This is a genomic window from Chitinophaga japonensis (assembly GCF_007830125.1).
Lineage (GTDB): Bacteria > Bacteroidota > Bacteroidia > Chitinophagales > Chitinophagaceae > Chitinophaga > Chitinophaga japonensis.
Map to the genome: position 1 here is coordinate 20109 of NZ_VLLG01000003.1, position 461373 is coordinate 481481.

At 50.9% G+C, this 461373-nt stretch carries 418 protein-coding genes, 1 tRNA gene and 1 other RNA gene (1 of these 420 cut by a window edge); 246 read left to right on the forward strand and 174 right to left on the reverse strand.

The annotated features are described in order from the left end of the window. Positions 1-333: 333 nt before the first annotated feature. The gene (locus LX66_RS09055) at positions 334-3963 is read right to left on the reverse strand and encodes a hypothetical protein (RefSeq protein ID WP_145712157.1); all 3630 of its coding nucleotides are present in this window, start codon (positions 3961-3963) and stop codon (positions 334-336) included. Positions 3964-4140: 177 nt separating this feature from the next. Further along, positions 4141-4788, reverse strand: coding sequence for a hypothetical protein (locus LX66_RS09060; RefSeq protein ID WP_145712159.1), 648 nt, complete (start codon positions 4786-4788; stop codon positions 4141-4143). Positions 4789-5103: 315 nt separating this feature from the next. Here LX66_RS09060 and LX66_RS09065 point away from each other — a divergent pair, with 315 nt between their 5' ends. After that, complete coding sequence (locus LX66_RS09065; RefSeq protein WP_145712162.1) at positions 5104-5397, forward strand: hypothetical protein; 294 nt, start codon at positions 5104-5106, stop codon at positions 5395-5397. 363 nt (positions 5398-5760) lie between these two features. After that, the gene (locus LX66_RS09070; protein ID WP_145712164.1) at positions 5761-5985 is read left to right on the forward strand and encodes a DUF433 domain-containing protein; all 225 of its coding nucleotides are present in this window, start codon (positions 5761-5763) and stop codon (positions 5983-5985) included. A gap of 473 nt (positions 5986-6458) precedes the next feature. Here the strand turns inward: LX66_RS09070 and LX66_RS09075 are convergent, their stop codons facing one another. Next, positions 6459-8204, reverse strand: a complete 1746-nt coding sequence (locus LX66_RS09075; RefSeq protein ID WP_145712167.1) for a hypothetical protein — start codon at positions 8202-8204, stop codon at positions 6459-6461. 767 nt (positions 8205-8971) lie between these two features. Between LX66_RS09075 and LX66_RS09080 the strand changes: the two genes are divergently transcribed. The 3 genes from LX66_RS09080 to LX66_RS09090 all read left to right on the forward strand — a co-directional run bounded on the left by LX66_RS09080 (position 8972) and on the right by LX66_RS09090 (position 14256). Beyond that, positions 8972-9616, forward strand: a complete 645-nt coding sequence (locus LX66_RS09080) for a FecR domain-containing protein (RefSeq protein WP_145712168.1) — start codon at positions 8972-8974, stop codon at positions 9614-9616. A gap of 457 nt (positions 9617-10073) precedes the next feature. Then, positions 10074-10754, forward strand: a complete 681-nt coding sequence (locus LX66_RS09085; RefSeq protein ID WP_145712170.1) for a DUF4974 domain-containing protein — start codon at positions 10074-10076, stop codon at positions 10752-10754. A 220-nt stretch (positions 10755-10974) separates the two neighbouring features. Then, a complete protein-coding gene (locus tag LX66_RS09090; protein ID WP_145712172.1) occupies positions 10975-14256 on the forward strand; it encodes a SusC/RagA family TonB-linked outer membrane protein in 3282 nt (1093 codons plus the stop codon). Between the two features lie 659 nt (positions 14257-14915). Here LX66_RS09090 and LX66_RS09095 read toward each other — a convergent pair. Next, entirely contained in the window at positions 14916-15965 is a 1050-nt protein-coding gene (locus LX66_RS09095) for a helix-turn-helix transcriptional regulator (protein ID WP_158642585.1), read from the reverse strand. 387 nt (positions 15966-16352) lie between these two features. On the opposite strand from LX66_RS09095, the gene LX66_RS09100 reads away from it, so the two are divergent. After that, entirely contained in the window at positions 16353-17861 is a 1509-nt protein-coding gene (locus LX66_RS09100) for a hypothetical protein (protein WP_145712176.1), read from the forward strand. 34 nt (positions 17862-17895) lie between these two features. Here LX66_RS09100 and LX66_RS09105 read toward each other — a convergent pair whose 3' ends face one another. After that, the gene (locus LX66_RS09105; protein ID WP_145712178.1) at positions 17896-20565 is read right to left on the reverse strand and encodes a TonB-dependent receptor; all 2670 of its coding nucleotides are present in this window, start codon (positions 20563-20565) and stop codon (positions 17896-17898) included. Positions 20566-20781: 216 nt separating this feature from the next. On the opposite strand from LX66_RS09105, the gene LX66_RS09110 reads away from it, so the two are divergent. The 6 genes from LX66_RS09110 to LX66_RS09135 all read left to right on the forward strand — a co-directional run bounded on the left by LX66_RS09110 (position 20782) and on the right by LX66_RS09135 (position 29802). Then, the gene (locus LX66_RS09110; RefSeq protein WP_145712180.1) at positions 20782-21837 is read left to right on the forward strand and encodes a helix-turn-helix transcriptional regulator; all 1056 of its coding nucleotides are present in this window, start codon (positions 20782-20784) and stop codon (positions 21835-21837) included. 642 nt (positions 21838-22479) lie between these two features. Beyond that, complete coding sequence (locus LX66_RS09115) at positions 22480-25203, forward strand: class III lanthionine synthetase LanKC N-terminal domain-containing protein (RefSeq protein WP_145712182.1); 2724 nt, start codon at positions 22480-22482, stop codon at positions 25201-25203. A 66-nt stretch (positions 25204-25269) separates the two neighbouring features. Then, on the forward strand, positions 25270-28476 hold the full coding sequence (locus LX66_RS09120) for an NAD(P)/FAD-dependent oxidoreductase (protein ID WP_145712185.1): 3207 nt from the start codon (positions 25270-25272) through the stop codon (positions 28474-28476). Positions 28477-28515: 39 nt separating this feature from the next. Continuing rightward, a complete protein-coding gene (locus LX66_RS09125; RefSeq protein ID WP_145712187.1) occupies positions 28516-29004 on the forward strand; it encodes a TlpA family protein disulfide reductase in 489 nt (162 codons plus the stop codon). 153 nt (positions 29005-29157) lie between these two features. Further along, a complete protein-coding gene (locus LX66_RS09130) occupies positions 29158-29397 on the forward strand; it encodes a hypothetical protein (RefSeq protein ID WP_145712189.1) in 240 nt (79 codons plus the stop codon). 165 nt (positions 29398-29562) lie between these two features. Further along, positions 29563-29802, forward strand: coding sequence for a hypothetical protein (locus LX66_RS09135; RefSeq protein ID WP_145712191.1), 240 nt, complete (start codon positions 29563-29565; stop codon positions 29800-29802). Positions 29803-30392: 590 nt separating this feature from the next. Here LX66_RS09135 and LX66_RS09140 read toward each other — a convergent pair. The 5 genes from LX66_RS09140 to LX66_RS09160 all read right to left on the reverse strand — a co-directional run bounded on the left by LX66_RS09140 (position 30393) and on the right by LX66_RS09160 (position 41549). Beyond that, positions 30393-33077 carry an alpha/beta hydrolase family protein gene (locus LX66_RS09140; RefSeq protein ID WP_158642586.1) on the reverse strand — a complete coding sequence of 895 codons (2685 nt, stop codon included), beginning with the start codon at positions 33075-33077 and terminating at the stop codon, positions 30393-30395. A 216-nt stretch (positions 33078-33293) separates the two neighbouring features. After that, on the reverse strand, positions 33294-35960 hold the full coding sequence (locus LX66_RS09145) for a sugar-binding domain-containing protein (protein WP_145712195.1): 2667 nt from the start codon (positions 35958-35960) through the stop codon (positions 33294-33296). Between the two features lie 117 nt (positions 35961-36077). After that, positions 36078-36668: a thioredoxin family protein gene (locus LX66_RS09150; RefSeq protein ID WP_145712197.1), complete on the reverse strand. Its 591-nt coding sequence runs from the start codon at positions 36666-36668 to the stop codon at positions 36078-36080. Positions 36669-36688: 20 nt separating this feature from the next. Then, positions 36689-38122 carry a RagB/SusD family nutrient uptake outer membrane protein gene (locus LX66_RS09155; protein ID WP_145712200.1) on the reverse strand — a complete coding sequence of 478 codons (1434 nt, stop codon included), beginning with the start codon at positions 38120-38122 and terminating at the stop codon, positions 36689-36691. Between the two features lie 43 nt (positions 38123-38165). Beyond that, positions 38166-41549: a SusC/RagA family TonB-linked outer membrane protein gene (locus tag LX66_RS09160; protein ID WP_145712202.1), complete on the reverse strand. Its 3384-nt coding sequence runs from the start codon at positions 41547-41549 to the stop codon at positions 38166-38168. Between the two features lie 564 nt (positions 41550-42113). Between LX66_RS09160 and LX66_RS09165 the strand changes: the two genes are divergently transcribed. From LX66_RS09165 to LX66_RS09215, 11 genes are all read left to right on the forward strand, one after another. Continuing rightward, positions 42114-42665, forward strand: a complete 552-nt coding sequence (locus LX66_RS09165) for an RNA polymerase sigma factor (protein WP_158642587.1) — start codon at positions 42114-42116, stop codon at positions 42663-42665. Positions 42666-42701: 36 nt separating this feature from the next. Then, positions 42702-43868: a FecR family protein gene (locus LX66_RS09170; RefSeq protein WP_145712206.1), complete on the forward strand. Its 1167-nt coding sequence runs from the start codon at positions 42702-42704 to the stop codon at positions 43866-43868. Between the two features lie 933 nt (positions 43869-44801). Further along, positions 44802-45113, forward strand: a complete 312-nt coding sequence (locus LX66_RS09175; protein WP_145712207.1) for a DUF4974 domain-containing protein — start codon at positions 44802-44804, stop codon at positions 45111-45113. Between the two features lie 108 nt (positions 45114-45221). Further along, positions 45222-45746, forward strand: coding sequence for a sigma-70 family RNA polymerase sigma factor (locus LX66_RS09180; RefSeq protein ID WP_145712209.1), 525 nt, complete (start codon positions 45222-45224; stop codon positions 45744-45746). Then, positions 45743-46864, forward strand: a complete 1122-nt coding sequence (locus LX66_RS09185) for a FecR family protein (protein ID WP_145712212.1) — start codon at positions 45743-45745, stop codon at positions 46862-46864. Before LX66_RS09180 ends, LX66_RS09185 begins: the two co-directional genes overlap by 4 nt. A 209-nt stretch (positions 46865-47073) precedes the next feature. Next, positions 47074-47439, forward strand: coding sequence for a hypothetical protein (locus LX66_RS09190; RefSeq protein WP_145712214.1), 366 nt, complete (start codon positions 47074-47076; stop codon positions 47437-47439). Between the two features lie 16 nt (positions 47440-47455). Next, positions 47456-47875 carry a hypothetical protein gene (locus LX66_RS09195; RefSeq protein ID WP_145712216.1) on the forward strand — a complete coding sequence of 140 codons (420 nt, stop codon included), beginning with the start codon at positions 47456-47458 and terminating at the stop codon, positions 47873-47875. Between the two features lie 325 nt (positions 47876-48200). Beyond that, a complete protein-coding gene (locus LX66_RS09200) occupies positions 48201-48674 on the forward strand; it encodes a hypothetical protein (protein ID WP_145712218.1) in 474 nt (157 codons plus the stop codon). Between the two features lie 26 nt (positions 48675-48700). Then, positions 48701-49105 carry a hypothetical protein gene (locus LX66_RS09205; protein ID WP_145712220.1) on the forward strand — a complete coding sequence of 135 codons (405 nt, stop codon included), beginning with the start codon at positions 48701-48703 and terminating at the stop codon, positions 49103-49105. A gap of 491 nt (positions 49106-49596) precedes the next feature. Beyond that, positions 49597-50562, forward strand: a complete 966-nt coding sequence (locus tag LX66_RS09210) for a winged helix-turn-helix domain-containing protein (protein WP_145712222.1) — start codon at positions 49597-49599, stop codon at positions 50560-50562. A gap of 16 nt (positions 50563-50578) precedes the next feature. After that, positions 50579-51235 (forward strand): helix-turn-helix domain-containing protein, encoded by a 657-nt coding sequence (locus tag LX66_RS09215; protein ID WP_145712224.1) that lies wholly within the window; start codon positions 50579-50581, stop codon positions 51233-51235. A 71-nt stretch (positions 51236-51306) separates the two neighbouring features. On the opposite strand, the gene LX66_RS09220 is transcribed toward LX66_RS09215, so the two are convergent. Both LX66_RS09220 and LX66_RS09225 read right to left on the reverse strand, forming a co-directional pair. After that, a complete protein-coding gene (locus LX66_RS09220) occupies positions 51307-52947 on the reverse strand; it encodes an ATP-binding response regulator (protein ID WP_145712226.1) in 1641 nt (546 codons plus the stop codon). Positions 52948-53017: 70 nt separating this feature from the next. Next, on the reverse strand, positions 53018-53944 hold the full coding sequence (locus LX66_RS09225; protein WP_145712228.1) for a terpene synthase family protein: 927 nt from the start codon (positions 53942-53944) through the stop codon (positions 53018-53020). An 826-nt stretch (positions 53945-54770) separates the two neighbouring features. On the opposite strand from LX66_RS09225, the gene LX66_RS09230 reads away from it, so the two are divergent. The 3 genes from LX66_RS09230 (at position 54771) to LX66_RS09240 (ending at position 57098) form a co-directional block, all read left to right on the forward strand. Then, positions 54771-55844: a hypothetical protein gene (locus tag LX66_RS09230; protein ID WP_145712230.1), complete on the forward strand. Its 1074-nt coding sequence runs from the start codon at positions 54771-54773 to the stop codon at positions 55842-55844. Between the two features lie 317 nt (positions 55845-56161). Beyond that, positions 56162-56572, forward strand: coding sequence for a hypothetical protein (locus LX66_RS09235; protein WP_145712232.1), 411 nt, complete (start codon positions 56162-56164; stop codon positions 56570-56572). Positions 56573-56615: 43 nt separating this feature from the next. Continuing rightward, positions 56616-57098 (forward strand): hypothetical protein, encoded by a 483-nt coding sequence (locus tag LX66_RS09240; protein WP_145712234.1) that lies wholly within the window; start codon positions 56616-56618, stop codon positions 57096-57098. Positions 57099-57520: 422 nt separating this feature from the next. On the opposite strand, the gene LX66_RS09245 is transcribed toward LX66_RS09240, so the two are convergent. The 8 genes from LX66_RS09245 to LX66_RS09280 form a co-directional block, all read right to left on the reverse strand. Beyond that, positions 57521-58363 carry a hypothetical protein gene (locus LX66_RS09245; RefSeq protein ID WP_145712236.1) on the reverse strand — a complete coding sequence of 281 codons (843 nt, stop codon included), beginning with the start codon at positions 58361-58363 and terminating at the stop codon, positions 57521-57523. Positions 58364-58466: 103 nt separating this feature from the next. Further along, a complete protein-coding gene (locus LX66_RS09250) occupies positions 58467-59360 on the reverse strand; it encodes a zeta toxin family protein (protein ID WP_145712237.1) in 894 nt (297 codons plus the stop codon). A 12-nt stretch (positions 59361-59372) separates the two neighbouring features. Continuing rightward, positions 59373-59660 carry a hypothetical protein gene (locus LX66_RS09255; RefSeq protein ID WP_145712239.1) on the reverse strand — a complete coding sequence of 96 codons (288 nt, stop codon included), beginning with the start codon at positions 59658-59660 and terminating at the stop codon, positions 59373-59375. A 55-nt stretch (positions 59661-59715) separates the two neighbouring features. Further along, complete coding sequence (gene mobC, locus LX66_RS09260; RefSeq protein ID WP_244620352.1) at positions 59716-61713, reverse strand: conjugal transfer protein MobC; 1998 nt, start codon at positions 61711-61713, stop codon at positions 59716-59718. A 12-nt stretch (positions 61714-61725) separates the two neighbouring features. After that, positions 61726-63096, reverse strand: coding sequence for a relaxase/mobilization nuclease domain-containing protein (locus LX66_RS09265; protein ID WP_145712240.1), 1371 nt, complete (start codon positions 63094-63096; stop codon positions 61726-61728). Continuing rightward, the gene (locus tag LX66_RS09270; RefSeq protein WP_244620433.1) at positions 63084-63482 is read right to left on the reverse strand and encodes a plasmid mobilization protein; all 399 of its coding nucleotides are present in this window, start codon (positions 63480-63482) and stop codon (positions 63084-63086) included. The genes LX66_RS09265 and LX66_RS09270 overlap by 13 nt, the downstream gene beginning before the upstream one ends. Positions 63483-63725: 243 nt before the next feature. Then, positions 63726-64622 (reverse strand): toprim domain-containing protein, encoded by an 897-nt coding sequence (locus LX66_RS09275; protein ID WP_145712242.1) that lies wholly within the window; start codon positions 64620-64622, stop codon positions 63726-63728. A 57-nt stretch (positions 64623-64679) separates the two neighbouring features. Continuing rightward, the gene (locus LX66_RS09280; RefSeq protein WP_145712244.1) at positions 64680-65051 is read right to left on the reverse strand and encodes a hypothetical protein; all 372 of its coding nucleotides are present in this window, start codon (positions 65049-65051) and stop codon (positions 64680-64682) included. 171 nt (positions 65052-65222) lie between these two features. Here LX66_RS09280 and LX66_RS09285 point away from each other — a divergent pair, with 171 nt between their 5' ends. Beyond that, a complete protein-coding gene (locus LX66_RS09285; RefSeq protein ID WP_244620353.1) occupies positions 65223-65474 on the forward strand; it encodes a hypothetical protein in 252 nt (83 codons plus the stop codon). Between the two features lie 76 nt (positions 65475-65550). Here the strand turns inward: LX66_RS09285 and LX66_RS09290 are convergent, their stop codons facing one another. The 19 genes from LX66_RS09290 to LX66_RS09380 form a co-directional block, all read right to left on the reverse strand. After that, the gene (locus LX66_RS09290) at positions 65551-66660 is read right to left on the reverse strand and encodes a serine hydrolase domain-containing protein (protein WP_145712248.1); all 1110 of its coding nucleotides are present in this window, start codon (positions 66658-66660) and stop codon (positions 65551-65553) included. Positions 66661-66935: 275 nt separating this feature from the next. Continuing rightward, a complete protein-coding gene (locus tag LX66_RS09295; protein ID WP_145712251.1) occupies positions 66936-67223 on the reverse strand; it encodes a hypothetical protein in 288 nt (95 codons plus the stop codon). Positions 67224-67298: 75 nt separating this feature from the next. Beyond that, positions 67299-67475, reverse strand: a complete 177-nt coding sequence (locus LX66_RS09300) for a histone H1 (protein ID WP_145712253.1) — start codon at positions 67473-67475, stop codon at positions 67299-67301. A 325-nt stretch (positions 67476-67800) separates the two neighbouring features. Beyond that, complete coding sequence (locus LX66_RS09305) at positions 67801-68628, reverse strand: PRTRC system ThiF family protein (protein ID WP_145712255.1); 828 nt, start codon at positions 68626-68628, stop codon at positions 67801-67803. Then, on the reverse strand, positions 68625-69341 hold the full coding sequence (locus LX66_RS09310) for a PRTRC system protein B (RefSeq protein WP_145712256.1): 717 nt from the start codon (positions 69339-69341) through the stop codon (positions 68625-68627). Before LX66_RS09310 ends, LX66_RS09305 begins: the two co-directional genes overlap by 4 nt. Beyond that, complete coding sequence (locus LX66_RS09315) at positions 69338-70414, reverse strand: hypothetical protein (protein ID WP_145712260.1); 1077 nt, start codon at positions 70412-70414, stop codon at positions 69338-69340. Before LX66_RS09315 ends, LX66_RS09310 begins: the two co-directional genes overlap by 4 nt. Positions 70415-70475: 61 nt before the next feature. After that, positions 70476-70694: a PRTRC system protein C gene (locus LX66_RS09320; RefSeq protein ID WP_145712263.1), complete on the reverse strand. Its 219-nt coding sequence runs from the start codon at positions 70692-70694 to the stop codon at positions 70476-70478. 17 nt (positions 70695-70711) lie between these two features. Further along, positions 70712-71221, reverse strand: a complete 510-nt coding sequence (locus LX66_RS09325; protein ID WP_145712266.1) for a prtrc system protein e — start codon at positions 71219-71221, stop codon at positions 70712-70714. 29 nt (positions 71222-71250) lie between these two features. Further along, positions 71251-71505, reverse strand: coding sequence for a hypothetical protein (locus tag LX66_RS09330; protein ID WP_145712269.1), 255 nt, complete (start codon positions 71503-71505; stop codon positions 71251-71253). Between the two features lie 32 nt (positions 71506-71537). Next, positions 71538-71858: a hypothetical protein gene (locus LX66_RS09335; protein WP_145712272.1), complete on the reverse strand. Its 321-nt coding sequence runs from the start codon at positions 71856-71858 to the stop codon at positions 71538-71540. A 1-nt stretch (position 71859) separates the two neighbouring features. Further along, a complete protein-coding gene (locus tag LX66_RS09340) occupies positions 71860-72339 on the reverse strand; it encodes a hypothetical protein (protein WP_145712275.1) in 480 nt (159 codons plus the stop codon). Beyond that, positions 72336-72611: a hypothetical protein gene (locus LX66_RS09345; protein ID WP_145712278.1), complete on the reverse strand. Its 276-nt coding sequence runs from the start codon at positions 72609-72611 to the stop codon at positions 72336-72338. Before LX66_RS09345 ends, LX66_RS09340 begins: the two co-directional genes overlap by 4 nt. A gap of 78 nt (positions 72612-72689) precedes the next feature. Further along, a complete protein-coding gene (locus tag LX66_RS09350) occupies positions 72690-73088 on the reverse strand; it encodes a hypothetical protein (RefSeq protein WP_145712283.1) in 399 nt (132 codons plus the stop codon). Continuing rightward, positions 73085-73282 carry a hypothetical protein gene (locus LX66_RS09355; protein ID WP_145712285.1) on the reverse strand — a complete coding sequence of 66 codons (198 nt, stop codon included), beginning with the start codon at positions 73280-73282 and terminating at the stop codon, positions 73085-73087. The genes LX66_RS09350 and LX66_RS09355 overlap by 4 nt, the downstream gene beginning before the upstream one ends. Before the next feature lie 14 nt (positions 73283-73296). Further along, complete coding sequence (locus LX66_RS09360; RefSeq protein WP_145712288.1) at positions 73297-73683, reverse strand: hypothetical protein; 387 nt, start codon at positions 73681-73683, stop codon at positions 73297-73299. A gap of 11 nt (positions 73684-73694) precedes the next feature. Then, positions 73695-73967, reverse strand: a complete 273-nt coding sequence (locus tag LX66_RS09365; protein WP_145712291.1) for a hypothetical protein — start codon at positions 73965-73967, stop codon at positions 73695-73697. 50 nt (positions 73968-74017) lie between these two features. Next, positions 74018-74422, reverse strand: coding sequence for a single-stranded DNA-binding protein (locus tag LX66_RS09370; protein ID WP_145712294.1), 405 nt, complete (start codon positions 74420-74422; stop codon positions 74018-74020). A 67-nt stretch (positions 74423-74489) separates the two neighbouring features. Then, complete coding sequence (locus LX66_RS09375) at positions 74490-75569, reverse strand: DUF932 domain-containing protein (RefSeq protein WP_145712296.1); 1080 nt, start codon at positions 75567-75569, stop codon at positions 74490-74492. Between the two features lie 63 nt (positions 75570-75632). Continuing rightward, positions 75633-75899: a hypothetical protein gene (locus tag LX66_RS09380; protein ID WP_145712298.1), complete on the reverse strand. Its 267-nt coding sequence runs from the start codon at positions 75897-75899 to the stop codon at positions 75633-75635. A 429-nt stretch (positions 75900-76328) separates the two neighbouring features. On the opposite strand from LX66_RS09380, the gene LX66_RS09385 reads away from it, so the two are divergent. The 3 genes from LX66_RS09385 (at position 76329) to LX66_RS09395 (ending at position 78659) form a co-directional block, all read left to right on the forward strand. Further along, a complete protein-coding gene (locus LX66_RS09385) occupies positions 76329-76559 on the forward strand; it encodes a hypothetical protein (protein WP_145712300.1) in 231 nt (76 codons plus the stop codon). A 278-nt stretch (positions 76560-76837) separates the two neighbouring features. Beyond that, complete coding sequence (locus LX66_RS09390; RefSeq protein WP_145712303.1) at positions 76838-78139, forward strand: hypothetical protein; 1302 nt, start codon at positions 76838-76840, stop codon at positions 78137-78139. Between the two features lies 1 nt (position 78140). Next, entirely contained in the window at positions 78141-78659 is a 519-nt protein-coding gene (locus LX66_RS09395; RefSeq protein WP_145712304.1) for a hypothetical protein, read from the forward strand. A gap of 31 nt (positions 78660-78690) precedes the next feature. Here LX66_RS09395 and LX66_RS09400 read toward each other — a convergent pair whose 3' ends face one another. Then, on the reverse strand, positions 78691-79227 hold the full coding sequence (locus LX66_RS09400) for a hypothetical protein (protein WP_145712306.1): 537 nt from the start codon (positions 79225-79227) through the stop codon (positions 78691-78693). A 544-nt stretch (positions 79228-79771) separates the two neighbouring features. On the opposite strand from LX66_RS09400, the gene LX66_RS09405 reads away from it, so the two are divergent. The 27 genes from LX66_RS09405 to LX66_RS09540 all read left to right on the forward strand — a co-directional run bounded on the left by LX66_RS09405 (position 79772) and on the right by LX66_RS09540 (position 104519). Continuing rightward, entirely contained in the window at positions 79772-80197 is a 426-nt protein-coding gene (locus tag LX66_RS09405; protein WP_145712308.1) for a GNAT family N-acetyltransferase, read from the forward strand. A gap of 238 nt (positions 80198-80435) precedes the next feature. Further along, entirely contained in the window at positions 80436-80660 is a 225-nt protein-coding gene (locus LX66_RS09410) for a hypothetical protein (protein ID WP_145712310.1), read from the forward strand. 207 nt (positions 80661-80867) lie between these two features. Continuing rightward, positions 80868-82034, forward strand: a complete 1167-nt coding sequence (locus LX66_RS09415; protein WP_145712311.1) for a hypothetical protein — start codon at positions 80868-80870, stop codon at positions 82032-82034. A 228-nt stretch (positions 82035-82262) separates the two neighbouring features. Then, positions 82263-83468 carry a hypothetical protein gene (locus LX66_RS09420; RefSeq protein ID WP_145712313.1) on the forward strand — a complete coding sequence of 402 codons (1206 nt, stop codon included), beginning with the start codon at positions 82263-82265 and terminating at the stop codon, positions 83466-83468. Between the two features lie 167 nt (positions 83469-83635). Next, positions 83636-84154 carry a hypothetical protein gene (locus LX66_RS09425; RefSeq protein WP_145712315.1) on the forward strand — a complete coding sequence of 173 codons (519 nt, stop codon included), beginning with the start codon at positions 83636-83638 and terminating at the stop codon, positions 84152-84154. A 256-nt stretch (positions 84155-84410) separates the two neighbouring features. After that, positions 84411-84722 carry a DUF4134 domain-containing protein gene (locus tag LX66_RS09430; RefSeq protein ID WP_211366141.1) on the forward strand — a complete coding sequence of 104 codons (312 nt, stop codon included), beginning with the start codon at positions 84411-84413 and terminating at the stop codon, positions 84720-84722. A gap of 12 nt (positions 84723-84734) precedes the next feature. Then, entirely contained in the window at positions 84735-85187 is a 453-nt protein-coding gene (locus LX66_RS09435) for a hypothetical protein (protein ID WP_145712320.1), read from the forward strand. Positions 85188-85385: 198 nt separating this feature from the next. Next, complete coding sequence (locus LX66_RS09440; protein WP_145712322.1) at positions 85386-85709, forward strand: DUF4133 domain-containing protein; 324 nt, start codon at positions 85386-85388, stop codon at positions 85707-85709. Between the two features lie 93 nt (positions 85710-85802). After that, a complete protein-coding gene (locus LX66_RS09445; protein ID WP_145712324.1) occupies positions 85803-88244 on the forward strand; it encodes a TraG family conjugative transposon ATPase in 2442 nt (813 codons plus the stop codon). Between the two features lie 22 nt (positions 88245-88266). Further along, positions 88267-89043: a hypothetical protein gene (locus tag LX66_RS09450; RefSeq protein WP_145712326.1), complete on the forward strand. Its 777-nt coding sequence runs from the start codon at positions 88267-88269 to the stop codon at positions 89041-89043. Positions 89044-89060: 17 nt separating this feature from the next. Further along, positions 89061-89738: a conjugal transfer protein TraI gene (locus LX66_RS09455; protein WP_145712328.1), complete on the forward strand. Its 678-nt coding sequence runs from the start codon at positions 89061-89063 to the stop codon at positions 89736-89738. Positions 89739-89749: 11 nt separating this feature from the next. Continuing rightward, positions 89750-90190, forward strand: coding sequence for an adaptor complexes medium subunit family protein (locus tag LX66_RS09460; protein ID WP_145712330.1), 441 nt, complete (start codon positions 89750-89752; stop codon positions 90188-90190). A 6-nt stretch (positions 90191-90196) separates the two neighbouring features. After that, positions 90197-90853 carry a hypothetical protein gene (locus tag LX66_RS09465; RefSeq protein WP_145712332.1) on the forward strand — a complete coding sequence of 219 codons (657 nt, stop codon included), beginning with the start codon at positions 90197-90199 and terminating at the stop codon, positions 90851-90853. 40 nt (positions 90854-90893) lie between these two features. Continuing rightward, a complete protein-coding gene (locus LX66_RS09470) occupies positions 90894-91529 on the forward strand; it encodes a TerB family tellurite resistance protein (RefSeq protein ID WP_211366145.1) in 636 nt (211 codons plus the stop codon). Positions 91530-91557: 28 nt separating this feature from the next. Further along, positions 91558-92820: a conjugative transposon protein TraJ gene (traJ, locus tag LX66_RS09475; RefSeq protein WP_145712334.1), complete on the forward strand. Its 1263-nt coding sequence runs from the start codon at positions 91558-91560 to the stop codon at positions 92818-92820. Positions 92821-92873: 53 nt separating this feature from the next. Then, positions 92874-93479 (forward strand): conjugative transposon protein TraK, encoded by a 606-nt coding sequence (traK, locus tag LX66_RS09480; RefSeq protein ID WP_244620354.1) that lies wholly within the window; start codon positions 92874-92876, stop codon positions 93477-93479. Positions 93480-93482: 3 nt separating this feature from the next. Beyond that, the gene (locus LX66_RS09485) at positions 93483-93962 is read left to right on the forward strand and encodes a hypothetical protein (protein WP_145712339.1); all 480 of its coding nucleotides are present in this window, start codon (positions 93483-93485) and stop codon (positions 93960-93962) included. Positions 93963-93994: 32 nt separating this feature from the next. Further along, entirely contained in the window at positions 93995-95245 is a 1251-nt protein-coding gene (traM, locus tag LX66_RS09490; protein WP_145712341.1) for a conjugative transposon protein TraM, read from the forward strand. 24 nt (positions 95246-95269) lie between these two features. Beyond that, positions 95270-96109, forward strand: coding sequence for a conjugative transposon protein TraN (traN, locus tag LX66_RS09495; protein ID WP_145712343.1), 840 nt, complete (start codon positions 95270-95272; stop codon positions 96107-96109). Positions 96110-96235: 126 nt separating this feature from the next. Further along, positions 96236-96976 carry a hypothetical protein gene (locus LX66_RS09500; RefSeq protein ID WP_145712344.1) on the forward strand — a complete coding sequence of 247 codons (741 nt, stop codon included), beginning with the start codon at positions 96236-96238 and terminating at the stop codon, positions 96974-96976. A 75-nt stretch (positions 96977-97051) separates the two neighbouring features. Continuing rightward, entirely contained in the window at positions 97052-98083 is a 1032-nt protein-coding gene (locus LX66_RS09505; RefSeq protein ID WP_145712346.1) for a hypothetical protein, read from the forward strand. A gap of 1040 nt (positions 98084-99123) precedes the next feature. After that, positions 99124-99462 (forward strand): hypothetical protein, encoded by a 339-nt coding sequence (locus tag LX66_RS09515; RefSeq protein ID WP_145712351.1) that lies wholly within the window; start codon positions 99124-99126, stop codon positions 99460-99462. 2 nt (positions 99463-99464) lie between these two features. Continuing rightward, on the forward strand, positions 99465-100385 hold the full coding sequence (locus LX66_RS09520; RefSeq protein WP_145712354.1) for an ATP-grasp domain-containing protein: 921 nt from the start codon (positions 99465-99467) through the stop codon (positions 100383-100385). Continuing rightward, positions 100382-101164, forward strand: coding sequence for a hypothetical protein (locus tag LX66_RS09525; protein WP_145712355.1), 783 nt, complete (start codon positions 100382-100384; stop codon positions 101162-101164). The genes LX66_RS09520 and LX66_RS09525 overlap by 4 nt, the downstream gene beginning before the upstream one ends. 784 nt (positions 101165-101948) lie before the next feature. After that, positions 101949-102302: a type II toxin-antitoxin system HigB family toxin gene (locus tag LX66_RS09530; RefSeq protein ID WP_145712358.1), complete on the forward strand. Its 354-nt coding sequence runs from the start codon at positions 101949-101951 to the stop codon at positions 102300-102302. A gap of 8 nt (positions 102303-102310) precedes the next feature. After that, the gene (locus LX66_RS09535) at positions 102311-102823 is read left to right on the forward strand and encodes a helix-turn-helix domain-containing protein (RefSeq protein WP_145712363.1); all 513 of its coding nucleotides are present in this window, start codon (positions 102311-102313) and stop codon (positions 102821-102823) included. A gap of 7 nt (positions 102824-102830) precedes the next feature. Then, entirely contained in the window at positions 102831-104519 is a 1689-nt protein-coding gene (locus LX66_RS09540) for a KGGVGR-motif variant AAA ATPase (RefSeq protein ID WP_145712366.1), read from the forward strand. Between the two features lie 331 nt (positions 104520-104850). Here LX66_RS09540 and LX66_RS09545 read toward each other — a convergent pair whose 3' ends face one another. The 4 genes from LX66_RS09545 to LX66_RS09560 all read right to left on the reverse strand — a co-directional run bounded on the left by LX66_RS09545 (position 104851) and on the right by LX66_RS09560 (position 113148). Then, positions 104851-105201, reverse strand: a complete 351-nt coding sequence (locus LX66_RS09545) for a glycoside hydrolase family protein (RefSeq protein WP_145712369.1) — start codon at positions 105199-105201, stop codon at positions 104851-104853. A gap of 1136 nt (positions 105202-106337) precedes the next feature. Continuing rightward, complete coding sequence (locus LX66_RS09550; protein WP_145712372.1) at positions 106338-108362, reverse strand: beta-L-arabinofuranosidase domain-containing protein; 2025 nt, start codon at positions 108360-108362, stop codon at positions 106338-106340. A 48-nt stretch (positions 108363-108410) separates the two neighbouring features. Beyond that, positions 108411-110003 (reverse strand): RagB/SusD family nutrient uptake outer membrane protein, encoded by a 1593-nt coding sequence (locus LX66_RS09555; RefSeq protein WP_145712375.1) that lies wholly within the window; start codon positions 110001-110003, stop codon positions 108411-108413. Positions 110004-110103: 100 nt separating this feature from the next. After that, positions 110104-113148, reverse strand: coding sequence for a SusC/RagA family TonB-linked outer membrane protein (locus LX66_RS09560; RefSeq protein WP_145712377.1), 3045 nt, complete (start codon positions 113146-113148; stop codon positions 110104-110106). Positions 113149-113344: 196 nt separating this feature from the next. On the opposite strand from LX66_RS09560, the gene LX66_RS09565 reads away from it, so the two are divergent. After that, positions 113345-116503, forward strand: coding sequence for a ligand-binding sensor domain-containing protein (locus LX66_RS09565; RefSeq protein WP_145712378.1), 3159 nt, complete (start codon positions 113345-113347; stop codon positions 116501-116503). Positions 116504-116507: 4 nt separating this feature from the next. Then, the gene (locus tag LX66_RS09570) at positions 116508-117287 is read left to right on the forward strand and encodes a response regulator transcription factor (RefSeq protein ID WP_145712381.1); all 780 of its coding nucleotides are present in this window, start codon (positions 116508-116510) and stop codon (positions 117285-117287) included. Between the two features lie 16 nt (positions 117288-117303). Here LX66_RS09570 and LX66_RS09575 read toward each other — a convergent pair whose 3' ends face one another. After that, positions 117304-118497 carry a winged helix-turn-helix domain-containing protein gene (locus LX66_RS09575; protein ID WP_145712383.1) on the reverse strand — a complete coding sequence of 398 codons (1194 nt, stop codon included), beginning with the start codon at positions 118495-118497 and terminating at the stop codon, positions 117304-117306. A 273-nt stretch (positions 118498-118770) separates the two neighbouring features. Between LX66_RS09575 and LX66_RS09580 the strand changes: the two genes are divergently transcribed. From LX66_RS09580 to LX66_RS09595, 4 genes are all read left to right on the forward strand, one after another. After that, positions 118771-119127, forward strand: a complete 357-nt coding sequence (locus tag LX66_RS09580; RefSeq protein WP_145712386.1) for a hypothetical protein — start codon at positions 118771-118773, stop codon at positions 119125-119127. A gap of 121 nt (positions 119128-119248) precedes the next feature. Then, a complete protein-coding gene (locus LX66_RS09585; protein ID WP_145712388.1) occupies positions 119249-120331 on the forward strand; it encodes an efflux RND transporter periplasmic adaptor subunit in 1083 nt (360 codons plus the stop codon). Between the two features lie 26 nt (positions 120332-120357). After that, a complete protein-coding gene (locus LX66_RS09590) occupies positions 120358-123522 on the forward strand; it encodes an efflux RND transporter permease subunit (protein ID WP_145712391.1) in 3165 nt (1054 codons plus the stop codon). Then, positions 123515-124948 (forward strand): TolC family protein, encoded by a 1434-nt coding sequence (locus LX66_RS09595; RefSeq protein WP_145712393.1) that lies wholly within the window; start codon positions 123515-123517, stop codon positions 124946-124948. The genes LX66_RS09590 and LX66_RS09595 overlap by 8 nt, the downstream gene beginning before the upstream one ends. Before the next feature lie 41 nt (positions 124949-124989). Here LX66_RS09595 and LX66_RS28350 read toward each other — a convergent pair whose 3' ends face one another. Next, on the reverse strand, positions 124990-125205 hold the full coding sequence (locus LX66_RS28350; protein WP_211366148.1) for a hypothetical protein: 216 nt from the start codon (positions 125203-125205) through the stop codon (positions 124990-124992). Positions 125206-125296: 91 nt separating this feature from the next. Between LX66_RS28350 and LX66_RS09605 the strand changes: the two genes are divergently transcribed. Beyond that, a complete protein-coding gene (locus tag LX66_RS09605) occupies positions 125297-125539 on the forward strand; it encodes a DUF6364 family protein (RefSeq protein WP_145712395.1) in 243 nt (80 codons plus the stop codon). Beyond that, complete coding sequence (locus LX66_RS09610) at positions 125529-125957, forward strand: type II toxin-antitoxin system VapC family toxin (RefSeq protein WP_145712398.1); 429 nt, start codon at positions 125529-125531, stop codon at positions 125955-125957. The genes LX66_RS09605 and LX66_RS09610 overlap by 11 nt, the downstream gene beginning before the upstream one ends. 122 nt (positions 125958-126079) lie before the next feature. Here the strand turns inward: LX66_RS09610 and LX66_RS28615 are convergent, their stop codons facing one another. The 4 genes from LX66_RS28615 to LX66_RS09630 form a co-directional block, all read right to left on the reverse strand. Continuing rightward, positions 126080-126328, reverse strand: coding sequence for a type II toxin-antitoxin system RelE/ParE family toxin (locus tag LX66_RS28615; RefSeq protein ID WP_145715616.1), 249 nt, complete (start codon positions 126326-126328; stop codon positions 126080-126082). A gap of 55 nt (positions 126329-126383) precedes the next feature. Continuing rightward, complete coding sequence (locus LX66_RS09620) at positions 126384-126632, reverse strand: hypothetical protein (protein ID WP_145712400.1); 249 nt, start codon at positions 126630-126632, stop codon at positions 126384-126386. A gap of 10 nt (positions 126633-126642) precedes the next feature. After that, positions 126643-126870 carry a helix-turn-helix domain-containing protein gene (locus LX66_RS09625; RefSeq protein ID WP_145712402.1) on the reverse strand — a complete coding sequence of 76 codons (228 nt, stop codon included), beginning with the start codon at positions 126868-126870 and terminating at the stop codon, positions 126643-126645. Positions 126871-126932: 62 nt separating this feature from the next. After that, complete coding sequence (locus tag LX66_RS09630; protein WP_145712405.1) at positions 126933-127163, reverse strand: helix-turn-helix domain-containing protein; 231 nt, start codon at positions 127161-127163, stop codon at positions 126933-126935. A 158-nt stretch (positions 127164-127321) separates the two neighbouring features. Between LX66_RS09630 and LX66_RS09635 the strand changes: the two genes are divergently transcribed. The 14 genes from LX66_RS09635 to LX66_RS09700 all read left to right on the forward strand — a co-directional run bounded on the left by LX66_RS09635 (position 127322) and on the right by LX66_RS09700 (position 147885). Next, complete coding sequence (locus LX66_RS09635) at positions 127322-127594, forward strand: hypothetical protein (protein ID WP_145712408.1); 273 nt, start codon at positions 127322-127324, stop codon at positions 127592-127594. Continuing rightward, complete coding sequence (locus LX66_RS09640; RefSeq protein WP_145712411.1) at positions 127581-127862, forward strand: hypothetical protein; 282 nt, start codon at positions 127581-127583, stop codon at positions 127860-127862. The genes LX66_RS09635 and LX66_RS09640 overlap by 14 nt, the downstream gene beginning before the upstream one ends. 682 nt (positions 127863-128544) lie before the next feature. Then, on the forward strand, positions 128545-131619 hold the full coding sequence (locus LX66_RS09645; RefSeq protein WP_145712413.1) for a SusC/RagA family TonB-linked outer membrane protein: 3075 nt from the start codon (positions 128545-128547) through the stop codon (positions 131617-131619). Between the two features lie 10 nt (positions 131620-131629). Then, positions 131630-133093, forward strand: coding sequence for a RagB/SusD family nutrient uptake outer membrane protein (locus tag LX66_RS09650; protein ID WP_145712415.1), 1464 nt, complete (start codon positions 131630-131632; stop codon positions 133091-133093). Between the two features lie 53 nt (positions 133094-133146). After that, positions 133147-134325 (forward strand): family 43 glycosylhydrolase, encoded by a 1179-nt coding sequence (locus LX66_RS09655; protein ID WP_145712419.1) that lies wholly within the window; start codon positions 133147-133149, stop codon positions 134323-134325. A gap of 11 nt (positions 134326-134336) precedes the next feature. After that, complete coding sequence (locus LX66_RS28465) at positions 134337-136946, forward strand: sulfatase family protein (protein ID WP_244620355.1); 2610 nt, start codon at positions 134337-134339, stop codon at positions 136944-136946. 13 nt (positions 136947-136959) lie between these two features. Continuing rightward, a complete protein-coding gene (locus LX66_RS09665; protein WP_211366151.1) occupies positions 136960-138660 on the forward strand; it encodes an arylsulfatase in 1701 nt (566 codons plus the stop codon). 34 nt (positions 138661-138694) lie between these two features. Further along, a complete protein-coding gene (locus tag LX66_RS09670; RefSeq protein WP_145712422.1) occupies positions 138695-139765 on the forward strand; it encodes a cellulase family glycosylhydrolase in 1071 nt (356 codons plus the stop codon). 7 nt (positions 139766-139772) lie between these two features. Then, complete coding sequence (locus LX66_RS09675) at positions 139773-143822, forward strand: two-component regulator propeller domain-containing protein (protein ID WP_158642588.1); 4050 nt, start codon at positions 139773-139775, stop codon at positions 143820-143822. Positions 143823-143943: 121 nt separating this feature from the next. Beyond that, positions 143944-144387: a YHS domain-containing (seleno)protein gene (locus LX66_RS09680; RefSeq protein ID WP_145712428.1), complete on the forward strand. Its 444-nt coding sequence runs from the start codon at positions 143944-143946 to the stop codon at positions 144385-144387. A gap of 30 nt (positions 144388-144417) precedes the next feature. Next, on the forward strand, positions 144418-144828 hold the full coding sequence (locus LX66_RS09685) for a DoxX family protein (protein WP_145712429.1): 411 nt from the start codon (positions 144418-144420) through the stop codon (positions 144826-144828). Next, complete coding sequence (locus tag LX66_RS09690; RefSeq protein ID WP_145712432.1) at positions 144825-145346, forward strand: DinB family protein; 522 nt, start codon at positions 144825-144827, stop codon at positions 145344-145346. The genes LX66_RS09685 and LX66_RS09690 overlap by 4 nt, the downstream gene beginning before the upstream one ends. Then, positions 145334-147130, forward strand: a complete 1797-nt coding sequence (locus tag LX66_RS09695; RefSeq protein WP_145712434.1) for an NRDE family protein — start codon at positions 145334-145336, stop codon at positions 147128-147130. The genes LX66_RS09690 and LX66_RS09695 overlap by 13 nt, the downstream gene beginning before the upstream one ends. After that, the gene (locus LX66_RS09700) at positions 147127-147885 is read left to right on the forward strand and encodes a LysE family transporter (RefSeq protein ID WP_145712437.1); all 759 of its coding nucleotides are present in this window, start codon (positions 147127-147129) and stop codon (positions 147883-147885) included. The genes LX66_RS09695 and LX66_RS09700 overlap by 4 nt, the downstream gene beginning before the upstream one ends. On the opposite strand, the gene LX66_RS09705 is transcribed toward LX66_RS09700, so the two are convergent. From LX66_RS09705 to LX66_RS09725, 5 genes are all read right to left on the reverse strand, one after another. Beyond that, positions 147783-148658 (reverse strand): helix-turn-helix domain-containing protein, encoded by an 876-nt coding sequence (locus LX66_RS09705; RefSeq protein WP_145712439.1) that lies wholly within the window; start codon positions 148656-148658, stop codon positions 147783-147785. The two genes, LX66_RS09700 and LX66_RS09705, sit on opposite strands and share 103 nt — an antisense overlap. Before the next feature lie 107 nt (positions 148659-148765). After that, on the reverse strand, positions 148766-150652 hold the full coding sequence (locus LX66_RS09710) for a SusD/RagB family nutrient-binding outer membrane lipoprotein (RefSeq protein WP_145712441.1): 1887 nt from the start codon (positions 150650-150652) through the stop codon (positions 148766-148768). A 19-nt stretch (positions 150653-150671) separates the two neighbouring features. Next, a complete protein-coding gene (locus LX66_RS09715; protein ID WP_145712444.1) occupies positions 150672-153788 on the reverse strand; it encodes a SusC/RagA family TonB-linked outer membrane protein in 3117 nt (1038 codons plus the stop codon). Positions 153789-154072: 284 nt separating this feature from the next. Further along, complete coding sequence (locus LX66_RS09720) at positions 154073-155230, reverse strand: zinc-dependent alcohol dehydrogenase (RefSeq protein WP_145712446.1); 1158 nt, start codon at positions 155228-155230, stop codon at positions 154073-154075. Positions 155231-155340: 110 nt separating this feature from the next. After that, positions 155341-155739 (reverse strand): rhodanese-like domain-containing protein, encoded by a 399-nt coding sequence (locus LX66_RS09725; protein WP_211366155.1) that lies wholly within the window; start codon positions 155737-155739, stop codon positions 155341-155343. Between the two features lie 124 nt (positions 155740-155863). On the opposite strand from LX66_RS09725, the gene LX66_RS09730 reads away from it, so the two are divergent. Beyond that, positions 155864-156751 carry a LysR family transcriptional regulator gene (locus tag LX66_RS09730; RefSeq protein ID WP_145712448.1) on the forward strand — a complete coding sequence of 296 codons (888 nt, stop codon included), beginning with the start codon at positions 155864-155866 and terminating at the stop codon, positions 156749-156751. A 5-nt stretch (positions 156752-156756) separates the two neighbouring features. On the opposite strand, the gene LX66_RS28355 is transcribed toward LX66_RS09730, so the two are convergent. From LX66_RS28355 to LX66_RS09750, 4 genes are all read right to left on the reverse strand, one after another. Then, on the reverse strand, positions 156757-157866 hold the full coding sequence (locus LX66_RS28355) for a hypothetical protein (RefSeq protein ID WP_211366158.1): 1110 nt from the start codon (positions 157864-157866) through the stop codon (positions 156757-156759). An 87-nt stretch (positions 157867-157953) separates the two neighbouring features. Beyond that, positions 157954-159720, reverse strand: a complete 1767-nt coding sequence (locus LX66_RS09740) for a glycoside hydrolase family 9 protein (protein ID WP_145712451.1) — start codon at positions 159718-159720, stop codon at positions 157954-157956. Between the two features lie 75 nt (positions 159721-159795). Next, positions 159796-160254 carry a cysteine peptidase family C39 domain-containing protein gene (locus tag LX66_RS09745; protein ID WP_145712453.1) on the reverse strand — a complete coding sequence of 153 codons (459 nt, stop codon included), beginning with the start codon at positions 160252-160254 and terminating at the stop codon, positions 159796-159798. After that, positions 160235-163393 (reverse strand): lantibiotic dehydratase, encoded by a 3159-nt coding sequence (locus LX66_RS09750; RefSeq protein WP_158642589.1) that lies wholly within the window; start codon positions 163391-163393, stop codon positions 160235-160237. The genes LX66_RS09745 and LX66_RS09750 overlap by 20 nt, the downstream gene beginning before the upstream one ends. Positions 163394-163676: 283 nt before the next feature. Between LX66_RS09750 and LX66_RS28145 the strand changes: the two genes are divergently transcribed. From LX66_RS28145 to LX66_RS09770, 6 genes are all read left to right on the forward strand, one after another. Then, the gene (locus LX66_RS28145; RefSeq protein WP_158642590.1) at positions 163677-163835 is read left to right on the forward strand and encodes a hypothetical protein; all 159 of its coding nucleotides are present in this window, start codon (positions 163677-163679) and stop codon (positions 163833-163835) included. Between the two features lie 11 nt (positions 163836-163846). Further along, positions 163847-164026 (forward strand): class I lanthipeptide, encoded by a 180-nt coding sequence (locus tag LX66_RS09755; protein WP_145712458.1) that lies wholly within the window; start codon positions 163847-163849, stop codon positions 164024-164026. A gap of 36 nt (positions 164027-164062) precedes the next feature. Beyond that, positions 164063-164233: a class I lanthipeptide gene (locus LX66_RS28150; protein WP_158642591.1), complete on the forward strand. Its 171-nt coding sequence runs from the start codon at positions 164063-164065 to the stop codon at positions 164231-164233. A 69-nt stretch (positions 164234-164302) separates the two neighbouring features. Continuing rightward, positions 164303-164500 (forward strand): class I lanthipeptide, encoded by a 198-nt coding sequence (locus LX66_RS09760; protein WP_145712462.1) that lies wholly within the window; start codon positions 164303-164305, stop codon positions 164498-164500. A gap of 96 nt (positions 164501-164596) precedes the next feature. Further along, positions 164597-165814 carry a lanthionine synthetase C family protein gene (locus LX66_RS09765; RefSeq protein WP_145712465.1) on the forward strand — a complete coding sequence of 406 codons (1218 nt, stop codon included), beginning with the start codon at positions 164597-164599 and terminating at the stop codon, positions 165812-165814. A 156-nt stretch (positions 165815-165970) separates the two neighbouring features. Beyond that, positions 165971-166597 (forward strand): response regulator, encoded by a 627-nt coding sequence (locus tag LX66_RS09770; protein ID WP_145712468.1) that lies wholly within the window; start codon positions 165971-165973, stop codon positions 166595-166597. Between the two features lie 2 nt (positions 166598-166599). Here the strand turns inward: LX66_RS09770 and LX66_RS09775 are convergent, their stop codons facing one another. From LX66_RS09775 to LX66_RS09785, 3 genes are read right to left on the reverse strand one after another with little or no spacing between them, the layout of a single operon-like run. Then, positions 166600-167037, reverse strand: a complete 438-nt coding sequence (locus LX66_RS09775; protein ID WP_145712471.1) for a MauE/DoxX family redox-associated membrane protein — start codon at positions 167035-167037, stop codon at positions 166600-166602. Positions 167038-167097: 60 nt separating this feature from the next. Continuing rightward, complete coding sequence (locus LX66_RS09780) at positions 167098-168069, reverse strand: fatty acid desaturase family protein (RefSeq protein ID WP_244620356.1); 972 nt, start codon at positions 168067-168069, stop codon at positions 167098-167100. Beyond that, entirely contained in the window at positions 168066-168959 is an 894-nt protein-coding gene (locus LX66_RS09785) for a lysophospholipid acyltransferase family protein (protein ID WP_145712474.1), read from the reverse strand. The genes LX66_RS09780 and LX66_RS09785 overlap by 4 nt, the downstream gene beginning before the upstream one ends. 165 nt (positions 168960-169124) lie before the next feature. Between LX66_RS09785 and LX66_RS09790 the strand changes: the two genes are divergently transcribed. From LX66_RS09790 to LX66_RS09805, 4 genes are read left to right on the forward strand one after another with little or no spacing between them, the layout of a single operon-like run. Beyond that, positions 169125-170555: an FAD binding domain-containing protein gene (locus LX66_RS09790; protein WP_145712477.1), complete on the forward strand. Its 1431-nt coding sequence runs from the start codon at positions 169125-169127 to the stop codon at positions 170553-170555. Further along, a complete protein-coding gene (locus LX66_RS09795) occupies positions 170542-172845 on the forward strand; it encodes a xanthine dehydrogenase molybdopterin binding subunit (protein ID WP_145712479.1) in 2304 nt (767 codons plus the stop codon). The genes LX66_RS09790 and LX66_RS09795 overlap by 14 nt, the downstream gene beginning before the upstream one ends. Continuing rightward, positions 172808-173785: an XdhC family protein gene (locus LX66_RS09800; protein ID WP_145712482.1), complete on the forward strand. Its 978-nt coding sequence runs from the start codon at positions 172808-172810 to the stop codon at positions 173783-173785. Before LX66_RS09795 ends, LX66_RS09800 begins: the two co-directional genes overlap by 38 nt. Before the next feature lie 34 nt (positions 173786-173819). Then, on the forward strand, positions 173820-174227 hold the full coding sequence (locus tag LX66_RS09805) for an SRPBCC family protein (RefSeq protein ID WP_145712485.1): 408 nt from the start codon (positions 173820-173822) through the stop codon (positions 174225-174227). A gap of 328 nt (positions 174228-174555) precedes the next feature. Here LX66_RS09805 and LX66_RS09810 read toward each other — a convergent pair whose 3' ends face one another. Beyond that, positions 174556-175053, reverse strand: a complete 498-nt coding sequence (locus LX66_RS09810; protein WP_145712488.1) for a hypothetical protein — start codon at positions 175051-175053, stop codon at positions 174556-174558. Between the two features lie 174 nt (positions 175054-175227). Beyond that, positions 175228-175509, reverse strand: coding sequence for a hypothetical protein (locus tag LX66_RS09815; protein WP_145712490.1), 282 nt, complete (start codon positions 175507-175509; stop codon positions 175228-175230). Positions 175510-175820: 311 nt separating this feature from the next. Between LX66_RS09815 and LX66_RS09820 the strand changes: the two genes are divergently transcribed. The 3 genes from LX66_RS09820 to LX66_RS09830 all read left to right on the forward strand — a co-directional run bounded on the left by LX66_RS09820 (position 175821) and on the right by LX66_RS09830 (position 178235). Next, positions 175821-176120, forward strand: a complete 300-nt coding sequence (locus LX66_RS09820; RefSeq protein WP_145712493.1) for a hypothetical protein — start codon at positions 175821-175823, stop codon at positions 176118-176120. Positions 176121-176254: 134 nt separating this feature from the next. Then, positions 176255-177604, forward strand: coding sequence for an AAA family ATPase (locus tag LX66_RS09825; RefSeq protein ID WP_145712496.1), 1350 nt, complete (start codon positions 176255-176257; stop codon positions 177602-177604). Then, complete coding sequence (locus tag LX66_RS09830; RefSeq protein ID WP_145712499.1) at positions 177585-178235, forward strand: RloB family protein; 651 nt, start codon at positions 177585-177587, stop codon at positions 178233-178235. The genes LX66_RS09825 and LX66_RS09830 overlap by 20 nt, the downstream gene beginning before the upstream one ends. 12 nt (positions 178236-178247) lie before the next feature. On the opposite strand, the gene LX66_RS09835 is transcribed toward LX66_RS09830, so the two are convergent. Both LX66_RS09835 and pucL read right to left on the reverse strand, forming a co-directional pair. Continuing rightward, positions 178248-179012: an NAD(P)-binding domain-containing protein gene (locus LX66_RS09835; RefSeq protein ID WP_158642592.1), complete on the reverse strand. Its 765-nt coding sequence runs from the start codon at positions 179010-179012 to the stop codon at positions 178248-178250. Between the two features lie 69 nt (positions 179013-179081). Further along, entirely contained in the window at positions 179082-179927 is an 846-nt protein-coding gene (gene pucL / locus LX66_RS09840; RefSeq protein WP_145712505.1) for a factor-independent urate hydroxylase, read from the reverse strand. 47 nt (positions 179928-179974) lie between these two features. On the opposite strand from pucL, the gene allB reads away from it, so the two are divergent. The 8 genes from allB (at position 179975) to LX66_RS09880 (ending at position 190032) form a co-directional block, all read left to right on the forward strand. Beyond that, entirely contained in the window at positions 179975-181312 is a 1338-nt protein-coding gene (gene allB / locus LX66_RS09845; protein ID WP_145712508.1) for an allantoinase AllB, read from the forward strand. Between the two features lie 4 nt (positions 181313-181316). After that, positions 181317-182567, forward strand: a complete 1251-nt coding sequence (locus LX66_RS09850; protein WP_145712511.1) for an allantoate amidohydrolase — start codon at positions 181317-181319, stop codon at positions 182565-182567. A gap of 113 nt (positions 182568-182680) precedes the next feature. Beyond that, positions 182681-183427, forward strand: coding sequence for a (S)-ureidoglycine aminohydrolase (gene allE, locus LX66_RS09855; RefSeq protein ID WP_145712514.1), 747 nt, complete (start codon positions 182681-182683; stop codon positions 183425-183427). Then, a complete protein-coding gene (gene uraD, locus LX66_RS09860) occupies positions 183427-183933 on the forward strand; it encodes a 2-oxo-4-hydroxy-4-carboxy-5-ureidoimidazoline decarboxylase (RefSeq protein WP_145712516.1) in 507 nt (168 codons plus the stop codon). The genes allE and uraD overlap by 1 nt, the downstream gene beginning before the upstream one ends. Further along, complete coding sequence (gene uraH / locus LX66_RS09865; protein ID WP_145712519.1) at positions 183930-184271, forward strand: hydroxyisourate hydrolase; 342 nt, start codon at positions 183930-183932, stop codon at positions 184269-184271. The genes uraD and uraH overlap by 4 nt, the downstream gene beginning before the upstream one ends. 28 nt (positions 184272-184299) lie before the next feature. After that, positions 184300-185730, forward strand: a complete 1431-nt coding sequence (locus tag LX66_RS09870; protein ID WP_145712522.1) for a DUF6986 family protein — start codon at positions 184300-184302, stop codon at positions 185728-185730. Between the two features lie 46 nt (positions 185731-185776). Then, the gene (locus LX66_RS09875) at positions 185777-186958 is read left to right on the forward strand and encodes an acyltransferase family protein (protein ID WP_145712525.1); all 1182 of its coding nucleotides are present in this window, start codon (positions 185777-185779) and stop codon (positions 186956-186958) included. A 59-nt stretch (positions 186959-187017) separates the two neighbouring features. After that, a complete protein-coding gene (locus LX66_RS09880) occupies positions 187018-190032 on the forward strand; it encodes a glycosyltransferase family 117 protein (RefSeq protein ID WP_145712528.1) in 3015 nt (1004 codons plus the stop codon). A 133-nt stretch (positions 190033-190165) separates the two neighbouring features. Here LX66_RS09880 and LX66_RS09885 read toward each other — a convergent pair whose 3' ends face one another. Both LX66_RS09885 and LX66_RS09890 read right to left on the reverse strand, forming a co-directional pair. Beyond that, the gene (locus tag LX66_RS09885; RefSeq protein ID WP_145712531.1) at positions 190166-191299 is read right to left on the reverse strand and encodes a glycoside hydrolase family 88/105 protein; all 1134 of its coding nucleotides are present in this window, start codon (positions 191297-191299) and stop codon (positions 190166-190168) included. A 58-nt stretch (positions 191300-191357) separates the two neighbouring features. Next, on the reverse strand, positions 191358-192404 hold the full coding sequence (locus LX66_RS09890; protein ID WP_145712533.1) for a phosphatidylinositol-specific phospholipase C: 1047 nt from the start codon (positions 192402-192404) through the stop codon (positions 191358-191360). A gap of 376 nt (positions 192405-192780) precedes the next feature. On the opposite strand from LX66_RS09890, the gene LX66_RS09895 reads away from it, so the two are divergent. The 5 genes from LX66_RS09895 to LX66_RS09915 all read left to right on the forward strand — a co-directional run bounded on the left by LX66_RS09895 (position 192781) and on the right by LX66_RS09915 (position 201015). After that, positions 192781-193377: an RNA polymerase sigma-70 factor gene (locus tag LX66_RS09895; RefSeq protein WP_158642593.1), complete on the forward strand. Its 597-nt coding sequence runs from the start codon at positions 192781-192783 to the stop codon at positions 193375-193377. A 272-nt stretch (positions 193378-193649) separates the two neighbouring features. Continuing rightward, entirely contained in the window at positions 193650-194747 is a 1098-nt protein-coding gene (locus LX66_RS09900; RefSeq protein ID WP_158642594.1) for a FecR family protein, read from the forward strand. Positions 194748-194943: 196 nt separating this feature from the next. After that, positions 194944-198390: a SusC/RagA family TonB-linked outer membrane protein gene (locus tag LX66_RS09905; protein ID WP_145712542.1), complete on the forward strand. Its 3447-nt coding sequence runs from the start codon at positions 194944-194946 to the stop codon at positions 198388-198390. Between the two features lie 25 nt (positions 198391-198415). Next, positions 198416-200011, forward strand: coding sequence for a SusD/RagB family nutrient-binding outer membrane lipoprotein (locus LX66_RS09910; RefSeq protein ID WP_145712545.1), 1596 nt, complete (start codon positions 198416-198418; stop codon positions 200009-200011). 29 nt (positions 200012-200040) lie between these two features. Further along, positions 200041-201015: a DUF1735 domain-containing protein gene (locus LX66_RS09915; protein ID WP_145712546.1), complete on the forward strand. Its 975-nt coding sequence runs from the start codon at positions 200041-200043 to the stop codon at positions 201013-201015. A 109-nt stretch (positions 201016-201124) separates the two neighbouring features. Here the strand turns inward: LX66_RS09915 and LX66_RS09920 are convergent, their stop codons facing one another. Continuing rightward, entirely contained in the window at positions 201125-202333 is a 1209-nt protein-coding gene (locus tag LX66_RS09920; RefSeq protein WP_145712548.1) for a serine hydrolase domain-containing protein, read from the reverse strand. A 19-nt stretch (positions 202334-202352) separates the two neighbouring features. Next, positions 202353-203012: a GIY-YIG nuclease family protein gene (locus LX66_RS09925; RefSeq protein ID WP_145712551.1), complete on the reverse strand. Its 660-nt coding sequence runs from the start codon at positions 203010-203012 to the stop codon at positions 202353-202355. A 93-nt stretch (positions 203013-203105) separates the two neighbouring features. Between LX66_RS09925 and LX66_RS09930 the strand changes: the two genes are divergently transcribed. After that, positions 203106-204449, forward strand: a complete 1344-nt coding sequence (locus LX66_RS09930) for an alpha-L-fucosidase (protein ID WP_145712554.1) — start codon at positions 203106-203108, stop codon at positions 204447-204449. A gap of 2 nt (positions 204450-204451) precedes the next feature. Here the strand turns inward: LX66_RS09930 and LX66_RS09935 are convergent, their stop codons facing one another. Next, positions 204452-204913 carry a VOC family protein gene (locus LX66_RS09935; protein WP_145712557.1) on the reverse strand — a complete coding sequence of 154 codons (462 nt, stop codon included), beginning with the start codon at positions 204911-204913 and terminating at the stop codon, positions 204452-204454. Between the two features lie 177 nt (positions 204914-205090). On the opposite strand from LX66_RS09935, the gene LX66_RS09940 reads away from it, so the two are divergent. From LX66_RS09940 to LX66_RS28620, 3 genes are all read left to right on the forward strand, one after another. Next, positions 205091-206485 (forward strand): serine hydrolase, encoded by a 1395-nt coding sequence (locus LX66_RS09940; protein ID WP_145712561.1) that lies wholly within the window; start codon positions 205091-205093, stop codon positions 206483-206485. Between the two features lie 126 nt (positions 206486-206611). Beyond that, the gene (locus LX66_RS09945) at positions 206612-206815 is read left to right on the forward strand and encodes a 2-oxoisovalerate dehydrogenase (protein ID WP_145712564.1); all 204 of its coding nucleotides are present in this window, start codon (positions 206612-206614) and stop codon (positions 206813-206815) included. Further along, on the forward strand, positions 206812-207054 hold the full coding sequence (locus tag LX66_RS28620) for a type II toxin-antitoxin system HicA family toxin (protein WP_145712567.1): 243 nt from the start codon (positions 206812-206814) through the stop codon (positions 207052-207054). The genes LX66_RS09945 and LX66_RS28620 overlap by 4 nt, the downstream gene beginning before the upstream one ends. Positions 207055-207157: 103 nt before the next feature. On the opposite strand, the gene LX66_RS09955 is transcribed toward LX66_RS28620, so the two are convergent. Both LX66_RS09955 and LX66_RS09960 read right to left on the reverse strand, forming a co-directional pair. Further along, the gene (locus LX66_RS09955) at positions 207158-207571 is read right to left on the reverse strand and encodes a VOC family protein (protein ID WP_145712570.1); all 414 of its coding nucleotides are present in this window, start codon (positions 207569-207571) and stop codon (positions 207158-207160) included. Between the two features lie 31 nt (positions 207572-207602). Further along, complete coding sequence (locus LX66_RS09960) at positions 207603-207815, reverse strand: helix-turn-helix transcriptional regulator (RefSeq protein ID WP_145712573.1); 213 nt, start codon at positions 207813-207815, stop codon at positions 207603-207605. A 183-nt stretch (positions 207816-207998) separates the two neighbouring features. On the opposite strand from LX66_RS09960, the gene LX66_RS09965 reads away from it, so the two are divergent. Continuing rightward, complete coding sequence (locus LX66_RS09965; protein ID WP_145712576.1) at positions 207999-208256, forward strand: hypothetical protein; 258 nt, start codon at positions 207999-208001, stop codon at positions 208254-208256. Positions 208257-208677: 421 nt separating this feature from the next. Here LX66_RS09965 and LX66_RS09970 read toward each other — a convergent pair whose 3' ends face one another. Beyond that, complete coding sequence (locus tag LX66_RS09970) at positions 208678-208893, reverse strand: hypothetical protein (protein ID WP_145712579.1); 216 nt, start codon at positions 208891-208893, stop codon at positions 208678-208680. Between LX66_RS09970 and LX66_RS09975 the strand changes: the two genes are divergently transcribed. Further along, positions 208878-209774, forward strand: a complete 897-nt coding sequence (locus LX66_RS09975) for an aldo/keto reductase (RefSeq protein WP_145712582.1) — start codon at positions 208878-208880, stop codon at positions 209772-209774. The two genes, LX66_RS09970 and LX66_RS09975, sit on opposite strands and share 16 nt — an antisense overlap. On the opposite strand, the gene LX66_RS09980 is transcribed toward LX66_RS09975, so the two are convergent. The 10 genes from LX66_RS09980 to LX66_RS10025 all read right to left on the reverse strand — a co-directional run bounded on the left by LX66_RS09980 (position 209756) and on the right by LX66_RS10025 (position 220001). Then, a complete protein-coding gene (locus LX66_RS09980) occupies positions 209756-210274 on the reverse strand; it encodes a hypothetical protein (RefSeq protein ID WP_145712585.1) in 519 nt (172 codons plus the stop codon). The two genes, LX66_RS09975 and LX66_RS09980, sit on opposite strands and share 19 nt — an antisense overlap. Before the next feature lie 23 nt (positions 210275-210297). Continuing rightward, positions 210298-210918, reverse strand: a complete 621-nt coding sequence (locus LX66_RS09985; protein WP_145712588.1) for a hypothetical protein — start codon at positions 210916-210918, stop codon at positions 210298-210300. Between the two features lie 43 nt (positions 210919-210961). Beyond that, the gene (locus LX66_RS09990; protein WP_145712591.1) at positions 210962-211579 is read right to left on the reverse strand and encodes a hypothetical protein; all 618 of its coding nucleotides are present in this window, start codon (positions 211577-211579) and stop codon (positions 210962-210964) included. 119 nt (positions 211580-211698) lie between these two features. Further along, the gene (locus LX66_RS09995) at positions 211699-212175 is read right to left on the reverse strand and encodes a nucleoside 2-deoxyribosyltransferase domain-containing protein (RefSeq protein WP_145712594.1); all 477 of its coding nucleotides are present in this window, start codon (positions 212173-212175) and stop codon (positions 211699-211701) included. Between the two features lie 29 nt (positions 212176-212204). After that, positions 212205-212534: a hypothetical protein gene (locus LX66_RS10000; RefSeq protein ID WP_145712597.1), complete on the reverse strand. Its 330-nt coding sequence runs from the start codon at positions 212532-212534 to the stop codon at positions 212205-212207. Positions 212535-212540: 6 nt separating this feature from the next. Continuing rightward, positions 212541-212873: a hypothetical protein gene (locus LX66_RS10005; RefSeq protein WP_145712600.1), complete on the reverse strand. Its 333-nt coding sequence runs from the start codon at positions 212871-212873 to the stop codon at positions 212541-212543. 1 nt (position 212874) lies between these two features. Further along, positions 212875-217056: an RHS repeat-associated core domain-containing protein gene (locus LX66_RS10010; protein WP_145712602.1), complete on the reverse strand. Its 4182-nt coding sequence runs from the start codon at positions 217054-217056 to the stop codon at positions 212875-212877. A gap of 192 nt (positions 217057-217248) precedes the next feature. Continuing rightward, a complete protein-coding gene (locus tag LX66_RS10015; RefSeq protein WP_158642595.1) occupies positions 217249-218790 on the reverse strand; it encodes a S41 family peptidase in 1542 nt (513 codons plus the stop codon). A 248-nt stretch (positions 218791-219038) separates the two neighbouring features. Next, positions 219039-219611, reverse strand: a complete 573-nt coding sequence (locus LX66_RS10020; RefSeq protein WP_145712608.1) for a hypothetical protein — start codon at positions 219609-219611, stop codon at positions 219039-219041. A gap of 12 nt (positions 219612-219623) precedes the next feature. Beyond that, entirely contained in the window at positions 219624-220001 is a 378-nt protein-coding gene (locus tag LX66_RS10025) for a hypothetical protein (protein ID WP_145712611.1), read from the reverse strand. Positions 220002-220152: 151 nt separating this feature from the next. Between LX66_RS10025 and LX66_RS10030 the strand changes: the two genes are divergently transcribed. The 3 genes from LX66_RS10030 (at position 220153) to LX66_RS10040 (ending at position 225206) form a co-directional block, all read left to right on the forward strand. Further along, entirely contained in the window at positions 220153-222438 is a 2286-nt protein-coding gene (locus LX66_RS10030; RefSeq protein ID WP_145712615.1) for a GH92 family glycosyl hydrolase, read from the forward strand. A 116-nt stretch (positions 222439-222554) separates the two neighbouring features. Then, positions 222555-224333 carry an ABC transporter ATP-binding protein gene (locus tag LX66_RS10035; RefSeq protein WP_145712617.1) on the forward strand — a complete coding sequence of 593 codons (1779 nt, stop codon included), beginning with the start codon at positions 222555-222557 and terminating at the stop codon, positions 224331-224333. 42 nt (positions 224334-224375) lie between these two features. Then, positions 224376-225206: an N-acetylmuramoyl-L-alanine amidase gene (locus LX66_RS10040; protein WP_145712620.1), complete on the forward strand. Its 831-nt coding sequence runs from the start codon at positions 224376-224378 to the stop codon at positions 225204-225206. Between the two features lie 7 nt (positions 225207-225213). On the opposite strand, the gene LX66_RS10045 is transcribed toward LX66_RS10040, so the two are convergent. From LX66_RS10045 to LX66_RS10055, 3 genes are read right to left on the reverse strand one after another with little or no spacing between them, the layout of a single operon-like run. After that, on the reverse strand, positions 225214-225708 hold the full coding sequence (locus tag LX66_RS10045; protein WP_145712623.1) for a hypothetical protein: 495 nt from the start codon (positions 225706-225708) through the stop codon (positions 225214-225216). A 45-nt stretch (positions 225709-225753) separates the two neighbouring features. Continuing rightward, complete coding sequence (locus LX66_RS10050) at positions 225754-226539, reverse strand: SDR family oxidoreductase (protein WP_145712626.1); 786 nt, start codon at positions 226537-226539, stop codon at positions 225754-225756. Between the two features lie 28 nt (positions 226540-226567). Continuing rightward, the gene (locus LX66_RS10055) at positions 226568-227695 is read right to left on the reverse strand and encodes an acyltransferase family protein (RefSeq protein WP_170232369.1); all 1128 of its coding nucleotides are present in this window, start codon (positions 227693-227695) and stop codon (positions 226568-226570) included. A 78-nt stretch (positions 227696-227773) separates the two neighbouring features. Here LX66_RS10055 and LX66_RS10060 point away from each other — a divergent pair, with 78 nt between their 5' ends. Further along, positions 227774-228826, forward strand: coding sequence for a LacI family DNA-binding transcriptional regulator (locus LX66_RS10060; RefSeq protein WP_145712632.1), 1053 nt, complete (start codon positions 227774-227776; stop codon positions 228824-228826). A 155-nt stretch (positions 228827-228981) separates the two neighbouring features. Continuing rightward, on the forward strand, positions 228982-230172 hold the full coding sequence (galK, locus tag LX66_RS10065; RefSeq protein ID WP_145712634.1) for a galactokinase: 1191 nt from the start codon (positions 228982-228984) through the stop codon (positions 230170-230172). Positions 230173-230184: 12 nt separating this feature from the next. Here the strand turns inward: galK and LX66_RS10070 are convergent, their stop codons facing one another. Next, positions 230185-232248: a TonB-dependent receptor gene (locus LX66_RS10070; protein ID WP_145712636.1), complete on the reverse strand. Its 2064-nt coding sequence runs from the start codon at positions 232246-232248 to the stop codon at positions 230185-230187. Between the two features lie 38 nt (positions 232249-232286). Next, the gene (locus LX66_RS10075; protein ID WP_145712639.1) at positions 232287-233636 is read right to left on the reverse strand and encodes a PQQ-dependent sugar dehydrogenase; all 1350 of its coding nucleotides are present in this window, start codon (positions 233634-233636) and stop codon (positions 232287-232289) included. Between the two features lie 119 nt (positions 233637-233755). Here LX66_RS10075 and LX66_RS10080 point away from each other — a divergent pair, with 119 nt between their 5' ends. The 7 genes from LX66_RS10080 (at position 233756) to LX66_RS10110 (ending at position 243355) form a co-directional block, all read left to right on the forward strand. Next, on the forward strand, positions 233756-234601 hold the full coding sequence (locus tag LX66_RS10080) for an energy transducer TonB (RefSeq protein WP_145712641.1): 846 nt from the start codon (positions 233756-233758) through the stop codon (positions 234599-234601). 16 nt (positions 234602-234617) lie between these two features. Further along, positions 234618-237308, forward strand: coding sequence for a phosphoenolpyruvate carboxylase (locus tag LX66_RS10085; protein ID WP_244620357.1), 2691 nt, complete (start codon positions 234618-234620; stop codon positions 237306-237308). Between the two features lie 86 nt (positions 237309-237394). After that, entirely contained in the window at positions 237395-238810 is a 1416-nt protein-coding gene (gndA, locus tag LX66_RS10090) for an NADP-dependent phosphogluconate dehydrogenase (RefSeq protein ID WP_145712645.1), read from the forward strand. Between the two features lie 14 nt (positions 238811-238824). Next, positions 238825-240327: a glucose-6-phosphate dehydrogenase gene (gene zwf, locus LX66_RS10095; protein ID WP_145712648.1), complete on the forward strand. Its 1503-nt coding sequence runs from the start codon at positions 238825-238827 to the stop codon at positions 240325-240327. A 21-nt stretch (positions 240328-240348) separates the two neighbouring features. Then, complete coding sequence (pgl, locus tag LX66_RS10100; protein WP_145712650.1) at positions 240349-241071, forward strand: 6-phosphogluconolactonase; 723 nt, start codon at positions 240349-240351, stop codon at positions 241069-241071. Between the two features lie 89 nt (positions 241072-241160). Beyond that, positions 241161-242621 carry an alpha-L-fucosidase gene (locus LX66_RS10105; protein WP_145712651.1) on the forward strand — a complete coding sequence of 487 codons (1461 nt, stop codon included), beginning with the start codon at positions 241161-241163 and terminating at the stop codon, positions 242619-242621. Beyond that, positions 242618-243355 carry an amidohydrolase family protein gene (locus tag LX66_RS10110; protein ID WP_145712653.1) on the forward strand — a complete coding sequence of 246 codons (738 nt, stop codon included), beginning with the start codon at positions 242618-242620 and terminating at the stop codon, positions 243353-243355. Before LX66_RS10105 ends, LX66_RS10110 begins: the two co-directional genes overlap by 4 nt. On the opposite strand, the gene LX66_RS10115 is transcribed toward LX66_RS10110, so the two are convergent. From LX66_RS10115 to LX66_RS10130, 4 genes are all read right to left on the reverse strand, one after another. Further along, entirely contained in the window at positions 243352-244935 is a 1584-nt protein-coding gene (locus LX66_RS10115; protein ID WP_145712656.1) for an FMN-binding glutamate synthase family protein, read from the reverse strand. The genes LX66_RS10110 and LX66_RS10115 overlap by 4 nt on opposite strands. Positions 244936-244963: 28 nt before the next feature. Continuing rightward, on the reverse strand, positions 244964-246235 hold the full coding sequence (locus LX66_RS10120) for an RNA polymerase sigma factor (protein ID WP_145712659.1): 1272 nt from the start codon (positions 246233-246235) through the stop codon (positions 244964-244966). Between the two features lie 10 nt (positions 246236-246245). Then, entirely contained in the window at positions 246246-246593 is a 348-nt protein-coding gene (locus LX66_RS10125) for a YciI family protein (RefSeq protein ID WP_145712662.1), read from the reverse strand. 108 nt (positions 246594-246701) lie between these two features. Then, on the reverse strand, positions 246702-247514 hold the full coding sequence (locus LX66_RS10130) for a mechanosensitive ion channel family protein (protein ID WP_145712664.1): 813 nt from the start codon (positions 247512-247514) through the stop codon (positions 246702-246704). Positions 247515-248160: 646 nt separating this feature from the next. Here LX66_RS10130 and LX66_RS10135 point away from each other — a divergent pair. The 7 genes from LX66_RS10135 (at position 248161) to LX66_RS10165 (ending at position 258445) form a co-directional block, all read left to right on the forward strand. Continuing rightward, positions 248161-248439, forward strand: a complete 279-nt coding sequence (locus tag LX66_RS10135) for an HTH domain-containing protein (RefSeq protein ID WP_145712667.1) — start codon at positions 248161-248163, stop codon at positions 248437-248439. Positions 248440-249205: 766 nt separating this feature from the next. Beyond that, positions 249206-250582: an alpha-L-fucosidase gene (locus LX66_RS10140; protein ID WP_145712669.1), complete on the forward strand. Its 1377-nt coding sequence runs from the start codon at positions 249206-249208 to the stop codon at positions 250580-250582. 564 nt (positions 250583-251146) lie between these two features. Continuing rightward, a complete protein-coding gene (locus LX66_RS10145; RefSeq protein WP_158642596.1) occupies positions 251147-251617 on the forward strand; it encodes a helix-turn-helix transcriptional regulator in 471 nt (156 codons plus the stop codon). Between the two features lie 23 nt (positions 251618-251640). Continuing rightward, a complete protein-coding gene (locus LX66_RS10150; protein ID WP_145712674.1) occupies positions 251641-252240 on the forward strand; it encodes an RNA polymerase sigma factor in 600 nt (199 codons plus the stop codon). 158 nt (positions 252241-252398) lie between these two features. After that, positions 252399-253427, forward strand: coding sequence for a FecR family protein (locus tag LX66_RS10155; RefSeq protein ID WP_145712677.1), 1029 nt, complete (start codon positions 252399-252401; stop codon positions 253425-253427). A gap of 70 nt (positions 253428-253497) precedes the next feature. Beyond that, positions 253498-256911, forward strand: coding sequence for a SusC/RagA family TonB-linked outer membrane protein (locus tag LX66_RS10160; protein ID WP_244620358.1), 3414 nt, complete (start codon positions 253498-253500; stop codon positions 256909-256911). A gap of 10 nt (positions 256912-256921) precedes the next feature. Further along, positions 256922-258445, forward strand: a complete 1524-nt coding sequence (locus LX66_RS10165; RefSeq protein ID WP_145712680.1) for a RagB/SusD family nutrient uptake outer membrane protein — start codon at positions 256922-256924, stop codon at positions 258443-258445. A gap of 89 nt (positions 258446-258534) precedes the next feature. Here the strand turns inward: LX66_RS10165 and LX66_RS10170 are convergent, their stop codons facing one another. The 4 genes from LX66_RS10170 to LX66_RS10185 form a co-directional block, all read right to left on the reverse strand. Continuing rightward, a complete protein-coding gene (locus LX66_RS10170; RefSeq protein WP_145712682.1) occupies positions 258535-260157 on the reverse strand; it encodes a RagB/SusD family nutrient uptake outer membrane protein in 1623 nt (540 codons plus the stop codon). Between the two features lie 3 nt (positions 260158-260160). Then, positions 260161-263460, reverse strand: a complete 3300-nt coding sequence (locus tag LX66_RS10175) for a SusC/RagA family TonB-linked outer membrane protein (RefSeq protein WP_211366162.1) — start codon at positions 263458-263460, stop codon at positions 260161-260163. Between the two features lie 183 nt (positions 263461-263643). After that, positions 263644-264726 (reverse strand): FecR family protein, encoded by a 1083-nt coding sequence (locus tag LX66_RS10180; RefSeq protein WP_145712685.1) that lies wholly within the window; start codon positions 264724-264726, stop codon positions 263644-263646. Between the two features lie 99 nt (positions 264727-264825). After that, entirely contained in the window at positions 264826-265410 is a 585-nt protein-coding gene (locus LX66_RS10185) for an RNA polymerase sigma-70 factor (protein WP_145712687.1), read from the reverse strand. Positions 265411-265926: 516 nt separating this feature from the next. Between LX66_RS10185 and LX66_RS10190 the strand changes: the two genes are divergently transcribed. The 6 genes from LX66_RS10190 (at position 265927) to LX66_RS10215 (ending at position 278457) form a co-directional block, all read left to right on the forward strand. Beyond that, on the forward strand, positions 265927-268983 hold the full coding sequence (locus LX66_RS10190) for a SusC/RagA family TonB-linked outer membrane protein (protein WP_158642597.1): 3057 nt from the start codon (positions 265927-265929) through the stop codon (positions 268981-268983). A gap of 44 nt (positions 268984-269027) precedes the next feature. Further along, on the forward strand, positions 269028-270413 hold the full coding sequence (locus tag LX66_RS10195; RefSeq protein ID WP_158642598.1) for a RagB/SusD family nutrient uptake outer membrane protein: 1386 nt from the start codon (positions 269028-269030) through the stop codon (positions 270411-270413). Between the two features lie 15 nt (positions 270414-270428). Further along, positions 270429-271148 carry a fasciclin domain-containing protein gene (locus tag LX66_RS10200; protein WP_145712694.1) on the forward strand — a complete coding sequence of 240 codons (720 nt, stop codon included), beginning with the start codon at positions 270429-270431 and terminating at the stop codon, positions 271146-271148. A 4-nt stretch (positions 271149-271152) separates the two neighbouring features. Further along, positions 271153-275232 (forward strand): glycoside hydrolase family 95 protein, encoded by a 4080-nt coding sequence (locus LX66_RS10205; RefSeq protein WP_145712697.1) that lies wholly within the window; start codon positions 271153-271155, stop codon positions 275230-275232. Positions 275233-275242: 10 nt separating this feature from the next. Next, positions 275243-278137, forward strand: coding sequence for an alginate lyase family protein (locus LX66_RS10210; protein WP_145712699.1), 2895 nt, complete (start codon positions 275243-275245; stop codon positions 278135-278137). Between the two features lie 92 nt (positions 278138-278229). Beyond that, positions 278230-278457: a hypothetical protein gene (locus LX66_RS10215; RefSeq protein WP_145712701.1), complete on the forward strand. Its 228-nt coding sequence runs from the start codon at positions 278230-278232 to the stop codon at positions 278455-278457. Positions 278458-278464: 7 nt separating this feature from the next. On the opposite strand, the gene LX66_RS10220 is transcribed toward LX66_RS10215, so the two are convergent. Beyond that, positions 278465-279772: a tetratricopeptide repeat protein gene (locus tag LX66_RS10220; protein ID WP_145712703.1), complete on the reverse strand. Its 1308-nt coding sequence runs from the start codon at positions 279770-279772 to the stop codon at positions 278465-278467. 124 nt (positions 279773-279896) lie between these two features. Next, the gene (locus LX66_RS10225) at positions 279897-280370 is read right to left on the reverse strand and encodes a MarR family winged helix-turn-helix transcriptional regulator (protein WP_158642599.1); all 474 of its coding nucleotides are present in this window, start codon (positions 280368-280370) and stop codon (positions 279897-279899) included. Positions 280371-280418: 48 nt separating this feature from the next. On the opposite strand from LX66_RS10225, the gene LX66_RS10230 reads away from it, so the two are divergent. Next, complete coding sequence (locus tag LX66_RS10230) at positions 280419-281249, forward strand: AraC family transcriptional regulator (RefSeq protein ID WP_145712707.1); 831 nt, start codon at positions 280419-280421, stop codon at positions 281247-281249. Between the two features lie 97 nt (positions 281250-281346). Continuing rightward, positions 281347-282048, forward strand: a complete 702-nt coding sequence (locus tag LX66_RS10235) for an SDR family oxidoreductase (protein ID WP_145712710.1) — start codon at positions 281347-281349, stop codon at positions 282046-282048. On the opposite strand, the gene uxuA is transcribed toward LX66_RS10235, so the two are convergent. The 3 genes from uxuA to LX66_RS10250 form a co-directional block, all read right to left on the reverse strand. Then, positions 282037-283212 carry a mannonate dehydratase gene (uxuA, locus tag LX66_RS10240; protein ID WP_317130567.1) on the reverse strand — a complete coding sequence of 392 codons (1176 nt, stop codon included), beginning with the start codon at positions 283210-283212 and terminating at the stop codon, positions 282037-282039. The two genes, LX66_RS10235 and uxuA, sit on opposite strands and share 12 nt — an antisense overlap. A gap of 138 nt (positions 283213-283350) precedes the next feature. Beyond that, positions 283351-284655, reverse strand: a complete 1305-nt coding sequence (locus LX66_RS10245) for a glycerate kinase type-2 family protein (protein WP_145712712.1) — start codon at positions 284653-284655, stop codon at positions 283351-283353. Further along, positions 284652-285092 (reverse strand): hypothetical protein, encoded by a 441-nt coding sequence (locus LX66_RS10250; RefSeq protein WP_145712714.1) that lies wholly within the window; start codon positions 285090-285092, stop codon positions 284652-284654. The genes LX66_RS10245 and LX66_RS10250 overlap by 4 nt, the downstream gene beginning before the upstream one ends. A 170-nt stretch (positions 285093-285262) precedes the next feature. Here LX66_RS10250 and LX66_RS10255 point away from each other — a divergent pair, with 170 nt between their 5' ends. Further along, on the forward strand, positions 285263-288343 hold the full coding sequence (locus tag LX66_RS10255; RefSeq protein WP_244620359.1) for an amidohydrolase family protein: 3081 nt from the start codon (positions 285263-285265) through the stop codon (positions 288341-288343). A 10-nt stretch (positions 288344-288353) separates the two neighbouring features. Then, positions 288354-289658: an amidohydrolase family protein gene (locus LX66_RS10260; RefSeq protein ID WP_145712717.1), complete on the forward strand. Its 1305-nt coding sequence runs from the start codon at positions 288354-288356 to the stop codon at positions 289656-289658. A gap of 73 nt (positions 289659-289731) precedes the next feature. Here LX66_RS10260 and tyrS read toward each other — a convergent pair whose 3' ends face one another. Then, positions 289732-291015, reverse strand: coding sequence for a tyrosine--tRNA ligase (gene tyrS, locus LX66_RS10265; protein WP_145712721.1), 1284 nt, complete (start codon positions 291013-291015; stop codon positions 289732-289734). Positions 291016-291122: 107 nt separating this feature from the next. On the opposite strand from tyrS, the gene hscA reads away from it, so the two are divergent. Then, complete coding sequence (hscA, locus tag LX66_RS10270; protein WP_145712725.1) at positions 291123-292943, forward strand: Fe-S protein assembly chaperone HscA; 1821 nt, start codon at positions 291123-291125, stop codon at positions 292941-292943. A gap of 9 nt (positions 292944-292952) precedes the next feature. Here the strand turns inward: hscA and rfbD are convergent, their stop codons facing one another. From rfbD to LX66_RS10300, 6 genes are read right to left on the reverse strand one after another with little or no spacing between them, the layout of a single operon-like run. Next, positions 292953-293819, reverse strand: a complete 867-nt coding sequence (gene rfbD, locus LX66_RS10275) for a dTDP-4-dehydrorhamnose reductase (RefSeq protein WP_145712728.1) — start codon at positions 293817-293819, stop codon at positions 292953-292955. A 5-nt stretch (positions 293820-293824) separates the two neighbouring features. Then, on the reverse strand, positions 293825-294385 hold the full coding sequence (gene rfbC, locus LX66_RS10280; RefSeq protein WP_145712731.1) for a dTDP-4-dehydrorhamnose 3,5-epimerase: 561 nt from the start codon (positions 294383-294385) through the stop codon (positions 293825-293827). Between the two features lie 7 nt (positions 294386-294392). Then, complete coding sequence (gene rfbB, locus LX66_RS10285; RefSeq protein ID WP_145712734.1) at positions 294393-295448, reverse strand: dTDP-glucose 4,6-dehydratase; 1056 nt, start codon at positions 295446-295448, stop codon at positions 294393-294395. Between the two features lie 25 nt (positions 295449-295473). After that, positions 295474-296418, reverse strand: coding sequence for a UDP-glucuronic acid decarboxylase family protein (locus LX66_RS10290; RefSeq protein WP_145712738.1), 945 nt, complete (start codon positions 296416-296418; stop codon positions 295474-295476). A gap of 44 nt (positions 296419-296462) precedes the next feature. Then, complete coding sequence (locus LX66_RS10295) at positions 296463-297809, reverse strand: UDP-glucose dehydrogenase family protein (protein WP_145712740.1); 1347 nt, start codon at positions 297807-297809, stop codon at positions 296463-296465. 10 nt (positions 297810-297819) lie between these two features. Beyond that, entirely contained in the window at positions 297820-298947 is a 1128-nt protein-coding gene (locus LX66_RS10300; protein WP_145712742.1) for a DegT/DnrJ/EryC1/StrS family aminotransferase, read from the reverse strand. A gap of 78 nt (positions 298948-299025) precedes the next feature. Between LX66_RS10300 and LX66_RS10305 the strand changes: the two genes are divergently transcribed. Then, positions 299026-300324, forward strand: a complete 1299-nt coding sequence (locus tag LX66_RS10305) for a 3-deoxy-D-manno-octulosonic acid transferase (protein ID WP_244620360.1) — start codon at positions 299026-299028, stop codon at positions 300322-300324. On the opposite strand, the gene LX66_RS10310 is transcribed toward LX66_RS10305, so the two are convergent. Then, entirely contained in the window at positions 300294-301142 is an 849-nt protein-coding gene (locus LX66_RS10310) for a hypothetical protein (RefSeq protein WP_145712745.1), read from the reverse strand. The two genes, LX66_RS10305 and LX66_RS10310, sit on opposite strands and share 31 nt — an antisense overlap. Positions 301143-301255: 113 nt before the next feature. On the opposite strand from LX66_RS10310, the gene LX66_RS10315 reads away from it, so the two are divergent. Then, complete coding sequence (locus LX66_RS10315; protein ID WP_145712747.1) at positions 301256-301825, forward strand: thymidine kinase; 570 nt, start codon at positions 301256-301258, stop codon at positions 301823-301825. 6 nt (positions 301826-301831) lie between these two features. Here LX66_RS10315 and LX66_RS10320 read toward each other — a convergent pair whose 3' ends face one another. Beyond that, positions 301832-302323: a GtrA family protein gene (locus LX66_RS10320; protein WP_145712748.1), complete on the reverse strand. Its 492-nt coding sequence runs from the start codon at positions 302321-302323 to the stop codon at positions 301832-301834. An 80-nt stretch (positions 302324-302403) separates the two neighbouring features. Further along, positions 302404-303888: an acetyl-CoA carboxylase biotin carboxylase subunit gene (gene accC, locus LX66_RS10325; protein WP_145712751.1), complete on the reverse strand. Its 1485-nt coding sequence runs from the start codon at positions 303886-303888 to the stop codon at positions 302404-302406. Positions 303889-303944: 56 nt separating this feature from the next. On the opposite strand from accC (LX66_RS10325), the gene LX66_RS10330 reads away from it, so the two are divergent. From LX66_RS10330 to LX66_RS10345, 4 genes are all read left to right on the forward strand, one after another. Then, positions 303945-304604 (forward strand): heme exporter protein CcmB, encoded by a 660-nt coding sequence (locus LX66_RS10330; RefSeq protein WP_145712753.1) that lies wholly within the window; start codon positions 303945-303947, stop codon positions 304602-304604. A 78-nt stretch (positions 304605-304682) separates the two neighbouring features. After that, positions 304683-305345: a cytochrome c biogenesis protein gene (gene ccsA, locus LX66_RS10335; protein ID WP_145712755.1), complete on the forward strand. Its 663-nt coding sequence runs from the start codon at positions 304683-304685 to the stop codon at positions 305343-305345. Then, positions 305342-305581, forward strand: a complete 240-nt coding sequence (locus LX66_RS10340; protein WP_145712757.1) for a CcmD family protein — start codon at positions 305342-305344, stop codon at positions 305579-305581. Before ccsA ends, LX66_RS10340 begins: the two co-directional genes overlap by 4 nt. Positions 305582-305610: 29 nt before the next feature. Next, positions 305611-307029 (forward strand): Glu/Leu/Phe/Val family dehydrogenase, encoded by a 1419-nt coding sequence (locus LX66_RS10345; RefSeq protein WP_145712760.1) that lies wholly within the window; start codon positions 305611-305613, stop codon positions 307027-307029. A gap of 103 nt (positions 307030-307132) precedes the next feature. On the opposite strand, the gene LX66_RS10350 is transcribed toward LX66_RS10345, so the two are convergent. Then, positions 307133-307579 carry a type I restriction enzyme HsdR N-terminal domain-containing protein gene (locus LX66_RS10350; RefSeq protein WP_145712762.1) on the reverse strand — a complete coding sequence of 149 codons (447 nt, stop codon included), beginning with the start codon at positions 307577-307579 and terminating at the stop codon, positions 307133-307135. Between the two features lie 59 nt (positions 307580-307638). On the opposite strand from LX66_RS10350, the gene LX66_RS10355 reads away from it, so the two are divergent. The 4 genes from LX66_RS10355 (at position 307639) to LX66_RS10370 (ending at position 312101) form a co-directional block, all read left to right on the forward strand. Then, positions 307639-308409: an AMP nucleosidase gene (locus LX66_RS10355; protein ID WP_145712765.1), complete on the forward strand. Its 771-nt coding sequence runs from the start codon at positions 307639-307641 to the stop codon at positions 308407-308409. Between the two features lie 39 nt (positions 308410-308448). After that, positions 308449-310203, forward strand: a complete 1755-nt coding sequence (locus tag LX66_RS10360; protein WP_145712767.1) for an ABC transporter ATP-binding protein — start codon at positions 308449-308451, stop codon at positions 310201-310203. Positions 310204-310293: 90 nt separating this feature from the next. Next, on the forward strand, positions 310294-311343 hold the full coding sequence (queA, locus tag LX66_RS10365; protein ID WP_145712769.1) for a tRNA preQ1(34) S-adenosylmethionine ribosyltransferase-isomerase QueA: 1050 nt from the start codon (positions 310294-310296) through the stop codon (positions 311341-311343). Positions 311344-311426: 83 nt separating this feature from the next. Then, complete coding sequence (locus LX66_RS10370; protein ID WP_145712772.1) at positions 311427-312101, forward strand: 2-C-methyl-D-erythritol 4-phosphate cytidylyltransferase; 675 nt, start codon at positions 311427-311429, stop codon at positions 312099-312101. Here the strand turns inward: LX66_RS10370 and LX66_RS10375 are convergent. After that, entirely contained in the window at positions 312098-313081 is a 984-nt protein-coding gene (locus tag LX66_RS10375; RefSeq protein ID WP_145712775.1) for a Gfo/Idh/MocA family oxidoreductase, read from the reverse strand. The genes LX66_RS10370 and LX66_RS10375 overlap by 4 nt on opposite strands. Before the next feature lie 88 nt (positions 313082-313169). Then, the gene (radC, locus tag LX66_RS10380; protein ID WP_145712778.1) at positions 313170-313877 is read right to left on the reverse strand and encodes a RadC family protein; all 708 of its coding nucleotides are present in this window, start codon (positions 313875-313877) and stop codon (positions 313170-313172) included. A gap of 200 nt (positions 313878-314077) precedes the next feature. On the opposite strand from radC, the gene LX66_RS10385 reads away from it, so the two are divergent. From LX66_RS10385 to LX66_RS10400, 4 genes are all read left to right on the forward strand, one after another. Then, complete coding sequence (locus tag LX66_RS10385) at positions 314078-315028, forward strand: ribose-phosphate pyrophosphokinase (RefSeq protein WP_145712782.1); 951 nt, start codon at positions 314078-314080, stop codon at positions 315026-315028. A gap of 34 nt (positions 315029-315062) precedes the next feature. Continuing rightward, positions 315063-315653 carry a 50S ribosomal protein L25/general stress protein Ctc gene (locus tag LX66_RS10390; protein WP_145712785.1) on the forward strand — a complete coding sequence of 197 codons (591 nt, stop codon included), beginning with the start codon at positions 315063-315065 and terminating at the stop codon, positions 315651-315653. 119 nt (positions 315654-315772) lie between these two features. Continuing rightward, complete coding sequence (gene pth, locus LX66_RS10395) at positions 315773-316354, forward strand: aminoacyl-tRNA hydrolase (RefSeq protein WP_145712788.1); 582 nt, start codon at positions 315773-315775, stop codon at positions 316352-316354. A gap of 54 nt (positions 316355-316408) precedes the next feature. Next, entirely contained in the window at positions 316409-317020 is a 612-nt protein-coding gene (locus tag LX66_RS10400) for a fumarylacetoacetate hydrolase family protein (RefSeq protein ID WP_145712791.1), read from the forward strand. 8 nt (positions 317021-317028) lie between these two features. Here LX66_RS10400 and LX66_RS10405 read toward each other — a convergent pair whose 3' ends face one another. Then, complete coding sequence (locus tag LX66_RS10405) at positions 317029-317463, reverse strand: MarR family winged helix-turn-helix transcriptional regulator (protein ID WP_145712793.1); 435 nt, start codon at positions 317461-317463, stop codon at positions 317029-317031. A 155-nt stretch (positions 317464-317618) separates the two neighbouring features. On the opposite strand from LX66_RS10405, the gene LX66_RS10410 reads away from it, so the two are divergent. Continuing rightward, a complete protein-coding gene (locus LX66_RS10410; protein ID WP_244620361.1) occupies positions 317619-319667 on the forward strand; it encodes an alpha-ketoacid dehydrogenase subunit alpha/beta in 2049 nt (682 codons plus the stop codon). A gap of 130 nt (positions 319668-319797) precedes the next feature. Then, the gene (locus LX66_RS10415; RefSeq protein ID WP_145712796.1) at positions 319798-320193 is read left to right on the forward strand and encodes a DoxX family protein; all 396 of its coding nucleotides are present in this window, start codon (positions 319798-319800) and stop codon (positions 320191-320193) included. Here LX66_RS10415 and LX66_RS10420 read toward each other — a convergent pair whose 3' ends face one another. From LX66_RS10420 to LX66_RS10455, 8 genes are all read right to left on the reverse strand, one after another. Further along, positions 320194-321075: a DMT family transporter gene (locus LX66_RS10420; RefSeq protein WP_145712798.1), complete on the reverse strand. Its 882-nt coding sequence runs from the start codon at positions 321073-321075 to the stop codon at positions 320194-320196. Positions 321076-321133: 58 nt separating this feature from the next. Beyond that, complete coding sequence (locus LX66_RS10425; RefSeq protein WP_244620362.1) at positions 321134-322309, reverse strand: NRAMP family divalent metal transporter; 1176 nt, start codon at positions 322307-322309, stop codon at positions 321134-321136. After that, positions 322306-323046 (reverse strand): 5-oxoprolinase subunit PxpA, encoded by a 741-nt coding sequence (locus LX66_RS10430; protein WP_145712800.1) that lies wholly within the window; start codon positions 323044-323046, stop codon positions 322306-322308. Before LX66_RS10430 ends, LX66_RS10425 begins: the two co-directional genes overlap by 4 nt. Beyond that, complete coding sequence (locus LX66_RS10435; RefSeq protein ID WP_145712803.1) at positions 323033-324034, reverse strand: 5-oxoprolinase subunit C family protein; 1002 nt, start codon at positions 324032-324034, stop codon at positions 323033-323035. Before LX66_RS10435 ends, LX66_RS10430 begins: the two co-directional genes overlap by 14 nt. Beyond that, a complete protein-coding gene (pxpB, locus tag LX66_RS10440; protein WP_145712806.1) occupies positions 324031-324744 on the reverse strand; it encodes a 5-oxoprolinase subunit PxpB in 714 nt (237 codons plus the stop codon). The genes LX66_RS10435 and pxpB overlap by 4 nt, the downstream gene beginning before the upstream one ends. After that, complete coding sequence (locus LX66_RS10445; RefSeq protein WP_145712809.1) at positions 324741-325904, reverse strand: PepSY-associated TM helix domain-containing protein; 1164 nt, start codon at positions 325902-325904, stop codon at positions 324741-324743. Before LX66_RS10445 ends, pxpB begins: the two co-directional genes overlap by 4 nt. A gap of 3 nt (positions 325905-325907) precedes the next feature. Then, positions 325908-328340, reverse strand: a complete 2433-nt coding sequence (locus LX66_RS10450; RefSeq protein ID WP_211366166.1) for a TonB-dependent receptor — start codon at positions 328338-328340, stop codon at positions 325908-325910. Positions 328341-328643: 303 nt separating this feature from the next. Continuing rightward, complete coding sequence (locus LX66_RS10455) at positions 328644-329243, reverse strand: TetR/AcrR family transcriptional regulator (protein ID WP_145712815.1); 600 nt, start codon at positions 329241-329243, stop codon at positions 328644-328646. 196 nt (positions 329244-329439) lie between these two features. Between LX66_RS10455 and LX66_RS10460 the strand changes: the two genes are divergently transcribed. The 12 genes from LX66_RS10460 (at position 329440) to LX66_RS10515 (ending at position 342155) form a co-directional block, all read left to right on the forward strand. Then, a complete protein-coding gene (locus LX66_RS10460) occupies positions 329440-330039 on the forward strand; it encodes a TetR/AcrR family transcriptional regulator (RefSeq protein WP_145712818.1) in 600 nt (199 codons plus the stop codon). A gap of 37 nt (positions 330040-330076) precedes the next feature. Further along, positions 330077-330652 (forward strand): YceI family protein, encoded by a 576-nt coding sequence (locus LX66_RS10465; RefSeq protein WP_145712822.1) that lies wholly within the window; start codon positions 330077-330079, stop codon positions 330650-330652. A gap of 384 nt (positions 330653-331036) precedes the next feature. Further along, on the forward strand, positions 331037-332227 hold the full coding sequence (spt, locus tag LX66_RS10470; protein ID WP_145712825.1) for a serine palmitoyltransferase: 1191 nt from the start codon (positions 331037-331039) through the stop codon (positions 332225-332227). Next, the gene (locus tag LX66_RS10475) at positions 332224-333396 is read left to right on the forward strand and encodes a hypothetical protein (RefSeq protein ID WP_244620364.1); all 1173 of its coding nucleotides are present in this window, start codon (positions 332224-332226) and stop codon (positions 333394-333396) included. The genes spt and LX66_RS10475 overlap by 4 nt, the downstream gene beginning before the upstream one ends. Before the next feature lie 94 nt (positions 333397-333490). After that, on the forward strand, positions 333491-334480 hold the full coding sequence (locus LX66_RS10480) for an NAD-dependent epimerase/dehydratase family protein (protein WP_145712828.1): 990 nt from the start codon (positions 333491-333493) through the stop codon (positions 334478-334480). A 45-nt stretch (positions 334481-334525) separates the two neighbouring features. Then, positions 334526-335851, forward strand: a complete 1326-nt coding sequence (locus tag LX66_RS10485; RefSeq protein ID WP_145712831.1) for an inositol-3-phosphate synthase — start codon at positions 334526-334528, stop codon at positions 335849-335851. Then, on the forward strand, positions 335848-336306 hold the full coding sequence (locus LX66_RS10490; protein WP_145712834.1) for a phosphatidylglycerophosphatase A family protein: 459 nt from the start codon (positions 335848-335850) through the stop codon (positions 336304-336306). The genes LX66_RS10485 and LX66_RS10490 overlap by 4 nt, the downstream gene beginning before the upstream one ends. 2 nt (positions 336307-336308) lie before the next feature. Beyond that, positions 336309-336680: a GtrA family protein gene (locus LX66_RS10495; RefSeq protein WP_145712837.1), complete on the forward strand. Its 372-nt coding sequence runs from the start codon at positions 336309-336311 to the stop codon at positions 336678-336680. Next, a complete protein-coding gene (locus LX66_RS10500; protein ID WP_244620365.1) occupies positions 336677-339244 on the forward strand; it encodes a DUF5686 and carboxypeptidase-like regulatory domain-containing protein in 2568 nt (855 codons plus the stop codon). The genes LX66_RS10495 and LX66_RS10500 overlap by 4 nt, the downstream gene beginning before the upstream one ends. Before the next feature lie 36 nt (positions 339245-339280). Next, positions 339281-340564 (forward strand): DUF4833 domain-containing protein, encoded by a 1284-nt coding sequence (locus LX66_RS10505; protein WP_145712840.1) that lies wholly within the window; start codon positions 339281-339283, stop codon positions 340562-340564. A gap of 12 nt (positions 340565-340576) precedes the next feature. After that, positions 340577-341197 carry a sterol desaturase family protein gene (locus tag LX66_RS10510; protein WP_145712843.1) on the forward strand — a complete coding sequence of 207 codons (621 nt, stop codon included), beginning with the start codon at positions 340577-340579 and terminating at the stop codon, positions 341195-341197. A 1-nt stretch (position 341198) separates the two neighbouring features. After that, positions 341199-342155 carry a phosphatase PAP2 family protein gene (locus tag LX66_RS10515; RefSeq protein ID WP_145712847.1) on the forward strand — a complete coding sequence of 319 codons (957 nt, stop codon included), beginning with the start codon at positions 341199-341201 and terminating at the stop codon, positions 342153-342155. Between the two features lie 5 nt (positions 342156-342160). Here the strand turns inward: LX66_RS10515 and LX66_RS10520 are convergent, their stop codons facing one another. The 3 genes from LX66_RS10520 to LX66_RS10530 form a co-directional block, all read right to left on the reverse strand. Beyond that, the gene (locus tag LX66_RS10520) at positions 342161-344002 is read right to left on the reverse strand and encodes a cytochrome c oxidase subunit I (RefSeq protein ID WP_145712849.1); all 1842 of its coding nucleotides are present in this window, start codon (positions 344000-344002) and stop codon (positions 342161-342163) included. A gap of 71 nt (positions 344003-344073) precedes the next feature. Next, complete coding sequence (locus LX66_RS10525; protein ID WP_244620366.1) at positions 344074-344562, reverse strand: YbhB/YbcL family Raf kinase inhibitor-like protein; 489 nt, start codon at positions 344560-344562, stop codon at positions 344074-344076. A gap of 113 nt (positions 344563-344675) precedes the next feature. Further along, positions 344676-345722 (reverse strand): family 43 glycosylhydrolase, encoded by a 1047-nt coding sequence (locus LX66_RS10530; protein WP_145712853.1) that lies wholly within the window; start codon positions 345720-345722, stop codon positions 344676-344678. A 165-nt stretch (positions 345723-345887) separates the two neighbouring features. Between LX66_RS10530 and LX66_RS10535 the strand changes: the two genes are divergently transcribed. The 3 genes from LX66_RS10535 (at position 345888) to LX66_RS10545 (ending at position 348171) form a co-directional block, all read left to right on the forward strand. Then, positions 345888-346472, forward strand: coding sequence for a TetR/AcrR family transcriptional regulator (locus tag LX66_RS10535; protein ID WP_145712856.1), 585 nt, complete (start codon positions 345888-345890; stop codon positions 346470-346472). A 50-nt stretch (positions 346473-346522) separates the two neighbouring features. Then, positions 346523-347416, forward strand: a complete 894-nt coding sequence (locus LX66_RS10540; RefSeq protein WP_145712857.1) for an alpha/beta fold hydrolase — start codon at positions 346523-346525, stop codon at positions 347414-347416. Between the two features lie 212 nt (positions 347417-347628). Beyond that, entirely contained in the window at positions 347629-348171 is a 543-nt protein-coding gene (locus LX66_RS10545; protein WP_145712860.1) for a YciE/YciF ferroxidase family protein, read from the forward strand. 83 nt (positions 348172-348254) lie between these two features. Here LX66_RS10545 and LX66_RS10550 read toward each other — a convergent pair whose 3' ends face one another. The 9 genes from LX66_RS10550 to LX66_RS10590 all read right to left on the reverse strand — a co-directional run bounded on the left by LX66_RS10550 (position 348255) and on the right by LX66_RS10590 (position 357151). Next, positions 348255-349958, reverse strand: coding sequence for a GH39 family glycosyl hydrolase (locus LX66_RS10550; protein WP_145712865.1), 1704 nt, complete (start codon positions 349956-349958; stop codon positions 348255-348257). A gap of 114 nt (positions 349959-350072) precedes the next feature. Continuing rightward, positions 350073-351011 carry a protease modulator HflC gene (gene hflC, locus LX66_RS10555; RefSeq protein ID WP_145712868.1) on the reverse strand — a complete coding sequence of 313 codons (939 nt, stop codon included), beginning with the start codon at positions 351009-351011 and terminating at the stop codon, positions 350073-350075. Between the two features lie 6 nt (positions 351012-351017). Continuing rightward, a complete protein-coding gene (gene hflK, locus LX66_RS10560) occupies positions 351018-351995 on the reverse strand; it encodes an FtsH protease activity modulator HflK (RefSeq protein WP_145712871.1) in 978 nt (325 codons plus the stop codon). A 157-nt stretch (positions 351996-352152) separates the two neighbouring features. After that, entirely contained in the window at positions 352153-353055 is a 903-nt protein-coding gene (locus tag LX66_RS10565; protein WP_145712874.1) for a hypothetical protein, read from the reverse strand. After that, positions 353052-354287 carry a G protein-coupled receptor family protein gene (locus LX66_RS10570; protein ID WP_145712877.1) on the reverse strand — a complete coding sequence of 412 codons (1236 nt, stop codon included), beginning with the start codon at positions 354285-354287 and terminating at the stop codon, positions 353052-353054. Before LX66_RS10570 ends, LX66_RS10565 begins: the two co-directional genes overlap by 4 nt. A 3-nt stretch (positions 354288-354290) precedes the next feature. Further along, positions 354291-354695: a tellurite resistance TerB family protein gene (locus LX66_RS10575; RefSeq protein ID WP_145712880.1), complete on the reverse strand. Its 405-nt coding sequence runs from the start codon at positions 354693-354695 to the stop codon at positions 354291-354293. A 49-nt stretch (positions 354696-354744) separates the two neighbouring features. After that, positions 354745-355080: a YegP family protein gene (locus tag LX66_RS10580; protein WP_145712883.1), complete on the reverse strand. Its 336-nt coding sequence runs from the start codon at positions 355078-355080 to the stop codon at positions 354745-354747. Between the two features lie 16 nt (positions 355081-355096). Continuing rightward, positions 355097-356197, reverse strand: coding sequence for an SUMF1/EgtB/PvdO family nonheme iron enzyme (locus LX66_RS10585; RefSeq protein WP_145712886.1), 1101 nt, complete (start codon positions 356195-356197; stop codon positions 355097-355099). Positions 356198-356212: 15 nt separating this feature from the next. Then, positions 356213-357151 carry a caspase family protein gene (locus LX66_RS10590; RefSeq protein WP_145712888.1) on the reverse strand — a complete coding sequence of 313 codons (939 nt, stop codon included), beginning with the start codon at positions 357149-357151 and terminating at the stop codon, positions 356213-356215. A gap of 252 nt (positions 357152-357403) precedes the next feature. Between LX66_RS10590 and LX66_RS10595 the strand changes: the two genes are divergently transcribed. The 6 genes from LX66_RS10595 (at position 357404) to LX66_RS10620 (ending at position 361748) form a co-directional block, all read left to right on the forward strand. Then, a complete protein-coding gene (locus LX66_RS10595; RefSeq protein ID WP_145712891.1) occupies positions 357404-357874 on the forward strand; it encodes a hypothetical protein in 471 nt (156 codons plus the stop codon). Between the two features lie 672 nt (positions 357875-358546). Beyond that, positions 358547-359371, forward strand: coding sequence for a sensor histidine kinase (locus LX66_RS10600; RefSeq protein WP_145712894.1), 825 nt, complete (start codon positions 358547-358549; stop codon positions 359369-359371). Continuing rightward, positions 359368-360036 carry a response regulator transcription factor gene (locus LX66_RS10605; protein WP_145712897.1) on the forward strand — a complete coding sequence of 223 codons (669 nt, stop codon included), beginning with the start codon at positions 359368-359370 and terminating at the stop codon, positions 360034-360036. The genes LX66_RS10600 and LX66_RS10605 overlap by 4 nt, the downstream gene beginning before the upstream one ends. Before the next feature lie 339 nt (positions 360037-360375). Further along, positions 360376-360588, forward strand: coding sequence for a YwbE family protein (locus tag LX66_RS10610; RefSeq protein WP_145712900.1), 213 nt, complete (start codon positions 360376-360378; stop codon positions 360586-360588). Between the two features lie 120 nt (positions 360589-360708). Further along, positions 360709-361281: a Crp/Fnr family transcriptional regulator gene (locus LX66_RS10615; RefSeq protein WP_145712903.1), complete on the forward strand. Its 573-nt coding sequence runs from the start codon at positions 360709-360711 to the stop codon at positions 361279-361281. 86 nt (positions 361282-361367) lie between these two features. Then, positions 361368-361748: a nuclear transport factor 2 family protein gene (locus LX66_RS10620; RefSeq protein WP_145712906.1), complete on the forward strand. Its 381-nt coding sequence runs from the start codon at positions 361368-361370 to the stop codon at positions 361746-361748. Between the two features lie 204 nt (positions 361749-361952). Here LX66_RS10620 and LX66_RS10625 read toward each other — a convergent pair. Together LX66_RS10625 and LX66_RS10630 are read right to left on the reverse strand one after the other, a co-directional pair. Then, positions 361953-362026, reverse strand: a tRNA-Met gene (locus tag LX66_RS10625). 87 nt (positions 362027-362113) lie between these two features. Beyond that, positions 362114-362674, reverse strand: coding sequence for a methyltransferase family protein (locus LX66_RS10630; RefSeq protein ID WP_145712909.1), 561 nt, complete (start codon positions 362672-362674; stop codon positions 362114-362116). 139 nt (positions 362675-362813) lie between these two features. Here LX66_RS10630 and LX66_RS10635 point away from each other — a divergent pair, with 139 nt between their 5' ends. Beyond that, complete coding sequence (locus LX66_RS10635; protein WP_145712912.1) at positions 362814-363815, forward strand: terpene synthase family protein; 1002 nt, start codon at positions 362814-362816, stop codon at positions 363813-363815. Between the two features lie 41 nt (positions 363816-363856). On the opposite strand, the gene LX66_RS10640 is transcribed toward LX66_RS10635, so the two are convergent. Next, a complete protein-coding gene (locus LX66_RS10640) occupies positions 363857-364630 on the reverse strand; it encodes a MerR family transcriptional regulator (RefSeq protein ID WP_145712915.1) in 774 nt (257 codons plus the stop codon). Between the two features lie 54 nt (positions 364631-364684). Continuing rightward, positions 364685-365635, reverse strand: a complete 951-nt coding sequence (locus LX66_RS10645; protein ID WP_145712917.1) for a bifunctional helix-turn-helix transcriptional regulator/GNAT family N-acetyltransferase — start codon at positions 365633-365635, stop codon at positions 364685-364687. A gap of 280 nt (positions 365636-365915) precedes the next feature. On the opposite strand from LX66_RS10645, the gene LX66_RS10650 reads away from it, so the two are divergent. After that, positions 365916-366128, forward strand: coding sequence for a dodecin family protein (locus LX66_RS10650; RefSeq protein WP_145712920.1), 213 nt, complete (start codon positions 365916-365918; stop codon positions 366126-366128). On the opposite strand, the gene LX66_RS10655 is transcribed toward LX66_RS10650, so the two are convergent. The 5 genes from LX66_RS10655 to LX66_RS10675 all read right to left on the reverse strand — a co-directional run bounded on the left by LX66_RS10655 (position 366129) and on the right by LX66_RS10675 (position 371522). After that, positions 366129-367355, reverse strand: a complete 1227-nt coding sequence (locus tag LX66_RS10655) for a DUF3570 domain-containing protein (protein WP_158642600.1) — start codon at positions 367353-367355, stop codon at positions 366129-366131. A gap of 7 nt (positions 367356-367362) precedes the next feature. Then, positions 367363-367590 carry a DUF4266 domain-containing protein gene (locus tag LX66_RS10660; RefSeq protein WP_145712925.1) on the reverse strand — a complete coding sequence of 76 codons (228 nt, stop codon included), beginning with the start codon at positions 367588-367590 and terminating at the stop codon, positions 367363-367365. Beyond that, positions 367577-368506 carry an FAD:protein FMN transferase gene (locus LX66_RS10665; protein WP_145712928.1) on the reverse strand — a complete coding sequence of 310 codons (930 nt, stop codon included), beginning with the start codon at positions 368504-368506 and terminating at the stop codon, positions 367577-367579. The genes LX66_RS10660 and LX66_RS10665 overlap by 14 nt, the downstream gene beginning before the upstream one ends. A gap of 6 nt (positions 368507-368512) precedes the next feature. Further along, complete coding sequence (locus tag LX66_RS10670) at positions 368513-368938, reverse strand: thioredoxin family protein (protein WP_158642601.1); 426 nt, start codon at positions 368936-368938, stop codon at positions 368513-368515. Between the two features lie 61 nt (positions 368939-368999). Further along, a complete protein-coding gene (locus tag LX66_RS10675; RefSeq protein ID WP_145712934.1) occupies positions 369000-371522 on the reverse strand; it encodes a mechanosensitive ion channel family protein in 2523 nt (840 codons plus the stop codon). Positions 371523-371594: 72 nt separating this feature from the next. On the opposite strand from LX66_RS10675, the gene LX66_RS10680 reads away from it, so the two are divergent. Further along, positions 371595-372476: a glycerophosphodiester phosphodiesterase family protein gene (locus tag LX66_RS10680; RefSeq protein WP_145712937.1), complete on the forward strand. Its 882-nt coding sequence runs from the start codon at positions 371595-371597 to the stop codon at positions 372474-372476. Between the two features lie 3 nt (positions 372477-372479). Here LX66_RS10680 and LX66_RS10685 read toward each other — a convergent pair whose 3' ends face one another. The 4 genes from LX66_RS10685 to LX66_RS10700 are packed head-to-tail and all read right to left on the reverse strand — an operon-like array spanning position 372480 to position 374630. Then, complete coding sequence (locus LX66_RS10685; RefSeq protein WP_145712940.1) at positions 372480-373055, reverse strand: nitroreductase family protein; 576 nt, start codon at positions 373053-373055, stop codon at positions 372480-372482. 23 nt (positions 373056-373078) lie between these two features. Further along, on the reverse strand, positions 373079-373507 hold the full coding sequence (locus LX66_RS10690; RefSeq protein ID WP_145712943.1) for an acyl-CoA thioesterase: 429 nt from the start codon (positions 373505-373507) through the stop codon (positions 373079-373081). A 34-nt stretch (positions 373508-373541) separates the two neighbouring features. Then, positions 373542-374129 carry an RdgB/HAM1 family non-canonical purine NTP pyrophosphatase gene (gene rdgB, locus LX66_RS10695; RefSeq protein ID WP_145712946.1) on the reverse strand — a complete coding sequence of 196 codons (588 nt, stop codon included), beginning with the start codon at positions 374127-374129 and terminating at the stop codon, positions 373542-373544. A gap of 6 nt (positions 374130-374135) precedes the next feature. Then, positions 374136-374630 carry a hypothetical protein gene (locus LX66_RS10700; RefSeq protein ID WP_145712949.1) on the reverse strand — a complete coding sequence of 165 codons (495 nt, stop codon included), beginning with the start codon at positions 374628-374630 and terminating at the stop codon, positions 374136-374138. Between the two features lie 98 nt (positions 374631-374728). On the opposite strand from LX66_RS10700, the gene LX66_RS10705 reads away from it, so the two are divergent. From LX66_RS10705 to rpsG, 4 genes are all read left to right on the forward strand, one after another. Beyond that, positions 374729-375838 (forward strand): branched-chain amino acid aminotransferase, encoded by a 1110-nt coding sequence (locus tag LX66_RS10705; protein ID WP_244620367.1) that lies wholly within the window; start codon positions 374729-374731, stop codon positions 375836-375838. Positions 375839-375932: 94 nt separating this feature from the next. Further along, positions 375933-376217: a hypothetical protein gene (locus tag LX66_RS10710; RefSeq protein WP_145712952.1), complete on the forward strand. Its 285-nt coding sequence runs from the start codon at positions 375933-375935 to the stop codon at positions 376215-376217. Between the two features lie 221 nt (positions 376218-376438). After that, positions 376439-376819, forward strand: coding sequence for a 30S ribosomal protein S12 (gene rpsL / locus LX66_RS10715; protein ID WP_089918361.1), 381 nt, complete (start codon positions 376439-376441; stop codon positions 376817-376819). A 29-nt stretch (positions 376820-376848) separates the two neighbouring features. Then, positions 376849-377316: a 30S ribosomal protein S7 gene (gene rpsG, locus LX66_RS10720; RefSeq protein WP_145712955.1), complete on the forward strand. Its 468-nt coding sequence runs from the start codon at positions 376849-376851 to the stop codon at positions 377314-377316. 161 nt (positions 377317-377477) lie between these two features. On the opposite strand, the gene LX66_RS10725 is transcribed toward rpsG, so the two are convergent. Genes LX66_RS10725 through LX66_RS10740 form a run of 4 tightly spaced genes read right to left on the reverse strand, consistent with a single transcriptional unit; the run spans position 377478 to position 382532 of the window. Beyond that, the gene (locus LX66_RS10725; RefSeq protein WP_145712957.1) at positions 377478-380462 is read right to left on the reverse strand and encodes a collagen-like triple helix repeat-containing protein; all 2985 of its coding nucleotides are present in this window, start codon (positions 380460-380462) and stop codon (positions 377478-377480) included. An 11-nt stretch (positions 380463-380473) separates the two neighbouring features. Beyond that, positions 380474-380833, reverse strand: coding sequence for a hypothetical protein (locus tag LX66_RS10730; RefSeq protein WP_145712960.1), 360 nt, complete (start codon positions 380831-380833; stop codon positions 380474-380476). 33 nt (positions 380834-380866) lie between these two features. Continuing rightward, entirely contained in the window at positions 380867-382018 is a 1152-nt protein-coding gene (gene porV, locus LX66_RS10735) for a type IX secretion system outer membrane channel protein PorV (RefSeq protein ID WP_145712963.1), read from the reverse strand. Between the two features lie 10 nt (positions 382019-382028). Continuing rightward, on the reverse strand, positions 382029-382532 hold the full coding sequence (locus tag LX66_RS10740) for a T9SS type A sorting domain-containing protein (RefSeq protein ID WP_145712966.1): 504 nt from the start codon (positions 382530-382532) through the stop codon (positions 382029-382031). Positions 382533-382997: 465 nt separating this feature from the next. Between LX66_RS10740 and fusA the strand changes: the two genes are divergently transcribed. Further along, positions 382998-385145, forward strand: a complete 2148-nt coding sequence (gene fusA / locus LX66_RS10745; protein WP_211366173.1) for an elongation factor G — start codon at positions 382998-383000, stop codon at positions 385143-385145. Positions 385146-385218: 73 nt separating this feature from the next. On the opposite strand, the gene LX66_RS10750 is transcribed toward fusA, so the two are convergent. Beyond that, positions 385219-386331: a PQQ-dependent sugar dehydrogenase gene (locus tag LX66_RS10750; RefSeq protein ID WP_145712968.1), complete on the reverse strand. Its 1113-nt coding sequence runs from the start codon at positions 386329-386331 to the stop codon at positions 385219-385221. 245 nt (positions 386332-386576) lie between these two features. Between LX66_RS10750 and LX66_RS10755 the strand changes: the two genes are divergently transcribed. From LX66_RS10755 to carA, 33 genes are all read left to right on the forward strand, one after another. After that, positions 386577-387185, forward strand: a complete 609-nt coding sequence (locus tag LX66_RS10755) for an outer membrane beta-barrel protein (RefSeq protein WP_145712971.1) — start codon at positions 386577-386579, stop codon at positions 387183-387185. An 869-nt stretch (positions 387186-388054) separates the two neighbouring features. Next, a complete protein-coding gene (rpsJ, locus tag LX66_RS10760; RefSeq protein WP_012789286.1) occupies positions 388055-388360 on the forward strand; it encodes a 30S ribosomal protein S10 in 306 nt (101 codons plus the stop codon). A gap of 235 nt (positions 388361-388595) precedes the next feature. Further along, on the forward strand, positions 388596-389213 hold the full coding sequence (gene rplC, locus LX66_RS10765) for a 50S ribosomal protein L3 (RefSeq protein ID WP_145712974.1): 618 nt from the start codon (positions 388596-388598) through the stop codon (positions 389211-389213). 1 nt (position 389214) lies between these two features. Then, the gene (gene rplD / locus LX66_RS10770; RefSeq protein WP_145712977.1) at positions 389215-389859 is read left to right on the forward strand and encodes a 50S ribosomal protein L4; all 645 of its coding nucleotides are present in this window, start codon (positions 389215-389217) and stop codon (positions 389857-389859) included. 60 nt (positions 389860-389919) lie between these two features. Further along, complete coding sequence (rplW, locus tag LX66_RS10775; protein WP_145712980.1) at positions 389920-390219, forward strand: 50S ribosomal protein L23; 300 nt, start codon at positions 389920-389922, stop codon at positions 390217-390219. Positions 390220-390306: 87 nt separating this feature from the next. Then, the gene (rplB, locus tag LX66_RS10780) at positions 390307-391140 is read left to right on the forward strand and encodes a 50S ribosomal protein L2 (protein ID WP_145712983.1); all 834 of its coding nucleotides are present in this window, start codon (positions 390307-390309) and stop codon (positions 391138-391140) included. A gap of 110 nt (positions 391141-391250) precedes the next feature. Next, complete coding sequence (rpsS, locus tag LX66_RS10785; protein WP_145712986.1) at positions 391251-391517, forward strand: 30S ribosomal protein S19; 267 nt, start codon at positions 391251-391253, stop codon at positions 391515-391517. Between the two features lie 83 nt (positions 391518-391600). Continuing rightward, complete coding sequence (rplV, locus tag LX66_RS10790) at positions 391601-391984, forward strand: 50S ribosomal protein L22 (protein ID WP_145712989.1); 384 nt, start codon at positions 391601-391603, stop codon at positions 391982-391984. 36 nt (positions 391985-392020) lie between these two features. Next, positions 392021-392797 (forward strand): 30S ribosomal protein S3, encoded by a 777-nt coding sequence (rpsC, locus tag LX66_RS10795; RefSeq protein ID WP_145712992.1) that lies wholly within the window; start codon positions 392021-392023, stop codon positions 392795-392797. A gap of 41 nt (positions 392798-392838) precedes the next feature. Continuing rightward, entirely contained in the window at positions 392839-393258 is a 420-nt protein-coding gene (rplP, locus tag LX66_RS10800) for a 50S ribosomal protein L16 (RefSeq protein ID WP_145712995.1), read from the forward strand. Positions 393259-393313: 55 nt separating this feature from the next. Next, positions 393314-393514 carry a 50S ribosomal protein L29 gene (rpmC, locus tag LX66_RS10805; protein ID WP_145712998.1) on the forward strand — a complete coding sequence of 67 codons (201 nt, stop codon included), beginning with the start codon at positions 393314-393316 and terminating at the stop codon, positions 393512-393514. 78 nt (positions 393515-393592) lie between these two features. Then, positions 393593-393853, forward strand: coding sequence for a 30S ribosomal protein S17 (gene rpsQ / locus LX66_RS10810; protein ID WP_145713001.1), 261 nt, complete (start codon positions 393593-393595; stop codon positions 393851-393853). Between the two features lie 80 nt (positions 393854-393933). Beyond that, positions 393934-394302, forward strand: coding sequence for a 50S ribosomal protein L14 (gene rplN / locus LX66_RS10815; protein WP_089918397.1), 369 nt, complete (start codon positions 393934-393936; stop codon positions 394300-394302). A gap of 110 nt (positions 394303-394412) precedes the next feature. Next, positions 394413-394751: a 50S ribosomal protein L24 gene (gene rplX, locus LX66_RS10820; RefSeq protein ID WP_145713004.1), complete on the forward strand. Its 339-nt coding sequence runs from the start codon at positions 394413-394415 to the stop codon at positions 394749-394751. Further along, positions 394751-395323, forward strand: a complete 573-nt coding sequence (gene rplE, locus LX66_RS10825; RefSeq protein ID WP_244620368.1) for a 50S ribosomal protein L5 — start codon at positions 394751-394753, stop codon at positions 395321-395323. Before rplX ends, rplE begins: the two co-directional genes overlap by 1 nt. Before the next feature lie 96 nt (positions 395324-395419). Then, the gene (gene rpsN, locus LX66_RS10830) at positions 395420-395689 is read left to right on the forward strand and encodes a 30S ribosomal protein S14 (RefSeq protein WP_145713007.1); all 270 of its coding nucleotides are present in this window, start codon (positions 395420-395422) and stop codon (positions 395687-395689) included. A 76-nt stretch (positions 395690-395765) separates the two neighbouring features. Continuing rightward, on the forward strand, positions 395766-396164 hold the full coding sequence (rpsH, locus tag LX66_RS10835) for a 30S ribosomal protein S8 (RefSeq protein WP_145713010.1): 399 nt from the start codon (positions 395766-395768) through the stop codon (positions 396162-396164). 93 nt (positions 396165-396257) lie between these two features. After that, entirely contained in the window at positions 396258-396812 is a 555-nt protein-coding gene (rplF, locus tag LX66_RS10840; protein WP_145713013.1) for a 50S ribosomal protein L6, read from the forward strand. A gap of 93 nt (positions 396813-396905) precedes the next feature. Next, positions 396906-397259, forward strand: coding sequence for a 50S ribosomal protein L18 (gene rplR, locus LX66_RS10845; protein WP_145713016.1), 354 nt, complete (start codon positions 396906-396908; stop codon positions 397257-397259). Between the two features lie 42 nt (positions 397260-397301). After that, entirely contained in the window at positions 397302-397820 is a 519-nt protein-coding gene (gene rpsE, locus LX66_RS10850; protein ID WP_145713019.1) for a 30S ribosomal protein S5, read from the forward strand. A gap of 141 nt (positions 397821-397961) precedes the next feature. After that, positions 397962-398147: a 50S ribosomal protein L30 gene (gene rpmD / locus LX66_RS10855; RefSeq protein ID WP_145713022.1), complete on the forward strand. Its 186-nt coding sequence runs from the start codon at positions 397962-397964 to the stop codon at positions 398145-398147. A gap of 114 nt (positions 398148-398261) precedes the next feature. Beyond that, a complete protein-coding gene (rplO, locus tag LX66_RS10860; protein WP_145713025.1) occupies positions 398262-398708 on the forward strand; it encodes a 50S ribosomal protein L15 in 447 nt (148 codons plus the stop codon). Between the two features lie 78 nt (positions 398709-398786). After that, entirely contained in the window at positions 398787-400133 is a 1347-nt protein-coding gene (gene secY / locus LX66_RS10865; RefSeq protein WP_145713027.1) for a preprotein translocase subunit SecY, read from the forward strand. A gap of 76 nt (positions 400134-400209) precedes the next feature. Beyond that, the gene (gene map / locus LX66_RS10870; protein WP_244620369.1) at positions 400210-401031 is read left to right on the forward strand and encodes a type I methionyl aminopeptidase; all 822 of its coding nucleotides are present in this window, start codon (positions 400210-400212) and stop codon (positions 401029-401031) included. 158 nt (positions 401032-401189) lie between these two features. Further along, positions 401190-401408, forward strand: a complete 219-nt coding sequence (gene infA, locus LX66_RS10875; protein WP_012789309.1) for a translation initiation factor IF-1 — start codon at positions 401190-401192, stop codon at positions 401406-401408. 51 nt (positions 401409-401459) lie between these two features. After that, on the forward strand, positions 401460-401576 hold the full coding sequence (gene rpmJ / locus LX66_RS10880) for a 50S ribosomal protein L36 (RefSeq protein ID WP_072360626.1): 117 nt from the start codon (positions 401460-401462) through the stop codon (positions 401574-401576). A 40-nt stretch (positions 401577-401616) separates the two neighbouring features. Continuing rightward, positions 401617-401997 (forward strand): 30S ribosomal protein S13, encoded by a 381-nt coding sequence (gene rpsM / locus LX66_RS10885; RefSeq protein WP_145713030.1) that lies wholly within the window; start codon positions 401617-401619, stop codon positions 401995-401997. Between the two features lie 98 nt (positions 401998-402095). Further along, the gene (gene rpsK, locus LX66_RS10890; RefSeq protein ID WP_145713032.1) at positions 402096-402497 is read left to right on the forward strand and encodes a 30S ribosomal protein S11; all 402 of its coding nucleotides are present in this window, start codon (positions 402096-402098) and stop codon (positions 402495-402497) included. Between the two features lie 154 nt (positions 402498-402651). After that, on the forward strand, positions 402652-403257 hold the full coding sequence (rpsD, locus tag LX66_RS10895) for a 30S ribosomal protein S4 (RefSeq protein ID WP_145713035.1): 606 nt from the start codon (positions 402652-402654) through the stop codon (positions 403255-403257). Positions 403258-403280: 23 nt separating this feature from the next. Next, positions 403281-404276, forward strand: a complete 996-nt coding sequence (locus LX66_RS10900) for a DNA-directed RNA polymerase subunit alpha (protein ID WP_145713037.1) — start codon at positions 403281-403283, stop codon at positions 404274-404276. Positions 404277-404409: 133 nt separating this feature from the next. Continuing rightward, complete coding sequence (rplQ, locus tag LX66_RS10905; RefSeq protein ID WP_145713040.1) at positions 404410-404925, forward strand: 50S ribosomal protein L17; 516 nt, start codon at positions 404410-404412, stop codon at positions 404923-404925. Between the two features lie 143 nt (positions 404926-405068). After that, positions 405069-405893, forward strand: coding sequence for a hypothetical protein (locus LX66_RS10910; protein ID WP_145713043.1), 825 nt, complete (start codon positions 405069-405071; stop codon positions 405891-405893). A 133-nt stretch (positions 405894-406026) separates the two neighbouring features. Next, positions 406027-407148 carry a glutamine-hydrolyzing carbamoyl-phosphate synthase small subunit gene (carA, locus tag LX66_RS10915; RefSeq protein ID WP_145713046.1) on the forward strand — a complete coding sequence of 374 codons (1122 nt, stop codon included), beginning with the start codon at positions 406027-406029 and terminating at the stop codon, positions 407146-407148. Positions 407149-407878: 730 nt separating this feature from the next. Here carA and LX66_RS10920 read toward each other — a convergent pair. Together LX66_RS10920 and LX66_RS10925 are read right to left on the reverse strand one after the other, a co-directional pair. Then, a complete protein-coding gene (locus LX66_RS10920) occupies positions 407879-409114 on the reverse strand; it encodes a pyridoxal phosphate-dependent aminotransferase (protein ID WP_145713048.1) in 1236 nt (411 codons plus the stop codon). 193 nt (positions 409115-409307) lie between these two features. After that, positions 409308-409715, reverse strand: coding sequence for a DUF1573 domain-containing protein (locus LX66_RS10925; RefSeq protein ID WP_244620370.1), 408 nt, complete (start codon positions 409713-409715; stop codon positions 409308-409310). A 357-nt stretch (positions 409716-410072) separates the two neighbouring features. Between LX66_RS10925 and LX66_RS10930 the strand changes: the two genes are divergently transcribed. The 3 genes from LX66_RS10930 (at position 410073) to LX66_RS10940 (ending at position 414811) form a co-directional block, all read left to right on the forward strand. Next, positions 410073-412472, forward strand: coding sequence for an alpha-ketoacid dehydrogenase subunit alpha/beta (locus tag LX66_RS10930; RefSeq protein ID WP_145713051.1), 2400 nt, complete (start codon positions 410073-410075; stop codon positions 412470-412472). 263 nt (positions 412473-412735) lie between these two features. Beyond that, positions 412736-413710: a D-2-hydroxyacid dehydrogenase gene (locus tag LX66_RS10935; RefSeq protein ID WP_145713057.1), complete on the forward strand. Its 975-nt coding sequence runs from the start codon at positions 412736-412738 to the stop codon at positions 413708-413710. A gap of 387 nt (positions 413711-414097) precedes the next feature. Then, on the forward strand, positions 414098-414811 hold the full coding sequence (locus LX66_RS10940; protein WP_145713060.1) for a response regulator transcription factor: 714 nt from the start codon (positions 414098-414100) through the stop codon (positions 414809-414811). A 96-nt stretch (positions 414812-414907) separates the two neighbouring features. Here the strand turns inward: LX66_RS10940 and LX66_RS10945 are convergent, their stop codons facing one another. Both LX66_RS10945 and LX66_RS10950 read right to left on the reverse strand, forming a co-directional pair. Continuing rightward, positions 414908-415618: a YebC/PmpR family DNA-binding transcriptional regulator gene (locus tag LX66_RS10945; protein WP_145713063.1), complete on the reverse strand. Its 711-nt coding sequence runs from the start codon at positions 415616-415618 to the stop codon at positions 414908-414910. A gap of 101 nt (positions 415619-415719) precedes the next feature. Further along, positions 415720-417216: an amino acid permease gene (locus LX66_RS10950; protein ID WP_145713066.1), complete on the reverse strand. Its 1497-nt coding sequence runs from the start codon at positions 417214-417216 to the stop codon at positions 415720-415722. Between the two features lie 188 nt (positions 417217-417404). On the opposite strand from LX66_RS10950, the gene LX66_RS10955 reads away from it, so the two are divergent. The 3 genes from LX66_RS10955 to LX66_RS10965 are packed head-to-tail and all read left to right on the forward strand — an operon-like array spanning position 417405 to position 420812. Next, on the forward strand, positions 417405-418814 hold the full coding sequence (locus tag LX66_RS10955) for a dicarboxylate/amino acid:cation symporter (RefSeq protein ID WP_145713069.1): 1410 nt from the start codon (positions 417405-417407) through the stop codon (positions 418812-418814). 57 nt (positions 418815-418871) lie between these two features. Further along, positions 418872-419558, forward strand: a complete 687-nt coding sequence (locus LX66_RS10960; protein ID WP_145713072.1) for a DedA family protein — start codon at positions 418872-418874, stop codon at positions 419556-419558. 18 nt (positions 419559-419576) lie between these two features. Next, positions 419577-420812 (forward strand): MFS transporter, encoded by a 1236-nt coding sequence (locus LX66_RS10965; protein ID WP_145713074.1) that lies wholly within the window; start codon positions 419577-419579, stop codon positions 420810-420812. A 121-nt stretch (positions 420813-420933) separates the two neighbouring features. Here the strand turns inward: LX66_RS10965 and LX66_RS10970 are convergent, their stop codons facing one another. The 3 genes from LX66_RS10970 to LX66_RS10980 all read right to left on the reverse strand — a co-directional run bounded on the left by LX66_RS10970 (position 420934) and on the right by LX66_RS10980 (position 423177). Then, a complete protein-coding gene (locus LX66_RS10970) occupies positions 420934-421398 on the reverse strand; it encodes a MarR family winged helix-turn-helix transcriptional regulator (RefSeq protein ID WP_145713077.1) in 465 nt (154 codons plus the stop codon). Positions 421399-421625: 227 nt separating this feature from the next. Then, a complete protein-coding gene (gene mdh, locus LX66_RS10975; RefSeq protein ID WP_145713080.1) occupies positions 421626-422564 on the reverse strand; it encodes a malate dehydrogenase in 939 nt (312 codons plus the stop codon). Between the two features lie 115 nt (positions 422565-422679). Further along, complete coding sequence (locus LX66_RS10980) at positions 422680-423177, reverse strand: TlpA family protein disulfide reductase (RefSeq protein WP_145713083.1); 498 nt, start codon at positions 423175-423177, stop codon at positions 422680-422682. 280 nt (positions 423178-423457) lie between these two features. Here LX66_RS10980 and efp point away from each other — a divergent pair, with 280 nt between their 5' ends. The 3 genes from efp to accC (LX66_RS10995) are packed head-to-tail and all read left to right on the forward strand — an operon-like array spanning position 423458 to position 425898. Further along, positions 423458-424024 (forward strand): elongation factor P, encoded by a 567-nt coding sequence (gene efp, locus LX66_RS10985; protein ID WP_145713085.1) that lies wholly within the window; start codon positions 423458-423460, stop codon positions 424022-424024. A 42-nt stretch (positions 424025-424066) separates the two neighbouring features. Further along, positions 424067-424552, forward strand: coding sequence for an acetyl-CoA carboxylase biotin carboxyl carrier protein (gene accB, locus LX66_RS10990; RefSeq protein WP_145713088.1), 486 nt, complete (start codon positions 424067-424069; stop codon positions 424550-424552). An 8-nt stretch (positions 424553-424560) separates the two neighbouring features. Next, positions 424561-425898: an acetyl-CoA carboxylase biotin carboxylase subunit gene (gene accC, locus LX66_RS10995; RefSeq protein ID WP_145713090.1), complete on the forward strand. Its 1338-nt coding sequence runs from the start codon at positions 424561-424563 to the stop codon at positions 425896-425898. Positions 425899-426009: 111 nt separating this feature from the next. Here accC (LX66_RS10995) and LX66_RS11000 read toward each other — a convergent pair whose 3' ends face one another. Together LX66_RS11000 and LX66_RS11005 are read right to left on the reverse strand one after the other, a co-directional pair. Then, a complete protein-coding gene (locus LX66_RS11000) occupies positions 426010-427752 on the reverse strand; it encodes a family 43 glycosylhydrolase (RefSeq protein ID WP_145713092.1) in 1743 nt (580 codons plus the stop codon). A gap of 106 nt (positions 427753-427858) precedes the next feature. Beyond that, positions 427859-430054, reverse strand: a complete 2196-nt coding sequence (locus tag LX66_RS11005) for a glutamine synthetase III family protein (protein ID WP_211366176.1) — start codon at positions 430052-430054, stop codon at positions 427859-427861. Between the two features lie 376 nt (positions 430055-430430). Between LX66_RS11005 and purL the strand changes: the two genes are divergently transcribed. From purL to LX66_RS11025, 4 genes are all read left to right on the forward strand, one after another. Next, on the forward strand, positions 430431-432686 hold the full coding sequence (gene purL / locus LX66_RS11010) for a phosphoribosylformylglycinamidine synthase subunit PurL (RefSeq protein ID WP_244620371.1): 2256 nt from the start codon (positions 430431-430433) through the stop codon (positions 432684-432686). 48 nt (positions 432687-432734) lie between these two features. Then, a complete protein-coding gene (locus LX66_RS11015) occupies positions 432735-433310 on the forward strand; it encodes a Crp/Fnr family transcriptional regulator (RefSeq protein WP_145713093.1) in 576 nt (191 codons plus the stop codon). A 111-nt stretch (positions 433311-433421) separates the two neighbouring features. After that, positions 433422-435596 (forward strand): MMPL family transporter, encoded by a 2175-nt coding sequence (locus LX66_RS11020; protein WP_145713095.1) that lies wholly within the window; start codon positions 433422-433424, stop codon positions 435594-435596. Positions 435597-435606: 10 nt separating this feature from the next. After that, positions 435607-436527 (forward strand): DUF6268 family outer membrane beta-barrel protein, encoded by a 921-nt coding sequence (locus tag LX66_RS11025; protein WP_145713097.1) that lies wholly within the window; start codon positions 435607-435609, stop codon positions 436525-436527. A gap of 455 nt (positions 436528-436982) precedes the next feature. Here the strand turns inward: LX66_RS11025 and LX66_RS11030 are convergent, their stop codons facing one another. Next, on the reverse strand, positions 436983-438224 hold the full coding sequence (locus LX66_RS11030) for an aminotransferase class I/II-fold pyridoxal phosphate-dependent enzyme (protein ID WP_145713099.1): 1242 nt from the start codon (positions 438222-438224) through the stop codon (positions 436983-436985). 227 nt (positions 438225-438451) lie between these two features. Here LX66_RS11030 and pafA point away from each other — a divergent pair, with 227 nt between their 5' ends. From pafA to LX66_RS11045, 3 genes are all read left to right on the forward strand, one after another. Next, on the forward strand, positions 438452-440128 hold the full coding sequence (gene pafA, locus LX66_RS11035) for an alkaline phosphatase PafA (RefSeq protein WP_170232372.1): 1677 nt from the start codon (positions 438452-438454) through the stop codon (positions 440126-440128). Positions 440129-440195: 67 nt separating this feature from the next. Next, a complete protein-coding gene (locus LX66_RS11040) occupies positions 440196-440993 on the forward strand; it encodes an enoyl-CoA hydratase/isomerase family protein (protein ID WP_244620372.1) in 798 nt (265 codons plus the stop codon). A gap of 42 nt (positions 440994-441035) precedes the next feature. After that, a complete protein-coding gene (locus tag LX66_RS11045; protein WP_145713103.1) occupies positions 441036-441698 on the forward strand; it encodes a hypothetical protein in 663 nt (220 codons plus the stop codon). Positions 441699-441775: 77 nt separating this feature from the next. Here LX66_RS11045 and LX66_RS11050 read toward each other — a convergent pair whose 3' ends face one another. Next, positions 441776-442162, reverse strand: coding sequence for a hypothetical protein (locus LX66_RS11050; RefSeq protein ID WP_145713105.1), 387 nt, complete (start codon positions 442160-442162; stop codon positions 441776-441778). A gap of 150 nt (positions 442163-442312) precedes the next feature. On the opposite strand from LX66_RS11050, the gene LX66_RS11055 reads away from it, so the two are divergent. The 3 genes from LX66_RS11055 (at position 442313) to LX66_RS11065 (ending at position 445593) form a co-directional block, all read left to right on the forward strand. Next, entirely contained in the window at positions 442313-443734 is a 1422-nt protein-coding gene (locus LX66_RS11055; protein ID WP_145713107.1) for a tetratricopeptide repeat protein, read from the forward strand. Positions 443735-443994: 260 nt separating this feature from the next. After that, complete coding sequence (locus LX66_RS11060) at positions 443995-444759, forward strand: phosphosulfolactate synthase (RefSeq protein ID WP_145713130.1); 765 nt, start codon at positions 443995-443997, stop codon at positions 444757-444759. A gap of 99 nt (positions 444760-444858) precedes the next feature. Then, positions 444859-445593, forward strand: coding sequence for a shikimate dehydrogenase family protein (locus LX66_RS11065; protein ID WP_145713133.1), 735 nt, complete (start codon positions 444859-444861; stop codon positions 445591-445593). A 43-nt stretch (positions 445594-445636) separates the two neighbouring features. Here the strand turns inward: LX66_RS11065 and LX66_RS11070 are convergent, their stop codons facing one another. After that, a complete protein-coding gene (locus tag LX66_RS11070) occupies positions 445637-446431 on the reverse strand; it encodes a class I SAM-dependent methyltransferase (RefSeq protein ID WP_145713135.1) in 795 nt (264 codons plus the stop codon). A gap of 50 nt (positions 446432-446481) precedes the next feature. Here LX66_RS11070 and truB point away from each other — a divergent pair, with 50 nt between their 5' ends. Then, entirely contained in the window at positions 446482-447168 is a 687-nt protein-coding gene (truB, locus tag LX66_RS11075; RefSeq protein ID WP_145713139.1) for a tRNA pseudouridine(55) synthase TruB, read from the forward strand. Positions 447169-447247: 79 nt separating this feature from the next. Here the strand turns inward: truB and tamL are convergent, their stop codons facing one another. Next, positions 447248-449683 carry a translocation and assembly module lipoprotein TamL gene (gene tamL, locus LX66_RS11080; RefSeq protein WP_145713142.1) on the reverse strand — a complete coding sequence of 812 codons (2436 nt, stop codon included), beginning with the start codon at positions 449681-449683 and terminating at the stop codon, positions 447248-447250. A 44-nt stretch (positions 449684-449727) separates the two neighbouring features. On the opposite strand from tamL, the gene LX66_RS11085 reads away from it, so the two are divergent. Beyond that, positions 449728-450465: a TrmH family RNA methyltransferase gene (locus LX66_RS11085; RefSeq protein WP_145713145.1), complete on the forward strand. Its 738-nt coding sequence runs from the start codon at positions 449728-449730 to the stop codon at positions 450463-450465. A 6-nt stretch (positions 450466-450471) separates the two neighbouring features. Here LX66_RS11085 and LX66_RS11090 read toward each other — a convergent pair whose 3' ends face one another. Continuing rightward, positions 450472-451704, reverse strand: coding sequence for an ABC transporter permease (locus tag LX66_RS11090; protein WP_145713148.1), 1233 nt, complete (start codon positions 451702-451704; stop codon positions 450472-450474). Between the two features lie 56 nt (positions 451705-451760). On the opposite strand from LX66_RS11090, the gene LX66_RS11095 reads away from it, so the two are divergent. After that, positions 451761-453050: a type IX secretion system plug protein gene (locus LX66_RS11095; RefSeq protein ID WP_145713151.1), complete on the forward strand. Its 1290-nt coding sequence runs from the start codon at positions 451761-451763 to the stop codon at positions 453048-453050. Positions 453051-453058: 8 nt separating this feature from the next. Here LX66_RS11095 and LX66_RS11100 read toward each other — a convergent pair whose 3' ends face one another. From LX66_RS11100 to ffs, 5 genes are all read right to left on the reverse strand, one after another. After that, positions 453059-454390, reverse strand: coding sequence for an NAD(P)/FAD-dependent oxidoreductase (locus LX66_RS11100; protein WP_145713154.1), 1332 nt, complete (start codon positions 454388-454390; stop codon positions 453059-453061). A 145-nt stretch (positions 454391-454535) separates the two neighbouring features. Beyond that, the gene (locus tag LX66_RS11105; RefSeq protein WP_145713159.1) at positions 454536-455411 is read right to left on the reverse strand and encodes a class I SAM-dependent methyltransferase; all 876 of its coding nucleotides are present in this window, start codon (positions 455409-455411) and stop codon (positions 454536-454538) included. A 129-nt stretch (positions 455412-455540) separates the two neighbouring features. Beyond that, positions 455541-457022 (reverse strand): glycerol kinase GlpK, encoded by a 1482-nt coding sequence (gene glpK, locus LX66_RS11110; protein ID WP_145713161.1) that lies wholly within the window; start codon positions 457020-457022, stop codon positions 455541-455543. A 113-nt stretch (positions 457023-457135) separates the two neighbouring features. After that, positions 457136-457789 (reverse strand): fructose-6-phosphate aldolase, encoded by a 654-nt coding sequence (gene fsa, locus LX66_RS11115; RefSeq protein ID WP_145713164.1) that lies wholly within the window; start codon positions 457787-457789, stop codon positions 457136-457138. A 140-nt stretch (positions 457790-457929) separates the two neighbouring features. Further along, an RNA gene (gene ffs / locus LX66_RS11120) (signal recognition particle sRNA small type) lies at positions 457930-458029 on the reverse strand. 187 nt (positions 458030-458216) lie between these two features. Here ffs and LX66_RS11125 point away from each other — a divergent pair. Further along, the gene (locus LX66_RS11125) at positions 458217-458633 is read left to right on the forward strand and encodes a DUF5684 domain-containing protein (protein WP_145713166.1); all 417 of its coding nucleotides are present in this window, start codon (positions 458217-458219) and stop codon (positions 458631-458633) included. A gap of 123 nt (positions 458634-458756) precedes the next feature. Then, positions 458757-459218 carry an RDD family protein gene (locus LX66_RS11130; RefSeq protein ID WP_145713169.1) on the forward strand — a complete coding sequence of 154 codons (462 nt, stop codon included), beginning with the start codon at positions 458757-458759 and terminating at the stop codon, positions 459216-459218. Positions 459219-459222: 4 nt separating this feature from the next. On the opposite strand, the gene LX66_RS11135 is transcribed toward LX66_RS11130, so the two are convergent. Then, positions 459223-459948 (reverse strand): RDD family protein, encoded by a 726-nt coding sequence (locus LX66_RS11135; RefSeq protein ID WP_145713171.1) that lies wholly within the window; start codon positions 459946-459948, stop codon positions 459223-459225. Between the two features lie 37 nt (positions 459949-459985). On the opposite strand from LX66_RS11135, the gene LX66_RS11140 reads away from it, so the two are divergent. Both LX66_RS11140 and LX66_RS11145 read left to right on the forward strand, forming a co-directional pair. Further along, entirely contained in the window at positions 459986-460975 is a 990-nt protein-coding gene (locus tag LX66_RS11140; RefSeq protein WP_145713173.1) for a stage II sporulation protein M, read from the forward strand. A 9-nt stretch (positions 460976-460984) separates the two neighbouring features. Next, positions 460985-461373, forward strand: partial view of a DUF4129 domain-containing protein gene (locus LX66_RS11145; RefSeq protein WP_145713175.1) — the start only. Its footprint extends 451 nt past the window's final position; the window shows 389 of its 840 coding nt (coding positions 1-389); the start codon lies at positions 460985-460987; its stop codon lies beyond the right edge, outside the window.

The window sequence follows — 461373 nt, forward strand, 5'->3', positions numbered from 1 at the left end:
TACCATGCAAATAGATGGCTTTCACACCGGCGAGGGAAAACGGATTTACCATTAAAGGGGTGTACCTGCCATGCAAATAGATGGCTTTCACACCTAGACCTCATGCGGGGTAACGCCGCCGGGAGGTGTACCTGCCATGCAAATAGATGGCTTTCACACCCGACTGGTCCCGGAGGTCAAGGTTGACGTGGGTGTACCTGCCATGCAAATAGATGGCTTTCACACCATGAATCTAATAAGTGCTTCAGTAATAACGCCCAAGCTCTAGTGTATGACATCTGAAAATTGCATGGGATGATACCTCTAGTCCTGATACAGACTAATTTCTCATTTCTACTCTTCCCGATTGTTTTCATACTCAGACCGGTCTCTTTTTTCATGCAAATTCTTTTCTATACCCAGCAATTGCCGTACAGAGCTCCCTTCCCGCGTAAGCCATGAAAAACTTCCGTTACTTGGGATATCGTTATGAAAGGTAATATTTCGGTAATCACTTAGTGTTATGTTGAGATCCTTATCTATATTATTGTCAACTGTACCGGACAGCTTTAATATGCTATCGAAATTGAAGAAGTATGCCGGATATTTTCCATAGTATTCAGTTTTTTCATATTCATTTTTTAGCCATTTATGAAAAGCCTCTTTGCTTTCATAACCGTTAAGCGCCTGCTGCAGTATCTTCTTCTCAAACTCTAATAGATATCTCCCTAGCTCCAGGCCTGTTCGGCGTACTAATTCTATTTCATCGAGTAGCAATTGGAATGGAATTGGATTATTGATTGTTCCATCGGGAAATGGAGCACCTGCCAATTGATTTGTAGATAGTTTTTCTATTTCTGGAGCCCAAATCCCGTTCTCGGTACTGCACCTCTGTACAAAATGTTCAGCAGCTTTTCCTAACCGACTTTTTTGCACTATAAACATCAGGTCATCCAGTTGATGCATCAATATCGACATATAGATTTGGCGTTTGCCTGATTCTTTAGGTAGCGGTTGTAAAATAGTAAGCTTATGCAAATCTCCAATGTACTGCCTGCCTGACCTCGGTTTTTTCATTAATAATTCTCCCATTGCTTGGGTGTAAGGATTATTAACCAGGTATTCATTAGCCATCCACCATAGTAAAATATCCTCGGTACAGGTAGTATTCATTAAACCGGTTAGCACTTCCTTTTGCTTTTTAGTGTCGTCATCGGGATATAATACTGCTGAATTCTGTTCGTCATAAAAATCCTCCACCAGTTTTTCACGGAGGGCTCTATTCTTTCGCAAGGCAGAGAAAATGGTAAGCGTTGGCTGTTTTTTTACTTTTTCGCCATTTTTGTTTACAAATTCAACCGACTTGCTTGCCTTGTACTGTTCAGGGAAAAAGTATTTTACCACCAGCATAGGGTGAATGTCAAATGGCTTAACGCAAAGAGTTGTATTATGTTTTTCCTTCAGTGCTTTCTTCTCCTGTTCACGCAGAATATTTAGTGGTACAGAAATTCCGAGTAAGCGACATAATTCCGGTAGCTCCCTTTTGAGTTGTTGGTTCGGTAATGATTTTAACTGGCTGTACCTATTATCCAACAATTGATGGCACTCCTCAAATGTTTTTTTCATCAACTCATCCAGACTATCGGCCTCATCCAGAAGTGATAGGATTGATCGGGGAATAGGTGGTTTTCGGGTATTCAGTTTAAATACATCCTCAAAAAGGTGGTCATATTTGCTTTTGAACCGCTTTTTAATTTGCTTTCTACTTTCTTTATCTTGTTCGTTATCCTTCAGGTGCAGGCTATAATGGCAGACACTCATCTGATTGTATTCATGTGCTCTGAAAAACCTTGGGTTGCCATCATTTCCTTTTGGCCATTGAAGTAACCGGTAGGCATCCATTATTAATTTATTCTTTTGGGCGCGACTCAGATAAGGTTTATTCTCCAATGCTTGCTGCCATTCCTGTTTTATGTATTCTATTCTGGTTTTAACAAGTGTTAAAAGCTTTTCAATGTTTGTCGGAACATTTTTCAAAAATCCTGAAACAAAAGGAGATTCCAAAAGCTCATAACCATGCTCCATGTTCCAGTATTCATTTTTATGTAGCCGATCCAGATCTCTAACCAGTGTATCAAGAAAACCTTTAGCCTTACTGACAAAGTCTGCTCTATTATTTATGATATAGGCGCCCAGATAACGCATTGCTCTGGGACCAAGAGCAAACTGATAGAATTTCTCATGATTTTTTTTACCTGGTCCATTTTTGGGCATTGCCAGGAAAATGTGATCATTATCTAAGGTTAGCCGGTAATCGCCATTAAGAGGTATGTCAGATGCTCTGAGATATTCTTTAGTTCGAATGAGGCTTTCGGACCGTGCATTTTGATCTTTTTTTCTCATTTCAAAACGTTCCATACCCCAATACCAGTTATCCCCAGCAAAATCCATCAAATACCGGGATACATAAAACATGAAGCGATTCCCAGCTCTAAACTTTTGTGTGGTCCCCTCCAGAAAATCCTGTTGATAAACCATAATAGGCTCCGGATCGAGGGGCTGTATTTCAACTTTATGCGCCCCTTCGTATGGGAGCTCTAGCCATGCGGTATCCATGCTGCGCATATAGTTTGCCAATTGGATGCTGTCCCGAATTTTTGCGCCACTTCCTTTTTCAATAGATTCAAAATAAGAGATACCGAACTCCGTTAATTTCCTTCCACCCCGCAGTCGCTGATTCTTCCTGTCCAGCAGAAAATCAAGATCTTCACCTGTTCTTTCGTTATCTTGTTTACATAAAATGTTATAAAGGGATACTCTATTCTCCACAATGGATCTTAGGTTTAATTCTAGCACCTGGTAAGGCGACACCTCCTTTTTGGAACCGTGATGTAAAATTTGGAGCAATACTAATCGGTGCAAGGTCTCAAAATCTATATGAAAAGTATAATTGGGAATGGGTAGGTAATTAAAGGCAATCGTACCCAGACGATACCTATCATCTTGAAGTTTTGCAAAGTTTTCCTTTTCCTTTCGGGTATTAAACTTCCCGGTGGCGGGGATTTTCCTATCGAGTAAATGAAAATTTAGCTCTGGCAGCAGATGGGGATTTTTTTCAAGGTAATCTTTAAGTTGCCCGACATTCCTAATTATTTCGCCTTTTTCATCGAACAGGGGCATCGAATCCCTGCTTCCCCAATACCAGGGATAATCAATGAGGTAAGAAATGAGCTTATATGCTGTGCGAGCTTTGAAAATGTCTCGTTTTTGCTGTTCATCCATTGAATCAATAAACTGTTCTTTATGGTTGAAATCGAGCATGGAAGCGCCGTCCCGATGGCAATAAAAGGTATATAATAGACGCTTCATTTTAAAGAGGGGCATATCCGAACGTTTAAACCCTCTACGTTGTTGCAATAGTTGATTCATTTCCCCGGTAGAGAGAAAGAAGCTAAGGAAGAAAATACGGCCCTCGACAGTGATAAAATCCTTCTTTCTTTCAGGCACCCTTTTAAATAGCGAGAACTTTTTCATTCTGCCTGTTCGTGCCAGGTCTTCATATTCAAGCATGGCTCCTGGAAATTCGGCTGATAAAGCCGCCTTAGCTTCATCATATTTTTGTTCCACAAAATCCTTTAACTCCTTTTCAAATATAAGTACCTCATGGTCGTGCCAGATGTGCGAATGGAAGTTGCGAATGGCCTCCACCTTGGCAATTAGAGCCTGAATTATCCATTCATCGATAGGTTGTACCTCATATCCATTGCTGTTCTTTTGTAGATAATGGGCTTTCCATAAGTACTCAGCCAGGAAGGCATATTGCCGTGAATCAGGCCAATTGGAAATTTGCTTTTTGATTTTTACTACACTATCGAAGGCAACATTGTAGTAAATTGTCAGATCTGCGCTTTTTGACCTGCCACCAACAAAAAAGTCATAATCAACGGCCTGTTCTGACCGAGGGTTTTTAGATGGTGATTTCATATAAATTGGATTTATTTTCGTTAGGGTTAAAGAATGTTAATTGCTCCAAGATACCAAGAGGAAGCTCCCTGCCCAATTACTTACGCGAAGCATTGTAAATAAGATTTTCTAGTGGTGTTATTTACTACACAAGGTTTATATAGTTGTTTTAAATATAAAATGGCACTATTGCTGGAGCTATTTTGAAAGTTTCAATACTAGCTTTCCATGGCTGGCCCTTTCATGGTTAAAATAGTAACCTTCCATTTGTTTTGTTTGTGGGTCATAACTAAGTACACAAACACCATCATGGTTATTTAATCCATATTTTTTGTTATCTGGATGCAGTTGGTCGCCTTTGTTGCTGTAAAAGTAATGGATACGTAATGAGCCATCATTTTCTTTTTTCATTCCTTCGGAAGAACTGGTGAAATAGGAAGACTGTTGAGCCATCTTTTTGTCATTGTAGAATGCACCCTTTATTTCGAAACCGTTTAGGTTTTGGACGACAATCAGTTTGCAGTACAATTTTATATTTGGTTTTCTAGGATTGTCCTCCATGTGATATGATGATGTAACGGTTCCGATGTATGTTCCGCGTATGTCATAGAGTCCCAATATGCGCAGCCAACCTTTCCACATTACCGTTCGATTTATAAGGCTTAAACAACCTACTACGAACCCCGCTAAAAGTGGAATAGATAGTACATCAGCAATTTTTATATGGAATTCATTTTTTAAGGCTGCATTTACCAGCACATTGTACCCAAACCTCAAAGAAATAATAATACACACTATATAAACTAATACCGGAGGAGGGTAATACTTGAAGGAGAATTTGTTCATAAGTATAGTATAATTTGAAGAGTGTAAAAGATTGAAATTGAAGGAAATGATAAATGTTTTGTCCAACAGGTATACTGAGTTGCATTAACTGCTCATAATGGTTAGTGTTAAGAATTACTACAGGCAAGGGGCGTCCCAATTTTTTTGGTATATTTTGCCAAAAATACATAATTAACTAAATTGTGTCCGCAATAACAATCGTGGTATTTTTATGCAATGGAGAAAAAGAAGCTCCCTCGCACTATCCCGTGAGCCAAATGCCCCTGGAAGAAATCAACGAATCCCCATGAAATTCCGTTTGGATATAGTGTAGAGTTGCATAAGAAATTAGCGAGGACAATTGCGAAACCAGGAAGCTTAGAAAAGCTTAATGAGCCAAGCGTTTATGCGATGAACTGTCATTTGACAGCTTGTGGTGACAAGGAGTTTTGCGTTGGTTGGCTCTATAATCAATTAGGCGAAGGGAGTAATATTCCGTTACGGATTCATATGATAGAAAATTACAAGGATTGGGGTGATCTTAAGGTAGTAGGGGAACAGCATGCAACATTTAAGGATACTTTGCCCAAGGATTATAAACAGTTAAGTTGCAAGTATAAAAAGTATTAATGACAAGTAAAAGGTAAGTTTATGCTTCACGAGAGTAAATTGTTCTCATATACAAATTGGGCTATGAGAGATGATTGCGGCACTGATTATTCTGGTTGCCAATTGATGGTTAACCTTGGCGGGTACAAAAAAGGAATGAAATTTCCGTCTATATATTACTCTGCTAAGGAGGGTTTTTTAGAGTTACGCGATGAATGGGGGAATGAAATACAAACAATAAATACGACTGGCACTGCTAGGTGCCTTTCGAGTTAAAGCCCAAATCCATTCTGAATTAAGTTCGGATAATTTGTTTACCAATAACTTGGTTACTATATTATTCGTTAGGAATTTTGGCCTGCGGACATCGCATTTTTTATATTGATGAAAATTACTCTCGTGGATATTGAGCGGTACATAGAGATTAATCCTACTGTTTTGATGGGGAAGCCAGTAATTAAAGGCACCCGTATAACTGTCGAATTAATTCAAGGCAGAATAGCCGCTGGTGAAACCGTACAAGACATCCTAATAGCATACCCCCATATTAGCAGGGAGGCTGTCGAGGCTGCTTTATTATACAAAGATTCCAGGCCTGAAGAAGAATAGTTATTCTAGTACTTCTGAATACTTTTCCATCTTATAAAAGATTATTTAATGGACGTTTACTTTGGGGTTGAACTGGTTTTGAGAATTTCTTTCCGGGGTACAGGTGCATGTTTTTGTGCAAAGGCAGCTTGCAGATCATGAATTCTTGCAATGGCGGCGGTGCTCTGGGAGTTTTTAAGCACTTCCTTGATCGGACGACCTAAGTATTCAATAGGGTCTCCAGGTCCTATAGGCTTGCTCTCAGCATACTTGCGATGGAATTCTTTCCATGACTTGGCAGCTTGAACGATTGCCTTTCCTTATTCCTCAAAAAACTCTTCTGGTACCAAGTACAGTTGATTTACAATTTCACATAGAAATGGCGTATGACATATTTAGAAGGCACTATACAGGCTTCAAAGAAAGGCGGAAAGAAGAAGTGGTACGACAAATTGAGAAATATTGACGCTATTTCATTAAGCAATCTAAATGCGCTATTGCAGAGGCCTTTCTAGGTCGTCGAACGATATTCCTGCCAGCGTTATCAATTGGTCAAGCACTTCCTGAGCTTTTTCTAAGTCGCCGGGTCTGAGTGCAAATTGCCAGTTATACAGCTCATCAAATCCGGCATAGGCAAGCAAAAAATCGTCGCTGTTACCTGTGAACCGGAGCCTTTCTTGCGCCTGGCTGGTCATCGTGAGATATTGGAGGATATGCTGTTCAGTATGGTCTGGGCCTTGCCCTGTCAATACCATATCCAGCAGGCTTTCCAGGTTCATCAGCACGAGCGGAGTGATCTTCAGTTTGTCCGTAGACGATTTCGGCAGTGAACGGACAAAAGCGTCATTCAGATAGGTGTTTAAGCCATTGAGCCCGAAATAAAAATCATTGTAGGTGATAACGGGGTAGATAGTTAAGCCGCCATTATCCAGTAAGGTTTTCGCGTCGGGGTCAAAAGTAAAACCACTTTTATACAGTAGTGCGATTTGCTTACGTAGCTGGTGGATACCTTTTTCTTTGCCTTTTTCGTTCGCGATAAAACCTCTGTCGAAATAGGTCTTTAAATCATCAAAATTCGGTTTCTGAGCCAGTTTTTCGGGGAAGAAATAGGCCTTGTACTCAAATAGGAAGATTTTACGCCCCACCCGTAAGTAGCCGTCTGGCACGCTTTCGCTGCCGTCGTCAAAATGCAATACATCACATTGTTCCTGGGCCAGCAGGGTTAGGATTGGTTTCAAGCAGCGTTTTTCCAGCACATCGGCAACTTGTTGGCTATAGCGTATATACGCCTCATTCTGCAGGGCTTTATCTTGTGGCTTCAAGCTGGTTTGATGGAATAGTTCAAAATAAGGTCCTCGGAAGACCTTGCGCTGTGCTAGATAATTATCCAGTACAAGGTATTTTTGTCTTTGAGAGCTGAAGAACACCGGCCGTTTTTTAAGATCGCTAAAACGTAGTTTCTCTTTGGTTTGCGGGGAGATCCTCTGCGCGTCAAGATGTAGAACATTCGTCGCGGAATCAACGGTGATCAGCGTATACTTCCTAAGCATCGCGTTAGGGTCGTAAAGTTCAGTTGCCTTGTAGATAGCATTGTAACTGTCCATCAACTGCCCCGGGCTCGATAAACCGAAACTCAGCAGGTAATCACGGAGCGGTTCCCGGAAGTTTTTGGCTGCGAAGTCTAGGAAACAGGCAGCCTTCAGCATCTCAAAGATCATATTTCCTTTTTCGTTCAGGTCGAACTGCCGCAGGATTGGCAGCCAGCAAAGGCGCAAAGTCCATGAGGGGTCCGTTTTATCAAGGGACCTAAAGTCGATATCCCCATGGTCGCCGTCATTCACCTCGTCGATAATCTTCAGGTATGCTCTGAAAAACGCGAATTCATGATGCGGCTGGTCTCTCGTTTCAACAATGCGGTAATTATTCAGTTCTCGAAGCATCATAAAGACCAAATATCTTCGGAAAAAAATCGCTCCCTGGAACCCGCTGCCTGCTTTCTCCTTATACAAGTCAAATGCCCTAAGAATATGGCTGCGCTGTGCATCTGTAAACCGACGTATGACAATGTAGTTCAGCCGCGTTTGGGTTTCTTTCCATGGTTCTGGGCATGTCAACTCGCTGTTGAGGGCAGCGCAAAGGTTTATAATAGTATCCGAACCCAACCCCCGCACGAGGTCGGTATAATTTGCTTCCTCGCTGGGAAAGATTTCACGGAAACCGGGAATGGTGGAGGATCGCATAGTAGATGTTCCGAAAGTTAAGGATCAAATTTAAATAATAGAATTTATATAAACCTACTGATATGTGACGTGCCTTCCAGTTTAACAAATGGTTTTCTCACCAGTACACTTTAGTTAGCAAGCCTTATCGGGTGTAGGTAATTTACAATTGATGGCTTTCAGTTCTGACGGAGATCTGTGGATAATGATGGTCAAGGTATATGAGTGTAATTAATAATAAATGCGTACCGGTATTGTATTACCAAAAATGCTTCTAATATATGTTAATCATTTGTAAATATTAGCTTCCCATCCAACTCTGAGGAGTTTAAATGCTCTTGATACTGCCGAGGATTGAGAGGAATGAATAGTGAACCCTCATAATATGGCTAAAAAAATATTCACTTAAACTAGGACATTTGTTTCTGAAATTCGACCTACATATATGGGGGATGGTTACTGTGGTTGAAGATACCTGTTAATAAATTAGTGGATTGTCATGTGGACAACGGCCTACCTATTGAAGAAAAATGAGAGCTTTTATTTAATGTCCATAAATCAATCAGTATTGTAGTATAGTGCAATATAAATATGTTAATAAAACTCTATACTTGAGTAGAGGAGACCCTGCTATGGAATACCTTGTGACCAGGTGATAAGTTTCTGCTTATCCCACAGCGTCTGAGCCTATGGCAATTCAAGTATACCGGATTCCTACAACCATAGATTCGTTTCAGCAATTCTATATTGAAATATAGGACTATCAACCTGTATACAAACCAACGTTTATGAGGCATTTTATACAACGTAAACTGGCTAGAATAAAGAAATGCTTTTCCCAGCAGATGTCTAGGGTCCCCAAACCATGGGAGCCATTTGACCCCGATCATTTTATTGCAATCCTAATGTTAAGACACGATGGAGATACTACAGAAGAAGAAAATGAATATATTAAAAGGGAGATGCGGAGAAACCCTAAAGCAAATTATTATTACGAATATTACCTGGATTGGTGCGAGGAAGTAAAGACACAGCCATTGTATATTGTTGACATTAGCCAGAGTGAAGAAACGGTGAGGCCGAGCAGGAAGAAGCTTGCTTTGCCAATTGCAGCCAGCATACTTTTAGCGTATGTTGGATTCTCTCTAAGTATGAAATATAAGCTTGTCCGTAGGGAGAGTGACGAAAGTAGCTTCCATGTGCAGATGCCATTATACCAGATAGCGGACTCTATAAGACAGCATTACGGAGAGAAGGTATTGTTTGATCAGGAGGAAATTAAGTACTACCACTTTACGTATACGCTTGATAGCACTAAGCAACTTATCGATTTTCTGGACCAAATCTATAGCTGCAGTGACCTTCGGTTTTACCGGGACGGAGAAGGTAACCTTCATTTCGAAAAGAAACCGCTAAAGAATATCAGGAAGTAGCGTACTTTAGCACTGGTATGGATTTCAAAAAATTGAATAGTTAATGCCCATAATAGGACATAAAAAAAATATTCATTAGAACTAGGACATAACCCCTTTTAATTTCGACCTATCATTGTACAGGGATGAAAATTGTGAAAAAGCCAAAGGAGAAATTCATTAATTGTCATCTGGCGTAGTTGCCTACTCTTTGGTGAAAAGCGCGCCTTTATTTGCTGTCCATTAAATATTTTGTGTTGTAGTATAACGCAATTAAATATGTTAAAAATATCTATGCTTGAAATAGAGCATGCCCTGCTATGGAATACTGTTGGATCGGGGATAGACAAGTCCCTGAGTATCCCGTACCGTCCATGCCTATGGCCATTCAAGTATACAGGCTTCTTCGAGCTGTAGATTTATTTCACACCGCATCTTGACAGATATCTAATGTTTAGATATTAATTAAATATTTTCTATGAAGCAATTTTTACGTCGTAAGCTGGATGAATTACAGAAGTACTTTAAGCGGAAGAAGCGTAGGGCGCCCAGACCTTGGGAACCTTTTGATCTAGGTAGGTATCACGACCTTCTGAATGCAAGGCAGCATGGCCTAACATCTCAAGATGAGAATGATTATATTGACAGGGAAGGATTAAGGAATGCAGATGCGTTCACTCTGTACCAAGATTTCAAGGAGACCTTGGAGAAGCAAGGAGAAAAGGTCTTTTCTATTATTGACTATTTTGACCGTGAACGGCTGAAAGTGCAGCGTAGAAGAAAGAAGCTAGCTTTAGCTGGAGTATTGGTTGCTGTTTGTGTATTCGGGGCAGCTGCTTTCAACAAGTTTTACAAAATCGTCCCGAGAGAGCAGAGGCGAACCAAGTACTTCGCTTTGCAATTACCTTTACATCAGATTGCCGATTCCATAGAGCATCATTACGGAATGGAAGTCATTTTTGATGTAGAGGAGATAAAGTATTTTTATCACACTTATAAACTGGATAGTACCCAAGCGCTAGCTGTAATCCTTACGGACATCTCAGGCAGTAGCAATATACAGTTTTACGTTGATGCTGAAGGAAGATTACATTTCAGGAAGAAATCAATAATGGAGATGAAATTAGGATATCCTCGTATAAAGAAGCAGCCAGAGTAACTTTTCCGCATTATTATCCGGACATTATGACCAAGCACTAATAAACCGTCGTATTAAAGGTATTCCTGGTAGTTTTAGGGTAGAAAGAATTGGAGGGAATCTATATAGTTGCCTAGAACCTTATAGAAGTCTTTTCCATACTGGGTTGCCGAAAATCCAGGAATCAAAATGTCACGTAAATATTCAAGAGTAATACGTGAGAAAATGCACCTCTACTGTTATGCTTAGAATACTGTTCATCCTTACATTAATTGGTTTGAACAGCCAACTGCTTGCTCAGGACTATCCTGGTAAGCGGCTTATTACCTATAAAAAGCGTAATGTAAGAGTAACAGATTTTTTCCGGGCCATCTGGGAGCAAACCGATATGCAGGCATTCTACAATGATGAGCAGATCAGTAGCGAGGAGCGGATCTCCGTTTCATTTGAAAGCGAGCCGCTGGATAATGTGTTGAAACGTATTTTAACTCCTCGGGGGCTAGGATGGTATTACAGGGAGGAAACTTTTGTTATTACACCAAGGGTGCCAGGTGATTATGATCTTGAAGCGATTCCGGGTGAAAAAAGAAGAATCATTAGGGGAGTGGTGGTAAATGAAAAGGAAGAGCCTCTGTCCGGAGTGAGCATCGTTGAATTGACGAGCGGGGGCAATACCGGGACCCTTACAGATAACCTGGGGAGATTTCGTTTGGAAAACATCGGCCGGAATGCAAAACTGATTGTCAGTAGGTTAGGGTATAAGACCATGAAGCTAGAAAGCTTTGCCGATTCAGTCTATGTACAGCTTGTGCCGTTATCCGCCCCCCTTCAGGCTATCCACGTCAATGGAACCAAACAATTTCAGCTTACGGGATCATCCACAAAAGTCAGCCAATCGGAAATTGAGGAACAGCCGGTCAACAATGTTTTGAGCTCCCTGCAGGGAAGGGTTGCCGGGCTGAATATCAACCAGCTAAATGGTTTACCCGGAGGTGGATATAAAATACGGTTACGTGGCAAAAACAGCATAGAAAGTATCAGCGAACCGTTAATTCTGATTGATAATTTACCCATGCCGTCCGTTTCCCTGAATGAGGATTTCGCCAACCTCACGGGGGTAAGTTCCAATCCGGCGTATACCGCTGCGAGTCCATTGAATCTACTTACAGTGAATGATATTGAAGAAGTGGAGGTCCTAAAAGGACCTGACGCTACTTCCCTGTATGGGAGCAAAGGGGGCAACGGAGTCATTCTGATCAAAACAAAATCTCCGGTTTCCGGCAAGAAGGGGTTTTCGGTTAATGTCTACAAAGGAATAGGGAAGGCAGTCAACCTGATGCGTTATCTAGATACAAAGCAATACCTGGAAATGCGGCATGAAGCATTAGGAAATGATGGGAAGACAGGTCCAGGCGCCGGTGATTATGATATCAACGGTACATGGGACACCACCAGGTACACTGACTGGCAGAAAGAAATGATCGGCGGACTGGCCCACATTACCGAGAGCAGCATGGACCTTGTTGGCCGGAATTCCACCACAAGCTACCGGGTTAGTGGAATGTACAGAAGAGAGGGTACCGTTTATCCTTCAGATAATTTTAAATATAATAAATGGGGTGCAAGTGCAAAGCTGAACTATATATCCAAGAATAAACTGCTTAAACTAGGCTATAGCGGAAATTTTGTGAAGGATAATAACCTATTGCCCGCTGCAGATATGACCAGTTTCTCATCATTACCTCCAAATACACCGAATCCCTATGTTGACGGGAACCTGAATTTTGAGAAGGGTACTTTTTATAATAACCCTTATGTGTACTTGCTTCGGACCAACAGGAATAAATCCCAAAATCTCCGTTCTTCCATTATTGGTAGCTTTGAGCCGTTTAAAGATTTTGTTGTCAGTACAACAATTGGCTATAGTAAGTTTAGGGTGAGCCAAGTAGAAATAAAGCCCGTGAAATCCTATGATCCCCAGGATAATGTAACAATAGGCAATTCCATATTTTTCGACAACAACTTCAGGAGTAATTTAGTCAACATTCAGGGAGATTGGAAGAAGACGAAAGGGAGAAGTAGCATAAAACTGGTTGCTGGGCTACGCATACAGCATGATAAATTTCAACAACAAAGCAAAGCGGCTTATTATAGCCAGGATAAAGACAGTTTATTAGAGGACATTACAGCTGCTTACACAGCCAATACCCTTCTTGATACTGATACCAGTTATAAATACAGGTCATACTATGGAAGAGTTGCCTATAAGTATAACGACAGATTAATGTTAACGTTAACAGGTACTTGGGACTATTCCAACAGGCTCAGTAAAGGGAGGGATACCCACCTATTCGGATCAATCGGTACAGCATGGGTTTTCAGCAGGGAAAAATGGTTAGCCAAGAACCGGATTTTCAGTTATGGGAAACTACGGGGCAGTTATGGGACGGCAGGAAACGATCAGTATCGTAGGGATGCCGACAGGATTACCTATATTAAATGGGATGTGTTACATAAGTATGTAGATTATGATTCGACAATAACTTGGGAAATCACCAACATGGGAGAAATAGCACTTGATCTGGGATTCTTTAATGATAGGCTCCTAGCTACAATATGCTATTATAATAACTTGAGCAAAAATCAATTGCTCACGGCAGGGGATAAAGTAGTGGATGGAACCTATAAACCTGTAAATTATCCCGCAGAGGTGAAGAATACAGGATGGGAAGTGGATTTGGATTTTACACCGATCAGAAACGAGAAGCTGATCTGGAGAAGTGGTTTTAACATAAGCTTCCCGAAAAATACCCTGGCAAAATTTCCCGGACTGGATGAAATCAGGTATAAAAGGTTCTATCAGCAGGGATTTTCGGTAGATGCACCAGTGGGGTTTCAATTTCAGGGAGTAGACCCGGACAATGGTATCTACAGGATTTCCCACGACAGTAGCGGGTTGCCGACTCCTGACGACGATAAATATGGCGTGGAACTGGGACCGACATTTTACGGAGGGATTTACAACAGCATATTTTATAAGAATTTTGAGCTGAGCATGCTGTTCAGGTTTGCTAACCAGAATAATTATACCGTTCGTTATGGTCCGCACGTTCCAGGTTCCATAGGTAATCAACCTTTGGCAGTTATGGATAGATGGCAAAAACCGGGTGACCAGACTTCGGTACAAAAATTTACCAGTTCTCTGGCAACCCAAGCAGGCCAGATTTTTCGTTATGCCCTATCGAGTGACCAACAGGTAGGAAGTGCCAATTTCTTCCGACTTCAAAGCCTAATGGCCGGTTATAACCTCCCGGAAAAAATTTTGAAGAGAATTAAAATAAAAAGTTGTAAATTGTATTTACAAGGGTATAATCTGTTTACCATTACAAATTTCCAGGGAAGAGACCCTGATGCTGGGACATTACAAGCTCGAAGTACGGAATTAGAAACGGCACTGACGATATCACCAGAAACATACCCCTCTTTAAGAGTAATAACAATTGGGACAAGAATATCTTTTTAGGTTCTCTGCTTGATGCTCATTTTTCTCTCTGATTGATGTTCTATTTATTGATTCAATGTTTTTTAAACGGTTTGGCTATCAATTGCTGACCCTTCCCGTGCTACTCCACTGTAACTAGAATCAATTTGGATTTTGAGATTTAAATTTTGCCCTATGGATTGAGTATGCATCTGAACGATAGACCGTTCTATCGGCTGAGGTATTCAATAACCAAAAATATATCTTATGAAAAATGTCCAATTCAAAACAGGCTTGCTAGTTTCTTTTTTTTCCTTAGTTATTTCCCTTTGTAGCGCGATGACAGGCGGCAGATATCTGCAGGGGCGATACAAACAGAGCGACCAGGGGAGTGCATGTTTTCCCTACACAACCCTGCCCGGCGTGTGCACACCAGCGTTCACGGGAGTGATCTGTACCACTACGTTTGGTTCTGCTACACGGCAATGGTACCAGGATGCCTGCATGACACCTTATTATATGGAAGTGGAGTAAGTTGACGGGCTGATATAGCAGTGGCGCTAGATTAAGCCACTGCTATATGTCGCTATTTTTCTTGACGCTGCTTGTCTGTATCGGTGGACTTTTCTTTAATTGTCCACTACAGGAGGGCTAAGTGTTTATATTTGTAAAGCGAATATATAGGTATTGATCAGCATCTTTCAATGCGTTTTTTTTAAATATTCTTGCCACTTATTCTTTTCTTTGGTCCGATAATCCATGGGAGAACAATTGTAGTACTTTTCAAATGCTGCAGTCATGAAACCCGAATTTTTGAATCCTGTTTCCTCCGCAATCTTTGCCATAGTATAGTCGCAACTCTTCAGCAGCACAGCGGCATATTTTACCCGCTTTTCTTCCAGGTATTCGCCCGGATTCTTGCCTTCCAGCAAATGAAAATCCCTTCCTATCTGGTCTATGTCGACCTGGCAGGCGCTAGCTATGGAAGATAGCGTAATTGGGGTTTGGAAATACTTGTCCATGTATTCCTTTACCCGGACCATGTTTTTCTTGCGAATTTCCTGGGGCACTACTTCATGATCCTGTTTCGTGGGATTGCTGATTTCCCGGAAGGCATGTACGATCAACTGCATGATATAGGCATCAAATAGGCACTTATTCAGCGCCACGTCCTTGGTTTTTCTGCTTAACAGATGCTTTAGCTGGGTAATTAACATTTCTATGGGCTTGGTGAAGGGTATTGTTTCCAGGAACGCGCGCCCTGCCAAGGATGTACTTTGGATATCTGCTATGAAGGTATGCACCATTGCATGGGTTTTGATGAAGTTGCTATCAATGGGAATAAGCAAAATTTGATATTCACCAGCTGGGAAGACGACCTTCAGCAGTCCCGAAGGCAGCGATAATAAACCGGGTGTGGATTCACCGAGGTTAACATTATTCAAACTGGAAATGTTCAGGCGTATTTCTCCCTTCAATAGAATAACCATTGCAAGCATTGTGTCCGGAAAGTTCAAAGCCGGAACGATATTTCCCCTTGCAATCAGGTTATACAACTTTGCACCGAACCTGCCAGCCGGCTCTATGGAGTTTTGGGCATATAGGGTGTATAAGTGTCTTCTTATACTTAGAAAGCTTACCCCGGGAATTTGATACTTTATCTGTTGGTGCTGTGCATAGGAATATGGAATAATTCTGTTACCCATAGATACTCTACTGATGTGCACCCGTGGCATGGTGTTTCTTGGCATGATAGATATTGTTATTTGAGGGTTAAACAAGTATACAACAATACACGGCAATCTCATCGCAGTGGGACCAGCAAATTTGCACTTTTATCGATGAAAACGTTTTGCTTCAATTTCACCAGATCGTTTGCATGTTTGCCCTATTAGTATCCCTTTGCAGTGTTAGTCAGCTAATCAAATCGGCAGGTCCGCCCAGTTTTTGCCCAAATTAGCTATTAATTGTTCCTGCGATAAAGGTGCAGTATATAGTATTAAATTGTATCGTTCATCTCTGGATGACTTGGTGTCTTCTTGGTAACAGGGTTGGAGACCTTCCATCACCCCATACCGATATTGTGCTGAATCCGGACAAGAGTTACTTTATTATTTGTAAGCCTACGTGAGCCAACAATGGAAATTTCCTTTAAGAATCAGAAACAATCGTTCTTTAAATTTATTGTTAACGAACGGAGCAATAGAAGGTATCTAGTTATTGCTTTACTAGGTTGTTTGTTGCAATTTATTTTTTTCAAACTTCTCTATCCTTACGCAGATTTTTTTTCCGACTCATATAGCTATATTTTTGCTGCGTCAAAGAAACTGGATGTAAACATCTGGCCCATTGGGTATTCCAAACTTCTCTGGATTTTCCATAGCTTAATGGAGTCTGATACTGCCTTGGTCGCTTTCCAATATTTTTTTCTGATGTTTGCCTTGCTGGCCTTTTATTTTACATTGCTTTACTTTTATCAACCATCTATTATAGTGACAAGAATGGTTTTCATCTTTCTTTTTTTTAATCCCTTGTTCCTTTATCTCAGTAATTATATATCAAGTGATCCGCTGTTTATTGGTATAAGCGTACTTTGGATGACGCAATTACTATGGATTGTGTACCAGCCAAAAGGCTATCAGATATGGATTCATGCCTTTTTGTTACTAGTGGCCTTTACATTTCGGTATAACGCACTTTATTATCCGATAGTTGGGGCAGTTGCCTATGGAATATCCAATCGCAGGTTGAGCTTCAAATTGGCAGGGATCACATCGGGTGTTGCCGTGATTGTATTTTTTATGCTTTATACGAGTCAAAAAAATAAAGAACTGACTGGTATTTATCAGTTCTCTATTTTTGGTGGTTGGCAACTCGCAAATAATGCACTTTATATGTATCCTCACCTTCAAATAGATCGCGCTAAAATTCCAAACAATTGTCGTAAGCTGGATAATCTCACGAGGGAGTACTTTGACTCCATCCCAACGGGGATGAAAGGAATCTCTCCAATCATGGGTGCTATTTTTATTCAATATGAAGCAGCTCCACTTAAACAGTATGTTAATAAATATTCAGCATGGAGATCCGATACACTAGGCGGTATACAGTCTTGGGGAGAAGTAGCTCCTGTGTTTGGAATGTTCGGTAAATACCTTATTCGTGAGCACCCTATTGCCTATGCTAAGCACTTCCTGGTTCCCAACGCAATGAACTATTTTGTACCACCTTTGGAGAAACTGGAAATGTATAACCTCGGAGCTGACCGTGTTTATCCAATTGCTGCAAATTGGTTTGGCTATAAGACTACTTCTGTTAAATCTATATCTAAGGACCTCCAGGGTATATTGCTGTATTTATTTCCGGTATTCTTTACTGTATTGAATCTTTATTTTGCTGGCTGCAGTGTTTTCTTATTACTTTTGGGAGGTAGAAGGAGATTATCTGGCAGTTTTTTACATGGACTTACTTTAATAGGACTTTTTCTACTGGTAAATTTTGCTTTCAGTGTGCTCGCTTCTCCTATTGTTTTTCGTTACCAGGTATTCCCGATGATTGTATTTTTTACTTTCTCCTTGCTCACGACGGACCTTTTGATTAATTCTGGATATTTTAAATTAACAACAAAAATCGGAAGTCGCATTTAGATAATTGAGAGTAAGGTAGGACCTTCAGATATTGTCACCTTTTGCTTTTATTCCTTCCAGAGTTGAGAAAATAGGAAAAGCTAAGCATAAAGAAACGCTGCAACGCATTAGTCCGCACATCTTCGTAATAGTTGTCGCCTATATTCCGTGTAATGCTTATATTTTGTTTCAATAAATCAAATCCCTGAAACTTTAGAAGGCCTTTTTTATTACTGAAAAAACTTTTGCTTACGAAAGCATTGATCATCATTATATTCATGTTAAATCCTTCTGCTCTGCCAATATTCATTGTATAATCCGCGATACTGCCAACAGTGAAACCATAAGGCAGATTAATATTTCCGGTAAAGGAGAATGCATAACTTAGCGAATTGTTATTACTATTATTCTGCATTGAATATTTTACTATACTATACTGGGCATTGGTGCGAGCAGTGAGATCAAATAATTCTTTATGATTATAACTAAAGAAGAGGGTTTGGCTAATGCTTAGATCGTTAATATAGCCTTTTAGTCCATTAATAAGATTGACATTGCGATTAAAAGTAAAGGAAGTACTTGATTTAATATTGGTCTGTAGATGTTTTAAGTAAAGGCCGTTGTCTATATTTAAGGAAATATTCCAGGCGCCGTCAAGATTCCTCGGTTGACTAACCTGCCGTCCCAAGGAATCTAACCAATTGGCGGGAACAATCTTATTGGAGATAACCGAAGCATTTATATTCGCTGAGAGACTGCGCATATTGCCTGGGTTGAAATCATTAAATGTTACACTAAGATTGTCAGCACGACCAGGTTTCAGGTCCGGGTTTCCTAACTTTATATATAAAGGGTTCCGATTATCCAGCACAGGCTGTAGATCGTTAATTGAGGGAGCTTGTATATCTGCGGAATAATTGAGGCGCAGTTTCTTAGTTTTGGTAAAGCTATAGTTAAAGGAAACGGTCGGATAGAAGTTTGATGTATGTTTTATCAAGTTTGAACGGAGACTTATGTTCTTATTTCCCATATTGCTATAGAGCATATTCAGCCCTAAGCTATAGTCGTATTTTGTCTTTAAAGTATGTATGCTTGCAGAGGCAAAGTGGAAATCGGTTGAATTTTTAAAAGAATTACTCAATGAGTCATTTAGGTGGTCGTATTCACCTTTTGATGCATTGAAGTCATAGCTTAGTTTCTCAGGAACGCTGTAATCTTTGGTGAATAAATACGAAAGGCGTAGAATGGAACTTTTTATTACCGGTTCTGTATATGTAATATGGTATTGAAACACTCGATGCCTGTTATCATATTTAGTACGTTGATTTAGGCTATCAACAAAACTGTCTCCATCAGGATTCAGAAATGAATTGGTCGATATGTTAAATATTTCCTCTGCGTGCGAACCATAGCCAAAGTTCATTCCGGTACTTATTGTCTGGCCAGCTTTCCTAAGCTTTTTTCTATAGGTGATGGAGGTGAAGAAATCCGGATTTCTACTTTCACCCGAAATGTAGGTCGTGCCACTATTTATCTGATCTTGTTTACTGTTTAAGGTTTCATAATCATTTTCCTGTAGGTTACTACCTAAAATATAGTTAATATTAGTCATTATTTCGAGCATCTGCATAGTATCAATTTGGTATTCCATTCTGATATTGAATGAGTGGTTGGTTCCATTATCTACTGATCTAAGATATTGATTGTAATACCAAGATGTATCAGAGAAGAAGTTATGCTTGATGCTATTTTGCCGATTGTCTTTTCGGCTATTATTAAGGGAATAGCTGCTATGTAATTTTAGATTGGAACCAAAATCAGTATTGTAGTTGAGGGCACCGTTCCATTGCCTGGTGATGCCACTGGAGTTTCTTGTGTCCTTGCCATCCTGGATGTCATTTGTGTTGTTCCCTTTTCCGATAAAGGACACCTGGTGATTATCTCCAAAACGGTTTACGTTTGCCGATATAGCAAATCGATCATCTGTACCATATCCTACTGTTATACCTCCAATTAGACCTTTTTTTCTGTCTTTCTTGATGATAAGATTAATTACTTTTTCGTCATTGCCATCACTAATCCCGGTAAATTGAGCCTCTTTCGATTTTTCATCGATAAGCTGTATCTTGTCTATAATATCTGCTGTAAGGTTTTTGGTAGCCATTGTGGGATCATCTTCAAAAAAGGGTCTACCATCTATCAGTATCCGCTTTATGGTTTCCCCCTGCATTCGTATAGTACCGTCCCTGTCAACGAACACGCCTGGTAACTTTTTCAATAACTCTTCAATAATAGCATTTTCCCTTGTTGGAAAATAACTGGCATCAAATTCCAGGGTGTCCCTTTTTACTATTATTGGAGATTTTATTTCTACTGTAGCTAAAGTCAATCCTGTTTTTTCCATATATATGGTACCCATATCAACTGGAATTTTTGGTACATTTATTTCAATTGATTCTCTAATGGACCGGTACCCAAGGTAAGTAATATGCAATCTATAACTGCCGACCTGTAGTCTTTCGATGTTAAACACGCCATCTTTAGTAGTAAGTACTGAAGCAACTAAAGACGAGTCCCTATCATTTAGCAACACCACTGTTGCACCTGGCAGTGGCACCTTACTATGTTTGTCCCTAATTTGCCCTTTCATCAAGCTTTGCTGTTGGGTATATGCCAATGGGTGTAACATAAGAAAGGCTACAACAAACAAAAGGAATGGTTTCATGATGAGGGAAATTTAAACAGGTACTATCGTAAATTCGGAAAATTAGCTGCAATGAAATTGCAGTACGTGTCCACCTCCTCCCATATAAACTTTCCCAAAATAGCTATTGCTTATTTTTCTTGGTATTAATTGGTACTATTTAATCCCAGTGCAATTTGAATGCAGGAGTATGTATTAATTTGGAAATAGAAAAGGCCCTCGATTTAACCAAATGAGATGAATGGTGATATGACAGCTCCGTTATTACTCCCTTCCGTGCATTTTGAAGTTTCCAAAGTTATGAAGGCACGAATTAGAATTTATGATCAACTACCTGATCACTATAAGAGCTATTATGTTGATGGCGCCACAATTTATTATGTAGATGGTCCATTTGGATGTTATTTTACACAAGAAATTAGGAATGAAGATTGGTCGGTACTCTGGTTTCAGTCGTTTATAAAATCATCCAGTTTTGCTATTTACCCGTGTGCCTCATTGCCAGCAGTGGTTTTTTATTGCGGCATTCAAGGATCACTATCCGGTTACTTGAATGGGGTTGGAAGACTTTTATTGAAAGAGGCACAATATTCTATATTTTATATGCCCAAGAGTGTTGTCAGTGTAAAATTGTTTAGAGGGGCATATGATGGTGTCTTTCTTTCACTGTCAAAGCCGTTCCTGGAGGGATTTGCTTCAAAGTACGAGTCATTGAAGGATGTGTATAACTCTTACCTAGAGGAAGCAATTGAAGGGCAATTACTTAAAGCACATCAGTTGGGATCAACAGCTTGGACATTATTGTCTGAAATGAGGGCCAGAGTACATAAAGCTCCAGCGGATCGTTTTTTCTTCCTTGACAACCATATTCGAGAATTGCTTTTTGGGTATTTAACGAGTAGTCCCACCACATTAAGGAATGTGAGCGATCCAGTAATGACTGTTTCCGCAGTTTATACGGAACAGGTAAGGAAAGCAGCAAAATATATGGAAGAAAATTATGATAGGGAGCTTACGATACCGGAGATTGCCAAAATCATAAATATGGGATATTCTTCATTCATCCAGGCATTCAAAAAGGAGTATGATCTGGCACCCCATCAGTTTTTGAAAAAGTGTCGTCTGCAGAAGGCATTATTACTGCTGGAAGAGACAAATGAGAAGATAATTTCAGTTTCAATTGCAGTAGGTTACAATAATCCTTCTCATTTTATAAAGGTATTTACTAAGTACTTTGGGATTTCACCCTTTAGCTATCGTAACAAGCGGAAACGCAATCTAGAGAAGGGTTAAACGAGAAAATCCCTGAAAACTGCAGAAAAGTGCTATTTTTTTTGAAGAAAACTGCCATACATTGTCAAACAATTTTATGAAATTCACAGAAGAAACAAACCATAACCCTAAATGAAGTAAATTATACTACGAATACAAAACGAAAGGGGTAAGTAGTTTAGTTCTTTAATGTGACCCGAAAATCCTAGAGCCAATTTTAAAACAAGCAATAAATTTAATTCCCTCAAAATTGTTTATAATGAAAAGAATCCTGAATTGTTTGTTCATTAAATTCATCTCTCAGCAATAGACGGTATTTCCAGTTTGAGCAAAACAATTACTCAGAGGCTTAATATTAGTCTATATCTTTTGATCAAGTATGAAGGGCAAAAACAAGCAACTTATGAATAAAGATATGAATTTTCCGGTCATGACAGATTATTTCCGTCATGCCTTGAGGGAGGTAACCTTCCAGCTTCTCTAAGCAGGGAATTTCCAATAGTCTTATCCTCGTTACAAGTACGTATCGTTCTTGTAGCAGTCTTCATAAATAGCTGACAACTGTCAGCGTGATTTTTGCACTTTTCATACCGGCCTGCCTCCCTCAAAATTGAGGGAGCGCAGTGACGGTAGCTTTTTGAAAAATCTTTTAATCCGCAAAGTATGAGTGGTCAAGATAGTAGCTTAAAGTTCCCGATATCAGATGCAAGAACTAATGAAAATGTGGGCAATTCGCAGACGCCTCAGTGGATCGAAGATTACGCTGATATTTTAAAGGAGTATGACCTTGGTTATAGGAGATTAGAATACTATCTACAGGTAGGCGATATTAGCTTAGTTCAGGGATGGATATTGCATGTTTCATGCATTATTTCTCAGGTGCCGGTGATGTTGCGGGAGATAATCCCCATTTTGTCCAAGGAGAATGTCGCCTTTAAAATTCCTTTTAGTAAACACGCAGCAGATTGTTTGCTTGATGGTATTTATGGTTATACCAATCTTGGAAAAGTAATATGTATATATCCGGACAATGAGACGAAGGCATTGGATCTTGCCAGGGACCTTATTTCTGCCACTGCTTCTTTTAGGGGGCCAGATATTCCTACTGACCGTCATTTAGGAGGGGCAGTGTATACTCGGTACGGTAGTTTCAATCCTATTTTAAAGCAGGAGGCTAACGGTATAGTAACTAAATATATTTATAACTATCAGGGCGCTTTAGTGCCAGACGCTTGTTCGATTCCTTTTAGGCTTCCAGAAGGCGTTAACTGGGGTTTTAGCTCCATTTGCAGCCCTGAGATACCAGCCCGGAAGAAAATGTTGAATGACAGAATACGTTCCTTATCTGAGATTAAGCATGATGTGAAAGGTAGAGTGATTAAAGGGCGTTATATGAAAAATTGGATTCAATCTGCATTTTGTGTGGTGAAGGAAGGAAAGAAGTATATGTATTCGGACGACTATGGAAGGGATATTCAGGACAGGCTGCAGTGGCAATTGAAAGTGCAGAATGATCTATCGAGCGAAATTTGCGTACCCAAAATATTGGATTCATTCACAGAGGGAGGGGATGCTTATATAGCGATGGATTATATAGAAGGTGTTCCATTAGATAGCAAGATAATGACGATTTATCAAGGATGCACATGGCCGGAGCTCACTAGAAATAAACAACTGTTGTTACTGGGTTATTTGGATCAAATTATACATATGATAGGTGAAATGCACAGAATGGGCTATGTGCATAGGGATATTACTGCTGAAAATTTTCTGGTCAATAGGGAGGATAAGCTTTATATGATTGATCTGGAGCTTGTTTATTCCATTAAATTAGAGGAGCCTTCTCCACCTTTTGCATTGGGTACTATTGGATATATGTCTCCTGAGCAGCAGGCTTGTAGTACGCCGACCGTAAAAGAAGATATCTATGGCCTGGGGGCATTGATGTTTGTATTATTCACTAGTCTTGCACCCTCCTTGGTTGATACTAAAAGTACCGAGGGACTACGCGAGACTATAGAGTACTTCATTGCTGAGGAGGAATTAGTAGCTATAATTGTTGACTGTTTACAATTAGATGCGGTTTTTCGGCCAAATTTGCAGGAAGTAAAGGAAAGGATGCAGCGGTTTAGCAACAAGCTCCTAGATAGTGAGGCTTCACACGTTCCATCTTACAATATTGGAGTATCAAAGGAGGATGTACGATTAACGTTAGACAAAGCACTGAACGCCTTAGGCAGTGATATTTTACTAGATAAAAATGGTTTATGGTTTTCTAAAACCATTTCCATAAACAGCTCAATTGCTAACGTTCAAAGCTCCTATTCAAACTATGTAGGGTTATATGAAGGAATAAGTGGAGTGTTTTATACCTTATTTGCTTTAAAAGGAGGGGGATTTGACACAATGGATTTATGGAAGAAAACTTACCCTCTCAACCTAAAGTTCATTGATGAAAATGGATTTCAGAAATTAGATTTAATGCCACCAGGATTATTTGCAGGTACCGCTGGTTTTGCATATATATTAGCTGCTGGCATTAAATGTGGGCTTATAGATAATGTTGTTGAAAATCATTCTTTTATAAGCCTATGTCTGGATCAAAAGCCTGCTGGACTTGATCTAGCGAATGGTGTTGCTGGGCAGGGCTTAGCTCTTTTACAATGCCAAGAATATCTATCTGAGGATTTTATTCAATCCACATTAGACAAATTTGTTTCAAAATTATGTGAAACTCAACAAAAGGACGGTTCCTGGATCACAGCTGCGGATGCTAATCAAATGAAAGGGGTTAAACTTACAGGCTTGGCTAATGGCGTCAGCGGAATCGTTTCTTTTCTGCTAGCATTTGCTACCCGATATAGAAATGAAGAAGTAATGTTAGTTGCCGTTAGAGGATTAAGCTGGTTGCAAAAACAGGCAGTGAGAAAGGACGACAAGCTTATATGGTATACCAATTCCCTGAGTAGGGAAGTAGATCCCTGGTTATTAAGCGGCGTCACGGGTATTGCACTTACATTTATTAGAGCATATGAATCCCTAAAAGATCCAGTATATAAACAAATGGCGATGAAAGCCATGAGCAATCATCCACCAAAAGTTACGTATCGTAATCTAAGTCATGCCGGTGGAATAGTTGGACTTGGAGAAGTGTACCTTGAAGCTGCTCGCGTATTTAAAGAGGAAGAATGGCAAAAGAGAGCTGACTGGATTGCCGGTTCCCTGGTGGGCTTAAAGAAACGAGTGAATGAGGATACGGTAAATTGGATTACTGATACGGTTCATAGTACAGCCGATCTTATGACGGGTAATTGCGGTGTTATCCATTTTCTGGCAAGATGGCTATCACCTAGCACAATGCCATATCCTTTTTTGCCAATTATTTAGTTAGTAGCTATATACTATATAACTCAAGTATACTCAGATACCTGATCTCTCAAAATACCATTCGATATGAATAAACAGGCCATAATCATTGGAGCCGGTCCTGCTGGTCTTACTGCAGCATATGAATTATTGAAGAGAACGGATATTAAACCTATCATCCTTGAAAAGTCAGGAGATATAGGTGGTATTTCCAAAACAGTTAACTACAAAGGCAATCGGATAGATATTGGCGGGCACCGCTTCTTTTCTAAATCGGACCGGGTCATGAACTGGTGGTTCAATATTATGCCGGTGGAAGCGGGGAGGCAAAATACCATTAATATCAGCTATCAGAATAAGTCTCGGGAAGTAGATACCGCATCTATTGGGACGACAGATAACGCGGGGAAAGATCCTGATAAAGTGATGCTGGTGCGCCGGCGCTTATCCAGGATCTATTTCCTGCGGAAATTCTTTACTTATCCTATTCAACTATCCCTGGACACCCTCGCCAAGCTGGGCCTATGGACCACTATTGCTATTATATTCTCCTACCTGAAAGCGCAGCTGCTGCCGCGTAAGCCGGAAAAGAACCTGGAGGATTTTATGGTGAACCGCTTCGGGCAGGTGTTATACAAGCTTTTCTTTAAAGACTACACGGAGAAAGTATGGGGTTTGCCCTGTAATAAGATCAGTGCCGAATGGGGGGCCCAGCGTATTAAAGGGGTATCCATCAGCAAGGCGATCCAGCATGCGGTACAAGCGGCCATGAAACGTAAGGAAAAGCAAAATAGCAACGATATTTCCCAGAAAGATACCGAAACCAGCCTGATAGAACAGTTCCTGTATCCCAAGTTCGGTCCCGGCCAGCTCTGGGAAGAAGTGGCCCGGCAGGTGGAGGAAATGGGCGGACGGATACTGATGCATCATGACGTAAAGCGGATCTATACCAATGATGATAATAGCCAGGTGACGGCCATAGCAGCTATCAACAACATTACCGGTGAGACCAGCTATCTGGAAGGCGATTACTTCTTTTCCACCATGCCGGTACAGGAACTGGTTGGTGGACTGGACGGTGCGGTACCTGATGATGTAAGAGAAATAGCCTCCGGCCTCCAGTACCGGGACTTTATTACGGCGGGCATCCTGTTGAAAAAGCTATCCTTCCAGGATAAAAAGACCGGCGAATGGAAGCCGCTGCAGCTGAAGGATACCTGGATATATATACAGGAAAAAGATGTAAAGGTAGGCAGGTTGCAACTGTTCAATAACTGGAGCCCCTTTATGGTGAAAGACCCGGATACTGCCTGGGTGGGTATGGAGTTCTTCTGCAATACAACAGATGATTTCTGGAAGAAAACAGATGAGGATATTAAGCAATTGGCTATCAGGGAGCTGGAGAAGATAGGGCTGGCCTCTGCGGCCAATGTGCTGGATACCACCGTACTACGTGTAGAAAAGACTTACCCAGCCTACTTTGGCACTTATGAAAGGTTTGATGTAGTGCGGGAGTATATAGATAAATTTGAGAACCTGTTCCTGGTGGGGCGGAACGGGATGCATAAGTATAATAATTCCGATCACTCTATGTTGACGGCTATGGTGGCGGTGGATAATATTGCGGCAGGGGTGGTTTCCAAAGCGAATATATGGGCGATTAATACGGAGCAGGAGTACCATGAAGAAAAAGAGGCATCTGGCATTCAAAACGCTGGGAAAGCAGAGGAGAGTAGTGAGAAATTACCAAGCAAATCTTCAGTGAAAAGGAGTCTTCTATGGGATTTTATCTTTAGAAATCCCGCTCATGAACTGTATGTTTGGGTCGCCGCCCTTGGCATTATCGTACAGCTATCCATTTTCAAAATGCTGTATCCTTTTGCAAGCTTCATTAATGGAGATTCTTATGTGTATTTAGAAACTGCATACCACAATTTTGATATTAACACATATCCCATCGGTTACTCAAAATTTCTACGCTTATTTAGTGTTTTTACTAAGTCAGACACGGTGCTGATAATATTCCAGTATTTATTCTTGCAAGCAAGTGTACTAAGTTTTGTATTTACCTTATTCTATTTTTTTAAGCCTGCTAAGTGGACGAAAATTCTATTGTTTGGATTTATGTTGTTTAATCCTGTGTTTTTATACCTCGCAAATTTTATATCTAGTGATGCCTTTTTCCTATCGCTCAGTTTGATTTGGTTTACCCAATTGCTATGGATTAGCTACAAGCCCACAAGGAGTTTACTATTTCTAAATGTGTTGGTTTTGGTTATTGCATTTACTGTGAGGTACAATGCCTTATATTATCCAATAATAGCAGGGATTGCTTATCTTCTAAATAGGCGACGTATACTACTAAAAATAGGGGCCCTTGTTTTAATCACCACCTTGATCGCAGGTTTCGTAGTGCATACTAGTAACAAGTATTATGATCTGACAGGGAAACGACAGTTCTCGCCATTCTCAGGATGGCAATTAGCCAATAATGCTATGTACGCGTACAGATATGTAGATAGTTTGGAAGTTAAGCCTGTCCCAACAAAGTTCAAAACGTTGGATAATATGGTGCGTACCTATTTTGATACATCTAGGGATTTAAGGAGACATCCTCATGAAATGTTAATGGCAAGCACAGTATATATGTGGGACCCTAAATCTCCATTGCAAAGATATAAGGAAAATCAATTTACTAATGATTCAACAGCAGGATCAATTGAAAAATGGGCAACTGTTGCACCATTAATGGGTGAGTATGGTTCGTATCTAATTAGGCAATATCCTAAGGAGTTTATTCAGTATTACATAATTCCTAATGGACTAAAGTATTATGCCCCTCCCATCGAGTTTCTTGAAAGCTATAATATGGGTGTAGATTCAGTGCAACACATTGCGCAAGTATGGTTTGGATATAAGAGCAACAAAATCAGAAGTTATTTTGAGGACTTTAAAGTAAGGATACTCGATTTTTATCCAATACTGGTCGGTATAATGAATGTAGTTTTTCTATTGAGCATATTAAGTATGGTGATACTAAAGTGCTATAGACAAAATCAGCAATTTAAGCAGGCGCTATTTTTAGTTGGATGCTTGTGGATGGTGAATTTTATTTTCAGCGTCTTTGCTTCTCCAGTCGCCTTGCGTTTTCAGTTGTTTCCGATACTTGTAACCCTATCATTTACTTTCATTTTTGTGGAATACTTGGTATTGCTATCAAGTGGTGTAGAAGTTGGAGATTTAAAGGCCAGAGTTGGAGTAGTGAACCCAACTTTAGAAAGTATACCAACGTAATACGATCTTTTTGGTGAGTGAGCGCTAAAACATTATTATATGCGACAACTTTTGATTTTTGGAGTACTAATTGGTTTATTCGCATGCGTCAAGCAACAACAATCAAGAACTGGATTAGAAGGGACTCAGCTGCCTTCATTTAACTTGCTCTTGATGGACAGCACGAATAGATTCAGTACAGATAGTTTGCCAGAGGGGAAACCAGTCGTGCTGTTTTATTTTAGTCCAGATTGCCCTTATTGTAAAGCTCAAACAGAGGCGATATTAGCCAATATTTATTCGTTAAAGAATATTCAATTCTGCATTTTAACATATGCGTCTTTCTCGGAAACGAAGAATTATTACGAGCGGTATGAGTTGGAGAAATACCCAAATATCATAGTAGGGCAAGACTGTGATACTTTCTTTGGGAGGCATTTTAACGCCACTCAAGTCCCTTATTTGGCTATTTACGACGATAAGAAGCTATTGAAACAGATAGTGATTGGGAAAGTGAGTGCTGATGATATAAAGGCTGTTCTCAATTAAGTTAGTAATGAACTTAAATATATAATTTAAACTTATCTGGCCGGATACTTCAATGGAGGTCGATGTCTGCCACCTCTATTTGAAGTTGCTGTAAGAGTGGACAAATTTCTTCATCCTAAGTTTAGCTTTTTGATTAAAAAAGCACCTGTTATTATGAAAAAAGCCAAAGTAATGTTAACAGTAATTGCAGTTTTCGCGGTTGTAGGCGGTGCTCTTGCTTTTAAAGCAAGAACCCAACATACTTTCTATCGCACAAATCCTGCAAATGGTCAATGTAGTGTGCCGGTTCAACTGTTCTCTACTACCACTTCTACTGGCGGACAGTTAACCCAGCTATCAGTTGCTTCTACTACCGATCCTTGTCCGACGATAAGGATTACTGCAGCTCAATAATAACAAAACATCTTAGTAAGTATTAAGTTGTTCTGTTATGAGGAATTGTCAATCTAGACAGGGCCGGCTCTTGAGCCGCCCTGTCTATTACAATTTGAAGTTTTTTTAAGTCATATTCCTATTATTTTTTCGATTATTTTCAAGAACATTTTAAAATTTAAAGTCATGAGAAAAGCTAAAATTATTCTTACTGCAATTTTTATACTTGGAATTATTAGTGGAGCTGTAGCGTTCAAATTGAGAACAGCACATACCTTCTATAAGTTAAATCAGAATAATGGTCAATGCAATGTTCCCGTCCAACTGTTTTACACACTAACATTTACTGGTGGATTTTTGACTCAACTTGATGTTTCGCCAACAACAGACCCTTGTCCTGTGATAAGATTAACAGTATCTTTATAGCTTTAGGTTAGTGGATCTCTGGAGCATTTGGGGGCTTATAGATACTATGTAACATTCCTAATTTAAATGATAAAAATTTTGTTTTTTCATTTTAATTTTCAATATATATGAGGAACGCAAGAATTATTTTGATAACGATATGCGCCTTCGCAACTATAAGCGCGATCCTTGCTTATAAAATTAGAGGTATCAGTACCTTCTATAGTGAAGATCCTGCAAATGGTCATTGTTATGTCACCACTCATATTTTTTATACTACTACAAATAGTGGCGGTTTTTTAACACACCTTAGCACTGCCAGTACGACATCCCCATGCCCAACTATAAGAGTAACAAGCTATTTATAAATGTCAGAAACTAAGCGACTCTTTATCTTCTGTAACATTTTCTTGAAATTAGATCAGTAGTTGCTGCGATTGAACACGCAAGGATTATGGTAAAAAGCCTCTGCTGGCAAGATACTTGCGTAATTAGGGGCTTTTTCCTGTACTGGAATCACTCATTCAATAACTCGGATGCAAAAGTTAGTAATTGAGAAGTTTCCCAGTTTGTATATTTGCTTTGTCATTGAGGTATCTATCTCCTATTACTCATTCCATCCATTTGGGAGCTTCCTTGTCTTTTAGATAGTGGTCGAAAAACTCCTTAAGTCGTTCGGTGAAATCAATCCCCTTTTGTCCATAAACTGAATGGTTGGCGTCACTGTATTCTAATAGCCAAGCTTTTTTTCTTAATCTTCGGAGAGCTGTAAAAAACTCTAAGGCGTTTGTCAATGGGCATATTCCGTCGTTTGTTGTATGCATCATTAAAATTGGAGTAGATACTTTGTTGGCAGATAATACAGGGGAGTTCTCTAAATACAAATTTGGTTTATCCCATAATGTGGCACCTATTCTGTTTTGACCTAATTCGTAAAGACTCTGAAGGCTACGTCCATCTTCAGCTATTGAATTATAACCACTAATGAAATCAGATAAACCAGATGACGAACAAATGGCCGCAAAATTATCTGTGTGTGTAGCCAAGTAATTTCCTAAGAAGCCGCCAAAACTGTGACCTTGAAACCCAATCTTATTTTCCTTGATAAAAGGCCTTCTGGATAAATATTGAATTGCAGGTAGTATTGAATTGATTGCGCTTTCTCCAGGATGACCTATTGAAAAATGAATATCCGGTGTAAATACCAAGTAGCCATTACTAACAAAGAAAGGAATGTTAAGACCATTGCCTGATGTGGTAGGCTTAATATAAGCATTTAACCTATCCGATTGGCGTTCATAGCAGTAAAAAATAACAGGATATCTTTTTTCTGGATTGAAGTCTTCTGGTTTATATAAGATTCCTTGGATGGTTTCTCCATTCCGTGATTCCCATTTATGCAATTCTGCTTTGTACCAATTGTAATCTCTTTCTGGCTTAACATCACTTAATTGTTTGAAGGTTCTGAAATCAGTCGTACTATAGTAGTTTGCTGAGTTAGTGGCGCTCATACGTCTTACAATGTAGATGTTTGAATCCAGGGCTTTAATTGGGCGAAAATTCGAACCGTCTGGGAGATATGGATTGTCTGGTATATAATACAATTGAGGCCCCATTGTTAGAAGTACCGGGTCTTCCGTTGAGCTCAGCCGTTTTCTAAAAAATCCATTATCCTTATTTTTAGTATTAAAAGCAGATAAAATGAGCGATGAATCTTTTAAAATGGATTCGTCGCTATAGCCATTATATATTAGACTAAAGATGATTTTTTGCCGTTTCCCATATCCATTGGTCATGTTTATTGGGGGTTGTATTCCCTTAGGGTCTATCTTCCATATATCATATTGGTCATATATGAGTAAGGCTGTATCCTCTTCTAACCAACAGGCTACACCCCTTACATTAGTGCTTGAAGTAGGATAGTCATCAGCATATGTTGATAACCAGGAAGTGGAAATTTTATTCGTTATATTTCTTAGAATTCCGGTTGATATTTCATAGCTAAAAAAGTTCTTTTGCTGCTTTTCGTAGAAAACTAGATATTTACCTTTAGGGGAGATATTATTTCCTTCAATTTCACGATTTTCTAACTTTTCTATTTCTCTCTTAGCTCCATTTTCTAATGATATTAGATAAAGTAGTAATCTTCGAGAGGAGTTCCAATTATCCTCACTTGCATCTCCTTCGCTTATTCTATGGTGAATAATAGCAAAATCTTCGAATGTTTTAACACAGCGGTCAGTTTCTTGTTCTAAACGGATGATTCTATTTGTTTTGAAGTCAAGAATTGCCATTTCCCTTTTTTTATATCCAATTTCTTTTGTTTGTTGAGACTGCAATTTCCGATCTTTATAGCTCCATATAGTTAACCCTACCTGATTCGGTTTCTGCATCATTTTAGGTTCGTTTTTTCGTATCAGTCTTAGAAAAAGTTTTTTGGTATCCTTACCAGACCAATGACTTATTCCATCAATTTCTAGGCTATCTTGAAATTTTGTTGAAGTATTGTCAGTTTTTAGTATGGCCTTATTCATCCCCAGCGCATAATACCAGACCGACTTCTCAATTTTGCTGCCATTTTTTTCTTTCACTATAAAGACCAATTGTTCGCCCTCATCATCGAGAATCATGTTCTCTGCTATAGATCCGTGCCATATCGGCATGGATTTACCTTCGTTAAGATTAATCCAATCTAATGTTTGGTTGTGTGATCCGCCACTGGCATCCTCTCTTTGCAAGATCAGAGTATTCCCATTATTATTGAATATATAATTTTTTACATTCGAAAATGCAGTTTCTTGACCGGTTGATAAGTTCCTTAAGGTTAATATATTCCCTGGCTCGTTTGAGTGATAGGCCACCCATTTTCCGGAACCGTTCTTTGGAATCTGAAACGATTTTACCTTTGCTATATATTCGATGGAAGAGGAGCCAAGGGGAATAATAGTCAAACTATCTTTTCCTTTGATTACTATGGCATTCTTACTATCGCTAGTGATTTTTACACTAAAGGCAGTCGGTCCATATGGAACTTCTTTTTTCCAACTGTTATCTGTTGATTGTAGCATCAATGTACGGCTTCCAACAGGTCTGTTCTCAATAGTGTAAATTGCATACTTACCGTTATTACTAATAATTAATCCTCCCACTGAGGGCCAGTTCTCATAGACGCTCGTATCGATAGGGGGCTTTTCTTCTATCTTTTGTTCTGAAAGTGACAAACGTCGGATTGTATCTTGGGCTAGTAATTGTGAGTTGATAACAGTAAGAAAAGCACAAAACAGAAAATAGTTCATTTTTTCCATCATTTTATTGTAAACTGTATATCGTTTGGGTTATTCATTTTTAGAAAAGGGCCCTCGTTTATTTTGTAGTAAGAAAGGTAAGGGAATTTACTGCCGGTATATCGCAGCGACCTTCTTTTTGTAAAGTAATTGCAGCAATCTTGGTTCAAAGAAATTAGGGATGAGCAAATCGTCATCCCTTTATAATTTCCTGTAAATAAATTTGTATCAATGCCATGTTGGTTGCCCTTTTTTCATTTTGGCCAAATTTTTAGCTATTTCAGTGTCGTTGTTTGACATTTTAACAGCCTTTTCCTGCCATTCGATAGCTTCTTTCGTTTTTCCAAGCTTGTAAAGGAGATTAGCATAGGTGTCGTGTGCTTCTGCTGTCTTATCGAAATTCTCAACATTAATTTTATTTACCTTTACAGCAAACTCCAGGATCTTGGGATCGTTAATATAAAGGAAAATATACCAGGATACATTATTGATATTATAGTCGCTATGCATAACCGCTTTTTCGAAATACGATACATAATACTTTCCGAAGCTTTCCCAATCCTTTTTGTTTATGTAATAAATCATTTGTTGACCTAGCACATATTCTTCAAATAGATTTCCATATTTACTGATTATGCTTTTATGAATAGCATCCCAATCAGGTGTTATGTTGCTGTCACTAATGTATGGTGCAATTTCCTCCTGATGAATCACTTCCTTTATTTTCAGCTCGGCAGCGTTACCTCCTAGAATTGCATTAACCTTTTCGGGGTTGGACTGGAACAATTTAAAGCCACTATCATTTGAAGTTTGGGTGACCTGGCGAATGAATATTAAGTTCTTCTTTGAATAAGGTTCCTTGAGCCCCGCTATATAATCATTGGAGATTTTAGTTGCATTTATTTTATCCTTTTTTCGGTGAGCCATTAATGTGAGCCTTCTTAAGAAAGCTGAATCCCGTTTACCTTTTTCATATTCATTTAATAATTCAGGGAATCTTTGATCTGTATCATTTATATTTACATTTTCGGCTATTGAGGATTCGGGATTCAATACCCCTTTCCTCATTCGAGGAACGAATTCTTGATGTACATCTTGTAGCTGATTGATTGGAATCTTTATTATTTCTCTATCATATGTGAGGAGACCATTTACCTCTCCTTCTACATCAAATGGTTGAGTGTAAATTGATCCACTTAGCCCTTCTATTTCCAGTTTTTTCAATCGTTTTAACATAATTTCATACTTACCTACAAGTTCCATTGGTGTAACCTGAATATATCCCCATCCCTGCAGGTCATTCCACTCATGCTCTGGGACAGGGACACCAATACCCCCAAATTCACCTAGCACTCTCGCTTTACCTGGTAAATAAGGTACAGCCATAGGGTCGGGATATGAATGCACATCTACCATATCACTGCTAATATAAGGAGAATCTGCCCTGGCTCTCAATCTATCATTTACGTACAGTAGCTCTCCTGAATGACCGTTTACAAGACGCGAAGGGTCGTATAGTTTTACCCATTCTGTTAACCGTTTTTGATCATAGGCTCCCCATCGTTCATTGAACAACACCCAGGTTATAATGCTAGGATGATTATATAACTGATCTATCGTTGCTCTCACTTCGTTCTCAAAGATTTGCTTGGAGCTATCCGGCAATCCATGTGGTGGATTTACAAAGTCCTGCCATACTAGTATACCTATTTGGTCAGCGTGATAATACCAACGTGCTGGTTCAATCTTAATATGCTTCCTGATAGTGTTAAAGCCCATTGCTTTAATCGCTTTTATATCAAAAGCCAGCGCCTCATCGGTAGGAGCGGTATATATTCCGTCTGGCCAATACCCCTGGTCCAGAGTTCCAAGATTGTATGTGTATTTATTGTTGAGGAAAATTCGATCAATGCCTTTCTCATCCTTTTGGATATCAATTTTCCGCATGCCAAAATAGCTATCAACCTTATCAATTACTTTAGATCCCTGAAGTAATTTGATGTTCAGGTCATATAAGAAAGGATCGTCTGGCGTCCACAAACGAGCCTTCGTTATTGGTAATTCAATAGTAGTACCGGTTTTGCCATTTACTGATTTCACAATTCTTCCATTTGTTTTTGCAGTTACTTTTACTTTTAGATTAGAATTTTCCTTGGACACATTGACTGTTACTCTTATCACACTGTTATCAATATCTGGAGTTGTTCTGATGCTAGTAACATGGATTGCAGGTACTTTTTCAATCCAAACCGTTTGCCAAATTCCACTTGTCGATGTGTAATAAATATTCTGCGGATTTAGAACCTGTTTCCCATGAGGGTTTGGACCTCGGTCGGTTGGATCATAAACTTTTACTAACAGTTCATTTGCGCCTCTTTTGATATAATCTGTTATATCAAAAGAGAAATTTTGATATCCACCGGTGTGTATGCCTATTTGCCTCCCATTTACAAATACGGTTGTCTGCCAATCGACAGCTCCAAAGTGTAACAGTAAGCGTTCATTAGTAGGAATGGAAGGGCAATCGATAATTCGTTTATACCATAGTAATTGGTCCGGCATAAGTTGCTTTTCTATTCCTGAAAGTGCAGATTCGAGTGGAAACGGGACTAAGATATGTCCGTCAAATTGTTTAGGAATATCTGCATCTTTTCCTGAAATGGCATACTGCCATAATCCATTTAAATTTTGCCAATTTTGGCGAACCAGTTGTGGACGTGGATATTCCTTTAGTACGTTAGTAGGGCTAACATCCTTCGCCCATCTGGTAGGGACGTGAACAGGCTGCATTCTCCAATTAGAGGCTGCTGCTTTTGTTTTTTGTTGGGCATAGCTGTAGATGAATGGTATTACTAATAGTATTGATAGTGCGAATGATTTAATTTTCTTATTCATTTTAAATAGTTTTCTTAATGACCAATTACCTAGAAACCGATGCTTTAAACACTCAAGAGTGAAAAAGTGATCAATAACTTCAACAATGGATTTTAATTCTTTCAGCCTTCATTTAATTTACTCTGGTGTGTACTCTTTTTTAAGTTTATTTGCCATTACTTTATCCCCTGAATTTTCGGCGGCAACGATTAGTCTTGAAATGAAGACAGGGTTACGTCTTCCGCTATTATATTGCTCCAATAGGAAAAAGTATTGCTCATCTTGATCTAAGGCTTTGGAAGCTTTTTTTATAAATGATTCTGGACTCTCGTATGTGCCAACGATGCGATAAACGAGTTCGCCACTTGGTTCAACAAAAAGGAAGGTGGGGTAAGCGCTTATTTGATATTTCTTCTTTATCATGTCAACATTGGCCTGTTTATCCTCCCCGTCCTGGTATCCATCGATAGCTGAATCCATTTTGACTTTTATGTTTATGAAGTTTTTATTTAGAAAATCAGCAACCTCCTGGTTTGAAAAAATTGAATCATTCATAAACCTACAAGGGCGACACCAGATGGCATAACAGTCTATAAATAGTAACTTGTTTGTACTACGGGCCTTAGCTAAGGATTGATCCCAATCTAATCGGTTAATAAAGTGGATACCTTTATCCTGTGCATTTGTTAGCAGAGGAATTGTTATTAAAACAAATGCTAAAAATTTCATATATTTAATTATTTTATTCTTTAATATCCTTCATTTTGGACCATATTTGGATTTGTAGCTATGTCAGTAGGAGGTATTGGGTAGCGTTGCCAATTGGTATTCCAAACACCTCCTTTTAAAGCGGTTTCAGTACTCATAATTTCATCTATCATGCTTGTCCTTTTTAAGTCAAGCCAACGGTGTCCCCATTCTGAAAACAGTTCCACTTGCTTTTCATGCAAGATTTCTTTTAGTATCGTTTCCTTCGTATTAGCTGTTGTTCCTAAAAGTCCAGCCCTTGTACGTATTAGATTTAAATCTTCTACTGAATCAGGTATTTTATCCAATTGCGCCCGAGCTTCTGACCGAATTAAGTATTGTTCAGCTAAACGTAATACTGTAGAGTATTCTGTAACAGGATCATTTAATACTGCGCTCTTATATTTGTAAGGATAGTGAAAAATATTTCCATTGACAGTTATGCTATTTACCCAACTTGCCAATCGCTGATCATCCACTTCGAAGTTCTGAAGGAGACTAGTACTTAAATATAGAGGTCGCGAATTATTGGGCCCGGTGGATGGAAGGATAAACGCCCAACCTTCTTCTGTGTTCCTTCCTGTATTTACTGGCTGCAATTGCCATATAGCTTCCTTGCTGTTTTTTAGAAAGACATTGTCAAGTGACTCTAGACCGTATTGCGATGTATTATTAATTAGGTCAGTAGCCTGTAATTCTGCTTTGGCATATTCTCCTGTATATAAAAAAACTCTTGCTAACAAAGCTGTTGCTGCCCATTTATTGGGCCTTACCCTTTCTTCAGTCGTACTTATTCCGTCACCTGAAATATAACCATCAGCTAACAAATTTTGAGCGTCTGTCAGATCTAAAGTAATCTGTTGATACAGTTGACTCTTTGGAACACGCGAAAGCGTAGAATTTTCTGTGTAATCAGATGTCAATGCGAGAGGCGCATCTCCATATAAATTGAGTAAGTAGAAATAGAAGAACGCTCGCAAAAATTTGGCTTCCCCCAATAACTGCTGTCTTATCGCTGGGCTTAAAGAAGTTGAACTGCTCAATCCTTCTATTGCAGTATTACATTTAAATATAAGCGGATAAATATTACTCCAATATTCATAGCCACCCGTACTAGTGGATAATGAGTTTTTGAAATAAGCATTGTATGCTTGATTGGGTGAGCCTTCAAAAAGCGTGAATTCATCTGCCGACAAACCTGGAAATACCGAAAGGCTTGTTATTCGACCTATTGAAAGAATTCCCCACCTACTTATGTCGGTATATATTCCTGTTAAGACGGAAATTGCGGTTGCGTCACTACTCCAAACATTTTCGGAATTTATACTGGTTATTGGGGGATTTACCTCAACCAATTTTTTACAAGATGTCCCGTGTAATAAAAGGAGTGACGCTAATAGAGTATATCTATGTTGTATTTTATTTAAAAGGTTCATTTTCTAGTGTTTAAGGTTTTATAATTTGATTAGAAAGAATGGCTTATAAAGTTACTTGAACACCCATCGTGATCACCCTTAAAGGAGGAAGAGAAGACGTGCTTCGGGTTTCCGGATCTAATCCTTTGTAATTCGTTAATGTCAATAGATTTTGTCCTTGAACATATAGTCTAGCCCGTTGCAAGTGGATAGAATTAAGCCATTTTTCTGGTATTTGCCAGGATAATGATGCATTTTTAAGCCTAATAAAGGAGGCATCAGACCAACCGGCACTACTTTCATAGATATAATTAAAATTTTGAACCAAGCTAAAATCTGAATGATATCGTAAACTAAGGGCATTATCTCCAGGTTTTTGCCATCTATCCAATACAGTGATAGGTTGATTTCCATTGCCTCCCATGAATAATCCTGGTAATACTCCGTATTCATAGTTTTGTGCATTCTGTTTTACAAATTGGAATAACACATCAAATTGAAAACCTTTGTATGTAAAACTATTTTGGAAACCTCCATAATATTTCGGTAACGTATTCACTAAAACGGTTCTGTCATCCGGGTCTTGAGGATAAAATGTTGGCATTTTGTCATTATCCTCAAATTGGAATAGACCGGATTCTGGGTCAACACCGATAAAGCTATATAATTTTTTGGATGTAATCGGTTCGCCTACTATGTACGTGTTTCTATACGCCGCTGAATTTTCTAAGTTGGGAAATTCGACTAGTTGGTTGTCCTGAAAAGTTAGGTTGAAATTACTGGTCCAGATAAAGTCACTTGATTTAATATTCGTTGTGCTTAAGGAGAATTCCCAACCCGAATTTTGTATTGTAGCTGGTAAATTCTTCGTAATGACATTAAATCCTGTAACAATTGGTAAGGAGTAAACAAGTAACTGATTTGATGAACGGTTATGATAGTAGTTCGAATTTAGAAGAACTCTGTCTCTAAATATTCCAATATCCAATCCAATTTGCAGTTTTTTGGTTTCTTCCCATTGCAAGTAGGGGTTCGTTAGACCATTAACTGTAAGGGCAGAGATACCTTGATAGGGAATACCTGTATTAATCGGGATATAACGGTTCATGAATTGATAATCGCCTATTTGATCGCTTCCTGTAGTGCCGTAACTTCCTCGCAACTTCCCAAAACTTATTAAGCTTAACTTATTTTTGAAGAACGTTTCTTCAGAGAATATCCAAGCGGCTCCAATGGCGCCAAAGTTGTGAAACTGATTTTCTGGACCAAACCTTGAACTTCCATCTCTCCTTCCAGTTAGATTTATAATATATTTGTTCTGTAAGTTATAGTTGATCCGACTAAACAGCGCATTGTATTTGTATACGGCAAACGGTGTAGATATAACTTGGACATCTGAAGCAGCTTTTATGTCCTCTAGTACAATGTCGCTGTTAAAACCGGACGCTGATAGCTCAAGTCCACTGCTGTTATTTTGTTGAATGGTAGCTCCTATCAAAATTTCCAATTGTCCTTTCGCAAGGGGGCGCTTATAATGGATCTGTGGCTCGGCAACCCATGAACTAATTTTGTTGTCCTGATATCCTGCAGCCCTTAATTCGAAAGGGCGATTTTCTGGTTTATGTTGGGTTAGTGGGAATGTCTTTGTTTCCTTTGTTTGCAAATTAGTGTAACCAAAACTACTTTTGATTTCCAACCCAGGTACAATTTGATAGCTTAGTAATATATTACTGATTAGATTATGGGTTTTGTTTTTATATCTATTCAATGTATAACGAAGAGGATTGTAGAACGTACTCGTACCTGTTGCATCGGGCATCCAATTTAAACTGCCATCTGAATTGTATAAAGCAGGCGCAACGGGAGAAAGTGTTATTGCTTGAAACGTTAAATCTTCATTTGGAAGTTGATTATTATCTATTAGATAGCTTCCGGACAATTGTAAGCGAAATTTCTCGTTATTTGAAGTATTACTAATATTAAAATGAAGGGAACCCTTTTTGTCGTCAAAGTTTCCAGGAAATACTGTTGTTTCTTGGTGATATCCCGTTCCAACTAAAAATTGTAGATTATTATTACCTCCGGAGACACTAGCTTGAACATCGGTATATTGTGAAGTTCCGCCGATTAATTCATTTTGCCAATTTGTGTTTCTAGTAGTATCCCAAAGGCCGTTTAAATCATAATCTGTTGCTGAAGGAGCTGTGATGCCATCATTTCTGAGTGCTTCATGTCTCATTTCTAAATATTGCTGAGTATTCATTACATCTAACTTACGGTTGACACGGCCAAATCCATTCTGGATATTTACATTTACGTTGGTGCGTCCTGCTTTTCCTTTCTTTGTTGTTATTAAAATGGCTCCATTGGCAGCTCTTGAGCCATAGATGGCGGTTGCATCTGCATCCTTTAATATCTCAATGCTTTCAATATCGGCTGGGTTGATAAAACTGAGCGGATTGCCATTTGTTCCAGAAAATTGACCTGATTGAGTAGTCCCCAGCATCGTACCTAAATTGGGTAATAGTTGGGATGAATATGGCACTCCGTCGATAACATAAAACGGATCATTCCCATTACGGATACTGTTTTGGCCTTGGATCTGAATTGTTATTCCTCCTCCTGATAACCCGCTGGACTGTTGTATCATGAGTCCGGGCACCCTACCTTGTAATGCAAGTAGTGGGTTGCTGACTGGTTGTCTCTCTATTTCTTCTGCCTTTACGCTGCTTATATTCCCAGTATTTAAACGCCTGGTTGTTGTGCCGTAAGCAATCACTACTGTTTCATCAAGACTCTGCATATCCAGAGGGAGGAGAACTTTAATTGATTTTCCGGATATAGGAATTTCTCTGGTTTCGTATCCTACACTTCTAACCTGTAGTAGCTGACCATTGCGTACACCAGGTAAAGTGAAATCTCCATCACCATCTGTTGATGCACCTAACTGGGTTCCTTTAACTATTACAGTTGCTCCGGGAATTGGGTTTCCAGCTGCATCGGTTACTTTGCCGCGAAGGGCAAAGACTGTCGATGAAGTATCACTTCGAACTGGGGAAGGGGAGGAGTTTTTTTTTGCGGTTTCGTCTTTGAGAATAAGAATGTTCTCGTCCTTAAATTCGAAGTAAAGGTCGGGTCTATTTTTTAATAGCGTTTTCATTACATCCTCCAGAGGAGTTTTGTTAAACCGCACATCTACTTTTTCTAAAATGTTTATTTCAGTTGAAGTCGTGCTGAATGAGACATTCATTCCCGTTTGTTTTCGGATTACTCGGAATACGTCATTCAGTGTAATTCGTGTAGCCGACAGCGTCAGCAGTTTCCTTCCTTGTCTCTCGGCTGTTGTAGCCTGCGCTTGTCCCATAGCGCATAGGGATGCCAGAAGCATTGCAAGTAGAAGCTTTTGCCGAATGGCGCTTCGAACTCTTGTGTGTAGCTTTTGCCTCATTGTAGTTTTAGTTTTAGAGTTGATTAATTAGTAGGGTTAACATTTCATATTGCATTCTCATATTTGCATATAGCAAACTGTTTTTGATTATAGGTCGAATCTCAAAATGATATGTCCTAGTTTAACCTAATATTTTTTTCAAAATAACACAAGTGGTACACCTATCTCAGCGGTTAAAATACTATTAACACCAGATTCACAATTGCATTAACATGTGATTAGCATTCTGAACGAAATGTTATCAGTAAATTTAGGAAGGTCAAATACTTTGTATGGAAGATGTGAACGTTTTGTCGATCACAAAATACTGAGAAATGATAATGTCAATAGTATTTTTGGGGGAAATGACTGATACTCTTGTTACAAATGTATAGGCGATCAAAACTGGGCGATTTCCTTCATAAAACGTTTTACTATTAGAAAATGTTTAAATTTTACGGTTAATGTTTTAATTTTCGCAACCGTTTTTCTAAGTTTGTCATGTTTGGTTAACCTACTATTTCTTCTCCCTCAGAGCATTAAAGAGGTGATTGTTTATGTGATTTTCATTTAGAATTTATGGAGATGTCCAACGAACTGGATTATTTTGAAGACTTAAAACTGGGTAAGGAAGAGGCCTTAACAGCTTTATATACTGCCAATCGCAAATGGTTGATGTTGGCAGCGGAGTCCATTTTGGGGCCGGGAAGCACGATGGAAAGTCAAGATTTAGTTCAGGATGTTTTTATCGAATTCTTAGAAAAAAAGCAATTCAAAAACATTCACGATCCAAAAGCGATAAGAGGTTATCTCCACAAAGCGATTTACTATCGCTGTATGGATCGCCTCAGAAAAAAGAAAGTAGTTTCAGGCCACTTGGAGGACTTCAAGAAGTGTATTGACAAAATTCAGTTACCAACCCAACGTTTAGAGAATAAAGATCTGGAATTAAGGTTAAGCTCTGCGATAAAGCTTATTCCAGACCAATCGGCAAAGGTTCTTACACTTTCACACTTTCATTATCTAAAGCGCAATGAAATTGCGGCGAAATTAAATGTAAGCCCAAGTACTGTTAAAAATCACCTGACAAACGCCCACAAACTTCTCCGTACCTTGCTTAAAAAAGATCTGCTCTAAAATAGGACAGATTTAGCTGAATTTCGACTTTACACTATGCAAAATGATCAATATATCCATGAATTGATAACCAGAAAGCTGACTGGGCATATCGAACCGGAGGAAGAGCAGGAGCTGGAGCAGATGATGAGAGAGGACGAGGGGGTGAGGGCCTTGTATGAAGAGCTGCGGAGCCGGTATTCGGATGATATTGATGATAATTTCAATAGATTGGAGAAGGAGGTGGCCTGGGCGGATTTGAGTGAGCTAAAAGTAATTTCCCAAAAAAGGCGGTTCAAGCGAGTTGCACGGTGGAGCTCTATCGCCGCTGCAGCAGTTGTGGTAATGATGGTGGGGATTTTCGTTTATAATAATAGCGGTAAGCCTGGTACGGGAACGGAATCCTTTGGAGGTAAGGGAATTTCCCTGACAACCGCATCAGGCGCTACAGTGAACCTTTCCACACAAGGAGGCGATATCAAAACGGATGAGGTTTTATTACAGAACAACAACAATAGATTGAGCTATACACCAGGTTCGGTCACTTCAACCGGAGAGGAACGGCAGTTCAGCGTCAACACACTCCATGTTCCCAAAGGGATGACCTATCAGGTGAGATTGGCGGACGGCAGTGAAATTCAACTGAATTCCGCTACGACTCTTCAGTTTCCATTTGCATTTGGAGAAAACCGTGAAGTCACTATAAAAGGCGAGGCGTATTTGAAGATTGCTCAGAATGCAGAAAGACCTTTTATTGTGCACCTGAGGGGAGAATCCCAGGACCAGGCAGACGAGGTAACCATTCAGGTACTGGGCACCGAATTCAATATCAATTCCTATGATGCCGAACGGCTTCAGGTTGCTTTGGTAAACGGTGCCGTGCAATTGAAGGTGGCCGAAAAGCTAGTGGCATTGAAACCCGGAATGCGGGCCGTTTATTCGACACATGAAGGCATCAGCACGCATAAATTTGATGTAGAGGAAGTTACCGGCTGGATAAAGGGAAAGTACTATTTCCAAGATGCCACGCTTGAGCAGATCGCAAAAGTACTGCCTATAAGGGCGGGAGTAGAAACCATAATTGACAATAAAACCATCGGTACAAAACGGTTCACCGGCGTATTTAACCGCAACAAACCGCTAAACTCGTTTCTTGAAAATCTGAAACTAACCATGCAGATTGACTACTATTTTACCGCTGATAGCACCCTCCATTTTAAATAACGTCAAAATAGTACCTCTTTTTGAAATTTCCTTCTTTCCACTAGGACAATTTTCCCATTATTTCGACCTAAGTAAGAGTTCAGAATATCACTCGGTCAGTGATAGTTTTTTAGATTTTGGTCACGGACATCGATAAGATCGTTTTCACCAATAGAAAGTCTTTTACTAGACTTTAGCATTATAAACGGCGGACTTCTTTTGGTCTGCTGGTTTGATTAGCGGCCAAATTCGGCAGCAGTTGTGGGTAAATTAGCTGGTGCCGGATACGCAAGGGAGGGATTAGCTCCTCTTTTGCATGGCTAAAAATTTAAGAACAATTAAAAACGGGGAGAGCCATTCCTGGCTCAACCTCAATTTTGTTAAAGATACTGCAGCGTGAGCAGATTCTCTTTTGCGGTATAGGTTCCGGAGAGTGAGAAAGATAATGAGAAGTCAGGAATTATCGATTTATGAGGTAGATGATCTCGTTTTAGCACCCTGATGGTGTGCGGAATGAGCTAATATAAAGTTCAGAATTGATATCACCGGTCATTGCTATATGATAGCTTTGATCGAAGCACACTCGGGTTTTGATATTGGCTATTACAATAGTGTACCGGTGGGGGCCGTAGGTTGGACGGCCCCATTCTTTAAAATCTGGCGTTGAAAATGCGAAGATTGAATTGGCCTTACATCCATTTATTATTATAAAATGTGAGTTTTAAGATGCATATCCCTTTTCTAAGCCGGCTAAGAAAGACCCCTCCGGCATTTGACCATGAGAATTTTATTCGCCTGCTACATTATTACAAAGAAGGAAGGACGACCCGGGAGGAAGATCGATACATTCGGGCTGAGCTCCAGCGAAATAGCGATGCCTGTATGCTTATGGAGGATTTTCGGGACACATATGGAATAGATCCAATCTTGGGGAGAAAAAGGAACCGGCTTGCAATGGCTTCTATTGCCGTGATCGCTATCCTGTGCGCTGCCGGTTTGCTTTTTGCGGTAGGTAAAAACTATCGCATTGTACCCATTGAACAGCAGAACTACCATTTCCGGTATAAGACCCTCCAGGAACTGAGCGGAATTATTGCCAGGGAGTACCGTGTGAAAGTTATTTTCGATACACCTGAATCCGCCAGTTACCACTATACCGGTATGTTGGATATGAACCGCCCTCTGAGCGCCTTTCTTGAGGATGTACGGAACGTGAGCCAGGTGGAATATTATTATGACGTGGAAGGTAACCTGCACTTTCGGTAGGTTGGGCTTGAGATAACACAAACGTGTTATTTTGGTAATCTGAAGTTCATAAAGTAGCTATAAGCTCTAACTTTAAGAAACTGATTACCAAACCAACCAAGCACTTTCATGACATCGGAGAACTTCAATGAAGATTTAGCAAGTCGGCAGGAAATTTTCAAAATAATCTACGATAGGTACTATGGCAGTATATTTTGGCAGGCACATCGCCTTCTGGATGATCGGGAAAAAGCAAGAGACGTTGCCCATGACGTTTTTATGAACCTATGGTTCAAAGGAGGGAGCCTGGAAATCGAGAACGTTCTATGGTACCTTACAAGAGCCTGTAAGAATACCTGTCTGAATATCATTAACCGGAAGAAAACCGAGCGTACCGTCGTGGACCGGGTCCAGGCAAGTGAGCCGGTCCGCGAAGATCCTCATTTCTCAGAAGATTTTCAGATCAGAGAATATATAAATGAGGCCCTGATGGATCTACCGGAGCGCTGGCGCCTGGCCTTCCATTTAGTCTTCACCCATAATAAAAGTTATGCGGAAAGCGCGGCGGAGATGAACATCAGCAGAAACACATTTAAATCGATCATGAAAAGCACCCTGCAGCGAATAAGGGAAAAGCTTATCCACCTAAAATGAACTATAGAGAAGATTATTTTTTCGACCTTGTAAAGAAGCAACTGGCGGGCGCAAGCAATGGGCAGGAGGATGCGTACATACAGGAGATGATTCAGCAATATCCGGAGGCAAGGGAGATTTACGAAGATCTACAGGCGATGCACGGTGATCGGAACTTTCTATTATCCGATGAAGAAAAAGAACAGTCTTATCAAACGCTGTTGAAAGGTATTGGTGAGAAGGAGAAAAAGAGAAGAAGGGGGTATGCAATGGCTGCGGTCGTTTTCTCCTTAGTAGTCGTAGTTTCGGCCATGCTCTTTCTCAATAAAGATGAAAAAGTGGCACGGGTTGATCCAGCAGAAGGTGCTGTGGTTCTACAATTGGCAAATGGAGAGCGTGTTGCCTTGCCACACGGAATGTCGGATCGGATCGATATTTGGGCGGCAACGTTAGAGGAAGACAGCCTGTCGTTAAACTTTAGGGCAGCGTCTGGATCACAGGCAAACAATACTTTATTTGTTCCTGCAGGAGAGACTTATAAAGTGGTGCTAGAAGACAGCACGGTGGTACACCTTAATTCCATGACCAAGATTACCTTCCCATTTCTCTTCAGCGAGAAACGTGAAATAGCCATTGAAGGAGAAGCATTCATTGAGGTCAGGCGAAATGAAGGCCGTCCATTTATTGTCCGCACTTCGGGTGGCTCGATCCAGGTTTTAGGGACGAGTTTCAATGTCAATACCTATGATTCGGGGGCTGTCAGGGTGGCGCTTATACAGGGTGCCGTTCGACTAACCTCCGTCCAGGAGGAAAAGGTCATCAAGCCGGGTGAGCTGGCGGTGCTTCAATCCGATCAAGGGATATCCGTATGGCCTTTCGATGCCGCCGATGTCCTATCCTGGAGAAATGGTATATATTCGTTCGATGAACAGCCCTTGGAGAAGATTATTTCTGTCATGGAACGGTGGTTTGCAGTTAAAGTAGAATGTGATCCAAATCTAAGGGAAAAGCGTTACACGGGCGTGTTGGATAGGCATCATGGCCCTGAGTTCTTCCTGAACAATTTAAAGAGCGTTGAAGGAAATATTGAATATGATATAAAAGGAGATACCATTAGGATCGGTATCCATCGGAGGTAAGAAGCCTTATGCCGGAATAATATTTTTATCGTACCCCACCCCATTTTCCGATTCATTTGTCTTATACATGCATTCCCTCAAAATGAAATTGCAGGTTTTATTGCGAGAAGACGTCTGGCTATATATTCCATGGTCATCGTTTATCCCGCACTGATCTGCCAGCCACTAAAGCGATCATCTTTTTGATTTCTGTTTCAAAAAAACAGCTTATGAACCATGAGAATCTGCTTTTCTCCCAGGAGTCGGGGAATGAGCATGCAATTAACGTCAGCTTGACAGAACTATTTCCTCCGCAGCCCTTACCAGGTACTATACAACAGGACATCCATTACCGCATGAGTAATATGGGAGGCTATTTTCGTGCAAAAATATGTGAGGAAGGTGAGATCAGTTTGGCTAGGTATTTCAGGATGGTATACCCTGGCGTTCCTAAGGTGCCAGTACAACTTTCGGAAGGGGGGCAGGACATGCATTTCGTTATTGGATGCAAGCAGATACTCATCATGTTCAGCGATTACCTGAATCGCCAATATGGTGCCTATTTACCGGCGGATTTCAGGAATCATTTAAGGTAGTGCAAATTGTGGTTCGATGGTTGGAGGCATCAGTAAGCTTAGCGCCGAAAATTCGGTTGATCTTTTATGGGAATGTGCATGCGTCGTTATTTACAGCGAGGTGGCAGATGCCTGGACCGGTTGTGAGCGTTCAAACTTCATTTTTCTTTTCAAGCAGATTGCTGAGGTGCTCAATCTGTCTGCCCATCCGTCGATTAATAAAGATCCCCTTAAATTGAAGAAGCTCCTCATCGCAAAGCAGAACCTGGTAGCAAGTTATGACCGGGATGATGCCCTTGGAAAAATGAGACTTTACAGCCAGATCATAAAACAAGCAGTTGAAAGAGACGAAGCGGAGTGCGAGCTACAAAGGTGCATGAAGGCGCTTTGCAGTTATATCAGCGGCATTTTCCAGTTTGTTGAAGGTCTTGAAATTACTTGTCGCAATGAAAATTAAATGCTGAATCGATGGACACGCTTACGAGAGAGCAGATTTTGAGAGTGAGGGATTTTACGGAAAGTATACCTGCCAAGCTATCGACGATATCTTCTGGTTGTACATTCGTGCTTAAAGACTACATGAAACAAATAGAGGGCTAACAGAGGCTATTGGCCGCGAGGAAGTCGATAGGTGCTGCGGGAATATTTTTCCTTTATAGAATTCGGTAAATACGTGCCCGACTGGGGGACTTTTCATTGCGCGGAGTTCATCTTCACTACCAGGCAATTAAGGAGAATGATTCTGTCATTCTATGATCTAAAGAAAACAATGTTTGACTTATATGTACGGTAAAAATGCGGCGGAGATTTTCGGTCAGGTTTCCTCGCTGGTCAATGGACTGTCCAGGGAAGCCGTTGAGGACTTTTTTTGCTATTACGCAGAATCAATCCTACTGGCGGATTCTGACATGAATTTAGGAGTACTGAAGAGCAGCAATGTACTATATGATTTTAAAATGATTGCCCGACTGATCAATATAATTGCGGAAATCAATGGTAAAGCGTATGACGCGGTGAAGGAGCGAGTGGAAGTTGTGCGGGAGATAACAGAGCACTATGGTACATGGCAGGGACTGAATGATCATTTGAAAATATATTTTGATATACTTAAGGAGATAGGTGATGCCAACAATGGTGAATATTCAAGATTTGGGAAAATGGCCTTTTCTTTTTTTGAGTATAACTTTTACCGGCTGGTAAGATTAATTTTTGAAGAGGACATCTTTGGCCCGGCGAGTCACAAATCCCAAAACTAAGTTCGACTGATAAATGTTCCGAAGTAATGAGGAAGAATCTGGTTCTGGAGCAGGTTAAGGCCTTATTTAGCGGGAGATCGAAGGAGTCTATTGAAGATTTCTTCTGTGATCATGGCCAGGCCATTTTAATGCGGCTTGAACAACTTGATATAGAGGAACTCCAAGCGCATGATGTGCTCTATGATTTTAAAATGATCAGCAGGTTAATTTGCTGTTTAGCTGATATTGATCTGGTTGAAGGAGCTGACAGGAAGAGGGAGCTAGAGATCGTAGAGGAATTCAGGAACTCCTATGGGACGTGGAGGTACCCGGAACGACGTTTGCAGCTCTACTATAGCGCGTTGATGAAAATTACAGATTCTGAGGAGGGGTATGGCCATTCAGAGTTCAGTTTAATAGCTTTCTCTTTTTTACTTTTCACTTTTCAATGATGCTCCAGTCCATTTTTGAGGACGGGGATATCATTCCTCACTAAAACGGAGTGGTTATTCCATATATAGGTGATCATTATTTAGATTGTGTTATATATAATTAGTTGATATACAGTATTGAAGATAGCGTTTTGGAAAGACGAGTGCAGGAGATGGAAAAAATATTAGTTTTTACCCCACCCCAAATTGCATTTCATTTGTCTTGTATCTAGGGAACCTAATGATCGGGTCATTCTGCACGTAAAAGTTGTGCAGCTATCCAGATATTAATGTAAAGGATTGTCATTTTTTCCCTTGAATAAACCCCAGGGGGACATGGACAATGGTTTAAAAGTAATTCACCGAGGCAGCAATCAGGGTGTTTCTCAAATTGTGATTTAAATGGGAAGTTTGGGTCAGCTGGATGTATTGCCCGACCATTGTTCTATGCAGGGCCGTTCGGCGGCTCTGCAATTTTCTTTGATCGAAAGGTGTGGTAATGAGCATGACGTATGGATACAAGTTTACATAAGATGTTTCTGCACAGGAAATCGCATAATTTAAGAATTGCTCCCATAAAAATTGGCGCCTATGACATTCAGGCGGATGGATTACTATTTTTTCAAGGGAAGCCGCTTGGGCATTTTACCCGGATTGAACTGGCGATATTCAACGCGTTGTATTCCCGCAAAGGGAAGATCATTACGGCAAATCAAATTTTAAATCAATTGGAAAAAGTTGACAATCGAAGAAACCGTGAAGGGTTGCGAGGGTGGGTGTGCAGAATCCGCCGCACTTTGAAACACATACCGGTATTGCGGCTCGATACTATTTCCGGGTATGGCTATCAGCTTATACAGTTGGACGAAGCAAATAATTGGAGGTATGGAGGAGCAATACAATACAAAGGACTTTGTCTAGATCCTCCGTTATTGAAGAAGCGTGATGGAACAATCGTTTATTTATCACCTACCTATGCTACAATCCTGTCCATATTTTTTTCGAGGCCGGAAGAACATTTAAATTGGGATACTATCAGGCCAATGCTGAATGCAAATGGTTGCTATATGGAAAGCAATACCTTCAAGGTTACTTTGAGTAATATCAGACACCTGCTGCTAACTACAGGCATAGAAATCTATTTTGAAAGGAAATCTGGATATGTCTTAAGGACGCGGAGATCGGAAGAAGGCAGGCAAGGTAATGGCCGGCGTCGTATAAGATCTTCGGAGTTACTTGTAATGTGTAGGGATATTGAGCAAATATTTCGAAAAGCCCTGGTCGAATCAGATAGTGGAACAGTTCGATATAGTGCAATTAAGGATCAGTATTATACAAAGGTAAATGGGAAGAAATCAAGTGATTTTAATACCGCCTTTTTATATGTCAGAAGAAAGTACCGGGCCTATTATGTCAAATCCCACAGTGGGGTAGCGATTGTCGTTAATAAAGATATTCCCACGGAGACTTATTACTGAATTGAAAAAAATCAGGATGGACTCTGAAATAGAAATTGGAAAGTTCAAACTGCATGTTAGCGATAAAGTTTTAACTAGCCCGGACCAGTTGGAAATCCAATTGACTGACAGGGAGTTTGTTGTGCTTCGCCATTTAATTGCGCATAAGAATTGGATCGTACGGAAAAGGGAAGTTGTACTATTGATCTGGGGCGATGAGTGCGCGCTTTACTATCGGACGGCGGAAGTAATTATCTTTCGGTTGAAGAAAATAATTTCAACCGATAAAAGGTTGAGGTTAGAGTCGGTAAGTGATAAAGAGGAATGGTGGTTGTTGCTGGAGGATGATGGCTATAAAGTCCCGGTAATCGATATTTTCGCCGAATATCCTTTTTACACGATTGTAGATGAAAAATGTACTACCCATTTTCTCGAACGGGGGGACACTGTTTTTATGAAGAAAATATCTTCCGACGATTTACTATCGCTAGATACCGGCATTTACATGAGACTCGATGTGAAAGAGGAAAAGTTCTTCTTCCATGGGATTCGTTATGAAGGGATGTTGTATATGTCCGATAAGCCGGGAGAAACAGTTGACAAACTGGAATTTCAGTTGCACACTTTGTTTTACATTGGTGTTGTTTATAAGAAGCGTCCCCCAGCGATTCCATTACATTGCACCAAAATTTAACCCCGATTTATAGATGCTGAGTATGAAGGCGACGGTGGTGCGTCCGTTTTGACATGGTATATACAATGCCGCTATTGCACATATTGCCGTATGACCTTGAATAATTCCTGCTGCTGCACTGGTTTGATCAAAACTGCCTCAGCTCCGGCACGACGCAGCGATTTCTCATGCTCCATGCTTCCGGTACAGATGATAACTGGAATATTCTTTAACTGCTGCGATTTTTTAAGGCGCAGTAAGGTTTCCTCTCCGTCCATTTCGGGCATCTGGTGGTCTAATAGGATGATGTCAGGTGGAGTTTCATGAGCCAATATGTCCAGAACCTCCCGGCCATTGGAGGCACTGTTTACGATACAGCCGCTCATTTCCAGGTATTTGGAGAATAGCATATTGTTCATCTCATTGTCATCGGCGATCAATACACGGATATTGCCAAGATCAATCTGGAGGTCATCTATTTGGGGCGGAATATCCTGCGGATCACCTTCTTTTAATGGCAGGTTTATGGTAAAAGTGGTTTCGGCGTTCGGGTTACTCTTAACCTGTACCGTACCTCCAAGTACGCGGACCATTTTGGCAACTATGTACAGGCCCAGTCCAGTACCTTCGGTGATAGCAGGTTTATTTGTGACAAAGCTATCGAAGATAGCTTCCTGCTTGTCGGCTGGAATGCCTGCCCCGGAATTAGTAACTGAAATAGTCCAGTTCTGAGGAATGGAGCGATTTACATCCACCATTACCGTACTATGTTTATAAGCATATTTTATTGCATTGTTCAGCAGGTTGATCAAGATTTGCTGGAGTTTAAAAGAGTCAGTAACGATAACCCGTGGCAATTGTGGATCGCGGGCCAACAACATTCGAATTCCCCGTGTTTGTGCAGTTACTTGTTGGGAACGAATTAGGTTATCGAGGAAATCGGTAAGAATAAGGGTTACTTCCTGCAGCGTTTGCATTTTTCCTGCCTCAATGGCACCTATATCCAATACATTGTTTGTAATCTGACTGGCGTTCCCGACGGCAGTAAAGAGCAGCTCGTTATAAGCTTCTATTTCCTTTTTGTTAGGACCACGCGCCAAAGATCTTTTCGTAAGCTTAGCAATGTAATAAATCGAATTAAGGTGGGTACGGAGATCGTGTGTGACCTGATAGATGAAAAGATCTTTGAAATAGTTGGCTTGCTTCACCCTTTTGTTAGTCCAGCGGGTGTGGTAGAGGTCCATGATAGCGATGCTCAGCGCTGCGCCCACGCAAATAATAATCCAACGCAGATACATGGTCACATCAGCTGGAATAGCCACCGGTTGGAACCATTCCTTGTAATAGGCAAGTTCCAGGAAGAACAGCATGGCGATATCAAATCCCACAACGGACCATTTGGCAAGGGGATGTTGAAGGACGTACCAAGCAAGCCCGACCAGGAAGGCAAGCAGGATATGTATCTGTGCCACTGGTCCGATGATGATACCCCAGAAGATGAGCGCCGCACATAGCACGATGTATGATATGGTAAAAGAGGGATACAAACCGATCCACTTGGTAAGGAAAGGTACGGACAGGAAATAGAGGCTGATCGCAAGCTCGACATAGAATACCGATTTCATCTGCATCAGGTAGGCGGCTAACATTCCTCCTGATAATGAAAACAGGGCAATATGGAGGCATAACTTGAGGTAAACTTCCTTGGGAAGCCGGGTATCATTTCTTGGCATCTTCTCAATTTGAGGGTCAGCTAAAAGATAGTACTTTTAGCTGACCCGGGGAATAATCATTCGTTAAAATTTAGTACCTCAGGGATTGATGTAGGTACCATTCAAGCTGTCCCTGTAATAAGATCAGGACATTTCTCAAATAGTTGCGTACTAAGTTATTGTAACTCCCAAATTCAGGTATTGCCTCCTCATAGGAGAGCAGTTCATCAAAATCAGACCGTCGGATTTCGAATACTTCCTGTATAGCTTGATCCATGGAGATTTTTCTTTCGGAGGCCAGGATCAGCACCAGGTTCATTGCTTCCTTTTCCTGTAGTTCCTTTTTATAAGAGAAGAGGTCGTTGTCATATATCATTAGCCTGCCAGCCAATTGGCGCAATCGCTGTATGTACGGGTGAAGTAATAACTCTAGGGGTAGGATGCCATCTACAAGCTCCAGCAGGTCGCATACCATATTCCCCCCGATCAGTCTCTCCCGGATGAAAAGGTACTGCTCGGAGGATGGGTAGCTGATGTCCTGCTTGTAGCTGAATTCATCCAGCATGAGACCTTCGAAATAATGCCGGTGGCTCGCGGTGAAGCGCTCCATCCATTCCGGCGTGCTGATAGGGGTCAGCTCGTCACGGATATCTGCCAGTTCCCGGAAAAAGACATTGTCTCCCTTCAGAGGACGAGAACCCTGAAGTATAGAGAGACATTTCTTACAGACAAGATCCAGCTCATCTTTCGGGAATGGGCCATACAGATCATCGTAGACGAAAGCCCATAACATCCACCGGGCAATCGGCAGCAGGATATTGCAGGCGGTGTCCGGAAAAATCTGCGCTGTAAGGATGCCATAATTGGCATTTTTAACCTTTTGCTTTACCTGTTCGGAAAGACAATGGTACCCTTTGATCCAGGCATTGGTGCTGGTGTCCAGGATTTTAACATGCGGGTTGATACGGTTCTCTCTCGGATAGTAAGGAGAAAACTTCGTCAGCAGCGTTTGGTTCATAATGCATAAGTTTAAATGAGTAAAAAGAAGGTTGAATGCTCCGCCGGAAGCGGGATAGCTAAAATTTACAAAAAGAGGTTGGGAGCGGAGATTTTCATTTTGATTGTATTTATATAAAAAATGAAGGCTATATTACTTGTTGATTTCAAGTGTTTTAACATGAGATTAACATAAGGTGCCAGTAGGTGAGGCTAACTTGCTTCAGGAGATTGATCAGCATGTCACAGACGTCAAACACCCCGGATTCGCCAGCTCCATTACCTTCGGGATTCGGAATGGAGGCTCCATGTGAGAGGAGCGATTTCATTTGGATAAAGGAGTGGCAAGGGCTCCGCCATAACCAGGAGACCATACCTGCCTGTATCATCTGTTATGCTCAGGCAGGCATCAGTTCTATGGTGGACCTTTTGGATTATTTTGAGCAGCTGCAGTACGTACTGAATACGGACGAAGAGGTTTGGGTCAGTGTAACTATCTCTGTCCAATGTATCCATCTTCACGGAGTCAACAGGCTGGTGCTGGCCGAGTTCACGATCAAGCCAGGGGGTAAGGTAATGCTGGGCAGGGCCAATGAGCCCGGAGACGATTGGTATTATCAATTTAAGCTGCTCACGGAAAGGAAAGTTTGTCCACCTGAAGAAGCTGACTAAAATGCTTGACCAACTCCCCGCCGGGTCCCGCAGTGTCATCTATATTTTTTCGGTTAACATCCAATTAACCGACACCACTGCTGCAAACACTAATTTTGGGGATTATCCCACTTCCTCAACGGATCAAACACGCTTTATGCTTTTAACAGTACAACACGTTGTAAACTATTTGCATTATGTTCATCCTTCTATTTCGCTCGCTCCGGCAGCACAGGAGCAGGATAGGATTGACCTTGTGCGGCTTTCTCCTCAGTATTGCTACCGTATGGCTGTTGTATGTTGCATCCGATAAGATCAATCACCGGCCCAATGGCTTTATCCGCCTGGTGCCGCCGCACATGGCTACGCCAGAAAAGATCCTGAATATTAAGTATAATTCCTTCTACATAGCCGGCGCCACGCCTACCCACATTTACCTCGGTAATTCCGTGGCGCCCACCTATGTATTCAAAACGGATTATTCTCTGTCAGACACTTCGCATATCCGCCTGGACATGAAACAGGTCAAAGATATCATTGCTCCCGCCATGGTGGTGATCGACTCGCCGGATGTGTACATGACAGTAGGTATCCAGGGACAGCTACTACACGCCTCGATGCCGGACCTGTCGCTACAACGCCTGCCGGAAGCGCGGCGGCAGTTCTACAACGCCAGCCCGATATCCCCGGCCTCTTTCGTAATGCGCATGTACGATAGTGCCAGCCAGCAGAACATACTGGCCAAGCGCACCCTGCATACGGGGTGGCTCCAGCCCCGAACACCGGTGCTGGAGAAGCAGATAGACGGTGTTTTTTGCACGGACGGGGTACTGCATTATGATCCCGGCACAGCTAGGCTGGTGTATGTATACTACTACCGCAATCAGTTCCTGTGCCTGGATACCAACCTGAGTATACAATACAAGGGAAGGACCATTGATACCGTAAGCCATGCCCATATCAAGGTGGCCTCGGTGGCTTCCGAAGACAAGCAAACGCTTAGCTCCCCCGGAGGGGTGGTGAACCGCCTGAGCTGTATGGATGGCAAGTGGGTATACGTCAATTCAAAGCTCATGGCCAATAATGAAAGGAAGTCGGAGTTCGATAAAGTGTCGGCCATTGATGTGTATTCTCTGGAAGACGGCAGCTACCATTTCAGTTTTTATCTTCCTCATTTAGGAGATAAAAAGCTCACCGCTTTTCGGGTGTTCAATAAAACGCTCGTAGCCCTGTATGACCATTACATATACACGTTCAGGTTAAATTTCTAGATCCAAATTATATGAAATAGAGAGAACTGCGCAGATAGGGTAACAGCGATTAGCTCATAAAAAGCATCTAGCGTATTAATAAAATTGTTATTATATAAATATTTGGTTTATTTTCAAAAAAGGCAAGCTAGACTACGTGGCGAAGTGACCGACATATTAACTTATGACAACATTCCAATTGGTTGACAGCCAGCTTTGGAAATTTTCTTTCAACGATTTCCCGTAACCATTTTAAGTCTTGTAATTAAAGGCTTTCAAATTATTAGTGTTTTTTGAATTGCTCTATCTTACAAATACTTTACCTAAAATAACTAGCCGTGGAAACACATACAGATGAACAGTTATTGCCACTTCCTGAGGGGTTTGGCCAAATTTTACCGGTGAGCAATGAGGATATTGATTTTGCAGCGCAGCGGTTTCAAGAGTATCGAGTAATGGCCGGCCTACGTGCCTGCATTCTGCGGTTTGATGACCACAAAATTCCGATAAATTCTAAGCAGATCGATTTTCCGGATGAATTAATTGTATTGGTGAATACGCACAAAGAAACTCCCTTCCTTGTAGAATTGAGATTGATCGGTTACAAAAAGGATGGAAGCGAATCGAGTAGGTTAGAAATCCTGCAGATAGCTCCATTATCAAAGATAAGCATTGGAACAACCTGGGATTCAAAAGGTGGATGGCATTTCAGTTTTAACTTCATTTCAGAAAGGGGGATTTACGGATAGTCAACTTTGTTTTTTGTCGAATGATGTATGATAGGACATACTCATGGCATTTAACTTTACCGGAATTTCTATACCTTCACCTGAAACTTATACTTTGAAATCTAATACTACCAAAAAGCTACATGTCATTGTAGAATGCGGCTGGCCAGAAGAGGATTATGATGGAGTTCTTCCCGAACTTATCCTGGAGGATGCCTTGATAGAGGCCAAAGATGGGGTTCGCGTATACCTAGATCCTGAAAAATTTCACGAAAACCATAAGGGGATTGTACCGCTGAGTCTTCAAACGGACATTCAGATTCCCGTTGCTACCCTCCAGTTTACGCCGGAAGGAAATACGATCTGGGTCCACACACCAGATGGGGCCACTGCATTATGCATCCAATGCAGTGGGAAGATTAAAGTTGATAAGTGCTTGAACAGTCCATTCTCTCACTGTGATATTCAAGTACAGGGAAATATCGACTTTTGTGTATCCGGCGATGCCAAAAATGCTTTAAAACAAGAATTAAAAAAGAAGTGTTAGCCTTCATGAAACAGTTAACTATCAGTTGATTAACAATTCAATTGATGAGAAAGAAGGCTCCAATCAGACTTGCAGAGGACCGTTTCTCCAGCGAGTTACCATTTCTGAACCAGGTAGAATGCGATGAAGCTACCCCGGGTATTGGATTATAGTTTAAGCGACGCTGGCATACCAGAGATATTTTGTGGGGAGTAAAACCTATTTAAAGTGTACCTGGAAAGAACCTGCATCAGATCAGCGATTTATGGCTGTTGGGAATTTTCAGGAATTATATCCCTCACAGAATTTGATCAGCCGATTTAGGAATCCGGATTATGGGTAGTCCTAACCATATTGTAGACATTATCCTGCAGCCCGAATAAAAGCTCATTTTCTATTTCAGAGGCTTTACAGTTGACGAACCGGCGACAATCCATGTCTGCTCATAGTTTCAATCTTTTGCTCCTGCTTAATATTTTCCGGATTAGCGGACTATCCTCCGGAATAAAGGCCTTGATTGTTTTAAGTCCTGAATGGAATGCGCTGGCTGTCCGGGCGAAGCCATCTATGACCGAGTCAGGAATATCAGGCCCTCCATATCTTTTTGTACCAATAAGAATGGGGGTATACCCAGGATAAAGGGGCGTAATATTTTCCTTTACTGCAGGATTTTTCAGGTAATTGTCGAGATCAACATCCTGTTTGCGTAATAAGCTGATGGGCACTTCCCGTAGGACATAGTTCCTCGATGAAACAGCCGCATAGTTCAGGGTATCACCAACATGGGGGTCAGCTTCCCAGCCTTTGGAGTGGCGGTCAAGGATTTCCCTGGCGATCTTTTCGCCGGGCACAGTTTTTTGTTCCGGCTCTACCTTTAACCGTTGCTGAAATTGTATGGCCTCGGACATCAAGCTGCAATTTTCAGGGACATAGGCCTGAATGGCCTCTTTTCCGGTGATCAGCGCATAGGCTATACGATAAAACCCGTCAATTACGGCGTCTTCGTGCTGTTGACCATTGACGTTTTTAGTGCCAATAAGGATCGGGGCAAGGTGGCCTGGTTTCGGGGCAGAAATGGGCAAGACTTCATCTTCCCGGCGCCGCAGGGGATTACGGAACCAAGCATCCAGCTCCGGATCTTTTTCCCGTAAGAGCCAGATGGGTACTTCCCTGACCACATACCGCTTATCGTATATGCCGTCTATCTCTCCTCTGATTCGCTCATGGTCCAACGAGTACTTTTTTAGAATCTCGCTACCATTGACAATTTGATGTTGTTTTTTCATATTCATCTATTTCGGAGATTATTTCCCAGCTATTTTGGTAGAATGATCGCCCAAAAGAGGAAAGCCTTTTAGCCTTGCCACTACCCTAAGTTGGCTCTGCTGATCAAACATGTATACGTACCCTTCTCTTTGACGTTTCCGCAATTCCGACATTCCTTTTAAAGGCATCTATCTCCATTTGCGGGGCATTACGTTCCCCCATGAGGTGAAGCACCCTGTCGCATTTTTCATGAAAATATTGGGTCAGATTTTGAGACCATGGCCGGTTCACCTCATTCATATACACCCCAAAAGGATCGGTCGTATTACGTGCAACAAGGGTAAGACCGTTTGTCAGTTGTGGTCCGTCCAGCACGATACTTCTTGCGTAGATATTAAGATCATCATAAATACCGGCCTCATGCACTTTTTTAATAGCTGGCGGAAGTCCCATAAAGCGCAGATCATGAAAGTCCATGGGTACATTCCTGGCCACGCCATTTAGGCGTTTCATTTCCTCATAGCGCAAATGGATTCCCAGGCGACTGAGTTTAGCGTCTACTGCGAGGATTTTAATTTCAACTTCAAATCCGGATCGTTTGGTAGCCCGGATAGTACGGTTAAGTTCATCGCCAAAGTTGAACGTTGATTCATGAATGTAGTTCAGGTTATTCCTGCGGCAGTGCCGTACCAGGTCCAGGTTCCACTGGCGGGCGCAGTCATTTGTTAACTCGGTAAAATACTTCTCATGGCGCTGCAGTATTTCCCCTGCGACGGGATGGAAACTACGGAGGTGATCCGGATTGCAGATGACGGCATTCTGAAGTAGTTCCGTTGAGGCCAGGCATTGTAGAGATGTTTTGCCGGCGCCCGGCTGAGCACCGATCATTACCGCTCGGGGTTTAGCTACCGGCTCTTTCCCGAATGTGAACTTTCGGATTATGTGTTGAAAAAGCTGGTTATGTCGCTCCGTACTGAGGGCATAAGCCCTTTTTAATTTTTCAAGCTCCTCATTCATTGCACCATCTGTTTAATCTTCACGGTTTTTCAGTAACACGCTGTACTTTTCATGGATCTCCTTTAGGGTTTCAGGGGATTGGAATAGGTGCTGGTAAGCCAGGAGCGAATTCACCTCTTCGGATAGTTCTCGCAGGCTGAGGAGTTTTTGCTGGTCAGGTTCCGTTTTTTCGGTCTCAGCAATTTCCTGGTGTGTGATATAGCCAAGTACCTCGTACAGCGTTTCCGTTGCCATGCTCAGTAGGAGCGGATAGTCCAAAGGCTCTATCTGCCTGTTTTTTTCATTTTCTGTATTGCTCATATGGTTTCGTTTTTTAAGGGTTTGTACCCTTTCATTTCATTTTAATAAAAGGTCATTATTTCCGTATGACGAGATGGGCCTTGGAAGGATCATTTAGCATAGCCTCGATTTCCGACTGTACAATGTCCTGAATGTCCTGTTTGATATGTTCAAAATTGCGCTGTACCATCTGCCGGTCCACCTGTCGTATTACCGGAATTTCAGCATAGTTTTTTTCCTCCGCATTAATGGCTTCCCAGTCATTGACGATCTCACAGTGGAAAGCTTTGAGGTCGATCTTTTGCTGCGGGGTATCGGATACCATACCGACGAATTCGCCACTGGATAGCGAAGCGATCTTAGAGGCCGGTACGGCATATTCCAGTTGCTTGTTCTTACTGATGGAAGTGTCTCCGGAATTAATACTCATGCTCTGCCGGTCCTGCATAATCTTGCCGATCCGCTCCGAAAGATGTTTGGCACTTTCGCCGGCAACCTGTCCGGAAACCACATTTCCGATGGTATTCATGATGACATCCGCTTGTTCCTTTCCATAGTCCCGGCGTAGCTGTGATTCATCCTGGATACCCAGCACAACTGATATGAAATTCGACCTTCCGCAACTGATGGTGGGTATGATGTCCACTGTTAAGGTGGGGAACTCGTCAAATATGAGGGCGCAGGGAAGTTTACCCTTTTGATTTACAATTTTGAGCAGGCGGTTCACATAGAGGGACAGGACGGCGCCATAGGTCAAAATCTTCTGGGGATTATTCCCAAAGCAGATAATTTTAGGAGCTTCCGGATTGTTGATATCCAAACTGAAATCATTTCCACTCAGGATATAATATAGAGCAGGGGAGGACAATCTGGCCAGTGCGATTTTGGCACTGGCAATTTGACCTTCCAACTGTTCCATTACGTCCGCTAGATAGGCATTTATGAAGGGATTCACCAAGGTGCCCACTTCACGTCCGGCTTCAGAGCGGAGCAAGGTGAAGAGGCTGTTGTAATCCAGTTGCATAAGTTCAATCACATGCGGGAGGGTGCAGAAACGTCCGTTGCGGTATTGCCGCAGAAACCAGATGATGGCCGTCACAAAATTTATAGCTGATTCGACAAAGAAGTCACCCTGTTTATTTTTTTTCCATTCCGTATTTAAACCCAGTAAGATAGTACGGGCTGACTCTGAGGCATCCGTTAGGTCCGTCATACCCAAGGGATCGAAGACATTACCCCGGTGACTGCGGGAAAGGTCATCGAAATTTATAAATATGCATTCCGCCTTTTTCTTGTAGCGGTGCCTATTTTTAAGAAAGTGGTTATAAGCAATCCTGGAAAGGTCCGGGAACTTGAAATCATAGATCAGCATCGTAAAAGGTTGGGGTTTGGCAAGTAGTTGGCTAATGATATGGCGGATAACAAAGGCCGTTTTGCCGGAACCTTGGCTTCCCTGTACGAGGATGGCCCGGAAAATGGCCACGTAGTTAATCCAGGAGGAACGGATTTTTCCCTTCAGGTTGTAACGGGCCGGAAGGTTGATGGAATATTCATTTGCCAGGTACCGCTCTTCCTGTGGGAAGGTTTCATTATCCCTGTTGAAAATATCGCCCTCCAGTTTATCCTTAATGATGCGGGTCAATAACGTTCCTCCAGAAAGGATGAGGAGAAATCCTATCGTAACCATTGACATGTAGGCCATTGCAAGGTGAACCGGTGACCAGGAAAGATAAAGAATGGGGAAGGTAACAAAATAGATAAGTATACCGGTGATCAGGTAAGCTACAGCGGTCCGGCTGTTGATCTTTTCGTTTTTCCGTCCCTTGGCACCAAGCAGGGAAATCAGGAGGAATCCCAGTGCCCAACATTTGCTCAGGTGAAAATTCCGCAGCAGTCCCGTTGCGGCGATATTGCCCAGCAGTTGATCCGTAAACGAGGAATAGATCCCCCACGTATAAAAGGCCCCATAGCAATAGTAGTAAAAGTGTATACAAAGAATAGTTATGGCGATGAGCCTGGTCATGTCCAGAATCTTCCGCAATGCCTGATCATTCTCGCCTGTCTGCATGCCCATATCACTGAATATTTATTGATTATTGTCCGTTCTTTTTTTCCTTCTTTTTTTCCGCTTCCGCCCCAGGCGATGCTCATAAGGGATCGGGTCATACGTGTCCTCGGGTCTGAGCAGTTGGTCCATTAATAATCCTAAACCCTGGGGAATATGCGGGTCATGACCCGGAGTTTCCGGCGAGAGAGGAGTATGGAGTGGTGGCGTTTGTTTACCGCTGTCCTGACGCAATTGTTCCAAGGTCATAGGTTTAAAAGATGTCCTTTCCTGCTGGCCCTGCTCTTCCAGACGTTGCAGGATACCGGCGGTGCCATATGCTTTGCCCAACTCACTGCCGTTGAATACACATTTGTTTCGGTGATCCACATAGGTAATACCGTAGACTCTGCCTTCCTCATTTCTCCGCAACACGGTATCCACCCCCTGGCTTTTTAAGTTATCGAGCAGGTGCTGCAGGGAGTTCCCAACAGGATGCTTTAAGAAAGTCAGGTCAATCGTGTTTTTGAGTGTTGTCCGGTATTTGAGAGAGGGTACCCGGTTCCTCGTAAACTGCATTTCCAGGTACTGCAGGGTAGGCCTCTGGTTTTCAAGACCAGGGATGGGGGACATATGGTGAAAAGAGCTGGCCTTGATGGGAACACCTACCGGCTCCCCTTCATCATTTAGCACGCGATAATAAAGCCCTCCGGTCCTGAACACACGCGAGTCTTCGCTTCCCCTTTCCGCGCACACATTATACTGGCGGAGGAGGGCATTCAGCTGAGGGAGGTTGGCATAGCGGTAGGTACCCAGGACATTTTCCAGGACGTTGCCAATAGCCCGCCTTGTTTCACTTTTGCCGTAGCTGACTTTAGCGGCATTAACGGGCTTGAGCTGGTAAGTCTTCTTCCTTTTGCTATCTTCGGCAGGCACCAGGTTATATTTTTTTTCGAGGTTGAGCCGCGCGGGTTCCGATTTTAATTTCCCGATGTTCTGCATGTCAATGCGCGTACCGTCCGTCCGGATTTTTACACTGACGATGTGGATGTGCGGATGGCCGGCATCAAAGTGCTGGTATACCAAATAGGGTTGTCCGCCGAAGCCGATAGCATCCATGTAGTCTGCTGCAATTCGGGTAAGTTCATCCTGCCCGGTTTTTTTCTTCAGATCAAACCGCAGATTCTCCGATGGGTCGAAATTCAGGGAGATGTGCACGGCGCTCCTTGGCGCTCTTCTGTGGAGTTCAGCATGCCGCAGGAGAAGGTTCAATTTGTTGCTCAGGGTAAGGTCCTCCAGGTCCTTGGGATAACCTGCCGCTGCGATGCATTTCGCCTTCCCTTCAGCCACTTTATTTTCATTATAATTAAAGGGCCGGTGCAGGGATTTTCCGGTCTTGATTACTGCAACCATTCGTCCGCTATTGAGTAGATTTTTAGCTTGATTTTTTCCACCTGGTCAAGCAGGATCTGCCGGTCTTTCTGGAAGACACGGAGCCACATTTTTAACTCCGTTGGTGTGTCTGCCATATGGAGTTTGTGCACTGCCTGATTAAAGTTGACACCGATGCTGTTCAGCTCTTTGCGGAGAAGAGCCATCTCTGCCATAAAGTCATCCAGCGAGCGGTTCCGATGGGTGCTTACCAGGGGTTTATCCAATACCCGGTGCCGTATAAAATCACTGAGTTTTCGGCAGGTCGTACGCTTCCATTTACTTTCCATCCGGGCATATTCCTGTGGCGTCATCCGGAAGTTGACCACCCGGCTTTTGTTGTTATTTCCATTCATCACTATGATCATTTTCACGTTCAACAAAGGGTCGTTTTCTGCCTTCAGCTCCCCGCGCCGAGTTCCGAGGCATCAGCGGGCAAGATTCGCTTGTAAGACAAGCGGACATCTTGCCGAATGCACGAAGTAGGCGTTCTGTTGGTTCCCGGAGCATTATGACCAGGAGCTTATCGCTAATTCCCTGCTTTCGGTCACCACCTGCTGTCAAGGTATTCCGTGCCCTATTTTTAATTGGTTGCTATACATTCAGGCATTTCAGAGCTTCTGGTTTGCGCGCATTTTTACAGGCTTCCCAAACTCCTTAAGCCAGTCATTATAATCCTTATGGTTCCGGTAGAGATGCCGCATGTCCTGGTAAGCGGTATGTAGACTGAGGGCATAGAGGGTGAAATTTTGTCCGCCCGTATCGTTGTCGAGGAAGAGATTCCGGACGGGATGTTTCTCGATAAAAGGGCGTGCCTTTTCAAACATGCCCAAGGTATTGAGGATAACAAAATCCTGCTGCGCGAGCGGCTGGTTTTTGAACAGGGTCTGATGGGAGAGGAAGTCAAAGAAACCTTCAAAAATATTGACTGTTTGGTGGCTGTTGGAGAAGGTAGTAATGTCCTTTGGCAGGCTGGCCGATTTCATATAAGGATTACGGATATCCCATCCATCCGAGTCGTTTTTAAAGCCGATTCCATAGTACTCCTTTTCTCCAATGCGGAAGGTCACTTCCCGACAGTATTTATCCGCCACTTCCAGATCGATCCGCCGCTCCCGGAGGTATTTGAGGAGGGGATATTTCCGCAGGGATTTGTCGCTGATGACCTCAATTTTTTTCCCCGGCGCCTCGTTCAACTTAATCTCCTTTCTCGGTAGCGGATGAAAAGAAGAAGAAAGCATTTTAGAGAGGAATTCTCCGACGGTACATCCATCATGGAGAATGGCAAAATCAATCAGGTTGCCCCCCTTACCGAGTCCGTGATCAAACCAGGCATTAAGCTTTCTGTCCACTTTAAAGCTGGCTGTTTTTTCATCCCGGAGCGGGGAAAGGTACCAGAATTCATTGCCGCGTATTTTCGCCGGTTGGTAGCCTAGCGATTCCAGAAAGGAGACCAAGTCCATTTCCTTAATCTCCCGGATCTTTTGTTTCATTTTCTCTTTGTCCATCTCACAGATCTTTAGCACACTAATTATGAATTGACCATGCTGACAGGTAATAGCCTATTACCGGCCCAGCCGCTTTCCTTTTTTTCGGTTTCTGTTTTCTTTTCCGATAAGCTGCAGGTTGTTATACTGGGTAGGTTTCAGACCGACCTCTTTAAGGATGTTGGGAGGAATATTGTTATTAAGTATTACCTCACCATTACGCATATGGGGTAGAACGTAATTACGGATATGGCTTACCAGTGCCGTTGTCAATTTGGGGTTGGCAATGATATCCTTGATCGGAGGCGTTACCCGAAGAATGCCAAAGGCACGCTCCTTAGGTATACCATAAACGATATGGTCAGCTTGCAGATCTTTCAATACCCTGGAAAGTTCAGGATGCTCTGCAGCCTTGACGGCGCCAGTAGTTCTTTCTGTTTTAATTTTCATTCCTTTCATCACGTTTTCATTCTCACAAAAAATTGTAGTACAAAAATAAAGTGAATATGGGGCATAAACCTATCCTCCGTATATAAGGATGAGGAAGTAGCCATTAATTGTTTCTACTTTTGTAATGCAAAAGAAAGGAGTGATATGAATGTAAGTGAAGTAAGCAAATTGATGGACACGATCCTGAGTATCCCTGGAATGAATGACCCGGTAAAAATTGATTTGAAGATCAGCCGAAGGCAGGTCCTGGTTTTAAGTCATGTCATTGAGCGGGGAGTCACCGGTAAGGAAGGGAGCATGGCTGGGCTATTGGAAAGTCTTCCAAAAGAAGCGCTGACGGAATTGGGCCAGCTCTCCGGGGAATGTTTGCAGAAGGCGGGCCTGGTGGAGCTGTACGAGAAGCTAAAAAATCTGGGGAAGTAGCATGGTGGGGCTTATGAAGCCCCCTTATTTTGAAGTACACAGGAATCCAATCCTGGGCAAAACTGCCCGGGATTTTTCATAAGCGGTCCTGCGGTCGCAGGCCCGTCAGAATTGTTTCTGCCAATTCAGATAACTCATCAGGAAGGAATGTATTGGACAATACAATAACCCCTATATCTTTCGCTGGAAACAGCACTATTTTGGAGGAGTACCCCGGAACATTACCATCCTGAAAGATGCGCCTATTTCCATCCGGTTTGGTAATTAGCTGCCAGTTGAGTCCGCAGCTATACCGTGAGCCGTTTCCCATCTCGAATCCCCAGCTTTCTTTTCGCGTCAGCCGGATTGCTTCGCTGTCTTCCTTTATCTGCGCCTTCAGGTAAAGTAACATGTCTGATATATCCGATTTAAGGCCGCCTGCTGCTCCCATTTGAATATAAGAGGAGGTGTCAGGCTGTCCCTGAGCAGTGTATCCGGTTGCCATACATCCCATTTCGCTTTCAGAGAGGCGAATTCCGCTGTGTTTCATGCCTAAGGGATCGAAGATTTTTTCCTTTAGTAGACCTTCAAAGGACTTTCCGTAGACATCCTCCAGTATATAAGAAAGCAGTATAGCGGCAGGATTGGAATACTGGTACTTAACACCCGGAACGGTATCGATACGGACCGTATGCAGTTGCTCGAAGAAATCTTCCCGTGAATAGCCAGGTTTTCCGGCAAGTTCAGTAAACGCAAATGGCAAACGGGAGACGTGAGAAACGAGGTGGAATAATCGGACCGGCTGGCCCGCATATTCCAGGTTGGGATAATCTCCCTTCAGGTACTTACGGATATCATCATCCAGCTTGACTTTTTTTTCGATGGTTGCCTGTGCAAGCAGCAGGGCAGTGAAGGTCTTGGTAATCGAGGCGATGGTATAAAGTGTGCTATCAGCAGGGCGAGTGGCTTTACCCTTGGCAGTAGTTCCGAAGTGGTAAGTATACTGCCTCCCCTGATCGTAAATGCCAATGGAAAGGCCTACGGCCTTTGGATTAGCCATAAATTTTTCAGCAGCCGGTAGTACTATTGGATCGGTAATCACTTTGGTGCCGGATTGCGCATTTGCGAGCATGCTCAGCGTACACAGTCCGATAAGCAGGTGGGTAGCAAATAGTAGACTTTTTTTGGGCGGTGGACTATAATTCATGAGATATTTTTTCAATAAAACTTACAGGCACCATTTAGGGCCATTTCAACAGGACAAATACTTTGCCAGCATGACATCTGTCCTTTTTAGGCCCAGGACGATACAAGCAGGGAAGGTATGTTCGTTTCCGTACGATACCTGTGCGTAAACGAACACAAATAAAGTAAGCAGGGGTATGAGATGATGGGAGACTGCCTATTAGCAGAATCTATTATTTTATTGAGCCGGTCATTTATGCTGCTTCCGGCAAAAAACAGGATAGTGCGTGCGCCAAATCAGTTAAGCAGTTCAGTTCCCTTATCCGAACGGTCATCATTTAGAAGGCGGATGACACGGAGGGCTATGGGGTCGTTTAAAGTCGGGTTTTTTATACGTTCACTGAGTTTGGAACACCAGGTTTCAATAGCTTCTTCCGGAGAACTTCCATATCCCATAATGCCGGAACCGTCCGGTCCATATTGGCAGATATAGATTTTCCCACTAGTATAAACAGCCGGTCGCAGGATTATAAAATTATTATGCAAAGCAAACTGGTCGCAAAAGGTTTTAGTTTTAGTTTTCATTTGTTGCGTAGTCCGTTAAGGTAAAACAAGAAGAAACTAATCGGCAAAGGGTACGGAACTTCACGTACCCTGAATTTACGATTTGCTTTTGATCTCCGATACCTCATTACGGATGTCCTGTGCCAGCACTTTTGTATCCTGCATGAATTTGCGAAGCCGGGTTCCGGCAGCGGCATTGCCATTCAGATAAAATTTAGCGGCGTCCTTTTCCGCCGTCTGCAACAAGGTTTTAAGTTTCTCAAATTTTTCCATAGTTCAATATTTAGGGTTACAGGGAGCTAATATAGCAATTCATACTGCTTAGTAACAAATTTACTACAATGTGTTTCAGGGTCGGTGGGAGTCGTCCGTCCATGCCAGGGAAGAACTCAAGCCGATTAAAGAACAGATAAGTGTAACCAGTGATTTTGCAAAGACTACCGCAGGCAGGATATTAAAGTACCAGGGGGTAATTGCAGTCAGGCCAACAGCCAGGCAGGGAGATTGCGGAAGTTAAGAGGACCAGGAGCTTTACGCGCCCCCAAAAGCCCCATCGGCAAGTTTCCGTTGAGGCTTCAGACCGGTTTGCGGCTTAAGGCTAGGCCGCATTGGCCATCCGATCAGTATGGGCGGTTATTTTAATGGGCAGGGCACGGAATCGGAGTAGGTCAACAAAGAAGCCCCGGTATTCGAGAAACCCCTGCCGGATGGCCTGTTCCAGAAGGGAGCCGGTGAGGTTGGCCAGTGTGGAGTTAATGAATAAGGACTGCTGGGCCAGTGCTTCTGCCATAGAGCAGGAAGGTTCCCTATTATCCACCTGTGTCAGCAGACTATCCTTAAATTCGTCCGTCACCATCGGGAGAAAGGCGACGGGGATATATTTCTTGGAATCCGGTTGCCGCACATCACCTACGGTGGCTAGAATTACCTGTCCATTATAACGGCTATTTCCACAGTCAATCCAATAGGTAGGGGAGTCCAGCACATGCCCCATTTTGATATGCTGTTCCAAGAGGAGGTCAGCTATTTCAAAGCGGGGCTTTACTTCATCTACGCAGGAGATGGTGAGGGAAGCCATATTTTCGCGGAGGATGTTTGTACGCGTTTTTTTTTCAAAGCGCTGTGTGATGGCTTTCCAGTCCGTTCCAAAAAATCGGTTGACCTTATTTATGAGGCAGACGGATTTAGGCAGTCCGATTTCACTGTCGGCAAAAAGTTGCCTACCGACATTCGTTTCAGATACCGTATCATCGTCCCAGAGCTGAACAGTAAAACCGGGGTGACCCAAGGCGATGAGCGTATGGTTTAAACGGGCGATTGCGGCGATCATATGACTGCCCGTCCCTCCGGCTCCGATGATGTTGATGGAGATCGGGTTAGTCGGATTTATGAAGCTATTATCCATAAAATGCAGTGGCTGTTTCATGCTAATAAGTTTTTAAGTTTTATCCGGGAATCGACCAGTTCATCTTCAGGGAATCGGCTGCCCTTGTTTACGAGCATTTTCCAGAGATTTACCGGGTTGGAGCGGCAAGGTATATGACGGGTGAACAAGTGGCTGAAATAGGTGTTGTAGAACAGGTTATGCCATTGTTCGATAAAGCTTTCCAATGTGCAGTCCTTATCAAAAGAAACATCAGCGGTACCCATACACACATTGCCATTTTCATGGACGTTGAAAAAGGGGGCATGGAAAAGCTGGGTATCAGCGTTAGGCCGTTTCCTTCCTTTGAGGGCGTATAAGGAGAGCGTGTCTCCTGTTGCACGCCAGAGAAGGGCGGGTACGTAAGCTTCACCGTTGGGAATGGAAAGGGAAGGGCTAAAAAAGAGCCGTACCTTCCGTGCCAGTGTATACCAAACTGCGAAGCCGCCCATACCGTGCCTGAGGTGGAGCAAGTTATCCGGTAGTATGCCGGGGCAGTGCAGGAAATCCGTCTGTAAATCTTTAGAGGAGGCGAGACAGCGGGCGAGCTCAATCGTTTCCCTTTTCGTCAGCGGGTGGGCATTGATCGGGTAGCCACTGGCGTTGAAGTCATATGCTTCCACATACCTGTCATAAGAGTCGGTCAGCGATTGGTTCAATACCCATGCTTTGACCGGCATATGAACAGCCCGGAAGAGTTGATTTATATTTTTCATAGCAGTTTGAATAAGATATCTTCAAGGTCAAGTAAATAATCAAAAAGACGTATTTCAAAATCGAGGTTATCCTTAGGCGCAGGGAAGGGGCAGTCATAGACATGGAGGTAGAGCGGTTCCTCCTGCACAACATCTTCCTGCCGGTTGGATTCAAAGTAGTCCACGGCCTGCTCATAGAGCCACCCGTCCTCCGGCCAGATAATGGAGATATATTCATTGGCAAGCGTACGGTATTCCTCCGATGGTAAGAGAAAGCCGTCAAATACATTATCATGGTAAGTCCGCTGGGGATATTGTTTATAAAGCGCAAAAAAATTGGATGCCACCTTATGTATTTCCCGCTGCAGGGCGGTGACAGGCTTAAGACGCTTTAAACGTCCCTGCCAGCGTGGGAGGTGACTGCTATCATTGATCAGGTCAAGCATGTGATAACCCTCATTGCGAACCTGGACAAACTCGTCCACGATTCCCCTTAGTTCCCCCTCACTGTATTCCCCTTCCATGTCGCAGAGCATTTCCCCGATCATCTCATAACAGCCCCCCATATAACCATCCCGGAAGTTGGGTAAGCTGACCACTTGGCAGAGGTATGCCAGCACGGACATGAGCAGGAGATACTCCCGCCGGTGACTGCGATCTCTACCGAGCCTATAAATGGGACGTAAGGGAATCTGGTAAAGGTGCAAGCCGGTGTCAAGCTGTGCGGCAGTTACCAGGCGCACCCGGCCGTCTATCTCTGCAATTTCCAAGTACCCATCAATTTTCGGGTTGACAATTTCCACTGCGGCCTTATAAGCAAGGTGGACGTTCAGGGGGAAGACGTTCACGGAAGCCGGTAGCGGCTCAAAGCCGAAGGATGCAGCCAAATGGCCAAGGCTTTCAAAGAAGTCAGTTTCCTTTTGTCGCCAGCCCGCCAGCAGTTCCCGCTTTACAAGTGGCAGGAAGCGATGGCTCAGAAAAGCATCGGCAACCTGTCGGGCGGCACTGCCCGTCGTTTGTCCTTTCTTATTTCGGCTGCGTCTTTGCGTTCGTTCGATCTGTTTGCCAGTATGGCTAGTCCGTAACCTTTCCATTGATTTTCAATTTTAGCGGGCAGCAGCCTCGCTGTTCCCGGATTCTTCATTTTCATTCATTTTAGCCCTTTGTACCTACGACAGTCGATAACGTATACTGCACCTCATCATCCTGAATAAGGGGGCCGGTAGGTTTGGCCGACAGGAGAAAAGGGTACATGGGAGCATAGTGGTCCATTACAGCCTCCACGCTCCATGCGGGGCTGGGGTCAGATAGTCTGATCTTTGTGTCCCCGTCCTGAATTATGAATACCCGGGGCATGATTGTTGCTTCATTCATGGCGATACGATTAAAGGTTAAAACAATTCAGGTGCGAACTTTTCGGACAGTTCCGTGCGGCGTTTGCGGATGGATTCGGCGTGGTCGGGGAAGTCATTCGGGTCAGGGCATTTCATCCATGCTTCCCGATATTTGCCTTCCTTGGCCAGTTCGTCCACCGTTTTCATGGCCGCTTCGTACCTCTTTTTCTTTTCCTCTTTGGCTTTAGCTTCCGCTGCAGCCTTTTCCTTTTCCATTGCGGACTGTTTTCTAGCTTCCTCCATCTGTTTCAGGTAGTGTTCCATATCGGTCTGCAGTTCGTTATTAGCAGCGAAAGGTTTGCGGATGGTATCAAAGAAAAGCTGGTCAAGCGTTTCCGGTGTTCCGTTCAGGTTAAATGCCGGAATAATCTTTACTGCCCTGTCCCCGCAAGGTTTCCTGCGAAAGAGGACAGACATAATAATTTCATCTGTGGAGTTATCAAGCTGGATGGTCCAGCTACCCTTTGCCTCCAGAGCGGCCAGTTGTTTAAAAAAAGTACTTTCCATTTATACGTAATTTTATCGGTGTTGAACATTCAGTGAAAAAGGCCGTTGAACCATTCCAAGAGCAGGAGCAGCGTACCTGCTAAAATGGCCAGTAAGCCCAATAGGTTAAAAATCCATTCTATAAAAAGGACCAGCAGTGCCACGGGGTAGCTGCTGAAGTGCTGCAGGCCGGCAATACCACGGCGGTTAAAGCGGCGATATCCGATGATGAAGCGGATGAGCAGTCCGGCAAGAACCAGCAGGATGCCGTGAAACTGGACCGATGAAAAAGAGAATATATCCATGACATTTGTTTTATAGGTAACTACATTGCTGTTCAGTGTTCAGCCGGTATAAGCGGCCATTGTATGTGGTGGTAATCATCCCGCTCAACGAAGGGCATCCCTTTAGTTAAGTAGTAAGCGAAGGCGATGCCTGTAACATTCACCGAGCGGATTTTTCCCAGCCTGAGCCTTTTACGTTTTGCCTGCACGTCCAGTAGGGAGCGGGCGAGGGGATAGCTGTCGGCAATCACGTTAAAGTAGTAGCCTTTGAAGTACTTTCCTTTCCGGTTGGTAGCTTCCGCGCAGAAGCGCCAATGGAAGAAAGCGGAGATCGGGTGGTTATTCATTTTGCAGTTACGGCATTTATTGGTCATTTCAATACGATTTATACTTTAGAAATTCATTGATCTTGTTATCAGCTTCCGCATAGTCCTTACACCCATGCAGGGAGCAGGTAAGTTCCTTTACCGAGTTAACCGGAATCAGGGGAGAAAGCAGGTATTCCTTAAGGAGTTTGCCGATGCGCACTTGCAGACGGTAGGGTTGAGTTATCCGGTTGCGGAGTTTCTGCGCCTTCAGGGCATCTGCAACGTTTCCGGTCTGGCGGTACCTGTCCAATAGACGGCACATTTCACCGTAGCGGCCATAGCGTCTGAGTCCGGATTTTCCTTTCCTTTTTTTGGGCGGTGTCCTCCGGCGCAGGTCGTTCCAGAACTCCTCATGGGAATAACCTTGAAATTCCGCTGACATGATACTGTAAGCAAATACAGGCTGCTGCCGATAGAGGCGGCGCGCTTTCCGCATTCTCCGGATGCGCAGGAGCGTCTCAGGTGCATATTTATACCCCTTTTTCATTGCTTTGCCGCTTTAGCCAAAAGGTTCACACCGGAACGTATATCTTCTTCATTGAAGATGGTGGGATAGATATAGGTTCCCGGCATAACGACCACTTCCGTACCTTTAACCCTAAAGAAGTCCATGCCCTTATGCCTGTCAACCGCGTACAGCATATCATATTCCTTTTCCATTGCCGTAGGGCAGAACTGAAAGTCCCGGTAGCTTATCATGTTGACCAGTTGCTCAATGCTGAATACATGAGAGCAGGGAATGACGATGAGGTCATCCATTGTAAAAGTTATGCTGGGGTGGTTCCCTTTTGACTTGAGGTGATAGGTATTCATGATATTAATTATTAGGGTTCGTATTTATTCGTGTTTGTTGATCGTATCGTCCGGGAACAGCAGCAGCACCACTTTTATAAAGTCTTGGTCGGGATGCCTGCGCAGCGTGACATATTGGACCAGCATCTGCCGAACGATATCCTGTAGTTCCGGGGTGAGCAATCGCTTAGCGAATTGCTCCGGGTCATTTCGTAGATTGTAGCTGTTGCCGGTGATCAGGCGCTTGAGCATAGCATGTTTCTGCATATACACATCATAGGCAAGTTTGGACGCAGTCCACTCCCGTTTAATGATCTCCGCATTTTCTTCCAATGCGCTGCACATTTCCAGTAGATAATTAATAAGAGAAGGCATTTCGCCGGGGAACAGCATAAGCAGCAGCTTTGCCCTGTCCCTGTCGGTCATATTATCCAGTGCTTTCATGGTGTTGCATTTTTAACGTTTCCCAATTCCAGTAATTTATCGTAGACATCCTGCCAGTAAGCCGAAAGCTCCCTATCCAAAGCCGCAAAGGCGGGGTCATCATGGTGGAAGTACCTGAACAGATCGGCCTGTTTCAGGGCGGCATTCAGGTCGGTGATCTCCAATTTTTTGCCGTTGCTGTCGAAAATGAACATGGGAGCATTATAGCTTAGTGAACAATATCCTTTCCGTAGCATGCTGTGTTGATGGCTTTGACGCACTCTTTAAAAGGCAGGACAAAGCGATTCACGTAATCTTCTGCGGAAGTACCTTTCCGGCGTTCATGGTTTATGATACGCGGGTCATCATTTATCTCAAACCAGCGTAGTTTACCAACCAGTGGGTGACTGAATATTTCCTTCCTGTAGCGCTCATCCCAATCGTCTACGGTAGCAACACGCAGCCTAACCACATCCCTGTCGTGCCTTAATTCAGATAGGGCAGCATCAATATCCTCCCGTGTATGGTGAGGTTCGGGGAATAGGATAAACCCGGCACCATTTTCTGACACGATTTCCCACGTATATTGAATCCCGTTTTTAGTTTTTTCAGTCATATCCTTTCGTTTTAGTTAAATTTTTCATCCGTATTTCTGAGGTAGTCGGTAAGCGCTGCTACCATTCTTTCCGCATCCTCAGTACCCGGTGCGAAGTATTCAGCCATATGCCGTAAGATTGCGCAGTGGATTACCTTTGCTAACCTGTAAGTTCCCGGTGCTTCCTTGTTGTCCCTGCAAACAGGGGCTTTCAATGCAAGTTCAAGTAGGCTTGCCAGATAGTTAATGGGCGGTTCCGCATCCAACAGCGTTTTATAGCTATCCAATATTTCCTTTGTATTCATGATGGTGTTATTGAGGGAGCCGCCATCGGTCAGCGGCCCCCGGTGAATAATCAGAAGGGCAGGTCGTCTTCAGTGACAGCAACCATTTCCGTTTCCGCTGGTGCCGGAGCCGTAGCACCTTGCGCTTTGTTGTCCTTCCTACGTCCTCCGGAAAGAAATTCAATATCACGGATATGGAAATCGAGCGAAGGGGTAGCCTGTCCCTGTTTGTTGATATAGGCGTCAGCCTTCAGGCGTCCGGTCAGCATCAACATGGTCCCCTTTGTCAGGTAGGGGGCAATATTGGTGGTCTTCCAATAGGCGCAGCGGAAATATTCCGTTGAGGTGATTGTTTCACCATTGGCATTGCGGTAGCTTTCATTAACCGCCAGGTTAAAGGCTACAAGCTGTTTGTTGGATTTGGTAGTGTTGACGGTTGCGTCAGCGGTTAATCTTCCTTTGATGGTCGTTTTCATAATCTTGATATTTTAGAATTTTCGATGCAATGAAGGCAGCCGCCATGCGGACGGCTGCCGGATGTTATCAGTTCAGTTGCAGGGCATCCACCCCGTTTTCCATGTAAGCCACGCAGAGGTCAAAAGCCCGTTGTCCCCGTTGCTGCGCTGTTCCCCCATAGAGGATGGAGCCGATTTTTTTCTCCGCTGTTTTATAGGACTTCACGTTTTGGTAGTATCCGGTCACGGCATTATATGCGCCGAACAGCGTACCCTTGGTCGTTTCCAGTTGCTGGGTTTCGTTCCCCATCGCATAGGCAACAACCTCCTCACAGGTATTTTTAAAATGGGTGGACAGGTCACTGTATTTCCCTTCGATGACCTTGGTAAGTACCTCTTTCGATGGTGCCATCGCCATTTCGATCAGTCGGCGGACATGCCTGTCCATGATAGGAGTTACAGCCATTCGGTTGAACAGTCCGGCCGTTTCGGCGGTTGCCCTGCGGGTAAGGTGCAGCACCTGTGCCGCCTGTTGCAGCCGGTCTTTCGCTTTTGCCGTATGGCGGATGCGCTTCACGTTGGAGCAGTTATGGAGGGCTGCGTTCAGGGTGTTGGCGCAGACAATACGGACCGGTGTAAAACCGATCAGGATGCTACCTGAGCCATCATGAGAGGTCGTAATAAACAGGTAACGTTCGATCACATCATCACTTCCGCCGATGCGGATATAGTCGGGCAGTCTGACCGTGATAAAAATGCGCTCGCCCCTGCCGAGGGCGCCTGCCGTTTCATAGCGGATATCCGCGCTATTGCTTACCAGCGAATCGAGGAAAGCGAAAGCGTCCGCATTCTGTACCACCTCATAGTTCTTTCCCACCACACCGAGGGGAATGTTTTTATCCGTGCGTACGGTGGCGTAATAATCAGGCACCACCAGTTCAGGGCTTACGATACCCGTACCAGCGAGTAAGCCATCGAGGTCGCTGCGCTCGTTCCTAACAAATAGGCGCTGTTTGCTGACGTGGAAATCAAGGCCAGCGTACCGGATTGCCTGCTGGGCGGTAGGGTATTCCGAAACTACCGTTCCGAGGCCATGCCAAGCTTTTTCTTTGGTGGAGAAAAAGCTATGTTTATTCGTGTCATTGTCAAAGAAAAGATTGTGGGACATAATTTTTGTTTTTTTGCTGCCTATTGGGCAGCGGGTTCAACATAGAATTAACTCTTCCTTCCCTCAGCCACCCTGCGGATAATTGCTTTTAGGGAGGCCAAGAATTTCGGGGCGGTCTTTTTTTGCTTTTGCTGCATGGTCGCTGCCATTTCCATCAATGGAAAAGTGACTTCGGGATTTTCCTGCCCATGCCACGGATTTTCCCGCAAGGCAAAAACGAACTGTTTGGTTCGGATGCCGTTCTGCTCTTTTTTCCTGTTCATCATTTCCTGTTTTAGTGAAACCATTTTTTTCTTTTCCTTTTTCTTTTTTCATCAGCCCCTTTCTCATGCTTTTTTATTGGGACGGATTGAAAAGACAACAGGGATTGAATGCCCGTCCACCGGATAGGGGCAAGGTTCGTGGAATAGCGGAGCGTAGCGAGCATATGCCGCGAAAGGGCTTGCCCTATTCCGGTAGGGCATTACCTTCGTTGTCCCTTTTCTCCGGCCATAAAAAAGCCATTAGCAAGGGGTGGTGCAGAAAGGAGAAGCCCTCAAGCTTTTTGCGTCAGGGATTGCAGCGGCATCCCAGACGAAGGAAGGATATAGCGGAAAGCCCGACCGCCGTTGCGGTGACGCCCCGGAAATCAAGCAATGTAAAAGGAGCTCTAGTTCGGCTGCGCGGCCCGTTATGCCACTGGCGGTATAAACTGCCCTTACCGATACGTAATGCAGCAGGCCGTCGTAATTTTCGTATATTGAATGAAAGGACCCTATAATGAAACTCAATTTAACCATTGAACAGATCCTTACCCTCGTGAAGCAATTGCCACCGGATCAGAAAAAGGAACTCGCACAGGAATTGGAAAAAGAAGGAATCGATGAGCGGTTTTTTGACCTGCTGAACCATGCACGGGAGAACCCAGAATGGCATGAATTCTCAGCAGAAGCTGATTTTATCAGGAGGAAGTTATATGAGAAATTGTGCCAACTGAAGGGAGGAAAGTAAAAGTTGCGGCGGCGGTGAATCCATTTTCCTTTCGGTTGATTGAAAGAACTTATGTCAATTTGATAGCTCCGTTCCTACCTTGATTAGGGCTTATTCAGCCCCTGGATAATTACGCATTTTTTTTACCGGTAAATCCCGGTATTTGGCTGTGCTTGCTCGTTTCATCCTATAGTTCAGTAGATTAGAGTTTGTAAAAAACAGTTAACTACGATTCACAAGAACATTTATTTGAACCCCCTGACCGAACATTTGATCACCCATTACCTAAATTAAAGACTATGTTTCCATCTATTTGTTCGAGAGAAAGTTACCTACTGTCAGTTATCGCCCTTATTCTGGGAATGACCCTGTTATCCTGTTCAAAAGAAGATGAGACTCCACAGTCAGCGCAAGATGAGCTATCGCAAGCGAAATCCTGGTGGGCCAGTGTACAGCATGCCGAAATGGTACTGGATTGGGAGCATGCTTTGGAGAAGAAAAACCCGGAACTGGTAGTTGTGCCGGTTATCTGGAATTCCAATCTGTTGACCGGCGGCCTGAGCACCCGTAAGCTGGTCATTTTAAAGGACAGCCTGCAAAGGAGGGAAGGACTGATCATCCAGGTGATTCCAAACAGCGATTACTATAAAGAAAACGGTGCGCGTTTTTTTGCGGGAAGCTTTAACGGCAGCCTTATCGAATTGGACCTGAACCTGCAATACAGGGACGGCGCCTATTATGTGGATGGGCAGAGAAAATATCCTGCGAAACTTGACCATTATCCGAGCCGGGAAGCATATGAACATAGTCCGAAAACAGAAGGCTGCACGTATTCTTCCACGGCCTACTATAGCGCTGGCGTGGTTACCGTCGTTGGAACCAGTGTCTGCAGCTCCACTTATTTCGGCGGTGGAGGAGGGGGAGGTACCGGAAAGGGAGCAGATCGGCACCCCTGGGAAGATTTCATTGACGAAGGTGATTTCCCATCTGAGGGCGGCAGTGATCCCACGCCATATATTCCCAATAGCGTGACAGACATAAAAAACCATCTGACAACGCCGTGTTTCAAAACTACGGTTACAGACCTGATATATAAGGCGGGAGCGCAGTCGGCAATATCCCAGATTATCTGGGGGATGTTTTCTGCCTCGGACAAAGTGAACCTGAGCATTTATGAAGAGGAGCTGAGACCTTCCGAAGATGGTGTTACCAGTGGTGGTCAATCAGGCGGGTATGTGAATATTGACATTACCCTTAATTCCACGGGCCTTGCAAATGCCAGCAAAGAATATATCGCCGTAACCATGCTACATGAGTGCCTTCATGCTTACTTCAATGTCAAAAATAAGTGGCCGCTGGAAGATGCGAATTATGTGCAGCACCAGGCTATGGCTGGCATGTACGTAGAGGTCATGGCAGATGCCCTGCAGCAGACTTATCCGACGATCTCACGGAGTGACGCCATCGACCTCGCCTGGGGAGGTTTAGACAAGTCCCTGGCCTGGAAAAATATCGTAACTTCCAATCCGAGCGAGGCCAACCGGATACTCTTAAAGAACCAGGCCTATAAAAATGGTAGTTCTGGCACTAAATGTAATTAATATGAAAAGGTTAATCATCCTGATCATGCCGTTATTCCTAAGCAGTCATTACCTGGTGGCGCAGCGGGTGGATACCAGTGGCATGGAATATAAGAGGTTGCATAAAGAAGTCTCAACAAATGTGAGGATAACTATGCGGCTGATAGATTCTGTATGTGAGGCCATATTTACGCTGGTCACTATCCCCGTAAGGGATGGGCAAACCGGGGACAGCTTAACTTTCACGGGGAAGCACCAACCCTATTTACAGGAGAGTTTCCAAAGACTTGTTCCCCGGCTCCGATCGATCGATTGGCGCCAGATATTTCCGGACATCAAGGAAAGGGACTATGACATTTTACTTCCGTATACCTATGGATTTGAAGCGAAGGAATGTTTTGATACCCTTTCCACCAGAGCGATCAAGCATAAACTTTCCTACGAGTTGCATTTAAGACAGGGAAGTCGAGTCCCATCCTACGTGCTCCCGGCCATGGGAATAACATTTTGGGGCCGTCAGTGGTCGAAGACCGGTAAATAGGACCCACCTTTGATTCCTTCCACGCAAAGGTTTATCTTTCCTGTAGTTGCCAGGAACCATCGTCCATTTGGCTGAAGGTGACCGTTTCGTGTTGTTTCTCCTTAAAATTCCGTTGGGGCACCATTTGAGCAAAAGGTGTAATATCGGAGTATAGTACATCAAAAGTAACCTCGGCCATTTTATTTTCTGTGTCATTACGAACATGTATACTCGTACTGTCAATTGTGGCCGTTGCCAACCGGATTTTAAGTTTATACGGTTCCTGGCCTTCTGCAGGTGGCAGTAGGTATTCCTTCCCCTTTTCCGTCAGCTCGATCAGCGAATGTCCTTTGGGAATCACCGTTCCTACGGGATAAACTTTCAGCAACCCGCTATCCACCAGATCAGAGGCCCGGGCAGTAACAGCCTGGACCGGATCAGCCGTATTGAGCGTGTGCGACGCATTGCGGGGGTAGCCAAGCTCTTTGCCCAGGAGGTCTTTAGCAGAAGATGAATCCAGTCGATCAGGGGAGGAGCAGGAAAACAATAGGAGTAGGTTGAAACAAAAAAACAACGATCTTTTCAACATGGCTTTATATTTTTTGGTTCAATACTACAAAGGTACCAAAAATAAAACGGCTCAAAACCTTTACGGGAAAGGGCTTTAGCCGGATAATGCGCTACCATTCAATTTCATAGATCTTATCGTCATCACTTAGTTCCAGGTGTTCAACGTCAGTTTTCAGACGTAGCGCTTCCAGTTGTAGGAAAGCAAGGTATTGTGTGTTCCTTCGCACCGTGCACCCCCTTTTGCATCATTTCGGTAATTTCCTGAAGGCTATTTTTCTGCCGCTCATTTCAGAAGTGTTCACTTATAAAGCATGTACAGGAAAAGTGTACAAGAAAAAATAATGAACAACATGTAGTTTAACAATTGAAAGAAAATACCTGCTCAGAAACATGCAGGGAAGGAACAGTGAAATACATCAAATTATCGGCAAAAATTCCATAGAAATGCCGAAAAATTGGAGAAGAAAATAAAAAAAATCTTTATTTCGGATTTTGGGACAAGAACCATTTGAAAACTTTCCAGTTATGGGGAGTTTAGTACAAAGAAATTTTAGCAATTAAGAATGGAGAAACACACAGGAAATTACTCAGCTATTTTGCATACCATAAATGCTTATTTACAGGAAACATTCCAATACAAGAAGCCCATGGCCCATTTTGGTTTGACTGAAGATACAATAAGGGCAGACCGGGTAAAATTTGACATCTACCTTCGCCTGTATGATGTCCCAGAGCGTAGGCCGCTACCCACCATGGTCATTGCCCGCATTGGCTTTCGGGAGAAACGGAAGGGCAATGGCACGGCATTTCTACGCTTTATCACGGGTATAGCAGTAAAATATGGATATAAAGTGATCGAGTTTGAATGCTGCAATGACAACTGTAAGGCGTTTGCCGGTAACTTCGGTTTCAAGTTTGACATTCCGGACAGGCCTATGGACTGCAGACAGGAGGTTGATAAGCTTGCGACTTATTTCGGGCTCAATTAGCCGGCACAGAATAGCCTTTGCATAGGTAGACCTATAAAGGTTGCATCAGCTTTATAGCTTCAAATTACTGGCAAAAGGATTCCAAATCTACCGAAAATTTGAAAATAGAAGCCTTCTAAGTCCATGAGAAATAACATATTGTCAGAAAATCCTTAAATTTAAAGAACGAATGAAAAACCCAGCCAAAACAACCAGGGAACCCAAAAAATTTTAACCGACCGAAAAATAAGTTAACTCTATGGAAATCAGTATAGTTGAAGGTCAATATCTCAGGCGTTTGGCAGTCCGGTATCGGCTGAACTATTTGTCGGTGGAAGAGCAAAAAGTCCTTTCCGAGTGGTTAATGGCTGATCCAGCCAACCAGGGCTGTTTCGAGCGGTACCTGCAGAAGGAAGAAGAAAAGCAGTGGGCTTGTGTACCGGAAGCCTTAATAAAATGCCTGGCATCCAAAGATTCTTTTTAAAGCGGAGGAATTGTCCGTAGGGCAGTTACATCGGACTGAGCGCGGTCAATAAAGCTGGTGTTGGTAAACACAGGGAAACCTATAGGTGCCGACAAATAAATGTCCTGTTAATTCCCTTTCTATTAAAATTCATGTCACGATCCAACCCATTAGGGATAAACTAGATATGATAGTACATCATCCCGGATAACCATTAAAACGTGAAAAATGAAAAGGAGTTACGTTTACCACTGGTTTGATAGTCTGATTTATGAGCAAACAGATAGGCAGCTAATACCCGCTGAAATTGAGGGCTTAAGTGTTCAGCTCAGAGAGGAGAAACGGCGAATCCAGCAGGAAATCAGGGACCAGGTCTTTCAACTGAAAGAAGAAACCCATAGCCGGCATCTGATCAATATGCATTATAATTTATTGGTGCCTGTGCTGGATCGGGTGTCTGATATGAGACTTCAAAACAATGGTCATTCGAAGGCTAATGGGGGAGGTCTTCAATTGGTGGAATCTGCGCTCACAGACATCTTGGTGTTTCTGGAAAATGAATTTCCCAATTACCTGGTAAAAGAAATTCAGGTACCGCTCATACGCTTAATCCCGGTTCGTCAGGAGGTTTCCGGCAAGATGGGCGCATTAATAAAAAAGCTGGATAATGCGGGCATTAATAAGGAGCCGGCCAGGATCATCAAAGAATTTCTGGAAGGTTTCCTTGCGCGGATTGATGCCAGGAATTCTATTACCTTACATGAGCTGGAATATACACTAGCTATAGTTGAAGATATTGAGCGGATGAACACCAAGATGAGCAGCAACGATTGTGAGCAGCTACATGAGCTCTTAATATACTGGAACCTGAACACGCAGGCAACAGTTGATTACTTCCTTGCCGGAAAGGATCAGTTTCTGGCAGGTTGTGAAACGGTCGAGCAGAAGCTGGAGTTCTACCGCTATGAACTGATGAAGCTCAAGCAAATTCCGGAAAAACCTGGATTTGTTTACGACCGGAAATATCCAAGTTTGAAATCTTATTTTACAAAATATATCCTGCAGGAGATACAGTATCTGGAGAAGAAAGAAGTGGAGTTCGCTCCGATCAAGACAGCGAAGAAAGGGTATGAACCGTTGAAGCAAAAGGTGCATGTAGCAGTGTCCGCTGATCAGATAGCTTTACTCCTCCGTGCAGCTGATGATGTACGATTATTATTGTCCAAGTCCATGCGCGCTATATTCCATGCGGTGGTTCCCTACCTTTCTACACCAAGTAAGCATGACCTCTCACCCGATAACACCCGCTCCAAAGCCTATGCGGCAGAGGTCAATGACAAGAAAATAGTGATTGATTTTCTCCAGGCCATGATCGAGCGAATTCAAGCGTATTAGCCGTTAGAATAGATTGTAATTAAATTGTTACGTATAGGATGTTCCCTATACCAGCTATAGTAGGTAGATTTAACTTACTGTTGCACAGAGTGTTTACAGTGTATCCTGTTAAATAGCTGAATTTAGAAGGCATGTGGATGCATGGAGGGAATACACTTGTTTAACTAGCCCGGTCCCTATACGCCTTATTGGAGCACCATGAGGTTGTACATGCAAACAGTGTGCGTAATGTTGGAGGAGCAGATGAAGTATGTATTTAAAGGTTTGGATGAACTGATCACCCAAGAGCTGAAACCAGAAAGTGTTAAAGCGACGGTTGTAAATCCACAGTATGAAGAAGCAGTAAGGGATCGCGTATTAACGGAAAAGGACCGGATACTTTACGAAATTAAGGATCAGGTATTTACCCTGAGAACAGAGGAGGAAAGCCAGCTTCTGATCAGGAAGTATCACAGCGCGCTTGTCGTGCTTATCGGGAAGAACCATGAATACCGGCACCGGCATCGCTACCAGACAAAAGAAGATCGTATTGATAACCTCCGCAGTTTTCTAAGCCAACAACTCCAGGAGATCTTACATTATTTTGAGAATGAATTTTCATTATTCCTTACACGGGAGAAATGGGTTCCTATTACTATGCTTGAAACAATACGGGATGATCTTTTAGCGAATATGGATGGGCTGATGAAGAGGTTGGAGGGTGAAGCTTATGGTATTCCGGCCCCCGTATATGTAGTACGGGAGTATTTGCAGAGTTACATTGAACGTATAAATAACCGGGTCCCCATCACCGAGCATGAGGTTCATTACATCCAGGGCATTGTCAATGACATCCAACAGATTGGCTCCGATCGGGGTATTTCCGATTGCCCCATCCTGAATGAACTGCTGATCTATTGGAATTTAAACACAAAAACTGCAATAGATTATTTCATCAATACCTTGGATCAACTCATCGCTGGCTATAAAACCGAAGCAGAGCAGCTGGAATTCCTGAAGCTGGAACGTAAGATATTGCAACAGATTCCGGATAAGCCCGGCTCGGTTTATAATCCGGACTATCCCAGCATCAGAACCTATTTCAGTAACTACGTTGAGAATGAGATCACCTACAGAGAAAACAAAGCGGTCGTCTTTGCTCCATTGGCTGATAAAAAGGAGGCGCCGGGAACTGAAGGGAAGTTCAAGGTGTTGGTTTCCCTTTCTACCGACCAGATAGCCCTGCTGCTTCGGGCAGCAGATGAACTCCGTATCCTCATGGCCCGTTCCCTCCGCAGCGTATTCCGGGCGATCATTCCATATATCTCCACTCCGAAGAAGGAGGACCCTAAATGGGACAATATGCGTTCCAAAGCCTATTCTGCCGAAGAGCGGGATAAGGAGGTAGTAATCCGTCTTTTGGAAAGAATGATCGAGAAGATCCGTAGCTATTAAAATCCCAGTCTTTAAGTTTTTTAAGTTATTGAAAGATAGCCCTTTGTTGTGAGGAACAACAAAGGGACAACTTTTTTGTGCCCCAACTTGTCCTTTACCCGCCTTTGGAATTGCCCTTCCTTTGTATTGTGAAAGGCAGCGGATTAATACAAACAATACAGTAGCCAATGGAAACAACACTATTAATGATTCTGGAAAATTTCTCCTGGACTGAATACTTTATTTCGCTTGCTGTGGTAGGAGCTATCTATTATTTATTGATAGCGCTCATTTATTACCGTGCAGAAATGAAGGCCGTGCTAAATCCAAAGAGCAGGAGGATTCCTATGCAGCCAATGGCAGTTTCACCGGATGAAAGAGAAGAAACAGACCCGGTGGTCGATCTGTCCAACGTGAAGGGGCAAGATGAAGAACATGTAGATGTCGAATCGACGGACAACAGTTTCTGGAAAGTTGAAGCCTTGATAAAGGAGCTAAAGGCAGTTATTGGAACTGCCGCTGAAAAGCGTACCGGGAAGGAAAAGTTATTACCTGTTCTCAAGGGTTTGCTTGGAAGGTACCAGGAGTTAAATAACCTGGCTTTTCGGGAGCCGGTAAATGAATTTATAAGCACGACATGCAGGGAACTCGGCGCCGTACCATTGACGGAGGATGAAGTAGATGAGTTGTGGGGAAATAGCGGTTGACGGTTGCCAGTGGTCCGCTCCCCGTCCAAAGTGGGCGGGGAGATTGGGACCTCCTTAAGCAGGAATAATCCAACAATAAATAGTAGGGAAGGAAATGACCCCCATCACCATGCCGTGCTGTAGAGCAAAGTGGAACGATTGAGAGAACATGCGATGATGGTGGCTAGGCTATCTATGCCCTTCTCTTTGGGGAAGGGTAGCTGATGGCCCAATAAGCAAGGACTTTTAAAAGTGGGAAGAGGAAATGAGGAGATGGATGAAAAAGAACGGGTACAGGGTTGCTGTACCCACCTTGCTTCTACTGCTGATGGCAGTGGTAGCTTTCGGACAGGATGGAGCGGCCGGAATCCGCGAGGCAAACACCAAAGTGCGCGGATACTTTGCCGACGGTACTAACCTAATGTATGCGGTAGGTGCTATCCTCGGATTGATCGGCGCTATCAAGGTTTACCAAAAATGGAACAGCGGAGACCCGGATACAAGCAAGGTTGCAGCCGCGTGGTTTGGTTCCTGCGTGTTTTTAGTGGTAGTCGCGACTGTTATAAAAAGTTTCTTCGGTATTACCTAATCAATAATAGATATGAAAAGACAACTCATCGAAAAGTACTGGGATTATATTGTACATAACAACCCAGAAGTAATGTTCAACCTACAGGAAAGTTATTCAACCAGTAGCTATCTCAATGAAAAGGTTGAATCAGTGATGCCCATGGTGCATGAACTGGAGTTGCAGGGTATACAGACAGGTATCATTGAAGAAATGTGCCTGAAGGAGCTTACCAGGGAATTACGTCCTTCCAAGTACCTGTATCTAAAAGGCATATTGGAAGAGGATTTCGAACGTTACGCCGATGGGCTCAGGGAAAGCGGACTGATGACCTATGAACTTTTGAATATCATGGAGGCATGTGAGCCCATTTTCGAAGAGATGGGATTCTGTGAAGAAAACGAGGATGATCGAAAGATTCGGTATGCCATTATGGGTTGCGTTGATGAATACCTGGAAGAAAGTAAACTAAGTATGCTGAAATAGGAAAAAGCCGGCCGTAGGCGATAGTAAGGGGAAAGAGAGGGATGATTGCCTACGTGCCGGTTCTGTACCTGAGGGAGAAAGTGCAGAAGGAGATAGGTTACTGAACCTGTGTTGGCTAACGTGCAGGTAAAAGTTTTGCAAGCCTATTCGGGTTTCGGCCAACTGAAAGAAAGTGGGTGAGTTTATAAAGTCAGTACAATGGCCTGTATATATAAGATTAACAAAGGAGTAAACAAACCAGTTGAGTTCCGGGGGTTAAAGGCCCAGTACATCTGGTATCTCGGAGGAGGAATTTTTGTACTACTCATACTATATGGGGCTCTTTACATATTGGGCGTAAACCAGTATGTCGGACTTATGATCATTGCAATCCTGGGTATGGGGCTGGTCATGCAAGTGTATAAATTGAGTAACAAATACGGTGAGTATGGTATGATGAAAGCGCTTTCCAGAAAAGCCTTGCCCCAAGTGGTCCGATGTAAAAGCCGAAAGGTGTTTATAAAGAAGGCAGGAAAAGGATAGCGAATAGTTTGGGGGATATATGGTATTGGCCCAACTGAAGTGGAACGGAGCAAATGCCAAACAAAGTGTGGTTTAAAATAGGCGAGAATGGTTATGGAGAGGAGTTTAGAGGACATATTGCCAATATTTGGCGTTGAGCAGGATTGCATACTCAGCAAGCAGGGGGACGTTACTATTGCCTACAGGGTGGAACTGCCGGAGATTTTTACGCTCAGTACAGAAGATTACGATAACCTGCATTTTGCCTGGATCAAAGCCATTAAGGCGCTCCCCAATTATACTGTCTTGCACAAGCAAGATTGGTATCTGGAAGACTCCTATCAGGCGCCGGAGACTCAGAGTGCCAAAAGTTATTTAAGTCGTAAAAGTGACGAATATTTCCTGGGTAGAAAGTTCCTGAACCATCAGTGCTATTTATACCTGACAAAAAAGCCGGCGGGTCGGAAGCCAGGTTGCAGTATGTTTTCCAATTTGATCCGCCGGAGTATTATTCCGGATTCCATCCTCGATGAACAGTTTTTATCCGATTTCAGCGATGCCTGCGGAAAATTCAAGCAGATTCTGGAGGCCAGTGGCTTATTGCGGTTGACGCGCCTAGGGGAGGATGATCTGCTTAGCCAGCGGCGTAAAGTGGGAATCATTGAGAAATACCTTACACTGGCAGAAAAAGAAAACCAGTTCCTGATGCAGGATTTAAGTACCAGTGAGGGGCTGAAGGTCGGTAGCAGGCAGTGTGTTCTGTATACCCTTGGTGACGCGATTGATCTGCCACATTTATGCGGCAGTAGGCTGACTTATGATAAATACAGCACGGATAGCACCCGGTTTTCCATTGGCTTTACCAGCCCGGTCGGGTTACTTTTGAACTGCAACCATCTATATAACCAATTCATATTTATCGAGGATGGGCAGCAGACAATCCAGAAAATGGAAAAAAAGCGGCTTAGGCTGCAGTCCCTATCTGCCTATTCCAGGGAGAACCTCATTGCGCGTGATGCGACCAACGAATACCTTAATGAAGCCATTTCCGAGCAGCGCTTACCGGTGAAGGCTCACTTTAACATTATGCTCTGGTCTGATGATGAAAAGGAAATCAAAGAGCTGAAGAACAAAGCCAGTGCAGCTATCTCACAGATGGATGCAGCCGCCAAAGAGGAAACGGTGGGTGCCCCGCAGATATTTTGGGCAGGAATGCCGGGGAATGCTGCAGATTTTCCCCTGAATGATTCCTTTGATACGTTTTTGGAACAGGCTTGCTGCTTCCTAAGCTCGGAAACTAATTATAGGAGTACGACCCCTGATAAAGGGGTGCGGTTCTGTGACCGGTTGAGTAATAAACCTGTATTTCTCGACCTGCTGGATGAGCCACGTAGGCGAGGGATAACCACAAATATGGGCCTGCTCTGCTGCGGCAGTAGCGGAGCAGGGAAGAGCCTTACCATGAATCACATCCTGCGAAGCCTATACGATCAGGGTACACATTGCCTGATTGTTGACATAGGAGGATCATATCGGGGACTTTGTGACCTGGTAGGTGGAACTTATTATACCTATGAGGAAACCGCTCCGATCAGTTTTAATCCATTCTACCTGCCACCGGGAATCAGTCTGGATACGGAAAAGATAGAAAGTCTGAAGTCGTTGTTGATCGCATTATGGAAGCAGGAAGATGAGCGCACCAGCCGGGCGGAGTATGTAGCCATTTCCAACGCATTGAGCGGATATTATAAAAAGCTGGAAAAAGAGGGCTTATTCCCCTGTTTCAATACCTTTTATGAATATCTGGAAGGGGACTATAAAGAAGAACTGCGCACCCACCAGGTGCGGGAAAAGGATTTCGATCTGGGTAATTTTCTGTATGTGCTGAGGCCATTTTATGCGGGGAATGAATTCGGTTATCTGCTGAATGCCCGTGAAAAACTGGACCTGATCAACCAGCCTTTCATTGTGTTTGAACTCGACAAAATACGCGATCACGCTATACTATTTGCGGTTACGACCTTATTGATCATCGAATTATTTGTCTCCAAGATGCGGAAACTGCGCGGGCAGCGGAAAGCGCTGATCATTGATGAGGCCTGGAAGGCGATCAGCCGTTCCGGTATGGCGGAGTTTTTAAGATACGCATTCAAAACAATCAGGAAATATAACGGCGTTCCGGGTGTGATCACGCAGGAACTTGATGATGTGATATCCTCGGAAATCATAAAGGATGCAATCATAAACAATGCAGATATAAAGATACTGCTATCGATGTCGAAGTTTGTGAACAAGTTCGATAAACTGCAAAGCGCGTTAGGGCTTTCTGAGAAGGCGAAAACTATGCTGCTTTCGGTAAATAAAGATGATCGGGAGATCTTTATAGACCTAGGCGGACAGGATATGAAAGTATACAGGAATGAACTTTCACCGCATGAGTATTATGCCTACACCAGTGATGGAGAGGAACGGGTAAAAGTACTGGACTATGCGGAGAGGCATGGAAGTATGGAGGCCGCTATTGAGGCCCTTGTTAATGAAAGGATGCGGGCATGAGTTGCCCTAGATGTGGAAAGTGATGAATACAGAAGATGGGGAGTATACCAAGCCTGAATTACAAATCGGCGATAAAACGGTGGTAATAGATTCATTGAATGGTGTTTTCTATAACAAGGAGTATCCTTTGAATGGAATTGGTATCAATGAGTTTTCTCGCACCGATGAAGGCTATACGGTTTATATTGATAAGTTCTGGGGAACATTAAGCTATGATATGGATACCGAAGATAATATAGAACTCCGTATTCCTCATCTGGTTCATGCTGATCCCATGGGTATTTCAAAATTATATGGAATTTCCCCCACAGACCTTCCGGAGAGGGATGACCAGTTGAATCCATATAACCAAGCTTATGAAAGGCGAACTATCCAAGGGGAGTTGCCAACAACGGTCATAATTGACAGGGAGTATTATATAGATGTACGACTTTATGAACTAAGGAATGTTAAGAACTTCCATGACCGCCTGAATTTGAACGATACTATGGAAATCGACGACGGCCGGTTTATTGGTTTCCTGAATCTGAAAACCAGAAAATTTGAATGGCCTGATGTTGACCAGCAATGTCCTGCCGGATGTGCAGTTATCGTGCTCCCGAATGAAACGCGGCTCGATCCAGTTGGATGGGCGAGGCGGCGTGGCTCAAATGACGATGAATATCTCTGGATTTCACCGGTTCAATATAATCAACGAACGGAGGCTTTTCAGTTTAAGAATGGAAAGTTTGAGAAATTAAATTTCAGTCCTGAAGGTCATAGGCGGCAAAGAAGAAAGCATAAAGGGTTTGGGATGTAATAAGAAAATTCGTGTCTATGAAACGTTATTTGGTGGGATTGATGTTGTGTGCTGCCATGGTAGCGGTACCTATCCGGGAAGCTAATGCTTTAGGGATATTAGAGATTATCAAAGCGGCAGTGACCAAAGTGATAAAAGCGGTCGATCTGCAGATCCAGCGGCAGCAGAATAAGGTTATTTGGTTGCAAAATGCGCAAAAAACTCTGGAAAATGCGATGTCCAAATTGAAGCTGCAGGAGATAAGTGATTGGTCTGAAAAGCAACGGGAGCAGTATGCGCGCTATTTTGAGGAATTACGAAAGGTGAAATTGCTGATTACCTATTATTCAAGAATTAAGGATATCACAGAAACGCAAACCAGACTTGTTCAGGAGTATAGGTGGGCATGGAGCATGCTGCAGCAGGACAGCCGCTTTACGACTGAAGAAATTGAATACATGGCTCAGGTCTACACTGGGATATTGAATGAGACCGTGAATAATGTCGATCAGCTTATTGTTATTGTTAATTCCTTTCAGACACAAATGAGTGATGGCAAGCGGCTTGAGCTGATCAATACTGTAGGTGACAGGGTAGATACCAACCTGAATGATCTTCGGTTATTCAATCAGGAAAATGCTCTATTGTCCCTTCAAAGGGCCAGATCAAAGCATGAGCAGGAAGCGGTGAAACAAATGTACGGAATTGACGAATAGATAAATTGGCTATGGAGAATTCGTTAACAGGACTGCTGGAGGATATTGATTGCCTCAATAGGAGGTTTTTGGAAAAGGGGTATAAGGGATATTTCATGACCAATTCGGGGCATGCAGCCAGGACACCGAAGGATAGTGTTATGAACTGTATCTATGCGATGTGTTTTGGGAGGGAGCGCACCATGCAGGAAGGTTTCTCCATGAGTACCTATCTAAAATGGGAGGGAGAAGATAAGCCGCGAGTATTGGCAGAATTCAGTATGAACTACAGGTTCACAAAAGGTTTTCAGATAAAAGAAATGTTGATTTTGCACCAGGATGCCTATGGGCAAACACAGAAGAGCATACGGATGGAAAACACTTCCGTTGACAAGATTCCCGATTGCGCAATAGCGATCCGATCGGTTAGTCCAGAGGAGGAAAAGAAAGTTAAGAGAGGGTTGAATTATTAGCGGCGTATGAGAATAAGAAGGAGTATAGTGGTTTTAGTATTGTTTTTTATTGGACACATAGCTAAGGGTCAAACATTTTCTGAGTGGTTCAGGCAAAAGAAAACACAAAAAAAATACCTTGCCCAACAGATTACCGCCCTTAGGGTTTACAAGGGTTATGTAAAAAAGGGCTGGGATATTGCCCAGAAGGGATTATCTGTGGCGAGACAGTTTAAAGGTGGTGAATTTAACCTGCATGAACTATTCTTCCATTCATTAAAAGAAATCAATCCAATTGTTAAGCGTTATCCCAAAGTGGGGGAAATCATTGCGATGCAGGTAAATATTATGAAACTACATCAGCAGAATAAGCTGACATTGCAAAATCAGGGAATGTTAACCGAAGAAGAGCTGGAAGAAGTGGACAAAGCCTATCAAAGGCTTATGAAAGATTGTTTATACCTAGTGAATGATCTGATGGCCGTTACTTCCAGTGGTAAAATGGAGTTGACCGACGACGAACGGATCAATATGATCGACCTGCTGCATGCGGAGTGCCTGGATCAATACCATTTTGCAAAGGCGTATGGAAATGAGGCCCTGTTATTTTCCTTGAATCGTTTCCGGGAAAAGGAGGAGCAGGCTGAAGTTGAATGGATCTATGGTATTGATAAGTTGCGATAAGGCGTTTTAGAAATCATTGTGGAGAGAATAAAGGAGGTGGATGATGATAAGGAAGATGATGCTCATACTCTTTATAGTAACGGCAGGATGGATCAAAAGTTGGGGACAGGCGCACGAGATTGCTGTGCTGTTGCTTAATGTGGAGAAGCTGAGCCAGTTTAAGCAGATACTGGATGATCTGAAGACGAGTTATCGGGTGCTGAGTAATGGATATGGGGCGATCAAGGATATTTCAGAAGGGAATTTTAAACTTCACAAACTTTTTCTTGATGGGCTGATGGAGGTAAGTCCAGCAGTTAGAAAGTACAGGAAGATACCACTGACGATTGACTATCAGATACAGCTGATTAAAGAGTATAGAAATGCCTACAAGCAATTCAGAAGCAGTGGGCAGTTTAATCCAGGTGAACTCGTGTATCTGGGACAAGTATATGATAACCTTTTTAAGCTTTCCCTCCGTAATCTGGACGAGCTTATCCTGGTTACCACCAACGGAGACTTACGGATGAGCGATGATGAGCGTATCCAAGCAATCGATCGTATCTGTACCGATATGGAGGATAAACTATTGTTTTTGCGTGATTTCAATCAAAGTACATCCATTTTAAGTTTGCAAAGGGCTAGGGCACAAAGGGAGCTGGATGTGTTGTCCACGATGCATGGAATAGAAGAATAGGCTGCGTATACAAATATTGAGGTTGAGTATGTGGAAGATGGGTAGGAAAGTAAGCTTAGTGTTAATAGGGGTGTTGTTGCCATGCCTGTCCTGGGCACAAACAGTGGGTGATAAAATTCACAGTTTACACGGCGTGCTGGATACGCTGTATGAAGAGATGATCCCTATGTGTGAGGATTTGATTGACGTAGGCCGTTCCATAGGGTGCCTAGGGGCTATGTTCTATATTGCATCGCGGGTATGGCGGCACATCCTGAATGCTGAACCGATTGATTTTTACCCGCTGTTGCGGCCATTTGTCCTCGGGTTCTGCATAACATTTTTCCCCTTGGTTCTAGGTGTCATTAATGGCATTATGAAGCCGACCGTTACCGCTACGGCCGCAATGGTAGAAGATTCGGATAAGGCAATTCAAGTGCTGCTTAAGCAAAAAGAGGAAGCAATCATGAGAACCGATGCCTGGCAGATGTACGTTGGCATAAACGGTGAGGGAAACCGGGAGAAATGGTTGAAATATACCAAGGGAATAGGGGAAGATGATCCCACACCAAGCGAGGGTATGTTTGATGCGTTTGGAAATGATGTGAAATTTGCATTTGCCAAGGCAAGCTATAATTTTCGTAATACGGTGAAAGAGTGGCTTAGTGAAATATTGCAGATTCTCTTCCAGGCAGCATCTCTCTGTATTAATACACTTCGGATATTTCAGCTGATTGTGCTAGGTATCCTTGGTCCCTTGGTGTTTGCTCTGTCTATTTATGACGGGCTGCAGCAGACCTTTACCGCCTGGCTTGCCAAATATCTGAACGTGTACCTCTGGCTGCCAGTTGCCAATATCTTTGGCGCCATCTTAGGCAAGATCCAGGAGAGAATGTTAAAGCTTGATCTTGACCAGATTGGTGATTCGGGCGACACTTTTTTCAGTGCACAGGACACAGGGTACTTGGTGTTTATGTTGATTGGCATCGTGGGTTACTTCACCGTACCGAGTGTTGCAAGCTTTATCGTTAATGCGGCCGGAGGCGGCGGGATGATGCAAAAGGTTACCAGCATAATGTCGAGCACGGGAAGTATGGCCATGGGTGCTGCCACCGGTGGGGCATCCATGGTAGGTTCCAGGGCACTGCGTTCAGCGGATAATATTGCAAATATGGGAACGAATATCCAGGAAGGAATGAGTGGTAAAGAGTCAGGAAGTGGTGTTATGGGCGCTATTGGGCGCGGAATGGGACGTGCCGGGATGATGATGGAGAATAAACTGGATGGTGATAAAGCGTCAGGAAAAGGATAGGTACATTTTCTTGAGCAACAGGATTGAAAAAGGAGGATGGCATGTTTAGGAAGATGAAGAATATCGACACGGCATTCAGGCAGACACGATTAATAGCAATTATTACAGTCATTAGTTCCGTACAGTTATGCTGTTATGCCATTTATAAAAGCTTCTCAGTGGCGATGATGTCGCAGGACCGATTGTACGTGCTGGCGAATGGGAAAGCGTTGGAGGCCTTTGCTTCGGATAGAAGAGACAATATTCCGGTAGAAATCCGTGATCACGTTAAAACATTTCATACGTATTTCTTTACCCTGTCGCCTGATGAACAGGCTATTGAGGAAAATATAAATAAGTCGCTCTATTTAGCGGATGAGTCGGCAAAGAGACAGTATGATAATCTGAAGGAAAGCAATTACTATAGCAATGTAATCAGTGCCAATATCAGCCAGGGAATTGAAGCAGATAGCGTATATGTGAACATTGACACCTATCCATTTTATTTCAGGTATAAAGGCACGCAGACGATTACCAGAACGACCACAGTTGTTAGGAGAAGTCTTGTTTCTGAGGGTTATCTAAGGAATGTTTCCCGGAGCGACCATAACCCGCACGGATTCTTAATTGAGCGTTGGAAGGTTTTGGAGAACAAAGATGTCAGTGTGAAGAATAGATAAGCCATGAGAAGACAGGAAAAAGATAGACAGGATTCTGCGGCTGCGCAGCGGCAGGATAGGATAGCAGGGGTCATCGCAGGACGGATATTGCGCTTCCAACGGGGCTGGGCAAATTGGATGCAACGCAAGTCCGAGCAACTAGGGAGAAAATTAAAAATAGGCGTGCTTGTGCTGTTCATAGCGGGCGCGCTAGGCTGTTCCATCTATATACTGGTGGGTAAGCGGTTGGTACCTATATTTTCCGAAAGGCAACGGGTTTATGTAGTGCCGATGTCCATGCCTCCTCGCAATATCGCAGAAGATCATAAGATACGTCTTTTAGAAGTTTATGCACGCTTGAAAGCCGCACGCATCGATCTGGATAGTTTAAAGCTAAGTGAATCGGGACGGGAGGAATTGCGGGATATGCTCCGGAAAAGACCTGGATGGGAGGATAGCCTTAGGACTGCTGAGAGGCTGATGAAAGAGAAGTTGAAAAATTGAATTGTTGTTGTGACATAAACAGAACTGTGAATATGGAGAAGATGAAGAGTGAGAAGTTCTTAAGGGAGCGTAAATTTATGACGGTCCTGCCGCTACTGATGGTTCCTTTCCTGACCCTCATTTTTTGGAGTATGGGAGGCGGTAAAGGTAAAGGTAAAGGTGTGGCAGTTGTTGAAGTTAATGAACTCAATACCCGTTTACCGGCAGCTTCCAATAAAGTTGAACGAAGTCTTGATAAGTTGGCTTTCTATTCCCGTGCAGAAAAGGATTCACTGGAACACCAGCGAATGGCGTCCCGAGATCCCTATTTGGAGAAAGCACAGGATTCCGGAAGCATAGTGGATGCTCAGCAGGAAGAGCTTGGAACTGTAATTATGGGCGGAGGTAACGCCGATCCAAATGAGCAGAAAGTATATGAAAAATTGAAGGTCCTCAATGAATCCTTGAAATCAGCAGAGGAGCAACCGACGGTGCCGAAGTATTCTGCTTCATCTGATGGCAGTGAGCGGGAAGTTGGATCAAAAGATATTGACCGGCTGGAGGAGATGTTAGTTTCCATGGATGAGGGAGGAGGAGAGGACCCGGAATTAAGACAGTTAAGCGGCATGCTGGATAAGATACTAGATATTCAGCATCCCGATAGAGTAAGGGAAGGTCTGCGTAAGACTTCGTCGGAACGTAAAGGGGAAGTGTTTCCAGTTACAGCAGAAGCGCCTGAACGCCTAATTTCTGTGCTGGATTCAATGGGTTCAGAGCAATCAGGAGGCGAAGGGTTCTTTTCACTGGATAACGGAACGGAGCGGGAAGAAGGGATAAAGGCAATCCGCGCCGTTGTGCATGAAACGCAGACCGTAACAAGTGGGTCCATTGTGAAACTTAGACTGACCGATGACATTTACTGCAACGGAAGGATGATACCCAAAGACCATTTCGTTTTTGGCGTTGCAGAGGTTTCAGGTGAAAGACTGGCCATCAGCATTGAAAGTATCCTTTATGACAATTATTTATTTCCTGTCAACCTGGCGGTCTATGACATGGATGGGCTGAATGGGGTTTACATTCCCGGTGCAATTACCCGGGACGTAGCAAAGGAATCCGTTGATAGGTCCATGCAGAGTCTGGGATTGGCATCCCTTGATCCCTCTATCGGTGCCCAAGCCATGTCTGCCGGTATCGAGACAGCGAAGAATCTGTTAAAGCGAAAGGTAAAAGTGATCAAGGTAACGGTCAAGGCCGGCTATAAAGTAGTTCTGAAGGACATGAACAAGCGAGAAGACGCTTAATGGTAAAACATAAAGACTAGAAGTATGAGAGTGATGATGGTATTCGTGTTGGGTGTGATGCAACTATTTTTTAATCATGATGTGGCAGCGCAGGGAGCACTTAAAATGGGCGGTTCATTGGCTCCTTTGGGATTGAGCATTGCCGCAGACAAAACGACCAATCTCATTTTTCCGTACTCGATTAAGAGTGTGGATCGTGGGAGTAAAGAGATACTGGTGCAAAAAGCAGCCAATGTGGAGAACGTCTTACAGGTAAAGGGCGCCAAACGGGATTTTGACGACAGTAATCTAACAGTTATTACTGCTGATGGAAGTCTTTATTCTTTTCTGTTAACTTATGCGGATCATCCGGGCATACTTAACCTGAAGTTGAATAGGGATGATTCCGCAGATCCGGTTGTAGAATTTAGTGAATATTCTGACAACGAACACCGAATAAATGGGATCGCAGATCGGATCGCAAAAAGGAAAGGGACCATAAAGGGAAAACGTCAGCGAAAGTACGATATAGCACTTGATCTAAACGGCGTGTACATTGACCATGATCTACTATACTTCCAAGTGCAACTGGAGAATGACTCCTATATCAATTATGATATCGAGCAACTACGGTTCTTTGTCAGAGATAGGAAGCAGTCCAAACGTACGGCGTCCCAGGAGTTGGAAATGCGGCCGTTGCTCGTAGTGGGAGATATTGAGAAGGTCAGGGCAAGATCCGAACAGCAGGTCGTCTTTGCATTTCCAAAATTTACTATTCCGGACAAAAAGAAATTGGTCTTGCAGTTACTGGAAAAGCACGGCGGTCGGCACCTTGAAGTTTCTATAAAATACCGGACAATTGCCAAGGCACTTAGGCCGGATTGAGCCATGAACATGTGTGGATTGAATTAAGTGCATTTTCAGCGATGACCGGTCTGTTGCACAATTAGTGAATTCAAAGCCGCCTTTTTATAATATACTAACGTTGGAAAATTTAAAACATAGAGGGAAATGAACATGAAGAATGAACGGTTTATAACCAATCAGATGAGCGACATTGGTTATTCTGCGAAGGAAATAGATGAAGTGCGGGAAGCGATGGCGCATGGTCAACCCGGTATTTCCAAAACCTTTAGTAAGGATACCGAGGAAGGGAGATTAGTAACCCGCCCTGTTTTGACTAAGGGGAGTGAGGGTGATTTCTATTTTTTTAACAAGTACCGTGCTACTTTATTGCAGCCAGGGGTACAGGATGTAAAAGAGGTGATGGTTTATGTAAACAAAAGCCATAATTACACATTGGACGAAGTTTCAAAAATGTTGAAAGGGGGAGCGCTGGAGAAGGAACTGTTGGATAGGAACCAGAAGCCTTACGTTGGCTGGTCTGCTGTAGATTCTAAAGAGGTGGACAAAGATGGCTTTAGCCTGATTAAGAGCCGTCATCCTAACTATGGCTTTGTACTTTCCGAAGCTGCAGAACAATTTGCTATTAAAGATTTTAAAGATGACACAAGGCGTTTGGAGGTATTTGACAGATTGAAGAAGGGCGAGCTCGTCCGGGTGACCGGTGCGGACGATAAAACATACTTTATCGCTCCCAATCCGAAGTTTAAGACGTTGGATATCTATGATGATCAGGCACGTAAGTTAAGTATGGAGCAACGGATGGAATTGCGTGTTGATGGAATGAAAGAAGGTGAGAAACATTCCAATGCAGCCCGTCAGGAGGCAAAAAAGGGAATGGGTGTTTGAGCCAGTTTTTTATCTGCACATTGGAATTTGCCCTGCCATTGGATGGTGGGGTAAATTTTTCTCCCGTAGAAGCGAATGGATTTAGATATGAAAATCAATCGGGTATTGGATGATTACCGGCGCTGGCAAGATGGTGAGCGAATGATAGCTAAAGAGTTGCCACAAGCAGTTAGTAGGGAAGGATTCCTTAAAGCAAAGCTGAGCCACTTGGAGAAGATCAGAAGGAAGTACACCGGAACGGAAAATATTGAGGAGAGAATCGCGCTGATAGCGATCAAGGAAGATGTAAAAAGGCTGGAAGAGCGCCTTTACCCGAACAGGGGGAGATCCTTCCTACTGCGTTTGTTTCGCCCCCTTCTACTGAAGAAGGAATTGAAGAGGGAAGCTTTAGGAGAAAAACAAGCGCAGGAACAATTGCGGGATGAGGTTGCGCGCATCGGCTTTGGACAAGCTAAAGAAAAAATTGACAGATTGATTGCTAAAGGTGTTCCTGCTTTTAAAGTCCCAGTATCATACTATACGGCAGCAGATAGAAAGATGGACTTTCTGCTTCACTTTAAGACGGATGGCGATGGGAAGTATGAGATGACGGGATATGATGCCGCCCTGACGATGGAGGGAAGCGAAACTGTTGTTAGAGGGCAAAGTTTCACCAGAGATGCACCATTTACAGCTTTGCATGTTCAACATCTTCTTGAGGGACGCGCAGTGCAGCTAAACGACCAGGCCTGGCGCCAGCTTGATTTTAATGATCGGGATGCCAGTGGAGACTTCGTAATGAAGGTTTTTCCACCTGATTATGGTTTTGATCTTGAAAAAGAAATAAACAAGCTTGCTGCCGGTATCGATAAGGAAGAGTTGGAGCAGAAGCTTAAGGACGGAGAAGCAGCGATGATTGAGTTGGAAATTAGCGGTAAGAAGGAATGCTTTGAGGTTACTGCTGATCCACAATACGGTCGGTTGCTGATTCAAGGTACTTCCGGGAAAAGGGTTGGTTTGAATGAGCTACTTAATCCCAAAAAAGAACAGGAGGTGAATCTATCGGTAGCCAATTCCCAGAACCTGGCCCATATGAATGTAAGGAAACATGGTTTGACGATAGTTTAGAAGTAGGGTATGGATACAAATGAGAAATTGGCCACATTTTTCAGGGCCATTGAAAATGATCCCCGGATCAGCATTACACATATCGGTGTTTTCTCGGCCATCTTACAGTATTGGCAGAGCCATGAAGGTAGGAATCCGGTCGAGGCATATAGCTACGATATTATGCCGCTAGCGAAAATTTCTTCCTCTAAGACATATCATAGGTGTATTCGTGACCTAAATGCTTACGGATATGTGCGCTACGAGGCTTCCTTTAAACGGAACCAGGCGAGTAAAATATATTTAAACTGAATGGTAATCGCGACAGAAAAAGAGGAGTACATGGAGATTGACAAGATTATATATTCAGTAATTGAAGGGGATTGTTTGAATGTACTATCGGAGTTTCCGGATAATTGTATGGACATGGTGTCATGTGATTTGCCATATGGTATAACGAATAATCTTAGGACGGTAAAATTGATTTATCTAAACTGTGGATAGAATATAAGCGTCTGCTTAAACCCAAAGGTGTAGTCGCATAAAGGGGGCAGGACGATTTGCCGGGCAGCTTATTGAGAGTAATCCATCTGGTTTAAGTATAAAATAGTTTGGATAAAGAGCGTTGCCACTAATTTTTTAAATTCCAATAAGCAACCCTTAAGAGGGTATGAGGATATCTGTATTTTCTACTCTTCACAACCGGTATATAATCTCCAAAGAATAAAGGGCCGGTCCTAACTCTATAAGTTATCCCATATCCCAAAAGCAATACTGTAGGCGGCAACGGATACATCTTTCAAAGATAGAATGATTGGGAGTGAAATTTGCTCTTGCATCAAAGTTGCAAAATGTGGATGCATGCCTACAAAGCCCGATCCGAGGAGCGAGTAAAGAGGGAAATTGCCAAGTTGTCAAATGAGCACCGCGCTCTTTCTAAATGTGCGGAGTTACCATCAACATGGTTATTATTTATTCTGAAATATTTGTTATTTTTAGCTGCTTGTAGTATCCAGTATTTTAATTCAAGAACTTGTTTTGTCCATCAAAACTTATATACTATGAAACCTTTTATATTTCAATTTAAAGAACGACCGAATGGCGAACCTTTAGACTTCTCATCAATTGTTTATGACAAAGAATTAAATCTAAATATTGACAAATTGACGGGAATACCTGTTGTGCTGTCTAGAATGATGGCAACAGAGACTGGAACAAAAACACACGGTGAAAATTCCGATTCTGACAGGGATTTTACGGCAAGCATGGCGACAATGACGGGGACCTTTACAAAGACAGAAGCGTCTGATTCTGACAAAGACAAATCTCTTAGTCAGTACGTGGCGATAACGGAGACTGCAACAAGGACTTATAACGAAGAAAGCGATTCAGATCGATAAAGATGTTGTTAATAATAACCCATAAAAGCGATTTCACTGCCGATTATCTTATTAATAAGCTCAATGCGTCGGGCAAATTATACAAGAGATTTAATTGTGAAGATCTGCTTACCTTTGATTGGAAGTTTCAAATCGGTGATCATTTTAAATATTCGGTCTTAGGGAAAGACGTTTACAGGTCAATTTGGTTTCGTCGTACACAAAGGCCTCGGCTTACCATTGAAAATCATGCTGAGCTCCAATACCTGGAAGGCGAAATTGATGCGTTGATTGAGAATTTATTTGCAACGGTTGATGCCTTCTGGCTGAATGATCCTTTCAGAGTTTTTAAAGCGGAGAATAAGCTTTATCAATTAAAAACCGCTAGAGCATTAGGGTTCGAGGTGCCGTTTACATTGGTTACGAATCATAAGGATGATGTTCGGGCGTTTTATGAAAAGCACAAAGAAATAATCGTAAAGCCTATTTCCAGAACTAGAATTACGGGCGGCTCGGAACCATCGTTCATATATACAAGTAAAGTAACAGAAGATCACGTTAGCCGACTTGATGAAACCGATTTAACGCCCTGCATTTTTCAACAAAATATAAAAAAAGAATATGAACTCCGCGTTACAGTAGTCGGCGACAAAGTTTTTGCTGCAAAGATTGATTCTCAGTCCGATGCGGAAACAATTACCGATTGGCGAAGAAAGCAACTGACTTTCAGTCCATCTTCGTTACCCGAGCCCATAAAGAACCTTTGCATATTGTTGTTGAAAAGTCTGGGTTTAAGCTTTGGCGCCATAGATTTAATAAAAACGGTTGATGGACGATATTTCTTTTTAGAAGTTAATCCTAATGGACAATGGGCATGGTTGGAAGAGGAAACTGGCTTACCAATTTCGGACAGTATAATCGAGGAGTTATATAAGCAAAGATGAATTTCAAAGAAACTTTTGAAAACCTAGGGCTTTATTCAAATGGCCCAACAGATCAGGAATCAAATACCGGTGCAGAGGCCTATCAATTGTCTGAAGGCCTAGAGAAAATCATTGCCCATAGGAATTTTCTGCATCGATTAGATGACCAGGAAAACAGACGAATGGAAATTATAGAAGGCAAGACCAACCTGATCGTTTCCCAAACGGCGATTGTATTCTCTTTACTTGGATTACTGATACCCTTTCTGGTTGATAAGATTGAATCAGTTCCAATAATATTCAAGGTCGTTTTACTAATTACCGTATTGCTCGCATTTTTTTCCTATATGCTATCTTTACGAAACGCAATAAAAAACTTTAAAATAACAGAGTTCAAATACCGGTCTCCCGGAGTTAATAATGTAATCTCTTTCAAGGATAAGCCGGAGGAGCTTTTTGTGGCGGAAGAAGTACGCGACTTGTTGAACTCAGTTGATATTAATAAGGCGATAAATAACCACAAGGGTACTAATCTGCTGCATGCATATAATGCATTCAAGCTAGGGAATTTCTTCATGGGTATATCTGTAACCATTTTAATGATATCATTGCTGTTTTTGAAACAGGAGGACAAATCTATACAAATAAGGAGCCCATTAGAAATAAAAGGACTTGAGGAGCTCAATAAAACTATTAAGAGTATTAGATTGCAACCTGACACAATTATAATGAAGAAAGAAAATAACTTGAAACAGGAGAATGTTATCCGGTCAGTTCAACCTAATCAGGGTGATAGGTAAGAAATTTCTCAGTCTAATAAGGCGGTTATTTGACACCTAATATGTAACGATGTCGATTTAAACTTTATAAATCAATTCCGGTACATCGGTATAAACAAACGTCTTCTCTGTGTGCCGGTGATTTGAATTCCTTCACTACTGTATACGCTTCCATCTCTGAAGCGCTAATCTAATGAGTCGCTATATCAGTGATCCGCTCTTCAAAAAGGTTCCCATCATCCATTCCCAAGGAAGATCATTAGGTAATATTGTCGGCATACGGTTCTTGCTGTTACAGATTTTGTTTCATTATCGTGTCTGCTTCCGTCGTTACCAATGCTACCGTATGCTTTGTTTCACTAGTATCTTTATCCGTTCAATTCCTCCAAATGGTTGCAAGAAAAAATATGCTTTATCTTTCAGACAATGTGATAAGGGGTATTTATTGGCAGATCCGAAAGGTCCTCCCGTAGGCTTGTTGAGCGAATAAATGGGTCGTCACTTACCGAATTCACTTGATAAAACTGTATTAAATTTCGGAATTAAACTTGGACAAATGATATCCCTATAAAGGGCAGTCATATGGTGCGACCTGAGCAACTATTTAATTATCCCCTATTGCCTTATGCTATCGTTATCCTATGCCGCACTTCGAAAAATTATATGTATCTAATAATCAGAATGTTATATTTTATGTTTGTCAGATTTCTTAAAAAATGTGTAAAAACTCTCATTTTGAGAGGAAAATTACTTATATTTGCAACATAGGACATAATCGTAATAATTTGGCAAGCAGCAACTTCACATGGTTCACGTTATCAAAAGAAAGTCTATAAGCGATTATGTCAAACAAAATGCGAATGCTGCCAACGGACTCTGGGCTTGGTTAGCTCTGGTAGAAGCTTCCACTTGGGAAAAACCCCAGGATATTGTGGAAACCTTTGGCGCAAAGGCTGTTGACATTCTTGGCACATGGGAGAAAAAGGTAACGGAAAGAGTTGTGATTGATGTAAAAGGAAACCATTTGCGTGTTATTCTTAAGTACCAATTCCATCCGAAACTCAAGCAATCAAGGATGTATATTAAGTGGATTGGAACCCACGCTGAATACGACAAGCTCTGTGAATTGAATAAGCAATATTCAGTGGAAATGTTTTAATGAACGCTATGAATTTCAAATTGATAAAAACCGAAGAGGATTATAATGAGGCCATCCATATGATGGAGGCCCTTGGTGACCGTGAAGATTTTGAGGATAATCCGGATTTAATCTCGCAATTCGAGCTCATCGCTAAATTGGTCCAATTGTATGAAGAGGAGCATGCTCCGGTGACCCAAGGTCATCCGATCGACATCATCTTGATGAAAATGGAATACATGGACCTGAAACAAAAAGATTTAGTTCCTGTAATAGGGAGCAGTGGCGTTGTTTCTGAAGTACTCAATAAGAAACGTGCCATGTCAAAAAAAATGATCCGTGCCTTTTCTGAAATATTGAAGATCGATCAGGACATTCTCAACACACCATACGAATTGACGAAACCAACGCAGACCGTGGCAAACACTGCATTGCCCAGCAATAAGAAAGCACACAAGCTCTTTCAATTTGCTGATACTTCCCAAACCCTTGCGTTTAAGGAACGGGTCAGAAAAACCGGAATGCTCATGGCTATATGCTAAGCAAAAGATGAAAACAATAACATTTTATTCATATAAAGGGGGCGTCGGCCGATCGCTGGCGCTGGCAAACATTGCAACCAAACTTGCCGAATTCGGGAAGAAAGTTTGTATGCTCGATTTTGACCTTGAAGCACCGGGACTCCATATCAAGTTTGCTGAAGACATAGAGAGAAAAACTATCAAGAAAGGCATTGTTGACTATATCTACGAGTTTTCAAACAAAGGCCGTGTGCCGGAGAACATAATGGACTTTGTCACTGAAATCAAGATATTAAAGAAACCCCACCAAAAGTTATTCCTGATTGCTGCAGGCAATACCTCCAGCCGGGAATATTGGAAAAAGCTCGCAATGCTTAATTGGAATAGGCTCTTCTATGAAAAAGATAGCATTGGGGTCGATTTTTTCTATAACCTGAAGGCACAGATCAAAACACAACTTCAACCCGACTTCCTGTTGATCGATTCACGTACCGGTATTACCGATATTGCAGGTATTACCATGTCCATCTTAGCAGATGAGGTGGTCTTGATGGCTGCAAATAACCGTGAAAATCTCGATGGGATCGGCCAGGTACTTTCTTCCCTGGTGGTTCCAGAGAATTCCTTGGGTAATAGCGTACCGAAAATTAATATTGTGCTGGCCAGAATCCCCTTTTTTTCAGACCCCAAGGATAAGCCACGCGAAACCAATATTAAGAGTGCGGCCATACGGAGCTTGAACAGAGCTCTCGAATTAAAAAAAGTCGATCACTATAAAGTGGACAAGGTATTCGTAATCCATTCCGACCCGGAATTAGAGATGCAGGAGAGTTTTAAAATAAAGCCCAGTGCAGACAAGCTGTTCAGCCCCAATCACGTTCCGGTTACAACCGATTATCTGGACTTATTTGAGTCTTTAACGATCGGCACTATCACTGAGAACGAAGTAGACACTTTTGATCATTTCCGAAAGGCGGCGATCCTCTTTGAAAAAGCCTTGAACACTGTAGACGTTGATAAAAAAATCCAGTTGCTTTCCGAAGCTGTGCAGTTGTATCCTGAATACCACCCTGCTCATTTCTACTTGGGCACGGCCTACTACAATCAGCAACAATACGACAAAGCGCTTGAAAGTTTTGACAATACCACGAGAATAAGTGCCCAACACTACCAACAGATTGCCTATTTTAGGTCAAGTATATTCACTAAACAAGGCAGGTATAAAGATGCGCTGGCGATATTGGATGAAATGCTAAAGAAAGATGTCAATCAATTTATGACCTATTTGATGCTTGGTGCGACGCATTCCGATATGGGGCATCATGACCTAGCCGCCAAAGTCTATGAAAAAGCGGTTGAACTGGAACCCGAACATGCCGAAGCATGGAATGCCCTCGCCCATAGTCTGCGGATGATCACTAAATATCAGGAAGGATTCGATGCGGTCTATAAGTCCTTGGAGTTGGCCCCCCAACTGGCGACAGCAACGAGTACATTGGCCGAGCTTTATGCTGCCACGGGTAATACTAGGGAATTCTTTAAGAATTTTGATTTGGCGCTTTCTTTTGGACTGAAAAACGAACATCTGCAGAAAATGTTGGAAGTTGATCTCTTATACCGGCCATTTTTTAAAAATGAGAAATTCCTTTCCATTCTCGAAAAATATTCCATGATGATTGATTGGGAGAAGATTAATGAAGTGCATCAGCCTGATTAAAGGAAAATGCTCCTCTGCGATAACTAGGTTTCAGACGTTTACATACAGCATGCCAGTTGAAAGGCTACCTTCTCCGTCCGAAATTTCCCAACAGATGCAATATACGGATATTATATACGGATGCTACTTACGATATTTACTTCGCTTTCACTTGTACTTTTATAGAACACCTGCCCCACCTTAACTAATGCTTCAATAAGGCACGATTTGTAATATGCTTTATAGTTTCCGCATTTCCCCAGGGAAACGGCGTAAGTATTTTCTGCCCCCTTCCTCCCAACTGCTTCATTATAAAATGATGACTATAAAAGTTGTTAGCGTTCTCTGCAAGTTATTTTAGCTGAATAGAAACCGGTTCATCACGATCACAGACTATTTCTCCATTAACATATTTCAGTTCGGCTAATTGTATCACACTTCGTTTATTATCAAATGAATTCCATGGCGCCGGCGCATGCTTTTTTCTTCTTGGATGAGTGAAATGAAATATATACGCTTTTCCCTTATTCACCACTACGTCAAAATGCCCACCCATGACCTCGTCATCTTTTCCTTTGCCTGGCTTTTCTAATATTCTTGTTGATTGTTTTTCCCAACTCAATAATTTTGTTTGCGGAATATTTTCTTCAAAATTGACATAAATGGTGATAATATCCAGCAAATGTTCAGGTAACGTGAACATTATCGAAGGGTGTACAACTAGTACTCCCAAAGCTTTTGAGTAACTGGGGGTAACTTACAATAAAGCCTTTTAAGTTAAACTGTCTGCCATAATGGGCAACGTTGGTTCAAAGGATCGAATGGAGAAATTCAAGGAGACTGTATCCTGTTTCAAATTATATAAATATCAACGGTTGATAAATTTGTCATTTGAACGTAAATGTTTTTCTTTTATTGCAGTGAGATTTTCCCTTTTTTGGTGTATTGATTTGATTCGGAATATTTACGGATATTACTGTAATCTCTGTTACTCATTTGTTACTTTTGTTTATTAGAATTGTTGTAAAAATTTGATTTATAGTTGAATGTAACTATTATCTAATTTCTGTATCGGGAAGTAACTCTATCAACCATCTCCAACTCACAGGACTATACTTATTTCGGGAAGCAAGGTAAAAGCCATTGAAAAAGCCCCCGCATTAACGGGGGCTTTCGTATGATAAAACCTCGGGGTTTTATCCTTTACTGCATTTGCTCTTATCGCAGCCTGCCGGCGCACAAGGCCTGGGACAAGGTTTTGGACAAGGTTTGCAACAGGTATTTTCCGTACAAGCGGGTTTCCTGCCTTTGTTTTTATCCTTGGGTTCGCCGTTTGCGAATGCTACGGAACCGCCCAGCAACATGATTGCTGCAGCCAATAAGAATGCCTTTTTCATATTATTGATTTAAATGAAAGTAAAATTGATTTCAAAAGAATGGCTGATATGTGTCAGCACGCGTCCGGAGGCTTCCAGGTAGTAGCGCAAAAGATGAAAAGGTAAGAAGAGGAATATAGTGTGTATTCCTTTTTAACGTCTATTGGGCATTTGCCTGGAAGCACAGCGCCGGGCAGCGTCATAACATAACAAAGCGGGCAGTTTAAATAGCAATCGCGCTGGCTTTCTTCAGTGTTATCTTTTTTTTCCTGCCTGGGTTTTTGGCACGTACTGCCGCATGGTGTTTTCGCTGCGCATGGCGATGCTTCTTCAGAGGCAGGCATACAATATGCCGGCAAAGCTACCAGTTCTGCTATGTAGGTAAGCAGGCAGAGGAACAATATAGCGGCTTTAATCTTCACGCAGGATCTTTACCAGGTAAATATAAAATAAATAATGCAGATCACCGCCTGTCCACCACCGGGAACTGTGATATTCTCAGATTCGTACAACCATAGGGCACCAGCATGATCTCTTCTTCTTCGTCTGCGGACTCCAGCATGTACGTCATACTATAGGGCAGCGGCCCTGCCATTTCATTGTACAGTTGCCAGGAAGGGATACGCCTGGCTTTTGCCCGGATGCTGATCGGCGCGTTCTCCAGGTTCCAGGGGTATTGGCTCACCGTGTCGCGTTGCTCCACTTTATATTGCGCTTCCATCTGGTCGCGGCCGGTTTCGATAAGTCCGTAATTCCAGGGGGTAGTGGGGCGGACTTCATAAAACTCCTCACCACCATATGAGCCGGGAGGATTTGGATTTTTCACCAGCTTCATTTCCTCGCCGATCTTCAGTCCATAGGTAAGCGGGCCCCGCTCAATGGAAATGGATCGCTCGTGCCAGGTATTCGTGAAGATGTGCATCGGCAAGGTGAGCGCTACTACGTCGCCGGATTTCCAATCCCGTTCTATCTTCACAACCTGGTTGCCTTCCGCCTGTTTCCAGGCTTCGCCGTTGATGCGGATGGATGCATTTTTACACCAGGCAGGTATCCTCAGGTGAAAGGGGAAACGCGCTTTGCCGGCCATGGTGAGCGTGAACCGGATGTCCTCACGGAAAGGATAATTGGTTTCCTCTTTGAAAGTCACACTTACGCCGTTGGCTACCGTGGCCTTCACTTCGCTGGGAGCGTACACCAGTGCGGCCAGGCCGCTATCGGCTGTAGCGTACCAGAGATTTTGCGTGAATTTTGGCCAGCCCTGGTGCATGTTGGATGTGCAGCAGGGGTAACCGGTGAGCAGGCCATAACACAGATCGGTGCCGGCATGGTTGGTGTGAAAGTTCCGCATCTTGTTGGTAGCCATCACCTGGTTGGCCTGCTGGAAATACTGGCGGTGCATAAAATCATCCGTGGCCTGCGCGGGCAATGCATTGAAGGCGATCTTCTCCAGGTGGTCCGCAAAGCTTACCTGGCCGGTGATCTCCAGCATGCTTTCCAGCGAGAACATCATTTCTACCGCCGAGCAAAACTCCGAGCCCTGGGTAGGATTGTTACCGTGAAGGTCTTCATCGCCGCCATACAGCCCGTGCGCCATGCCATTGAACTTACGAAGGTCTGCGAAGCCGATCCTCACGGCATCCAGGTACTTTTGTTCCGGGTGGCGCTGGTAGTAGATAACCGGTTCCTTGATGCCTTGTGCCAGGTTCACGCAGTGGATGCTTCCCGGGGTGGCTAACATATCCCTTTCCAGGAATGCGGTGGTATAATCGAAGGTCTGCTGATGGATCAGCTCTCCCAGCTCCAGCAGAAAAGCGTCACCGGTAATATTATACAGCCAGTACACCATCATCAGGTTATCGCCACCCCGGTATCTTGCCCAGAAGCTCCAGTGATCCAGCGGTTTGGAGGGCAGCGCTTTCAGTTGATAACGGAAGTAATTCGTCATCAGTTGAATAACCCGTTGATCGCCGGTGGCGGAATAGTATTGTTTGAGGGCTTTCAGCATTACCATCTTCGGCCACCAGTCGCGGCTGTGATCACGCTGCAAGCCCGGCTCGGGGCCATAATCTTTTGACGGGCCGAAGTAGCCGTCCGGTTGCTGGCTTTTGATCGTCCATTCTATCCAGGGCTGGATTTTGGCGATAAGCTCCTTATCATCCAGGATATACGCGAGTGGCAGCAAGCCGTCGATCCAGTAGGGGCCGCGTTCCCATTGGTCGCCATCGCCGCCCCGCCATCCGTTGCGCTCACCCATTACCTCGGAATATAGCTTGTCCAGGTTGCCGGTGGCCCCGCTTTTCTGCCGCAACAGCATTTCCTGCAGCCATCCCCTGGCCCTGATAGCGCCGAGGGGTAATTCCCTGTAAGGATTCTGCCGCAAAGACGCGCGGCTTTCGATCGTTGTACCGGTTCCTTTCTTTTTCTCCTGTGCCGCTGTTTGTAACACGAATCCTGCGCAAACAACGGACAGCATCAATAGTGATCTCATATTTTCTATTTTGGTATGAACATTCCTTAATTTACTTCAAATTACCTGTTACTGAAGGTTAGGATTGGAGTTAACGGCGGCCTGGGGGATCATGAATACCGTCCGGTCGTTGCCCTGCGGTTGATGCGAGAGCCAGCTCTTTTTGGTGAACACCCCGAAGCGTATGTTATCCCTGCGGCGCTGCGCTTCCCAGGCAAATTCCCATCCCAGTTCATCCATGAACCCGCCGTAGGGCACCACATCGGTATTACCCGGGTCCACTATTGCATAATCTTCCACATAGCCATATTGGTAACGGGTATCGGCCAGCAGCGAGGCGCCGGTAACGGTAGCTTTGCCCGGGTCACTGAAGCTGCGCCTGCGAACATCGGATACGATCTGCGCCGCGCCTCCGGCATCGCCGGCACGCAGCAGGCATTCGGCTTTCATCATCAGCACCTGTGCATAGCGGAAAAAGGGAAAATCGTTGCTGAGATCAAAACGGGCGCCCACTTTAACCTCGAACTTGTTCTGCCGGTAGCCTTCGGACTCGCCGGTAAACAGTCCATCGGGCAGATCTTTGGTGAACACGAGGTTTTGCCCCGCTTTATCATAGGAGCCCTTCAGCGGGGTTACCCCGTCTATTGCAAACTGTTGGCCCATCAGCCAGGTGTTGGCCAGGCGCTTGTCATCGGGATCATAGGTATCAATGAACTGGGATACGCCCATCGCGGAGCCGGACCCCCAGGGTGTTACCTGCATCGCGCGTTTGTCGCGGAGCGCCGCATGCCAGGAGAACATGTCCACAAAAAATCCGCCCCCGCGGTTTTCATCGAAAGGAATAGCAAATACGATCTCCCGCGAAGCCTCATTCTGCGTAATGAACACATCGTGGTAATCCGCTTCCAGGGAGTACTGATTGGAGCCGATGATGTCATTGCATTCACGGAGACAGTCGCTCCATTTCGCTTCCCCCGTATACACTTCGGCATTGAGGTAAATATTGGCGAGCAGCGCTTTGGCCGCCCATTTGTTGAAGCGCCCGTGCATCGGGCTGCCTGTTTCCCCGCTCAGGTCAGGCATGGCGGCCGTCAGCTCGGCTACGGTAAAGTCGTATAGCTGCTTTCGTGTGGCCTTCTCCGGCAGATCAGTAGCCGTAGTGGTCACCAGCGGCGCATCACCAAAGTTGTCGCAGATCAGCCAGTAGAAAAAAGCCCTGGCGGCGCGCATTTCCGCTATCAGCGATGCCTGGGTTTCGCCAGCGGATATGGGCACCCTGCCGGACTCCAGTTGGGCGATCACCCGGTTGGCATTGGTCACGCCGCGGTACAGCGCGTTCCACATATTAAGCAGTTGCGGGTTTTCCGAATTCCAGGTATGCAGGTGCATCCTTTTGTAAATGCCGCCGTCATCCCACCCGGAAGGGTTGGCCGGCATTACCAGCTCATCCGAAGTGGTTTCCTGTACCATGTAGAAATTGGTATGGCCAAACAGGCTCCTCATATTGGCGTATACGATACCCATGGCAGCGGTAGCGCTTTCGTAGGTGTAGCTCTGTTCGGTTACATCGGAGTACACGATCTCGTCGAGATCATTGTTACAGGCGCCCAGCATGGCCGGGGCAATGGTGAGCGCCAGGATATATTGCTTTATGCGTTTCATCCGTTAGTATTTTAATTTTTTTATAGTCGGATGGAACCTCGCATTTACATGACCTTGTGTTAGGAGATGTATTATGCCCGGTTTCATGATCAGTTTTCAATTATAAGGTGAAGGAAGCACCCAATGTATAGGTGGTGGTGGCGGGATAGCGGTTCCTGTCGTCCAGCCCCGGTGTAAGACCGGTAACGCCTGTCTCGGGATCTATCCCGGAATATTTTGTAAAAGTGATGAGATTGGAACCGGATGCGTATACCCGCAGCGCCTTTATCGGTGTGTTCTTCAGCGGGATGTTATAACCTATTGTTACGTTGTCTATTTTCCAGTAATCGCCCTGCTCAATGTAGTAGCTCACGTAGTTGAGCGACTGATCATCTGCCAGCGGGCGTTTGCCATAAATGTTATCGTAGGCGGACCGGAGCAGGTTGCCGCGGGTGAGCATCACCGGCGCTGCGTAGAACATGCGGGGCGTGTTCAGTACCTGGAATCCGAAAGCGCCGCGCATGGTCACGTTCAGGTCCAGGTTTTTGTAGCTGATGCTGTTGTTGAAATTCAGGTAATGTTTGGGCAGGCCGTTACCGAGTACCTGCTTGTCATCTGCCTGCTGGTCGGCAATTGGTTTGGGATGGCCGTCCTTGCCCTCGATGATCCAGTAGCCCTGGTCATCAATATCAATGGATTTGAAGCCCCAGAAATTCCCGATCGGCTGCCCGATCTGGATGCGGGCAATCGGCTGCTGGATGGGCTCTTCCGTGGTGCCCGCGTCAAAATAACCGGCGGCAAGCTGGAAATTCCTGTCGGATAGCGAGAGCAGTTTGTTCCGGTTGGTGGAGTAGTTCACAGCCGTATTCCATTTCAGGTCTTCCTGATCGATTGCTGCAATGTTCACCTGGAATTCGATGCCTTTGTTTTCCATGGAAGCCGCGTTCGCGCGGATGGTATTGTACAGGTAGGGGGGCGTGGGTACGGAATAATCCATCAACAGGTCGCGGGTCACGCGCCGGTAAAGGTCCAGTGAGCCGGTCACGCGGTTGTTCCACAAACCAAAATCCACCCCGATGTTCGTTTCTTCCTTCTTCTCCCAGCGCAGGTCGGGGTTGGCATTGGTTGCCGGGTTGATCACCTGCACCCATTGCCCGTTAATGAGCGTGTAGGTATCGAAGTTGAGGCGGTTCAGCGACATGTAAGGATCGGTCGGTTCCGTGCCGGTGATGCCGAAGCCACCGCGCAGCTTCAGCGCGCTGAGCACCCTGGAGCCTTCCAGGAAGTTTTCGTTCCGGATGTTCCAGCCTGCGGAGATCGCGGGAAAGTTACCATACTTGTTGTTCCGGCCGAATTTGGAAGAGCCTTCCCGGCGGATACTGGCCATCAGCAGGTATTTATTCCGGAAGCTGTAGTTCAGGCGGAAGAAGTAGCCCACCAGCTTGTTCCGGCTCTGGTAGGAGTTTTGGGGCGCCTCGCCACGCGCCAGCGCCAGGCCGGCGCCAATGTTGTTGTAGGAAAAATCATCCGTGGGGAAGTCCCAGTTCTGCATCCAGTAGTCCTGGTAGCTGGTTTCCCGCCAGCTATAACCGGCCAGCGCGGTGAAGTCGTGATCACGGATCGTATGCTGATAATTGGCTGTCAGCTCCAGCAGGTTCTCTTCCGAGCGGGTGGTGCCGCGGGAAGCATAGCCGTTCCTGCCATCGCGCAGGGTGGAGTAGTGGCGTTTGCTTTCATAGTAGCCGCGCACGCTGTTGTACAGGTCGCGCGACCCGAGCAGCTTCAGCTCAAGGCCCTCGATGGGAGCATACGTGATGGTGCCCAGTGTCCTGAAATTGGTGTGCTGGTGCTTGCCCTCGGTTTCCATCAGCAGGGATACCGGGTTGGCATAGGCTGTTTTGTCCGTATGCTCTGTCCAGTTGCCGTTTGCGTCTTTCACCGGGTCGGTGGGATTATAGGTCAGGCCGTTGCGATACACATCGCCGCGATAGCTGCTACCGTCCGTGCCGGCAAAGAAGGTCTGCTGGTAGCCGCCCAGGTTGGCATTGAGGCGCAGCTTGCCGTTGAACATGCGGTGGGTCACTTCCAGGCGTGGATACAGCATATTGTTGTCTGACCGCAGGATCAGGCCCTGCATATTGCGGTAGTTCAGGTTGACGATATAGCTGGTTTGCTGCGATCCGCCGCGGAGGCTGATATTATGTACGTGGGAAACGGGCGTACGGGTGATCTCATCCATCCAGTCGGTACTGGCGCCGTAGTCGAAAGCGCCGGGCTTCCCCTGGGCCACCAGTTCACGGTATTCCGCGGCATTCATGAAGTCCAGCCTTCTCCTGATCCGCTGCGTGGTCACGTAGCTGTGCACATCTACGGTAGGGGGCATTGCTCCATTCACTTTCCTGGTGGTGATCAGGATAACGCCATTCGTGCCCCGGGTACCGTAAATGGCCGCTGCGGAGCCATCTTTCAGCACATCGATTGATTCGATGTCTTCCGGCGCAACTGTGGTAAGGGTGCCCGGCACCCCGTCTATCAATACCAGCGGAGCGGTGCCGGAGGTAAGCGTGGTGATGCCGCGAAAGTTGATCTGCGCCGTACCGGTAGGGTTTGCATCCGGGGTAATAACATTCAGGCCGGCCACTTTACCGCGTACCAGTTGGGCAGCGTCCTGCACGGCGCCTTTCACAAAATTTCCGGATTTAACGCTGGCAATAGCCGTGGTCACGCGTTCGCGCTTCTGGGTGCCATATCCTACTACCACCACGGCATTGAGGGAGGTTTCCGTAGCGGCCAGGCGTACATTTACAGTGGTCCTGCTGCCTGCTGCCACCTCTTGCGGCGTATAGCCGATATAGCTGAAAATGAGCGTGGACGAGCCGCCCGGCATACTGATACTGTACCTGCCCGCCGCATCGGTGGCGGTGCCTTCGCTTTCGCCTTTCACCCGCACGCTTACGCCGGGCAACGGTACGCCGGATTCATCTGTGACTGTTCCGGAAACTTTTACCTGCTGGTACCAGGGATGGGCGGCCATGCTCCCGGAAAGTACCGTGGAAGCCGGTTTGGCAGCGCTGTTCAGGTAGGGAATGGATACAATGGCCAGTTGGCAAAAGGTGGCGCCCACCATTTTGATCCAACACGGCCGGAAAGGGAAGCTTCTTTTCATAACGGTTAGCTATTAGGAGATATTTTGGTTGAATATTACATTTGGCAGATCTGCACCAGGCGGGTCAAATTAAAGCGATAAAAAAATCAGGGGATTAACACTGCGTATCAAAATTCTCTCAATTTGTATCACGGCTGCCCTGCGGTGGCGTTTTGCGGGTGTTTTCTCTATTTTTGGGAAGATCATTTACGGGGTAATGCGGTATTTTATTTTATATACGGTGCTGTTATTGTGCGCCGTTACGGCTAATGGCCAGCCCGTTTATTTCCGTCATTACCAGGTGGAGGACGGGCTGGCCAACAACACGGTGTTCTCGGCTTTCCAGGACGCCAGGGGCTTTATGTGGTTCGGCACCAAGGAAGGTCTCAACCGTTTTGACGGCGGCGCTTTCAGGACCTTCAACATGAAGCAGGATAACCAGCAGGATGCCAAGGAATTTGTATACAGTATCCGGGAGGGTATCCATCAGACCTTGTGGGTAGGCACCCGGAAAGGACTCTATGAATTTGATCCCCGCACGGAGATATTTTCATTACTCGACCCCACGCGGGACAGTGAGATACTCGATATTAAATCAGACGGTAAGGGAAAGATATGGTTCACATCAGATCTGCGGCTGTATTGTTATGATGAACGGAAGCATACCACGCGTCATTATGATCTTCGTATGGCGCAATCCCTCTGGATCACGGGCATCTGCATCAGTAAAGATCAAACGGTGTGGGCCTGCTCGGTGGATGGATATATCTTCCGGTATGATACTGCAAAAGATGTGTTCCATTGCGTGAATACGGCGGACGGGCAGCGGCTGTGGGAGGTGAACCGGATCTACTGTACACCATCCGGGCTGCTCCTCATCGGCACCATCCGTAGCCTGAGCTGCTATGATCCCATGAATGGCAGTTACCGCCCGCTGCTGGGGCTTCCTGTGCAGGAAAAGCCGGTGTATGTGCGCGACATCCTGCTGTTTGCTGCAAATGAATACTGGATCGCCACGGAATCGGGGATCTACATCGTTGACCTGGAAACCGGCCGCTTCATAAATATGCGGCAGCAGGACGCTAACCCTTACGCTATTTCAGACAATGCGGTTTACGCCCTTTGCAGGGACACAGAAGGCGGCATCTGGTGCGGCACTTATTTTGGCGGCGTAAATTATTATCACAGCCGTCACAGCTATTTCAGGAAGTACTTCCGCAATAGCAGCCCGCACAGCCTGAGCGGGAACGCCATTAGAGAGCTGTGCGCGGATGGGCGGGGCAACCTGTGGGTAGGTACGGAAGATGCCGGGCTGAATAAACTCGATCTCGCCAGCGGGGAGGTAACACGTTTCTCCGCACCCGGAACACTTTCTTCCACGAATATACATGCGCTGCTGATAGACGGAAACGAGCTGTGGGTGGGAACGTTCCAGCAGGGGCTGGATGTGCTGGACCTCCATACCGGCAGGCGTTTGCGGCACTATAATGCAGACCCGGCTGCCAATGGACTGCTATCGAACTTCATTATCTCCGCCTGCAGAACACGGGCCGGGGAAATACTGCTCGGTACGAGTTACGGTATCTATCGCTATCAACGCAGCACCGGGCGTTTTGTAATGGCCCGTGAATTCCCGGAGAACAGTTATGTGTTCTGCCTGTATGAAGACCGGGATGGCATTATCTGGGCCGGCACCATCGGTAAGGGACTGTATTACTACAATGCAAGGACGGGAGAGAAAGGCAATTTCGTTTATAATGCAGGTGACAGCAATAGCCTGGGCAGTAACAGCGTGTGCGGCATTTTCCAGGACAGCGACCAGCATCTCTGGATATCGACGGAAGGAGGCGGCGTATGTAAACTGAACAAAGACCGGCGCAGCTTCACCCGCTTTAACACCGCTTCCGGCCTGCCGAGCAATATGGTATACAAGGTGCTGGAGGATAAAAGCAAACGGCTCTGGATCAGCACATCACAGGGACTGGCGCGGTATGATCCGGCGCAGAACAGTTGGAAGGTCTACACCAGGTCGCATGGTCTGCTTACAGACCAGTTCAATTACAGCTCTGGTTACCGCGATTCCACCGGTACGCTGTATTTCGGCAGTGTAAAGGGATTGATCAGTTTTGATCCCGATCTCCTGGCGCCGGATAAAGCCAGTCCGCCCGTATACATCACCAGCTTCCAGGTCAATAACCAGGACCTCCCGATCAGCCGTTCCACGATGCCGTACTCGGTCTCCTTCATGGATACTGTTACGCTTGCATATGACCGGTCATCTTTCGCGATCGGCTTCGCCGCGCTCACCTATATTGCAGCGGATATGACGCAGTATGCTTACCGGCTGGACGGGCTGGACAAGGACTGGACCTACCTGCCGGCCAACCGCAAGGCGTATTTTACCGGGCTTGCTCCCGGCGATTATACGTTCCGGGTGAGAACGGCCGGTAATGACGGCAGTTGGCGGAACAGGGAGGAGACGCGCCTGCTGATCCGGATTGCCCCGCCCTGGTGGAGCAGTCCTTTTGCATATGCTGTATATGCCGGGTTGCTGCTTGTATTGATCTACGCGCTGGTGAGCGCCTACCACCGCCGCCAGAAAGAAAAGCACAAACGCAGGCTGGCGCTGTTTGAACAGGAAAAGGAGAAGGAGATCTACAAGGCCAAGATCGAATTCTTCACCAATGTGGCGCATGAGATCCGCACACCGCTGACATTGATCAAGGGACCGCTGGAAATGGTGATCGATGAGGTAGGGGAGCAGCCGGGGATCAAAAAAAGCCTGCAAAGCATTGAAAGAAATACAGAGCGGCTCGTGGCGCTGACGGACCAGTTGCTCGATTTCCGCAAAACGGAAAACCAGGGCTTTTCGCTCAGTTTCGTGAAGGCGCACGTGCCCTGGCTGGTACAGGAGAACTACCAGGCGTTTGCAACCGCTGCCCGGCAAAGGTCCCTGTCATACAACATTGAATTGCCGGAGAAAGGTTTCCACGCCTTCATTGATATCGAGGCCTTCCACAAGATCATGAGCAACCTGATCGGCAACGCCGTGAAATATGCCGCCCAACAAGTGGTGGTGCGGGTATTGCCTCCTTCCGGGGAGCCGGGTATGTTTCGCATAGAAGTGGGTAACGATGGAGCATTGATCCCCTGGACGCTGCGGGAAAAGATCTTCGAGCCTTTCTTCCGCATCCGCGCAACGGAACAACCCGGGTCTGGAATAGGTCTTTCACTGTCCCGCGCGCTCACGCAACTGCACAACGGCGTGCTGGAGCTACAGCAGGCAGACAGCAACATGAACATATTTGTACTTAGGTTGCCGGTACATCAAAACATTGAATTCAGGCTCAGCTCTGTAGAGAAAAAATCTTTTTAATGCCATGCGCCCGACACTCCTGATAGTAGACGACAATAAAGAGATCCTTGAATTTGTACAGGAAATCCTGGGAGCGGAATATGATGTTATACAGACAACGGATGCCCGGAAGGCCCTGGAGGTGCTGGCCACCGCTGCGGTGCAACTGGTGATCAGCGATGTGATGATGCCGGAAATGGACGGATTTGAATTTTGTAAAATGATCAAATCGAACCTTGAATATTGCCATATCCCGGTTATCCTGCTCACCGCAAAAAATACGCTGATGTCCAGGATCGAAGGGCTGGAGCTGGGTGCGGATGCGTATATCGATAAACCTTTCTCTCCCCGGCACCTGAAAGTGCAGGTGGCAAACCTGATCGCGAACCGGAATATGATCCGGGAATACTTTGCCCATTCGCCGCTGGCGCATATAAAAACGATGGCCGGCAGCAAGGCGGACGAGCTTTTCCTGGAACAGTTGAATGACATTATCCTGCAGCACCTCGACAACCTGCAACTGGATGGTGAATTTCTTGCGGAAGCGCTGAATATGAGCCGCTCTACGTTATACCGTAAAATAAAAGCGATCTCCAATCTTACTATTCATGAGCTGATCAACCTGGCCAGGCTGAAGAAGGCTGCGGAACTGCTGGCGGAGGGCACGTACAGGGTGTTTGAGGTATCCAATATTACGGGGTTCAGTTCGCCCAACCACTTCAACCGCATTTTCTTCCGGCAATTCGGTATGTCCCCCACCGGCTTTATGAAAAGGAACGGGCGGGGCGGCAATAGCGCTCACTGAAAGACAGGAGCCGTTGTCAAAGGCTGTTCTTTATCGCCTTGATATACTGTTTATTATTGGATTTTTTAATGTCGATCTCCCGGCACTGGTTGAATCCCGCAAACACTTTAAGGGCATCCACGGTCCTGGCGAGGGTGGGCTGGCTTAGCTTCACCGGCTCAAAGTGAAAATTGTGGACGATCAGTACCCTTTGTTTCCGGTCGGCCTTTGCATCCATCCTCGCAATAAAAGTATCGCCGGCCAGCACGGGCAATGAAAAGTACCCGTATTTCCGCTTAGCTGCCGGTACAAAACATTCTACCTGGTAATCGAAATCAAAAAAATCCCTTAACCGGTGCCGGAAAACATTTAACACATCGAAGGGGGACAGGATAAATACATCATCCGACAGTTGGATCTTTTTGTTCTTATAAGCAGGCAACATATAGAGCGGCGCGGTTTTCCGGTCTTCAATCGCCACCCGGCACACTTCGCCTTCGTCAGCAAGTTTTTCCAGCTCCTTCTTTACCAGGTTATCTTTTACGCGGCGGGCGCGCCAGGCCAGTTCCTTGGCATAGGCAATGCCAAGGGCCTGCAATTCCCGCCGGATCACGTGCCGGGCAAATGCTTCCGGTGTGGGCATGGTGGTATCGATATCACCCGGGATTAAATTAATGGGGAGGTCATATACCTTCTGAAAGTCCCTTGTGCGCGTGGCCATCAGCCTTCCATCCAGGTACAGGCGCTCCAGCGCCACTTTGGACGGCCGCCAGTCCCACCACCCTGAACCGGGCTCCTGGCGGTCATTATCAAAATCCTTTACCATCAGCGGCCCTTCGCGTGCAATCCTGTCCAGTACCTTGTTCATAAGATTGATCTCCGGGGGCGTCAGCGGTTTCCGGGCGGATAAAAAACCCTGCTTCACGGGCAGCGAGTAGCGGAAATTATGCATGGGAATATACCCCGAGTCGGAGGTCAGGAATTCAAATATCCTGCCGTCCGCCTGCAGCTCGTCCAGCCATTCCGGTTGATAGTCCGGCACCCGGGCCGCAATGGTATGGTGGTGCGCACGCTCTACAACATAATTCGTATCTACCTGGATAAAGCCCAGGTGGTCTATGAGCTTATAGACCGCTTCTATGCCCTTTCCGAACTGCGCGCGTTTGGATAATCCCGCGGCATGGAGGATGATCTTCCTGGCTTGTGACGGGGTGAGGATAAGTTGTTCCATTTCGTTATTTATACCTTAGGCCATTTAAATTACTAAAGAAAAGCCACCTTAAAAACACCTTAAATTCTGAAAACCGTTTGCACATTGCCGTCATTCCTGCTAATTTTACAAATCTTGCCACCAGGTGCAGCCCGGTAGTGACGCAGGTCGGCAAATGGCCAGGATGTATGATGGCTTTCCACGCAAGGGAAAGCTTTGTTTTTTCCGGTGTATTTTGGAAGGTAATTTATAACAGTACATGGTTAATAAACTTCAAATTATTTTTGAAGCCGGATGATGAGATTGTTTATCAGATATTTGCTGGCATGTTGTTTTTTGTTACTGGGCGGGTATGTGCTTACCTGCCATAACCGCATCTGCTCTGCTGTACGGAATGATAAGGCCCAGGTCCGCAAGACCGCTTCATCCACGGAGAAGTTCAGTGACAGCATGGCGGTGACGGAAAGCGAGGATGATGATGAATCGCCTTCCTCCAGGAAGTATGCAAAAACCGCCACTTACTGTGTTACCTTCTTTGAACAGGCCCCCGGGCGCATCTCCTGCGATGCTGAAAACCACCTCCCCTTTTGCGAGCATTTTTCCTATTCGGCCCCTTATAAGTTTATCATCCACCGGGTGATCCGGATTTGATATTACATCCCTTACAGGCAACGGACATTGCCTGACTTTTCCATCATTATTTATTGACCGTACCGCCAGTATAGCTTGCTGCTATAGCGGCCGGGTATGTTATGCACTTATTAAAAATACTATGCAAAGAATTCTCATGCTCATGGGCTTGTGTGCCTTGCTGTGCTATACAAGCTGCAAATCAACAGAAGAAGAAAAAGAAGCGCCCACCAAATTTCTTGTGACCAGCGCGGTGAAGATGGATACGGCCTACACCAGGGAATATGTGTGCCAGATCCGCTCCATCCGTAACATTGAACTAAGAGCCCAGGAAAAGGGCTACCTGCAGGGCATTTTCGTGGACGAAGGCCAGTTTGTAAAGGCCGGGCAATTGCTGTTCAAGATCATGCCCAGGATCTACGAGGCCGAAATGCAGAAAGCAGCGGCCGAGGCCAAAGCAGCCGAAATTGAGGCACAGAACACCAAAGCCCTGGCAGACCGCAATGTAGTGTCGCAGAACGAGCTGGCCCTGGCCAATGCCAAATATGAAAAGGCAAAGGCGGAGCTGGCCCTGGCTAAAGTGCACCTGGCATTCACGGAAATAAGAGCGCCCTTTGACGGTATCATAGACCGCCTGCACCTGAAGCTGGGCAGCCTGGTAGAAGAGGGCGACCTGCTGACCACCCTTTCAGACAACAGCCACATGTGGGTGTACTTCAATGTGTCAGAGCCCGAATACCTGAATTACAGATCCAGTGTGAAAGACCAGGGAAAGCTGCCGGTGCGCCTGCTGATGGCCAATAAACAGGTGTTCAAACAGCCCGGTGTGGTGGAAACCATTGAAGGCGAGTTTGATAACGAGACCGGGAATATCGCCTTCAGGGCCACTTTCCCTAACCCCGACAAACTGTTAAGGCATGGAGAAACCGGCAATATACTGATGGAAGTGCCGCTGAAAAACGCCATTGTGATCCCGCAGAAAGCCACGCTTGAGATCATGGACAAGAAATATGTTTTTGTAGTGGATAAAAATAACGAGGTGAAGCTGAGACCTATTACCATTGGCGCCGAAATGCCGGACCTGTATGTAGTGCAGGAAGGGCTGGCCGCAAATGAGAAGATATTGCTGGAAGGTTTGCGGAAAGTGAAAAATAATGACAAGATATCCTTTGACTACGAGGAGCCCAGGTCGGTAATCGCTCATTTAAAGTTACCAACGGAATAAAGTAAAGTCTCAAAAAAGCAGGAAACATGTTCAATATATTCATGAAACGGCCGGTCTTTGCGATAGTGATATCACTTGTCATTATTTTCATGGGCTTACTGGCCATTAATACCCTTCCCACCTCGCAGTTCCCGTCCATTGCCCCTCCCCGGGTAGAGGTAACGGTAGCTTATCCCGGCGCCAGCGCGGACGTGCTGGTGAAATCCGTGCTGATCCCCATGGAAAAGGCGGTGAACGGGGTGCCGGGTATGAAGTATATGACCTCCGACGCTACCAGCGCCGGTGAGGCCAATATACAGGTGGTTTTTGACCTGGGCACCGATCCCAACCAGGCAGTAGTAAACGTAAAGAACAGGATCGAGCAGGTAACGAACCGCCTGCCGGTGCTGGTGCAGCGCGAAGGTATCGTGGTGAACGTGCTGCAGCCCAATATGCTGATGTATGTGAATGTTTACAGCAAAGACCCCGGGGCCGACGAAAAGTTCCTTTACAACTATGCGAATGTTAACGTACTGAATGAGCTCCGGAGGGTGCCGGGCGTAGGTAAGGCGCAGATACTCGGCAGCCGGCAATACGCTATGCGCATCTGGCTGAAGCCCGACCGGATGCGGGCCTACAACGTATCCACGGATGAAGTAATGGAAGCGCTGGCCAACCAGAGCGTGATCGGCTCGCCCGGCAGGTTGGGCAGAAGTGACGGCAAGCGCTCGGAAGCGCTGGAATATGTGCTGACCTACCAGGGACGGTACAACCAGCCGGAGCAATATAAAGATGTGATCATCCGCGCCAGCGCTAATGGAGAAGTGCTGTACCTGAAAGATGTTGCAGATGTGGAGCTGGGCAGCGAATTCTATGATATTTATTCCAACCTGAATAACCATCCCTCCGCGGCCATCGTGCTGAAGCAAACCGTGGGCAGTAACGCCAGCGAGGTGATCAAAAGCATAAAGGCCAAGCTGCAGGAGCTGAAAACCTCCTTCCCCCCGGGAATGGACTATGAGATCAGCTACGACGTTTCCAGTTTCCTGGATGCCTCTATCGAGAAAGTGCTGCATACCCTGGGCGAAGCCTTTGTGCTGGTGGCCATCGTGGTATTCCTGTTCTTGGGCGACTGGCGCTCCACCCTCATCCCCACGCTGGCGGTACCGGTGTCCCTGGTGGGGGCTTTCTTCTGCATGCAGTTGTTCGGGCTCACCATCAACCTGATCACGCTGTTTGCGCTGGTGCTGGCTATCGGCATCGTGGTGGACAATGCGATCGTGGTGATTGAGGCCGTGCACGCCAAGATGGAGGAAACGCACCTCTCGCCCTACCAGGCCAGCAAGCAGGTGCTGCACGAGATCAGCGGCGCCATTGTGGCCATCACCTTTGTAATGGCGGCGGTATTTGTCCCGGTGGCGTTTATGTCCGGCCCCGTGGGCATCTTCTACCGGCAGTTCTCCATTACCATGGCTACCTCTATCGTGCTTTCCGGCCTGGTGGCGCTTACGCTCACGCCGGTGCTCTGCGCCATGATACTGAAGAATAACCATGGGAAGCCGCGGAAAAAATCACCGGTAGATAAATTCATTGCCTGGTTTAACAGGGGCTTTGAAAAGCTGACCGGGCGGTATACCCGCCTGCTGGAAAAGATCGTGAACCGGCAGGTGGTCACCTTCGGTATATTGCTGGCCTTCTGCTTCGGCATATTCGGATTGAGCAAGCAACTGCCCGCCGGCTTTATTCCCAGCGAGGACCAGGGCATGATCTACGCCATTATCCAGACGCCCCCGGGATCTACGCTGGAAAGGACCAATGACATCGCGCGGAAAGTGCAGGCCATTGCGGAGCATGTGGAAGGCATTCAATCCGTTTCCGCACTGGCCGGTTACGAGGTACTGACCGAAGGCCGCGGCTCCAATGCCGGTACTTGTTTGATCAACCTGAAAGACTGGTCCAGGCGCAAGCATAATGTGAATGAGATCATCCACGAGCTGGAAGAGGAGTGCCGGGATATACCGGGCGCCACCATCGAGTTCTTCGGGCCGCCGGCCGTGCCGGGTTATGGCGCTGCAGGCGGTTTCGCGCTGCGCCTGCTGGACAAGACCAATGGCGACGATTACAAGGAGCTGGAAAAGGTGAATGACGACTTCATGGAGGCGCTGCGCCAGCGCAAGGAGCTGAAAGGCCTGTTTACTTTCTTCAGCGCCAACTATCCCCAGTACGAGCTGCTGATAGACAACAAGGCGGCCATGCAGAAAGGGGTGTCCATCGGTAAAGCGCTGGACAACCTGTCTATCCTGATAGGCAGTACTTACGAGCAGGGTTTCATCCGCTTTGGTACCTTCTTCAAGGTATATGTGCAGGCCTCCCCGGAATACAGGCGGCTGCCCGACGACCTGATGAAGCTGTACGTAAAGAATGACCGTGATGAGATGGTGCCCTACTCCGCTTTCATGTCCATTAAAAAGAGCCATGGGCTGAATGAGATCACCCGCTACAATATGTACACCTCCTCTGCTATCCGGGGAGAGCCTGCGCCGGGATACAGCAGCGGTGAAGCGATCAGGGTGATACAGGAAGTGGCTGCAAAAACACTCCCGCACGGGTACGGCATTGACTGGGAAGGCCTGTCGAAAGATGAGGTAGGGCGTGGCAACGAAGCGCTCTATATCTTCCTCATCGTGCTGGCATTCGTATACCTGATCCTGGCCGCGCAGTACGAAAGCTTCTTCCTGCCGCTGGCCGTGATCCTGTCCCTGCCGGCCGGGGTTTTCGGGGCGTTTATGCTGATCAAGGCCATGGGCCTGGCCAATGATATTTATGCACAGGTGGGGCTGGTAATGCTGGTGGGCCTGCTGGGCAAGAACGCCGTGCTGATCGTGGAATTTGCCGCGCAGAAGCACCGCGAAGGCGCATCGGTGCTCAACGCCGCCATTGAAGGCGCAAAGACCCGTTTCCGCCCGATATTAATGACCTCCCTCGCCTTTATTGCCGGCCTGGTGCCGCTTGTGTTTGCCACCGGCCCCGGCGCCATTGGCAACCGTACCATCGGCTCCGCCTCTGCCGGCGGTATGTTGATCGGAACGGTCTTCGGGGTGATCGTTATTCCCGGCCTGTACTACATCTTCGGCAGCCTGGCGGCAAAACGCAAGCTCATCCGGGATGAAGACGAGAATCCGTTAACTGAAGAAATTGATCATCATGTTTAGAAACAAGATATATAGGTACATAGGAATAGCCGGTATCTCCCTGGCTTATGCGGCCTGCAAAATGCCTGCTTTAACAGGGAGAACGGAGAATAAAGCGGTGCCTGCGGGTTACAACGCCTCGCAGGACACCGTGAACACCGCCCAGGTAAAGTGGAAGGATTATTTCACCGATCCCTACCTGGCGGCGCTGATAGACACGGCGCTGAAGAACAACCAGGAGCTGAACATCACCCTGCAGGAAATCGAGATCGCCCGGAACGAGGTGAGGGCCCGGAAGGGGGAATATCTACCCTTTGTAGGCGTAAGAGCCGGGGCTGGCCTGGACAAGGTAGCCCGCTACACCAACATCGGCGCCCTGGAAGAGAATGTGGAGATTAAACCCGGCAAAGAAACGCCGGACCCATTGCCGGATTACCTGGCAGGCGCCTATGCTACCTGGGAGGTGGATATCTGGCATAAGCTGCACAATGCTAAAAAGGCGGCTGTCAGCAGGTACCTGTCCACCATAGAAGGAAAGAATTTCGTGGTCACCAACCTGGTGGCGGAGGTCGCCCGCTCCTATTATGAATTGCTGGCGCTGGACAACCAACTGGACATCGTAAAGCAGAACATCGGGATACAAAGCAATGCCCTGGAGATCGTAAAGCTGCAGAAAGAAGCTACCCGGGTGACCGAGCTGGCGGTGCGCAAGTTTGAAGCGGAGGTGCTCAGCACCCGGAGCCTGCAGTATGATATCCAGCAAAAGATCACGGAAACGGAGAACCGGATCAATTTCCTGCTGGGCCGGTATCCCCAGCCTATTCCGAGGAACCATGAGACCTTTGCTGACATGACGCCCGGGGTTATCCATGCCGGTATTCCCGCGCAACTGCTCGCCAACCGTCCTGACATTAAGCAGGCCGAGCTGGAGCTGGCGGCCGCCAAGCTGGATGTGAAAGTGGCCAGGGCCCGGTTCTATCCTTCCCTGGGCATTTCCGCGTCTATCGGTTACCAGGCGTTCAACCCGGCTTACCTGGTGGAAACGCCCCGGTCCTTGTTCTACTCCCTGGCCGGGGACCTGGTGGCGCCGCTGGTGAACAGGAACGCGATCAAAGCCGCTTACTACAGCGCCAATGCCGCGCAGATACAGGCGGTGTATAATTATGAGCGCACCATACTGAACGCCTACGTGGAAGTGGCCAATCAACTGGCCAGGATCAGCAACCTGGAAAACAGCTATGACCTGAAGGAAAAGCAGGTGCAGGCGCTGACGCAGTCCATCACCATTTCCAATGACCTTTTCAAATCCGCCCGGGCCGATTACATGGAAGTGCTGATGACCCAGCGGGATGCGCTGGAATCAAAGTTTGAGCTGGTGGAGACCAGGATGCAGCAGATGAACGCAGTGGTGAATATTTACCGGGCCTTGGGCGGCGGATGGAATTAGATTACAGACCTGACAGGTTTTTGAAACGATAGATTGGATATTTAGTGTGAGATTATAGCCGGCATGGGCCGGCTATAATTTTTAGTGCCGCCATTCAGGATGAGCGTATTGCCGAACGCGGAGCCAATGGCCCCATAAAGGGCCATCAGGTCGTTCGGAATGTTATGGATAGTCCGGCTACGGGTCATGGGCGCCATCACCAGATGATTCTTGAGTGCCAACCTGGCTTTCCGGTATGGCAGGAGTAACTGTTTCATACTTGGTAATATTTGTAAAATACGGAAATGGTGGTTGAGAAAACAGGGAACAGTTATGCGTATTTTATGAAAATATGCGTATATTTGCTTTATGAAGACAAGACTGAACCTTACTATAGAAGAAAACCTGCTTCAGCGCATGAAGATGTATGCAGCCAGACAGCATGTAAGTTTATCTGAGCTGGTGGAGTCTTATTTTGAGCGGCTTACCCAGCCTGTTAAACGAAAATCTATTGTTGATATCGTTGAGCGTATGGATACACCGGTACTTCCCCCGGAGACGGACCTGGTAAGCGAATACTATAAAGATATAGAGAGGGAACATGGCTTATAAGCTCTTTTTGGATGCAAATGTTATCCTGGACTATATTCTAAAAAGACCGGAAGGATATCAACCAGCCAAAGTGATTTTTGAAAGTATTGTCCGTGGCGAACACCAGGCATTTACCAGCCCCGTTATCATTCACATCGTAGCCCATATCTTAAAAAAGATACTGAGCCCCCTGCAAACCCAAAAGTTAGTATTAGCCCTGCTGAATGATGTACGGGTATTAGATACCAGTCACGATGTTATTGTCCAGGCCATGAGTGCGGGCTGGAGCGACATTGAGGATGCGCTCCAGTATTATACTGCTCTTCATTACAAAACGGAAATATTTATTTCCAGGGATGAAGGCTTGCTTAAAAAAGCCTTGCCAACACTGCCCGTTTATTCCCCGGCTGCTTTTGCAAAATTGCTCGGTAAAGGCTGAGACGTACCGGTCCAGCCAAAGACCTGTCAGGTCTTTAAAACTAACAATCAAAAAAATCGCAAGGGGTAACGCCTAATGCTTCTGCGAGGGTGTAGCTTTCCCATTGACACAACATGGAAATGTTATTCTTTTTTATACTTATAACGGGGGCTTCGTTTATGATGATATATGGAAGAGATGACAATTACTTTATCAATTTCATTGATTAGGTATACAATACTATAAGGATATTTCTTTAACGTAATCTCTCTGAAATTTTTGTACGTTTTACGATAACGGTCTGGCTCACTGTGAAGTATATCTAACCTTTCCCGTATTGCTATTATAAAATTGTTAGCTGCCTGTTCACTTCGTTCCGCGTACCATTCAATTCAATAGCCGATTCATATTCCTCTATAGCTACTTTCTGGTATGCAATTGTATAGCTCATTTACGCTTCCCGGCTTTTAGTATTTTTTTGATTCGCTTATCTGCTTCTGTTTCGCTAATAAGTTTTTCGCCGCTTTTATAACTTTCGTACCTGTGATCCAATTCCTGCTTAAATGCTTCGCTATATTCTATTATTTCCTGTTCTTCAGCAAAGGTTTTAGCAATCGTTAAAATAGCTTTCTTCTGCCTTGAGTTAAGCGGTTCAAGGTAATCATTTATTTGCTGGTTTAAGGAAGGTGCGCCCATAACTGTATATTTAATGATCAAACTTAAACAAATATTCAATCTCTACCTCTAATGCTTCAGCTAATTGAACTATACTACTAAACTTTATATTCATTTCTGCATTTTCAATCCTGCTAATATCAGCATGGTCAATATTACATAATGCAGCTAATTCTCTTTGGCTCAATTTTTTGTCTGCTCTTAATTGACGAACATTTTTCCCAAATGCTATCAATGCTTTTTTGTATGTATCGGCCATCTTTTATGCTATGTTCATAACAAGATGTGAAAAAGAACGAAGAAAATTCAATCTGTAGTCTGTCAATTTTTAGCTGTTACTGTAAATATCTCATTCAACTGAACGCCTAATACAGCCGCCAGTTTGACGAGTTTTGTAAAGGTGAGATTTACCTGGCCACTTTCAATTCTGCTAAGATCGCCGGCATCTATACCAGTCTTAGCTTCTATATCTACTTGTGTCAGCCCTTTTTGTTTTCTGATGGCTTTTATGCTTTCTCCCAACTGGAGTAATATATCTTTTGATGTTTCCACTTAGGAAAAATGGAGAAAATTATTTGCAGAAAAAATGTAGAATTCTACATTTTTATCGCAGAAAGTTATATCTTTATCAAAATTTCCGGCTTACATAAGCATCATTTAAACCTTTCCTTCTGAAATTTTTATTCCATTGCTCCAAAAATCCAATCCATATGTCCAAGCCCGTTTCCCCTCCCGTATTTAAAGAACTGCACACACGAGTCCATGAGCTCCCTGAAAACTTCAAAGACTTTGTACAAAGCGAGTGCAAATGGACCGCCAACTGGTATGCGTGCTACCTGCAATGCCCGGAACAATGCAGCCGGGAAGATATAATGACCATGCTCAAAATTGCCACTGATCTGGCGCAAGACCTGCTGGCGCTCACCACCCGTTGCAAAAAAGCATTATCCATTCCCAAAAGCCATTCCCATGAAACTGAATGACCGGATGATCCGTACCTGGGGCGATGCTCCGCTCTCCAACTCGCTGGCCTTTATACAATACCTGATCGGGGATATGGGCATAGCCCTGCGGCTGAAGATATGCAAAAGGCTGGGCTGGACAGTGAACGAATATTTTGAAAAGCTGAAAAAGGACAATCCACCCACCCCCAAAGAAATGGAAGCGATAACCGCCCTGTTCTTCAAGGAGTGGCTAAAGGTTGGCCACCGGGTTACAAGGCGTTATAAACCCCGTGCATATACAAAATAACCTCTTCATTCCAGTAAAATAGTAGCCTTTTGCGGCCTTTTACCCATTGTTTGTACCCAAGAGGGAGCATTTTCCAGTTCCAGGGGGAGTAAATGCAGCTATTTACTCCCTTTCCCGGGTTTTTTTACCGCCTTTTGAAGTTCGTTACTGCCTCGCCGGGGTTGGGGAGCAGCAATTTGCGGTTACCTGACAGCAAATTGCAGTTACCCATGAGCAAATTGGGGTTCCCTATGAGGAAATTGCTGTTCCCTAACCGCAATTTCCTCCTGTTATACCCCATTCACGGGGTTCAGAACAGCAAATTGCTGCTCCCCTATAGCAATTTGTCAGTAAGCAACCCCATTCACGGGGCCCGGAACAGCAAATTGCTGCTCCCTATCAGCAAATTGCTCTTGCTATACTCCATTGAAGAGGTTCCGGACAGCAAACAAGGGGTGAAATACCGAAAATAGTTAATAATCAATATATTACATCATTTGCCCCCCTCCCCGTCGCTACATTCTTTTCATTTTTAGCTACAAATGTGATACCCCCCAGGCCCCTCGCTACGGTATCTTACACCCCGTAATATTTTGAATTCCACCGCTCAATCCCGTTATGAAACCGAGCATGATAAACTTCTTCACACGAGTACATGTTAATGCGAGGTTCCATCTGGCCCGTAAAAATTAAATATTAACAGATGAAAAAAATTCCAATTTTTTCCCGCTTGCTGATCATGCACCTCCTTTTATGTTGCGCAGTACTGGTAAATGCGCAGAGCCGTACCGTCAGCGGTAAGGTCACTTCCGCAGAAGAAGGAGCGCCGCTGCAGCAGGTAACGGTACTGGTAAAAGGCACCAATACCACCACGCATACCAATGCCAACGGTAATTTCTCTATTACAGTACCAGGCCCTGGCGCTGTATTGATCTTTTATTATGTCAACTACACCACGAAAGAAGTCCCCGTGGGCGACAGCAGTTCCCTGCGGGTCACCATGGAGCTAAAGAACGAAAGCCTGGGCGAAGTGGTAGTGGTAGGCTACGGCACCGTTAAGAAATCGGACCTCACAGGCTCCGTGGTGTCCTTGAAATCAAAAGACCTCACGCCCGGAGCCAATATCAACGTGGAGCAGTCCCTGCAGGGCCGGGCCTCCGGCGTGCAGGTATACCAGAAAAGCGGTGAGCCAGGCAGCGCCATGAGCGTAAAGATCCGCGGGGCCAGCTCCATTACCGCCGGCAACGATCCGCTCTACGTTATAGACGGTATGCCGGTGAACAACCTGGCGCCCGTAACCGGCAGCGGCGCCGGCTTTGTAGCTACGCCCAACCCGCGCAACCCGCTGAACAGCCTGAACCCGGCGGATATCGAGTCCATCGAGATATTGAAGGACGCTTCCGCTACCGCCATCTACGGCTCCCGCGGCTCCAACGGCGTGGTGATCATCACCACCAAAAAAGGGGCGGCCGGCAAGCTGAAGATCAGCTACAATACCTACTTCGGCGTGCAGAAGGTGGCCAATTCACTGGACCTGCTCAGCGGGCCGGAATACAAGGAGGTGCTGAACGCCATCATTGACGACGGCGGCGGCGTGGCTTCCGAAAGGGTGACGAATGATCCCGTGAACGTAGACTGGCAGCAGGAGCTGTACCAGACCGCCAACGTGCAAAGCCACGACCTGTCATTTTCCGGAGGCAAGGACAACACGAAATTCTATGCCTCCCTGGGCTATTTCAACCAGGAAGGGGTCGTGAAGAATTCTTCCGTAAAACGCTACACGGCCCGGTTCAACCTGGAGAACAGCGTGGCTAAGAAATACGCCTTCGGTATTAACCTGAACACCTCTTATATAAGGGACGAGTACAATTCCATCGGGCTGGGCGTGAATGAGAACGGCAGCGCATTGTACGCCGCCATCAATTATGATCCCAGCTACCCGGTGTACAATCCTGATGGCAGCTACAACCGCTCTCCCTTCATGACCACCATCGACCATCCCCTGATCTTAATAAACGGCCAGTATGCCAACAGTGATGGTTTCAGGACCTTCGGCACCATATACGGGGAATACTTCTTTAACCCGGATATTTCCCTGAAGCTGAAAGGCGCGGGAGATGTGAACATTACCCAGCGGAACACCTGGCTGGACCCTTCCACTATACTGGGCCTGCCCACGGGCGGCATCGCCTCCATCAATACCGGCAATGTGAATTATTATATGGGAGAGGCCACGCTGAATTACAGCAAGCAGTTTGGAAAGGAACATGCGGTGAATGCCGTCATAGGCAGCACCTATGAGCATTTCGGGTCCAACTCCTTTGGTGGCAACGGCCGTGGCTACGCGTTGCCGGACCTGACCTACAACGCCATCGGTACCGGTAACAGTGAGCTGAACCAGATCGGCAGCGGCCGGGCTTCCACCAAGATCGTGTCCTTCCTGGGACGTGTGAACTATGCTTTCATGGACCGCTACCTGCTCACGGCCAGCTTCCGGGCAGACGGCTCTTCCCGCTTCGGTCCCAACAACCGCTTCGGTTATTTTCCCTCCGCCGCCCTGGCCTGGAAAATGCATGAAGAGTCTTTCCTGCGCGGCGCTTCCTTCATAGACGAGCTGAAATTAAGGGTAAGCTACGGCATCATCGGCAGCCAGTCCATTGCCAACTACCTGTACCTGACCACCTTCTCCGGCGGCGGCAACGCCATCTTTGGCGGGGACCGGTACACTTCCCTGGCCCCTTCCCGCGTGGCCAACCCGGACCTGAAATGGGAGGCGGCCAAACAGGCGGACATCGGGGTGGACTTTGCGCTGTTCAACCGGCGGATCACCGGCTCTGTTGAATATTACGACCGCCGCACCTCCGACCTGCTGCTGGACCTGCCGCAGCCTTTAAGCACCGGCTTCGGTGTAAAAACGCAGAACATCGGCAGCATGAAGAACACGGGTATCGACCTGGCCCTGAACGGCGACATCCTCCGCAGCAGCCGCGGCCTGAACTGGAACCTGGGAGTCGTATTCTCTACGGTAAAGAACAGGGTGCTCAGCCTCGGTCCTTTGTCGCAGATCATTACCGGCGGCGCAGGCTTCATTACCAATGCCAGCATCATCAAACCGGGCGAGTCCCTGGGCTCCTACTACGGGTATGAAGTGCTGGGCGTATGGCAGCAGGACGATGATTTTACCAATGCGCCGGCCGGCGTAAAGCCCGGCGACCTGAAGTTCCGGGACCTGGATAAGAACAACCAGATCAATGCGGACGACCGCGTGATCCTGGGCAAATCAATACCGGACTTTACCTACGGCATTACCAACACTTTTGCGTTCAGGCGGTTGTCGCTCTCCGTATTCATTGAAGGTTCGCAGGGCGCCAGCGTATTGAATAACGCGGCTATCGACAGCTATTTCCCGGTGAGCTTCCGCCGGAACAAGCTGGCGGAGCCTTACCTGAACCGCTGGACGCCGGAGAACCCCACCAATGAATATCCCTCCTTTGTGAATCCCACTTCACAGGGGCAGCAAACCATTAACTCAAGAACGGTGGAAGACGCTTCTTACCTGCGCCTGCAATCCGTAAGGCTCAGCTACGATTTCCGGATCAACACGAAAGTGATCAAGGGGCTGCAGGCCTATGTTACCGGGCAGAACCTGTTCACCATTACCGATTACAGCGGTATTGATCCTGCCGTGAACGCCATCGGCGATGATATCCTGAAGATAGACTACAGCTCTTATCCAATGACGCGCAGCTTCCTGCTGGGTTTAAATGTTCAATTCTAAAATCGGTCCAATGCAAAAGTATATCCTGCTATCGCTTATTATAATTTTCCAGTTGGTGCAGACGGGGTGCGAGAAAGTGCTGGATGTAACGCCCCCGGGCGAATTCTCCACCGGCAATGTGCTCACAACGGACAAGGGTATCCGTTCCGTATTGTTCTCCTCCTATGCTTCCATGCAAAACCCCACGCCTTCGCGCTGGCTGATCAATGTGTCCGAAGTGACCACGGACGTGGGCTTTAACAGCGGCGGCGCGGAGAACCTGACGCTGACGCAGCTCATCAATTTTACCTGGGACGCCTCGCTGGGCACTTTCCAGGCGGATGTATGGGGGCCTACCTACCGCGCTATCCGCGACGCGAATATTGTACTGGAAAATATCGACAACGTAAATACTTCCGACGCCAACAAAACCCTGTATGCCGCGGAGGCCCGGTTCCTGAGGGCGCAAGCCTATGAGCTGCTGTACAAATGGTTTGGCCCGGTACCGCTGCGCACCTCCAGCACATCGGAGCCGGCGCTGGCCAGGGCTACGGATGAGGAGATGAGGGCCTTCATAGCATCTGAGCTGGCCGCCGCCATCCCCAACCTGCCGGACCCCGGACAGGAAGAGGCTTTTGGCCGCGCCAACAAGGGCATGGCCTGGGCCGTGCTGGCAAAATATTATCTCAACACCCGGCAGTGGCAGCAGGCCGCCGATGCCTGCCAGCAGGTAATGAATTTCAACTACTACCAGCTATTCCCGGAATATGAAAACATGTTCCGCGTGGAGAATGAAGGCAATAAGGAAATGATCCTGGTGCAGCCCTGCAGGAATGAAGCCGGTTTCGGCAACTGGTACACCGCCGGGGCATTGCCGCCCAATTTCAAGACTTCCGTGCAGGTGCCGGAATTTGTGTGGACCACTGCCATGGCCAATTTCGCTACCCAGTACCGTATGGCCTCCACCTTTACCAACACCATTGATACCACGAACGACAGGCGGGCTATCCTGCTGCTGCGCAGCTATATCAACAGGAATAATGAAAGCGTGAGCCTGCTGTCCACGCCAAATAACGTAAGAAGCCTGAAGTACTGGGACAATGCCACCGTGGGCAACCACAGTGGCAACGATGTGCCGGTGATCCGCTATGCGGACATCCTCCTGAGCCGCGCGGAGGCATTGAATGAGCTGAACGGCCCTACCCAGGCGGCGCTGGACCTGGTAAACCAGGTAAGGCGCAGGGCCGGCATTGCGGACCTTACCCTGGCGGATGCTACCGGTAAAGAAGTGCTGCGGGACCTGGTACTCCGGGAAAGGGCCTGGGAATTTTACAGCGAGGGGCTGAGAAGGGAGGACCTGCTGCGCCAGGATCAATTCATTTCAAATGCCATTGCAAGGGGGATCACCACCGCAGCGGAAAAGCATAAGCTGTTTCCCATCCCGCAAACGGAAATTGATGCAAACCCGGCCTGCCGGCAGAATACAGGCTATTAATTATTCACTGACCATATCCATACAACAGATTGGCATTAAAATAATCGACCGTAATGAATCAATTGAGAACTATCGTAACTGTACTGGCCTGCCTGTTCATCCATGCTTCCTGTGGCCCGGGCGATGCATCCGAAAGAGAAGCGCAATACAGCGACCCTGCAGCGCCCGTAGGCGATCCTGCATTGACCGTACCTTCCGCCGTGGCTCCCATCATGGACTACTGGATGCGCGATACCTATGTAATGAACGGACCGGATGGCTATTACTATATGACCGGCACCACCGCAGTGCCGGGCCGGCAATTCCCCTCCGGCAGGGTGCATTGCTGGGATTATAATGACGGCCTGTATATGTGGCGCTCCAAAGACCTGCAGCAGTGGGAGCCCATGGGCCTGGTATGGAGCTTTGACAGGGATGCAGCGGACTGGCAACGGGAAGGGAAACCGCTGCAGCCCGGCGCCGTATCGCCCAATAAAGACCCGCTGGACTCCTTTTACCGCGCAGTATGGGCGCCGGAGCTGCACTATGTAAAAAGCAAAAAGAAATGGCTGATCATCGCCTGCATGAACGGCGGCGCCGGCTCCTTTGTGCTGGAAAGCACCTCCGGCAAGCCGGAAGGTCCTTACCGGAACATTAAGGGGAATGAGGACAAAGCCATTTTTCCCAATATTGACCTCAGCCTTTTTGAGGAAGATAACGGCGACGTATACCTGGTAGGGCACAACCATTTTATCACTAAAATGAAGGACGACCTCAGCGATATTGCAGCGCCCTTCAGGAAGCTGGAAGAAAGGCCCTACAACCCGGAGCCTTATATTGAAGGCGTATTCATCACCAAACATAATGGCAGGTATCAACTGCTGCAAACCGTCTGGTCCGTGCGGCAGGACGATGGCAGCTATTCCTACCTGCGGGATGACCGGAAAGACCTGGATGCGCTGCACAGCTATGATGTAGTGGTGGCAGAGGCGGATAATATCTATGGACCCTATGGCCCGCGCTATGCAGCCATCCTGCAGGGCGGCCATAATAATATATTCCGGGACAAGGAAGGGCAGTGGTGGTCCACTACCTTCTTTAACCCCAGGGGCGTGATGGGCACAAAGTTTCCCGTAACATGCCGCCCCAGCCTGGTGCCGGTGAAATGGGATAATGGTAAATTAAAACCGGACGGTGAGCGGGCGGCCAGGTTCTATGCGGACTTCCGGGCGCGCGCTTCCTCACCGCATTAATTGCTTAGCGTATGATCAAAAGAATATTTGCCGGCATCATAGCCTTGCTTCCGCTGGCAGCCGGTGCACAGGAAATAGGGGCCAATTTTAATCATGACCCGGAGATCATTGATTTTACCTACCTGGCAAAAACGCCGGTGGAGTGGGTGCGTACCACACCTTACATTTTTGAGTACATCCGGGGAGAAAAGGACCCGGCTACTTCCCCCGGCCTGCAAAATGTAATAGACGCCAAAAAGAAAGGCTATAAAGTGGCCTTTGGCTTCCGCTGGGATTTTAAAAAATATAAGCTGCGGATACCGGCGCCCGGCTCCGCGGAAGAAAAAAAATACTTTGCAACCGCTACCGCGATCCTGGACCGGGTAGGCCCGTACATAGATGTGTTCAAGCTGGGCAACGAGCCCAACCTGGAAACCATGGAGCCGGATCTGCAGCGCAACGCAGCAGGCGTGGTGCCGCTGGTGCGGTTTACGGAAAGATTGCTCACGGAAGTGCTGGAGCCTTACTACCGGCAACACCCGGCGCTGAGGCGCCCCGATGTATACACCGGCTCTTTGCCCCGCCTGTTCATGAAAGCGGAGCAGCAGAAACCCGGCGTAGCAGGGTTAATAAAGCTGGCGCAGGACAACAAGGCGATCAAAGGGTTGGCCGTGCACCTGCATATCAGCGATTCCCTGGAAATGGAGGAGGCTTTCCGTTATGTACGCTCCATTATGCCGGCCAAGCCTGTTATCATACCGGAGTTCTCGCTGTTCCGCCTGTATAACAAGCATGTGGCGGATGAGTTGGGAGATAGCCAGGCAGGGAGATCATTTGCGGATAAATATGGATACGCCCATCACATGAAGCTGTACCAATGGTACAGCAAGGCCAACACGGAACGGGTAAGCGCAAAGGAATGGGAAGATATGTTTGCCTCCCGCACCTGGTTCCCGCAGCATTTCATGCGTACCTATTACCGCTATTTCCAAAAATACGGGGTGGTGCTGGCTACCTATGGCTACCTTAGCCAGTCGGCGCCAAAGAAAATGGGGCCCCACTCGCCCACCTGGTTCATCAATCCCATCTTCCCCATGAAAAGCCTGCAGCCGCAGCCGGACGGGTCCTTTACGCCCAATCCTTTATGGTTTAATGACTTTGTAGACATTGTTGAACAAGGGAAGAAAAATAAACCGCTGGCGGCAAAGCCCAACATTATTATCCTGTATGCAGACGACCTGGGTTACGGGGATGTAGGCTGCTATGGCGCTACGGCCGTGAAAACGCCCCATGTGGACCGCCTGGCTGCCAACGGGGTGCGGTTTACGGATGCGCATTGTACGGCCGCTACCTGCACGCCCTCCCGGCTTTCCCTGCTCACCGGCCGCTATGCTTTCCGGAACAATGCCGCCATTCTTCCCGGCGATGCGCCCCTGCTCATGCAGCCGGGCGGCCTTACCTTGCCGGGCATATTGCAGCAGGCGGGCTATACCACCGCGGTGATAGGCAAGTGGCACCTGGGCCTGGGCAGGGGCGCCATTGACTGGAACGGGCATATTGGCCCCGGCCCCAACGAGATCGGTTTTAACTATTCCTTTATTATTCCTGCTACCACGGACCGGGTGCCCACCGTGTTCGTGGAAAATGGCAAAGTGCCGCAGCTCGACCCAAACGACCCTATCGCTGTCAGCTATACGCAGCAGGTAGGAGAAGAGCCTACCGGGCTGTCGCACCCGGAATTGCTGAAGCAAAAAGCCGACACGCAGCACAGCAATACCATCATCAACGGCATCAGCCGCATCGGTTATATGACAGGGGGCAAAGCCGCACGGTGGGTGGATGAGGAGATACCCCTTGTGCTGAATGCAAAAGCAAAGCAGTTCATTATTAAAAACAGGAACCAGCCATTTTTTCTCTATTATCCCTATCCTAACATTCATGTACCCCGGGCGCCGAACCGCCAGTTTGCCGGTTCCACCAGGCTGGGCGCCCGGGGCGACGTGATTGCTGAAATGGACTGGATGACCGGGCAGGTAATGCAACTACTGGATTCACTGGGCATTGCAGAAAATACATTGGTCATCTTCAGCAGCGACAACGGTCCTGTGCTGGATGATGGCTATGAAGACCAGGCGGAGGAGCGCAATGGCAGCCACCAGCCTTCCGGCATATACAGGGGAGGCAAGTACAGCGCTTTTGAAGCCGGCACCCGGATGCCCACTATCACATACTGGCCCGGCACGATAAAATCTGGCGTATCAGGCGCGCTGTGCTCACAGGTAGACCTGCTGGCATCACTGGCGGCCCTGGCAGGACAGCCGCTGCCAACAGGCGCTGCGCTGGATAGCCGCAACGCGCTGGATGTATGGCTGGGCCGGTCTGCAAACGGCCGCGCATACCTGCTGGAGGAGTCCTACACGCTGGCGCTGCGCAGGGGCGAATGGAAATATATTGCCCCGCAGCAAAAGCCCGCGCCGGACTGGCTGAGGAATAAAAAAATTGAGAACGGTTTGCAGCCCACCGCACAGTTGTATAATTTAAAGCGCGATCCGCGGGAGCAGCAGAATGTAGCGGATCAGTATCCTGCAGTGGCCAGGGATCTACAGGCCGCATTGGAAAAGATAAAGCAAGATAAACCTTAGATATTTTAATGGTATGCAAAGCAACATCTATCATAGCGCAGCTATGCTTTTATCATTGACGATCCTCTCGTCCTGCGCAGGCAGCAGGCAAAACAAGCAGGCAGCGGGGAACGACCAGCGCCCGAATATTGTGCTGATACTGGCGGACGACCTGGGGTATTCCGACATCGGCGCTTATGGCGGCGAGATACATACGCCTAACCTGGATTCCCTGGCGGCCAACGGCCTGCGTTTCCGGCGTTTTTACAATACCTCCCGCTGCTGTCCTACCCGGGCCTCGCTGCTCACAGGCTTGTACAACCAGCAGGCAGGCATTGGCGAAATGACCGCGGAACGGGACGAGCCGGGCTACCGCGGCTACCTTACCGAGAACACCGTTACACTGGCGGAAGTGCTGAAAGACGCCGGCTACCACACCGCCATGTCGGGGAAATGGCATGTGTCCAACACCATTGAGCAGCCCGGCAAAGCGGAACAGCTAAAATGGCTGAACCACCAGGCTTCCCATCCCTGGTTTTCACCGGTGGAGCAATACCCGGTAAAGAGGGGCTTTGAAAAATATTACGGGAACATATTCGGCGTGGTGGATTATTTTGATCCCTTCAGCCTGGTGAACGATACTACGCCGGTGGAAAATGTGCCGGCCGGCTACTATCATACCGATGCGATCAATGATACGGCGGTGAGCTATATCAAAACATTCAGTAAAGACGACAAGCCCTTCTTCCTGTATGTAGCGCAAACCGCGCCGCACTGGCCCCTGCAGGCTTTGCCGGAAGATATCAAAAAATACGAGGACACTTACAAGGCAGGCTGGGACGCCATTCGCGCCGCCAGGTATAAAAGAATGGTGGAGAAAGGGCTGATCGATTCCGCCACCACGCCTTTGTCGCCCCGTATCAATAATGACCTGCGCTGGGAAGATAATCCCGATAAAGAGTGGGATGCCCATGCCATGGCTGTGCATGCCGCTATGGTAGACCGCATGGACCAGGGTATTGGCCGCATTGTTCAGGCCCTGCGGGAAACCGGCGAACTGGAGAATACGATCATCCTGTTCCTGAGCGATAACGGCGCCAGCCCGGAAAACTGCATGCGCTACGGCCCCGGCTTTGACCGCCCGGGCGAAACCAGGGACGGGCGGCAGATACACTACCCGGTGAAGAAGGATGTACTGCCCGGCCCGCAAACCACTTTCGCATCCGTCGGCCAGCGTTGGGCCAATGTAGCGAACACGCCCTATCAATACGCCAAGGCGCAGTCCTACGAAGGCGGCGTTCGCACGCCCATGATCGCTTTCTGGCCCAAAGGCATCCGGTCAAAAGGCGGCTTCTCGGACCACCTGGGGCATGTCATGGACTTTATGCCCACTTTCATGGAAGTAGCCAACGCGCGCTACCCGCAAACCTATAACGGCCGCCAGATCACGCCCTACACCGGTGTGAGCCTGCTGCCGGCGCTGGAAGGGAAAGGAGGTAAAGAGCATGATGCGCTGTACAACGAGCATTTCAACGCCCGCTATGTGCGCGAGGGCGAATGGAAACTGGTATCCCTGGCCGGCGATACCACCTGGCGCCTGTATAAAATAAACCAGGATGAAACGGAGCTGAACGACCTGGCGGCACAGCACCCGGATGTGGTGAAAAGATTATCCGGCCAATGGCGGCAATGGGCCAACACCCACCAGGTGTTTCCCAAGCCCGGTAAAAAATAAATTATAAAAGCATAGACCTAATAATATCACAGTTATGTTCATTAGAAAATCATTGATAAGCCTGGCCTGCGGCCTGCTGCTATGCAGCCTGGCCAACGCGCAGCAAAAATGGTCCGTTCAAAAGGCCAATGCATGGTATGCCAAACAGGGTTGGTTAAGAGGCTGCAATTTTCAGCCCTCCAGCGCTATTAACCAACTGGAAATGTTCCAGGCGGCCACTTTTGACACCGCTACCATCAACCGGGAGCTGGGCTGGGCCGGGGACCTGGGATTGAATGTGATGCGGGTATACCTGCACCACCTGTTATGGACCGCCGATAAGGAAGGCTTCAAAAAACGGCTGGACACATACCTGGATATATCTTCCCGGCACGGCATTAAAACCCTGTTCGTGTTCTTTGACGATTGCTGGAATGATACGGCCTGGGTGGGCAAACAACCCGACCCGAAACCCGGCGTGCATAACTCCGGCTGGGTAAGGGACCCGGGCACCATGATCCACACGCACCCGGATACCATGCAGGTGCTGGAAGCCTATGTAAAAGATGTACTCACTACCTTTAAGAACGATGACCGCATCCTGCTATGGGACCTGTACAATGAGCCGGGCAACCGCCGGCAGTTCAATAAAAGCATGCCGCTGCTGAAAAACGTGTTCCGGTGGGCGCGGGAAGTAAACCCCTCCCAGCCGGTAAGCGCCGGCGTATGGAACAACAGTGCCGACTTTAAGGACCTGAACAAATTCCAACTGGAAAATTCGGACATCATTACTTACCACAATTATTCCTACATTGATGATCACCAGCATACCGTTGACACGCTGAAAAAGTACGGCCGGCCGCTGATCTGTACGGAGTATATGGCCCGGCGCAACGGCAGCCTGTTCCAGTTGATCATGCCGCTGCTGAAAGAGGAAAATGTAGGCGCCATCAACTGGGGATTTGTAAGCGGTAAAACCAATACCATCTTTGCCTGGGATACCCCCATACCGGATGGAAAGGAGCCCAGGCTGTGGTTCCATGATATTTACCGGAAGGACGGCACGCCGTTCAGCAAGCATGAAGTGTCGTTTATTAAGGAACTTTGTAAACCGGGAAAGGAATAAGCATGTGATGAAGCGGATCATTTACTGGTATGTTCTCTCTTTTTTGGTGTTGCGCTTTTATGAAAGCAGCGGGCAACAGCTCCTGTTCCGTAACTATACCGTGTCGGAAGGTCTGCCCTCCAGTACGGTGCGCGCCATTGCGCAGGACGACCAGGGCTATATGTGGTTCGGCACCAAGAACGGGTTAAGCCGTTTTGACGGTTACCAGTTCCGGAACTTCCAGTATAAGAAAGACGATCCGCTTGCGCTTGGCAATAATTTCATTCACTGCATTACCCGGTTTGACAGCACACACCTGTGGATCGGCACCGAAAACGGTATTTACATACTGGACCTGGAAACAGAACGGTTTTCTCCTTTTGTACCGCTGCAGGAGAAAACCGTTTTTGACATTCTAAGGGGCAGGGACGGTATGGTGTGGATCTCCTCCCGGCTGGACGGCCTGTACCGTTATGATCCGGGGAAGAAAACAACCACGCAATTTAAGGCCAATCAATCCGCTTCCTCCATTTCGGGCAACAACGTGAACCGGCTGGCGGAAGATGAGGACGGCAATATCTGGATCGGCACTTTCGGGCACGGTATTGATATATACAATCCCGCCACGAAAACCTTCACCAACCTGCGTTCCGCCAACAGCGGCCTAAGCAATGATTATATCAATACCCTGTACAAAGGCTGGGATGGCGTAATGTGGGCCGGCACCATGAACGGCGGTCTGTGCAAATGGCAAAAAGAACAGCAGTCCTTCAAAGTGTACCGGAACGATGGCGGCCCCCATTCCATCAGGGACAATATTGTGCGGGCCCTGTGCCAGGTATCGCCGGACAAGATATATGTGGGCACGGAAAAGGGGCTGAACGTGCTGGATATAGCCACCGATAAATTTGTAGCCTATACGAACCAGAGCAATGACCCCTTCAGCATCAGCGACAACGCCGTGTATTCCATATTTTCCGATAAGGGAGGCACGATGTGGGTAGGCACCTATTTTGGCGGTGTCAATTATTTTAATGAAAAAGGGGCCGCCTTTGAGCTGTACTATCCCCTGGAGGGACCGCATTCCCTGAAAGGAAGGGCCGTAAGCAGCTTCCTGGAAGATACGCCGGGCAAGTTCTGGGTGGGCACGGAGGACGGGGGCCTGCACTATTTTAACAGCATTACGAAAACGTTCCGGCGCTACCCCTTCCAGCCCGGGCAGCAGCCCTTATCCTATCATAATATCCATGCCCTGGTAAAGGACCGGGCCGGCCGTATCTGGATCGGTATATTTGCCGGCGGCGTAAACGTGTATGATCCCGAAACCGGCCGCGTGCAGTATTTTTCGCAGCAGCCCGGCAATATTCATGCACTGAACAGCAATAATGTTTTCTGCATCTATGAAGACAGGGAAGGAAAAATATGGGTAGGGACGGACAAGGGCCTGAACCTGTTTAACCCGGAGCAGCGCAGTTTCACCAGCGTGCGGCAGGAAGGTGTCAGCAACACCATCATATACGATGTTTACGAAGATGCGCATCAAACGATCTGGATCGCTACGTATAACAATGGCCTGGTCTTTTATAACAAAAAAACGGAACAATGGGGGCGCATCTCTGCCGAGGACCCCGGCACCCAGTTGGCTTCCAACAAGCTGGTATGCCTGTTTGACGATCACAAGGGCCACCTGTGGATCGGTTCAGATGGCGGGGGATTGCATCAATATAATTTTGAGACAAAGCAGGTAACGCAATACAGCGATAAAGCCGGCATGCATGCCAACGTGGTGTATGGCATTCAGCAGGACGATGCGGGACTGATGTGGATCACCACCAACAACGGCATTTACAGCATTGATCCGGCAACGGGCAATATCCGGCATTTTACACGGCAAGACAACCTGCAGAGCCAGCAGTTCAATTACAAGGCATTCTACAGGGCGTCTGACGGGAAGCTGCTGGCCGGCGGCATCAAGGGCTTCAATGCTTTCTACCCCGAAAAATTATCTGATGTTCCCGCCCGGGTACGGGTATCATTCACCAATTTCCAGTTGTTCAACAAGCAGGTGCCCTTGTCGGACGATGGTCCCTTATCAAAACAAATAAATTATACGAACCGGCTGATACTGCAGCACAACCAGTCTGTGATGAGCTTTGAATTTGCCGTGCTGAATTTCAGCGCCCCGGAAAAGCTGAGCTATGCGTACAAAATGGAGGGCTTTGACCCGGACTGGAACTACGTGGGCGACCAGCGCAAAGCCACCTACACCAACCTGGCGCCCGGCACCTATACCTTCCGGGTAAAAGCAACGGTGAATGAAAGCAACTGGGACGCGCCCGTATCTACCATGGAGCTGGTGATAAGGCCGCCCTTTTACCGCACCACGCTGGCATATGCCATTTTCACGCTGCTGGCGCTGGGCGCTGCCTGGGGCATTTACCGGTATTCCGCCAGCTACATCCGGCGGCAGAACCAGATCAAGGTGGAACGGCTGAAGAACAAGGAAGAGCAGGAATTCTACGCCCGGAAAATAGAGTTCTTCACCATGATGGCGCATGAGATCAGGACGCCGCTGTCCCTGATCATTGCGCCGCTGGAAAGACTGCTGTCCATCAACAAGTGGCAGCCGGAGGAAAGGGAGCAACTGGTCACCATGGATGAAAATGCCAGCCGGCTGATGGACCTGGTAAACCAGTTGCTGGATTTCAGGAGAATAGAAAGCGATGCCTATGAGATAAAGAAAGAGGAAGTGGAGGTGGTATCGCTGGTGCAGTCCATTTATTCGAGGTTTTCCTCCCTGCCTTACCAGAAGGATATAGAGTTCACCATGAGCACCAAAGTGGGCAAGCTGCTGTTGCAGGCCGACCCGGAAGTGCTGAATAAGGTATTGAGCAACCTGCTGATCAATGCATTCAAATTTGCCCGGAAGAAGGTGAACATCACGGTGGCGGAAGCCGCCAGGACAGCCACCGGCGACCCGCGCGTTTGCATCAGCGTGGAAGATGACGGCATCGGTATCCCGGACGCTGATATTAAAAATATTTTCAAGCAATTCTTTACTACGGCCCGGGGCAGCCATGCCTATCATAACCTGGGCGGCTCCGGTATAGGGCTGGCGCTGGCCAGCTCCCTGGCAGAGAAGCATGGCGGGAAGCTGCTGGTAGAAAGCAGGGAAGGCGTGAGAACGGTTTTCACGCTGGAGATACCGCTTACTACAGGCAGCGTGCTGCCCCCCGCATCTGCAGATGGCGGCGAAGAAACCGCGCCGGACAATGGTCAGCCGCTCATCCTGGTAGTGGAAGACGACCGGGAGATACAAACCTTCCTCACTAAAAGTTTCCAGTCCGGCGGTTATAACGTGGTAAAGGCCGACAACGGGAAGGCCGCCATGGAAATGATAGCCGCCAACGACGTGGACCTGGTGATCTCCGATGTAATGATGCCGGAAATGGATGGTTTTGAGCTGTGCCAGGTGGTAAAATCAAACATCCAGTACAGCCACATACCTTTGGTGCTGCTCACGGCCAAAGGCAACAGCGAGGCGGAGATCAGGGGGATAGAGACCGGCGCGGACGCCTACATTATGAAGCCATTCAAATGGAAGCATATTATCGCGGTGGTCAAAAACCTGCTGAGCTCCCGGGAAAAGCTGCGGCTCAAATATTCCGAGCAGCCGAACAGCGATGTAAGCGTGCTGGCTACCAACAGCCGCGACAAGCAGTTCATGGAAAAGGTGGTCAGCATCATTGAAGCAAGGATCATAGACCCCCAACTTTCCGTGGAGGAACTTAGCAAAGACATGGCCATGAGCCGTTCCAGCCTGCACAAGAAACTGAAATCCCTGTCCGGGTACGTACCGAATGAATTAATAAAGCTGGTCCGTTTAAAACACGCGGCCCGCCTGCTGCAGGCCGGCGGGCATTCCATCGCGGAAATAGCCTACATGACCGGTTTCAGCTCCCCGTCCTATTTCTCCAAGTGTTTTCAACAGCAGTTCAGGCTCACCCCCAAAGAATACGCGGATAAAAATGCCGGTCCGGGTATGCAGGACCTGGATGACTTGATTGGCAGGGAGTAAGGGCGGCCTTACACTGCCTGCCCCATTTTCGGGAAATTTGTACATCTTTTCGGGAACTGCCCGCATTCTCCTGCCTGTAGCCGTCCTGTAGTTTTGTGGCGTACTTAAAAACGATCAACTCATGAGGAATTTTGTCATTGCTGCAACTGTATTATTACTGGCCGCCTGCGGCACGCAAACAAAAAAGGGAGAAATCTTTGCTCCGGATGGCCAAGCCATCAAGGGATACGACCCGGTGGCTTTTTTCAGGGAGGGAAAACCGGTAGCAGGATCAGGCGACTGGACCTATACCTGGAAAGACGCCCAGTGGCGCTTTGCCTCCAAAGAAAACCTGGACAGCTTTAAAACTAACCCGGAGCACTATGCCCCGCAGTACGGAGGCTGGTGCGCTTACGGAACCTCGCAGGGGCATAAGGCTCCCACCACCACGGATACCTGGACCATTGTAGACGGCAAGCTGTATTTCAATTACGATCAGAAAGTGAAAGCTACCTGGATGACGGACCAGCCGGGCTATATTGAAAAAGCAGACAGCGTATGGGTGGATCTGAAGGACAAGGAATAAGCGATCTGCAAACATTAAAAATTCGGCGTTATGGCTACCAAACTCAAAAATGTATTGTACTGGATGCTGCGGCTGCTGGCAGCGCTTATTATGCTGCAGACCCTGTTCTTCAAGTTCACCGCGGCACCGGAGTCTGTTTATATATTTTCCAGTTTGGGAATGGAGCCCTGGGGGCGTATAGGCACCGGCGTGCTGGAGCTGGCAGCCTCCCTGCTGTTGCTCATTCCCCGTACCACGGCCCTGGGAGCCGTGCTGGGGCTGGGGTTGATGAGCGGCGCCCTGTTCTTCCATCTTACCAGGCTGGGTATCGAGGTGCAGCAGGACGGCGGCCTGCTTTTCCTGTATGCGCTCCTGGTGTGGATAAGCTGCCTGGTCCTGGCGCTGGTGTACCGGGTGCAGTTACTGCATTTGTTCTTTAAGGAAAAATCTACGGCATTATGATAACTCCCGGTAGTGCAACACAACTGGCAGCCCCTGTAGCGGGGCTGCTTACACAATTGCAACGCATGCTGGAGCACCTGACCGAAGAGCAGTACTGCCGGCGGATAAAGGTGCTCTCCCATGCCACGCTGGGACAGCACACCCGGCATATTATAGAGTGCTTCCTGGAGCTGGATGCCGGCTATGCCAGCGGTGAGGTAAACTATGACCAGCGAAAAAGGGACCACCGCATAGAAACCAGTAGGTCCTTTGCCATTAACCGCCTGGGAGTAGTGATCGCACAACTGGAAAAGGCGGATAAACCATTGCGCTTGGTAATAGACTACAGCCATGACGGTGAGGCGCCCGGCGCTGTAACCACCAGCTACCACCGGGAGCTGGTCCATAACCTGGAGCATGCCGTTCATCATATGGCCCTCCTCAGGATCGGTGTGAACGCGGTATCCGCTTTGGTGCTGCCGCCGGATTTTGGCGTAGCAATGTCCACCCTGAAATACAGGAATGCATGTGTACAGTAACCTTTATACCAACGGCTGCCGGCGCATACCTCACCTCCAACCGGGATGAACGCCCGGACCGGGGGCAGGCCCTGCATCCTGAGCAATATAACGTGAACGGGCACATGCTGCTCTATCCCAAAGACCCGGAGGCCGGCGGCACCTGGATAGCGCTGAAGGATAACGGCGATGCGGCTGTACTGCTGAACGGAGCTTTTATTAAGCACCTGCACCGGCCCCCGTACCGGCGAAGCCGGGGACTGGTGCTGCTGGACGTAATAGCGGAGACCAACCCGGGAAGGCAGTTCAGCGCGATGGACCTCGAAGGGATAGCGCCTTTTACGCTGGTGCTGGTGCAGCAGGGCCGGCTGTGGGAGTGCCGCTGGGATGGGTTTAAGAAATATAGCCTGGCCCTGGATGCCCGGCGGCCGTATATCTGGTCCTCCGCTACCTTGTATGATGACTGGGCGGCGCTGGAAAGGAAGCGCTGGTTTACGGACTGGCTGCAGGAGCACGAGGTGAGCGGGGAGCATATCCTGCGTTTCCACCAGTACGCAGGGAATGGCGATGCCCGGAACAGCCTGGTGATGAACCGGGATAACCAGGTACGCACGGTCAGTATCACCTCCGTTTACACGGGTCGGGAAGGGCTGCGCATGCAGTACCGCGACCTACGCTCCGGCGACGATGTGGAAAGGATGTTTACCGGCGGCAAAAAGGACGGTCCTGCAAGGAAAGGTACGGTGCTGCAACGGTGCCGCCTGTATGTGCGGCGCATCCTGACCCGGGCTACGCATTGGGAATACTGGCCTTCCCGCCTGGTATACGCGCCATTGTATTTATACTGGCTGTGGTTAAGCCTGAAGGCCCGTTCCTTCTTTTTCTTCAGTGCGGCCAATCTCGGTATTGCATATGCCGGTTTTGCACAGGAACGGAAGAGCGATATATACCGGCTGATACCGCAGCAGTATTACCCGCGCACACAACTGTGCCCTGCCGGCGTTCCTGCCGGGATCGTAGCGGATCAACTGGAAAAGAAAGGAATGAGTTTCCCCTTGATCGCCAAGCCGGATATGGGAGAGCGTGGGGTACAGGTGAAGCTGTTGCAAACCCCGGAGGAACTGGAGCGCTATTGCCGGGTCAGCAGGGTGGACTTCCTGGTGCAGGAGTACATAGATCACCCGCTGGAAGCGGGTATATTCTACTACCGTATACCGGGAGCGGAGCGGGGCCATATCTCAGGTATTGCAGGGAAGGAGTTTCTCTCCGTTACCGGGAACGGCCGCTCCAGCATCGCCAGCCTGCTGGAAAAGGAGGGCCGGGGACTCCTGCAGCTACCGGCGCTGCGGGCCACGCATGGCGCTGCGCTGGACAGGGTGCTGCCTGCGGGCCGGCGTCAAACAATAGTGCCGTATGGTAATCATAGCCGGGGCGCCCGGTTCACGGACCAGGGCCACCGCGCCGGCGAAGCGCTGACAAACATGATAGATGACCTGTGCAAACAGGTGCCGGGATTTTATTATGGCCGGCTGGACATCCGTTTCAGGAGCTGGGAAGACCTGGCGCAGGGCCGTCATTTTTCCATTATAGAACTGAATGGTGCAGGAAGCGAGCCTACGCATATCTATGACCCGGCGCATTCCCTGTTCTTTGCCTGGAAGGAAATATGCCGGCACTGGCGGCTGCTGTACCGCATCAGCAGGCTGAACGCCAGGGGCGAAGGGCTTACGTTGATGAATACGGCCGAAGGCATTAAAATGTTGCAGGAGCATGCACGGTATTTAAAACAGGTGGAACAAATATGAGCATACATATCCGGTTGATGGGGTGGGCCATGGCGATCAGTTTCCTGGGCTCGCTGCCCCTGGGCACGCTGAACCTGGGCGTAGCCAATTTTGCATTCCGGCATGATCTGCCGGGGGCGGTTGGTTTTGCGGCCGCCGCTATTGCGGTGGAGATGGTACTGGTGCGCATCGCGTTGCTGGCGGTTAAGCGGCTGGAAGGATTAAAACGCCTGTTCCGGTTCTTCAGCGTGATGGCCTGCCTGGTATTGCTGCTCCTGGCTTTTAACAGCCTGTCCGCCGCCTGGCAGCGGCTGATGTTCCGGGCGGAGTTGCCTTTTATGGACCTGCCCCCGGTGCTGTCAGGATTGTTGCTGAGCATTATCAATCCCCTGCACCTGCCTTTCTGGATGGGATGGACCGCGGTGCTCCGGTCCAAACAGGTGCTGCACGACGGCCCCGGCGCCTACAACGCTTACGCGGCTGCTATCGGGGTGGGAACAGCACTGGCGTTTGTGGTATATGGCATGGCCGGGCACTTCTTAATTGACCACCTGCAGCGGCAGCAGGTATTATTGAACTGGATCATTGGCATCGTGCTGCTGGTGAGCGCGTTGGCACAACTGTATAAAACCTTTTCGGCGCCGCGGCCGGCCGCCGTAAGCTGCAACGCGGGTCAGGAGCCCCGGGCGTTGCCGGCAGAGAAGAGAGAAGCCTTGCTGTTACGGAACTCGGAAGGCGAAACAGATACTGCTTTCTTGAAAAAGTTGCTGAAATAAGCCGCATCCTCAAAGCCCAGTTCATAGGCGATCTCCTTAGATGATTTATCGGTATAGATCAGCAGCCGTTTGGCTTCCAGGGCAACCCTGTCCTGTATGACCGCCAAAGGAGATTTGTTGTTATACAGCGCAAAAAGGTTCGCCAGCGTTTTGGGCGAACGGTGCAATTGCTCTGCATAGAACTTTACCCGGTGCTGCTTTTTATAATTTTGCTCCACCAGCAGGTTAAACTGGCGGATAATGTCCAGCTTCTGGTCCGTAAGTTCCTCACTCAGGAATTGCTGCTTGGCCAGGCGGGTAACAATGATGATGAGTCTTTTCAGGAGCATCTGCAGCATATCCTCCTGGATATTGTCCACCGTTTCAAATTCCTCGATGAACACTTTCAGCAGCAGGTCCAGCTTATACTGCTTTTCCTCATTCAGCACCGTGAACATGAGCTGCTGCGAGCCGTAAAATAAAAAGCCCACGCAGCTCACTTCCTTGTCATGGTTAACAATGCAGTAAAAATCGCGGTTAAACTGCCAGGCAATAATATCCGCCGGGTTGGAGAAATGGAAACTCTGGTTGATCATGAGGCAGAGGATGGAATGCTGCGGGAAGTCATATTGCACGCCATCCACTACTACGGACTGGGCAGCGCCCCGGTTCCAGGCCATGGTCAGCAATTTTTCCTTACGATCCCTCCCGTAGAAGATACGGTCGAAGGTATCTTCGTCCAACACCAGGCGGCATTCGCCGGTGGTCTTGCTGTTCCTGTATATTAACTTCATTTTAGTATGCGCTCCGGGTGGAAGTTATGCAAAACCTGTAAAAAGCACAAATGCAGCGACGCCGTGTACGGCATCGCTGCATTTGCTTTTATATGCGTTGATCAGCTTTAGTGCTTCGCCCACCAGAGCGGGGTCAGTACGGCATCCGCGCCGTTCAGCAGGGACACTGCCTGCTCATAGCCGGCCGGGTTGCTGTTGGACAAGCTGCTGGGATACCGCAGGCGTTGCGGGAAGAACTGGATATTGCTGGTCATATAGTTGCCGGAGTTGAGCGCCGGCAGGTTAGGCAGCGGACGTTCTATTGCCGGGTTCTCGTAGAACGGCAGTCCCAGCCTGCGCTGGTCGTTCCAGGCTTCCAGCGGCAACCAGGGCACCTGCGCAATGAACTTCTGCGTGATGATCTTGGTCAACTGGTCATTGCGGGTATTGCCGCCCTTGTACAGGGTATTGGACGGGTACAGGATGTTCACGGTGCCTGCGGCGCCGGTGTAACCGTCCTTGTACGCCATGGCATGTGAAGCCGGCGGCTCCGCGGTGTGCGCCCAGCTTACGGAAGTACCGGCATTATTGTAATCCTGTGAAGTGAGATAGCTGCCCAGGTGCTGGCTAACGCCCCAGTAGTCAAAGCTGCTGGCAATACCTGCTTCATAGGCCGCTTGGGCAGTAGTGCCCGTGTTCCAGCCTCTTACGGCCGCTTCGGCCAGCAGGAAGTAAGTTTCCCAGGGTGCAAAGAAGATGCGCTGGGATTTGCTGTTCCTGAATTGCTGCGCCAGGCGGGGATTGGTGCCGGGATAGGTATATAACTGGTTTTTGGCGCCTATCTCGCCCCAGTCGCCGGAGGTGGCGGCATTCCAGGTATAGGCGGCCTCTATATCACCAAAGTCAACGAATGTGCGCTTAGTGGTTTTTGCATCGTTGGTGTAGGTGGGATAGGGGGAGAAATCCGGGTTATTGAACTGGCCGGGAATAATGAAGGCTTTGTACGCGCGCGGGTCCATCACTTCATGCAGCCCGTCAAACCAGTAGCCGGCTACCGGGTCGTTGGTCATGGTGGTGATATGATTGGCAAAGCGCAGGCCCACATAATCTGCCGGCTTGATGTACGTGTGCAGGGAATCCGGTAACTGGTCCGCAGAGGGAATGCCGCCCAGCCCGATGTACAGGTTGTTAAGGGTAGTGGACAACAGTTGCGAATTCCACTCGCGGCTCATTACGCCGGAGAGGTCATTCCAGCCTTCTCTTTCCTGTACCTTGAAGATGTGGTCCGCTTCGGTGATCAGCAGGCCGGTGGCGGCGGCTGCTTCAAACTCCGCCTGGGCTTTGGCCGGCTCCACTTCCGACAGGCGCATGGACAGGCGCAGGCGCAGGGAGTTGGCAAAGCGTTTCCACTTTTCATAGTTATAGCCGTAAGCCGGGTCGTAGGCAGCGGGGCCGTCGGTTACGCTGGCATCAAAAGCGCCTGTTGCGTCCGTCAGCTCCTGCAGGATATAATAATACACATCCTTTACGCTGGAAAATTCCGGGTTTACGCCCTGGAAGCCGGTTACCGGTATAGGCCCGAAGTTGTCGGACATTTCGCTCATCAGGTAAGCGCGCCAGATGCGGGCCACCTGCAGCAGGTTGTGGGTATACGGCTGTCCCGTACCGGCAGCGATCTTTTTCTCCGCCAGTTCCACGGCCAGGTTGATGCTGTTCAGCCAGCCGGACACCTGGTTGTAGTATGCGGTGGTCCAGCCATCATCATAGCCGCCGCTGGACAGGCCGCCCTGGCGGTGCTGGCGCCCGGCGGTTTTCCAGTACAGCACAAAGGAACGTTCCGCCACATCCGGGTTCATCTGCGCCCCTATGATAGAGCCATTGATGGCGTATTCCACCTCTACCTGGTCTTCACTGGCGGATTTCGGATCATTGTTGATCTCTTCAAATTTCGAGCATGACTGCATCAACAGCGTTCCCGCCAGCAGTATACATGCGCTTTTTATGATGTTTTGCATACGATTCTTTTTTCAGCGATTAGAAACTAACGGATAAGTTAAACAGGAAGGTGCGGGACGTAGGCACGCTGCCATTCTCAAAGCCAACGGCATTGGTGCTGGTAGCGTACACAGATTCCGGGTCGATACCGTGCATGTGGCTGGATATCAGCCATACGTTGTTGCAGGAGAAGCCGATGCTGGCGCGCTGGATGGGCGTTTTTGACAGCAGCTTGGCCGGCAGTGCGTAGGACAGTTGCACATTCCTCAGGCGCACATTGGAGGCATCGTATATGTTTGCTTCCACAATGCCCACGTTGTTGATACCGATACCGTTCACCCAGTATTGCTGCGGGGACACCGCCTGCGTATTGGGGCTGTAGGTTTTGGTATCCGCATCGTATACCACACCATCTACCAAGATGTCTTCACGTTGCCCGTTTACTACCGTGGATGCCGCGGTACCGGTCCGCTGCATGGCAGACAGGGAGCCGGCAAACATCTTACCGCCAAAGCGCGCATCTACCTGGAAGCCCAGGGATACGCCCTTGTAGTAGAAGGTGTTGGTAACGCCCAGTAAGCCGCTGGCCTGCTGGTTGCCCAGCCTGATCTTACTGGAAGTGGCCAGGGGCAGGCCGTTCTCGTTCACGATGATCTTACCGAAGTAAGGGCTGCTTTCATCGGTTACGCGCTGGTAGCCGGTGCCCCATATTTCGCCATACCGTTCGCCGGCTACGGCGTACACCTGCACGTCATCATAGCCACCCAGGGAGTACTGGGAAATACCTTGTCCTATTTCCTTCACTGTGTTCTTGTTGTTAGAGTAGTTCACCATCACATCCCAGGAAAGGCCCTGCGGCTTGTCCAGTACGCGGGCGTTCAGCATCAGTTCCACACCCGTGTTCTGGATGTCGCCGCCATTGATCTTTTTGGAGGAGTAGCCGCTCAGCGGGTCCATGGGAAGATTGATCAACTGGCGGGTAGCGTTGGATTTATACCAGGCTACGTCCAGGCCTACGCGGTTGTTGAACAGGCGGGCTTCCGCACCTACTTCTACAGACCGGATCAATTCGCTTCTTACATTGGGATCATAGAGCACGGCCTTTCTTTTCACAACGGTATTACCGTTGGGGTCTTTGCTCACTTCGTAGGTATTATACAGCTCATAAGGGTCCAGGTCATTACCTACTTCCGCGTAGGAGGCGCGCACCTTACCGTAAGATATCCAGGAAGGCGCTTCCCCGCCCAGGCGGCTGATCATGTCCGTAATGATCAGGGAGGTGCTTACAGAAGGATAGAAATAAGAGCGGTTCTCCTTGCTGAGCGCGGAGGACCAGTCGTTACGGAAGGTAGCGTCTATAAACCAGTAAGCGTCCCAGTTCAGTCCCAGGGTACCGTATACGGAGTTGATCCTTTTTTCCCGGAAGGTTTCAGTAACGGTCGGGTTGTTTTTGCCGTTGTTGATGGCAAAGAAATCGGGGATCTGCAGCTCGCCCGCATCGGCGCTCAGCTTGCTTCTCTTCTGCCGCATCAGGTTACCGCCCAGTGATACGGCGCCGCCCAGTTTGCCGAACAGGTTGTCCTGGTGAGCATTGATCAAAGCGCTGTAGTTGGTTTCGGTAAAGGTTTCCTTGCCGTTGCTGTAGCTGCCGTTAGCAGGTGAAGGGCTGCCGGCATATCTTTTTGCTTCAAAATTGGTGGTGTAAATGTCCGCACCGCCTTTCAGTTCGGCGTTGAGCCAGGAGGTGAAGTCATATTTCACGGAACCGGCCATCAGGAAGCGATCCCTGGCATCTTCGTTCAGGTCGTACTGGGAGCTCCAGTAGGGGTTTACCCGGTTGCTGCTGCCATACCACAGCATTTTGCCGTTCTCTCTTTTAGCGGCGCTGAAATCTTCTATGTTCAGGCTCACGGGCAGCATGTACAGGGTGCTGAATACGTTGCTGCTGTTCACACCGTTCTGCGGCCTGTTCACGGCTTTGGAATTAATGTACTGCACCTTGGCGTCGGTGGTCCAGCGCTTGGCGGCGCCGAAATGGGATACCGCGCGGGTGGTCAGGTTGGTACGTGTAAGCTTGGTGCCCGGTATGATACTTTTATCATTCAGGTGAGTGATGGAAGTATACAGGGAGGTGGCCTCGCTTACCTGCTGCTGGAAGGACAGGGTGTTCTTCACGTTCACGCCTGTGTTGAGATAATTTTTCAGGTTGTTGTGCGCGCCCAGGCTCACATTTTTACCCTGCCAGTCCGTTACCTGCTGGCCGGTGATCTGCGGGCCCCAGCTCTGCTCGGAAATGGGATCGAACACGCCTTCCGTGCCCTGCCCGAATGCGCTTTGCATTTCCGGCGTGGTAAAGGTTTCGGAAAAACCGAGCTGGGAAGAGTAGGTGATGCCCAGCCCTTTCTGTTTTTTACCGGTCTTGGTGGTGATCAGGATCACGCCGTTGCCCGCGCGGGAACCGTACAACGCCGCCGCAGCCGGGCCTTTCAGCACAGACATGCTTTCAATGTCTTCCGGGTTGATATCGGCCAGGCCGTTACCCATGTCCCTGGAAGGGTTCCAGAAGTCAGTGTTCTCTGCCCCGGTAAAGTTATCCATGGGAATACCGTCCACCACTATCAGCGGCTGGTTGGAGCCCGTGAGGGAGTTGTTGCCGCGCAGGACGATCTTGGAAGAACCTGCAGGGCCGTTACTGGAGCGGATCACCTGCAGGCCGGCCACCTTGCCGGACAAGGCATTGGCCACATTGGACTCCCTGGCATTGACCAGCGCTTCGCCGTTCACTTCCTGGAGGGCGTAGCCCAGTGATTTTTTCTCGCGTTTGATGCCCAGCGCAGTCACCACCACTTCACCGAGGTTTTTGTTGTCGATCGCCATGCGTATGTCCACGGCGGTTTTGCCGGCTACGGCTATCTCCTGTGTGAAAAAGCCGATCCCGGACAGCACCAGCACCCCGTCCGGGTTTACCTGCAGGCTAAAGTTGCCGGCGCCGTCTGTTACGGCGCCATTCGTTGTGCCTTTTTCAATAACGGTAATACCAGGCAGCGGATTCCCTTCCGCATCTTTTACGCTTCCCGATATTCCCTGCTTATTTTGGGCAAATGCCGTAAGGTACAGGCATGAGAATAGCGATAAAAAGACCAGTAATCTTTTCATAATCGTTGTTTGATAGGTTGATAATTAATTAGCAGTTAAATACGTAGAATAACATTAAATGTTTGGTTGATTACATTGTCCCTTGTCCCTTCTCCTTGTTGTTTTACCTTATCATGTTGCAGTGTTTAGATCACATAATAGATACCATTGTTGACGTGTAAAAAATCGGGACCAATTTATGAATCGTAAAACGATTTAGCAAATTTATATTACAAAAGGCGAAAAAATGCAAAGCCGGTAACACATTTGTGCTACCGGCTTTGCCACTGTACCTGTGCTGCTGTTTACGGCTTTAATATCACCTTTACGCAATCCTCTTCCTTATGCTTGAAAATATGATAGGCATGGGACGCATCCTGCAAAGGCAGGCTGTGGGTAACAATATCATTCAGCGTTACTTTTCCTTCCTGCACCAGTGAGAAAAGATGATCGATGTGCTTTTGCACGTTGGCCTGCCCGAAGTGCAGGGTAAGACCTTTATCAAAGATGCGGTGAACGGGGAAGTTATCATACGGGCTGCCGTACACGCCCACTACCGTTACGGTGCCGCCCCGGCGCACGGCCCTGAAGCAAAGCTCCAATACTTTATCCGTGCCTTTTTCCACATTTACTACGGCTTTCATCCTGTCCATAAAGGAGCGCTCGGCTTCCATGCCCACGGCATCCACGCAAAGGTCGGCGCCGCGGCCGTTGGTCATGCTGCGGATCGCTTCCACTACATCTGTTTCATGCGGGTTCAGCACCTCCACGCGGTTGCGGTCCCGGGCCATCTGCAGGCGGTAGGGCAAAGGGTCAATGGCAATCACCCGGCCGGCGCCCATCAGCCAGGCTGCTTTCTGCGCCATCAGCCCTACCGGCCCCGAACCGAAAATAGCAACGGTTTCCCCGCCTTTCAATTGTCCCCAGTCAATGGCGGTCCAGCCGGTAGGAAAAATATCTGTCAGGAAAAGCACCTGGTCGTCCGTAAGATTGTCCGGTACTTTGCGCGGCCCGAAATTAGCGTAAGGCACGCGCACATATTCCGCCTGTCCGCCGGCGTAGCCGCCATACATATCCGTATAGCCGAAAAGCCCGCCGCCTTTGTTGTTCAGCAGGTTGCCGTCAGGGCCGTAGTATTCCGGGTTGGAGTTTTCGCAATGCGTTACCTGCCCGTGATTGCAAAAGAAGCAATGCCCGCAGGCTACCGGGAAAGGCACCACTACCCGGTCGCCCACGCGCAGGTTGGTAACGCCCGCGCCCACCTCTTCTACAATACCCATAAACTCGTGCCCCATTACCAGGTCTTTTACCTGCGGGAAGAAGCCGTCATAAATATGCAGGTCGGAACCGCAAATAGCAGTAGCGGTCACCTTTAGTATCACATCTTCCGTGGCTGTTATAGCCGGGTCAGGTACATGATCAACGCTGATGTCGCCGGGTTTGTGGAAAACTGCTGCTTTCATACTTGCATGGTTTTATAAGGCCGGGCGACAAATACTATACCACGGGAATGGCCGCCTGGAACGCCGGCCGGCCATGTACACTACGGGCAAATAAATACGCACTGCTTCCGCTAACAAAAGCAGGTGATCCCCATTTTACGCGCTATGCCGGCAGTCCCGGCGGTGGTATACTGGTCCCTTTTCCACCAGTCCAGCCCGCCCATCAGCTCTTTTACCCGGAAACCCAGCCGGGCCAGTTTAAGCGCGCCCTTGGTAGAGGCATTGCAACCAATGCCATCGCAATAGGTCACATACAACACATCCCTGTCCAGGTGTGCGGTAGTGGCGGCGTCCATGGTACGGTGCGGCAGGCTGACTGCACCGGGGATATGCTCCAACTCGTAGCCTTCGGTGCTGCGGGCGTCTATTACTATAATGCGCTCACCGTTGTTCAGCGCTTCAAACAGGTCGGCGGCATCCATTTCATAAGCCAGCTTGTTTTCGTAATGTTGAATTTGTGCAGACATCATCTCAAAGTTTTTATGCCGGCAAAGCTAAGCAGGAGGAGGGCGGTCCACCAACTCAAAGAATTTATGATCATCATCGGGATTTTTAATACTGACCCAGGCCGGGAACTTGTAATTTTACCGCTGTATGGAGATAAGACAACTGAAACTGATCAAGGCCATTGTGGAGGAGGGGAGCATTACCAAAGCCATTGACAAGCTGCACCTTACCCAGCCTGCTTTAAGCCACCAGTTGCGGGAGGCGGAGTACCAGTTGGGCGCTAAAATATTTCACCGGATCAACAAGAAGATGGTGCTGACAAAAGCGGGTGAAAAAGTGTACGCATTGGCGAATGATATCCTGTCCCGGATGGAAGATGCGGAAACGCAGATCCAAAAACTGATATACGGGGAGTCCGGCGAGATCCGGCTCAGTACGGAATGCTATACCAGCTATCACTGGCTGCCGGCATTGATGAAAGCCTTTCACCTGGTGTACCCGAATATAGACCTGCATATTGTGATGGAAGCCACGCACCACCCCTTGCAGAAATTGCTGGCCGGGCAACTGGATGTAGCCATTACCAGCGATCCCGTGAAGGACCAGCACATCTCCTACCGGGAGCTGTTCCGGGATGAAATGGTGGCTGTAGTGCCGGATACGCATGCCTGGGTAAAAAAGAAATTCGTGGCTGCGGAGGATTTTGCCACACAGCAGTTGATCATACATTCCCTGCCGATGGAAACGGTCACCGTGCACCAGTACCTGCTGGCGCCGGCGGGAGTATCGCCGCAGAAAGTGATCGTGCTGCCGTTAACAGAGGCCGCAGTGGAAATGGTGAAGGCCGGCATGGGCATTACGGTGATGGCCAAATGGGCCGTACATCCTTACCTGGAAAAAGGAATGCTGAAAGCGGTGAAGATCGGGCGGAGTGGCCTGAAACGAACGCACTATGCTGCTACGTTGGTCCACCCGCAGCCGCCGGAATACCTGCAACGGTTCATTGAATTTTTACAAAGCGAGATCGCGCTGTAAGGCAGCTATTGCTGCGGCATGGTATTGAAAGACACTTTCTCCACCACTACGCCCAGCTTTTTCAGCACAGACATGTCGGTTTTTATTTTTTTGTCGCCGGTTACGGGATTGTACAGCTTGGGATCGCCGGTATTGATGGCCTTGAAAATGATGGATACGCCCTTTCCTTCCAGCGCGCCGCCTTCCCAACTATCTACCGCGCCGCTGTTCACCCATTCAAAACCGTTGATCCTGAAATCGCGGCCGTTGACCTTTACCACTTTTTCCAGCGGGTCGCCCACTTTAATGCCAAAGGGGGATTTCCATTTGGAGCGCTCCTGCGTGAAGGTGATGATCTTGCCGCTGTCGCCGGCAAAAAACACTTCCATTTCATTCGGGGAGTCGGGGAAAATATAATAGCCCTGTCCCAGCTCATTGCCTTCCAGGTCTTCCATGGCGCGTATGGCTACATGCTCCTTGCCGTACATGGCTATCAACTGTTCCGGTTTGGAAAGCGGGAAGATGTTGCGCACATCCCAGTTGAAGGGGTCTTCCGCAGGTGTAGCTGCCGCAGCAGCAGTAGCCCCGGCAGCAGGTGCTGCACCGGTGTTGCCGGCGGCGGCAGGCGCTGCTCCCGTAGCCGGTGCGGCATTGGTAGCGTCGGTGGCCATCCGTACGGGAGGGCGTACTTTTGCGATCTGCCCGGTTCTTTCCAGCTCGGCTTTTTCCTCCTGCAGGGCTTTGGCCTCTCCTTTATACTTGTTCACGGTATAGGTAGCCAATGCATAGACGCTGTTGTTGGAAAAGCCCATGGTGCGCAGGTTACCGATCAGCTCCTGCCGGTTGCAGTTGCTGTACTGGTAGAGATATTTGAGGGCTGCATCCAGCGCAGCAGGATCTTTCTTAAGCTCCATCATGGTTTTATCTATTTCCAGCCCGCCGGAGCCGCTGCGCGACAACTGATCTGCTACAAATACGGTAGCCGCATCCGTCCCGGGCTGGAACCGTTCGGCCACGCGGGTGGAAAACTCGTCAGCCAGCTCTCCGGAGAGCGTGGTTTGGGCATGCAAGGCAAGGGGGAAAATAAGCACCGCCAATACCAGTATACTTTTCATCCGTGTTATGCTAAAGTTCATGTGCGATGGATTAAATAATAGATGCATGTAATAATGTATAAACGCTTCCGTTCCCGCTAAATTATGTAATAATTCGCCTGAGCCGTATTAATCTTTTACATACCCGGCCCGCTGCTGCAGGGCTTCCAGGCCGGCAGCCAGGTATACGGCCGGCGCATTCCAGTTAATGGCGATCTCGTTGCTGGCAAAGGAGCAATCCGTGTCCGAATACGCGGTTTCCGGTTCGGTATGGTCATAATGGCACTGGTCCTGCCGGCCGGGATTGGGGCCGCCGGCCAGTAAACCGGGTACCGGGTCTGCAATGCCGTCTGCTATGGATGGGCGATGATGCGGGTGCATGGTGGCATAGCTGCCGATGCCGGTCACAAAGCAATACCCGGTGGCATTCCTGCCCAGCAGGTAATCCAGGTTGGTGAGCGCGTTGTCCACGTACTTGCGGTCTTTTGTAAGCAGGTAAGCATTCAGCAGCACAATGCCCTGGTTGGCGGCTACTGCGCTGCTGCCCCAGATAAAGTCCCGCCGGCTTTTTCCCATTACCGTATGGAAGGCGCTGCCGGCCACATGCGGCAGGTAAGTGTCCGCCAGCCGGATGAAGCGTGCTTTCAGCGACTGCAGGGCTGCAGCATGCCGGCCGGGTAATTGTTTTGCAAACCGCAGCAGGGTATAGCCGCCCAGCAGGTGCACGCCGGCCCAGGAGGGCAGGGAAAGGCTGTCAGACAAATAAGGAGCGATGGCATCATAGTATTGCTGCCTGCCGGTGCTGGCCAACAGCTCTGCGCCGGCCCAGAATTTTTCATCTGTAAAGGTCCGGTCGCCATAGCCGCCGGTAGTGACCTTCGGCGAATACTGCCGGTTCATTTTATCCTGGTCATACGCCAGCGCGGGGTGCTGCTCCGCCCATTGCCAGGCGCGGATGGCGGCCTGCAGGCAGGAGTCGGACAACCCCGGCAGCTCCTTGTTGAAACGGCGGTAAACGCGGCCGGCCTGCGCCATCACAGCCGCAAAGTCCAGCGTGGCGGCCGTGCCCTTCTGTACTACATAGCGCGGCGCTTTGGTAACGCCGGGCATCACCATGCCGTCAAAGGAAGCGTTGGTGCACTTGTTGTATACCCCGCCGTCATACGGGTCCTGCATGGTCAGCATCCAGCGGAGGTTGTACAGCGTTTCGTCCAGGATGTCCGGTATGCCGTTGCGGCTTTCCGGTATGTTGGTGTGCAGCGTATCAAAATAAGCGGTAAAATCTTCGTAGGCTGCCAGCAGGGTGCCCATGGTAATACCGGAGTTCACGATGTACTTGTTGTAATCGCCGGCATCGTACCAGCCGCCGGGTGAGGATATGACCGTGCCCGCCGGGCGCTGTGTGGTGGCTGCGGAAGGATGCACCAGCACGGCGGTGTCCGGGTGCCCGGCCGGCCGTGCCCAGCGGCCCGCATAGGTGGCCTCCAGCGGCATGGATACGCGCTGGTAATAATAGCCTTTCAGCAAGGCGGCCGCCGCTGCGTAATGCGTCTGCGGGCGTACCTGGAAAGGGTAGGAGGGCGGCAGGCCGGGTACGGCTATGATGTAATGACCTGTTCTTTGAAGATCACTGAAATCGATCTTCCGGGTGCTCAGGGAGGAATTGGCGGATGTTACCGGCGCGCCAAGCTGGCCGGTGTACACGGTATCCTGCCCGTTGGCGTCCAGGATAAAAAATTGAGTGGAGGGTGTGGCGCCTGCCACTACTGCAATTTTATCTGCCAGCGGGTAGTATCCGCACTGGTTCAGCCGTATAGGGCGCACCGGCGGTTGCGCCGCTGCGGGGAAGCTGTGCATAGTTACCAGGCAGGTAAGGATAAAGTGGAATTTTCCCATTGTATGATCGGTTACTGAATGAGCCCGGAAGATAATAAAAAACGCTAAACGCTGAATGCTCAACGCAGAACGCATTCAGCGTTTAGCTTTCAGCTTTGGGCGTTTAGCGGGCTCCAGCATCAGCACTACCCCCTGCTCGCTGTCCTTTTCCAGCCAGCACTCCAGGAATGCGGCCTTGTCCAGTTGCACCAGCCCTTTTTCCGGGTCGGCCACCAGTATTTGCTGCCGGGGATCGGCGCCGGAGTAATCCTGCGGGGGGATCACCACAAAATGGTTCTGGTTCCACAGCACAATGCAGGGCAGTGGCGTTTCATTGTCCAACTGCTCAAAGGTGACGGCGGCGGCCAGCGTTCTGAAGCCTATTTTTTCCGCCGCCCTGCGCAGGCGCAGCAGGGAGGTGCCTTCCCGGTTCATGCGGGTGAGCCGGTTCAGCTTTTCAGGCGCATAGGCTCTCCCGTAATGTTCGGCGATCATGCGCAGGCAGGTGGGGCCGCAGTCCATCTCTGCCAGTTGTTTATAAATTGGAAAGGCCATGGTTGGCGGGTAATTGCTTAGACTGGTTTTTAAGAATGGCTAGCTGGGAATCATAGTGCCTGCTGAGGCAGTGATAGATCACCAACTCATGCTTGCGCTGGTTGGATAGCAGCATCCGGTTCAGGAACATGTGTATGTAGCTGGAAAGCTGCTCGTCCACCGGCAGCCCGGCCTGCTGCAAGGCGGCGCTGGTCCGCATGGAGCGCAGGGTAAAAATGGCTATTGCTTCTTCAATGCCATTCTCCGCATCCTGCTCCGGGTTCAGTATATCGGCCAGTTGCCGCATGTGCGCGCGGTGCCTGTCATTCAACTGTTGTTGCAGGGATTTATCGCCGCCAAACTCCCGGAAAAAGCCCTGCTGCATCTGCTTCAGCAATGCTGCTTTGGCGGGCAGCGCATAACCGGCGTCCTGCAGCAGCATGTCGATGCCGCGGGCCGCCAGCAACCAGCGGTAGGTTTCGCCTTCTTCTCCTTCCAGCAGGTCTATGCAGTCCAGCACGGCTACGCTGTCGTAGTAAAAGATATCCTCGCTCAGCTCCATGGTGCGGGCGCCGTAACGTTCTATTTCCCGCTCGTAGGTATCGGTTTGCAGCTTATAGGCCAGGCCGCTGTCCAGGTGGGGCTGCAGTGCGGTATGCAGTTGTTCCAGTACGGTTTTCCAGAACGCAGGATCCGTGCTGTGATGGAAGCGTATCCTGATATGGTGCTCCGGGTCGGAGTAACGGAGAAAGAACCATTTGTCGATCACGCCTTCGCTGACCAGGGTAGTGGTCAGGGGCTTGATCGCGGTTTTCAGCAGCTTTTCCGCGCTGCTGGTGCCGCAGTATATTTTTACATACAGCCATTCGCTGCCGGTAGTAAAGCGCCGGGCGGGTAGTTGTTGATGGTCGCCGGCGGGGCCGCTGGCGGCTCGTTTTACCGCGGTGCTTTTCATGGGAATGATCACTTCATTGGTATGGCGGCCCAGGGGGCTTTCCACCCAGCAGCGGTCCGCGGTGCCCAGGAATTCCTGCAGCACGAGCTGCTCTCTTTTTACGAGGGTGGACAGCAGTATATGCCGGCAGGCTTCATTGTCCATATCAATGAACAATTCATTATCCCCTTCTGCAATCACGAGGTAACGCGGCAACTGCAGTTGCGCCCGTATCTTTTCCGCCAGGCCGGGGTACTGCATGGCGGCGGCGCTCTTTTTACCGCTGGTATTCAACTCCGGGTAATCTTTCTTATGTAAGGTCCACCTGCACCTGTCCAGGATGATCTTCCCGTAGCGTACCCCGGGCAGGAAAGGCTCCCGGGACAGGTTGTGCCATTGCCAGTACAGCCCGGTATGGAGCTGCTGGTACTGCAGGTCGCACAGGAACTTATATACCGGCAGGCCGGCGGCGCGGTAATTATGCGCCGTGCTTAAACGCGGGATCACCCTTTTATTGAATTTTTTGGAACGCAGCACTACGCGCTGCTGCTGCACGCTTACCAGCAGGTCCGACAAAGGGAGCTGCCGTTCGGCGGGAACGCTGCCATTGCCCAGGTATACGATCTCGTAATCCCGGAGCTGCGGGCGTAGCAGGATATTGCCTGTCCTGGCTTCGGGCAGGTGTATGATCTCTGCGTAAATGCAGTCCGGCTGGCTTTGCGCCTCTTCCCGGAGGCAGTCCTGCACCTTGTCCGCCAGCAGGGCATCGCCGTGGCAGAACCTGCCCAGCAGGTTGGCCGCAGAGGGGCCGCCGCAACTGCTCAGCTCAAAGCGGTAGTCGCCTGCATCTATGGCGGCCGCGCTGCTGCCCAGGATGCTGCCCATCAGGTACAGGCTGTCCGGGATCTCCGGGGTATCTGTTTCTTTCAGCTCGTCCAGGTCGGCATCTGTCAGCACGATCTCTGTCTGCCCGTTGCGCAGGCACTCGTGCAGCTTTTTCAGTTGAAAATCGTGCAGCTTGCTCCAGGGAACGGTGTTGTTCTCGGCCGGCCGTTGTATGTGGATATCGTCTATCAGCGGGGTATGATCTGCATGGCCGCCGCTGTATCCCGCGTACCCGATACCGGCGTCTGTATCCAGGGCCAGCACCAGCGGTACTTCCTGTTCTTCATAACGCGCCCGGAAAGCGTTGCAGAACTGCTGCAGGTCTGTATTGTTGCTAAGCCGGGTCAGCTTCCACAGGGGAATAACCTGTTGTTGTATGTCCGCTACCAGGGCATGGCTGATGGTATTGTGCTGCGTGGACAGGAACAGGTCGGTCTGCACCAGGTCCTTGCTGTTGGTATCCGGCAGCAGTCCTTTTACCAGGGTATGCGTTTGCAGGTACTTATCAATGCTGGCATCCGGGTTTTGCAGCAGTTGCCGGATATTGTGCAGCGTATCTGTCAGCGGGCGGGTATGTTGCAATGTCTCCAGCCTGCGGGTGAGCACGTCAAAAAACTCTTCGCCGGTCACCGTGGGTTCCAGCTCGCTCAGCAGCAACTGGCTTTCTATCAGCTCCTGTATAAATTCCGCTGCTTCCTCCCCTGTAATCTCCTCGTCCGTAATACAGTCCGCCAGCTCCCGGAGGGTGGCGCCCTGCGCGGCGGTATGCAGGATACTGGCCAGGTAGGGCGTACTGTTTACAGCGGTAAGATCATAGTGCCGGAATTTGTTTTTAATAGTGAACGCCGCATAGCGGTAAGTGTCGGCCATGCGGTACAGGGAGTTATTGGGAAAGTAGGTGAGCTGCTGCTGTATCTCCGGTATTTGCGTGATCATAGCGGCCAGTTCCGCTACATAGTTCATATCCAGCCGGCAGTGTTTTTTATGCGCCGTTACAGCATCCAGCACCACTCGGGTGGATGGGCCGAACTGCCCGGTGGCGCAGCCGGCGAACAGGCCATAGGGCGTGCAGCGCGTGCACATGCGCAGCAGGTAGCGGAATAAGGCCGCCGCCAGCTTGTTCTCTTCCTTTTCGCCCGTGAGCAGGCCTTCCTGCCACTTCTGCAGCTCCTGGTACAGTTCCGGCGATGCTATGTAAATGGCTTCCAGTAAATACGGGTCAGTGAAAACATGCTTCAACCGGTCGTGCAACCGGGGCCAGGGAATATCCCGGAACTGATCCAGGAAGCGTAACGGTAAAAGCGGGGTTCTTACCAGGTAAAAATCTTTAGCGGTTATCATGGACACACCTGTTATTGAAAAATGGAAATTACCGTATTTGCATAAAGACCAATATCCCCTGAAACAGGGATATTTCCCGGCGGCTGCCACCGGACCGCATGAGGGGAGCAGAAAAAATCCCCTTTTTCCGTGAGAAGGCCGACCTGTATTTTTAGTTACTTTTAAGGCATTCGGAAATTCGTTTTGTATCATTTAACGGGGGACATCTGATATGAGCATTCATGTTGTGAATGCTGACATATGAGGCGTCCCTTATTTTTTAAAATCTAAAACTGTCTTAACCATGAAAAAGAGAATGGAAAAGAAATTGTCCCTCGGAAAGATCAAGATCGCCAAGCTGAGCAATGCTGCACAGGAAACTAAAAAAGGCGGGGCTGCTCCTACCTACACCGGCTGCAGCCTGTATAAATGCCCTCCTCCGCCGGAGCGCAACGAATATTAAAAACAGCAAACATGAAAAAGCATCCCTCAAAAAAACTGAGCCTGGGCAAAGTAAAAATTGCCAGCCTTAGCCATGCAAGACAGGACCTGGTAAAAGGAGGTGCAGGCATACTGACTTTCCAGACCACCTGCAGTGTACTTTGCCCTACGCGGCCATGTACCACCCCTCCGCCGCCGGACCAGTTCCGGTGATCACCTATCATCAATCACAACAAAAACCTGGAGATTATGAAAAAGCAACCTTCAAAGAAATTACAACTGGGCAAAGTAAAAATTGCCAGCCTTAACAAAACCAAGCAGGACGCGCTGAAAGGCGGCGTAGCTTACTCTATCTCTATTAAGATAGACTGCATCAGCCAGGGCGCTCCCGTTTGCAGCGAAGATTCCTGCATCTTTTAATGGCATGCAGGATCGGAAGCGCCTGTAAACCGTATCCGGATGAAACCGCTAATCAAAAATTAGTAACGAATGAAAAAGCAAACAGCAAAAAAACTGAGCCTGGGCAAAATTAAAATTGCCAGCTTAAGCCAGTCCAAACAGGGCGTCCTGAAAGGCGGCATGGCTGCCACTGCCGGTACCTGCAGCGTGCTTTGCAGCCTGCGCATCTGCACCAACGATATCAGCCAGGGTGCTGAAGTGTGCAGCGAAGACTCCTGCCGTTTTTAAAAACCGGCATATTGGTGAAAAATAATACTGGTAATCCGTATTTTAACAGCAGCACAGATCCGTTTGTGCTGCTGTTATTTTAAACCCATATACGTTATGAATAATGCAAAGCAAACCCGCAAGGTAATACAGGACATCAGCCAGGTACTGGACGGATTTATTAGAACAGACGAAGGCCACCCCGGCCTGCTGGGCGGCTACAGTGGGGCTGCATTATTCTACGCCTACTATTACCAGTTAACCGGTAAAAAACAGCACCTGGAAAATGTGCACCACGTCCTGCTCAGGAGCATCGCAGCCTTGTCGGAGCAGGAGCTGCCCCTGTCCCATTGCAGCGGGGTTTCCGGCATCGCCTGGTGCATTCAGCACCTGATACAGGCGGGATTTGCAGAAGGAGAAGGCATGCAGGACATTTTTGAAGAAGCGGATGCTATTCTCGGCAATTTCATGGAAGCGGACCTGCGCGACAATAACTACGATTTCCTGCACCAGGGCCTGGGCACCACCCTGTACTTCCTGGAACGCCTGCCGCATCCTGCCGCGGAAAAATACCTGCGGAGCGTGGTGGCCCAACTGGAAAAAGCGGCCGTGGTGCAGGAGACGGGACTAAGCTGGAAAGATCATTTTTCCCGCACCAGCCAGGAACTGTGGGAGCGGGACTGCTTTAACCTGGGACTGGCGCATGGCATGCCCGCCATCATTACCATCCTGGGAATGATTCATGAAAAAGGGATTGCTACGGACGTTACCTTGCCGCTGATAGCCCACAGCGTGGACTGGCTGCTGGCCGTGCGTAATCCACCGGAGGGAGCGCATACCTCTTTATACCCTTCAATGGTGGGCATGCGCCGGGAAGCCATCAACGGCATGCAAAGCCGCCTGGGCTGGTGCTATGGAGACCTGAGCATTGCCATGACCTTGTGGAATACCGGCCGGCGCCTCCACCGGGAGGACTGGCTGCAGGCCGCCCGTGACATTTTTGAATATACCTTGCAGCACCGCAACAACAAGAACGGCAGCGTGCATGATGCCTGCCTGTGCCATGGCAGCGCCGGTATTGCGCACATATACCGCCGCGCCTACCTGGGCGCCGACGATGCGATGCTGCTGCAGGGCGCTGCGCACTGGACGCAGGAAACCCTTACCATGAATACCTGGCAGGATGGCCTGGCTGGTTTTAAGTTCTACAGCCATCCTGAATATGTGAACAGCTATAATCTGCTGGAAGGCATTGCCGGCGTGGGACTGGCGCTGATCGCCTCCGTGGACGGCGATACGGAGCCGGCCTGGGACCGCTGCCTGTTGCTGTCGTGAGGCTGCACTGATTCCCTGTATCTTATCCAGTATGCAAAGAATTGCTGAAAATAGGGGCCTTTTCACTATATTACTGTAGTAATCTAAAATCTAAACCTGTATTCCTGATTAGCCCGGTTAACTGTGCCAAAATAGTTTACTGTAAATAAAATAACCATGATCCGCGTGTATTTCGTAGATGACCATCCATTAGTGCTGGAAGGGTTGCGTTCCCTGCTCCGTTATGAAACCGATATTGAGCTGGTAGGCCACACCCGGACCGGCCGCTCCTGCCTGTCCTTTTTAACCCAACACCCTGCCGATGTAATACTCATGGACACTATTCTACCCGATATCAGCGGCATTGACCTCTGTGCCGCCGTCAAAGCCAGGTACCCGGGCATTATTGTGCTGGGCCTGAGCTTTTTCAAGGAAAAGAAATATGTATGCGGTATGATGGACAGCGGCGCCAGCGGCTATGTGCTGAAGAATGCAGACAAGGAGGAACTGCTGCGCGCCATCCACACGGTACATGCAGGAAAAACCTACCTGTCCTTTGACGCTTCGGAGGCTATCAGGGAGGAAACCAACGGTGCGGCCGGCCGGCATCCGCATCTCACCCGCCGCGAAAAAGAAATACTGCCGCTGATCGCGGAAGGCTATACCAACCCGGAAATAGCGGAGAAGCTGTTCATCAGCGCTACGACCGTAGACAGCCACCGCAAGAACTTACTGGCCAAGCTGAATGCCCGGAATTCCGCGATGCTGGTCAAGTGCGCGATAGATAACAAACTGCTGGTATAAGGCTATACTACTACCTGCAGCCCTGGCTTTGTATCCGGCTTCCTGCTAAGGAAGATCCCCGCCAGCGACAACAGCGTAAAGAAAATATTGAACGCTATATGCGTGGGGTAAGACATGTATCCCAGGATGCCTCCGCAGGAGCAGGGAATGTTGTCAAAGAAATAGAACAGGGTGACCAGGTACACGCTGAAGGTGAGCATCACGAAAAAAGATGCGTACAGCCCCAGCCTGCGGGTAGCCGGGATATTCAGCAGTATTACGATCAGGTATTCCACACCCAGTACAACGGGCGCCAGCAACGGCTTGCTGATGCCTGCCAGCAGGGGAGACTGTCCCATGGAGTCAATGAAACGGCCGTATTCCAGCGCTTTTACTGTGGGTGCGTAAATGAAAAGGATGGTTAACAGGAAGGTGATGATCACCAGGGATATCTTTTTCATAGTTAATTGGAGCTTATGCTCAATATAGGAAAATATTCCTCAACTAACAATGCCCCTTGCTCATTTCACCCCGGCCATTTGCTGCGTTTCCACATCCCATACTTTTAACCGGAAACAGGCGCGGATGTCCCTGAAACGGAGCGAGGTGGTTTTGGGCTGCTGCAACGCCGGTATGGCTTTCATAGCTTCCGGCAGCCGGTAAAAAGGGATACGCGCATTCAGGTGGTGAATATGGTGGTAGCCGATATTGCCGGTAAACCAGGCCATTACCGGGTGCATTTTAATGTAGCTGGACGATAGCAGCGCCGCTTCATGATAGCACCAGTCCTCGTTACTGTTGAATGATACGCCGGGAAAATTATGTTGCGCATAAAAGAGGTAAGCTCCTATGCCACAGGCAATAAAGAAAGGGATAAAGATGAACAGCAGCCAGCTCTGCCAGTCCAGCAGCAACAGCACTGCTACAGACACGCTTATATGCAGCACCAGCGCCAGCAGGGCATCCAGGTGTTTGCGCGGGCTGCTTAAAAAAGATTTCAGGCACATACCCAGCAGGAACATGGAGAGGTAACCGAAGGTGATCGTCAACGGATGCCGGGTAGCGAGGTAAGCCCGCTGCCGGGCCGGCGCCAGCGACAGGAATTTCTTCCGCGTAAAAACAGGATAGGAGCCGATGTCGGCGCTGAACAGTTTGGAATTGTGTTTGTGATGATGATCATGGGAACGCTTCCAGATACTGGTGGGCGCCAGCACATACACCCCGAATACCGTCATAATGGCGTTGGCCAGCGGGGAGCGGTGCAGGATGGTGTGGTGCTGGTGATCATGATAGATCACGAACATGCGCACGATCAGCAGCCCTGCCAGTACGCTGCACGCCAGTTGAAGTAAGAAATGCGGCAGCAGCAGCGCACCTGCCAGTGATAATAGCAACAGTAATAACGTAGAAACCGTGTAGATCCAGCTCTTGTATCTGATTTCCTGGGCAAATGGCTTGGTAGCCAGTATCAGTTCTTTACCTTGTAACATCATATTGCAGGTACGGTGCTTTGAGTGCGTTTATGTTTCCAGCGCCGGTGCGACCACAGCCAGGTAGCCGGTTGCGCTATAATGTCTTCTTCCAGTTGCTGCGTGTGCGCAGTCGTGATCTCGCCATCCTGTGTGGCCTTGGGCGTGGAGAACAACAGCCTGGCCATAACGGTGTAATACCCTCTTTTTACACGCTGTACGGTAACATACACCACCGGGCAGTTCATCTTCTGCGCGATCTTTTCCGTGCCTTTGAATACCGGCGTATCCTGGTGCAGGAAGTTCATCCAGTGCGCATTTTGTGGCTGTGGCGTTTGATCGGCTATGAAAGCAGTGGCATTTACTTCATTGCGGTGGGCCACCATATCCCGGAAGGTGTCCTGCATGGCAATGAGCTTTGTACCGAAGCGGGTACGCATTTTATACACCAGTTGATTGAAATGCGGGTTGGCCAGCGGGTGATAGATCACATATAGCTGCTGGGAGCAAAGTATGCTGAACGTATTGCCCGCCCATTCCCAGTTGCCTTTATGCCCCATTACCAGGATGGCGCTTTTTCCTTCCGCCGCCAGCTTGGAAAAGAGTGCCACGGTATCCGGGTGAAAGCTGCAATGCTTTACCATGGAACGCCTGCTGATGGTCAGCGTTTTAAAGGTTTCCAGGAACAGGTCGCAGAGGTAGCGGTAGAATGCTTTGCCGGTCTGCTTTATTTCCGTTTCACTTTTTCCCGGGAAGGCATTGCGCAGGTTCTCCGTCACTACTTTTTTACGGTAGCCCAGCACGTAATACAGCAGCAGGTATACAGTGTCTGATAACAAGTAAAGCAGCGGAAATGGCAGGAGCGATACCAGGTAAATAAACGGCAATGAAAGGTAATATAGCAATACGGGCAAGTCTGGAATATTTAGCTGGCATTAGTAAAAATGTAAATATAATGTATTAATCGTTAGTTTTCATTACATAAAAGGGGTATAATACTATATGTTTTGTTAAATCCACCACCATTCCCGAATTCTTTGGAATTGTAGTAAATTTAGATAGACCAGTATTCGCAGCCTTTGATCACGTTTATCCTCAATAGCAACACCATCCATACCGATATGCCGCCCGGCATGTTGCTGCTGGATTTTATCCGTTATCACCAGCATCTTACCGGTACCAAAACAGGCTGCAATGAAGGCGACTGCGGGGCCTGTACCGTGCTGATGGGTACATTAAATAATAACGCATTGCAATACCGCTCTTTTACCTCCTGCCTTACCCCGCTGGGCAATGTGCATGGCAGGCACGTGGTGACCATAGAAGGGATCAACCCGGAAGAGGGACTGAACCCCATACAGCAGGCCATGTACGCGGAATCCGCCACGCAATGCGGCTTTTGTACCCCGGGGTTTGTGATGTCGCTGGCAGGCTTTTGCCTGGGCCACCGGCCTGCTACCGCGGAGCAGGCCATTGCAGCCGTGGATGGCAACATCTGCCGCTGCACCGGTTATAAATCCATAGAAAGGGCCGCCGCCAAAGTGGCGCAGTTGCTGGCGCAGCGCGGGGACGCCGCCGCGGTGGATTTTGCGGTGGAGCAGCACCTGGTGCCTGCCTGGTTTGCCGGCATCCGGGAGCGGCTGCGCGCATTGCAGCTATCGGCGAACGGGGAGTTTGAGCCGGCGGACGATGTACAGGCGCATTATGTAGGCGGCGGTACGGATGTATATGTGCAAAAGCCGGAGGAGATGAAACTGCAAGCCATCCGCTTCCTGTTTGACCAGCCGCCGCTGAACGGCATTGCCCGTGAAGGCGACCGCTGTGTGCTGGGACCGGCCGTTACGGTTACGGACCTGCTGGAATCGCCCCTTATTCAGCAATATTTTCCCCGCTTTCCTGCTTATGCCAGGCTGGTATCCTCCACACCTATCCGCAATATGGCTACCATTGGGGGTAATTTCATCAACGCATCGCCCATTGGCGATTTCACTATTTTCTTCCTGGCGCTGGACGCCATGCTGGTATTAAGCAATGGCCGCAGCAGCCGGGAGCTGCCGTTGCGTACATTGTATAAAGGCTATAAAACACTGGATAAAGCTCCGGAAGAATACATAGCGCAGGTGTGGTTTACCCTGCCGGGCGCCGGGCAGCAGTTCCATTTTGAAAAGGTAAGCAAGCGTACCCACCTGGATATTGCCAGCGTCAATTCCGCCATCAGTCTTACCCTGGATGGTGATGCGATAAAGGAGGTACGCATTTCCGCCGGCGGGGTGGGGCCGGTGCCCATGCTGCTGGAAAAGACGGCCGCTTTCCTGCAGGGGCAGCCTTTGCGGGAAACGCTGGTACAGGCAGCCATTGCCATCGCGCAAACGGAAATAGCCCCTATCAGCGATGCGCGGGGCACGGCGGAATACAAGCGGTTATTGTTAGGACAACTGATCAAAGCGCATTTTATCACCCTTTGCCCGCAGTTGCAGGCAGCAGCTATGTTAAACCATGAACAATATTGATGCCCGCACACATGTAAGAGGCGCGTCCGTGTACCTGGACGATATCCCGCTGATCAACGGGACGCTGTTTGGCGCGGCCTTCGGATCGCCGGTGGCGCATGGCCGGGTGAACAGCCTGGATGTGGCAGCCGCTGCACAGATGCCGGGTGTGGTGCGGGTATTCACTTATAAGGATATTACCGGCGAGAACCAGATAGGCGGCATTATCCCCGATGAACCGCTCTTTGCCGAACAGGAAACGCATTTCTGCGGCATGCCACTGGCCTTTGTAGTGGCCACCAGCGTGGATGCCGCCAGGGCGGCAGTAAAGAAAATACAGGCAGACATTACGCCTTTGCCGGTGATCACCGATCCGCGGGAAGCGCAGGCCAAAGGGGAGCTGATCATCCCGCCCCGCACCTTCCGCCTGGGCGATACCGCCAACGCCTGGCAGCAGTGCGCGCATATTTTTGAAGGCCGGGCCGATACCAACGGGCAGGAGCATTTGTATATAGAAACACAGGGCGCTTACGCCGTGCCGCAGGAAAACGAGGTGATCAGAATTTATTCCTCCACCCAGGGGCCTACGGCAGTGCAGCGGGCCGTATCCAAAGCGCTGGGCCTGCCCATGCACCAGTTGGATGTGGAAGTGACCCGCCTGGGCGGCGGCTTTGGCGGAAAGGAAGACCAGGCCAATACCTGGGCCGCGCTTTGTGCGCTGGCGGCGCACCACTTGAAGAAACCGGTGAAGTACGCCCTGCACCGGATGGAAGACATAGCCATGACAGGCAAGCGCCATCCCTATTCCTCTGATTTTAAAATAGGGCTGGATGCGGACCTGAAGATCATTGCCTATGAAGTGACCTTTTACCAGAATGCCGGCGCAGCGGCCGATCTTTCGCCGGCGGTGCTGGAGCGCACACTGTTCCACTGCACCAACAGCTATTTTATCCCGCATGTAACCGCCACGGCTTACAGTTGCCGTACCCACCTGCCGCCTAACACGGCTTTCCGGGGATTTGGCGGCCCGCAGGGTATGTTCGTAATAGAGGCCGCCATCGCCAAAGCTGCTACGGCGCTGGGCGTACCGGCATCTGCGATCCAGCAGCAAAACCTGCACCATACCGGCGATACATTTCCTTACGGCCAGTTGGCGCAGAGCGAAGCGCCGGCCTGTTGGCAAAAGGCGGAGGAGCTGTATGACGCAGCCGCCATACGGCAATCCATCCATGATTTCAATGTTGCCAATACCCTGTATAAAAAAGGCATGGCCTTTATGCCCGTGTGCTTTGGCATTTCTTTTACCAAAACACTCATGAACCAGGCCCGTGCACTGGTGCATGTATATACGGATGGCAGCGTAAGCATCAGCACCGGCGCGGTGGAAATGGGGCAGGGGGTGAATACCAAAATACTGCAGGTAGCGGCCCGCGCCTTCTCCATTCCCCCGGAGAGGATCAGGATACAACCCACCAGCACGTTCCGCATTGCGAATACATCGCCCTCCGCCGCCAGCGCCACTGCCGACCTGAATGGCAAAGCTACCTGGATGGCCTGCCAGGCCATTATGGAGCGGCTGAAACAGGTAGCGGCGGAAGCGCTGCAAACGGATACCGCTGCCATTACCCTGCAGGATGAACAGGTATTTGTGCATGGCAAAGCCAGTGGCTGGGACTGGAAAAAATTATTGATGGCCGCCTATGTAAAGCGGGTGAATTTATCCGAGCACGCCCATTACGCCACGCCCGGTATCCACTTTGACACCAGCCGGGAAAAGGGCCATCCCTTTGCGTATCATGTATATGGCGCCGCCATCGTGGAAGTAACGGTGGATTGCCTGCGCGGTACTTATACCATAGATGCCGTAAAGGTGGTGCATGACTATGGCGCCAGCATGAATCCCGCCATTGACCAGGGGCAAATGGAGGGCGGCATTGTGCAGGGCATCGGCTGGATGACCATGGAAGAAGTGATCTATGACGCGGAAGGCCGGCTGCGCTCCAATGCGCTGTCCACCTACAAGGTGCCGGATATATACGCCGTGCCCAAAACCATACAGTTGCAGGCGCTGGATACCCGGCAGGATAACCTGGCCATTTTCCGCTCCAAGGCGGTAGGAGAGCCGCCCCTGATGTACGGTATCGGCGCATGGTTTGCCCTGCGCGATGCCATACTGGCCTTTCACCCGGCGGCAGACATTCCCTTTTCAGCGCCCATGACGCCGGAAAAGGTATTGATGGCCTTATATTCGAAGAACGGAACGCCCGCACCACATGCAAAAACAGTTGATCACCTGGCAGTTGATAAATGACAGCTTGCAGCAACATGTACCCGTGATGCTGCTGTATGTGCTGCAAAGTAACGGCAGCAGCCCGGGCCGCGCCGGCTTTGTAATGGCGGTGAATGCCGCCGGCGCTATGGAAGGCTCCATCGGTGGCGGCATTATGGAGCATAAGTTCACCGCCATGGCAAGGGAGCAACTACAGCAAAGCACCACCAACATCACCATCCGCCAACAGGTGCATGATAAACAGGCGGCCAAAGACCAGAGCGGCATGATCTGCTCCGGCGATCAGACCATATTGCTGTACCCGGTAAAGGCAGCAGACGCCGCTGCCGTACAGGAAATTATTGCCTGCCTGCAAAACCACCGGCACGGCGTACTGCAGCTATCCCCGCAGGGCTTGCAGTTTGAAGCAACGGACCTGGCCGGCGAAGATTATTATTTTACGCAACTATCTGCAACGGACTGGCGGTACCGGGGGCGCATCGGCTACCGGGATCATCTCTTTATCATCGGTGGCGGGCATTGCGCCCTGGCCCTTTCGGAACTGATGCAGCGGCTGGATTTTTATGTACATGTGTATGACGACCGTCCTGAGCTGCATACCCTGCTGCAAAATGATTATGCGCATGAAAAACATGTTGTTAGTGACTACCGCGAACTGGCCGCTCTTATCCCTTCCGGCAGCCGGCATTACGTGGTGATCATGACCTTTGGCTACCGCACGGATGATGTAGCCATCCGGGCGCTGCTGGATAAAAGGTTCCGGTATTTGGGCGTGCTGGGCAGCAAAAGCAAAATTGCCCGGATGTTTGAGGGGTATATGGATGAAGGTATACCGGCATCTTTTTTGAGCCGGGTACATGCACCCGTAGGCCTGGCGATCAATAGTCATACACCGGAAGAAATAGCGGTAAGTATTGCAGCGGAAATGATAGGGGTGAGAAACGGGCATGTCGCAGGTTAGCCGTAATATTGGTCATTCAAAAAAAGCGCATACCATGACAGCCGAAGCAAAAACACTCAGTACCTCCATTAACCGCAGCGCCGAAGCAACCTATGCATTTGTTTCAAACCCCGAGCATTTTTCGCAATGGGCGGCAGGCCTGGGCGCTTCACTTCAACCAACGGCAGAAAAAAATACCTGGCAGGTGACCACCCCGGAGGGGTTGGCGAAGGTGCGTTTTGTGGAGAAAAACCAGTTTGGCGTAGTGGACCACTATGTAAGCCTGTCCACAGGTGTTGAAGTGTACGTGCCCTTGCGCGTATTGGCGAACAACCAGGGCAGCGAAGTGATGTTGACCGTGTTCCGCCTGCCGGGCATGACGGATGATGAGTTTAAGAGGGATACGGATGCCGTGCAAAAGGACCTGCATACGTTGAAGGGGTTGCTGGAAGGGGGGGAGTAGGGGGTTAGAACCCAAATAGACCCGGTTACAGACCCAAACCGGTTTGGGTAAAAGATAAACCGGGGGGCTTCCAACCCAAACCCACCCGGTTGGTAACCCCAACCAGTTTACCCCGGATATAAACTGAGGGGGTATGAACCTAACCCGGTTTGGGTAAAAGGTAAACCAGGGGCTTCCAATATAAACCAGTTCGGGTTCAACCCAAACTGGTTTTATTTTTACCCAAACCCGTTTGTGTTTTCACCCCCCTGGTTCATAAAAAACATAAACCGGCTCAGGTAATAGCCTGGCCGGTTATGCTGGTAACCCTGCAAGTTTGTTATTTACCCTATTCGGATGGGGTTGACTCCGGGGCGGTTTGGCTTCTGCCCTGGCCGGAAAAGCGCTGGCGCAGATGGTTGAATATGCTGGCTGCGCCAGGTACGCCGGCCTGCGCCGCAGCCTGGAATAACCGGTAAGACATTAACGCGGAAGAATAGGCCTCTGAGCCTGCCACGGTTTGCGTGCTGCGCACTTTTTCCGTAAGCTCCTGCAGCAATAGATGTATTTCATCCAGTTGCATAAACAGGGCGAGATCTTTACTCATTTCTTCCGGATTGACAAATGAAGGGACCAGCGTCGAGTTGGTCTTGATAGCTTGTAGTGCATCCTCCACAAAGGTTTTGTTGCTGCCATCTATTTTAGGCAGGCGTTTTTTCTCATCGTCCGTAAGGCCGGTAAGAAAAGGTAGTTTTTCTGTAATGGCGGTAATGGACTGGCGAACTGCCTGCAGGTCCTCTGCAGTAATGGTGGCGGATACCCTGTTCAGTGGAATGTTAGAACTCATTCTGTAGATTGTTTTTGATGTTAATGAATAAATGATATGGTACTGCTAAAGGCTGGAGTAGGTGCTAACAAACCGGGGTTACCGGGTGTAGAAGTGAAAGTAGCGGAAAGAATTGGAATGGCAAAATGATAGAGGAATAATTTTGGCTGATAGAGGTGAAAGTACCTTTAACGGCTAATTTTTGGCCTTTTTACCTTTACGCTGCTTTTCAATCTCCGCTAGGGTTAATTCAATAATTAAGTGGGGATCGCATTCAATCAGCTCTGCGAGTTTTAGTAAATCTTTCATCGTAAAAGCTTCACTATTGGCTAATCTGGTTAGTATACTTTTATGGTTCAGGCCCATGTCTCTACGGATAACAGTCACTGGTATGATATCCAGGATATCATTAAATCCTTTAATGTTGCCACTTTCCAGCAGCGCTTTTACGGCCCTATATCGTCTATCGCTTGTCATTTTTCTGTTTTGAAAAATAAAAGTACCAATAGCGTATCGAAAACTCCTTTTAAAAGGAGTTTATTGTACCTATTTAGAATAAATAGTAAATTTTTTAGGTGTTATTTGAACTTTTTTGGAAAAAATCCCTATATTTGTTATGGCAAGCTAAGCGGAGAGGCTTGCTCGTTTGTTCTAGAAAAAGATAGCACCGGTAGCCTTACAGTGCATAAATAATCTGCAAGCCAATTGCACAAAAATTATGGATGCCCGTAATAATAATTAGCCCGTAAACAATTGTAATAATCCATCACCTTTAAAAACAGATTGTCATGAAAACCGCCGTTCAACCCAAAGAAGCCTTTTTTTACTACACCCATTTAAATGACGAGCAAATAAAAGACCCCGTATCCGCTATTCTGCATTTTGCTGTTGAAGATGAACTGGAAGACGTGCGCCGGCAAATGTGGAATTGGCTATCAGTAGCACTCAGTGCAAAAAGTGCTTCTTTTAATAATGAAGATAACCGCTGGGAACTGCTATTCCTGTATGAAAGACTGCTAGTGCTGATAGATGCTGCTTACCTGGTATTAAATAGGAATATCCAGCTAGTGGATTATCGCCAGACCTGAGAGGTTTTTAAAACCTGTCAGGTCTTTACAAAACGTGTTTTTCTCCCAAATTTTACTTTTTTGAGCTAAAAAGGCTACTTTTAATTCGTTTTTAGAGTCTATTGAGAGAAAAAATCTCCTAAATTAGCCCTGCTATGCTAGTACGTTTTATTGTTGGCAACTTTCTTTCATTTAATGAACGCACAGAGTTCAATATGTTGCCTGGCGCTTATAAAAGACACAAACATCATGTATTGGAATGCAATAAGGATTTCTCCTTGCTGAAATCTGCAGCTATTTATGGGGCCAATGGGGCAGGGAAAAGTAATTTGGTGAGGGCTATCGCAATGCTTCAAAAAATAGTTAGCAGCGGTATTTGGCGCCCTGAAAGGGAAATCGCATTTAAGAATACTTCTGGAATTCAAAGAGGCCCTTTTCATTTGGAAATAGAGTTCTTGTATGAATCCAATCTTTTGTTATACGGAGTAGAGATATACGATGAAGTTATTTTTAATGAATGGCTTATTAAAAGTGATATAGATTCAAAGAAGGAAGAAGTAATTTTTAAAAGAGAAGTAGCCGAAGAAGGATATACCAGTATTACTATTACAAACAGGTATTTACAGAGTGAAAGGGACTGGCTTAGGAAGGACTTATATCAAAATGAGTTACTGGAAATTAATGTGCCGCTTTTATACCTCCTGATAAAGAATAAGGAGAATATTATAAAAGAAGCTAACATCGCATTTCAATATATCACAGATAGATTGAAGGTGATTTTCCCTGACTCTCAGCCATTGGATATGATTGGTGGTTTTTTAGCTGATTCCCAGCTTTTTGAATTTGCCAATAATTTGATGGCATCTTTTGAAACAGGAATTACAAGCCTTGGACTGGAAAGCGTAGATATAGAGTATTTTTTTGGCTCAAATGAAACTGATAAAGTTGAAAGTATTAAAAGAAGGTTAGATAAAGGAGAGCCTATGGTAGTTGTAGAAAGTGCCGGTGACTATGTTGCTATTGAAAAGATAGATGACAAATATGTTGTCAAAAAAATAGTTACCTTTCATGAAACTGCTGCCTACGAGCTGGATGAAGAATCCGACGGCACAAAGCGGCTCCTTGAATTTATGCCCGCCTTTTATAATGTCCTCAATCACGATATTACCTACATTATCGATGAAATTGATCGAAGCATTCACCCCGCCCTGTTAAAACAGGTACTAACCAAATTACTGACAGAAGATGGCCAATTTAAAGGACAATTAATATTTACCACCCATGAATCCAACCTGCTGGATTTTGAGATATTCCGGCAGGATGAGATATGGTTTGCTGAAAAGGATAAAACCGGTGCTACCACCTTATTCTCGCTAAGTGATTTTGATGTACGGGCAGATCTGGACTGGCGGAAAGGCTATTTAAATGGACGTTTTGGCGCCATTCCATTTTTAAACGACCTCAAACAGCTAAACTGGCACAACTATGGGCAGCACACAGAATAGGCGATACAAAAGAGGGGAACCACACAGGGATGCCAGATTGTTCATAATAGTAGCGGAAGGCCAGCGGGAAGACGAGTATTTCAGGTATTTTTCAAAGATCAGCAGACGGCTGAAAATACATATTGTGCCCAGGGAAAAAGGGCGTTCTTCACCAAATGATTTTTTAAGAAGAGTAACCAACTACCTGGCAAAGGAATTTGATACCGTATTGGAAAGTAAGGGGGAAGAAAAGGCGCCTGAGACGTACGATTATTTATGGTTTGTACTGGATGTAGATATGTGGCAACGTGCGCAAATAGATGAAATTCAGCATCATTGCAATAATGAAAATAAGTGGAGCATAGCTATCAGTAATCCCTGCTTTGAGATATGGCTGCATAATCATATGGCAGCCATTACCAGCGATGCAATGTTAACTTGTAAAGAATTTAAACACGCCATCAGCCGTTTTAACAATCATGAAGGCTATGCCGTGCACCGTTTTGCTTCAAAAATTAACGACGCAATTGAGAGAAGCCGGCGAGATGATCAGCATCCGGAACATTACTACCCTGAAATCAGAACAACTAAAGTTTATTTGCTGGCTGAAAAGATGGCCAAGTTCCTGGGTAATGGCTGGACAACTCAATAAACCATACCCTTTCTATTCAAACCGCTTCAACAAATGATCCGCTGCCACCCTGTAGGCCTGGTGCGCTCCTTTCTCCCTGATTTCCCTGCCGGCCTGTTCATTCATACCATTGGGCGTTTCTGCATGTTGCGCCAGTGCTTTAAAATTGATGGAACGGTCTTGCTGTGCTGCAAGACAGAGGCCCTGGAATAGTCCCGCAATGTATGGTTGGGCGGTATTGGTATCTACACCATTGGTAACAGACCAGCTATGTAGCTCGTGCAGCAGGTCGTAAAAGGGCGTAATAAGCCCCGTGAGCGTCCACAACACATGCAGTTGGTGTTCATCGCTTACCTCTACCGGCTGGCCCAGGTGGTGGAATAGTTGTGTTATCGTATCATTGGAGTGAAAGAGGAGGATAGGGCCGCTATGCTGCATAACGGTGGGTGTGGGTACGGCGCGGGTTATCCGGGTAGCAGGTGCTACTGCATGCAGCAGTTCAGTTTCTTTTAGCAGGGGGATGAGCGATACCACCATTTGTTCTTCCCGGAACCTCAGGGCGTGTAGCACTTCTGTTGCAACAGCGGGCCTTAGCGCAATAAAAACAATATCCGATTGATCGATTACCTGCTGGTTGCTTTCCATCCGCTGCACCTGCGTGTATTTCCCTGCCAGGTGCCGTGCGTTGGCTTCATTACGCGGAGAAAGATAGATCTGCACATTTTCAATGGATGAAGTGCACAGCCCTTCAACGATAGCATGGGTGATCTTGCCAACACCAATAAAACCGATCTGCATTTTTCTTTTAAAATTACTGTTATTCATCTACTTATTTTCCTCCCCCCGTTGCATAAGCATCCCTTCCCCTCACTCCCTCACCACCCTCCCCGTTATAAACCCGTAGGGTTCATCCGTGGCCACAAACACTTCGTTCTTATTCTCTATCCCGAACTGTTCCAGGTTAAAGGGAATATGATGTTTATTAGGCATCACCAGGCTGATCTCCTGTACCGTGGGGTTTTCTTCCAGCACAGCCTTGCCCATGTCAAACAGGGTTTGTTGTACGGACAGGCTTTTGTGATAAGCGAAGGTGCGCAGCAGGGTATGGCGTATCCGTTGGAAAAGGGTGTCAAAGTCCTGTTGGGGAGTGCTATATATCCAGGTGGCCTCGCATTGCGTAGCCAGTATGCGGTCGCTGGTTTCCCGCAAGGTGGTGAAGGGGTCTTTGATATAGTGCTCAAAGCTGGAGTCGGTGGTTTTCAGGATCAGCAGGTCTTTGATACCGGAGCTAACGGTGATGGCCTCCCCTTGCTGCACGATGGTAGCAGTATGTTTTTCTGTACCGTTGCTGATATAGGCATGCGGGTGGGGCTGCCCGTCAAAGACCATGTGGGTCCAGGCATGTTCGCTGAGCGTAACCTCCGCCCGCTGCACCTGCGGGTTGTTGCTGGTAAAATGCTGCGCCAGCGCCAGCCCGAAATCTTCCATAGCGCCGGCCAGGTGGGCTTTTGCCAGGGCATATATCGTGTTTTTCTGCGTGTCGGTAGGCAGTATCTTCGTATTGTCTCCCCGGGTATAGGCCGTTTCAAAATCTCCCTCCAGCGCGGTATTCACGGTCAGTTGCCGGAATTCATGGTGATCCGCATGCCGGATGATCCTGGACAACTGCACCGCATTTTTACCATACCGGTTCTCGCTCAGTTTGATTTGCATAGCGCTTGTATTGCTTAACTTTAATGTAACCTAATTTAAGCAATTAAATGTTTGACCTGGCTATCACCGGCAATAATATTATAACGCCCGATGGAATGGGGAAAGCGGCGGTGCTGATTAGGGACGGCCGCATTACGGATGTAGCGCCTGCCTTGCCGGCGGCTGCCGTAGCCAGGATCATAGATATACAGGACCTGGTATTGATGCCCGGTATTACGGACCCGCATGTGCATATCAATGAGCCGGGCCGGACGGAATGGGAGGGTTTTGAAACAGCCACCCGTGCGGCCATTGCCGGCGGTGTTACCACGCTGGTGGATATGCCGCTGAATGCCTCGCCCGTTACTACTACCGTGGCGGCCTTTGAGGAAAAGCTGCGGGTAGCGGAGCGCCAGTTGCATGCGCATTGCGGCTTCTGGGGCGGTGTGGTGCCGGGCAACGAAAATGAAGTGCCCGGCCTCATAGCTGCCGGCGTGCTGGGCTTTAAGGCATTCCTCACCCATTCGGGGATCAATGAATTTCCCAACGTTACGTCGGCAGACCTGGATAAGGTGATGCCCCTGCTGGCCATGCACCAACTGCCCCTGCTGGTGCATTGCGAGCTAAGCACCCGGCGGGCCCCGCTGTTGAATGGCTACAGCCGTTCCTATGCGCACTACCTGGCTTCCCGCCCGCACCAGTGGGAAGATGAGGCCATAGCGCTGGTGATACAGCTCTGCGAACAATACCGCAGCCCCGTGCATATTGTGCACCTGTCCTCCGCCGCATCGGTGGCGCAGATACGGGATGCGAAGAAGCGGGGGCTGCCTGTTACTGCAGAAACGGCGCAGCATTACCTGTACTTCAACGCGGAAGATATCGCCGATGGGCAAACGCTGCTCAAATGCGCTCCACCCATCCGGGAAAAAGCCAACAACGAACAATTATGGGCCGCCCTGCAGGAAGGCGTCATCGATTTTGTGGCGACCGATCATTCTCCCGCCACGCCGGCATTAAAAGAAATGGACAGCGGCGATTTCCTCCGGGCATGGGGCGGCATTGCCTCCCTGCAGTTGGCCCTGCCGGCGCTGTGGACGGCAGCCCGCAAGCGGGATATACCCTTAACAGCTATGGCCAGGTGGCTGTGCGAAGCGCCGCCCCGCCTGCCGGGGCTGCAACAGCGCAAAGGGAAGATCGCCCCCGGCTATGATGCGGACCTGGTGGCCTGGGACCCGGAGGCTGCCTTTACCGTCACACCTGAAAGCCTGCACCACAAGCACAAGATCACGCCTTACCTGCACGAAACGCTGTATGGCGTGGTGAAGCAAACCTGGCTGGCCGGGCAACTGGTTTATAATAATGGCGCTTTCCCTTTATCCCATACCGGGCAAATCATTAAACGATAGCACGATGAACGATTATGCAAGAAGAACGGAAAGGATCATGCAGCGCATACAGGAACTGGCTGCCATCAGCGAAACGGATCAGGGCATTACCCGCACCTTCGGCTCTCCCGCCTGGCGCGAAGCCGCACTTACCATACAGGGCTGGATGCAGGAAGCCGGGCTGCATGCCTGGATAGACAACATCGGCAATGTAAGAGGCCGCCTGGCCGCTGCACAGCCGGCGGCAAAGACCTGGGTCATCGCCTCGCATACGGACACCGTGCCGGATGCCGGTAAATTTGACGGCCTGCTGGGTGTGGTCATGGGACTGGATGTAGTGGAACAACTGGCGCTTGCGCATACACCGTTGCCTTTTGATATAGAGCTGATCGCTTTCAGCGATGAGGAAGGCTGCCGCTTTCATACCACCTTCCTGGGCAGCCAGGTAGTGGCCGGCACTTTTAAGTACACGCTGCTGGATAGCAAAGATGCCGGCGGACATACGCTAAGGCAGGTGATCCACGCTAACGGCGGCCATGAGTCTCAACTGCCTGCAGACGCCCTGCCCCGGCAGCAGTGGCTGGGATATTTTGAAATACATATTGAGCAGGGCCCGGTACTGTATGAAAAACAGGTGCCCGTGGCCCTTGTAAAAGCCATTACCGGGCAAAAAAGAGTGGCGCTCACATTCACCGGTACCGGCGGGCATGCCGGCACCGTGCCGATGGATATGCGCTGCGATGCCCTGTGCTGTGCCGCCGAGTTCATACTGGCGGTAGAAAATACCGCCCGGCAACATAAGGACAAAGTGGTGGCTACTGTAGGACAATTGCAGGTAGCCAATGCCGCCAGCAACGTTATACCCGGCGCCGTTACCTGTACCCTGGACCTGCGCAGCACCGATGAAAAAATGTTGCTGCAGGTCAGCAACAGCATGCAGGAAACCGGCGCAAAGATAGCGGCCGGGCGTGGCGTTACTTTTGAATGGGAAGACGTACAGGTTACCAGTCCCGTATGGTGCGATGAAAGCATGAATGCGCTGCTGTCACAGTCTATTGAAGATACCGGCTACCCCGTGCTGTCGCTTACCAGCGGGGCCGGCCATGATGCCGTGGCCATCGCAGCGGTGGCGCCTGTATGTATGCTGTTTGTAAGATGTTTTGAGGGCATCAGCCACCATCCAAAGGAAAACGTGGAACTGAAAGATCTGACAGCGGCCCTGCAGGTGGCCGATAATTTTGTACAACGCTTTATTTCCGCCCACTCCCCGGCATAGTTGGCGCATAATCATGCACTGCTTTGTTAATGCTGCAAAAATTCCTGAAATTCGTTTTAATGTAGCATGTATTGCCCATATGCGATGCAGCGTAAACATTAATCAGCCTTCGTATGGAAATATCAGCATTGACCAGGTCGGTCGTAAAAAGCAGCCATGCCGTGATCAGCCCCGACGGATATGTGAACAGTAATGTTCCCGGCTGGACGAATTGTACTGTCAATGTGATCATCAACGAACAGATGGGCGCGCAGCTTTGCCAGACCCTGGTGACCTTCCGGGAGGGCGGGCGGCTAACGGGCCGCACCGTGGCTTCGCAATTGTTCTGCTATGTAATATCCGGTGGCTGCAGGGCCACGGTGGAAGGAGAGGAGCGGGAACTGGGCGCCGGGCATTTCGTATATGTGCCTGTTGGCAGGTCTTACCAGTTCGGGTATGCCACTGCGGGCACCCGGATGCTTACTTTTCATAAAGTGTATGAGCCGCTGGAAGGTTATGATGTGCCGCCGGTGATCTTTGGCGATGCGGCACAGGTGGAAGGCCCTGCCTACCTGGATGACCCGGCATTGCGCCTGCAGGTGCTGCTGCCGGAGGACCTGTCCTTTGATATGGCTGTAAATATTTTTACCTATGACAGCGGCGGGCACCTGCCTTTCGTGGAAACGCATGTCATGGAGCACGGGCTGCTGTACCTGCAGGGACAGGGCATCTATATGCTGGACCATGACTGGTATCCTGTAAAAAAGGGAGACGCCATCTGGATGGCGCCCTACTGCCGGCAGTGGTTTACCGCTATGGGCAAGGAGCCGGCGGTATATATCTATTACAAGAACGTGAACCGTTTTCCCACTACCGTGTAATGACAGTAGCCGCCTTAAATAGCCTGCCGCTACAGGAGTTGCAGGAAGCGCTCCGCCGCTGTTGTGGCGCTACTGCCTGGGTAGCAGGCATGTGTGCGCGCTTCCCGGTAAAGGATGCGGAAACGCTGTTCAGCGCAGCAAGTGCCATCTGGCGTAACTGTACGGAGGCGGACTGGAAAGAAGCCTTTGCACATCACCCGCAGATAGGGGACCTGTCGGCATTGAGAGAAAAGTTTGCGGCTACAGCCCAATGGGCCGCCGGGGAACAATCCGCCGTACAGCAGGCTGATGAGGCAACCCTGCAGGCGCTGGCGGCCGGCAACCGGCAGTACCTGGAAAAATTCGGCTACATCTTTATTGTGTGCGCTACCGGGAAACCGGCCGCTGACATGCTGCAGCAGCTACAGGAAAGGCTGCCGCATACCCCGCAGCAGGAGATCCGGATCGCGATGCAGGAGCAGGAGAAGATCACCAAACTAAGACTTGAAAAACTATTGACACCATGAGTAAGATAAGTACCCATATTTTGGATGTCAGCCAGGGGAAACCGGCTGCGGACATGACCGTCTTTTTATATTACCAGCAGCAGAACAGCGAATGGGAAGCCATTGGCGGCGGCGCTACCGATAAGGACGGCCGCCTGCCGGATATGGTGGGCGAGGATGTAAAGATGCAGCCCGGCATCTATAAGCTGAAATTTGCCACGGAAGAGTATTACGAAAGCCTGGGCATTGATACTTTTTACCCTTATGTGGAAGTGGTGTTTTACCTGGAAAAAGGCGGGCACTATCACGTGCCGCTATTATTAAGCCCTTTTGGTTATTCCACTTACCGGGGCTCCTGAAGTTATAGCCCCTTAAAATTACTGCCAGATGAAGCTATCCATTCCCGGGAACGACCAGGCCCGGCTGCTTGATACCCTGGGAGCGGCCAACCGCAAGTTCCAGCAAACCTATACCGGCGACCGCCCGGACCGGCAGCCGGTGCATACCGTATACGGCGGCGCTAACCTGTTTAAGGCAGATACCTGCGTGAAGATGGGGGAGATCGCGCTGAAAAGCCTGCAAACCTATGCCCCCAATTTTGCCGTGCTGGCCAGGGTGCTGCAACTGGACGGCCATGAACATTTGCCGCAGCGGGAAGCGGATATCATGGCGCTCATGATCAAACTAGAGAAGATGCCGGAAGCTGCGCGCCGGCAGGAGCCTGCCTGGCTGGCCTATACGGTGTACAACAAGATCGTGCGCAAGCTGCATACCGAACCGGTGGAGGATTTCCGTATTGATTTCGAGGATGGCTTCGGCAACCGGCCGGATGAGGAGGAAGACGCTACCGCTGTTACCGCGGCGCAGGAGCTGGCCAAAGGCATGCAGGAAGGAACCGTGTCCCCTTTTATCGGCATCCGCATCAAGCCATTCACCGAAGACCTGAAGCACCGGGGCGTACGTACCCTGGATATATTCCTGACCACCTTGCTGGACGCTACCGGCGGCGTGCTGCCGGCCAATTTTGTAGTGATGCTGCCCAAAGTGACCATCCCGGAGCAGGTAAGCACGCTGGTAAGATTGTTCGAGCTGCTGGAACAAACCCACGGGCTGCCTGCCGGTGCGCTTAAAATGGAAACCATGGTGGAAGCCACGCAGATCGTCATGGACGAGGAAGGCCGCAACCCGCTGATGCGCATCATCAAAGCCGGGGAGGGCCGCTGCATTGCCGCGCATTTCGGCACCTATGACTATACTGCCTCCTGTGGTATCACCGCTAAATACCAGACGATGGGGCACCCGGTTTGCGATTTTGCACATCATATGACCAAGGTGGCGCTGGCAGGTACGGGTATTTTCCTGTCCGATGGCGCCACCAATGTAATGCCCGTAGGTCCGCACCGCGGGGAGCAGCTTACGATAGCGCAGCAACTGGAAAACCGGGAGGCGGTGCACAATGCCTGGCGCATCGGCTTTGGTCATACCATGCATTCGCTGATCAACGGTTTTTACCAGGGCTGGGACCTGAACCCCGCACAACTGCCTATGCGCTATGCCGCTACCTACAATTTTTTTCTAAGCAGCTACGAAGACGCTGTGCTGCGCCTGCGCACTTTTGTAGCGCGAGCCGCCATCTCCACCCTTACCAAAGATATTTTTGACGATGCCGCTACGGGGCAGGGGCTGCTCAACTTTTTCCTGAAAGCCATGAACTGCGGCGCCATAGCGGAGGAGGAGGCGCTGGCTACCGGGCTTACCCTGGAGGAGATCCGGAGCCGTTCTTTTTACCGGATATTGGAAGGCCGGCGCAGGAAATAATGATTATCTTTAAAGCTTTTGCTAACCCGTTTACACTGTTCAACGTATGCGTTTATCCTGGGGAATGCAGGCGGAAACTGCTGATAAAAGACTGGCCGGGCTCGATCACCTGCGGGCGCTCGCCATTACGCTTGTTTTTATATGTCACTACCGCATGTTTGGGCACCCGGCATGGCTCAACGATATCGGCAGCTTTGGCTGGACCGGCGTGGACCTATTCTTTGTGCTGAGCGGGTACCTCATTGCCGGGCAGTTGTTTGGCAGCATACAAAAGGGCCGGCCCATTTCCCTGAAAGAGTTTTACCTGAAACGTTTTTTCCGCATCCTGCCGGCATACCTTGCTGTGCTGGTGCTGTATTTTACCATTCCCGCCTTTAAGGAAAGGGAGGGTTTGTCTGCCCTCTGGCGTTACCTCACCTTCACGCAGAACTTCGGGCTGAACCTGGGGGAGACGCATGCCTTTACCCATGCCTGGTCCTTGTGCATCGAGGAGCAGTTCTACCTGCTGCTGCCCCTGGTGATCCTGTGTTTTCTCCGGCTCAATATTCCCAAAGCGGGCTTTTACCTGTTGCTGGCGCTTTTCATAGGCGGGCTGGCGGTGCGGACCTGGAGCTGGTTCCATTTTGTAGCGCCGCTGGACGGGCAGGACAACATGGGCATCACCTGGTTCCAGTGGATCTATTACCCTACCTATTGCCGGCTGGACGGACTGCTGACGGGTATCTGCATTGCCGGCATCTTCCGGTTCCGCCCGGCGGTAAAGGAGCGGCTGCTGCGGCATGGCAACGGTATTTTCCTGCTGGGGCTGGGCATGATCGTGGGGGCTTATTTCTTTTGCAGTCCCATGGTCACCGCGCATAATTCCATAGCGGGCTTCCCGCTGCTGTCTGTCGCCTTCGGGCTGCTGGTCATTGGCGCGCTTAGCCCGCGCTGTATACTGTACCGCTTCCGCTCGCGGGTGACGGCTACCCTGGCCGCGCTGTCCTACTCCATCTATTTAAGTCATAAGGCGGTGGCGAACCTTACCCAGGAGGTACTGGCCCGCTGGATGCCGGGGCTGGACCCCAATGGAGTGTGGATGTTCCTGGTCTGCATCAGCACCGTAGTGCTTGCCGGCGCAATACTGCGCTACGTAGTGGAAAAACCTTTCCTGCGCCTGCGGGACCGGGTGTTGCGCAGGCAGCCGAAGCCTGCTGCTGCACCGGTTCCAGAATTAACATACTCTTAAGAAACGATGGTTTAATTTAATAGCCGCCCCTCCATTCCGCTTAAATTAAACCATTATACATGAACTTCAGCAAGATCAACAACATTACCGGCTGGATCGTGTGTTTGATTGCGTGTAGCGTGTACCTCCTGACCATGGAAGCCACCGGCAGCTTATGGGATTGCGGTGAATTTATAGCCGCCTCTTACCGATTACAGGTGCCCCATCCTCCCGGCGCCCCGCTTTTTGTACTGCTGGGCCGCCTGTTCAGCATGTGGCTGCCGCCGGACAAGGCCGCCCTGGGCGTTAATGTAATGAGCGCGCTGGCCAGCGGTTTTACCATCCTGTTCCTTTTCTGGACCATCACTTACTTTGCCCGCAAGCTGCTGGTAAAGGCGGGTGCGGTTATGACCCGCGAGCAGGGCCTGCTGATCATCGGCGCAGGCGTAACCGGCGCGCTGGCCTATACCTTCTCCGATTCTTTCTGGTTTTCTGCAGTAGAAGGGGAAGTATATGCCATGTCTTCCCTCTTTACCGCCATTGCCTTCTGGGCGGTGCTGAAGTGGGAGCAGGAAGCGGACCAGCCTTACGCAGACCGCTGGCTGATCCTGATCGCTTATATCATTGGGTTATCCATCGGCATACACCTGCTGAACCTGTTGACCATACCGGCCATCGTAATGGTCTACTACTTCCGGCGTTACAAACCCACCGTAAAAGGTACGCTGCTGGCTTTTTTGCTGAGCTGTGCGCTGACCGGTATCATACAGGTGGGCTTTATACAATACCCCGCTAAAGCCGCCGGTATGCTGGACGTTTGGTTTGTGAACAGCCTGGGCCTGCCCTTTAATTCCGGTGCGCTGTTTTTTATGGCGCTGGTGGTGGCCTTGTTGAGCTGGGGCATTTACCGGGCTTACCGCAGGCGGCAGTACTATGCGCGGCTGGCTTTACTGTGCATCGCTTTCCTGTTCATCGGTTACTCCACTTACATTACGACGCTGATCCGGTCCAATGCCAACCCGGGTATCGATATGTTCAACGTGGACAATCCCGTTGCCCTGCAGGGCTACCTGGGCCGGGAGCAGTACGGGGATTTCCCGCTGCTGTATGGCCAGGTGTTTACCGCCAAACCGCAGGAATACAAAGCGGCCGGCAATATGTACAGCAAGGGAAAAACGCAGTATGACATCAGCGGCAAACGCTATGAGGCGGTTTATGACAGTAAGGATATGATGCTGTTTCCCCGCATATGGGACAACAGCAATGAGCTGGGCCATGCGGATGCCTACCGGCAGTGGCTGGGCCTGGCGCAGGGTGAGCAGCCCACCTACCGCGACAATATCAAATTCTTCCTGGGCTACCAGGTAAACTTCATGTACCTGCGCTATTTCATGTGGAATTTCGTGGGCCGGCAGAATGATATACAGGGCTTCGGCAATGTGCGGGACAGTAACTGGGTGTCCGGCATATCGCTGGTGGACAACCTGCTGTATGGCGACCAAAGCAAGCTGCCGGACAGCCTGAAAGAGAACAAGGCGCACAATACCCTGTTCTTCCTCCCGCTGGTACTGGGCATCATGGGATTGTTGTACCATTACCGGCAGCGGCGTAAGGACAGCCTGGTGGTGGGCCTGCTGTTCTTCTTTACCGGCCTGGCCATTGTATTGTACCTGAACCAGACCGGCGCCCAGCCAAGGGAGCGCGATTATGCCTACGTAGGCTCTTTCTACGCATTTGCCGTATGGATAGGGCTGGGCGTGCTGGCTGTGCATACCTGGCTGAAAAAACGCACCCGCTGGGCCTTTAGCGCCCCGGTAGCCGTCCTGGCCTGCCTGCTGGCAGTGCCGGTGCTGATGGGCTACCAGGAATGGGACGACCATGACCGCTCTCAGAAAGTGCTGGCCCGTGACATGGCGCGCGATTACCTGGAGTCCTGCGCGCCCAACGCCATCCTCTTCACGATTGGCGATAATGAGACCTATCCCTTGTGGTACGCCCAGGAAGTGGAAGGCATCCGCCCGGATGTGCGCGTGGTGCATGTAAGCCTGCTGAACGGCGACTGGTACATAGACCAGCAGCGGCAAAGGGCTAACAAGAGCGCGCCCGTGCCCATGAGCTGGACGCCGGAGCAGTACCGGGGCGATAAACGCAATTACGTGATGTTCCATGACGCCGGCATTTTCCCGCAGGACAAGTTTTATAACCTGAAAGAAGTACTGCAGTTCATGGGCAGCGACGACCAGCGCGCACAACTGCTCACCACCAGCGGGGAGTACATTAATTTCCTGCCGGCGCAGCAGGTATTCCTGCCGGTGGATAAAAAACAGGTGATCGCCAACGGCACGGTGCCCGCTTCGGACAGCGCCCGGGTGCTGCCGCAAATGACCTTCCGGCTGGACAAAAACGCCCTGTTCAAGAACGACCTGGTAATGCTGGATATGATCGCCACCAACAACTGGGAACGCCCGGTATACTTTGCCAATCCCAGCATACCCAGGGGAATAGGGCTGGATAACTACCTGGTACGCGAGGGACTTACCTACCGCCTGATGCCCCTGGCCCCTGAAAGGAACGATGCAGGCCCCCTGGCTAATGACATACCGGTGAACACCGGCAAAATGTACGATAACGTAATGCACAGATTTGCCTTCTGCAGCGCCGATGTGAAGGGCATGTACTTTGACGAGACCAACCGCAACATGCTGCAGCAACTGCGCAATACCTACACCCAACTGGCCATAGACCTGGCTGCGAAAGGGGACAAGACCCGCGCGCTGCACGTGCTGGATACCATGGACCGCAACATACGGGAAGACAACCTCCCGTATGCCATGACCTCTCCCGGCAATTTCCATAACATCAATGCCATGCAGGTAGCATATGCCTATTACCTGGCCGGCAAGCCGGAGAAAGCGGAAAACATCTCGCAAAAGATCATCAGGGATTGCGAGCAGCAGATTGCGTACTACCAGTCACTGCCGCCCTCCAAACTTTCCGGCGACCTGCAGATGGATTACCAGCGCGCCGCAGAATTTATCATCCCGCAGTTGCAGAAAATGAAGGAAGCGTTCCGGGAGAAAGGAACTTTGTTGTAGAAGTATAAAATTCCAAAATCCAAATCCCAAATTCCAAAATTGGCGGAAAAGTACCTACCCAATAGCAGTTTGCTGATAGTTCTGGGGATATCCGCCAATTTTGGAATTTGGGATTTGGATTTTGGAATTTTCTTTAGCGCAATAGCGCGGTTGCGCACCACAGCAGCGGCGCCTGGCCGTGCAGGTCCCCGGTAATGCGGGCACGGTCCAGGTAATACTGCCGGTCGTTCTTTTTATTAGTGCCTTCGCATACATCGCGGATGTTGTTGTTATCATCCAGGTAGGACACCAGCGCCAGCCATCCCTTGCGGGCGGCGGGACCATAGGTTTTGGCATCCAGCCAGCCGTTCTTTACACCGGTGATCATGGCGAAGGTGAACATGCCGGTGCCGGAAGTTTCCGGCCAGGATGCCGGGTCGTCTATCAGTTGCCGCCACATGCCTTCTTTGGTCTGGTACTGCAGCAGCGATGCCATCATGGTTTTGTATCCCTGCATAATGCGGGCCCGGTGGGGATTGTCCTTAGGCAGGGAGCGGAGCAGCTCGCTCATGCCCGCCGCCATCCAGCCATTGCCGCGTCCCCAGAAGAAGGGCACGTCCGGCGCATGGTAGAACAGGCCGTTGGGCCTTTGCAGGGAGTCCAGGTACATCACCATTTCCCGTGCTGCGCGATCTATGTATTTGCGGTCGCCGGTAGCGCGGTAGGCCTGCGCCTGCACAGCGGTGATCATGTACATATCGTCTATCCATAAACGGGTTTGCCAGGTATATCCTTTGTCATGCCATACTCCGGACTCCGGTGTGGCGCGTTTGCCTTCCGGCGGTCCCCACTGTTTGTCCGCGATCCACTTTCCCAACTGCAGGTATTCCCGGTCTTTTGTTTGCATGTACAGCTCCAGCGGTACGGCGCCAAATACGCAGAAATCCACATGGTCGGGCGGGGGCACCAGGCCGGAGTCTGTTCCCAGCAGTGGCGTAAAGCGTTGGGCCAGTTTGCTGGTCAGCGTCTTGTTGCCGGTTTCCCGGGCAAAGGTCAATGCGCCGTACCAGGTGCAGGTTTCCGGGTAAATGATCACTTTGTAAGTTTTGCGGCCTACATTGCCATGCGGCGTAACGATGAAGTGCTCGGCTACACGCAGCCCCACTTCTTCCGGGGTGCTGCCTTTGGGAAAATGTTGAAGGTCTCCGTTGCCATTGGTTTGTGCGGCAAGATGGCTGACAGCGGCCAGGCATACGGCCGTCAGCAGGGTACAAATGGGTTTTTTCATATCGTGCTATTATTTAGGCAACACCTAAGATAATACCTCCTTGCTAAAACCGCTGATCTTATTTTACCTGGTTCAGGGCATATGTTAACACCGGCGCATGGTGGCGGTAATTGGTGGCAATGATCAGCGCGGCTTTCCGCGGGTCGGCAAAATCCATGGCGATAATGCCGTACCTGCCCTGTGGGTGGGCGCTGAAGTAATCGGTAATATGGCCGCTCATTACGTTGGCCACGGTTTGGATGTCCGGGATATGGAACAGGGCCGGCCGGTAGCCGCTGGTAAAATTAATGTACAGGGTTTCCGTTTCCCGCGAGCTGGCTTCCTGGAGCAGGGCCGTGCTGTTATGCCATTTGGCCTGGTTGTCCGGTACTACGAACTGGTCCTGTACCCGGATGCGGCTTTGGGCATTATGGATGGTAAAGGTGGCATTGTGCTCCCAGCGGGAAGCGTCGATCCCCTTGATTGCCTGGCTGGCGGCAAAGCGCCGGAGCAGCACGATGCGGCCCCTTACGCTGCCAATGGGGGGAATGGCAGCGCCCAGGTACCATTTGGCGGCATAGCGGCGCGCATATGCGTCGAAGCTCTGTTCAAAACTGCGGGTGTTATGGGAGGGCGTGTATTCTTCCTTGATGCTCATGATGATGCACTCGCTGGGATTGTTGTCCAGGAAGTTGGCGCAGGCGGCCAGCACTTCCTCAAAGCGGATACGCTGGTAAATGGCCCCGTGGTGGATGGCAAAAGCATTGTTCACATGGCGGCAGCGGATGTCCAGGAAGCGGATGCCCGCATTGAGTTGTTCGTTGAGCGTAAGCGCCTGGCACCTGGCCGTTCCGCCAATGGGCTCATACCGTGCGCAGGCATTGTGTGTGCCGGGCAGGGAAAGCTGCGCCAGGCTGTAGTGATCCGGGATGGTGGCCATCCAGCTATTCAGCGGCACGCTGCCGTCCGCCTCCGTGGCATCGGGGCCGGCATAGGTGGTGGTGCGCTTAAAAGACAGCGGCGCACCGTAGTGCGCCGCCTGGACACGAAGTTTTTTAGTACAGCCAAACAGGGAGCACATTACTGCCAGGCATAAGGCGGCAGCAATGAAAGTTTGCCTTTTCATAGTAACAGTTGTAGGTTTCCCAAAATTAGTGTACCCATCCTGTACCACCACGCCGGCAGGCAGGTTATAACAATTTAGTAATACGGTTGGGCGGGTGGCAGGGCCGCTGACAGCAGTAAGAAAATAACACGAAAATGGACCATGAAAAATAGCCTCATTTAAATATTTTCATAAAATAGAAATGTTTTTTCGACTATTTTTAATTCTACAACACTAAAGAGCAATTGGGTTTATCAGAGCCAGGCATTTTACATCTTCCCAGGGGGAGGCCGCCGGCAGGCGGGGTCTATCGTACTATTGAACAAGACGCACAATGCTAGTGGAAAATGTTAATGAGAGGGTCCATCCGGCCAAAAAAGGACAATTAACGGATGCAATGCAAGAGAACTTTACAACAGAAACTGAACTGTTTTCACAGATAGCGGCAGGAAGTGAACCCGCTTTCCGGCAACTGTTTGAAATGTACAGGGAACGGCTCTTCGTTTTTGCACGCCAGTTGTCTCATTCTACACTGGAAGCAGAAGAAATTGTGCAGGACATTTTTTTAAAATTATGGGAGAACAGGGCCCAGTTAGCCCAGGTAAGCTACCCCCGCAAGTATATTTATACCATGGCGCGCAACCGTGCGCTGGACCTCCTCTCCAGTATGGCAAAGGATAAAAAGGCGATGCAGGCTGTATGGACCAGCATTTCCCGCTTCCAGTTCCAGAACCTGACCGAGGAACTGCTGGCATCCCGCGAAAGCCAGGAACTGATCTACAAGGCGGTGGCGCAGTTGCCGGAAAAAAAGCAGGCGATCTTCTGGCTCAGCCGCCGCGATGGCCTTACCCACCAGGAAATAGCCCAGCAAATGGGCATCTCCGTACAAACCGTAAAAAACAACCTGACTGATATATTAAAATATGTTAAAATATATCTATCCGGACATTCCGAATTGTTGTCCATTATTATATATATACTGCTAAACGTCTGATAACGAGCAGATCCTCTACAATCTCCTAAGTATATAAATTTTAATACATATTAATCTTGATCAACCTTGATCAAAAAAAGTTTAAAATTTTTTCATTTTTGCCGGTACCATCATCTTTAAAAACAGTCTGTATGTATTAGTAAGACCAAAATCACCACCGGATGATGCGTGGAAATGCCGATCGCTTAGCTTATTTATATGGACAGTATATCAAAGGGTCATGTACAGCAGCAGAGTTACAGGAGTTTTTTGAGTATGTCGGAGATCCGGCAATGCGCGATGCATTGCAAAAGGTGATAGACCACCACCTGGAAAACATCCAGCCCGGGAAAGGGGACGCGGTGGTGGACTGGGAGCATTTATACAACAAGATCATACCGTCTGAAAACCCGGCCGCCGGCGGCACTACCGGCGAAAAGCCCATCGTAAGACGGTTATTTACCCTACCCAGGGTAGCCGCCGCTGCTGTCATACTGACGGTGGCTGCCGGTATTTATTTCCTGCTGCCGCGTAACCCGCAGCAGGAGACCACACTGGCCGGCAACGGCCGGTTCCGGAATGATATTCCACCGGGAGACAGTAAGGCCACCCTTACCCTGGCCAATGGCGCATCCATCGCCCTGCACACCAACGACAGCAATGCGCTGGCGCAACTGGAAAATGCGCAGGCCTTCCGGCTGGACAGTGGGGAACTGGTATATAACAATCATGGCGCGGCGGGGAAAGCCCGCGGTTATAATACGCTGGCAACGCCACTGGGCGGCCAGTTCAGGCTGCTGCTGCCGGATGGCAGCCGGGTATGGCTGAATGCCGCTTCCTCGATCACTTACCCGGTAGCCTTTGGCAAAGAAGGCCGTAAGGTATCTATTACCGGCGAAGCCTACCTGGAAGTGGCCCAACAGCCCAACAGGCCGTTTACGGTGATGGTGAACGGCGCAGAGATCACGGTGTTGGGTACCCGTTTTAACGTAAACGCCTACCGGGATGAAGCAGCCACCTGTATCACGCTGATAGAAGGTGCCGTAAGAGTTAACCGGGACAGCCGCAGCAGCGTGCTGCACCCCGGCCAGCAACTGCAGCTATGGCCGCGCGGCGACCAGCGATTGATAGACGATGCAGATCCCGATGCCGCTGCCGCCTGGAAAGATGGATGGTTCTCCTTTGACGATGCGGACATAGCAGCCGTGATGCGGCAGGTAAAAAGATGGTACGACGCAGAGATCGTATATGAAGGCCCTTTACCTGGTCATCATTTTGTAGGCACCATCCCTAGGGATGTGCAGGTATCAAAGCTGCTGACCATGCTGGAACTGACCGGCAGGGTGCAGTTCAGGATTGAAGGAAGGAAAGTTATAGTAACACAACCGTAAACATAGTGATGCTGCAATGTAATGCAACCGTTGTCTATTTATTCACCTTAAAAAAAACGCCAACTGTTAATGTAAGAAACAACAAAATCAATGCCCGTTAATGGGGACGTCAGATGTCGGTCACATCCCGTACCTATGGGTCGTCTAAACCATCGTGTTCTGATATTTTATTAACTCATCAACCAAAATCAAATCTATGATCTTCACCGTCTGGTGTCAAAACAGGCTTGTTAGGCTATTCCTGTCATCCGTCCTGCTATTGGGCCTTTGCCTTCCCGCTACCGCAGGCGCTTCGCAAAACATTACGCTTTCTTTAAAGAACATTTCGCTGACACGCGCCTTTAAAGAAATACAGCAACAAACAGGGTACTCTTTCCTTTACTCGAAAGAAGACCTGAAGGACACCCGGCAGGTTAACCTGGATGTCAGGAATGCCAACATAGAGTCTGCTTTGAGCCTTTGTTTTCATGAGCAGCCGCTCACCTATACCATTGTCGATAAAGTAGTGATCATTAAAAGGAAAGCGGAAGCTTCCTCCAGGCTGGCAGCCGGAGAGTTGCCTGCCCTGCCGCCCATTAAAGGGATCGTAGTGGGTACAGACGGGGCGCCGATACCCGGCACCGTGGTACAGTTGAAAGGTAAAAGCGTGGGCACCGTTACGGACGGCGATGGTCAGTTTGAGCTCAACGTGGAAGTGGGCACTACCCTGGTGATCCGCTCCGTAGGGTATGAAACGCAGGAAGTGACCGTAGAGTCTACCGCGCCGTTGCGGATCGTGCTGAGAGTAAACACCTCTGTACTGGAAGAAGTGATCGTAACAGCCGGTGGTATCAAATCCAAACGCCGCGAAATAGGTACCGCCAACACACTGGTAAAAGCAGACCAGTTGGTGGCCGGTAAAGCGGTGAACATTGCCGGCGGCCTGCAGGGCAAAGTAGCCGGTTTGCAGATCAATGCTACCGGCGGCGGCGTGAATCCCAACTACCGCCTGATATTGAGGGGACAACGTTCCCTGACCGGTAACAACCAGGCCCTGGTGGTGCTGGACAACGTAATTGTGCCGAACGAGGTGCTGGGCAACCTGAACCCGCAGGATGTGGAAGACGTAACGGTGCTGAACGGCGCCGGCGCTGCCGCGCTCTACGGTTCCCAGGCATCCAACGGCGCTATCATTGTTACTACCAAGAAAGGGAAGAAAGGCGTTACCGCGGTGAACGTATCCAATACCACCACCGTGGAGTCCGTAGCCTTTTTCCCCAAGCTGCAATACGCTTATGGTGCGGGTGGCAGCGCGTATGGCTATGACGCGAATGGCAACCCGGCCTTCTCCAACCTGGAAAACCAGTCTTACGGCCCCGCCTTTGACGGCTCCATCGTAGAACTGGGCGAGCCGTTGGAAGACGGCAGCCAGGACCAGGCCACTTATAGCGGTAATAAAGAGCATAACAATTTCTGGGAAACCGGCATCACCAACCAGACGGACTTTTCCGTTACCAATGGAGACGACAAGTCCACCCTCTACCTGTCCGGCCAGTATGCCACCGTAAAAGGCACCACGCCGAAAGATAAATACAACCGCGCCACCCTGCGCGCTAACGGCACCCGCAAGGTGGGCAACAAGGTGAATGCTGCTTACAGCATTGCCTACACGCAGAACAGGTACGATATCACCACGCAAACCGCCAGCATGTACACGCAGTTGCTGAACATGCCGCAGAACGTGGATATCACCAAGTATAAGAACTGGCAGACCGACAAGTTCGCCAACCCGAACGGGTTCTATAACCCCTGGTACCAGAACCCGTATTTTACCGTGGACAACTACCGGTCAAAAACCCGGAACGACTACCTGACCGGCAACCTCGAGCTGAAGTACTCCCCGCTCAACTGGATAGATATCACGGCCCGCCAGGGTATCTCCACCAGGAACCTGTCTTCCAAGGCATGGGTAGGCGCATTTGATTATACCTCTTATGCAGAGACCACCAGCGGCTCCAAGTCAGACATCCCGGCCAGCGTATCCGATGGAACCGGTTATACCACGCAGTTGCTCACTGACTTCTTCGCCCAGTTCCGCAAGGAATACGGTGATTTCAGCTTTAACCTGATCACGGGCGGCCAGTGGCGCCAGGACGAGTCCAAATTTATAAACATCGGCGCCAGCGGCCTCACTATCCCCGACCTGTATAACGTAAGCAACAGCACCTCTAACCCGACAGCCACCGAGGCGAATTATAAAGCCAGGCAGATGGGTATTTATGGCGACTTCCGTATCGGCTATAAGAACTTCCTGTTCCTGCATGGTACGGGCCGTAATGACTGGGTGTCTACACTGGCTCCCGAGAACCGGTCTTTCTTCTATCCCTCCATTGACCTGTCTTTCGTAGCCAGCGACGCTATCCGTGTGCTGAAAGAGAGCCGCACGATTACTTACCTGAAAGTAAGAGGCGGCTGGTCTAAAGTGGGCCAGGTGAACCTGGGCTCATCCAGCAACTTTGGTGCTTATTTCCTGCAGCAGACCTTTGACCAGGCCAATGGTTATCCTTACAACGGCGTAGCCGGCTATACGGTAAACAATACCCTGGTATCCGCCAGCCTCAAGCCGGAGATCACCAAAGGCTATGAAGTTGGCTTTGACCTGAACCTGCTGGACGACCGTATCGTGTCTACCGTAACCTGGTACAGCACCAAAACGGACAACCAGACCGTAAACACCAGCGTATCCAACGCTACCGGCTTTTCTACCTACCGTGTGAACAGTGGTCAGACTACCAGCCAGGGCCTGGAAGTAACCGCGCATGTTACGCCTGTACGTACCGGCGATCTGGATGTGACCGTAGGCGGTAACTATACTTTCCTGGACAATAAAGTGAATAACATCAGCGCCGACCTGCCCCGCCTGTCCCTGGCTTCCTACACGGACAATACCGGTTCCTATGCAGTAGCCGGCGAGATATTCCCGGTAATAATGGGCAGGGACTACTCCCGCGATCCCCAGGGCCGCGTGATCGTGGACCGCGTTACCGGCACACCGCTGGTGGATGATACCATCAAGATACTGGGCAATGCTGTGGCCCGCCACCGCCTGAGCCTGGACCTGAACGTACGTTTCCGGCAATTCCGCTTCTCCGCGCTCATGGAATACCGTGGCGGATACCAAGTATACAACCGGATGGGCATGGAACTGGACTGGTCCGGTACCGGTTACAGAACAGCCGCGTTTAACCGCGAGCGCTTTGTATTCCCTAACTCCGTGTACGAAGATCCGAACCACCCGGGCGTATATATTGAAAATACCAACATCACCGTGCGGGATGGCAATGGTAACTCCGGCTTCTGGACAAATGAGGAGAACAGGAACGTGGCTTCCAACTACGTTACCTCCGGCGATTTCTGGAAGCTGAGGGAAATAGCACTGACCTATGATGTGCCGGCTTCCGTGCTGGGCAGAACAGGCGTGATCAAAGGGGCAAGCATCAGCGTGCAGGCCCGTAACCTGTTTGTATGGATGGCTAAATCGAATTATTACACGGACCCTGAGTACAGCGATGCCGGCAATGACAGCAACGGGATTGGCCTTACCGGCCTGGGGCAAACGCCTCCTTCCCGCTTCTACGGCGCCACCGTGTCATTGACATTCTAAAGCATCTTAAAAAAACAGCAACAAAATGAAGAAATTAATACTTGTTATATCCATAGGGATCGTCGCACTGGGTAGTTCCTGTAAAAAATATCTTGACATTAATGACAACCCGAACACCGCTACCTCCGGTACGCCGGAAGTGGTGCTGCCGCAGGCGCTGGTATATACGGCCAGCAACATCAGCAGCTTTAACAACTACGGCTCGCAACTGGTAGGCTATGCCGCCAATGCGGGCGGTTACGGCGGCTTCGGGTCGGCCGTTACCTACAATTTCAGCGGCTCCACCTACTCCGGCCTCTGGAGCTCTACGTATGACCTGCTGAATGATTTCCAGTACGTGATAGACCAGACGGAGGCCCTGCCGGATTACGGCTACTTCAACGGCGTGGCCCGTATTATGAAGGCCATGAATTTCCAGCTACTGGTAGATGCCTACAATGATGTGCCCTACCGCGAAGCATTAAAGGGCGTAGGCGAGCTGACACCGGTTTATGATAAGGCGGAGGATATATACGCTGACCTGGCCGTTCAACTGGATTCCGCCATCAGCATCATTAACGCAACGGAGGAGCGCCAGCACGCCAGCAGCACCAGCAACGTAAAGGACCTGGGTGTTGCCGACCCGATGTTTGACGGGGACATGGAGCACTGGTTGCAGTTTGCCAACACGGTAAAGCTGCGCCTGATGATACGCGGCAACGGCAAAGTGACCTTTACCAATACTTCCTTTGATGATGCCGGTTTCCTGGACACAGATGCGATCGTAAATCCCGGTTATATTAAAGACAACGGCAAGCAGAACCCGGCCTGGAACACCTGGGTATATTCTTACACCGGTTCCAACGGCAACAGGGCCTGGATACCCAGCAAGTTCATCCTCGGTTTTTACGATGGTCATAAGCTGGATGATTACCGTGGTTACGCCATCTATTATCAATTTCCCAACACCACTTCCAACCAGTTGGGCTATGAAAGCAACGACGTACCCTCTGCACCTACCGGCGGCGCCTGGCTGTCCGGCGCCAATGCAGGTTCCAGCAGGGGCAGTGGGGATGCGGGCAACAGCATCGGCATCTTTAAGTCGCCCGGTTGGGGACAACCCATCCTGCTGGCGGCGGAAAGCTATTTCCTGCAGGCTGAAGCAGTGGTGCGCGGCATCCTGGGCAGCGGCGACGCTAAAACCCTGTTTGACAACGGCGTGCTGGCCTCCTACAGCTACCTGTACAGGAAGCCCGATGGTTCTTATGATAACAACTGGGTGCCGGCAACGGATTATGCCAGCTACCTGGATATGAACCCTGCCAGCTACCTGGTGCACTTTGACCTGGCTGCCAACCAGCAGCAGCAGATCGAGGCGATCATCACGCAGAAATATATTGCGCTGAACTTTATTCATGGTCATGAAGCCTGGAACGAATACCGCAGAACGCATTATCCTGTTATCGTGAACGGATCTACCGATCCTTATCTCACTTTTGCGTCCACGCAATCCATCAGCAGCCGCCCGGACAGGCTGCCTACCCGGGTGCTGTATCCCAACACGGAGGCGGCTAACAACTCCACCAATGTGCCGAAGGGGATAAGCGCCTATAATTCATTTATTTTCTGGGCTTTACAGTAAACAGAGATAATCAGATAAAAAAAGAGCTAATGAAACACATCATAAAGAAAGCATCACTTGCCCTTGTAACGCTGGCGTTCACCTCCTGCCTGAAGGACCACCTGGCAGTGGATCCCGCCCAGTCCAACAACGTGATTGAATTTGCCAATACCGGGTCCATTGCTTCTCCCGCCGGTGCTATTCACCCCAGGTATGCGATAGACCTGGGCAGCCTGGAAGTAGGGCAAAGCGCCCAGTTCAATGTGAACCTGAGCTACTCCGGTCCGGAGGCCACGGCTCCGCAGGATATTACTGTTATCCTGGAAGTGGATGAGGCAGCGGTAGCCGCCTATAATGCGGAACAGGACGGCGTTGACTATACCATGGCGACCGCCGACATGTTTGAGTTCCCGGCCACTGCCGTGATCAAAAAAGGAGAGCAGCGGGCGCAGGTACAGGTAACCTTTACCCGGACCACCGAATTTGACTTTGACCTGAACTATGCCGTGCCCTTAAAGATCGCTTCCGTTTCCTCCGGCATTATCAGCGGCAACTTTGGCATTGCCCTGTATTCAGTAGCCGCCCGCAATGAATATGACGGCGTGTATGAAATGACCGGCACCATGGTAGACGCAACCAGTGCCAGCCTTACCGGCTGGTATCCGCTGGATATGGACCTGGTGACCTATACCGGTAATTCCATCGCTTTATATGATAATGGTAATTATGTGCGTGAGTACGCCCATCCTATCAGGAGCGGCACGGGCGGCTCCTACTATGGCAGCTACAGCCCGGTATTCTTCTTTGATACTGACGGGAATGTGACGGAAGTGGTTAACTACTTCGGCCAGGGCGCCGGCTCCCTGAGCCGCTCTGCCAAACTGGACCCTACCGGCGTGAACAAGATCACGTTTGGTAGCGACGGCAAGATCGCTTCCTTTGAGGTGAGCTACTACCTGGTGCAGGCTGGCGCTGAAAGAACGCATTTTGAAGAGAAATTTACCTATAAAGGTCCAAGAGAATGAGAAACCAGTTTTCTAACTGATGCTCAGGTAAACGCCTGGAAGTCGGTGCAAAGACTTCCTCATAAGCAGATATGCCCCGCCGGAAGGCGGGGCTTTTTTATGGGGGGAACTACCGAACCGCCTGCAGTAACTGCTTCACCATCCCGTCCATGGCTTTGTACTCCAGCCATCTTACCACGGCCACCAGCTCATGCTCCGGGTCTACATACACCATGTTGGTGCCGTTGCCGATATGCACAAAAGCCGTAACCGGCGCGTTGGGAAGCAGTTGATGGTCCGTGTTCAGGAACCAGTTCATATAGCCGTAGGTGGGATGCGCGGGGGTAGGCGTGAGCGCCTGTTGTACCCATTGTTCAGAAAGCAGTTGCCGGCCGTTCCACTTGCCGCGGTGCAGGGTAAGCAGCCCGAAGCGGGCCATGTCATAGGCATTGATGAACATGCCGCCGCCCCAGTGCCCGCCGCCGCTTACGGATTGTACCGGTGCACCGTCCAGCACGATCCAGGCATTGCGGTAACCATACCAGCGCCAGGTGTTGGACGCGCCGATGGGGTCCATGATACGGGTTTTCAGCACCTGCGGCAAAGGCTGCCGCCATACGCAGGTAGCAGCCAGCGCCAGCGCGTTCACTCTCACATCATTGTATTTCCATACGCTGCCGGGCGTATTCCTTTTACGGTGCAGCCATTCCTCCGGGTCATTGCCTGCCGGACGATCTGCCCAGTCGGGCTTGCCCCAGAGGGTGCCTTCCCAGTCGCTGGTTTGCCGCAGCATCACATCCCAGGTAAGGCTGCGGTTATGCGCGCTGGCAAAAGGGTACAGCATCGGGTGGCCGCCCGGCGTCAGCGGGTCATATACTTCTATGGGCGGTATGTAGGGCGCGACGGTATCGTGTACGCTGCGGATCAGGCCCTGGTCTACGGCCACGCCTACCACGGAGGATAAAAAACTTTTGGTCACGCTGTTGGTGATGTCTACCCGAAAAGGCTCGCCCCATTCCGCTACAATATATCCCTTGTACACGATCACGCCGGTAGCGTCACCCCGGTTGGAGAAGGGCCCGATGCCTGCGCTGTATGGCTCTTTGCCAAACTGGATGGCCTGGGTCAGCTCCAGGTTGCGGGGATATTTGGATTCGTTCTCCTGTGCAAAGCGGATGGCCGCCTGCAGTTGTGCCGTGTCCAGTCCCAGTTGTGCCGGTGCGCGGTGCTCCCATTCCCCGCGGGGCGGAAAATAGCCGGCGGTTTTGGAGGGTCGGGACTGGGCAAAAACGGTGAAGGCGCTGCAAAGCAGCAGGGAGAGGAAGAGTATGCGTTTCATTAAGGTAAAGTACAAAATTTCAATACATCTGGTGCTTCAGTATCCGCTTGATCATCTGTACGGTGGTGCGGCTGGTTTGTCCCTTGTATTTTTCCAGCACTTTATTCTCGCTCATACCGGCGCCAAGGTCATTTACAATGTACCACCACTGGCCCAGGAAGGCAGCGTTGGGGGTGCGGTATTGCAGGAGCTTTTTTACGGTGGCAATGATGGTTTTGCTTACCTCGCCGTCGTGCAGTATGAATACTTCGTCGATGCTCAGGCCCAGTTGCAGGTCGTCCGCTATGCGGGAGTAATCGTGCAGGTATTTTTCATTGGCCGCCAGCATCTGCAGCATAGGATTGCTGCTGAAATGCAGCTCCTGGCGCTGTCCGCGGGCATGCCGGCGGGTTTGTACCCGGGCATAGCTGCGGGCAATGTTATCGCAGATAATAAGATCGTCGGGGTGCAGCTCAAACCATTCTCCTTTTACCCGCCGGTGCTGGAATATGGTGTGCAGGTTCTCTTCCAGCTCATCCATGCGGGGGGTAGTGTATTGCCGTACTACGCGGAAAATAATGGGCAGGTGGGTGTGATAGGAAGCCAGCCTTTTCTGCAGATCCTGCGTTTTGCCGATCTTGTAAAGGTTCTTCCCGGTTTTCAGGATGTAGACGGAATGGCCATTTTGCACCTGCTCCATAAGCACGAAAATAAAAATTTTCTCATTGTGACAAAGTATTTTAACCTGAAGCGGTCAATTTTATATCTTGGGTAGCAAACAAGCCATATCACCATGCGTATGCTCCCTTTCTTCCTGCTATGGACATTATTGAACAGCACTACCGCATTCTCGCAGCAAACGGCCAACAAGCCCGAAAGGGAACAATGGTTCATGGATATGGGGCTGGGCATGTTCATTCACTGGAGCGTGGATGTGCAGTTGGGCGCGGTGATCAGCCATTCCATGGCCGGCGCATCTGAACAATACCTGCAGCGCTTCACAACGGAATTACCCCAAACCTTCCATCCAAAAAAATTTGACCCGGAGGAGTGGGCGGTACTGGCAAAGCTGGCGGGTATGCAATACGTAGTGTTCACCGCCAAGCACCACGCCGGGTTTTGCATGTGGGATACGCAGACCACGGATTTTAATGTAATGCACACGCCTTTTAAGCGGGATGCCCTGCAGGCCGTCATCGCGGCTTTCCGCAAACAGGGCATTGCCATTGGCCTGTATTTTTCCCCCGAGGATTTTTACTATTGCTACCAGCACGATATTCCTATTGGCCGGATGCAGCACCCGCAGCATTTTCCCGCCAATAATCCCGGCCTGATGGCTTATGACAAGGCACAGGTAAAAGAGCTGCTGACGCGCTACGGTAAAATAGACATCATCTTTTTTGACGGGCCGGCCGAAGGACTGAAGGAATACGCCTGGGAACTGCAGCCGGATATTGTAGTAACCCGCGGACAGATGAGAACGCCGGAGCAGGAGTTGCCGGACCAGCCGGTGCCCGGGCCCTGGGAGGCCTGCTTTACCATGGGAACGGACTGGCAGTACAAGCCTACCAATGATCCACAGAAATCCGGTACGGAGATCATCAATATGCTGATAGAAACACGGGCCAAAGGTGGCAACCTGCTGCTGAACGTAGGCCCCAAACCCGATGGGGAGATACAAACGGAGCAGGATGCCCTGCTGCGCGAGCTGGCCCTCTGGCACCTGGCCAACCGGGAAGCGGTGGCCGGCATCCGCCCCTGGCACATTATCCGCGAAGGCAACATATGGTTTACCTGCGCAAAGGACAGCAGCGCCGTATATGCCTTTGTGTCCGGCGGCGAGGCCTGGAAATACGGGGAACGTAAGGAGCTGGTGCTGAAAACCCTGCAGGGCAGCAGCCGTACCAAAGTTTCTGTGCTGGGCTTTGGCGGCCAGTTGGTGGAGTACAAAAAGAATTTTGATGCACAGGTATATGTAGAGAATACCCCCATAGGGCTGGTGATCAGCGCGGTGAACGGGCAGCGCTTTTACACCAATAACAAATGGCCCAACCCCGTGGTATTGAAAATAGAGCAGGTGCGATACCGCCCCTATACGGATCACTCAACCCGCGCAGAACTGGAAGGTGCCAAATAGCCCTAGTATTTATCGTCGTTGATCTCTATCCAGTAGCCGTCCGGGTCCTGGATGTAGAGCTGCTTTACGCCATCCACCCGTACATTGAACTGCTGTTTTTCTCCCTTCCAGTTGATGAAGGGTATCTTGCGCTGGTTCAGGCGTACAATAAAATCATCTACAGATGGCACGCTGAAGCACAGGTGCGACCCGCGGTCATGTTCCGTGATCTCCTTTGCGCCTTCGATCAGGTGCAGTTGGCTGTGCCCGCCTATTTTGAACCAGGTATGTTTGCCGTCATGGAAAGGTTCCGGCATGGTATCTATCAGCAGCACATCCCGGTAAAAGGCGGTGCTTTTCTCCAGGTTGTATACGGAGATGGCGATATGGTTCAGTACGGGCTGCTTTTGCTGGGCCTGCGCCTGCAGGGTGGCTCCTGTAATGCCTGCGCAGAGCAGCAGGCCGGTAAGTATCAGCTTGTTCATACGGACAATATACGGAGGGGGAGCGGTAGATGCAAGGAGGTTTATGTGAGCGGATGTCCGGAACCAGACAACGGTGTTCGTATCCGGACATGCCCGGATACGCGGGGCCGCCACTGGAAAGGGATACCGGTATGGCAGCGTTCTTGTGAAGCAAGGGAGTCTTAAAACCAACAGATCATGAGAGGATACTTTACTGTCTTACTGGTGCTTGCAGGGATGCTTTGCCGGTTGTTTTGTTACGGGCAGCACCAGTTGCACGATACCATTGCAGCCAGGCTGCAATCTGCCGTAGCGGCTTTTAAGGATAAGCATCATGCCCCCGGTGTGGTGGTGGGCATTGTGCACGATCACGAAATGATCTTTTCCGAAGCCCTGGGATATACGGACCTGGAGCATAAGACGCCGGTAACGGTAGATTCAAAATTTCCTGTGATGTCCGTCACCAAAACCTTTACCGCTACTATGCTGATGCAGTTAACAGAGCGAGGCGTGGTGCGCCTGGACGATGATGTCCGGAAATATGTGCCGGAATATAAAGTGAGATCGGACTTCCCGGAAACAGCCCCCACCACCTTGTTCCAACTGGCTACTCATACCGCCGGCCTCCCGCGTAACACGCCGGCGGATTACAACTTTACGGTTTCCTGGGACCGGTGGGCACTGGGGGAGCGGAATGACCCGTTTGGCTGGTTTTCTACAGACGAGGAACTGCTGCGGTCATTGCAGTTTATAAAGCTGGAATATCCTCCCTATGATTATATACATCATAATGACCGGCATTATTCCAACCTGGGCTACAGCATCCTGGGAATAGCGCTGCAGCGGGCGGCAAAAGCAGGTTACCGGGAATACATAAGGGAGCATGTTTTCAACCCGCTGGGTATGAAAAACAGCGGTTTCCTGGATAACACGGGGAATGACCCGGTGGCCAGGGGATACCGCTATAATGATGCTATGAAAACTATGGACCGGGTGCCTGCTTTCAGGCCATATGCTGCCTTGTATGCCGGCGGCATTTATTCTACCACCGGGGATATGCTGAAATATATCAGCGGCCAGTTTGAAAATGATGGCGACACCGCAGAAGTGCTGACCCCGCAGAGCAATGCCATGATGCGCTACCTGAAGATTGGCTGGAAGCCAGCTTTCCCATATGTGCTGCACGAAGGGGCTATTCCCGGCTATCGCTGCGTGGTGGTTTTCAATCCCCGCAGCCGCGTGGGCTGGGTAATATTAACGAATGCCGGTGATGTGGATTTTAATGAAATAAACGGGCAGCTCGCCGGTATTGTGAACCCGCTTTATGAGCATCATCCTTCCCCCCGGGATATCAGGAAATATGTGGGCACTTACCGCCTGCCCGGGGGGTATGGCAGCCTGAAGATCTTCCTGGAGCAGGACCAGTTGTATTCCACTTACCTTTTACCCGACAGTCCCCTGGTGGCCGAAGGGGCAGACCGTTTCAAGGCGGAAGGCCGTAACGGGTATAGCATACACTATGAATTTGTAGCGGAAGGTACTGCGATTACGGCGCTTAAACTGGGGCAGTTTGTGTGGTACCGGGAGGAGTGATGCAATGGAGAACTATGCTTCGCTCAGGAGGGCATACGGACAATATACGGAGGGGAGCGGATGTCGGGAGCCGGTATATGTTTGGCGGGAGCAGGATAAAACAATAAATTTGCTAAAATTGAATGTATGGAAGAGTTAATCTTTATGGTGGAGGAAAGCCCGGAAGGTGGTTTTATAGCAAAAGGCCTGGGGGTTTCCATTTATACGCAGGCGGAAACGATAGAAGCGCTGAAAGCAGCCGTAATAGATGCGGTGCATTGTCATTTTGATGATGAAAAGAAGCGGATTATCCGTTTACATATTGTAAGGGAAGAAGTGATTGCGGCATGAGGTTGCCAAGAGACATCAGCGGACACGACCTGATCAAATACCTGAAGCCCTATGGGTATATCGTAACCCGTCAGACCGGTAGCCACATCCGGCTCACTACCGAACAAAATGGGCAACATCACATTACAATACCGGCGCATGACCCCTTGAAAGTCGGTACTTTGTCTGCAATCCTCTCCGATATTGCAGCTCATTTTAATAAAAGCAAGGACCAGTTTTTACAGGAATTGTTTGGTTAATCACGGCCTTTCCCTGTCGGGGATGGTTTAAATAATGTCTACATTACCGCACTTAAGCTGGGGCAGTTTGTATGGTACCGGGAGGAATGATGCGAAGGAGAAGCTACGCTTCGTGCAGCGGATGTCCTATTTCCCAGATATGCCCGAAGGGGTCCTTCAACTTTCCTATTTTCCACGATTCTTCTGTAGTGACCGGGCATATCTGGGTAGCGCCGGCCTCCACTGCCCTGGCGAAAACAGCATCGGGATCGCTAACGGTGAGGATGAGCCGTACCGGGTTTCCGCCAATGCTTTCGGGGCTGTAATTGCCAAATTCCGGCTCCTCGTCACCTACCCAAAATTCAGCGCCTTCAATGAAGAGCTGCGCCATCAGCTTTCCATCCTGCCCATCAAACCGGGCTGCTACAGCCGCGCCGAATGCGGTGGTGTAGAATTCTACTGCGCTGGCGCCGTTCTTTACCGAAAGGAAAGGAAAAAGGGTGGTGGGTATGCCGGGTGGTTTGTTAGTACTGGTCATTTGTAAATGATTTGGGTAGTGATGAACAAGGTTATGAAGGATTGGGCTCCAGCAATTCGCAGACATTTACATCCAGGAACTTTGCGATCTCGTAGAGGTCGGGAATGGCGGGTTGCGTTTTGTTCGTACACCATTTTGAAACTGTATAGATAGACATTTTTAAATGCGCTGCCAGTTCGTTTTGGGTTTTCCCTTTCAGGGCCAGGGTAGCTTTTATCCTGTTGTATCTTAGCTGATTTGCCATAAACACGAATATAGTAAACCCTAAGTAACTGATTTTAAATAAAAACAGTATTATTAATACAAATATTTCAATTTAAAATGATAATATTTGTATTTTAAATGCAAATTGTGCTTATATTCGCTGTGTTGTTTTTTGCATTGACCATGCAACTTATTTATTCATCACCCCCAAAAATGGTAGCATATGTCCAAAACCCGCCACTTCCATATCCTAGGTATCCTGCACGCCAGGATACATGAGCTGCCTGAGAGCTTCAAGGATTTTGTATTAAGCGAATGTCAATGGCAATCTTATGAGTATCATTACTTTATAAAGCATTACCATGCCCACAGCAGGAAAGACCTGAAAACCATACTTACCATAGCTGAGGACCTGGCCCAGGACCTGCAGGCGCTGATAAACCGCTGTAAAAGAAGCGCCGGCCTCTCATCCGTTGATTAACCTCCATTTACAAAGCCGGTACGGCAGGGCGTGCTACCCCTTACCCCCCTCAGGGGAGTGGGGGGAGGGGGTCAGGAACCAAACTGGTTTGGGTAAAAGGTAAACCGGTTTACTTTTTACCCAAACCAGGGGGCTTCCAACATAAACCAGCCCGGTTATTATCCCCAACCAGTTTACCCCGGATACAAACTGAGGGGCTGCAAAAGCAAACCGGTTTGGGTAAAAGATAAACCGGGTGGCTTCCAATCCAGGCCGGTTTGGGTAAAACACAAACTGGTTATGCTTTTACCCAAACCGGGTTATGTTCACAGCCCCCCGGGTTATAAAAAACATAAACCGGCTCAGCCGGTAGCCTGGCCGGTTATGTTGGTAACCCCGGTAGTTATGTTTTTCGCCTACTCAATATCACCCGGCGCTGGTGTTATTTAGGTCTTGCCCTGGCCGGCAAAGCGCTGTCGCAACTGGTGGTATAGGCCGGCAGCACCGGGCACACCAGCTTGGGCGCCGGCCTGGAAGAGACCTCTACGAAGGTCTTGTTGCTGCCATCTATTTTAGGTATGCGCCTTTTCTCCTCGTCCGTAAGGCCGGAGAAAATTGGATTATCCTTTTTAGTTTTGCCGTATGAACTATCACACACTGGGAAGCTCTACTTTAAACATTAGCGAGATCGCTTTCGGCAGTATGTCATTACAAGGCACCGACGCTGCCAATGCCGCTTTAATAGGCCAGGCGCTGGAGGCCGGGATCAACTATTTTGATACGGCAGACCTGTATGACCGCGGACAGAATGAAAGCACGCTCGGCCGCGCCCTGCAGGGCCGGCGTAAGGAGGTGGTCATTGCCACCAAGGTGGGCAACCAGTGGCGGCCTGATGGCAACGGCTGGGACTGGAACCCCCGGAAGGAATATATCCTGTCTGCCGTAGAGGCCAGCCTGCAGCGCCTGCAAACGGATTACATTGACCTGTACCAGTTGCACGGCGGCACCCTGAGCGATCCTATTGACGAAACCATTGAAGCCTTCGAGCAATTACAGCAGCAGGGTAAGATCCGCTATTATGGTATTTCTTCCATCCGGCCCAACGTGATCCGGGAATATGTGAAAAGATCGCGCATCGTCAGCGTAATGATGCAATACAGCCTGCTGGACAGGCGGCCGGAGGAAAGTTGCCTGCCCTTGTTGCAGCAGCACAACATCGGCGTGCTGGCCCGCGGCAGTGTAGCGAAGGGATTGCTGGTGAATAAGCCTGCTGCTGCTTATCTTAATTATACTTCCCAGGAAGTGTCACAGGCAGCAAATTTGGTAAAGGCTGTATCCAATGCACAGCGGGGGCCGGCGCAAACGGCACTGCGCTTTGTATTACAGCAGCCGGCCATTACGGCGGCCGTGGTGGGCATCCGTACGCCGGAGCAATTACAGGATGCCCTGGCTGCGGTGAGTGCCCCGGAGCTGTCAGCGGAGGAAATGGAAAGGTTGCGCGGTGCGGTGGAGGTGAATTATTATGAGGCGCATAGGTAGGGGGCGCTTTCAAACACGCTTTTCACGGAATAGTTACCAAACCTGACTTTATCGCCGGCGAGTGGCAGTAGTTTTTTGATATATGGAGCATAGTCTATTTTGTGCTTCCGGCATTCCTGCATCAGATTATTGAAATATACCAGCTCGTCCCGGGCATCAGGCATCAGGTCCCGCATGATGAAAAGGGCCAGCGCTAGTAATAAATTCTTATGATCGGCCGCTATTTCATCGATTGTAGGTATCAGGTAGCCGTTTAATTTGCGGGTGGTACGAATGTAGCAGGCTACTTCTGGTATGTTCCTGTAATGTTCTTTTTCCAGGTATTCGTTTATGGCCTGTTTTATATGTAAAAGTTCTTCCTTTACTTTTTCTCTATATGCCAATTCTATAACGCTTAGTTTTTCTGTCCAGTTGGGATCGTTGAAATCTACAGCAGGCGCGGGGTAGCCTTTTGTTATTTTTTCGTCGATAAGCGTGATTTGGGATTGGATGTATGTCATGGGGGCTTACTTTCTTAACCTGTTTATGTAAGGATCTGTTGTAATTCCTTGAAAGCTTTTTTTTGCAGGATAGCATCTTCGCTCATTAAGCCTTTGATGATGTGCTGGTATGGCTCTTGTTTAAGGTCTATTTCGGAGTCCAGTGAGTTTATCCTAAATAATGCCTTAGCTGCTTCTGCTCGTACATATTCATCTTCATCCCGTTCAGCGAACACCAGCAGCTTTTGCCGGGCTAGTTCCCTGTCAGGTAAATTTTTGATATAGTCAATGATTTGCAGCCTCTCCGCTGTAAACTTCAGGAAAAGATCTTCCTCGAAAACTTTCAGGTAAATAGGATCGTTTGTAAGAGACCATAGATCTTTAGCCAGCGAAAATTTTGTAAGCGCCCTGGGGTTAAATATACCAGACTGGAACTTTTGAAAGGTAGCGATCAGACTTTCAATGATCTTTTCATCTGCCAGGTAGACCAGTGGCTGTATGGTGCTTAAATCTCCCTTTAACAAGGAGGACTGTAATAGCTCTTTTGCCTGGGTTAATTCGTCGAGCTGCATGTCCTTGAACATGCGTAAATCGTAGCCCTCTGCTTTTTGTCTACCTTGGGCATTGTGTTGTTGAAGGAAATTTTCAAAAGATACAGCATTCATATAGGTTGTATAACATGAATGATAGTAATTTGGATAGTTGTTTCTAATGCTTATTGGTTGCTAACAGCCGAACTTCCTTTAGTGCGGCCGCCCTCGTTTCCGGATTTTCGTTAGATAATCTTCGTAGCAAATCGTGCAGCGGATCACCGAATTGTACATCCGTCTCTCTTGTGAGTATCTTAAGATTATACAATAAACCTTTCCCTGCTTGGAACCGCATAGGCTGATAAGATTCCTGATTTATGATAGCCATGTATCGCTCATCAGGAACGGTTTGTGGCGGTAACTGTAAATAGGTTGATATTAAGGTTAGTTTGTCAGTATTGTTTTGTGGTCCAAAATCTTTAAGGATGACATTCAAATAGTCATTGTCATTGGTAGCTTCCCATAGTAATTTTGCCAGTTTTATTTTAAGGATATTGTCATTGCCCGTTTGGTCGTATATAGTTTTAATTGTCTGAACTGCCTTATCAGTTCTTAGTGCCGCTAGCGCTTCCAGTCCGGTCAGATCATTTGACAAGGTTATTTTAACCAGGATATTTTCAACCTGTTGCTTTTCCTGTTCAGAAAGTTGATTGATTAATGATGTGGGGATACCGTCGGCTTTAAGTTTTCCGGTAGCGTTAACAATAGCTAGTATTTGATTTAATGCATCAGTCATTGTTATGGCTGGTATTATATTTTTATATATGTTATTGGGTTTTTGCCTTCCAGAATTGGCTTTTCAAATTCTTTCCAAATTGCTCCTTCGTGTTTTATTATCGTATCTACTGGCATTTATTATTGCGTTAACAAGAAGTTTAAATGGCTTATTATCTCCTGGACGTTGTCGAACATCGGTATGTCATACCTGCGGCAAATAATATCCACATTTCCTTTTCTCCAAAATTCCGGTGCACAGGAAACAAGCAGTTTTCCACTTGTTGCATATAGTCCTAATTCCAATAATGTTACAGGAGCGAGTGATGAGGCTTCAAAACGCATCACGATATAGTCTGCTGCTTCCAGAGCATTTAACTCCCAATTTACTTGTTGATGAAATTGGGGATTGTCTGCATGGGGTGGGGTGGAGCTATTCCAATCTTCTCTCCGTGGATTAAAGATATTAACGTTTTTAAGTGCTTCATATGCCTGTATTTGGTTGATAAAATCAGCTTGCCATTTGTTTGCTTTCCCCATATCTATTGAACCTGCCAGGAAAATGGAAGGCAGACCTGTGTCTCTGTTGGCGATGTCTGCAGGGGAGATGTAGTGCATAATTTTTTCGCTTGCTGGAAATCCTTTAGTTATGGATAGAGCCGTATATCTATCTTCTGGTAGTTTTTAAAATAAGATTCTATCCTTTCAAATATTATGGCTTTCTCTTCATCTGTAATTGTTGTTCCATCATCCCTTTTTTTTATACTATCGGTAAACAAAATATTGTCACGTATCTGTATGTCGCATATAAAAGCACGGTCGCCTTGTTGATAGAAAAGATGTTCTCCGCGTTGTATAATTCTGATTTTATAGCCTGCTGTTTTATTATCTTCTATCATCGGAGCAACTGTTCTGTCATTCTTTAATTCTTGAATGAACTCAAACTGCAGTTTTTTTGCGTCAATTTTGTAAATCATTGTGGATTATTCTTTGTAGACCGTCAGATCGTTTTTATAAGCTATTTTATAAAAGTGGATGATCTTTGCTAATATCTGATCTTTTTCTTCTTCTGATATTTTATCGCCATTATCCCACTGCTTTATTGTTTTGGGATTAATCAGGGAATATCTTGCCGATATTTCGCAAAGGAGTCCTTTATCATTTTCCTGAAAGAACAGCAGCTCTCCCCTGGCGATGATCAGCATGCCATATTTGTCAGTTCCATCGGTAAATCTGTGGACCCCGTCAATGTTGGCTTTTAATTCCTTTATTTGCGCTTGCTCACTTTTGTTCATTTGAATAGCATCTTTTATCACATTAGTTACATTTGATATGTCCTGTTTTTGCTTTTGTACCGTCTCTCTTCATTCTGAAGATATTTGTAACATTAGGATTTTCCAACAATGCTTTTTTCTCAATCCTCCACCACGTTCTTAGTTTTCCCCACTTGTTTATTTTTTTGCTGTCCGTTGAAAAAACATGAACATCGCCAGAGGCGTCATCTGCGAACCGTTGAGAAGCTATATCCCAGACTTCGGCTGCTTCTTCGCCACTTAAAGGACTATTGGGACCAAATAAATTCAGATCGTTCAGGTATCGTCCACCCACTGTTTGTTCCAATGTTGTTTTACCATTCGCGGTGGCCCATTGTTGGGCTACTTCCATATTAGATCTGACGTTGTTGCCCGACCAGAACACCGCTCCGTCTCTGGCTGTCGAGAAATTGAGGGTATGTGCGGCCATATGCTTCAGTTCTGCAAGGCTCGGTATTGCACTAAGGCCCGCAGGGTCCATCCATCTGTTCACATCTTGCACATACCCATAAAAATTCGTTCCCCCACTCAACCCAATCGGATCCTTACTAATATACCCACCCTCCTCCGCACTATAATACCTGAACCGGTTATAATATAATCCCGTCTCCGCATCCTCGTACTGACCAGGGTACCGGAATGGTACCAGGTCGGGGTCTCCTGCTAACTTACGCACCTTGCCATAAATATCCAACTCGCAGACCCATACCTGTTCCCCGTTTTCATCGTAGGCCTCGCAGGGCGTGCCCAGGTGATCCGTGATAATGGAGTACTGCCTGCCGTTGATGATCTTGGCCGCCGGCGCAAAGGTGCCGGCTTCAAATACCCAGGTGGCCAGGGTTTCCGCCGGCGCTGGTTCCGGGTGGCTTTGCCGTACCTCGCCCAGCTCGTCCACTTCCACTACCGGCTTGTCCTTCGATGGGTACCGCCACTCATGCAGCGGCACGTTACCATCCCACACAAAACGGGTCAGTTGTCCCTTGTAGGTTTTTTCTATACGCCTGCCCAGCGGATCGTAACGGAACTCCACGGGCTGTCCGTCCGGGCGTATCACTTTCTTCAGCATGCCGTTGCCGTACCATTCATATTCCCAGGTGGCGCTGCCCGCGGGGGCGGCTGCTACCGTTTTGCGTAGCAGGTTGCCTTCTTCATCGTACTGGAAGCGCGCACCGCCGGCTTCCAACAGTTTCCCGCCCGGGGCATATTTCCGGTCCCGCCGGCTCTGTGTTTTATACAGGTTGCCGGCCTTATCCGGCAGGCGGTAGTCGTACTGTCCGTCTTCATACTGCGCCCAGGCCAGGTTGCCGAGGTCGTCGTGCCCGAATTTTACCAGGCCATTGGTAAGGCCGTTCATGATCTGTTTCAGGCGCTGGTTGGCATCCCAGTGATAGTGCCGGCGACGGGTGCTGCGGGCGCCGTTGCTGATCGTATGTGTTTCCGGCCGGCCGGCTTTATCATACTGCCAGCGGCTTTTGATGCCGCCCGGCAGGGTACGTTCTATCTCCAGCCCCAGCAGGTTACGCTCCAGGTGGGCCGTCCAGGGATGTTGCTGCTCCGTGGTGGAGGCCTGTATGCCGGTTACATCGCCGGCCGTGTTATATTGCCATTGTATGTTTGCACCCAGGCTGCTCTGTATTTTACTGCGCCGCCCGTTTTTTAGATAGCTGCTGCTAACGGTATGTCCGTTCTGCCATTCCTGCACTACACGGCCCATCACATCCCGCTGCAGCCGCACGGTGCAGTGCTCGTTTATGGCTTCTGTCAATTGCCCGTTGCGGTTGTAGTTATAGGTTTCCCAACTGCCGTCATCGTGTTCTGCACGCGTCAGGCGGCCGTTATAATCATATTCATAAGTGGTCCAGTGCCGGCCGGGCCGTTGTACTTTGATCACTTTGCCCGTGGCGTCCCGTTCATAATCGCGGGTGGAGCCGTCAAAACCGGTTTCCCGGGTAATGTCGCCACGCTGGTTGCGGACAAAGCGGTACGTTTCTCCATGCTCATTTACCAGGGCGCTTAGCTGCTCTTCCTGGTTGTATTCAAAATGCAGTTTGGCGCCGTTCTCCTCCCGCATCTTCAGGCTGCCCAGCGGGGTATATGCAAAGCGTACATTATGATGCCTGTCCCGGGCTTGCAGCACTTCCTCGTAGGCATTGTACTGCAACTGCACATGGTTGCCGTCCGGTAACTGTACTTCCTGCACCCGGCCCAGGGCGTCATAACGGAAATATTGTTCCTGCTGTAAAGGATTCGCCGATCTTACACAACGGCCCCAGCCATCATAGCTCCAGGTGGAGCGCCCGCCATCCGGCAGGGTGAGCGCCGCCAGGTTGTGGTCTTCGTCATAGGTCAGCAGGGTTTGCTGTTCCTGTTCGTCCTCTATTTTGCCGAGCAGGTTTTGCGCATTGTAGCGGAGTATGGTAATGCTGCCGTCTGCTTCCGTAATGGTGTGCAGCAGTCCTTTATGCTTTTCGTTTTTATAATAGATATAGGTGCGGCTGCCGCCCTGCGGATCGGTGGCCAGGGTCAGTCGGTCGGCTGCATCGTAGCGGAAGGTATGGGTGCTGCCATCCGGTTGTACAATGCCGGTGCGGTTGCCACGCTCGTCATACGTGTACCCGGATACGTTGCCCTCTTCATCAATCTCGCGGTACAGCTCAAAATGATCCGTATACTCCAGGAAGCGGGAATGCCCCAGCGGGTCTTTTACCTGCGTTACTACATGATCGGGCGTATAGTAGTAAGTGGTGGTTTGCCCCAGTGAATTGGTCACCAGGTTATAGCCTTTTTCCGGGTGATATTCGATCCATCCTTCCAGCAGGCCGCCATCGCCCCAGGTGTGGGTGCAACGCCCCCGGCCATCATATTCCCAGTAAAAGGTTTGCCTGTTGCGGTCTGTTTTCGCCGCCATCAAATGGTTGCGGTACCGGATAAAGGTGGTCTGGTCCAGCGCATCGGTTATTTCCGTGAGGTCGCCGGCTTCGTTATAGGCATAGCGTACCATCACCTGCGATGCGCCGCGGTGGCTGGCTGTTACGGCTGTAATGCGCCCCTGTGCGTCGTTGCTCACCTGCAGGTGCCGGCCCGCACTGTCAATGACCCGCAGTAGCTGGCCTTTGCTGTTGTAGTGGAAGCTGATCATAAAACCGGCTTCATTGCGGATGGCGTAAAGGCGATATTGTGCATCCCGGGGATGAATTTTCCGGAAATGATAGTACAGCCTTTCCCGGTGATCCAGCAACTGGTATTCGTCCAGGTCAGTACGGGTGAGGGTCATTTTTTCATGCCGGTTGTAATCGCTGTCGCCGGCATAGGGCAGCGCTTCAAAGATGGCGCTGCGCCCGTCGCCCAGCAATACGGCCGTAGCGTCTTCCTCGTCAAAGGGCTGCACCCGCATGTCATAGCTGCCATGCGTACCATGTCCCAGCGGGCCTTCGTAGTCGCTGTCGCTGTTCCAGGAGCGCCCCCATTTCAGGGGAATGGGGCCAGGCAGCTCAAAGTCGGTGCCGTCGTACACCACGATGCCCTGCACCAGGTCTACCGGCTCAAAACCCATATGACAGAGCTTGTTGCTCAGCTTATTGCTGCCTATTTTCCCTTTCAGGCTGTGGTTGAACTTGCTGAGCCCTTTTTTGGCGGCCTTGCCGGCGCCTTTCAGCAGGGCCCCGAAACCGAAGGAGGCAATGAGGTTCAGCACCGCCCCACCCCAGTCCGGCACATAGGGGCCGCCTACCATTACCGGCCGGCCAAAGGACAGCGGGATGGAAAAAGAGGTAGGCAGGTACAGGCTGGGAATAGGCTTGAATTTTTTACCGGGCTGCAATGACAGGGGAATGCCAATGTCATTACAGGTCATCAGCATATGTCCCGAGGGGCTCATAAGGTTACCTTCCACTTTTACGCGCTGGCTGCCGAAGAAGTTCACGGAGTCATGACCGATCATAGGCGCCAGCAGGAAAGGGCCGCCCATGGGAATATGGAAAAGAATGATAAAAATACCGCTGGTATCGCTTTTGCCGCGCGGCACGTGATTGATCTTCGTGGTGGCCCCCAGGAAAGGAATATAATCCATCGGGTCTATTACCAGGCCAATGTACGGGTGGGGAAGGGGAATAGGAAAGCCGAGCAATAATACAATGTGTATGTCCAGTCCTATTACTGGTATAAAGTGCTTGTTGCTGACCAGCATTTTTAAACGGGGTAAATGGGTTATGCAAAAGGGTCCGCGCAATGATCATGCTACTCGTTTCAGTAAGATAGGGTAAAGAGGACCTGGGTAAGTGCTTGCAATATAGAAAAAATAATGTGTGGATGCGCTAATATGCTGATGTGCGTATGATACATTTTCATTCGCACATCAGCATACCTGCACACCTGTACATCATTTCCTGTAATCCACCATGCCGTTAAACTGGCCGGAAGGGATGGACAGCGGCTGGTTCAGGCGCAGAGCAGGGTTACTTGCCATACGCTGCTCGGTAGCGGCCTGCCGGAAATTGCCGGTTTGGATGTAGCTGAATATTTTGCTGAGGTTTTCGTCACTGCTATTCCCCCAGGGAATATTTACGTAATCATTCGCCGTTTCATCCGGGTCTATACCGGTGTAATAGCCTCCTACCTGCTGCGCATTCTTTGTTTCGAAATTGATGGCATACAGGTCTGCCAGGTATTTTTCCGTACCGGCGGCGTCGTAGGTGGAAATGGTATAGCTGAAAAATCCTACGGGTTTTCCGTAAGTGGTATTGCCCACCAGTTTTACGCTCATGTAGGGTTTGAGGTTATTCAATGTAAGCTCGCTGGCGGATGCCGTCTGGTTGCCGGTAACAAAGAACACATGATCCAGTTGCAGTCCGCCGGTAGTGCCGAAGCTAATGGAGGCCGGCAGACCGGTGGCAGCCAGGTTCTGCGTCAGCTTGTCGTTGTAGGTGTAATAGTACATGATCTTGCCCTGCGCACTGGATGGCGCAATGGCATTGCACAGGTATTGCGCGGTAGATACGGCCCCGCCGGTATTGTAGCGCAGGTCTACGATCAGCTCCCGGATGCCCGCGGATTTGAATTTGCCGAACAACTGGTCCAGCAATTGTTTGGTAGCCGTGGCGCCGCCATCGCTGTTGGTGATGCTGGAAAAGGTGTAGAACGCAAAATAGCCCACCTGCTTGCCGCCGACGTTGTAAACGGTGTCAAACAGGATGGGGTTTACGTTATAGGAGCCGGCATCCAGCGTAAGGGTGGCGGTAGTATTGTCGGTTTTCTTAAAGGTAAAGGTGGTACTGGCGGAGGAGTATACGGCATTGGTCACTTTGGTGGTGTTGGCGCCGCTCTCGCCGTCATAGGCAACATTATCATCCCCGTTAATGGCGGTGATCTCCCAGCCCCTTTGCACGCCCTGCTGGCCGGCAGGGGAGTTCTTGTCGGTATATAGCACCATCAGGTGGGTATTGTTGTCCTGGTCCAGTGCGTAGGTCACTTCCAGGCCAAAGCTGCCGGTGGTGCCGCTTGTTTTCTCGATCACGCCGTTCTGCAACTTATTGGCCAGGGAGCCGGTGCGGTCCAGGAAACTGTAGCGGTCCAGCCTGGTGCCGTTTTCTTCCGGGAAGGTCATCATGGTGGAGAGCAGGTTTTCCGCGGTGCTGTAAGTACTGCTGAAGGGGTCCAGCGCCGGCACCTGCCCGTACCAGTAGTAGGTGGGCAGGCCCGCATCCGCATTCCTTCCGCCGTCTGCATAGGTCACCTGCATCAGGCGGTACATCAGGTATTTGAGCGAGTCCTCATCGGTTTTGGCGGTTGTATTGCCGCCGCCCCCGTTATTGTTATTATTGCCATCGTCCTGCGCGTCTTTTTTGCAGGAAAAGAAGATGCTGCTGCAAAGCAGGCTCACCACGATCATAGGGATACCCTTGCGTAAAAAATCTTGCTTCATGCGCATGCCGTTTGTGCTGTTAAATTGAGATGTTGGCGCTTCGTATATACTGCAATGGTAAGCACTGCATCAATATATAAACGGTAAAAAAGCGCTTTTCTGCGAACGGATCGACGAAAAGCGTAAAAGGATCGGTAAAGTATGCATCCTTTCCGTTATAATAATACAAATTTCTTTTAATACGGGGCCGCCTCACCGGTGGTTGCCCGCTGAATTAAGCAAATTTTAATATGCGGCGGGCGGACGCTTCAGTTAATGCCCACCAGCAGGGCGGTGAGGCCCACGCCGATGCCCAGGCCGCCCAGGCCCCAGTACAGCCGGTTGAGGAAGCTCTTTTTCCGTTCATTGTTCACTTTGTCAATGGCGTCGCCGATCAGTATCTGCGTCTGGGAGAGGCTGGAGGACATGTTGGTGATGTTCTCCTTTACCGCGCCCACATCGCGGCTGGTCTGGTCCAGTTGGGCCAGGGAGGTATAATAGAGCGTATCAAACTTCAGTTTCAGCGCATTGTAATCCCGCTGGCCGCCGGCTATCATGCTGTCCTGCCGGGTCACCAGCGCCTCGTAGGACTTTATGATCTCCCCGGTATTGGGATTGCGGAGCCGGTACTGGCGGTAGGCCGTCTCGTAAATGTGGAAGTTCTGGCTGTTCATGAGCACACTGCTGTCGCATTGTATCACGATGGTGTCACCCAGGGACAGGCGGTAATTATGCTGGGAGGCGCACCCGTTAAAGTGCTTCAGGCTGCCCTGCGCGCGGGCGGTAAGGGCGGATGCCGTTGCCAGCAATAACAGGCAGTATGGCAGGAAACGTAGCTGCATGGTAAAGAGGGATTAGAGGTTTACAATGGAAATAATGCCGGAATCGGCGGGCTGGTATTCCCGGAGGGCGGCGATCCTGGCTTTCAGGCTGTCTGCCTCCGCCCGGTTCCGGGCGTCTTTCACTTTTTTCTCCAGGTCCATCAGCTCCGTCCTTACATAGATACCATTGATCACAGCCCGTTGCCGGTCCAGGTCCGCCTGGATGGAGTCCAGCCGGTTACTGGCGTCGTGAAGGCGCAGCAGGGCGGTGTCAATGTTCCTGCGGGCTGTTTCCAGGTTCCTGACCGCCTCTTTCAGCCCCCGGCCGGAGCCAAAAACATTAAAGATCAGGTTAATGAGCAGGATGCCGATGATAATAAAGACCAGGATCTTTGGGGTATTCGCGTTCATGGCAAAAGTATTAATTGGGGTTGCTTACAAAGATAGCTTAAATAATGCAATGGATGCACCCGTCCACCGCTTATAAAAATAATACACAACATGCGCCTGAAGGTTTATTTTTACACACTTTATCGGGATATAAAAATCACGTTATCGTACTATGAGGAAAATAATCGCAACAGCCCTGGTGCTGGCTTCCAGCTACGCCCAGGCGCAAACAGTGGACAAGATCACGGATCCGGCAGACTGGGTGAACCCGCTAATGGGTACCGCGTCCAAATTCAGCTTGTCCAATGGAAATACTTACCCGGCTATTGCCTGCCCCTGGGGCATGAATTTCTGGATGCCGCAAACCGGTAAAATGGGCAACGGCTGGGCTTATACTTACGACTCGGAAAAGCTCCGGGGCTTTAAACAAACCCACCAGCCCAGCCCCTGGATCAACGATTACGGCCAGTTCGCCATTATGCCGGTGACCGGCCATGTGCGCTTCAACGAGGATGAAAGGGCCAGTTGGTTCTCCCATAAATCTGAAATTGCCCGCCCTTACTACTATAGCGTATACCTGGCGGACCATGATGTGACCACCGAGATCACGCCCACGGAAAGGGCCGCCCGTATCCGCTTTACCTATCCCACTACGGACAGCGCGTTTGTAGTGGTGGATGCGCTGGATAAAGGCTCCTATGTAAAGGTGATACCGGAAGAGCAGAAGATCATCGGCTACACCACCAAGAACAGCGGTGGGGTGCCGGAAAACTTCAGGAACTATTTTGTGCTGTACTTTGACAAGCCCTTTACCTACCAGGCCACTTTTGCCAACAAGGCGCTGGCTGCCGGCCGCCTGGAAGCGAAGGACGACCACGTAGGCGCGGTGATAGGTTTTGCCACCAAAAGGGGAGAGCAGGTGAATGTAAAAGTAGCTTCTTCCTTCATCAGCCCGGAGCAGGCGGAACTGAACCTGCAGCAGGAGATAGGCCGGAGCAGCTTCGCCGACATCAAGGCCAAAGCCAAAGCCGCCTGGAACAAGGAACTGGGCCGCATACTGGTAACCGGCGGCACGGTGGACCAGACCCGCACCTTCTACTCCTGCCTGTACCGGGCCATGCTGTTTCCCCGCAAGTTCTATGAAATGGACAGCAAGGGACAGGTGATGCACTACAGCCCTTACAATGGCAAGGTGCTGCCGGGCTATATGTTCACCGACAACGGTTTCTGGGATACCTTCCGCTCCGCCTTCCCCTTCTTTACCCTGATGTACCCTACTATGGACGGGCATATCATGGAAGGGCTGGTAAATGCCTACAAGGAAAGCGGCTGGTTGCCGGAATGGGCCAGCCCCGGTCACCGCGATTGTATGATCGGCTCCAACTCCGCTTCCATTATCGCAGATGCCTACCTGAAAGGTATCCGCGGCTTTGATGTGAATACCGCTTACGAGGCCATCCTGAAGAATACAGAGAACGAAGGCCCTTTAAGCTCCGTAGGCCGCAAAGGCGTAAAATATTACAACGAGCTGGGATATGTGCCTTACGACGTGGATGTGAACGAGAACACGGCCCGCACCCTGGAATATGCATATGACGATTTCACCATCTACCAACTGGCCAAAGCGCTGAAACGCCCCGCCAGCGAGATAGAGCGTTTTGCCAAACGTAGCCAGAACTACCGCAACGTATTTGACCCGGAAACAAAGCTGATGCGCGGCAAGAACAAGGACGGCCGTTTCCAGGCGCCTTTCAATCCCTTCAAATGGGGCGACGCTTTTACGGAAGGCAACAGTTGGCACTATAGCTGGTCTGTATTCCATGACATACAGGGCCTGGCAGACCTGATGGGCGGCCGCGCCACCTTTACCGCCATGCTGGACTCCGTGTTCAAAATGCCGCCGGTATTCGACGACAGCTACTACGGCCAGGTGATCCACGAGATCCGGGAAATGCAGATCATGAACATGGGCCAGTATGCGCACGGCAACCAGCCCATCCAGCACATGATCTACCTGTACAACTATGCCGGTCAGCCCTGGAAAGCCCAGTACTGGCTGCGCGAAGTGATGGACCGCCTGTATACGCCCGCACCGGACGGCTACTGCGGCGATGAGGACAACGGGCAAACCTCCGCCTGGTATGTGTTCACCGCCCTGGGCTTTTACCCGGTATGCCCCGGCACCCAGCAGTACGTGATAGGCGCGCCGCTGTTCAAAAAAGCAACCGTACTGATGGAAGACGGTAAAAAGCTGGTGATCAACGCACCGGTCAACAATGCAGACAACCGCTATGTGCAGGCCATCAAGGTGAACGGCCAGACCTATGGCAAGAACTGGTTCGATCACAAAATGCTGCAGCAGGGCGGCAATATTACTTTTGATATGGGCGCTACGCCGAATAAGAGCAGGGGAACCTCCCCGGATGCGGCACCGTATTCATTTTCTGGAGGTAAGTAATAAGGGGGAGAAGTAAGATGTATGATGTAGGAAGTAGGAAATTGGAAGTCTGCATCCAACATCATACATCCTACTTCGTACTTCCTACTTCATACCTCCTACCTCCTACTTCATATATGCCAAACCCTTACATATCACTGTTACAAACCGCCTGGCGCTATGCGCGGCAGGAGCGAAAAAAGTACCTGCTGGTGTATGCCATGTTTGTTTGCTCCGGCGTTATTGTAGCCCTTTATCCCCTGCTGCTGGGCTGGTTTATCAGCAAGGTGCAGCAGGATACCCAACGGGTATTGTATTATGCCCTCCTGTATGCAGCCGCTTATTTTACCCTGAGAATATTGAGCTGGTGTTTTCACGGCCCCGCCCGTATCATGGAACGTGAGCTGGCCTTTAACCTGAGCCGTAATTTCCTGCAGGAACGGTACCACCAGGCGCTGCACCTGCCGGTAAAATGGCACCAGGACCACCACAGCGGCGCCACCATTAACCGCATCCGCAAAGCATATGAAGCATTAAAGACCTTTTTTGATCATGGCTTCATGTACCTCAGCGCATTGTCCAAGCTGGTGTTCTCCGTGGTGGCCATGCTCTGGTTCTCCCCGCTCTTTGGCGGTATCGGGGTGCTGCTGGGCGCCGTTACCATCTGGGCCATCTTTAAGTTTGACAAGCCTTTTATCAAAACCCTGGATGAAGTGAATGAGCGGGAGCATGTGGTGTCCGCCACGCTTTTTGACAGCCTTTCCAACATCATGACCGTTATTACCCTGCGGCTGGAAAAGAGTATGGAAACGGGGTTGCTCGGCAAGGTGCAGCACATACTGCCTCCCTTCCGGAAAAATGTGAAGATCAATGAATGGAAATGGTTTGTGGCCGATACGCTGATCGCCGTCATTTACTGCGTGGTGGCGGTGGGGTATGTGATACAGCACTGGACCCCCGGCACCCTGTTCCAGGTGGCGGGCCTGGTGACCCTGCTGGGATATGTGACCAATTTTACCAGCGTGTTCTATGATTTTGCCTGGCAGTATACAGACATTATACAGTACAATACCTATGTGCAAACGGCCCGTAACATCGAGGAGGCCTACACCCGCCAGCACCGCCCTGATACGCCTACCGACCTGCCGGACAACTGGCAGCACATCCGCATCCGGGAGCTGAGCTTTTCCCACCGCCCGCAGTACAATGAAGCGCACGCGCCCCAAAGCCTGCACCGTTTGCAACTGGACATCCGCCGTGGCACGCGCATCGCCCTCATAGGGGAGAGCGGCAGCGGAAAAAGCACCCTGCTGTCCCTGCTGAGAGGCCTGTACAGTCCCGAACCGGGCATGGAGCTAACGGTAGACGGCGCGCCTTACGGGCTGCCTACGCTCAATGAAACAGTCACCCTGTTCCCGCAGGAGCCGGAGATATTCGAGAACACCATTGCCTATAACGTAACCCTCGGGTTGCCCTTCAGCGAGGCCGATATCCTGGAGGTATGTGAAAGCGCGCACTTTACAGACGTGATCCGGCAACTGCCGCAGGGGCTGGCCTCCGATATCCGGGAAAAGGGCGTGAACCTTTCCGGCGGCCAGAAACAACGCCTGGCGCTGGCCCGCGGCATCCTGGCCGCACGGGAAAGCGAAGTGGTGCTGCTGGACGAGCCTACCAGCAGCGTAGATCCTAAAACAGAGGCGCAGATATACGAAAAGCTCTTCACGGCCTTTGCCGACAAGGCGATCATCTCATCCATGCACCGCCTGCACCTCCTGCCCCGTTTTGACTATATTTATATCCTGCAACAGGGGCATATTGCAGCGGAAGGCACTTTTACGCACCTGTTCACCCACAGCCCCGTTTTCCGGGAATTATGGAAACACCAGGAGGATACAGCGGGTAAACATGACCGGTAGCTGAACTTTTTGGCATAACAGTTGGTTTTAAATACCATGCACATGAACCGTTATCTTACGCGCTGGCTGTGCCTCTTGCTCGCGGCACTGCCCTTTGGTTGCGCACGTTCGCCTTACGCGGATACCAACAAAGTGTACAAGCAACAAGTAAAAGCATATGCAAAATCGCTGCGTACGCCGCTTGCGCCGGTATATATTGATTCGGTGCCTGCCCTGCACTGGTGGGCCGGCACCACCAATTTCAACATGCGCAAGCCTAATTACGTGATCATTCATCACACTGCGCAGAACAGTTGCGAGCAAACGCTGCGTACCTTCACCATGCCCCGCACGCAGGTGAGCGCGCATTACGTGATCTGCCGGGACGGCGTGGTGCACCAGATGCTGAATGATTACCTGCGGGCCTGGCATGGCGGCGTGGCCAAGTGGGGCGGGCTTACAGACATCAACTCTTCCTCCATCGGCATTGAGCTGGACAACAATGGCTTTGAGCCCTTTGATTCCCTGCAGGTCAGGAGCCTGCTCATTTTACTGGATACCCTGAAGCACCGCTACAATATACCGGCGGCCAATTTTATCGGGCATGGGGATATTGCCCCCGGCCGTAAAGTGGACCCCAGCGCGTATTTTCCCTGGCAGCGGCTGGCAGAAAAAGGATTTGGCCTCTGGTATGGCGATACCTCGCTTGTTACCCTGCCAGAAAACTTCAACCACCTGCAGGCATTGCGTATTGTAGGTTATAATGTAAAGGACAGCAGTGCGGCCATTGCCGCTTTCAAACGGCATTTTGTGCCGGCAGATTCCACTACCGGCACCCTGCTGAGCGAAGGGGAGCAGAAAATATTGTATAGCCTTATGGAGCAGAGTGAGTAACCCACCCTCACAATCTCTTCTGGAACAACACCGGGAACGATTTTTCCAGCTCCTTTTGATGCGATGGGGGCAGCCGGTGAAAATCAAGCTGGTACTTTTCTTTCGCAATATGATCTTTCAGTGAGTCCTGCACATGCGCTACGGCATCCATCAGGCTGCCGCGGGCGCCCATCATTACGGTGCCCTGGTATTTAAAGCGCAGGAAGGCGGGCAGTTTTTCTGACTGCTGGTAACATGCCATCCAGTAGGCGGCCAGTGTACTGTCAAAAGCGCCGGGGCGGCGGGGCACCTTTTGGTTATTCATGCGGATGTTCACCATGGAATCCACGATAATGAACTGGGTATCTGGTACGGCCGGCGGCGGGCCCAGGTCCGGCGGAGCCGTAATGGCCTTTGCACTGGTATCCGTGAAGGGCGCTTTGCTGCCGGGCTGCTGGCCACAGGCGGCCAGCAACGCGATACCTGCTACTGGCAGCCACCTGCTGAAAGGATGCAATATCATACACCTGTTTTTTCGTAGGATACTTGTTACAATATTAATGCCGCATCACCCTACCGGTGTTCTGCCGCCATCCACCGCGATATTGGTGCCGGTAATATAGCTGGCATAAGCCGATGCCAGGAAGGTGACCAGCGCGGCGATCTCCTGCGGCTGTCCAAAGCGCTTCATAGGAATTTCCGCCAGCCACTCCCGTTCCACGTCCGCCTCGCTGACATTGCGGGCAGCGGCGCTGGCCGCAATAATGGATTGCAGGCGGCTGGTAGATACCGCACCCGGCAATACATTGTTCACCGTAATGCCGTAAGGCGCCAGCTCGCCGGCCAGGGTTTTGGCCCAGGCCGCTACGGCCCAGCGGGTGGTGTTGGATACGCCCAGGTTCTTCAACGGCGCTTTTACAGAAGTGGAAATGATATTGATGATACGGCCGTAACCCGCCGCAGTCATACCGGGGATGACCGCCTGCGCCAGTATATGATTGCACACCAGGTGCTGGTTGTAGGCTTCCGTAAAAGCATGCACCTGGGCATCCAGTATTGGTCCGGGGGCCGGGCCGCCGGTATTGTTTACCAGTATGTGAATGGGTTTACCGGCAGTCAGGGAGTTGATCACCTGCTCTACCCAGGAGGGGTCCCGGAAATCCGCTACTACATAATGATGTTGCTGCCCCGCACTGGTGTCCAGCAGGTCGCGCGCCTGCTGCAGCCGTGATTCTGTTTTGGCCATCAGGATGCATTCCGCTCCTGCAGTCGCCAGCTCTTTGGCTACCGCCAGGCCAATGCCCTGGGAGCTGCCGCACACGAGGGCGGTCTTTCCTTTTAATGAAAGTTCCATGGTTTCCGCAAGTTAAATTAATAATATTTTACACCCGCACGTATATGCGTTTCCTGTCCAACCACCAGCCTACGCTCCAGCACAGCAGCATGAACACTACTGCAAATAGTAGTGAGCCTACCTTGCCCGGCGCCACCGGTTGAAAGATATGCATATTGATCCACGCATACACGGATGTGCCCGGCCCGGCCTGGAAAAAGAACAGGAAGATCACCAATACTTCGGACAGGAGGTAAAGGAACAAGGGGTTTTTCCCGAATATGGTAAAGAAGCCGGTCCACCCGCTGCGGTGTTTAAGGTCGATGATATAGATCAGTAATGACAGGAGCAGCAGGTCAATCCCCACGGCATACAGTACATAGGAGCTGGTCCATATTTTTTTGTTGACAGGCAGCGCCAGGTTCCACAACTGCGCCAGTATGATCAGTACTACGCCTACGGCGGCCAGCCTTGTAACGCCTTTGGCGGTTTTCCCCTGCTGTTGTATAAACAGTCCCGTGTAATAACCCGCCACCACGTTCACAATAGCGGGCAGGGTGCTGAGCAGTCCTTCCGGGTCAAAGGGAAAGCCCTCGCCCTTGTACAGGTGCCGGTCGCCCATCACCATACGGTCAAACTGAAGCACCGCATTACCGTGCAGGCTATACGGATCGCCGGGCTGCCCATAGGCCCACAGGATCAGCCAGTAACCCAGCAGCAGGGCGGCGGATAGTCCCCACACCAGCCTTTCCGGCAGGAAGTGGATCATCAGCGCAGCCAGGCCATAGCAAATGGCTATACGCTGCAGCACGCCCAGGATGCGCGTATCGCCAATGGGAATGAACTCCCAGCCGCCGCCCGCGGAATGGCGCACAAAGGGGAGCCAGTACATCAGGAATCCCAGCAAGAAAATAAGGAGCGTTCTGCGGAATATCTTTGCTACAACCGCCGCATGATCCATTTGTGCAAACTTGCGCATGCTGAAGCTCATGGCATTGCCCACCGCAAAAAGAAAAGACGGGAATACCAGGTCCGTGGGCGTGCAGCCGTGCCAGCGGGCATGGTTCAGCGGGCCAAATACATCGCTGGTACCAGGCGTATTTACAATGATCATGAAACAGACGGTCATGCCGCGGAAAACATCCAGCGGTAAAAAGCGTTGTGGTGCTGACGACATAATGATGAAGGAATTAATTTCGAATAATACATAAAAAACACTGTTTTTCCTACATTAGCGCCAAATCTCAACACACAGGTGAGCCGGAAAGTAACTATTGCGGATATTGCGAGGGAACTAAACCTCACGGGTGCTACCGTATCGCGGGCGCTGAACAACCGGCCGGGTACCAGCGAAAGCACCCGGCGGCTGGTGCAGGCCACGGCGGAGCGCATGCGCTACCAGCGCGACCGCATTGCGTATTCCCTCCGCTCCGGCCGCAGCCACATTATCGGCGTGATCATTCCCAGCGCGGAGATCAATTTTTTCGGCTCGGTCATACACGGTATAGAAAACATGGCCAACCAGCACGGGTACAATGTGCTGATCTACCAGTCCAACGAGCTGCCGGCATTTGAGCGAAAAGGGATCGCCACCTTCCTGGGCACCCGGGTGGATGGCATCCTGGCCTCCATTGCCAAAGAGACCACGGATTTCCGGCATTACCTGGAAGTGAAGGAGCGGGGCCTGCCCCTGGTGTTCTTTGACCGGGCCAATGACAGCCTGCATATTCCTTCCGTGGTGGTAGACGATTTCAAGGGCGCCTGGTATGCCACGGAACACCTGGTACACCAGGGCTACCGCCGCATTGCGCACATCGCCGGGCAGCAGCATCTCAAAATATTCCGCGACCGGCTGGAAGGGTACAAGGCCGCCCTGGCCGCCAACAACCTGCCGGTAGACGATACCCTGATCTACTACGGTAACGTATCCATTGAAGCGGGCAGGCAGGCTGTTCGCCACCTCCTGGCGCAGGCCCGTCCACCGGATGCAGTATTTGCCGTGGAGGACTTTTCCGCCCTTGGCGCCATCAAAGAGTTGAAGGACCGGCAGGTCAGCATTCCCGGAGAATTTGGGGTGATCGGCTTTGCCAACGAGGCGTTCGGCGAGCATATTACCCCCAGCCTGAGCAGCATTGACCAGCAAACTGTGCAAATGGGCAAAGAGGCTTTTAAGCTGCTGCTGGAAATGATAGAGGGGGGCGCCGGCCAGGTGCAGCACCACACCAAGTCCCGTATTATCCTGGAGCCGGTGCCAGTATTCCGGCAGTCCAGCCTGAGAAGGCCCTTGCATGGCGGGCAGCAGCCCTGACCAGAGCCCCCGGGGCAGACATGCCCCGGCTCATTTGGAAATTATGAGGTAATCGATTACTTTTATTTACGAAAGCGTTATGATAAAACCCTTGTTTTTAGTAACGTAATCGATTACAGCAAGTAACTAAAAACAACGAAAAAAAGCAATTCCACATGCATTTGCAAGAGATCCAGGCTTCCGTTCAACCGTCCGCTCACCCGGCTGCTGCCCTGCAGCAATTCTGTAAAGCAAATTTCAGCACTGCGCCCCTGCTGGTGCGCGCGCCGGGCCGTATTAACCTGATAGGGGAGCATACCGATTATAACAATGGCTTTGTGCTGCCGGCCGCTATTGATAAAGGCATTTACCTGGGCATTATTAAACGGGACGACCGGCAGTTGCGTTTTCATGCGCTGGACCTGGACGATCACTACAGTGGCAGCCTGGATACCCTGCAGCCCAGCAAACAACACTGGCCCGACTATTTACAGGGTGTGGTTCAGCAACTGATGCAAAGAGGGTACCCCATTTCCGGCTTTGAATGTGCTTTTGGCGGCAACATTCCGCAGGGAGCCGGCCTTTCATCGTCTGCGGCGCTGGAATGCGCCGTGCTGTTTGCCCTCAACCAGTTGTTTGAGCTGAACATTTCCACTATGGACATGGCACGTATTGCACAGGCTGCGGAGAATAATTTCGTGGGCGTGCGCTGTGGCATCATGGACCAGTTTGCCAGCCTTTTTGGCAAGCGCCAGCACCTGGTAAAGCTGGACTGTGCTACACTGGAGCATGAATACATTCCTTTCCGCTTTGACGATATCAGCCTGGTGCTGCTCGATACCCAGGTAAAGCACTCCCTGGCTTCCTCCGAATACAACACCCGCCGCGCAGAATGCGAACAGGGCGTGATGCTGGTACGCCAGCACCACCCGGAAGTGGATAGCCTGCGCAAAGTGAGCATGGATATGCTGGACGCTTATGTAAAACCGCACAACGCCGTTACGTATAACCGTTGCCGCTATGTAGTGGAAGAGATACAGCGCCTGCAGGATGCCTGTACCGACCTGCTGCGGAATGACCTGTACGCCTTCGGGCAGCGGATGTGGGCCACCCACGAAGGGCTGAGCAAGCTGTATGACGTAAGCTGCGCGGAACTGAACTGGCTGGCGGATATGGCAGCCGGGCAGGCCGGCGTGCTGGGCGCACGCATGATGGGCGGCGGCTTTGGCGGCTGTACTATCAATATTGTGCAGAAGGACGCCGTGAACGATCTTATTGCCAAAGCAAGCCAGGGTTACCAGCAACAATTCAACATACCGTTAAAGGCATATGTGACCAGTATAGAGGATGGAGCGGGGCTTTTTTAAGCCCGTTACCCATTACAGCATCAAAGAAACGCCGCCAAAATAGTTCCTGCCGGGGGCCGGGTTGTAAAACCGCTGGCCAAACGCATTCAGGTCGTTGCCCAGGCTGTAGTACTGGTTCAGTACATTATCCGATCCCACGAAAACGGCCACACGGCATTTGCCGCGGTGCGGCACTTCCCAGCCTGCCTTGCACTGTACCAGGTGGTAAGCGCTGGCATAGGCGGTATTGGCGTCATTCAGCGGGATACGGCTGGTAAAGTTATGCTGGCCAAACAGGTACACGCCGGCCGGCAACCGCACCAGCAGGCTGTTTACCAGCACATGGCCGGGCACGCCGGTCAGGTTGTTGCCGGAATGATCTGCTCCCGCGCTGTTGTAATCCCTGAATCGGAAATGGCTGTAGGTATAGCTGCTCTGCCATTGCAATCCCTGCATAATGCCGTGCCTGCGCGGGGCCAGTATCCACAGCATTCCCTGGGCTTCCACGCCTGCCTGGTTTGTGCCGCCGGCGTTGGTGAAGTACTCCGTACCGTCGTCACGCAACTGCCGTACAATGGCGTCCTGCATCCGGTAATAATATACGGAGGCATCCAGCCAGTAACGGTTGCGCCGCCCGGAAAGGCGCAGCCCGGCCTCATGGTTCCAGCCGGTTTCCGCCTGCAGGGCGGTATTGATAATATTATCGGAGGCGCGCACCTCGGCAATGGCAGGCGGGGAGTAGCCCCTGCTTAGGGTCAGCCGGGCCGCCAGCGCGGGTGTGATGAGGTAGGACAGGGAGAAGCGGGGCATGAGTTGCGGGCTGAATTTCCGCGTGCTGTCTCCTTTGGAGGGCTCATTAAAAGTGTACCGGTAATAGTTCAGGCTTACGGCTGCTTCCCATATCCATCTTTCGTGCAGGCGCACACTGAGGCTGGTAAAGTAAAAGTGCTGCTGCGCTTTCAGCTTGTCCGCCGCCTGTACCGTATCCCGTACACCGCCCCGGTTACCGTAGTTAATGATATCGGAAGTAGTGCCCTGCCATTCCAGGCCGGTATTCCAGTTCAGGCGCAGGCCCGTTCCTGTAATAGGTTGGTCATGCAGGGAAAGGTAGGTGCGTAGCCCTGCCGTATTTTCATCGCGTGCTTCGTAGTTGGTGATAAAAGGATTTTCAAAGTGCGTGTTGGCCCCAAACACCGTGATCACATGCCGCCAGGCCGGGCTGATATTGGCCTCGTGCACCAGGCCGCCCTGGAAGGTACGGTTATAGATGCCGGCCTTTTGCTCCACGGCTCCCGGCAGTGTAGCCGTGGCCGGCCGTGCAGCGCGCGGGTTGTGCTTGGCCTGCGCTTCCGTAAGTCCGCCGGGGGTGCGGTAGGAAAGATCGCTGTAGAAGGCCAGCAGCTTCAACTGGTTGCGTGCATTGTACTGCCACTGCTGGGCGGTTTGCATATAATATCTTTTCAGCGCGCTGTTCTGCCGGTAACCGTCTGCACGCTGGTAAGCCTGGTAGAGTTGGAGCCGGTAAGGGCCCCATTGCTGCTGCCAGCCCGCTTTTTCATGGAACAGGCCGTAGGAGCCGCCCTGGATGCCGGCGTGCAGGTGATTGCTGTCCGTAGCCGGCGGGAACGGCTGCAGCCGGATCACGCCGCCGGAGTTGGCTCCAAACAGGCTGCCATCCGGGCCTTTCAGTATCTCCGCGCTTTGTATGCTGCCGGGGTCCGCCAGGTTCAGGTAAGTATTGCCGCCAGCATCGGTGAGCGGCATTTCATCCATATATATTTTCACATTACGGATACCGAAAGGGGAGCGTAACAGGCTGCCTCTTACGGAAAGGCGGTAGCTGCCGGGGGAGCGTTCTTCCATTCGTACACCCGGCACCGTATTCATGGCCGGCAGGAGGGTGATACCCGGTTGCAACTGGAATTGCCGGTTGCTGATCACGCTGGTGGAGGTGGGCACCTGTAGCAGGGTTTGTTTACGAAGATAGGCTTCCACTACAATCTCATGCAACTGGCGTGTAGCAGTATCAGCGGCACTTTGCGCAGCTATTTCCGTTACAGGCAGCAGGGCCGTAAGGAAAAAAACAATTTGCTTCATACAGGGAACTAATGTAGAGAATATTCCGCAGCTTGTGCTTAATTATTGGATGTATGGGATACCCGCCACACGGTGTTGCCGGCATCATCTGCTACCAGCAATGCGCCATCTGCTGCTACTGCTACCCCTACCGGTCTGCCGTATACCCTGGCATCCGCGGAGTCTGCAATAAAGCCGGTCAGGAAATTTTCCGGGGGGCCGGCGGGCTGCCCGTTACTGAAAGGCACAAACACCACTTTGTAACCTGCCAGCACGCTGCTGTTCCAGGAACCGCGCTGTCCTATGAAAGCGCCACTGCGGTACCTGTCCGGGAATGTGCTGCCATCGTAAAAAGTAAGGCCCAGCGAGGCGGTATGAGAGGGCAGGGGCACGTCCGGCACCAGTGCCTGGCTCACCAGGTCGGGCCGCGGCGTTACTTTTACCTGTGGGTCTATATGGCCGCCAAAGTAGGAGTAGGGCCAGCCGTAGAAGCCACCCGGCTCTACATGGGTAAGATAGTCCGGCACCAGGTGGTCGCCCAGCTCATCCCGTTCATTTACCACCGTCCATAATACATTTGTTCCGGGCGCCCAATCCATGCCCACGGGGTTGCGCAGGCCGCTGGCGTACACGCGCTCACCGCTGCCGTCGGGGTTTATTTCCAGTATGTTGGCGCGGCGTACTTCCTCTTTCATGCCATGCTCTGCTGCATTGCTGGCGGAGCCTACAGCGATGTATATTTTGGAGCCATCGGCACTGGCGATAATATTACGCGTCCAGTGGTTGTTGTAGCCGCCTTTGGGCAGGTCCAGTATTTTCTTCCCTTTGCCGCTGATGCTGGTTTGCCCCTGCTGGTAGGGAAACACCAGCAGTTCGCCGGTGTTGGCTACATAAAATTTATCATCCAGTATCAGCATACCGAAAGGCTGGTCCAGGTCGTCCATAAAAATGGTCCGGAGGTCCGGTACCCCGTCTTTCGTTGTGTCCCTGAATAGCGTGATCCTGTCGGCGCTGGAGGTTTCGTAACCGGATTGCTCCTTGCCCGTGGCAATGGATTTAACCCTTTCTATAGGCCCCATCCTGGTATTGGCTTCCGCCACCAGCACATCGCCATTAGGCGCAATATAGATCCAGCGCGGATTTATCAGGCTGTCGCTGAATTTGGTAACGGTGAAGCCCGCAGGGGGCACGGGTTTTTTATCTGCAGGCCAGCCCAGCACTTCACTGTAGTTCTTTACGGATTTAGTGGCATAGGGAGCAGGCAGGTCAGTAGTGTCTACTATGTTGCCGGTGGTATCGCCCCGGTCTGCAACCACGGTACTGTCCGCCGCATTGTTCCGGGAAGCATTGTTACAGGCTGCGACTGCCAGTAGTGATCCGGTGCCTAGTAGGGTCAGCAGGTGTTTCATGCAGTAAGGATTTTGTACCGGTATTGTGTCGCAATTATTTTGCCATAGCCGTCTTTTTTTTCTTGCCGTTTGCATATGGAAAATAACTGCACCCGGCATCTGATTAGAAACACCACTTTATGAACACAGCTACTATCCCCGTCACCGATTTCCTTGACATCCTCTTTGATGGAAGGAACAAGGAATACGGCGCGTATGCTTTACGCCGTAAGTATGACCAGCGGGTACGCAATGCCATGCTGGGCACTGCTTCCATTGTGCTGGTGGTCATTGCCGGCTATGTGATCAATAACCGGCTGCTGGTATCTGGAACGCACATACGAAGTTTGCCGCCTGCCATTGCGCCCATTCGCCCCATTGATCCTTTAATAGAGGAGGCCAAACCGCTTCCTCCCCCGCCGGCCCTTCCATCCAGTTCCCCGCCTCCTGTTAAGCCCAGTATAAAGTTTGTAAATCCCGCCGTGGTAGCGGATGAAGCCGTAGCGCCGGAAGATGCGCCGCCTCCCATGGATGAGCTGACCATCAAAGCCGTGGGCGTTACCACTGCCGATGGTGTGGAGGATGGCATTGATCCAAGTCTGTTACCGGAGGGGCCGGGTACCGGTGTAATAGAAGCCCCGGTGCCCGCGCCGCGGGATGACCGGGAGAAGGTATTCACCGGCGTAGAGATACCGCCTTCCTTCCCCGGCGGCCTGGAGGCCCTGGCCAGGTACCTGGGCGACCATATCCGCTACCCGCACCTGGCGGCGGAGAACAATATTTCCGGCGTGGTGACGGTGCAGTTTGTAGTGGATTATGAAGGGAAGATCAAAGATGTAAAGGTCCTGAGCCTGCCCAGGGGCGGCGGCCTGGAAGAAGAAGCCACCCGCGTAATTAAGGCCATGCCCCGCTGGAAACCGGGCCGGCAAAACGGGCGCGCAGTGTCTGTCCTGTATTCCATACCCGTGAACTTCAGGTTGAATTAGAACCGGCGAACGCTGAATGCATAACGCGAAACGCTCCCTGGGCCTGCGTTATGCATTCAGCGTTCAGCATTATGCTTTCTGCGCTTTTATTCGTATTTTTCGTGCGGGAATCAGCAAATCAGTAAGCATGGAAGCACCGGTCAATAATACATTGCAGTTATTCAGGAACCTGGTAGGAACCAAATTTCAGCTATATAACAGTTTATTTACTTCACTGCCCTTTCACCGGGTGGAAAAAACAGGCATCTTTCTTTCCTTGTTCCTGTTGCATTGTGAAGAGGGATTTGATAAGGAGCAAAGCCCGGCAGAAATATTAAAGACCTTTTTCGAGCAGTATACCACTTATAAGGATGAGCAGCAGCAACTGGATATCCTGTTCCGTTTTGTGCAGTATGCGGAGCGGCAGGTGGTATTGTTTGACGCACTGGAGGATGCCGCTTTCCGCGACATTCACGATATGCAGGGCAGCGGTACCCTGCGGCAGCTACAGTCCGCCGTAACGCAGGCCCAGGCGGAGCCCGCGCTGGCAGAGAAGCTGAAGGACTTTGCCGTACGGCTGGTGCTTACCGCGCACCCTACCCAGTTCTATCCGGGCGAGGTGCTGGGCATCATCAATGATCTTTCCAAAGCCCTGATCAATGATAATACGGCGCAGGTAAATATGTACCTGCAGCAGTTGGGCAAAACGCCTTTCTTTAAAAAGGAAAAGCCCACGCCTTATGATGAGGCGGTGAGCCTGGTGTGGTTCCTGGAAAATGTGTTCTACCACGCCGCCGGGCGCACCGTTACTTTCCTGAAATCGCATTTCCCCGAGGCCTTCAGCAGCCGGCATGCGCTGATCCGCATGGGCTTCTGGCCCGGCGGCGACCGCGACGGCAATCCCTTTGTAAAATGCGCCACCACGCTGCAGGTAGCCAATGCCCTGCGCGGCGCGATCATTAAATGCTATTACCAGGATGTGCGCAAGCTCAGGCGGCGCCTCACCTTCCGGGGCGTGGAAAATGAGCTGGCCAGGCTGGAGCAGCAACTGTACGGCAACCTGTTCATTCCCGGCCACCGGGTGGACCTGGACCGCGACGAGATATTGGGCATCCTGGAGCGTGTCCGCAATACCATACAGGAGCAGCACAACGGCCTGTTCGTAAACATGGTGGAAGCGCTGATCAACCGGGTAGAGCTCTTCGGCCTGTTCTTCGCTTCGCTGGACATCCGGCAGGACAGCTCCGTGCACGGGCCGCTGCTGGAAACCATCGCGGAGCAGAGCGATGCCCTGCCGGACAACTACGCCTCGCTTTCAGCCGAAGAAAAGATAAAAGTGCTGCTGCAGGTCAGCCGCCCGGTGAACAGCAACCTGCTACAGGACGAGCTGCAGCGCGATACGCTGGAAACCATCAAGGCGGTGCAGACCATACAACAGACCAACGGGGAGGAAGGCTGCCACCGCTATATCATCAGCCACAGCACCAGCGCGCTCAACGTGATAGAAGTATACGGGCTGTTCCTGCTGAGCGGCTGGAAAAAGGAGCAGATCAGCGTGGATATCGTGCCGCTGTTTGAAACCATCGATGACCTGCGGCAGGCCGGCAACGTAATGCGGGCATTGTATGAAAATGAGGACTACCGCCAGCACCTGCACCGGCGCAACAATACCCAGACCATCATGCTGGGCTTTTCAGACGGAACGAAGGACGGCGGCTACCTCATGGCCAACTGGAGCATCTATAAGGCCAAGGAAGAGCTGACCCGCCTCTCGCGGGAAGCCGGCATCAACGTGGTGTTCTTCGACGGCCGTGGCGGCCCCCCGGGACGGGGCGGCGGTAAAACGCACCAGTTCTACGCCTCCATGGGACGTAATATCTCGAATAAGGAAATCCAGCTCACCATACAGGGGCAAACCGTCAGCTCCAACTTCGGCACCATTGATACCGCGCAGTACAACCTGGAGCAACTGGTGCATGCCGGGATCACCAACGAGCTGTTCTCTTCCCGGCAGGTAACGCTGGACGCTTCGGAAGAAGCGCTGCTGCAGGCCCTGGCCGATGAAGGCTACCGCGCCTTTAACCAGTTGAAGCAGCATCCCGGTTTCCTGGACTACCTGGAGCATACCAGCCCCCTGCGCTATTATGCGGAAGCCAATATCGGCAGCCGCCCTTCCAAGCGCAACAAGGACGCCAAGCTTACGCTGGACACGCTGCGCGCCGTACCTTATGTAGGCGCCTGGAGCCAGTTAAAGCAGAATGTGCCGGGCTTTTACGGCGTAGGCTCCGCCCTGCAGCAACTGGATAAAGCCGGAAAATGGGAAGGGCTGGAGCGCCTGTACCGGCAGTCCCTGTTCTTTAAAACACTGCTGGACAACTGCGAGATGGCGATGATAAAAAGCTATTTCCCGCTCACCGCCCACCTGGGCAAAGACCCGCAATATGGCCCTATCTGGCGCATGATCCACGACGAGTTCCAGCTCACCCGGCAATACCTGCTGCGGCTGTCCGGCGCCGGATCGCTGATGGCGGCTAACCCGGTAGACCAATTGTCCATACAGATGCGGGAGCGCATTGTATTGCCGCTGGTCACCATCCAGCAGTATGCCCTTACCCGTATCCGCGAGCTGGAAAAACAGGAGGAGGGCAACGGGCGCAGGGAAGTGTTCCAGAAGCTGGTGGTGCGTTGCTCATTCGGCATTATCAATGCCGGGCGCAACTCCGCCTGAAGCGGTGCTTGTCTTTATCAAACTTTTTGTTGTGGTTTTTTATCCTAATTTTATAGCTACTTTCACTTTTACTTTTACAATAGCTTATGTCAAACAGCTTATATGACTTTGGAATGATCGGCCTGGGCGTAATGGGAAGGAACCTGTTACTGAATATGGCCGACCATGGTTTCTCCGTTATCGGTTTTGATAAGGACGCTACCAAGACCAGCGCGCTGGAGTCCGGCGCCACGGCAGGTACAACGGTAAAAGGCGTAGCGGAACTGGCTGCCATGATACAGTTGCTGCAGCGCCCGCGCCGTATCATGATGCTGGTGCCTGCGGGCCAGCCGGTGGATGATGTGATCGAATCGCTGCTGCCCCTGCTGGAGCCGGGCGACGTGGTAATAGATGGCGGTAACTCGCACTACACCGATACGCTGCGCCGGGTTAAGTATCTGAAGGAAAAGCAACTGCACTTCATGGGCATTGGCGTTTCCGGCGGCGAAATGGGCGCCCGTACCGGTCCGGCCATTATGCCGGGCGGCGATCCGGAGGCTTATGAAAAGGTGCGGCCCATGCTGGAAGCCATTGCCGCAAAAGTAAAAGGAGAGCCCTGCGTAGCTTACCTGGGTAAAGAAGGCGCCGGGCACTACGTAAAAATGGTGCACAACGGTATTGAATATAGCATCATGCAGCAGATCAGCGAAGCCTACGCCCTGCTGAAAGCCGCCGGGCTGGATAACGACAAGCTGCACGAGGTGTTCCGCACCTGGAATGAAGGCGCTTTGCAGTCCTTCCTGGTGGAGATCACGGCGGATATCTTTTTACAAAAAGATGATAAGACCGATGCCCGCCTGGTAGATGTGATCTCCGACAAGGCCGGCTCCAAAGGTACCGGCAAGTGGACCTCGCAGGACGCAATGGACCTGCCCGTGGCCATACCGGCGATCGATACCGCCGTATCATTGCGCACGATAAGCGCTTATAAAGAAGAAAGGGTGCAGGCCGCAAAGATCTACGAAGCGCCGGCCGGCGGCATCAATACACCAGTAGATACCTGGATACAACAGGTGCATGACGCCCTGTATTTTGGCACCATCCTCAGCTATGCACAGGGGCTGGCCATGCTGTACCAGGCCTCTGCCGAGCTGAAGATGGAAATACCGCTGCCGCAGGTGGTGAAGGTGTGGAGAGGCGGTTGCATTATCCGCTCCGTACTGCTGGAAACATTTTCCACGGCGTACCAGCAATCGCCGGAGCTGCCCAATATCCTGCTAAACAAGGAGGTAGCGAAGCTGGTGCAGGGCATAGAGACCAATACCCGTACCGTAGTAGCGCAGGCGGCGCAGGTTGGCATCCCGGCGGCGGGCATTATGGCCGCGCTGTCTTATTTTGATGCTTACCGCACGGAAAGAATGCCTACCAACCTGGTACAGGCGCAGCGGGATTATTTTGGCGCGCATACGTACCAGCGTATAGACATGCCTGGTACTTTCCATACAGTTTGGGAACAACATTGATATAATCATTTTTTATGCAAGACCACAAGCGTCCGCCGGCCTCCGTGCTGTTTATTTTCGGGGGCAGCGGAGATCTGAACTACCGGAAACTATCGCCCGCTTTATACAATCTTTTTTTAGATGATTGGATGCCGGAGCAATTCGCCATTATAGGCATCGGCAGAAGCGCCTATACCAATGAAACGTACAGCGCCCACCTGCTGGATGGGATCAGCAAATTCTCCCGCCGGAAAGGGGAGCAGAACGGCCATTGGGATGCGTTTTCACAGCATCTCAGCTTCCTGCAGATGGATGCTGAAAATGCGGAAGACTATGAAGCGATCACGGAAATAGTGAAAACAAAGGAACAGGAGTGGGGCCAGCACCCCAACGTGATCTTTTACCTGGCCGTAGCGCCCCAGTTGGTACCTTCCATTGCGCAGAAGCTGGGCCGGCTGAACCTTTGCAGCGATACGCACAGCACCCGCATCGTAATAGAGAAGCCTTTCGGCCACGACCTGAAGAGCGCTCACGAGCTGAACGCCCTGCTTACCCGTATGTTCTCCGAAGAGCAGATATTCCGCATAGACCATTACCTGGGTAAGGAAACCGTGCAGAACATATTGGCGCTGCGTTTTGCCAACGCCCTGTTTGAGCCGGTATGGAACCGCAACTTCATTGAGCACATACAGATCACGGCTGCCGAAAGTGTGGGCCTGGAAGGCAGGGGCGGCTATTATGAGCAGTCCGGCGCGCTGCGCGACATGGTGCAGAACCATATCCTGCAACTGCTCTGCATGGTGGCCATGGAGGCTCCTGTGTCTTTTGACGCCAACGAGATCAGGAATAAAAAGGTGGATGTGCTGAACGCTATCCGTCCCATCAGCAAGGATAAAGTGCATGAAAGCGCCGTGCGCGGCCAGTATTCCAGCGGCTGGATGAAAGGAGAGCGGGTGGTAGGCTACCGCGAAGAGAAAGGTGTGAATCCCGGCTCCAATACGGATACCTACGCCGCTGTGAAGTTCTACATTGACAACTGGCGCTGGCAGGGCGTACCTATCTACGTGCGCACCGGCAAGTTCCTGCACCAGAAGACCACGCAGATCTCGCTGCAGTTCCGCCAGGCCCCGCACTACGCGTTCCCGGCAGAGTCTGCGGAAACCTGGAGGCCCAACCGCCTCACCATCAGCATACAACCGGAAATGGATATACGTATCCGCTTCCAGGCCAAGCGTCCCGGCCAGACCATGACGCTGGACCCGGTAGAGATGGTGTTCAATTATGACTCCGCTTACGGCGAGCATGCGCCGGAAGCATATGAAACACTGCTGCTGGACGTAATGGAAGGGGATGCCACCCTCTTTATGCGGGCCGACCAGGTGGAAGCGGCCTGGAAAGTGATCATGCCGATACTGGAAACCTGGGAGCACCGGCAGCCGCAGGATTTTCCCAACTATGCCCCCGATTCCTGGGGACCGAACGACGCAGATGCGCTGATCGCGCAGGACGGGCATAGCTGGATCAACTTACCGAAATAATTATATCAACCCACCAAGAATATGGAGCTTCACATTGCCAAAGACCCGCAGCAGTTGAGTGAGAACATGGCTGCCTGGATCAGTAATTACATACTGGAAGTATTGCAGGACCAGGAGCGTTTCACTTTTGTGCTGTCCGGCGGCAGTACGCCCAAACAGTTGTACACGTTGCTGGCCCGGGAACCTTACCTGGAAATGATCCCCTGGAAAAAAATACATTTCTTCTGGGGCGATGAGCGGGTGGTGCCCTTTGACGATGAGCGCAACAATGCCCGCATGGCCTATGAAACGCTGCTGACGCCTGTGGGTGTGCCGGCGGAAAATATCCACGTCATGCGTACGGACATGCTGCCCGAGGTATCTGCGGAGGCCTATGAAAAGCTGCTGCAGGAATATTTCAATGACAGCGCTGTTACGTTTGACCTGGTGCTGCTGGGCATGGGAGACGACGGGCATACCCTGTCCCTGTTTCCCGGCACGGCCGTGGTAAAGGAGCAGAAAGCCTGGGTAAAGGCCTTCTTCCTGCCGGCGCAGCACATGTACCGCGTTACGCTAACGGCGCCCGTGGTGAACCGGGCCGCCTGCGTGGTGTTTATGGCCACCGGCGCCGGTAAGGCGGTCACGCTCAAAAATGTGATAGAAGGCACCTTTAACGCAGAACAATTTCCTTCCCAACTGATACGCCCGCAGGATGGCGAGCTGCACTGGTTTGTAGATGAAGCGGCCGCGGGGGCGCTGGAGTAATAGGAAGAAAGAAGTAGGAAGTAAGAGGTAAGGTCGAAATCATACATCATACTTCTTACTTCATATTTCATACTACAAGCATTCCACTCATGAAAAGAGCTTTCCTTTTATTTACACTCGCATTGTCTTTCCTGCAACCTGTATCCGCCCAGCAATACGCTGCCAACTGGGCCTCGCTTAATAAGCGGGAAATACCGGGCTGGTTCCATGAAGCCAAGTTCGGCATTTTCATTCACTGGGGTGTGTACGCGGTACCATCCTATGCAGTGGTAGGCCCGGGTGGATATTCGGAATGGTACTGGCATAACCTTATGCAGCCGGATGCCAAAACGTACCGGCAGGTGCAGGCCTTTCATGAAAAGGAGTATGGGAAAAACTTTCCCTATGCAAAATTTGAGCAGCAGTTCACTGCCTCGCTCTTTGATCCTGCGCAGTGGGCGGACATCTTCCGCCAATCCGGCGCCCGCTACGTGGTATTGACCTCCAAGCACCATGAGGGGTACTGCCTCTGGAACAGTCCCTGGGCAGACAAAGCCTGGGGCCGTCCCTGGAACGCGGTAACAGGTACGCCCCAACGCGACCTGCTGGGCGATCTTACGGAAGCCGTGCGCAAAGCCGGCCTGCGTATGGGCTACTACTACTCCCTGTACGAATGGTACAATCCCCTCTGGTTGTCCAACAAACAGCAGTACATAAAAGAAGTGATGGAGCCGGAGTTCAAGGACCTGGTGACCCGTTACAAACCCAGCGTGATATTCTCCGACGGTGAATGGGACCTGCCGGATTCCGCCTGGCACTCGCCGGCCCTGCTGGCCTGGCTGTACAACGAATCGCCGGTGAAGGAGGAAGTAGTGGTGAACGACCGCTGGGGAAGCAATACCCGCGGGCATAATAGCGCCAGCACCTACCTCACTTCAGAATACGGCAGCGGTATGGAGCCGGGCGTGGTATGGGAGGAGAGCAGGGGCATCGGCCAGTCCTACGGTTATAACCGCATGGAGAATGTGCATGATTATAAAAGCAGCCACGACCTGCTGCTGGCCCTGGTAGACATTGTATCCCGCGGCGGGAACCTGCTGCTGGATATTGGGCCCACAGCCGATGGCCGTATTCCCGTGATCATGCAGCAGCGCCTGGTGGACATTGGCGACTGGCTGCAGGTAAATGGCGAAGCCATTTACAGCACCACCGCCTGGGAACGCACCCGCCAGTGGAGCCCCGGGCAGCAGCCTTCCGTAAAAAAGGCGTCCTACATGGCAGACTATGACATTACCGAAATGGTGCAGCCTTCAAAAGCGCATGCGCACATTGAAATGTTCTTTACCCGTAAGGACGATAACCTGTACTGCATTGTGCCTGCTTACGCGCCCCGCCTGCTGGTACGGAATTACACGGCTCCCACAAGGGCCCGTGCGAATGTTCTGGGCAGCAAAGCGCCGGTACGCCTGCAGCAGCAGGGCAGGGACTGTGTGCTGGACCTGTCCGCCCTGCATCCCGGGGATGCGCCGGGCAAGCTGTTCGTAATTAAGATAAGCCCCGCCGGTTCATGATATTCGATGCCCATTTTCACATTATAGACCCGCGTTTTCCCCTGGTGCCTAACCAGGGTTACCTGCCGCCGGCATTTACCGTAGCAGATTACCTGTCCAGGGTACAGTCGCTGAACGTAAAAGGCGGCGCCGTGGTATCCGGCTCTTTCCAGGCATTTGACCAGCAGTACCTGGTAGATGCCCTGCGGGCGCTGGGGCCTGGCTTCGCAGGCGTTACCCAGGTGCCGGCGGATATACCGGACAAGGATATACGGGAACTGGATGCCGCCGGGGTAAGGGCGGTGCGTTTTAACGTGCAGCGCGGAGGCTCCGAAGGCGTGCAGCACCTGGAGCGCCTGGCCCGCCGCGTATACGACCTGGCCGGCTGGCATACGGAGCTGTATATTGATTCGCGGGCGTTAAAACACCTCCTGCCGCAGTTAAAAAACCTGCCGGCCATGAGCATAGACCACCTGGGCTTGTCAAAGGAAGGCCTGCCTTACCTGCTGGAGCTGGTAGCGCATGGCGCCAGGGTAAAGGCCACCGGCTTTAGCCGTTGCGATTTTGATGTAGCGGAAGTAATGAAAGCGATTGTAGCAATTAACCCTGCCGCCCTCATGTTTGGCACAGACTTACCATCTACCCGGGCGCCGCAACCTTTCCGGGATGAAGATGCGGCCCTGGTAAAGGAACACTTCCCGGAAGATACCGCCAGCCGGATATTGTACCGGAACGCAAAAGCGTTCTATGCTTAATTCCACCTGTCCTCGTGCACCACTTCCAGCTCTTTCTTCAAGGCATCCGGTATCAGTCCCTCCAGGAAAATACCGCTGGCCGTGCTGGGATAGATCTCTTCAAAACTGCGTACCTGGTTCATGAACACGCGCCGGAAAATATGGCTGCGCGTGATCTGGTGCGGGCTGGTAAGCCCGGCAGCCGCTGTCAGCTCCATGGCGCTTTCTATCGTATCGCGGTGGTAATTGGCCACGCGGTGCTTCTTATCTTCCACCACCAGTCCGCCCATCAGCCATTTGTCCTGCGTAGCCACGCCGGTAGGGCACTTGTTGGTATTGCACTGCAGCGCCTGTATGCAGCCAATGGCCATCATCATGGCGCGGGCGCTGTTGCAGGCATCGGCGCCCAGGGCCATGGCCCGCAGTATATGATAGCCGGTAAGGATTTTGCCGGAGGCCAGCACCTTCATTTTATTCCGTATGTTAAAGCCCGTTAGCGTATCGTGCACAAAGGCCAGGGCGTCCATCAGCGGCATGCCTACGGAGTTGGAGAATTCCGGGGGCGCAGCGCCGGTGCCGCCTTCCCCGCCATCGATGGTAATGAAATCGGGATAGATGCCGGTAACGATCATGGCCTTGCAAATGGCAAAAAATTCCCGGGGCTGGCCAATGCAGAGCTTAAAGCCTACAGGCTTGCCTTTGCTGAGCTTGCGCATATGCGCCAGGAACTGCATCATTTCCCTGGGCGTGCTGAAGGCGGTATGATAGGGAGGGGAGAATACGGTGGTATGGGGTTGTACATGCCGGATGGCGGCAATCTCCGGCGTGTTCTTGGCCGCCGGCAATATGCCGCCGTGGCCGGGTTTGGCGCCCTGGGATATTTTCAGCTCTATCATTTTTACCTGGGGCAGCGCGGCCTTTTCGGCAAAAAGATTGTCATCAAAGCGGCCCTGCTCATTCCGGCAGCCGAAGTAGCCGGTGCCTACCTGCCAGATAATATCGCCGCCCTGGTGCAGGTGGTGGGGGCTGATGCCGCCTTCGCCGGTATTGTGCGCAAAGCCGCCGATGCAGGCGCCCCCGTTCAGGGCTTCTACGGCGTTGGCGCTCAGGGAGCCGTAGCTCATGGCGGATACGTTGAGGATGCTGGCGGAGTAGGGCTGCAGGCACTCGTGGCCGCCAATGGTCACGCGCGGGTCTTTGTCCATTTTCTCAAAGTCCTGCGGCTGTATGGAGTGCGCCATCCATTCATACCCTTCCGCATATACGTTGAACTGGGTGCCGAAAGGCTGGGAGTTCAGCTCCCGTTTGGCGCGCTGGTAAATGGTGGAACGGTCTATCCTGTTCACCGGGCTGCCGTCCGTATCGCTTTCCACGAAATATTGGTAGATCTTGGGCCGCAGGTCCTCCATCCAGTAGCGCATACGCCCTACTACCGGGTAGTTGCGCATAATGGCGTGTTTGGTCTGCAGCATGTCTATAATGCCCATCAGCACTACCGGCCCCACCGGTACAAACAGCCACCATACCCAATGAAAGAAATATCCCAATACGCCTATCAGCAGCAGGCTGCTGATGGCTAACACCAGAAATCTTTTAGCCATAACGCTTTAATTATGGAGTAAATATAAATTAATAATTAATTGTCTCCAGCTTCTGGTGGATCAGTTTCTTTTCCGCCAGTGAAACCGTGAGCTGCAGCGCAGCGCGAAGATGTTTCCGGGCATTAAGCATGTCGCCGGCCTGCAGGTAGAGGTCGCCCAGCACGGCGCTGTAGATGTAGTGAGTGCTTAATAGCTTTTCAATATCGGGTATGGTGGTAACTTCTCGGATCGCTTCGGCGTGCTGTCCCAACTGCGCCAGCACAATGGCCCGGTTCAGCAGCACTACCGGCATGGGCTTGTGCTCCAGCAGCAGGGAATACAACTGCAGCATGCGATTCCAGTTGGTGGCTTCAAAGGAGGGAGCCAGGCAGTGTTCTGCGGCAATGGCAGACTCAATGTGATAGACCGTGAGCCGGTCGCCACTGGAGGATTGCCGCAGGTAATGATAGCCCGTGTTGATCAGCTCCCGGTTCCAGGTGCTGCGGTCCTGGTGCTGCAGCAGTATAATGCCGTTGTTCTCGTCCATGCGGCTGTCGAACCGGGAAGCCTGCAGGCACATTAAAGACAGCAGGGCAAAGGTGGCGGGCTGCCGGCCCACCTTGTGCTCCGATAGCAGGAGGCAGAGCCGCATGGCTTCTATGCACAGGTCTTCCCGTATCAGCTCATCGGCCTTCAGGGAATTGTAGCCTTCATTGAACAGCAGGTAAAGCACCGTGTACACGGTTTCCAGCCGGGGTGTCAGCTCATCGCCGCAGGGTATTTCCAGTTGGATGCCCTGTTCCTTAATGAACTGCCGGGCCCTGTACAGGCGCTTTTGTATAACGGCTTCGTTGGTTACCAGTGCGCGGGCAATTTCTTCGGCGCTGAAGCCGGAAACGGTCTTCAGTGTCAGCGCTATCTGGTCTTCTTCCTTCAGGGAGGGGTGGCAGCAGGCAAAGATCATGCGCAGTTGGCTGTCGGTAATTTCCGTGTCCAGGAACAGTTGCCGCACGGTGCTTTCCGTGGTGTGCTGCAACTGGTAGGCCAGTTCCCCGGAAAGATTGCGGAAATGCTGTTGCCGGCGGATAATGTCCAGCGCCTTGTTCCGCGCCACGGTCATGAGCCAGGCAGAGGGGTTGTCCGGCACCTGTTTGAAAGTCCAGGCCAGCATTGCTTTCAGGAAGGCCTCCTGCACTACATCTTCTACCAGGGAGAGGTTATGTATGCCGAAGATGCGGGTCAGTACAGCGATCATCTTTCCCGACTCATGCCGGAAAAGATGATCAACGATCTGCTGGGGGGTGTTGGCATCCGGTTGCATGGCCCAGGTGTTACATGCCTTCGAATACCATTACTTCCCGTACTTCCACGGTGCTGTTCAGGGGCAGGTCCGGGCAGTCTTTGGCCATTTCCACCGCTTCGTCCAGGGTGGCGGCTTTCACGATGAAAAATCCGCCTACCAGCTCCTTGCTTTCCGCGAAGGGGCCGTCCGTCACCACGCCTTTGGGGCCTTTCACCATTTTGCCGGCGGGGAGCAGCGCTTCGCCGGCTACGTACAGGCCTTTTGCTTTCAGCTCGTCTATCCAGGCCATCCATTGCTGCATGTTGTCCTGCATTTCTTCGGGGGATAATTTGCCGGCGCTGCTGCCGTTGTGAAAAATGAACATGAAGTCTTTCATGACAAAGTGTTTGAGGTAATAAATAACTGTTAACAGGGATATGACGGGCGGAAATACCTGTGCAGGACAAAACTCCGGAAAATTTTTAAGAAGCGATCAGTTTTGTGATCATACCATTTTTTGCGCCCTGAGTACGGCCATCACCCGGGTAATGATGGCGTCCATGGTAAGGTCGTAGTTACGCACGTCGTCGTTGTTTACCCAGCAGTTGAGCGTGATCCGCACATTGGCGCCCTCAATGGCGGAGAACAGTACCTGGCAGGGGCGTCCGGGAGCTATTTCCGGCAGGCCTTGCAGTGATTGCAGGACCAGGTCCTGCACGGCGGCGGTTTGCGCATGGTTGAGCGGAACGGTAAAGCTGAGCGTAAGGCGGCGCCCGGGAGTAAGGGAATGGTTGATGATGGGTTTCTGGAAGATATCCTTGTTGGGAATGATCACGTGCAGGCCATCTATGGTGCGCAGGGTGGTGGAGCGCAGCTCTATGTTCTCCACGGTGCCGGTAAAGCCGTTGGTCTCTACCTGGTGGCCCACGTCGAAAGGTTTGCGGAAGGTAATGTAAATACCGGAGATGAAATTGGCGGTCAGGTCCTGGAAGGCAAAGCCCAGGGCCAGCCCTATAATGCCGGCCCCGGCCAGCAGGGAGGACACCGTTTTGTCCAGTTGCAGCACGTCCAGGGCGATGGAAAGCCCTATGAAGAACATGGCCAGGTAGCCGATACTGGACAGCAGCCCGCTGAGCGCCGGGGTGTCCGACAGGCGGAACACGATCTTATACACCAGCTTTTTAAACAGCCTGGCCAGGAAAATGAACAGGAGGAGTATGATAATGGCCGCCACCAGGTTGGGCAGCATTCTAACAGCCAGCTCCATCCAGCGGTGTATCTTGTCATATACCAGTTGGCCCCATTGCGCGTATTCCATATATATAGAGCGGCACTAATAATTATGCCGCTTTTTTTTGCCGTTTGATTTCCGTTAACGCCGGATTAACGGTTAAGACTAAATAAAGGCCTAACATTGTCACCATGATTTAATCAGTGTTAAAAATTACTATTTGTTGCACGAAGGGGGGCCGGGCAGCATGGTCAGCGGGCGCAGCCGGCTGGCAATGTATTTAACTTGGTTTCCTGCGCGCCCGGTGTTTACCGGGGGCTTCATTAGAAAAAATCTCAAACTGATCATAATAGCCTGATATTAAGCGCCATTTCATCATAATGACACGCCGACTGCGGTCCCATTGCAGCAGGGCTTGCTAAATTGCGCGTATGTAAAGCCTGACCGGTATAAGGAAGCTTATTTTTATTACCCTCGAAAAACCCATGTATTATGTACAGAGAGAAGTCATTTAATGTCAATTCAATACCAACGTCGGCATGTAAGTTATCCGCAGTAACCCTTTTCTCAACATTTTCCAGTTCCCGTGCTGCAAGGAGGCAGCCGGGGGAACAATGATGTTGTCAGTTCTAATCAAAGGGTTAATACTTATCAAAATAAATATATGTAAATTATTTTGGTATAATCCTGTGTATACTGTAAATTCCATTCATCGTTAAACCCCCTATGCTACATGCCCAAGCGTTATTTTGAAAGGTTACAAACGATCGATTACCTCATCCGCATTAAAGGTACCGGCAAACCAGCCCAGTTGGCCAAGCGCCTTCGTATATCTGAACGCACCCTGTATGAATTTCTCAAAATGATGAAAGACCTGGGAGCGCCCATTGAATATGACCGGTACAAGGAAAGTTATTACTACTCGGAAAAAGGTGGTTTTAATATCCGCTTTGTCAAAAACATGGCGGCTTCCGGTACGCTGTTATTCTCGTTGTTGTTTGACTGCTGGTAAATCCCGGCATCGCCCGTACTCCACTTGTTGCGTCCCCGTCCTTTGACCGTTCTCAAAGGATGCCTGCTCCCGTATGCCCGGCCTGTTCAATTAGTTAACTGCATATTAACGTCTTCTTTAACGGCATATTAACCTTTAAAAAATTTTAAAGGCAGAATTTCACGCCCGGATATTTACGCGGTATTCAATTCTCACACTGAATATAAAAGACGGTTTAGATTACAAAACTAGCAACGCAGGTTTCTCTCCAGTTACCTGCTGTTTTTTTTACGGGCGGCTCCTCCTTACACATAAACCGCCGGAGTAGACACTCGGGCGATATATATAACGATAGGAAAAAGAATGCGGCCATTACGTTACCATGTCCGCAATGTTACAATAGTATTCATTATCAGCAGCGCATTACTGGTTGATTGCCGGTATTTCACCGGCGGATACCTAAAAACGATCCCCCGCAGTATTCACCGCGGGGGATCGTTTTAGGGTTAAACCCTGGCAGTATCTTCATCGGGTACACCAGGACGCGAATATTTTATGCTTCTCCAATTTTTAACAGCTTCATTGCCACAACGTTCGGATTATTTCAAGTCTTTTTTGTTAATTATTTGTTAATGAGGGACCGCTATTCCAGTATTAATATTCGCTAATTCACTATTATAAAAAACCGGCTAATTCTGCGAACTTGAACTATTAACAAACGTAACCCGGATTCCACGTTAAAAAGTGCGATGTGGCCCTTTCTCACATTGAACATAAACAAAACGCTATGCATAAACGTACACTACTCCTGCTGTGCTGGTTCTGCCTTTGCCTGCAGTTATCCGCACAGGAAAAGAAGCTCTTTAATGAAACACCCGAACAAAAAGAACAACGCCTGGCCTGGTGGACGCATGACCGCTTCGGTATGTTCATCCACTGGGGATTGTATGCCCTGCCCGCCCGGCATGAATGGGTGAAGAACCGGGAGCGCCTGACCAATGAAGCGTATCAAAAGTATTTCGACCAGTTTAACCCGGACCTGTACAACCCGCGGGAGTGGGCGCGCATGGCCAAAGCGGCCGGCATGAAGTATGCCGTGATCACCAGCAAGCACCACGAAGGCTTTTGCCTGTTTGACTCCAAATACACGGACTATAAAGCCACCAAAACCGCTTATGGCAAGGACCTGATCCGCGAGTGGGTGGATGCTTTCCGGGCCGAGGGGCTGAAGGTGGGCTTCTATTACTCGCTGATAGACTGGCATCACCCGGACTATACCATAGACCGTGTGCATCCCCAGCGCCCGGATGATACCGCCAGGTACGCCCAATTGAACAAAGGCCGCGATATGGCCAAATACCGGGAGTACCTACATAACCAGCTCCGGGAGATACTGACCAATTACGGCAAGATCGATATCCTGTGGGCGGACTTTTCTTTTCCGGGCAGGTTCGGTAAAGATCATAACGACTGGAACTCCGTAGAGCTGATCAAAATGATCCGCAAGCTGCAGCCGGATATTATCATCAACGATCGTATGGACCTGGGCGAGTACGAGGACGGCGGCGATTTTGTAACGCCCGAGCAGTACAAGGTGTCGGAATGGCCCACCCGCAACGGCAAGCGCATACCCTGGGAAACCTGCCAGACGTTTTCCGGTTCCTGGGGCTACTACCGGGACGAAACCTCCTGGAAGGACATCAAACAACTGCTGGTGCTGCTGATAGAATCCGTGAGCAAGGGCGGTAACCTGTTGCTGAATGTTGGCCCTACCGCCCGCGGCACTTTCGACCACCGGGCAAAGGAAGCGCTGCAGGCCATGGGCCAATGGATGGAAGTGAACAGCCGCTCCATTTACGGCTGCACCCAGGCGCCGCCTGAATTTGCAAAGCCGGATAACTGCCTGCTGACCTACAACCCGGCAACCAAACGCCTGTATGTGCACCTGCTGGATTACCCGTTGCAAAACTTTACCCTGCCTGGTTATAAGGGGAAAATAAAATATGCGCAGTTCCTGCACGACGCTTCGGAGATCAGGATGAGCGCGCCCGGCATGCATCACAGCCTGGGCAGCAACCAGGGAGAGAACGATGTGAACCTGAGCCTGCCGGTGATCAAACCGGGGGTGGAGATACCTGTAATAGAGCTGGTGTTGAATGAATAAATTTTTTCAACCGGCTACTGGTCCATTGCCCGTTTTTTCATAACTTGTATAGTGTTACAGGTAGCGGGTAATGGACCATTTTTAGAGAGCAGGAAAATATGCCATACATTAGAGATATGAAAACCGTCTGACCGGGGAAACCCTACTGAAAGTTCCACGAAAGCCATTGAACGTAAGGAAATTGTCCACTTTAGCTATTTGCTCCCCTCCCGCCATATATATTGCGTATATAGTTAATATAAACTAATTTGTTTATTAATAATTTTTTAAAAACCATATATGTATCCGATTGACTGCTGAGGGTATTTGTATCAAATTTGTTTTTGTTATAGAGATTGTGTCCTCTTTAAACTTTAGCGCCTTACGTCAATTCACAGAAACTTATTGCAGTACTGTGCGAAGATTTCACAAAATAATAAACCCAAAAGAAATATTATGAAAAAAGTGCGGCGTGACAGCGCAGGTCACTTAAACGGAGCGGATGTTCTTGATGTTGCCGTCCTACATAGTGATACCCAGGAGATGTTACAACAACTTGCAAAGGATATCTGCAATATTGTTTTTATGGACGTTGACATACCCGGATTGACCGCCATTGAGGCCGCCAGTGTTATAAAAGCTGCCTACCCGGAAATTAATGTACTGTTGCTGACCCTGGAGAAGGACACAAGGACTGTTACCAGCATAGCGCCCAGGCCTGTTGCCTACGAAGCAGCGCCGGGCAGCGATACGCCCGCTTCTTTAACGGAATTCATTACCCGGGTGTACGATGCCGCCGTGCAAAACAATATGAATGCCGTTCAGAAAGTACTGGCCTTTTTCAGCCGCCGTTCCCAGCAGAACATTGCGCAATACGGCCTCTCTCCCCGTGAGCAGGAGGTGCTGGACCGGCTGGTGGACGGGCATACCTATAAAAAAATAGCAGAGCTCTGCCATATCAGCGTAGGCACGGTACGTTCCCATATCATGAATATTTACCGCAAGCTGGAGGTGAACTCCCGGAGCGCAGCCATCGTAAAGGCTATGAGGGGGTAGGAAGTATTTCCTACTTTTACAGTATGGCCATACAATCAGGGGAGGGGCATGCCGCCAACTGGCAGCATTTTCTGGGCGGCAGCCGGGAAGCGTTTGCAGCGCTTTATGCCAGCTTTGCACCGTTATTATATAACTACGGCTGCAAGGAGTGTGCGGACCGCCGCCTGGTAGAGGATTGTATCCAGGATGTATTTGAGTACCTGCTGGCCCACCGTGCACAGCTCTCCCCGGTTACCAACGTAAAAGCTTATTTGTTGAAAGCATATCGCCGGGCCCTGTTGCGGAAAATAAGCAATATGCGCAAAAATATACCCGTTGCGCTTACGGACGAGGCCCGGTTTGAAATTGTTATTTCCCCCGAAAGCCACCTTATAGGCCAGCAAAGCAGCCTGCACCGTCGTGAAAAAGTAGCGGCCGCGCTGAATGCGCTGCCGCCCCGCATGAAGGAAGCGCTGTTCCTCCGTTTTTATGAAGACCTGTCCTTTGAGGATATTGCCGCCATTATGGAGATCGACCAGAAGTCGGTATATAAAATGATCTACAAAGCCTTTGATAAATTACGCAGGCAACTGGCCGACTTCCCGCTTTGGGCGCTGTTATACTGCCTGTTGTTAAAACCTTAACCTTTGCTTTATTTGTTTGTTATAGTAGCAGGAACCAGGCTCCGGCTACCAACCTTGTTTTATATACAGCAAAAAAAAGTTGCCCCGGCAGGGGATAAAACCGGGAAAATGCTCCTCTATATAACTGACCATTTAACCAACACCTGGATGCTGTTGCCATGGAATGGAAGGACTACACAGATTTTACAGCTACCGATTTTCTGGCGGATAGCTTTTTTATGGAATGGGTGTTGCACCCGGACGAGGAGAACTGTGCCTTCTGGGAAGCATGGCAACAGCATTATCCTGAAAAGCAGGCAGTCATAGCAGCAGCGCGGACCATGCTGTCATCGCTGGAGTACGAAAAGCACCAGATGCCGGCTGAAAGTTACGACCGTATATGGCATGCGCTCCATGGGAAAATGGACCCTGCCATGCCGGAAACCATGCGCTATGAGCGTTCCTATCACCACCGGGGATGGCGCCGCGCCGCCATCCTTACCGGTGTGTGCGGGCTGCTGGCCCTGGGCCTGTACTGGCTGCTGAAGCCGGCGGACAAAAGAGCGGTATACACCAGCCAGTTTGGAGAGAACAGGCGCCTGTTGCTGCCGGACAGCTCGGTGGTGATACTCGGGCCGCACTCCGCGCTAAAGGCCACCGCATTTGATGGTGAAGCTAAAACAAGAGAAGTATGGCTGGAAGGAGAGGCATACTTTATGGTAAAGCATGATGCGGGTAATGCCAGGCCTTTCACCGTGCATGCCGGCGATCTGGATATTGAGGTACTGGGCACGGAATTTAATGTGAATAATTATAACGGCCGCCCCCAGGTGGTATTGCACAGCGGAAAAGTAGCCCTGCAGCAAAATGCCCGCAAGGCTGCACGTATCGTGATGGAGCCGGGGGAGCTGATAGAATATCGCGCAGATAATGATCGCTATGTACGTCGGAAAGTATCCACGGAAAAGTATGTAGCCTGGGTAAACCATACACTGGTGTTTGAGAACACCAGCCTGAAAGAAGTAGCAGCGCAACTGCACCATAAATATGGCATACAGGTGCAGTTTGCAGACAGCACGCTTTTGCAAGAACGATTCAGCGCCACGCTAAAGCAGGCTGATCATAAAGTGGTGCTCAGGGCCATACAGGAAGCCTTCAGCGTACAATTGCAACAACAGGACGGAAACACGTTTTTAATAAGCCGTTAGCCATTAGCTTCCTGGCTGCTAACCGCTAATAGCTCAAAAAATACCCGCTCGTAAACAAAAACAGATCGTTATGAAAGTAACAGGTACTTACAAGGGCATTACCTTGCTGGTGCTGTTCCTGGCTGCTGTCTTTATGGTACAGGCACAGGACCTCGCTTACCGGCAACAACAATCCGCCAACCCGGACACGCCCCTTCCCTCACAAAAAGCAGGCGCTATCCCCCTCCGGCAGGCCCTGCAGCAGCTCGAAAAAACCTATAGCATCAGTTTTGCCTATAACGCCCGGCTGGTGGCGGATAAGCAGGTGCAGGGACCGCTGTCCTTCAACGGGAGCGCGCCGCTGAAGGATGTCCTGCATGCATTGTTATCGCCGCTGAACCTGCAGTATACGCAGGTAGATCCAAAAGTGTATGTCATAAAGCCGCCGGGTATAACGGAAGATACGGCCGCCGTACCTGCTACGGCCTTTGTACAGGAAGCGCCCGTCCGGGGAAAGGTAACCGATAAGGACGGTACGGCGCTGATAGGCGTTACCATACGTGTAAAAGGCACCTCCACCGGCACCACTACCGGCGCGGACGGCACCTTTACGCTGAATGTGCCGGAAGGAAGCGATACCCTGCAGGTATCCTACCTGGGCTATTTGCCGCAGGAGATAGGCATAGCCGGCAGGTCCAGCCTGGATATTGTGCTGCAGTCCACGGAAAGCCAGTTGGAGCAGGTGGTAGTGGTGGGATACGGTACGCAGCGTAAGCGCGACCTGACCGGCTCCATCTCTTCCGTGGAAGGGGAGGAACTGGCCAAACAGCCGGTGCTTACCGCTACACAGGCCGCACAGGGCAAGATAGCCGGCGTGCAGGTGATCACTTCCGGGCAGCCCAATACTCAACCCCAGATCAGGGTGCGCGGCACCGGCTCCGTAATGGCGGGCGCCAACCCGCTCTACGTAGTGGATGGGGTGCTGACGGACGATATCCGGAACATCAACACCGCGGATATTGTGAGCATGGATGTGTTGAAAGACGCCTCTGCCGCCATCTACGGGGTGCGTGCTGCCAATGGCGTGATCATTATCACCACCCGCAGGGGCCAGGCCGGTAAACCGGTAGTACGCTACGATGCGAATGTGGGCTTCCGGGAAGCCGCCAACCTGGTGGATATGGCCAACCGTGACCAGTATATAGATTACCTGGCGGACGCCGCTCCCAGCAGGGACCCTGTTAATGATGCCGCCACGTATGCAGGCTCCACCAACTGGTACGATGCCGTGCTGCGGAAGGCATTCCAGATGAATCACAACCTTTCTGTGTCCGGCGGCACGGAAAAGCACACCTATTTTTTCAGCGGCGGGTTTATAGAAGATAACGGCATCATCAGGACCAATACGTTTCGCCGCTTTACCCTGCGCGCCAATAATGAAGTAAACATATCCGATCAGTGGAAGTTCAGCACGCAGTTGTCCTATTCCCGGGGCGATGGCCGCAACGTGGACCTGAACAGTATCTACGGCAATATTTACCGGGCAGCGCCGATAGTGCCCGCCAAAGAAGGCGACCGCTACGGCAACACTTCCGCCTGGGGCAATGTGGGCAACCCGCTGCTGTCGCTGGACAAGAAGAATCACCGGCAGCAGGACAGCCGCCTGCAGGGCAATGTAGCCCTTGAATTTACACCGGTGTCCTTCCTGAAATTCCGCTCGGCCTTCAATGCAGATCTGCGCTGGGGTAATGACCGGATCTACCAGTATAAATTCCTGAATGACGAAAATACCTTCCTGGTAGCCGGCGGTAACCAGCGCTCTGAAAACAGTGTGCTGACGGTAGACAACTCCCGCTCACAGGGTTGGGTATGGGACAATACCGTTACGTTTGACCAGGCCTTTGGCAAACACTCCCTCACCGTACTGGCCGGCTCTGTTACCGAAGGGTTTTACAGTACCTACCTTACCGGCTCCCGTATTAATATACCGGAAAGCGAGGACCTCTGGTACCTGGACCTGGGCAATCCCGATGTGCAGTCCAGGCTGTACAACGGCGGGGACAAATATGCCCGCCAGTCCTTTGTAGGCCGGGTGAATTATGGATATGACCACCGCTACCTGCTGAGCGCTTCCATCCGTGCAGACGGCAGCTCCAAGTTCAGCGAGCGCTGGGGATACTTCCCCACCGTGGGCCTGGGATGGGTGATCTCGCAGGAGCCCTTCATGCTGGACCAGCATTTCTTCAACTTCCTGAAGTTAAGAGGTAGCTGGGGCATACTGGGGAATGATAATATTCCTACCAATGCCTACATTAATACCGCTACCGTGAACCTGCCCTATTTCTTTGACGACAACATTACGCTGGGCACTGCGCTGCAGGACACCAAAGACCCCAACCTCAAGTGGGAATCCACCAACCAGTTTGATATAGGCTTTGAGTTTACCATGCTTAACAGCCGGCTGAGCGGTGAAGTGGACTATTATAACAAGAAAACCAAAGATGCGCTAACGGTGGTGAATATACCCAGTATACTGGGCGACCCGAACAATACCTATATCACCAATGCGGCGTCTTTCAAGAACACGGGCTTTGAAGTGTCGCTGACCTGGCGGGATAATATTACAAAAGACCTGGGCTACAGCGTAGGCGGCAACATTACCTTTAACAAAAACGAGATCACCGACCTGGCCGGCGGACAGGACCTGCTGGGCGGTAATGTAGGACAGCAGAGCTTTGTGACCCGTACCGCCAACGGGCACCCGGTGGCCAGCTTCTACCTGCTGCGGTCCCTGGGCGTTTTCCAGAACCAGGAGGAAATTGACAACCACCAGACCGATGGTAAAGTGATACAGCCCAACGCCCAGCCCGGCGACCTGAAATACGAAGATGCCAATGGCGACGGTGTGATAGATGATAATGACAAACAGTTCATGGGCTCTTACCAGCCCAAGTTCTTCTACGGCTTTAACCTGGGCCTGAACTATAAAGGCTTTGACCTGAGCGCGGATTTCTACGGCAGCGGCGGCAACAAGATCTATAATGGTAAAAAGGCGTTCCGCTACGAAACTACAGACAACATAGAAGCGGAATATGCTGACAACCGCTGGACAGCGGAGCGCCCTTCTGCTACGGACCCGCGCTTGCTGACGGCCAACATGCCCGCTTCCACTTATTTCCTGGAATCCGGCGCCTTCCTGCGCTGTAATAACCTGACCATCGGTTATTCCCTGCCGGCAGACAAGCTGAAGGCTATCGGCATCAGCCGTTTCCGTGTATACCTTACCTCCCAGAACCTGTTCACGCTGAAAAAGTTCAGCGGCTTCAGCCCGGAACTGCCGGGAGGCACCATTGACTTTGATAACAGCATCAATAACAGGGTCAACAACCGCTCCGGCACTGCCAATACTACCAACAACACCAGCGGTATCCTGGATGCCGGTATAGAGCTGAATGCGTATCCCACTACACGCACTTTTGCCTTTGGCGTAAATCTTTCATTCTAAAAAAAGTGTTATGAAGTATATACATAAAAGTATCCTGGTTAAAGCCGCTGGTATCTGTTGCATGCTCTCCGTTATATTGATGGCGTGCAACAATTACCTGGATGTGAACCCGCAGGGACAGATAGATGAAGATGCCGCCACCTCCGACCCGGAAGCGGCCTCCAACCTGGTAACCGGTATCTATAATAACCTGTGGGTAGGCCGGGTGCATGGCTTTCCCTATGTAGGCGTTACCAATATTGCTTCCGATGATGCGGACAAGGGGAGTAACCCGGATGACGCCGCTGCTACCCAGGGAGCGCTGGATAACCTTACCATGGACGCCAATACTACCACGCTCAATGATATATGGTCCGGGTATTACCAGGCCATTGCCAGGGCCAACAAGGCGCTGCAGGTACTGGAGTCCGCCACCATTGACCAGGGCCTGAACAACCGCCTGCAGGGCGAAGCCCGTTTCCTGCGTGCCTACCTGTACTTTAAGCTGGTACGGCTTTTTGGCGGTGTGCCCAAAATAGATAAGGTGCTCACCCCGCAGGAGGCGGACAGTGATGCGTACCAGACCCGGGCCAGCCGCGACGAGATCTACCAACTGATCATTTCAGACCTGGAATTTGCCCTGGCCAACCTGCCGGTAAAAGGCGGGGAAGGCAGCCAGACGGGTCGCGCTACCAAAGGCGCCGCCGCAGGTATGCTGGCCAAAGTAAACCTGTACCGGCAGAACTGGCAGCGTGCTTACAGCCTTACGGATTCCATTATCAGCGGCCAGTTGGGCGCTTACGGGCTGATGGATAATTACGCGCAGATATGGCGGGAAACGGGCAGGAACAGCATAGAATCCCTTTTTGAAGTACAAACAGGCATTAATGCCGCCTGCGATGCGGCCATAGAAGTATACAGCGTATGCCAGGGCCCGCGCGCCGGCGGAGCGCGGGGCTGGGCCGACCTTGGCTGGGGTTTTGGCACGCCTTCCCAGAGCCTGCTGGATGAATATGAGCCGGGCGACCAGCGCATGAATGCCACGGTGATATTTATCAACCCCGGCGGCACGGTGCTGTGGGATGGTTTTCGTATACCCGGCCGCGATAGCGTGGAGAATGACCGTTACAATTATAAAGCCTATCACAGCCGTATCGCGGAGCAGTACTGCGGCAACCCGGACCGCCTGCCCAAGAACCTGCGCATACTGCGCTACGGCGAAATACTGCTGATACATGCAGAAGCCGCCCTGGCGCTGGGTAACAGCGGTGCGGCCCTTACCGATATCAATGCCCTGCGCCAGCGTGCCGGCCTTCTGCCAAAGGCAGCCGTGACCCGCGCGGATATCTGGCACGAGAGAAGGGTGGAAATGGCGATGGAGCATGACCGCTTCTTTGAGCTGGTGCGGGAAGACGCCCTGGCGCCCGGCACAGCCGCCGCGGCTTTCCAGGCGCACGGAAAAACGTTTGTAAGCGGCCGGAACGAAGTATTTCCCATCCCTGCCCAGCAGATACAGTTCAGCGGCGGCAGGCTGGAGCAAAATGTAGGATATTAATATGAAGTAGGATGTAAGAAGTGAGAAGTAGGAAGTAGGTGAAACACCGGTACTAAGCGGTACATTTCCTACTTCCTACTTCTTACTTTCTAATATCCTGCATTCTGCTGCAGGTTTGTGTTCTTGTTCAGCTCTGACTGGGGTATCGGGAACAGCTCCCGGTAATCTCCATTGGGTGTGTGCGACAGCCATGATTTCCGCGCAAAAACATTGAAGCGGATCAGGTCCTGCCGGCGGTGGCACTCTTCAAAGAATTCCCATCCCAGTTCATCCAGCAGCCGGCCGTACTGAACATCTGCCCCGCCTTCACTGGTGCTGCCGTGTACATCGCGCTGGCCATAATCATAGCTGCTGCCCTGCTGCAGGTCTGCGGCGGTAACAGTGGCTTTGGCCGGGTTGTCGGCAAAGCAGCGTTGCCGTATTTTGGTGACCTCTACGGCCGCTTCCGCTGCACGGCCGGTGCGTAGCAGGCATTCGGCTTTCATCAGGATAACGTCCGCATACCGCAGCAATGGGAAATCGTTGCTCAGGCGGCTGGTAATGCCCTGCTTTATTTCAAATTTCCCCAGCCGGAAACCATGTATCGCCTCGCTGGTATCAATGGCCGGCACCACGTTGATGAGGTTCAGCGGCTGGCCGGTAAACCGGCCGTTCTGCACTATCAGCGCTTCGCCACCGGAAGAGTACTGCTGTCCCTTTATCCAGTTGTCCTTGTAGCGGGCATCGTCAGGGTCAAAAGTGTTAATGAACTGCGGTACGGCGCAAATGCCGCCCCAGGGCGAATATTGAAGGTTATAGGTAGCCTGGCACTCCTGCGGCAGCGTTTGCATATGGTGGTCAAATGCATTCCAGTCGGTAACATACTTTTCATCAAACGGCAGCGGGAAAATGATCTCCGGAGAACGTTCGTTTTCGGTAATGAATACACCCTTCTGGTTCAGCTCCAGGCTGTACAATCCTGAGCTGATCACCGTATCGCACTGCGCCAGGCATTGGTTCCAGGCGGGCGTACCGGAGTACACTTCGGCATTCAGGTATACTTTGGCCAGCAGGGTTCGCGCGGCCCACTGGTTAAACCGCCCATAGGTGGACTGGTCCCTGTTTTCGCTGAGCAGGGGAATGCTCTCCGTGATCTCCTTCACAATAAAGTCATATACCTCCTTGCGGGTATTTTGTTCCGGCAGGTAGCCTTCCGGTACGGTAAAATCCGTAACAATGGGCACGTTGCCATACATATCGCACAACACCCAGTAGTAGGAAGCCCGCAATACTTTCAGCTCCGCCAGTATATTTTCCTTTCCCTGGGATACCGGGATCACATCGGTGGCGATCTGCTCGATCACCCGGTTGCAGTTGTTGATGCCCTCGTAGGTGCGGGTCCAGCAGTTTACGGGAATGGCGTCTTCGGATGTCCATTTATGATAGTGGAAGCGCCGGTAGCCGCCATCGTCCACCCAGCCCCAGGGGCGTTTGGGTATCAGCAGGTTGTCTGCCGACAATTCCTGCGCCCAGAAATAGCTTTGCCAGAAGTTGAACAGCTTCCGCCAGGGAATGTAGGCGGCAGCCACCAGCGGCTCCAGGTCCTTTTCATCGGGCTCAAACTGGTCTACTATTACCTGGTTGTAATTATTGTCTTTCAGCTTGGTGCAGGAAAGCGCCGGTAACAGGCATAAAAAGACGATTACTATAATAGAATAATGTTGCTTGTTCATCTGTTAAAAGTTTACGTTAAGACCAATGGTAAAAGCACGCGTAGTGGGATACTTGTCGCGGGAGTCGTTGCCCGGCGCCAGTCCTGTCCAGGTTACTTCCGGGTCTATGCCCTTGTACCCGGTGATCATAAAGGTGTTGCGCGTGGATACATATATCCTGGCTGAACGGATGTGTTTGATACCTGTTTCCGGCAGGTTATAACCCAGCACAATATTGTCTACCTTCCAGAAATCGCCGTCCTCCACGTAGTAGCTGTTAAATTCCAGCGGCAGGTTGGTGTTCAGCACTGCCTTTCCGAATACCTTGTCGTAGGCGGATTTCAGGCGGTTCACCTGCTGGTAGCCCGTGTTCTCGTAATACATCCTTTGCGAGTTGATGATCTGGAAATTAAAGGACCCGCGCATGGTCACGTTCAGGTCAAAGCGTTTGTACCGGAGCGTGTTGTTCCACGCCGCATGGAACCTGGGCACGCCGTTGCCGATTACTTTCTTGTCTTCGAAGCCGCGGTTGAACTGGTCGTAGGGCACGGGTTTGCCGTCCTTCCCTTCGTAAATCCATTTCCCGTCTTCGGAAATATCGATCACCTTGTAGCCATGGAAATTCCCGATCTCCTTCCCGATCTCTACCAGGTGCGTGTGGGTCTGGATGGGCACACCCGCGGCGCCTTCAGTAAAATAGTTGGTAGCGAGTTGGTACAGGTCGTTGGAGAGCCGGAGCAGCTTATTGCTGTTGGTATTATAGTTAAGGGTGGTGCTCCATTCAAAATTCTTTTTCTGAACGGGTACCAGGTTTAGCTGCACTTCCACGCCCCTGTTCCGCATTACGCCCACATTGGCGGTAGTAACGGGGTACTGGTTGGGCGGGCTGGGCACCTGGTATTCCCAGAGCAGGCCGTCAATATCGCGGATATAATAATCTACGCTGCCGCTGATCCTGCCTTTCAGCAGGGAAAAATCCAGGCCCAGGTTGGTTTCCTTCTTTTCCTCCCATTTCAGGTAGGGGTTGGGATTTTGCGAAGGGGTAAGGGACCTTACCCAGTTACCGTTCAGCAGGTAATAATCCCCATAGGTGAGGGTAGCTACGCCTAAAAAGAGCGCGGAAGGCGCCGTGCCGGTCACCCCGTAACCGGCTCTCAGTTTCAGGTCGTCGAAGATGGTCACGTTTTGCATAAAAGGCTCCCGGTTAATACGCCATCCCACGGAAACGGCCGGGAAGTTGCCCCAGGGTTTCTGTGCGCCATATAACTGGCTGGCGGCTTCCCGGCGCAGGCTGCCCAGGAAAAGGTAGCGGTCCTTATAACTGTAGGTAACACGGCCAAAAAAGCCGATCAGGTTGGTTTCTGAGCGGAAGCTGTATTCCGGCGCCAGCCCTTCCTTGATGGCATTGCCGCTGCCGATGTTGTTATAGCTGAAAATGTCCGTGGGGAAATCCCAGTTCTGCATCCAGTTTTCGCTGAAATCATTCTCCTGGTAGCTGTAGCCCGCCAGTACGGTGAACCGGTGGCTGCGGAGGGTTTTGCTGTACTCTGCTGTCAGTTCCATCAGCCGGTCCACGCTTTCTTCGGCGCCCACGGAGGCATACCCGTTACGGCCGTCCCTGAGGGTAGAGATGTGCTGCTTGGTCTCCGAATAGCCCCTGGACTGGTTGTACTTGGAGTAGGAGAAGAGGGCATTCAATCTTAACCCCTGGATGGGCGTCAACGTAATATTGCCGTTGTACCGCGTCCGCTGCTCCGTATTCCTGCCATCGCTTTCATACAGGCGGGCCAGCGGGTTCTCGTACTCAAACAGGGAAGGTTTTTCAAACCAGTTGCCGGCGCTGTCGCGGATGGGCTGCGTGGGGTTCTGCCACATGGCCTGCCGCCAGGTATAGCCGTTAAAGCTGCTGCCGTCGCCGGTAGTGGTGTATTTCTCCTGGGAGCTGATCATGCCGAAGTTGAACTTCAGATTGCCGTCCAGCATGTTGTGATTAATGTCTACCCGGCCCCGGAATATCTGGTCGTCCGATTTCTGGAAGATGCCTTCCATGGAGCGGTAGTTGATATTCAGCAGGTAATTGGTCTGGGAATTACCGCCACGGTAGGTAAGGTTGTGCACATGAGAAACCGGGGTACGGGTCACGGCTTTGATCCAGTCTGTGGAACCGCCGTAATCCCAGGCAGCATCCCGGGTGCCGGCCGCGATCTGGGCGCGGTAATCCGCGGCTGTCAGCATATCCGGCTTGCGGGCCATGGTTTCGGTGCTCACGTAACCGCTGTATTCCACCGTATTTACAAAATTGCCGCTGGCTTTGCGGGTGGTGATGAGGATTACGCCGTTGGTGCCCCTGATACCATAGATAGCGGCCGCAGAGCCGTCTTTTAATACGTCAATGGACTCAATGTCTTCCGGCGCCACCGTGCGCATATCCCCGGGAATGCCGTCTATCAGCACCAGCGGGTTGGCGTTGGCGCCCAGCAGGGTGGTATTGCCGCGCAGCAGTATCTGGGTGCCGCTGGTGGGATCGCCGCTGGGAGCGGAGATGGAGAGCCCCGCAACCTTGCCCTGCAGCAACTGGCCGGCATCCACCACCGCGCCTTTCACAAAGTTCTCCGATTTTACGGTGGCCACGGCGCTGGTAATATCGCTTTTCCGTTGTGTGCCGTAACCGATCACTACTACTTCCTGCAGCGCCTTGTTGGACACTTCCAGCACTATATTCAATTGGGAGCCGGTATGCCCCGCCAGGGGGATCTCTTTGGTTTCATATCCCACCAGCCGTACTACCAGCACCGCCGTGCTGCCGGTAACGGTCAGCGTAAAGTCGCCGTCCTCTTCGGATATCGTGCCGTTATTGGTGCCTTTTTCCTGTATGCTTACACCCGGCAGGGCCTTGCCCTCCTTGTCCACTATCTTTCCTGTAACGGTAATAGCCACCGCCGCCTGCTCCGCCGGTTCGCTGGCGTGCATGATCACTACCAGTTTGTCGCTCACTTTCCGGTAGGTGAGGGATGTGTTGGCCAGGAGAAGGTTCAGCACCTCCTGTAGCGGCGCATCCTGGACGTTGACCGATATTTTTTCCTGCCCGCTGAGCAGCCGGGTCTTGTATACAAAGCGGTAAAAGCCCTGCCCCTCGATTGCCTTCAGCGCGCTTTTCAGCGAAGTGTGCTCCAGGTTCAGGCTGATATTTTTCTGGCCATAGGTATTGGCAAATGCGGGGATCATGAATCCCACGAGTAGAATGATGGTCAGCTTCATCATCAATACGTATTTAATAGTCCGGCTGCCCGCCCTGCACGACAAGCGTTCTCGTAGTTTTTTCATACTTTAGCAATGTTTAGGTTTAAGATGAATAGCTCACCCCCCGTGAGCTTTATCTGTCTTTTACATGTACAGGGGAGGATGTTAGCGCATTCTCCCTTTTTGCATAAATGTGTACGGTAGAAATTAGGTAGCTCCTGCTTTCATGTGGAATTCAGTTCTTCAGTGAAAAAATGGAATTTGTGTTTATTGCCCTATAGTAATTACCTTGCCCCGGATGGTATAGTGAAAATTACCTGTCAGTTGCAATGCATATAATACCTGTGAAATATCCTCGTTCTCAAAAACGCCGCTGTACTCCACCTGCTCCAGCGCCTTGTCTGCAATGATCACTTTCACGTCGTACCAGCGCTCCAGCTTTAAGGCCACCTGCTGCAACGGCTCGTCGTCAAACACCAGCTTGTTTTTCATCCACAGTGTTTCCATGGGCGCGGGTTCCTGGTCCTGTTCCAGGTAATGCACCTGCGTAAGCGTCATGATCGGCAGCGGTTTGGTAAGCGCCGGGCTGTCGTTTCTTACTACCAGCTTTTCATCCGGGCGGAGCACGATCCGTTTCTCCGGGCTGCGGTGCAGGGTGATCTCTACAGCGCCCCGGATCAGGGCCGTTTCCGTGGCTTTTTCGTCGGCATAGGCGCGCACATTCAGGGCGGTGCCCAGCACCCTGATATCGATCATGTCCGTATGGATAATGAAGGGCCTGTCCGGGTCTTTGGCCACGTCAAAGAAAGCCTCTCCTTCCAGCGTTACCTCGCGGGCGCCGCCGGCAAAATTATTTTCGTAGCTAACCTTGCTGCCTGCATTGAGCCACACTTCCGTACCGTCCGGTAAATGCAGCGTTGAGCGGGCGCCTTTCTTTGTATACACCTGGTGCTGCGCCGCTGCTGCAGGCGCTTTTTCCTGTCTGTGCCTGGTGTGCAATACCATTATCAGCCCCAGCGCCAGGCAGGCGGCCATAGCGCCGGCCAGGAGCACCCGCCGGTAAAGCTTTTTGCGGGAGGAGGGCTGCGCAGAAGCCGGTGCTGCTGTATCGTATTGCAGCACGTCTTCAGACAGGTGATTGCTCAGCCGTTGCAGGTGCCGGTTAAAGCGGTCTGCCGTACCGGGTAGCTGGTTGCCGGGTTTGCTTTTCCAGATCCCTTCCAGTATACCCAGCGGGAAAACCAGGTCAGGCGACTGTTTCATCGCTTCCTCCAGGTCCGCTTCCTGTTCAGGGCTGGCTTCTCCCGACAATTTTAAAATGATCAGCTCCCAGATTTTTTCCTCCTTCATTATAAATAATGTGTCAATAGGACAATAAAAAAATAAGAATGTACCAAGGAGATGAAAAAAAAAATCCAAATCCCAAAATCCAGATTCCCAACGGGGTGCTTAGCAGCGGGATTGCTGTTTGGCGGCGGCGGGTTGCAGGTGCGGGTATACGGACTGTGCTATTTTCCGGGCCGCAATGGTGAGCTGGTTGCGTACCGTGATCCTGGAGATGCCCAGGATATCCGCTACTTCCTGGTGCTTGAGGCCATGTTCCCGCGCCATTTGGAAGATCAGCCTGCATTGCGGCGGCAGTTCCCGGATGGCGTGGTTGATCCTGCCGGCCATTTCGGCGGAGATGTACAGCTCTTCCGGGTTGACGGAGGTTGTGGCGTCCAACGGTATCTCGTCCAGGCACACATGCGGGTACTTGTATTCCCTGATAATATAGTTTTTGGAAAAATTTTTGGCAATGACGTAGAGGTATACCTGCAGATTGGCGATGGACGGCAGTTCGTTACGGATGGTCCACAGTTTGATGAACACGTCGGAAACAATTTCTTCCGCGGCCTCCCTTGACTTTACGAAAGAATAGACGAACCAGAACAGCCGTTCATTCAGTAATTCATACAGCGCCCGGTATGCGTTCATGTCCTCATACAGGGCGATCTTCTGCTGCAGGTCCGCGATGATGCTTTTTTCTTTCATAACGTGGCATTTCTTTCCGGCTCGGAACAGCGGAATCGTGTTATCCTATGATAAATATACGTTAAAATAGTTATAATTGTTAAAATGACACTAATTATCCCGTGGCTTTACGGGCAGGCTGCTGCAAGTAATTGATATTCATCCTGCTGTCTCAAAAAAAAAGTATAAACCTCTCCTTCCGGGCCCGGGGGGCCTTCTTTCCGGCTTACAGGCAAATTCAGGGGCCCTTTCGCTAAAATCCTATCTGTATTTGTGAAAATAACGTGCAAGTAAATGCAATCGATTGCGTAATTTCGGTACAGATTCCGGTTATGAAAAAAAGAGCAGCTTAAACTAGTTGTGTACACTTGTCCTGTAGTGGAATAAGCAAGAAGCTTACTTTTCTTTCACCTTTAAAAACACTTGCAAAAAATGTAAAGCATTCACTCTTTTAATGCAATCGTTTGCGTAACACGTCCTTTATTATTTCACGTCATCAATCTTATTCTTATGGGTTATTTTCTACAATGCCTTAAGATGTTATCCCTTGCGCTATCCCTGTTCTTATTGGGCATAACATCTGCTTACGGTCAAAACGTGCCTGTAAGCGGTACCGTGCGCACCCCCGACAACCTGCCTTTCCCGGGCGTAACCGTGCGCGTAAAAGGCGCCGGCATGGGCGCCACCTCGGATGCGGACGGGCGCTTCCGCATTCCCGGCGTTCCGGCCAATGCCGTACTGGTGTTCTCCGCTATCGGGCACCTGCCGCAGGAAGTACCGGTGCCCGCCGGCGGCGCTAAAAAATTGACGATCACCATGCAGGCCGACCAGCGGCAACTGGATGAGGTGGTGGCCATTGGCTACGGCAACCTGGCCAAGCGTGATGTATCCGGAGCCATTACCTCCATTAACCGGGAGGCGATTGAAAGAAGGCAACCGGTCAACCTGATAGACGCGCTCCAGAGCCAGGCCGCCGGCGTGCTGGTGATGAACGATGCCGGCGAGCCGGGCGCAGAAGGCAGCATCCGTATCCGCGGCGCTTCCACCTTTTCCAGCGCCGGCAACAATCCCCTGTACGTTATAGACGGGGTATTGAGCGAAAGCGCCGGCAACATCAATCCCAATGACATTGAGTCCATCGAAGTGCTGAAAGATGCCGCGTCGGCAGCCATTTACGGTTCCCGCTCCGCTAACGGCGTGATCATCATCACCACTAAAAGGGGGCAGGAAGGCAAGCCGCGCATCGATGTGCGGTATTCCAGCGTGTTCGGCAAGCTGGCCCACAAGCTGCGCCAGGCCAATGCGGACGAGGTGCGGCTGTACCGACAGCACCAGGGCAGCAGCGGCACCAGCGCCGATTCGCTGAATCCCAGCTTCAACGCGGATAACGATTACCAGGAGCTGGTAGGACAGCGGGCCCTGCGCCAGCAGGTGGACCTTAGCGTGAGCGGCGCCAGCAAGAATATGAACTACTACACCAGCCTGCAGTACCTGGATGACAAGGGGCTGATCGTAAATAGCTGGGCCAAAACCGCCCGCGCCAGGATCAATATTGAGTACAGCCCTTCCAAACGTTTCAAGTACGGCAACCGCATGCAGTATTTCTACCAGAAGCGGAACAACATTAACGAGGGCAACACCTTCAACCAGCTCTTCCAGCGGCCTACCAATTTTGCCGTGTACTACCCGGACGGCTCACTGACCGGCTATGTAGGCGGCCGCCGGAACCCGCTGGCCAATGCCCTCTACGACAAGGATGAAACGGAGACCTATGGCGCCAACATCTTTAATTTTATCGAGGTCAGCCTGGCAAAAGACCTGAAGTTCACTACCAATTTCAACGTGGAGCTGTCTGTACCGCACAATGTATCTTTCGCTCCCAAGATCATCAGTTCCGCCAATCCTACCCGTAACAACGGCAGCGAAAGCTTTGACCTGAACCTGGGTTGGCAGTACCAGGCTTACCTGAATTATACCTGGAACATCGGCACCGATCATAGTTTCAATGCCATGGCAGGTTTCAGCGCGGAGCGCGCCAAAGGCAACTCCTTTGATATTGCCGGCGCGGATTATGTCAGCGAGAATGTTTTTACTTCCAATGCCGCCGGTACGCTGATCAACAGCGGCACCCGCACCAATGCCTATGCCCACAGCATGGCTTCTTTCTTCGGCCGCCTGGGCTACAGCTACAAAAGCCGCTACCTGCTGAACGCCACGCTGCGGCGCGACGGGTCTTCCCGTTTCGGCAAGGCCAACCCCTGGGGCAACTTCCCTTCCGTATCGGCCGCCTGGCGCCTGAGCGATGAATCCTTCATGGCCTGGTCCCGGAAATACCTTTCCGATGCCAAGCTGCGCGTGAGCTATGGGCAAACCGGCAATGAGCGCATCGGCAATTACGACGCGATGCAGCGCATTACCTTTGGCAATGCCTATTATAATGGTGTAACGGGCGCGGTGCCCACCTCCGGCATCGGCAATCCCAACCTGAGCTGGGAAAGCACCCGGCAGTTTGATGCAGGGCTGGACCTGAGCCTGTTTAACGACCGGCTGCTGTTCACCGCAGACTACTACGTAAAAACCACCAAAAACCTGCTGTATGAGCGCCTGCTGCCTTCCGAGACCGGTTACGAGAGCGTGCGCATTAACCTGGGCAGCATACAGACCAAAGGTTTGGAGTTCTCCGCCAATGCCACGCCTTTCCGCTCGCGTAATTTTACCTGGAGCACCATTTTCAATATCTCGTTTGAAAGAGGCACCATCCGGCAATTGTATAACGGCGAGCAGTTCATATCCGGCGATAAATGGCTGGTGCAGGAAGGCGGCCGCCTGGGCGATTTTTACGGGTATAAATACCTGGGCGTATATGCCTATGATGAGTCCAACGCCTACAACGATAACTGGGAGCGCCTGACGCCGGTTTTTGACGGGAACAATGTTTTTATAGAATATCTCTATAACGGCCGGAAGTATGAAGGTACGGTGCACCGTTTGTACGGCAATGGCCGGCTGCTGAAAGGCGGGGACGTGGAGTATTACAACCCGGTGAAGGATAGCGTGATAGACGATGCGGACCGGCAGATCATCGGGAATGCGCAGCCCAGGTTCTATGCCGGCTGGATCAATAACCTGACTTATAAAAGCTTTACGCTGTCTTTCACCTTCAATGTGACCTGGGGCGGAAAGATCTACAACAATGCCGCTGCTACGCTCAATAATTATAATACCACGCATATTATCCCGCAGCCTTACGTGATCTACAATGCCTGGAAAGAACAGGGCGATGTGACGGACGTGCCCAGGGTAGAAAGGAACAGCGCCTGGAACCACCGCGTGAGCACGCGCTACCTGGAAGATGGATCGTTCATCCATTTGAGTTATATAAAGCTGATGTATGCCGTAAACCCGGACCTGCTGCAGCGAATAAAGCTCAAAGGCGCCGGCCTGTACATTTATGGCAGTAACCTGGTTACCTGGACCAATTACACCTGGTTTGACCCGGAATTCTCTTCCGGCAACGCCTTGCAGCCGGGACAGGACAATGGCCGTTATCCGCGGCGCAGGGAACTGGGCCTGGGTATTAACATTAACCTTTAATCTCCGCGACGATGAAAAATCACCTGTTTACGATAATAATAACAATGGCAGGCCTGGTCCTGGGCGGCTGCAATGGCTTCCTGGATGAAAAGCCGCAGAGCGAACTGACGCCGGACCAGTTCTGGCAAAACGAGGACGACATAAAAACGGCGCTGGCAGGCGTGTACGACGGGGTGCAGGGCTGCTTTGATGCCAACTTTATCCACTGGGGCGATGCCCGTACAGACAACCTGGACGTAACGCAGTACGGCAACAAACAATACGCGCAGAACGGCCTGAGCGCCACCACCGAAGGCACGGATTGGTCCCAGTTCTATGTCACCATCCTGCGCGCCAATACCCTGATGCAGTATGCGCCCGGTATCAAAAATGTACCGGCGGCGGACCTGGACCAGTATATGGGCCAGTGCCTGGCTATCCGCGCCTATTGCTATTTCTGGATCGCGCGCATCTGGGGCGATGCACCGGTATGGCTGGAGGCCTACAGCAGCCTGGCGGAAAGCCCTTACCGGGCCAGGACCAGCGTGGACAGCATATTTACCGGCATCATTATACCGGACCTGCAAAAAGCCTTTGAGATGATGAATACGGATCACTCCTCCGTTTACAATGTAAACAAAGGCGCTGTGGCGGCCATGCTCACGGAAGTGTATATGTGGAGAAAGGATTATGGGAATGCACTGACATGGTCTGATAAGCTGACGGCCCTGAACTGGTACTCCCTGGCCAGCCGGGACGATTGGAAGAAGCTGTTCACCGACCCTACCAATACGCCGGAAAACATCTGGAGCCTGCACTGGGATTTCCTGGTGGATGGCGGGGCGGACATTTCCGGCCAGATAGGCGCCAATAACACTAATGGCCGCTTTTCCGTGGAGGATACGCTGTGGAACTATTTTGTAGCCACACCGGACGATATCCGGGGACCAATGTCCGTAGATATGACCGTGGACAACCGGGACAAGATGCATAAGTATTACGCCATCAAGAAAGACAAGGACGGGCACCAGATATTTCCCAAGAATTCGGAGGCCAACATCCTGTTCCCGCTGTACCGCCTGGCGGATATCCTGCTGTTGCGCGCAGAGGCGCTGAATAAAACCGGCGATAAGTCAGGGGCGCTGGCCTTGCTGAACCAGGTGCATACCCGTGCGGGCCTGCCTCCCCTGGAAGATGCGGATTTTGCCAATGCCGACTCGCTGGAGAATGGCATCCTGCAGGAAAGGCAGATCGAGCTGTTCCTGGAGGGCCGGCGCTGGTTTGACCTGGTACGCACCGGCAAGGTGATATCCACCATGGACCCGGTCCTGAAGCGGCGGGTGCCCGACGGTCCCGGCTTTGGCGACCCGCGCCTGGTCCTCTTTCCCATTCACCGGAATAACCTGAACAGCAACCCGCTGCTGAAACAGAATCCGCCTTATTCTGAATAACCAAAACGATCACACATGCAAACCATACAACAATTCCTGTACAAAAACTGCTGGCTGCTCATGGTAATGACCGGCCTCTCCGCCTGCACCCTGGCCGGCCTGGATGTCCAGGAGGACTGGGATTTTACGCCGCATGTAGCGGACCCGCATACCAACAAGACCGTGTGGGCCTTCATGCAGGACCGCAATCAACCCGGGCAGGACTCCGTTTTTAACCTGATGCTGCAGGGCATTGCCTATGCCGGCCTTGATTCCACCATGTATACCCAAACCGGGAAAACTTTTATTCTCCTGCACCGCGATGCTATATTGCGGCTGGACAACAGGAACCGGGTGACCACTGATTGCTATTTTGGCCGCTATGTAGTGCCGGACCGGGACTCCAGCGGCAATCCCATACCCGGTAAAACCCGCGCTGCCCAAAGCTGGACGGAATATCCAAAAGAGCAGGTGAAGAATTTCCTGCTGTACCTGGTCGTGGAAGGCGAGCGCTCCTTTGGCAGCATTGGCGTGGAGAATGATACCGTAAAAACACTGTTGCCACCGGGCACGGATACACTGAACCCACAGGGCATTATGACGCTGAAGGTGACCAATGACCGGGATTCCAAGTTAAAGATCAATGACTTTTTAAATACCGTAAGATCCACTACCGTGCGCACCGCCGGTTTGCTGAACACCAACGGGCCTGCTCATGTGGTAGACCGGGTGGTGGAGTTTGGAGTGAAACCATGAGCCAATGAGATATATAACGACTGTATTTTTTTTACTGGCCGGGCTGGGCGCAGCATCTGCGCAGCACCGGCCATTGGTGGACCTGGGCGCAGATGGTAAGTTGAAATACCATGCTTATGCCAACGAAGGAGAAAACAACGCCGTAAATACCATCCCGGACTTTTCCTTTGCCGGGTACCGGGGGGGTGGCGTAGCCCTGCCCCAGGTACCGGTAAAACGTACCCTTTATCCACAGCCAGGCGATAACCGGCAGCGGATACAACAGGCCCTGGACTCCCTGGCGCAGCTCCGGCCGGATGCCCGCGGTTTCCGGGGGGCGCTGCTGCTAAAGGCCGGTACTTATGAGGTGAACGGCGCCCTGCACATCACGCAAAGCGGCATTGTGCTGCGGGGAGAAGGGCAGGGAGCGAATGGCACCCTACTGCGGGCCACGCAGCCAGCACAGCATACCTTCATTGAAGTAAGGGGTAGCGGCAGCGGGTACGCGGAGCAGCCCGGCAGCCGTCAAAAGATCACTACTGCCTATGTGCCCACCGGAGCAAGGTCCTTTACGGTGGCCGATGCAGCCGGCTTTGCGCCCGGCCAGGCAGTGGTGGTAATGCGTACTCCCAACCAAACCTGGATAGACGACCTGCAGATGGCGCAATACGGCTGGACCGCTGAAGCCTATGCAACCGCCTACGAGCGTGCGGTCAAATCCATACAGGGCAATACTATCACGCTGCATGAACCCCTGGTGGATGTATTGCAGGACCGCTACGGGAACGGCTATATTTTCCGCGCGCAGGTTGGCAGGCGTGTACAGCAATGCGGCATAGAAGCCCTGCGCCTGGAGTCGGCCTACCGTAACGACACGGCGGAGGATCATGGCTGGAAGGCTATTGTACTGCGCAGGGCGCAAAACTGCTGGGTAAAGCAGGTGACGGCCTGCTATTTTGGCTATGCCTGCGTGTCGCTGGAAGGAGAGTCGGTGTACAATACGGTAGAGGATTGCGCCATGCTGGACCCGAAATCCGTTACCACCGGCGGCCGTAAATATTCCTTTAACCTTTCCGGCGGCGCGGCTTTCAACCTGGTGCAGCGCTGCTATACCCGCGGCGGGCGGCACGATTACGTGACCGGCTCTCATGTGCCGGGGCCGAATGTGTTCCTGGATTGCTACGCTGCGGATACGCATGCGGACATAGGGCCGCATCACCGCTGGGCTACCGGGTTGCTCTTCGATAATGTGTATGGCGGCCAGATCCGGGTGCAGAACCGGAAGGCGATGGGTACCGGGCATGGCTGGGCCGGCGCGCAAACCTTGTTCTGGAACTGCTACTCTTACAAAAGCGATATCAAGGTGGAAAGCCCGCGTGGCGCACGCAACTGGGGCATTGGCTGTACAGGCCGTTTGCTGCAGGGCGCCGGTTACTGGGAAAGCCGCAACCGGCATGTAACCCCGCGCAGCCTGTACCTGCAGCAGTTGCAGGAACGCCTGGGCGCTGCTGCAGTGCATAATATCACCATACCCGCCCAGCGCAATGGTACTATCTGGTCCTTGCTGGAGAAATGGAAAGGAGATGGAAAGCCGCCGGAAGATTCCCTGCTAAAGCTTTGGTACCGGCAGCCGGCAGCCGAATGGGTGGCCGCCCTGCCTGTAGGCAACGGGCGCATAGGCGCCATGGTGTTTGGCGGTACCCGGCAGGAGCGCCTGCAGTTAAACGAGGGATACCTCTGGTCCGGCGGGCCGCGGGATGGCAATAATCCCGAAGCGAAGCGATTGCTGCCGCATATCCGCCAATTGCTCCGGGACGAAAAATACATGGAGGCCGATAAGGTAGCCCGGAAGATGATGGGCCTGTACAGCGCCCGTTACCTGACCCTGGGCAGCCTGTATTTTGATAACGGCATTACCGGCCCGGTAAGCGGTTACCGGCGGGAGCTGGACCTGAACAATGCCTTGTCCACCGTTTCCTTCACGGCTGGCGGCGTTACTTACACCCGGGAAGTATTCTGCAGTTATCCCGCGCAGTTGCTGGTGATCCGCTTCCGCGCCAGCCGCCGGAATGCGCTTACGTTCCGTACCCGTTTTCAGAATCCCATGCCGCATCACACAGCGCCGGTGAATGATGCATATGTGGTAATGCAGGGCAAGTGCCCGGCCTATGTAGCCAGCCGGCCTTCGGAGGAGCGGCAGATCGTGTATGCGGACGATCCGCAGGGAGAGGGCACAAATTACGAAGTGCATCTGCAGGCCAGGGTAAAGGACGGAACGGTGCGCGCCGATACCAGCGGCCTGCAGGTACAGGGCGCATCGGAAGTAGTGCTGTTATTGTCCATTGGCACCAGCTACAACGGGCCGCACAAATCGCCCGGCCGGGAAGGTAAGGACCCGGCGGCCGCTGCCCGGCGCTGTCTGGAAGCCGCAGCGGAAAAGGATTACGCGCAATTGCTGCAGGAGCATGAACAGGATTACCAGGGCTTGTTCCATAACGTAACGCTGGACCTGGGCCGGGATGCTTCCGCACACCAGCCTACCGATCTAAGGCTGCAGGCTTATACCGCAAAGGGCGGCCATATGGACCCGCAGCTCACCACGCTACTGTACCAGTACGGCCGTTACCTGGTAATAGCCGGTTCCCGCAAAGGCGGTCCTGCCATGAACCTGCAGGGCCTGTGGAACGATGCCATGCAGCCGCCCTGGGGCTCCAACTACACCATTAACATCAATACGGAAATGAATTACTGGCCCTCGGAAACGGCCAACCTTTCACCCTGCGGCATACCCCTGTTCAACTTCATTATGCAGTTGGCAGAGAAAGGACGTATAACCGCTGCCGTTAATTACGGCGCCCGCGGCTGGACCGCGCATCACAATGCGGATATCTGGGCCATGACCAACCCCGCCGGCGGTATAGACTTCAACGATCCCCGCGGCAACCCGCGCTGGGCCATCTGGCCTATGGGCGGCGCCTGGCTGACGCGCCACCTGTGGGAGCACTACCTCTTTACCGGCAACCGTACCTTCCTGGCAGATACCGCCTACCCGGTAATGAAAGCAGCGGCTGAATTTATGCTGGACTGGCTGGTGAAGAACGCGCAGGGACAATGGGTGACCAACCCCTCCACCTCTCCGGAAAATAATTTCCTGGTGAACGGCCAGCGCACAGGCTCCGTAAGCATCGCATCCACCATGGACCTTTCCATTATCCGGGACCTGTTCAACAATACCGTGCTGGCGGCGCAGGCCTTGAACAGGGATGCGGCATTTTCCCGCCGGCTGACCGGCACGCTGCAGGCGCTGTATCCCTTTCACGTGGGCCGGTACGGGCAACTGCAGGAATGGTACAAGGACTGGGATGACCCGGAAGACCATCACCGGCATTTATCACATTTATACGGGCTGTTTCCCGGTTATTTTATTACCCCACGCCACCATCCTGTGCTGGCGGCGGCTGCCAAACGCAGCCTGCTGATGCGGGGAGATGGCGGCACCGGCTGGTCCAAAGCCTGGAAGATCAACTGGTGGGCGCGCCTGGAAGACGGCAACCATGCGTATACCATGCTGAACAAGCAATTATTCCTGGCTACTACAGACAGTGTGAGTGTGGGCGACAATGCCGGCGGCTCCTACCCGAACCTGCTGGATGCGCACCCGCCTTTCCAGATAGACGGCAATTTTGGCGTCACCTCCGGCATTACAGAAATGCTGCTGCAAAGCCACGATGGCGCTGTTGCCCTGCTGCCTGCCCTGCCGGACGCCTGGCCCGGCGGCAGTGTAAAGGGACTGAAGGCCAGGGGCGGTTTTGTAGTGGATATGGCCTGGCGGCAGGGCCGGCTGAGCGGGGCGGTGATCCACAGTGCGCTGGAAGGGAATTGCCGTATTCGTACCCGCGTGCCCGTTCATGTTACAGGGGCGGCGGCCCGGCCGGCTGCCGGTATCAATCCGAATCCTTACTACCCGGCGCCCCTGCCGGTAAAAGTGGAAGTAAAGGATGAAAGCCAACTGCCCATCCTGCCGCTGGAGAAAGTATATGAGTATGATGTGAAGATGAAAGCAGGAGAACAGATCACTTTAACGCCTGCCAGCCAGGAAAACTGAAACAGATCACATGCGTATATTCACACCTTTTATTTGTCTATGCCTGTTGGCCGTTACCATTGTAAAAGCCGGGCCGGCAGATGAATTTGCACAGGCGATGAAGCAAAGCCGGGCCATGGCCCTTACAGCGGATGGGCGGCAGGCCCCCGCTACCGTACAGGTAACGCGCACCTGGAATGGCCCCTTCTGCAATACCCGTATTACCAACACCGGCAATACCCCGGTGCGGCTCAAAGAAGTAGTGCTGGCGCAGGCCGGCGGCATACTGGCGCCCGCCACTCGCTTTTATGGGGAAGGTTTCCAGATGCTGTCGCAAACCACCGGCACCCTGGAAAAACCGCAACCGCTGGGGCGCTATACAGACGCCGGTCATTATAAGCTGCCGCAACCGGCCGGCTACCTGGCCGTGTATAACCTGCTGCGCCTGTATCCTGCAGGGGAGCCGGAACTGCTGCTGGGCTTTACCAGTTGCCGCCGTTTTGCTGGCAAGTTCTACCTGAATGCGGACACTATTAAAGTGGTAATGGACCTGGAAAACCTCGAGATGCAGCCCGGGGCCGTCTTTCAACTGGAGGAGTGGGCGCTGCTGCAGGGCAGGGACGGGAATGCCCTGCTGGAGCAGTTTGCGGGCCGCATTGGGCAGCATCATCCCCGCCTGGCCTTTTCCCATCCGCCAACGGGCTGGTGCAGTTGGTATTGTTTTGGCCCGCGGGTAACGGCGCAGAATATCTACGATAACCTGGACTATATAAAGGACCACGTGCCCGCCCTGCGGTACATACAGGTAGACGATGGTTACCAGCCCCATATGGGCGACTGGCTGTCTGTAGGCAAATCATTTGGCGGCAACGTACAGCAGGTGCTGCAAACTATCCGCAGCAAAGGTTTTGAGCCGGCCATCTGGGTGGCGCCCTTTATCTGTGACAGTAATTCTACGGTGTATAAGGAGCACCCGGACTGGTTGGTAAAAGATGCCGATGGCAAGCCCCTGCGCAGCGACCGCGTTACTTTTGGCGGCTGGCGCTTAAAGCCCTGGTACGTGCTGGACGGCACGCATCCCGCCGTGCAGCGGCACCTGGAGGAAATGTTCCGCATCATGCGCCGGCAATGGGGCTGCACTTACTTTAAGCTGGACGCCAATTTTTGGGGCGCCATACACGGCGGTTATTTTTATGACAAACAGGCTACCCGCATAGAAGCCTACCGCCGCGGTATGCAGGCCATCCTGAAAGGCACCGGCGATGCTTTTATACTGGGCTGCAATCATCCATTATGGCCTTCACTGGGGCTGGTACACGGTTCCCGCAGCTCTATGGACATTAAACGGCAGTGGAGCACCTTTGCCGGTACCGGGCGTGAAAACCTGTACCGCGCCTGGCAGAACGGCCGCCTGTGGTGGAACGACCCGGATTGCCTGCTGCTCACTGGCAAAATGCCGGACAATGAGTTCCGTTTTCATGCGGCACTTATCTACGCCACCGGGGGAATGCTGCTGAGCGGCGACGACCTCACCACCATATCACCCGAACGGTTAAACGTATTAAAGAAAGCGGTGCCTCCCACTGCGCAGGCCGCTACTTTTGAGGACGATAAATTTGAAGTAGGCAGGATGCATACCTCCCGCGGCAGGTACCTGGTATTATTGAACTGGGACAGCACCGCCCGCAGGATCAGCGCCCGGCTGGACACGCCCTGCGAAGTGGTGGATTACTGGACGGGTAAGCGCCTGGGCCGGTTTTCCGGGGAATACAGCGTCACTTTACAGGGCCATGATGGCGCCGTGGTAGAACTGAAACCGGAAAAGACTTGGCTGCAGCAGATCATAAAGGACCGGAAGAAAGATATACTGGCCCGTGCTGCATGGGCTATGCAGCAGCAGCCGGAAACAGTGACGGCGCACCGCTGTGACCGTAGTGCCGGCGGGCTGCATGATTTCTACTCCGAAGGGGACTACTGGTGGCCCAACCCGGCGCACCCGGACAGCCCTTATGTACAGCGGGACGGGCAGACCAACCCGGATAATTTTGTGGCGCACCGCCGCGCGATGGTACGCTTTAGCCGGGTAATGGGCGCACTGGCCGCCGCTTATGTGGCCAGCCGTGATGAAACTTACCTGCGCAAGGCGCTGGAGCACGCGCGCGCCTGGTTTGTAGATACCGCCACTATGATGAACCCTGACCTGCAATATGCTCAGGCCATTAAAGGCCGGGTAAGCGGCCGGGGCATCGGCATTATAGACACCATTCATTTCCTGGAGGTGGTGCAGGCGCTGCGCATCATGGAAAAGGCAGGCGCCCTGCCACCTGCAGACCTGCAGGCCATCAGGAGCTGGTTTGCCGCCTACCTGCGCTGGATGACCACGCACCCATACGGGCTGGACGAAATGAAGGCCGCCAATAACCATGGCACCTGCTGGGTAATGCAGGTAGCCATATTGGCCAGATTCCTGAACGACCGGCACTGGATAGATTTCTGCGTAGAACGTTACAAGACCGTGCTGCTGCCGGACCAGATGGCCGCTGACGGCAGCTTCCCGCGGGAGTTGCGCCGTACTAAACCTTACGGCTACTCGCTGTTTAACCTGGATGCCATGACCATGGTATGCCAGGTATTAAGCGATGAAGATCACAACCTGTGGGACTATGCCTTGCCGGATGGCAGAAGCATTCGGAAAGGCATGGCCTTCCTGTATTCCTACGTGCAGGATAAAAACCGCTGGCCCTTTGCCAAAGATGTAATGTACTGGAACAACTGGCCGGTAGCCCAGCCTTTCCTGCTGTTTGGCGCAGTGGCCTATAACAACCGTGACTATTACCGGTTGTGGCAGCGGCTGGACCACGATCCGCAGGTGGAGGAAGTGCTGCGCAACCTCCCGGTGCGCAACCCGGTGATATGGCTGGAATAGACATACCGTTGTCTCATAGCGTTTTTTTCACAGGACCCTTGCTTTTTAAAATATTATTAATAATTTTATATGTCCTATGAAAATTCCAATGTATGAGCTGGATAAAAGATCTCTATACCATTTATCAAAAGCTGGATGCCAGCGGTTTTGAAGACGTTAAAAAAGAAATTGTAAAAGCCCATCTGAACGGTTGCAGCGGTGGAGGCATCTACTACCTGGTATTGCAGCAACTGGTAATGATCAAAAAAGACAAGGCCCAGGCGTATGAGGCCATCAAGGGGGAGGTTGAGAGCATTATACAATACAGTCGGTTCAATTGATAATTACTTACTGCAGTTCGTCGATCAGCCTCCTGGCCTTCCAGTATACGGGCGCCTGTTCCGGTATTTTCAGCAGCCATTCCAGGCTCTGCTGCCTGTCCCTTTCCTTCAGGTAGCTGAGGCCCATGTAAAAAGCTGCGTCATAGCGGTAGGGGGAATTGCTGTCATAAACCGCCTGCAGGTCATTGCGGGCCTCTGCCAGTTGGTTAGTCTCAATCAGCGAGATACCCCGGTAATAGCGGGCATACATATTGGCCGGGCTTATTTCCAGCACCTGGTTCAGGGTCTCTATTGTTTGTTTAAAGCGGCGCCTGTTAAAATGCCGGGCGGCTGCATGCAACAGCTTTGAAGTGTCATTGCCGGGCTTGTGGTGGTGCACCATTTCCGTAGCGGCAAACTGCCGGTACATATCCTTATGCCAGGGGCTGATGAACAACAGGGAGGCAATGATGATGGCCAGTACGGTAATGCCCATTACGTACAGGCCAATGCGGTTTACATCCCTGTCCTTCGGGTAAAACCACCGTTGGCGCATGTCCGCCATTATCTGTGCCAACTCCCGGCGTGTATTGTCCGGCGCCAGGGCTCTGCGCAACCAGTCTATGGCATCGCGGCCGCGCTGCACAATCTCCTGCAGGGCGGTATTTTCCTTCAGCTCCGCCTCAAATGATTCTCTTTCCGTTTCCGGCAGTCCCTGCATTACATACAGCGCTGCCTGTTCGCAACTGCCGGCGGGCAGCTCTTTACCGGCGCGGCTCACCACGCTGCTTTTGATGAGGGTAGACATGCAGGGAGCAAAGATTTTGGGCAGCAGCCCCGCGGTAGGCTGGGGGTTGGTGCCTGCGCCATCGGCTACCGGACCGATCAATGCCTGCTTGATGGCCTGCTGGCAGGCGCTTGTTAACTGGTGGAAAAGCTGCAGCCAGTATCTTTTATTCTCGCCGTTCTCAATCACTTCCCGCACATATTGAAGATGGGTATTGTCCAGTGTGGCAATTTCCGGTTCCGCTTCATCCCTTACATCCATTTGCCTTTTCTGCAGTTCTTTGCGCCAGGCTATTTTGCACACCAGCATGAAGAACGGTTCAAAGCGGGTAGCCAGCTCTATCCGGTGCCGCCGCGCATAGGCATAGATGTCTGTCAGCGCTATTTCAAAGATATGCGCCGCATCCTTTTGGGTGCCGCCATGCTGCAATATGAATGTGCTGACTTTCTTTGCGAACTGCCGGTAGATGGCATCTATAATGGCCGGGGAGCTGTCCAGCAAGCCGTCTATATACTCATCATCGTTATATAAAAGCCGTGTTGAGGTCATACGATCGCCGGTTATTCTTACAATTGTAGGCTGCTGGCATAAAAGTATTAAACCTTCTTCAATGCACAAAAATTTTTGAACAGCCGGTAGATGTATACAGTTTGCGTGCCAGAATATTAAAATCCTACATACCAGGATAAAGAATGTCCACTAGCCGTTGCAGCACATCCTTCATTGCTTCCATATCGGTTACTCCTGTAAGGCTGCTGTAGTACTGCTCTATTTCCAGCACGCTTTCCGTGGCGGCTATCACCAGTTCCTTGCCTTTGTCGCTGAGGAAAATAACGGTGGCACGGTTGTCGCTCTCATGCTTGCGGGTAATAATGTAGCCGGCGGCTTCCAGGTTCTTCACTACCTTGCTCATGGCCTGCTTGGTGATATGCGCTTTTTTTGCAAGCTCATTATTGATAATGCCTTCCGGCGCAATATTGGCGATGAACACCATATCGCCCATTTTAAAATCAGCATAGCCGCGTTGCTGGAGCTGTTCCATCAACCGGGTGTCCATATCTTTTTTCATGAGGCTCACCATGCGTATCAGCATGCGCGGTCTTGCTGCCAGGCAATCCTGTAATTTTTTGTCCAGCGGACTCTCCATAACGCAGTATTTTAGTGCCAAATATATATTTATTATCTTGTTATAGCCATGGAAGTGATCGATAATATACTGTATTATATACACCAGCATTTTGATGAAGACCTGTCATTGCAGGCCTTGTCGCAGCAGGCGCATTACTCTCCCTATCATTTTCACCGGCTCTTCAAACAGCATACCGGCGAAGCGCCCAGGCAATACCTGTTACGGCTGCGCCTGGAAAAAGCTACAAAAGAATTGCTTTTCTACCCCGGCAAAAGTATTTACGCTATTGCCATAGATTGCGGGTTCAGCTCGCAGTCTGTTTTTGCCCGGGCATTCAGGGCAAAGTACGGCATTACGGCGGAGCAGTACCGGCAACAGGCGCTGCAGGCCATCCGGGAAAAGACGGATGCTTTTACGCCGGATGTGCAGCAATACCCCGTCACTACTACGCGCATGGAGCGTATCCACATGGCCTGCGAGATCACTTACCTGGCGCAGGAAGCCGGTATCGTCGCCACGTTCAGGAAGTTGTACCAGTGGGCCCTGGTGCGGGAACTGATCTCCGGGCGCCCGGAATTTTACGGCGTATACCTGGATACGCCGCATACCACCGCTCCCGAGCAGTGCCGCTACCTGGCGGGGATTCGCCTGGACCGCCCGTTTGCCGGCCGGGAAAGCTATGCGCTGGGCGGTATGACCATTGCGCAGATCCCCGTGATGGGTGGTTTTGAAGTAGCTACAGCCTATGCTTTATATGTAAAACAGCGCTGGCTGCACGAAAACGGGTACGAGATGATACAGGGCGTTCCCGGTTTTGAGCGCTTTACCGATATGGATTTCAATAAACCCTACTCCCTCCATTACCGCACTATCTGCATAGGCATACAGCCTGCATAGCAAGAAATGCAAAACGGTTCGCAAGAACCGGCAAAACCTTCCCGCTGGCCGCGGCTACTTTTGAGGTATCAATTGTATACTTCAAAAATAATAACAGATGAAAGTAGTTATTGCAGGCGGTACTTCCGGTATCGGACTGGCCACAGCAGCCATGCTGGCCAATGATGGCGCATCCGTGATCATTACCGGCCGGAGCCCCTGGAAACTGGAACAGGCGTTATCCGTATTACCCTCCACCGCAAAAGGAGAGACCGTAGATGCAGGAGATGCGGTAAAGATGAAAGATTTTATGAAGTCCGCCGGGCAGATCGATCACCTGGTGCTGGCTGTGAGCGGCGCCAAAGGCGGCGGCCTATTCAAAGAGCTGGACCTGGCGCAATTGTGGGCCGGGTTTGAGGAAAAATTCTTTCCGCAATTGCAAACCCTGCAGGCAGCCCTGCCTTACCTCAGCAGGAATGGCAGTGTTACCTTCATTACCGCTGTTAGCGCCAGGGCCCAGGCGCCGGGTACATCAGGACTGGGCGCTGTTAACGGTGCGCTGGAGCTAATGGTGCCGGTGCTGGCCAAAGAATTGCAGCCTTTAAGGGTGAATGCTGTTTCGCCGGGTGTGATCGATACCCCCTGGTGGAACTTCCTGCCGGAGGATACACGCCAGGCCACTTTCCGGCAGTATGCCGATGCAAGCCCGGTGGCCCGCATAGGACAGCCGGAAGATATTGCGCAGGCCATTGCCCTGCTGGTACGGAACACTTTTATTACCGGGCAGGTAATAACGGTAGATGGCGGCTTAATGCTTTAGTGATCGCGCAATGCCCAGTTCCAATCCCCGCAGTTCAGCCAGCCCGCGAAGGCGCCCGATGGCGCTGTAACCGGGATTGGTTTTTTTATGCAGGTCGTCGAGCATCTGGTGGCCGTGGTCCGGGCGCATGGGAAGGGAAGTATTGCGCTTTTGCTGAACGGCCAGTATATTTTTTATGACGGCATACATATCCACATTCCCTTCCAGGTGGTTGGCCTCGTAGAAGTTGCCCAGGCTGTCGCGCTGTGTGCTGCGCAGGTGAATGAAATGAATATGATCGCCGAGGCGCTCCACCATGCCGGGGAGGTCATTGTCCGGGCGTACGCCATAGGAGCCGGTGCAGAAGCACAGGCCGTTGGATGCATAGGGGGCGGCGGCCAGCAGCTCGCGGGCATCCTGCTCGGTGCTTACCACGCGGGGCAACCCCAGTATGGGAAAGGGAGGATCGTCCGGGTGAATGGCCAGCTTAATGCCCGCTTCTTCCGCCACAGGCGCTATCTGCTGCAGGAAATAGAACAGGTGCAGCTTCAGTTGCGTGGCGTCAATATGCTTATATTTATCCAATGCCTGCTGGAACTGCTGCAGGGTAAAGCTCTCCTCTGATCCGGGCAGGCCGGCAATGATATTGCGCTGCAGGGTATCCTTTTCCGCATCGGTCATGCTGTCAAACCGCTCTTTGGCGCGGGAGATATCCGTTTCATCGTAATCATTTTCCGCGCCGGGCCTTTGCAGCATGAACAGGTCAAAGGCAATAAAGGCGGCTTTCTCAAAACGCAGGGCTTTGGAGCCGTCCTCCACGGTAAAGGCCAGGTCGGTACGGGTCCAGTCCAGTACCGGCATAAAATTATATGTCACGGTATAGATACCGCAAGCCGCCAGGTTGCGCAGGCTTTGCTGGTAATTGCGTATATAGTCTTTAAAGCGTCCGCTTTGCGTTTTAATATCCTCATGCACCGGTACGCTTTCCACTACAGACCAGGTAAGTCCTGCCGCTGCTATTTCCGCTTTGCGTTGCAGGATGTCTTCCCTGGTCCATACGGCTCCATTGGGAAGGTGATGCAGCGCAGTTACAATACCGGTAGCACCTGCCTGTTTAATATCCTGCAGGCTAACGGGGTCGTTTGGGCCAAACCATCGCCATGTCTGTTCCATTCTCGGCATCATGTTATATAGGTTTTGTACAAGCCCCAAAAATAGAGCAATAATTAATAATGAAGAATTAATAATTAACAATATACGCAACACTTTTGCTGCAATGAAGCACCCGTGTAACGGGTATTATTAATTCTTAATTCTTCATTATTAACTGATCAGCGCCAGCATGATATCCATTACGTTGGTCTGTGTAGGGCCGGTCTTTATCAATCCGCCGGCAGTGGCAAAGAAGTGGTAGGCGTCATTGTTCTCCAGGTAGGCTACGGGGTCCAGGCCCAGGTCTGCGGCCTGTTGCATAATGCCGGCATCCACTACGGCGCCGGCCGCATCAGTAGGGCCGTCTGTACCATCGGTGCCTGCGCTGAGAATTGTGATGTGAGGATAGGGCTGTATGGTAATGCCCGCCGCCAGCGCCAGTTGCTGGTTGCGGCCGCCCAACCCCTGGCCGGTAACGGTTACGGTGCTTTCCCCGCCCATCAGCAGGCAGGCCGGGCGTGGACCGGCCCAGCGAATGGCCTGCTGCGCCAGCGCCTGGGCCAGCGTGTGTGCATTACCGGTAACCGTGCTGCTGAGCAGCGTGGTATGGTAGCCCTGCGTTTCTGCATAGCGGGCCGCCGCTTCCAGGGCGATGCTGTTGGTGCCTACCAGGCAGTTGAACGTATGATGAAAGCTGGTATGCCCGGGTTTGGGCGTGTCAGGAACCAGGTTTTGCAGCCCTTTTTGCAGGTGCTGCTGTATGGAAGCGGGCACCTGTTGCGTAAGATGGTATTTTTCCAGTACGGCCATTGTATCCGCAAAAGTGGAGCGGTCCGGCACGGTAGGCCCGGAACCGATCACATCCAGGTCGTCGCCTACCACATCGCTTAATATCAGGGAGCATAACGGGGCCGGGTATACGCGTGCAGCCAGTTGCCCGCCTTTTACCGCGGAGATGTGCTTGCGCACGGTATTCATTTCATGAATGCCCGCCCCGCTTTTCAGCAGCAGGTCAAACAGGGCCTGTACATCCGCCAGGGAGGAGCCGGGCGGATAGTCGGCCAGCAGTGCCGATGCGCCGCCGGATAGCAGGAAGATCACCAGGTCCTTTGCCGTCACGCTTTCCAGCAGTTGCAGCATTTGCCGGGTAGCCTCCACGCCGTTGTGGTCCGGTACCGGGTGCCCGGCTTCCGCTACACGGATATGCTGTAACGGTAACGCATGTTCGTATTTAGTGATGATCAGTCCCTGCAGGGCCCAGGGGATGCCCCTGGCTTCCAGGGCCTGTGCCATGGCGGCGGATGCTTTACCGGCGCCGGTCACAAAAACACGGCTGTCCGGCTGCAGGCGGAAAAAACGGCCCGCTATCAGCAAACCGTCAGGCTGTACCTGTACCTGTTTGGGAATTAAATGCTGCGGCTGTACGGCGGCTACGGCTGATCGGAAAATGGCATCGGCGACGGCTGCATGGCTCATGGCGTTTGTTTTGCCATTTTCCTTTCTTTTTTCTTGTCCAGTTTAGCCTCCAGGTGCTCGCGTTTTTTCATTTCCCAGTCATTCCATTTTTTGTACTGCGTGGGAGATAATACGGTCTTGAAGCGCTGGCAACGTTCTTCGTTCAGCGCTTTCAGTTGCTGCATGCGGTCTTTGGAGGGCAGGTTCTTATCGGCCTTGATAGCGTCGCGGCGGCGGATAATATCTTCATTGATGGCGTAGATCTGTTCATCCTGATCGTGGGTCAGGTTGAGTTCGCGGTACAGCTTATCGCTCATTTTGTCCGCTCTTCCTTCTGCGCTCCACCGGGCTTTTTTATGGGCGCTGGTATCTTTGGCCTGTGCAACGCCTTGTAACTGAAAGGCAAACAACAGGCAGCACAGTAAAGCGCCGGTAAGCATCATCATATGTTTATTCATATAACAGGAATTGTGTCTTATAATCGAAAATTCGCCTGCGTCTAAGGTACAGAAACTAACCGTTCATAAAAAATATAACAAAATTTTTGTGGCTGTATTAAATTTAAGCCTTCACAACCTGTAGCTATATCTAAACCGGGATCTAAATCGCAAAAAATAAAAATGACCGTATGGACCAACCCTCGTTTCATGTATCCGGCGCCGGTGCGCTATATCGCCGGGCGCCGGTGCCAACCAGGATACGCAGCATGCGTATTAAACTGATCTGCCTCCTGTTGGGCGGGCTGCTAGCCGGCAGCTATGCCAGGGCGCAGGTAACTTTTCCTGTAAACGGCGTGGCCGATCCCCGTGAAGGGTGCTACGCTTTTACCCATGCCACCATCATAAAGGAAGCCGGCAGCGTTCTGCAGGATGCCACCCTGGTGATCCGCGACGGCCGCATTGTGAGCGCCGGCACCGGTGCCGCCATTCCGCAGGATGCAGTGGTGATCGATTGCCGGGGGAAGTACATTTATCCCTCCTTTGTGGACATTTACAGTGATTATGGTACGGAGCTCGTTAAGAAGAGCGGCCGGGGCTACCGGTCCCCGCCGCAGTTCCTGTCCAACACCAAAGGCGCTTTTGGCTGGAACCAGGCCATTAAAAGCGAAGTGCAGGCCGCAGACATTTTCAAGACAGATGAAAAGAAGGCCAAAACACTGCGCCAGGCTGGCTTTGGTACGGTGCTCACCCACCAGCAGGATGGGATAGCCCGCGGTACCGGCGCACTGGTTACGCTGGCAGACGACCGTGAGAACAAGGTGATGGTGCAGGAGCAGGCCGCCGCCTTGTATTCTTTCGACAAAGGCAGCTCCACCCAGAACTACCCGGGCTCGCTGATGGGCGCCATTGCCCTGCTGCGGCAAACTTACCTGGATGCGCAATGGTACAAGGGGCGCCCGGCCAAAGAAGGCATTAACCTGAGCCTGCAGTCCTGGAACGACCAGCAATCCCTGCCCCAGCTATTTGAAGCGGAAGATAAATGGGACGTGCTGCGGGCCGATAAGATAGGCGACGAGTTTGGCGTGCAGTATATCATTAAGGCGCATGGCAATGAATACCAGCGCATGCCGGAAATGGCGGCTACCAAAGCGTCCTTCATCCTGCCGCTGGACTTTCCGCAGGCTGTGGACGTGGAAGACCCGAATGACGCGCGCTTTGTGGCGCTCAGCGATCTGAAGGAGTGGGAGCTGGCCCCTACGGAACCGGCAGCCTTTGAAAAAGCAGGCATTCCTTTCTGCCTGACCGCAGCCGGTATGAAGGATGTAAAGCAGTTCCTGGGCAATGTGCGTAAGGCTATTGACTACGGCCTGAGCGAACAAAAGGCCTTGGATGCGCTCACCAAAGCGCCCGCTGCTTTTATCAAAGCATCGGATAAAGTGGGAACCCTGGATGCCGGCAAGCTGGCCAACTTTCTCATTACTTCCGGGCCGTTGTTCGAGGACAGCACCATCCTGTTCCAGAACTGGGTGCAGGGCCAGCGGTATACCATCAACGAAGAAGGCTGGACAGACATCCGGGGCACCTATACCCTGACGCTCACTCCCGGCGCCACCTATACTTTGCTGGTGCAGGGTAAGCCTGCCGCACCTTCGCTGTCGCTGGTGCAGCAAAAGGATACGCTGAAGGGCAGCATTGCGCTGGACGACAAGCTGGTAAGACTGGCTTTCCCGCCGGCCAGGGGCAGCGCCCGTACCCTGCGTCTCAGCGGTGTACTATCCGGCAATGCCTGGAGCGGCAACGGGCTGGATACCAGTGGGCAGCCGGTGAAATGGAACGCCGTTTTTGCCAAAGCCTATACGCCTAAACCGGATACCGCCAAAAAGAAGACAAGCCCGGAGCTGGGGAAAGTGTACTATCCTTTTAATGGTTACGGCTGGGAAAGCCTGCCGAAGCAGCAGGATATCCTGGTCAGGAACGCCACCGTATGGACGAATGAACAGGAAGGTAAGCTGGAAAATACCGATGTGCTGATCCGCAACGGGAAGATAGCGCAGGTAGGCAAAAATCTGCCTGCCGGCAGCGCCCGGGTGATAGATGGCACAGGCAAGCATCTTACACCGGGTATTATTGACGAGCATTCCCATATTGCCATTACCCGTGGGGTGAATGAAGGTACGCAGTCCGTTACCTCGGAAGTGCGCATTGCCGATGTGCTGAACCCCGATGATGTGAATATATACCGGCAACTGAGCGGGGGCGTTACCTCCAGCCACCTGCTGCATGGCTCCGCCAATACCATTGGCGGGCAAACGCAACTGATAAAGCTGCGCTGGGGCGCCGATGCGGAAGCGCTGAAGTTTGCCGGCTGGGACCCCTTCATCAAGTTTGCGCTGGGCGAGAACGTAAAGCAGTCCAACTGGGGCGAAAGCCAGCGATCCCGTTTTCCGCAGACAAGGATGGGCGTAGAGCAGGTGCTGACAGACGCGTTTACCCGTGCCCGTGACTATGAGAAAAAGGGCGCCGGCAAACGTCGCGACCTGGAGCTGGACGCACTGGTGGAAATACTCAACCACAAGCGCTTCATTACCTGTCACTCCTATGTGCAAAGCGAAATAAACATGTTGCTGCATGTGGCGGATACTTTCGGTTTTACCGTGAACACGTTCACCCACATACTGGAAGGGTACAAAGTGGCGGATAAAATGAAAAAGCACGGGGCGGGCGCTTCCACCTTCTCCGATTGGTGGGCGTACAAAATGGAAGTACAGGACGCCATTCCCTACAACGCTTCCATTATGCAGCGTGTGGGCCTTACCGTAGCCATTAACTCCGACGATGCGGAAATGGCCCGCCGCCTGAACCAGGAGGCGGCCAAAAGCGTGAAGTATGGTGATATGGCCGAGGAGGACGCGCTGAAAATGGTGACCCTGAACCCGGCGAAGCTGCTGCATGTAGCCGACCGCGTAGGCAGTATCAAGCCGGGCAAGGATGCGGACGTAGTGCTGTGGTCTGACCACCCGCTGAGCATATACGCCAAAGCAGAGAAGACCATCGTGGACGGGATCGTATACTTTGACCGGGAGCATGACCAGGAGCTGCGCCAGCGCATAGCTGCCGAGCGTAACCGCCTGATACAGAAAATGCTGGGCGAAAAGAAAAAAGGCGCCCCGGTGAAGAAGGCGACGCCTACCCGCGAGATACTCTGGAACTGCGAGGATATGCAAAGCGGGCACCAGCGCACCCTGATAAATGACAGCGATGAACTTTAAAAAAACAATTATGATCAGCAAGAACTTACTATATATCGCCTGCCTGGCCGGATTAGGCGGAGGCCGGGCTGCTGCCCAGGCTACGGTGTATCCTGCGCCGCCACAGCAAAAGCCGGTAGTGCTCACCAATGCTGTGATCCATGTGGGCAACGGGCAGGTTATTGACCATGGCAGCATTGCATTTGCCGCCGGGAAAATTACCGCTGTAGGCGCCGGTGTACAGGGCGAGGCTGGCGCACAGGTGATAGACCTGAAAGGACAGCATGTGTACCCCGGCATTATTGCGCCGGCTACAGAGCTGGGGCTTACGGAAGTGGCGGCGGTGCGCGCCACCAACGACTACGAGGAAACCGGGGAACTGAACCCCTCCGTACGCGCAATAGTAGCTTACAACACGGATTCCAAAGTGATCAATACCCTGCGCTCCAACGGTATCCTGCTGGCGCAGACCGCCCCGGAAGGCGGCCTGCTGTCCGGCACCTCTTCCGTGGTGCAGTTGGACGCCTGGAACTGGGAGGATGCGGCCTACAAAGCAGACGGCGGGCAACATTTCTTTATGCCGAAACTGCTGCCGTCCTCCGATCCCTTCAGGGCCGCACAGCAAACACCTGCCAACGACCGGGTAAAGGAAGGGCTGAAGAAGATAGAACAAGTGCGTACCTTTTTCCGTGAAGCCCAGGCATACATCAGCGAAAAGAAGCATACCGAGACCAACCTGAAATTTGAGGCCCTGAGGCCTTTGTTTGCCAGGGAACAGAAGCTGTTCGTACATTGCAACTTGGTAAAGGAAATGCTGCTGGCCATAGATTTTGCCAAAGAGTTCGGGTTTGAAGTAGTGATCGTGGGCGGCGCGGATTCCTGGATGATAGCGGACCTGCTGAAGCAGCACCATATAGCCGTGATACTGGCGCAGCCGCATAACCTGCCGGTGATGCAGGATGATGATGTGGACCAGCCCTATAAAACGGCCGCCCAATTGCAGAAAGCCGGCGTATTGTTCTGCCTGAGCAATGAAGGCTTCTGGCAGCAGCGCAACCTGATGTTTGAAGCTGGTACGGCCAGCGCCTATGGTTTAAGTAAAGAGGAAGCCCTGAGCGCCATTACCCTGAACACGGCTAAAATATTGGGCGTCGATCAGCGCACCGGCTCCCTGGAACCGGGTAAGGACGCCAATATTGCCGTAAGCGCCGGTGATATACTGGATATGAAATCCAGCAAGGTGACCCATGCATTTATACAGGGCCGCGAGGTGAACCTGGACGACAAGCACAAGCAGTTGTATGAAAGGTATAAGTATAAGTATGGATTGAAGTAAAAAATAAACAGTGCTGCCTTTTTTTGAAAGACAGCACTGTTATTTTTCTTTTTTACTTTTTATTTTTTCTTTATCACACCGCTTTTACCAGGTAGTAATTCTTCTTCCCTCGCTGCACAAAAATGTACTGGTCCTGCAGCAGCAGGGATTGATTGACCTCGAAATCCAGGCTTTCCACTTTGTGCTTGTTGATGCTGATACCGCCGTTCTGCAGCATTTTACGGGCTTCCCCCTTGCTGGGCAGGATATTGGTATCTGCCAGGAAGCTGATAATGTCTTTACCCGCCGCCAGATCCGAACGGGGCACGTCTACCTGGGGCACGCCTTCCATGATCTCCAGCAACTGTGTTTCTGTGAGGGATTGCAGGATAGCGGCTGTATCGTTACGGAACAGCAGCTCAGACGCCTGTACGGCAAACTCGTACTCCTGCTGGCCGTGGATGAATACGGTTACTTCCTGCGCCAGCCTTTTCTGCAGGAGGCGGCGGCCCGGATCCTGCCGGTGCTCCGCGATCAGCGCTTCCACGGTGGACTGATCCAGGAAGGTAAAGATGCGGATGTAGCTTTCCGCATCCACATCCGTGGTATTGAGCCAGAACTGGTAGAAGAGGTAGGGAGAGGTGCGTTTAGGGTCCAGCCACACATTGCCCTGCTCCGTTTTACCGAACTTGCTGCCATCCGCTTTCTTGATGAGCGGGCAGGTAAAGGCAAAGGCTTCGCCGCCGGCTTTACGGCGGACCAGCTCGGTGCCGGTCACAATATTGCCCCACTGGTCGGAGCCGCCCATTTGCAGCTTACAGTTTTTGGCCGTATACAAGTGATAAAAATCGTATCCCTGTATCAACTGGTAGCTGAATTCTGTAAAGGACATGCCACTGTCGCCTTCCAGCCTTTTCTTCACGGAGTCTTTGGCCATCATATAATTCACGGAGATATGCTTGCCTACATCGCGGATGAATTGCAGGAAGGAAATATCCTTGAACCAGTCATAGTTATTCACCATTTCCGCCGCGTTGGGCAGGGCCGGGTCAAAATCCAGGAACTTTTCCAGTTGCGCCTTAATGCATTGCTGGTTATGCCGCAGGGTGTCGAGGTCCAGCATTTTCCGTTCTTCCGCCTTAAAGGAAGGATCGCCTACCATGCCGGTAGCGCCGCCTACCAGCGCCAGGGGTTTGTGACCTGCTTTCTGCAGGTGCACCAGCAGCAGAATGGGCACCAGGCTGCCAATGTGCAGGGAGTCTGCCGTAGGGTCAAATCCCACGTAGGCGGTGGTCATTTCTTTCTGCAGTTGCTCTTCCGTTCCCGGCATGATGTCCTGCAGCATGCCCCGCCAGCGCAATTCTTCAATCAGGTTCATTGGTTCGATCTAAATTTGTGCAAACCTACGTAAATAGTTGGGAGTTTGCACCGGGCAGTTGGCCTGTTGTTTGCTGCAAAAGCTGTATAACCCTAAAAAGCGTTACTATGGAGGAAAAGGAAATGGTCGTAGGGATTGACCTGGGCACTACCAGCAGCCTGGTGGCTGTTATGCACCCTGTGCTGCGGCAGCCCCTCATCTTGCGGGAATACAACCGCAGCGCGTTGCTGCCTTCTGTTGTGCATTTTTCGGACGACCATCGTGTTATAGTAGGCGATGGCGCCCGGGAGCGCCTGGCCAGTCATCCCCGGCAGACTGTTTACAGCATCAAGCGCCTGATGGGCCGCTCCTACGATGATGTAAAAGAGCAGGCCGGTTTCTTTTCCTACCGCATTGCAGACGACGACCCGGAAAGCCTGGTAAAGATACAGGCCGGCGATAGGTCTTACTCTCCTGTGGAGTTATCGGCCTATATCCTGAAGGAGCTGAAAGACCGGGCATCGCAACTGCTAAAAGCCCCGGTGCGCAAGGCCGTTATTACGGTGCCGGCCTATTTCAACGATGCCCAGCGCCAGGCTACCCGCGATGCCGGCAAATTGGCGGGACTGGACGTGCTGCGCATCATCAACGAGCCCACGGCAGCCAGCCTGGCCTATGGGCTGGGGCTGCACCCCGGTGAGGAAAAGACCATTGCCGTATATGACCTGGGAGGCGGCACTTTCGACATTTCCATCCTGAAAATATCCGATGGCGTTTTTGAGGTGTTGTCCACCAACGGGGATACCTGCCTGGGAGGAGATGATCTTGACTATGCTATTGTAATGCACTGGGCGTCCCTGCATGAAATATCGCCGGAGGCCCTGGGCAGCAACAAGGGACTGGCGCAGGAGTTGCGCCTAAAGGCGGAAGCAGCAAAAAAACAGCTCTCCGATGGGGATTATTATGACGACCGGCTGGACAATTACGAACTGCAGCTCACAAGGGAACAACTGGAGGAGCTGGTACAGCCGCTGGTGGAAAAGACCCTGCAATGCTGCAAAAATGCCCTCACAGATGCCGGGTTGACCATGGAGGAGATAGATGCAGTGATCATGGTGGGCGGCGCTACCCGTGTGCCATTGGTGAAAAGCAGGGTAAGCGCTTTTTTCGGGAAACCGGTGAATGATTCCCTGCACCCAGATGAAGTGGTGGCCCTGGGCGCTGCCGTGCAGGCAGATATCCTGGCCGGCCATAACAAGGACCTGCTGCTGCTGGACGTTACCCCGCTGTCCCTGGGCATGGAAACCATGGGCGGGCTGATGGACGTGCTGATACCCCGCAATACCAGGATACCTGCCACCATTGCACGCAGCTATACTACCCAGCAGGACGGGCAGACCAGTATGAAAATAGCGGTGTACCAGGGAGAACGGGACCTGGTAAAGGACAACCGCAAGCTGGCGGAGTTCAACCTGGCCGGCATTCCCGCCATGGCGGCAGGGCAGGCCAAAGTGCAGGTGTCTTTTTTATTGAATGCGGATGGTATACTGGTGGTAAAAGCCGGGGAGCTGCACAGCGGCACGGAACAAAGCATTGAAGTAAAACCGCAATACGGGCTTTTGGAAGGAGTGGTGGAAGAAATGGTGCTGGACGCAATTAGTCATGCCGGGGAGGATACCCGGGAGCGCCTGCTGGTGGAAACGCAAACCGAGGCGCAGCAACTGCTGGACGTAACCGCCGTTTTCCTGGAACGGAACCCCGAGCTGCTGAGCGCGGCGGAACAGGACGCCACCCGCCAGGCCATGGCGGCTTTGCAGGACGCCACCGGCACCGGCAATCGCGACCTGATCCGGGATAAGATCACGGCGCTGAACGAGCTTTCCCGTCCGTACGCGGAACGGCTGATGGACAAGGCGTTGAAAGCGGGGATGGAGAGGAAGGAGCTGTAGCAGCTCCTTTTACAAATATTTCAGGCATTCCTGCAAACTGTCTTTCCAATATGGTATGCTGATACCAAAAGTATCCTTGATCTTCTGTTTGTTGAGCACACTGTAGGGTGGGCGCTCCGCAGGCGTGGGGTATTGGTCGGAAGTGATCGGCGATATCTCGCAGGAGGAGCCGGTCAGCTCCTTAATGGTCACCGCAAAATCATACCAACTGATCACCCCTTCATTACTGTAATGATACACGCCGCCAATGGAAGCATCCGGGTGCTCCTGCCGGTAGCTTAATATCTGCAGCAGTGCATGGGCCAGGTCTACCGCATAGGTGGGCGTGCCTGCCTGGTCAAATACCACGTTGAGGGAGGGGCGTTCCTGCATCAGCTCACGCATGCGTTTCACAAAGTTCATCCCAAACTGGGAGTACAGCCAGGAAGTGCGGACAATAATGGTCTCCGGGTTGTATCCCAGCGCCGCCGCTTCGCCCCGCAGCTTGGAGCTACCGTAGATGCTGCGCGGGCTGGCCTCGTCCGTTTCTGTATAGGGGCGGTAGTACCGGCCGTCAAATACATAATCCGTGGAAACGTGTACCAGTTGCGCATTGTGCTGCTGGCAGGCTTCCGCCAGGTTCAGCACCGCCTCAAAATTGAGCTGAAAGGCTTTCTCCTCTTCAGATTCTGCCTTGTCTACCGCCGTATAGGCCGCACAGTTAATGCAGGCCTGTATGGGCTGCGCCGTAAAAAAGGCGCCCACAGCCGCCGCATCCGTAATGTCCAGCTCCTGCCAGTCCGTATAAATAAAATTGAAGGCCGGGTATTGACCTGCTATTAAGCGGATGGCCTGCCCTAGCTGGCCGTTAGCACCGGTTACCAGAATATTTTGCATGAGCACTAGGAATTATAAATAAAATTATGATGGCAGTCTTCCAGCGTAGGCAGTACCATGTCTTTTTCGGACACGACCGCATCTTTCAGGTCAATGCCCCAATCAATATTCAGCGCAGGATCATTGTAAATGATACCGCCTTCACTGGCTTTATGGTAAAAGTTATCGCATTTATACATCACCTCCGCGGTTTCGCTCAGTACGGCATAGCCATGGGCAAAGCCTTTAGGCACCAGTAGCTGCAGTTTATTCTCCGCGCTCAGTTCTATGGTGAAGACTTTCCCATATGTAGGCGATCCTTTCCGGATGTCCACCGCTACATCCATGATCCGGCCTTCTAATGCCCTTACCAGCTTGGTCTGGGCATAAGGCTCCAGTTGGAAATGCAGCCCGCGCAGCACGCCGTAGGAGGAGCGGGCCTGGTTATCCTGCACAAAAGGAAAACGCAGCCCTTCCTGCTCAAAGGTGCCGGCATTGTAGCTTTCAAAAAAATATCCGCGGCTGTCGGCAAAAATCCTGGGCTCGTATATCAGCAGATCCGGTATTCCTGTTTCTGTAAATGGCATGCTGTTGTTATCTTTTTTGGTATTGCTCTTCGTAGTACTGCTGGTAGGCGCCGCTGGTTACATGCTGCAGCCATTCTTCATTAGCCAGGTACCAGTCTACGGTTTTTTCCAGTCCCTCTTCAAATTGCAGGGACGGTTGCCAGCCCAGCTCCTTGTTCAGCTTGGTGGCGTCTATGGCGTAGCGCAGGTCATGGCCGGCGCGGTCTTTCACAAAAGTGATCAGTTGGGCGGAGGTGCCGGGCGCGCGTCCCAGTTTTTTGTCCATGATCATGCAAAGGAGATTGATCAGGTCAATGTTCTTCCACTCGTTGAACCCGCCGATGTTATATGTTTCACCGGTACGGCCTTTATGGAAGATGGTGTCTATGGCGCGGGCGTGGTCCTCTACCCACAGCCAGTCGCGCACGTTCTCGCCCTTGCCGTACACCGGCACCGGCTTGTTTTGCCTGATGTTGCGGATGGCCAGCGGTATCAGCTTTTCAGGAAAGTGATGGGAGCCATAGTTATTGGAACAGTTGCTGATGATCACCGGCAGGTGGTAGGTGTGGTGGTAAGCCATCACCAAATGGTCCGAGCTGGCTTTGGAAGCAGAATACGGGGAGCGCGGATCGTAAGGCGTTTCCTCCGTGAAGAAGCCTTCCGCCCCCAGTGTGCCATACACCTCGTCGGTAGACACATGGTAGAACAGCTTGCCCTCCATACTGTCCTGCCAGTATTTACGGCAGGCATTCAGCAGCACGGCGGTGCCCAGCACATTGGTCCTGATAAAGGCCAGCGGGTCCATAATGGAGCGGTCCACATGGCTTTCCGCCGCCAGGTGGATCACGCCGTCAAACTGGTAGCTGGTAAACAGTTGGTCCACGAAGGCTTCGTCCGTAATATCACCTTTCTCAAAAGTGTAGTTCGGCTTGTCCTTCACGTCGGCCAGGTTTTCCAGGTTGCCGGCATAAGTAAGCGCGTCCAGGTTCACGATCCTGTAGTCAGGATATTTATTGACAAACAGCCGCACTACATGCGACCCGATAAAACCTGCGCCTCCGGTAATCAATAAAGTACGTTGCATAAGGTAGCAGTTGAGAAATGATTCTTTATTTATTTAATGCTTCCCTGAAATACTCATACGTGATCTTCAGGCCTTCCTGCCGGCCTACTTTCGGTTCCCAGCCCAGCAGCTCTTTAGCTTTGGTGATGTCCGGCTTGCGCTGTTTGGGATCATCTTTCGGCAGCGGCATGTGCACGATCTTCTGCCTGGTGCCCGTCAGGGCGATGATCTCTTCTGCAAACTGCTTCAGGGTGATCTCTTCCGGGTTGCCGATATTCACCGGCATGTGATAATCGCTCAGCAGCAGGCGGTAAATTCCATCCACCAGGTCGTCCACATAGCAGAAGGAGCGGGTCTGGGATCCGTCGCCAAAAAGGGTCAGGTCCTGCCCGGTAAGCGCCTGGCTCATGAAGGCCGGCAGGGCGCGCCCGTCGTCCAGCCGCATGCGGGGCCCATAGGTATTGAAAATACGCACGATCCTGGTTTCCACGCCATGAAAATTATGATAGGCCATGGTAATGGACTCCATGAACCGCTTGGCTTCATCATACACGCCGCGCGGACCAACGGGGTTTACGTTGCCCCAGTATTCTTCCGTTTGCGGATGCACGGTAGGATCGCCATATACTTCGGAGGTAGATGCCACCAATATGCGTGCCTTTTTTTCTTTGGCCAGTCCCAGCAGGTTATGCGTGCCCAGGGAGCCTACTTTCAGCGTCTGTATGGGCTTCTTCAGGTAATCAATAGGGCTGGCGGGAGAGGCGAAGTGCAGGATGTAATCCAGGTTGCCTGGTACATGCACAAACTTGGTTACATCGTGGTGATAATATTCAAATTCCGGTAAAGGGAACAGGTGCTCAATGTTTTTGATGTTGCCGGTCAGGAGATTATCCATGCCTGTTACATGAAACCCTTCCTTAATGAACCGGTCGCACAGGTGTGAGCCCAGGAAGCCGGCGGCGCCGGTTATTAAAACTCTTTTTTTACTCATAATAGCAATTTTATGCTGAACGTGGAATGCAAAACGCTTCCGTATTAAGCGTTCTGCGTTTTAGGTACAGCATTCTGCGTGGCCGTTGCTGTTGCGCGGCCCACGCTTTCATAATAAAATCCCAGTTCCTGCATGCGCTGTACGTCAAACAGGTTCCTGCCGTCGAAGATCACGCGGTTTTTCAGCTCCTCTTTGATCTTGTCGAAATCCGGGGTTCTGAAAACGCTCCACTCCGTGGCAATGATCAGCGCATCCGCATCCTGCAGGCAATCGTACTGGTGATCGGCATATTGTATCTTATCGCCCAGCAGTTGCTGTACATTGGCCATGGCTTCCGGGTCAAACACGCAGAGCTCCGCGCCTTCCCGCAGCAGCGATTCTATAATGTACAGGGCCGGTGCTTCTCGGATATCGTCCGTATTGGGCTTAAAGGCCAGGCCCCACAACGCAAAACGCCTGCCCCGCAGCTCGCCGTTAAAGTAGGCTTTTATTTTAGGCAGCAGGAAAAGCTTTTGCTTTTCGTTCACGTCCATCACGGCATTCAGTATCTTGAAATCATACTGCACTTCCTGGGAGGACCTTACCAGCGCCTGCACATCCTTGGGAAAGCAGCTACCGCCGTAACCAATGCCCGGGAACAGGAAGCGCTTGCCAATGCGGTCGTCGCTACCAATGCCCCTGCGCACCATGTCCACATCAGCGCCCAGCTTTTCGCATAGTACGGCTACCTCGTTCATGAAGGAAATTTTGGTAGCCAGGAAAGAGTTGGCGGCATACTTGGTCAGCTCGGCGGATCTTTCATCCATGAACAGGATGGGGTTGCCCTGGCGCACAAAAGGCGCATACAGGTCGCCCATTACCTTGCGGGCCCTTTCAGAACGGGTGCCTATCACTACGCGGTCCGGCTTCATGAAGTCCTCCACGGCCACGCCTTCCCGCAGGAATTCCGGGTTGGATACCACGTCAAACTCATGCTGGCAGTGCTGCGCAATGGCGGCCTGCACTTTTTCGGCGGTGCCAACGGGTACCGTACTCTTGTCCACGATCACCTTGTAATCAGTGAGCAGCTTGCCCAACTGTTCCGCCACCTTTAATACAAAAGAGAGGTCTGCAGCACCATCAGCGCCGGGGGGCGTGGGCAGGGCCAGGAAAATCACCTGGGCGTCCTTAATGCCTTCTGCCAGGCTGGTGGTAAAATGCAGTCGTTCTTCCTTCAGGTTGCGCTCGAACAGCTTTTCCAGTCCCGGCTCGTAGATGGTGATCTGGCCGGAGGATAATTTTTTTACTTTGTTCTCGTCAATATCCACACAGGTGACATTGTTCCCTGTTTCTGCAAAACAGGTGCCGGTGACTAAGCCTACATAACCGGTGCCTACTACGGTGATTCTCATTGCGGGGTGTTTAGTTTAAGAATGATTGAACTGAATTAATGATGTGCGCCAGTTGGTCCTGGTCCATTTCAGTGTGTATCGGTAAGGAAATTACTTTCGTGGTCAGATCATCGGTAACCGGTAACCGGAAATCAGCGCCGCCAAACCCGGCAAACATCTTTTGCCGGTGGGCCGGTACCGGGTAATAGATCATAGACGGAACATTACGCTCCTGCAGGTACTTTTGCAGCTCGTCCCTGCTGGCCCCGTTCAGTTGCAGGGTGTATTGATGGTACACGTGATAGCTGTAAGGGGCGCGGTAAGGCACCGTGATCTGCGGAATGCCGGCAAAAGCAGCGTCATAAGCATCTGCCACGGCACGGCGGGCGGCAATATACTCATCCAGCAGTTGCAGCTTGATGCGCAGCACCACGGCCTGCAGGGTGTCCAGCCGGGAATTGACGCCTACCACATCGTGATAGTAACGGGCGGACTGGCCGTGGTTGACCACCATTTTTATCCGGGCAGCCAGCTCCTCATCGTCTGTAAAGAGTGCGCCGCCATCCCCGTAGCATCCCAGGTTCTTGGAAGGGAAAAAGGAGGTGCAGCCAATATGCCCGATGGTGCCGGTCTTTTTTACCACGCCATCCCGGAAGGTATAGTTGCCGCCAATGGCCTGGGCATTGTCCTCTATCACGGTGATGTTATGTTTGCGGGCAATGGCCATCAGCGGTTCCATATCGGCGCTGTGGCCGTAGAGGTGCACCGGCACAATAGCGCGTGTTTTAGGCGTAATGGCCTTTTCCACGGCGGCGGGGTCCAGGCAGTAGGTTTGCGGGTCCACATCCACAAATACCGGTTTTAGCTGCAGCAGGGCAATGACCTCCGCTGTAGCTATGAACGTAAAGGAAGGCGTGATCACCTCATCGCCAGGTTGCAGTCCTATTGCCATCATGGCTATCTGTAACGCATCTGTACCGTTGGCACAGGGTATTACGTGCTTTATTCCCAGGTATTCCTGTAATTCCGCGGCAAACTGCTGTACCGGGGCTCCGTTAATAAAGGCGGCGCTTTTCAGCACCTCCTGCATCGCAACATCTACCTGCTCTTTTATTTTTGCGTACTGGCGTTTCAAATCCACCATCTGAATAGGAACCATGCGGAATAGGTATTTTAAAATGTTTTAAAGTGTGCAAATTTACAAAAATTGGCGTTGGATGGCGATTATCTTTGTGCAATGCTGACCACCTTTATATATAATATAGCCATTCAGTTGTATAAAGCGGGCTTGACCATAGCGGCCGTTACCGGTAACCGTAAGGCCCGCCTGTGGCTGGATGGGCGGCGGCAATGGGTCGGGAGAATGGAAAAGGACCTGGGCAAGGATAGTGGAACTCCGCTCATATGGGTGCACGCCGCCTCCCTGGGGGAGTTTGAGCAGGGCCGGCCGGTACTGGAAGCGCTCCGGAAGCAGCACCCCGGCTGCCGCTTGCTGCTGACTTTCTTTTCCCCCTCCGGCTACGAAGTAAGAAAGGACTATAAAGGCGTGGATCACGTGTACTATTTGCCGTTAGACACCCGGGGGAATGCCCGCCGTTTCCTGCAGATCGCGCAGCCCAGGCTGGCCATTTTCATCAAGTACGAGTTCTGGTACCACTTTATGACAGCGCTGCACCGGCGGCAGGTGCCGGCCATCCTCATTTCCGGCATTTTCCGCGAGGGGCAGCCCTTTTTTAAATGGTACGGGGGGCTGTACCGCCGCCTGCTGCGGCAGCTCTCCCACATCTTTGTACAGAATGCGGGCTCCCTGGAAATGCTCCGGCAGATCGGGATCAACCATGTGTCGGTAGCTGGCGATACCCGTTTTGACCGGGTATGGGCGCTGCAGCAGGAGGCGGTGGAGCTGCCGCTGGTAAAGCGCTTCTGCGGCAAGGCGCAGGTAATAGTGGCCGGCAGCACCTGGGAGAGCGATGAAAGCGCCCTGTCTGCCTGGTGGGCAGGCCATTATGAGGCAAACCGGCGCCTGATCATCGCCCCGCATGAGATCAATGCGCAGCATATCAGGCATTTACGGGAGCTGTTCCCCGGCGCGCTGTTGTATTCGGGGCTGGTATCCGGCGTACAGGCAGACGGCCTGCCGGATGTGGACGTGGAACATCCCGGGCAGGTGCTGATCATAGATAATATCGGTATGCTTTCCTCCCTGTACCGCTATGCCTGCGTAACCTATGTAGGCGGCGGGTTTGACAGCGGGGGCATACATAATGTGCTGGAACCGGCCACCTATGGCAAACCCGTGGTATTTGGCCCTGTGTACGATAAATATGCGGAAGCAGTGGAACTGCTGGCCGCTGGCGGCGCTTATACCGTGCCGCATGCGCCGGCGCTGGCGCAGCAAATGGAGCAGCTATTGCTGAATGACGAGCTTTGCACGCAAACGGGATACGAGGCCAGCCGCTATGTAGCGGAGAACAAGGGGGCCACCGATAAAATACTGGCGTATATTCAGGAAAAACGTTTTTTGACCAGCGTATAGAAATGCTGCACCACGCGGGTGTCGTCCAGCCAGCCCTGCCGGATCTTCAGCTCCCGTTCTATCCAGTACTCCGCCTCCTGCAGGGAGCGGAACTCGTTGATGGTTTTGATGGAACGTTCGTACATATCCACATCACCCCGGAACAGTTCCTGAATGAACTGGAACTTGTCGTTGATACCAATGGCCTGCTTCAGGTCCTTTACGGGCATTTCTCCCAGCCGGTCGCCTATTTCTGATTTGCTTTGCTTGAGCCGGTCGTTCAGGGAGGGCGTATGCTGTGCTACCAGCTCATTGATCTCCTTCCGTAAGCTATTGGTCTCTTTGGTTTTAGCCGCAGCAGGGGCCTGTTCTATGTCAAACAGGGTGGCGGCTGCGGCTGGTTTTTCCTGCACGGGCCGGGGCGCAGCGGCTGCGCTTTCTGTAACCGGGGGTGCAGGGGGAGGAGTGGCTGCCACCGGTTGGGGTGGTAACACCGGCTCCGGTATGGGCTCCGGCGCAGGCGCTATGGGTGGCTGCTGCCTTTCCGGCGCGGGGGCCACTGTTGCAATATCTTCGTGATGTGAATTCGTATATCCGTTATGATAAGCAGGCGCTGTAACGGCGGCCGCGGTAGCCGCTTGTGCCGGCTGCGAAGGCATGATCACCGCAATATGGCGCTGGGGCTGCCTTTCGGCCTGCTGCTCCTGCGTGCGTTGAAGAGTACGGGCATGCAATATCTCCGCCTGCAGCAGTTGCGCATAATAGGATATGGCCTGCAGGTCTGCGTTGGAGCTTTTTAACTCCTGCAATTTGTCAATTAATGCACTGATCTTTTCCATGCCTTAATAGAATTGAAGGTAATTCTCAACTTGTTAACGCAGTGTGAGAGAATTTATTTTCTTTGCATAAAGTTAGCGTTTTTCACGCATTTGCTAATTTAAAACGGCATGATATGTTTATTGAACCTTCCCTTGCCGGGGAGCGCAGAGGGTGGATTGAGGTGATATGCGGCTCTATGTTTTCCGGTAAAACGGAGGAGCTGATACGCCGGCTGAAAAGAGCCAGGATTGCCAACCTGCGGATTGAGATATTTAAACCGGGTATAGATACCCGTTATGATGAGCAGGATATTGTGTCGCATGACGAGAATAAAGTAATGTCCACCCCAATTGACAATTCACAGCAGATCTTGTTGCTGGCCCAGGAAGTGGATGTAGTAGGTATAGACGAAGCACAGTTCTTTGATGCGGAGCTGCCCTATGTATGCGACCAGTTGGCACTGCGGGGCATACGCGTGATCGTGGCCGGGCTGGATATGGATTATAAAGGCCGCCCCTTCGGCACCATGCCCAACCTGCTGGCCAAGGCGGACTATATCACAAAGCTGCACGCCATCTGTGTAAAGTGCGGCAACATTGCCAGTTTTTCTTACCGTAAAAACGCCAGCAGGGAAACCGTTTTACTGGGAGAGCAAAGCCTGTATGAGCCCCGGTGCAGACATTGTTATTACAGCGAGACCTGACAGGTTTTAAAACGCCTTCAGTTTTTCAGACTTTACCTTAAATGTAAATTTCTTCTGCGTGAGGTAGCTGAAGCATACCACGAAAAATGTGGTCAATATCTTCGAAATGGTGGGGTAAATGTGGAAGATCTCTACAAATACCTTCATGAACACATAGTTCAGTAAGATACAGGCGCTTACCAGCATAAAGTAGCGGAACAACTGGATGCGCCCCCGCAGGTTGGATTCGGAGAATACAATGTATTTGCTGAGCAGGAAACCTGTAGGGAAAGTGATGGCCAGGGCCATGAACAGGGCGGCGATGTGCGGTGTGATGGTCAGGAAGGGCAGGTGCACCATCTGCTTGGCCAGCACGAAATTATACATAATGAAGTAGAGGAAGATATCCAGCAGGGTATTGCCGCCTCCGCAGGCGAGGTATCGGAACGTTTGCAGTGGCAGCAGCCTGGCAAACGGCCGGTAGAAGAAATCGATAAACTGCAGGATAAACCGTCTCATATTATATAATATCGCTTCATATTATAGAAATATCACAAATTTAGAACATTTTGCCTGAAAGAAAACCGCAGCGGGCCAACTTATCGCAATGTTTTCCGTTTTTTCCACTGGCCGTTTACAGCAGGAGCAGGCGCAGGGCCTTGTACCTCCCGGTTCTCCTGCCATAGCTGCGCCGCCAATATAGCCGCAGCACGGGCAGCGGTGGCGTCCGGCTGCAGCAGCAGGGAAGGGACAAAATGCTTGCCAATAAAATGCGTATCAAATTTACCCTCAATAAAAGCCGGGTGCTGCAGGACCCAACTGCCAAAGGCCAGGGTGGTATGGATGCCTTTTACCTGGTATTCTTCAATGGCGCGCAGCAGTCGTAGGCGCGCCTCTTCCCGGTTGGCGCCCCAGGCAATCAGCTTGGAGATCATGGAATCATAGTACACCGGTATTTCCATTCCCTGCTCATAGCCGTCGTCTACCCGCACCCCGTAGCCCTGCGGGCGGATATAAGTGGTCAGTGTGCCGGTGTCCGGCAGGAAATTGTTGGCCGGATCCTCCGCGCAGATGCGCAGCTCTATCGCATGCCCGTTGATATGCAGGCTGTCCTGGGTAAAGGACAGCTTTTCTCCCCGGGCTATCCGTATCTGTTCTTTCACCAGGTCCAGCCCCGTGATCATTTCTGTAACGGGGTGCTCCACCTGCAGGCGGGTGTTCATTTCCAGGAAATAGAAGTTCAGCGCTTCGTCTACCAGGAACTCCACCGTACCGGCGCCATGGTAGCGGCAGGCACGGGCCACGTCCAGCGCACATTTGCCCATGGCGGCCCTGATGGCCGGCGTAAGGCAGGAGGAGGGCGCCTCTTCCACCAGCTTCTGGTGCCGGCGCTGTATGCTGCACTCCCGCTCAAACAGGTATACGTAGTTGCCGTGCTGGTCGCCCAGCACCTGTATCTCGATATGCCGGGGTGCGGCCACATATTTTTCTATAAATACCGCATCGTCACCAAAGGCGCTCATGGCCTCGCTTTTGGCCAGCCGGATCTGCTCGGGCAGCTCTGCCTCGTTGTTCACCACCCGCATGCCCTTGCCGCCGCCGCCCGCGGAGGCCTTGATGAGGATGGGAAACCCGGTTTTCTTTACCACCTCCTGTGCTTCCTCCAGGCTGCGCAGCGGCGATTCCGTGCCCGGCACCATGGGCACGCCGAATTTTTGCGCCGCCTGTTTGGCCGCCAGCTTGCTGCCCATCATCTCGATGGCGTTCGCATCCGGGCCTATGAAAATAAGGCCGGCCTCCGCTACGGCCCGCGCAAAACGGGCATTTTCGCTTAAGAAGCCATAGCCGGGGTGTATCGCATCTGCACCTGTTTGCCGGGCTACGGCAATGATCTTGTCGCCCAGTAAATAGGACTGGCCGGAAGGGGGCGGGCCTATACAAACGGCTTCATCGGCGTATTGCACAAAAGGCATGGTACGGTCCGCTTCGGAGTACACGGCTACGGTCTGAATACCCATTTCCCTGGCGGAGCGCATTACCCGTAAGGCAATTTCCCCGCGATTGGCTACCAGTATTTTTTGCATGCGGTTGCGATTGTTAAGGAGCGAAGATAGAGAAATGCTGACTATCTTTGCCCGGTATGCCTGTCATTCATCAAACGCTTACCCTGGTAAAAAAGGACCTGGTGCTGGAACTGCGCCAGAAATACGCCTTCTACGGTATCCTGCTGTATATCATTTCCACCGTATTTGTGATCAATATGATGATGGGCCAGCCGGAAGAAAAGGTGTGGAACGCCCTGTTCTGGGTGGTGCAGCTCTTTGTATCCGTGAATGCCATTGCCAAAAGCTTTATCCAGGAAAGCCGGGGCCGGCTGCTGTATTTCTACTCCCTGGTGCATCCGCGCTGCTTTATCGCCGCCAAGCTGCTGTATAACATCCTGTTAATGGGGCTGATGAGCGTCATTGCCCTGGTAAGCTGTATCATATTCCTGGGCAATCCCATCATTAATATCGGCTACTTTACAGGCGTGGTCATGCTGGGAGGGCTGAGCCTCTCCCTGCTGTTTACCATGCTGGCCGCCATTGCCGCCCAGGCCAACCAGAATGCCGCCCTGATGGCCATCATGGGCTTTCCCATCATGATGCCGCTGCTGATGCTGCTGGCCAACATCGCCCGTTCGGCCTTTGTGCCCGTTCTCCAGCCGGGATTGCCCAACATGTTCCTGCTGCTGGCCGGGATGGATGTGCTGATCATCGGCCTGGCCATGATCCTGTTCCCCTTTTTATGGAAAGATTAGGGCGGCTGTAACCGGTTGTAATATTTTGTGATTAGTGATAAAACCTGTAGGTTTGCCCCCAATATATAGCTGACAAAAATGGCAAAACATTGGTGGAAAGCGCTGGCGGTACTCTTGCTTTTATACACGATCATAGCCGGGTTCCTGGTAAAGATACCGGTCATAGAAAACAACGAGCAGTCAACGCGCAACCTCTTCTTTCACGTGCCGATGTGGATTAGCATGTACACGCTGTTCACCATTTCCGTAGTCAATTCCATCCTTTACCTGGGCAAATACGACCTGAGAAAAGACATCCTGGCCAGTTGCGCGGCCAATGTAGGCGTACTGTTTGGCGTGATGGGCTTTGTTACCGGTTCTGTGTGGGCCACCTACACCTGGGGCGGCACGCTCACTAGCGATCCCAAGCAGATATCCACGGCCGTGGCCTTGCTCATTTACCTGGCCTACCTGGTGCTGCGCATGTCTGTAACGGATATCGACAAGCGGGCCAGGGTGTCTGCCATCTATAACATCTTTGCTTTTGCCCTGTTAATACCTTTAACGTATATCATTCCCCGCATGGTGGATTCCCTGCATCCCGGCAGCGCTACCAGCCCGGGTTTCCGGGGAAAGGACACCAGCGGCACGCTGATGATGGTGTTCTATCCCGCATTTACCGGCTGGACATTGCTGGGCGTATGGATCTACACCTTGCGGGTACGCTATAAAAGACTAGAGCTAAAAAATATTTTTAAATGATCAACAGAGCGTCTTACTTTTTCCTTACCCTGGCTTTATTACTTCCCTCCCTGCTGGTGCAGGCGCAACAGCAGAACACGGAAACCGGTCCCGTAAATGAATTGCTGCGCAGCAATGGCAAAATTTATGTAGTAGTAACGGTGCTGACGATCATTTTTATTTGTATTGTGTTATACCTGGTCAGGCTGGATCGCAAGATCAGTAAGCTGGAACATCAACAACAGTCTAAACCATAACCAGAACAATATCTCCAAAACAATTTTTTATGTCGCAAGAACAGCATTATAGTTTCTTTGAAAGTGTAGAAAAAAGCTTTGACAAGGCTGCGCAGTTCACCAAATGGCAAAAAGGCATACTGGAGCAGATCAAAGCCTGCAACGCCGTATACCGCATCAAATTCCCGGTAAGGGTAGACGACAGGATAGAGGTGATAGAAGCTTACCGGGTGCAGCACTCCCATCATAAACTGCCCTGTAAAGGCGGTATCCGCTTCAGCGAGGAAGTGAACCAGGATGAGGTGATGGCCCTGGCAGCGCTGATGACCTATAAATGCGCCATTGTAAACGTGCCGTTTGGTGGCGCCAAAGGCGGTATCAAGATCAATCCCCGCAATTATTCCCCCTTTCAGTTGGAAAATATCACCCGCCGCTACACGGCCGAACTGGTGAGGAAGAACTTTATCGGTCCCGGCGTGGACGTGCCGGCGCCTGACTACGGCACCGGCGAGCGGGAAATGAGCTGGATACTGGATACCTACACCAGCCTCCGGCCCGGAGAGGTGGACGGCTATGGCTGCGTAACCGGTAAGCCGGTATCACAGGGCGGAGTGCGTGGTCGTAAGGAAGCCACCGGCCTGGGCGTGTTCTACGGCCTGCAGGAGCTGTGCAATATTAAGGAAGATATGCAGCGGATAGGCCTGGAGCCGGGCCTGGAAGGCAAGCGCATCATCGTGCAGGGCATGGGTAACGTAGGCTACCATGCCGCCAAATACTTCCATGCCGCCGGCGCCCACATAGTATGCCTGATTGAGTGGGACGGCGCCATCTACAATGAGAAAGGCATGGACCCCGACGCCGTGCTGAAACACCGGAACGAAACCGGCTCTATCGTAGGCTTCCCCGGCGCTGTGAACCTGGAAAAGAATACGGACGGCCTGGAACTGGAATGCGACATCCTGATACCGGCCGCGCTGGAAAATGTGATCCACAAGGATAATGCGCCCAATATCAAGGCAAAGATCATAGGCGAAGCGGCCAACGGGCCCATTACCCCCGAGGCGGACACCATCCTGAATAAAAAAGGCGTGATCGTGGTACCGGATATGTTCCTGAATGCCGGCGGCGTAACGGTTTCCTATTTTGAATGGTTAAAGAACCTGAGCCATGTGCGCTACGGCCGCCTGGGCAAACGCTTTGACGAGAATATGAACATCCACATCCTGAGCACCATCGAGGACCTGACCGGAAAGAAAGTCTCCGAAAAGGAAAGGAAGTTTATCGCCCATGGTGCCGATGAAGTGGACCTCGTATACTCCGGCCTGGAAGAAACCATGCACGCCGCCCTGCATGAAGTGCGTGAAATAATGGTGACCAACAGCAAGATCCATGATATGCGTACGGCCGCTTATGTATGCGCTATTGACAAAGTAGGCGCGGCATACGAGCAGTTGGGCATTTTCCCGTGATAAAAAGTAAAAAATTAAAAATAAAAAAGCGGAAGGCAGCCTTTCAAAAGAAAGCGCTGCCTTTTTGTTGAAAGACAGCGCCACTATTTTTATTTTTAATTTTTTACTTCCCGTAGGCCGGTATTTGTGCCGTAAATGCCCATTCCCCTTCCTCCGGCCGGTACAGGCAGCAGTAGGTGTTCACCCCGTTGGTGATCACCAGGTACACCGCCCGCAGCACCAGGTGGTAGCGGACGATCTGCTCCACGGTGAGCAGGCTGAGAGGCACGTTCATTTCCTTGCACTCCACGATCATCCAGGGCTGCATGCTGCGGTCGTATACCACGATATCGCAGCGTTTACGCAGTTCGCCCAAATGTATTTCCTTTTCAATACCGATCAGCGAAGCGGGATATTGCAGCCCCTTTACCAGGTAGTTCAGGAAATTCTGCCGCACCCATTCTTCCGGCGTAAGCGTTACATACTTCTTCCGGTAACGGTCAAATATCAGCTCTTTGCTGCCTTCCCGTACCATTTTAAAATCGGGCGCAGGAAACTCAATGGCGATCATGGCACAAAGCTAATGCAAAAATGTCGCGGGAATAACGTACATTTGCGTGTCAAAAGGCTATGAAGACAAAAGAAGAAATTGTAGCCAATTGGCTTCCCCGCTACACAGGAGAAAAGCTGGAAAATTTCGGCTCCCACATCCTCCTCACCAATTTCAGTAGTTATCTCAATGCGTTTGCCACCCTGCACAAAACAAAGGTGGTAGGCACCGCCCAGCCTATGCAATGCGCCACGGCAGATGACATTACGATCATCAACTTCGGCATGGGCAGTCCCAGCGCCGCTACCGTGATGGACCTGCTGAGCGCCATCTCCCCCAAGGCGGTGCTGTTCCTGGGCAAATGCGGTGGTCTGAAGAAAAAGAACAGCATCGGGGACCTGATCCTGCCCATTGCGGCCATCCGGGGAGAGGGTACCTCCAATGACTACTTTCCGCCAGAAGTGCCTGCCCTGCCGGCTTTTGCGCTGCAAAAGGCCATTTCCACCACCATCCGGGAATACGGCTGCGACTACTGGACCGGCACCTGCTACAGCACCAACCGCCGGGTGTGGGAGCATGACCTGGAGTTTAAAAGGTACCTGCAGCGCATCCGCGCCATGGCGGTGGATATGGAAACGGCCACCATCTTTTCCGTAGGCTTCTATAACAAGATACCCACCGGGGCCCTGCTGCTGGTGAGCGATCAGCCCATGGTGCCGGAAGGAGTGAAAACGGCTGAAAGCGACAAGAAGGTAACCTCCGAGTTTGCAGACCGCCACCTGAAAATAGGCATAGACTCCCTGCAGAACCTGATCAACAGCCACCAAACTGTGAAGCACCTACGATTTTAGATTTATGATTTTAGATCGTAGATTTATCTAAAATCGTATATGCCGGACCCGCTAGTCTCTATCCAGGACCTGACCGTTACCTTCGCGGTAGAACAGGAAACCGTAAAGGCAGTGAACAATATCACGCTGGACATTCCCCGCGGAAAGATACTGGGCATAGTAGGAGAGTCCGGCTCCGGCAAGTCTGTAACAGCACTGTCCCTTATGCGCCTGGTGCAGGCGCCGGGCAGGATCGCGGCTGGCCGCATCCTGTACCAGTTGCCCCGGCAGGCCCCGGCAGACCTCCTGCAGTTATCCCCCGAAGAGATGCGTACCTGGCGTGGCAATGAAATAGCCATGATCTTCCAGGAGCCCATGACCTCCCTGAATCCTTTATATACCTGTGGCGCACAGGTAATGGAAGCCATCCGCCTGCACAAAAAAGTATCCGCTGCCGTAGCGCGGCAGCAGGTGGTGGAGCTGTTCCGCCAGGTAAAGCTGCCGGACCCGGAGCAGTTGCTTCGCCGGTACCCGCATGAGCTGTCCGGCGGGCAGAAGCAACGGGTGATGATCGCTATGGCCATTAGCTGCCAGCCCCGCCTGCTGATAGCGGACGAGCCTACTACGGCGCTGGATGTGACCGTACAAAAAGCCATCCTGGAACTGTTGAAGGAATTACAGCGGGAAACCGGCATGAGCGTGGTATTTATTACCCACGACCTGGGGGTGATTGCAGAAATAGCGGACCAGGTGGCGGTCATGTACAGGGGAAGCATTGTGGAGCAGGGACCGGTAGCGGAGCTGTTCCGCCAGCCGCAGCATCCTTATACCAGGGGGCTGCTGGCCTGCCGCCCGCCCCTGGACAAGCAACTGTACCGCCTGCCGGTAACCCCGGACTTTATGGAAACGGACGCTGCCGGCAATATCCGGGGAAAGCCCCATGCCGTGAAGGAGTTGGTGAACAGCCTGGTGATCCCGCCCGGACAGGCCGCCGCCAGGGAGCAGCAACTGGAGCAAAGTACGCCCCTGTTGGAAGTGGAGCAATTGCAAACCTGGTTCCCGGCCAGCCGCAACCTGCTGGGCAGGGGGCGCGGATGGATAAAGGCGGTAGACGGCGTGAGCTTTACGGTGTGGCAGGGGGAGACTATGGGGCTGGTAGGGGAGTCTGGTTGTGGCAAGACTACCCTGGGCAGAACTTTATTACGGCTGGTAGAACCAACCGGCGGCCGTATTGTTTATAAGGGGAAAACATTGAATAGCCTGGCTGCCGCCGACCTGCGGGACCTACGTAAAGATATGCAGATCATTTTCCAGGACCCTTACTCCTCCCTGAACCCCCGGCTCACGGTAGGGCAGGCCATCATGGAGCCTATGCTGGTGCATGGCTTATACGGGCATGAGCGGGGCCGCCGGGAAAAAGCGCTGGAGCTGCTGGAAAAGGTGCACCTGCGCCCGGAGCATTTCTACCGGTACCCCCATGAATTTTCCGGCGGGCAGCGGCAGCGGATAGTTATTGCCCGGGCGCTGGCCGTGCATCCGTCCTTTATTATCTGTGATGAGTCCGTAGCTGCGCTGGATGTAAGCATACAGGCACAGGTGCTGAACCTGCTGATACAGCTCCGGGAGGAATACGGGTTCACCTATATCTTTATTTCACACGATCTTGCTGTGGTACGGTTTATGAGTGACCGTATGATGGTGATGAACAAGGGCCGGATAGTGGAAAACGGGCCGGCAGAACAGGTATATAATCAGCCGGAAAGCGCTTACACCCGGAAGCTGATAGCAGCCATACCGAAAAATATATATTCATAAATGATTGTATTGTAATGCAGAAAATGTTTTTTTGGTATACTAGCTGCTTATCAGTACCTTTGCAACCTTTAAATTCATTCATACCGTAATATGAAATTATCGCAATTCAAGTTCGATCTTCCTTTAAATCTGATCGCGCAGCACCCTTCCAAGTCCAGAGATGAATCCCGTTTAATGGTCGTAAACCGTGCCACGGGAAAAATTGAGCACAAGCTTTTCCGGGACATTATCAGCTACTTCAATGACAAGGACGTCATGGTGGTGAACAACACCAAGGTATTCCCTGCCAGGCTGTATGGACGTAAGGAAAAGACGGGCGCTAAAATCGAAGTGTTCCTGCTGCGTGAGCTGAACAAGCAGAACCGGCTGTGGGATGTGATCGTAGACCCTGCCCGTAAAATAAGGGTAGGCAATAAGCTGTATTTTGGGGATGACGAATCGCTGGTAGCGGAGGTGATCGACAATACCACTTCCAGGGGCCGTACCATCCGCTTTTTGTTTGAGGGCAACGACGACGAGTTCAAGGCCGTGCTGGACACCCTGGGAGAAACGCCCCTGCCTAAGTACATCAAGCGCAAGCCGGAAGACGAGGATAAAGAGCGTTACCAGACCGTATACGCCAAGTACGAAGGCGCAGTGGCCGCCCCTACGGCAGGCCTGCACTTCAGCCGGGAGCTGATCAAGCGCCTGGAAATAAAAGGGATCAAGTTTGCCGAGGTAACCCTCCACACCGGTTTGGGCACTTTCAGGCCCATTGAGGTGGAAGACCTCAGCAAGCATAAAATGGATGCCGAGTATTTCCACATCGACGAGTATGCCGTAAAGATCGTGAACAAGGCAAAGGACGAGAACCGCAAGATATGCGCCATCGGCACTACTACCGTAAGGGCCGTGGAATCGTCCGTTACCGCGCAGAACCATTTAAAGGCTGCGGAAGGATGGACCAATACCTTCATTCATCCGCCCTATGACTTTTCCATTCCCAATGCGCTGGTGACCAACTTTCACCTGCCCAAGACCAGCCTGCTGATCATGGTGTGCGCCTTTGCCGGATACGACCTGATCATGGAAGCTTACCAGCAGGCCATCAAGGAAAAATACCGTTTCTTCAGCTATGGCGATGCCATGCTGATCCTCTGATCATATTGATTGTTTCAGGATAAAAAGTCTTCCGGGCTCAGCCCGGAAGACTTTTTTAATGCTATATTTGGATTTTTCCCTTCATGGAGCAGCGAAAGAAAATAGCCGTTATAGTAGCCGGCGGCGCCGGCACCCGCATGGGCAGCGCCACTCCCAAGCAATTCCTGGAGCTGGCCGGCCGCCCGGTATTGTACCATACCATTGCCGCTTTTGTAAATGCCTATGCCGATATGCAGGTAGTGCTGGTAGTGCCCGAAGCCCATTTTGGCCCTGCGCGGCAGGTGCTGGAGGGCTTTGCCGCCCCGCCCCCCGTTACGCTGGTAAAAGGAGGGGAAACCCGCTTTCATTCTGTGAAGAACGGTTTGCAAACAGTGCAGGAAAAGGCTGTGGTGTTTGTGCACGATGGCGTGCGCCCCTTATTGTCGGCTGCATTGATACATAGCTGTTATGAACAGGCTTTGCTGCATGGCAATGCCATCCCGGTAACGGATGTGAAGGACAGCCTGCGGGAGGTGAACGGTACCGGCAATAAAGCCGTGAACAGGGAACAGTTCAGGATCATACAAACCCCGCAAACGTTTTTGTCGGAGCAGTTGCTGCCCGCCTTTGAGCTGCCATATGATCCTTTGTTTACAGATGAAGCTACCGTGGTGGAAAGGCTGGGGCACCGGATACACCTGGTGGCCGGCGAGGAAAGCAATATCAAGATCACCCGCCCGCTGGACCTGGTGATTGCGCAGGCATTGTTAAACGGTTAGGAAACAGCGGGAGAAGACTGGTTTTTGCTGATCTTCTGCAGTATCTGGTGTGCTACATCCAGGGCCTGCAGGCCGTCAATCACGTTCACGGCTACCGGCTTATGCTGCAGGATGCTGTCGCGGAACAGCTCCAGCTCCATGCGGATGGCATTTACCTGCTTTACTTCCGGGTTGTCGATAGCGATGGTCTTTTTACCGGCATTGGTTTCAATATCCAGGGTAAACAGCCCTTCATCCGCCGGGGTTTTCAGCTTGATGATCTCCGTTTTCTTATCCAGGAAATCAATCCCTATATAAGCATCTTTCTGGAACAGGCGCATTTTGCGCATTTTCTTCAGCGATATGCGGCTGCTGGTAAGGTTGGCCACACAGCCGTTATGGAACTCTATACGCACGTTGGCAATGTCCGGCGTATCGCTCATCACCGCCACGCCGCTGGCGGAAATACGGCTGATGGTAGACTGCACGATGCTCAGCACAATGTCTATGTCGTGGATCATCAGGTCCAGTATCACGCTTACATCCGTGCCCCGGGGATTAAACTCGGCCAGGCGGTGCACTTCTATGAACATGGGTTTGAGCGGGTAGCCTTTCAGCGCCAGGAATGCCGGGTTAAAGCGCTCCACATGCCCTACCTGGAATTTTACATTGGCCTCCTCCACCAGCTTTACCAGTGTTTTGGCTTCTTCCATGGTATTGGTCATGGGCTTTTCCACGAAAATATGCCGGCCGTTGCGCAGGGCTATCTCGCACAGCTTGAAATGCTGGGTGGTAGGAGCTACTATATTAATGGCGTCTGCCGCCAGTATCAGTTCTTCAGCAATAGTGAAACGCGGAATCTGGTATTGCGCTGCCACGCTTGCCGCATTGGCGTTGCTGGGGTCATAGAACCCCACCACTTCTACATCCTTCATCGTCATCAACTGGGAAAGATGGATCTTACCAAGATGTCCGACACCAAAAATTCCTATTTTCAGCATAGCAGATTTTAATAGAAACAAATGAATTGCGAATGTAAGGAAAATGCAATTCATTATATCCAAAAGTTTAGCTATGTGAAATGCGGGCCTATACCATGGTGCCTTCCTCTACCATACTGTAATAACCTGCTTCCGACACAATGATGTGATCTATCACTTCGATATCGAACAATTGCCCTGCTGCTTTGAGCTTGCGGGTAAGCCCTATATCGGCCAGGCTGGGGGTGAGGCTGCCGGAAGGATGGTTGTGGCAGAGCAGCAGGCGGGATGCGCCGGTTTCCAGGGCTTCCCTGAAGATAAGCCTGGGGTCTGCAATGGTGCAGCTAATACCGCCGTTGCTGATGCAGCGGTAATGCAACACGCGGCAGTTGTGATTCAGGTAAAGTACGTAAAAAGCTTCGTGATCGCTGTCGGCCAGTAGCGGTTTGAAGAAAAGCGCGGCCTCCTTGCCCCCGGTGATCACCTGCTTTTCCAGCATGGTGCCGGCCTGCTTACGCCGGGCCAGCTCCATGGCGGCAACAATGGTAACTGCTTTGGCATTGCCAACGCCCCGCAGTTTTTTGAGCTGCCGTACATTTAGCTTTCCCAGCTCGCCCAGGTTATAACGGGCGGTGTGCAGTATTTCTTTGGCAAGTGCAATGGCGGATTTCTGTTTATGGCCGTTATTGAGCAGAATAGCCAACAGTTCTGCATCGCTGAGGGCGGCAGTACCTTTCCTGATCAGTTTTTCTCTTGGCTTATCATCCGGGGCCCAATCTTTTATGGGAACATGCAGCGGGGTTACTTTTGCATCCATACCTTAAATTACATCCCTCCTCCTGGTTTTCCAAATATTTTATTCCACACTCCCCCCTTTAGGGGGCGCTAAAGGTGCTGGTAATGCCGGTGTTACCTATGGCTAAAAGGGTGAAAGTGTGGCTCGTGGCTGCCGCCGTTAAAAAAAATAGGGCAGAACGGGCCAAATGTTATAGTTTTGCAACCTCTTTTTCCACAGTCATGCAACCATCAGTAAAAATCTTTACAGGCAACAGCAACCCCGCACTGGCGGAGAAAATTGCCCGGCGTTATGGCAACGGCCTGGGTAAATTACAGATCCAAAAATTCAGTGATGGCGAATTTCAGCCCGTATACATGGAGAGTATACGGGGAGATTATGTATTCCTGATCCAAAGCACCAACGCTCCTGCAGATAACCTGATGGAGCTGCTGCTGATGATCGATGCCGCCAAAAGGGCCTCCGCCGGGTATATTACGGCCGTGATCCCTTATTTCGGCTTCGCCCGGCAGGACAGGAAAGATAAGCCCCGCGTGGCCATCGCCTCCAAGCTGGTAGCCAACCTGCTGACCTCTGCAGGCGCTAACCGGGTGATTACCATGGATTTACATGCTCCGCAGATTCAGGGTTTCTTTGACATACCGGTGGATCACTTGGACAGCTCCGCAATTTTCATCCCGTATATTGAGAATTTGAAGCTGGAAAACCTTACCTTTGCGTCCCCCGATGTGGGTAGCACCAACCGGGTAAGGGAAGTAGCGTCTTATTTCAACGCGGAAATGGTGATATGTGACAAGCACCGCAAGCGCGCCAATGAAATAGCGTCTATGGTGGTGATAGGGGATGTGGCAAATAAGGATATCGTACTGATAGACGACATCATTGACACGGCAGGCACCCTTACCAAAGCGGCCAACCTGCTGAAGGAAAAGGGAGCCCGCAGCGTACGGGCGTTCTGTACGCACCCGGTATTGAGCGGAAAGGCTTACGAGAACATTGAAAATTCGGTGCTGGAAGAGTTGGTGGTATGTGATACCATGCCGCTGAAGCAGGAAGGCTCCAAGATCAAGGTGATCAGCGTATCAGAGCTTTTTGCCGTGGCCATCCGCAACATGCACGAGAACAAGTCTATTACCAGCCTGTTTGTGCATAGCCACCGGAGAGGATTATAAGGATTTTATTCATATTCATAAACTGTTTAAGCAAATGAAAACAATAACCATCGAAGGACAACTCAGGAGCGAGCTAGGCAAAAAAGCCACCCGCCAACTTCGTTCTGAGGACCAAGTGCCTTGCGTTATTTATGGGGGTGCCGACACCGTTAGTTTTTCTGCTCCGGCAAAAGCTTTCAAGAACCTGGTATATACGCCGGACTTCCAGTTGGCCGAAATCACCGTCAACGGTAAAACCTACAAATGCATTCTGAAAGATATGCAGTTTGACGTAGTGACCGACCAGCTCACCCACATCGATTTCCTGGAACTGGTAGAAAACAAGAAAGTGGTGGCCGATCTGCCGCTGAAAATGGTAGGTCAGTCTGTCGGTGTAAAAGCAGGCGGTAAGCTCGTAGTAAAAATGAAGTCCGTAAAGGTAAAGGCCCTGCCTAAAGACCTGCGCGAGAACATTGAAGTAGACATCGAGAACCTGGAGCTGAATGAGAACATCCGGGTAGAAGACATAAAAGCAGAGAACCTGGAAATACTGAACTCTCCGCGTATTCCCGTTGCATCTGTGGTAATGACCCGCCAGTTGCGCCAGGAAGAAGCAGCCAGCGAAAAAGAAGCGAAGAAGAAATAACATTCCTTTACGGATATTTTCACAAAGGCCCTGGTCCCGTTTACGGACCGGGGCTTTTTGCGTTTATACGGACAAGCAGATTTAAATTTTTATTTTTGACGGGTATTTAAGACATAAGGATGAAGTACTTAATAGCCGGGCTGGGCAACATCGGCGAAGAATACAGGCACACCCGCCATAATATAGGCTTTGACGTAGCAGAGGCGTTTGTGGCCAAACATGGCGGCGTTTTCAGGAGCGACCGGCTGGCAGATGTGGCGGAGTGCCGCTGGAAAGGAAAGGTGTTTGTAGTGATCAAGCCCACCACTTATATGAACCTGAGTGGCAAAGCCGTCAAATACTGGATGGATAAGGAAAAGGTTCCCCTGGAGCAATTGCTGGTGATCATGGATGAACTGGCTCTGCCCCTGAATGTGCTGCGCCTCCGTCCCGGTGGCAGCGATGCGGGCCACAACGGGCTTAAAAGCATACAGGAACTGCTGGGCACCAACCAGTATCCGCGCTTGCGTTTCGGTATCGGCAATGATTTTCCCAAAGGGCGGCAGGTAGAATATGTGCTGGGCCGGTGGACGGAAAAGGAATGGCCGCTCGTGCAGCAGAAAATAGAAAAATCGGTGGAGATCATAGAAGCGGTTGCTTCCATTGGTATTGCCAGGACAATGAATAATTATAATAATTTGACTTTCCCTTCTGTCGAGTAAATTTGCGTAACAGAAACGGAGCCATTTTATTTAACCTTTTTAAATGAGCGCATTATGAAAATTATTTGCGTGGGAAGAAACTATGCCGATCATGCCAGGGAGCTGAATAATGAGTTGCCAACAGAGCCGGTATTATTTATGAAACCTAAGAACGCACTGCTACAGAATAATCACCCCTTCTACTATCCTGATTTTACAGATAACCTGCACTATGAGTGTGAGCTGGTATTGCGTATATGCAAGAACGGTAAGCACATCCAGGAAAAGTTTGCAGACAAATATTATGACGCCGTCTCCGTTGGCATTGACTTTACGGCCCGCGACCTGCAGGACAAACAGAAAAGCAAGGGCCTGCCCTGGGAAATAGCCAAATCATTCGATAACTCTGCGGTAGTGGGCAAGTTCATGCCCATCGCCTCCCAACCGGATAAAAAGGACATTAACTTCTGCCTGTACAAGAACAAGGAAATTGTACAGCAGGGCAATACCAGGGATCTGATCTTTTCCTTTGATTTCCTGGTATCTTACATTTCCCGGTTCTTTACCCTTAACATCGGTGACCTGGTTTTTACCGGCACCCCGGCCGGTGTGGGCCCGGTAGAGATCGGGGATTCGCTGGAGGCCTTTATAGAGAATGACAGCCTGCTGGAGTTTATGGTGAAGTAGGAAAGGGCTCAGGGTATGTTGTGATAGATCACGTCCAGTATCCTGGTCAGTTCCACGTAGTCCTTTTCTGTAAGGTCTTTCCACCCCGTTTTACGCATTTCCAGCACCAGGGGCCTTACATCCTTATACTTTTCATTGCCCAGCGGCGTAAGCTGTAAAAACACCTTGCGCCGGTCGTTCTGTGCTGCTTCCCGGAGCACCAGCCCCTTTTTTACCATCAGCTCTATAATGCGCGATATGGTGGTAATATCCTTCGAGGTGAGCCGGGCCAGTTCGTTATGCGTGATCTTCTTATGCTTGTGGAGGTTCTCCAGCAACAGCCACTGGTCTACTGTAATTTCTTTGCAGTGGGCATCAAATGTCTTTTGCCAATAGTTGCGGATTTTTTTAAGGGTGGCATCCAGTTTAAAAAAAGATGGATTGCTGACGTAAGTATCGGGCATATTTCTTAATTTGCAGTAGCAATAGTTGTATTAGCAACTATAAGTATGGAATAGCTACACCAAAACATTTTTACGTGTTTAAAGATAATACAAGCGTTCCAACTTTTAAAACTGCCATTACCAGCCAGGAACGCCCCACAAACAGGGAAACTTTATTGTTAAAGGCATACCGGTACATGTGCCAGGCCCGCCATATGGCTGCTACCTACGAGGCCAACCGCTCCCTTTGCAAGTATGTACATTCCGCCTCCAGCGGGCATGAAGCCATCCAGGTGGCGGCCGGCCTGCAATTGCTGCCCTGTGATTACGCCAGCCCTTACTACCGCGATGACAGCATGCTGCTGGCCATGGGCTTTGCCCCGGAAGAGCTGATGCTGCAATTGCTGGCCAGGGCGGATGATCCTTTTTCTGCAGGCAGATCCTACTACTGCCATCCCAGCAGCCGGGCGGAAGACCGGCCGCTCATTCCTCACCAGAGCAGCGCCACCGGTATGCAGGTAATACCGGCCACCGGCATGGCGCAGGGCGTCCGTTACCTGGAGAGCACGGCGCCCGGCACGTTACGCAGCGGCCCGGAGGGCCAGTTGCCCGTAGTGCTTTGCTCCCTGGGCGATGGGAGTGTGACGGAAGGGGAGGTGAGCGAAGCCTGGCAAAGCGCTGTGCTCTGGCAATTGCCAATTATTTACCTGGTGCAGGATAATGAATGGGGCATCTCTGCCGGGGCCGCGGAAACCCGCGCTATGGACGCCTACGAATACGCCGCCGGCTTTAAGGGGCTGGAGCGCATGCGGGTGGACGGCAGCGATTTTGAAAAGAGCTACCAGGCTATGGAAACCGCTATCCACTACGTGCGCACGGAAAGAAAGCCGATATTGGTACAGGCGCGGGTGCCCCTGCTGGGGCATCATACCTCCGGGGTACGCAAAGAATGGTACCGCTCTGCAGAAGACCTGGCGGAGCATGCCCGCCGTGATCCGGTACCGAAGCTGCGCCGTTTGCTGCTGGAGAAGGGCATAAAGGAGGCGGACCTGGTTACTATCGAGGAATCCGCGGGGCGTACGGTGGCCGCCGCATTTGAAATAGCAGAAAACAGCCGGGAACCTGAGCCGGAAAGTGTGGATACCCATGTATTTGCCCCCGCAGCGGTGACCGGGGAGGCGGGGCAGCGGGCGCCGGGCGCCGGCCGTAAAGTGGTGATGGTGGATGCGGCATTGCATGCCATTGAAGAAATATTGCAGCAATACCCCGAAGCCGTTTTCTTCGGACAGGATGTAGGCCGCCGCCTGGGAGGCGTGTTCCGCGAAGCCGCCACCCTGGCGGAAAAGTTCGGGGATCACCGGGTATATAACACCGCCATCCAGGAAGCATACATTATAGGCGCCACGGCCGGCCTTTCCGCGGTAGGGGTAAAGCCCATCGTGGAGGTGCAGTTTGGAGACTACATTTATCCCGGCTTCAACCAGTTGGTCACGGAAATATCAAAGTCCTGCTATCTCAGTGCAGGCAAGTTCCCGGTGCAGACCCTTATACGGGTGCCCGTGGGCGCCTATGGGGGCGGCGGGCCTTATCACTCCGGCAGCATAGAAACCACCCTGCTGAGCGTTAAAGGCATCAAGGTGGTGTACCCTTCCAATGCCGCCGACATGAAAGGATTGATGAAAGCGGCTTTCCTGGACCCCAACCCGGTAGTGATGCTGGAGCATAAAGGGCTGTACTGGAGCAAGGTGCCCGGCACCCAGGATGCCATGACCATAGAGCCGGATAAAGATTATGTATTGCCCCTGGGCAAGGGCAGGGTAGTGCTGCCGGCCCACCCGAAAGATGTGCAGCAGGGCAACAGCGCCTGCATTATTACCTATGGTATGGGCGTGTACTGGGCCCTGGCAGCGGCCAAGGCATTTGCGGGCCAGGTGGAGATCATTGACCTGCGCTCTTTATACCCGCTGGATGAAGCCCTGGTATATGCATCGGTCAGCAGGCACGGGAAGTGCCTGGTGCTTACCGAAGAGCAACTGGGCAATTCCTTTGCGCAGGCCCTGGCGGCGCGTATCCAGCAGCATTGTTTCCGCTTCCTGGATGCCCCGGTGCATACCCTGGGCGCCCTGGACCTGCCGGCGGTGCCCATCAATACCACGCTGGAAAGCGCCATGCTGCCCACGCCTGCTAAGGTGGAAAAAGCCCTCCGGGAATTGCTGGCCTACTAAACAATAGCACGGAACAGCCCGCTAACCAGTTGTTTTTCAATCAAAAATGCAGTATATTTAATTTGCTTTCCATAGGGCCTTTAAAAAGACTTCACTGAGCGATCATTTAAGCACTTAAAATTTTTGCATCATGCAGTTTGTCGTATTAGTTGGCCGCATTTTTTTCTCTCTCATCTTTCTTTCGGCGCTGGCCAATCACTTTTCGGGGGAAATGGCCGGCTACGCCGCTTCGCAGGGAGTGCCGGCGCCCGCCTTCCTGGTGCCGCTGTCCGGGATCATAGCCGGGTTGGGAGCGTTGAGTATCCTCTTTGGATACAAGGCAAAGCTGGGCGCCTGGCTGATCATTATTTTCCTGGTGCCGGTTACCTTCTGGATGCACGCCTTCTGGAAAATGGAGGATCCCATGCAGCAGCAGACAAATATGGTTAGTTTCATGAAGAACCTTTCCATGCTGGGGGCTGCGCTGATGATCACTTATTTTGGCGCAGGGCCTATAAGCGTAGATGAAAAAATGGCCAGGAAATAATTACGCGCGCTTCCTCCTGAACTTTTCGCGCTGTGCCAGGTATAGCCCGCCAATTACCAGCCCTGTTCCCGCAAAGGTGTACAGGGTAATGGGCTCGTCTAATAACAGGGAAGAGTATACGAAACCGAAAATAGGGCATAGGAACAGCCAGAAGGAGGCTTTTACCGCATCCAGCCGTACCAGGTAGAACCATAACTGCAGCGCCGCAATGGATACCGGTATCACCAGCCACCACACCGCCCCCCAGAAGGGCAGGGTAAAATGCGTGCTGCTGAAACGGGCCCCAGCCAGGGTAAAGGGCAGGAGCAGCAGCCCACCCAATAACACCTGCCAGCCATTGATCACCAGGTTGGGTAACTGCCATTTCACATGACTGTAATACACGGTAGCCACTGATACGGATACCATGCCGCTGAGCAGGATAGCCAGGCCCCGGATGGTAGCATGGCTGCCCTGCAAAAGCGGGTAGGTGGCCAGCGCCACGCCTGCCAGTCCCAGTATAACCCCGGTTATTTCATACCAGCGCAAGGTCCGCTTCAGCCAGATGGCGGATATCAGCATAATGAACAGGGGCGTGGTAGCGGTAGAAAGGCTGCCGATACCGGCGGACACTTCCCGCATGGCCAGTACAAAACAGCCCAGGTAAATGGTGGTATTCAGCAGCGCAAATATCAGCAGGTGCCGCCACTCCACGCCTTTGGGCAAAGCATAGCCCCGGCTTTTGCGCAGCACATACACGAAGCACAGCATCAGGCCGCCGGCCAGCAGGAAACGCACATTGGCCAGTATCAACGGGTCGGCCGCCTGTATGCCGATCTTGGTGGCTACCGCCGCAGAAGCCCATAATGTGGCAAAAAGGAACCCGGCTAAAAGTTGACGCATAAATCCGCGCAAATTACAAATTATGCCGTACGAAATTGATCTTTCAGTAAAGAAGTCATCATGACAGCCATTGCTGCAGCGTGATGACGGACAGCCAACCCATGACCCCCACTACCAGCCAGCCCGCCACCTGCATCCATACCGGGTGGCGGTAGCTGCCCGTGAGCCGTTTGCGGGTAGCCGCCAGCAGCACCACGGCCAGCGCCAGCGGCAGGATGAGCCCATTCAGCGCCCCGGCTACGATCAGCAGGCGCACCGGCCGGCCTACTGCAATAAAAATAAGGGTGGAGCATGCAATGAAAAAAGAGATGCACCAGCGTTCATAACGCACAATGAAAGGGTGAAATGTTTTCAGGAAGGATACCGAGGTATAAGCGGCGCCTACTACGGAGGTAATGGCTGCGCACCACATCACCATACCAAAAAAACGGTAGCCCGTTTCCCCCGCAGCAAAGCGGAACACTGCGGCGGGCGGGTTGCTGCTGTCGGGCTGCATGCCCTGCATTACTACCCCCAGCGCTGCCAGGAACAGGATGCTGCGCATAACACCGGTAATAACAATACCGCTTACCGCGCTTTTATTCACCAGTCCTACCTGCGCGGGGCCGCCAATGCCGGCATCCAGCAGGCGGTGTGCGCCGGCAAAGCTGATATAACCGCCTACTGTGCCGCCTACCAGGGTAATGATGGCTTTTGTATCCACCACATCCGGCCACATGCTTTGCCGGAGGGCGGCGCCCAGCGGCGGATGTGAGCTGACAGCCACGTAAAGTGTCAGCAGCACCATCAGGATGCCCAGCCAGCGTGTAAAATGATCCAGGGCTTTGCCGGCTTCCCGTAGCCAGAAAATGAACAGGGCGATACCACCGCTGAGCAGCGCGCCATAGGTGGTGTCCAGCCCGCTCAGCACCTGCATGCCCAGGCCGCAGCCACCAATATTGCCGATGTTGAAAGCCAGTCCGCCCAGCACTACCAGTGCTGCCAGTACGTAGCCCAGTCCGGGCAGCAGCTCGTTAGCCAGGTCCTGCGCGCGGCATTGCGTAACGGTGAGGATGCGCCATATGTTCAACTGTGCGCCAATGTCCAGCAGTACGGAAACCAGTATCACAAAGCCGAAGGCGGCCTGCAGTTGCTGGGTGAATACAGTGGTTTGCGTTAAAAAACCGGGACCGATGGCGGAGGTGGCCATCAGGAAGGCGGCGCCCAGCAGGGCGGAAGATCGTTGTTTGCTCAAGGATGGCGGATAGTTAAATGGTGATCATGTAAGGCGGTATGCACTGCGCGGGCAAAGGCAACGGCATGCGCGCCGTCGCCATGTATACAGATGGTTTCCGCAATGATCGGCACCGTATGCCCGTTAACGGTAGTTACCTTTTGTTGCGTCACCATTTGCAGCACCTGCCGTATGGCCTGCGCTTCATTGTCTATCAGCGCATTGGGCCGGCTGCGGGGCGTCAGGGAGCCATCGTCCTGGTAGGTCCTGTCTGCAAATACTTCACTGGCGGTTTTCAGCCCGGCATCCCGGGCGGCTTGTACCAGTGCGCTGTTGCTCAGCCCGAAAAGGCAGAGCCCCGGGTCTACATCATGTACGGCTTTGGCGATGATGCGGGCCATGGCGGGTGTACGTGCGGCCATATTATAGAGGGCGCCATGCGGCTTTACATGCAGCAGTGGCGCCTGCAGCGAACGGCAGATTACCTGCAGGGCATATACCTGCGTGGTCACCAGGTCGTACAGGGCATTGTCCGGCAACTGCTGTTCCGTTCTGCCAAAATTTTCCCGGTCCGCAAAGCCGGGGTGCGCACCGATAGCTACCTGGTGCTGCCGGGCCAGCGTGGCCGTGTGCAGCATGGTATCGCGGTTGCCAGCATGGTAGCCGCAGGCAATATTGGCGCTGCTGATAAACGGCATAATGGCGGCATCGGTGTCCAGCCCTTCGCCCATATCGCAGTTGAGATCAATGTAAGCCATAGTGAGACAGCCATTCTTCCAACCGTAATTTACAGGCATTTTGCAGAAAGAGCAAGCGCTGCTCCTGCTGCCACAGCAGCTCTTCGGCCGTATCGGGGGCTATCATGGCGAAGCGCAGCTCCTGCCGGGGCCGTAGCTGCGCCAGCGTGGGCTGGTCGACGGTAATAACGTGGGCCACGCGGGGATAGCCGCCGGTGATCTGGTGGTCGGCCATCAGCACGATCAGTTGCCCGTTGGGCAGCAGTTGTATAGTGCCCAGCGGCACTCCGGCCGACAGTAGTTCCGCTTTGTGCTCCGTTTTCAGCGGCGGCCCCTGCAGGCGGAAGCCCATACGGTCGCTCTGGGGTGCTACGGCAAAGGAGGAGGTGGTGAGCTGCTCCTGTGCGTGTGCGTTCAGAAGGGCAAACCCGCTGCCTTCGGTAATGTGTATACGGTCTGCGGCGCCATACAGCTCACCGGTGCCGGCTGTCCAGGGCAGTTCGGCTACCTGTTGCTGGCGCAGCACCGCATTATAGGAAGTGGCCAGTCTGAGCGGCACTACATCGTTTTTCTGCAGCGCCCTTCCCCCGAAACCGCCGGCACCGGCCGGCAGGTGGGTGCTGTAGCTGCCCAGCCAGGAGTCAAGCGCAAGGCCATGGCGGATGGCCAGGTAGCCGCAGGCGCCGCTAACGGGCCGGGTAAAACGGAGCACAGACTGGCCGGACACCACCAGGGGCCGGTTGATGGGCACCGGCTGATCGTTGACCATGGCGCCCAGGTCCGCGCCGGACAGGGCTATCATGGCCGGCGCATCCAGCAGGAAGGCGGCTGCCGGGAAGTGCAGCTCTATCACAGCCTCTGCAGGGTCGTTGCCCACCAGGCTGTTGGCCACATACATGCCTATACGGTCCATAACCCCGCCGGGGTTAATGCCCAGGTGCTGGTAGCCATGCCGTCCTGCATCCTGTACCGTGTCCAGCAAACCGGGTTGTAATACGCGTAGGTTCATGACAGTAGTTTAGTGAATGCCTCCAGGGAGACCGGCACAAACCGTACCTGGTCGCCTGGGCGGCAGTAGCAGGGATCGGCCCGGTTGGCGTCAAACATGCGCAGCGGCGTCCGGCCGATAATGTTCCAGCCGCCCGGTGAGGGAAGCGGGTAAATACCGGTCTGCTCACCGGCAATGCCTACACTGCCGGCCGGCACCTGTGTGCGGGGCTGCTTCAGCCGGGGTGTGACCAGTTGCGCGTCTACCGTTCCCATATACGGGAAGCCGGGCAGAAAGCCCAGCATGTACACCGTATAGGTGGTGGCGGTGTGCAGCGCCACCATCGCCTCTTCGGACAATCCTTTTTGCTGCGCCATAGTGGCCAGGTCCGGCGCCAGGGAAGGATGATAACATACCGGTATTTCCAGGCTGCGCCCCGGTAAAGCAGCGGCGGTGGAGGCGCCGGCTTCCTGCAGCGCTTGGGTGATAAAGGAAGTGATCCAGGCCCGGGCGGGGCGTTTTACCGCCTGCCTGATCTGCGCGGCGTCATAGCACACGGCCAGGGAGGCATAAGCCGGAATAAGATCGGTAATGTAGGGCTGCTGCAGGGACTGCAGGTGATGAAAGGCCTGCATGACCTGTGCATGAATGATGGGGCTTATCCGTTGTTCCCATTCGATCATAATGGCGCTGTCGCCCAGTGGAGCAATGCTGAAAGTTGTGTTCCTCATATCCCTGCAGGGAAAGATACGGAATCTTTCCTGAGCAGGGGGGATCTATCCTGCCTGTGTACTTTTTGCCGGGAGGTTTTCTTTTTGCGGTGCAGCCAGATATAGAGGCCCGTTACCGGCAGGGAGGCGGCAATGAGGGAAGCGATCAGGGCCAGTATCTTGGTAGGCCAGCCCAGCAGGCTGCCGGTGTGAATGGGGTACACCACCCTCCTGGCCTTCATGCCCCGGCTTTCTGCTTCGTAAAGACGGGTTTTTACCAGTTGCCCGCTTCCTTCCCGGAAATATAAAAAGCTGGTCACGTTGCTGATGGCGGCATCCCTGTTCTGGCGGCTTACGGTAACGGCCTGTCCAGGCTTTTCTGCAAAACGTATCCTTACCGGGCCGCGGTAGGCCAGTATGCTATCCGTGGTGGCCAGCATGCGGTCCATGTAGGCGTAGTGGTGGCCGGTAGCGGGTGTAGCAACGGGGGGCGTTATTTTTACTGCCGGCTTGCCATCAAAGGCATAAAATATCAGGTTGTTCATCCACTGGTAGCTCCAGGTAAGCCCGGTCAGCGCGATCAGGAAGAGGATGATATGCATGTAAAATCCCAGCACGGCGTGCAGGTCCCAGTTCAGCCGTTTCCAGGAGGCGTTCCATTTTATACGCAGGCGTTGCCGGCGGCTGTTGCGCCTGGGCCACCACAGCACCAGGCCGGTGAGCACCAGTACGAGGAAAATGGAGCAGGAAATGCCGGTAATGACCTTGCCGGCAGTGCCCATGCAGAGGTAGCGGTGCAGGTCCAGCACTACATGAAAAAAGCGGCGCTCCTCATCCACGGTCTGAATGATTTGGCCGGTGTATTGGTTGACGGCCACCGCCAGCCGGTCGTCTTTGCTTTTTTGCAGGGTGAAGATCACGCTGCGGTCCGGGGCTTCTTCAATATCGATATCGTACAGGCGATAGGGTTGGTGGCGCTGCAGCACTTTCCGGGCCAGCAGGTCCATGGAAAGCGGCCGGGCTTCACCGGCGGGCGCTTCCACGTAGTGGAAGCGGGGGCTGAGCAGGGGCTCCAGCTCTTTCTCAAATACCAGCAGGCTGCCGGTGAGCGCCACTACCAGCACTACCAGTCCTGAGGCAAGCCCCAGCCATAAATGCAACCAGCCGATGATCTTCTTCATCTGTTAAAAAGTATAAGATACGGTGGCCTGCCAGTTACGGGGCGCACCCGGGAACAGGCGAAGGTAATCATATCCGCCCACCCAATGTGTTTTATTGGTCAGGTTGTTCATGTTGAACTGTACCTGTACTTTGTTCACTTTATAATAGAGCGCTGCGTTGAGCAGGGCATAACCGGGAATGGTCTGTACTTCGTTCAGGCTCAGGTTCCGTTCTGTTACAAAATTGCCGCCTATGCCCAGGCCGAGTCCCTTTGCCGGGCCGGCCGGAATGGTATACTTGGTCCAGATGCTGCCCTGTTGTTTGGGTGCATTGGGCTTTTGCTCGCCTATTTTTGTAGAATCTGCTTTTCCCGCTTCTGTAATAACAGCGTCATTATAGGCATACGTTACTACTATATCCCAGTGAGGGGCTATCTGCCCGGTTACATCCAGTTCCACGCCTTTGGCCTGTTCTTCGCCTATTTGTATCCGCAGGTCGGGGTTGTTGGGATCTGAACCAAGGTATAAAGTGCCTTTCTGCCGGATGCGGTACACCGCCAGGTTGGCGCTAAGCCGGCCATTCAGCCATTCAGTTTTCAAACCGCCTTCTATGAGGTTGCTTTCAATAGGGTCAAAGGGGCCGCCGTAAATGGGATTACCTTGTATAGCGGCATCCTGCGGGTTGTAGCCCTGGGTGTAAATGCCGTATGCGTTGATGTTTTTAGTAACGCTGTATACAAGGCCCACACGGGGAAGAAAAGCGTGCTGGGTTACGTTTTTCACGCTGTCCGTTTTATAGTTGGCTTTGTTGATATAGAGCTCGTAGCGCAGGCCCAGTAATACCTGCAGGTTGCCCAGTTTTACCTGGTCCTGCATATAAAAGCCGTTCAGGCTGCTGAAAGCGGCTATAGTAGCGCTGTTGGTAGCGGTAGTGAATATATACTTGCTCATGTCCTCCAGTTGGTTGTTCTTTTTTACCAGGTCGTAGGAGGGCACATTAGGCTTGGGTATCCTGATGGTGGTATCGTTACCGGAGGCCGTTTTGTAGGTATAGTTATAAAATACGTAGTCGGATGCCCTGGCGGGATTGTATGCGCCTGCGGTGCCGTTGGTTCTCAGGTATCCGCTGGCGGTTTGCTGGGAGGCGCCGGGAGGCACCACGCTCTGCGCATAATCGTAGCCCAGCAGCAGCTTGTGGGCCAGCTTGCCCGTATTAAGGTCGTAGGTAAAGTAAGCGGATACATTGTCGCTGTTTTGCGGCGACTTGCGGATGAATGCCTGCCGGGCTACCAGGCCGTTGATAGGTTTGCCGGCGGAGTCTACGGCATAGGCATTGGCGCTCCTGTTTTCCAGCAGGTCTTCCATGTAGCCGGTATGCAGGTAGGCCAGGTTAAAGGCCAGCCTGCTGTTAAACTGGTGCACCAGCGATGCGGTTACCATATAGGTTTCTTCATTCAGGTAATCGTTCACCGCGCTTAAAGAAAGGGAGATGGGCGTGGTGTACAGGGCCTGCTGGTCGGTACCGTTAAATACGGACTGGCCGCGGTCCAGGCGGCTATTGGATTTGTTATATACCGCATCAAAGTTGATCCTTGTTTTTTCAGTCGGCAGGAACGAGATGGACGGCGCCACTACCAGGTTTTTGTCAAACTGCAGGTCGCGGAAGGACTGTGCGTTCTCGTAGCCCAGGTTCAGGCGGTACAGGATGGTCTTGTCCTTGTTGAGCGGGCCGGTGAAGTCCGCCAGGGCGCGGGCGGTATTAAAGCTGCCGGTGGTAAAGCTCAGCGACTTGCGCGCTTCCTCCAGCGGTTTTTTGGTAACACGGTTCACGGTGCCGCCGGGGGAGGCGTTGCCAAAAAGGGCGGAGGCCGGCCCTTTGATCACTTCCACCCTTTCCAGGTAGTTCACCATCGGCTGTTTCCAGAAGCCGGAAAAGGTGCGCATGCCGTTCAGCAACTGGGTAGTGCTGCCGCCGTTAATGCGGAAGCCGCGAATGGTGAGATCGTCGTAAAAGGTGAACTGGTTCACCCCGCTGAAGTTCTTCACTACATCGCCCATGCGTACGGCGGACTGGTCCTGCATCAGCTCTTTGGTTACGTAAGAGATGGCCTGCGGCACTTCGCGCAGGGGGGTGGCTGTTTTGCTGCCAATAAAGGAATTGGTGTTCTTGTAGCCGGATTCCCGCCTGCCGGTGATCTCCACGGTCTGCAGTTGTTCCGTGGCCGGCAGCAGGGTAATGTTCACTACTTTCATTTCGTCCGGCGCCAGGTTGATGTTGCGCTCTTCCATGCCAAAGCCGGTATGGGAAAAGCGGATGGTATGCTTCCCGGCCGGCAGGTACCGGAGCAGGAATGCGCCGCTGCTGTCTGTAGTGGCGGTATGTTTTTTATTGAGCACAATGACGGTCACATGGGGGAGCGGTGCGTTGTTGATGTCCCTGACTACTCCTTTGATCACTGTTTGTGCAAAACCGGAAAATGAGAATACGGTGAATACAGCGGTAAGAAACCGCTTGTGTGTAAAAAATGGCATGGTAATAAGCGTGCGCTGGTTTGAACTGCAAAGGAACGCCGGGACCATATTTGTTGCAACTCCAATCCGGAAATTCTTTTACGCAAGAGGGAAAAAAATGCGAAAGCCGGAACAGGATTATTCCGGCTTATTGCCTAAACCTACAACTGTTACACTGTTGTAACAGCAATTATGTGTATTAAAAATTAGAATATTATCGTTTCTTGTTCGAGGACGGTCTAAAAAATTTTAAGATCTGCGGATACCGTTCATCAGTACGGAGACCAGGAAATCCATTTTTTCACTCATTTCATCCAGTTTGCTTTCCATGATCAGGGCCGTTTCTACTCCCCTTTGTGCATTTACCAGCAGGAAAGCCAGCATATCCAGCTCCTGCTGATCATAATTCGGGAACTCGCCGGTAATTACCCCGTATTGCAGGATACTTTTAAGTATTTCGGCTTCTGTACAGTCATAATTTCTGCGGATGCCCAGCTCCAGTTCATTGCAGGACCTTACTTCACTTACCACTACCTGGTAAAGGGTGGTCATCCGTTTTATCTCCCGCATTTTGCTGCGGGTAAAGGCTTCCAGCTTTTTTACCGCACTGTCTTCCTTACTCACATCTTCCTGTATATTCCTGAAAATAATGTTCTTTTCCTTACGGATCACCGCGTCAAAGATCTCCTCCTTGTTCTTGTAATAATAATAAAGCGTGCTTTTCCCTTTACCTACCGCTTTTGCAATATCTTCCATGGTCGTCTTCTGCAACCCATAGTGCCGGAAAAGTTTCGTCGCTTCATCCAGGATATCGGATTTGATCACTTCGTCTTTAGCCAGTGTTGTCATTGTAGGTTTAAAGTCGTTCCGCTCAAAACTAGCCAGAAAAATTGAGAAGGCCCAATTTTTCCCAGACTTTCAGACTAAAAATATTTATTAGTCGAAAAAATTATCCGTTCCCGCCAGGAAATATTTGTTGAAACGAATAAAAGCACTACATTTGCTAACGGTGTTAGATTTTTTGTGTAGTGATAGATATATACGAATGGGAATAGCAGAACGCAAACAACGGCAACGGGAAGAGATGAGGGCAGCCATACTGGAGGCTGCCTGGAAGCTGGTGCATGAAGAAGGCTGGCAGGCCCTTTCTATCCGTAAAATTGCAGACGCTATTGAGTACAGTGTGCCGGTGGTGTACGACCATTTTGAGAACAAGGACGCCATTATTGCCGAGTTCAACAAAAAGGGGTTCCAGTTGCTGCGTAAACAGCTACAGGTGGCCAGGGCACAGTTCACGGAGCCGGATCAGCAACTGGAAGCGATCGGTACGGGCTACTGGGACTTTGCCTTTGCACAGAAGCAATATTACCAGCTTATGTTCAGCCTGGGAGTGCCCAGTTGCGAAAGCGCCCGTAAAATACCTGAGGTAAGCGCCTGTATGGACGTTATCCAGCATACGATCAAACAGATCATTGATAAATACCGCAACAGGTATGCAGATCCCTTTCTGAAATTCCATGCCTTCCTGTCCATGATACACGGGCTGGTGTCCATCAATATTATCGGGCCCGCCAACAAGGACGAGCTGAACAGGCTGGTGTTGAAAGACCTTATATCAGGCTTTATCAAAGGATGTAAAGCATGAGCCATTTATTCATTAAAAAACAATAAACACAACAACAATGAAAAAGACCGCCTTACTCTTTGCAGTTTGCTCCCTTTTTTCCCTGGCCGGTTTTGCCCAAAGCACCTGGTCATTAGACAAGGCCCACTCCAAGCTGGGTTTTACCGTTACGCACATGCTGATCTCTGATGTGGACGGATCTTTCACAGATTTTGACGCCACCATCACCGCCTCCAAGGATGACTTCAGCGACGCCGTAGTGGAAATGACCGCCAGCGCCGCCAGCGTAAATACCCAGAACGAAAAACGCGACGGGCACCTGAAAAACGAGGATTTCTTTGATGTGGCCAAGCACAGCACCATCACTTTCAAAAGCAAAACTTTCCAGAAAGTAGGTGAGAACAAGTACAAAGTGACCGGCGACCTGACCCTGCACGGCGTTACAAAGCCTGTAACCCTGGATGCTACCCTCCGCGGCACTACCGTAAACCCGATGAGCAAGAAGACCGTAGCCGGCTTTAAAGTAACCGGCACCATTAAACGCTCCGATTTTAATTTCGGTACCAAGTACCCGAATGCTATGCTGAGCGAAGAGGTGGCCATTACCGCCAATACGGAATTTGTGAAAGGTTGATAACCAGCGCGAAACGCTTTACCAATAAGGACTACAACGAATTACACGAATTGTATGCTACGCAATTCGCGTAATTCGTTTTTAATTTGTGGTTAATTTTTGTAGTTGAGAGCAATAAAATGCTTTTCTATTCGACTTATAGTTAATATGTATGTGTTCGGAAGAGGGGCCAATCAAAATAATTATAAAAAATATTTAACCTATTGAAAATGAGTGATATCCCTATGACAAAAGCATCTGTGCCGCAAAATTTTTTGTTAAGAAATGTTTAAGAATTGTATTTTTGGACATTAAAAGTTTTTTGGTCGAACAGACCAAAGTCTTTACGGCAAGCGATAAAGCAAATTAACGCGTACGATTTTCACAGCTCAAGCATAAAAGTTAATGTATAAGAGGCTACCTGTAAAAGAGGCAGTTATTGCCAAGGAAAAAGGTATATATCCATATTTCAGGCCTATATCATCTGCACAGGATACGGAGGTGATTATTGATGGGAAAAAGGTGCTTATGTTCGGTTCCAATTCCTACCTGGGGCTTACTAACCATCCTAAGATCAAGGAAGCGTCCAAGCACGCCATTGATACTTACGGAACGGGTTGCGCCGGTTCCAGGTTCCTGAACGGCACCCTGGACCTGCATATAGAGCTGGAGGAAAGGCTGGCCCGGTTTGTAGGCAAGGAGAAAGCCATCCTCTTCAGCACGGGGTTCCAGGCCAACCTGGGCGCACTGTCCAGCTTAACAGGCCGTAATGATTATATCATACTGGATGAATATGACCATGCATCGATCATAGATGGCAGCCGGCTATCCTATTCCAAAGTGATCAAGTACCGTCATAACAATATGGAGGACCTGGAAGCCAGGCTGAGAACATTGCCGGCGGAAGTGAACAAGCTGATCGTGGTAGACGGCGTGTTCAGCATGGAAGGCGACCTGGCCCGCCTGCCCGAGATCGTGGCCCTGGCAGAGCAGTACAACACCGGCATCATGGTGGACGATGCGCACGGCCTGGGCGTAATAGGCGAGAAAGGCGCCGGCACGGCATCCCACTTCGGGCTTACGGACAAGGTGGACGTGATCATGGGTACCTTCAGCAAATCTTTCGCCTCCCTGGGCGGTTTCCTGGCCAGCGACAGCGATACCATCGAATACCTGAAACATTCGGCCCGCTCCCTGATATTCAGCGCCAGCATGACACCGGCTGCTGCCGCCAGCGTACTGGCCGCCCTGGATATTATAGAGACCGAGCCTGAGCATATTGAAAAATTGTGGGCCAATACCAACTATGCCAAGGAACTGCTGCTGGAAGAAGGTTTCGAGCTGGGCCCCACCGCTTCGCCTATTGTACCGGTGTATGTGAGGGACCATGAAAAAACCTTCGCCATTGCCAAGCTGCTGCAGGACAACGGGCTGTTCGTAAATCCCGTAGTAGCGCCTGCCGTGCCTGCAGACGCCACCATGCTCCGCTTCTCCTTAATGGCCACCCACACCTTCAGCCAGATAGATGAAGCAGTGGACAAGCTGCAGCATGCATTCAGGAAAATGAACATTATTACCATAAAAGAGAAGATATGATGGAAGCAACGCCGGCGCAGCAGCAGCCCGTTACAAAAGAAGCGTTGGTAGAGATAAAACCGGTAACATCCCGTAAGGAGCTGGGACAGTTCATTGATTTCCCGCATGACCTGTATGAGGATGATCCCTGTTATGTACCGGAGCTTTTTATAGCACAGCGCGACCTGCTGACCCCCGGCAAGCATCCCTTTCACGAACATTCTTCCCTGCAGCTCTTCCTGGCCTGGCGCAAGGGCCGGATAGTGGGCAGGATCGCCGCCATCCTCAACAACAATCACAATGTGTTCAACAACGCGGAGGACGGCTTTTTCGGTTTCTTTGACAGCATTAACGACCAGGCGGTAGCAGACGCCCTGTTCAGCACTGCCACGCAATGGCTGAAAAAAAGGGGCGCCAGGACCCTGATAGGCCCGGTGAACTTCTCTACGAATGAAACCTGCGGCCTGCTGATAGAAGGCTTTGACACGCCCCCGGTAGCCATGATGCCCTATAACAAGCCCTATTACCTGGACCTGCTGGCCCGGGCGGGCTTTGAAAAGAAAGTGGATCTTTTCTCCCATAAGATCGTGGAGGAAACAGTGAATGACAAGCCGCAGAAAATGATGCAACTGCTGCGGCAGCGCCTGCAACAGCGCAACATCACCATCCGGAAGATAGATATGCGCAACTTCAAGGCTGAAGCCGAGAAGATACGTGAAGTATACAATGCCGCCTGGGACAAGAACCTGGGCTTTGTGCCCATGACCCTGGCGGAGTTTGACTACACCGCAAAGGACCTGAAGCTGATCGTGGATCCGGACTTTGTGCTGGTAGCCGAGCATGAAGGAAAAGTAATCGGCATTACCATCTGCATTCCCGACATCAACCAGGTGCTGATCAAGGTGAAGCGGGGACGGTTGTTCCCCACCGGCATCTTCAAGCTGCTGCTGAACAAGAAGAAGATCAAAGCCATCCGCATCATTGTGCTGGGCGTGGTGGAGGAATACCGGAAAATGGGCATTGAAGCCTGCTTTTACGGCACTATCATGGAAAAAGGCCGGCAAAAAGGCATGCAGTGGGCGGATGCCGGCTGGGTGCTGGAGCATAATGACCTGATGAACAACGCCATTGCGAACAACATTAACGGGAAGGTGTACAAGAAGTTCAGGATATACGAGAGAAAAATATGAAATAGGATGTATGAAATAGGAAGTATGATGTGGAAAACATCTGCCAGGATCATCTTACTTCATACTTCTTGCTTCACACAACGATATTAATAAGGTGACACAAAAAGTTCTTATTACGGGCGCCAGTGGATTTGTGGGATTTCATTTGATAGAGGCAGCCTTGCAGGCCGGACTGGAAGTGCATGCCGCTGTGAGGACTTCCAGCCGTATCGATCATTTGCAGGGCTACCCGGTGCAGTATGTTTCCCCGGATTTTAGTAGTATAGACTCCATCAGGGACGTGCTGGACCATCAGCAGTATAATTACGTGATACATGCGGCCGGTATCACCAAAGCTTTTTCAGACGATGAATATAATGCGGTAAATGCCGGTTATACCAGGCAGTTGGCGCTGGCCATACAAAGCGCCGCCGCACCGGTAAGCAAGCTGGTATTTATCAGCAGCCTGGCCGCGCTGGGGCCTGTTGCATACGAGGCGCCGGCGCCCATCCTGGAGAGCAGCGAGCCCAGGCCGGTGACCGGGTATGGCAGGAGCAAGCTGCTGGCGGAGCAGTACCTGCAGCAACTGGAGGGGCTGCCACTGATCACTTTACGGCCAACAGCCGTTTACGGCCCCCGGGACAAGGATATTTTTATCATGTTCAAAATGATCAGCCGCGGACTGGAACCCTATATCGGCAGAAAGCAGCAACGCTTCAGCTTTCTGTACGTGAAAGACCTGGCAAAAGCCACCATAGAAGCGCTTACATCGCCTTGTACAGGCACCTACAACTTGTCAGACGGAAATGTGTATGACCGCTATGCCCTGGCAGACATTACCAAAAAACTGCTGGGTAAAAACACCTGGAAGCTGCATGTTCCCTACGGAATAGTGCAGGCATTGGCCGGCTTGCTGGAAAAAATGCCGTCCGGGGGTAAAAGCGCGCCGGCGCTCAACAGGGAAAAACTGAATGAGCTTACCGCGCCCAACTGGTACTGCAGCATCGAAAAGAGCAGGGAAGAACTGCATTTTACGCCCGCATACGACCTTGAAAAAGGACTGGCGGAAACACTGCAGTGGTACCGGGAAAACAAATGGTTATAACGGAAGTTAAAAAACGACAAGATAAACTGAAACAAATATTAACGAATGAAACAACAAGTTCAAGAAGCAAAGGGCAAGCTCGGTATCCTGATACCCGGCCTTGGCGCTGTTGCTACCACTTTGATAGCAGGTGTGGAAGCCGTTAAAAAAGGGCTTTCCCAACCCATTGGCTCCCTTACCCAAACCGGCAGCATACGCCTTGGAAAAAGAACGGATAACAGAAGCCCGAAAATAAAAGATTTTGTGCCCCTTGCCGAGCTGAACGACATTGTTTTCGGCGGCTGGGATGTGTATGAGGACAATGTGTACCAGGCAGCCATGAAAGCCGGCGTACTGGACCCCCACCTGTTGAAGGCCATACAGCCCGAGCTGGAAGCCCTGGTGCCCATGAAAGCGGCCTTTGACAAGAACTTCGTGAAGAACCTGGACGGCACCAACATCAAGGAATTTGATACCCGCTATAACCTGGCCCTGGCCGTAATGGAGGATATTAAAAACTTCAAGGCGGCCCATAACCTGGACCGCGTGGTAATGGTATGGTGCGGCTCTACCGAAATATTCCATGAAGCGGCCGATATCCACGACAGCCTGGAGAAATTTGAGCAGGCCCTGAAGGATAACGACAGCCGTATCGCGCCCAGCATGATCTATGCGTATGCGGCCCTGAAAATGGGCGTACCCTACGCCAACGGCGCTCCCAACCTGACCTGCGACATCCCTGCCATGGTAGAGCTGTCAAAGGAAACCAACACCCCCATTGGCGGCAAGGACTTCAAAACCGGGCAAACGCTGATGAAAACGATTCTGGCACCAGGTTTGCATGCTAGGGCCCTCGGTGTGCAGGGCTGGTTCTCTACCAACATCCTGGGCAACCGCGACGGATGGGTACTGGACGATCCGGAGAATTTTAAAACAAAAGAGGTGTCCAAACTAGGGGTACTGGAGGATATTCTCCGTCCTGATCTAAACCCGGAGTTGTATGGCGACCTGTACCACAAGATTCGGATCAACTATTATCCCCCCCGGGGCGATAATAAGGAAAGCTGGGATAATATCGACATTTTCGGGTGGCTGGGCTATCCCATGCAGATAAAGATCAACTTCCTGTGCCGGGATTCCATCCTGGCGGCGCCCATTGTGCTGGACCTGGCGCTGTTCATAGACCTGGCTAAAAGAGCCGGCATGTCGGGCATACAGGAGTGGTTGTCCTTCTACTTCAAATCACCGCAAACGGCGCCTGGTTTGAGGCCGGAGCACGATATTTTCAAACAGTTGATAAAGCTGGAAAATACTTTGCGCCACATGATGGGCGAGGACCTGATCACTCACCTGGGCCTGGACTATTATGAAGATACTGCCGGGCAGTCATGAACAGGTTGTATCAACTGATCTCCACCAGCCTGGGCATAGGCTATATTGGCAAAGGGGCCGGAACGGCAGCCGCCGTGGTAACGGCCTTTTGCTGGTACATGCTCCAGGCTGGGGAGATCCCCGATATAAGGGCGCAATGGCTGGTAACCCTGCTGATCGTGGTGCTGGGCACCTGGAGCGCAGCAGGCGTGGAAAAGCAGTGGGGGAAGGATCACCAGCGGGTAGTGATAGATGAAGTGGCGGGCATGTGCATCAGCCTGCTGATGGTGCCGCTGAGCGTGCCTTATATAGCGGCAGGGCTGATCCTGTTCCGCTTTTTTGATATCGCTAAGCCCCTGTATATCCGCAGGGCGGAGCGCTTGCCCGGTGGCTGGGGCGTGATGCTGGACGATGTACTGGCAGGGGTGTATACCAACCTGCTTTTACAGGTGGTATACCGGGCTAAATTATTTTAAAAATGGCGACCTTTATAAAAGCGCAGGCCGCCTCTTTGGCAGCCACCTGTTTCGACTTTTTGACCACAATCGTTTTGGTGAATGTATTCGGTTGGTGGTACCTGGCTGGCAGCATTACGGGAACCATTGCCGGTGGCGTCCTCAATTTCATGATGGGACGGTTATGGGCCTTTAATGCCGGAGACAGGAGAATAGAGTGGCAGTTTATAAAATATGTGCTGGTATGGGTTGGAAACCTCCTGCTGAATGCAGCAGGAGTATTTATGATTACGCAATACATAGGTTTGAGCTATGTAATATCTAAAATACTAACAGCAGTAGTGGTAGGCATAGGATATAATTATGTGTTGCAAAAGAAATTTGTTTTCAGATGAAGAAGCGAATGGTTCATAGCCTGGAAAAGATAAGCCTGGTGTTGGTATTACTTTTAACCGTTTGTGCGGCGCCGTTATCCGCTCAAACCACCACCACTATACGGGGAACCGTGACAGACCTGCAGCAAAAGACGCCGATGCCTTTTGTAAACGTCTTTATTCCCGGCACCACCATTGGTACGCGTACCGATGAAAATGGCCGGTTCTCCCTGCAGTTTACCGGCACGTATGACAGCCTGCATGTTGCCAGCCTGGGATACCGGACTTTCAAGGTGAAAATAAGGAACGGCACCACGCAGGTGCTGGACGTAGGCATGGAAACCACCTCCCGCATGCTGGGAGAGGTAGTGGTGAAAGGCGCAAAGCGCGAGCGCTATCGCAACAAGAACAACCCCGCCGTAGAACTGATCCGCCTCGTGATCGAGAACAGGGACAAGAACCGTATTGAACATTACGACTATGTGCAGTATAACCAGTATGAAAAACTGGAATTTGCGCTGAGCAATCTTTCCGAGAAATTCAAGAACAGCCGCCTGGTGCGCAGGTACCAGTTCCTGTTTGAGAACAGGGATACCACCAAAGTGGAAGGCAAGTCCCTGCTGCCCATTTACCTGGAAGAAAAATCTTCGGATGTGTATTACCGGAAAGATCCCGAGAAAAGAAAAGAGATCATCCAGGGGGAGAAAAAGGTAAGCTTTGAGGATTATATCGATAACCAGGGCATGAGCGCCTACCTCAACCATATTTACCAGGACTTCAATATTTATGACAACAACCTGATGTTGTTCACCAACCAGTTCCTGAGCCCGATCTCTAACGCCGCTCCTACCTTCTATAAATTCTTTATTACCGATACCATTACCACAGGGTCCGGCGACCGGCTGGTGGAAATGGAGTTTGTGCCCAGGAATACAACGGATCTGCTGCTGTCCGGTAAATTATACATCACGCTGGACGGGAATTATGCCGTAGAGCGGGCGGACATGACCGGCAACAAGGCGACCAACATCAACTGGGTGCGCAACTTCCGCGCGCTCCAGGAATTCCGCAAAGCGGCCGACGGCCGGTTCTATACCAGCAAAACCACGCTGATGGCGGACTTCAGCTTTTTTGCCAGGAACAGGGGCGGCCTCTACGGGGAGCGTACCGTGTCCGTAAAGGATTTTGTGGAGAACCAGCCTAAACCGGATGCGTTCTATGAAGGCGATGCCGTAGTGAAAGCAGACAGCGCGGAACAGGTAAAGGAGCGGTTCTGGACCAATAACCGGCACGATACGCTTACCACGGCGGAATCCAAGGTATACGCCAATATAGACAGCCTGCAGAAAATGAAGTCCTTCCGCCGCACCATGGATATCATCACCCTGCTGATGGCCGGCTACAAAGGCTTCGGCCCCATAGAAGTAGGACCGGTCAATACCTTCTACAGCTTTAACCCGGTGGAGGGCTTCCGCCTGCGCCTGGGGGGCCGTACCACGCCCAAGTTCAACAAGAGCATTTACCTGGAATCCTATGGCGCCTACGGCTTTAAGGACAAGAAATGGAAATATTACTTTGGCGGCACCTATTCCTTTACCCACCGTTCCATCTGGGAGTTTCCCGTGCGGGCGCTTTCCGCCAACTACCAGCGGGATATGAAGATACCGGGACAGGAGCTGCAGTTTATCCAGGAGGATAACTTCCTGCTGTCCTTTAAGCGGGGTACCAATGACAAGTGGCTGTACAACGATATCTATAACGTAAGCTATCTCCACGAATTCCTGAACCATACGTCTTTCAAGGTAGGGTTCAAGAACTGGGCGCAGCGCCCTGCCGGCGGCCTGGGTTACGTAAAGGGCGGCAGCGTGGACAGCGTGCGGGAGGTGACCACCTCGGAGCTGTCCCTGGAACTGCGCTGGGCGCCCCATGAGCAGTTTTACCAGGGCAAGCTGTACCGCATTCCCATTCCCAATAAATACCCGATCATTACGCTGCGCGGCATAGCGGGGGTAAAAGGGTTTTTTGGCAGCCAGTACAACTACCAGAGCCTGACGCTGAACATCTATAAAATGATGTACCTCTCGCCTATAGGCTACAGCGAGGTGGTGCTGGAGGGCGGCTACACCTTCGGCAAGGTGCCTTTCCCGCTGCTCACCATTCACCGGGCCAACCAGACCTATGCCTACCAGTTGCAGTCCTATAACCTGATGAACTTCCTGGAGTTTGTGAGCGACCACTATGCCAGCGTAAATATAGACCACCATTTTAACGGCTTTATCTTTAATAAGATACCTTTGCTGAAAAAACTGAAGCTGCGGGAAGTGGCGGCAGGCAAGATACTGTTCGGGGGGCTGCGGGACGAGAACCGGCCGGAGAACGATCCGACGCTTTTCAAGTTCCCGGTGGATACGAGCGGCGTACGGTCTACCTATACCCTGGGCCGCACGCCTTATATAGAAGGCAGCATCGGTATTGCCAATATTTTCAAGCTGGTGCGGGTAGACCTGGTAAAACGCTTCACCTACCTGGATAATCCCAATGTGGCCGAATGGGGCATCAGGACCCGCGTACGGCTTGATTTTTAGGGTAATACGAGCCATCAACGTTATGCATTATTATGTATGAAAAAGAGCACATTCAGAGACAAGCTGCAGCAGGGCATCTACGTGGTTATTAATCCCATGGTAAAGGGATTGATAAAGATGGGCCTTACGCCGAATGCGGTCACCACCATTGGTCTGATCCTCAACATCGGCGTGGCGGCAATATTTATAATAGGCGCGGAAAAGAGCAACCGCGGCGATCTTTCCTATGTGGGCTGGGCCGGCGCACTCATCCTGTTTGCCGGGCTGTTTGACATGCTGGACGGGCAGGTGGCCCGCCTCGGTAAAATGAGCTCAAAGTTCGGGGCCATGTACGATTCCGTGCTGGACCGTTACAGCGAGCTGGTGCTGTTCCTGGGTATCTGTTATTACCTGGTGGCGCACCACTATTTCCTGAGCTCCCTGTTTGCCTTTATCGCCATGATCGGCTCCATGATGGTGAGCTATACCCGGGCACGCGCAGAGGGGCTGGGCATTGAGTGCAAGGGCGGCCTGATGCAGCGGCCGGAGCGGGTGGTGCTGATCGCGTTGTCGGCTATTGCCTGCGGCGTGGCAGGGCACTATATCGGAGGTGACTATAAGCTGTTCATACCCGGCATTCCCTTTCATGTTTTTGAAACCATGTCTATCTTTACCATCCCGATCACTATTCTTGCCATTATGAGCAACATTACCGCCATTAACCGGCTAAGGGAGGCCAAAAGATCCATGGAGCTGCAGGAACAGCAGCAGGAAGCGCAAAAAAACAAAGCGGCCAGCAGGCAGTTCATTACCTGGGCCGGCCTGCTCATGGTGCTGCTCACAGGTATGGCGGCCATGCCTGCCGGACCGGAAAGGCCCAAATTCCCCGTGCCCAGCGGCATCCCCAACATGCTGTTCTACCTGCAGCGCACGCCTAACTCCAACACCATCGTGTACGACCTGAACCTGGACAAGGATGGCAACCTGGACGAGGACGAGCCGGTGAACGTATACTGGCTGCGGTACACCGAAGGGGGCGTGAAGAAGGGACTGAACTTTATACAACGTAAATTTGCATATGGTATAAAAGTAAAACGCCTGGCCAGTGATAAGTACGAGCTGAAGTCCGTTGCATATGACAAGCACCCGATGTACCTGATGAGGTCCGCCCAGGGCAAATACCAGGTGTTTACCCAAATAGGGGATACTATGGCCGCGCTGAGCAGCATCTGGATACAGATAGAAGGGGGTACTTTCTGGTTCCCCAACGTGGTGTACATTGAGCTGAAGGGAACGGACCCTGCTACCGGTGCTGAGAAGCTGGAGCGTTTTAAACCATAAAAGAAGAGCGCTATGCCTAAGAATTATATATCCAACTCTACCGATTCACCGAGGATGTTCAGGAACGGCTTCCTGGAGAGCCTGTCCAAAGTACATTTCTCTGTGCCGCTGATCATCTACGTACCTGTTATCCTGTTCTTCTGCTGGAAGGCTTTGTGGCAGGTAAAGATGGGCGCCGGGCTTTTTATTGCCTGCTACGCCGGCGGCATCTTTTTATGGTCGCTCACGGAATATGTTTTGCACCGTTTTATATTTCATTATGTGCCTAAGTCCAAATGGGGCCTGAAGCTGCATTTTATTTTTCACGGCGTGCACCACGATTACCCGAAAGATAAAATGCGGCTGGTAATGCCGCCCTCTGTCAGCATCCCGCTGGCTTTCGGGTTTTACGCGCTGTTTTCCGCACTGGTAAGCGAGGCATACCTGTACGCCTTATTTCCCGGCTTTGTAACCGGCTACCTGTGCTACGACATGATCCATTATGCGGTGCATCATGTGAACATCAACAACGGCATCTGGCTCAAAATAAAGAAGCACCACATGCTGCACCACTATTCCGACGCGAGCAAGGGTTACGGGGTGAGCTCCTCCTTCTGGGACAAGGTGTTCAGGTCGGATTTTATAAAAAAATGACATGGATTCGCTTTCTACCATCACTGAAAGTAATACTACAGCTACCTCTTTTTACAGTCGTAAAACATTGCTCACCACTACGCTGATCAGCATGGCGTACCTGCTGCTCTCGCTGCTGCTGGTGGGTTTCAAAACAGACCAGTTGGCCCTGGTGCTGCTGTTCAATACCCTGTACTACCTTTCCAGGGGCACCCGTAAGTTCATTACCGGCTTTTCCATATTCATCGTGTACTGGATACTGTATGATTATATGAAGGCCTTTCCCAACTACAAGTTTGCGGATGTGCACATTGCCAGCATCTATCACGCGGAAAAGAACATTTTCGGCATTGCGGCCGGTGGCGGTATATTAACGCCCAACGAGTACTGGCAACTGCATGGCCAAACCTGGCTGGATGTAATGAGCGGCTTTTTTTACCTGTGCTGGATACCGCTGCCGCTGGTGTTTGCCGTGTACCTGTTCTACACCAATCGGATGCAGTTCCTGCATTTTGCCCTCATCTTTTTGCTGGTAAACCTGCTCGGCTTCGTGGTGTATTACCTTTGTCCCGCCGCTCCGCCCTGGTATGTGCAGCAGCACGGGTTTGAGCTGCTGCCGCATACGCCCGGCAATACCGCGGGGCTGATAAAATTTGACCAGTTCTTCCAGGTAAATATTTTCCAGGCCCTGTACGCCAAAGGCTCCAACGTATTTGCAGCCATGCCTTCGCTGCACTCTGCCTACCCGCTGATCGTGCTGGTGTTTGCGTGGCGGAACCGCACGGGCCTGTTCCGGCCGGTGTCTGCCATTGTTACACCCGGTATCTGGTTTGCCGCCGTGTATACCGGTCACCATTACATCCTCGATGTGCTGGCCGGCATTCTGTGCGCGTTTAGTGGCATCCTGCTGTACGAGCGGGTATTGTGCAGGCAGTACTTTTTTATCAGCTTTCTCCAGTATTTACGCAGCCACACCTGATCCGTTCAGTCATGTGGCCGGTCGGCTGCTTTTTCTTCCGGCAGCTCCGGTACGGTTTGCGGGATGAAGTCCCGGTCGCCTTTGCTGTAGTCATAAGCCCAGCGGTGCACTTCTGGAATTTCGCCCGGCCAGTTGCCATGCCCGGGTATTACGGGCGTAGTCCATTCCAGGGTAGTGGCATTCCAGGGATTGGGGGTGGTCACTTTTCTGCCCTTGTAAATGCTGTAGAAGAAATTGAATACGAACAGCAACTGTACCAGGAACACAATAATGGTAATAAAGCTCATGAAGCGGTTCAGCTCCGTAAACTGGTTGAAGGATTGCCAGTTGCTGAAATCATAGTACCGCCGCGGCATACCGGCCAGCCCCTGGTAGTGCATAGGCCAGAAGATCAGGTACGCCCCAACCAAAGATATCCAGAAGTGGATGTACCCCAGCGTATTGTTCAGGTAGCGCCCGTACATTTTGGGAAACCAGTGGTAGATGCCGGCAAACATGCCGAAAATAGCCGATACGCCCATTACCAGGTGAAAATGCGCAATTACAAAATAGGTATCATGCACATGAATATCTATTGAAGAGTTGCCCAGCCATATGCCCGTAAGCCCGCCGGAAATAAAGGTGCTCACAAAACCGATGCTGAACAGGGCGGCCGGCGTAAAGCGCATGTTGCCCCGCCAGATGGTGGCCAGCCAGTTAAATACCTTGATGGCGGAAGGTACGGCTATCATCAGCGTCAGCAATACAAAGAACGAGCCCAGGAAAGGATTGATACCGCTTACAAACATATGGTGCGCCCATACCAGGAAGGAGAGCCCGGCTATGGCAAACAGGGAGCCCACCATGGCCAGGTAACCGAATATGGGCTTGCGGGTGCTCACCGCCAGCACCTCGGATACAATGCCCATGGCGGGCAGGATCACAATGTACACTTCCGGGTGCCCCAGGAACCAGAAAAGGTGCTGGTACAGGATGGCGCTGCCTCCTTCGTTGGACAGCACTTTGCCGGCTACAAATAATTCGCCCAGGTAAAAGCTGGTGCCCGCGTGGCGGTCAAACAGCAGTAAAATAAAGCCGGCCAGCAATACCGGGAACGCCAGCACGCCCAGGGTGGCCGTAAAGAAGAAGGCCCACATGGTAAGCGGCATGCGGCTCAGGCTCATGCCTTTGGTGCGCATGTTCAGGATGGTGGTGATGTAGTTCAGCCCCGCCAGCAGTTGCGATACCACGAACAGCGCCATGCTGGTCAGCCAGAGGTCCATACCTATCCGGGAGCCGATGGAGGCGTCGCCCAGCGCGCTCAGCGGGGGGTAGGAGGTCCAGCCGCCGGCGGCAGGCCCGGTTTGTACAAACAGGGAGCTAAGCATCACCAGACTGGCCAGGAAGAACACCCAGTAGCTCAGCATGTTCATGAACGGCGATGCCATATCCCGTGCGCCTACCTGCAAAGGGATCAGCAGGTTGGAGAAGGTGCCGCTCAGCCCGGCAGTAAGCACAAAAAAGATAAGGATGGTGCCGTGCATGGTGATCAGCGCGTAATAGGCCTCCGGTGTAATGCGCCCGCCTTCCGCCCAATGCCCCAGGATGTTTTCCATCCAGGGGAACGTTTGATCCCCGTAGCCCAGTTGCAGGCGGAACAGCACGGAGAAGCCGGCGCCGATGATCGCCCAGATCATGCCCGTAACCAGGTATTGCTTGGCGATCATCTTATGATCCATGCTGAAAACGTACCTGGACCAGAAGCTTTCCTTGTGGCGGTCATGCCCGTTGCCGTTTCCATGCGTGGGCGCAGCGGCATTATCCTGCGTGGCCTGCCCATGTTCCGGCAGGCGGGTTGGGTCGCTCATAATGGATATCCGGTTTTTTAAAATGAACAGTAATCAGTGCCGGCGCCGTTTGCGGGCTGCGCCGTTCGTGGCTAACTGCCTTTTTTATACAGCCCTACCAGTTCGCCGGAGGCCAGCACATGGTCTTTCATCGCTTTTTCCACGGTTTCTTTGTCAGACCCGGCCGGCAGGTCCAGCCTGGTATCCAGTGCATATACTTTAAAGAAATAACGGTGGGTGCCGGAGGGCGGGCAGGGGCCTTTATAGGCGTTCTTCCCCGTACTGTTGGCACCCTGCGTACCAGGCGCGCTGTTCTCTGCGATGGACGTGGTAGCAGGCGGAATGTTCCACATCACCCAATGATCAAAGGTAGCGCCCGGCGCATCCGGGTCTTCTATGATCAGCACCAGTGATTGTGTGCCTTCCGGTATATTCCCGATGGCTACAGGCGGGTTGATGTCCGCGCCTTCACAGGTGTATTTCGATGGAATGGGAGCTTTATCCTTAAATGCCGGGCTGCTGACCGTAAGGCTGGCTATATGCGTAATAGTGGCCATGATGATGGAGATTAGCAAGTTCATGACATCAGTTGTTGGACGGGGAAACGCCTCAAAAACTTTGCCCTTATGGTACAGTAGGGGGCAGGGGCATCCAAATGCCCTGCGGGGATGGGTATTTATCTACACAGTATGCGTTATTCGCTTCCTGGGGGGATCAGCTTTATTTTAACGGGCTCGTCCCTGTTGCAGGTGATTCTGCCGTCCTGGTATTTCAGTTCCGCAAGCTGTATTACGCTTCTTCTCCAGGCAACGGTGGTGTCCGGTGCAGGGTGGGCTTTTGCCCGGCCGGGATGCGTAAAATAGAACAGGTATGCGCGCCCATCATTGACCACAACATCGGCATGCCCGCCAATGGCCTGGTCGTCCGCTCCCTGGCCCGGGTGTTCCAGCAGGCGCTCCTGCTGCCGCTGCCAGTGCAGGAGATCGGCAGAGGAATAAACGCCTAAGCCGGCCCAGTTGTCCACGATCATCCAGTAGCGGTCTTTCCACCTGAAAACTTTGGGCCCTTCACCGGACATTTCGCCGGGCCGGTGCCGGATAGCCGGGCCCTTATCCTGCCAGTGATACAGGTCCGGGCTGTCCGCGTAGTAAAAGGACTTGTGATCCTTTTCATTGTTGTACCACATGCGCCAGCCGCCACCCGGCAGGCGGAACACGCAGGCATCTATTACCTGGTCATTGGCCAGGTCCAGGGTGGACACATATTTCCAGTTGAGCAGGTCTGAGCTGATCAGGTGGATGATACTGCGCGGATGGTTCCAGTTGGTAAAGGTGCCCGGCACGTAAGTGAGGTACATGTGGTACAGGCCTTCATGTTCAATCACCTCCGGCGCCCAGTAGGTGTAGCCGCTGTCCGGCCGGTGGTCGATATGCGCAGTATCCAGGTATTGCCAGGAGGCGCCGTTTTTGGAAACGGCAATGCCGATGCGGGTGCCATGCACCCAGGTAACGCCCCTGGCTTTCTTTACATTGGCCCTGCGGTTGGTATAGAACATGAACCATTGTTGTTGCTTACGGTTCCAGATCACAACGGGGTCGGCTGCGCCGTCGTACACCGGGTCCCGGAAAAGCGGCTTGTCGGCCATATGGGCAGCGGCATTTTGCTGGGCGTGCATACAGGCCGGCAGCAGCAGACCGATAAAGATCAGCAGGCACAGCGAAAGAATACGTATAGTAGTCATAGTGAGATGGAGGCATGGGTTGTAGCACACGCCCTGCCCGTTAAAATAATAGTTTTTTGCCTATTTCACCTGCAGCGCGATCATTCCCCGTCAAGACGCACCTGGAAAATTAATTTTGTACTTTTAAGTACAGTATTTACATTTGCATTGTAACATTTTTTGAAAATGGCTGGCAGACCGAAAATATTTGACAAGCACGAGGTAGTGAACAAAGCCGCGGACCTGTTCTGGAGCAAGGGGTATGAAGCGGCTTCCACGGAAGAGCTGCTGGCGGCCATGGGCATTGGCAAAGGCAGCTTTTACCTGGCGTTCCCGGAAGGAAAGCGGGAGCTGTTTGAAAAAGCGCTGGACCAGTTCAACAACGGCGCCCTGCAGCGCCTGTACGCAGCACTGGAAAAGGGCGGCGAGCCGGTGGAAGCGATCCGCAGGTTTTTCCTGGACATGGCCGTAGCTCCCAAAGAAGAGCACGGGAAAGGCTGCTTTATGGGCAATACCGTAGCAGCGTTGTCCAATATAGATGATGAGCTGAAACAAAAAGCCGTACAGCGCTTGAAGCAACTGGAGCAACTGTTCTACAATGCGATCAGCAAAGCAAAGCAGCAGGGCACGCTTAAGACCGGCGAAGACACCGCTACGCTGGCCCGCTACCTCCTGACCCTGTGGAACGGCCTGAACATCACGAGAAGGATGTACACGGACCCGAAAGTGCTCCGGCCCCTGATCGAATTGCAACTGAAGATATTGCACTAAATTTTTTTACACTATTTTGTACTATTTGGTAAAAAATAAAACATGAGATCATGGAAAACAGTATCACCACCCACCCCGCTACTACAACCACTTTCAGGACCGTACAAATCGACGGGCTGGATATCTTTTACCGGGAAGCCGGTCCTGCCGGCGCGCCGGTGATCCTCTTCCTGCACGGGTTTCCGTCCTCCTCCCATATGTACCGGGATATCCTGCGGGATCTTGCAGACCGCTATCATGTAATAGCGCCGGACTATCCAGGCTTTGGCCTGAGCAGCACGCCTTCCCTGCAGGAATTTGAGTACACCTTTGACCGCCTGGCGGCGGTGATGGAGCAGTTCATTGACAAGCTGGGCCTGCAGCGGTTCAGCCTGTACCTCCAGGACTACGGCGGACCGGTAGGTTTCCGGATCATCAGTAAAAGACCGGAACTGGTGCAGGCGCTGATCTTGCAGAACGCCAATGCCTACCTGGACGGCCTGGGACCGGAAGTGCAGGAGATGGGCAGGATCCAGGCCTCCGGCGATGAGGATGTCCTGCAGCAGGTGATTGATTACATGGTGTCGTTGGAAGGTATTAAAGAACAGTACCTGCACGGGGCCGCGCACCCTGAAAACGTAAGCCCCGATGCCTGGCTGTCCGACCATTATTTTATTGAAAGGCCCGGCAACAAAGCCATCCAGGCGGCCCTGCTGAAGAATTATCACACCAACTTCCCTTTGTATGACAACTGGCATACGTACTTCCGCACGCATCAGCCACCGGCGCTGATCACCTGGGGCAGGAACGACAAGATCTTCATTGCGCCCGGCGCGGAGGCCTATACCCGCGACCTGCAGGACACGGAGCTGCACCTGCTGGATGGCGGCCACTTTGCACTGGAAGAATACCACGGTGTGATAGCGGAGCTGATCCACCAGTTCCTGCAGCAACGGTTAAAGTGATGTACACAGTGCTCCACATTATGATAGAAAATGCAACACTTGACCATGCCGGGCAGTAGAGATATTAGCATATCCGCATTTTGTTAGCGATTGATATTGTGTTGGTAACAGGTGCCGGCGCTTCATTCACAAAAACGCCGGCATCTTACGCATGCAATTTGGGCTGATAGGGGAAAGAACATGATTGTGGATACTTAAAAAAACTTTTTCTTATGGCAACTACAAGTGAGAATAAGGCTGTTACTGCTGCAGATTCCAAGCTGCAGCAAATTTTTGAGGACCAGTTGCAGGACATGTACTGGGCAGAGAAGAAGCTGGTGAAAACCCTTCCAAAATTACAGGAAGCTGCTACCAGCAGTGAATTAAAGAACGCGTTTGGCACCCACCTGGAGCAGACCCAGAACCATGTTTCCCGCCTGGAGAACGTGTTCCAGATAATAGGGAAGGAGGCCAGGTCAAGAAAATGCCCTGCTATGGCTGGTATTGCAGAAGAAGGGGAGGACATTATAGATGAAACAGATACCGCATCAGCACAGCGCGATGTAGGGCTGATCTTTGCGGCGCAGAAAGCCGAGCATTATGAAATCGCCACGTATGGCGGATTATGCCAACTGGCGCGCACGCTGGGCTATGAGCAGGCCGCAGAAGTATTGGGACAGACCTTGAGTGAAGAGAAGGAAACGGATGCCCTGCTTACGCAGATTGCCGAAGGAAACGTGAATAAGCAGGCAAGAAGGGAACCTCAGACAGCATGACCAGGAGTTGCTGAAATGCGGGAGTGCAGAGATGCCGGGCGCTTTTTGTGATTTTTTTTTCAAAAAGTGCCCGGCTTTTTTTGCTACCAGGAGCATTTCAGTAATGATACGCCCTGCCGTGGCAGGTGCATGCGGATAACGGCAGCGCCATTCACGGTTGATATCCATTCCGGCGAGGCAAGCTGCTGCAGTTGCCCGCTTTTTTCCAACTGCGCTACCTGTGCCGCATCCGGCTGCTGCGGTGCCCCCATTTCTTTCCAGGCCGTATAGGCATTGCTGTGATCGTCGTCTACGCGGTAATGCTCCAGTAACACCTTCCCTTCCGGAAGCCCGCTGATAGTGACCGCTACCGCCGTGGCAGGCGCAGGACGGTTATTATCATGGTAGTTCCATACCATAACGGTGGCGCTGCGTTCATCTTTGGCCGCCAGCGCACTGATGTCGGCACGGGGGCCACGCACGCTGGAGTCGCGTATTTTTGAAAAGTCGTAGGCCAGGTCTCCGCTTACTGCTACCCGCCGGCCCTGCATCATGCCGAACATGCGGAATACGTTCAGCACCGGTTTGTCCACCCCATTGGTGGCCAGGTCGCGGAAGCCGGCAAACCAGGGCTGGTCCTCAAACTCAAAAGCCCAGGTAACCGCCCCTGCCAGTTGGATACCGTGCGCGGCTGCCAGCTCATACTTACGCGCAAAGGACGCGGCGGTATAGCTGGAATACATGGTGCCGTTGCGGTAGGCATTTTCCGGGTGAAAATTTTCCGAGCAGGCCGCGCAGCCCTCCGGGTCCGATTCTCCTATGATCACCGGCAGGTGTTTCAGCGTAGGGTAGGAGGCTACAATGGCAAAACCTTTATCTATATCCCGTAGCTGGGCGCCCATGTTCATTTGCACTACACCGTCCACTACGCGCGGCGCGCCTTTGGCGTGAAAGGTGATCAGGTCCAGCGGTGCGCCCTTTTTGCCGGTTACATGATTGGTGCCGCTCACCACGTGATCCAGGAAAGTTTTCATAAAATCGGCGGCGTCTTTCCAGTTGGGGCCGGTTACTTCCGGCCCGCCGATGCGTGCGGTGGGCAGCGCGCGCTTCACGGCGTCGGCCACATAGTCATACAGCTTGATATACTCTTCCGTAGTGCCTTTCCAGTAGCCGATGTTCGGTTCGTTCCACAGCTCCCAGTACCAGCTTTCCACTTCTTCCTTTCCATAACGTGCTACCGAGTGCCTGACCCATTCATACACCAGCGCCGCAAATTTCTTATAGTCTTTAGGCGGGTAGGCCCAGCCGGTAAAGATGTCGCCATAGGGCTGGTCCGGCCGCCAGTGATGCCGGTAAGGCTCCGGCTTTGCGGACAGGGCCTGCGGCATGAAGCCGATCTGCGCCAGGGGTTTCATGCCCCGCTCTATAAACGTGTCGAATATTTTATCAATGATGGTCCAGTCATATACCGGGTTGCCCCGGCTGTCCTCCGTATAGGCGTTGGTGGAGCCCCATTTCAGTGCCGGCTGACCGTCGCCGGTCACCAGCAGGCTGTGCACCCTTACATATACCGGTACTTTGCTGAGCTGCGCAATTTCGGTCAGCAGCTTCGTTCCGTCCTTCATGTAGGTATAATTAGGCTCATCGTAGCCAAACCAGGCCCAGATGGGTTGCAGGGGGCCGGTGGGTTTATCCAGGTGCACCTGTATGGCTACAGTGTCCTGCTGCGCTGAGCTGCGGCCGGGAAAAAGATGGCAGATCAGCAGGGCAAGGAATGCGGGCAGGTATGCCGCTTGTTTTCGGATCATATGTAATATGGTTTAACGTGGGAATTAAATTACATGGCCCACTGCCTACCGGTACCGGCGGGCAGTGGGCCATTGATGTTGTGACAACAAGGTACTAAAATTTCCTGGCTGATGCTAGGGCTTTTGCAGGAATTTAAACAGCTCGTTATTGGTGGTCAGCACCACGTTTGTATTACTGTCCAGCGATCTTTCCAGTGCTTCCATGGAGCGGATGAAGCTGTAGAGCTCCCGGGACTGGCTGCTTTTATTGTAGGCGCGGGCATAGATGGCCGAAGCCTGCGCATCGGCCTTACCTCGTATCACCTGCGCTTCCTTCACCGCCGATGACTGTATCTCCGCCAGGTCACGTTCTTTGTTGCCCCTTATTTTCAGGGCTTCACCCTGGCCTTCGGATTTAAACTGTTCCGCGATCCTGTTCCGTTCGCTGATCATCCGGTCGTATACCCTGTTCCGGACCTCGTCTACATAGTTCACTCTCCTGAAACGGAAGTCGAGTATCCGGATACCGAGGTCGGTGGTTCTTTCGTTCACTTTTTTGAGGATCGTGGCTTCTATCCTGTCGCGTCCTACGGAAATGGAGTCCAGGTTTTCCAATTGTTCCAGGAAATCCTCTCCCACTTCGGGCTTGCGGTTGGTGGAGCGCACCAGGTCCAGCAGCTCATGGGAGGCTACAGCGTTCCTGGTTTCGCCGTCAATGATGTCATCCAGCCGCGACATGGCCGAGCGCTGATCCCTTAAACGGATAAAGAACTGCAGCGGATCGGTGATCTGCCAGCGGGCATAGGTATCCACGAAAATGAATTTCTTATCTTTTGTAGGTACCTGGTTAGGATCGCCGTCCCAGGCCAGGTAGCGTTTGTCGAATATCTTTACTTTCTGGATGAAGGGCATCTTGAAGTTCACGCCCGGCGTTACCCGGGGCTTGCCTACCGGCTTCCCGAACTGTGTAACGATGGCCTGTTCCGTTTCATCCAGGATGAACATGGAACCTGAGATGGCGATGATCGCCAGGAAAATAAGTATACCGGTTATGATTTTTCTGGTGCTGGGCATTACGATCTATTTAGTGGCGGTTTTCTTGTTACCTAATTCGAGCAGGGGCAGTACATTGTTCCCCTTTTCATCCACGATGGTCTTGTTGCCTATTTTGGGCAGCAGTCTTTCCATGGTTTCCAGGTAAATTCTTTTTTTGGTGACATCGGGCGCTTTGATGTACTCTTCGTACAATGCTTCAAACCTTGCAGCGTCGCCGGTGGCGCCGTTGATGCGTTTCAGGGCGTAGGCTTCCGCCAGTTGGATGGTCTCCCTGGCTTCGCCCCTTGCCCTGGGTATCACGCTGTTATATTCCGATTCAGCTTTGTTGATCAGCGTTTCCCTTTCCTGCTGCGCCTGGTTTACGCCGTTGAAAGAGGGTTTCACGGGAGCGGGCGGGTTCACATCCTGCAGCACTACCTGGTCTATACGGATGCCGTTCTGGTATTCGTCGCAGAGTTGCTGCAGCAGTACTTCCGCCTGGGTGGCCACCTCCTGCCGCCCGATGGTGAGCACTTCATTCACGGTACGGTCGCCTACGATCTTGCGCATGGCGGATTCCGACATATCCCGCAGGGAACGCTCGGGGTCCTTTACGCGGAACAGGTACTGGAAGGAGTTGACGATCCGGTACTGTACTACCCATTCCACATCGGCCATATTGAGGTCGCCGCTCAGCATGGAGGATTCCAGGCTGAAATCACCGTCTGAATACCGGTCGGAGCTGCGCTCGTCATTGGTCCTGAAGCCGAATTCATGTTTTAACTGTCTTTGCACCGGGATCTTGTACATGGTTTCAATGCCGAAAGGCGCTATGAAATTCAGGCCCGGCCTTACGGTTCTGCTATAGTGGCCCAGGTTCAGTACCACGCCCTCCTCTTCCGGCCCGACGGTGCGGATGGAAGTGAGCGCCAGTATCAGCAGGAACAACCCGAGGAGCACTTTTTTTCCATGTTTTTCGAGTAGATACCTGTAATAAGCCATTTGTTGGTCGAAGTCTGCCATAGTTGTGATTTTGGGTATGGGTCCGGTAAGGGAATGGAGTGAAGGTACAAAAGAAAAAACAATTGCCGCCGGGTACCAGCGTAGTGCTACCGGCGGCAATAAAGGGAAGGCTTCACAGGTATGGGGATAACACGACTTGCACTGAACACTCACATGACTATTCCTGCAGGAAATTCTCCATCTTCTGTTTGGTAAGTTCCGGCAGGTCGCTGTTGAGTATTTTCCACTTCTTTACTTTCATTTCGGAGAACCATTTGTTCATGACCTTACGGATAATATCCTCATCGTTTTTGTGCCCGGGAGAGGGCGATACCTCCAGCATCAATATCTCAAGCTGTGAAAGATCCGGTTGCCTGCTGATCAATCCAAAATCAAGCTTATCCATTTGCTCCGCCCAACGGTTATTATTCCGCAGGTGATATTTATCGAAGAGCTCCGGCAGCACATAGGCGTAACGGTTCCCTTCATTGTCCTTTGAGTCGTCGTGGTAAATATACCCGTCCGTAAAGATGACGAGTATATTGCGATAGCCGGTGTCTTTATCAATGGCGATTTCCTTTACATCATTTTTGAAGAAACGCCAGATGTCGGACCCCGGCCATTGCGCCTGGTTGATAGTGGTTTTGTAGATGTTGCTGATGTTTTCCGCCACCGTTTTCCCGAGCGTTTCATAGGTTGTTTTCTTTTGCTTCGTATCCATCCCTGAGAGGTCGGTATGTAACCTTTGGGCAGCGAGGTTAATACCGGGGTCCGGGGGATTGGGGGTGAACACCAGGCGCATTTTCCCTTTTGACATATGCGTGCCTTTAGCCCTCATTTCACTGAGGAAATAGTCTGCCAGGTAGCTGATAAGCGCGCTGTCCCTGCGGAAATGCTCCGGGTGGGCCGGGTTCTTCTCCGGGTCTATCCGGTCGGAAAGATCAAGTAATATGGTAAGGTTGAGCTGCTGCCGGGTTTTAGCGGCCGGCGGCGCAGTGGATGCGGTGCTGCCTGTTTGGGAGGAAGGAGCATCCGGGCTGCAGCCCCATAATATCAATGTCAGTATTAACAGGTATTTCATTGGGTATTCATTTGAGGGTAATTGTATATAGTGACATTCACAAATTCATGCACAATCCCTTCCGCGCTTTCGAGGTCGGCATGCGTTTTCCCGCTGCCTTTCATCCAGGCCAGCCATCCTGCCATAAAGCCGAAAACCTCCTGTTCAAACTCGCGTGGTATAATAACGCAGCTCAGGGTTTCATTGAGCTTTTTGATTTTCGTTTTGGATTCATCGATCAGGTGCGTCATCCGGTCTATATCCCCGTTCAGCTCATTTAGCTGCTGCAGGCATTCCGCGATCTGCCGGTCCTTTTCTTTCAGCGCCACTTTTACCTGGTCCAGCTTGCCGAAGGATTCCAGTACGAAATCAAACACAAATCCCCAGATCAGGTATACAATGAAGCCGGAAAATATGATCAGCCAGAAGTTAACGGAGCTTAACGCCATGGACACGGAGTATTCCGGGAGATCGCCAAAGCTGTTGTCCTTTTTTATATTGTATATCTTTTCCGTGATCTCGTAAGCGAGGATGGCGTCAAAAATAAAGGTGACCAGCACCAGCACAGCTATCTTAATGTATTTCGCATATCCTGCCTCCTCCTGCATCTTATGGATCAGGTACCCCAGTCCCAGGAACACAAACGGGATGGTAAGGATCAGCACCAGCTCCATTACACCGTCCCGGATGGCTTTGGTTATGGCCTGCGCGTCAAAAATGGAATTGGCCACACCGATCTCGTTCAGCGAGAACGTTTTGAAGAATGCCGAGTAGGAGGCGGAGCTATAGAATACAAACAGGTACAGCGTAAGGAAAATAAGGATGATCATACCGATGTAGAAGCTGGGCTTGCCCGCATGGTCGCCGATCACTTCCTGGGGGTTCTTCCGGATATGCGCCTTTTCCTCCTGGAGGGTGGCCATTCTTTGTTTGATAGCAGGCATGTCTTCCTCTTTCAGCTTCCGGATCTTGTTGGTCCACCGGTCTATATGCCCTTTATGTTCTTCCAGTGTGATGCGGACCGGCTTCTTCAATTCTTCCTGCTTATCCAGGTCGTCTTTTATCCGTTCCTTGAAATTGAAATACAGTTTCTGCAGGCATACCCGGAGGCCGGGCAGGCTTCCTCCCAGCAGGTAGGCCTGGTAATGCCCATAGTCCTGGTGGTTTATTTTTTCTGTAACCTTTTGCTCCGGCGGGGCCGGAGGCGTTTCATTCAGGGCGAACAACCCTTTGGTGATCTTTAAAATTCCCATAGGTCAGAGATTTTGAGCAACAGTGGATAATATGTTTTCTTTCGGGGTATTCCGGGATGCTTCGTCCAGCAGGTAGGTGCAGATCTGGTAGATGTTCTCGTCCCGGAACCCCAGCCGGGCGCAGAAAAGCTCCAGTGCTTCCTTCTCTTCCGGCGAAACGCTTCCATCCGCCCAGGCGATCAGGCACAGGTCGTAGAGGCAATCGACCTTTTCGAGCACGGTTTCCGGCGGGGTGAAATTTTCCTGCCCGGGCTGCAGCAGCAGCGTGTCAATATCGGACCGGCTGATGCCCCTGCTCTCCCCGATGCGGTACAGCATTTCCAGCTCCCGCATGTCTACCCGGGAATCGGAAAGCGCAATGTGATAGAGGTTCAGAAAATGGTGCTTTAATTCAGGTGTTAACGGCATATTGTTAGGTTTGATGGTGATTAAACAGGTGAGGCGCTCAGGTTATCGCTCAGGTGAGATCTTCAATGATGGCATGGGGAGCATCGATCTTTACAGACTGGATGCCCTGTTCCCGGCTGCCGGCCGTCGTATAGTTTTCGCTGCGGCCGATGATCTCGCCATTAGGCGCTTTCAGGTTAAAGGTGTAATTGCCGGTGCGGTCCCTTCGCACATACCACTCATCATGCGGGGCGTAACGTTTAACGGACGCAATGCCGTTCCTGCAGGACGCCTGGCTGATGTATGACTCGCTGTTCAGGGTAATTTCGCCGTTGCGGCCCCGCAGGCGGAAATAGAACTGGTTGTTGAGGGGGCTTCTGTGAAGCTGGAATGTAGGATTGTTCATATTTGTGTGGATTTAGTTACTTTTTATCCCATGCCACCCGGAACCCGATCCGGAGTGATCTGGCATGCGGCTGCTCTTTGCTGCGATAGCGGATGTCCAGCTCGTTCACAGGATTGATCCTGCTGTTGTAGGCGCCGCCCCTTACAGATTTATACCGGAAGGAGGAGTCGTACCAGTCATAGCACCATTCCGCCACATTGCCGGTCATATCATAGAGGCCATATACATTGGATGCTTTGGTGGCTACATGGCCGGGCTTTTGCCGGTTGTAGACGGCCACCTCGCTGGCGTTATTGCCACCGCTGTAGGTAACGGGTAGTCCCGCACCGGCGGCATATTCCCATTCCGCTTCTGTAGGCAGCCGGCCTCCCTTCCATTGGCAAAAGGCCTGGGCCTCGTACCAGGTGATATTGGTCACCGGGCTATTTTCGTAAGCGTACGGGAACTGCGGCGGGAAAATCTTTTGCCGGCTTTCACAGAAGGCCCGGTATTCTGCCACGGTTACTTCCGTATTACTGATATAAAAGGAATCGGTGGCGGTGGAAAGCCCTGCCACCAGCATTTTTTCCATTAATGGTACGGAAGCCTGTTGCCGGCTCTTCCTGGGCTCCGGGATCGCCCCGATATAGGCATACAGGCCGGCAGCGATGAGAACTAGTATGAGGAGGCCATATTTTGCCGAGTTGCGTATTTCAGCAAGCTGCTGCATCCTGACCTTCTTCTTGATGATGTCCGCGATCTCTTCGGGGTTATTACGCCAGTTGCGGTATACCGCATGTTCGGAAAGACCGTCCACTGGCGTATTGTCAAGCCTGAGCTGCAGGATGTGCGGTTTGCCTGGTATGGGATTGGCCAGCGCCACCTGGCGCTCAATATTGGACCAGTACTTTTGCACAAAGATCTTACTGGTGATCATCAGTATATACCTGGTGCGCTTTCCAAAGGCATCTTCCGTAAGATGAATGATATACTCCCCCCAGCTCTCAGCCGTTTTTTCTTCATAGTAGTAGCAGCGGATACCTCTTTTTTTCAGTGCCCGGACGATCTGTTGGGCCACTGCCTTATCTTCTTCGGCAACAGAGATGGCCACATCATATTTCAATGCTCTTTTCATCATTGCCTGGGTTGGGGTTTATAGTCTTCCGCTTGTCAGCAGTTTCCAGTAATAAATGCCTAAAGACGTCAACCGGCAACTTTTCCGGTTAATGGCGGCCCAGTACATGTACTCTTCATCCACCGGTTCCACGAGGCCGATCAGTTGCATCCTGCGGAGTATCTTGAAGGTGTGGATGTGGTCCAGGTCCGGGGTTTCGGTCGTATACTCGTAGCTGGGGTCCAGTGCAAATTCGCTTTCGGCCCGGGGGAAATAGGTGGTCAGCTTTCTCAGTTCTTCCAGGGGCACCAGGGGCGTAACTTTCCGGAGACAGGTGGATCTCAAGATGTTGGCCTTGAAGACAGGACGCTGGCTCCAGGCTCCCAGCGCTTTATCGATATAACTGTAAATGCTGCCCGGCGTCACTTCGCCCGCTATGTCTGCGGCGCCTCCTTTTAACGCATCGGCCAGGAAACTGGTGAACACGCCCTGGTTGCCCACTTCCATTGAAACCTCCGTATCCCGGCTCGACGCCAGTATGATAACGCCCCGCTCCAGGAAAGCAGCCGTACCGGCGGGCAGCGGCACACCCATTGCGCCGGAGTGGCAGCAGTCCAGTATTACGATCTTGTGCCTGGCAGGGGAAAGGTTTACGATTTTCAGTATTTCGTCCATCGAAATGCCTTCATCATGGCGGCTGAAATCGGGCGTTACAATATAACCGTCTGTGTCCGTAATACAACCGTGCCCTGAAAAGTAGAAAAGGCTGCTTTCATCGTCGTGCTTAAAGGCGTCCAATATCAATGACCGGAGCGCGGACCGGGCCTTTACATCGCAGCTAAGCATTACATCGAAATTGGGGGAGCCGTCTGCATGGGTGCTGAGCAGTTCCGCTATTCTTGTGGCATCGTTTACGCAGCCTCTCAGCCGGGCGCTTCCGGGGTAGTCGTTAATACCGACAACGAGTGCTTTCTTCATTTCAATAGCTTGTTTGGTATCATAGGGATGCTGTTGACAGCCCAAAGGTTGTAATGTGCAGGGAAGGAAAAAACCTGTAGGACAGGGGAAAAATCCCCTTTTTTATGGCTGGCAGGTTAAAGCCCCCGGGCGGAGGAGGATTTTTCCGGTATTTGCCGCCGGCTGTTTTTTGGTTGCACAGGTGAGCGTAGTTTTGACGGCGTAAACAGTTTACACCCCATTATTTATTCCTTAACCAAAAAAAATCTAGTTATGCAACGTCATGTTACTGTAAAGCCACTACCCTTTTTCTACGTAGGCAAGCAGGTCACTATTGACCGTATTAACCGGTACCAAACCCTGAAGCATAATGTATTGAGCAATGCGCTGGGTAAACCCGACACAAGATCCATCTGGTATTCGAAGGAGCATTTTGAAAAACTGCTGGAAGAGATAACGTTTGCCGGGGGCGACGGTATCCGCATCCACTTTGGTATGTACGAGGAGGGGCATGCATACGAGGGACAGTTATGCCTGCTGTTTACCACCACGCGGGAGCGGCTGGTGGGCGATACTGTTGTTCATAGCAACGTGGTCCTGGAGAATGAGCCGGACTACCCGGAGCGCTCGGCCCTGCCCAGGGAGGTGATCCTGTTCCCCGGCGAGGAATCCACCGGATGGATCCGGGATTTTAACCTGGGATCACCCTGTCCGCCCAGTTGCGATGACGATACTTATGAATAATATTATGTAAATTAAGTGAATGCTACGGCTCCTGAAATATGAATACCTGTTCCTTGTTTTTCTATTGCTTGGCGCCATTTTCTGCCTGAGAAGCTTCAGGCAGAAATGGCCCAAGCCATATCAATTATTCGCGGTATTGGTGATCGTAGCTTTGCTGACGGAAGTATCGGCCATTTTATGGAAATGGTACCTCCATAAAATGTTCGGCTGGAATTATTCAAAGAATAATTTGTGGATCTATAATGTATTCATCACTTTCCGTCTTGGCATACTGCTGGTTATTTTTTACCATATTTTAAATGCAGCACGTGTAAAGAAAGCGATACTTTATATAGGCCCGGTACTGGTGGTTTTCGGATTGCTGAACTACCTGGCTATCCAGGGGCCTTACCGGTATAATACCTATAGCCTGATCTTCGCGCATATTCCTATCATTATACTTTGTCTTTTTTATTTTAAGCAGTTGCTGGAGGAAACCAGGATCATTGTACTGCATAAGGAACCTTTGGTCTGGATAATTCTAGGCACATTTGTATATCATGTGGCTTCACTGCCGTTTTTAATAATGATGGGTTTTTTGAATATCAGGCAACCGGGTTTGTCCATGTTATACCTGCCTATAAATATGACGCTTAATTTATTACTGTGCTGCTCCTATTTAATAAGCTTTTTATGCAAACCTCAACCGATGCAATCTATCTAACGATCATCATCTCTACCGTTGTTGCGCTGTCCCTTAGCTTTGCTATTATTTACTTTTTATTCCTTTACCAGCGAAAGCGATTCCGACACCAACAGGAGCTGATTGAAATACGGCAGGCGTTTGGCCAGACCCTGCTGCAGTCCAAGCTGGACATCCAGGAGCAGACGCTGGATCATATCGCCAAGGAGCTGCATGCGAACTTCAGTCACCTGGTATCCTTGATCAACATCAATCTTTCGGAAGTATTGCCCCAGGTGGCGGATGATCAGCGGGGCAATATCGTTGAAACAAAATCGCTGGCCAAGCAGCTCATGAGCGAATTGAAAGCGTTAAGCGCCAGTCTCAATACGGATCACATTAACCATATAGGGTTTGTAAAGGCCCTGGAAAATGAGCTGAACCGGCTGGCGCAGACCGGGAAATATGATGAGGTGAAGATTGTAAAGACCGGTGAGACATACCGTATGCCGCCGGAGCACGAGATCATTCTTTTCCGGCTTTGCCAGGAGGTGCTGAACAACGTGGTAAAGTATGCGAAGGCCAGCAGGATCGTCGCCTCACTGACCTTTACCCCGGACCAGTTCAGCCTCACCATTACGGATAACGGATGCGGGTTTGATGTACAGGAGGCGCTCAGCCGGAGCGGGGAGAAGCAGAGCACCGGGTTGCTGAATATCCGGAAGCGGGCCTCGTACATCAACGCTGAGTTTAATATTAACAGTCGCATCGGGGAAGGCACTAAAGTGCTGATCAATATTCCCCACCCTGAAAAAACAAAATCCCCTGCTATATGAAATCCCTTGTTCCCATACTGACCATTGCGCTGGTAGATGACCACAACCTGTTCCGGAAAGGACTTATCAAGCTCATTAACCTGGGAGACAAGGAGCACCGGTACAAGATCCTGTTTGAAGCGGAGAACGGGCTGGACCTGAAAGAGAAAATGCAGCAGCCTCCATTCCCGGACATTATCCTGATGGACATCGATATGCCGGACATGGACGGGTTTGAGTCCGTGGAATGGCTGCAGCGTACCCACCCTTCGGTAAAGATACTGGTGATATCCATGGTGGAATCAGAGACGGAGATCCTGCGCATGCTGCGGCTGGGGGTAAAAGGTTACCTCAGCAAGGACATAGAGGTGGAAGATATGCACCGGGCGCTGGAAACCATTGCCAGCAATGGCTACTATTATTCCGAGGTAGCGGCGGATGTATTGAACCAGCGCCTGGGCAATAACGGTAAGAAGGATGATGCCGCTGTCTATTTATCCGAGAATGAGCGGGAATTCCTGAAGCTGGCCACTACGGAAATGACCTACCAGCAAATTGCTGATAAAATGCATTTAAGCCCTAAAACAATAGACGGTTACCGGGATGCGCTGTTTCATCGTCTCAATGTAAAGACAAGAGTAACGCTGGCCCTGTATGCTGTAAAACACGGGATTGTACAATTGTAGCATTCCCGCATTCCCTATACCTATGAAATTATTGCCAATGCGATTATTGCCTGTATGCGTTTTATCCCTGTTGTCTGTTGCGCTGCTACTGACAGCCCGCGACCCATCCTCCAAGGTATACATCTGCCGCTCAGGCACCAGTTATGCTTATCATAACCGCTTATGCCAGGGATTGCGGAGGTGCACCCATAAGATCGATACGGTAACGATAGAAAAGGCGGTACAGACCGGGCACAGGAAAGCGTGTGGATATTGTTACCGGTAGGCATCCGGTTCCCGCTAAAAGTTTCGGAATAATATTTTTCTGAAATAACTTTGTGCCTGGTAAACAGCAGTATTATGGATGGGCAATACAGAAAAGACATTTATCCCGGCCAGGAGGTGGCTATTATCCTGAAGAAAGACCAGCGAAGCGGTAAGCTGACCTATGGTATTGTGAAAGACCTGCTTACCTCGGCGGCTTATCATTCAAGAGGAATAAAGGTGCGGTTGGAGGATGGGCAGGTAGGCCGGGTAGCGCAGACGGATGTGGTGGACCCGGAGGGGGAGTAAATGTTTAAGGAAAAACCTGACCAATGGATGCGTTGTCTTAGCCGAAGGTCAGGCAGCAACATCATTTCCAAGAGGGGACAAATGTGAATTTAGTTACTTTTAGTGCATAAATTGTAAGGCATGGATCCCAAACAATTACTAAAAGAGCATATAGCGAAAACCGCTAAACTTTCGGAAAATGAGTTCGACGATTTTTTCGAATGCTTCACGGCTAAATCCTATAAAAAAGGAGCCTATATTATTACTGCGGGAGAAAGAATAGACTGCGAATATTTTGTGGTTAGTGGATGCATTAAGACCTTCTATGTAAATGATAATCAAAAAATGTTTGTGCTGCAGTTTGCAATGCCTTCGTGCTGGGCATCGGACTACAGCGCTTTGTATAGTGGTACAAGAGCTACTATTAGCATAGGTTGTATTACAGATACAGAATTGTTGTGCCTGTCAAACAATGCCCGGGAGAGTGCCTGTAGAAAGTTTCACCAGGTAGAACATTTTTTCCGCACCCGTATGACGGGTGAATATGTGGCTTCTCAAAAAAGGTTGCTAAGCACGATGAATAACGATGTAAAATACCGTTATGAAGAACTGATAACTTTATTCCCCGAGCTATACAATATGGTGCCCAAAAGATTGATTGCCGCTTATTTAGGCGTTTCGAGGGAAACGCTTTACCGCCTGAATAATACCTGAGCTGCTATTCCCAAAAGATGTGATCTGCATCACACAATTTACTTTCGCGTCCTTCATACCTTCACGTCATACTAAACACATAAAGCATGACAACTCAACTAACGCATGAAGCCGCCATTTCGCAAAGATTGGAGGCATATTATTTTCAGGGAAGTTATGAAGGCGATTTGAATAAGTTAAAACAGATCTTCCACCCAGGTACCAGGTTGTTTGGCGATGTAAAAGGGCAGCCTTACAGCAAAACATTGGATGAATGGCTGGAGGTGGTAGCGAATAGACAGCATCCGAAAGATTCGGGGAAGCCGTTTAAAGGAGAAATTTTGAGTATTAAGGCGGTGAATTCTGTGGCGGTTGCAGAGGTACAGGTGACAGCGTATGATATGGTTTATCATGATTTTTTATCGTTGCACAGGATTGATGGCAAATGGGTCATTGTTAGTAAAATTATGAGCGGCATCAGTCAATAAGCAGATTTTATTGCATGGTACAACGCCGGGCAATGATTCAAGAAGCCCTCTTTATTGCAAAAGGTAAACTTAAAGGTGTTGAACTTTTAACCTGATTGAAAGTGAGGGTGTACTGTTTTTCCGAAAAACATTGGGATATCGATGTAATGGGTTGGAGGCAACGAAAAATGGCTTCACGATGAGTGAAGCCATTTTTTGCTGGTGTAGCGAGAGAGGGAGTTGAACCCTCGACCTCAGGGTTATGAATCCTGCGCTCTAACCGCCTGAGCTATCTCGCCAAAATTCCCCCCGTTTTCGTCAGGGAGTGCAAAGATAATGGTCAAACCCGAAAAATCAAAAACTATTGCCATTTTCCTCAACTCCTGTTAATACACGCCCGGTATCAGCCGGCGGGTACGCCGCTTATACGCCTCATAGTCCTCGCCAAAGGCGGCGGACAGCATGTCCTCTTCCAGCCGTATCCGGTACAGGAAAGCGATCGTTACCGGCACCATTACCACCAGCAGGCTGATCCAGTTGTTGAGGGAGATACCGAATCCCAGGAAGGACAGCAGGGAGCCGGTATAGGCCGGGTGCCGCATATATTTGTACAAGCCGTCCTGTTTAATGGTATGGCCCTCCCGGATGGCCACATCCACGGTAAAAAAGCGCCCCAGGGAGGCAATGGCCGTGAACCGCAGCAACATGCCCAGCAGGATCAGGACGATGCCCGCCAGGCCGGTAGCCCACCATTTTAGCAGGGGAAAATGAGTGCGATAAGCGATTTGTCCCCCGGCAACCGTTGCGGCGATCACCGTTATCCAGATGTAGGTGAGAGAGTGCTTGCCTTTCAGTGGCTGGTCCTTCCGGCCGGAACGCAGCAGCCGGTTCAGGATGATCTCTGACAGGAGCCAGCACAGGTATACGATATTAAAAAATAGCGGCATAACAGTACCAGGTTAATATGACTAAAGATAGTATTAATAGCGGTTGTGACGTGTTATCGCAGTGGCTGCTGGTATCTTTATAATACCGGAACCCGAAAACCCTCAAGCACCATTATCTCCTCCTCAAAAAAATAACCATATGGAACAGTTACGCCTGCCACAGATATATTGCCCATTCCCGGCCAGCATCAGCCGTTTTGTGGACGAAGTGAATGCGCACAACATCTACTGGGTGCAGCAGTTTGACCTGGCGCCATCGCCTCCCCTGTTTGCAGCCTACCGCAAGGCCAGGTTTCCCTGGTTCGTATCCCGCATCTACCATACAGCCAGCTACCTGGAGCTGTGTATTGCCTGCGATTTCTGTACCTGGCTTTTCCTGGTGGACGATATACTGGAGAAAACGGCAGACGACCAGGCAGGGCATGCACAGGCGGTCACGGAAATGCTGCATGTGCTCCAGCATAATAAAGTGCCCCTGTTCAGCGAGTATGTAAACCTGGCGGCGGCCCTGAAGGACATCTGGGAACGGCTGCAGGCCATCTGCCCGCCGGCCTGGCAGCGCCGGTTCATCGGCAATATGAAGACCCTTTTTGATGCTACTGCCTGGGAAGCGCGCAACCGGAGCCTGGGACAACTGCCCTCCATCGCGGAATACATCAGCATGCGCCCCTTCACCAGCGCCATGTACCCCTGTATAGACCTGATAGAAATGGTAGAGCAAACCTGGCTGCCGGACGAAGTGCTGCAGCAGGACCTGGTGCAAAAGCTGGTGCTCATCTGCATAGAGGCGGTTTGCTGGGTAAATGACCTGGTATCTTTTGAAAAGGAACAGCGGGAAAATGAACCGCACAACATGGTGCTCCTGCTGCGGGAAGAGCATCATTTAAGCCCCTTTGATGCTATCCGCGAGGTAACGGAAGTATGCAATGAAAGCATCCGGCACTTTATGTTCCTGGAAAAAAAGCTGCTCTCCTCCGCCAAGGGCGGGCAGGCCTACCTGCAGCATTATATCATGGGCCTGCGCTCCTGGATAAGGGGCAACCTGGACTGGTGCATTTTTGATACGGAGCGTTACGGGCTGAAGCTGGCCAGGCAGGAGGAGGGAGGCCTGGTATTCAGCAAGCTGTTCCTGGAGGAATGAACAGGCAGGACCATCGGGGTCCTGCCTGCCGGGTATTGTTATTACAGTTGCGTATCCGCATAGTGGATCATCGCCTTGCTAAGGAAAGCCGCATAGGCAGGATCCGGCTGCCCTTGCTGCATGGTATAGCGCTCATCGCTCAGGTACAGTTGCGCCAGCCCCCGGTAAGCCGCTGCCGGTGCGCATGGTGTGTTGGAGTGCCCCCACCAGGTGCAGATCTGCGCGTAGTGGACCGCTATCAGGGCCTGCACGGCCGGGCTGGCAGGGTCCTGCTGCATGGCTGCCCGCAGTTGACGGTTGAGGTCCTCGCCCTGCGCTTTCAGTTGGTCCAGCTCCTGCCGGCTGAGCCGGCGCAGTTGCTGTTCGGAGGCCTGTACGGTATCGGCGCCGTATTTTTCCATAGCTTCCTGCCGGTAGGTTTCGGCTTTGTCTTTGGGGAAGCCTTCGTATAATTCCTCGATTGTTAACATGGTGTTTCCTTCTTTTAGTGAAGCAATAGTCTTGTCAATGGTGGCCAGCAGGGCATCCAGCCGGTGGCGGCGGTGCTGCAGGGCAGCTTTGTGGCTTTCCAGCGCCTGCAGTACGTCAAAATCCGCATCGTCCAGGATGTCGCCTATTTCCTGCAGGGAGAAGTCCAGTTCCTTGTAGAACAGGATCTGCTGCAGGCGCAGTAATTCCGCCTCCCCGTACAGCCGGTACCCGGCCCCGGTACGGATACGGGGTGTCAGCAGTCCCAGTTGGTCATAATGATGCAGCGTGCGCACACTTACACCTGCCAGCCTGGCCAGTTGTTTAACGGAATAATGCCCTTTCATGTCACCATTGATTAAAGTGTCCACACAAAGGTAGGGTATCACGTAAGGTAAGAGTCAAGTAGAAATTTGCAATTCCATCTGGATATTGCATCTATCGTAAGGGGAGGGCGGTCCGGTGATCTTCCGGAATCCCAGCTTGTGATACAGGTTGATGGCCGGTTTCAGGATGGTGTTGCTTTCCAGGTAAAGGCGGCCGGCGCCGCATGCCCGGGCCCGTTCTATGGCCGCCAGTCCCAGCAGCCAGCCGATGCTTTTGCCCTGTGCCTCCGGTGCTACGGCCATCTTGGCCAGCTCAAAGCCGCCATCGGCCATTTTGATGAGGGCGCAGGTGCCCAGCGGCCGGCCTTCGTACAGGGCCATCAGGATATGTCCGCCTTTTTTCAGGATGTATTCCCTGGGATGGTCCAGCGCTTTCAGATCCTCGGGTTCCATCTTAAAGTAGGTGCTGATCCAGGTCTCGTTCAGTTGCTTGAAAGCAGCGGCGTGTTTGGGCGCATAGTCCACGATCTGCACGCCCTTGCTTTCCCGCTCCTTCTTCTCTTCCTGCACCCGGCGCAGCAGGCTTTTCTGCTCCAGCAGGAACTCCCATTCCGCCAGGGCCTTCCACAGGTCGTACTGGGTGCTTTTCATGGCATTGTCCACTGCGGCGCCTACATCCGTGTACTGGTCCTGTATCCGTGCGCGTACGGCCTCGCCGGCAGGGGAGAGGGTCACATAGTTCTTCCGCCCGTCCTTTTTCCCTTTCTTTTCCTTCACGTAGCCTTTCCGGGCCATCTCCCTTACGATCTGGCTGACGGAGGGATGGCTGTGCCCTATTTCCTGGGCTATTTCTGTAATGGTCCGCTCTTCCCCGCGGGAGAGCACATAAAATACGGGGAACCACTTGGGCTGCAGGTCTACCCCGTATAGCGCATATATCTGCGCCGCCTCTTCGGTCAGCAGGTCGCTTAGCCTGCGCAGCCGGCTGCCAAGCGCCATTTTGCCTATTTCGTCATAGAAGTCCATAAAATTTGACATTAATTACGTAAGTAGTTACGTAAATTTAATTAAAAAATTCCAAATTCCAAAATCCAAATTCCAAAATCCAAATTCCAAAATCCAAATCCCAAACCGGGAAATAGTGCCAAAAGTAAAAGCAGCGCTATTTTTAGTTAAAAGACGTATGCTAATTTGGGATTTGGATTTTGGGATTTGGGATTTGGAATCTTGCACCACAACCTTTTAGTACCCCGATTGTTGTACCACAGAGTCAATTCCATTTTTTTACCCGAAAAAACTTTCCAATATGTCTGTCGTAAAAGTAATTGAGCTGATCGCTTCTTCCGAAAAGGGCATTGATGACGCAATCCAGAACGCCGTTACAGAAGCGTCCCGCACCATTCATAATATCGATTCCGTTTTTGTAAAGGACATCAAGGCGCATGTAAAGAATGGAAAGATCACTACGTATGGCGTGATCTGTAAGGTATCCTTCCGGCTGGACGAGGAACGGAAATAGCTACCGCTTTTTTCCCCGGTGCATGCGCATATGGCTGCCCTCCAGCAGTAAGGTGAGCATATGCGCTGTCAGCCCGTCTGAACGCTTGTAAAACGCATAGCGTAACGCCATTGCTTTGAATGAATAATTGCCCAGGAACGGTTTGTAGAATGCGTAGCGTAGGCCCAGGCCCGCCTTGTAGCTGTTAAAGGCGGAGAGGTCGTAATCCGAGGTATAATACTGTTCCCGGAAATCGTGCGCCTTGTAGGGACGGAAATAGCGCGCCGCCTGCTGCGTATAGAACCGCGCCAGGGGCGACAGGGTAAGCCGGGGCGTGACTTTTACCGGCGTTTCCACTTGCAGGGTATGCGCGCTGATGCCGAAATTATCCCGGTAAAAACGGTAGTAGGAGCGGATGATCAGCCGCCTGCCCACAAAAGTATTCAACTGCACGCCCAGCGGTATTTTCCAGCGTTCCCCGGGCAGCCGCTCCACCTGCAGGCTGTCATTATTAAAATATACCCGGTGAAAGGGAGTGGATAGCAGGCCCCGCTGGTACACCAGCCCGGGAAAAACGGCCAGTTGCATCCGCTCGTTGATCACCTGGTACAGCGCCAGGTCCAGGTTGTAGGAGTTGCGCCGGTATTCGTCAAACCATTCCCTGTACCGCAGCTCTGCCGGGTATATCAGTTGCGCGGGGTACAGCAGGTCCGGGTCCAGGCGCCCCCAGCGCAGATCGTCAAAATAGGCCTGCAGGGACGCGCTGATCTCCCGGCTGCCGCTGCTGTTGGTATGCGATACCGTTAATCCTACGGGCACGGAAAAGTAATCCGATTCAATGGAGAAGCCGGTTTGCAGGCCGGCCCGGATGTGTGGGCGTTTCAGCAGGCGGCTGTAGCCGATGTTCAGGTGCGTCCGGGCGTCCCATTTGGAGGCGGAAGACACCACGTAATCTATTTTGTCGGTGGAGGCGGAGCTGATCACATCCACCCCCGCATTGAGGTGGAAGGAATGAACTGAATCGCGTGTATGCGTAATCGTGATATCCGGTGCGTATACCTGTAATGTTTCCGTGCCTTCGCCCCCGGTCACGGCGGAGTGGTCCCCGTTTTGCGTATAATAGGAAAACAGCACCTGCACGTCTGTGCGGGACACGCGCTGTTGTTTGTATGCCCGTTCCTTTGTTCTTTGCGCCGCCGCCGCCAGGGACGTGGCCAGCAGGCCCAGTACCAAATATTGTTTCTTCATTTGCTGATCAGTTACACCCGCATCCCCCGCTGGCTTTGCCATTACCGCCGCCGCTGCCGCCTTCGCGGTAGGTTTGCGCGTTCTCTTCAAACTTTTCTGCCGGCAGCCTGCCGGGTTGCATGCTGTCATCATTCAACCAGGCGCGCTGGTAAGGTTTTACCGTTGCACAGCCCTGTATGGCCAGTACCGTTATGATCACCGGCAGCAGCCGGCGGATGATGTTACGCTTTTGCATGGATGTTGATGTGTTTCGATTGAAAAACCCGGTTCTGCCCGTCAATGATCAGGCAATGCACCTGCGGCAGTTGCGCTACCAGGTACAGGCCTGCATCCTTTCCCATTACCGTTACGGCGGTGGCCAGCGCGTCCGACAGTTCTGCGCTGGGGCTTACCACGGTCACGCTTTTGATGTAAGGCACCGGCTGCCCGCTTACGGGGTCAATGTTGTGAGAGTACCGCACGCCGTTGCGCTCAAAGTACTGCTCGTAATTACCCGAAGTGGCTACCGCGGCGTTCTCCACCGGCAGCCAGAACAGCACGCGGTCCGCGTGATCCGGGTCTGCAATGCCTACTTTCCAGGGAGTGCCGTCCGGCTGCCGCCCCCAGGCGCACAGGTCCCCGCTGGCGTTGATCACGCCGCTGGTAATGCCGGCGGCGGTCCACAGGGCCTTTACCCGGTCTGCCGCATAGCCCTTGCCCACTGCGCCAAATCCTATCCGCATGCCTTTGCGTTGCAGGAATACCCGGTTGCCGGGCTGCAGGGCAATATGGCGGTAGCCTACCCGCTTCAGGGTTTGCGACAGGGTAGCGGCGTCCGGCATGGTAAAGCTGCCCTGCCGGAAATTGTACAGCGCTTTCAGCGCGCCGGCCGTAATGTCAAAAGCGCCCTGTGTAAGGGCGGACAGGCGGATGCAGCGGCTTATCAGCGCGTATACTTCTGCATCTACTGTTACGGGCTGGGTGCCTGCCTGTTTATTCAAAAGAGCCGTTTGTGAAGTGTCGTTGAATGCTGTAAGCAGTTGTTCAATGCGTTGTATTTCCGCAACGCCTTCGTATAAGCGTTGCCGGGAGGCCGCTTCGTTGTCTGCTACCACTATCAGCTCAAAATCGGAGCCCATCAACCGCTGCTGTACCTTGCTTTTGACCGGCATCGGCATTTATTTTAGCATTTGCTGCACTTCCGCAATAAAGTCCGGGGGCGATTGCTGTATAAAAGGCACCTGTGCCAACAGCTTTTTTCCCGGGGTAAGCAGCACGATCCGGGGAAAGGCGCCTTCGGGGTTAAACTCCGCGGCCAGCGACTCATATTGCGATCTCAATGATGCAGGAATACGCCTGCGCTGGGGAAAATCCGCTTCCAGCAATACCAGCTTATCCTGCGCAAAATGCTGGAAAGCGGTATCAGCGAGTATTTTATTATTGAACTGTATACAGGGAATGCACCAATCCGATCCGGAGAAGATAAGCAGCACCTCCTTCCCGGATTGCTGTGCCTTCAGGAACGCCTCTTCCGGGTCTTTCAGCAACTGCGCATGCACGCAGGTGGCACTGGATAATATCAGCAACAGGAGGGCTTTGAACATAGGTATCATGATTACGTTACAAAATTAGGGATGTTGTAACGTAAAAGCCAATATTAAATTTTCACCCCGCCGGTGCAGCGCTGTCCCCGCCGGGTTTTCCGGGTTTCCATTGCTGCAGGATGGAGGGATCCACCGAGCGGATATGCAGGTCCCGTTGCGGGAAAGGAATGCCGATGCCCGCTTTCTGCAGGTTTTCATACACGGCGGCCAGCACGTCGTGCTGCAGTTGCCCGAGCAGCGCCAGGTCTGTCAGCCAGAAGAAAATGCGGAAGTTGATGGAGTTGTCGCCAAACTGGAAGAGGAACACCACCGGCTCCGGGTTGTCCATAATGCCTTCCCGCCCTTTTACGGCCTGTTGCAGTATCTCCGTCACCTGTTTTATATCCGATCCATAGTCCACGCCGATGATCAGCTCCACGCGGCGGGTACGGTTGCTCAGCGTCCAGTTGATCAGTTGTTGCGATATCAGGTCGCCGTTGGGGACGATCACTTCGGAACCGTCGTAGGCGGATATCTTGCTGGAGCGGATGCCTATTTCCTTGACCACGCCGGAACGGGTGCCCATTTCAATCACATCGCCGACTTCAATGGGCTTTTCAAAGGCCAGTATTACGCCGGATACCAGGTTGTTCACAATATTCTGCAAGCCAAAGCCAATGCCCACGCCCAAAGCGCCGATCACGATGGCCAGCTTGTCCATGGGGATGCCGGAAGCGGCAAAGGCCACCAGGATGCCCAGGGCCAGCACGGCCAGGCGCACCAGCAGCATGGCGGAGCCCAGCTTGTTCTTTTTGCCGGCCGGCGCCGGGTGGCCCGTATCGCCAAACATAAAGGCGATCATCTGGGCTGCCACGGTAGACACCCAGATCACCAGCAGGAAGATGATCACGCTGCTGAAGGTGAAGCTGGTATTGCCGATCGTCCGTTCTGTTTCCAGGAAGCTGATCACAGTCTCATAAATATTATCGTACACGTACAGGTTGCGGGCTATCAGCATCAGCCAGGCAACGGTGGCAAACAGGTACAGGAACACCTTCAACCGCGACTGCACATGCTGGAAATCAATGAAGGAAATAAAGGTACTGGAGTTTTTGTTGGCCTCCACCTGCAGGTAAACGGCTTCCATCAGCAGCTCCACGAAGATCACGAGGTTTACCGCCATGGTAAGGCTGATAGCGGCCGTGGCGCCGATGATCTTGGCGGCCATAATGCGCCCGCTGAGCGCCAGCAGCAGGGAAAATGCGCTCATGACGATGAAGAGGCCGATCACCCGGGGCGTTTGTTTGGGCAATGAAAGGGTGCTGCGCTGTACAATGCGCCGCAGCCGGATGCCCAGTGCAATGGAAAGCGCCGCCGCTATGAAAAGCCCCCATTGCTCCGCATTGGTGGCTTGTATGGTCAGGTTGTTCAGGAAGTAGAGGAGCAACAGCGCCACCAGCAGCAGCCAGTGCCGGAACAGGTGCCGGGGAATGAAATGATAAATGATGGCGCTGAGCGCGGTGATCGTCACTACCCAGTTCAGCTCCAGGTACAGGATAGGATATTGAACAGACAGCAGGCCGGATAATGTAAAGATGAACACCAGCAGGCCCGCCAGGGGAAAGCGGTACAGCAGGCGGGAATGCTGCAGGATGGCCTCTGCCTCCGTAGCGGGGTGGTGCTGCCGCACCCGGCGGATATTGTTGCCGGCCCAGAAGGCAAACAGCCCGCCCAGGATCACCCATATCACCAGCACGGGCCATTGTACGGAAAAGAAGATGATCAGCACCCGCAGGTTCTTGGCCACTGAATTTTGCAGCACGGTAAAAAAGCCGGGCTCATTCTCCTGCTTTTTAGGTTGCCATAAATACGTATAGTCCTTGCGGAACATGCGCTGGCTGAAGTTATCCAGTTGGAATTCCGTATCCTCCAGCAGGTTGGTAACGGCAATGTAACGCATGGCCACCTCGTTCTGGATAAGCCCCATGCGCAGCAGCGCCGTTTTATTGACCTTGCTCACTTCCCGGAACTTGATGATCAGGCTCGTGAGCTGGCTGACGTAGAAGGCGCGGAGCTCGTCTTCCGCCGGCACGGCGCGCATGCTGGTGTCTTTCCGCACCTGCTGCAGCGTATCGTTGATCTGCACCAGCTTGTCGTAATACCGGAACAGGTCGTTCTGCCACAGGGTAAGGATGCGTTTCAGTTGCACCAGCATTACTTTGTTCGTATACAGGTCATGCACATTGGGCGTGCTGCCCAGGGCGGCGATGTTGCCTTTTATTACATGCAGGGAAGAATCTATCAGGGGCAGTTTTTCCTTGATGCGGGAGGTGTCAAAGCCCCGTTTCAGCGTGCTGCCTATCTGGTTCAGCATCAGGGTGTAGCCTTCCAGGCGGTTAATGATGATCGCCGTGGCGGTATCGGACACCTTTACCCTGCTGGTGTCCCTGGTCATCCTGGACAGGTCTTTGCTGATGTCTGCACTGTCCTTTTCCACCGGCTGCTTTTGGCGGCTTTGCCGGGACTGGGCCAGGCCCGGCAGGGAAAACAATACGAATACCAGCAGCAGGATATGGCGGTGCGGTTGAAAGATAGGAGAACGCATGACTACGGTATGAATATGGGAGCAATTTAATCATAGTTGGCGTATCTTGTTCCTTTAATTGATACTGAACCCATGCTAAAGCTACCTGTATTGTTGGGCGTATTACTATTAACCATGCTGAAGATGGAAGCCCAGGACACTTTTCCCGTTTTTGACAAGGAAGGCCACCGCGGCTGCCGCGGCCTGATGCCGGAGAACACCGTGCCGGCCATGAAAAAGGCCATTGACCTGGGTGTGAACACCCTGGAAATGGATGTGGTGATCTCCCGCGACAACCAGGTAGTGCTCTCGCACGATGCCTACATGAACCCTCTCTTTACTCTTACGCCGGAGGGGAAGCCGCTTACCGCACAGGAGCAGGAACAGTATATCCTGTATAAAATGGATTACGACCAGATACGCCGGTTTGACGTAGGCTCCAAAGGGCATCCCGGCTTTCCGCGGCAGCAGCGCATGAAGGCCTATAAGCCTTTGCTGGCGGAGCTGGTAGATTCCGTGGAGCAATACACCCGGCAAAAGCAGTTGGCGCCCGTCTGGTATAACATAGAGACAAAATCCGTGGAAGGGCATGACGGGGAATGGCAGCCGGCCCCGGAAACATTCACCGACCTGCTGGTGGCCGTGCTGCAGGAAAAGGGCATTACAGACCGCGTGGTGGTGCAGTCCTTTGATAAAAGGACCCTGCAGGTATTGCATAGAAAATACCCGGACATCAAAACTTCTTTCCTGACAAGTGATAAAAAGGCCGGGCTGGGGGAGCACATTGCCGCCCTGGGCTTTACGCCTTTTGTATACAGCCCGCATTATAAGCTGGTAACGCCGCAGTTGGTGCAGCAATGCAAGGAAAAGGGCATTAAGCTGATACCCTGGACGCCTAATACCGCTGACGAGATAGCCCAATTGAAAGCACTAGGCGTGGATGGCGTGATCACCGATTACCCGGACCTTTTCTGACCCTTACATCCACTTCACCTTTTCCACCAGCGGCTTGATCCTTCTGCCTTCCGGCAGATCGCCGTCTGCATAGCCGAGGTAAAAGAAGCCCAGCACTTTGTCCTGCTCACGCAGGCCCAGGTAGGCCTGCATGGCCATGGTGTAGGTCATGCCGCCGGAGCCCCAGTAGGCGGCCAGTTGCAGGGCGGTAGCGCCCAGCCACATGTTCTGCACGGCGCAGGACACGGCTGCAATCTCTTCTATCTCCGGTATCTTCGGGTTGTCGCCGCGTTTCATGCAGATGGCGATCACATGGGAGGCCAGGTCGCCCTGCTGCTGCAGCTTCTCGTAGTTGCCGGGGATGAACCGGTCCGCGGGCGTGTGTGCCTTGTACAGCTCTGCATGGTCGGCGCAGAACTGCTTTACCTTATCGCCGCTGTATACTATAAAATACCAGGGCTCCGTATAGCCGTGGGTGGGAGCCCAGTCGGCCAGGGCCAGCAGTTGCTGAATGGTTTCGTCGGGGATCTTTTGGCCGTTCATGCCGGCGGGCTTCACCGTTCTCCTGTTGGTAATGATCTTTGCTAAGTGTTGATCCATTTTTTGTGCTTGTGTTGTACTCCTTAAACCAGTTGTGCTTTCCAGGTGTCCGGCAGGCGGGTTACCTTATGCTGTTCATAGTCAAAGCATACCATACCGGTTTTGGCCTCCGCGATCAGGACGGTGGCGTCGTCGCGCAGGGCGGTGATGCGGTAGTACAGGTCAAAACCGGTGGCGGTATATTCTGCTGCTGCTACTTCAACTTCAAAGATATCGCCGTAAAAGCCTTCTCCTTTATAGATAACCGCCACGTCGGCCATGATCAGGCCGGTACCGTCGTCGTTCACTTCTTTCAGCTCCTGGGAGGCCAGGTACTGGATACGGGCCTCGTGTATAATAGATAATATCGCGTCGTTGCCTACGTGCCTGCCGTAATTAAGATCCTGTATGCGCACAGGTATCCTGGTCTTGAACCCGAATGTTCCAGGTAATGTTAATTTGATCCGTGCCATTGTTAGTCTGAATTATAATGATCCGATAGTGTTTTTACTTTTCATCCTTTATTTTTCCCAGGTACGCCGCCAGCCCGGCAAATGCCCTGGCCCGGTGGCTGTACCGGTTCTTTTCCGCCAGGTCCATTTCCGCAAAGCTGCGGGTGGCGCCCTCCGGTATAAATACGGGATCGTATCCAAACCCGCGGCTGCCCTGCTTCGCAGGCAGGATGTGCCCCTGGCAGATGCCCTCGAACTGGCGCTCCTCCCCGTTGATGATCAGGGAGATCACCGTTCTGAAACGCGCGGAGCGGTCGGTTTTATTGTTCAGCTCCCCCAGCAACCTGGCGATGTTGTCGTCCGCCGATTTCTGTTCGCCGGCATAGCGGGCGGACAATACACCCGGCGCCCCGTTGAGGGCGGCCACTTCCAGGCCGGTATCTTCAGAGAAGCAGGACTGTCCCGTCATATTATAAATAGTGGATGATTTTTCCCGGGCATTCGCCTCCAGGGTATCATGCGGCTCCGGGATGTCTATATCTATACCGGCCTCCTGCAGGGTAATGATGTCAAAAATGTTGCCGAGCAGGGAGCGGATCTCCTTTACCTTGTTTTCGTTGTTGGTAGCAAATACGAGTTGCATAGCGGTTTATAAGAATAATTGTTTTAATCCGTTCCAGAGCCTTCCTTTCAGCACCTTATCTGCCGCAATGCGCTCCAGCGGGTCCGAGAATAATAGTTGCACGCCGCCTGCGGCATGTACCTGGTAAGCAGGCAGGGGCTCCAGGCCCAGCGCTGCCGGCGTAATGCCGAACACCACACATTGCCGCATATTGATGGCCTGCTGCCACACCGGGAAAGGCAGGCCGGGGGCCTGTGCCGTATTGACCAGGGCCACATCCTGCATACCCAGTTTACAGGCATTCAATATATTGGTAAGGAGGTTAAATAAATCGTCGTTTAAGTACGCCTCATTTTCGTTTTGTATGAAGAGGGCTATGTTTTTTTGATTTTCTCCTAAATATTTGGCTGCCGGCACGGCTGGCTGCCCCGTTGCAACAGGGGCGCTTTTCCCCGGAATGACAGGCTGGGTGTATATCTTGGCCAACAGGTACGGGTCCAGCCGCAATTGCTCAAAAGACATAAATATTGTTTTAAATACCAATGTGATAGCCCCCGGCTGGGGAAAAATCAGTTTATTTGTATAAAAATGTAAAAATATCGAGATAAAACCGATTAACCATGATGACAGTAGATTATAAAGACGTAAATGCGACAGCAATGGAAGAAGCGCGTAAGCGGATCCGGGTAACTAAAACCACGCAGCGTCATATTAAGGACGTGGATTTCAATGACCTGGTATTTGGCAAGTACTACGCGGACCATATGCTGGTGGCTGACTTTGACGGTAAGGAATGGCGTAATGCAGAAATTCTGCCTTTCCAGAAACTGTCTGTCAGCCCGGCAAATGCGGCCTGGCATTATGGACAGTCTATTTTTGAAGGCATAAAGGCTTACAAGGACCAGGAAGGCCGTCCTATGATCTTCCGTCCCCATGCTAATTTTGAGCGCTTCAATCTTTCCGCGGAAAGAATGGCGATGCCGCCCGTGCCGGAATGGCTGTTTGTAGGGGGCCTTGGTATGCTGGTGGGGCTGGACCGCGACTGGATACCTGCCAGTGAAGGAAGCTCCCTGTACCTGCGCCCCTTTATGATCGCGGCAGACGAGTTTATAGGCGTACGCCCCTCCGAGACCTACAAGTTCGTGGTGATCAATTCCCCGGCAGGCGCTTATTTTAACAAGCCCATCAGGCTGCTGGTACAGGATAAGTACTTCCGCGCCTTCCCGGGCGGCATCGGTTACGCCAAGGCTGCCGGCAACTACGGTGGAGCGATGTACCCCACCATGGAGGCCCGCAAGCAGGGGTACGACCAGATACTGTGGGTAGACGGCGTGGAGCACAAGTACCTGCAGGAATGCGGTACGATGAACGTATTCGTGATCATCGGTAATAAAGCCATCACGCCGGACCTTACACAAGGCACCATTCTTGCGGGGGTTACACGCTCCAGCGTAATGGCGCTGCTGGAAGACCTGGGGCTGACGGTGGAAGAGCGGCCGGTGTCTATTGACGAGGTGGTGGCCGCCTGGAAAGCAGGTACCCTGCGCGAGGTATTCGGTACCGGTACTGCGGCCAGCGTGGCCTATGTAGAGCAGTTGACCTACGGGGAGCACGATATCCGGCTGGACACAAGCCGTTACGAAACGGGCGCAGAAGTGATCCGCCGCCTGGATGCGATCCGTACCGGCAAAGAAGCCGATACCAGGGGCTGGAACTATCATATAGATTAAATAATTAGTTTTAGTTGTGTTATGATCACAGGCTGTTTCTTAGTGGAACGGCCTGTTCTTTTTCCGGCTGAAAAGCATTATTTTAGTCCCCTGTATGACGTTAACCGCTTTTATCGCTTCCCTGGATCAGCCTGCTCCCCCGCAGGAACTGTCTGCTCCCCTGCAGGCCCTCTGGTGGGATGGCAAAGGCCAGTGGGACCAGGCCCATGATATCGCCCAGGACATTACCAGCAGCACCGGCTCCTGGATCCATGCCTACCTGCACCGCAAGGAGGGCGACCGCTCCAATGCCGCTTACTGGTACGCCCGGGCCGGCAAAAGCATGCCTTTCAGCCCTCTGGAAGAGGAGTGGGAGCAGATCGCTGCAGCGTTGCTGTAAAAAAGGGAAATTCCAAATTCCAAAATCCAAATCCCAAAATGGAGGCGGACGCCAATAACGCGGGACAGTTACCCGTAGTTAGGCGGTTTATCGGCAATTTGTTTGGAATTTGGGATGTGGAATTTGGAATTTAATATAAACCATGTTACCTTTGCCGTCCCAAAATCCTGTACCGGATGCTGGGATGTCATTATAAACCGACAGCAAAAACTAGGTAAAGAATGCCTACTATACAACAATTAGTAAGAAAAGGAAGAGAAATTATCCGGGCTAAATCCAAGTCCAGGGCATTAGATAGCTGCCCCCAGCGTCGTGGCGTATGTACCCGTGTGTACACCACCACGCCTAAAAAGCCTAACTCTGCCCTGCGTAAGGTAGCAAAGGTGAAGCTGACCAATAAAATAGAGGTGATCGCATATATCCCCGGTGAGGGACATAACCTGCAGGAGCACTCTATCGTGTTGATTCGTGGCGGTAGGGTAAAAGACCTGCCGGGTGTGCGTTACCACATCGTGCGCGGCTCCCTGGATACCGCTGGTGTGAAGGACAGGAAGCAGAGCCGTTCCAAATACGGAACTAAGAAGGAAAAGGCCAAGAAATAAACATTAACGAAAGTAATTTTTTCAGATAAATGAGAAAGCAAGCTGCTAAAAAACTGCCGTTGGCGCCCGATCCCCGGTTTAATGACAAGCTGGTGACCCGTTTCGTGAATAACGTAATGGAGCAGGGAAAGAAAAGCATTGCCTACCGGATATTCTACGATGCGATAGACAGGGTGAGCCAGATAACCGGTGAGAACGGTTACGAGGTGTGGAAAAAGGCGCTGAACAATGTAACGCCTGCTGTAGAAGTACGGAGCCGCCGTATTGGTGGTGCTACCTTCCAGATCCCTTCAGAAGTACGTGCTGACAGGAAAGTGTCCCTGAGCATCAAGTGGCTGGTACGTTACGCCGGTGAAAGGAATGGTAAGAGCATGGCGGAGAAACTGGCGAACGAGATCGTAGCTGCCAGCAAAGGCGAAGGTGCCGCTTTCAAGAAGAAAGAAGACACCCACCGTATGGCAGAAGCCAACAAGGCATTCTCTCACTTCCGGGTATAAACGCAACGCTCAAAGCGTAAAGATAAAAGCAGAAAGCCAGCAGGATATACCTGCCGGCTTTCTGCTTTTGGTTTTATAGATAGGGCCATCCCGCCCACAGTATAAAAAACCCGGGGCTGCACCGCGCCCCGGGTTTTTATTTTTAGTCTTTTACTTTTTATTTACTTCACGCTTACCAGCACCCTTATTTTACCGGTACCCTGCCCGTTAAAGGTTTCCAGCGCCTTGCCGATCACCTGCCCGGGCCTTACCTTGTCCGGGTCTGCCTTCATGGCATGGCCGGCCAGGCTGCTGGTCACCAGCAGGTCGCCCCTTTGGATAGGCCCGTTCTCGCCGCATACCTTGGTGGGGATCACCCCGATCACGCCCATGGGTACTTTGTCGGAAATATCCGCGTCTATGTGCTCTTCTGTGAGCAGCACCCCGGGCCTGGTGGCATATACGCCGGCCACCAGGGTGGAGTAGGGGGTGGCAGACCTTTCCACGGTACGGTCCGTAGTGGTGGATATCACCAGCACATCGCCGGGCTCGTAATCCTGCAGGGGGCCGGTCACGTCAAAGACTTCCGCTACGTCGGCCCCGCTGTTCTGCGTGCCGCCGTTAAAGAAGCCGCGGCCGGCGGAGTTGATCCGGGCAACGTTCACCGTGCCGGGATTACCTGATTTAAATACGGCGATACTGCCGTTGCTGTGCTGCTCAACCGTCAGTACCGGGTTGGTATTGGACGTGTTGAAGTTCACCATGCGGGCGGCCCTGCCTGTGCTGAAATTGGGGGTCCAGGCATAAAGCGCGCTACCGGTGCCGTCTGCGGTCGTTTCCACGCCATCACCGGCATTGTTGGCATTGGCGGTAATACCGTTGCCGTTACCTTCCGCTATGGCAATAAGGGCGGGACCGTTGCCAGCCGGGTTGGAGGCATGGAACAGGCCGGCAAAGCCCCCGGTGCCGGAGGATACGCCGTAAATACCGGCAGTGCCGAAATTGGAGAACTGGGAATTCACTTCGCCCCTTACGGCTGCCTTCGTGCCGGTCACCCTGTCTACTTTGAAGTTGCCGGCAATCCCGTTGCCCACGGTAGTGACAGTGATCACATCGCTTTGGTTGTTTTCATTAAAGATATTAAAGCGCCCGGCCCGGCCCGTAGCAAAGGTGGGCACCCAGGCGTAGAGGGCATTGCCGGCCCCGTCGATGTTGGTTTCTATCCCGTTACCATTCTTGCCGGCGTTAGCGGTAATGGCATTGCCATTGCCGTCTGTAATCGCTACCAGCGCAGCGCCGTTGCCATTGACATTGGAGGCGTGGAACAGGCCGGCAAGGCCGCCGGTGCCGGAAGATATGCCAAACAGGCCGGCAGCGCCGAAGTTGCCGAAGATAGTCTTTACCTCGCCCCGTACCGCTGCTGCCACGCTGTTGGTGTTGTTCACCAGGAAGGAAGCGGCATTGCCCTGGGTGTTGTCCGGGATATTGCCGTTGCCGTTGGTCTCTACTTCCAGGGTGTTACCGGTCGTGTTGGTGGCATTCAGGTTGACAAAGCGGCCGGCCCGGCCGGTACCATTGTTCAGCCCTACCTGGCCGAGAACGCCTATGCTGGTACCGCTGTTGTTGCCGGAAACAAACCCGCGCACACCGTAGCCGCCCCCGTCGTTGCGGCCCACTACCGCGCCGGCAATATCGCTGTTGGCGCGGCCTACTACGGCTTCGCCGCCGCCGTTGTTATCGCCTACGATGCCGGCGGATACCTGCTGGGTGGTAATACCATGTACACTGAAACCGGAGCCGGTGCTGCTCCGTACGCCCGCGCCATTGCCGCTGGTGGTAACGTTGATCACGGTGCCGTTGCCCACAGTGTTGGCTTCCAGTACTGTATTGTTATTGGCGTTGTTGTAGATAGCCATGTTGGCCGGGATGCCATTATTACTGGTAGCGGTAAGGCCGGTGCCGGTATTGCTGTTGGCATATACGCCAAAGCCGCCCCCGCTGGCGTTGCCGTATACGCCCAGCCCGTTGGGGGTAACGCCGTATACGCCCCAGCCGCTGCCTTCCTGGGATCCCCATACGCCTACGCCCAGGCCGCCGGTGCCGTTATTGATCCCTCTCACACCGGCAGAGAAGCCGCCTGGGGAAGCAGAGGAAACGATACCGCGGATGGCGGCGATGTTGCTGGTAGCAGTATTGTTCACCCCTTCAAGCGAGGTGCCGTCGCCATTATTGGTGATGCTGAAGAGCGTGGCGGCATTATTCTCTACGGCGGCATAGGGCAGGGTAAAACCACCGCCGCCGCCGCCGGTGTTATCTGCACCGGGCGTCCAGTTTACGCCATCGAATTTTAATACCTGGCCGGCAACCGGGTCTGTAGTTGACACCGGGATGTTCTGAAGCTGCGCTACGGTAGGGTTAGGATAATTACCGCTTAGATCTCCACCGGCCGGGGAGCTATTGATATCTCCCGGAGGGCCTTGCGGACCGGCTGGTCCTGCAGGTCCGGCTGGTCCCGCGGGCCCAATTGGCCCGGCAGGTCCTGCTGGTCCAACCGGTCCGGTCGCTCCCTGGGGGCCTGCAGGCCCTTCAGCCCCCTGCGGTCCCGCAGGGCCGGCTGCGCCAACGGGGCCGGGCAAACCTTGCGGACCAGGTATGCCCTGGTCGCCGGCAGGTCCTTCAGGTCCCTGTGGTCCGGCAGGTCCTGCTGGTCCGGTGGCTCCTGCGGGGCCAGCCGGTCCGGCCGGCCCTTGCGGGCCAGGATTGCCATTGGCGGCATATAAGGCAAAGGGCACGCTTTTCAGTTGGGTAGTGCCCAGGGTCTCAAAGCTGCCGCCACCGGCAGCTACTTCCACTTTCAGGTATTGGTCCGCGTTGGCCCAGGGTACGGCCGCAAAGGTGCCGCTTACCGGGGCGCCGTTGCCTATCTGCAGGGTAAACAGCCCCAACTGGTTGGTCGTCACGTCATGTGTTTCCTGGTACTGTACCGGGCCATTGGCGGCCCCGCCCAGGATGGAGATGCGTACGGAAAGCGACTGGTTGCCCAGCGTAGCGCCGTTGGCATTACGGGCTACGGCCTGGTAGTTAATGCCATTGAGGCCGGATTGTGCCTGCAGGCCGCCGGCAGCGGCCATCAGCAACAAGGTGGTGAGTATATATAGTTTTCGCATGTGCATGATTTTTATTGTTGTGGTTGAATCGGGGCCTTGGTGCTTTTAGGTTTCGGCGCTAATTTTTGGGCGGCCTCCGTTACAGGCATATCGGAAGGCAATGGCTTGTTTGCGCCGGCAGGCGTAATGGCAGCACGGCGCTGAACGCTGCTGCCGGCTGGCCGCTGGTAGTTGGTAAAGATCAGCTCCCGGGTAGAGGCGGCGGTTTTACGCGGGTCGGGGGCCGTTTCCTTTTGCTGCAGGGTGGAAAGATCCTTTTGAAAAGTAGGGAAGAGTTGATCCCTTGTTTTCTGTGCGCTGGCGCTGCCACAAGTCAGTACGGTAAGCAGTATTGCCAGCAGGGGCAGGGCCTTGATCATGAAATTTTGCATATACTCTTGATTTGAAATGGTTTAGCAATTATTTTATCTGCTCCTGGTATACACCAGCGAGCATTTGAAGGAATTGCGCTGCCAGATGCCGGAAGTGGGCATAAGGTAAGCAGCATCAAATCCCAGGGAATTTATGCGCACGCCCAGGCCGGCGCTGAAGTGCTGCCGGTAGCCCTTGTTGGGGTGCTCATGGAAGTAGCCGGTGCGCACAAAGAACTGCTGCCGGTAGGCGTATTCCAGCCCGCCTGCCACCGTAAACTCCCGCAGCTCTTCTGAAAAGCCGCCGGGAGCATCCGTAAAGGAGGAAAAAATGGCTGCCGCCACGCCCCGGTCCGGGTCTTTTCCCTTCTCGATCACGCCTGTAGGCTGCCCGTTGGCGTCCAGTTGGTAAATGGGAGGCGTGGGCACCAGCAGTTTGTTGATGTCCGCCAGTATGGTAAACTGGTGATCGTCCGTATGCACAAAAGTGTAGCCGCCGCCAATGCGGAGGTTCATGGGGAGGAAGGTCCGGCGGTTGTTGTCATCGGTATACTGCAGCTTGGAGCCGATGTTGGTAAAGCTGATGCCCCAGCAGTAGCGGTTGCCATAGTCCAGGTTGTCTGCCTGGTTCTGGTAGTACAGCCCCACATCGCCGGCAACGGCGGAAGCAGGCTTTTGCTGCAGGCCGTTGTAGGTGCCCTGCCCTAACTGGCTGCGGATGTAGCGCAGGGATACGGCCAGCGACAGGTGCCGGCCCAGCTTCCGGGCGTAGGCCGCGTCTATGGCGTATTCAATGGCATGATATTGCTGCAGCATCATGCCGTTCTCGTCCCGGAAGGTGATGTCGCCATGATCAAAATATTTTACGGACAGGCCCGCCCCTTCCTTGTCACTGAAGTTTTTGAAGGCGGCGAGGTAGCCCATATGTGTTTTGTGATCATTGATCTCCCACATCCAGGGGGAATAAGAGGCGCTCACGCCCCAGTCGCCGGCAAACACGATCTTTGCCGCGTTGCCGAACAGGTCATTGGCGTCCGGCGCCAGGCCGGTAATGGCATCCCCAACAGCGCCGCTGCGCGCGTCAGGATTGACCAGCAGGAAGGAAGCGCCTGGGTTCACCGGCTTTTCCTGCCCTTTCTGGGCCGACAGCGGCAGGGCGGCGGCCAGCAGCAGGCAGGCGGGTAATAAGGTAAAGCGGTATTGCATATTGCACGATTTATTGGATGATCAGTTTCTCAAAGAATACCTTTCCATTGATGTTCAGCATCACGGTGTAAATGCCGGCCGCAAAGCGGTTTACCGGTATGGGGATGATCACCTGTCCCGGGCCATAATGCCGGAACTGCTGGAACATCTGCTGTCCGGCGCTGTTGACCAGCCGGAACAGCACGGCGCCCGGCGTCAGCAGCTCAAACTGTACTTTCACCGTGGTGGAGGCGGGGTTGGGGTACAGGATGTAATTGATGATGGGATCTTTGCCCGGCGGCAGGGGAGGCAGCTCCGGCTGCTGGAATCCCTGGGTGAGCATACTGTTGCCTGCCGAAAAGGTGGCCACCACCGGCTCGCCGATGGTATACTGGATCAGTATGTTGCCAATAAGGCCGCTGCCGCCGCTGCTGGCGGTAACCTGCCGTTGCAGCGCCAGTTGGCCCCTGGCCGGCAGGTGCCAGAGCAGCCCCGATAGCAATGCAGGCAATAGCAAGGAGTACATTTGTTTCATGTAGGTATTAGTTTATTATGATGTGATACGCGTTGATTACCGGAGAGGCAATACCCTGCCACCCCCCTCTGGGCCATTCAGGCCGGCGGGCGCCAGGTTATGAACTTGAAAGTGCTGAAAAACAGAATGTTACAGGTCCTGCACGATGTTGTGCGGCGAAGGCTCTCCACTTGTATCCGGCTGACACAACATTTCGGGGAAACACGGAACAAAAGTTGTATAAAAACCGGTTGCAGACAACCGTCACTTACTGTTCGGTCCCATTAAGGTGGTAGCCGGTAGAAAGCATTCGGTATCTGGTGCTGACAGGTTTACTTATGGGGGAAGCCTATAATCTGTAACCGGATGATATTTGTCTGGCGGGCGAAATAACATTTTGACAATATTTCCCCGTTTTATTTATTGTCAAAAAAGGATTACCTTTGCCCCCCAAATTGCATTCATTATACAGTCATTTCTAATATTATGGCAGACTTAAGATTTCAAAGGAACTTTGGTATTGCGGCCCACATTGATGCGGGTAAGACCACGACCACAGAGCGTATCCTGTACTATACAGGTAAAACCCACAAAATTGGTGAGGTGCACGAAGGGGCTGCCACCATGGACTGGATGGCACAAGAGCAGGAAAGAGGTATTACCATCACATCTGCTGCTACCACCTGTTTCTGGAACTTCCCCACGCTGCAGGGCCAGACCACTCCCGATACCAAGCAATATAAATTTAACATCATCGATACCCCGGGCCACGTGGACTTTACCGTGGAAGTAGAGCGCTCCCTGCGCGTGCTGGACGGCCTGGTAGCGCTGTTCTGCGCCGTATCCGGCGTAGAGCCCCAGTCTGAGACCGTATGGCGCCAGGCTAACCGCTACCGCGTACCCCGTATCGGTTTCGTAAATAAAATGGACCGCTCCGGTGCCGACTTCCTGAACGTGGTAAAACAGGTGAAGGAAATGCTGGGCGCCAACCCTGTGCCCCTGGTACTGCCCATCGGCGCTGAAGATACCTTTAAAGGCGTGGTAGACCTGATCACCATGAAAGGCATCATCTGGGACGAGGAAAGCAAAGGCGCTACCTACCAGGAGATCGAGATCCCCGAGGATATGAAAGCCGAAGCAGAAGAATGGAGAGGCAAGCTCGTGGAAGCCGTGGCTGAGTACGACGACCAGTTGATGGAGAAATTCTTCGACGATCCCAACTCCATTTCCGAAGCAGAAATTCACGAAGCCATTCGTAAGGCTACGATCGATATCGCCATCATCCCGATGATGTGTGGTTCCTCCTTCAAGAACAAGGGCGTACAGAAAATGCTGGATGCCGTTTGCCGTTACCTGCCTTCCCCGATGGATATTGAGTCTGTAAAAGGCACCAATCCCGACACCGGTGAAGAGCTGGAGCGCCACCCCGATGCAAAAGAGCCTTTTGCCGCCCTGGCGTTCAAGATCGCTACCGACCCGTTCGTAGGCCGCCTGGCTTTCTTCCGCGCCTATTCCGGCCGCCTGGAAGCAGGTTCCTATGTGCTGAATACCCGCACCGGCAAGAACGAGCGTATCAGCCGTATCATGCAGATGCACGCCAACAAGCAGAACCCCATCGACGCCATTGAAGCGGGCGATATCGGCGCTGCCGTTGGTTTTAAAGATATCAAAACCGGGGATACCCTTTGCGATGAGAAACATCCCATCGTACTGGAAGCCATGACCTTCCCCGACCCGGTGATCTCTGTAGCTGTGGAGCCCAAGACCCAGGCCGATGTGGACAAAATGGGTATGGCTATCGCCAAGCTGGTGGAAGAAGATCCGACCCTGAAAGTGAAAACAGATGAAGATACCGGCCAGACCGTACTGAGCGGGATGGGCGAGCTGCACCTGGAGATCATCGTAGACCGTATGAAACGCGAGTTCAAGGTGGAAGTGAACCAGGGTGCGCCGCAGGTAGCTTATAAAGAAGCCCTGACCACTACTGTTGAGCACCGCGAAGTGTATAAGAAACAGACTGGTGGCCGTGGTAAATTCGCCGACATCCAGGTAGAGATCGGTCCTGCAGATGCAGAATGGCTGAAAGAGAACGATGGCAAGAACTTCCAGTTCGTTAACGATATCTTTGGTGGTGCTATTCCGAAGGAATTCATCCCCGCGGTACAGAAAGGCTTTGAGCAGTCCATGAACAATGGCGTGCTGGCCAACTACCCGCTGGACCATCTGAAAATACGTTTGTTTGACGGTTCCTTCCACGCAGTGGACTCCGACGCCATGTCCTTCGAGCTGTGCGCAAAGTCCGCTTTCCGTGAAGCAGCCCGTAAAGCCAAGCCCGTACTGCTGGAGCCTATCATGAAAGTGGAAGTGACCACTCCTGACCAGTACATGGGTGATGTAACCGGTGACCTGAACCGCCGCCGTGGTATGCTGGAAGGTATGGAATCAAGGGCAGGCGCCCAGGTGATCAAGGCCAAGGTGCCGCTGAGCGAAATGTTCGGTTATGTAACCCAGTTGCGCTCCCTGTCCTCCGGCCGTGCTACCTCCATCATGGAGTTCTCTCACTATGCGCCGGCGCCCGCCAACGTTTCTGCAGAAGTGGTGGCCAAGGTGAAAGGCAAAGTGAACGCCGACTAATTAAGTAAGAAGTAACGTAATAAAAAAAAGACGTGGATGATCTCCGCGTCTTTTTTTATTTTTTCCTTTTTATTTATTCCGGGCTGCTGATCTCTATCACCTGGTCGTTATTGCCATTGCTGGTGCAGAGATACACCCTGCCGGCCGGGGAAACGCACACATCCCGCAGGCGGCCAAAGGCATTGGTAAACCAGGTGCGGTAGCCGGTTATGCGTTGTCCGTCCTGCGACAACTGCAACTGGTACAGCCGCTCGCCTTTCAGGGTGGTTAGCAGCAGGGAGTGGGCCCATTCCGGGATACGGTCATTGTTATAATAGTCCATGCCGGAAGTGGCCACGGTGCTGCCACCGGACGACCAGATGGGCGCCCGCACATTATGGAGCGCGCAGAAATTCACCTCACCGGCCTGGTCGCAGGGGCCGTTTACAGCAGGCCAGCCGTAATTGCGCTGCTTTTCTATAATATTTACTTCATCCTCAATGGACGGCCCGTGCTCCGAGGCATACAATATGCCATTTACCAGCACCAGCCCCTGGGCATTGCGGTGGCCATAGCTCCATACCGGGCTGCCGGCAAAGGGGTTGTCGTCCGGTATGCTGCCATCCAGGTTAATGCGCAGCACCTTGCCGTTGGGGCTGCCGGTATCCTGGGCGTCCTGGGCGGCCGAGGCGTCGCCGGTAGTGATCCACAGCTTGTTGCCGGCATCGATCAGCAGGCGGGAGCCGTTGTGGATGCCGGCCGCGCTGATATTGTCCAGCAGCACCTGGGGGGCGGTCAGCGTATTATTCCCGTAGGTATACCGTACCACTTTCTCCAGGTAGTTCCCGTTCTGCTCATAATTATATACCACGTATATATAGGGCTGCTGGCCGAATTCCGGGTGCAGGGCCATGCCCAGCAGGCCGCCTTCGCCCTGGCTCTCCACCTCGCTGATGGTGAGCAGCACCTGCACATTGCCCGTCCTGGGCTCGATACGGCTGATACGACCGCCGCGCTCCGTCATCCAGATATGATCATCCGGGCCCCATATTATCTCCCAGGGATAGCTGAGCTGTGAAGCTACCGTCCGCACGCTGTCCGCCGGCCAGTTGTCCTCCTCCTGTGGCAACCTGCTGTCCTTTTTGCAGGCAAAGCTGAGGGTGCAGGCCACTATCGCGCTGAAAAACAATAATACAGGTCTTTGCATAAAACAAGTTTTAAGTATTGGCTGTTATATAACGAAAACGGCTGCCCGGAAGTTATCAGGCCGGGCAGTATATCATCAGAAATATATTATGTCGTTCATTTTCAGTACTTTTGTGTCCCATTATCCCCAGCCTGTTTTGATCTTTTCATGTATGTTGTTGGCTTATTATTTGTTGCCGGTTCCTTTATCCGCAATGAGCAATATTTCGTTTGATGGCAAGTATTTATTAAATAAAAATTGAGGACATGAACAAATTGCAACAATTAACCCTGGCCGTCCTGGCTGTAGTATTGTTTAACACCGCCGCTGTAGCACAAACCCAGAAAGGTAACCTGATGGTAGGCGGAAACATCAGCAATTTCGGGCTGGACTTCCTGGATGGTGGCGGCACCCGGTTTTCCATGGACATTACCCCCAAGGTGGCGTATTTTATTAAAGATGACCTGGCCCTGGGCGGATATGCCAAGATGGGGCTGGTGACAGCCAAGGACGCCGGCACCACTACCCAGTATGGTATTGGCGCATTGGGCCGTTATTTTATCCAGGATAGCAGGGTACGGAAACTGGAGTTTTCCCGGAGAGCCCGCTTTTTCCTGGAGGCGAATGCAGGCTTTGGCGGCTCCAGCAATTCCAACACGGATGCCAGCACTACCGGCCTGGATATAGGGTTTGGCCCCGGGCTGGCCTATTTCATTACGCCGAACGTAGCGCTGGAAGCCCTGCTGAAATACGAGCTAACGGTAGGTTTTGGCAGCGCCACTACTTCCAACCGGCTGAACCTGGGTGTGGGCTTCCAGATCTACCTGCCTACGGCCAAAGCCAGGGAGATCATCCGGGAAGAAGGCGGAAGATAAGCTCAACCCGCTAACTGACATATACGCAAGGCAAAGGCCCCTGTTCCGCACCGTAAAAGGTGGGGCAGGGGTCATTACCGTTTCTGCGGCTGGCGGGCACGGCGGAAGCCCATCCATTGAACAGCCTGATCAAACTCATTGAAAATGAACAGGAATGAATAAAAAATGTTGCCCAGCATCTATTATTTTGGCGGCATGCTGTTACAGCGGGTAACCGGCATTTGGGATTGCCGAAAACCAAGCAACAGAGTAGGCGAAACACCACAAAACCATGTTTATGTCACTGGCTGACCTGATCTGGGCCATTCTGGATTTTCTAACGGCCTTACTGGGGATCTTATAAACGGTGAAGCACCGGGAAACATGTACTGCCACGCATTTTTCCCGGTCATCGCCGCGGGTTCCTGCTGCGCGCGGAGCCCGGTTACCGTTGCAGGTCCTTTACCGGAATGAACAGGAGCTTCCTTTATGCATGAAATGGATAAAATGAACGCACCGCATCCGGGCCGCAGCGGGTAATTTTATAACGGGAACCACGCGCGTAACCCCTGGGATTGCCGAAAACCAGTTCAATAGAGTAGGCGTAACCCGATGAAAAACCTTTTTATGGACTTACTCAATTCAATCATCGCACTGTTGATGGCGTTACTGAGTTCTTTACTGGGTGGCGTGCCCTTCTGATCCGGTACGTTCGTTTTTAGGCATTACACTGAATTTCAAGGGGTTCCATTTTGATCCGGCCCGGCCGGTATTGGGATGGACCCCTATTTTTATTGGCTTTTTTCCCAAAATAATTTGTCATTTGATAAAAAACGGTTTACCTTTGCCCTCCCAAATTGTAAGGGTAAAAAAGAAGAAGTTCATTGCATATGTCTCAGAGAATTAGAATCAAGCTGAAGTCCTACGATCATAACCTGGTAGACAAATCTGCTGAGAAGATCGTAAAAACCGTGCGTAACACGGGTGCCGTGGTAACTGGCCCTATTCCGTTACCTACTGAAAAGAAAATCTTTACGGTACTGCGTTCTCCGCACGTTAACAAGAAAGCGAGAGAGCAATTCCAGTTGTGCACGCATAAGCGTTTGCTGGATATTTATACCTCTTCTTCCAGGACGGTGGATGCCCTGAGTAAGCTGGATCTGCCCTCCGGTGTGGAAGTGGAGATCAAAGCGTAGGACGTCGGCAGGTGGGCAGAATCCCGAAAGGGGATTCATCGGGGCCCTTGCAAAGACAGTTGTATTGCGGACATTGCCCCGGTTGTAAGTAACCGGCTGGCATACAATACAATAATAAATTATCAAAATAAATATCAGGTCACGCCTTCCGGGTGGCCGCCCAATAAATGTATGTAAACCGCCTATCCTGGGGAGAGCACGAACACCCCCAGGCGCTGGGTAAAACTATATAACAATGAAAGGTATTATTGGTAAAAAGATTGGCATGACCAGCATCTTCGAGCCTAATGGTAAGCAAACGGCCTGTACCATTCTCGAAGCCGGTCCCTGTGTGGTTACACAGGTGAAGTCACAAGCCACAGACGGTTACACCGCAATCCAGGTGGCATATGGCGAAAAGAAAGAAAAGCACGCCACCAAAGCTATCACAAATCACTTCGCGAAAGCAAGCACCTCTCCCAAACGTTTTGTAAAAGAATTCCGTAACCCTGATGTAGAAAAAGCCCTGGGTGACACCATCACCTGCGAAATATTTGCAGAAGGTGAAAAGGTGGACATTGTAGGCACTTCCAAAGGTAAAGGCTTCCAGGGTGTTGTAAAACGCCACGGTTTTGCCGGTGTGGGTGAAGCTACCCACGGTCAGCACGACAGAAGCAGGGCGCCCGGTTCCATCGGCGGTTCTTCTTATCCTTCCCGCGTTTTCAAAGGTATGCGTATGGCAGGCCAGACCGGCAATGAAAGAGTGAAAGTGAAAGGCCTGAAAATTCTGAAGATATTCCCTGACAAGAATTATATCCTGGTAAGTGGTTCCGTTCCCGGCCACAATGGTTCAATCGTTTTAATCCAGAAGTAATATGCAACTCGATATTTTAAATATAGAAGGAAAGAAAACCGGAAGAACTATTGAGCTTCCTGAAGAGATCTTTGGCGTGGAACCTAATAACCATGTTATTTACCTGGCTGTAAAACAATACCTGGCCGCTCAGCGTCAGGGCACCCACAAGGTAAAGACCAGAGCAGAAGTGAAAGGTGCTTCCCGTAAACTCCACAAACAAAAAGGTACCGGTGGTTCCCGTAAAGGCAACATCCGTAACCCTTTATATAAAGGCGGTGGTACCATTTTCGGTCCCAAACCGCATCGCTATGACTTTAAGCTGAACAGGAAAGTGAAAGATCTGGCAAAGATCTCCGCCCTGTCTACCAAGGCGAAGGAAAGCAGCATTATCGTGGTGGAAGACGTAAACCTGGATACACCCAAGACCAAGCAGTTCGTGGGTATCCTGAAGAATCTGAACGTCAACGTAGACGGCCGCAAAACCCTGGTGGTGCTGCCCGAGTATAACGATAATGTATACCTGTCCTTAAGGAACGTGCCCACTGTAGACGGCGTGGTGCTGGCGGATATCAATACCTATGATATCATGAACAGCAACTACCTGGTGTTTACTGAAAGCGCCGCCAAAATTTTCAGTGAAGAACCGGCTGAAGCAGAAGCATAATTAAACATTAAAAATCAAACAGCTACGCAGCTAAGCGCTGATAGCTAAAAGCTATAGGAAATGAAACTTTCAGATGTTTTGATCAAACCGGTGGTAACAGAAAAGGTGAACAAAGCCACTGAGAAATTCAACCGCTACTACTTCGTTGTTGACAAAAAAGCCAACAAGCTGGAGATCAAAAAAGCAGTGGAAGATTTTTACGGCGTGGCCGTAGCAGAGGTGAATACTGCCGTTATGCCCGGTAAAAGCAAGTTCCGCTTTACCAAGGCAGGTTTCATTGCAGGTAGAAAGCCTTCCTACAAAAAGGCGATCGTTACCCTGGCAGAAGGAGAAACTATAGATCTGTATGCTAACATATAGTGCCTGTTCCCGGCATTAACAGCCGGGACAATGGATGTATATACAGATCAGATTATAAAACAATAACTAGCAATTCGTAACTAGACAATGGCACTGAAGAAGTACAAACCGATGACAGCCGGCACCCGTTGGAAAATAGGCAATGCTTATGCCGAACTGACCACGGACACGCCGGAAAAAACCCTCCTGGACCCTGTTAAGAAATCAGGCGGCAGGAACGCACAGGGTAGAAGGTCTATGCGATACATTGGTGGCGGCCACAAAAAGCACTACCGTATCATAGATTTCAAACGCGACAAACAGAACATACCCGCTACCGTTAAGAGCATCGAATACGATCCTAACCGTAGCGCATTTATTGCCCTGCTGAACTACGCAGACGGCGAAAAGCGTTACATCCTGGCCCCCCAGGGCCTGCAGGTGGGCGCTACCGTGGTAAGCGGCCCCGAAGCAGCCCCTGAAGTAGGGAATGCGCTGGCGCTGAAGAACATGCCGTTGGGTACCGTGGTGCACAATATCGAGCTGCAGCCTGGTAAAGGCGGCGCCATCGCCCGCAGCGCCGGTACTTATGCCCAGTTGTCCAACAAGGAAGAAAAATATGCCGTGCTGAAAATGCCCTCCGGCGAGCTGCGCAAGGTGCTGATCACCTGCATGGCCACCGTAGGCACCGTTTCCAACTCTGACCATGCCCTGGAATCCATGGGTAAGGCCGGCGCCAATCGCTGGAGAGGCATCCGCCCCCGCAACCGTGGCGTGGCCATGAACCCGGTAGATCACCCGATGGGTGGTGGTGAAGGTAAAGCCTCCGGCGGTCACCCCAGGTCCAGGACAGGTAAATATGCGAAAGGCCTGAAAACCAGGAAACCGCATAAGAGCTCTGACAAGCTGATCATTACCAGGAAAAATGGCAAAAAATTATAATTAAAATTCCCAATCCCAAATTCCAGATCCCCAAAGGGAGCACACTGCTGGAAAAAATCGTTTGGAGTTTGGAATTTGGATATTGGAATTTGGAATTTAAAATTTAAGACATGGGTCGTTCCATTAGAAAAGGTCCTTACGTAGACCACAAATTAGAGCAGAAAGTAGAGAAGATGAATGAAGGCACCAAGCGTTCCGTGATCAAAACATGGAGCCGCCGTTCTACCATTACTCCTGACTTTGTGGGCCATACATTTGCGGTGCACAATGGTAACAAGTTCATCCCTGTATATGTAACAGAGTTTATGGTAGGCCATAAGCTGGGTGAGTTTGCGCCAACCCGCAACTTTAAAGGACACGCTAATAAAAAAATGTAACAAATAAAATGAGTGTGTGAGAAGTAAGAAGATCATACTTCGATCATCATACATCATACTTCATATTTCAAACATCGTACATTATGGAGGCAGTAGCTAAGCTGAAAAATAATCCTACATCTACCCGCAAAATGCGTTTGCTGGCAGATCTGATCCGCGGTCTGGATGTGGAAAAGGCTTTGAATATTTTGAAATTCCATCCCAAACATCCCAGCGTTCCACTGGAAAAGCTGTTGGTATCTGCTATCGCCAACTGGAAGGTGAAGAATGAGGGAACAAGGGTAGAAGATGCTAACCTGATCGTGAAGACCGTCTACGTGGATGGCGGCCGCATCCTGAAAAGAATGCGCCCCGCACCGCAGGGCAGGGGGTACCGTGTCCGCAAGAGAAGCAACCACGTTACCATCGTGGTGGACAGCCGTAGCGTAGCAGTGGCAGAGACAGCACCAGCAGCAGAAACGAAATAAAAACTATTCAACTAATTAGATAAATAAACCAGGAACATGGGTCAGAAAACAAATCCTATTGGTAACAGGTTAGGTATCATCAGAGGATGGGACTCTAATTGGTATGGCAGCAAGAAAGACTATGCTACCAAACTGATCGAAGATAACAAGATCAGGACTTACCTGAATGCCCGTATCAATAAAGGGGGCATTTCCCGCGTAGTGATTGAACGGACGCTGGGTAAGCTGATCATTACCATCCATACCTCCAAACCTGGTATCATTATAGGTAAAGGCGGCAACGAGGTAGACCGTATCAAGGAAGAGCTGAAGAAACTGACCGGCAAGGAGGATGTACAGATCAACATTCTGGAGATCCGCCGTCCGGAAGTGGACGCCAATATCGTTGCTGAAACAATCGCCAAGCAGATAGAAAGCCGCATCAACTATAAGCGCGCTATCAAAATGGCTATTGCCACCGCTTTAAGAATGGGTGCAGAAGGTATCAAGGTGAAGGTGAGCGGCCGTCTGGGTGGCGCGGAGATCGCCCGTTCAGAAGAGATCAAGCAAGGCCGTACCCCCCTGCATACCTATCGTATGGATATTGATTATGCATCCTTGTTTGCCCTTACCGTTTACGGTAAAATAGGCATCAAGGTATGGATCTGTAAAGGTGAAGTGCTGGGTAAGCGCGACCTGAACCCGAACGTGCTGAGCGGTAAGGAAGGTGAAGGCCGTACCGGTGGCCGTCCCGAAAGAGGGGGTGACCGCGGTGAGAGAAGAGAAGGCCGTGGCGAAAGAAGAGGTGGCGGCGACAGGGGTGGTCGCAGATAAGCAATTAACAATTATCGATTAACAATTAATAACATATAACAATGTTACAGCCCAAGAGAACGAAACACAGGAAAATGCATAAAGGCCGCATCAAAGGTAACGCCAAGCGCGGTGCGACCCTTTCCTTTGGTACGTTCGGACTTAAAGCATTAGAGCCGAAATGGATCACAGACAGGCAGATAGAAGCTGCCCGTGTGGCCCTGACCAGGCATATGAAACGTGAAGGTAACGTATGGATCCGCATATTCCCTGACAAACCCATTACAGCCAAACCGCTGGAAGTGAGGATGGGTAAAGGTAAAGGTGCGCCGGACCATTGGGCGGCTGTAGTAAAGCCGGGCCGTATCCTGTTTGAAGCAGACGGGGTGCCCCTGCAACTGGCAAAAGAAGCCATGGAGCTGGCCGCTCAGAAGCTGCCGATCAAAGTGAAATTTGTGGTACGCCGCGATTACGTTGCGTAAATGTGATGTAGGAGTATTCTATTTCTGGTAAAACAAGCAAATAAAAATTATAGCAATGGCAAAAGTAAAACAGGATCTGAAAAGCCTCAGCGAGCAGGATCTGAAAGACAAGATCACTGAAGAGCAATTGCGCTTGAAGAAGATTACGTTTAGTCATGCCATCACGCCGATCGAAAATCCAATGAGCATCCGCTCCTTGAGACGTGAGATCGCCCGGATGAAAACTGAACTGCGTAAAAGGGAGCTGGGCTTTTAAATCCACCAATATTATTACATATTCATTTAATCCCTTCCGCAAAACCGGATGGGTTTGAGAGGAAAAACACTTTCAACAATGACCGAAATAAGAAATTTAAGGAAAACCAGGACTGGTGTGGTTTCCAGCAATAAGATGGATAAAACCATTACTGTAACCGTGGAGCGTAAGGTGAAGCACCCGATCTATGGTAAGTTCGTGAAAAAGACGACCAAGTTCATGGCGCACGACGAAAAGAACGAGTGCAGCATCGGCGATACCGTGCGTATCATGGAAGCCCGTCCGCTGAGCAAGAACAAGTGCTGGAGACTGGTAGAGATTATCGAGAAAGTAAAATAATTCAATCATTTGTTTCAAGCTGCCTGCCGGCGCTCCCGGACGCAGCCGCTGAGTAAACAACTAGCAAAACTTATTTTAAGATGATACAACAAGAATCAAGGCTGAATGTAGCTGATAACAGCGGCGCTAAAGAGGTGCTGTGTATACGGGTGCTGGGCAACTCCGGGCAGGATTATGCGAAAGTGGGCGACAAGATTGTAGTGACCGTTAAGGATGCCATCCCTGCCGGTGGCGTGAAGAAAGGCATGGTGACCAAAGCTGTTATCGTAAGAACCAAGAACAAGCTGCGCCGTAAAGACGGATCCTATATCCGTTTTGACGATAATGCCGTTGTATTGCTGAATAACTCTGACGAGCCCCGCGGTACCCGTATTTTCGGTCCGGTTGCCCGTGAGCTGCGTGATAAGGGATACATGAAGATCATATCCCTGGCGCCTGAGGTGCTGTAAAAAGTAAAAAATCCGTTTTTTTACTTATCTTTGCAGCCCGTTTATAAAAAACGAGTCATTTTTTATCAAGCGAAACAAGGGTTTCGCTTGGCGTTTATAAATAAATTAAAATGAAAACTAGATTCAAGCCTAAGTTCAACATCAAGAAGGGCGATATGGTAGTGGTGATTGCCGGCGATGATAAGGACAGGACCAAGCCCCGCAAGGTGCTGGAAGTGTTGATAGACAAAGCCCGCGTACTGGTGGAAGGCGTAAATATCGTTACCAAGCACACCAAGCCTACTGCACAGAATACCAAAGGCGGTATTGTAAAGCAGGAAGCGCCTATCGCTATTTCTAACGTAATGTTGTGGGATGCGAAGGCTGGAAAACCGTCCAAGGTGAACAGGCAGAGAGAAAACGGTAAATTAGTTCGTATAGCTAAAAAATCAGGGGAGGTAATTAAATAATGGCAAACACTACTTCATATATTCCCAGGCTGCAGAAAAAATACCGCGAGGAAGTGGTAGCCGCTCTCATGAAGAAATTCAACTACAAGAGCGTCATGCAGGTGCCCCGCCTCGTGAAAATATGCCTGAACCAGGGTATCAACGGCGCTGTGACCGATAAAAAACTGGTAGACAATGCGGTAGATGAAATGACCCGTATCGCCGGCCAGAAAGCGATCCCTACGCTGTCCAAGAAAGATATCTCCAACTTCAAACTCAGGAAGCACATGCCCATCGGCGCCCGCGTAACCCTGCGCGGTACTAATATGTACGACTTCCTGGACCGTTTGATCGCTGTGTCCCTGCCCCGCGTTCGCGACTTCAAAGGCGTGAATGAAAAGGCATTTGATGGCCGCGGTAACTATACCCTGGGCATCACCGAACAGATCATCTTCCCGGAAATCGACATCGATAAGGTGACCAAGATCTCCGGTATGGATATCACTTTCGTAACAACGGCTACTACCAACGAAGAAGCTTATGAACTGCTGAAAGAGCTGGGCATGCCGTTCAAGAACATGAAAAAGGATTAAATTCCGGATCACAAATTCCAAATCCCAAAGGGAGCTGTTTGGAATTTGGATATTTGGAATTTGGAATTTTAATAAACTTTGGAATTTTAAAAATTTATGGCAAAAGAATCCGTAAAAGCCAGGCAAAGAAAGAGAGAAGCGATGGTGGCCAAGTTTGCAGAAAAACGCGCAGCCCTGAAAGCTGAAGGCGATTATGCAGCACTGGACAAACTGCCGAAGAACGCTTCCCCCGTTCGCCTGAAGAACAGGTGCCAGCTTACCGGCCGTCCTAAAGGTTACATGCGTCATTTCGGCATCTGCCGTAACATGTTCCGCGACCTGGCCCTGGCTGGTAAAATACCCGGCGTGAAAAAGGCTAGCTGGTAATTTTTATTTATTATTGATTTTCCTATCTATTACTGATTGGATATCGCATTGTAAACTTTTAACTTTTTACAAAACAATGGTTACTGATCCAATAGCAGACTTCCTGACCCGGATCCGGAATGCTCAAATGGCTAACCACAGGATCGTGGAAATTCCGGCCTCCAAGCTGAAAAAGCGTATCACAGAGATTCTGTACGACAAAGGTTATATCCTCAAGTATAAATTCGAGGAAGACAGCAAGCAGGGCCTGATCAAAATAGCCCTGAAGTATGATCCTCAGACAAAAGAGCCCGCTATCAAGGACTTACAGCGTATCAGCCGTCCCGGCCTGCGCCAGTATTCCAAACCTGCGGACTTCCGCCGTATCAAGAACGGCCTGGGCGTAGCAGTGATCTCCACCTCCAAGGGCGTAATGACCGACAAAGAGGCCAAAGCGCAGAATGTAGGCGGCGAAGTGGTATGCTACATCTATTAATGAATATTTCCGCGGCGCACTGACAATTAAGCTTTCTATACGGAGCTGAACACGGGACGCCGGTACTTATAAACAAACATAAATCTTAACATCATGTCACGTATAGGGAAAAATCCCATCAAGTTGGCCAGCGGTATCACAGTAACCGTATCACCGGCAAATGAAATTACCGTAAAAGGCCCGAAAGGCGAACTGAAGAGAAGCATTGACAGGGATATCAAAGTAGAAGTGAAAGACGGCGTGCTGACCGTATCCCGTCCTACAGACCAGATCCGCCACCGCGCGCTGCACGGTCTGTACCGCGCTTTGATCGCCAACATGGTGAAAGGTGTAACAGACGGTTTCAAGAAACAATTGGAACTGGTAGGGGTAGGTTACAAAGCCACTCACCAGGGCCAACTGCTGGACCTGTCACTGGGTTACTCTCACAATATCATTTTTGAAGTGCCCAAAGAACTGAAGGTAAGCACGGAAACGGTGAAAGGCGCCAATCCCAAGATCATGCTGGAAGGTATTGACAACCAGTTGCTGGGACAGGTAGCCGCCAAGCTCCGCAGCCTGCGTAAGCCTGAGCCTTATAAAGGTAAAGGTGTTCGCTACAGCGATGAAGTGGTACGTAAGAAAGCAGGTAAATCTGCAGGCAAATAACTAGCAGGCGGCCGGTAGTCAGCACAGACTGCCGGCCTGCCGGCTGAGCATATAAAAAGCCCGGCAGTATCGGGCGTAAAAAATTCAGAAGCAATGAACACGAAAGTAATCAAGAGACAGAAGATCCGTTACCGCATCCGTAAGAAGGTGGCCGGTACGGCACAAAAGCCGAGGTTGTCTGTATTTCGCAGCAACAGCGATATTTACGTACAATTGATCGACGATACGAATGGTACTACCCTGGCTGCTGCCTCTTCCCGCGATAAGGACATCCTGGCCCAGAAGGGTACCAAAGTGGAAAAATCCAAGCTGGTAGGCGTTGCCCTGGCTGCAAAAGCAAAAGAACTGGGCATCACTGCCTGCACATTTGACCGCGGCGGTTACTTATACCATGGCCGTGTGAAAAGCGCGGCTGACGGCGCCAGGGAAGGTGGCCTGCAGTTCTAAATCTAATCGTAATTCTGGAAATCGTAATTCGCAAATAATAAAATGGCAAAGAATTCATTCAATAAAGTAAAGGCCGGTGACCTGGAGTTGAAGGAGAAGGTAGTGGCCATTAACCGTGTTACCAAAACCACGAAAGGCGGCCGTACTTTCAGCTTTTCCGCCCTGGTGGTAGTAGGTAACGAGAACGGTGTGGTAGGCCATGGCCTGGGTAAAGCCAAAGAAGTGCAGGAAGCTATCACGAAAGGTATTGACGACGCCAAAAAGAACCTGATCAAGATACCTGTAATGAAAGGCACCATTCCGCATGACCAACTGGCTAAGGAAGGCGCTGCCAAAGTGCTGATCAAACCGGCTGCCCACGGTACCGGTGTGATTGCCGGAGGCTCTATGCGCGCTGTACTGGAAAGCGCCGGTATCACGGACGTGCTGGCCAAGTCCCTGGGCTCTGCCAATCCGCACAACGTGGTAAAAGCCACCTTCAAGGCGCTGGGCCTGCTGCGCGAACCGATACAGGTAGCCAAGAGCAGGAGCGTGTCCCTGAAAAAAGTGTTTAACGGATAAAATTAATAAATCCCAGATTCCAATATCCAAATTCCAAACTGGTGGATAAGTGTACCGGCAGTAATGGCAGTTGGCTAATGGCTCAGCGGGTAGATGTCAATTTTGGGATTTGGAATTTGGAATTTGAAATTTTCTAATGTTATGGCAAAGATCAAGATCACCCAGGTTAAAAGTGGTATAGACCGTCCGGAAAGGCAGAAACTGACCTTAAAAGCACTGGGCCTTACCAAAATGAACGCTACTGTAGAGGTGGAAGCCACCCCGCAGATCGTTGGCATGGTACGCAAGGTACACCACCTGGTAAAAGTGGAAGACGTGAAAGGCTGAGCACTGTGTTCAGGCTTCACTAAATAATCGTACTTTTACACCGGTATTATATATATTACACCTTAATTCAAGCGAGCGGTTAATTTCCGCGTAAGTAAAAAAAATTATTAAAGAATGAATCTGCATTCACTGCAACCTGCAAAAGGTTCCGTACATAAAGAAAAACGCCTCGGTCGCGGCGAAGCGTCCGGTAAAGGTGGCACTGCTACAAAAGGTAATAAAGGTCATCAATCCCGCGCCGGTTATGCCAGCAAGAAAGGTCACGAAGGTGGCCAGATGCCTATCCAACGCCGTTTGCCCAAACGTGGGTTTAAAAGCCTGAACCGCGAAGAAGTAAAAGTATTCAACGTGGGCCAGTTAGATCACCTGGTTGAGAAATATGGCCTGCAGGATTTCTCCCTCGAAAACCTGTATGCTAACGGCCTGGTAAGCAGGACCGAAAAGGTGAAACTGTTGGGACAGGGAGAACTGAAAGCTAAAGTAACCGTAAAGGTGAACGCTATCAGCGAAAAAGCCAGGCAGCTCGTTGAGAAAGCAGGTGGGTCAGTAGAACTGGTATAAGACTTTACGACTGAGGAGACGCCTACGGAGTAGTGCGTCTTTTCGAATTTAATAGCGCTATTAAACCTTTATCTTCCTGTGAAGAAGTTTATTGAAACAATAAAAAACATCTGGAGCATAGAAGACCTGCGTAACCGCATTCTTACTACTTTGCTCCTTGTCCTCGTTTACCGCGTAGGATCCTACATCGTGTTACCCGGCATTGACGCCAACGCCCTGCAGCAGTTTTCCGAGAAATCCAACCAGGGCATTCTGGGATTGTTCAATATGTTCGCCGGGGGCTCGTTCTCAAGGGCATCCATTTTCGCGTTGGGGATCATGCCCTATATCTCTGCCTCCATTGCTATTCAACTGTTGACCATTGCAGTGCCTTATTTCCAGAAACTGCAGAAGGAAGGTGAAAGCGGCAGGAAAAAGATTAACCAGTATACCCGTCTCCTCACCGTGGTGGTAACCGGTTTCCAGGCCAGCGCATACGTAGCTTACCTGAAAGGCCAGTCCGGCGGCGCCATCATTCCCGAATATGGCGCATTCCTGTTCTGGCTGTCCACTACCGTAGTGCTCACCGCAGGTACGCTGTTCGTGATGTGGCTGGGTGAAAAGATCACGGATAAAGGCATTGGCAACGGTACCTCCCTGATCATCATGGTGGGCATCCTGGCCCGTCTGCCCCAGGCCCTGATCCAGGAGTTCACCTCCAAAACAACGGAAGGCGGCGGCGGCCTGCTGGTATTCCTGATAGAGATCGCCGTATTCATCGTGATCACCATCGGCCTGATCCTGCTGGTACAGGGTACCCGCAAGATCCCGGTGAACTATGCAAAACGTATTGTAGGCAACAAGCAATATGGCGGCGTGCGCCAGTTCATTCCCCTGAAGGTGAATGCTGCAGGCGTAATGCCCATCATCTTTGCCCAGGCCATCATGTTCATACCGGCCACCGCTATTGGCTTTGCCACCTCTTCCGAGAGCGCTTCCGGCTTCATCCGTATATTCAGCGACCATACCAATGGTTATTATAACCTGATATACGCGGTGCTGGTGATCGTGTTCACCTACTTTTATACTGCTTTGATCTTCAACCCCAACCAGATGGCGGAAGAAATGAAGCGGAACAACGGGTTCATTCCCGGCGTAAAGCCCGGTAAAGCTACCGCGGACTATATCGGCGCCGTAATGGACCGCATTACCCTGCCCGGCGCCTTTTTCCTGGCCCTGGTAGGTATCATGCCCGGCATAGCGGCTGCCCTGCGTATCAACAGTAACTTTGCTTCCTTCTTCGGGGGTACCTCCCTGCTGATCATGGTAGGGGTAATATTGGATACCCTGCAGCAGATCGAAAGCCAGTTGCTGATGCGCCATTACGACGGCCTGATGAGCACCGGCGGCCGTATAAAGGGAAGAACGGCCCCGGCCAATGTGTAAGTAATTTATTGACGCATTATACAGCACAAGGTCAGAAGGTCTTACCAGGGTAAAGGCCTTTTGACCTTGTGACATTGTGACCTTCGGAGAAGATATCATGATCCATTACAAGAATAAAGAGGAAATAGAGCTGATGCGTAAAAGCGCATCCGTACTGAGCGCTGCCCTGGAAGCAGTGGCAAAGGTGTTGAAGCCCGGCATGACCACCCTGGAAGTGGATAACCTGGTAGACCAGTTTATCCGGGAGCAGGGGGCGGTGCCCTCTTTCAAGGATTACCGCGGCTTTCCCAAAAGCTGCTGCATTTCTGTGAATGACGAGGTGGTGCACGGCATTCCCAATGCCTATGCGCTGAAGGACGGGGACATCGTGTCCGTGGACGTGGGGGTGTACCTCAATGGTTTTCATGCGGATAGCGCCTATACCTTCGCCATTGGTAATGTAAGGAAAGAGGTGCTGGACCTGATGACCGCCACCAAGGCGGCCCTGTACAAGGGCATTGAAAAGGCGGTGGCCGGCAACCGGGTGGGGGATATTGCCTACGCCATACAGGAGCACGCCGAAAAGGAGCGGGGCTACGGTGTGGTGCGCGAGCTGGTGGGCCACGGCCTGGGCCGGCAACTCCATGAAGATCCGCAGGTACCTAACTACGGCAAGCGGGGCAGCGGCCCTATGATGAAGGAAGGACTGGTAATTGCCATTGAGCCGATGGTAAACCTGGGCACCAAGGATGTGGCGTATATGGATGACGGTTGGACGGTAGCCACCCGCGATGAGCAGCCCTCCGTTCACTATGAGCATACCGTGGCGGTAATGAAAGGGAAGGCCGACGTGTTGTCCAGCTTTGCCGGCATAGAGGCCGCCGAGCGGGCCAATCCCGCGCTGAATGCAAACTATTAATTAATAATTAATAATGAATAATTAATAACCGCTACATGAGTGTTTCATAAGGCAGTGGGGCTATTATTATTAACTATTAATTCTTAATTATTAATTAATTCGGGGAAATTTTTCGATTTCAAAAGATTTATGCTATCTTTGCAGTCCTAAAAATTTTTATGGCAAAACAGGCACTCATTAAACAGGATGGAATTATACTGGAAGCCTTGTCAAACGCTATGTTCCGTGTTAAATTAGAGAATGGGCATGAGATTTTGGCTACCATTTCTGGAAAAATGAGAATGCACTATATCCGTATTTTGCCGGGAGATAAAGTAGGCGTGGAAATGAGCCCGTATGATCTATCGAGAGGCAGGATCATTTTCCGGTATAAATAATAGCATTTTCCAGATTAGCAATTTATTAAGCAGACATATAACTTTTAACTTATGAAGGTAAGAGCTTCCATAAAGAAGAGAAGTGCAGATTGCAAGATAGTGCGTAGAAAGGGTAAATTGTTGGTGATCAACAAGAAGAATCCCCGTTTCAAGCAACGTCAGGGATAATTGGATTCAAATCTAAACAACGTAAATATAAAACAGCAATATGGCACGTATAGCCGGTATAGATCTTCCTAAAAATAAAAGAGGAGAAATAGGACTTACCTATATCTATGGTATAGGCCGTTCTACCGCTCAATATATCCTGACCAAGTCAGGCATTGATTTCAACAAGAAAGTGAAGGACTGGAATGATGATGAGCAGGCAGCCATCCGTAACGTGATCAACAATGAGATCAAGGTGGAAGGCCAACTGCGTTCTGAAGTGCAGATGAACATCAAGCGCCTGCTGGATATTGCCTGCTACCGCGGTCTGCGTCACAGGAAAGGATTACCGGTTAGAGGACAGCGCACCCGTACTAACAGCCGTACCCGTAAAGGTAAGCGTAAGACGGTGGCCGGTAAGAAGAAAGCTCCTAAGAAGTAAAAAATAAAAACCCAAATTCCAAATCCCAATCCCCAAAGTGGGAGACTGGAATGCAAATTTTGGAATTTGGATACTGGAATTTGGAATTTTAAAATATTATGGCAAAAGCAACCAATTCAAAAACTGCTGCTAATAAAAAGAGGGTAGTAAAGGTAGATAACTACGGCGACGTACATATATCCGCCAGTTTTAACAATATCATCGTAAGCATTACCAACAAGCAGGGTCAGGTGATCTCCTGGTCTTCCGCCGGTAAGATGGGCTTCAAGGGCTCCAAGAAGAACACGCCCTATGCCGCCCAGTTGGCTGCTACCGATGCTGCTAAAACTGCCTTTGACGCCGGTCTGAAAAGAGCGGACGTATTTGTGAAAGGCCCCGGTGCAGGACGTGAGAGCGCTATCCGCGCCATCGCCAACTCCGGTATTGAAGTGAGCATGATCAAGGACGTTACGCCTTTACCGCACAACGGTTGCCGTCCTCCCAAGAAAAGAAGAGTCTAAATAATAAACATCCAAATTCCAAAACCCAAAATCCAAACGTCCATCTTTTGGAATTTGGCTTTTGGGATTTGGAATTTTAAATATTGGGTGCATGATCAGGTTTAAGATTTTTTAAAGAGCATGCACCGTAACTAAAAAATCTAACAAGAAAAAAATGGCAAGGTACACAGGACCAAAGACCAAGATCTCCAGGATTTTTGGCGAACCTATTTTAGGTAATGGTAAGTATTTAGGTAAGAACAGTAACCCTCCGGGTCAGCACGGTGCTACCCGCAAGCGTAAGCAGTTGGGTGAATACGCACTGCAGTTGCGCGAGAAGCAAAAGGCAAAATACACTTACGGCGTACTGGAGCGCCAGTTCCTCAACCTGTTCAAAGAAGCGAACCGCCGTAAAGGCGTAACCGGTGAAGTGCTGATCAAGCTGCTGGAAGCCCGCCTGGACAACACCGTATTCCGCCTGGGCATTGCCCCCTCCCGTCCCGCTGCCCGTCAGTTGGTATCCCACAAGCACGTAACCGTAAACGGCCACGTGGTGAACATTCCGTCCTATCAACTGAAACCAGGCGATATCATCGGCCTGAAGCCGAAAACCAGCGGCAATACCGCCCTGACCAGCAACATTCGCGGCAAGAACCCCAAGTTTAGCTGGCTGGACTGGAACGAAAAGGACATGCAAGGTACTTTTATCGCCTATCCTGAAAGAGAAAGCGTTCCTGAGAACATCAAGGAACAACTGATAGTGGAATTGTACTCTAAATAATAACAACTAAACTTCATATTGCAATGGCAATTCTTAATTTCCAAAAGCCTGACAAGATCGTTCTGCAAAAGTCTACCGACTTTGAAGCTCAATTCGAATTCCGGCCGTTAGAACCAGGTTATGGTGTGACCATCGGTAATGCGCTGCGCCGCGTACTGTTGTCGTCACTGGAGGGCTATGCCATTGTGGGAATAAAAATAGAAGGTGCCGATCACGAGTTTGCTACCCTGAAAGGAGTGACCGAAGATGTGACCGAAATCATCCTGAACCTGAAGCAGGTGCGTTTCAAGAAGATTGTGGAGAATGAAGTGAGCAACGAGAAGATCCAGATCTCCATCAAAGGTAAGACCGAGTTCCGGGCCGACATGATCGAAAAAGCCACCAGCGCTTTCCAGATCATGAACCCCGAGCTGCTGATCTGCACACTGGACCCTTCCGCCAAACTGGACATTGAACTGACCATTGGCAAGGGCCGCGGTTATGTGCCGGCTGAGGAAAACAAACCCAAGGATGCCGTTTTTGGCTACATCGCCATCGATTCTATCTTTACCCCGATCAAAAATGTAAAATACAGCATCGAAAATACCCGTGTGGAACAGAAGACCGACTATGAGAAGTTGATCATGGAAGTGGTGACCGACGGTACCATCCACCCGGAAGAAGCTGTAAAACAGGCCTCCCGTATTCTGATCCAGCACCTGATGATCATCACCGATGAGAACATCAGCTTTGATACCAAAGACACGGAAAAAGAAGATGTGGTAGACGAACAGACCCTGCAGTTGCGTAAGATACTGAAAACGCCGCTGGAAGACCTGGACCTGAGCGTACGCGCCTTTAACTGCCTGAAAGCTGCCAAGATCAACTCCCTGAGCGAGCTGGTACAGTATGAGCAGGAAGAGCTGATGAAGTTCAGGAACTTTGGCCAGAAATCTCTCAGCGAGATCGAACAGGTGCTGAACGAAAGGGGCCTGCATTTTGGCATGGATCTTTCCAAACTGAAACTGGAAGAAGAATAGTAACAGGAAATTCCAGAATCCAGATCCCAAATCCCAAACGGGAAATTGGAATTTGGCTTTTGGGATTTGGAATTTATAACATGAGTACCCTGTAATTCCTGACACGGTACAGGGGAATAAAACAACAATCGTCATGCGTCACGGAGTAAAATTAAATCACCTGGGCAGAACCGCTGCTCACCGCAAGAGCCTGTTATCCAACCTGGCCTGCGAACTGATCAGCCACAAACGTATTACCACCACCCTGGCCAAAGCCCGCGCTTTACGTGTATACGTAGAGCCGCTGCTGACCAAGGCTAAAGCAGACAGCACGCACAATCGCAGGATCGTGTTCAGCTACCTGCAGGACAAAGAAGCCATCAAGGAATTGTTTGGCGTGATCAGCGAGAAGATCGCTAACCGTCCCGGTGGATATACCCGCATCATCAAGCTGGGTAAACGTATGGGGGATAACGCAGAAACTGCCCTGATAGAGCTGGTAGACTTCAACGAGATCTACGGCAAAGCTACCGAGAAAGCGCCTGCCAAGAGGACCCGCCGCGCTGGTGGTGGCAAGAAGAAAGCCGGAGAAACGGCTGCCGCCGAAGAAGCACAGGCTCCTGCAGCAGAAGCAGCAGCAGACAAAACAGAAGAGAAAGCAGCGGAATAATAATAATACGCTGTTGGACGATAAAGCCTGCCAGGTTCAAAAAGCCTGGCAGGTTTTTTTTATAATTATATAACCTGCCCCGGCTTGATATAGATGCTATTTTTTTGTAATATAGCGGCCGGATCCCTAATACCGAATATCCTATGAATTACCTGAGTTGCCGGCACTGCGGGCACCACAATGCATTGAGATCAGAATTCCTTACTTTTTGCGAGCGCTGCGGCAAGAAACTGCCTTATACCTTTGCGGACTGGAAGCAGAAAAACCCGGAGGGCAGCTTTGAAGCATTCTGCGGGGAAGTAGCCATTTATATAGCGGATGCCCCCCCACCCAAACCGGGATGGATGCAGCAATACCTGTGGCCGGCCGGCCGCCGGGGGCTCATCCTCGCCGCCGTGCTGGTATTTGCCCTGGTAGCGGTAGCTGGCACCTATTTCGGCAAGCAGGCCATTGTTACCTGGTCCTACCCGAAAGCTGAGAAATCCTGGCTATACAGCACCTGGCAAACGGTCACCATCGGCCGGCAGGCCCTGCAGATAAGCGCCCCTGTGCACCTGAGCGTAAACGATCAGGCACTGAACCCCGACCTGGCCAAAATGGTAGAGTACGCCAAAAGTTACCGTAACCGCGAGGAAGGCGGCCTGCAGATAAGTGTGGATATGTTCAGCTACCGGGAAACCGTTACCAATAACCTGGACGAAGCCGCCAAGAAAGCAGCCAGGGACCTGCAGCAGGAGCCTGGCGTATCCGACCTGGAACTGGGCAGCAGCCCCATTTCCCGGGCAAACGCCCAGGGAGTGCTGCAGGAGGGAACCCTGCTGTATAAAAATGCGGTAAAACTTGCTTTCTATAACCTGGTAATGGTGCAGGGCCCGCACCGCTGGCTGGTGAGTATCCGCTGCCGTGCAGACGATCCCACCGGCCAGGAACTGGCAAAGCGGGTGGTCAGCTCTGTGCAGATCAAGTAGTAATTAATAATGAACAATTAATAATATCTGTAGCGCCTGTGTTTCGTTGAAAGGCAGGTGTTACGATTATTAATTATTAATTGTTCATTATTAATTGGCTATCTTTGCACGATTTTAAAAAAAGAGTCTGAAAATGCCGCACACAAAACTCAGCCAACCGGCCATATTATTACTGAACGATGGTACGGTTTATCACGGAAAAGCTTTTGGAAAGATTGGAACCGCTGCCGGCGAGCTTTGCTTCAATACCGGTATGACCGGTTACCAGGAAGTATTTACAGACCCTTCTTACAAGGGACAGGTGCTGATCATGAACAACTGCTACATAGGGAACTATGGCACCAGGAAAGACGATGTAGAGAGCAGCAGCGTGAAGATCAGCGGGCTGATCTGCAAGAATATCGCGCAAAATTATTCCCGCAAAATGGCAGACAGCTCCCTGGAGCAGTTCCTGGCAGAAAATAACCTGGTAGCGATCTACGATGTGGACACCCGCGCGCTGGTATCCCATATCCGCAGCAAGGGAGCGATGAACTGTATCATCTCCTCCGAGATACTGGATGTGGACCAGTTGAAGGAACAACTGGCAAAGGTGCCTTCCATGGAGGGACTGGCCCTGTGCGCAGAAGTATCTACCAAAGCACCTTATAACATCGGCGATCCGGAGGCCGGCATCCGCATAGCTGTGCTGGACAACGGGGTAAAACGCAACATGCTGAAATGCCTGTCGGAAAAAGGCGCTTACCTCCAGGTATACCCTACCAATACTACTTTTGAAGAATGCGAGCAGTTTAAGCCGCACGCTTATTTTATATCCAATGGCCCCGGCGACCCGGCGCCGCTGACCTATGCAGTAGACACGGTAAAGAAGGTGCTGGAAGCCAACCGGCCCCTGTTTGGCATTTGCCTGGGGCACCAGTTGCTGGCGCTGGCCAATGATATTCCTACTTACAAAATGCACCATGGCCACCGCGGGCTGAATCACCCGGTAAAGAACCTGGCTACCGGCCGTTGCGAGATCACCACGCAGAACCACGGTTTTGCGGTAGATCCCAAGGCAATTGCCGCCAGCAAGCAGGTGGAAATTACGCATGTGAACCTGAACGACGGTTCCATTGAGGGCATCCGCATCCGGAACAAACCCGCGTTCTCCGTGCAGTACCACCCGGAATCCACGCCCGGCCCGTATGATTCCCGCTACCTGTTCGATGATTTCTTCCGGATGATCCGGGAATACATGCCGCAGCAGCAATAGATCGTATGATCATATTACCAGTATAAAAGGAAACGGTCCCGAGGAGTCGGGACCGTTGCTTTTAATTCCACGTTATGAAAACAAGCGGATGGGTCTGGTGTCCACCATGGCGGTGGAACAGGCGTCATCGCCGTTTCATGATGGAACAAAAATGAGAAAAAATTTCAGCCGGGGCGGGGCACAAGTGATGAAATGGCTATTCTGCAAGATAAAAGGAGGATAACAAGGGATAAGGACAAAAAAATACGGCTCTGTGAACAGAGCCGTTTGCCTTTATAAATTCCACGTTATGAAAAACTGATACAAAAATACGATATTTAGCTAAAACGTTTTAGTAAGATTCCGACTTTTTACACACACTTGATAATTCACTTTCACTTATCTTTGTGAGCCCAAAGTTCGGACCAATTTCACGTTTGAAGAAATTCTATTGGTTAAATTTTTCTTAAACCCTTCCGTCACCCTAAATTCACATTAATTTTTATTCTATCTATCTTTTCTACTCGTTCTCTTCCGTTTCTTTAACAAATATACGACGAAAATTGAGAAAAAAAATAGTCTGAGAGAAAAATTTTTGCTTTTTTGCCCTGAAAATCATATATAGAATTATTTATAATATAACTTTCCTCCCTGTAAAGAACTTTTCGGATGCAAAGATCGGGGTTTTACCGCTATGCTAGTGTTACCATATTATGATGAATACGGGGTGAATACCAGCCGGTTACAGGGTTCATCCGCCTGTGCCGGGCACGTGCGCAGCCTGCGTGGCGGGCATCGTTCGCCCGGGATAGCTTTCCAGGGCCTTTTCCAGGCAGGTCATAGCCCGGGCTATGTCTGTACGGTTCAGCACGTAGGCCAGCCGCACCTCCTGTTTGCCCAACCCGCTCGTGGCATAAAATCCAGTGCCGGGGGCCATCATCACAGTTTGTTGCTCGTAGGAGAAAGATTCCAGCAGCCACTGGCAGAAACGGTCCGCGTCATCAATGGGCAGCCGCGCCATGGCGTAGAAGGCGCCGCCGGGGTTGGGGCAGAACACGCCGGGTATATTATTTAGTTTTTCCACCAGTACATCCCGCCGGGCCATATACTCGGCCTTGATGCCGTCAAAATAATCGGCCGGCAGGTCTACCGCCGCTTCACCGGCTATCTGGGCAAAGGAGGGCGGGCTTAGCCGGGCCTGTGCAAATTTCATGACCGCGTCCAGCACGCGCTGGTTTTTGGTGACCAATGCGCCTATACGGCCGCCGCAGGCGCTGTAGCGTTTGGAAATAGTGTCCATTAATATCACATGCTCTTCCATTCCCTGCAGGTGCATCGCCGAAAAGTGCCGGCCGCTGTAGCAGAATTCCCGGTAAGCCTCATCAGAAAAAAGATACAGGTTGTGCTGCAGGCACAATTGTTTCAGCACCTCCATTTCCTCCGGGCTGTACAGGTAGCCGGTAGGATTGTTGGGATTGCAGATCAGGATGGCCCTGGTGCGCGGCGTGATGGCTTTTTCAAAGGCCTCCATGGCCGGCAGGGCAAAACCGCTTTCAATACCGGAGGTAATGGTACGGATGGTGATGCCGGCTTCTACGGCAAAACCATTGTAATTGGCGTAGAACGGCTCCGGCACCAGTACTTCATCGCCCGCATCCAGGCAGGCCATGAAGGCAAACAGGATGGCTTCAGACCCCCCGGTGGTCACAATGATCTGCTGATGGTTCACCTGGATGTCAAACCTGCCATAATACTCCACCAGCTTGCGGCGGTAGCTTTCGTTGCCTGCGCTGTGGCTGTATTCCAGTATCCTGAACTCGGAATGGCGCACCGCATCCAGCACGGGCGCCGGCGTTTCAATATCCGGCTGGCCGATGTTCAGGTGGTATACCTTGATACCTTTCTTTCTGGCAGCCTCTGCGTAAGGCACTAGCTTTCTGATGGGGGAGGGGGGCATCTGCAGCCCTCTTTTGCTGATGTCAGGCATTTTGTTGTATTTGCGAATGCAAAGGTAAGTGAATGTGCAGACATGCCGATGTGCAGATGTGCGGATGGATGGGACTGGCAGGGGCCGGTAATAAAAAAAGCCTTACAGCATGTATACACTGTAAGGCTTTGTGTCAGTATGCCTGAATGCGCTTCGGTGCATTTGCACATCCGCACATCTGCATACTTGCACATTAGTTCTCTACCGTTCCGGTCAGGTGCAGTTCCTTGTCCTGGTCCACACCTTTGAACTTCACCCAGATGGTTTTGTTCTGCTGACCTACGCCATTGGCGCTATAAGTAGCCGTGATCGTACCTTTTTTACCGGGCAGGATCGGTTCTTTTGTCCATTTCGGAGTAGTACAGCCGCAACTGGCGCGGGCCGCTTCAATCAGGAGCGGTTCTTTGGTGATGTTGGTAAATTCAAAATCAACAGTTACGGGTTTGTTGAGCTGAGTTTTACCGAAGTCGATCGTTTCTTTCGCAAATTTTGCCTTTGCATCTGCCAGGTTCCCTGTACCGGCCCCGTTTTGAGCCTGGGCCCAAATTGCTGTGCTGAGCAGCATGCTCGCAAATAGGGATAAGATAAACTTTTTCATCATGTATAGTTTGGTTTTTAAACGGTTTTGGTTAAAACGTAAAGGCGGATCATCACGGTTTAAAAGTATAAGATCCGGCCCCGGAATAGTAACAAATTTACAGCCAAAAGCTGTTGTATACCCGGCAAATTATTAAAATCTTCTTAAAAAAATCATTTTAATTGAAGGGCGGCAATTTGAGCCGTTCGGCAAATATTTTTCATTCGTTAATATTTATCTCGTAGTTTTCCTGTTTTTTAGTTGTCCGGATAGATCTCCTGGTCGATCTGTCTTTTATTTGTCTTATGGAAACCCGGGAAATTTGCTGATGCCCGGTTTCAACAGTATAATTACCTTACTTTTGTACTTTAACCAACAGGCATGATAGAAAATAATGAACTGACTATGAACATGGACAGCCGGTTATCTTTTGAAGAGTTCCGCAAGGAAGTATTAAATGACTACCGGCTGGCTTGCGAAAGCAGGGAAGTTAGCCTGCTGGCCCGTAAGGAAGTGCTTACGGGTAAAGCCAAGTTCGGGATATTTGGAGATGGAAAGGAAGTGGCCCAGATAGCAATGGCCAAGTACTTCCTGCCGGGCGATTTCCGCTCGGGCTACTACCGCGATCAAACCTTTGCTTTTGCCAGCGGTATCAGCACCATCGAACAATTCTTTTCCCAGTTATATGCCGATCCCGACCCGGAGAACGATCCTTTCTCCGCAGGCCGGCAGATGAATTCTCACTTTGCCACGCCCAACATCACGGAAGACGGCAACTGGCGCGACCTTACCAAGATCAAGAATACCGCTTCCGATATGGCGCCCACCGCCGCGCAAATGCCGCGTTCCCTGGGCCTGGCCTTTGCCTCCAAGCTTTTCCGCGAGGTAGAGGACCTGAAATCATTCACGCACCTGTCACATAACGGCAACGAGATATGCTTTGCCACCATCGGCGACGCCGCTACCTCCGAAGGGCATTTCTGGGAAACCATGAATGCGGCCGGCGTGCTGCAGGTGCCGCTGGCGGTATTTGTATGGGACGATGGCTACGGCATTTCCGTGCCGCGTAAGTACCAGACCACTAAAGGGTCTATCAGCGCCGCAATGGAAGGCTTCCGGAAAACGGAGGATTCCAATGGTTTTGATATATATAATGTAAAGGGCTGGGATTATGCCGGCATGTGTGAAGTATTTGAGAACGGGCTGCGCAAGGTGCGGGAAACCCATGTGCCCGCCCTGTTCCATGTAGAGGAGATCACCCAGCCGCAGGGCCACTCCACCAGCGGATCGCATGAGCGCTACAAGAGCAAGGACCGCCTGGCCTGGGAAAAGGAATTTGACTGCAACCTGAAAATGCGCCAGTGGATACTGGAAAATGCCCTGTCGGACGAAGCTACGCTCCAGGAAATAGAATTAACGGCCAAAGCTACGGCCACGGCTGCACGTAAAAGCGCCTGGGAAAAATACATTGCGCCTATCCGGCAGCAGGTAAAGACCCTGGCGGCTCACGGGCAGGCGATCGTGGAAGAAGGCATCGCGGATACAGGCATGGTGCAGCAGGCCATACAGCAGTTGAAGGCCAACCGCGAGCCGCAGCGCCGGGATGTGTTGAAGACCGCCGCCGGCATTCTTTTCCGTCATAAAAAAACACAGAGCCCTGCCCTGCAGGCCCTGCAGCAGTATTACGACCAGTTGCAGCAGCAGGAGCGGGAAAGCTACAGCTCCCACCTGTACGCCACCGGGGCCAATTCCGCCCTGAACGTGCCGGAGGTGCCCGCTGTGTATGCCGACACACCGCAGATGGTGAACGGCTATGAAGTGCTGAATAAATATTTTGACCAGTTGTTTGCCGAAAACCCGAAAGTATTTGCCTTTGGCGAGGATGTGGGTAAGATAGGCGATGTGAACCAGGGTTTTGCCGGGCTGCAGCAAAAGCATGGTAAACAGCGTATATTCGATACCGGTATACGGGAGCTGACCATTATGGGACAGGCCATCGGGATGGCCTTCCGTGGTCTCAAGCCCATTGCGGAGATACAGTATATAGATTACCTGCTGTACGGGCTGGAGCCCTTGAGCGATGATGTGGCCAGCCTGCAGTACCGCACCCGCGGCATACAGGCCTGCCCGGTGATCGTGCGCACGCGCGGCCACCGGCTGGAAGGCATCTGGCATTCCGGCTCGCCCATGGGCATGATCATTCACAGCCTGCGGGGCATGCATATTTGCGTGCCGCGCAACATGGTGCAGGCGGCCGGTATGTACAACACCCTGCTGAGCGCCAATGAGCCGGCCCTGATGGTAGAGTCCCTGAACGGCTACCGCCTGAAGGAAAAGCTGCCGCAGAACCTCACCGAGTTTACCGTGCCCCTGGGCATACCCGAAGTGCTGCACGCCGGCACTGATATCACCCTGGTGTCTTACGGCTCTACTTTGCGCGTAGTGGAGGAAGCCATGCATACCCTGGAGCAGATGGAGATTTCCTGTGAGCTGATAGACGTGCAGACCCTGCTGCCTTTCGATATTCATCACAGCATCCTGGAATCGCTGAAAAAGACCAATCGCATCCTGTTCATTGACGAGGATGTTCCGGGCGGCGGCACCGCCTTCATGTTCCAGCAGGTAATGGAAATACAGGGCGGCTACCGCTGGCTGGATGTGGCTCCCCGCACCCTGAGCGCGCAGGCGCACCGCCCGGCCTATGGCTCTGACGGGGATTACTTCTCCAAGCCCAATGCGGAAGATGTAGTGCAGGTGGTAATGGCCATGATGGAGGAATAAAGGCATCAACAGTCCTGGAAATACAGCGTCCCGCGCAGCAAGCCTGCACGGGACGTTTTTCTTCCTCAGTATAACAGTTGTAGGTTAGGCGGCATGACAAGCAGTAGTGCCACAAATATTAAAAAATATATTCATACTGCTATGCCATTCCCGTGTTATTTAAACATTATTTCAATTTATTTATAAACTTGCCCCGGTGTAATGCTTCTACCGATAAACGGTAAGATGGCACTTTTCATTATAACGGACCAAGCATTTAACATATGCAACAAATTGTAGTACTGGACGGCTATGCATTAAACCCCGGCGACCTGGACTGGGCGCCGCTGCATGCCCTGGGCCGGGTAACGGTATATGACAGAACGCCCGAAGCGGAAGTGGCTGCCCGCGCAAAGGATGCGAACATTATACTCACCAACAAGGCCATTGTAAGCGCTGCCACCATTGCAGGGCTGCCGCGGCTGCAGTACATCGGCGTAATGGCCACCGGTTACAACGTGGTAGATATAGCTGCCGCCACGGCCCGGCAGATACCCGTTACCAATGTGCCGGCTTACGGTACCGCTGCGGTGGCCCAGCATACCTTTGCACTGATACTGGAGTTGTGCGGCCAGGTGGGCCTGCACGCCGCCGGTGTACGGGCAGGCGACTGGAGCCGCAGTGCCGACTTCTCGTACTGGAGATCTCCCCTGCATGAGTTGGACGGCAAGGTGCTGGGGATTATAGGGCTGGGGCAGATAGGCAGGGCCGTAGCCCGTATAGCCCAGGCGTTTGGTATGCAGGTAGTAGCGCATCACCGGCACCCGGAGCGGGATAAAATGGAGGGCGTCAGGTTTGTGGACATCCCCACCTGTTTTGCCATCGCGGACATTGTATCCCTGCACTGCCCGCTGAACGAACAGAACCGGGGTTTTGTAAACGCCGCATTGCTGGGTACTATGAAGCCGGGCGCTTTCCTGGTCAATACCAGCCGGGGGCCGCTGATCAATGAAGCAGACTTGGCCGATGCGCTGAACCAGGAACGTATAGCCGGCGCCGCGCTGGATGTGCTGTCCCTAGAGCCGCCCGCGCCGGATAACCCGCTGCTGCAGGCCCGGAACTGCATCATTACCCCGCATATCGCCTGGGCTACGCGGGAGGCCAGGAGCCGGCTGCTGCACACCGTGGCGGCTAATGTGAAGGCTTTCCTGGAAGGCGCGCCGCAAAACCTGGTAAACGGGGTAAATACCACAGTGTAATAATTATATTTATTTGTTATTAACTATGAATTAACTATAATTGAATGGTGATAATTGTGCATGTTAATAATGAACAAAATGGCGGAAAAAAGCCCCTAAAAAACTTTCCGTGATTTGTCAAGTTTCAGCAATAATTAGCTAAATTGGAAAAGAATTTTAACCCTAACGGTTACTTTAAGAGACACGAAGCGATATTTATTGATCAGGCACCCTAGACTTTTTATCGAAAAATCCACCTGTGTATGAAGCCGAGCAGGATGCGAGGTTCCATCTGCCCATTCAGAAAACAAACATATTAACAGATGAAACCGAGCATGATAAACATTCTTGTGCAAAGGACTGTAAATGCGAGGTTCCATGAGACTGCTAACAAAAAATTATTTACGAATGAAAGCAGGAATACTACTGGTAGAAGACGACCATTTTTTCGCCAAAGTAATTAAAAGACACCTGGAGAAGGAAGGCTACAGCGTAGTGCACTGCCTTAATGGAGACCAGGCCTGGAGCATGTTCCAGGAGCGGGTTTTTGACATTTGCCTGCTGGATATCATTATGCCCGGCAGGGATGGATTCACCCTGGCTAAAGAGATCCGCGGCCAGGACACGAACATTCCCATCATCTTCACTTCCTCCCGCTACATGGAACAGGATCGCCTGCACGGTTTTGAAGCCGGCGGGGACGACTACCTGGTAAAGCCTTTTAACATCGAGGAGCTGCAGTTCCGGATAGAGGTATTCCTGAAAAGGAGCCGGCTGCTGCAAAGCAGGAAAGTGCTCACCTACCAGCTAGGCAACCTGGAGTTCAATTACACCGAGCTGAAAATTTATCATAAAATTACCGGTCATACCATCAACCTGCCTCCCAAGGAAGCGGAGTTACTGAAGTTCCTTTGTGAGAATCCCAACCGGCGCCTGAAACGGGAGAACATCCTGCAGGCCGTTTGGGGCAGCGACGACTTTTTTGCCGGCCGCACGATGGATGTATACCTTACCCGTTTGAGAAAACATTTCCGCCTGGATGAGGATGTAAAGCTGGAAACCTTTCATGGAAAGGGGTTAAGGCTGGTCACAGATCCCAATGCCTGTACGGCGGAAGTATAAAATAATGTAAGAGCAACCACAAACACCACACACCACACCACGGAGAACCGTTCTGCTACGGCAAAACGGTTCTCTTTTTTTTATAGCGGTCAATGCTTATTTCAGGTTATGGAACACCTGCTGCACGTCCTCGTCCTGTTCCAGGCGGTCTACCAGTTGCAGCACTTCCTTGGCCTGCTCGTCATTCAGTTCCACGGTAGTAGTGGGAATACGCTGCAGTTCCGCGCTGATGGTGGAGATGCCTTTTTCTTCCAGGGCCTTGGCCATGTTCCCGAACTCGGTAAAAGGCGTGCGGATAATGATATTGCCTTCGCTGTCTTCCCCGATCTCTTCCAGGCCGGCGTCTATCAGCTCCAGTTCCAGCTCTTCCAGGTCCTGCCCTTCATTTTTGATCTTGAACACGCCCATGCGGTTGAACATAAAGCCTACAGAGCCGCTGGTGCCCAGGCTGCCGCCTTCCTTGTTGAAGTGCATACGCACATTGGCCACGGTACGGGTAGGGTTGTCCGTAGCAGTTTCCACCATTACGGCCACGCCATGCGGCGCATATCCTTCATATACTACTTCTTCATAGTCCGTTTTATCCTTGCCCATGGCGCGCTTGATAGCGGCTTCCACCCGGTCTTTGGGCATGTTCACGCCTTTGGCGTTCGCCATGCAGCGGCGCAGGGCGGGGTTATTGTCCGGGTCCGGGCCGCCTTGCTTTACAGCGATGGCTATTTCCTTCCCTATCCTGGTGAACTGTTTGGCCATCCTGTCCCAGCGGGCGAACATGGTGGCCTTTCTTACTTCAAATATTCTTCCCATGTTGGTTGATTGTTCGAAACGCAAAAGTAAGGTAATACTGGTAAAACTAAAACCGCCCGTTTGACTGCAAACGGGCGGTTGAAAAATATGTGTAAGGCGCACTATTCCTTCAGTTTGCGGGCCTTGCTATGCTTTACACTGTAGCCGAAATAGATGGCAAAGCCAATGGCCAGCCATACGAGCAGCCGCAGCCAGTTGTCAATACCCAGGCCGAATATCATCAGCAGGCATACCACTGCGCCCGCAATGGGCACCACCGGCACCCAGGGCGTTTTGAACGGGCGGGGCACCTCGGGGTTGCTCTTGCGCATTACCAGCACGCCAATGCATACCAGCACAAAGGCAAAGAGGGTACCGATACTGGTCATGTTGCCTACAATATGATCCGGCACAAAACCGGCAAATACCGCGGTAAATACAAAGAATAGTATCTGTGATTTATAAGGCGTACGGTACTTGGGATGCAGCGCGGAAAATACCGGCGGCACCAGCCCGTCGTTGGACATGGAGTAGAACACGCGGGTCTGTCCCAGCAGCATCACCAGTATTACGGAGGAGAAACCCGCCAGGATGGCGATGGTAATCATCAGGGAGAGCCAGCCAAGTCCCGGCATGTAGGTATCAATCGCATAGGCCACGGAAGCCTCGCTGCCCGCCTTCAGGAAGTCCCTGTAAGGCGCCACGCCGGTAAGTACGTGGGAGAAAAGAATGTATAATACGGTACAGATGGCCAGGGATACCAGGATGCCGATAGGCATGGCCTTTTTCGGGTTCTTGGTTTCCTGGGCGGTGGTGGACACGGCATCGAACCCGATAAAGGCAAAGAATACGATGCCGGCCCCCGTGAGCACACCCGGCCAGCCGTGGTTCCAGAAATTCGAGTAATCTATGACGGCCCCGTCGCTCAACTGCACCGTGCCGGCATTGGCCGGGATGGTGTAAGGCGTATGGTTGGCAGGATCAATGAACTTCCAGCCCAGGGCTATGAACAGCAGCACAATGGCCACTTTTACGATCACGATAACAGTGTTTACCACGGCAGACTCCTGCGTGCCACGGATCAGCAGCAGGGTAAGCAGCAGCAGGATGCAGATGGCGGGAATGTTGATAATACCCCGCACGCCTGCTTCGGACATCTGGAAAGGCGAGTGCGACCATTCATATGGTATGGTGACATGAAAAAGCGTGCTCAATAAGTTGTTCAGGTATTGGGACCAGCCAATCGAAACCGTGGCGGCGCCCAGCGCATATTCCAGCACCAGGTCCCAGCCTATGATCCAGGCTACTACTTCTCCCAGGGTGGCATAGGAATACGTGTAGGCGCTACCGGCAATAGGTATCATGGAAGCAAATTCCGCATAGCAAAGGCCCGCCAGCGCACAGCCGATGGCCGCTATTACGAAGGAAAGGGTTACCGCAGGCCCTGCGTGGGCGCCGGCAGCAGCAGCCGTGCGCACAAAGAGCCCGGCGCCGATAATGGCGCCAATGCCCAACGCTACCAGCGATCCGGCGCTTAACGTTCTTTTTAACCCTTTTTCCGATTCGGATGCTTCAGATAACAATTGACCCAGTGGCTTTCTTACAAAGAGTCTACTCATGATAGAAGTATTGTTGGTTGATGTTTAAGGTGGTTTAGCTTGTTGTTTTAAGACCGCCAAATATAACTATCTAAAAGCAAACGCACCTTTTTTATTTTATAAGGTATGGGCTGATTTTTAGCCTGATAACCTTATTTTTGGGGAATTTTGTCGGATATTTCTATCATAAATCTAAACTGCACCTGTTAATGACTAAAAAGCAAGCCGCCTGGATCGCATTCTTTGCCATTACCATTGCTGCTATTCTTACCTGTTTATCCCACTATAACCTGCTGGCCCTGCCGCAGCCGGTATTACTCACGGTGCGCTGGCTCGCTACGGCCAGCCTGGTATGGTTCGCCATCAGGAAAAAATCATTGACCACCTGGATACTGGTCAGCATGGTGGTAGGCGCCGGTATCGGGCATGATTTCCCCCAGGTGGGCATGAACCTGCGCGTGCTGAGCCAGATATTCCTGAGAATGATCAAGACCATTATCGCCCCGCTGATATTTGCCACCCTGGTGGTAGGTATTGCCGGGCATTCCGATATCAAGCAGGTAGGGCGTATGGGATGGAAGTCCCTGCTGTACTTCGAAGTGGTGACCACTATCGCCCTGTTCATTGGCGTAGCCGCCATCAACATCAGCAAGGCCGGTATGGGCATACAGATGCCCGCGGAGGTGCACGAAGCAGTGCAAACGCCCCCGCCGCAAAGCTGGCAGGATATCATCCTGCATATTTTCCCGGAAAACATTGCCAAGTCCATTTACCACGGCGACGTGCTGCCCGTGGTGGTGTTCAGCGTGATCTTCGGCATTGCGCTGGGCATGGTAAAGGAAAAGGTACGCCGTCCCATGCTGGGCTTTTGCGAAAGCCTTTCTGAAACCATGTTCAAGTTCACCAATATCGTGATGTATTTTGCACCGGTAGGGGTAGGAGCGGCTATTGCCTATACGGTAGGGCATGGCGGCCTGTCTGTGCTGGGCAACCTGTTCCAACTGCTGCTTACGCTGTACGTGGCGCTGATCGTTTTTGTGCTGGTGGTGCTGCTGCCCGTGGCGCTTATCATAAAGCTGCCTATCCGGCGTTTTATAAAGGAGATATCCGAACCGGTGTCCATTGCATTTGCTACCACCAGCTCGGAGTCTGCCCTGCCCAAAGCCATGGAGGCCATGGGGCGTATGGGCGTACCGCGCAAGATAGTGGCCTTTGTAATGCCTACCGGCTACAGCTTTAACCTGGACGGGTCTACCCTGTACCTGTCGCTGGCCTCTATTTTTGTGGCGCAGGCGGCTGGTATCCATATGAGCTTCGGGCAGCAACTGCTGATGGTATTTACGCTGATGCTTACCAGCAAGGGCGTGGCCGGCGTGCCCCGCGCTACCCTGGTGATCATACTCGGTACGGTAGCCTCTTTTCACCTGCCCTCCTGGCCGGTGTTCCTGATACTGGGTATTGATGAGCTGATGGATATGGCCCGCACGTCTGTAAACGTGATCGGCAACTGCCTGGCCACCGCAGTGGTGGGCAAATGGGAAGGGGAAACGGATTTCAGCAAGCCTGCGGCAGACAGCATTAGCGCAGAAGTTGCCGAAACCATGATATCCCACAATTAACAATTAATACCTAATTTTAGCCTTACGCCAACTTTTTAAATTAAACAAAACGACGGCATGGATCAGATCATAGAGTTTTTCAAGCATTTAATCAACCCCGAATGGATCATTGAGCACGGCGGTATTTATTTATTGTTGCTGATCATTTTTGCGGAGACGGGGCTGTTCGTGGGATTTTTTCTGCCGGGGGATTCCCTGCTGTTCGTGGCCGGCATTTACGGGGAGCTGCTGAGCAAGAGCTTTTTCGATATGCCGTTTTTTGTAGTGATGCTGGTGATCGCCATTGCCGGGGTACTGGGCAATATGGTGGGCTTCTGGTTCGGGCGTAAATCAGGGCCGCTGCTGTTCAATCGGAAGGATACGCTGCTCTTTAAAAAGAAATACCTGTACCAGGCCAAGGAGTTTTATGACAAGCACGGCGGCGGCGCTATTTTCCTGGCCCGTTTCCTGCCTATTGTGCGCACTTTCGCTCCCATTGTAGCCGGTATTGTGCAGATGGACGGCAAAAAGTTCATGCTGTATAATATTGTAGGCTCCTTTGCCTGGGTATTTTCCATGATGCTGGCGGGACATTACCTGGATAAGGCCTTCCCCACGCTCAAGGACCACCTGGAGCTGATCATCGTGATCATTATCCTGATCACCACCCTGCCTGTGCTCTTCAAGATATTTTTCGGCAAGACCAAGCAGGAAACACATACGCTGCGTGAGGACAGCAAAGCGCCTACCGACACGTTATCGTAAGCACTATACATCACATTTATGCACCCGGAAAACCGTTCCACTTCTATCTTTAACGTAGCCGTTATTGTGGCTTCGCTTGGCTATTTCGTAGACATTTACGACCTCCTGTTATTTACGATTGTAAGGGTGCCCAGCCTGCGGGAGTTGGGCGTTCCGCAAAACGAGATCGATACCGGCGTGGGCCTGCTGCTCATTAATGTGCAGATGGTAGGCATGCTCATTGGCGGTGTGCTGTGGGGCATTGTAGGGGACAAACGCGGGCGGCTGAGCGTGCTGTTCGGCTCTATCCTGCTGTATTCCGTGGCCAATATTGCCAATGGGTTTGTGCATTCCACCGGCGGGTACCTGGTATGGCGCTTTATAGCCGGGCTGGGCCTGGCCGGGGAGCTGGGCGCCGGCATTACCCTGGTATCGGAGATCCTGCCCAAGGAAAAGCGGGGCTACGGCACGATGATCGTAGCCACGGTAGGCGTATCCGGCGCGGTGGCGGCCAATTTCATCGCCAAGCTGGTGCAGGACTGGCGCATCTGCTATTTCATTGGCGGCGGGCTGGGCCTGGCGCTGCTGGTGCTGCGCATCAGCGTGATGGAATCGACTATGTTTGCCGCGCTGAAGCAAAGCACTGCCAGCCGGGGCAATTTCCTGGCCCTGTTCACCAGCCGGGAGCGTTTTATGAAGTACCTCAAATGCCTGCTGCTGGGCACCCCTACCTGGTTTGTGGTGGGCATACTCGTTGCATTTTCCAACAAGTTTGCCATGGAAATGGGCGTGCGGGACGCCATCAGCCCCGGGGATGCCATTGCCTTTACCTACACCGGCCTGGTGCTGGGTGATTTTTCTACCGGCTTTATCAGCCAGTTATGGAGAAGCCGCCGGAAGGTGATGATCCTGTTCCTGCTGCTCACCGCTGCTTTTGTGTTCCTGTACTTCCGGATGCACGGGGCGGACAAGTGGACCTTCTATGCCGTGTGTTTCGGGTTGGGCTTCAGCGTGGGGTTCTGGGCTATTTTTGTGACCATAGCGGCGGAAAGCTTCGGCACCAACCTGCGCGCTACGGTAGCCACCACGGTGCCCAACTTTGCCAGGGGCCTGCTGCCGCTCATCTCTGCGCTGTTCACCGCCTTGCAGGCCCGCTTCAGCTACCTGCACAGCGGCGCTATAGTGGCGGCCGTTTGCATAGGGGTGTCATTAATAACCGCTTACAGCATTGAGGAAACCTTTGGCAAAGACCTGGATTATGTAGAAGAGGTCTGAAATTCCAAATTCCAAAACCCAAATTCCAAAATGATAGCCGGCCACCAATAATACCAGACGGTCAATATTGGCTGACGGATTTCAACCAGTTTGGAATTTGGAATTTGGGTTTTGGAATTTGCTAATAATATAGCCCCAGCATTTTATCCAGCAGCTTATTCAGTTGGGCGGCTTCTTTGGGAGAGAGGCTTTGCCGGAGGCAATCTTCCAGCGATTCTATTTCTTCGTCTATTTCTTTCAGCAACTGCAGTCCTTTGGCGGTGATCTTCACGTCTACGGCCCGGCGGTCGGCCTCGCAGCTTTTACGCTCCACCAGCTCGGCTTTGCGCAGGCGCTCCACCAGGCGGGACACATCGCTCATTTTGTCCAGCATTCTTTCTTTCAGCATGTTGATGTTGGCGGCTTTGGGGTGCTGTCCCCGGAGTATGCGTAATATGTTATACTGCTGCATCGTAATGTCAAACTTCTTGAAGAACTGCTGATGGCGGCTTACCATCCAGTTACCCACGAATATCAGGCTCACCAGCCCCTTGGTATACTCGGTATTAAAGGCTTTTTGTGACAGTATTTTTTCAATGTTCGACATAAGGAGACGGAGAATATAACATAAAGTTAAAAATATGAAGATAATAAAAGCGCCGATATAAACGGCCGCGCTGAAATGGTTGATTGATAAACTGTTATGTGTTATTCTTACACAATGGTATTAAAGAATATAAAATGTAAAATGCTAAATGTAAAATGTAAAAGGATGAAGCACACTCGCCTACTTTTACATTTTACATTTAGCATTTAATATTTTACATCCTTCTCCTATGCGGTCACTTTCATGTTGTCCAGCACATCCATTACTTCTTTTACGTGCTGGGCGGAAGTTTTCAGCAGCTCCATTTCCCCCTCGTTCAGTTGCAGCTCTATGATCTTTTCTATCCCGGTTTTACCCAGCACTACGGGCACGCCCAGGTAGATGTCCTGCAGCCCGTACTGGCCGGTAAGCCAGGCGCAGCAGGGGAAAATGCGTTTTTCGTCCTTCAGGATGGCCTCTACCATTTGCGCGGCTGCCGCACCGGGTGCGTACCAGGCGGAGGTGCCCAGCAGGTTCACGATCTCGCCGCCGCCTACTTTGGTGCGCTGGATGATGGTTTCCAGTTTATCCGCCGCTACCAGTTCCGTTACGGGAATACCGCTCACGGTGGTATAGCGGGGCAGGGGCACCATGGTATCGCCATGGCCGCCCATCAGGATGGCCTGTATGTCTTTGGGGGAGCAACCGATCTCCTCTGCCAGGAAAGCACGGTAGCGGGCCGTATCCAGGATGCCGGCCATGCCGAATACCTTGCTGCTGTCCTTTTTGGCGGTAAGGAAAGCGCAGTAGGTCATTACATCCAGGGGGTTGCTAACCACGATAATAACGGCATCGGGGGAATACTTACTGATGTTCTCAGTAACAGACTTTACGATGTTGGCATTGGTGGAGATCAGGTCATCGCGGCTCATGCCGGGTTTGCGGGGTAAACCGGACGTGATCACAACTACGTCGCTGTTCGCGGTTTTAGCATAGTCATTGGTGACGCCCGTCACTTTGGTGCTGTAATAATCGATCGGGGCCTGTTGCCATGTGTCCAGTGCTTTACCTTCAGCAGTTCCTTCCTTGATATCCAGTAACACTACTTCCTGTAAAAAATCTCTGTGGGCCAGCACGTTAGCGCAGGTGGCGCCTACATTGCCAGCTCCTACAACAGTAACTTTCATCTTATCTGTGTATTTTAAGGTGAAGAATATTTACTTAAATTTAAGCATAAAGCTGAAAGCACAAAGCATAAAGCAAAATGCAGGCTGCTTTTAGCTTTATGCCTTCCGTTTTCCGCTATTTCAGATACGGCAGCACGTCGTCCAGCTTCGCGGTGCCTTCAAATCCTTTTACCAGGGACTGCTTTTTATTGTATACGTACAGGCCCGGGAAGTAGTGCATATCATAAAAGGACATGATCTGCCGGGTAGGCTCGCTGGCCATAATAATGTTGGGATATTGCGATATCTTGTATTCCTCGTAATATTCCTTCATCCGCCCGGGCTTGAAGGGGGTGATCATGAGCACCTGGGTCTTCTTCAGCTTGTCCATGTTTTTCAGCATTTCTTCCGTCAGTTGCTTGCAGTGGTCGCATTCCACGCTGAAAATAAAGACCAGGGTAGGGGTATTCTTGCGGAGGTCATTCTTGGTAATGGTATGCCCGTCCGGCAGGGTAAGCTGGTAGGCGGGTATCACCGGGTATTGTAAATAAGGCGCTTTCTTACCCTGGCTGGCCCCCTGGGCGTGCAGCAGGAGCGGGAAAGCAAAAGCACATAACAATAGCAAATAACGCATGGTACGGTCTGTTTTTGATGAATGAACGACTAAAAATAGTGCAGAACGGCCGAATGGCGCCGTCAAATTGATTTTTTTCCAAAAAAATTACTAGATTACCTGTCCTTACCTTATGTTTGCATTCCTAAAAAAATTAATGGGTTTGCGGTTCAGGCACAGGATGACTCAAACAGTTAGCAGCGGCGCCGCACCATGAAGGATTTCGTGAGGATTTCGCAGAATGGTTTACTTTTGCAGACCTAATTCAAATTTTTAAACTTAAAAATCAGTATCCTATTTTATGGCTACCACTGCAGATATCAGAACAGGATTGATCATAAAGCTGGATAACAGCTTGTATTCTGTTGTAGAGTTTGGTCAGAACAAGACTGCCCGTGCCGCCGCCAAAGTATGGGCAAAATTAAAAGGTGTGGATAATAACCGTTCCATTGAGCACACCTGGAACTCCGGCGATACCATTTACCCGGTGCGTGTGGAGAAAAAGGCTTTCCAGTTCCTGTACAAAGACGAGAGTGGCTATAACTTCATGGATAAAGAGACCTTTGAGCAACTGGCGCTGGAAGAGAACATGGTAGATGCGCCCCAGTTCCTGAAAGAAGGGGAGGAGGTGTTTGTGCTGATGAACACCGAAACCGAGCAGCCCATGAGCGTGGAGCTGCCCGACAAGATCGTGGTAAAGATCACCTACTCCGAGCCCGGTATGAAGGGAGATACTGCCACCCGCACCCTGAAGCCCGCCACCATTGAAACCGGCGCTACCGTTATGGTGCCCCTGTTCGTGAATGAGGGAGAGTCCATCAGGGTGAATACCAAGACCGGGGAGTACATTGAAAGAGTAAAAGAATAATCCATATCACAAACGAACATTTCTAAACCAAAAACTGTCTACATGGATTTTAAACAGATCCAGGAGCTGGTAAAGATGGTGAACAAATCCAATATCAGCGAACTGAGCATAGAAGAAGACAAGTTTAAGATTACAATAAAGCAAAAGGATAACGAGGTACAACAGGTAATTGCTGTGCCCGCAGCAGCCCCGGTGCAGGCAGTGGCGCCGGTAGCACCTGTAGCTCCCGCACCGGCCCCGGCTCCCGCAGCGCCTGCTGCCACGCCGGCCGCGCCCGCCAAAGCGGACAACCTGGTTACTATCAACTCTCCCATGATCGGCACTTTTTACCGCAGCCCCGGCCCGGACAAACCTGCGTTCGTGAACGTGGGCGATGATGTGGCCCCCGGCAAGGTGGTGTGCATTATTGAAGCCATGAAGCTGTTCAACGAAATTGAGAGCGAAGTAAGCGGTAAAATAGTAAAAGTGCTGGTAGATGACGCCTCCCCGGTTGAATATGATCAGCCTTTGTTTTTAGTGGAACCATAAAGTAAGCAATGTTTAAAAAGATACTGATCGCCAACCGTGGAGAAATAGCCCTGCGTATCATACGCACCTGTAAGGAAATGGGCATCAAAACGGTGGCTGTTTACTCTACTGCGGATAAAGACAGCCTGCACGTGAAGTTTGCAGATGAAGCCGTTTGCATTGGCAAACCGCAGAGCTCAGAATCCTATCTCAACATCCCTCACCTGATGGCCGCGGCGGAAATCACCAATGCCGACGCTATCCATCCCGGGTACGGATTCCTGGCGGAAAATGCCCGCTTTGCCGAAATATGCGGCGAGCATGGCATCAAGTTCATTGGCCCCACCCCGGAAATGATCCGGAAAATGGGGGACAAGATGACCGCCAAGGAAACCATGATAGCAGCCGGCGTACCGGTTATACCGGGCTCCGACGGGCTGCTGGAAAGCCTGGAGCAGGCCAAAAGCCTGGCAAAGGAGATGGGCCTGCCCGTGATACTCAAGGCTACGGCCGGCGGTGGCGGTAAGGGCATGCGCGTGGTATGGGAAGAGAACGAGCTGGAAAACGCCTACAATATGGCCAAAACGGAAGCCCGTGCCGCTTTCAATAATGACGGCATCTACATGGAGAAATTCGTGGAAGAGCCCCGCCATATTGAAATACAGGTAGCCGGCGACCAGTACGGCAAGGTATGCCACCTCAGCGAAAGGGATTGCTCCATACAGCGCCGTCACCAGAAGCTGGTGGAAGAATCACCCTCTCCCTTTATGACGCCCGAGCTGCGTGAAAAGATGGGCGAGGCCGCCATCAAGGCCGCTTCCGCCATCAATTACGAGAGCGTGGGCACCATCGAGTTCCTGGTAGACAAGCACCGCAATTTCTACTTCATGGAAATGAACACCCGTATCCAGGTGGAGCACGGGGTAACGGAAGAGGTCATCAACTTTGACCTGATCAAGGAACAGATCAAGATAGCCGCCGGCATTCCCATTTCCGGCAAGAACTATACGCCGCAGATGCATGCCATCGAATGCCGTATCAATGCGGAAGATCCCTACAATGACTTCCGTCCCTCCCCGGGTAAGATAACCGTGCTGCATATACCGGGCGGCCACGGCGTACGCGTGGATTCCCACATCTATGCAGGCTATGTGATACCGCCGTATTATGACAGCATGGTGGCCAAGATCATCACCATTGCGCAGACCCGCGAAGAGGCCATCAATACCATGGAGCGCGCCCTGAGCGAGTTTGTGATAGAAGGGGTGAAAACCACCATTCCCTTCCACCAGCAGTTGATGCGTAACGAGGATTTCCGGAAAGGCAACTTTACTACCAAGTTTACCGAAGGCTTTAAGCTGGTATAGAAAATGCAAAATGTAAAATTTTAAATTTCAAATGTAAAAGGGAAGGTCAGATGTTTCATGAAACACTGCTCCTTCACTTTTACATTTAAAATTTTATATTCTCTATCACCCTCACTCCACTTTCACCACTTTCGTTCTTCTACTGATCCCGTTCTCGTTAAAAGCCTCTATGCAGAAATAGTAGGGCTTGTCCTTATCCATCCCGTTAAAGTAATAATCATTACGGCCATACACCATGATGCTGGTGTACAGTTTGTCCGGCGCAATACCGGTATAGATCGTGTATCCCGTAGCGTTGTCATTCATTTCCCATTTGAGCCAGGCATTCCGGCGCTCGCTGTCGCCGCGGAGGGCCACAAAATGCTGTACGGTGTCCGGCGCGCTGCCTTTTCCCCGGCCGAATACCCGCAGGCCGCTGATGGCGAATTTGCCGGTGGGCATGTGCAGGTTCTCCAGCTTGATGTAGCGGGCCTGCGCTGCTTGGGGTAGTGCTACGTAGTCATGCGGCACATCCGTGCGGTTGCGGCTTTTATCCACCAGTACCTGCCAGTTTTTACCGTCTTTGGAGCCGTATAACCTGTACCGGTGGTACAGGCCGGGCTGCTTGCCCATAATAGTGGCGTCCTGGTCCGCATAGTTGATCTGTATGGCGCGTATGGTGCTTACCTGGCCCAGGTCGGACTGTATCCATTCGCCGGCATTGCCGCTGGCCGCGCTCCAGTAGGTTTTGATGTCTTCGTCTACCGCGTTGTTGGGCGCAAAGCCGCCCAGGGTGGAGGATACCTGTACCGGCTTGTTGTAGTTCAGCAGCATCCAGCCGGTAAAAAGGCCCTTGCTGTCCCTTATGGAGTCATTGGGCAGGTAATGCGGGTAATCGCCGTAGGCGGTATTGCAGAAAAGGATATCGTCCTGGTCAAAGCCGGCCGGCCAGATGCCGATCCTTCTTTCAAAATTGTTCTTGGTGCTGATCACGATGGTGGATACATGCCACCAGTTGCCGTGCTTGTCCTGGTAAGTGGCGCCGTGGCCGGCTCCCCGGGCAAAACCGCCGGGCTTATAGGAGAAGGGGTTGTGCACCTGGTAGGCAAAGGGGCCCAGCGGATGCCCGCCCACGTACACGCCGTCCGCATAGCCGCTGAACTCCGTGCCCGGCGCGCCGTACTGCAGGTAGTACTTGCCGTTGTACTTGTTCATCCAGGCGCCTTCCATGAAGGGTTGCAGGAAAGTGTTGTCATTGTGCTCGCCAAAACGTTCCCAGCCGTGTATATCGTCGTGGAGGCGTATCAGTTCTTTTCTTTCGCCAATGGGCTGCAGTGTTTTGCGGTCCACCTCCCAGCCATAAATGGGATATACGTTGCTGGAGCCGTAGTAGAGGTAAAAACGGCCGTCGTCGTCCGTAAAGAAGGCCGGGTCCCAGGCGCCGGCCCGGAAGGAGTCTACCGCCTCTTTCCAGGTATCGGTGCGGGGCTGTGTGCTCATCCACAACGGGAAGCTCCGGGTATGGGTAGAGCCGATCACCAGCAGCGTATCGCCCAGCACGGCGGTAGCGGGCGCGCACAGCTCGTCGTACACCTGGTGCCAGGGTTTCAGGAATTTGCGCGGCACAAAGTTCCAGTGCAGCATGTCGCTGCTCCACCAGTAGCCCCACTGGTTGGTGGAAAAGAGGTAGTAATTCCCTTTGAACAGGGTGATCACCGGGTCGGCGGTGGCGCGGTGCTTTCCCTGTGTCACAAAGTTGGGAATGGGGCAGTAGCCGTAATCAATGTTGACGGGATTGCAGTAGGTGTTCTGCTGGGCAGCGGCAAGGCTGCAATAGCTTAGGAGCAGTGTCAACAGCACGTATCTTTTTCGCATGGTATACCGGTTTTGTATCAGTGAGCAATTAAAAATAACAAAACCCAAAGAAAAAGCCCACGGTGAAAACCGCGGGCTAATCATACACCAAAACAATCTTACGGTTTTATCGCAAGAAAAGCAGCTCTCTGTACTTGGGCAGGGCCCATTTTTTGTCATCCACCAGGAACTCCAGTTTGTCGGAGTGGTACCGGATCACATCAAAGTACGGCTTAATCTTTTCACAATATTCTATCGCTTTCTGACGGCTGTCAGTGAGCTTGTTTACTACCTTACGCGCTTCAATCATAGCCTGTACATTCTCACTGATGACATTAATATGTTCAGCAATTTTTTCAGCTATTTGCTTTTGCGCTTTCACGGCGCCTTCGCCCAGCCCAATTTCTTTCAGGCCGCGGATGTTTGCGATCAGGTCATTCTGATAGCTGATGGCAGCGGGCAGAATGGTGTTGGTAGCCAGATCGCCGATCACGCGGGCTTCTATCTGCACTTTCTTCACATAATCTTCCAGCAGTATCTCATGGCGGGCATGCAGTTCCTTCTCGTTATATACGCCGGTATCCGCAAAGAGTTTGGTGGCTTTGGGAGTAACCATGGCGTCCAGGGCGTGCGGAGTAGTTTTAACGTTGGGCAGGCCTCTTTTTGCTGCTTCTGCTTCCCATTCTTCGCTGTAGCCGTCTCCTTCGAATAAAACTTTTTCCGAATCTACAATATATTTCCGAAGAGTTTGCATAATGGCAATCTCTTTTTTCTCGCCTTTCTCGATCAGGCTGTCCACGTCTTTCTTGAAGTTGGACAGGGTTTGCGCCATGATCGTGTTCAGGATGGTCATGGCGGAAGCGCAGTTGGCGGAGGAACCTACCGCACGGAACTCGAACTTGTTGCCGGTGAAAGCAAAGGGAGAAGTACGGTTACGGTCGGTGTTGTCCAGCAGCAGCTCCGGTATGTGGCGGTGCAGGTCCAGCTTCAGGATGGCTTCATCCTGCTCGTCGAACTTGTTGCTTACGCGGGTCTTTACTTCCTGCAGCACTTCAGACAGGTACTTACCTACGAACACGGAGATGATAGCCGGGGGAGCTTCGTTGGCGCCCAGGCGGAAATCATTGCTGGGAGAAGCGATGGCGGCCCTCAGCAGGTCAGCGTAGTCGTGTACGGCCTTGATGGTGTTCACAAAGAAAGTGAGGAACATCAGGTTGGTCTTGGGCGTTTTGCCCGGCGCCAGCAGGTTTACACCGGTATCGGTGGCCATGCTCCAGTTGTTGTGCTTACCGGAACCGTTGATGCCGGCAAAGGGCTTTTCGTGCAGCAGCACTTTCAGCTTATGGCGTTTGGCCACTTTGGTCATCACGTCCATCAGCAGAGAGTTGTGGTCCACTGCAATGTTCACTTCTTCAAAGATGGGCGCGCACTCAAACTGGGAAGGCGCTACTTCGTTGTGGCGCGTCCTTAAGGGAATGCCCAGCTTGTAGGACTCTTCTTCAAAATCGCGCATGAAAGCGTAGGCGCGTTCAGGTATGGAGCCAAAGTAGTGGTCTTCCAGTTGCTGGCCTTTGGAAGGCGCATGACCTACTACGGTACGGCCGCACATGATCAAATCAGGGCGGGCGTTGGCCATGTTCTCATCCACCAGGAAGTATTCCTGCTCCCAGCCCAGGGTAGCGGTTACTTTGGTAACGTTCTTATCAAAATAGTTGCATACGTCTACGGCCGCTTTATCGAGGGAAGACAGCGCTTTCAGCAGCGGCGCCTTATAGTCCAGTGATTCGCCGGTGTAGGATACAAATATGGTAGGAATGCAAAGTGTTTTACCATAGCCTTGCTCTATGATAAATGCCGGGGAAGAAGGATCCCATGCAGTATAACCGCGGGCTTCAAAAGTAGCGCGCAGACCGCCGCTGGGGAAGCTGGACGCATCCGGCTCCTGTTGTACCAGCGCATCGCCGTCAAAGGTCTCTATGGCAGAACCATCGCTTTTGATGGTGAAGAAAGAGTCATGCTTTTCTGCAGTGGTACCGGTCAGGGGTTGGAACCAGTGTGTGAAGTGAGTAACGCCTTTTTTCATCGCCCACTGCTTCAGGCCTGCAGCGATCTGGTCGGCCATCTTACGCTCGATCTTGGAACCAGACTTGATGGAATTCATTAAACTCTTGTAGGCTTCGTCACTCAGATTTTCGCGTAGAACTTTTCCTGTGAAGACATTGCTGCCGAACACTTCGGTGATCTTCCCGTTGAGCTGCTCGGGCTTAATTTTTAAATCCACGCCGGCAAGGTTTTCCAGCGCAGTGAAGCGTAAAGATTGCATGCTGTAATTGATTTTATACTAAGTAAAGTAATTTTACACAAAAAAACGTTCTCTGCGTAAGATAAACAAGAAGTTTATTCTTTTTTGCTAAAAAATTTCATTTTAGCAGAAAAAAGTACAAAATTTTTGATTTTTGAATAAAAAAATTGAAAGGAATACTTCGAAAACTGATATATTCAAAAAATAATAATGCAACTGGTGGCCTGTATTAAGGTCAACAGTTGATAAATAACCATCAACTGTCGGCAAAAATCCCCTGCGGCGCCCCGGCAGTAACACCGCCCCTGCCAACTGCTTACTGCCCCTTGCCAGTTATCTAAAAATTAGTAGGTTTGCATCTTCATTTCTTTCTTGTGTATACATATACTTTACATACATGCAAAGCACTGTAGATACCGCCGACAAACTCATGCATACTACCGTAGAAACGGCCGAACAGCTTGGACTTACCGCAGACGAATTTGAACGTATAAAAACCATCCTGGGCCGCGTGCCCAACTTTACGGAGCTCAGCATGTACTCCGTAATGTGGAGCGAGCATTGCAGCTACAAGAACTCCATCGTATGGCTGAAATCCCTGCCCCGCGAGGGCGACCGCCTGCTGGTAAAGGCAGGGGAGGAGAACGCCGGCCTGGTGGACATTGGCGACGGTTATGCCTGCGTGTTCAAAATAGAGTCCCATAATCACCCCAGCGCTATTGAGCCTTTCCAGGGCGCTGCTACCGGGGTGGGCGGCATACACCGCGATATCTTTACCATGGGCGCACGCCCCATTGCGGCGCTGAACTCCCTGCGCTTCGGTAACCTGAACGATAAAAAAACGCAGCACCTGCTGAAGGGCGTGGTAAGCGGCATCGGCCATTACGGCAACTGCTTCGGCGTACCTACCGTGGCTGGTGAAACCTATTTTGAGGACTGCTACGGCACCAATCCCCTGGTAAACGCCATGAGCGTGGGGATCGTAAAGGTAGGGGAGACCGTATCCGCTACTTCCTACGGTGAGGGCAACCCGGTATTCATTGTAGGTTCCGCCACCGGCAAGGACGGTATTGGCGGCGCCTCCTTTGCCAGCGCCGATATTACCGAGGAAAGCGCGGAAGACCTGCCGTCCGTGCAGGTAGGGGACCCCTTCCAGGAGAAAAAGCTGCTGGAAGCCTGCCTGGAGGTGATCAAAACCCAGGCCCTGGTAGGCATGCAGGACATGGGCGCTGCCGGCATCACCTGCTCTACCGCGGAAATGAGCGCCAAAGGCGAGCATGGCATGAACATCTACCTGGAAAAAGTGCCCACCCGCCAGGAGAATATGAAAGCCTGGGAAATGCTGCTGAGCGAAAGCCAGGAAAGAATGCTGATCGTAGTGCACAAAGGCCGCGAGGCGGAAGTGCTGAAAATATTCGATAAATGGGACCTGCACTGTGTACAGATCGGTGAGGTGACCAAAGAGCCCCGGCTGAAGTTCTTTATGAACGGTGTGCTGGAGGCGGACGTGCCTGCCGAAAGCCTGGTGCTGGGCGGCGGCGCGCCGCAATACCACCGCGCTTATACGGAGCCGGCCTATTTTGAGAAGATCCGCGCTTTTGACGTACAGAACGTGCCGGATACCGCCAACCCCCGCTTTGTGGCGGAAAGGCTGGTAAAGCTGCCCAACATTGCTTCCAAAAGATGGATCTATACCCAGTATGACAGCATGGTAGGCACCGCCAACGCCAGCACCAACGCGCCCAGCGACGCCAGCATCGTACTGGTGAAAGGCACGCGCAAGGCGCTGGCCGTTACTACGGACTGCAACAGCCGGTACGTATTTGCCAACCCGCACATCGGCGGACAGATAGCCGTGGCGGAAGCAGCGCGCAACATTGTGTGCAGCGGCGGCGAACCGGTGGCCATCACCAACTGCCTGAACTTCGGCAACCCTTACGACCCGGAAGTATACTACCAGTTTGTGCATGCCATCAAAGGCATGGGCGAAGCCTGCCACAAGTTCAATACACCGGTAACCGGCGGCAACGTGAGTTTCTACAACCAGTCGCCTGACGGGCCGGTATACCCGACCCCCACCATCGGCATGCTGGGTGTACTGGATAACATGGAGCAGCGCATTACGCTGGACTTCAAGGCGCCCGGCCACCTGCTGTACATTGTAGGCCGCAGTCGCAACGACATCAACAGCTCCGAATACCTGCACAAGATCATCGGCATAGAGCACAGCCCTGCACCGCATTTCCACCTGGAAGAGGAGCACCAGTTACAGCAGGCCATTGCTAAACTGAATAAAGCCGGCCTCATACAGTCCGCGCACGATATCAGCGAAGGCGGCCTGTTCATCACCCTGCTGGAAAGCGCCATGGCCGGTAACCTGGGCTTTGATATCCATACCAATGATCATTTCCGTAAGGACGCCTACCTCTTTGGCGAAAGCCAGAGCCGCGTAGTGGTGACCGTGCGCCCGGAGGACCAGGAGAAATTCGAGTCCCTGCTGCATGGCCTGGTAGACACTACGGACCACTCCGTACGCCACGAAAAGATCGGCCTTGTAAAAGGTGAGCATATCATCATTGACGGCGATAACTGGGGCGCGGTAAACGAGTGGAAGCAGCAGTATGATACATCGGTAGAAAATCACCTGATATAATGGGCTCATGCGCTGGTATGCGGATAGGCATACCAGCGCATCAATGCTATGTTTGGCAACATTCATCACTTCTTCTTGCAAATGATACCCGGCCTCACGGATGAGGCCTGGCAGGCTTTTGCGGACCGCCTGCAGGTAAAGCAGTACAGCAAAGGGGAGGAGCTGAGCAGCGCAGAGCGGGTGAACCATATCATCTCTTTCATTGAGCAGGGCGCCGTGATCGCCTTCAATGTTGTAGATGGCAAAAAGCATATCTACAATTTCTTTTTTGAGCGGGAATATGTGTCGGATTATGAGAGCTTCCTGACCCGGGAGCCGGCCAGATACGGCCTGGAAGCCATAGAGGACACCACCACCATAGACCTGCATTACAACGATCTCCAGCAATTATATCTTTCCCATCCCGTTTTTGAGCGCGCCGGCAGAATGGCTGCCGAAGCCCAGTTTATCCGCCTGGCCCGGCAGATATCGTCCCTGCTGGCAGAAAAGCCGGAGGAGCGTTACCGCAACCTGCTCCGGGACAAACCGCAGGTGCTGCAGCGGGTGCCGCAGTACCTGGTAGCTTCCTACCTGGGCGTAACGCCGGAAGCGCTGAGCCGTATCAGGAAAAGGATCAGCCTGTAGCCCGCCGCTCCATTGATCCAAATCAACAAATCACCCCGGCCTTCCTTTATTGACCCGGATCAATGAAATCCGCCTGCCGATCCGCTTGTTTTGCAGGAGATCAGCATTCCTATGCATACACAGTCCGGATACCGGATCATACGATACCGGTGGCATATCATTATTGCAGCTACGATTTTATTTGTGTTATCGGCCCTTTACGGCAGCCGCGTGATCCCGCAATTGTCGCTGGCCCGCTTCGAGGTAAAGGGCTCGCCCTCCGACCTGGCGGCGCAGGCATTGCAGCAGCATTTTGGCGTGGGGCATCCCAACCTGCTGGTGCTGGTCACCGCCAAAAAAGGAACCGTGGATGACGCGCCGGTGCGGCAGGCTGCGCTGCAACTGGTACAGGAGCTGTCGCAGCAGGCGCATGTGCAGGAGGTTACTTCCTACTGGCAGCGCGCTTATGCGCCGGCGCTTAAAAGCAGGGATGGCCGCCAGGCGCTGATACTGGCGCATGTGGCCGGCAGCGTAACGGCCGTGCGGCAGCAGCTAAGCACGCTGTCGCCCATGCTCACGCGGAACAATGCCCTGATCAAAACCGGCGTAAGCGGGCAGGATGAAGTGTTCCGGCAGGTAGGTGCACAGAGCCAGCGGGATTTTGTGCTGGCAGACGCCATCGCCATACCGCTGGTATTCCTGCTGCTGATGATCGTGTTCCGCAGCATGCTGGCCGCCCTGCTCACGCTGATGACTTCCGTTTTTTCCATTGTGGTCACGCTGCTGGTATTGCGGGGGCTGGTGCAGTTTACGGAGGTATCCACTTTTGCGCTGAACCTCACGATGGTACTGGGCCTGGGCATCGGGGTGGATTATTGCCTGCTGGTCGTGTCTCGTTTCCGGGAGGAGTTTGGCAAAACGCTGGATGTGCAGGCGGCCATCACCATCACGCTGGAAACGGCCGGCCGCACCGTGTTGTTCAGCGCCGTTACCGTAGCGGTGTCGCTGGCCGCGCTGCTGCTGTTCCCCTTCTTTTTCCTGCGCTCTTTTGCCTATGCCGGCATCGCGGTGATTGGGGCCGGGGCCCTGGCCGCCACCATTGTGCTGCCCGCGGCGCTGGCCATTTTAAAGCACCGTATTACGCCCTGGGGCTGGTGGCGCATCTGCGCGAGGAAGGAGGGGATGGGTTTTTGGCACAGCACGGCGGTAATGGTCATGCAGCGCCCCCTGCTGATTGCCGTAACGGTAGTGGGGCTGCTGTTGCTGCTGGGCGCGCCTTTCCTGCGCATCCGCTTTGGCGCGCCGGACGACCGGGTGCTGCCCCCGCAGGCCAGCAGCCGCCAGGTGGAAGAGCAGTTGCGGCAGCATTTCCTGGCAGAGGAGGATGATGCGCTGCGTGTAGTAATGACCGGTATATCCGCGGCGGCTGATACGCAGGCAATCACAGACTATGCAGCCCGCCTGTCGCTGCTGGAAGGCGTGACGCAGGTGGATGGCCCTGCCGGCGCCTACGTGCAGGGCCGCCGCGCTGCTCCGCCGGGGGTATGGCACCAGCGGTTTCACAACGCGGCAGGCGCCTGGCTGGCGGTGATCCCGGCGCAGGACCGGCTGGAAAAAGACGCTTTCGGGCTGGTGCGGGAGGTGCGCGCCGTACCGGCGCCCTTCCACACCCTGGTGGGCGGCATGCCTGCCACCTTCTTTGATTTTCAGCACGAACTGCTGGCCTATATCCCGCTGGTAGCAGGCGTGATCGTGGTGGTCACCTTCGGGCTGCTGTTTTTCATGACGGGCAGCCTGGTGCTGCCCCTGAAAGCAGTGGTGCTGAACATACTCAGCCTTTCCGCTTCCTTCGGCGCCCTGGTATGGATCTTCCAGGAAGGGCACCTGTCCGGCTGGCTGCAGTTTACCGCCACGGGCACGATGGAGACCAGCATTCCCATCCTGATGTTCTGCCTGGCCTTTGGCCTGTCTATGGACTATGAAGTGTTCATCATGTCCCGCATCCGGGAGGAGTATGACAGTACCGGCAATAATGCGCTGGCAGTGGCCCGCGGGCTGGAAAAGAGCGCTTCGCTGGTAACCACCGCCGCGGCCCTGCTGGCCATTGCCTTTATTGCCTTTTCCACTTCCGGCATTACGCTCATGAAGATGATGGGTGTGGGCATGACCATCGCCGTGCTGGTAGACGCTACCATTATACGGGCGCTGCTCATGCCTGCATTAATGGAGCTGATGGGCAATGCCAACTGGTGGCCCCGCAAAAGACAAACGCATATTCATCAAACCAGTAATCACTCACCTCACTAAACGGTTCCTTATGCAATGGAAATACCTGTTTACCGCTGCTACGGCAGCGCTATGCCTCTGGGGCGCAAACAGCCGGGCGCAGAACGCCAGCGACCCCTTTTTCCTGAATTACACGCATTTTCCCGGTACGGACTTTAAAGAGCGGGAGGGCAGGTCCGCTGTGCATTACCTGGAAGCCGGCCTGCTTACGCCGCCAGTCCGCGCAGGGAAAAGCACCCGTATTGTCAACGGGTTTTATTACCGCCTGGCGGCTTATGACTTCAACGAGCTGCACAGTAGCTGGAGCGGGCTGCCGGAGCACCTGCATAATATCCGCTACAATATGATCATTACCCACCGGTTCAGCCCCCAGTGGAGCCTGCTGGCTGTGCCCCGCCTGGACCTGCGCAGCGATCTGCAGGACGGGCTAAGCGGCAAGGACCTGTTTCCCGGTATCACGGCGCTGGCTATACGCAGCGCTGCCCGCCGCCCGCAGTTGCGCTGGGGCATAGGCGCCATGTACAACAGCGATTTCCGGCGCCACCTGGTGATACCGGCGGCAGCGCTGTTCTACCAGACGGAAAAAATGCGGATCAATATTGTGACGCCCAACGGGCAGATCGTTTTCACACCTTCCAAAAGGCTGGAATATGGTTTTGCGCTGAACGTGGATGCGGGGATCTATCACACCGGCATGGATACGGTGAGCCATGGCCCCGTACAGTATATCCGGGCGTTTAACGTGCTGCTGTCGCCGCTGCTGAGCTATAACATTTGCCGGAACCTGTGGCTGAACGGGAAGGCCGGTTATGCACTTATGAGAAGGTACGACCTGCTGGACGCGGATTTTGAGGATGAGCAGGCCTGGCGGCAGGACGACCTGCAGAACGGTCTTTTTATCACCATTGGCATCAGTATGCGTCTGCCAACTGCCGCCGCAAAAAGCAAATAAAGGCCATGCTACTGTTAGCCTGCTTTTTTATTGTATATCGGACAATAAAAAAGAATGTGAAAAAATCTATATATCATTGATTTTCTGCAAGTTGCTTAACAAGCTGTTAACAAAATGGCACCTTTGTGTGATGTTTTCTACATTTGTATGACATAATTTTGGTATAGTTAGTTAGAGAGGCAATCGTACTACATTACACAGGAGCGTTAATCAACTTACTATAAATTTCGTTAGAACCATCTGGTTGTTCCAATTCTATGAATGCCATTTGTTCTACCATGTCCTAATGTAAAAGCTAGTGAACTTACACCTAGTGAAAGAACGTTATGTTCAAGGGTCGGCGGCAGCCGGCCCTTATTTTTTTAACACGGTTTTACCATAAAAGCGATAGCCTGTTTATGCAGATATATCTTACATGAACAGGCTATGTACTTTATATGAGGGAGCCACCGGTTTTACACCACCGGTATCTCCGCAACCTTGTATTCTTTCCGGTCCAGCTTCTGCTTGGTTTCGCTGAAGGCTTCCAGGGTAAGGGCAATATCTTCATCGCTGTGCGCGGCAGTAGGTATCAGGCGATAGATGATCTGTCCCTTGGGGATTACCGGGTACACCACGATGGAGCAGAATATGTTATAGTTCTCGCGCAGGTCCAGGCACATGGCGGTGGCCTCCGGGATATCGCCCTGCAGGTAGATGGGCGTAACGGGAGAGTTGGTATGGCCTATATTGAAGCCTCTTTCCCTGAGTCCCTGCTGCAGCTTGTTCACATTCTCCCACAGCTTGGCTTTCATGGAAGGCTGCGTGCGCATCAGCTCCACGCGCTTCAAATGGCCGATCACCAGCGGCAGGGGAACGGATTTAGCGAATATCTGGGAGCGCATGTTATAGCGCAGGTAATTGATAATATCCTTGTCGCCGCTCATAAAAGCGCCGATGGAGGCGCCGGATTTGGCGAAGGTGTTGAAAAGCAGGTCTATTTTATCCTGTACGCCCTGCTCTTCGCCGGTGCCGGCCCCGGTTTTACCCATGGTGCCAAAGCCGTGTGCGTCGTCCACCATCAGGCGGAACTCGTATTTATCTTTCAGTGCGGCGATTTCTTTCAGCTTACCCTGGTCGCCGGCCATGCCAAACACGCCTTCGGTCACTACCAGTATACCGCCGCCGGTGGTCTTTACCAGCTCTACGGCGCGGTTCAGTTGCTTTTCACAGTCCGCTATATCATTGTGCTTGAATACATAACGGTGGCCCTGGTGCAGGCGCAGGCCGTCTATGATGCTGGCATGGCATTCGGCATCGTACACGATCACGTCCCGGCGGTTGCAGATGGCGTCTATGGCGCTCATAATGCCCTGGTAGCCATAGTTCAGGAGGGTGGTGTCCTCCTTGCCCATGTACTCGGAGAGGGTTTTCTCCAGCAGTTCATGGTAATTGGTGTTACCGCTCATCATACGGGCGCCCATGGGAGCGGCCAGACCGAAGTCTGCGGCTGCTTTAGCGTCTGCTGCACGTACCTCGGGATGGTTGGCCAGCCCCAGGTAGTTATTCAGGCTCCAGACAATCTTTTCCTTACCCCTGAATTTCATGCGGGGGCCTATTTCCCCTTCCAGCTTGGGAAAGGCAAAATAGCCGTGTGCTCTTTCTGAATGTTCCCCGATGGGGCCTCTGTGCTTCAGCAGCTTTTCAAAAATATCCATAGATGTTAATTAATGATTAATTGTGATCATTAAAATCGTGCACAAATGTATTAAAATATTACTTTTTGTAATCTTGGATTACTTTTGTGGCCATCTTGCCAAAAATAATACCGGAAATCATAGCAATCACTCGAAAACCAACTGGATATTAAACAAATTTTACAAATGAAACCGGTCCGCCAGCGGGCGGAGGGGTTCCATGAGACCGCTAAAAAATTTATGTACGAATGAAATGGATCAATCTGCTGGTACTGGCCTTTTTGCCCGTTTCGCATGGGGCTGTCGCACAGAAAGCAACTTCTCCTAAACCTTTTTACACGCCGGCTGCCCAAAGGGCGCCTAAAACAGTAGCCCGTCCCAAACTGGTAGTAGGCATGGTGGTAGACCAGATGCGCTGGGACTACCTGTACCGCTATTATGACCGTTATACGGCCAATGGCTTCAAAAGATTGTTACATGACGGATTTTCCTGCGAAAATACGCTAATTAATTATGCGCCCACCGTAACAGCCTGCGGCCATACCTGCGTATACACCGGTTCCGTACCTGCCATACACGGCATTGCCGGCAACAGTTGGTACAGCCGGGAGCTGGGCCGGGATATGTACTGCGCCGAGGATAGCAGTGTAAACACCGTAGGCAGCAGCTCTGCGGCGGGTAAAATGAGCCCCCGCAACATGCTGGTAACCACCATTGGCGACGAACTGCGCCTGGCCACCAATTTCCGCAGCAAGGTGGTAGGCGTAGCCATCAAGGACCGCGGCGCTATCCTGCCTGCCGGCCACAGCGCCAATGCCGCTTTCTGGTATGACGGCAGCACCGGCAACTGGATCACCAGCACCTACTACATGAACGAGCTGCCTGCCTGGGCCAAAGCCTTCAATGACCAGCGCTGGCCCGCCCAATACCTGAAAACGCCCTGGAATACCCTGTATCCCATCGAAACCTACCAGCAGAGCACCGCGGACGACAAACCTTACGAAGGCCGGTTCAAAGGCGCCGCCAACAGCGCTTTCCCGCATGTCCTGGGCGGCGATTTCGGCAATCCCTTCGGCGTCATCGCCTCTACTCCCTTTGGCAACACCATGACGCTGGAGTTTGCCAAAAAAGCCCTGGAAGCCTACGACCTGGGCGGTGGCGATGTAACGGACATGCTGGCCGTCAGCCTTTCCTCCCCGGATTATATCGGCCACCAGTTCGGGCCTAACTCCATGGAGGTGGAAGATAACTACCTGCGCCTGGATAAGGACCTGGCCGCCTTTTTCGATTACCTGGATAAAAAAGTAGGAAAGGGGCAGTATATTTTCTTTATTACGGCGGACCATGGCGTGGCCCATGTACCCGGCTTTATGGAGGAGCATAAACTGCCCGGCCGCACGGTAAGCGGCAGCTTTTCGCTCAGCGACCTTAACAAGCAGATCAGCAGCCGGTTTGGCGTGGAAAAAGCGCTGATGGCCTTCGATAACTACCAGATCTACCTGGATCATGCGGCAATTGCCAAAGCGGGCCAGCAGGCGACCGCCATCAGTGATTTCGTGATAGCGGAGCTGCTGCAATCCCCCGCCGTTGTGAATGCCTTTCCGCTGAAGCAAATCATGCAAACGCCCCTGCCGGAAGTGATGCGTACTATGATGACCAACGGTTACAATGTAAAGCGTGGCGGCGATATCCAGGTAGTGCTGGCGCCCGGGTGGTTTGGCGGCGGCAAGACCGGCACCAGCCACGGCACCTGGTACCCTTATGACGCGCATATCCCGCTGGTGTGGATGGGTTGGGGCATTCGTCCCGGTAAAAGCAACCGTACTATGGGTATGACGGATATTTCGCCCACGCTGGCGGCCCTGCTGCGCATACAGATGCCCAGCGGCAACATAGGGCAGGTAATTGAGGAAATAACAAAATAGGGTACATTTTAGTATATTGCTATCCGGCCCTGTAAGGGGCCGGATACGTTATATTAAAATTGTTACATTGTCACACCAGCACAGCACTGCCTTTTTATGCATTACCTATGAGGTGAGCGACCGCATTGCGACCGTTACGCTGAACCGGCCCGAAAAACGGAACGCGCTGAACGGCGCCATGGTAAAGGAGCTGCAGCAGGCTTTCCTGCAGGCAGCGGAAGATGAAGCGGTAAAAGTGATCGTGCTGAAAGGCGCCGGCGAAGCATTTTGTGCCGGTGCAGACCTGGAATATTTACAGCAGTTGCAGCAGAATACCTTCGAGGAGAACCTGGCAGACTCCCGCCAGCTCATGCAGCTCATGCAACAGATCTATTATCATGACAAGATAGTGATAGCCCAGGTAGAAGGGCATGCCATTGCCGGCGGCTGCGGCCTGGTGACCCTCTGCGACCTGAGCTATGCCGTACCGGAAGCCCGCCTGGGATATACGGAAGTGAAAATAGGCTTTATACCGGCGCTGGTATCCGTGTTCCTGGTGAGGAAAACAGGAGAGGGCAGGGCCCGGGAGCTGCTGCTCACCGGCCAGCTCATTGGCGCAGAAAAAGCCAGGGATTATGGCCTGATCAACGAAGTGGTGCCCAAAGACAGCATCGCGGATCATGTGGCCCGCGTAGCCACCGCCCTGTGCAAAGAAACGGCCGCCCATTCCCTGAAAGTTACCAAGCAGTTGATAGGGGGTGTACTGGACAAGCCCCTGAACGAAGCCCTGGAGCAGGCCGCCCGGCTGAATGCCGCCACCCGCGAGCACGCGGAGTGCAAAAGAGGCATACAGGCGTTCCTGGACAAGGAGAAGTTAGTATGGTGAGTTACCCGGATCGTACCTATGAAAAACATAAGCTTTATGCCCATGAACTTGCCAAACAAATGGTTGCTTACGTGCCTGGCGCTGAGCCTGATAGCAGGCCGGTTGTGCGCCCAGCACTATGTGTCCGATGCCCGGATCGTATACCGGCTGGACCTGCCGCCTGAACAGGCGCAACTGGACGCCATGCTGGAAGGCAGCACCCTCACCCAATACATGCGCGGACACCTGAGCCGCATAGACATGGACCTGCACGTGGTGCGCTACACCTACATTATTGACAGCCGGCAACATACCCTGGTGACCCTGATCGACAGCCACAGCGGCAAATACCTGATCCGCTCCGGCAGCGATGAATATGAAAAGGACCTGAAACGCTATACCAGCATTCATTTTAAGGACGAGCCGGGCACGCAGGAGCTGGTGGGGTACAAGTGCCAGAAGGCCGTGGGCACCATGCCGGAAGGGGAAACCTTCGAAGTATATTATGCCCCCGACCTGATACCGGAAAACAAGCATTACAGCCGCCGCTTCATGAACCTGAAAGGGATACCCCTGCAGTTTGAGATCATTACCAAAACGGGCGCTAAGATGAAAGCCACGGCCACCAGTGTGGACCTGCAGCCCGTACCGGCGTCTTACTTCGAAGTACCTGCTGCTGGTTATAAGCTGATCAGCAAGGAAGAGCTGGAAAGGATCAGGGGCTGAGCAAATAAAGACTAAAAAATAAAAAGTAAAAAGGCGCGGAGATCATCCGCGCCTTTTTACTTTTTATTTATAATTTCTTATTTCAACGGGAGTACGATCTGCAGCTTGTGGAACTGCATGTTGGACGACTGCTGTACCTGGAAGTTATACGGCAGCACGTAGGTAACGTTGCCCTTTTTATAGGTCATTACAGACTTAATGTTCATCGTATTGGAGGGCGTAAGCTTGAACTCGGAGCTGAGCATACCGCTGTACCGGAACCCGGCATCCAGGCTCAGGTTGGTTTTGGGCAGCGCTCCCATCAACAAGCTTTTCTCTGTCTTTTTGTTCGCTTTATCTTTATCGTTATTGTCCTTGTTGAGCTTCAGATCATTGGCGCCAGCCGTTAAAGCGCTCAACACCAGCATGCCTGCCAGTAAGCAGGACAATGAAAAAGATTGCAATATGAAGGTTCTCGTTTTCATTGTGTCACAAATGTACAAACTTTTCAATATATCATATAACAAATTCTTAACGCAATTTAAAAAAAATTCCTAACAAAGTGTTAAAAATTTACACGAACGGCAGTTTTGCACACATTTGCGTGGTTGGATAAAATTATTATATTTACAGTAATGAATCAAGACTTTCCATTATTTAACGAGGATTTTGAGGAGTTAAGAGACTTGTTGCAGCAGTTCGAAAACCTCAGGGCTGGCCGGTCTCATTCCTTCCTGGACGAAGATTCCTTTGAGCAGATTATCGATTACTACGACGAGCACGACGAACTACCCAACGCCATACAGGCAGCAGAAATAGCCATAGAGCAGTTTCCTTATTCTTCCACCCTGCTGCTGAAAAAAGCCAACCTGCTGATAGAAACCAAGAAATACACGGACGCGCTGGAGCTGCTGGAGAAAGCGGCCATACTGGATAGTACGGACATTAACCTGTACATCCTTCAAACGGATATTTACCTGGCCCTGAACCAGCATGAAAAGGCTGCAGCATTGCTGGAGGAACAGATACAGCAGTTTGACGGCGAGGACCGCACGGAGCTGCTGCTGGAACTGGCGGATGTGTATGATGACTGGGAGGAGTTTGACCGCGTGTTTGACTGCCTGAAGATAGCGCTGGAGCACGATCCCAATAACGAGGAAGCGCTGCACAAGATCTGCTTCTGGACGGAATACACCGGGCGCAATGAAGAAAGCATACGCCTGCACTCCAATATCATCAACGAGTTCCCATACAACCAGTTGGCCTGGTTCAACCTGGGCACGGCTTACCAGGGACTGAAGCTGTATGAAAAGGCGATCGACTCCTACCTGTATGCCGTGGCCATCGACGAAAAATTTGATTACGCCTATCGTAACATGGGCGATGCCTATATCCGCCTGCGCAAGTTCCAGGATGCTATTGAAGTGTTGCAAAAGCACCTGGAAATAGCCAAGCCGGAAGACGTGATCTATGAAGCCATCGGCCATTGCTATGAAAAGATGCGCAAGTTTACCCAGGCGCGTTACTATTACCGCAAAGCCTCGCATCTCAGCCCGCAGGACGATAAGCTGTATTACAAGATAGCGGTGGCCTACATGATGGAAGCCAACTGGGAGAACGCCGTAAAGTCCATTGCCAGCGCACTAAAGATCAATAAGAGCAGCGCCGACTATTATGTAGCCCTGGGCCAGTGCTACCTGGAACTGGGCAAGAACAAGGACGCGCTGATACAGTTCATGAGCGCCCTCCGTATCAAACCGCAGAGCATAGGCACCTGGCAGGAATTTATTCGCGGCCTGTATGTGTCCGGCTTCTTTGACGAGGCCATGGTACAGCTCGACGAAGCGGAGCAGAAGCTGGGCCGCAAGCCCGTGTTCCAGTATTACCGCGCCGCCGTGCTCATAGCACAGGGCCGCTCCAAGGAAGGGCTGATACAACTGGAAACCGCCCTGCAACTGGCGCCGCGACAGTTGAGAAAAATGGTGGAGCTGGATCCTGCCCTCCTGCAGCACAGCAACGTAGTGGAGCTGATAGCCCGCTATCGGAAGAAAAAATAAAAAAGCAACGAAGAAAAAATAACAGCGCTGTCTCTCCAAAAAAAGGCAGCGTTTTTTTGTGAAAGACGGCTTTCAGCTTTTTCTTTTTTCTTTTTAACTTTTTACTTTCCTGTTTCAGCGATGCAGTGACATATAAATTAAAGATTGTTCTTATTTTTGACCCGTTTTTTTAACTTGGCACCCGATTTGGCATAAAGGCAAATTATGGAGCGATATCACTAAGTTCCATCCGGCCATTAAAAAGAGAAAAAAATATACGGATGAATTTTAACCTTACACAGATCCCTGACCGGACAAAGAAGCCCAGGAGCAATGGTTTGACAATGGTAATGGATAAAGGGCTGAGTCTTGAAGAAGCAAAGAACTTTCTGTCAGTAGCGGCGCCGCATGTGGATATACTGAAGCTGGGCTTCGGCACTTCCTTCGTTACGCCCAACCTCCGGGCAAAGATCGAGCTTTACCAGTCACACAATATACCTGTTTACCTTGGCGGCACCCTGTTTGAAGCGTTCCTGATCCGCAACCAGTTGGAGGAGTACATCAATGTGATCAGGGATTACGGTATTAACTATATGGAAGTATCAGACGGGTCCATCACGATCCCGCATTCTGAAAAATGCGGCTATATCGAGAAGCTGGCAAAACTGGGCCTGGTGCTGAGCGAAGTGGGCTCCAAAGATGCCGAGCACATTATCCCTCCCTATAAATGGATAGAGCTGATGCGGGCGGAGCTGGAAGCCGGCGCCTCCTATGTAATTGCCGAAGCCCGCGAAAGCGGTAACGTAGGTATTTACCGCGGCAGCGGAGAGGTGCGGGAAGGGCTCGTACAGGAAATACTGACGCAGGTGCCTGCCGAAAAGATCATCTGGGAAGCGCCCCAGAAAGCGCAGCAGTTGTACTTCCTGGAGCTGATAGGCTGTAATGCCAACCTGGGCAACCTGGCCCCCAATGAAGTAATATCCCTGGAAGCCATGCGGGTAGGGCTGCGCGGCGACAGTTTCCATTTGTTCCTGGATAAAGAGTAAATAATTAATAATTAATAGTTAAGAATTAATAATATGCGCAACATCCATGCTCTGTTGAAACATTCGTGCTACGATTATTAATTATTAATTCCACTATGTATGAAAGTATTCGGATTGATCGGTCATCCCCTGAGTCATTCTTTTTCCAAAGGTTATTTCGAGGAAAAATTCCGGCGGGAGGGGATACGGGATTGTGTGTATGAGAACTTTCCCCTGCCGGACATTGCGCAGTTCCCGGCCCTGCTGCAACAGCAGCCGGACCTTTGCGGGCTGAACGTTACCATTCCCTACAAGGAAGCGGTGCTGCCCTGGCTGGACGGGCTAAGTCCGGCAGCAGAGCAGGTAAAGGCGGTCAACTGCATACAGTTTCACGAGGGCACGCTCACCGGCTTTAATACAGATGTTACCGGCTTCAAAAGATCACTGCAACCCCTGCTGAAACCGCATCATACCCATGCGCTGATCCTGGGTACCGGCGGCGCAGCCAAAGCCGTAAAGTTTGTGCTGCAGGAGCTAAATATTCCTTTTATGGTGGTAAGCCGCAGCGCACAGCCCGGCGTTATTACCTACGATGCGCTGGACAAGGATATTATTGCCGGCCATACCATTATCATCAATACCTCCCCGCTGGGCATGTACCCGCAAACAGATACGGCGCCCGCACTGCCTTATGAATGCATTACCCGGCATCATTTGCTGTACGACCTGATCTACAATCCCGCCAAAACCCTGTTCCTGCAGCAGGGAGAAGCCAAAGGGGCCGCCATCAAGAACGGCCACGAAATGCTGGTGCTGCAGGCGGAAGCCAGTTGGGATATCTGGAGCAATGAATAATTTTATAATTAATAATTAACAATGAATTATTAATTGTTAATTATTAATTCTTAATTAGGTAGTATACGCAGGTGGTAACGAAGTTCCGCAGGAACGGTATCCGGCTTACCGGTCCCCACTGGGTGCGCGGCTGCAGCCCGAACTTATACTTATAGATAGGATTGATGAGATAGTGCTGCTTGTTGGTAACGGTGAATCCCAACTGCCGTACAATTCTTTCAAAGCGCTCTATGGAAATGCCGGTGTCCTTCAGCTCCAGCAGCTCCCGCACAATGCCTTCCTCCTCGCCGGAGGCGCGCAGCAGCGAGCGGTATAAGGGGCGTGGCAGCAGGTGGATGTAGGGCATCATGCTCAGCACCTTGTTATGGCATATCTGCTGGTGCCCGCCATGCGGCATGTACCAAGGCGGAAAGCCAAAGTACACCTGCCCGTTGGGAGCAAGCAGGTTTTTCAGGTAAGCGATGATCTTTTCCTGTTCCGGTATATGTTCAATGGCGTCCTTGAGGATGATCAGGTCAAAAGCATGCCGGAACTCCCCCAGGAAATCAACATCGTAAATATTGTTGGTGATCAGGCGCAGTTGCCCGTTCTCTACATACGTGCTTAAAAACTCATGCGCCAGCGCTATTCTTCCCTTATCCAGGTCCACGCCCACACAATGGCATCCTCTCTCCAGCAGGGGCGTGAGCACCCCGCCTTCCCCGCAGCCTATTTCCATTACGCGCATGCCGGCGGTAACGGGCATGGCCTGCTCTATGAAAGGAATCACGTAGCTGCGGGAATTGTCTACCTGCTGCTGGTATCTCAAGTTGGCGTCTTTATGTTGCTTTAAAGCCATAGTGCGCTAAAATAGCAAAAAAGCGCATAGCTAACATGTATCTTTGCGGCATGAAGCCAAACGAGGAAAAAAATATATACCAGGAAGGACAGGTGCTGCTTATTAACAAGCCATTGCGTTGGACCTCTTTTGATGTAGTGCGCAAGATCAGGAATGCTACAAAGGCCAAGATAGGTCATGCGGGTACGCTGGACCCCCTTGCTACCGGTTTGCTGATCTGCTGCACCGGTAAAATGACCAAGAAGATCAACGAATACCAGGCGCAGGAAAAGGAATATACCGGCTCCTTTACCCTGGGGGCTGTTACCCCCACTTTTGACCTGGAGTCCGAACCGGAACAACCGAAGGATACCAGCGGGATTGACGAGGCGCTGTTACATGCTACCGCCGCCGGTTTCCTGGGAGAGCAGCAGCAGTTGCCGCCCATACATTCCGCCATCAAGCAGAACGGCAAGCCTATTTACCACCTGGCCCGCAAAGGGGTAGAGGTAAAAGTGGAGCCGCGCCGGGTAGTGATCCGCGAATTTGAGCTGACGAAGATCGAAATGCCGGTAGTGTTCTTCCGGGTGGTGTGCAGTACGGGCACCTATATACGCTCGCTGGCCAATGATTTTGGCGCTGCGCTGGGGTGCGGTGCATACCTGAGCAGCTTGTGCAGAACGCGCATCGGCGGGTTCCGGCTGGAGGATGCCCTGGAGGTGCAAACTTTTATTGAAAGCTTAAAGCCGAAAGCATAAAGCAAAAAGCAAAGCTGTTTGCTGCAGATAAATTCGCTACGGTCAGCCTTCTGCTTTATGCCTTTAGCTTTCAGCCTTCCTAGAACGGGTAGCCGATCGCGATATTCCAGATGATATTATCCCTGCGCCACTGTTTGTCCGCCAGGTCCCACTCGCTGAAGTACCAGCCGTTTTTCTGTTCGGTGAAATAAGGTACTTTTAAAGGGATGCCCCAGTCCAGCCTTACCAGGAAGAAGTTGAAGTCCAGGCGCAGGCCGGCGCCGGTGCCAATGGCCAGGTCATGGTAAAGTTTGTTGAGGTGAAACTCACCGCCGGGGCGCAACGTATCCCTGCTCAGCATCCAGATATTGCCGATGTCCAGGAAGGTAGCGCCTTTCAGGTTTACTGTACCGTTGAACATGCGCAACAGGTCAAAGCGGTATTCAATATTGCCTTCCAGCTTCATATCCCCGGTCTGGTCCGGGAAGATCTGTGCAATGGCGGAAGAGTCCTTGTAGGAGCCGGGGCCCAGGGTGCGCAGGCGCCAGGCGCGTATGCTCAACGGGCCGCCGGCGGTGAACTGCCGGATATAGGGCAGCACCTGTGACTTGCTGTACGGGATGCCCACGCCGGCATAGATGCGGGTAGCCAGGGAGGAATGGAGGTTCAGGTTCCAGTAGTGGCGGTAATCCGCTTCCAGCTTTATAAAATTGGAGATGGTAAGCCCGGTCATGGACTCCAGGTTGCTCTGCCGGTTGGACACCCAGTTCATAATACTGTTGATGCCGTTCAGCCACAGCCCGGATTCTTCAATATTGGCCCGGAAGTAGGAATTGTGCCGCTTGTGCAGCGCATCGTTGTTGCTGAAGATGAAGGTCACATTCTCCCCGCCTATGAAAGCCGGCTCAAAGCTTCTCCGCAGGTAGGGATTGGGATTTACCACGGTGTCGCGGAAATCCGGGTTCAGGCTTACCCCCACATAGTTCAGGGAGATGGGCTTTACGATCCAGCGTTTGTAAATGGATTCATTCCATTCATACCCGAAGGAGGCGTTGATGTTGTTGATCTTGAACCGGTCTATCCTGGACAGGTAGTCAAAGCCGGCGCTCAGGCGGGTACGGATGGTGGAGCGGTTGCCGGTCCGGATGGGGAACGGCGTAATGAACCGCGGAAAGGTAAGGTCCACCCGTCCGCCGAACTGTTTGGCCTGCACCACGAAGCTGTTCTGCTGGTTGCGGATCATTTCCAGGCCGGTGTTCAGGCTGATGCTTAGCTGGTTGGCCGCCCTGTTGAGGTTCAGGTGCCGGTAGTTGAGGCTTACGCCGGTGCCCACCAGGTAGTCGCTGCTGGTGCTTACCTCGAAGTTGGCCCCCAACTCCTGCCGGCGTTTGGGCCGCATGTACAGGTAGGCATTCAGCTTGCCGCTGGTATCTTTTCTTTCTTTGTATTCAAGGGTAACGATCTGCCAGGGCCCCAGGTCATACAGCCGGTTAATGGTATTGTTATCCCGCTGCAGGGAGTAGAGGTCGCCGCTACGCAGCAGCACCGAACGGGAAAGTACGCGGGGCTTGAGTATGTCTTGCCGGGAGCGGATGACAATATGGGGCTGCACATCCGTTTTAAAACTGGTATCGTTCGGGTTGCCATTGATCGGGAAGTCCGGGTATACGTAGATGGAGTCTATGCGGTAAGGCTCCCAGGAGGCCAGCGTATCTTCCGGGTTCCTGATCCGGACGGTAATGTCCATGGTGGGTTTTTCCTGCGCTTTCCTTTCACTGAAAATATTGGTAATGCCTTCAAAGGGATTCAGCGGGTTGCGGAACAGGGCCTTGTGCAGGGTGTCCAGCTCAAACTCGATGGCGTCGCGGCTGAATTTGTAGTAGCCGGCATTTTTTACCAGTCTGAACAGCCGCTCCCTTTCACTTGCCAGCACTTCCTGCTTGTAAGGCATGTTCTTTTTGATCAGGGAGAAGGGTTCGGCGTTCTTTACCAGCCCGAGGATGGCGGAATCCTGCACGTCATAATAGATCTGGTCCACCAGGAAGTTCTTGCCGGTATTTACCTGGTAAGTAACGGAGGCCTTCTGGTGGCGTATCTTCTCATCGTAAGCAGCGGTAGCGTAAAAATAGCCCTGGTTGTTCAGGTAGCTCACCATTCTGTCTATGGACGCCTTGGTTTTGGTGGAGTCATAGAGCACCGGCGCTTCCAGGTTGCGGGGGGCCAGCATCAGGTTCCAGAACCAGTTGGATTTTTGCTCATTGTACTTCTGGTTATACAGCCACACCTTGATGCGGGTGCCCATAAATTTTGAGTTGGGCTGCTGCAGCATCAGGGACTTGGAGCTGAGGGAGCTGCGCAGGTCCTGTTTATCGGCTGCGGCCAGCCCTTCACCTTTAACGTTCACGGAGGCGCTGGTATAAAGGGTCTGATCTTGCTGAAGGTACTTGGTATTGGAGCAGGCAGCCAGCACTAGCAGGGTAATCAGTAATACTGTATAGTTCAGGAAAGAAGAATGGGAACTATGTGGCGGCTGCATCTCGGTGAAATCAATTATGGTATTTTTTAAATAGTTTTGAGCCCATGTTGTCAAAGGCGCAAATTAAGTATATTCAATCATTACAGCACAAAAAATACCGTCAAAAATCCGGCCAGTATATAGCGGAGGGAGACAAGATCGTGCCCGAGCTGCTGCGTGGAGGGCGGGTGCGGGAGCTGTATGCTGCTGCTGATTGGATAGCGGAGCAGGAAGCGCTGCTGGCAAAGGTTCCGGGCCTGAAGGTAGTGGATGTGGCGCTGCCGGTGTTAAAACAGTTGTCTGCACTTACCACTCCCGGCAAGGTAGTGGCGCTGCTGGACATCCCGCCTGCGCCGCCGGCCGTGCCGCTGACCGGCGCCGTTACGCTGGCGCTGGAGGGCATACAGGACCCCGGCAACCTGGGTACCATTATTCGTATAGCCGACTGGTTTGGCATTGCCCGGGTGATCTGTTCCCCCGACTGTGTAGATGCTTATAATCCCAAAACCATACAGGCCACCATGGGCAGCATTGCCCGGGTACAGGTGGCGGAAGGCGAGCTGGCGCCGCTGCTGCAGCAGGGGGCCGTACCCTCTTACGCCGCTACCTTGCATGGCCGCAGCATCGTGGAGTTTGCGCCGGTCAAGGCGGGCCTGCTGCTGATAGGCAATGAATCGCGCGGGCTGAGCCAGCCCCTGCAGGACCTCTGCACCTACCGCATCACCATTCCCCGCCTGGGCGGCGCAGAGTCGCTGAATGCAGCCGTAGCTACGGGTATCATTTGCGGAAGATTACTGATCTGATGCAGGTCACTTGAACTGTATCGCTTTCACCGGCGTGATCCGCCTGATAATAAGAGAGGGAACCAGCAGCACGCAGATGCAGATCGCAAACGTACAAACGTTGATCAGCGCTACTTCCCACCAGTGGAGGTCTATGGCTGCTACAGACATGTAATAGGATTCTTCCGGCAGCTTGAAAAAGCCGGTGGTCTGTTGCAGGAAGGCAATGCCCAGGCCCAGCAGGTTGCCCAGCAGCAGGCCTGCCAGCACAATATACCCCGCCTGGTAAATGAATATCTTTTGTACAGACCAGTTGCGCATGCCCAGCGCTTTCAGGATACCGGTCATGTTGGTGCGCTCCAGTATCAGTATCAGGATGGCGGTGATCATGTTAATGATGGCCACAATGGTCATGATCACCAGTATGATCACTTCGTTCTTGTTCTGCAACTGCAGCCAGTCAAAGATGTTGGGGTAGATGTCGCGGATAGTGCGTACAAACAGCTTTTGCGGTATCAGCGAATCAATGCTCCAGGCAATGTCCGTCATCTGCCGGTAGTCGCTTACAAACACCTCGTAACCGCCGATGCCAGCAGCGTCCCAGTTGTTCAGCCGCTGCACCAGGTTAATGTCGCCTATGATGTAGGTCTTATCATATTCCTCTATACCGGTCTTGTATATTCCGGTAACGGTCAGCTTGCGCGCACGGGGAGGCTGTCCGCCACCCTGGATGAAATATACGATCACCTTGTCATTCAACTGTAGCTGCAGCGTTTGGGCGGTGCTCCGGGAAATAATGATCTCCCCGGCATAGCTGCTGTCGTTATACTGTATGGGCCGGCCCGCCACCAGGAAGCGTTGTAGGTGCTGCCAGTCATACCGGGCGTCCACTCCCTTGAAAATAATGCCTTCAATATCCTTGTCTGCTTTCAGGATGGCCGATTTGGTGGCATAGGCATTAACAATGGTAACGCCGGGCACCTGCCGCAGGCGCTGCACCAGCACGGTGTCCTCGTTAAAGGGTATCTGTTCTGTAAGCGGCCCGGCATTGGGTTGGTACTGGGTAACATGAATATGGCCCCAGAAGCTGAATATCTTTTCCTGTATCACCTGCTGAAAGCCGTTCACCAGCGCAGTAGCCAGTATCATCACGGCTACGCTGATGGCCGTAGCAATAATGGCTATGTTGATGATGAACCTGGAGAAGGATGAGCCCCTGTTAAACGCGATCCGCCTGGCGATAAAGAAAGATAAGCGCATGATAGTACGAAGAAACGGAAAAAATGCGGTAACTTAAACCCGCTATTCGAGTTATTATGAAGATAAGAGCCTGCTTACTGTCGATCACGGTCATCCAACTGCTAACCCTCCACGTTGCTGCACAGGAAAACCGGGTCACACCGGACCATATCTACTATAACAATATCAGGTCCGTTAAGTTCAGCCCCGCCAGTGATCCGCTGGCCCTTCCTATCATTCAACTGGGCTCAGGGGAGAAGCTGCAGCTTAGCTTCGATGATATGGACAATGACACCAAGAACTACTACTTCACCTTTGTGTTGTGCAATGCGGACTGGACACCGGCGCCGGTGAACACCTTCGATTATTTACAGGGCTTCTCCGAGAACCGGATACAGGATTACCGCTTCTCCAGCGTGGCCCTGCAGAGATATACCCATTACAGCGTAATGGTGCCTAACAATAACAGCTATCCGAAAAAGGCGGGCAATTACCTGCTGAAAGTGTACCTGGACAGCGATACCACTCAACTGGCCTTTACACGCAGGATGCTGGTGGTGGATAACAGGGCCGGCGTATCGGGCTTCATACAGCAGCCGGTCAGCCCCAAACTGTTCCGCACCAGCCAGAAGGTAAACTTTTCCGTAAGCACCGGCGGCCTGAATGTGAATAATCCCTTTGACCAGATCAAGGTGTACATCCTGCAGAACTACCGCTGGGACAACGCCATCAGCGGCATCAAGCCCATGTTCCTCAAGGGTACGGATATCGTTTACAATACGGAGGTGGACTGCGTGTTCCCCGCCGGTAAGGAATGGCGCTGGGTAGACCTGCGCAGCTTCCGCCTGCAAACAGAGCGGGTAGACCATTCCGACTACCGCCGCACCGGTACCGATGTGTATGTAAAACCGGACCTGGACCGCTCCAATACCATATACCAGTACATCAAGGATATTAACGGCCGTTTCCAACTGGCCACGCTGGATAATTACGATCCCAATTTTGAAGGCGATTACGCCACCGTGCATTTTACTTACCCCGCCCGGGAGCCTTATGCCGGTTACGACCTGTACATATTCGGGGAACTGACCAGCTATGAGTGCAATGAAGGCAATAAAATGACCTATAACCCGGAGCGGCAGGTGTATGAAGGCTCCCTGTTGCTGAAGCAGGGTTTTTATAACTACATCTATGGCCTGGTAGACCGTACCATTCCCAATGCCACATTCGATACGGAGTATACGGAAGGCAACTGGTGGGAAACAGAGAACAACTACACCATCCTGATCTATTACCGGCCCCTGGGCGGCCGCTCAGACGAGCTGGTAGCCACTACTACGCTCAACAGTATGTTGAACAGGAAATAGGCCGGCAGCTAATGGCCAACAGCTTCTTCCGTCAGTACGCTTTGCCGCAGCTTTACAATATTGGCGGCGCCGCGTTTGATAATAATGCGGGTGCCCCTGTCAAATGTAAAGAAGCGGTAGCACCAGTTGATGAACACCACCATTTTATTGCGGAAGCCCAGCAGGCTCATAAGGTGCACCACCATCCATATAAACCAGGCAAAGCGCCCGCTCCATTTCATTTTGCCTATTTCCGCCACTGCCTTGTTGCGCCCGATGGTGGCCAGGCTGCCCAGGTCCTTGTAATGGAAGGCCTGCAGGGGTTGCCGTTTTAACTGCTTTACCAGGTTGGCCGCCACCAGCTTACCTTGCTGTATCGCTACCTGCGCCACCATGGGGTAGCCTTTGGGGAAGCGCGGGTCATTGGTCATCTGGGCAATGTCGCCGATGGCGTAGAGATTATCAAAGCCTTTTACCTGGCAAAATTCATTTACCAGTATGCGGCCGCTGGGAATGATGGTGTCCTGGGGCAGGCCGTTGACAGGCACGCCTTTTACGCCGGCCGCCCATATCAGCGATTTGGTGGCTATCTGGTCGCCGTTGGCCAGTAGCAGCGTTTGCCCGTCATAGTTCTTCACCAGCACATTGGTGAGCACGCGTATGCCCAAAGCCCGCAGCCCGTTCTCCGCCCTGGCAGAGGAAAGATCGCTTAAGGCGGGCAGTATGCGGGGGCCGGCCTCTATCAGGTAGATCTCCATGCAGTCCAGTGGCAGCTCCGGGTAATCCTTGGGCAGTATGTACTTGCGCAGCTCTGAAATGGCGCCGGCCATTTCCACGCCGGTGGGGCCGCCGCCTACTACGGCAAAGGTGAGCTTGGCTTTTATTTCCGCTTCGTCTGCCAGCAGCAGGCTTTCCTCGAACTGCTTTATCACATAGTTCCGGATCTGTACGGCCTCTATCAGCGATTTCATGCCAATGGCATGCTCTTCTATCAGCTTGTTCCCGAAGAAGTTGGTATTGCTGCCGGTGGCCAGCACCAGGTAGTCATAGCGTATATCGCCAATACCGGTTTCCAGTATGCGCTCCTCCGGCCGCACGCCTTTTACCTCCGCCATACGGAAGTGAAAGTTCTTTTGACGGCCGAATATGCCGCGCAGGGGGAAGGCAATGCTGTCCGGCTCCAGCCCTGCGGTGGATACCTGGTATAAAAGCGGTTGGAAAAGGTGATAATTGTTCCTGTCCAGCAGTACTACCTGTACAGGCGCTTTTTTGAGCTGTTTGGCCAGATTAATGCCGCCGAACCCGCCGCCTACGATCACTACACGGGGCTGGCCGGTTTCGGGAATATTGGGCTGGATCATAAATAAAGATTTAATAATCAGACAATCTGTTGCTATTGGTCTCCATAGAGCAGCGACAAATGCTGTACCAGCTATACCGCTGCAGCAAAAACCAAATCCATATCAAAATTACAAAACTTTCAGAAAAAAATGAAAATTAAATGGTTTATTTTACTACGGCCATGGCCAGCCGCAGGAATTCGTAGCCGCGCATCTTCCGGTGATCACGGCTACCGGTGTACAGGCGCCGGTATTCGGTAGCGCTCTCGTCGTAGAGCAGCTCCATGTTGTAGATAGCCAGGAAATCGGGGAGGGTTTCGGGAGTGAGGCCGGTATCCCACTGTTCGTTCATTTTCTTCAGCATGCGCACTACACGGGAAGCGCCGAAGAAGCGGCGCGGGTGTGCAAACATATCCCTGTCCACGTAGTTGAAGATGATGCGTGTGCCGGAAGGGTAGTTCTGGAAGTACCGGAACATGGTATTGCCCAGGGACGGCGTCAGGTTATTCACCGCGCCTTCCCAGATGATCAGCGTTTTATAATGCTTTTGCTGCAGCAGGCCGGGGATCGTTTTCTCGGGCGGCTGTTCCCGGAAATCCACAGACACATAATCCACCGGTATAAAGGGCCGGATGCCCAGTTTGTGCAGCAGGTCTTTCTTGTAATCCTGGGTATTAGGCCGGTCCACTTCCACAAACTGTACCTTTTCTTCTTCCAGCCGGTAGGCCCGGGTATCGTAACCGGCGCCCAGCAGGATCACCTGGTATACACCGTGCCGGCGGATGGCTTCCAGCGTGAAGTTGTCGATCATTTTTGTTCTGGCCACTACGGAGGTGATGGACCCCGGCCAGCGCAGTTCCACGTACCAGGGCACAAACCACCTGAAGAGTGGATAGGCGGACAGCCATACCCACATTTTCAGGACCGGGGTCAGGAAATGTTTGGCATATGGATCATGGAACAACCGGTCGTGGGGAGGGCGGTTGGATTCTACAGCACGGAAAAAGGCGTAAATGGTGGCGGTTCTGCTTGCATGACGCATACCGGGGAAAATTAAATATTTATTCTATAACCACCATATTCAATTTGCGAATGTGCGGATATGCAGATGTGCAGATGAAATTCCGCCAAGATCATCATTTGCACATCTGCACATCTGCATATCTGCACATCATTCCGTCCACGCCAGTGCCGCCTTTACTGCCTTTTCCCAGCCCCGGGCCAGTTGTTCGCGTTGGGGAGCGTCCATCCGGGGAGAGAAAGCCCGGTCCATCCGCCAATGGCTGCCAAGTGTATCCATGCTGTCCCAGTAACCCGTGGCCAGGCCGGCCAGGTAAGCAGCGCCCAGGGCGGTGGTTTCCGTAATAAGGGGCCTTACCACTTTGGTATCCAGGATATCCGCCTGGAACTGCATCAGGTGATTGTTGGCAGTAGCGCCGCCGTCTACCCGCAGCTCCTGTATCTGCATGCCAGCATCTGCTTCCATGGCTTGCAGCACGTCCCGGGTCTGGTAGGCAATGCTTTCCAGCGCAGCCCGGGCAATGTGGGCGGCGGTAGTGCCCCGCGTCATGCCCACCATGGTACCGCGGGCGTGCTGGTTCCAGTAGGGAGCGCCCAGCCCTGCAAAAGCAGGCACCAGGTATACGCCGTCGCTGCTGGTAACAGAGGTGGCCAGTTGCTCCACATCGGCGGAATGGCGGATGATGCCCAGCCCGTCGCGGAGCCATTGCACCACGGCGCCGCCTATGAAAATACCGCCTTCCAGGGCATAGGTGGTTTCACCTTTGATCTGCCAGGCGATGGTGGTGAGCAGGTTATTCCTGGAAGGAATGGCTTTAGGGCCGGTGTTCAGCACCATAAAGCAGCCAGTGCCGTAGGTGTTCTTTACCATGCCGGGCGTGGTGCATAGCTGGCCGAAGAGGGCCGCCTGCTGGTCGCCGGCTATACCGGCAATGGGTATACGGTGAGGGGTAAGCGTAGCTTCGGTATGGCCGTACACTTCGCTGGAGCTTTTCACCTCCGGCAGCAGGGAGGCGGGAATGTCCAGCATTTGCAGCAGCTCCGTATCCCATTGCAGGGTATGGATATTATACAGCATGGTGCGGGAGGCGTTGGTAATATCCGTTATATGCAGCCGGCCTTTGGTGAGATGCCAGATCAGCCAACTGTCTACCGTGCCGAAGGCCAGCCGGCCCTTGCCGGCCTGTTCCCGTGCGCCGGGCACATTGTCCAGTATCCATTTTATTTTGGTGCCGGAAAAATAGGCGTCTATCACCAGGCCGGTCTTTTCCTGCACCAGGGGTTTCAGGCCCCGTGCTTTCAGTTCGTCGCAGGTGGCGGCGGTGCGGCGGTCCTGCCATACAATGGCGTTGTACACCGGTTTGCCGGTTTCCCGGTCCCAGATAATGGTGGTTTCCCGCTGGTTGGTAATACCGATGGCGGCAATGCGGCTGCCGTCCAGCCCGGCCTTTACCACGGCCTCTGCCGCTACGCCTGCCTGGGAGGACCATATTTCCATCGGGTCATGCTCCACCCAGCCGGGCTGCGGGTATATTTGCCGGAACTCTTTCTGTGCGATGGCCTGAATGGCGCCCTGCTGGTCAAATACAATGGCGCGGGAGCTGGTGGTGCCCTGGTCGAGAGATAGGATCATAGTATGAAGTAAGATGTATGAAGTATGATACAGGAAGATAAGCAATTCTTAAAAAAAATCCCCGGCGCAACTGCGCCGGGGACACCATCTAAAGAAAATAAAATAAGGTAGCGTTACCTGGTTTTCTTGGCATCTTCCAGGAACTTGGCCAGGCCAATATCCGTAAGGGGATGCTTGAGCAGGCCCAGGATGGAGTCCAGCGGGCAGGTGCACACATCCGCGCCTACTTCCGCGCATTTAATGATGTGCAGCGGGCTGCGGATGGAGGCTGCCAGTATCTCGGTCTTGAAGCCCTGTATGTTATAAATGTTGGCGATCTGTGCGATCAGCTCCACGCCGTCCCATCCGCCATCGTCTATACGGCCGATGAAAGGGGAAACATAGGTAGCGCCCGCTTTGGCGGCCAGTATGGCCTGCCCGGCGGAGAATACCAGGGTGCAGTTGGTCTTGATCTTGTTTTCCGTAAACCATTTAATGGCCTTTACGCCGTCCTTGATCATGGGCACCTTTACCACGATGCGGGGGTGCAGGGCTGCCAGCTTCTTGCCTTCCGCGATAATACCGTCAAAGTCGGTAGCGATCACTTCCGCGCTCACATCGCCTTTAACCATTTCGCAGATGGTCTCATAGTGCTTCATAATAGCTTCTTCGCCCCTGATGCCTTCTTTGGCCATCAGCGAAGGATTGGTAGTTACGCCGTCCAGAATGCCCAGGTCGTGTGCTTCCTGTATCTGTGCGAGATTAGCCGTATCAATAAAGAATTTCATATGAATATTATTTGTCCTCGAAGTAATAGGGTCATTTGAACATGGCCATTAGTAGAGCGGCAGGAGGTAAATAGCCACCCTGATGACTATTGACATGAACTAATGACCTGGAATAATTGATGGAATTTATAGAGAAAAAAAAACGGCAAGTTACTTACATCGCACCGCTACAACCGCCTACCCTTGCTACATTCCTGTCCTGGGGGAGTTCAGCAGGAGCTGGTCGTATAAGACTTGCCGGTTGCAAAGGTACGGAGCATTAAGGGAAAATGCAAATTTTAAACGGAAGATATACGGGGTTTTGCCTCCTACATTGATCCGGGTGTATTGTATGTGGAAAAAAAATAATATACAAATGCAAACAATTTCAAAGAAAGATGGTTTATTTGTAATATAAAATTCTTTCAACCTAAAAACCTCAGTACTTATGGATTCATCTTCAATGTTCGGGACCGGCTTCATTCTGGTAATGCTGGTACTGGTCGCATTCTACCTTTTCTGTTTATGGAAGGTATTTGAGAAAGCAGGCCAGCCGGGCTGGGCCGCCATTATCCCCATCTACAACTATTACATTATGACAAAGATCATCGGCAAGCCCTGGTATTGGCTGCTGCTGATGATGATTCCCTACATCGGCATTATCTGGGGCATCTGGGCTACCAACCTGCTCAGCAAGAGCTTCGGCAAAAGCGAGGGTTTTACGGTAGGGTTGATCCTGTTGGGATTCATCTTCCTGCCCATCATGGCTTTCGACAAAACGATCCAGTACCAGGGCCCTGCCGGCAATCCCGGCGCTACCAACCTGGGCGACCAGATCCAAAGCATTGGCGCAGACGTGAAATAATCTCCCTGGGCTAGTCACAAGAGAGAAAATTCTTATCCAATCAGATGGGGCGGGCGCTTTTAGCCGGCCCCATCTTTCTTTCCGGGCGAAATATTGATTATTTTAGTACAAAACCTATTACCCATGGAGACTGTTAATCCATCTTCCCGGCAGGAGGACCTGCTGGATGATCTTGATGATATGGTGGTGCTGAATCCCGCAACGCAGGGGCAGCGTTTTGGCAATTATATAATAGACAGGATCGTGGCTTATGCCTTTGCTTTCCTGATAGTGGTGATGGTAGGAGTGGTCATCGGGCTCCTGGGCGGCAATTCGGACGGTGTTTTTGAGGGGCTGCCGTTGTACCTGCTCATGTACATCAGCTATGTATGGTACTATACCACGATGGAGGCGCTGAACAAAGGCCGCACCATTGGTAAGCTAATCACCGGTACCTATGCCGTTACCAGGAAAGGTAACCCGATCACCCTGAAAACCGCTTTTTACAGGAGCCTTTGCCGTATCGTGCCTTTTGAAGCGTTTTCCGGTTTCGGGCAGGTACCCTGGCACGATAGCTGGACCGACACTACGGTGGTGAAGAAGTGAATGTTTATTCTTTGGTAACGTAATAATTATAATCGTTCAGCAGGGTTTCCAGGAATTGCATGTGCTCCATGTCCGTTTCAATTTTCAGCACATCCCTTACACGGTAGGCTACCTTGGCGGCCAGCTCCTGGTTGCCGGATTGCAGTGCGCGGTCCATCAGCTCTTTTACTTTGTTAAGGTCTTTGTCTGACAGCCGCAGTATCTGCGGGAAACGCGGCTGGTAGTCCGCCTGGGATATGTCCCGGAAAATGGTGTCGTTCAGGCTGCTTTTTGTTTTGGTGTTCACCACGATGGTGCCCGCTACCAGGTCGCCCAGGCGCTGGTTGTACTTTGAGCGCGCAATAGCGATAATGGGAATAATGCCCCAGATGAGGAAGGGCGTTTCCAGCAGGCGGAACACCCAGCGTATCATGTGCTGGCTGAAGCTGGGCGGGTTGCCCAGCAGGCTGACCACTTTTATGCCCAGCGCTTTTTTACCGGGCGACTGTCCTTTCATGACTATTTCAAACAGCAGGAAGTACAGGCTTACCGGGATCAGTATCGTCCAGAAAGCAAACACGGCGCCGCTCTGGCCGGACCATTGTATGTTGGCCACCACGATCCAGATCAGGCATACGTAGGCAGCGCGGATAGCCAGGTCTATGAGCCAGGCCACAAAACGCTGGCCGATATCGGACGCTTCGAATTCAAGATCGATGTTGAATGCAGTGGGTATTTTTATAGCAGCCATGCACAAATTTAGTAATTAATGTATATGTTTGTCAGGCATGAGAGAATCCACCTTTATTAAAAAGAATTTACCGCGCTGGAAGCGGTACCAGGAGGAACCCAGCGATGACCCGGATGTGATGGCGGAGCGGTTCACCAGTTTGCTGGATGATCTCGCTTATGCCAAAACTTTTTACAGCTTCAGCAAGGTAACGAAGTATATCAACGGGATGGCCGCCGCCATTTACCAGCATATTTACCGCAACCGCCGGGAGGATGCCGGGCGGGTGCGTACCTTTGTTAGCCTGGAGCTGCCGCTGATGATACGCCGGTATCACCGGCTGCTGCTGTTTACCTTCGGTTATTTCCTGCTCTTCTGCATTATCGGCGCTTTTTCCGCCGCGCATGACGAAACCTTTGTGCGGGGCGTACTGGGCGATGAGTACGTGAACATGACGGAGCAGAACATTGCCAGCGGCGATCCTTTTGGCGTGTATAAAAGCGGCAATGAATGGGTGATGTTCTTTTTCATTGCTTTCAACAATATCAAGGTGGCCATTATGTGCTTTGTAAGCGGTATCGTGTTTGCGGCTGGCACCCTGTGGCTGCTGTTCCAGAACGGCATTATGCTGGGCTCTTTCCAGTATTATTTTTTTGCCAAAGGGCTGGGCTGGGAATCGGTGCTGGTTATCTGGATACATGGCACCCTGGAAATATCCGCCATCGTGATAGCCGGTACGGCCGGTATGATCATGGGCAGCGGGCTGCTGTTTCCCGGCACCCGCAAGCGGCTCGATTCCCTGAAAAAGGCTGCCCGCGACGGTATTAAAGTAATTGTAAGCCTGGTGCCTGTATTCATTGTGGCGGCCTTCCTGGAAGGTTTTGTAACCCGGCACACCGCTATGCCGCTGTGGCTGAGCCTCCTGATATTGCTGGTGTCCCTGCTGTTCATTGTCGGGTATTTTGTGGTGTACCCCATATACCTGCAGCGAAAGGGCTACCGGCTGGACATTTCCGGCGCCGTGATCCGGCCCGGGCAGTCCAACTAAACCGTATATATGAGCATAACAGACAGGTATAGACGTTATTTGCTGCTGCTGGCTTTTGGTGTGCTGCCGCTGCTGTTGCCGGCGCAGGAGCTGGACACGGTGGCACTCAGCATCGATGCCGGTGATGACTACGCGGAAGAAACCGCGGTAGAAGTGGATAACAGAGCTTACCAGCAGCAGGAGATAAAGGAGCATTACCTGTGGGACCGCGCGGTGCCGGTACCGGTGGACAGTACGGAAGTATGGTGGAATAATGGCGGGCTGGTGGGGCGTAGCGTACCGCCTGCGGTGCTGAAAGAGCTGCGTGCCGATAAGCGGCTGCAATATGACCTGGAGCAGAAGGAGAACAAGGCCCCTTCCTGGCTGGGCGTGGCATTGCTGGCCATCCTGGGGTTCCT

Coding starts and splice junctions, on each gene's coding strand:
- LX66_RS10965 (WP_145713074.1), top strand. CDS start 419,577: ATGCACCCGGAAAACCGTTCCACTTCTATCTTTAACGTAGCCGTTATT.
- LX66_RS09175 (WP_145712207.1), top strand. CDS start 44,802: ATGGCTTCTATTGCCGTGATCGCTATCCTGTGCGCTGCCGGTTTGCTT.
- LX66_RS10930 (WP_145713051.1), top strand. CDS start 410,073: ATGATAGAAAATAATGAACTGACTATGAACATGGACAGCCGGTTATCT.
- LX66_RS10295 (WP_145712740.1), bottom strand. CDS start 297,809: ATGAGAATCACCGTAGTAGGCACCGGTTATGTAGGCTTAGTCACCGGC.
- LX66_RS09140 (WP_158642586.1), bottom strand. CDS start 33,077: ATGAACTATTTTCTGTTTTGTGCTTTTCTTACTGTTATCAACTCACAA.
- LX66_RS10460 (WP_145712818.1), top strand. CDS start 329,440: ATGGGAATAGCAGAACGCAAACAACGGCAACGGGAAGAGATGAGGGCA.
- LX66_RS10245 (WP_145712712.1), bottom strand. CDS start 284,655: ATGAGCCATGCAGCCGTCGCCGATGCCATTTTCCGATCAGCCGTAGCC.
- LX66_RS09895 (WP_158642593.1), top strand. CDS start 192,781: ATGCAAGAGAACTTTACAACAGAAACTGAACTGTTTTCACAGATAGCG.
- LX66_RS10345 (WP_145712760.1), top strand. CDS start 305,611: ATGTCGCAAGAACAGCATTATAGTTTCTTTGAAAGTGTAGAAAAAAGC.
- LX66_RS10520 (WP_145712849.1), bottom strand. CDS start 344,002: ATGAGCGACCCAACCCGCCTGCCGGAACATGGGCAGGCCACGCAGGAT.
- rplV (WP_145712989.1), top strand. CDS start 391,601: ATGGAGGCAGTAGCTAAGCTGAAAAATAATCCTACATCTACCCGCAAA.
- LX66_RS09170 (WP_145712206.1), top strand. CDS start 42,702: ATGCAAAATGATCAATATATCCATGAATTGATAACCAGAAAGCTGACT.
- LX66_RS10250 (WP_145712714.1), bottom strand. CDS start 285,092: ATGAATAAACATATGATGATGCTTACCGGCGCTTTACTGTGCTGCCTG.
- LX66_RS10550 (WP_145712865.1), bottom strand. CDS start 349,958: ATGATCCGAAAACAAGCGGCATACCTGCCCGCATTCCTTGCCCTGCTG.
- LX66_RS09910 (WP_145712545.1), top strand. CDS start 198,416: ATGAAGAAATTAATACTTGTTATATCCATAGGGATCGTCGCACTGGGT.
- LX66_RS09720 (WP_145712446.1), bottom strand. CDS start 155,230: ATGAAAGCAGCAGTTTTCCACAAACCCGGCGACATCAGCGTTGATCAT.
- LX66_RS09060 (WP_145712159.1), bottom strand. CDS start 4,788: ATGAACAAATTCTCCTTCAAGTATTACCCTCCTCCGGTATTAGTTTAT.
- LX66_RS09055 (WP_145712157.1), bottom strand. CDS start 3,963: ATGAAATCACCATCTAAAAACCCTCGGTCAGAACAGGCCGTTGATTAT.
- LX66_RS09995 (WP_145712594.1), bottom strand. CDS start 212,175: ATGCACTACATCTCCCCTGCAGACATCGCCAACAGAGACACAGGTCTG.
- LX66_RS10180 (WP_145712685.1), bottom strand. CDS start 264,726: ATGAAGGAGGAAAAAATCTGGGAGCTGATCATTTTAAAATTGTCGGGA.
- LX66_RS09130 (WP_145712189.1), top strand. CDS start 29,158: ATGAAAAAAGCCAAAGTAATGTTAACAGTAATTGCAGTTTTCGCGGTT.
- LX66_RS10235 (WP_145712710.1), top strand. CDS start 281,347: ATGAAAGTAGTTATTGCAGGCGGTACTTCCGGTATCGGACTGGCCACA.
- LX66_RS10935 (WP_145713057.1), top strand. CDS start 412,736: ATGCAACAAATTGTAGTACTGGACGGCTATGCATTAAACCCCGGCGAC.
- truB (WP_145713139.1), top strand. CDS start 446,482: ATGAAGCCAAACGAGGAAAAAAATATATACCAGGAAGGACAGGTGCTG.
- LX66_RS09405 (WP_145712308.1), top strand. CDS start 79,772: ATGGAGAAACACACAGGAAATTACTCAGCTATTTTGCATACCATAAAT.
- LX66_RS10500 (WP_244620365.1), top strand. CDS start 336,677: ATGAAGAAGCGAATGGTTCATAGCCTGGAAAAGATAAGCCTGGTGTTG.
- tamL (WP_145713142.1), bottom strand. CDS start 449,683: ATGCAGCCGCCACATAGTTCCCATTCTTCTTTCCTGAACTATACAGTA.
- LX66_RS10455 (WP_145712815.1), bottom strand. CDS start 329,243: ATGACAACACTGGCTAAAGACGAAGTGATCAAATCCGATATCCTGGAT.
- LX66_RS09830 (WP_145712499.1), top strand. CDS start 177,585: ATGGGCAGCACACAGAATAGGCGATACAAAAGAGGGGAACCACACAGG.
- LX66_RS09105 (WP_145712178.1), bottom strand. CDS start 20,565: ATGAAACCATTCCTTTTGTTTGTTGTAGCCTTTCTTATGTTACACCCA.
- LX66_RS09595 (WP_145712393.1), top strand. CDS start 123,515: ATGTTTAGAAACAAGATATATAGGTACATAGGAATAGCCGGTATCTCC.
- LX66_RS09355 (WP_145712285.1), bottom strand. CDS start 73,282: ATGTTCATTTTCGACAGCAACGGCAAAAAATTGGAGATCACCGACCTG.
- LX66_RS09685 (WP_145712429.1), top strand. CDS start 144,418: ATGGCTACCAAACTCAAAAATGTATTGTACTGGATGCTGCGGCTGCTG.
- pxpB (WP_145712806.1), bottom strand. CDS start 324,744: ATGAGGAACACAACTTTCAGCATTGCTCCACTGGGCGACAGCGCCATT.
- LX66_RS10680 (WP_145712937.1), top strand. CDS start 371,595: ATGCTAAAGCTACCTGTATTGTTGGGCGTATTACTATTAACCATGCTG.
- accB (WP_145713088.1), top strand. CDS start 424,067: ATGGATTTTAAACAGATCCAGGAGCTGGTAAAGATGGTGAACAAATCC.
- LX66_RS09770 (WP_145712468.1), top strand. CDS start 165,971: ATGATCCGCGTGTATTTCGTAGATGACCATCCATTAGTGCTGGAAGGG.
- rfbC (WP_145712731.1), bottom strand. CDS start 294,385: ATGCCATTTACAGAAACAGGAATACCGGATCTGCTGATATACGAGCCC.
- rpsE (WP_145713019.1), top strand. CDS start 397,302: ATGGCAAAGAATTCATTCAATAAAGTAAAGGCCGGTGACCTGGAGTTG.
- LX66_RS10130 (WP_145712664.1), bottom strand. CDS start 247,514: ATGGAATACGCGCAATGGGGCCAACTGGTATATGACAAGATACACCGC.
- traM (WP_145712341.1), top strand. CDS start 93,995: ATGGAGAAGATGAAGAGTGAGAAGTTCTTAAGGGAGCGTAAATTTATG.
- LX66_RS10385 (WP_145712782.1), top strand. CDS start 314,078: ATGCAACCATCAGTAAAAATCTTTACAGGCAACAGCAACCCCGCACTG.
- LX66_RS09080 (WP_145712168.1), top strand. CDS start 8,972: ATGAGGCATTTTATACAACGTAAACTGGCTAGAATAAAGAAATGCTTT.
- LX66_RS09975 (WP_145712582.1), top strand. CDS start 208,878: ATGAACTATCACACACTGGGAAGCTCTACTTTAAACATTAGCGAGATC.
- LX66_RS10515 (WP_145712847.1), top strand. CDS start 341,199: ATGGATTCGCTTTCTACCATCACTGAAAGTAATACTACAGCTACCTCT.
- LX66_RS09375 (WP_145712296.1), bottom strand. CDS start 75,569: ATGTCCCACAATCTTTTCTTTGACAATGACACGAATAAACATAGCTTT.
- LX66_RS09295 (WP_145712251.1), bottom strand. CDS start 67,223: ATGAAAACTAAAACTAAAACCTTTTGCGACCAGTTTGCTTTGCATAAT.
- LX66_RS09185 (WP_145712212.1), top strand. CDS start 45,743: ATGAACTATAGAGAAGATTATTTTTTCGACCTTGTAAAGAAGCAACTG.
- rplN (WP_089918397.1), top strand. CDS start 393,934: ATGATACAACAAGAATCAAGGCTGAATGTAGCTGATAACAGCGGCGCT.
- LX66_RS11070 (WP_145713135.1), bottom strand. CDS start 446,431: ATGGCTTTAAAGCAACATAAAGACGCCAACTTGAGATACCAGCAGCAG.
- LX66_RS10040 (WP_145712620.1), top strand. CDS start 224,376: ATGAACCGTTATCTTACGCGCTGGCTGTGCCTCTTGCTCGCGGCACTG.
- LX66_RS11030 (WP_145713099.1), bottom strand. CDS start 438,224: ATGGATATTTTTGAAAAGCTGCTGAAGCACAGAGGCCCCATCGGGGAA.
- LX66_RS09740 (WP_145712451.1), bottom strand. CDS start 159,720: ATGGGAAAATTCCACTTTATCCTTACCTGCCTGGTAACTATGCACAGC.
- LX66_RS09935 (WP_145712557.1), bottom strand. CDS start 204,913: ATGAACAAGCTGATACTTACCGGCCTGCTGCTCTGCGCAGGCATTACA.
- LX66_RS09650 (WP_145712415.1), top strand. CDS start 131,630: ATGCAAAAGTATATCCTGCTATCGCTTATTATAATTTTCCAGTTGGTG.
- rpsL (WP_089918361.1), top strand. CDS start 376,439: ATGCCTACTATACAACAATTAGTAAGAAAAGGAAGAGAAATTATCCGG.
- LX66_RS09750 (WP_158642589.1), bottom strand. CDS start 163,393: ATGATAACCGCTAAAGATTTTTACCTGGTAAGAACCCCGCTTTTACCG.
- LX66_RS09655 (WP_145712419.1), top strand. CDS start 133,147: ATGAATCAATTGAGAACTATCGTAACTGTACTGGCCTGCCTGTTCATC.
- glpK (WP_145713161.1), bottom strand. CDS start 457,022: ATGATCCTATCTCTCGACCAGGGCACCACCAGCTCCCGCGCCATTGTA.
- LX66_RS10160 (WP_244620358.1), top strand. CDS start 253,498: ATGAAAGTAACAGGTACTTACAAGGGCATTACCTTGCTGGTGCTGTTC.
- LX66_RS09530 (WP_145712358.1), top strand. CDS start 101,949: ATGGTTCACGTTATCAAAAGAAAGTCTATAAGCGATTATGTCAAACAA.
- LX66_RS10115 (WP_145712656.1), bottom strand. CDS start 244,935: ATGGCTAAAAGATTTCTGGTGTTAGCCATCAGCAGCCTGCTGCTGATA.
- LX66_RS10215 (WP_145712701.1), top strand. CDS start 278,230: ATGAGCTGGATAAAAGATCTCTATACCATTTATCAAAAGCTGGATGCC.
- rplE (WP_244620368.1), top strand. CDS start 394,751: ATGGCAAACACTACTTCATATATTCCCAGGCTGCAGAAAAAATACCGC.
- LX66_RS10900 (WP_145713037.1), top strand. CDS start 403,281: ATGGCAATTCTTAATTTCCAAAAGCCTGACAAGATCGTTCTGCAAAAG.
- fusA (WP_211366173.1), top strand. CDS start 382,998: ATGGCAGACTTAAGATTTCAAAGGAACTTTGGTATTGCGGCCCACATT.
- LX66_RS10495 (WP_145712837.1), top strand. CDS start 336,309: ATGGCGACCTTTATAAAAGCGCAGGCCGCCTCTTTGGCAGCCACCTGT.
- LX66_RS09465 (WP_145712332.1), top strand. CDS start 90,197: ATGAGAATAAGAAGGAGTATAGTGGTTTTAGTATTGTTTTTTATTGGA.
- fsa (WP_145713164.1), bottom strand. CDS start 457,789: ATGAAATTCTTTATTGATACGGCTAATCTCGCACAGATACAGGAAGCA.
- LX66_RS10610 (WP_145712900.1), top strand. CDS start 360,376: ATGGATGGGCAATACAGAAAAGACATTTATCCCGGCCAGGAGGTGGCT.
- LX66_RS09070 (WP_145712164.1), top strand. CDS start 5,761: ATGAAAATTACTCTCGTGGATATTGAGCGGTACATAGAGATTAATCCT.
- LX66_RS09210 (WP_145712222.1), top strand. CDS start 49,597: ATGGATACAAGTTTACATAAGATGTTTCTGCACAGGAAATCGCATAAT.
- LX66_RS10405 (WP_145712793.1), bottom strand. CDS start 317,463: ATGCCCGATACTTACGTCAGCAATCCATCTTTTTTTAAACTGGATGCC.
- LX66_RS09215 (WP_145712224.1), top strand. CDS start 50,579: ATGGACTCTGAAATAGAAATTGGAAAGTTCAAACTGCATGTTAGCGAT.
- LX66_RS09560 (WP_145712377.1), bottom strand. CDS start 113,148: ATGAAAAGAAGCTTCCCTTTCCGGCCGTGTTGGATCAAAATGGTGGGC.
- LX66_RS10125 (WP_145712662.1), bottom strand. CDS start 246,593: ATGAAAGACTTCATGTTCATTTTTCACAACGGCAGCAGCGCCGGCAAA.
- LX66_RS09905 (WP_145712542.1), top strand. CDS start 194,944: ATGATCTTCACCGTCTGGTGTCAAAACAGGCTTGTTAGGCTATTCCTG.
- efp (WP_145713085.1), top strand. CDS start 423,458: ATGGCTACCACTGCAGATATCAGAACAGGATTGATCATAAAGCTGGAT.
- LX66_RS09870 (WP_145712522.1), top strand. CDS start 184,300: ATGAAGCTATCCATTCCCGGGAACGACCAGGCCCGGCTGCTTGATACC.
- LX66_RS10165 (WP_145712680.1), top strand. CDS start 256,922: ATGAAGTATATACATAAAAGTATCCTGGTTAAAGCCGCTGGTATCTGT.
- LX66_RS10305 (WP_244620360.1), top strand. CDS start 299,026: ATGCTGACCACCTTTATATATAATATAGCCATTCAGTTGTATAAAGCG.
- LX66_RS10685 (WP_145712940.1), bottom strand. CDS start 373,055: ATGGATCAACACTTAGCAAAGATCATTACCAACAGGAGAACGGTGAAG.
- LX66_RS09155 (WP_145712200.1), bottom strand. CDS start 38,122: ATGAACCTTTTAAATAAAATACAACATAGATATACTCTATTAGCGTCA.
- LX66_RS10605 (WP_145712897.1), top strand. CDS start 359,368: ATGAAATCCCTTGTTCCCATACTGACCATTGCGCTGGTAGATGACCAC.
- rplD (WP_145712977.1), top strand. CDS start 389,215: ATGCAACTCGATATTTTAAATATAGAAGGAAAGAAAACCGGAAGAACT.
- LX66_RS10315 (WP_145712747.1), top strand. CDS start 301,256: ATGTTTATTGAACCTTCCCTTGCCGGGGAGCGCAGAGGGTGGATTGAG.
- LX66_RS10645 (WP_145712917.1), bottom strand. CDS start 365,635: ATGGACTTCTATGACGAAATAGGCAAAATGGCGCTTGGCAGCCGGCTG.
- LX66_RS09695 (WP_145712434.1), top strand. CDS start 145,334: ATGTGTACAGTAACCTTTATACCAACGGCTGCCGGCGCATACCTCACC.
- tyrS (WP_145712721.1), bottom strand. CDS start 291,015: ATGAACCTGATTGAAGAATTGCGCTGGCGGGGCATGCTGCAGGACATC.
- LX66_RS09335 (WP_145712272.1), bottom strand. CDS start 71,858: ATGACCAATAAATGCCGTAACTGCAAAATGAATAACCACCCGATCTCC.
- LX66_RS10375 (WP_145712775.1), bottom strand. CDS start 313,081: ATGCTGAAAATAGGAATTTTTGGTGTCGGACATCTTGGTAAGATCCAT.
- rplO (WP_145713025.1), top strand. CDS start 398,262: ATGAATCTGCATTCACTGCAACCTGCAAAAGGTTCCGTACATAAAGAA.
- LX66_RS09145 (WP_145712195.1), bottom strand. CDS start 35,960: ATGAATAAGAAAATTAAATCATTCGCACTATCAATACTATTAGTAATA.
- LX66_RS09455 (WP_145712328.1), top strand. CDS start 89,061: ATGAAACGTTATTTGGTGGGATTGATGTTGTGTGCTGCCATGGTAGCG.
- LX66_RS09225 (WP_145712228.1), bottom strand. CDS start 53,944: ATGAACCAAACGCTGCTGACGAAGTTTTCTCCTTACTATCCGAGAGAG.
- LX66_RS10230 (WP_145712707.1), top strand. CDS start 280,419: ATGGAAGTGATCGATAATATACTGTATTATATACACCAGCATTTTGAT.
- LX66_RS10700 (WP_145712949.1), bottom strand. CDS start 374,630: ATGTCTTTTGAGCAATTGCGGCTGGACCCGTACCTGTTGGCCAAGATA.
- pth (WP_145712788.1), top strand. CDS start 315,773: ATGAAGTACTTAATAGCCGGGCTGGGCAACATCGGCGAAGAATACAGG.
- LX66_RS09990 (WP_145712591.1), bottom strand. CDS start 211,579: ATGACTGATGCATTAAATCAAATACTAGCTATTGTTAACGCTACCGGA.
- LX66_RS09290 (WP_145712248.1), bottom strand. CDS start 66,660: ATGAATTATAGTCCACCGCCCAAAAAAAGTCTACTATTTGCTACCCAC.
- LX66_RS10085 (WP_244620357.1), top strand. CDS start 234,618: ATGCATAACGCGAAACGCTCCCTGGGCCTGCGTTATGCATTCAGCGTT.
- LX66_RS10035 (WP_145712617.1), top strand. CDS start 222,555: ATGCCAAACCCTTACATATCACTGTTACAAACCGCCTGGCGCTATGCG.
- LX66_RS09075 (WP_145712167.1), bottom strand. CDS start 8,204: ATGCGATCCTCCACCATTCCCGGTTTCCGTGAAATCTTTCCCAGCGAG.
- LX66_RS09350 (WP_145712283.1), bottom strand. CDS start 73,088: ATGAAAGCACTGGATAATATGACCGACAGGGACAGGGCAAAGCTGCTG.
- LX66_RS09670 (WP_145712422.1), top strand. CDS start 138,695: ATGTTCATTAGAAAATCATTGATAAGCCTGGCCTGCGGCCTGCTGCTA.
- LX66_RS09380 (WP_145712298.1), bottom strand. CDS start 75,899: ATGAGAAAGGGGCTGATGAAAAAAGAAAAAGGAAAAGAAAAAAATGGT.
- LX66_RS10670 (WP_158642601.1), bottom strand. CDS start 368,938: ATGTTCAAAGCCCTCCTGTTGCTGATATTATCCAGTGCCACCTGCGTG.
- LX66_RS09315 (WP_145712260.1), bottom strand. CDS start 70,414: ATGGAAAGGTTACGGACTAGCCATACTGGCAAACAGATCGAACGAACG.
- pgl (WP_145712650.1), top strand. CDS start 240,349: ATGGAGCTTCACATTGCCAAAGACCCGCAGCAGTTGAGTGAGAACATG.
- LX66_RS09880 (WP_145712528.1), top strand. CDS start 187,018: ATGAACTTCAGCAAGATCAACAACATTACCGGCTGGATCGTGTGTTTG.
- LX66_RS09325 (WP_145712266.1), bottom strand. CDS start 71,221: ATGGAAAGTACTTTTTTTAAACAACTGGCCGCTCTGGAGGCAAAGGGT.
- ccsA (WP_145712755.1), top strand. CDS start 304,683: ATGGCAAAACATTGGTGGAAAGCGCTGGCGGTACTCTTGCTTTTATAC.
- LX66_RS10190 (WP_158642597.1), top strand. CDS start 265,927: ATGTTATCCCTTGCGCTATCCCTGTTCTTATTGGGCATAACATCTGCT.
- rpsG (WP_145712955.1), top strand. CDS start 376,849: ATGAGAAAGCAAGCTGCTAAAAAACTGCCGTTGGCGCCCGATCCCCGG.
- LX66_RS11090 (WP_145713148.1), bottom strand. CDS start 451,704: ATGCGCTTATCTTTCTTTATCGCCAGGCGGATCGCGTTTAACAGGGGC.
- allB (WP_145712508.1), top strand. CDS start 179,975: ATGTTTGACCTGGCTATCACCGGCAATAATATTATAACGCCCGATGGA.
- LX66_RS09765 (WP_145712465.1), top strand. CDS start 164,597: ATGAATAATGCAAAGCAAACCCGCAAGGTAATACAGGACATCAGCCAG.
- LX66_RS09920 (WP_145712548.1), bottom strand. CDS start 202,333: ATGAAACGCATACTCTTCCTCTCCCTGCTGCTTTGCAGCGCCTTCACC.
- uraD (WP_145712516.1), top strand. CDS start 183,427: ATGACAGTAGCCGCCTTAAATAGCCTGCCGCTACAGGAGTTGCAGGAA.
- LX66_RS09675 (WP_158642588.1), top strand. CDS start 139,773: ATGAAGCGGATCATTTACTGGTATGTTCTCTCTTTTTTGGTGTTGCGC.
- LX66_RS09565 (WP_145712378.1), top strand. CDS start 113,345: ATGCGGTATTTTATTTTATATACGGTGCTGTTATTGTGCGCCGTTACG.
- LX66_RS10390 (WP_145712785.1), top strand. CDS start 315,063: ATGAAAACAATAACCATCGAAGGACAACTCAGGAGCGAGCTAGGCAAA.
- traN (WP_145712343.1), top strand. CDS start 95,270: ATGAGAGTGATGATGGTATTCGTGTTGGGTGTGATGCAACTATTTTTT.
- LX66_RS10290 (WP_145712738.1), bottom strand. CDS start 296,418: ATGAGTAAAAAAAGAGTTTTAATAACCGGCGCCGCCGGCTTCCTGGGC.
- LX66_RS11105 (WP_145713159.1), bottom strand. CDS start 455,411: ATGCGTCATGCAAGCAGAACCGCCACCATTTACGCCTTTTTCCGTGCT.
- LX66_RS11095 (WP_145713151.1), top strand. CDS start 451,761: ATGAAGATAAGAGCCTGCTTACTGTCGATCACGGTCATCCAACTGCTA.
- LX66_RS10300 (WP_145712742.1), bottom strand. CDS start 298,947: ATGGTTCCTATTCAGATGGTGGATTTGAAACGCCAGTACGCAAAAATA.
- LX66_RS10140 (WP_145712669.1), top strand. CDS start 249,206: ATGCATAAACGTACACTACTCCTGCTGTGCTGGTTCTGCCTTTGCCTG.
- LX66_RS10620 (WP_145712906.1), top strand. CDS start 361,368: ATGACAACTCAACTAACGCATGAAGCCGCCATTTCGCAAAGATTGGAG.
- hflK (WP_145712871.1), bottom strand. CDS start 351,995: ATGGCAGACTTCGACCAACAAATGGCTTATTACAGGTATCTACTCGAA.
- LX66_RS09980 (WP_145712585.1), bottom strand. CDS start 210,274: ATGACATACATCCAATCCCAAATCACGCTTATCGACGAAAAAATAACA.
- LX66_RS10970 (WP_145713077.1), bottom strand. CDS start 421,398: ATGTCGAACATTGAAAAAATACTGTCACAAAAAGCCTTTAATACCGAG.
- LX66_RS09825 (WP_145712496.1), top strand. CDS start 176,255: ATGCTAGTACGTTTTATTGTTGGCAACTTTCTTTCATTTAATGAACGC.
- LX66_RS09135 (WP_145712191.1), top strand. CDS start 29,563: ATGAGAAAAGCTAAAATTATTCTTACTGCAATTTTTATACTTGGAATT.
- LX66_RS10565 (WP_145712874.1), bottom strand. CDS start 353,055: ATGAAATACCTGTTAATACTGACATTGATATTATGGGGCTGCAGCCCG.
- LX66_RS10505 (WP_145712840.1), top strand. CDS start 339,281: ATGAAAAAGAGCACATTCAGAGACAAGCTGCAGCAGGGCATCTACGTG.
- LX66_RS10475 (WP_244620364.1), top strand. CDS start 332,224: ATGATGGAAGCAACGCCGGCGCAGCAGCAGCCCGTTACAAAAGAAGCG.
- traJ (WP_145712334.1), top strand. CDS start 91,558: ATGTGGAAGATGGGTAGGAAAGTAAGCTTAGTGTTAATAGGGGTGTTG.
- LX66_RS09320 (WP_145712263.1), bottom strand. CDS start 70,694: ATGAATGAAGCAACAATCATGCCCCGGGTATTCATAATTCAGGACGGG.
- gndA (WP_145712645.1), top strand. CDS start 237,395: ATGTCAAACAGCTTATATGACTTTGGAATGATCGGCCTGGGCGTAATG.
- LX66_RS09645 (WP_145712413.1), top strand. CDS start 128,545: ATGAAAAAAATTCCAATTTTTTCCCGCTTGCTGATCATGCACCTCCTT.
- LX66_RS10430 (WP_145712800.1), bottom strand. CDS start 323,046: ATGGCTTACATTGATCTCAACTGCGATATGGGCGAAGGGCTGGACACC.
- LX66_RS09730 (WP_145712448.1), top strand. CDS start 155,864: ATGGAGATAAGACAACTGAAACTGATCAAGGCCATTGTGGAGGAGGGG.
- LX66_RS10030 (WP_145712615.1), top strand. CDS start 220,153: ATGAGGAAAATAATCGCAACAGCCCTGGTGCTGGCTTCCAGCTACGCC.
- LX66_RS09795 (WP_145712479.1), top strand. CDS start 170,542: ATGAACAATATTGATGCCCGCACACATGTAAGAGGCGCGTCCGTGTAC.
- LX66_RS09310 (WP_145712256.1), bottom strand. CDS start 69,341: ATGAAAAATATAAATCAACTCTTCCGGGCTGTTCATATGCCGGTCAAA.
- LX66_RS09585 (WP_145712388.1), top strand. CDS start 119,249: ATGCAAAGAATTCTCATGCTCATGGGCTTGTGTGCCTTGCTGTGCTAT.
- LX66_RS10740 (WP_145712966.1), bottom strand. CDS start 382,532: ATGAAACAAATGTACTCCTTGCTATTGCCTGCATTGCTATCGGGGCTG.
- LX66_RS09850 (WP_145712511.1), top strand. CDS start 181,317: ATGAACGATTATGCAAGAAGAACGGAAAGGATCATGCAGCGCATACAG.
- LX66_RS11025 (WP_145713097.1), top strand. CDS start 435,607: ATGCAATGGAAATACCTGTTTACCGCTGCTACGGCAGCGCTATGCCTC.
- LX66_RS09435 (WP_145712320.1), top strand. CDS start 84,735: ATGAAAAGACAACTCATCGAAAAGTACTGGGATTATATTGTACATAAC.
- LX66_RS28465 (WP_244620355.1), top strand. CDS start 134,337: ATGATCAAAAGAATATTTGCCGGCATCATAGCCTTGCTTCCGCTGGCA.
- LX66_RS11060 (WP_145713130.1), top strand. CDS start 443,995: ATGAATTTTAACCTTACACAGATCCCTGACCGGACAAAGAAGCCCAGG.
- LX66_RS10490 (WP_145712834.1), top strand. CDS start 335,848: ATGAACAGGTTGTATCAACTGATCTCCACCAGCCTGGGCATAGGCTAT.
- LX66_RS09805 (WP_145712485.1), top strand. CDS start 173,820: ATGACAGCCGAAGCAAAAACACTCAGTACCTCCATTAACCGCAGCGCC.
- LX66_RS09365 (WP_145712291.1), bottom strand. CDS start 73,967: ATGAATACAAAGGAAATATTGGATAGCTATAAAACGCTGTTGGATGCG.
- LX66_RS09460 (WP_145712330.1), top strand. CDS start 89,750: ATGGAGAATTCGTTAACAGGACTGCTGGAGGATATTGATTGCCTCAAT.
- rpmC (WP_145712998.1), top strand. CDS start 393,314: ATGGCAAAAGTAAAACAGGATCTGAAAAGCCTCAGCGAGCAGGATCTG.
- LX66_RS09110 (WP_145712180.1), top strand. CDS start 20,782: ATGAATGGTGATATGACAGCTCCGTTATTACTCCCTTCCGTGCATTTT.
- LX66_RS10675 (WP_145712934.1), bottom strand. CDS start 371,522: ATGCGTTCTCCTATCTTTCAACCGCACCGCCATATCCTGCTGCTGGTA.
- LX66_RS09195 (WP_145712216.1), top strand. CDS start 47,456: ATGGTTGGAGGCATCAGTAAGCTTAGCGCCGAAAATTCGGTTGATCTT.
- LX66_RS10330 (WP_145712753.1), top strand. CDS start 303,945: ATGCCTGTCATTCATCAAACGCTTACCCTGGTAAAAAAGGACCTGGTG.
- LX66_RS10600 (WP_145712894.1), top strand. CDS start 358,547: ATGCAAACCTCAACCGATGCAATCTATCTAACGATCATCATCTCTACC.
- LX66_RS09090 (WP_145712172.1), top strand. CDS start 10,975: ATGCTTAGAATACTGTTCATCCTTACATTAATTGGTTTGAACAGCCAA.
- LX66_RS09610 (WP_145712398.1), top strand. CDS start 125,529: ATGGCTTATAAGCTCTTTTTGGATGCAAATGTTATCCTGGACTATATT.
- rplR (WP_145713016.1), top strand. CDS start 396,906: ATGAACACGAAAGTAATCAAGAGACAGAAGATCCGTTACCGCATCCGT.
- allE (WP_145712514.1), top strand. CDS start 182,681: ATGGAAATATCAGCATTGACCAGGTCGGTCGTAAAAAGCAGCCATGCC.
- LX66_RS09890 (WP_145712533.1), bottom strand. CDS start 192,404: ATGAAAAGGCAAACTTTCATTGCTGCCGCCTTATGCCTGGCAGTAATG.
- LX66_RS09220 (WP_145712226.1), bottom strand. CDS start 52,947: ATGCCAAGAAATGATACCCGGCTTCCCAAGGAAGTTTACCTCAAGTTA.
- LX66_RS09440 (WP_145712322.1), top strand. CDS start 85,386: ATGGCCTGTATATATAAGATTAACAAAGGAGTAAACAAACCAGTTGAG.
- LX66_RS09570 (WP_145712381.1), top strand. CDS start 116,508: ATGCGCCCGACACTCCTGATAGTAGACGACAATAAAGAGATCCTTGAA.
- LX66_RS09815 (WP_145712490.1), bottom strand. CDS start 175,509: ATGACAAGCGATAGACGATATAGGGCCGTAAAAGCGCTGCTGGAAAGT.
- LX66_RS09835 (WP_158642592.1), bottom strand. CDS start 179,012: ATGCAGATCGGTTTTATTGGTGTTGGCAAGATCACCCATGCTATCGTT.
- LX66_RS11045 (WP_145713103.1), top strand. CDS start 441,036: ATGAACTTGCCAAACAAATGGTTGCTTACGTGCCTGGCGCTGAGCCTG.
- LX66_RS09710 (WP_145712441.1), bottom strand. CDS start 150,652: ATGCAAAACATCATAAAAAGCGCATGTATACTGCTGGCGGGAACGCTG.
- LX66_RS10725 (WP_145712957.1), bottom strand. CDS start 380,462: ATGCGAAAACTATATATACTCACCACCTTGTTGCTGATGGCCGCTGCC.
- LX66_RS10310 (WP_145712745.1), bottom strand. CDS start 301,142: ATGGAAAAGATCAGTGCATTAATTGACAAATTGCAGGAGTTAAAAAGC.
- LX66_RS09200 (WP_145712218.1), top strand. CDS start 48,201: ATGTACGGTAAAAATGCGGCGGAGATTTTCGGTCAGGTTTCCTCGCTG.
- LX66_RS09620 (WP_145712400.1), bottom strand. CDS start 126,632: ATGGGCGCACCTTCCTTAAACCAGCAAATAAATGATTACCTTGAACCG.
- LX66_RS09190 (WP_145712214.1), top strand. CDS start 47,074: ATGAACCATGAGAATCTGCTTTTCTCCCAGGAGTCGGGGAATGAGCAT.
- LX66_RS10705 (WP_244620367.1), top strand. CDS start 374,729: ATGATGACAGTAGATTATAAAGACGTAAATGCGACAGCAATGGAAGAA.
- LX66_RS10435 (WP_145712803.1), bottom strand. CDS start 324,034: ATGAACCTACGCGTATTACAACCCGGTTTGCTGGACACGGTACAGGAT.
- LX66_RS10225 (WP_158642599.1), bottom strand. CDS start 280,370: ATGGAGAGTCCGCTGGACAAAAAATTACAGGATTGCCTGGCAGCAAGA.
- LX66_RS10080 (WP_145712641.1), top strand. CDS start 233,756: ATGAACACAGCTACTATCCCCGTCACCGATTTCCTTGACATCCTCTTT.
- rplQ (WP_145713040.1), top strand. CDS start 404,410: ATGCGTCACGGAGTAAAATTAAATCACCTGGGCAGAACCGCTGCTCAC.
- LX66_RS11085 (WP_145713145.1), top strand. CDS start 449,728: ATGTTGTCAAAGGCGCAAATTAAGTATATTCAATCATTACAGCACAAA.
- LX66_RS10755 (WP_145712971.1), top strand. CDS start 386,577: ATGAACAAATTGCAACAATTAACCCTGGCCGTCCTGGCTGTAGTATTG.
- LX66_RS09945 (WP_145712564.1), top strand. CDS start 206,612: ATGGAAGAGTTAATCTTTATGGTGGAGGAAAGCCCGGAAGGTGGTTTT.
- LX66_RS09485 (WP_145712339.1), top strand. CDS start 93,483: ATGAGAAGACAGGAAAAAGATAGACAGGATTCTGCGGCTGCGCAGCGG.
- LX66_RS11065 (WP_145713133.1), top strand. CDS start 444,859: ATGAAAGTATTCGGATTGATCGGTCATCCCCTGAGTCATTCTTTTTCC.
- LX66_RS11005 (WP_211366176.1), bottom strand. CDS start 430,054: ATGCAATCTTTACGCTTCACTGCGCTGGAAAACCTTGCCGGCGTGGAT.
- LX66_RS09820 (WP_145712493.1), top strand. CDS start 175,821: ATGAAAACCGCCGTTCAACCCAAAGAAGCCTTTTTTTACTACACCCAT.
- rpsD (WP_145713035.1), top strand. CDS start 402,652: ATGGCAAGGTACACAGGACCAAAGACCAAGATCTCCAGGATTTTTGGC.
- LX66_RS10665 (WP_145712928.1), bottom strand. CDS start 368,506: ATGCCGGTCAAAAGCAAGGTACAGCAGCGGTTGATGGGCTCCGATTTT.
- LX66_RS11125 (WP_145713166.1), top strand. CDS start 458,217: ATGGATTCATCTTCAATGTTCGGGACCGGCTTCATTCTGGTAATGCTG.
- LX66_RS09120 (WP_145712185.1), top strand. CDS start 25,270: ATGAATAAACAGGCCATAATCATTGGAGCCGGTCCTGCTGGTCTTACT.
- LX66_RS09940 (WP_145712561.1), top strand. CDS start 205,091: ATGAGAGGATACTTTACTGTCTTACTGGTGCTTGCAGGGATGCTTTGC.
- porV (WP_145712963.1), bottom strand. CDS start 382,018: ATGCAATACCGCTTTACCTTATTACCCGCCTGCCTGCTGCTGGCCGCC.
- LX66_RS10220 (WP_145712703.1), bottom strand. CDS start 279,772: ATGACCTCAACACGGCTTTTATATAACGATGATGAGTATATAGACGGC.
- LX66_RS11000 (WP_145713092.1), bottom strand. CDS start 427,752: ATGCGAAAAAGATACGTGCTGTTGACACTGCTCCTAAGCTATTGCAGC.
- LX66_RS09095 (WP_158642585.1), bottom strand. CDS start 15,965: ATGCCAAGAAACACCATGCCACGGGTGCACATCAGTAGAGTATCTATG.
- galK (WP_145712634.1), top strand. CDS start 228,982: ATGCATTTGCAAGAGATCCAGGCTTCCGTTCAACCGTCCGCTCACCCG.
- LX66_RS10205 (WP_145712697.1), top strand. CDS start 271,153: ATGAGATATATAACGACTGTATTTTTTTTACTGGCCGGGCTGGGCGCA.
- LX66_RS10510 (WP_145712843.1), top strand. CDS start 340,577: ATGCCTAAGAATTATATATCCAACTCTACCGATTCACCGAGGATGTTC.
- LX66_RS10545 (WP_145712860.1), top strand. CDS start 347,629: ATGGCAACTACAAGTGAGAATAAGGCTGTTACTGCTGCAGATTCCAAG.
- LX66_RS09165 (WP_158642587.1), top strand. CDS start 42,114: ATGTCCAACGAACTGGATTATTTTGAAGACTTAAAACTGGGTAAGGAA.
- LX66_RS10045 (WP_145712623.1), bottom strand. CDS start 225,708: ATGATATTGCATCCTTTCAGCAGGTGGCTGCCAGTAGCAGGTATCGCG.
- LX66_RS09625 (WP_145712402.1), bottom strand. CDS start 126,870: ATGGCCGATACATACAAAAAAGCATTGATAGCATTTGGGAAAAATGTT.
- uraH (WP_145712519.1), top strand. CDS start 183,930: ATGAGTAAGATAAGTACCCATATTTTGGATGTCAGCCAGGGGAAACCG.
- LX66_RS09395 (WP_145712304.1), top strand. CDS start 78,141: ATGAAAAGGTTAATCATCCTGATCATGCCGTTATTCCTAAGCAGTCAT.
- LX66_RS10340 (WP_145712757.1), top strand. CDS start 305,342: ATGATCAACAGAGCGTCTTACTTTTTCCTTACCCTGGCTTTATTACTT.
- mdh (WP_145713080.1), bottom strand. CDS start 422,564: ATGAAAGTTACTGTTGTAGGAGCTGGCAATGTAGGCGCCACCTGCGCT.
- LX66_RS09810 (WP_145712488.1), bottom strand. CDS start 175,053: ATGAGTTCTAACATTCCACTGAACAGGGTATCCGCCACCATTACTGCA.
- LX66_RS10105 (WP_145712651.1), top strand. CDS start 241,161: ATGAAAAGAGCTTTCCTTTTATTTACACTCGCATTGTCTTTCCTGCAA.
- hflC (WP_145712868.1), bottom strand. CDS start 351,011: ATGCCCAGCACCAGAAAAATCATAACCGGTATACTTATTTTCCTGGCG.
- LX66_RS09955 (WP_145712570.1), bottom strand. CDS start 207,571: ATGACCAGTACTAACAAACCACCCGGCATACCCACCACCCTTTTTCCT.
- LX66_RS10000 (WP_145712597.1), bottom strand. CDS start 212,534: ATGATTTACAAAATTGACGCAAAAAAACTGCAGTTTGAGTTCATTCAA.
- LX66_RS10050 (WP_145712626.1), bottom strand. CDS start 226,539: ATGGAACTTTCATTAAAAGGAAAGACCGCCCTCGTGTGCGGCAGCTCC.
- LX66_RS10575 (WP_145712880.1), bottom strand. CDS start 354,695: ATGCCGTTAACACCTGAATTAAAGCACCATTTTCTGAACCTCTATCAC.
- LX66_RS09875 (WP_145712525.1), top strand. CDS start 185,777: ATGCGTTTATCCTGGGGAATGCAGGCGGAAACTGCTGATAAAAGACTG.
- LX66_RS10200 (WP_145712694.1), top strand. CDS start 270,429: ATGCAAACCATACAACAATTCCTGTACAAAAACTGCTGGCTGCTCATG.
- LX66_RS09370 (WP_145712294.1), bottom strand. CDS start 74,422: ATGAAAACGACCATCAAAGGAAGATTAACCGCTGACGCAACCGTCAAC.
- LX66_RS10925 (WP_244620370.1), bottom strand. CDS start 409,715: ATGATGAAAAAGTTTATCTTATCCCTATTTGCGAGCATGCTGCTCAGC.
- LX66_RS09520 (WP_145712354.1), top strand. CDS start 99,465: ATGTTGTTAATAATAACCCATAAAAGCGATTTCACTGCCGATTATCTT.
- LX66_RS09680 (WP_145712428.1), top strand. CDS start 143,944: ATGAGGAATTTTGTCATTGCTGCAACTGTATTATTACTGGCCGCCTGC.
- LX66_RS10110 (WP_145712653.1), top strand. CDS start 242,618: ATGATATTCGATGCCCATTTTCACATTATAGACCCGCGTTTTCCCCTG.
- rfbB (WP_145712734.1), bottom strand. CDS start 295,448: ATGCAACGTACTTTATTGATTACCGGAGGCGCAGGTTTTATCGGGTCG.
- LX66_RS09360 (WP_145712288.1), bottom strand. CDS start 73,683: ATGACTGAAAAAACTAAAAACGGGATTCAATATACGTGGGAAATCGTG.
- LX66_RS10360 (WP_145712767.1), top strand. CDS start 308,449: ATGCCGGACCCGCTAGTCTCTATCCAGGACCTGACCGTTACCTTCGCG.
- LX66_RS10950 (WP_145713066.1), bottom strand. CDS start 417,216: ATGAGTAGACTCTTTGTAAGAAAGCCACTGGGTCAATTGTTATCTGAA.
- LX66_RS10415 (WP_145712796.1), top strand. CDS start 319,798: ATGCAGTTTGTCGTATTAGTTGGCCGCATTTTTTTCTCTCTCATCTTT.
- LX66_RS09605 (WP_145712395.1), top strand. CDS start 125,297: ATGAAGACAAGACTGAACCTTACTATAGAAGAAAACCTGCTTCAGCGC.
- LX66_RS09410 (WP_145712310.1), top strand. CDS start 80,436: ATGGAAATCAGTATAGTTGAAGGTCAATATCTCAGGCGTTTGGCAGTC.
- LX66_RS10730 (WP_145712960.1), bottom strand. CDS start 380,833: ATGCAAAATTTCATGATCAAGGCCCTGCCCCTGCTGGCAATACTGCTT.
- rdgB (WP_145712946.1), bottom strand. CDS start 374,129: ATGCAACTCGTATTTGCTACCAACAACGAAAACAAGGTAAAGGAGATC.
- LX66_RS10195 (WP_158642598.1), top strand. CDS start 269,028: ATGGCAGGCCTGGTCCTGGGCGGCTGCAATGGCTTCCTGGATGAAAAG.
- rplW (WP_145712980.1), top strand. CDS start 389,920: ATGAAACTTTCAGATGTTTTGATCAAACCGGTGGTAACAGAAAAGGTG.
- hscA (WP_145712725.1), top strand. CDS start 291,123: ATGGAGGAAAAGGAAATGGTCGTAGGGATTGACCTGGGCACTACCAGC.
- LX66_RS09420 (WP_145712313.1), top strand. CDS start 82,263: ATGTTGGAGGAGCAGATGAAGTATGTATTTAAAGGTTTGGATGAACTG.
- LX66_RS09580 (WP_145712386.1), top strand. CDS start 118,771: ATGATGAGATTGTTTATCAGATATTTGCTGGCATGTTGTTTTTTGTTA.
- LX66_RS09150 (WP_145712197.1), bottom strand. CDS start 36,668: ATGAAATTTTTAGCATTTGTTTTAATAACAATTCCTCTGCTAACAAAT.
- LX66_RS11055 (WP_145713107.1), top strand. CDS start 442,313: ATGAATCAAGACTTTCCATTATTTAACGAGGATTTTGAGGAGTTAAGA.
- LX66_RS10650 (WP_145712920.1), top strand. CDS start 365,916: ATGTCTGTCGTAAAAGTAATTGAGCTGATCGCTTCTTCCGAAAAGGGC.
- LX66_RS10690 (WP_145712943.1), bottom strand. CDS start 373,507: ATGGCACGGATCAAATTAACATTACCTGGAACATTCGGGTTCAAGACC.
- mobC (WP_244620352.1), bottom strand. CDS start 61,713: ATGGGCATGCAGACAGGCGAGAATGATCAGGCATTGCGGAAGATTCTG.
- LX66_RS09555 (WP_145712375.1), bottom strand. CDS start 110,003: ATGAAACGCATAAAGCAATATATCCTGGCGCTCACCATTGCCCCGGCC.
- LX66_RS28620 (WP_145712567.1), top strand. CDS start 206,812: ATGAGGTTGCCAAGAGACATCAGCGGACACGACCTGATCAAATACCTG.
- rplC (WP_145712974.1), top strand. CDS start 388,596: ATGAAAGGTATTATTGGTAAAAAGATTGGCATGACCAGCATCTTCGAG.
- LX66_RS09535 (WP_145712363.1), top strand. CDS start 102,311: ATGAATTTCAAATTGATAAAAACCGAAGAGGATTATAATGAGGCCATC.
- LX66_RS09705 (WP_145712439.1), bottom strand. CDS start 148,658: ATGAAGTTAATATACAGGAACAGCAAGACCACCGGCGAATGCCGCCTG.
- LX66_RS10595 (WP_145712891.1), top strand. CDS start 357,404: ATGCAACGTCATGTTACTGTAAAGCCACTACCCTTTTTCTACGTAGGC.
- LX66_RS10170 (WP_145712682.1), bottom strand. CDS start 260,157: ATGAACAAGCAACATTATTCTATTATAGTAATCGTCTTTTTATGCCTG.
- LX66_RS10535 (WP_145712856.1), top strand. CDS start 345,888: ATGGCTGGCAGACCGAAAATATTTGACAAGCACGAGGTAGTGAACAAA.
- LX66_RS09885 (WP_145712531.1), bottom strand. CDS start 191,299: ATGAAAAAACCCATTTGTACCCTGCTGACGGCCGTATGCCTGGCCGCT.
- rpsQ (WP_145713001.1), top strand. CDS start 393,593: ATGACCGAAATAAGAAATTTAAGGAAAACCAGGACTGGTGTGGTTTCC.
- LX66_RS28145 (WP_158642590.1), top strand. CDS start 163,677: ATGAAAAAGAGAATGGAAAAGAAATTGTCCCTCGGAAAGATCAAGATC.
- LX66_RS09800 (WP_145712482.1), top strand. CDS start 172,808: ATGCAAAAACAGTTGATCACCTGGCAGTTGATAAATGACAGCTTGCAG.
- spt (WP_145712825.1), top strand. CDS start 331,037: ATGTATAAGAGGCTACCTGTAAAAGAGGCAGTTATTGCCAAGGAAAAA.
- LX66_RS10655 (WP_158642600.1), bottom strand. CDS start 367,355: ATGAAGAAACAATATTTGGTACTGGGCCTGCTGGCCACGTCCCTGGCG.
- LX66_RS28150 (WP_158642591.1), top strand. CDS start 164,063: ATGAAAAAGCAACCTTCAAAGAAATTACAACTGGGCAAAGTAAAAATT.
- LX66_RS10175 (WP_211366162.1), bottom strand. CDS start 263,460: ATGAAAAAACTACGAGAACGCTTGTCGTGCAGGGCGGGCAGCCGGACT.
- rplF (WP_145713013.1), top strand. CDS start 396,258: ATGTCACGTATAGGGAAAAATCCCATCAAGTTGGCCAGCGGTATCACA.
- LX66_RS28350 (WP_211366148.1), bottom strand. CDS start 125,205: ATGAAACAGTTACTCCTGCCATACCGGAAAGCCAGGTTGGCACTCAAG.
- LX66_RS09180 (WP_145712209.1), top strand. CDS start 45,222: ATGACATCGGAGAACTTCAATGAAGATTTAGCAAGTCGGCAGGAAATT.
- accC (WP_145712751.1), bottom strand. CDS start 303,888: ATGCAAAAAATACTGGTAGCCAATCGCGGGGAAATTGCCTTACGGGTA.
- LX66_RS09960 (WP_145712573.1), bottom strand. CDS start 207,815: ATGGCAAATCAGCTAAGATACAACAGGATAAAAGCTACCCTGGCCCTG.
- rpsN (WP_145713007.1), top strand. CDS start 395,420: ATGGCAAAAGAATCCGTAAAAGCCAGGCAAAGAAAGAGAGAAGCGATG.
- LX66_RS09725 (WP_211366155.1), bottom strand. CDS start 155,739: ATGATGTCTGCACAAATTCAACATTACGAAAACAAGCTGGCTTATGAA.
- LX66_RS09300 (WP_145712253.1), bottom strand. CDS start 67,475: ATGGAAAAATTTGAGAAACTTAAAACCTTGTTGCAGACGGCGGAAAAG.
- LX66_RS09775 (WP_145712471.1), bottom strand. CDS start 167,037: ATGAAAAAGATATCCCTGGTGATCATCACCTTCCTGTTAACCATCCTT.
- LX66_RS09330 (WP_145712269.1), bottom strand. CDS start 71,505: ATGGATATATTCTCTTTTTCATCGGTCCAGTTTCACGGCATCCTGCTG.
- LX66_RS10135 (WP_145712667.1), top strand. CDS start 248,161: ATGCCCAAGCGTTATTTTGAAAGGTTACAAACGATCGATTACCTCATC.
- LX66_RS10400 (WP_145712791.1), top strand. CDS start 316,409: ATGAAAATTATTTGCGTGGGAAGAAACTATGCCGATCATGCCAGGGAG.
- traK (WP_244620354.1), top strand. CDS start 92,874: ATGAAGAATATCGACACGGCATTCAGGCAGACACGATTAATAGCAATT.
- LX66_RS10465 (WP_145712822.1), top strand. CDS start 330,077: ATGAAAAAGACCGCCTTACTCTTTGCAGTTTGCTCCCTTTTTTCCCTG.
- LX66_RS09400 (WP_145712306.1), bottom strand. CDS start 79,227: ATGTTGAAAAGATCGTTGTTTTTTTGTTTCAACCTACTCCTATTGTTT.
- LX66_RS09385 (WP_145712300.1), top strand. CDS start 76,329: ATGAAACTCAATTTAACCATTGAACAGATCCTTACCCTCGTGAAGCAA.
- LX66_RS10010 (WP_145712602.1), bottom strand. CDS start 217,056: ATGCTGGTCAGCAACAAGCACTTTATACCAGTAATAGGACTGGACATA.
- LX66_RS09525 (WP_145712355.1), top strand. CDS start 100,382: ATGAATTTCAAAGAAACTTTTGAAAACCTAGGGCTTTATTCAAATGGC.
- rpsM (WP_145713030.1), top strand. CDS start 401,617: ATGGCACGTATAGCCGGTATAGATCTTCCTAAAAATAAAAGAGGAGAA.
- LX66_RS09965 (WP_145712576.1), top strand. CDS start 207,999: ATGTCCAAAACCCGCCACTTCCATATCCTAGGTATCCTGCACGCCAGG.
- pafA (WP_170232372.1), top strand. CDS start 438,452: ATGAAATGGATCAATCTGCTGGTACTGGCCTTTTTGCCCGTTTCGCAT.
- LX66_RS09265 (WP_145712240.1), bottom strand. CDS start 63,096: ATGGTTGCAGTAATCAAGACCGGAAAATCCCTGCACCGGCCCTTTAAT.
- LX66_RS09985 (WP_145712588.1), bottom strand. CDS start 210,918: ATGAATGCTGTATCTTTTGAAAATTTCCTTCAACAACACAATGCCCAA.
- LX66_RS09590 (WP_145712391.1), top strand. CDS start 120,358: ATGTTCAATATATTCATGAAACGGCCGGTCTTTGCGATAGTGATATCA.
- purL (WP_244620371.1), top strand. CDS start 430,431: ATGCAAAGCACTGTAGATACCGCCGACAAACTCATGCATACTACCGTA.
- LX66_RS10980 (WP_145713083.1), bottom strand. CDS start 423,177: ATGCGTTATTTGCTATTGTTATGTGCTTTTGCTTTCCCGCTCCTGCTG.
- LX66_RS10020 (WP_145712608.1), bottom strand. CDS start 219,611: ATGCAGCTACGTTTCCTGCCATACTGCCTGTTATTGCTGGCAACGGCA.
- LX66_RS09640 (WP_145712411.1), top strand. CDS start 127,581: ATGAAACTGAATGACCGGATGATCCGTACCTGGGGCGATGCTCCGCTC.
- LX66_RS09100 (WP_145712176.1), top strand. CDS start 16,353: ATGGAAATTTCCTTTAAGAATCAGAAACAATCGTTCTTTAAATTTATT.
- rpmD (WP_145713022.1), top strand. CDS start 397,962: ATGGCAAAGATCAAGATCACCCAGGTTAAAAGTGGTATAGACCGTCCG.
- LX66_RS09900 (WP_158642594.1), top strand. CDS start 193,650: ATGCGCGATGCATTGCAAAAGGTGATAGACCACCACCTGGAAAACATC.
- LX66_RS10660 (WP_145712925.1), bottom strand. CDS start 367,590: ATGCAAAAGCGTAACATCATCCGCCGGCTGCTGCCGGTGATCATAACG.
- LX66_RS10590 (WP_145712888.1), bottom strand. CDS start 357,151: ATGAAGAAAGCACTCGTTGTCGGTATTAACGACTACCCCGGAAGCGCC.
- LX66_RS10260 (WP_145712717.1), top strand. CDS start 288,354: ATGATCAGCAAGAACTTACTATATATCGCCTGCCTGGCCGGATTAGGC.
- LX66_RS10445 (WP_145712809.1), bottom strand. CDS start 325,904: ATGAAGAAGATCATCGGCTGGTTGCATTTATGGCTGGGGCTTGCCTCA.
- LX66_RS09690 (WP_145712432.1), top strand. CDS start 144,825: ATGATAACTCCCGGTAGTGCAACACAACTGGCAGCCCCTGTAGCGGGG.
- LX66_RS11140 (WP_145713173.1), top strand. CDS start 459,986: ATGAGAGAATCCACCTTTATTAAAAAGAATTTACCGCGCTGGAAGCGG.
- LX66_RS10530 (WP_145712853.1), bottom strand. CDS start 345,722: ATGACTACTATACGTATTCTTTCGCTGTGCCTGCTGATCTTTATCGGT.
- LX66_RS09540 (WP_145712366.1), top strand. CDS start 102,831: ATGAAAACAATAACATTTTATTCATATAAAGGGGGCGTCGGCCGATCG.
- LX66_RS10485 (WP_145712831.1), top strand. CDS start 334,526: ATGAAACAACAAGTTCAAGAAGCAAAGGGCAAGCTCGGTATCCTGATA.
- LX66_RS09425 (WP_145712315.1), top strand. CDS start 83,636: ATGGAAACAACACTATTAATGATTCTGGAAAATTTCTCCTGGACTGAA.
- LX66_RS10615 (WP_145712903.1), top strand. CDS start 360,709: ATGGATCCCAAACAATTACTAAAAGAGCATATAGCGAAAACCGCTAAA.
- LX66_RS10150 (WP_145712674.1), top strand. CDS start 251,641: ATGGCCATACAATCAGGGGAGGGGCATGCCGCCAACTGGCAGCATTTT.
- LX66_RS09505 (WP_145712346.1), top strand. CDS start 97,052: ATGGATTTAGATATGAAAATCAATCGGGTATTGGATGATTACCGGCGC.
- LX66_RS10145 (WP_158642596.1), top strand. CDS start 251,147: ATGGACGTTGACATACCCGGATTGACCGCCATTGAGGCCGCCAGTGTT.
- LX66_RS10015 (WP_158642595.1), bottom strand. CDS start 218,790: ATGAAGCAAGATTTTTTACGCAAGGGTATCCCTATGATCGTGGTGAGC.
- LX66_RS09575 (WP_145712383.1), bottom strand. CDS start 118,497: ATGGAACAACTTATCCTCACCCCGTCACAAGCCAGGAAGATCATCCTC.
- LX66_RS09340 (WP_145712275.1), bottom strand. CDS start 72,339: ATGAAAAAGGGGTATAAATATGCACCTGAGACGCTCCTGCGCATCCGG.
- LX66_RS09205 (WP_145712220.1), top strand. CDS start 48,701: ATGAGGAAGAATCTGGTTCTGGAGCAGGTTAAGGCCTTATTTAGCGGG.
- LX66_RS09125 (WP_145712187.1), top strand. CDS start 28,516: ATGCGACAACTTTTGATTTTTGGAGTACTAATTGGTTTATTCGCATGC.
- LX66_RS10120 (WP_145712659.1), bottom strand. CDS start 246,235: ATGCAACCGGATGCCAACACCCCCCAGCAGATCGTTGATCATCTTTTC.
- LX66_RS09115 (WP_145712182.1), top strand. CDS start 22,480: ATGAGTGGTCAAGATAGTAGCTTAAAGTTCCCGATATCAGATGCAAGA.
- LX66_RS09345 (WP_145712278.1), bottom strand. CDS start 72,611: ATGGATGACCTCATCGTCATTCCCTGCTCTCATGTATTCAGCATTGAG.
- LX66_RS10355 (WP_145712765.1), top strand. CDS start 307,639: ATGAAGACAAAAGAAGAAATTGTAGCCAATTGGCTTCCCCGCTACACA.
- LX66_RS10910 (WP_145713043.1), top strand. CDS start 405,069: ATGAATTACCTGAGTTGCCGGCACTGCGGGCACCACAATGCATTGAGA.
- LX66_RS09550 (WP_145712372.1), bottom strand. CDS start 108,362: ATGAGATCACTATTGATGCTGTCCGTTGTTTGCGCAGGATTCGTGTTA.
- LX66_RS09245 (WP_145712236.1), bottom strand. CDS start 58,363: ATGAAAAAACAACATCAAATTGTCAATGGTAGCGAGATTCTAAAAAAG.
- LX66_RS10940 (WP_145713060.1), top strand. CDS start 414,098: ATGAAAGCAGGAATACTACTGGTAGAAGACGACCATTTTTTCGCCAAA.
- LX66_RS10635 (WP_145712912.1), top strand. CDS start 362,814: ATGGAACAGTTACGCCTGCCACAGATATATTGCCCATTCCCGGCCAGC.
- rpsJ (WP_012789286.1), top strand. CDS start 388,055: ATGTCTCAGAGAATTAGAATCAAGCTGAAGTCCTACGATCATAACCTG.
- LX66_RS10255 (WP_244620359.1), top strand. CDS start 285,263: ATGGACCAACCCTCGTTTCATGTATCCGGCGCCGGTGCGCTATATCGC.
- LX66_RS10370 (WP_145712772.1), top strand. CDS start 311,427: ATGGAGCAGCGAAAGAAAATAGCCGTTATAGTAGCCGGCGGCGCCGGC.
- rpsS (WP_145712986.1), top strand. CDS start 391,251: ATGGGTCGTTCCATTAGAAAAGGTCCTTACGTAGACCACAAATTAGAG.
- LX66_RS09275 (WP_145712242.1), bottom strand. CDS start 64,622: ATGGACAAAGAGAAAATGAAACAAAAGATCCGGGAGATTAAGGAAATG.
- LX66_RS10185 (WP_145712687.1), bottom strand. CDS start 265,410: ATGAAAGAAAAAAGCATCATCGCGGACCTGCAGCAGAAGATCGCCCTG.
- LX66_RS10945 (WP_145713063.1), bottom strand. CDS start 415,618: ATGGGAAGAATATTTGAAGTAAGAAAGGCCACCATGTTCGCCCGCTGG.
- LX66_RS09430 (WP_211366141.1), top strand. CDS start 84,411: ATGAAAAAGAACGGGTACAGGGTTGCTGTACCCACCTTGCTTCTACTG.
- LX66_RS10540 (WP_145712857.1), top strand. CDS start 346,523: ATGGAAAACAGTATCACCACCCACCCCGCTACTACAACCACTTTCAGG.
- LX66_RS10640 (WP_145712915.1), bottom strand. CDS start 364,630: ATGAAAGGGCATTATTCCGTTAAACAACTGGCCAGGCTGGCAGGTGTA.
- rplB (WP_145712983.1), top strand. CDS start 390,307: ATGGCACTGAAGAAGTACAAACCGATGACAGCCGGCACCCGTTGGAAA.
- LX66_RS10710 (WP_145712952.1), top strand. CDS start 375,933: ATGACGTTAACCGCTTTTATCGCTTCCCTGGATCAGCCTGCTCCCCCG.
- LX66_RS10585 (WP_145712886.1), bottom strand. CDS start 356,197: ATGATGAAAAGAGCATTGAAATATGATGTGGCCATCTCTGTTGCCGAA.
- LX66_RS10920 (WP_145713048.1), bottom strand. CDS start 409,114: ATGCCTGACATCAGCAAAAGAGGGCTGCAGATGCCCCCCTCCCCCATC.
- LX66_RS10075 (WP_145712639.1), bottom strand. CDS start 233,636: ATGAAACACCTGCTGACCCTACTAGGCACCGGATCACTACTGGCAGTC.
- LX66_RS10210 (WP_145712699.1), top strand. CDS start 275,243: ATGCGTATATTCACACCTTTTATTTGTCTATGCCTGTTGGCCGTTACC.
- rplP (WP_145712995.1), top strand. CDS start 392,839: ATGTTACAGCCCAAGAGAACGAAACACAGGAAAATGCATAAAGGCCGC.
- LX66_RS11100 (WP_145713154.1), bottom strand. CDS start 454,390: ATGATCCAGCCCAATATTCCCGAAACCGGCCAGCCCCGTGTAGTGATC.
- LX66_RS09240 (WP_145712234.1), top strand. CDS start 56,616: ATGGCATTTAACTTTACCGGAATTTCTATACCTTCACCTGAAACTTAT.
- LX66_RS10420 (WP_145712798.1), bottom strand. CDS start 321,075: ATGCGTCAACTTTTAGCCGGGTTCCTTTTTGCCACATTATGGGCTTCT.
- LX66_RS10525 (WP_244620366.1), bottom strand. CDS start 344,562: ATGAACTTGCTAATCTCCATCATCATGGCCACTATTACGCATATAGCC.
- LX66_RS10580 (WP_145712883.1), bottom strand. CDS start 355,080: ATGAACAATCCTACATTCCAGCTTCACAGAAGCCCCCTCAACAACCAG.
- LX66_RS09250 (WP_145712237.1), bottom strand. CDS start 59,360: ATGAATGAGGAGCTTGAAAAATTAAAAAGGGCTTATGCCCTCAGTACG.
- LX66_RS09160 (WP_145712202.1), bottom strand. CDS start 41,549: ATGAGGCAAAAGCTACACACAAGAGTTCGAAGCGCCATTCGGCAAAAG.
- LX66_RS09545 (WP_145712369.1), bottom strand. CDS start 105,201: ATGTTCACGTTACCTGAACATTTGCTGGATATTATCACCATTTATGTC.
- LX66_RS11135 (WP_145713171.1), bottom strand. CDS start 459,948: ATGGCTGCTATAAAAATACCCACTGCATTCAACATCGATCTTGAATTC.
- LX66_RS10630 (WP_145712909.1), bottom strand. CDS start 362,674: ATGCCGCTATTTTTTAATATCGTATACCTGTGCTGGCTCCTGTCAGAG.
- LX66_RS10570 (WP_145712877.1), bottom strand. CDS start 354,287: ATGGGAATTTTAAAGATCACCAAAGGGTTGTTCGCCCTGAATGAAACG.
- LX66_RS09085 (WP_145712170.1), top strand. CDS start 10,074: ATGAAGCAATTTTTACGTCGTAAGCTGGATGAATTACAGAAGTACTTT.
- LX66_RS10955 (WP_145713069.1), top strand. CDS start 417,405: ATGACTAAAAAGCAAGCCGCCTGGATCGCATTCTTTGCCATTACCATT.
- LX66_RS10750 (WP_145712968.1), bottom strand. CDS start 386,331: ATGCAAAGACCTGTATTATTGTTTTTCAGCGCGATAGTGGCCTGCACC.
- carA (WP_145713046.1), top strand. CDS start 406,027: ATGCCGCACACAAAACTCAGCCAACCGGCCATATTATTACTGAACGAT.
- pucL (WP_145712505.1), bottom strand. CDS start 179,927: ATGCAAATCAAACTGAGCGAGAACCGGTATGGTAAAAATGCGGTGCAG.
- LX66_RS09755 (WP_145712458.1), top strand. CDS start 163,847: ATGAAAAAGCATCCCTCAAAAAAACTGAGCCTGGGCAAAGTAAAAATT.
- rpsC (WP_145712992.1), top strand. CDS start 392,021: ATGGGTCAGAAAACAAATCCTATTGGTAACAGGTTAGGTATCATCAGA.
- LX66_RS09780 (WP_244620356.1), bottom strand. CDS start 168,069: ATGATGTTACAAGGTAAAGAACTGATACTGGCTACCAAGCCATTTGCC.
- LX66_RS09280 (WP_145712244.1), bottom strand. CDS start 65,051: ATGAAAATTAAAACAGAAAGAACTACTGGCGCCGTCAAGGCTGCAGAG.
- LX66_RS09305 (WP_145712255.1), bottom strand. CDS start 68,628: ATGAAACAGCCACTGCATTTTATGGATAATAGCTTCATAAATCCGACT.
- LX66_RS11130 (WP_145713169.1), top strand. CDS start 458,757: ATGGAGACTGTTAATCCATCTTCCCGGCAGGAGGACCTGCTGGATGAT.
- LX66_RS09270 (WP_244620433.1), bottom strand. CDS start 63,482: ATGATCATAGTGATGAATGGAAATAACAACAAAAGCCGGGTGGTCAAC.
- LX66_RS09230 (WP_145712230.1), top strand. CDS start 54,771: ATGTTCATCCTTCTATTTCGCTCGCTCCGGCAGCACAGGAGCAGGATA.
- LX66_RS10155 (WP_145712677.1), top strand. CDS start 252,399: ATGGAATGGAAGGACTACACAGATTTTACAGCTACCGATTTTCTGGCG.
- LX66_RS09760 (WP_145712462.1), top strand. CDS start 164,303: ATGAAAAAGCAAACAGCAAAAAAACTGAGCCTGGGCAAAATTAAAATT.
- LX66_RS11020 (WP_145713095.1), top strand. CDS start 433,422: ATGCATACACAGTCCGGATACCGGATCATACGATACCGGTGGCATATC.
- LX66_RS09515 (WP_145712351.1), top strand. CDS start 99,124: ATGAAACCTTTTATATTTCAATTTAAAGAACGACCGAATGGCGAACCT.
- LX66_RS09700 (WP_145712437.1), top strand. CDS start 147,127: ATGAGCATACATATCCGGTTGATGGGGTGGGCCATGGCGATCAGTTTC.
- rplX (WP_145713004.1), top strand. CDS start 394,413: ATGAAAACTAGATTCAAGCCTAAGTTCAACATCAAGAAGGGCGATATG.
- LX66_RS09470 (WP_211366145.1), top strand. CDS start 90,894: ATGATGATAAGGAAGATGATGCTCATACTCTTTATAGTAACGGCAGGA.
- radC (WP_145712778.1), bottom strand. CDS start 313,877: ATGGATGCAAAAGTAACCCCGCTGCATGTTCCCATAAAAGATTGGGCC.
- uxuA (WP_317130567.1), bottom strand. CDS start 283,212: ATGATGCCGAGAATGGAACAGACATGGCGATGGTTTGGCCCAAACGAC.
- queA (WP_145712769.1), top strand. CDS start 310,294: ATGAAATTATCGCAATTCAAGTTCGATCTTCCTTTAAATCTGATCGCG.
- LX66_RS09285 (WP_244620353.1), top strand. CDS start 65,223: ATGGACACGATCCTGAGTATCCCTGGAATGAATGACCCGGTAAAAATT.
- LX66_RS10070 (WP_145712636.1), bottom strand. CDS start 232,248: ATGAAGCAAATTGTTTTTTTCCTTACGGCCCTGCTGCCTGTAACGGAA.
- LX66_RS09930 (WP_145712554.1), top strand. CDS start 203,106: ATGCGTATGCTCCCTTTCTTCCTGCTATGGACATTATTGAACAGCACT.
- LX66_RS10320 (WP_145712748.1), bottom strand. CDS start 302,323: ATGAGACGGTTTATCCTGCAGTTTATCGATTTCTTCTACCGGCCGTTT.
- LX66_RS09445 (WP_145712324.1), top strand. CDS start 85,803: ATGGAGAGGAGTTTAGAGGACATATTGCCAATATTTGGCGTTGAGCAG.
- LX66_RS09745 (WP_145712453.1), bottom strand. CDS start 160,254: ATGGCCTTTCCAATTTATAAACAACTGGCAGAGATGGACTGCGGCCCC.
- LX66_RS09925 (WP_145712551.1), bottom strand. CDS start 203,012: ATGGAGCAGGTGCAAAATGGCCATTCCGTCTACATCCTGAAAACCGGG.
- rfbD (WP_145712728.1), bottom strand. CDS start 293,819: ATGCAAAATATTCTGGTAACCGGTGCTAACGGCCAGCTAGGGCAGGCC.
- LX66_RS09665 (WP_211366151.1), top strand. CDS start 136,960: ATGCAAAGCAACATCTATCATAGCGCAGCTATGCTTTTATCATTGACG.
- LX66_RS10350 (WP_145712762.1), bottom strand. CDS start 307,579: ATGATCGCCATTGAGTTTCCTGCGCCCGATTTTAAAATGGTACGGGAA.
- rpsK (WP_145713032.1), top strand. CDS start 402,096: ATGGCAAAAGCAACCAATTCAAAAACTGCTGCTAATAAAAAGAGGGTA.
- LX66_RS09255 (WP_145712239.1), bottom strand. CDS start 59,660: ATGAGCAATACAGAAAATGAAAAAAACAGGCAGATAGAGCCTTTGGAC.
- LX66_RS09415 (WP_145712311.1), top strand. CDS start 80,868: ATGAAAAGGAGTTACGTTTACCACTGGTTTGATAGTCTGATTTATGAG.
- LX66_RS09450 (WP_145712326.1), top strand. CDS start 88,267: ATGAATACAGAAGATGGGGAGTATACCAAGCCTGAATTACAAATCGGC.
- LX66_RS09500 (WP_145712344.1), top strand. CDS start 96,236: ATGAACATGAAGAATGAACGGTTTATAACCAATCAGATGAGCGACATT.
- LX66_RS10025 (WP_145712611.1), bottom strand. CDS start 220,001: ATGAACGCGAATACCCCAAAGATCCTGGTCTTTATTATCATCGGCATC.
- LX66_RS09715 (WP_145712444.1), bottom strand. CDS start 153,788: ATGAAAAGATTACTGGTCTTTTTATCGCTATTCTCATGCCTGTACCTT.
- rpsH (WP_145713010.1), top strand. CDS start 395,766: ATGGTTACTGATCCAATAGCAGACTTCCTGACCCGGATCCGGAATGCT.
- LX66_RS10055 (WP_170232369.1), bottom strand. CDS start 227,695: ATGTCGTCAGCACCACAACGCTTTTTACCGCTGGATGTTTTCCGCGGC.
- LX66_RS11050 (WP_145713105.1), bottom strand. CDS start 442,162: ATGAAAACGAGAACCTTCATATTGCAATCTTTTTCATTGTCCTGCTTA.
- infA (WP_012789309.1), top strand. CDS start 401,190: ATGGCAAAACAGGCACTCATTAAACAGGATGGAATTATACTGGAAGCC.
- LX66_RS09635 (WP_145712408.1), top strand. CDS start 127,322: ATGTCCAAGCCCGTTTCCCCTCCCGTATTTAAAGAACTGCACACACGA.
- rpmJ (WP_072360626.1), top strand. CDS start 401,460: ATGAAGGTAAGAGCTTCCATAAAGAAGAGAAGTGCAGATTGCAAGATA.
- zwf (WP_145712648.1), top strand. CDS start 238,825: ATGCAAGACCACAAGCGTCCGCCGGCCTCCGTGCTGTTTATTTTCGGG.
- LX66_RS28355 (WP_211366158.1), bottom strand. CDS start 157,866: ATGAACTTTAGCATAACACGGATGAAAAGTATACTGGTATTGGCGGTG.
- LX66_RS11015 (WP_145713093.1), top strand. CDS start 432,735: ATGTTTGGCAACATTCATCACTTCTTCTTGCAAATGATACCCGGCCTC.
- LX66_RS09390 (WP_145712303.1), top strand. CDS start 76,838: ATGTTTCCATCTATTTGTTCGAGAGAAAGTTACCTACTGTCAGTTATC.
- LX66_RS10960 (WP_145713072.1), top strand. CDS start 418,872: ATGGATCAGATCATAGAGTTTTTCAAGCATTTAATCAACCCCGAATGG.
- LX66_RS09915 (WP_145712546.1), top strand. CDS start 200,041: ATGAAACACATCATAAAGAAAGCATCACTTGCCCTTGTAACGCTGGCG.
- accC (WP_145713090.1), top strand. CDS start 424,561: ATGTTTAAAAAGATACTGATCGCCAACCGTGGAGAAATAGCCCTGCGT.